Origin of the sequence: Vibrio sp. PBL-C16 (genome assembly GCF_034321865.1) — a bacterium.
In the GTDB taxonomy this organism is placed as follows: Bacteria; Pseudomonadota; Gammaproteobacteria; order Enterobacterales; family Vibrionaceae; genus Vibrio; species Vibrio alginolyticus.
This window is the reverse complement of the sequence record NZ_JAXLNY010000002.1, coordinates 2537198-2998570: the sequence shown is the minus strand read 5'-3', so window position 1 is coordinate 2998570 and position 461373 is coordinate 2537198. Positions and strand designations below refer to the sequence as shown.

Sequence of the window (461373 nt, the reverse complement as noted above, 5' to 3'; positions counted from 1 at the left end):
AGCCTGGTGGCAGAAGCGTTTAGTTGGATTTCTTGGATTCAAAAATACGACAGAACAATTACAGGAGGGGTGGGATGCGCTCGCTACAAAAGCTCAATCGAGCCATGCGGATCAAGCGGATGGAAGGTAAAGCGTCTCTAGAGCAATGCTGTTTGTCGATGGAAATGTTCACGTTTACCACCAAGAAGTTTGTGAGAGAAAACCCTTGGACGACATTAGGCATTAGTGCTGTCGTTGCCGTTACCGCAGCAAAAGCAGGTCGATTGTCTCGACTGACTTCTTCTATTTCGTCAATGGGGCTATTGGTTAGCAGCGTGTCTGATATTACCGATTCGCTCACAAAGCCGGTCGCGGCAGCTTCTCTGGATGAGTCAGATGCGGAGCAAAATGGAAATGCAGCAACACAAATAAGCAACGCTGCGACGACAGAGGGCGAACCACTCTAATAGCGGATTTCACCGCAAAATTTTCTTACCGATTCTGAGCTTATTATGACAGCGAAATTGAACATTCCTGCCAACACTGCGATTGGTGCAACGCTTCTCGTCCTGTTACTCGTCCCAGGGCTGTATTTTGCCAAGCCAATATTGTTACCTATTGTGCTTAGCACCTTTATTTCTCTGCTGTGCAGCCCTTTCATTAATTATCTTGAAGACAAAGGCTTACCACGTGCTATTACCGTCGTGTTGACGCTGTCATTCCTCGTTGGCGCTTCAATTATTGGTCTTGCCGCCATGTCGGAGCCCGCCAAGCAATGGTGGTCTGAGCTGCCCAGTATCGTGAAAAATGTGTCGCAAGAAGTAAGCGAAGTTACTAAAGTTTCGGCTGATCACCTTAATACTCCATTGAATATCGCCAACGATATGAGTATGGATGAGGTCGGGAACAACACCGTATTTTCTTTGGTAAAAACGCTCGCGACCACTACGCCGACGATTTTGACACAAGCGATGATCGTGCTGTTTATGGTTTACTTTATGCTCAATCATGGACGAAGCTTATTTCGAAAGTCAGTGTCTTACCTACATGGGTTCGCCAAACAGCGCCAAGCGATTGAGTTGGTCAAAGCGCTACAGAAAGACCTATCTCGATACATTGGCACCATCACTTTAGTGAATGCGGGGCTGGGGTTGAGTGTTGGGGCCGTGTTTTTTGTTCTAGGCCTTGAAGATCCATTTCTATGGGGCGCATTTGCAGGCGTGATGAATTTTGCGCCGTACCTCGGCCCTGTCATATCCATGGTGAGCTTTGGCTTTGTTGCTTATCTTCAGTTGGAGTCGGTCAGTTTTATGCTGACGGTGGTGTCTATCTATTTACTGCTCAATTTGATTGAAAGTCAGTTTGTTACACCAACACTATTGGGGAAAAGGTTTAACTTAAACCCGTTAGTGATTTTTGTTTGGCTTGTTTTTTGGGGCTGGCTTTGGGGCGGAATGGGACTATTGATCGGTGTGCCGTTGCTGGTTTGTATCAATATTTTGGTTGATCGTCTAGAGCTATGCCAATCAACCCAAAATCAAGCAAAACAAATCACCTCCGCGGACGTGGCACCGCGAGAGTGACTTGAGGGTCAAGCTAGTTCAACGAAACAGTTTTCCAGCGCTCACTGGCTGACTAAATAAATATCCCTGACCATAAATACAGCCTTTTTCGAATAAATAATCGGCTTGTTCCCGAGTTTCTATCCCTTCCGCGACGACTTTCAACGACAGCGTTTTTCCCATGGCAATAATGGCATTCACAATCGCGTTGCTGTCGCTATTACTTGGGACATCACTGACAAATGAGCGGTCAATTTTCAGTTTGTTGATTGGCAAACCTTTCAAGTAAGACAAAGACGAATAGCCAGTTCCAAAGTCATCCAGAGAAATCTCAATACCCAGCTCTCGTAATTGATTTAACGATGCAATGGCTTGTTGAGGGTCGATCAGTAAAAAGCTCTCTGTGATCTCCAAATCTAACCGTTGGGCAGGGTATCCGGTGTTATCGAGGATAGTACTTAATCGCTGAATGAAATTTGACTGCTGAAGCTGCAACGCAGAAACATTGACGGCGATTTTGCCAAACTCGATGCCTTGGTCCAGCCAAGCATTACCTTGCAAACAAGCTTGTTGTAACACCCACTCACCAATGCTTTGAATCAGCCCTGTTTTTTCTGCAATTGGAATAAAGTCTGCTGGTGGTACAAGGCCAAACTCTGGGTGCTGCCAGCGTAATAAAGCTTCCACGCCGACAATCGAATTTTGTTCCAAGTTGTATTGCGGTTGGAATTCTAACCGGAGTTGTTGTTTTTCTATTGCTTGATGCAAAGCGGATTGAATGCGTACATGGGATACGGATTTATCGGTCAAATCCGGTGAGTAAAACGCGTAGCCGTTGCGTCCATTTTTCTTCGCTAAGTACATCGCGGTGTCTGCGTTTTTCAGTAAGGTTTCACTGTCTTGACCGTCTCTTGGGTACAAGGCAATACCAATACTGGTCGAGACACGAAGTGAGTCGTGATTTGCTAAGTCAAATGGTTGCTGGAATACGCTTAGAATATCGCCGACGGTTTCCAGTAAGGCAACATCACTATGGATGTCTGGCAAAATAATCACAAATTCATCGCCGCCAATGCGAGCCACATGCGCATTGAGGTGAAGCACATCTTGCAGACGAATCGCTAACTTAGACAGCAATTGGTCACCACAGAAGTGGCCCATGCTATCGTTGATGTGTTTGAAATGGTCGATATCTAAGAATAGGGTGGCAAACGTCTGCTGGTTTTTGTGTCCGGTTTCGATGTGTTGTTCGAGTAAGCTGAGTAAATGGGTGCGATTAGGTAGATTGGTTAATGGATCGTAAAAAGCCATGCGCTGCAGCTTTTCTTCGTGTGCCTTACGCACAGAGATATCTTCAAACACACAAATGTAGTTAATAAGGTGGTTTTTATCGTCCATTACGGCGCTAATGGTCGCTAATTGCGGATAAATGCTGCCATCTTTCTTTCTGTTGATGAATTCGCCTTTCCATTGGCCTTTGTTTTCGAGTTGATGCCACAACTGTTGATAGAAACCTTGATCATGATGGCCTGAGCGCAGAATTCGTGGGTTTTTTCCTATCACCTCTTCAGAGCGGTAACCTGTAATTTGGGTAAAAGCCGTGTTTACATCAATGATGTTGGCATTGCGGTCTGTAATGACCATGCCTTCTTGCGAATTGTTGAAAATTTGGGACGCTAAGGAGAGCTGCGTTTCTACCATTTTTCGGCGGGTGATGTTACGTGTCATCCCCAGAATACCGATTAAGTTTCCCGCATGGTCACGGACAGGAGACTTAATGGTTTCTAGCCAAGTGGGGTTATTGTTTTCATCAATTTGACGGCATTCTTCAACAATATTTTGCGTGCCAGTGGCTACCACCAATTTATCGGCATTAATGAATTTTTCCGCACGTTCATGGCTAAACAGGGCAAAGTCGTCTTTGCCAATGATTTCACTGTTGGTTTTTTGCCACGCATTTTCTACGCTTCGGTTAGTCATCGAATAAAGACCATCCATGCCTTTTATCCATACGTGGTCTTCAAGGCAGTCGATAAACTCTTGTAGTGTTGGTGTTGGCTTTATTTCCGCGCTTTGATGTCGCGTTTGTTCTTGCTGACAGTGCAAGTTGATATCAAAGCTGATCCGCCCCGCTATTGCGCTTAGCCATGCCGAAACAACCGTTGATTGATCATTAGGGTGAGTCAGTGTCAGTACGGCAAGCAATTCGCCATTAGGTAGCCAAATCGGTCCAATGCTCAAGGTTTGCTCTTCAAAGGGGGTATGGCTAACTGTAAAATCTGTCGGCGTAAAGTGATCGACAACTTGCGTTATCACATCGACGATAGCACGATGATTTTGGGTTGAGGTGGACACCTCAGTCGATAGCCACTGCTGAGTATCGCTCAGAGTATAAAGCTGTCCCTGAGCTTGAGTTACATTACAGCATTGTCGCAGAACGTGTTGCCAGTCTGCCATCAAAGGCGAAGGAATAGCGAAGCGAAACATAATTAATAACGAGTCCTAAATCGCCCAAAGGTAATTATATTAGAATCTAGCGTAAGCTATTGGGCTTTGTGAGTATCGTATCCAACGCGTAGCTAAATCCTAGCAGCGTAAAGTGCTTTCTATCATTAAAATGTTATCTATATCTCTTTTTTATCCAACTTATTGCATCGTTTTTTAGGGCTTTTGATAGGTGATTAAGAAGCGTTTACCGCTTTGGTTTTCTTGCCCCATGAGACTTGCTGAATGACTAAGCCACTGATGATCAATACCAGGCCAATCAAGGTTGAAGGGTGAATTTCTTCGCCGATGATGGTAGCTAACAACATGAGTGAGATAAATGGAGAAGCAAAGATCAGATTACTGATACGCGCGGTGTTTTGCGTTGATTTGAGTGCGCTCAGCCACAAAACGAAAGTGATCCCCATTTCAAACAGTCCGACATACGTCACCGCTGCCCAGCCTTTAGCTGAGATTGCCTGCCAGTCAGCACCTTCATAAAGACTTAAACCAATGGCGAATGGAATAGCGACCAAAAAGCCGAGCAGAACGCCAACCACAGGGTCGGCCTTATTTTTGGTATTTAAAATCCAGTAACCGGCCCACAGCAGCGTTGATAGCAGCGCAAGACCAACACCCAACGGGCTCTCAAATTCCATGCCTAAAAGATTGCCTTGTGTGGCAATCACTATCACGCCGACATAACTAAAACCGCAAGCCAGCCAGTCCTTACCACGGATCTTTTGTCCTAAGAAAACAGCGGCCATTAGCGTTAAGGTGATGGCCCAGCTGTAGTTGATCGCTTGAGCCTGAGATGCGGGCAGCAAGTCATATGCTTTGAACAGAATAACGTAATACGCCAAAGGGTTAATCAACCCAAGCAGTAGGTAATACCAAGGGTTTGAGAAAAATGTAGCACTTAACTGGCCCAATTTACCTTGCACACCACAGATTACTGTTAGCGCAATCGCAGAGACGATGCTGGCAATGCATAGCATTTGAATAGGCGTAAATTCTGCCAACGTGAGTTTAAATGCGGTTGCAACGGTAGACCAAAGTAATACTGCTGAGAGCCCAAATCCTAGGGCGCGACGCTCGTTCATGATGCCTCTGCGTGATGATGTGCCGCTCGGTTTGGATAATTTGAGCGGAAGAAAGAATATTATAGGAAGGCCTAGTGTATGCGAGGATTTTTCATCCAACAAACTGGACATTTATCCAGTGTCTAAATACCATTGTTATAGATACAAAACACAGGCTAACTCGCTATTATGCAATGGATTCTTGAGTACCAATCTCTCATTCTCTCTTCTCTTTGTGCTGCCACGCTTAGTGGTGTCGCTGCCGGTTGGTGGGTGAAACAGCGTTTTATCACCCAAACTCAGCTTCTCGAGCAACAACTTGTTTCAGAAAAACAGCTTCATCAACAGCAACTTGAACAGGTCAAGCAAAGCCTTGCCGATGCTCAGCAAGAGTTGGATGAATTAGATGATGAGCGCGATAAAGCCGCGTTTGAAGTACGCCAAACACATGGAAAGCTGATGGCAGCAATGGAAAAACTGCGTTACTTCGAGGCTGTAAAGCAAGAGCGCCAGCAATACTTTGATGAGCTTGGCCAAATGCGTGAACACAAATCACGTCTAGAAACGCAGCTGCGTGAACAGCAAGCTCGCCATGAGCAAATTAACCAAGCTAATGCCGAAAAACTGCAAATTTTAGAACAAGCAGAAGCACGCTTGAAACAACAATTTGAGCACTTGGCAAATCAACTGTTTGAAGAAAAAACCGCGAAGGTCGATTTGCAAAACCGTCAGAGTTTAGAAGGCTTGTTGTCACCGCTTAGAGAACAGTTAGAAGGGTTCAAAAAGCACGTAAATGACAGCTTTAGTCAAGAAGCTAAAGAGCGCCATACCTTAGTGCATGAGCTGAAAAACCTGCAACGTTTGAACGAGCAAATGACGCGCGAAGCGGTTAATTTGACCCAAGCGTTGAAAGGGGACAACAAACAGCAAGGTAACTGGGGCGAAGTGGTGCTCGCTAGGGTACTTGCCGAATCTGGCTTGCGTGAAGGGCACGAATATCAGACTCAGGTGAACTTACAAAATGAAGCAGGCAAGCGTTACCAACCTGATGTTATTGTTCATCTCCCACAGAACAAACAAGTGGTTGTAGATTCCAAAATGGCGTTGGTTGCCTATGAGCGCTACTTCAACGCCGAAACTGATGCTGAGCGCGATCAGGCTTTGAATGCGCACTTAGCTGCTCTACGTGCACATATTAAAGGGTTAAGCATGAAGGACTACCACAAACTCAAAGGTATTCAGAGTTTGGACTATGTGCTGATGTTTATTCCGGTTGAGCCTGCGTTCCAAGTCGCGATTCAAGCCGATCCAAGTTTGATCAAAGACGCGATGGAGCAAAACATCATTTTGGTGAGCCCAACAACGTTGCTGGTGGCACTGCGCACCATTGATAATCTATGGCGCAATGAACGCCAAAATGAAAACGCTAAAATGATTGCGCAGCGTGCGACAAAACTCTACGACAAATTACGATTGTTTGTAGACGACATGGAGGGGCTTGGCGGTGCGCTGGATAAGGCGAATCAAAGCTATCAAGGTGCGATGAACAAGCTTGCCACAGGGCGCGGAAATGTGATTCGCCAAGCCGAAAGCTTTAAACACTTGGGAGTTGAAATTAAACGACCGATTTCTTCCGACCTCGCGCAGTTAGCGCAGAGTGATGCATTTTCAGAAAATGACCCGTTAGTAGAAAGACATCCGGCTGAGGATAAAGTAAACTAATCGCCCGCAGTGCAGTGGGCGATTTTATTTGTCAACAAACGCCCCGTAGAGGAAAGCGCTGCCTAAGAGGAATTAGAATGACGGACACAAGTTTGCAATCCAATACAGCGTTAGAGAATGAAACCACTCACTTTGGTTTCTCTACAGTGGCAAAAGACGAAAAAGTGACTAAGGTTGCCGAAGTATTCCACTCCGTGGCAACAAAATACGACATCATGAATGACCTGATGTCAGGTGGTATTCACCGCCTTTGGAAGCGCTTCACTATCGATTGTAGTGGCGCTCGCCCTGGCCAACGTATTCTTGACCTAGGTGGTGGTACGGGGGATTTGACGGCGAAATTCTCGCGCATTGTTGGCGATGAAGGCCATGTCATCCTTGCCGATATCAATAACTCAATGCTTAACGTTGGTCGCGATAAACTGCGTGATAACGGTATTGTGGGTAACGTGCATTACGTTCAAGCCAACGCAGAAGAACTGCCGTTCCCAGATGATTATTTTGATGTCATCACCATCAGTTTTTGTTTGCGTAATGTGACTGACAAAGACAAAGCGCTTCGTTCAATGTTCCGCGTACTGAAGCCAGGCGGCCGCCTATTGGTGTTGGAATTTTCAAAACCAGTGCTAGAGCCGTTATCTAAAGTATACGACGCATATTCATTCCACTTGTTGCCGAGAATCGGTGAGCTAGTTGCGAATGACTCAGAGAGTTACCGCTACCTAGCGGAGTCAATCCGTATGCATCCAGACCAAGAAACGCTGGAAGGCATGATGCAAGACGCAGGTTTTGAAAACACCAAATACTACAACTTAACTGGTGGTATTGTGGCTTTGCATCGCGGTTATAAATTCTAAGGGTTAACGGCATGCCATTTGAACCACTTATCACCGCTGTGATTGAAACGTCACTGAATACACTGATCAAAGACGACCCTGTATTGGGCCGTCGTTTAGCGCGTCTAAAAGGTCAAGTTATTCAAGTTCACCTGAAAGAGATCAATAAAACACTGACATTCGTTTTTAGTCAGCAAATTGATGTGCTTGGTCATTACGAAGGGCAGCCTAACTGCTATCTATCGCTCAACTTGAGTGTGTTACCAGAGCTGCGCGATCAGGCCAACATCACTCGTCTTATTAAACAAGATAAACTTGAACTTGAAGGCGATATTCAATTGGCGCAGAAATTCTCTCAGTTGATGGTGGATTGCAAACCAGATGTTGAAGAGTGGTTGTCTCGCGTGACTGGCGATGTCGCCGCACATACCTTTGTGCAAGGTTCAAAAAACATCGGCAACTTTCTTGCGTCTCAAGCAGAAAAACACCAGCGTCATCTTGCGCAAGTAGTGACTGAAGAATGGAAACTGGCTCCCGCTCCGTTAGAAGTGGCCTATTTCTGCGACCAAGTTGATGAGGTTCGCAGCCAGGCTTCTCGCATTGAAGCTCGTTTAACGGCTTTGCTGAATAAGCTGGATGCAGATAAGCCTGCATTGGAGAAACCATGACGCCAGCAGAACTAAAGCGCTTATACCACATCGCCAAAGTACAACTGGAATACGGCTTAGATGAGCTGCTTCCCGATCACCAACTGACCAAAGCGCCGCTTTTACTGCGCAAAAGCTTGTTTTGGATTAAGAACAAGCATCCAGAAAAACCACTCGGTGAACGTCTGCGTTTAGCACTGCAAGAGCTGGGGCCGGTTTGGATTAAGTTCGGTCAGATGATGTCGACGCGCCGTGACTTATTTCCTCCGCATATCGCTGATCCCCTAGCTTTACTTCAAGACCAAGTCGCGCCTTTTGATGGCGAGTTGGCAAAAAAGCAGATGGAGCAAGCATTAGGTGGTCCGTTAGAAAAATGGTTTACCGAGTTTGATATCAAACCACTGGCGTCTGCGTCGATTGCTCAGGTACATACTGCGCGCATAAAAGACACTAACCAAGAAGTGGTATTAAAGGTTATCCGCCCAGATATTCGCCCAGTCATTGATTCAGATCTAAAACTGATGCACCGAATGGCGCGTATAGTCGCCGGAGCGATGCCTGAAGCACGTCGTTTAAAACCAGTTGAAGTCGTGCGTGAATACGAGAAAACCCTGCTTGATGAACTCGACTTGCGACGTGAGGCGGCGAATGCCATTCAGTTGCGCCGCAACTTTGAAGGCAGCGAAGAATTATATGTTCCTGAAGTTTTTCCCGACTTCAGTAATGAAACTGTCATGGTTTCTGAGCGAATATATGGCATTCAAGTCTCTGATATTGAAGGCTTGAAAGCAAATGGCACCAATATGAAATTGCTCGCGGAACGCGGTGTGAGTGTGTTCTTCACTCAGGTGTTCCGAGACAGCTTTTTTCATGCCGATATGCATCCGGGTAATGTGTTCGTCAAACCCGAACATCCAGAGAACCCAATGTGGATAGGGCTAGATTGCGGAATCGTTGGTACACTTAATAGCGAAGACAAGCGTTATCTGGCGGAAAACTTCCTGGCGTTTTTCAATCGTGACTACCGCCGAGTGGCGGAGTTACATGTGGATTCAGGGTGGGTGCCTGCGGATACCAATGTCGATGAGTTTGAGTTCGCGATTCGCATTGTGTGTGAGCCTATTTTTGCTAAGCCATTGTGCGAAATCTCCTTTGGTCATGTGTTGTTGAATTTGTTCAACACGGCACGTCGATTCAATATGGAGGTTCAGCCACAACTTGTACTGTTGCAAAAAACGCTGTTGTACGTGGAAGGGCTTGGTAGGCAGCTATATCCTCAACTTGATTTGTGGGAGACCGCAAAACCATTCCTGGAAGAATGGATGATGAATCAAGTTGGGCCGCAAGCTCTAGTGAATGCGATTAAAGACCGCGCACCATTTTGGGCAGAGAAATTACCTGAACTGCCAGAGCTACTTTACGATAGCCTGAAACAAGGTAAAGCGATGAATCAACGTATGGATCAGCTTTATCAAGGGTATCGCCAGAGCAAGCGCCAGCAGGCGACAGGAAAGTTTTTGTTTGGCGTTGGCGCGACTTTAGTCGTATGCTCGGCAATATTGGTGAACGATGCTTTTGAGCAGCTTTCGTTGGCCTGCGGTATCGCAGGTGTCACATTTTGGCTGCTTAGTTGGCGAGCTTATCGTCAATAGACGTTAAACTCTTGAAATATTTTTGTTTGTTTAAAGACCCGAGGTAAAGAGAATGGGTGGTATCAGTGTTTGGCAACTTCTAATCATTGCTGTAATTGTTGTATTGCTATTCGGAACAAAGAAACTACGCGGTATCGGTGGCGATCTGGGTGGTGCCGTTAAGGGCTTCAAAAAAGCGATGAGCGAAGATGAACCTGCGAAAAATGACAAAGACGCAGACTTCGAACCAAAAAGTCTAGAAGAGCAGCAGAAAAAAGAAGCTGCTCCTGAAACGAAAAAAGACAAAGAGCAGGCGTAAAACGTGTTTGATATCGGTTTTTGGGAACTGGTATTAATATCTGTTGTTGGTCTGGTCGTTCTTGGGCCGGAGCGTTTGCCTCATGCTATTCGCAGCGTGTCTCGCTTTATCGGTGCCGCTAAGAGTATGGCAAATAGCGTCAAAGACGAATTGTCACACGAGCTGAAAGTCCAAGAGCTGCAAGAAAACTTGCGCAAAGCAGAACAAATGGGGATGGATGATTTGTCCCCTGAGTTGAAATCTTCAGTTGAAGAGTTGAAGAAGGCAGCGCAATCTGTAAATCGTCCTTACGCAAAGAACACCGATTCAGAGGCTGAGCCTGTAAAAACAGAGCCAGCAGCAGAAAAGGTAGAGAAAGCGCAAGAGAGCAAGGTTACAGCGGCAGATAAGAAAGCCGAATAGTCTCATTAGGAGGAGCTACTAGTGATTGGTAGCTCCTTTTTGATCTGGTTTTTAATAAGAGGTTTGCCATGTCTACCGTCGAGCAGACACAACCTTTAATTAGTCATTTGTTGGAGCTTCGCAACCGACTACTGCGCTCAATCCTCGCAGTGTTGGTCGTGTTTGTCGGACTAATTTATTTCTCTAACCACATTTACGAGTTTGTTTCCGCACCTTTAGTAGAACGTCTACCTGAAGGCGCGACCATGATTGCTACGGATGTAGCGTCACCTTTTTTTACGCCACTTAAGCTGACGTTAATTGCTTCGGTATTTATTGCGGTGCCGTTTATCTTGTATCAAGTGTGGGCATTTGTAGCGCCAGGTTTGTACAAGCATGAACGTCGATTGATCATGCCACTGCTGTTCTCTAGTTCGCTATTGTTCTACTGTGGAGTGGCATTTGCCTACTTCGTGGTATTTCCATTGGTGTTTGGCTTCTTTACCGCCATCTCTCTTGGTGGAGTAGAGTTTGCAACTGATATCTCGAGTTATCTCGACTTTGTGCTGGCGCTATTTATGGCGTTTGGTATCGCATTCGAGGTGCCTGTTGCGATTATTTTGTTGTGTTGGACTGGGGCCACTACACCAGAAGATTTAAGACAGAAACGTCCTTATATTATAGTGGCTGCGTTTGTCGTAGGTATGGTGTTAACGCCACCAGACATGATCTCGCAAACCTTACTCGCTATTCCGATGTGTTTACTGTTTGAAGTCGGTTTGTTCTTCGCGCGTTTTTATACTCGTCGAAGCGAAGAAGTAGAAGCGGAAACCGAAGAATAAGGCTAATCTAGATGTGAAAAGCGGCTCAATTGAGCCGCTTTTTTTTGCGGTTGGTTTTTTCTTGGGCTAATTACTTAACTTTCATGACGTAACCACATTTTGTGCATACGTATACTTCCTTGATGCCCAGCAGCTTTTGAAAAAAACTGCGCGGTACGCGTTGTAAGTAAGCACCATGTGTACACACTTCAACTTCCATATTCATGCTGTTTTACATTTGTGCTAATTAATGGGCGTAAATCAGTATAGAAAAATAATGTGTCGAGTTGTCGACAGTTTTGCAAAGCGGACGAAGTAAAGTGACGATATGAGAAGTAAGTAGAGTTGCTAGTTAATTATTATGTTTATCAATAATTTTGTATGGATTGTTCTACTATTTCAACGGGTTGAATCGTTCATTCAATAGTTTAGGTGATAAAAAAGCGACGTTGATTTCGTCGCTTTTTTCAATTCTCGTGAATTAAATATTAAACAGCGTTTTGGCATTCTCAGTCGTTATGGCATCGATGGTTGCGATGTCGACATCACGCAAGTCGGCAACACGTTGTGCAACGAGAGAAGTGTAGGCTGGTTCATTACGTTTACCACGGTGTGGCACCGGCGCTAAATATGGACAGTCGGTTTCTAAAATGACCCACTGCATATCCAAATGTGGAATGACTTTATCCATCCCGCCATTCTTAAAGGTTGATACGCCACCTAAGCCTAAGTGGAAGCCTAGCTCATTGATTGCTTGTGCTTCTTCTAAGCTGCCTCCAAAACAGTGGAATACACCACGCAGACGACCATCTTGCTCTTGTCGCAGCAAAGTGAGTGTTTCTTCAATCGAATCACGAGTGTGGATAACGACCGGTAAATCCATCTCTTTTGCCCAGTTAAGTTGAGCTACGAACGCCATTTCTTGCTCAGCACGATAGGTTTTATCCCAATATAGGTCGATACCGATTTCGCCCACCGCAATAAACTTGTGTTTCTCAAACCAACCGCGGATGATCTCCAACGTTTGTTCAACATTGCTGTCCACATAGCAAGGGTGCAGCCCCATCATTGAGTGGCATACGTCAGGATATGCCGCTTCGGTTTGTAGCATGGGCTCAATAGAGTCCAGATCGATGTTTGGCAACAGGATTTTATTAATGCCTTGCGTTAAGGCGCGTTGTACTACTTCATCGCGGTCGTTATCAAATTCGCTAGCATAGATGTGCGCGTGGGTATCGATCATCGTTACTCTCTGTGCTTCATGGTTGGTTTCGTATTCGAAGTATACTTGAGTGTGAGTGCTGGGTCATTTTCAGTTTTTTTCATTACCTTTTTCCAGATTGTCACTCGCAACATGCATCAAGAGTGATATGATTTTGTTCACCAGATGATTTGATCATCATAACCGTCCAGACAAGGAGAAAATGGTGTCTGTATCAATTCAAGGTCCATTCCCTGCACGCCGTATGCGTCGTTTACGTAAGCACGATTTTAGTCGTCGTTTGATGGCTGAGAACCAACTTTCTGTTAATGATCTGATTTACCCAATGTTCATTCTTATGGGTAAAGATCGTCGTGAGAGCGTGGAGTCCATGCCGGGTGTAGAGCGTTTGTCGATTGATTTAATGCTAGAAGAAGCACAATACCTTGCAAATCTAGGCGTTCCAGCAATCGCGCTTTTCCCTGTCGTAAACCAAGACGCTAAAAGCTTATGTGCTACTGAAGCCTACAACCCAGAAGGTTTGGTTCAGCGAGCAGTACGAGCGCTTAAAGAACACATTCCTCAAATTGGTGTAATCACAGACGTGGCACTCGACCCATTCACGACACATGGCCAAGACGGCATCATCGATGAAGATGGCTACGTAATGAATGATGAAACCACAGAAGTATTGGTTAAGCAGGCTTTGTCTCATGCAGAAGCGGGTGCTGACGTAGTCGCGCCTTCAGACATGATGGATGGCCGAATTGGTAAGATCCGCGAAGCATTAGAAAACGCGGGCTACATTCATACTCAAATCATGGCTTACTCGGCTAAGTACGCATCGAACTACTACGGACCATTCCGTGATGCGGTTGGCTCTTCTTCAAATCTAAAAGGCGGCAACAAGAAAAACTACCAAATGGACCCAGCAAACATTGATGAAGCGATCCATGAAGTGGCGCTAGACATCAATGAAGGTGCGGACATGGTGATGGTTAAACCTGGTATGCCATACTTAGATGTAGTTCGCCGAGTAAAAACTGAACTTCAAGTACCGACATTTGCTTATCAAGTCTCTGGCGAGTACGCGATGCATAAAGCGGCGATCATGAATGGCTGGCTCAAAGAGCGTGAAATTGTGATGGAATCACTATTGTGCTTCAAACGTGCAGGTGCAGATGGCATCTTAACGTACTTTGCGAAAGACGTTGCTGAGTGGTTGGCAGAAGAGAATGCACAAACTGCTCAACACCTAAATCGTACTCCGGAAGCGACAGAAGAGTAATTATCGCTCAGTGAGAAATACCAGACCAACAAGAGTTGTTCGTCTGTATATACCCAAGTAACCTCAGGCGGATTACAACAGTAACAATCCAAGGTGCTTGGGTATTTTTATTTTGGAGAAGAGAACAATGACAATGCTGATTCGTGAAGGCACATTGGAAGAAGCACTTCAAGTTGTGGCGCGTGTTACCGAGTTTTCGAAAGGAGAAACGGTAGACTCCATGACTCAACGTTTAGAAGAGAAAAACAGTTTAATCCTCGTTGCAGAAAAAAATGGCACGATTGTCGGCTTCAAAATAGGTTACGAATTAGAGGATGGTGTTTTCTATAGCTGGTTAGGTGGTGTTGTCCCTGAAGCTCGAAATGAAGGCGTGGCACAGCTGCTTTTGGAAGCTCAAGAGGATTGGGTGGCAGAACAAGGCTACAACACATTAAAAGTGAAATCTCGAAACCAGTTTCCGGCTATGCTTCGCTTGTTATTGAGAAATGGCTATATCATTGAAAAGTTTGAAGAAAAAGTAAATCTTCGAGAGTCTCGAGTGCATTTCATTAAAGCAATGTGAAAATAAATGAGATTTTTTCTCATTTAACTGTTGACTACGAAATGAGAATCATTATTATTAAACCTGTCTTAGGGAATGAGGAAAGTTCACAAGGACGTTGAGTGACTTATTAACAGAAGTTAATTAACTGAAAGTTGAGAAGTGATGAAACATTTTTCCGAGAACTTGCACGAATTCTTTTTGACACGACATTGCTCACATTGCTTCCAGTGTAATTTATAGCTTCTTGGTTAAGCTGCTCTATTTACAGAATTTGCTTTACCACTTCTGCTAGGCGACCCCATTCGGGTCGCTTTTTTCTTTTCTACGATTTCTATTTGACGTCACTATTAATATCTTTTCCACATGCAATGATCATTTTAGGATCGTTGATCTTCTCGCCGTTATGCGAATTTATTATTATAAATCAATAGTTTGAGTTGGTGTTTTCTTGTGTTTTTTGTTATTGGATAACCAGTGGATAATTTCTATAAACAGAGTTATCCACAGGAGGTGGTGTTTTCGTGAATAAAGTCGGAAAAATTTACGCGACCTAGATCGAGCGAACAAGATAGATTCGGATCAGCAGTCATGGCATCCTAGGCAGATCTCTCAAGTACTGAATTGGATACAGACAATTATGGCAAGTATTCCTGAAAATCCGTTGATCCTTATCGACGGCTCTTCTTACCTATATCGCGCTTTTCACGCCTACCCGGGCACCATGAGCAATGGTGAAATTCCAACTAATGCCGTTTACGGCGTCGTGAACATGTTACGCAGCATGATGCGTCAGTTTGCGTCTGAGCGCATCGCGGTGGTTTTCGATGCAAAGGGAAAAACCTTTCGTGATGATATGTATGCAGAATACAAAGCGAATCGTCCGCCAATGCCGGATGACCTGCGTTGTCAAATTGAACCATTACACAATGTTATTCGTGCAATGGGTTTGCCGCTGATCTGTGTTCCTGGCGTCGAGGCGGATGACGTCATCGGTACGTTAGCATACCAAGCATCACAAAAGGGCATGCCTGTATTGATCAGTACTGGTGATAAAGACATGGCGCAGCTAGTGGATGATAACATTACCTTGATCAACACCATGACGAACGTCGTAATGGATCGTGAAGGTGTGGTTGAAAAGTTTGGCATTCCACCTGAGTTGATCATCGACTACTTAGCACTGATGGGCGATAAAGTAGATAACATTCCTGGTGTACCGGGTGTCGGTGATAAAACAGCGACCGCACTACTGCAAGGTATTGGTGGTCTGACGAAGTTGTATGAAAACCTCGATGATATTGCAGGGCTTGGTTTCCGTGGTTCTAAAACCATGGCGAAAAAGCTCATCGACAACAAAGAAAATGCCATGCTTTCGTATGAGCTCGCGACCATCAAATTGGATGTTGAGCTTGAGGAAACGCCAGAATCATTGCTGAAAGCGGAACCAAATAAAGACGAATTAGTGAAGCTGTATGGCCAACTGACGTTTAAATCTTGGTTGAATGAACTACTTGAAGGCGGTTCTGGATCTGTGGAGGCCGTAGAGCTTGCAGGATCTTCACAAGCTTCTTCTTCTCAAGCCGAGATGGAAACTTCTGCGGTAACAATCGATCGCAGCCAATATGAAACAATTCTGGATAAAGAAACCTTCAATGCTTGGCTAGATAAACTTCAAACGGCTGAGCTGTTTGCATTTGATACGGAGACCGATAACCTAGATTACATGCTAGCGAATCTAGTTGGTTTGTCATTCGCTGTCGATGAAGGTATTGCGGCTTATGTGCCAGTTGCACATGACTATTTAGATGCGCCTGAACAGCTTGATCGTGATTGGGTACTAGAACAGCTGAAGCCAATTCTTGAAGATGCAGCGAAAGCAAAAGTCGGTCAAAACTTAAAGTATGATGCGTCTGTACTCGCTCGTTACGACATTGAGCTAAAAGGTATCAAGCACGACACGATGTTGGAATCGTATATCTACAACAGTGTCGGCGGTAAACACGATATGGACAGCTTGGCGCTTCGCTTCCTACAGCACAGCTGCATTTCTTTTGAGCAAATTGCAGGTAAAGGCAAAAATCAGCTTATGTTTAACCAAATCGAACTGGAACAAGCATCGCCATACGCGGCAGAAGATGCGGATGTGACCCTTCGTCTGCACAATCGCTTGTTTGCTAATATCGAGCAGGATGAAAGCCTGAAGACAGTTTACGAAGAGATTGAAATGCCGTTGGTGCCAGTTCTTTCGCGCATTGAACGCACTGGGGTCTTTATTGATGAAATGAAGCTGAGTGCGCAGTCGGTCGAGATTACCGCTCGCCTTGATGAGCTTGAAAAGAAAGCGTACGAAATTGCTGAGCAAGAGTTTAATATGAACTCGCCAAAGCAATTACAAGCCATCCTATTTGAAAAAATGGGTTTACCGGTTGTGAAGAAAACGCCATCAGGCACACCATCGACGAATGAAGAAGTTCTGCAAGAACTCGCGCTAGACTACCCGCTACCAAAACTGATTTTGGAATACCGTGGTTTGGCGAAGCTAAAATCAACTTACACCGACAAACTGCCGAAGATGATCAACCCATCGACGGGACGTGTGCATACTTCTTACCACCAAGCAGTGACTGCAACGGGTCGTCTATCTTCTACTGATCCGAACTTACAGAACATTCCAATTCGTAACGAAGCTGGCCGTCGTATTCGTCAAGCGTTTGTCGCGCCATCAGGGCATAAAATCTTAGCGGTTGACTACTCGCAAATCGAACTACGCATCATGGCGCACCTTTCTGGCGACCAAGCGTTGTTGGATGCATTCCGTGATGGCAAAGATATCCACGCGGCAACCGCAGCAGAAATCATGGGTGTTTCTATTGAAGACGTTTCAAGTGAGCAACGTCGTCGTGCGAAAGCGGTTAATTTCGGTCTTATTTACGGCATGAGTGCGTTTGGTTTGGCGAAGCAATTAGGCATTCCTCGTGGTGAGGCTCAAGCGTACATGGATACATACTTTGAACGTTACCCAGGCGTGATGCAGTACATGGAAGACACACGCAGCACGGCAGCAGATAAAGGGTATGTTGAAACGATTTTTGGTCGACGTTTGCATTTACCAGAAATCAAATCGCGCAACGGGATGCGTCGTAAAGCTGCTGAACGTGCGGCAATCAACGCACCAATGCAAGGTACGGCTGCGGACATCATTAAGAAAGCGATGCTGTTGGTTGATCAGTGGATTCAGGAAGAAGGCAATGGTCGTGTGAAGTTATTAATGCAAGTACACGATGAATTGGTCTTTGAAGTTGAAGAGTCATCATTGTCCGAAATTGAAAGTAAAGTACAGAAATTGATGGAATCTGCAGCAGAGCTAAAAGTACCGTTGGTTGCAGAAGCAGGTCATGGTGATAACTGGGATCAAGCTCATTAGTCATTTTTAGACCAAAATAACCAATTAATTATGAGCCAGCGCACAAACGCTGGCTTTTTTTTGAGATTAAAAAAGCTAGCGCAAAGTTAACTTTGATGTTGCTTAATAAAAGTTTCATGAAAAAAAACTACAAAAATTCTTTGCAATTCTGACCAATTGTTGTACATTAATACTCGTAGGGTACAGAGGTAAGATGTTCTATCTTTCAGACCTTTTGTTTCACGTTATTGGATTAGGCTGATTCAGCCGCCCCAGTCAGTTTTTGACTGGGGCGTTTTTTATTGGGCGAAAGAAAATTATTCTTTTGGATCAGTAGCTTAAAGTAAGCCTTCAAAAACCTTCTTTTTTGACCTTTCTAAGTCACTGCAAAATCTCGATTTTTCCTTCAAATTTATTGCGTTATTCATCCTGTAAATTTACGCCAGTCACACTATTATTTTTTCTTGAAAGAAACTAAGTTACATCTTTTTGAAGATTTGCTTGGCTTAACTGTCTGAATTGTAACGCTATTGGGTGTTTTTGGAGTGAATGTTTGGTGATACACAGGAAACAAGAGCGCTTTTTAACCTATTGAAATCGAATCTCAGTTCAGCAATGCTTCGTCACATAACAATAATTACCAATTTTTCTCTCCCGTTATCCCTGCCAGGAAGGCGGGGATTTTTATTGCCTGTTATTTAGTTCAGATAAACAAAAGCCCCACCAAATGGCAGGGCCGTGTCGAAGAAATTTAACAAATATTGTTAATTATTCTTCATCGCTCGCTGGTATCTCTTGTTCGTCTTCTTCTATCAGGTGTGCTAGTGCTGGTGCAAACCAGGTATCCAGTTTTGCACGTAGCTGATCGACACCTAATCCTTTCAGTGAAGAGAACACATCAACAGAAACGTCACCACCGAAAGTTTCTACTTGCTTACGAACTTTCAGTAGAGTTTGTTTGCGTGCACCACTTTTTAGTTTATCTGCTTTGGTTAGCAAAACCTGCACAGGAATGTGGCTATCGATGGCCCAGAAAATCATTTGTTGGTCGAGATCTTTCATTGGATGACGAATGTCCATTAGAACCACTAAGCCTTTTAGGCACTCGCGTTTCTGTAGGTATTCACCCAAAGATTTCTGCCATTTGTTTTTCATCTCTACCGGTACTTGAGCAAAACCGTATCCAGGTAGATCGACAATGTGACAACCTTCTTCTACTTTGAAAAGGTTGATTAATTGCGTACGACCAGGTGTCTTTGATGTCTTGGCTAAGCTTTTTTGATTAGTTAGACGGTTAAGTGCACTCGATTTACCAGCGTTTGAGCGTCCTGCAAACGCAATTTCGACACCTTCGTCTTCCGGCAGGTGACGAATATCGGGTGCGCTGGTGATGAAATGCGTATTTTGGTAATGAATTTTTACGCTCACTGTTAACTCCATCTCGACTTTGTGTAGTCGATTGATTACTTTTTTGTGAAAATGTGTAAAATAACCGTGCTCGGCATAAGGTCGCCTATTGTACCATGAGTGTACGCGGTATGTTCACATTCCGTGGTACTGGAAGCTTGATAATTATAATGGAATGTCATGAAGAAATTAGCGCTAATTTTGAGTCTTTTAGCCAGTTGCTCAGTATGGGCCCAAGGTAATATTGAGGCTGGTAAAGCAAAATCACAAACCTGTGTCGCCTGTCACGGAGCAGATGGCAACAGTGCAATAACAACGTACCCGAAACTCGCAGGCCAACACGCTAAGTATCTTGAGAAGCAGTTAAAAGAACTTAAGCTAGGCATGACAAGTGGTGGTAAACAAGGTCGTTACGATCCTGTAATGAGTGGTATGGCAATGCCACTGAGCGATGAAGATATCGCAGACCTATCTGCTTACTACGCTTCGCTACCAGTTTCAGAAAACTCAACACCTGAAGATGTAGTAGCAAAAGGCAAAACGCTTTATACCGCTGGTGATGCCGAGCGTGGCCTAACCGCATGTATTGCATGTCATGGTCCTCGTGGCAATGGTACTGAGCTTTCAGGTTTCCCGAAAATTTCTGGTCAGCATGCTGACTACATCAAAGCTCAGCTAGAAAAATTCCGTGATGGCGACCGTGGTAATGATATGAATGCCATGATGCGCGACATCGCGAAGAAAATGACAGACGAAGATATCGAAGTGCTGTCTAAATACGTTGGCGGTCTGCACTAATATACCTAAATCGCTCAAGAACCTGCATCTTGAGCTGGTTGGGTAGATGTCCCTACATCGTTCGAGCAACTTGTACAAAAATGCCCTAGTGAATCCACTAGGGCATTTTTGTTCGTGACAGATATCACAGTCGAGTTTGGATGCGAAAGCGATAGTTGGCTCGGCAGTTTGTGAGACATTTGCCATACTTGATGTTGGCTTTTTCTTGTTAGTGTTTTTAAGTTTTTGATTAAATGATAATTTTGATTTTTTAGAAAAATAGGCGGATTATTTTTTCAACCCATTACTTGTGAGCATAACGGGATGGCGTAAAGTAGAAGTCGTTCACAGGGAGTGAATGTAAGGATTTAAGACCACGGTTTAGGTCTCCAAGGATGTAGCTCGGATGCTTGGTGATTTAGAAAGGGATTTAGATAGGTAGGGAGCCTATCAGATAAGGATGGTCATCTCGTCTGACGGTTAAGACAGTGAAACGGATCAGGCACAGGAAGTTGCTCAGTAGACAGGAAGTAAACGGATAGCCAAAACTCATCAGGAAGATGAAAAACAACTCTTTTTGGCAGGGAAAGCTCTAAAAACAAAGGGATCATTGGTGCACCAAATGTGTGCAACACAGTTTCGCCAATTGATGGCACTTAGAAAGCGACAGTCTGACTGTCGCTTTTTTTATATCCGTTGACTTGCTCAGTCGTAACTTGAATTGAGATTACAGCACTTACTTTAGCTTTATAGGTTGTAAACAAAGTTTTTTAACAAAAATTGCTGAAAAAATACTCAACAACACTCCAATCCGAGTTCACTTTCTGGTATGTTTCGCATCCCTGTTTGAGGAAGTCAGCATGCATACCTGTCCTTTATGCCAAAATCAGCGCACTCACCATTATTTTGAAGATAAGCGTCGTGAATATCTTCAATGTGAGCAGTGCAGCTTGGTATTCGTAAATCCAGACCAACGTTTGGATGCGGAAAGCGAAAAAGCTCACTATGATTTGCATGAGAACAACCCCGATGATTTGGGTTACCGACGCTTTTTGTCGCGTATTGCTGACCCGATCACAGAGCGAATTTCTCCACAATCAAATGGTATCGACTTTGGTTGTGGTCCTGGCCCAACGCTCTCCTTGATGCTGGAAGAGGCGGGGCACAACATGGCGTTGTACGATCTCTACTACCACCCTGATACGTCGGTTTTAGAAAAAACGTACGACTTCATGACAGCAACAGAGGTGATAGAGCACCTCTACCACCCAGATTTGGTGTGGAAGCAATGGTTGAATTTAGTTAAGCCAGGGGGCTGGATAGGCCTGATGACGAAAATGGTCATCGACGTGGAGGCTTTCAAATCATGGCATTATAAGAACGATCTCACTCACGTAGTGTTCTTTAGTCGTGACACGTTCCAGTTCCTAGCAGAGCGGGATAAGCTCGAACTCGAATTTATTGGTAATGATGTAATTTTACTGAGGAAACCCCAGTAATGAGCCGTAGTAAAAAATCTAGAAAACCGGGTGCCGCTGGTGCACCTGAGTTTGTTGTAACTCGTAACCGTACAGAATCTGATGTGGAAGGCCGCTTACGCAAGCGTGCTAAAAAGCGTAAAGGTCTGAAAACGGGTAACCGTAACTCAGAAGTTAACGAGCAGAAAAAGCAAGCTGCTGCACAAAATCGCGACCCGCGCTTAGGCAGCAAAAAGAAAATACCTCTGATTGTTGAACCTGCGAAGAAAATGACGAAGCAAGAGCGTCGTTTGTCGGCAGAGCAAGAACTAGAGATGCTAGAAAATGACGCGCAATTGAACGTGTTGCTAGACCGTATTGAAGCGGGTGAAAACCTGGGCACAGGTCTACAGAAATTCGTCGATGAGAAACTCGATCGCATTGAGAAGCTAATGGACCAACTAGGTTTGTTGGAACCTGAAGAAGAGGAAGACTTCACTGCACCTGCTGAGAAAAGCACGCGCAACGATGATGACTTGCTGGCAGATTTCGACGACATTAATTTCGACGACTATAAAGGATAATTAAGCTATGAATGTAACCTTATTAGCTATTGCTGGTGTTGTGATTATCATCGCACTCGCTTCTTATGCAGGTTACCTTCTGCTTCAATTGAAAAAGCAAAAGGAATTGCAGCTGAAGCATCAAAAATTGGCGATAGACAAACGTAACGCCAACATTTTTGAGAATGTGCATACTTTGTGTCAGGCGGGCATTCAAGGCCAGTGCGATTTATCTGAAATCAGTATCCGGGTGTATAACATCATGGATTATGTACAAGGTGAAGACCGCGTTGATTTCGATAAAACGTACCCTGCGATTTCTGAGCTTTACCACATCGTGAAAGATATGGCGCGTGGCGAAGAACGCCAAAAAATTGCCAAGAAAGAGCGTATGCAACAGAACTTGACGCGTCATAAAGCGGAAAGCCGCCTCACTGATGCGATTATTGAGGAGCTCAAAGTGTTGCAGAAAAACGTCCAGCCACTGAATAATCAAATCAATATTCAGATGATTTAAGCGCGACCCTCAATAGTCTCCTTATGACTAATGGGGGTATCGTGATCACGCTAGCACTTCTTTAGTTTTATACTTAAAAAGCCAGTCGGCGTTGCCACGCTTGTCATCGTCGTATGGCAAAATAGCGGCTCTGAATATCGGGTGACGGCTTTCGTTGCCCTAGCATTTAACGGAAAGTACCACCATGTCGAATCAACACACTGAATCGAAACAGCAAATCGTCTGGGATCAAGCGGTATTGGATAAGTACAACTATTCCGGGCCTCGTTATACGTCGTACCCAACGGCGCTGGAGTTTCATGAAGCGTTCACCATTTCTGATTATGATATGGCATGCACTCAATACCCAGAACGCCCATTATCGCTGTACGTACACATTCCGTTCTGTCACAAGCTTTGTTACTACTGTGGATGTAATAAAGTCATTACGCGCCACTCGCACAAAGCGGATGAATACCTCGACGTGCTTGAACACGAAATTCGTCAACGTGCTGCATTACTTGTTGGTCGCACCGTGACGCAATTGCATTTTGGTGGTGGTACACCGACGTTTCTCTCTGAAAAGCAAATCACGCGTGTAATGAGCCTGCTACGCCAAGAGTTTACTTTTAGTAGCGATGCTGAAATCAGTATCGAGGTTGACCCGCGTGAAATCGAGCTGACCATGCTGGATCATCTGCGTAGTGAAGGCTTCAATCGCTTGAGCATCGGTGTTCAGGACTTCAACAAAGAAGTGCAAAAACTGGTGAATCGTGAGCAAGATGAAGAGTTCATCGTTGCGATGGTTGCGCGCGCAAAAGAGTTAGGCTTTCGTTCGACGAACCTAGATTTGATTTACGGTTTACCGAAGCAGACCAAAGAATCTTTTGCCAAGACTCTAGAACAAGTGCTAGAGATGCAGCCGGGCCGTCTATCCGTGTTTAACTACGCGCACATGCCACAGCTATTTGCAGCGCAGCGTAAGATTAAAGACGAAGATCTGCCAAAGGCAGAAGAGAAGATGGCGATTCTGCAAGACACCATCGCGACACTGACTGATGCTGGCTACCAATTTATCGGTATGGACCACTTTGCTTTGCCGGACGATGAACTTGCTGTTGCCCAGCGCGAAGGTATTTTGCATCGCAATTTCCAAGGCTACACCACACAAGGTGAATGTGACTTGGTTGGCTTTGGTGTTTCTGCAATCTCGATGATCGGCGATGCGTACGCGCAAAACCAGAAAGAGCTGAAGAAATACTACGCTCAAGTCAACGAACTTCGTCACGCTCTATGGAAAGGGGTCTCTCTGGACTCTGATGATTTGCTCCGTCGTGAAGTGATTAAGCAGCTGATTTGTAACTTCAAGTTAGACAAGAAAGCCATTGAGTCTGAGTTTAAAGTGAGGTTTGAACAGTACTTTAAAGAAGACTTACAGCTACTTCAGACCTTCATCAACGATGAGCTGGTGGAAGTGGATGACAATGAAATTCGTGTGACGCTGCGAGGTCGTTTGTTGATCCGTAATATTTGTATGAGCTTCGATAAGTACCTGCGAGCGAAGGCGCGTCAGCAACAATTCTCTCGTGTTATTTAATCAGAGATACAGATTCAAGATATAAAAAATGCCAGCAGATGCTGGCATTTTTTTATGTTTTCGCTGGATTTAAGCGCGATCTTTTACTTTTTCTCTCAGTTCCGCTTTTTCTGCTTCTGAAAGGAACGCAATCTCAAGGCCATTGATTTGCGCTTGGCGAATCTGGTCTTGGCTCAGACCAGCGGCTGGTGCCGCTACTTCGTATTCGTATGGCAGTTCGATGCCTTCAACCGCTGGATCGTCAGTGTTCAGACACGCAAGAACGCCATGCTCTAGGAACTGCTTGAGAGGGTGGTTTTCTAGCGTTTCTACCGTACTTGTTTGGTAGTTTGACGTCAGGCAAGATTCAATACCAATGCGGTTTTCTGCTAGGTAATCCATCAGTTTTGGATCGTGAATCGCTTTTACGCCGTGACCGATACGAGTTGCGCCCAGCTCATTGATTGCTTGCCACATGCTCTCTGCACCTGCTGCTTCACCAGCATGGACCGTTACCCCAAGGCCAGCATCGCGTACTTGCTTGAAGTGAGACACAAAGCGATCACCCGGTTGGCCTAGCTCGTCACCCGCAAGGTCGACGGCAACGATGTGATCTTTCTGGCTCAGAATGCCGTCCAGTTCTTGTTGACATGCGTCAGTGCCAAATGTGCGACTCATGATACCGATCAGGTTGGCTTTCACGCCAAAATCGCGCATACCCGCTTGCACACCGTCCACGACGGCTTCAACAACCCCCGCTACTGGTAGTTTGTGTTTCATCGCCATGTAGTAAGGAGAGAAACGCAGCTCTGCGTAATCGATTTGTGCGTTTAGCGCGTCTTCTACGTTTTCGTACGCGACACGACGACATGCATCTAGATCGCCCAGTACAGCAACACCCCAGTCGAGCTTAGAAAGGAAAGCAACAAGAGAGGGTTCCGCTTCGACAATTTGAACGTGAGGAGTGAGAGACTCAATATCGTACGCTGGTAGGGCAATGCCAAACTTTTGGCCTAGCTCAAGAATCGTTTTAGTACGAATGTTACCGTCGAGGTGACGGTGCAAATCAGTAAGAGGAAGGTTCTTCGTTATCATTTTGTCGATCCGGATAGTTATGAACTGGAACAGGGCCCAAACATCATCTGTGACAATACATGGGTAAGATTTGCAGTTAAGTATAAATAACAGTTGGGTAGATTGTCAGTAGAGGATGACTAGGAAATCAACGATTCTCGCTCTTTTCTACTTCATGTTCACCAAATGTGTTGGCCATTCTTCTAGTGGCATAGGGCGGCTGTAATAGAAGCCTTGCACCTGATTACAGCCTAAAGAGCGCAGTAATTGTGCTTGATTGCTATCCTCGACACCTTCCGCGACGACATTAGTTTTGAGACCTGCTGTGATATTGATGACGGCAGCGACGACTGAACTGTTTAAGTTTTCTTGTGTGAGTTGATTGATGAAGGTGCGATCAATCTTCAAGCAAGTAAACGGTAGAGAGTGGAGGTAACCCAGTGATGAGTAACCGGTGCCAAAGTCATCTATCGCGATACCAATACCCATTTCACGCAGTTTAGTCATATTTTCTAGTGTGGTCGGTGCGCTATCAATGATACGTGATTCTGTGATCTCTAGTGTGAGGTTACTTGCTGGTAATTTCGTGATATCCAATACGCTTGTCACCGTATCAACAAAACTTGGGCAAGATAGTTGATTAACGGAGATATTCACATGCAGTTGGAAGTCCGACGGCCACTGTTTGCTTTCGATCGCTTGGTAAGTGTCGCGACAAGCTTGTAACAGAATCTGTTGGCCGATGGCTTTGATCATGCCGCTTTCTTCCGCGATTGGGATAAAATCTAATGGTGACACCATACCTGAGTCGCTATGCCAACGCGCAAGTGCTTCGGCGCCACACACTGTGCCACTGACGAGATCCACAATCGGTTGGTAATGAGGAATAAACTCTCGGTTTTCAATGCCAGTTTGGATCTTGGTCAGCATTTGCGTACGAAACTTTGAAGCGCTCGCTAGTTCTGGGCTGTAGTGACAAACACCAGTCAGTGAGTCTTGTTTGGCGTAACTTAATGCGATGCTGGCGTTGCGTAACCATAAAGGCATGGTTTCGTTTGGCTGGGTTTGTACAATACCAAGTGAAATCTTCATCACTACATTCTCGCCTTCCACCATAAATGGGGTGGAAAAGAGTTGCTGTAATCGACGCTCGGTTTGTTTAATTTTGGTTTCAGTGTCGACATTTGAGAGAAACACCGCGAATTCGTCACCACCAATCCGAGCCAATAATGCGTTGTCACGAAACTGCTGTTTTAACCTTTTAGCGATGCTGACCAACAACTGGTCGCCGTTGTGATGACCCACACTGTCGTTGATATCTCTAAATTTGTTGATGCCAAGTAAAAATAAACTGCCGTGACAAAGATGAGACTGATTTTCACAGATTTCGACCAAACCCTGACGACTATATAAGCGTGTCAGAGAGTCATAAACCAACTGTTCACGCAATGCTTTGAATGAAGCTCTTAGATTGTTCGCCATTTCATTAAAAGCATGGACCAGTACGGTTGTCTCATACACATAACCAGGCTTTGGCATGCCGCTATCCCAATCCCCATTTGCCAGGTGCTGAGCGGCGGCGGCAGTCGCGTTAATTGGTCTGGTAACTCGGTTGAAAATGATCCAACTGATGGCGATCCCAAATAGGCTTACAATAATGCCAACGAGCCAACTCTCTTGCTGGCTTTTTGGTAACAGGCCGAGAAGCTCGGACTCCGAAATGGAGGTGCCAATAAACCATGTTAAGCCATCTTGGTCTCGATACGGGGTTAGCCGACTGAAAATACGTTGTCCATCATGTTCAAATGAAAAAGTATAAGGTTGCTTGGTGTTGTTGAGATCGAAAGACCGGACGCGGCTCGCACTGATTTTGATGATCGGGTCTGCGTTTTCAGCGGCAAGCAAACGCTGCCCTTTATCCGAAAATTTTGTGCCCCATGAGATGACGCTTCCCGGGCCTGAGTGAGCGATTAAACGATGATCTGGGTCCATGATGTAGACCGACGCTTTAGTGTTGTATTTTAACTCGCGCAGGAACTCGTTGAATGTATTGATACGAATGTCTGTCACCAAAACACCAGCAAATTGGTCGTGTTTGTACACCGGCGTCATGGCTGATAGCGTAATATCCTGGCGTTCATCAGCGTTGGTATAAATTTCAGACCAAGTGGCGTTTTGGCTCTCTGCAACGGGCTTATACCATGGGCGAGTGCGAGGATCGTATTGGGAGATAACCGTTCGAATGTTGTTACTCACATGGTTGGTTCCATAAATAACCAGATCACCATCGGTGTAGCGATCTTGCACCATTAAGGTGTAATCGTCGGAAAGCTCGCGGCGAAAGCCTGCAAAGTCGCCGTTTTCTGAACCAAATGCGATTACATCCAACTGCGGTATCGATTGGTAAAGATTTTTGAATGCACTTAGCAGGTAGTTTTGAATGTCTGAGGTATCGTGAGGGCGATAAAGGTTGTGATAGCTGACGTTGTGCGCGAGAGCCATAACCGCAGTAAAAGGCTTACGTAGATAGCTATTGAGGTGGTCGTGGACACTTTCGGTTAACACGGAAAGTTGCTTGTCACTGATATCCGTGACCACTTCTTCGTAACTTTGTTTTTGGACGTAGACAATGACACCGATCGCCAGTAAGAAGATCATGACAAATGGAATCAGAACAGCAGTACGCAGTGTAATTTGAGTCGTAGCAGTAGACATCGCCTAATCACATAGATGGTGGTGCGCCACAATTGTACTGATGTTTTTATTAATATCGAGTGACAAACGACGCTCGTTGTTAACGCACCACGTAAGTGATTGTCAGTACAATTCTTTTAATTTTCTGGTGAGTGTATTTCGCCCCCAGCCTAATACTTTAGCGGCATCTTGCTTATGACCTTTAGTGTGCTCTAAGGCTGCTTCTAATAAAATGCGTTCAAATTCTGGTAAAGCGTAAGAAAGTAGTTCTTTATCTCCTGCTGCGAGTGAATGTCGTGCCCAATCCGCCAATTGTTCTTGCCAACTACCATGTGCAGAGTCTGAAATGGATTTTTTCTCTTCGAGTAGTTCGCTTGGCAAGTCATTTGGTAACACTTCGCTACCACTGGCCATAACGGTTAACCAACGGCAAATATTCTCTAATTGACGCACGTTGCCAGGCCAATCAAGACGGTTAAGAATCTCTACGGTCGACGGGTGGAGAGTCTTTGTTTCCACACCAAGCTCATCAGCCGCACGGATAAGAAAATGCTGTGTAAGCTTTTCAATGTCTTGCTTACGCTCACGCAGTGCCGGGATCTGAACGCGAATCACGTTTAAGCGATGAAATAGGTCCTCACGAAAGTCACCTTCGTGCACCAGCTTTTCTAAGTTCTGGTGTGTTGCCGCGACAATTCGTACATCGACACTGATCGGAGAGTGACCGCCCACTCGATAAAACTGCCCGTCAGCTAGAACGCGTAGTAAACGAGTTTGAATGTCCAATGGCATGTCGCCGATTTCGTCTAAAAATAGAGTGCCGCCATTGGCTTGTTCGAATCGTCCTTGACGAACATTGTTTGCCCCCGTAAACGCGCCTTTTTCGTGGCCAAACAGTTCTGATTCAATCAAGTCTTTGGGAATCGCCGCCATATTGAGCGCAATGAAAGGTTTGTTAGCACGTGGACTGTGACGGTGCAGTGCATGAGCAACGAGTTCTTTACCCGTGCCCGATTCACCGTTAATCAAGACTGAAATAGAGGAGCGAGAAAGACGACCAATGGCGCGAAACACCTCTTGCATCGCTGGTGCTTCACCGATAATTTCAGGCGTTTCTGCTGGAATGTCTTCTGGAGAGAGCTGCTCGCGTTTGTTTTCGTGGCTGTGTGCAATGGCTCGTTCAACCAGAGTTAAAGTTTCATCAATATCAAAAGGTTTTGGTAAATATTCAAAAGCACCTTTTTGGTACGCATTCACTGCTGCATCTAAATCTGAGTGCGCGGTCATGATAATCACGGGAAGGTCTGGGTAATCGCGCTGTACTTGTTTTAGTAGCTCCAACCCATCAATACCTGGCATGCGAATGTCTGATACTAGAACATCCGGCACTTCGCGTTCGAGCGCCATTAACACGCTTTCCCCATCGGCATAGGTTTCACATTTGATGTTGGCAGAGGAGAGCGTTTTCTCCATTACCCAGCGAATTGAACTGTCGTCATCAACGACCCAAACATATCCTTTACTCATGTAGTAATCCTTGCAGCAAACCGAAAAACTGACGCGACTTGAAGTCCATTAGCGCACTCAGATCGGCAGATAAATAGTAAATGTTGTGTGACCAGGCCAGCTTTCTACGTCTATTTTTCCATTGTGCTGGTCGATCAAATTTTGCGAAATAGATAGCCCTAATCCGGTTCCTCCCTCGCGGCCACTGACCATGGGATAGAACAGCGTGTCTTGTAGTTCCGGTGGAATACCTGGGCCGTTGTCTGTGATTTCGACACGAGCAGCGAGTTTACAGCGTTTGCCGTGAATATTGGCTTGATGCACCGTTCTGGTGCGAATGGTTATTTTCCCGTGCTCTTGATGGCTAAGAATTTGTGCGGCGTTGCTGACGATATTAAGCATTGCCTGCTCGATTTGGTCTGTATCCATCAAAATCTCTGGCAAGCTTGGGTCATAATCTCGTTCAATGATGATTGAGCGTTGTGACTCTAATTCAACCAGTTGGCGAACCTTTTCAAGAATTTGGTGCAGATTCTCTTGTGTCTTCTTACCTGGCTTTTGCGGTCCTAGTAATCGATCCACGAGCGCCCTTAAACGGTCTGCTTGCTCAATGATGATGTGTGTATATTCGGTGAGAGAGGGCTCTGGCAGCATTTTTTCTAGCAATTGCGCCGCACCGCGTAAGCCGCCAAGCGGATTTTTAATCTCATGTGCAAGCCCTCGGACTAACAGCTTCGCTGCTTGTTGTTGGGCGTGTTGGTTCAGTTCTTGAGAGAGTCGGCGCTGCTGATCAATTTTGCGCATCTCGACCAGAAGCATCAACTGCTTTTGCCAAGTGATAGGGCTAACCGTCACCTCTAGCATTAAAGGGCGGCCATCAACAACGAAAGTGACGTCACTGTCGGTGATGCTTTGGCCACTTTGCAACGGTTGAGTGAGCAGCGCGAGATCCAGCGACGCATGCTGAATCAATTGAGAAAGTGATTGTTCAATAATTCGTTTGGCGCTTTGAGAAAACAGCAATTCGGCAGCCGGATTGGCATAACGGATGGCCAATCCATCATCAAGAATCAGCGTTGCTGTCACCATATTGTTGAGAATGGCACTAGGAAGACTGGTATCCACATTACGTCCTTGTTTTGCTTTAAGATTGTGCGATGCACAATAATGGTGCAATTGAACGTTAAGTATGGCGAATAAATCTTAGAAGAAAAAGTGAAAAGCATCGCTGTGATGTGATTTTTTTCACCAGATATTCTATTTTGCCCCTTTTACGGTCGGCTTAACACTTGCTCTATGTAAATGCACCGTTATAGGGCTAGTAGATGCAATAAGCTTGCCGCTTCTTTTCGCGTGCACAGCAAGTGTGTGAGTGCCTCGGTCAATATTGTTTAACTGCCACACTATATGGTTTTGTGGTGCACCATAAGGTTTTCCATCGAGTAACAATTGCAATTGCTCACCGATACCAAGCTTGCGATTGGTTTCTAATTGAATATTGATGATGCCTCGATTGCTGCGGATGGTCTCGTTGTGCTTGGGAGTCAGCATCGAGAGTTGTAATGGGAGAGGCTTCTCGGTTGTTTTATCTGGCTTGTTTTGTGATGCAGTAGATGGCGTAGTCTGAGGTGCGAGCGATTCAGTACTTTCTACCTCAGGAGCTGGTGCGCTGGCTTCAAGGTTTGGCAGTGCGATCGCTTTTGCTCCTTTGTTTGGCGTATCACTAAAGTGAACCACGCCATTTTCATCTACCCACGTATACGCGACCTGCGCGAAGGCGATAGAGGCGATTAACAATCCGCTGAGTGCACACAGTGATGGAATAAGCTGAACTTTCATTGCTCACCTTCTCTTGTTCGATGATTTCACGTTTCAATGGCTTAGCTCTTTGACCTGTAAGGAAAAATTCTAAGTGTATTTTTATTATCCTCTCATGTTAAACGTCGAAGCTTGACTGGCGAATACAAAAAAGGCCCGCCTGCGAGGCGAGCCTAATATTTTATTGCTGTGTTTACATTTTACACAGTGTCGACCTTACACAGAGTAGTAAAGTTCGAACTCAACAGGGTGAGTTGTCATGTTCACACGCTCTACGTCCTGAGACTTAAGGTCGATGTATGAATCGATGAAGTCGTCAGAGAATACGCCGCCCGCTGTTAAGAACTCACGATCAGCATCTAGCTCTGCTAGCGCGTCTTTTAGTGAGTATGCAACAGTTGGGATTTCTGCTGCTTCTTCAGCTGGAAGATCGTAAAGGTCTTTATCCATCGCTTCGCCTGGGTGGATCTTATTCTTGATACCGTCAAGACCAGCCATAAGCATTGCTGCGAAACATAGGTATGGGTTCGCCGCTGGGTCACCGAAACGAACTTCGATACGACGTGCTTTCGGGCTTGGTACCACTGGGATACGGATTGAAGCAGAGCGGTTACGCGCTGAGTAAGCTAGCATTACTGGTGCTTCGAAGCCTGGTACAAGACGTTTGTACGAGTTGGTTGATGGGTTAGCGAATGCGTTGATTGCACGAGCGTGTTTGATGATACCACCGATGTAGTAAAGCGCCATTTCAGATAGGCCGCCGTACTTGTCACCAGCAAATAGGTTTACGCCATCTTTTGCTAGAGACTGGTGAACGTGCATACCGCTGCCGTTGTCGCCAACAAGTGGTTTAGGCATAAACGTCGCTGTTTTACCAAACGCGTGAGCAACGTTGTGTACAACGTACTTGTAGATTTGGATTTCGTCAGCTTTGGTTGTTAGCGTGTTGAAACGAGTTGCGATTTCGTTTTGACCCGCCGTTGCCACTTCGTGGTGGTGCGCTTCAACAACAAGACCCATTTCTTCCATTACTAGACACATAGCAGAACGGATGTCTTGAGATGAATCTACTGGAGCTACTGGGAAGTAACCACCTTTAACGCCTGGACGGTGACCTTTGTTACCTTCTTCGTAGTCAGAACCTGTGTTCCATGCCGCTTCTACGTCGTCGATCTTGAAGAAAGAGCCTGACATGTCCGTCGAGAACTTCACGTCATCAAATAGGAAAAATTCTGGCTCAGGACCGATAAGTACAGTATCTGCAACACCTGTAGAACGCATGAAGTCTTCAGCGCGTTTTGCGATAGAGCGTGGGTCACGGTCATAGCCTTGCATTGTTGCAGGCTCTAAGATGTCACAACGGATATTTAGTGTTGCGTCTTCCGTGAATGGGTCAAGCACAGCAGAAGATGCGTCAGGCATCATTACCATGTCTGATTCGTTGATACCTTTCCAGCCAGCAACTGATGAACCATCGAACATTTTACCTTCTTCGAAGAAGTCTGCGTCGATTTGGTGAGCAGGGATCGAAATGTGCTGCTCTTTACCTTTTGTATCAGTGAAGCGTAGGTCAACAAACTTAACTTCGTTTTCTTGGATCAGCGATAGAACGTTTTCTACTGACATCTTGGATAACCTCCAGTGTTAATAAGCGGTAAAAGCTCGATTTATGAATTATTCATGAAACCTGGCATTGATTAATCAATTTGACTTTTCATTAATCGATGCTGTTTTAACTAAAGCCAAAACCGTGCCAAAAAAAATATTCCATTAATTTCAAGCAATTGTGTTTTTGAATGCTAGTTTGGTGCACTTGCTTGCACCAAAATGATCTTTGCTTGCACTATTATGGTGCCAAAAATCATTGTTGCACCATAATGTGACAGGTACATTGCGTATTCAGCCCAGTTTTTGAGCAAGAGTCAATTTGAATTATGCATCGATTAGAATAAAGTTGCGTTTAATCAATTCGTTCTGAGGAAGAAAATGGGCATTAAGCGTAAAAATCGCAGAAATGCTCGGGAGTAGATCACATATTTCTAGGCTTTTTGCTAAAATCTGGTACATTATGGCCGTTTTTTTAATCAGCAAATGTCGCCAGAGAGCACCCGTTCTCAGCGTGGGGGCATTTCATCTATCTAAGTGAATCAATATCCATGGCTACTCCACAGATTGATAAATTAAGAAATATCGCGATCATCGCGCACGTTGACCACGGTAAAACCACGTTGGTTGACAAGCTGCTACAACAATCAGGCACGCTTGAGTCTCGCGGTGAAGCTGAAGAGCGAGTCATGGACTCGAACGACATCGAGAAAGAGCGCGGTATTACCATTCTTGCTAAAAACACAGCAATCGACTGGAACGATTACCGTATCAACATCGTAGATACTCCGGGACACGCGGACTTCGGTGGTGAAGTTGAGCGTATCATGTCGATGGTAGACTCAGTACTACTTATCGTTGACGCAGTCGATGGTCCAATGCCTCAAACGCGTTTCGTAACACAAAAAGCGTTTGCTCACGGTCTAAAACCAATCGTTGTAATCAACAAGATTGACCGCCCTGGTGCACGTCCTGATTGGGTTATGGACCAAGTGTTCGATCTATTCGACAACCTAGGTGCAACTGATGACCAGCTAGACTTTAAAGTAGTTTACGCATCAGCACTTAACGGCTGGGCTTCTCTAGAAGAAGGCGAAACTGGCGAGAACATGGAACCACTATTCCAAACTATCGTTGATGTTGTTGACGCGCCAAATGTTGACCTTGATGGTCCACTACAGATGCAAGTTTCTCAGCTAGACTACAGCTCTTACGTTGGTGTTATCGGCGTGGCTCGCGTAACTCGTGGTAGCGTTAAGCCAAACCAGCAGGTAACCATTATTGGTGCTGACGGTAAAACTCGCAACGGTAAAGTGGGTACAGTAATGGGCTACCTTGGCCTAGAGCGTCACGAAGTGGAACAAGCTAACGCGGGTGATATCATCGCAATCACTGGTCTTGGCGAGCTGAAAATTTCTGACACTATCTGTGCACAAAACGCAGTAGAAGCATTACCACCATTGTCTGTTGATGAACCAACAGTAACAATGACGTTCCAAGTAAACACGTCTCCATTCGCGGGTAAAGAAGGTAAGTTCGTAACGTCACGTAACATCCTTGAGCGTCTTGAGAAGGAATTGGTACACAACGTTGCACTACGCGTTGAGCAAACAGACGATCCAGATAAATTCCGCGTATCAGGTCGTGGTGAACTTCACCTTTCTATCCTGATCGAAAACATGCGTCGTGAAGGCTTTGAGCTTGCGGTATCTCGTCCAGAAGTAATCATCAAAGAAGAAGATGGTCAGTTGATGGAACCGTTCGAAACGGTAACTATCGACGTAATGGAAGAGCACCAAGGCGGCATCATGGAGAACATCGGCCTACGTAAAGGTGAGCTGAAAGACATGTCTCCAGACGGTAAAGGTCGTGTGCGTATGGACTTCGTTATGCCATCACGTGGTCTGATCGGTTTCCAAACGGAATTCATGACACTGACTTCAGGTTCAGGTCTTCTTTACCATACGTTTGATCACTACGGCCCTCACAAAGGCGGTAACATCGGTCAACGTGTAAACGGTGTACTAATCGCGAACGCGATGGGTAAAGCGCTAACTAACGCACTGTTCAACCTTCAAGAGCGTGGTCGTCTATTTATCGGTCACGGTGTTGAAGTTTACGAAGGTATGGTTATCGGTATTCACAGCCGTGACAACGACCTAACGGTAAACGCACTGAAAGGTAAGCAGCTAACCAACGTTCGTGCATCAGGTACAGATGACGCACAGGTTCTTACTCCGCCAATCAAGATGACTCTTGAGCAAGCACTAGAATTCATCGATGACGACGAGCTAGTAGAAGTAACGCCTGAAAGCATCCGTATCCGTAAGAAGTTCCTAACGGAAAGCGACCGTAAGCGTGCTTCTCGTGGCGCGAAATAATTTTCGTTAAGCGATTCAATTAAGAAGAAGCCTCGAGTTATGCTCGGGGCTTTTTGTTTTCTGGAGTTGAATATGAACCCGATTATTATCACCGGTGGGCCTGGTGCGGGAAAAACAACACTGCTGAATGCGCTAGACGCGTATGGTTACGCCACGTTTCCTGAAGGGTCTCGCGACTTGATTGAGCAGCAAAGCCAGTTAGAAAATGGTATTTTGCCGTGGACGAATTTACCTGAGTTTGCCAAGTTATGCCTTGGGTTGATGGACAAACAAAAGAGTGATGCGCGTTGTCATGATGTTGCGTTTGTTGATCGCGCCATCCCCGACATCATTGCATACCTACAAGTGGGCGGCTGTAAGGTTGACCAAGCTTTCTTAACCGAAAGCGCTGGGTACCATAGTCAGGTGTTTACTTGTCGACCTGAAGCATCCATTTACGTACAAGATGAAGTGCGTCCGCACAGCTTTGAAGAAGCATTGGAGATTCATCAGTCGTTAGTGAGTGTCTATACTGAGTTGGGTTATGAAGTGATAGAAGTACCATGGGGAACTGTGCCAGAGAGAGTAGGCTTTGTTCGAAGAGTCATCGGTTTACTCGGTAAGGTCGCCGACTAAAACCTCCTCACTAGGAGGAGGTCTAAATCATTTACTTTTGATTGAGCTTTTGTAGGAATTTATCGGACTCTGCAATCGCTTCGTTCATTTGTTTGATCGCAAACTGAATGTCTTTCTCTAAGCTAGAGAACTCACCTTGCAAAGAACCAATCGCACTGGCGTTAAGGTTGTGTTTTAAGTACAACGTGTTGTCACGTAGCGTATCCAGTACCGGTGTCATCTTTTTCTCTGCACGCTTCATAGCGCTAAGCATGGTTTTGTACGAGGCTTTGGTTTCACGTAGTTTTTGCTCGCTTGAACGACGCAGTTTCGCACTCGAGTACAGCTCTAGCTCATCTTGCCACTCATCAAACAGTGCGCCGGATACGTCTTCAATCGCAGCAATACGGTCACGTACGTCTTGAGCCGCTTTTTCGCTATCTTCGTATTTGTCATTGATGTTGTTGTAGACATTTTCTAGCTCACCACCATCAAAGTTGGTGATCGCAGATAAGGCTTCAAGTGCACTGGTGAATTCTTCTTGTGCATCTTGTTGAGATTCTTTGGCATCTTCGACGCGGTCGACCATAATATCTCGTTTATGATACCCAACCTGCTCCATTGCTGAGTAATAAGCAGATTGACACCCTGTTAAAGTGAAAATTGATAGTACAATTGCTAATAAATAAGGCATTCTTATGTCCTCGGCGCTAATTATGGGATGAACTATGAACCAGTTATCAGAGAGTTACAAGGCGAGATTAATCAATCTACTGCCAAGTTGCGTCGCGTTTTTTAAGTATCTTCTTAAGCGATTAACGCATGACCGTGTGAATGTGAACGCGGGCTATCTTGCCTACATTACCTTGTTATCCATCGTGCCAATGCTGACGGTATTGTTATCAATATTGTCGAAATTTCCCGTTTTTGCGAACGTTGGTGAGGTGCTGCAAGGCTACATTATTGAGAATTTTGTGCCGGCTTCTGGAGAAGCTGTACATACGGCATTACAGGAATTTGTGGCGAATACGGGCAAAATGAGCGCGGTTGGCGGTGGGTTTTTATTCATCGCAGCGGTCATGCTGATTTCCAACATTGATAAGAACTTAAACTACATTTGGCGAGTTAAAGACAAGCGCCGTTTAGTCTTTTCATTCTCTATGTATTGGATGGTACTCACGTTAGGGCCTATCATGGTCGGTGCGAGTATTGCGGCGACGTCGTACGTGACTTCGCTGCAAATTTTAGAGAACGAGACATTATCTGGTGCGTTTAATTTATTTCTGCGTTGGCTACCGTTGTTGCTGTCCTTTTTTGCTTTTCTTGGTTTGTATATTCTAGTGCCGAATAAAAAAGTACACCTCGCTCATGGTGCCATGGGGGCAGCAGTCGCCGCGATACTGTTCGAGTTAAGTAAAAAAGGCTTTGCACTCTACATCACTCAGTTTCCGTCTTATCAGCTCATCTACGGCGCGTTAGCGGCGATTCCTATCTTATTTGTTTGGGTGTATTTATGCTGGATGATCGTATTATTGGGGGCGGAAGTTACGGCTGCGCTTGGTGAGCGAGAGCACTGGAGTGAAGATTTAGACATGATACACTCGACCGCTGAATCTCAGTTAACAGATGAAGGAAGCGAGAGTAGTGATAGCGCTAATTCAACGAGTCAGTGAAGCAGCCGTCCGTGTGGATGGTGAAGTCGTAGGAGAAATTGATCGTGGTCTGCTGGTCTTATTGGGCGTAGAGAAGGACGACGATGAAGCTAAAGCAAAGCGTTTAATGGAGCGTGTTACAACCTACCGTGTGTTCGAAGATGACGAAGGCAAGATGAACCTAAACGTTAAACAGGTGGAAGGTAAAGTGCTGGTGGTTTCTCAATTTACGCTGCCTGCGGATACAAAAAAAGGCACGCGAGCTGGCTTTTCTCGCGGTGCGCATCCTGTTGATGCAGAGCGCTTGTATGATTACTTTTCTGACTTGTGTGAAGAAGTCTTACCCACACAGCGTGGCCGCTTCGCTGCCGATATGAAAGTGTCTTTGGTGAATGACGGTCCAGTGACGTTTTGGTTGCAGGTCTAATCTGGTAACACAGGCGCCATAGTCTAAGCTTTAACTCCAAGCTCATGGAATTGGCTTGGAGTAATTTTTCCGACACTGATTAGTGTTGTGCTTTCAAAGGATTGATATGTTCAAACTCATTACTCCCAAAACCGATAATCAGATAAACAAGTATTATCAGTTTCGCTGGCAACTGCTTCGTGAGCCATGGCGTATGCCGATCGGCTCAGAGCGCGATGAATACGACGAAATGAGTCATCACCGCATGATTGTTGATGGTCGAGGTCGTCCTATGGCGATTGGCCGTTTATACATTACGCCGGACAATGATGGCCAGATCCGCTATATGGCGGTTAAAAATAATCGCCGTAGCAAAGGGATGGGTTCGCTGGTTTTGGTTGCACTAGAGTCGTTAGCACGCCAAGAAGGAGCGAAACGCTTGGTGTGTAATGCCCGTGAAGATGCCATCGCCTTTTATGAAAAAAATGGCTTTGAGCGTCGAGGTGAGCTGACCGATGAGCGTGGCCCTGTGCGCCATCAGCAAATGGTGAAGCAACTGGATCCGATGGCCAATGTGTTACGTCGCCCTGAATGGTGTACTGAGCTTCAACAGCGCTGGGAGCAACAAATCCCAATTAGCGACAAAATGGGGATCAAAATTAACCAGTACACGGGTTACCAGTTTGAATGCTGTGCGCAGCTTAATCCTAACCTTAATCCGCATAACACCATGTTCGCTGGGTCAGCTTTTACCTTAGCAACCCTGACAGGGTGGGGGATGACGTGGCTGCTGCTTAAAGAGCGTGGGCTGCACGGTGATATTGTGTTGGCCGACAGCTCGATTCGCTATCGTCAACCAGTCGAACAAAACCCCGTGGCGAGTACTTCGTTGGATGGGATCAGTGGTGACCTAGACCGATTGGAGTCGGGACGCAAAGCACGCATCGTTATTCACGTAGTGATTTATAGTGGTGACACGCCAGCTGTTGATTTTGTCGGTACCTATATGCTGATACCGAACTACTCGCAGTTACTCAGTTGCTGATGGGGTAAGCGCCGACTGATCTGCTGGGCGCTTATCTGTTTCACCTTCTTGCTCTGTCGGTGAGAGGGTTTGTTCTGCTGCGGAATTCGTGTCGGGTACTTCATCTTCTTCGATAACTTCTTCGTAAAGCTCTTCCTCTTGAGTCTCCAAATTGATGTTATCAATTACGATTGGCTGCTCGATGGAAGGTTCATTTTTCTGTGGAGTCTCAATATCAGTAGGCTCGGCCAGTTTTGATGCGTTCACGCACTCATTACGGTGGGTTTCACCACTTAGTAGATCGCCTTCAATGTTTCCGCACGACTCTTCCAATTGATAAGTAATGCCACTTAGCGGGTTGTTGGCCATATCAAATGTTCCCCAAACCTTACCACTTATGGCTTTTCCTGAAATTGTGACCGGCTTTATGGCAACTTCCCCTCGTTGCGCTCTTAAACGCAGTGGACTTAAGGTAATGGCTTTGAGCGAATGATCCGCTTGGGAATTCAAGCGGGTATCTCGGAGATTGGCTTCCACTTCACCCGATAAGCTGTAGGCCAGCATGTTGCGATCACCTGATAACCCTTGTAGATCGAGGCTAAGATCGGAAAAACCATCAATAGCCAGTGTGTCGGGTAAAAAATAATCGTGGAAGAGCGATAAGGGAATACCATCAGCATTGACGTTGAGCGCCCAAGGTTGGCTCGGGGTACTCAAATCTATTTGTCCGATGCCTTCTACGTAGCCTTGCTCGAGTGGCGCAAAAAGGCGAGTCAATTGCCAAAAGCCATCTTTGCTTTGCATGGCAAGTGCTGCGTGAGACGTGAGTATTTGGTCATAGCTGGCGTTGACAACGCTGACTTCCAATTCGCCTTGCCAAAGGCCCCAACGTTGAGCCGACTGTTTAATATCAAGCTGTTGCCCTTCGATATTTAAACCGGAAAGTTGCCAATAAGGTTCGTGAGATAGCTGGATAATTTGGCTGCGCTCAATGTCGAGTCGTTCGATTGCAACATGCTCTAACTCGCTGGTGGCGGCGTGCCACCAATTTAGGTTGTCTTCTGGCAGTGTTGCCCACTTGAGGCCTTGAATAGAGGCTTCTTTGAGCTTCCATTGTGTTGGCGTGAACAATCCAGAAACTTGCACTCGACCTTGCTGCCAATCTAAGCTGAGCTCGTTGAGCTGGATTACTCCTGGCTCGATAGCGGCACTCAAACGTGGCTCTATTGCGGTTTGCTGCTGGAATCGAACGCTATCCGCCTGCAATGACACTTGAGCTTTTGTCTTCCAGAGAGACAGTGGTAGTGTGGCGTTTTCCACAGAAAGATCCAAGTTCTGCCAGTGCCAGTCGCCCCATTCAATATCGGCGTTAAGCAAATCTAAGCTATTAATATGATTAATGCTAAATGGTAGATCGTGCCAAGGTTTTGCAAGCAGTGATTGGCGCTGCGTATTACTCAGTTTCAGCTTGTTGATGGTCACATTTACTAAAGACCAGCCTTGAGGATACTGCTCCCCTTGCCCAGATATTTGACTGTTACGCCAGTTAAAAGAGGTGCCATAAAGCGTACTGTCTTGCGGCTTGTAGTCTATATCGACTAAGACTTGATTAAAGGCTTCGCCATTCCAATAGAGTTGGTCAGCCGCAAGTTGAACTTCGCCATATGGTATTAATTGATCATTCCATTGTGGTGATTGAATTTGAAGGTCAATGCCATTGGCAGAGAACTGCTCGTCGGCGTAATCAATATTTTTGAGCGCGATTTGATGGAATAAAACGTTGTCTAAAGTTGGGAGCTTTGGTGCGCCATACTGCAAGCTCATACCATCAATCAATAAACTATCAACGATCCATTTACCATCGCGATAAACATCGGGATTCATCCATAAATCGACTTGCTCGATGTAAGACGCATCGTCTCCGCTGGTGTTCACGCGTTGTAAAGTTAGGTGATAGGGAAAGTCATAACGCACGCTTTCGGCCCGGAAGGGAAGAGAAAAGGTGTTTGACAGCAAGCGCCAGGTTGCGTCCGCGTAAGATGTTGTTAGCAGCGCAATCGTAGCGGTCGGAATGGCAACTAAGATAACCAGTAACAGAAGTAGAACTCGACGCGCTGTTTTCATCTTTGCTAGAACCTACGTGTGTTATTAAATAAAACTAGATAGGCTTTAGCTTGTATCAATATTCTGTGGTATTCAATAAAAAGCCCCTCAAAAGAGGGGCTTGAAGCAATTTTTGTAACTTGGCCTACGTAAAGGTGATAAGTTAATGCCAACTTTTCACTGAGTTTACGCGACGTCGCTGTTACTCGATTTAATCAATCTGAGGACCAGCCGCAACCAGAGATTTACCTTCAGCGTTGTCTGTGTACTTATCAAAGTTATTGATAAAGCGCGCTGCTAAATCTTTCGCTTTGCTTTCCCACTGAAGTGGGTCAACGTACGTGTCGCGAGGGTCTAGAATGCTAGGATCCACACCTGGTAGTGACGTTGGTACTTCAAGGTTGAAGATTGGAATGTGCTTAGTTGGTGCTTCTTCAATCGAACCATCAAGAATGGCATCAATAATTCCGCGTGTATCTTGAATAGAGATACGTTTGCCAGTGCCGTTCCAACCAGTATTCACTAGGTAAGCCTCAGCGCCCGCTGCTTCCATGCGTTTTACCAGTACTTCCGCGTATTTTGTTGGGTGGAGCGTTAGGAACGCCGCGCCGAAACAAGCAGAGAAAGTTGGTGTTGGCTCAGTAATACCGCGCTCTGTTCCCGCTAGTTTGGCGGTAAAGCCAGACAGGAAGTGGTACTTAGTTTGCTCAGGTGTCAATTTAGATACTGGAGGCAGTACGCCAAATGCATCGGCTGATAGGAAGATCACTTTATTCGCGTGACCGCCTTTTGATACTGGCTTAACGATATTATCGATATGGTAGATAGGGTAAGAAACACGTGTGTTTTCTGTTTTCGAACCATCATCAAAGTCGATAGAGCCATCGCCACGTACTGTTACGTTTTCTAGCAGTGCATCACGACGAATTGCGTTGTAGATGTCCGGCTCCGCTTCTTTCGAAAGTTTGATGGTTTTTGCGTAACAACCACCTTCGAAGTTGAAGACACCGTCATCATCCCAGCCGTGCTCATCATCACCAATTAGCGCACGTTTAGGATCAGTCGACAGGGTCGTTTTACCCGTACCAGATAGACCGAAGAATACCGCTACATCGCCATCTTTGCCCATGTTAGCGCTACAGTGCATTGATGCGATGTCTTTTAGTGGAAGGAAGTAGTTCATCATGGCGAACATACCTTTCTTCATTTCACCGCCGTACCAAGTACCACCGATAAGTTGCATGCGCTCAGTTAGGTTAAATACGGTGAAGTTTTCTGAGTTCAGGCCTTGCTCTTCCCATTTTGGATTAGTGCATTTTGCGCCATTCATTACTACGAAGTCTGGTTCAAATGTCGCTAACTCTTCTTCTGTCGGGCGAATAAACATGTTTTTAACGAAGTGCGCTTGCCATGCGACTTCTGTGATAACACGAATGCTCAAACGTGTATCTGGGTTTGCACCACAGTAACCGTCAACAACAAACAAGCGTTTGTTAGAAAGCTGGTTTGTGACCAGTTCTTTTAGCTCGTCCCACACTTCAGGAGTGATTGGCTTGTTATCATTTTTCACTTGATCAGACGTCCACCACATATGTTCTTCTGTCGTAGCGTCTTTGACGATGTATTTATCTTTTGGTGAGCGACCAGTAAAGATGCCAGTGTCAACGGCAACCGCACCTAGTTCAGTAACCACGCCGCGCTCATAACCGGTTAGGTCTTCACGCGTTTCTTCCTCAAACAACATTTCGTAGCTTGGGTTGCGAATAACCTCTTTTACGTTATGCAGTCCGTGCTTGGTTAGATCAAGTGTTGCAGCCTTAGTATGTTCCATAACGGTCATAGGTGCTCCTTATAAGGATTTTGTAGGGATTTTGTAAGAATGTTTTAATTTTAATCTGCTCACCATGCTAGCAACGGGGCGGGGAGAAAACAGGGAGATAGCTCAAAATTTACCCATGATTTCAATAAGGTTTTAGGTAACCCGTCACATATTGGTGGGAATAGTCTATCGTGCACGCAATCCTTTGCGCTAGGGCAAAATCATTATTAATTGTTTAAAATTAAGCAGTTGTTTTATTACGCTTGAGGCTAGTTATTACGAGGGGTTGATCACAAAAAGGCCAGCATTAAGCTGGCCTTTTGTAGGGTAAATTACGTGCTTGATAAGCTATGTAAATTAATGCAGGGTTTTCTTGTCCGTAGAAGCTTGTGCATACAGTTCAGTGACTTCAGATTCGTCGAACGTATAAGTTGTGCCACAGTAATCACAATGTAAAGAAACTGATCCAACTTCTGCCAAAATGTCATAAATTTCAGCTTTCTCAACGGTGATGATTGCGGCACCGCTACGCTCACGAGAACAGCCACAATGGAACTCGACAGGTTGCGGCTCGTACAGACGTACTTTGTCTTGGTTATATAGTCGATACAATAACTCGTTCGCTTCTAAACCAAACAATTCTTCATCTTTTACTGTATCAGTGAGCTGCTCTAGATGTTCGAAATCATCTGGAGAGCCAGTGCCGTCAGGGATCACTTGAATCAACATACCTGCTGCGTGTGCTTTGCCCTCATGCTCACCAGTGCGGATCCATAGGCGCGTTTTTAACTGCTCTGAGTTTGCAAAGTAGCCTTCTAGCACTTCTGCTAAAGTGTCACCTTCTAATCCAACGACACCTTGGTAACGCTCGCCGTTTTTCGGTTCGATAGTGATCACAAGGTAGCCCTTACCCATTAGATCGTGAATGTTTGCGTCATCGGCAATATCGCCTTCCCAGCGAGCTACGCCACGGACACGTTGGTTATGGTCACCGTTGATAACGGCAAGAGACACAGGACCATCGCCTTGTAGCTGGATGGTGATCGAACCTTCGAACTTAAGAGTGGCAGTTAAAAGAGTAGTTGAAACGAGTAGCTCACCCAGCAGTTTCTCTATTGCTGCCGGATATTCCTTGCTGGAGATAACACGTTGGTACGCTTCATCCAATTGTACCAACTCGCCACGTACTGAAAGATCTTCGAATAGGTAGCGGTTTAAAACATTATTTGCCATGGAGTGCTTTCCTCGTTGGTAATTCCGGCTTTTATTGGTGTTTGAACTTAATGATGTCTCGGCGCTGCTTTTTATCTGGGCGGCGTTCCGGACTTGGGTTGTGGGCATTAAGCTTACGTTGAGTCGCGTGTTCCTCACGTTTCGCTATACTTTCATTAGTTTCGCGATATAAGGTTTGTGCGATGGGAGCGCCTCGGCGTTGATCTGAGATTTGTTCGATGATCACGATTTTTTCTTCGTTGCCTTGACGAAGTCTTACTTCAGCGCCCACTTCAACGATTTTACTCGGCTTGCTTCGTTGGCCATTATAGTGGACTTTACCGCCATCGACCATGTTACGCGCGATGGAGCGGGTTTTGTAAAATCTTGCGGCCCATAGCCATTTATCTAGCCTAACGGCTTCATTTAGGGAACTCATAGAACACTACGCTATCTAATCACTGCCCGAATACGGCAATGAGTGATGGATTATTCACCTACAGATGGAGTCAAGGCGTATTTTTTTCAAGGGAGTTGGCAAAAACTGCATAAGAAAAAGGTATGAAAGACAACTTGTGATATAGTTCACTGCTCTTTGTTGAGTAATAATTTTATTGCAAATTTAGCAATTTAAAGTCGATAGCTATCGTTATAGCTTAAATGACGGACGTTAGAATAAAGGAATCCATTCAGTGAAACGTTTAGAGCTAAGTGCAGGATTATCAAGCAGACCGCTACTGGCTCAGATCAAGTCCAATCATTATACCATTCAAGCCAAACTTAGCTTGTTGCTTACCTGTCTGTTTATTGCGATAACCGGATGGATACTTGGCAAAATTGTGTGGTTAGCCATACCTCAATCGTCGGAAGTGCCGCAATGGCGTCCATCGGCGAGTAGCGTTACTGCGAGCAATAAAGGCGACGCGATAGATTTTAATGCCCTTCAGAATGCCAACCTATTCGGTAAATTCACTGAGCAAAAAGCGGCAGTTGTAGAACAGCCTATTGTTAAAGACGCCCCTAAGACGCGCCTTAACCTCACTCTAGTCGGTGCGGTTGCCAGCAGTGATGCCAATACCAGCCTTGCTGTTATTGCTAACCGAGGTAAGCAAGCTACGTACGGTTTGGGTGAAGAAATCGAAGGGACACGTGCGACGCTAAAAGCGGTATTGGTGGATCGCGTCATCATTGATAACCAAGGTCGAGACGAGACCTTAATGATGCAAGGTATAGAATATAAGAAGCTATCTGAATCGCCGCAGGTAGCTAGGGCGCAAGCTCAGCGAGCAGAAGCAGCGACGTCTGACGTTGGAGAGAAATTAGAGCAAATTCGCGAGGAAATTGCGAAAGATCCACAAAGCGTTTTTAAATACATCACCATTTCACCCGTCAAAAAAGACGGAGACATTGTTGGTTATCGAGTATCACCTGGTCGTGATGCCGCATTATTTAATGATGTAGGGCTACAACCTGGTGATATTGCGGTTCAACTGAACGGGATCGATTTAAGTGATCCGTCTTCTTCAGTACAACTGATGCAAGTGATGAGCGATCCGCAAGAATTAAATTTAACTGTTGAGCGCGACGGCCAACAGTACGATATCTATATCCAATTGTAAGACTTAGGCAACCGGCGTAAGTTCAGGGAGACATACGTGAAACATTGGTTCAGCAAAAGTGCTTGGCTACTAGCAGGAAGTTTACTCTGCGTACCAGGTGCAATGGCAAACGAATTTAGTGCGAGCTTTAAAGGCACTGATATTCAAGAATTCATCAACATAGTGGGTCGTAACCTCGAAAAGACCATCATTGTTGATCCTTCAGTACGCGGTAAGATCGATGTCCGCAGCTATGACGTACTTAACGAAGAGCAATATTACAGCTTTTTCCTTAATGTCCTTGAAGTATACGGTTACGCAGTCGTAGAGATGGACAATGGGGTACTTAAGGTTATCAAAGCAAAAGACTCAAAAACCTCAGCAATCCCTGTGTTAGGTGATGGCAGCGCGCAAGGCGATAGTGTTATCACTCGAGTTGTCGCGGTGCGTAATGTGTCGGTCCGTGAGTTGTCTCCTCTACTTCGTCAGCTGATTGATAACGCCGGTGCCGGTAACGTGGTTCATTATGATCCAGCGAATATTATCTTGATTACTGGTCGTGCGGCAGTAGTGAATCGCTTAGCAGAGATCATCAAGCGTGTTGACCAAGCCGGTGATAAAGAAATTGAATTGGTGGAGCTGCGTAATGCATCTGCTGCTGAAATGGTACGCATTGTCGAAGCACTGAATAAAAGTGCGAATCAGAAAAGCACGCCAGAGTTCCTTGAACCTAAAATTGTGGCCGATGAACGTACTAACGCGATTTTAATTTCTGGTGATCCAAAAGTAAGAGCCCGCTTGAAACGTTTGATTCGTCAACTTGATGTTGAAATGGCGACAAAAGGTAACAACCGAGTTGTGTACCTGAAAAATGCGAAAGCTGAAGACTTGGTGGATGTATTGAAAGGTGTTTCCGATAACCTGCAAGCTGAAAAACAAGCCGGTCAGAAAACATCAGGTGCATCGCGTGGTGAGGTCGTCATTGCTGCTCACGCTGCAACTAACTCGTTAGTTTTAACAGCGCCGCCAGATATTATGATGGCATTACAAGACGTCATTTCTCAACTCGATATTCGTCGTGCTCAGGTTCTTATTGAAGCGTTAATTGTCGAAATGTCTGAAGGTGATGGTATTAACCTAGGTGTTCAGTGGGGTTCGTTAGAAACGGGTGCTGTAATTCAGTACGGTAACTCAGGAGCCCCGATTGGTCAGGTGATGGTTGGTCTAGAAGAAGCAAAAGATCAAACCCGAACTGAATACTATACCAACTCTAATGGCGAACGAACGCCATATGATGTTACTGAATCAGGTGACTACTCTACGCTAGCTTCAGCACTTAGTGGAGTAAATGGTGCGGCAATGAGTATTGTCATGGGTGACTGGACAGCGCTAATTAGTGCTGTTGCTTCTGACTCCAACTCAAACATTCTATCTTCTCCGAGTATTACCGTAATGGATAATGGCGAAGCATCATTTATTGTGGGTGAAGAGGTTCCGGTTATTACGGGCTCTACGGCTGGCTCAAACAACGACAACCCATTCCAAACGGTTGACCGTAAAGAAGTCGGTATCAAACTCAAAGTAGTGCCACAAATTAACGAAGGTGACTCTGTACAGTTAAACATTGAACAAGAAGTTTCCAACGTATTAGGCGCGAACGGTGCGGTTGACGTTCGCTTTGCTAAACGACAGTTAAACACCTCTGTCATGATCCAAGATGGTCAGATGTTGGTTCTTGGTGGTTTGGTCGATGAACGCGCACTTGAAAGTGAGTCTAAAGTGCCGCTATTGGGTGACATTCCGGTACTGGGTCACCTGTTCAAGTCAACTAGCACGCAAACAGAAAAACGTAACTTGATGGTGTTCATCAAGCCGACGATTATTCGCGATGGTGTGACGGCTGACGGTATTACGCAGCGTAAATACAACTTTATTCGCGCAGAACAGCTATATAAAGCGGATCAAGGGTTGAAATTGATGGCAGACGAGAAGATCCCGGTTATGCCAGCCTTTGGCCAGGAGCGTCAGCACCCAACAGAGATCCAAGCGTTTATTGATCAAATGGAAAACAACTAATGGTTGATATGTTAGACACAGCGCCAAGTATGCGTCGTCTGCCATTCAGTTTTGCCAACCGCTTTAAACTGGTGCTGGAGACAGAGCATCCTGAGCGTCCACCTATTCTTTACTATGTCGAGCCGCTTAACCCTGCGGCTCTGGTTGAAGTCCGTCGTGTATTAAAGAAAAGCTTCGTACCGCAACCTATCGATAAAGAAGCCTTTGATAAAAAGCTGACCGAAGCATATCAACGCGACTCGTCTGAAGCGCGTCAGTTGATGGAAGATATTGGTGCTGATAGCGATGATTTCTTCTCTTTGGCTGAAGAACTGCCGCACGATGAAGACTTATTAGAATCGGAAGACGATGCGCCAATCATCAAATTGATCAACGCCATGTTGGGCGAAGCGATCAAAGAAGGTGCGTCGGATATTCATATTGAGACGTTCGAGAAAACCCTTTCGATTCGTTTCCGTGTCGATGGCGTATTGCGTGAAGTCCTGACTCCAAGCCGTAAGCTAGCGCCTTTGCTAGTTTCTCGTGTGAAGGTTATGGCTAAACTAGATATCGCAGAAAAGCGTGTGCCTCAAGATGGCCGTATTTCGTTGCGTATCGGTGGTCGTGCGGTGGACGTGCGTGTATCTACGATGCCGTCCTCACATGGTGAGCGCGTGGTAATGCGTTTGTTGGATAAAAACGCGACTCGTCTTGATTTACATAGTTTGGGCATGACACCTTCAGTGCATGACAACTTCCGTCACTTGATTGGCCGCCCTCACGGTATCATCTTGGTGACGGGCCCGACAGGTTCTGGTAAATCAACCACCTTGTATGCTGGCTTGCAAGAGATCAATAGCAACGAGCGCAACATTCTAACGGTTGAAGACCCGATCGAATTTGATATTGATGGCATCGGTCAAACTCAGGTGAACCCAAAGGTCGATATGACGTTTGCGCGCGGCTTGCGTGCCATTCTGCGTCAGGACCCGGATGTGGTGATGGTCGGTGAGATCCGTGACTTAGAAACCGCACAAATTGCAGTGCAAGCGTCCTTAACGGGTCACTTGGTAATGTCGACTCTCCACACCAACACCGCAGTGGGTGCGATTACGCGTCTACGTGATATGGGTATTGAGCCATTCCTTATTTCTTCTTCGTTATTAGGGGTGCTAGCGCAGCGCTTAGTTCGAACGCTTTGTCCAAGCTGTAAAGAGCCGTATGAAGCCGATGCGGAACAGAAAAAACTGTTTGGTATGGAAGCGCATGAACCGTTAGAACTGCACCGAGCAAAAGGCTGTGAAGCGTGTAACCAAAAAGGCTACCGAGGTCGAACAGGTATCCACGAGCTCATTATGGTTGATGAGCAAGTACAAGAGTTGATTCACCGAGAGTCTGGTGAGCAAGAAATTGAGAGAGCCGTTCGCGCCCATACGCCAAGTATTCGCAGTGATGGTTTAAGCAAAGTACGTCGTGGTATTACGTCACTTGAAGAAGTGATGCGAGTGACGAAGGAAACCTAATGGCGGCATTTGAGTACAAAGCGCTAGATGCAAAAGGCAAGCATAAAAAAGGCACGATAGAAGGGGACAACGCCCGACAAGTGCGCCAGCGACTCAAAGAGCAAGGGATGATCCCGATTGAAGTGGTCGAGACGAAAGCTAAATCGGCTAAGTCTTCAGGTTCAGTCAGCTTTAAGCGCGGCATCTCGACATCTGAGCTGGCACTCATCACACGGCAATTGTCTACGCTAGTCCAATCAGGAATGCCTTTGGAAGAGTGTTTGCGTGCGGTCTCTGAGCAGGCTGAAAAGCCGAGGATTCGTTCTATGTTGGCTGCGGTTCGCTCGAAAGTAACAGAGGGTTATCCGCTTGCCGACAGTTTTGCCGATTACCCACACGTGTTTGATGAACTGTACCGCTCCATGGTTGCGGCGGGTGAAAAATCAGGTCACCTCGATACCGTATTAGAGCGTTTGGCAGACTATGTCGAAAACCGCCAAAAGATGCGATCTAAATTGCTTCAAGCCATGATTTATCCTGTAGTTTTGGTGGTATTCGCGGTTGTCATCGTTTCGTTCTTATTGGCGACAGTGGTTCCTAAAATCATTGAACCCATCATTCAGATGGGCCAAGAGTTACCTCAATCGACGCAATTTTTACTGGCAGCCAGTGAGTTTGTGCAAGATTGGGGGCTGATTATTTTCGTTGTGCTGGTGGCGCTTTTCTATGGCCTCAAACTGGCGTTGCAAAAGCCAGACTTTCGCTTAGCTTGGGACAGAAAAATCTTGAGCTTACCGTTAATAGGTAAGATCTCTCGAGGTTTGAATACCGCACGATTCGCACGAACGCTTTCGATCTGTACTTCCAGTGCGATTCCAATTCTAGAGGGTATGCGCGTTGCGGTAGATGTTATGTCTAACCGTTATGTGAAGCAGCAAGTCTTGCTTGCAGCGGATAACGTTCGAGAGGGGGCTAGTCTGCGTAAGGCGTTGGATCAAACCCGCTTGTTTCCACCAATGATGCTACACATGATCGCCAGTGGTGAGCAAAGTGGTGAATTAGAGAGCATGTTGACGCGGGCAGCCGATAACCAAGATCAAAACTTTGAATCAACAGTCAATATTGCTCTGAGTGTGTTTACTCCTGCGCTGATTGCATTAATGGCTGGATTAGTGTTGTTCATTGTGATGGCGACCTTGATGCCAATGCTAGAAATGAATAACTTGATGAGTGGATAATTTCGAATTAAGACGTGTCTACTAACGGCATGGCTTTAATCTAACTTTCGGAGAAAAAAATGAAGTTTAAGCGTAGTAAACAACAGGGTTTTACACTTTTAGAAGTGATGGTTGTTGTCGTTATCCTTGGTATTTTGGCAAGTTTCGTTGTTCCAAACCTATTGGGTAACAAAGAGAAGGCTGACCAACAAAAAGCGATTACGGACATCGTAGCGCTGGAAAATGCCCTAGATATGTACAAGTTGGATAACAGCGTTTACCCAACAACGGACCAAGGTCTAGAAGCATTGGTTAGCAAGCCGTCTAACCCAGAGCCACGCAACTACCGTGATGGTGGTTACATCAAACGTCTTCCTAATGACCCTTGGGGCAACCAGTACCAATACTTAAGCCCAGGTGATAACGGTACAATCGATATCTTCACTCTAGGCGCAGATGGCCAAGAGGGTGGAGAAGGTCCAGCTGCAGATATTGGCAACTGGAACATGCAAGACTTCCAATAATTGAGCCTAAGCCAGCACTAATGAAACAAATGCGAAAACATAACGGTTTTACATTGATAGAAATTCTATTGGTGCTGGTTTTGCTATCTCTTACGGCTGTGGCCGTGATCTCGACGTTACCGACTAGCCAAAAAGATCTTTCCAAACAGTATGCTCAAAGCTTTTTTCAGCGTTTACAGCTGCTCAATGAAGAAGCGGTGCTGAGCGGTAAAGATTTTGGCGTTCGAGTGGATGATGCCAAATCGACCTACGCTCTACTGAGTTTAACCTCAGAAGGTTGGCAGCCTCTGAAATTAAAGCAGATTCCGAGCAAAACCAAGCTAGAAGAAGATATTACGCTACAGCTCGAACTCGGCGGTGGTGCTTGGGATAATGATGAGCGCTTATTCAAACCTGGTTCTCTTTTTGATGAAAACATGTTCGCAGAAGAAGAGGACGAAAAGAAAATTGAGCCACCGCAAGTGTTTATCTTTTCCAGCGCCGAAGTCACGCCATTTACCCTATCTTTTTTTCCGCAAAATGGTGATGCATTTAATGACGGTTGGCGAGTCATTGGAAAAGAAAGTGGACAAATTTTGTTATTAGCTCCGGGCGAAGAAGTGAAAGAGGATGAGAATGCGCAATTTTAAGCAAGCTCGCCCCAATTTGAGTCATCGCCGGACGAGAGGCATGACCTTACTGGAAGTATTGGTCGCACTGGCAATTTTCGCCACCGCTGCCATCAGTGTCATTCGCTCTGTGAGCCAGCATATTAATACAATCAGTTATCTAGAAGAAAAAATGTTTGCAGCCATGGTTGTGGATAATCAGATGGCAAATGTGATGTTGAATACCGGAGAACTCAAAGCGAAAAACGGCACAGAAGAGCTGGCAGGACGCACTTGGTTCTGGAAAGTCACGCCAGTCGCCACGACGCAGCCATTGCTGAAAGCATTTGATGTAAGCGTCTCGGTAGAGAAAAGCGCGAGCCCTGTAGTAACGGTACGAAGCTATGTGGCGCAATAATCATCTCCGCGCAAACACGCGCCAAAGGGTAAAAGGTTTTACACTTATTGAAGTGTTGGTATCGATTGCCATCTTTGCCAGTTTAAGTGTCGCAGCGTACCAAGTGGTATCGCAAGTACAGCGTAGCAATGCGCTATCACAAGAACGAACCCAACGCTTAAACGAAATTCAGCGTGCCATGGTTATGATGGATAACGATTTTCGTCAAATGGCGATGCGTCAAACACGTACTAATGGTGAAGAGCCTGCTAGCCGGCTAATTTTTTGGTCCGATTACCTGTTGGACTCCGATACTAAAGGGCTGATGTTTGCCCGTTTAGGTTGGCACAATCCTCAGCAGCAGTTCCCTCGTGGAGAAGTAACCAAGGTTGGCTATCGCTTAAAAGAAGAAACACTGCAGCGAGTATGGTGGCGCTATCCTGATACGCCGGTTGGGCAACAAGGTACTGTTACTCCATTGCTAACGCAGGTCGAGTCATTTGATATGCGTTTCTATGATGGTAAGCAATGGAAAAAAGAATGGGCTGAAGAAAAAGCGCTGCCGAAAGCGGTTTCTGTTGTTCTCACTCTCAAAGACTATGGAGAAATTGCCCGCACTTATCTCACTCCTGATGGCACATTGAGTCAGAAAGAGGAAAGTTCAGGAGACAGCAATAATGGTTAACCGTCAGCGCGGTGTTGCTTTGATTATAGTGTTGATGTTGCTGGCGATTATGGCAACGGTTGCTGCCAGTATGTCGGAACGTTTGTTCTTGCAGTTTCAGCGAGGCGCTAATCAAATCAATTACCAGCAAGCGTATTGGTACAGCCTTGGCGTCGAGGCGCTAGCAAAAGTGGGTATCGAGCAAAGTTATAAAGACACCGACACGATTAATATGAGTCAACCGTGGGCGATAAAAGAGCAAGTCTATCCGTTAGATTATGGTCAAGCGGCGGGACGAATTAGAGACAAGCAAGCGTGCTTTAATCTAAATGTATTGAGTCGTGTGCAACCAACGGGTCAGCAAATTACAAGACCATATTTAGTGAATGTATTGCAGCGCCTATTAGAAGAGTTGGATGTCGAGCCATATCAAGCAGAAATCATTGCAGACTCTACTTGGGAATACATTGATGCTGACGACTCTGTCCGTTCGACTACTGGGGTTGAAGACAGCACATATGAAGCGATGAAACCTTCCTATTTGGCATCAAATGGTTGGATGGCAGATGCTTCCGAGTTACGGGCTGTCTATCAGGTGAGTGGTGAAATTTTCCAAAAATTGGAGCCGCTGGTCTGTGCATTACCAAGTGATGACTGGCGTTTAAACGTGAATACGATTGATGTTGAGCAAGCTCCGATTTTGGTGGCAATGTTCTCACCAAACTTAAGCAGTAGTGATGCGATTCAGCTAATTGAAAAACGCCCATTTGATGGGTGGGATAGCATTGATGAATTTTTAGCAGAGTCAGAAATGGCTGGCTTAAGTGAAGATGTAAAGAAAAACGCCAAAGGCTATTTGGGTGTAGATAGCGCCTTTTTTGAATTGGATGCACAAGTGTTGGTGGATGAATCACGTGTACGTATCCGAAGCCTTTTGCAAAGTACAAATAGAGAAACGGTGACCGTAGTTCGCCGTCGTTTTGGAGGGATCAGTGAGCGAGTTTCTGACCGTTCGGCTGAGTAGCGAACAACAAAGTACCATTCCTTGGGTGGTGTGGTCGACAGATCAACAGGAAGTGATTGCTAGCGGTGAAATCGCCGGGTGGGAACACTTAGATGAATTGGTCTCATATGCTGGTCAGCGCCAAGTTGTGGCGCTGTTGGCGAGTAATGATGTAGTCCTGACGCAAGTGGATATACCACCTGGTGCAACACGCCAATTCGAGGCTATGTTACCGTACTTAGTGGAAGACGAAGTTGCTCAGGACGTTGATGGCCTGCACTTTAGCGTGTTGGGTAAACAAGCGGATAAAGCGCAGATTTGCGCAGTTGAACGTGCTTGGATTCAGACTGTACTGCAACGTTTCTCAAGCCAAGGTATCGCCATTAAACGCATTTTACCCGATGTGCTTGCGTTACCGGTTCGTGGAGATCACAGCAGTGCTGCAATGATTGGCGAGCAATGGCTAATTCGTCACTCTGCGACAGAGGGCGCGGTTGTCGACGCTTCTTGGTTAGACCTTTACCTCTCTTCTTATCTACAAAATCATGAAGGTTGGAAGCTCGATTGCTTTAGCTCGGTCCCGGAATCTGCGTTACCTGAAATATGGGATCCGCAACCAGAAGAAATGACGATGGCTTTACTGGCGAAGGGGGTGACAGAAAGCAAAGTCAATTTGCTGACTGGGATCTTCAAGCCGAAATCTTCTTGGGGTAAATACTGGAAGCTCTGGCAAAAAGCCACCATTGCTGCGGGGGTGCTTATCGTCGTCATGGTTGCGCAGCAGTTGCTCGTGGTCCACAAGTACGAAGCACAAGCTCAAGCGTATCGTGAGGAGAGTGAGCGTATTTTCCGCCAGGTGTTCCCAAATAAACGACGCATTCCTACCGTTAGTTACCTCAAACGACAAATGGATGATGAAGAGCGCCGCTTATCTGGTGGAAGTGGTCAGCAGGCAATGTTGTCATGGTTGGCGGCATTACCCGCGACGCTTGGTCAGGTCAGCGACTTGGAGATCACTAGCTTTAAATACGACGGACAACGTGGCGAAGTACGTATTCAGGCTCGTAGTTCAGACTTCCAACCTTTTGAGCAGGCTCGTGTGAAATTGGCAGAGAAGTTTAATGTTGAGCAAGGTCAGTTGAACCGTAGCGATAACGTTGTGGTTGGCAGCTTTGTTTTGAAGCGTTTGTGAGGTGATGATGAAAAACTTAATTTCTCAAGCTCAGGTTTGGTGGAGCAGCATCTCGCAGCGTGAGCAGCGTTTGGTCATGGGATGTGGCGCTATTGCCGTTATCGGTATTATTTATTGGGGTTTATTACAGCCAATGAGCCAACGTGCGGAGCTAGCTCAGTCACGTATTCAAAGCGAAAAACAGTTGCTAGCTTGGGTACAAGATAAAGCGGATGGCATCACTGCACTGCGAAAAAGCAGCGGTGTGAGCTACTCTAGTCAACCGTTGAATCAGTTGGTTTCTTCTTCAGCTCGTCGTTATAAAGTTGAGTTGATTCGCGTACAACCTCGTAATGAGAGCGTTCAAGTGTGGATCAAACCACTCGCGTTTAATCAACTAGTGGATTGGTTACGTTACTTGAAAGAGCAACAGGGTATTGAAGTCGAATTTTTAGATATCGACCGAACAGAGCAAGCGGGCATGATCGATGTAAACCGCCTTCAGTTTAAGCGAGGTTAAGGTGAAGCGAGCAGTACTTTACGTTGTTATCTTTATCGTCTTTTTTTCAGTCAGTCTTTTAATGGGATTACCAGTCTCTTGGGTGTTACAACAAGCACCAACAGTGAGAGGCCTGGACATTCAAGGAGCCAACGGTTCGGTATGGCAAGGTCAAGCTGCTAGTATTCGTTGGCAGCGCCAGAACCTTGGAGAAGTTAATTGGGATTTCCAATGGTCGAGTCTACTGACAGGTAAAGCTGAGTTTGCTGTGCGCTTTGGTCGTGGTAGTGAAATGGACGTTCGTGGGCGCGGTTTTGTCGGCTATAGCTTAAGTGATGGCCCTTATGCCAAAAACTTAGTTGCCTCGATTCCGGCGGTAAAAGTTGTTGAGCAAGCGCGCCTCCCTGTGCCTGTTGGTGTTGATGGGCAGCTTGAGCTGAATATTCGTCATGCGACTTATGCTGCGCCTTGGTGTAAGAACGGTGAAGGCACTTTAGTATGGAATGCCAGTGGTATTCAAAGCCCCGTTGGCAGCTTAGATCTCGGTCCTGTGATTGCCGATATAAACTGTCAGGATAGTGTATTGACGGCAACTGGTGAGCAGAGCAGCAAACAAGTCTCTGCGGCGTTTTCCGCTGAACTGATGCCTAATCAACGGTACTCAACCAAAGCGTGGTTCAAACCTGGTGCAGAGTTCCCATCCAGCATGGGGGAGCAACTGAAATGGCTGGGTAAGCCGAATGCTCAAGGTCAATATGAGTTTAATTACCAAGGGCGCTTCTAACCTATCGTGACAAAATCCAATATCTTAAAAGAGCTGCTATTGTGCAGCTCTTTTTGCTTTTGGATCATCATAAGCTAAAACCTCTATTCGCTGTACATTCGATCTTGATTGGGAGTGAGTGAAAGTTTAAAGCCATGATTTTTAATCGATTTGTTTTCTTTCGTTCAGCTTTACAGGCAATTGGAACATAGTAGGCCAAATGCTCCAAGTGCTGTACAGAAGGTCAAAAAGAAAAGGCCACGAAGATATTCGTGGCCTTTCTATTACTAGAATTTTGTGCTCTAAATTTTACCGATAGGGCGCTTAATCTTTGCGTTGTAAAATCTCATTCCAAGGTAAATCCGCATCACCAAGAACAATAAAGTTCGGGTTTTCTAGTGTTTCCCGCTCGTTATATGACAGCGGTTCTAATTGCGTGCTGAGAATACGTCCGCCAGCTTCTTCAACAATGCATTGTGTCGCAGCGGTGTCCCACTCACCTGTTGGACCTAGTCGGAGATAGCAATCTACCGCCCCTTCCGCGACGAGGCATGCTTTCAATGCCGCAGAACCGAGCGGTATTAAGTCGTAATTCCAGGCGCTGCTCATACGGTTAGTAATACGATTGATGTCTTGGCGACGACTAATAGCAATTGCGATGCTTTGCTCTGGCTGTTCGTGTTTGTGTGTATGGATTTTGACGCTGTCCGACATGTCGGGAATTTTCCAGGCGCCTTTGCCATTATAAGCGTAGTAAGTCACGCCAGATACAGGACCGTAAACGACGCCCATGGTTGGTCGATTGTTGTCGACCAACGCGATAATAGTGGCAAAGTCACCACTGCGAGCGATGAATTCTTGAGTACCATCAAGAGGGTCGACTAACCAATAACGTTCCCACTGAGCGCGTTGCTCTAAGCTTATGTCTGCGTCTTCTTCTGACAACACGGGAATGTCAGGCGTCAGATCACTCAAGCGTTCAGTGATGAACTTGTGAGCTGCAATATCTGCACTTGTTACGGGAGTTTCGTCACTTTTGGTGTAGGCCTCGTATTGCTTCTTTTCATATATTTCGAGGATCATTTGCCCAGCACTGCGGGCAATCTCGATGACTTGAGGAAGTAGGTGAGATAGATCTTTTGTCATTGGCATAAGTGATAGTCCTTACTCACAGTGTTATTCGGTTCTAATGACCGTTATTGGTTATGATTGTGAGTGGTGTTTGGTAAGTGTTTCAGTGCCAACATTAGCGCTGTGATGCTTCGTGCTTCACAGAAATCCATGTGAGTTAATAACTCTTCGGCTTGCGCAAGTGGCCAACGCACAATTTCCAGTGGTTCAGGCTCATCGCCTTCTTGCTTCTCTGGATAAAGCGCCTGTCCTAAAAATAGAGTCATTTTGCTCGAAAAGTAAGATGGCGCGAGGATAACTTGTTTCAACGGGGTTAACTGATTGCAGCCAAAGCCGATTTCTTCTTTTAACTCACGATCCGCAGCTTGGTGTGGTGTTTCTCCTGGGTCAATCAGCCCTTTTGGGAAACCTAGCTCGTAACGTTCAGTTCCAGCGGCGTATTCACGCACCAGTAATAAATCGCCTTGTTCTGTTACAGGAACCACCATTACAGCATCTCGTCCACTTGGCTTCATACGCTCATAAGTACGATGCTCACCATTGGAAAAACGAAGGTCGAGCGCTTCCACAGCAAACAGTTTGGATTTTGCAACCGTCTGGCATGAGAGTATCTCTGGTGGGGTTCGTTTCGGCATGACGCTGGCTCCTTGGTGTCGTTGGCGTTTACGAGATGCGTAAGATTCTTAATATATGAGAACTCCGCCTGAGTTTCTAGCGGATTTTACGAGTCGAGCTAAGCATCTCAGCATCACCTCAGTATCGATACAAAAATGGGAGACCGAAGCCTCCCATTTTCTGACAGTATTTACTCTTAGTAGTAAGAGTGATCACCACGGTCATGTTCTGTAGCATCACGAACTGCGGTTAGTTCACCAATGAACTGGTTTAGCAGCTCTTTCTCGATGCCTTCTTTTAGTGTTACGTCAACCATAGAACAGCCATTACAACCGCCACCAAATGCAACAATCGCAACACCGTCTTCAGTGATCTCAACCAAGTTTACGTGACCACCGTGGCCAGCAAGTTGTGGGTTCACTTGAGTTTGGATAACGTACTCAACGCGCTCAACCAGTGGTGCGTCGTCCGCAACTTTACGCATTTTAGCGTTAGGTGCTTTTAGCGTTAGCTGAGAGCCCATTTTATCGGTAACAAAATCGATTTCAGCGTCTTCAAGGAATGGCAGGCTTAGCTCATCCACGTAAGCTGAAAAACCGCTGTAAGAGAGTTCAGTGTCGGTCGATTCTACTGCTTCTGGTGGGCAGTAAGACACGCCACACTCAGCGTTTTGTGTACCTGGGTTCACAACGAAAATACGAATGTTAGTGCCTTCAGGTTGTTGACCTAAAAGGTTAGCGAAATGCGTTTGCGCAGTTTCTGTAATAGTAATATTTGACACGACGAATACCCGAGTAAATTTGTAGGTTACTGCTGCTATTCTACTCTTGTTGACGTATGGGTCTAGTCTTTTTGATGCTAAGGCATGGCGAAGCGATCTAGAGAGAACGAGGAGCAGGTGTTCTGCAGATGCAGTAAATATCGATGCTTTCTATGCCAACTTCAAGTAGTAAATGACATAATTGTCGGACGGTACTGCCTGTGGTGACTACATCATCGACGATGGCAACATGGGAAGAGTGAGGGCGCTTATTGAGAATAAACGCGCCTTTTAAGTTTTGTTCACGGCTTGTTTTGGTATTACCACGCTGTGATTGGGCGAGCTTTACTCGACGAAAGACCTTCGCATCAAAATTGGCCTGTAATTGCTTGGCGAGGTGTCGGGCTAAAACATCACTTTGATTAAAACCCCGGCGCAGGTAACGCTGCCAGTGCAATGGCACACTGGTAATGATTGGAGCTGGCGTGGTGATGCGCTGTGCCAGTTGCTCGGTTAATGCTTTTACATGCCAAGACTCTCCGTGATCTTTAAAGCGTTGTACTTCCCGTGAAAGGGGAAAGTCGTAATCGCCTAACGTGTATAGCCTTTGCCATGGCGGTGGCTTTGAAAGACATTCACCACAAATACTATCCGTACTCATTTCTTCTTTCTGTAATGATAAACCGCAGCGTTGACATCGTTTTACCGGAGTTAGGTATTTTAAACAGTGCTCGCACCAGCGCAGAGTATTTGTGTGGCTTGGTGTTTGAATAGGGAACCGACACAGGCCGCATTGACTGCTCAATACGCGATGCATGATGTTTTGCCAGTGATGAGATAACATAGCGTTTATTCATGGTGATATTTTACTCAGCCTAACGCTTGGCTGAAGCCGTAGGGAATAAAATAAGTGGGAGAGATTGAGAGCATGAGCACGAAATTACACTGGCAGTCATTTGGTCAGGGACCAGATTTGGTGTTACTGCATGGTTGGGGCATGAATGGTGCGGTATGGCAGCAGACAGTCGAGTCTCTTCAACCTTATTTCCGAGTTCATGTGGTTGACCTTCCGGGGTACGGACATAGCGCCGAATCTCATGCCGAAGATTTAGACCATATTGCTAACTTGGTGGTGCAAGGTGCGCCAGAGAAAGCGATTTGGCTTGGTTGGTCCCTCGGAGGTTTAGTGGCGACGCATGTGGCGTTAAATATGCCCGAGCGTGTGGCTAAGTTGATTACGGTTGCCAGCTCACCTAAATTTGCCGCAGAAAAACCGTGGCGTGGCATTCAACCGAATGTACTGAGTGCGTTCACCTCTCAGTTGCTAGAAGATTTCTCACTGACCATTGAGCGCTTTATGGCGTTGCAAGCGATGGGCAGCCCATCAGCGCGTAAAGATGTTAAACAGCTCAAGCAAGCGGTACTATCGCGCCCTCAGCCAAACCCTGAATCGCTGTTGGTTGGGCTAAACATCCTTGCTGATGTGGATCTGCGCGATGCGTTGACGTCTCTTTCTGTTCCAATGTTGCGTCTTTATGGCCGTTTAGATGGGTTGGTGCCAATTAAAGTAGCTAACGATTTAAGTGAACAGTTGCCTCATACCCAGCAGTTTGTTTTTAATCAGTCCTCTCATGCGCCTTTTATCACCGAACATGACGAATTTTGTGTTCAAATCCGAGAGTTTGCTCACGATTGAGCAAGTACGAGCGGAAATACCTCAAGTTGTTTAAAAAGTGGTCGATATAAAGACTGGTGAGGTTTTATTAGCCAATAAAGCTAAGCCATATTGACGAGTTGGGCGACTCTGAGGAGGGTTCGCAATGATTGTGTCACCGACCAACGTAAGTGTGCCACTGATCGCCCCATCCGTGAATGTGCAGACGGAACAAGCAGCTCGCGACAATAAAGTCCGAGAGCCTGTAACGCCAACGGTCGCATTGGCCAAAACCAATGCAGAGCGAAAAGTAAAAGGTGACGACAAGCGCCGACGACAGTCTTCTTGGGATCCTTCAGAGCATCCTGATTATGATATGGAAACGGAAGTCGACACGCGTTATCAAGAAGAGCCGGAAGATACACTAGAACGGCTTTTTAGTTTGCTTGCGCTCAAATCGTATAGTGAAGACCAGGGGAAAGGCTACGCGATCCGCTTTCGCTTACCAAAGCGCATTTTGGATGCTGCGATCAATGAAGGATTAATGGAAAAGCGCAGGAAGGTGATCAAGTTTCATTATGGTCATGCAGTCGCTCCCCATACCCCGTCAGAAGTGATAGCAGTATTATGACGACTCAATATCCTACTCAAACAAAAACGCTCCAAGCAGGTTGACTGATTGGAGCGTTTTCTTTTTAGTTATGAAAGCTCGTTAGCGGTGAAGCCTAGGTAAGATTACTTTTTCGCTTTAGCAAACGCTGCAGCAAATGCACCGCCCATCGCGCTGTTCGATGACGAATCATCACGGCGAGGCTGACGACGCTGCGGTTGGTCATTACGACGCGGCGCTGCTGATGAGCGTTGGCTACGGTTGTCTTGACCCGGTTCGTCGTTCATACGCATCGATAGACCAATACGTTTACGCTGCACGTCAACTTCCATCACTTTCACTTTGACGATGTCGCCCGCTTTCACCACTTCACGTGGGTCAGACACATAACGATCTGTCAGTGCAGAGATGTGTACGAGACCATCTTGGTGAACGCCGATATCAACGAAGGCACCGAAGTTGGCTACGTTCGATACCACACCTTCTAGAATCATGCCCGGTTCCAAGTCAGATACCGAGTTTACACCTTCTGCAAACGTCGCCGTTTTGAATTCTGGACGTGGGTCACGACCCGGCTTATCCAGCTCTTTGATGATGTCTGTAATGGTTGGAACGCCGAAGTTATCGTCGGTGTAATCGACCGCATGCAGACCTTTAAGGAAGCTTGAATCACCAATCAGTGCTTTGATATCTTTGTTGTTCTTCTCAGAAATCGCTTTGACCACTGGGTACGCTTCTGGGTGAACCGCAGACGCATCAAGTGGGTTCTTACCATCCATGATTCGTAGGAAGCCTGCACACTGCTCGAACGCCTTAGGACCTAAACGAGGTACTTTCTTTAAGGTTGTACGTGCTTCGAAGCGGCCGTTCTCATCGCGGAAGTCGACAATGTTCTGCGCGATGGTGCTTGATAAGCCTGCTACGCGCGTCAGTAGCGCCGCAGAAGCAGTGTTCACATCAACACCAACCGCGTTTACACAGTCTTCCACAATCGCATCTAGGCGTTTTGCCAACATAGATTGGCTTACATCGTGCTGGTATTGACCCACACCAATAGATTTCGGATCAATTTTCACGAGTTCAGCCAATGGATCTTGCAAACGACGTGCAATCGACACTGCACCACGCAGTGATACGTCCATATTCGGGAACTCTTTTGCTGCAAGCTCAGACGCTGAGTAAACCGAAGCCCCCGCTTCACTTACGATGATCTTCTGAACTTTCAGGTTGCAACGTTTGATGACGTCTGCGACAAAGCTGTCGGTTTCACGTGAAGCCGTACCGTTACCAATCGCAATCAAATCCACATTGTACTTACGCACCAACTGATCAACGATTTGTGCTGACTTGTCGTATTGTTTTTGTGGTGGGTGAGGGTAGATGGTTTCGGTTGCAAGCACTTTACCTGTTGAGTCGACAACCGCGATTTTTGAACCTGTACGCAGACCCGGATCTAGGCCAAGTGTTGCACGAGGGCCAGCCGGTGCTGCCATCAACAAGTCTTTTAGGTTAGTGGCGAATACTTCAATCGCTTCGATTTCAGCGCGCTCTTTCATTGCGCCCATTAGCTCGGTTTCCATGTGCATCGATACTTTGATGCGCCATGCCCAGCTGATCACTTGCTTACGCCAGGTATCCGCCGGTGCGCTGCTTAGCGTTACGCCATAATGGTCGGCGATAATCGTTTCGCAGTAAGACTGACGAGCGCCTTCTTCCTGTTCTGGATCAGCGTTCATCGCCAATGTCAGGAAGCCTTCGTTACGGCCGCGTAGCATCGCCAGTGCGCGGTGCGATGGCACTTTGCTTAGGGGCTCGTTGTGGTTGAAGTAATCTTTAAACTTCTCGCCTTCTTGCTCTTTGCCTTCAACGACTCGTGAAACCAGTTCCGCATTGCGATTTAAGTGGTTGCGAATTTTTTCCAGTAAGTTTGCGTCTTCTGCGATGCGCTCCATGATGATCGCGCGAGCGCCATCCAATGCAGCTTTGGTGTCTGCGATGCCTTTGTCTGCATCAAGGTATTTGCTTGCTTCGCTTTCTGGCTCGGTTTGTGGGTGATTCCAAAGCTGATCTGCGAGTGGTTCAAGACCAGCTTCAATCGCGATCTGACCTTTCGTACGACGCTTTGGTTTGTAAGGTAGGTATAAGTCTTCAAGACGAGTTTTGCTGTCTGCCTGCGCGATCTCTTGTTCTAGCTCTGGCGTCAGTTTGCCTTGCTCTTGGATTGATTTGAGGATGGTTTGACGGCGATCATCCATTTCACGAAGGTAAGACAGACGGCTGTCCAAAGTACGCAGCTGGGTATCATCAAGGCCCCCCGTCACCTCTTTGCGGTAACGTGCAATAAAAGGGACAGTGTTGCCATCATCAATTAGGGTGACAGCGGCGTTGACTTGCTCTGGGCGAACATTCAGTTCTTGAGCAATCATGCGACAGATAGCTTGGCTCATCCGTGTTTTCTCTTTTAATTCAGTTTTGGTTGTATAGAACATTGGGGTCGTTCGAAGAATTTGCAATGTTTTAAATTAACGAGGCAAAAATTTACCGGGCGCTGGTGGACATCAGTCAGATTTATGTCAAAACTGTAATTAAATTGAGAACTTATATCCGCAGTTATCGACTAACCTAATTCCACGGTTGTTGATATCACTAAATGTACCTCGGCTTATACGGATAATCATGATGAAAAAAATGTCTTTGGCGTTAGCGCTTACGAGTGCCTTACTTGCCGCCCCGCTTAGTTGGGCGCAGTCTATCTCAGGAACCACACAAGCTCCCGTTTATCAACTCGATAACAAATTGGTACTAGGGCGTGTGGAGAGCGTCTATTACAGTGATATTCCGGAACTAAAAGCGGTGCCATTTATTGGTAAGATTGATACTGGTGCAGATACGACATCGATGCATGCGGAGAATATCCATGTCAGTAGCTCACACCCAGATTACCAAGATTTGAAAGATAACGAGTTACTTTGGGCGATTGTCGATGACTTAGGTGGTACGAAGGCAAAGTGGGACGCCGACAGCTTTAAGCCATATCAAGTAAAGGTTAGCTTTACGGTTCCTCACCCTTATACAGGGAAGGAAATACAGATTACCGATGATCTGGAAAGAGTGAGCGCGATTCGCAGTCGAACAAGCAAAAAGCCCATCCTACGCCCGACAATAAAAATGCCGATGACAATTGCTGGTCACACCGTTGATACGGAAGTCAACCTGACCAAGCGTACGCAATTCTCTTCTCCTATCTTGATTGGTAAAACTTATCTCGATGATAACGCATGGGTCTTCGCTGGTTACGATTATCTTCAAGAACAGCCAAGCGCAAAAATGATTGGCAAAAAAGAGACGGTTGAAGTCGAAGGTGTGCCATATAAGATCAGCATCTCAACTTCTAGCCGTTATACCAACGTCCATGCACTGGACATCAAGGTAGACAAAAAGCATAACGAAGTCTCTTTTATGTTAGAGGGCGAGAATGGCAAGCGTCACCCAATGACATTACCCTTGGTACGAATGCTGAAAACGACCAAAAGCGAGCGTCCTTTAGTCTATTTACCCGTCAAAGTCGGTGAAAATGAAACTCAACGTTGGTTGGTGTATCTGCGTGATCGCAGTAAGTTCAGTTCGCAAATTCGCTTAGGTCGGGACGTTGCGAGTCAGCACTTTGTTATTGATACGGACAGAGAAAATCTATTGGGTGGCGTAGAAAAAACGTTCAAAAGCGCACTCAAATCAAAACCTCTTGTCGTTTCACCAGAAGAACAGGTCACCATTGATGGTTATACCGTCCCTGCTTACCCCACTTTTACTGTGAAAACGCCATTACTGCGTGTAAATGGGTTTGAAGTAACAGAAAAAGGTAAGGATGAGTCCGTCACGTTTTATTTAATGAACGATGAGGGGAAAGAAGAAAAAATCACCAAACCAGTGTTGAAAAAGCTCAAGGTTGGCAGCGCGGTGCGCCCTGTTGTCGAAGGAGACTTTCTTCTCGGTAGAAAAGACACATCAATGAAGTTTGCGCTCGATGTGCTTGATGAGGGTGACACTCAACCCTTTTTCGTCTTTGGTCATGACATAGCCAAGGGTGGCGTGTTGCTGAACACTCGCGCAGACCATCTACTAGATGCAAGGCCACTTTTCAAAGCTGGCCATATCGAAGTGGCGGAAGTTGAGGGGATGTCTTTCCCTGTGAAGTTAGACACGGGTGCAGATGTAAGCTCAATCAATGCTAAGAACATCAAGCAGTTTAAGAAAGACGGCAAAGATATGGTGAGCTTTACCTATGAGAACGATCTTGGCATGAAACAGGCGTTTACCAAGCCTGTTGTTGATGTCATGCGTATTAAAGCTAAGAAAGGTGAGAAAGCGAACGTACGCCCTGTGGTTGAAATGCATGTTAAGCTTGGCGAATTAGAGAAGAAGATCCGAGTCAACTTACAGGACCGAGGTCGCTTCCATTACAGCATGATTTTAGGTAAAAACTTCCTAAAACATGGCGCGGTTGTTTCGAGTGATACGAATTACATCGTGACGCAAAAACCGGATTACGAAAAGTAACACTCTGGCCGCCTTATCACCTTGATACCCAAAGCCTGAACAACATTGGATCTTTGAGTATATCATCTCCTTAATGCTGCCAAAGAGCAGCATTTTTTAGTTGAGATAGGAGTTAATTTGAAAACTAAGCTGATTACACGAGAAGGTTACAACAAACTCAAACAAGAGCATGATTACCTTTGGAATGAAAAGCGCCCGGAAATCACCAAGATCGTTACTTGGGCGGCGAGCCTGGGCGATCGCTCAGAAAATGCGGATTACACCTTCAATAAACGTTTACTCCGTCAGATCGACCGCCGTGTCCGCTTCCTTCGTAAATTCCTGCCAGAAGTCACGATCGTTGACTATTCTCCGCAACAAGAAGGCAAAGTCTTTTTTGGTGCATGGGTGGAAATAGAAAATGAGGCAGGAGAAGTGAAAAAGTTTCGTATTGTCGGGCCTGAAGAGATTTATGGCGATGCGAAAGACTACATCTCTATCGATTCACCTATGGCGCGAGCGATGTTGAAAAAACAAGTGGATGAAGAGTTCACGGTACGCACCCCAGAAGGTGAAAAAGAGTGGTTCATCAACTCAATTGAATACACTCAACCGGCCTCGGAAGACTGAGGCTTTATCACCGATTCAAGTCTCATGAAGTTCACTAGAAGTGACTTGGGTCTCAACGTCAGAATATTTGGTATAAAGGCATGGTGCCTTTCTCGGAGAAGTAAAATGAACAAAGCAGTCATGTGTAGTGCTGCACTAACAATAGGTTTCTCACTTTCAGTTTTTGCTCAAGATGAAGTGAAAGGCTGTGACGCTAAAGAGTTAGCGGTAGAGCAGCAGCTTGAGTATGCAAAAGCACAAGGTAATGAGCATCGCATTAAAGGCTTGGAGCAAGCACTTTCCGCTATCCAGAATGAATGCTCGGAAGGTGAGCTGCGCCAAGAGCTGCAAGCAGAAGTGGAAGAAAAGACTAAAGAAGTTGAGGAGCGAGAGGAAGAATTAGTCGAAGCTCAGCATTCAGGGAAAGCAGACAAAATTGAGAAAAAACGTCACAAGCTGGCTGAGGCACAGCAAGAGCTGCTTGAGGCCAAACGTGAACTGGAATGGAATTATGGTCAATAGTAGGTGCTGAAAATACCTGCTAGAGAGAGAATAAAGCGCTTAAGATAAAAAGAGTAACAATTTGCTTGAGCACGTTAGGAAAAACAGTGATACATTTTCGACAATAGACGCTTCTGAAAGGATGTTTCAATGCAAGAAAATCATAAAATTTTAGTGGTTGATGACGATGCTCGTTTACGTGCTCTATTGGAGCGTTACCTTTCTGAGCAAGGTTTTCAGGTACGAAGTGTCGCCAATGGCGAACAGATGGATCGCCTACTAACGCGCGAAAACTTTCACTTAATGGTGCTAGACCTAATGTTGCCAGGTGAAGACGGTTTGTCGATTTGTCGTCGTCTACGCCACGCGAACAATATGTTGCCAATCTTAATGCTCACCGCGAAAGGTGATGAAGTGGACCGCATCGTAGGTCTTGAGGTAGGGGCGGATGATTATCTGCCAAAACCGTTTAACCCACGCGAATTATTGGCTCGCATCAAGGCCGTATTACGCCGCCAAACCGTAGAGTTGCCGGGTGCACCAAGCACGGAAGAAAAAGTGGTGGAGTTCGGGGAGTTCCGACTCAATCTAGGCACTCGCGAGATGTTCCGCGGTGACGAGGCAATGCCACTCACCTCTGGAGAGTTTGCTGTTCTAAAGGCGCTCGTGATGAATGCACGTGAGCCAATGTCACGAGATAAATTGATGAACATGGCGCGTGGCCGTGAATATTCTGCAATGGAACGCTCTATTGACGTACAAATCTCACGCTTACGTCGCATGTTAGAAGACGATCCGAGCAAGCCGCGCTACATTCAAACCGTGTGGGGCCTAGGTTATGTTTTCGTCCCAGACGGCAAAGAGGTGTAACCTCTTCACTCCATAGCCAGCACTTGGCTATAGCAACTTCAGCCTTCATTACCTTCCCTTTGAAGGCTGAAATTTCGCGATTAGGGCCACTAGGAACGTTCCATGCGCATCCGAAGTTCATTGACACAATCTATTCTGCTGTTCATCTCTTTGCTTCTCGCGAGCCAAGTTTTCTCTTACTACGCCGTTTTTAACTACGCGTTGATGCCGAGTTTGCAGCAGTTCAATAAAATTCTCGCCCATGAGCTCAATTTGGTGCTTGATGATGAAGGACCTTTAAAGTCTGATGCACCGTTAAGGCGTCAATTGTTAGAAAGATTAGGGGTGACGGTTCATAGTCTCGATAGCGATAAGGCGATTGAATTTCATCACGCAATGTCGATTGATTTGATGTCTGAAGAAATGAGCCAAGAGCTGGGTTCGCCCACAGAAGTACGCTTATTGCTTGGCGATGAAAGTTACATTTTGTGGATGCACATCGAAAAGTTGCCGAACTCCATCATTCGTATTCCGTTATCTGAGCTGCAAGAAGAAGATTTTGCACCGCTGTTTCGTAACAGTTTGATTATGGCGCTGCTGATCATTGCTGGTGGTTGGTTGTTTATTCGTTTGCAAAACCGTCCACTTTTGGCTTTAGAGAGAGCCGCGAAAGACGTCGGTCGAGGTGAGATCCCGCCCCCCTTAGCAGAGAAAGGCGCATCGGAGATTCGCTCTGTAACTCGAGCCTTTAATCAAATGTCGAAAGGTATTCAAGAGCTAGAAGAAGACCGAGCCTTATTAATGGCGGGGATTAGCCATGACTTACGAACGCCTCTGACGCGTATTCGCCTAGCGACAGAAATGATGTCTCCTGAGGACAGCTATCTTGCGGAGGGGATCATTAGCGATACGGAAGAATGTAATGAGATCATCAGTCAGTTTATGGATTATCTCAAACCGGTGAACCAAGAATCGTTTGAAGCGGTTGATATCAGTACGATTGCCAGTGACGTCGCCAGTTCTGAAGGTGGTTATGAGGTTGAAATTGAAACAGATCTTAATCTTAACTTGCCGCCAGCCAAAGGAAGCGCGATTGCGATTAAGCGGGCGATCAGTAACTTAGTTGTGAATGCGCTACGTTATGGCAATGGCTGGGTCAAAATCAGCACTGGTGTGACAGCAGATAAGCAGCTAGTGTGGATTTCAGTAGAGGACAACGGACCGGGTATCGAGCATTCCCAAATCGCGAGGTTATTTGAACCCTTTACGCGTGGTGACACCGCTCGCGGTAGTGAAGGCACTGGGCTAGGGTTGGCGATTGTGAAGCGTATAATCAGCCAACATTCAGGCTCTGTGGTGATGCGTAATCGCAGTGAAGGCGGTTTAATCGCTCAAATCAGCTTTCCTACCAAGTAAGTCGATGGCCTGCACCCTTTAAACAAAAAGCCCAACCTAAATAGGTTGGGCTTTTCTTATTCTCAATAATCTTAAGACTCTTTCACTTCCTGAGGAAGTTCATCTTCGTCTTCCAGTTTCTCTGGCAGAAGTAAATTTAAAATGATCGCAGTGATGCCACCTGCTGCAACACCAGTTGAGAAAATACTCTTAATAAATTCTGGCATAAATTGCAGGATCTCTGGTTTTTGTGCGATACCAAGTCCCATTGAGAAGGATAAGGCCATGATCAGAATTGCGCGGCGATCGAGCTCAACACGAGAGATAATACGCACACCAGCGGCAGCAATCGTACCAAACATGACAATCGTTGCGCCGCCAAGTACTGGCTCAGGAATCAGCTGAACAAAGCTAGCGACGCCAGGAAACAAGCCAAGAATCACTAACATGCCAGAAATAAAGTAACCCACATAGCGGCTCGCGACTCCTGTTAGCATGATGATGCCGTTATTCTGGCTAAATGTTGAGTTCGGGAAGCTGTTGAAAACGGCTGCGATTGCAGAGTTTAAGCCGTCTGCTAACACACCGCCCTTAATGCGTTTCATGTACAGTGGGCCTTTTACTGGCTCACCAGACACTTCAGATGTTGCGGTAATATCACCGATGGCCTCTAGTGCGGTAATAAAGAAAATCAGTACCAGCGGAATGAACAGAGACCAGTCAAACGATAAGCCATATTGCATTGGTACGGGCAGTGCTACGATCTCGGTTGCGCCTAGCTGAGAAGTATCTACCATCCCCATAAAATACGCCATGATGTAACCCACTAGCATCGCAATCACGATTGAAGCCACACGGATGTATGGGTTTTTCGAGCGGTTTAAAATCACAATTAATCCAAGTACCGTCCCAGCCAGAGCAAGTTTGTCTAAGCTGCCGAAGGTTCCTTCATTTAATGCTGCGTAGCCACCGCCCATTGATACTAAGCCGACTTGAATCAGTGTGAGACCGATAAGAGTGACGACGATGCCTGAAACGAGCGGAGTGATGATTCGGCGGGCATGCTCCAATACGCGAGATAGGAAAATTTCTGCAAATGATGCGACTAAAATCGTACCAAAAATGGCAGCCATCATGGTGCTGATGTCTGCTCCACCGGCTTTCAGCGATAGGCCTGCACCAATAATAGGGCCTAAAAAGTTAAAGCTGGTACCTTGAACAGAGAGCAAACCTGAGCCGATTGGGCCAATGGTGCGAATTTGAATAAACGAAGACACGCCTGACGCAAACAAAGACATGCTGATGATGGTATTCGTTTGGTCTGCTGGTACACCCAAAGACTGACAGATGATCAGTGAAGGAGTGATAACCGCGACGAACATCGCCAATAAGTGCTGAAGTGCGGCAAAAATAGTTTGAGGCAAAGGTGGTCGATCGTTGAGTTGATAGACCAGTTCCGAAGATCGGTTTGAAGTTGTCATTGTTTGTCTCGCTAGTCGCAATATTTCCCTAGTTCTCGCTGAATGGGAGAGCAGGGTGGAGTTGACGTCGTTACCTGTGATTGCTGTTAATCAGAGTCAACTCAGGTTGGTGGAGTGTGATCTAACACACTTAAAAATTTGTGCGCGATTATAGAGAGATTTACGCCAAAAGCAAACGTTTGCTTTGCTTTTGGCGTATTAAAAAACGAGCCATTTGGCTCGCTTTCAATCATTACGCTTTGGAGTAAATATCCCGCTCACCCAACCAGCGATCGATAATCGCTGTTGCGTTAGACGGGTAATTGTCATGAATATGACGCGCAATGCGCTGAACTTCGGGAATCAGACGTTGATCTCGAACTAGGTCTGCGATTTTGAAATCAGCAAGACCTGTCTGCTTTGTACCCAATAGTTCTCCAGGGCCACGAATTTCTAGGTCTTTCTGCGCAATGACGAAGCCATCGTTACTTTCACGTAGTACTCCGAGACGTTTTTGCGCGGTTTTTGACAGAGGAGAGTGGTACAGCAGCACACAATGGCTAGCAACGGAACCTCGGCCCACGCGACCTCTTAACTGGTGTAATTGTGCCAAACCAAGACGTTCAGGGTTTTCTATGATCATCAAGCTAGAGTTTGGCACATCCACACCAACTTCAATCACTGTCGTTGCGACCAGCAAATGCAGTTTATTGTCTTTGAAATCTTGCATCACCGCTTGTTTCTCTGCCGGCTTCATTCGTCCGTGCACTAGACCAATTTTTACGTCCGGCAGTTTACGTTGAAGCTCTTCTGCGGTATCTGCCGCGGCTTGCGCTTCTAATACTTCCGACTCATCAATCAGGGTACACACCCAATATGCCTGCTTGCCTTCGTTTAAGCAGGCATTTCGGACACGCTCGACGATGTCGTCACGTTTTGTATCAGGAATGGCAACGGTTTGAATCGGCGTTCGACCTGGTGGTAGCTCGTCAATCACGGAAGTTTCCAGATCGGCGTAAGCGGTCATCGCTAAGGTTCGAGGAATAGGCGTCGCCGTCATGATCAACTGATGAGGATAAGCGCCTTGTTTTGCGCCTTTTTCACGCAATTCTAATCGCTGATGGACACCGAAGCGGTGTTGTTCATCAATGATGACCAAAGCAAGGTGATGAAATTCAACGTGCTCTTGGAATAGCGCGTGAGTACCCACTACCATTTTTGCTTCACCACTGGCAATACGAGCCAGCTCGGCTTCCTTTGCCTTACCTTTGAGTTTGCCCGCTAACCAACCGACTTGAATACCCATTGTTTCAAACCAGTTTGCGAAGTTGATAGCGTGTTGCTCGGCCAATAGTTCGGTTGGCGCCATGAGTGCCACCTGATGGCCATGCTCAATGGCTCTAACAGCGGCCAAAGCGGCAACCAACGTTTTCCCCGAACCAACATCGCCTTGCACTAATCGCATCATTGGGTGCGGTTTTTCTAGATCGGCTTCAATCTCTTGTACTACTCGGGTTTGAGCGTTTGTAGGAGAGAAAGGCAGTTGGGCTAAAAGCTGCGTTTTTAGTTTATTACAAGGACCGAGAGGTAGCGCTGAATCCTTCTGACCTTTGCTACGCACCGCTAGCATCGATAAGTTTTGTGCGAGCAATTCTTCCATGATCAAGCGGATTTGGGCAGGATGTTTGCCTTCGTCAAACTCATCTAAATTAATGGTTGGTGGTGGGCGATGAATGGTGTGCAGCGCTTGCGACATCGTGATTTGATGGTCATACAACCCCGCTGGAAGTAATTCCTGCACTGCGGTTTTATCAAGCAGGGCTAAAGCTTGTTCGGTAAGGTTGCGTAATGTGATTTGGCGTAAACCATCGGTGGTGGGATAAACAGGGGTTAAGCTCTGTTCTACATCGGGCTTTTGCTCGCTGACGTAAAACTTGTAGTCAGGGTGAACAATTTCCAAGCCCACGCCACCGCGCTTAATTTCACCGTAAGCATGTACTAACTTACCTTGCGTGAAATTGTTCTTCATGGCTGCGGTAAAGTTGAAAAAGCGCAGCGTGATAGTGCCATTACCGTCGCTGATTTTTACCGTTAGCATTTTGCGCTTACCGAAGATAGTGTCGACTGCCATGACCTTACCTTGCACGGCCGCCCAAAGGCCAGCATGCAGTTTGGCAATAGGGTAAATACGAGTACGATCTTCGTAGCGTAACGGAAGGTGAAACAGCAAATCTTGAACGCTATGTAAGCCAACTTTGGCGAGTTTTTCTGCGACTTTCGCGCCAACTCCAGAAAGGGAGGTTAATGGGACGGCAGATAACATTTGGGCGGACATAGAGGGCTCAAGAAAATGGTTAACATAGCAGTATGTTAACCATGGAGCTGTGTTTTTGTACAGGAAAAAATAGTCATGCTTTAGTTAGTGTCATGATTTGACTGATAACCTATCATTCCGAGGAGCTTTAGCGACATCAGGATTCTATTTCCAACAAGTATGTCGCTGAAGTTAACACTATTAGCATCTGTATATTTGAGAATTAGATCCTGAACCACGCTCCTTCGCCGCTGTTTAGAATGACGAAAGTCTTTTACTTGCTTTGCATCTCTTGCCACCACGCGTCATCGGCGATGATTTGACCTTCTTCATCGAGTGGTGGGTAAACGAGCCCTTTTCGTTTCGCGACCTTTGCCAGCACTGGGTGACCACGTTCAAAGAGAATACGGTTGATTGTCTCTTTAGGCAGAGCGCTTTCTTCTCGGTCGTACATGCCTGCGGCTTCACGTTGACGTTGCGCTTCATACAAAATTACGGCACTGGCAACCGATACGTTTAGTGACTGCACCATGCCCACCATTGGGATAATAATGTCTTGATCGGCAAGCTGTTTGGCTTGCTCCGAAGCGCCAACTTTTTCACTGCCTAAAATGATTGCCGTTGGTCTGGTGTAGTCGATCTCGCGAAAATCGACGGCGGTGTCCGAAAGATTGGTCACCAAAACCTGCATACCTTGCGCTTTGAGTTCGGTAATCGCAGTTTCAATCGAATCGTGAGTATCCACTTCAACCCAGTTACGCGCGCCAGCTGAGGTATGGCTCAGCGTACGCATTTTGTCTGGCCAAATTGCGTGAACTTTGTGTAAGCCTGTCGCGTCAGCGGTGCGGATCACAGCTGAGACGTTGTTTGGCTTATGTACTTCTTCGAGACAAAGTGTCAGATCAGTTTGGCGAGTTTTTAGGACTTGGTGAATACGGTTGTAACGTTCTAGGTTCATATTTATTGAGGTATAAAAAATCGCCACCTAACAGAGTAGGTGGCGATAGAGGTTAGTTCTTTCTGCGTCTGACTCGGGTTGCTTGAGGCATTGCCTTAATCTTACGCATGATACCAGCAAGGTGGACACGATCTTTCGTCGTCAACAGCACAGTCACAGTGTATAGACGACCATCACGTTCTTCCGTTGAAAGGCCATGAATGTTTGATCCTGTTTTCGAGATCACGTTGGTCAGTTCTGCAAGAGCACCTTGGTTGTTAAGCATGTCGACTTTAAGTTCAGCAATGAACTCTTTATCGTAGTCTTCAGACCAAGCGACAGCCATATAACGGTCTGGCTCTTTCTGATAACCACGAACATTCGGACATGTTTCTCGGTGAACAACCAAACCACGACCAGGCGATACGTGAGCAATAATGTGATCATCTGGGATAGGATGACAACAATTTGCAAACGTCAGCAATAAGCCTTCTGCGCCACGAATCGGAAGCTTCTTCTTCGAGTCCGTTGGGATTGAGCTTGTTGTCGTGAGCTCTTCGGTGTCACCAAGGAGCCGACGTGCGATCACAATGCTCATCAACTCACCCAATCCAATAGCAGCCAATAAATCATCAATGCTTTCTAGGCGAAGATCATTCAAGACTTCTTGGATATTTTCTGGATAAATTGAATCAATCGAGTGACGGCCAAGTGCGTGATTAAGTAGACGACGACCTAAAGTAATCGACTCTTCACGACGCATCGTTTTCAGTACTTGTCGAATCTTAGTGCGGGCACGAGAAGTCACGACATAGTTCAGCCATGCCGCATTCGGACGCGCACCAGGGGCACTGATAATTTCCACCGTCTGACCGTTTTTCAATGCCTTACTCAATGGGTAAGGGTTACGATCAACACGAGCACCAACACAAGAGTTGCCTACATCGGTATGTACGGCATAGGCAAAGTCGACAGCCGTTGCGCCTAAAGGCAATTCAACGATACGACCTTTTGGTGTGAAGACGTAAATCTCATCTGGGAAAAGATCGGATTTTACGTTTTCAATGAATTCGAATGAGTTACCCGCGCTTTGTTGTAGCTCTAACAGGCTTTGCATCCAACGCTGAGCTTTCACTTGCGCAGTGGTGCCAGACTTGTCGCCTTTGTCTTTGTAAGACCAGTGTGCCGCGACACCTTTGTCCGCCATTTGATCCATATCTTCAGTACGGATCTGAACTTCAACAGGTACGCCGTGTGGGCCAACCATGGAAGTGTGTAGCGATTGATAGCCGTTCGCCTTTGGTACCGCGATGTAATCTTTCATGCGACCAGGACGTGGCTTATACAAGCTGTGTACTTGGCCTAAAACGCGATAACAAGTATCAGCGGTATCAACAACGACTCGGAACGCATAGATATCCATGATGGTATGAAAGCGCTGTTCTTTGGTTTTCATCTTGTTATAGATAGAGAACAGGTTTTTCTCACGACCAACGACGCGAGCATTCAAGCCAAAATCTTGCAGACGGCCTTCTATTTCGCTGTGAATGCGTTGGATCATCTCTTTACGATTACCACGTGCGGCTTTAACCACTTCTTTCAGTACGCGGTAGCGGTTGGGATATAGCGCCTCAAAGCCCAACTCTTCGAGTTCGGTTTTGATATTGTGAATACCAAGACGATGAGCGAGGGGCGCGTAAATTTCTAACGTTTCACGAGCAATACGACGCTTTTTATCTGGTCGAAGCGCGCCAAGCGTACGCATGTTGTGCGTGCGGTCAGCCAGTTTGATCAGAATGACGCGGATATCTTGCACCATGGCCAGAACCATCTTACGAAAGTTTTCAGCCTGAGCCTCTTTCCTATCGCGGAATTTGAGTTTGTCCAGTTTAGATACACCATCAACCAATTCTGCGACAGTGTTGCCGAATTTCTCTTCGAGATCTTCTTTAGTTACATCACAGTCTTCAATGACGTCATGCAGCAAAGCAGCTTGGAGGGTTTCGATATCAAGGCGCATTTCGGCCAAGATACGAGCCACAGCGACAGGGTGGATGATGTATGGTTCACCGCTAGAGCGGGTTTGCCCTTCATGGGCATCTCTCGCTACCACATAAGATTGACGCAGAGCCTCAATCTGAGGCTCTGTTAGGTATTCTTGGGCAACGTCTTTGAGGCTATCGAATAGATACAAATTATAGGCCCGGGAGGTTGTTGAATTCTAAAGTCAGAATTAACGGTTGTGAGCGATGCTGCTTACTGCCGCTAGCTCTGCCGCTTCTTGCTCTTGCTGTTCTTGACGTTCACGAGCGTCTAGAACTTCTTTAGTAATTAAACCTTCTTCGATTTCGCGTAGAGCGATAACCGTTGGCTTATCGTTCTCTTCTGGCACTAGTGCATCTTTACCGCCAGTTTGCATTTGACGAGCGCGGCGAGCCGCAATCAGTACTAGGTCGAAACGGTTGCCAACTTTTTCAACAGCGTCTTGAACAGTTACGCGTGCCATGAGGACTCCAAATAGTTAACTAAAATTTTAGAATGACGAGAAAGTATACAACCTAACTACTTTATTTACTAGCAATTAGACAAGCCACCGTTTGTGGACTTTCTCAGGTAGTTTATTGTGTCTTTCGCACTGGGCAAAAAACGGGAAATTCTTTATGTTTTACAGCGTGACTTTTTTGAAGTTACTCTGCTAACAACGCGTCAAGCATACCTTTATATTTAGCAGCTTGCTTTTCTTCCTTCAATCTTTCAGCACGCAAGATAGCTTTAAAATCCATCAAAGCGGTATCAAAATCGTCGTTTACGATCACGTAGTCGTACTCGTTGTAATGAGAGATTTCCGACTTGGCTTCAGCCATACGCTTTGCGATCACTTCATCGCTATCTTGACCACGAGTGTTCAAGCGACGCTCTAACTCACCGTTTGATGGTGGCAGGATGAAGATGCTTTTGGCTTCTGGCATTTGTTCACGGATTTGGCGTGCGCCTTGCCAGTCGATATCTAGAAAAACGTCGATACCTTTATTTAGTGTTTCTTCAATCCATACACGAGATGTGCCGTAATAATTACCAAACACTTCTGCGTATTCTAGGAAGTCACCTTTAGCGATCAGGGCTTCAAACTCATCTTTCGCTACAAAATGGTAGTGGACACCATTTTCTTCACCAGGTCGCATGTTGCGCGTGGTGTGAGACACAGACACTTTCATTGCGTAGGTTGGGTTGCGTTCCAACATCGCTGAGATCAAGCTAGATTTACCTGCGCCGCTAGGTGCAGATACGATATAGAGAGTACCTTTGCCCATTGTACTGTTCCACTTTTGATTGGATTGATTGAGTGCCGAAGGAAAGTTCGACATTCTTATAACGATAGCACTGGCATTGAGAAATCAACCACCAAAGGGGTGGATATTGGTGATAATCCCGCCAGAAAAATGGAGGCGAAGAGTATCATGATCTCTATTTTGTTACCAGTTGATCTTTCTGTCTGTGATCGTCCCAGATGAAATAGTTACTTACGGCAGAGTGTTCCTAAACAGCGAAGAAGGAGCGTGGTACAGGACTTACCATCCGCGCACTCTGTTATTAAAACCATTTCTACAACCGTTTAGTGTGCTGATTTTAGGTTTAGAGTCCCGATTTGGCTTGCGTGAGTGACTTTGGTTAAAAATAGGGGGTAATTAAGATAAGACGGAAAAAAGGGGAAGCTTTCACTTCCCCAGGCGTGCGACTGACTCACACTTAATCTTCGAATTATCCTTGAGACTCTAGGAAATTTATCCAAGGGCTAACGGTTGACCTGAATTTTGGCGATTGAGCAGCGCCTTTCATCGCCTGCAAGGCCTTTTGTGGCTGCTTAAGCTCGAAATAGGCCATCCCGCGAATGTATTCAAGTTCTGCCTTTTGCTCTTTAGAGGCACTGGATGCTGCGCTTTCTACAAAAAGAGTTGCTTCAGAATACTGCTTGTCTTGTATCATTAAGCGAGCAATCTGAATTTGCGTTTTAGCAGAAGGAGCGAGGTTATATGACTTTTTATAAGCGAGAATTGATTTATCTAGCTCTTTAGCTTGCTGCCAGAAACTGGCTAGGCGGTCATAGTTTTCCTTCGTCTTTTCAATGTTTCCAGCTGCCATTTCCTTTTCAAGAGTTTTGGCTGCTTTATATGGAATACCTTGATAAGCCAAGAAGTTTACAAAGCGTAAATATTCCTTCTCTCCTTCTAGTTTCCCCATTTTGTAAACCATTTCTAGGGTGGCTAGAGAGTTGCGCTCTTGGCCTAGCTCCATGTAGACACCAGAAAGTTGCATCCAGTAACGCTTTTTCTGAGGGTACTTTGAAGTCAGAGTTTTGAGTACACTGGCAACGCTTTTCAGCTGGCCTAACTCGTAGTGAGATGCAACGAGAATTAAGTACCAAGACTCACTTGGGCTCTTGCTCATCGCGATGGCTTTTTTGGTTGGCGGGATTGCATTTTTGTAATCTTCCAACTGAACATAAGCGCTCGCTAACGTGATATAAGCATGAGCTTGAGGCTTCTCTTTGGTTGTTTCTGCAACCTTGAACCATTCCTTCATCGTTTTTACAGACAACGTATACTTTTCTTCAGCTAGGTAAAGCTGAGCCAAGCTGTAGCGAACTTGTTGAGCAACAGGAACGGGAAGTGCGTCGAGCTGTAATGCTTCGGCAAAGTATTTTGCTGCTTGCACATAATTGTCTTGTAGCGAATACAAAAAGCCAGTCTGCTGAAGTAAAACTGCTCGGTCGTATTTTTTCGAACTTGTGCTTTCTAAAGCGCTTGCTAGTTTTTCTTTCGCTGCTGAATATTTTTCAGTTGCGATCAACTCTTGCACTTTGTTAACGGTTCGAAATGTCCGATCTGATAACTGAGGAGCTTCTTTTGCCATCGTAGGAGCGGTCATTGCCACTCCTGCGAAGAGAATTAAAGAAGCCACTTTGCTTTTCCATAAACTTTTCATCGTGACTCCTTAATTGGTTGAGAACTCTATTTCTTGCGATAGGCGCGAGCTAACAGGTTTCCCGTCAACCAATTTTGGTTTAAATGTCCATTTAGAGACTGTTTTTCTTGCCGCTCGACCGAGGCCTAAGCGTCGTGGTTGCTCTTTAAGAACTTTGATGTCCTCTACGGCACCACGTGCGTTGACAGTAAACTCTAATAAGACGACCCCTTTTTCTATTCCTGCTTTCGCAGCTTTCCTAGGCATTTGAGGTTGGAATGTCGCTAGAGGTGTTGGACCTCCGCTACCCGCGAGTTGCGCACCTCCACCCTGGCTATAATGTCCAAGCACCGAACCACCTGTAACATTTACGGGTAGGTCAAGCTTTGGCATATCCATTGGGGTCTGCTCCATCACCGGTTTTACTGTCGCTGTCACTTTCATTTCTGGCGGCGGCGGCGGACGCTTAGGCGGTGGTGGCTTTGGAAGTTCGCGTTTTTTCTCCTGTATTTTTTCGTCTGGTTTAATGCGAATAAACTCGACCATACGCAGGTCATCATTCGACACTAACTCGTGGCGCTCTTTGTTTACTAGCTTGTCCATCCCCCAGAACAACCCGAGGGAGACAATGAGCGCCAGTGCAATTGAGGCCAGATACCGCATAAGCTTAATCCTTATTGGTTGCGGCAATGGAGATGCTTTCTACACCTGCCATTTTGATCTGGTCCATAACCTTCACGACTACGCCAGCATTTGCTTCTGTGTCGGCTTGGATAACAACTGCGCCATCAGGGCTTTCTGCACGAAGACGTTCAATATTCGCGCGAACCGCGTCCACTTCGATGCGGCGTTTATCAACCCAAACATCACCCGCCGCACCAACTGCGACCATGATGTTACCTTTTTTCACGGTTTGCGCAGAGCTTGCCGTCGGGCGGTTTACTTCTAGACCAGCTTCTTTTACGAACGATGTTGTTACGATAAAGAAGATCAACATGATGAATACGATGTCGAGCATCGGTGTCATATCGATAGCGGTTTCATCACTGCTATCACTGCTATAGCGTCTTTTCATGACCTATACCTCTAATTCCATTTACTCAGGCAATATGCTTTAGCTTATCTTCCAGCTTTTGCGTTGTGACTTTGGCTAAATGATCAAGACGTGAACTAAAGAACAGTCCTGATAGAGAAGCCACCATCCCGGCTAACGTTGGGATTGTTGCCTTTGAGATCCCCGAGGCCATTGCTCGAGGGCTTCCTGTTCCTGTTACCGCTAAGATGTCGAATACTTGGATCATGCCAACAACGGTGCCGAGCAAACCCAGTAAGGGACAAAGCGCAATCAATACTTTCACGATTGGCAGGCCCTTTTTATTCTCAATGTCCTGACGAGAAACAATTTCTTGTCGGATCATCTTAGCGTTCCAGCTCTGGTGCTCTGATCGCCCCTGCCATGAGCCAACGGCTTTTTTCATGGCTTTTGGAGCGACGGCAGCAAAATAGAACCAACGTTCTAACAATACTGCCCAAAGCATAAAGCTGAGGATGAAGATGGCGACGAGTACATCGCCACCCATTCCCAAGAAGCGCCTAATTGATTCAAGTTCTCCAACTAACCACCACATAACGCCTCCTTAGCTTTCGGCTTTATGTAGTTTTTCCTGATAGCGAGCGATGAAGCCTGCACTCTGTTCTTCAAGAGTTTGAACCAAACGACGACCTTTACTGTGTACGATGGTGTAAAGGAACAGCAATGGAATTGCGACAACCAGACCTAGCATGGTTGTAACAAGAGCTTCAGAAATACCGCCAGCCATCAGTTTAGGATCGCCAGTACCGAACAGAGTAATGGCTTGGAATGTGCCGATCATGCCCATTACCGTACCCAGTAGACCAAGTAGAGGTGCTACAGAAGCAAATAGCTTGATTGAACTGATGAAGCGTTCAATGCTTGGAGCGTTACGTAGAATGATTTCGTCAAGCTTCGCTTCCAGATCTTCAAGGTTGTCACCTTTGTGCTCTTGGTAAGCCTGGATAACTTCACCCAATGGGTTACCAGGAATCACGGTTTCTGATTTCGCTTGCTTACGCATTTTACCGCCAATCACTTGAAGGCGTAGGAAGCAAACTAGAGCAATGATAGCGCCAACTGCACCCATACCAAGGATGACGTAACCTACAATGCCACCTTGATCAATACGTTCTTGAACGGTAGGGCTTTGTACAAGTAGAGACAGAATTACACCACGGGATGGGTCAATAAACAGTGGCTCATAGCTGTTTGACGCTGACTCAAAGCCTGCAACATGACGTGTAATATTGGTGCGAGGCTGTCGAGAGAGTTCTTCGAACTTACCTGTTTGAGGTACATAAGTAACGTACTTACCATCGGCAATCGCGTTAAATTCACCGACAAGAGTAACATCGCGAACCGCTTCTTTACCTTCGCCATAAACAACCGTTGCTTGGGTTGTTGCTGTCTCGCCTGAGGCAACCACTTGTTGAAGAATGGTATGCCAGAATGCTTCTAGCTCTTGTGTTGATGGCAGTTCTTTGCTTTCAGCCAGTTTCGTTAGTAGAGCGTCACGCTCTGGGAACTGAACAGCGTTTTGAGAGGCAGCAAATAAGCCCTTAAACTCGCCCGCATATTGGCGGACCACACCAAACATTTCGCCCAAAGTACCAGAGCGAACACGTAAGGTTTCTGTTAGTTCAGTCAGCTGCTTATCGTTTTCATCAAATGTCGCTTTAAGTTGATCGCCCAGTGCTTGCTGTGAAGCTAGCTCTTCACGAGCCTGTTGCAATAATGCTGCTTGCTTATCTCGGTTGTTCTTGAACTCAGCTTCACGGGCTTTGTTCTCTTTTGACTCAACGATGCTTTCTGATTTTACGTTTTTGAGTAGTTCAGATAGGTTTTTAGGCGTTTCTGCTTGTACGCCTGAAGCCATAAATAAGCTCGCTAGTAGACCAGCGGCTAGAGTTTTGAATCCTTTCATCTCTTATTCCTCCCCAGCATATACAGGCAATTTGATTAGCGCTGGTGGCGCTTGCTTCTTCGCGATACGAAGGCCTTGCTGTACCGCTATGCGGTAGCTTTCCGGTAATGTTTCCCATTGACGTGTTTGTTGGTTCCACATACCTGTCTCACCACCGTCTGGAGATTGGAATAAAAGCGCCGTGCGACCAATACGTAGGAAATCGTAAGTCACGGTTTCCCCATTTCTATCTAGGCTAGCTTTGTAAGATTCAATTGAGCGAGAGAAGCCTTCTTCAATTTGGTAGGCTTCCATCACTTTACGGAATTTCTCAGAAGTCGTTACGTCGGCGCGATCCATGAGACGACGCAGTTCTTGGACACGTTTATTACGTTCTTTTTTCTGGAAAGGCAGATCGAGAGTCACGAACTCATCGAGTGCATCGATCATTTTAAGTGTTAGTGGCACTACTTCTGTTGCCGTTTGATCGATCTGAGCAATTTGGTTATTTAATGAGTCCAATTCACCTTGCTGTGATTGAACCATACGATTAATTTGCTCGTTGTAGACTTTCATGCTATCGATTTGACGTAGTAAGCCTTTGTATTCTGCCAACATGCCTTCAGTACTTTCGGCATAATTGTCGATTTTTTGTTGCGAAGCTTCTGAAGATTGATTTGCTTTTGCTTGTGTGGAAACGACAGCACCAGAGTTGGCCGCTATAGAGCTACTACTGATAGTAAGCAATGCTGCAGCTATGGCACTGAGACCAAATTCCTTGAATTTCATGGTTGCATCCTTGTCAGTGTTTTAGTCAGTCGAAAAGGGCGCGGAAAACCCGCGCCAAATATTTTTTAGAAGTCGTATGATGCCTCGACGTATAGCTGACGTCCGATTGGATCGTCATACCCAGTTGCATAGAATGGAGAGGTATCGCTTAGAGGATCTGCAGGCGGTACTTTGTCAAACATGTTGATAGCACCAAGAGTTACACGACCACTCTCGTTGAATTGGTAAGAAGCCGTTAGGTTCCACGTTGTCATACTAGCGATTTCTGCTTTGTAACCCGCTTTTTTAGCAGAATCACAGTCATCAAAGTAGTAACGGTTTGCGTAGCTTGAACACATACGGTCGCGGTATTTACCAAATAGGTTGATAGCGACATCTTCATATGCCCAGCCAAGATTTAACGTTGCGGTGTATTCAGGCATGAAATCTCTTTCATCCGTTACAGGTTCGCTGTCGTTTTCTTGATATTCAGCAATCAAGATCTTCGTTACAGCAACACGCGTGTTAAATGAACCGAACTCATTAGTGTCGTATGCGTATTTGATCGCTAGGTCAATACCAGAACGCTCTTCATACGACTGGTTCACTGGACCATAGGATACCGACTTGATGGTGCCATCTGGGTTACGAACGACTTCAGTACCTGGGTATTTACCTGGATCGTTAATTACATCTTGGTAAGTTGGTGCAGTTACGACGTCTTCCATTTTGATGTGGTACCAGTCAACGGTTACACCAAGATCATCCACAGGCTCCCACGCTAGGCCCAAGTTAATGTTTGTACTTGTTTCTTCTTTCAGCTCTGAGTTAGGGCCATTAAGCGTATCGAAGTACTGAGTATCACACTCTGGGTACTTATCTTTATCTTGTGGGCCGCTACCACCAGCATTGGTACAAAGCTCTGGGTCAAAGCCAGAACCAAAGCCTCGAGTTTGATCACCAAATAGTCGCTTCAAGTCTGGAGCTCGGAAGCCTAGACCGTAGCTACCACGTAGCAATAGGGTGTCAGTAGGACGGTATGCTAGGGCTACTTTAGGAGTGAATGCGCCGCCAGTTGCCGAGTCGTCGAAGTAGTGGTCGTAACGACCAGCGACAGTCATTTCTAAATCTTCAATGATAGGAATAAGAGCTTCAACACCAAGACCAATCTGATCGCGGTCACCGCCGCCTGATGTTCCACCTAGACCAGAGAAACCACCCGCTGCTGTTGTAGCATCAATCGTCTCATTGTAGTCAGTACGGTTCCATTCACCATAAACAGCAAAGCCAGACATACCTGCAGGAAGTTCAACCAAATCACCAGCCAGTGAGCCGTTAACAGAGTAAAGCTTTGAGTAAGCTTCTTTGCTTGAAGTGCCGCTGTATTTGTCTACAACGTCTTGAGAGATAGGCCCTAGAAGATCGACATCACCATTTTGTACAGCTTGGTCGAGAGTTAGGAAGATTGCTGGGTTGCTTGTTTCAACGCTTTGCTCAGAGTAACCAGCTGATAGGTCCCAATCATACGTATCAGCAAGCAGGCCGTTCAAGCCTAAGGTTAAGCCAAAAGAATCGGCTTCAGTGTTACTTTCGCGTGGTCCAAATTCGACCATACGGCGAGTGTATTCGCCTTCGCCGCGGAAGTGAGTGGCATCAACTTCTACGCTGTAAGGGTTAGGTTCGAATTCAGATTCTGTAGACTTGTAGCCAAAACGGGCTTCTGCCATGGCAGTGACATTGTCGTTAATGTCCATTTCACCACGTAAAAGTAGGTCTACTTGTTTGTTTTCTGGTTTTAATGTTCGGTACGCAGAGCGGTTAACACCACACTTTCCATCCGCTCGTTCAATCGCGGCATCACCAACGACTTCTTTACATGAAGAACCTGCATCAGCTGGTGTTAGAAGTGTTCCGTTGGCGCCTTCAAAGTTTGCACCGTAGCTAGAGTAGCCACTTAGCTGAGAACGGCTAGAACCGTCATCGCCAGCCCAATCATCTCGGTCAGATTGCTTTAGCATTTCGTTGCCCGCAAATTGGCCAACGAAGAGAATACGTTTGTCGTCAAAGTTTTTGCCAGCTACAACGTCTAAACGACCATTTTGGTAACCACCATCCGTCGCGTCACCCGCGCGTACTTTTACAGAAACGCCATCAAAGTCTTTCTTTAAAATGAAGTTTACGACACCACCGATTGCGTCGGAGCCGTAGATAGCAGAACCTGAGTCGGTCATTACTTCAACACGCTCAATGGCGGCGACAGGGATTTGGCCGATATCTTGGAAGTTAGATGTACCATTTTGTGCTAGCGGGTATTGAGGAAGACGACGGCCATCAATAAGAATCAATGTGCGTGACGCGCCAAGGCCACGTAAGTTGACTGACTGCGCTGCTGGTGTAAACGAGAAAGAGTCTGTTTGAGCCATTACACCACCTGTGTTTTGGGTCAAACTGTTCAATACGTCTTGCGCGCTGTTAAAGCCTTTAGACTCAATGTCTTTACTATTAATAACAGTAACTGGTGAAGGACCTTCCATATCCGTCGTGGAGATACGCGAACCAGTAACTTTCATCTTTTGAAGTTTTTCAACTTGCTGCTCTTCTGCCAGTGCTGTTGCTGGGGCTGCAACTGCTGCCGTCCCCAAAGCAAGGCTTATCGCAACAGATAAAGCGGTTGTGTTTTTATACATCCTTGTTGCTCCGATTATTATTATTTCCTATGTCTGGCCGCATAGCGGCCAAATGTGACGTTAATATTTCGTTAACGTTCGGCCAATGTATAACCGAGATGAAAAAAGGAAGTCAAACCAGTGGTAAACGGGGATGCTTAAATGTAAAAAAGATGTAAATAACCAGGCTTTATTTAAAAGGCGGAATAAAAAACCGAATAATGTTTATGAATCGATATTAAATTTCAATAAAACACCGTATTTTGTGTTTCTTATAAACTTTAATGACTTATCTTGCCTATGGTTTTTTAGTGGGTAATTGAATCTGGAAAAAGATATTTTTCCAGTGAATTGTTCTGAGATGAGTTTTATATCGAATCCATACTTTGTTAGCTCGAACTTATTAGGTGGTATCAAAATATGATACCCATTGCGGTTAAAGGGCTCACTCGTATTTTTAGGTCAAATATAACCTTGGATTATGTGTCTATTTATGTGTGTAGGGTGCATTTTTATGTAGGGTTTTGGCTCTAAACAGCCTAGATTGATATTCTGTATGAATTATTTTTGTGGTTTTTTATAATTTTTTACAAAAACATTTTTGTTTTTCGACATCGAAGGAAGTTTGTCATGTTTTGGTTTCAAACACTTGAAGCTGATGTGGATTCAAGATAAATATGACGCTGAAATTATTGCAGTAGTAGAAAAGTCTAGCTCTTGAGGCGCAGGGAGTGTGCTTCAACAGTTTTAGTTACTACGAGATAAATATGCACCATTTTGGGCGGAAAATATCCTCTTTCACTCCGTTTGAACTGGACAGTAGACAAGGAGCAAGTTGTATATGCTGTCGTACTTTTTACGCCGTTTGGCGTTGGTTATCCCAACGTTTCTCGGGATAACTATTCTCATCTTTGCTATCACTCGTTTCGTGCCTGGCGGACCTGTTGAACGCATGTTGTCACAAATGCAGTCCCAGGGGGACGGCGCCGCATCAATGACGTCTGCGGGTGGTAACACGGCCCTTTCTGACGATCAAATCGCGGAGCTGAATGCGTTTTATGGCCTGGATAAACCTGTAACGGAAGCGTACGTCGAGTGGTTAAGTCGTTTGGTAATGCTAGATCTTGGCGAGTCGACGCGTTACTACGAGCCTGTCTCGGACATGATCGCAGAGCGTTTGCCAGTGTCGTTGTTTTATGGCGGCATGACCTTCTTTATTAGTTATTTTATCTCGATTCCTCTTGGTTACTATAAGGCGCTCAAGCACGGTTCTGTGTTTGATTCCGCTTCTTCAGTACTCATTTTCGTAGGCTACGCGCTACCAGGTTATGTGGTGGGTGTATTGCTGATCACGTTATTTAGTTATCACTTGGAATGGTTTCCGATGGGAGGCTTTGTCGGCGATGACTTCGACGATTACGAAACCTTCTTTGAACGCACTAAAGACATTATGTGGCATGCGGTGTTGCCTTTGATCTGTTACCTCATCGGTGATTTTGCCACGCTGACGATGACAATGAAAAATAACCTGATGGAAAACCTTTCCTCAGATTACATCCGCACCGCAATTGCGAAAGGATTACCTTTCAAAAAAGCAGTTCGTAAGCACGCGTTGCGTAACAGCTTAATTCCAATCGCAAGTCACTTTGGTAACTCTTTGTTGTTCTTCATGACCGGTGCCTTCCTGATTGAAGTTATCTTCAATATTGATGGCATTGGCTTATTGGGTTACGAATCAATCATGGAGCGTGATTACCCTGTTGTTATGGGTATTGTCGCCATTAATGCGCTGTTGCTGCTCATTGGTAACATTATTTCAGATATTTGTGTTGCTTTAGTCGACCCACGTGTGAAGTTTGGAGCGTAACATGATTAAAGTTAGTCCATTAACTCAAAAGAAAATTCGTCACTTTAAAGAGATCAAACGAGGCTATTGGTCGTTTGTTGCTCTTTCTATCATGTTGATCCTTTCTCTATTCGCCGAACTTTTGATTAACAGTAAAGCGCTAGTCGTCAAGTACGATGGTAGCTACTATTTTCCTGTTGTCAGTGACGTACGTTTAGGTAGCGAATTCGGCCAAGAGTCATCCAGCGAAGCGGATTATCGCGTACTGCAAAAAGCGTTTGAGGCCGAAGGGGGCGACAACTTTGTTATTTTGCCGCTTGTGCCATGGAACCCATATGAACAAGATTTTAGTGGTGATTTCCCGCCAACAGCACCTAGCGCCGAAAATAAGCATTATTTAGGTACAGATGTGATAGGTCGCGATATTTTGGCGCGACTTGTCTACGGATTCAGAACGGCGATGGGATTTGCGTTGCTTACGATGGCCATTTCCTACGCGATCGGTACTGCAGTCGGTTGTGCTATGGGTTTTTGGGGCGGTAAATTTGACTTGTTTGTACAGCGACTTATCGAAATCTGGTCAATGGTCCCGTTTTTGTACGTCATTATGATTCTTGTCTCAATCGTTCAACCGACGTTTGCTCTCTTTGTCGCTATTAACGTGCTTTTCACTTGGATGGGGATGACATGGTACATGCGGACCATGACCTATAAAGAAGCGGCACGAGAATACGTAATGGCGGCACGTGCTTTAGGGGCATCGACTGGACGTATCTTGTTTAATCACATCTTGCCAAATACGATGGTGATGATTGTAACCCTAGCACCTTTCACTATTGCAGCTAACATCACAGCATTGACTGCTCTCGATTACCTAGGCTTAGGCTTGATGCCACCAACACCAAGTTGGGGGGAATTACTGCAACAAGGTAAGTCAAACTTAGATTCGCCATGGATTGTTGCGTCAGTAGTGACTTCTATTGTTCTGGTTCTGGTAATGGTGACCTTTATTGGTGAAGCCATTCGAGCGGCTTTCGACCCGAAAAAATTCACACGCTATGTTTGAGCGAGCATTGTGAGCAAAACATAAAAAAGGGAAGTTTTATGGAGAAATTATTTTTAGCGTCCACGCTGAGCGCCCTGAGTTTTGGTGCAATGTCAGCAACGCTTCCGACTGACTTAAACTGGCAAACAAACTGGGATGAGCCTCAATATGGTTCGCCAGAAGCGAAACGTGGAGGGACTTATCGCACCTTTATGTCAAGTTTCCCGCAGACGTTACGTAGTGTTGGCCCAGATGCTAATGCAGGGCTACGTTCTTTTATCTTAGATGAAACACCAGGCTTGGTGGTCCGCCATCCAGATACTTTAGAGTTCATACCTGAGCTTGCTAACGAGTGGGCGTTAGCAGGTGACAACAAAACGGTCTATTTTAAACTCAACCCTGAAGCCAAATGGTCGGACGGCAAACCTGTGACTGCCGACGATTTCGTGTTCATGCTGAAGTTTTATCGTTCCAAAGACATCTTGGAACCTTGGTACAACGATTACTACAACAAAACGATTGCGGATGTTATCAAGTACGACACTCACACGTTTGCTGTTAAGGCGGCGAAAGAGTTCAATCCGGAAGAATTGCTGTTACGAATGGGGGCTCTGCGCCCACGTCCCGCACATTTTTATGCTAACCCTTCAAAAGATGAAAATGGTGACGGTATACATGACAACTTTGTCCGCTACTACAATTTTAAAAGTGAACCAACGACCAGTGCATACTACCTAGATGACATTAAAAAAGGTAAAAGTGTTACCTTCAAGCATGTCGGTGAAGACTGGTGGGGTTACAGCAATAAGTATTATCAACATCGCTATAATGTCGACAAAATCCGCATCACAGTGATTCGCGACAGTGATATCGCGATGAAGCACTTTGAGAAAGGGAAGCTGGACGCATTTGGTCTTGTTTTACCAAGCTTATGGCATGATAAATCGAATACGGAACCTTACCAAAAGGGATACATTCAAAAGTTCTGGGGTTACAACCAATTCCCAGTTGGGGCTGGTGGTGTATGGATGAACACCGCGATGCCTTTGCTGGATGATTTAAACATTCGCAAGGGCATTACTTACGCGATTGACTTTGATGGCATGATAGAGAATGTCATGCGTGGCGACTACTCCCGTAAACCAAACCCGACCGGTTATGGTCATGGTAAATACACCCTACCAGATGCTAAGGCACCGAAGTTTGATCCCGCAAAAGCGGCCGAGGCATTCGAAGCCGCAGGCTTTAACAAAATTGGTTCTGATGGTATTCGTGTCAATGATAAAGGTGAGCGCTTAAGCTTCGAGCTGACCTACGGAACACCTGTTCATACTCCTCGTATTGCCTTTTTGCGTGAGCAAGCCAAGCTAGCAGGGCTGGATATTGAGCTCAAGTTAGTTGATGGCTCATCCATGTTCAAATACGTACGTGAGAAAAAGCACGATTTGGCTTTCTTAGATATGGGTACGTCTGAGATCCCAACGTATTGGGAGTATTTCCATTCAGTCAATGCGAACAAGCCGCAAACTAACTCTTTCACAAACTACAGCACGCCTGAACTGGATGAAAAGATCATCGAGTATCGTTTTGGCATGGATATGGATAAAAAGATCCAGCTAGGTCATGAGATTCAGCGTGACATCATTGATGCTCACGTTATCGTCCCAGGCTACATGGTTCCTTATGTCCGCTATGGTCACTGGCGCTGGTTAAAGTTTCCAGATAAGCCAATGAATCGCATGACAGAGGCGCTGTTCAGTGGTTCAATCATAGGCGATGGCACTTACTGGATTGATAGTGATATCAAAAAAGAAACGAAACAAGCGATGAAATCAGGCAAAGCTTTTGAACCTGTTGTTGTCGTAGATGACACTTATAAGCTGTAAGGATTGGTTATGGAAAACGATGTAATCCTAAGTGTTAAAGATCTCGAAGTTGAATTTACCACCGATGATGGGCCAGTGAAGGTTCTGCATGGTGTGAACTTTGATGTGAGAGCTGGGCGTACACTCGGTCTGGTGGGAGAGTCAGGTAGTGGTAAGAGCGTAACCTCAATGTCGATCATGGGGCTATTACCTAAGCCATATGGCAACATCATTAAAGGTGAAGTGAATTATCGCGGCACCAACCTAGTTGATTTGCCTGCGGAAGAGATGTACGCCATGCGTGGCGATCGCATTTCGATCATCTTCCAAGACCCAATGACGGCGCTTAACCCAGTGCATACCATTGGTCGTCAAATATGTGAAGTGCTTGAGCTCCATCGACCTGAGCTCGACAAAAAGGAGCGGGAGGCGTACTCGATTGAGATGCTGGCAAAAGTAAAAATTCCAATGCCAGAGAAGCGATTGAATGAGTATCCCCATAACCTATCTGGTGGTATGCGCCAGCGTGTCATGATCGCGATGGCATTGGCCTGTAAGCCGGATATTCTGATTTGTGATGAACCGACTACAGCGTTGGATGTTACGGTTCAGGCGTCTATCCTTGAACTGATGAACGAGCTTCAGGAAGAAACAGGCATGGCAATGATCTTCATCACTCACGATCTCGGGGTTGTGGCAGAAGTGTGTGATGATGTTGCCGTGATGTATGGTGGGCGTATTGTCGAAAAAGCAGAAATTTTTGAGTTGTTTGATAACCCGCAGCACCCATACACAGAGCGTTTGATGGGGTTGATGCCGAGCTTAGATAATGAGCCAAAGCAGATGATCGATATCAAGCCTATTGATGCCAGTATGTTTGCCAGTTAACTGAGCAAAGTGAACCAGTCATAAAAGAGGATGTTATGGCAAAAGAAGTATTAAGAATTGAAAATCTTAAGCAGCACTTTGTTTCTGGTAAAGGGCTGTTCAAGAAAGGCTACACCATCAAAGCGGTAGACGGGGTTTCACTGTCTGTTTCTGAAGGTGAAACACTGGGGCTAGTTGGTGAGTCAGGTTGTGGTAAAAGCACCCTTGGTCGCACGATCTTAAAGTTATACGAGCCAACGGAAGGTAAGATTTTCTTTGAAGGTAAAGACATCACTAAATTGTCTGTTAAAGAGATGCGCTCGCTGCGTAAAGACATGCAAATCGTCTTTCAAGACCCAATGGAGTCACTCAATCAGCGTCATACCATCGGTATGATTCTGGAAGAACCGTTTGTTATTCATAAAATTGGCACGCCAACAGAGCGTAAACAATGGGTAAAAGAGCTTTTAATCAAAGTGGGATTACCAGAAACGGCAGTAAACCGTTATCCACATGAATTTTCAGGCGGACAACGGCAGCGTATCGGTATTGCTCGCGCGATTGCATTGAAGCCTAAACTACTGATTTGTGATGAATCGGTATCTGCGTTAGATGTGTCGGTACAGGCGCAAATCTTGAACCTATTGCTACAACTGCAACAAGAAATGAATTTGGCGATCATATTTATCTCTCACGATCTCTCGGTGGTGAAACATGTCTCTGACAAAGTTGCCGTGATGTATTTTGGTAAAGTGGTAGAAGCAGGCAGCGCTAAAGAAATTTATGCAAACCCGCAAAACGAATACACCAAAAAACTCCTATCTGCGATTCCGATCACTCACCCTAAATATCGGAAGAAAAAGCGCGTAGCTGAAAAAAAGCAGCAAGTGGCGTAAGTGATGCCACAGGTCCTATAACACAAAAGCGCTCCGCCAAATAAGCGGAGCATTTTTATAAGCAAATGCCAGGACTTGGAGTCGATTCGCACTGATGTTTATTCTGATTGATTGAAGATCGTTGCATGCTAAACTCAAGGCCTATTTTCTTTGTTTGGATAATGGACCATGCCGTCGAATTTACCGAAATCCTTTAGTCGACCTTTCCTGAAAATCTTCCATATTTTGGAGGCGGTGTTATTAGTCTCTATTACCTTGGCGACGTTGTACGCCATGATGCAAGAGTTTGTGCACGTATTTGTAGAGAAGCGTGTCTTACTCACAGATATTCTTTTGATGTTTATCTATCTGGAAGTGCTCGCCATGGTGCAGCAGTTCGTGATGAACGGTAAAATTCCGGTACGCTATCCTATCTATATCGCGATGATGGCAATCGCCCGCTATATCACTCTCGGAATGAAAGAGCTGGATGCAGTTTTGGTTGTGTGGTTATCTCTGGCTGCGTTTATTTTGGCTGCGGCTACTTTGCTGATCAGAATTGGACATCATTATTGGCCCTACGTTGATAACAGTACCTTGGAAAAAGACGAATAAAAGAAAGCCCCGTATTAGCGGGGCTTTTTTGTTTCAATACTCGATGACTTTTAGATCATTCAATGTTTTGGATCTGCTCACGCATCTGTTCAATTAGAACTTTCAGTTCAACGCCCGATGCGGTGATGTCGGTGCTGATGGATTTCGACGCTAGCGTGTTCGATTCACGGTTGAACTCTTGCATCATGAAGTCCAGACGACGACCGACTGCGCCACCTTTTTTCAGAATGTTTGTGGTTTCTTTTACGTGAGAATCAAGACGGTCTAGCTCTTCTGCTACGTCTGATTTCTGTGCCAGAAGGATTAGCTCTTGCTCAACGCGAGATGGTTCTAACTCTACTTTCGCATCTTCAAATTTAGAGAACAGACGCTCACGTTGCCACTCTAGTATTTCTGGCATGCGTGCGCGCACTTTCACAACTTCTGATGTGATCGCTTCTAGGCGTTGCTCAATTAGCGCCTTCATGTTCTCGCCTTCACGAGCGCGCGCTTCAATAAATTCATCCATTGCGCCATCAAACGCTTCTAGTAGCACTTTATTTACCGCATCCATGTCTTGCTCTGGCGTTTCCATTACCCCCGGCCATTGCATGACTTGAAATGGATTGATTCGGCTCAGTTCACCAGTCATGTGCATGACTTGTTCAGCGGCTTTAATTACCTGGCTAGCAAGCGCTTCATTGATGCTAAGCTCACCTTTTGCGGCAGGGTTTGCTTCAAAGCGTAGATTACATTCTACTTTGCCTCGCGCTAAGCGCTTACGAAAACGCTCACGTAAAACGGGCTCTAACCCGCGAAATTGCTCTGGCATGCGGAAGTATGTTTCTAAATAACGCTGGTTCACGCTGCGGATTTCCCATACCGCAGAACCCCAATCGCCTTTTACTTCTTTGCGTGCATACGCTGTCATACTGTAAATCATCGAATTTTCCTGTCTTCATTTTTTGAAAATTACTTCAAGAGTGTATCACGCTGCGTCGATAGGTGCGCGGGATGTATGGATTGTTTATGTTGTGCCAGATGCGTAACCTATGAATCCGGAATCGATTCCGTTATAATCTTCGCCCAACCAAATCGTCTTCTCCTCATATTTAAGGTAGATGCCCATGCGTCCAAACGATCGCAAGGCGGATCAAGTTCGCCCTATCAAAATTACTCGTAACTACACAGCTTACGCTGAAGGGTCAGTGCTAGTTGAGTTCGGTAACACCAAAGTGTTGTGTAATGCGACCGTCGAAGAATCTGTGCCACGTTGGCTAAAAGGTCAAGGTAAAGGCTGGGTTACAGCTGAATACGGCATGCTACCTCGAGCAACACATTCGCGTACTCGTCGTGAAGCGGCAAGTGGCAAACAAGGCGGCCGTACGATGGAAATTCAGCGTCTTATCGCGCGAAGCCTACGTGCTGTTGTCGATCTAAAAGCCATGGGTGAGTTCATGATCACCGTTGACTGTGACGTTATCCAAGCAGACGGTGGTACGCGTACTGCATCCATCAGCGGCGCAAGTGTTGCAATGGCCGATGCGTTCCAACACCTAGTAGATAGCGGCAAGCTAAAAGCAAACCCAATGAAAGGCCACGTAGCGGCAGTTTCTGTCGGCTTACTAGGCGACGAAGTATTGTGTGATCTTGAATACGTTGAAGATTCAGCGGCAGACACAGACATGAACGTAGTAATGACCGAAGAAGGCAAGATGATTGAAATTCAGGGCACCGCAGAAGGTGAACCGTTCAGTCACGAGCAGCTGATGGCTCTGCTAGAGTCGGCGAAAGTCGGCATTACGGAAATTGTCGCAGCGCAGAAGGCGGCGTTAGCCAATTGATTTAAATAGCTCCCATTATGGGGGCTATTTTTTTATCTCGACAATAGAGAAATGAATGATTGTCGAGAAGAGACACAAGAAACCAAGGACATAGAGAGAAAATAATGAAAGCATACCAGCGTGAATTTATTGAGTTTGCACTTGAGAAAGAAGTTCTTAAGTTTGGTGAGTTTACTTTGAAATCTGGCCGTAAAAGCCCGTACTTCTTTAACGCTGGTCTTTTCAATACTGGTCGTGACCTAGCGCGTCTTGGTCGTTTTTACGCAGCAGCGCTCGCTGATTCAGGCATTGAGTTTGATGTGCTGTTTGGCCCGGCGTACAAAGGTATCCCAATCGCGACGACAACAGCAGTCGCGCTGGCGGATCATCATGACGTCGACACGCCTTACTGCTTCAACCGTAAAGAAGCGAAAGATCACGGCGAAGGCGGTAACCTTGTAGGCTCTGCGCTTGAAGGTCGCATCATGCTAGTGGATGACGTAATCACAGCAGGGACTGCGATTCGTGAATCGATGGAAATCATTCAAGCAAATGGCGCAGACCTTGCTGGTGTGTTGGTTGCGATTGACCGCCAAGAAAAAGGCAAAGGTGAACTGTCTGCGATCCAAGAAGTGGAGCGTGACTTTGGTTGTGCAATCATCTCGATCGTTAGCCTGACTGATCTTGTGACTTTCCTTGAAGAGAAAGGCACAGACAAAGAGCATCTAGAAGCAGTCAAAGCATACCGCACAGAATACGGCATTTAATTGGTTACTTTTTCTGAAAAAGTAAAAAGGGCAGATGGATATTCATCTGCCCTTTTTTGTTTTTGGATTCATCGCCTTGACCACTTACTTATAGCGAATGCCTTTCTCGACATGCTCATCTTGCATGGTTTTATAGCGTTTATGGAGCCACATCCATTGCTCTGGAGCGCGTAGAATGACTTCTTCCACATACTTGTTCATATAAGCGGCAGCGGCGACTTCGTCTTTTTGTGGATAATCGGCTTCAATGCACTTATCGGCGATGATGTCGTACTTTCCTTCGTCATTGCGAAACCCTGAGCCTGGGATGATCGCACATTTTGAGGTATACGCCAGAATGCTCGTGCCTGTTGTCGTACACGCATCGTCTACGGCAAAGAAGGGCACAAATACTGATTTTTTGCGACCGTAATCGTGATCCGGTAAATAGAACAGACGCTCACCGCTGCGTAAAACACGAATCATCTTTTTTACATCTTTACGATCAATCAGTTTATTGCCGTTATGTGTCCGTCCCCAATACTGGATAAAGTTATAAGCAGGATTATTATGCGGACGAAACGCGCCGTACCCGGCCACGCCTAACACGGCGAAAGCACGCGCAGTGATCTCTAGATTAAGAGCATGGACACAACAAAGTAGGACGCCTTTACCTTCTTTGGCTTTTTCACGCAGTGCGCCGAGATCTTTCTCGACGATCAGGTTTTTAAAGCGCCAAGTCGGCCAGAACCAAGTGATTCCGGTTTCTATCAGTGCCATACCGGTATTTTTGAAGTTCTCTTCAACAATATGTTGAATCTCTTCAGGTGTTTTGTCTGGAAAGGCCAATTCTAAGTTACGCTGAGCAACGTGGACACGCTTTTTACCGTAGCGCATGCCAAATTTACCGAGTGAACGACCTAATGAAAGCAGCAGCCGATAAGGAAGAATATTGACGAGGATGGCCAACAGACCAAAACCAAGCCATACGCCCCAGTTACGAGGGTGAAGAAGTGAAAGAGAAAACTCGGGCTGCGTGTATTTGTCTTTACTCATAGTCTTTTACTTTATTTGTGCACTCAAAAGCGCCCAGTACTCGTCAAAGTTTGCAGTCGGCTGGTATTTAAAGTCGCTACGCACAAAGCGGTTTAGGCTCCCCTCAACTTGTCCCAGAATTTGCGCGGCTAGGATGCGCTCTTCGACAGGGAAAGACTTCCCTTCACGAATCTTACGTTCACGCAGGATTTGGCGCAATTGTGTTTCTATACGCTCAAAGAGTTGATTGATGCGTTCACGTAGACGTTCATTTTCAAACATTAGAGCATGACCCGACAAAATGCGTGTCAGACCTGGGTTACGTTCAGAGAACGCCAAAATAAGGTGCATCACCATACGAATACGCTCTAGTGTATCTTTTTCGTCGTCTAGAATACGGTTGATGCGTGTCATCAAGGCTTCTTCAATGAACTCAATCAACCCTTCGAACATGCGCGCTTTACTTGGGAAATGACGATACAGCGCGGCTTCTGAAACGCCGACTTGCTTGGCCAGTTTTGCCGTAGTAATGCGTGAAGCGCCATCTGTTGATTCAAGCATTTCTGCCAATGCTTGTAAGATCTCTTCACGACGGTTGGATTTTTTACTGCCGGCCATTAGTTACTTCCTTTCAAAATACAAAGTTGAGCGGAGGGGATTATAAGACGCTATTTCGCCTCAAACTAGACCACTAAGGGTGGAATGGGAGATTTAACACCCTTAGTTGTCATTTTTGTACCAAATTTATGCCAGCTTTTGTAAAAAATTGGCAGGGTTTTCAAACGTTAGTTACATCAATTGATGCATTTTTTCGAGAATTTTAAAGCTCAATGCTTCTTTTGATTCTAAAGCGAGCGCAAGTTCACCTTCAGGCCAGTAAAGGGTAATCGCGTTGTCGTTGCTGTTAAATCCTTGCCCTGCAACCGAAACGTCGTTTGCACAGATCATATTGAGGTTTTTCTTTGTTAACTTGCCTCGAGCATAGGTCTCTACATCATTGGTTTCAGCCGCAAAACCGACGGTAAACGGACGCTTCTCCGTCATTGCTGCCACAGATGCAACAATATCAGGATTTTTAACCATATTAATGACCATTTCGTCGTTGTCTTCTGTCTTTTTCAACTTTTGAGACGCGATCGTTTGTGGGCGGTAGTCGGCAACGGCAGCGCAGCTAATAAACGCATCATGCCTGTTTGCATGTGTCATAACGGCTTCGTGCATCTCTTGTGCACTGGAAACATTTATGCGCTCAACACCTACGGGCGTATTTAAACTGACAGGACCGCTCACGAGGGTGACTTTTGCTCCCATCTGCGCTGCGGCGCTCGCCAATGCATAGCCCATTTTCCCAGAGCTATGGTTAGTAATGTAACGCACTGGATCAATCGCTTCGCGAGTTGGTCCGGCGGTAATGAGTATCGACTTACCTTCTAGCAATTTTGGTTGAAAGAACTGTTCACATAGATGTACTAGCTGCATTGGTTCCAGCATTCGACCTGGTCCTACATCACCACAGGCTTGCTCTCCTGCCGCAGGGCCCCAGATGTGCATACCACGACGCGCTAACGTAGCGATGTTCTCTTGGGTTGCGATATTGCGATACATCTGTTGATTCATCGCAGGAGAAACAGCAACAGGGGAATCCGTCGCGAGCACGAGCGTAGTAAGTAAATCGTTCCCCATGCCTGCGGACATGCGTGCGATTAAGTCCGCGGTCGCTGGCGCTAATAGCACTAAATCTGCCCATTTGGCCAATTCAATATGACCCATAGAGGCTTCCGCTGCTGGGTCTAGTAAACTGTCCGAGACAGGACGGCCCGAAACGGCTTGCATGGTTAAAGGGGTAATGAACTCTTTTGCGGCTTTCGTCATTACAACTTGAACTTGCGCTCCTCTCTCTATGAGGCGACGGGTTAGCTCCGCACATTTATACGCGGCAATACCGCCACTGATGCCGAGTAGAATTTTCTTTCCTGCTAGTGTTTGCATGTGAGATCTCCAATTTGATGACCGGATTTTAACACAATTCAAAGTCTGACCGCCCGAGCATATATAACGAGAAGATAATTCACATCAAACTCCAGAGTATTAATCTGACCGAGGAAGGGAAAATTCTCGCCTACCTCACAGACAAGTTGCGCGGAGTTTGCAAGTCTGAAAAGAAAAAGAGGTAGTGGAAACCATGGTGTTGAAAAGTCGAAACAAATTGCTGCTGATAACCCTAATTCCGCTGTTGTTGATCACCACGTTGATCTCAGTGGTGTATTACATCAACAGCAGTAAAAGTTTGGAAGCGGAGCTGGCAAGAGACAGGCAAGAGCTCATCGAAACGAAAAAGAAAGAGTTACAAGCCTATATGATGATGGGCGTGACGGCGATAAAACCGTTATACGACACGGATGTAAATGGAAGTAATAAAGAGGCAGCAAAAGAAATTCTGAAAGCCATGCGCTTTGAAAGCGATGGCTACTTTTTTGCCTACGACTCTCAAGGTGTGAATACGTTGCACGCCATCAAACCTGCATTAGAGGGTAAAAACCTTTACGACTTAAAAGATGAAAATGGGGTCGCAGTTATTGCGGGCTTGATTGACGCTTCTCAAAAAGGGGATGGGTTCCTCTATTTCTCGTGGCATAAACCGACCATTGACGCACAAGCGCCTAAGTTGGGCTATGCAGAATATCTATCGAAATGGGACTGGGTTTTAGGTACTGGCGTTTATATTGATGACATCGACCAGCAAGTTGCGATGCACAGAGAGTTAAAGACTCAAGAGCTAAAAGAGCATACGTTATCTGCCGTGTTGATTTCCGTTATTGGATTGATCATTACCAGTGTTCTCACCAGTATCGTGGTGTCTAAAGGCATTCAGCCATTACAACATGTCGCGGCTTCATTAAAAGATGTTGCCGCAGGCGGCGGTGACTTAACGGCTCGTTTAAAAGTCGAAAGTCAGGATGAAGTCGGTGAAGTGGCGGCCGCGTTTAATGAGTTTATGGATAAGCTGCACCCACTGATGCAGGACATTCATCGCTCTGCGACGACAGTACAGACCGTTTCTCAAAGCCTGAACACTCAGACCAGCCAAGCGAGCGGTCAAATGCAGGATCACTGTTTAGAGACGGACAAAGTCGTGACGGCAGTGACGCAAATGAGCATGACTGCCAAAGAAGTAGCCAGCAATACCAATGCGACCGCGCAGGCAATTGACGATGCCAACAGTCAAGTCACCGCCGCTCAGCATGAGGTCGAGCAAGCAATAGAAGGCATTACCGAACTCGTGACGGAGATAGACAGCACGTCAGATGCAATTTCTGAGTTGAGTTTACAGACCGAAAAAATAACCAAAGTGCTGGATGTGATTGGCGAGATAGCCGAGCAAACGAATTTGTTGGCCCTAAATGCGGCGATTGAAGCGGCTAGAGCCGGTGAGCAAGGTCGAGGGTTTGCCGTCGTTGCGGATGAAGTGCGCTCGTTAGCCAGTCGTACGCAAAATAGTACTCATGAAATTGGCGACATGCTCAAGCAGCTACAAAATGGTGTGTCAAGAGCGGTCAGTACGATGTCGGTGAGCCAAAAACGAGGTGTCAAAACGGTTGAAGAATCAGCGCTCATTCAGCAATCTCTTTCTGGTGTTCATCATTCTATCGGAACCATTCGAGATATGGGTATTCAAACCGCGTCTGCCGCAGAAGAACAAAGTGCGGTTGCAGAAGACATCAACCAAAACTTAGTAGCTATTCAACAGATCGTGAACAACATTAATGAGACGTTGCAGCATGCCGAGTCAATCAGCACGCAGCTATCACAGTCTGGAACGGAAATTCACGGCTTGGTTGGCAACTTTAAACTCTGATGAACTGTTAAGTTGCATGGAAAGCACTGATGGTACGAAGAAAGCGAAAGTCATACTCGACTTTCGCTTTTTGTTTTGTGGAATAGGGACACTTTCCATATAAAGAGACATCAGATGATACTGAAAGCTTTGCCAAATGAGTCCATGCCCAGAGAGAAGCTACTGCAACGAGGGCCGCAAGCTTTGACCGATGCTGAGCTACTGGCCATCTTCTTGCGCACAGGCACCCGCGGAATGAACGTGATTGAGCTTGCAGACTTCCTTATTCAAGACTTTGGTTCGCTCAGACAACTATTTTCAGCATCAGAAGAAGAGTTTTGTCGTCACAAAGGATTGGGGCAAGCCAAGTATGTTCAGTTGCAAGCGGTACTAGAAATGACACAACGTTACTTGGCGGAGACGCTAAAGCGTGGTGATGCCTTAACCAGCCCCGACCAAACTAAGTTATATCTGTCTTCTATTTTAAGGGATCGGCAAAGAGAGGCTTTTTATATTCTTTTTCTCGATAACCAGCACCGAGTGATAAAAGATGAAATTTTATTTGAAGGAACGTTGGATGCAGCGTCGGTGTATCCGAGAGAAGTCGTCAAGCGTGCTCTGCATCATAACGCGGCGGCTTTGATTCTAGCGCACAATCATCCTTCAGGCGTCGCTGAGCCGAGCCAAGCTGACAGAAGGATTACAAGGCGTCTCACCGACGCATTAGCATTGGTGGATATTCGTATTTTGGACCATTTCGTCATCGGAGATGGGGAAAGTGTCTCTTTTGCTGAAAGAGGCTGGATATAACTGTGCGTTTTTTAGGTTGTTAGTTGCTAAAAATCTGCTATCATCCACGCCACTAAATTTTTAACTGAATTCAGCTTGGACTGCTAAAAAAATCTGCTGTCTAAAAAAAGATCACGAAAACCTGTAAAAAGGATCTGTTCGGGTCTTGAGCAATGCATATCAAGTTAGTATAATGCGCGACCTTTGATAGCCTTGTATGGATTTTCCATAGCGGTTCTTAACCTCTAACTTCTTTTCGAGAGATAGAGAGGTTCGGCCACCAAGGTTGATATCGAGCTGAAACGATTTTGGAGAAGACATTCATGTCACGAGTATGCCAAGTAACTGGTAAGCGTCCAGTAACGGGTAACAACCGTTCACACGCACGAAATGCTACTAAGCGTCGTTTTCTGCCGAACCTACAAACTCATCGTTTCTGGGTAGAGAGCGAAAAACGTTTTGTTAAACTACGTCTATCTGCTAAAGGTATGCGCATCATCGACAAGAAAGGTATTGATACTGTTCTTGCAGACATGCGTGCACGTGGCGAAAACGTTTAAGAGGAAATAAGCAATGGCAAAGAAAGGCGTTCGTGAGAAAATCCGTCTAGTATCTTCTGCAGGTACAGGCCACTTCTACACAACTGATAAGAACAAGCGTAACATGCCAGGCAAATTTGAGATCAAAAAGTTTGATCCAGTAGTTCGCCAGCACGTTATGTACAAAGAAGCAAAAATCAAATAATTGGTTTCAGTCTCTTTGATGAATTGAAAAACCCAACTTTCGAGTTGGGTTTTTTATTACGTGAATAAAAGTGCTGAAGAAAAGGTTCAGTACGTCATCGGGTTATAAGGCACTGCTGAAGTTATTTTACTGGTCCGACTCTATACTCGAATTTTTGATTGATCGCTCTCTGCCGCTTAGTTACAACTTCCCTACACACTTGCACACCGTTGTTCTAGTCAAGCTCAATACTCTTTGGTAATTTACTCATAACGATAAGAGAGTAGAGATGGTTATGCGTGTGAGTCCGGCTCGTCGCCGCCGATGGAACAATATTCTTATTCTGGGCATTATCGCATTTATAGTGATCTTAAATGCGCCAATGTGGATCAAGACTTACCTATTAACAGATCAAGCAGACCCTTACCCAAATGTACTTCGCTCCGACTATACGGTGGAGTCTTTGTACTATAGTGGCTGGGAGTTCGAGCTGCATGATGGACGGTGGCAATCCAACATCAAAGTTGATGCACCGATCAGTGAACTTGTATCACGCTGGCAATCATTGGAAGGGACCGAGCTTACCTCAGAACAGTACGATCATTTAAAACCTAACTTGGCGGTACCTGAAACGGTAGAAGTTTGGTATCAGGATCTCGAAGAGCCGCAGCGGGTGACTTTCTTTCGTTTACCTGATTTTTGGCTATTTAAAACCTGGCAAGACAAATGGGTCGCTATCTCCGTCGATGAAAACTACCTTATGCCAGAGTAGAGCCTTTTTGCGCCTATACCCCTAATAAGCTTCCCTATTTATCGTTTTTCTTTTCGATTATGCTAGCAGCGAGAACTATTAGCCGGTGAATTGGAGAATCTAATGCCTGAGTTGCCAGAAGTTGAAGTCAGTCGTATGGGAATTAGCCCCCACATGGTTGGACAAACGATCCAGTCGTTTACTTTTCGAACGCCTAAATTGCGCTGGGATATTCCTACAGAGCTTAAAAAATTGGAAGGGCAGGTGATCCGTGCGATTAGCCGTCGTGCGAAATACTTACTGATTGAGACAAACACAGGTACAGCCATTGTTCACTTGGGCATGTCGGGGTCTTTACGTGTCCTAGATGCTGACTTTCCGCCAGCAAAGCACGATCATGTGGATCTCAAACTAAGCAGTGGAAAAATACTGCGTTATAACGATCCGCGTCGTTTTGGGGCATGGCTGTGGTGTGCTCCTGGCGAGTCACATGCTGTGCTAGCAAACATGGGGCCTGAGCCTTTAACTGAAGAGTTCAATGCGGAATATGTAGCGGAGAAAGCTAAAAATAAGCGTGTCGCCGTCAAGCAGTTCATCATGGACAACAAAGTCGTGGTTGGTGTCGGAAATATCTACGCGAATGAGTCGTTGTTTAAATCTCGAATTCACCCTTCAAGGCCCGCAGGTAAGTTGACTTCTCAAGAGTGGGGGTTACTTGTTGAAAATATCAAAATGACACTTGAGATTGCCATTACGCAAGGTGGGACTACGCTGAAAGATTTTGCGCAAGCCGATGGAAAGCCGGGTTACTTTGCACAAGAGTTATTGGTTTACGGAAAAGCAGGAGAGCCATGCCCAGAGTGCGGCGAACGACTTCAAGAGCTAAAGATTGGCCAACGTAATACCTTCTTTTGTAGTGAGTGTCAGAAGTAAGTCGAGCTATTATCGAGCTTAAGTTGTTGTAATCTTGCGTTCGAGCCTCAATAATTCAATCAGTTTCGAATAACTTAGTAAATTATATGAAAGTCATTTATCCGGGCACTTTTGATCCAGTGACTAATGGTCACCTCAATCTAATAGAACGTACTCACGAAATGTTTGATGAGGTTGTGATTGGCGTAGCCGCAAGCCCATCGAAGAACACTATGTTTTTATTGGAAGAGCGCGTTGCACTGATGCAGGACGTTGTAGCGCATTTACCTGGTGTGACGGTAAAGGGGTTCTCCGGGTTATTAGTGGATTTCGCGAGAAATGAGAAAGCTAAGGTTCTTATTCGTGGTTTACGAACAACGGTAGACTTTGAATACGAGTTTGGACTGACCAACATGTACCGAAAGCTATTACCAGGAATCGAGAGCGTATTTTTAACTCCTGAAGAAGAGTTTGCGTTTTTATCGTCGACTATCGTGAGAGAAGTAGCGATTCATGGCGGAAGTATCGAACAATTCGTTCCCAAGCCAGTAGCCATCGCGATTGGGGAAAAACTCAATGAAAGACAGTAAGTTCCCTTATTATTTCTCAAACGCTCTCTCGATACTTATCCCTCGCTTTGTATATCGAGCACAAGCCAAGCGTTTACTTTCGAATCTGACCGAAGCAGAGCAGCAACGCTGTATTGAGCGGGTGAACTATTACAATAAGTGTGAAACGCCGTTTTCAGTTGATAGCCGAGAACAAAGTTACTCGACCATCGATACATTCAAAAAAACGAAAGGCTGGACGTATTTTTTCGATCTTCGCCAAGTTGTACGCTATTTCCCTTCCAGTTTTGCGTTTAACTACATCAACGGCGATGTTACACACATCCCCAATGTACCGAGCTTTATAAAAAGCCGCCCTATTTTTGGTAACAACCAAAATTCAGTGGTGTTGAAACTTAATCAAGTTCGTCATTTTAAATTTATTGATGATCCTGTTCGCTATCAAGATAAAAAGGACATGGTAGCGTGGCGCGGCGTGGGTTTTCAGCCGCATCGTAAAAAGGTGATTCATGCGTTTTACAACCATCCGCAATGCAATATTGGCCAGACCCGCCCGGTAGAAGGGAAACCATGGGAAAAGGGCTTTATGAGTATTGAAGAGCAACTGCAGTATAAGTTTTTGCTCTGTATAGAAGGCAATGATGTGGCCACCAACCTTAAGTGGGCTATGTCGTCTAACTCCTTGGTTATTATGTCAAAGCCAAAATATGAGACTTGGTTTATGGAAGGTAAGTTAGAGGCAGGCGTCCACTATGTTGAAGTGAAGGATGACTATTCTGATTTACCCGAAAAGATGGATTATTACCTAGCGAATGAGCAAGAAGCATTAGCGATCATTGAAAATGCGCACCAGTGGGTTGAGCAGTTCAAAGATAAACGTAAAGAGCGTTTGATCTCATTGATGGTTGCCGATAAGTACTTCGCTTTATCTCAGCAACAATAAAAAAGGGGCGAAACGCCCCTTTTTTATAATCTTAAGCTTCTAGAAATTGATCAACACCATTCTCACAGCGTTTAAGCTTGTTTTTAATGGTGTTCTCTAAAATCTCATCATTTTGTCCGAGTGACGCACGAGAGTTTTCTACGTGGTACAAGTGGTAGCCTACACCTGCGAATTTTAGGTAAAGACGTGACTTACCCGCATTCAACATGCGATGAACAAACTCGCTGTCTTCGCGTCCCCATCCAACAAAATCTTGGTTGAAGCCATTCACCTCGATGACATCTTGTCGCCAAAATGCCATGTTGCAACCGCGAGTGGCTTTATCGTTATTCCGCTCGTAAGAGAACCATTTCGATAGCAAGGCGTTGGTGATGCAGTTTTTACGATTGCGAATGCCTTTGCTGAAAATGGAAGGCACTAAGCCGTTTTCCATGATGGCCTTGCTGCAGCTTTCATCCGTTAACACACGTCCACCCTGCACAAACCAATTTGGTTTTGCGACTTGCTTATGTGATTCAATAAACGTTTGGGACAGCACCATGTCGCCATCAATCATGATGAGGTAGTCACCTGATGCTTTGGCGATCGCACGGTTGCGGCTCATTGAAAGCTGAAAGCCATTATCCTCGTGCCAACTATGAATCAGTGGAACCGGAAAACCTTCACGCATTTGGTCAACCATTGCTTTGGTGTCTTCTCGAGAGCCATCATCTGCAACAATGACTTCGTCAGGCAAAACGGTTTGACGTTTCACGCTTTCTAACACCGCTTTTAATGCTTCTTTCCAGTTGTAAGTGGTGATAATTAAAGTCGTTTTCATGATTTTCTTGCCTGTTCACGTAAGTAGAGATCGATGTATTTTACAAAAGTAGAGTGCATGCTTAGCCAAGCTAGAATGAAGCCATGTTTGCCATCAAGGAAACCTCGTTTGAGCACATACATCTTCAAAAAGCTCGCAAGAGCGTGAACGATAGCGGTCGTTAACCCCGCTTTCTTTTTACCTTCCCGTTCATCTGTCCAGGCCTTGAGGTAGCCAGTGGTTTTATTGATGTAATGATGCAGGTGCTCGTAAGTGTAGTGATGCAGTCGACCATCCAGTTTTTCAGTTTGATAGTTTTTCTCATCAACTTTTTCATGAACGAGCGAATCATTATATTGTGTATATTCGGTGCGATATAAGCGCACAATCCAGTCTGGAGACCAACCAGAATGGTAGATGAACTTACCAAACGCTGAGCTTAGTCGATTAAGTTTGTATAAAACGTTCGGCTTATTGGCTGATACCGCGTGTAAGATACTTTCTTTTAGCTCTGGAGTGACTTGTTCGTCCGCATCAAGCCACAAAACGTAGTCTGCCGTAACGTATTGCTGCGCCAGTTGGCGCTGTTTACCGAATCCTGGCCAATCTAGATTGGTGTAAAACTTATCTGTGTATTGTCGGGCGATTTCTTCGGTGCGATCGGTGCTGCCCGAGTCTAGAAGGACAATCTCATCGACCCAATCTTTTACTGTGTCTAGACAAGCTTGTAAGTGCTTCTCTTCATTTTTTACAATTAAGGCAACGGCTAAGGTTGGTTTGGACAAGGTCATTTCCTTCTTAACAAATCAAGACAGTAAGTTTACTGGTATTGAGGATACAAATCTTCTAAGACTTGATCGAACATGCTCATTACTTGAGTGCTGGTAATGCGGTTCATTGCCGTTTCATCTTTAGCGCGAGTTCGCCAGCTTAACTCGTGACTGTTTTTACCTGTTTCCGCAAAGATCGTTTCTTCATACACTGAGACAACGTATTTTAGGTAGCGGTAAGGTCCCACTCGCAGCGGATTATGGTGTGCATAGAGCCCGATGATTGGCGTTTTCATGGCATTCGCCATGTGTGCTGGTCCGGTATCGGGGGCGATGACCATTTCAACCTTATCTATTAACGCAAGCATTTGCAGAATTGAACTTTGTCCAACTAAATTTAGACACGGTTCTTCCAAGCGAGATTGAATGGCTTCTGCCAGATCCAATTCTACCTGAGCAGGGCTGCCTGCCAGAATCACGTTCCAGCCTTTTGCTCTGGCGTGATGAATCACATCCACATAACCTTCCGCGTTCCAGTTTTTATAAGCTTTGCTCGCACCAGGCACAATCAGCAGGTTAGGTTTACTACGAGAAATATGAGACTCTGCCCAAGCTTGGTCGTGGTCTGAATAAGAAAGTACCCAGTCTAGTCCTGCCTTTGGTACCCCAATTTGATGGGCAAAGGCCATTAAGCCATCTGCGACATGCAGAGATTGCGGGGAAGGCACTTTGACATTGGTAAATAGTGTTTGAAAGTCCTGGCTTCTATCAGAAGAGAAACCAAGTTTGTATTTTGCTTTAATGCCCAACGTTGCGACACTCGCTCGAATCGCGTACTGCATATGCAATAGCGCATCAAACTCTCTGCCTTTCAGCTGTCGCCAAAGTGATTTGTAGCCATCAAGTCCCGCTTTTTTATCAAAAACAATCACTTCTACACCATCGATGGCGGCTAATAACTGGGCTTCAAGTTTACCCGTTATCCAGGTAATCTGGGTCGAAGGCCAGTGTTTCTGAATAGCTTGAATGGTGGCGATAGTATTGCAAACGTCTCCGATAGCGGACAAGCGCAAGACGCATAGTGACGATGGGGCAGAAGTGAACATAATTATTGTCTGATTCGATGAATAGAGGCAGGTAAATTATGCAGACATCCCCAATAAATGTAAAATACACGGCTCGAATATAGCTAAGTACTGATAAGTGTTCTGCAATGTCAAAGACAACACCACATCAATCGCAAGAATCTGGCAAGCCGGGTAACACCGGGCTAAAGCGTATCGTTAAAGCGACGGGTTATTCGATCCAAGGATTAAAAGCGGCTTTTAAGCATGAAGCTGCCATTCGACAAGAGTTGGCTCTGTTGAGTATCGCCGTGATTTTGGCTTGGCTAGTGGATGTCGGCATGGTTGAGCGTATCTTAATGATCGGGGTCGTGGTATTAGTCTTGATTGTAGAGCTTGTAAACTCAGCGATTGAGGCAGTGGTTGATCGTATCGGTATTGAACGGCATGAACTCAGTGGTCGAGCTAAAGATATAGGCTCTGCTGCCGTTATGGTTGCTTTGGCGTTTGCTGCATTTACTTGGTTGTATATATTAGCCAGCCGGTATTTAGGCTAGAGGGTGAGCGTATGATTCAACAGTATAAAAACAACAACCAAGTGATCTGGTTTGATGACGAGATCATTACAGACCCTAGCCAACCGATATTTTATGAGGAATACTGGCAGTCCTCCGACAAGGTGGTTGGCAGTGCGACGGGGCGAGGCACGACATGGTTTATCCAACTAGAGAACATGCAAGCGGCACTACGTCATTACCGTCGTGGCGGTTTGTTTGGGAAGTTAGTTAACGATCATTATTGGTTCTCTGGCTGGGATAACACCCGTTGTGCGCAAGAGTTTCAGCTTTTGTTGGCGCTAATTGAGGCTGGGGTGCACGTTCCTCGTCCTATTGCAGCAAGAGCCGTAAAGTCAGGACTCTTCTATCAAGCTGATTTATTAAGTGAGCGAATCCCAAACGCCAGAGATCTGGTTAGTATCTTGCAAGAACAGTCTTTATCGGTAGAAATGTATCAGAAAATAGGGCAAGAAATTGCCAAGATGCATCAGGTTGGCGTTAACCATACCGATTTGAATATCCACAATATCTTGATCGACGACAAAGATAAGGTATGGATTATCGATTTTGATAAGTGTCGTTTTGAAACTTCTGGTGACTGGAAGCATCAAAATCTAAATAGACTTCTGCGTTCATTTAATAAAGAGCGTTTAAAGCGACAGATTATTTGGCAAGAATCCGATTTTGAACATTTTCAGGACGGTTATGCTTCTCAATCTTAATTGAGTTTTTTATCATTTTATATTAATTGCTCTAAGTAAGCCTTCTTGAGTCTAACGATGCTCGAGTGAGTCTATAAACTACAATAATCATAAAGTATTCATGTGTATCTGATGGCACAAAAATTAACGTAGGTAACATTTGTAATGAAAATATTAGTAACCGGTGGAGCAGGCTTCATTGGCTCAGCTGTTGTCCGACATATCATTCGTGACACCCAAGATACCGTCATCAATTTAGATAAACTGACCTACGCAGGGAATCTAGAATCACTGGTTGATGTCTCAGAGAGTGAACGTTACTACTTCGAGCAAGTGGATATCTGTGACCGAGCTGAACTAGATCGCGTGTTTTCAGAGCATCAACCCGATAAGGTGATGCATTTGGCGGCTGAGTCTCATGTCGATCGCTCTATTGATGGTCCTGCTGCTTTTATTGAGACCAACGTGATGGGCACTTACCATTTGCTTGAAGCGGCTCGTCAATATTGGTCGGGCTTAGATGAAGCGCGCCAATCGGCATTCCGTTTTCATCATATTTCTACGGATGAAGTGTATGGTGATTTAGAGGGAACGGATGATTTGTTCACCGAAACCACTTCATACGCGCCGAGCAGCCCATATTCTGCATCTAAAGCTTCGAGCGATCACCTGGTTCGCGCTTGGCAACGTACTTATGGCTTACCAACACTTATCACTAATTGCTCCAACAACTATGGCCCGTACCACTTCCCAGAGAAGTTGATCCCTCTGATGATTTTAAATGCCCTCGATGGCAAGCCGTTGCCTGTGTATGGTGATGGTATGCAGATCCGAGATTGGCTGTTTGTGGAAGACCATGCTCGCGCGCTGTACAAAGTGGTCAACGAAGGTGAAGTCGGTGAAACCTACAACATTGGTGGCCATAACGAAAAAGCCAACATCGAAGTGGTGAAAACCATTTGTGCTTTGCTTGAAGAGCTGCGACCAAACAAACCTGCCGGGATAGAGTCTTATGAATCTTTGATCACGTATGTGAAAGATCGCCCTGGTCATGATGTGCGCTACGCAATTGATGCCACCAAGATTGCTCAAGAGCTTGGCTGGACGCCAGAAGAAACGTTTGAAAGCGGTATTCGCAAAACCGTCGAATGGTACCTAAACAACCCACAATGGTGGCAACGTGTGCTTGATGGTTCATACAGTTTAGAGCGATTAGGAGCGGGCGAATAATGAAAGGCATTATTTTAGCAGGTGGCTCGGGCACTCGCCTTTACCCTATTACACGCGGTGTCTCTAAGCAGTTACTGCCGGTTTATGACAAACCAATGATTTACTACCCGTTGTCAGTACTTATGCTTGCGGGCATTCGTGAAATCTTGATCATCACCACGCCAGAAGACCAGGAGGGTTTTCAGCGTCTATTAGGTGATGGCTCAGAGTTTGGCATTGAGTTGCAATACGCGATTCAACCAAGCCCAGATGGCTTAGCTCAAGCCTTCATCATTGGTGAAGAATTCATTGGCGATGACTCAGTATGTTTGGTGCTGGGTGACAACATCTTTTATGGGCAAGGGTTCACACCTATCCTTCAGCAAGCTGCGATGAAGACCCGTGGCGCGACGGTATTCGGTTATCAGGTTAAAGATCCTGAGCGATTTGGCGTTGTAGAATTTGATGCCAATATGCAGGCGATTTCGATTGAAGAAAAACCAGTAAAGCCTAAATCCAATTATGCTGTCACTGGGCTGTATTTTTATGATAACCGAGTCGTCGAATTGGCAAAAAAAGTCAAACCTTCAGCTCGTGGTGAATTAGAGATTTCGACGCTAAACCAAATGTACCTTGAGCAAGGTGACCTGAATGTTCAATTACTAGGGCGCGGCTTTGCTTGGTTAGATACTGGAACGCATGAAAGCCTACATGAAGCTTCTTCGTTTGTTCAAACCATTGAAAATGTTCAAGGTCTTAAAGTTGCCTGTTTAGAAGAGATTGCGTGGCGCAATGGGTGGTTAACAAGAGACCAGATACTATCCATTGCAAAACCGATGCAAAAAAATGATTACGGACGTTACCTTTCCGAGTTAGTCACCGAACAAAAATAGCACTACTCGTTAGTTGCAATGAGATATTAAATGATGAGCAATGAAATTGTTCCTGTAACAAAACCATATCTACCGTCAAAAGATAAGTATAAACAATATGTTGATCGTGTGTACGAGAGCGGTTGGTTGACCAATAGTGGTCCTCTCGTTAAGGATTTAGAATCTCGACTAGCTGAGTATCTTGGTGTTAAGCATGTTATATTGGTTGCAAATGGCTCATTGGCACTTCAAGTTGCTTACAAAGCACTTAATCTAGCTGGAGAGGTGGTCACAACACCTTTCTCTTTCGCTGCGACCACAAGCACGCTTAATTGGGAAAATTTAACCCCTGTTTTTTGTGATATTGAAAGTGATACCTTTAATATCAATCCTGATTTAATTGAAGATCTTATTACAGAAAAAACGTCTGCAATAGTACCGGTGCACGTGTTTGGTAACCCATGTAAAGTAAATGAGATTCAAGCTATAGCAAACAAGCACGGTCTAAAAGTTATCTATGATGCCGCTCATGCTTTTGGTGTGGACCTAAATAAAAAAAGTGTATTAACGTACGGTGATATAAGTACATTAAGTTTCCATGCCACAAAGTTATTCCACACGATAGAGGGTGGAGCTGTGATTACACAATGTGATGAGCTAGCAGCTAAAGTACGCTCTATGATTAACTTTGGAATAACAGGACCGGATTCAATAGAAGGTGTTGGAACCAATGCCAAGATGAATGAGTTTGAAGCCGCTATGGGTCACTGTGTTCTAGATGATATAGAAAGTATCATGACCAAGCGAAGAGGCTTATGGCAAAGTTATCAAACCCACCTTTCTGATGTTTTCCAAATGCAATATTGGTCGGATAGCTCAAAACCTAATGGTGCGTACGTACCAATCGTGTTTGACTCGGAGCAGTCATTACTTAGAGCTAAGGCTAACTTGGAAGCGAATAACATTTTTCCAAGAAGGTACTTTTATCCAAGTTTAGATCTTGTCGATAGTTATGGTCATGAAGGAACTCCATGTGAAGTTAGTCGCTCGACTAGTAAAAGGATCTTATGCTTGCCTATATATTTTGATTTGTGTGAATCAATGGTAAACAAGATAAAACAAATACTTAAAAAATCATGATTGGTTGCAAAAAGAGAGTATAAGATGAGAAACAGCATCCTGAAATATCTACAAGCATCGTCGATGAAACATCCAGAAAATATTTGTGTTTCGGATTCGATCCACTCTTTGACTTATGCAGAAAGTACAGCAAAGTCATATGCTATCTCATTGCAACTAAGACAGCAGGGAAGTTTAAACAAGCCGATTGTTGTGTTTGCGAAAAAATCTGTAAATGCACTCTCCATGATCTTTTCTGCGACAATGGCTGGAGGGATTTACTGCCCCGTAGACATTAACTCACCTAAAGAACGACTATTAAAGATCTTATCTAACCTTCAAGATTGTCTTGTTCTTTATGATGAAACGTCTCGAAATTTATTAAATTCATTAGAATTAGATAGTCCAATTTCAACTATTAATATCGATGAAATACCAACATCTAAGCTACCTATGCAAGATATTTGGGCTGATATCGAAAAGTTTAATCAAACCGTTATTGATAAAGATCCATGTTATATAATTTTTACTTCAGGCTCTACAGGCACACCAAAAGGTGTCACTATTTGCCATTCTAGTGTTATTGATTATATTGATTGGGCTAATTCAGCCTATGAAGTGAGCAAGGCTGATATTATTGGTAGTCAAGCACCACTATTCTTTGATAACTCGACTTTAGACATCTATTTGGCGTTGTCTAATGCGGCAGAATTGCATGTTATTCCTGAAAGCGTGTTTATTTTTCCTCAGAAAACACTTGAATACCTGAAAGAAAAAGCAATAACAACGATCTTCTGGGTTCCTTCATTGCTTGTAAATATTGCGAACCTTAAGTTACTTGATCAGTTTCAATTGCCATGCTTGAAGAATGTATTGTTTGCTGGGGAAGTAATGCCAGCGAAGACGATTAAGTACTGGTTAGATAAGCATCCTAATGCTCATTACTCTAACTTGTACGGACCAACAGAAATTACCGTTGATTGCACCTACTATGATGTGCCGTCAGACTGGGATGGGGATAGCTTACCTATAGGGATCCCTTGCCATAACTCAGGAATTCTAATCCTAGATGAAAACGACCAACGTAATGATGAAGGTGAATTGTGCGTTCGAGGCTCTAGCTTAGCGCTTGGGTATTGGGCTAACTCAGAAAAAACAGAAGAGGTATTTTGTCAAAACCCACTTCAAGATAAATACATTGATATGATCTATCGTACCGGAGACTTGGTTAGACTTGTTGATGGTTTAATTTATTATATTGGTAGAAAAGACTTCCAGATTAAGCACAATGGCTATCGTATAGAACTTGGTGAAATTGAGTCTCAGATCATGGAGCTAGATGCTGTCGAACAGTGTGTTGTTGGTTATTTATCAGAAGATAAAGTGCTTTATTCTTTTGTTCAATGCAGTAGTTCGATGAGTGAAGTTGAGCTTAAAGTTGCACTGACGAAACGTTTACCAAAGTACATGATTCCAAGCAAGATTGGCTTTGTACAAGAAATGCTTTTTACGCCAAATGGTAAGTTAAATAGAAAAGCTTTTTCAGAGAAAGCACTACAAGAATTTGTAAAGGTTAAATAGTAGTATGTGTGAAAAAATTATAGCAATCTTAACCACAATGAAACCAGAACATGAGTTTGCTAAAGATACTGAACTTTTTGAATCAGGTCTGTTGGACTCTTTTGATTTGTTAGTCCTAGTAAGTGAGATCGAAGCTCAGCTAGCTATTTCAATTCCTGGTGAAGGTTTGGTTCCTGAGAATTTTGTTTCGCCGCATGTTATTGGTGAGTATCTTAAAACGATTCAAGGTTAATTTATGAAAAGTGATATTGGCAATATCTCGCTGAAAGGGATAGTCGCAGCCGTTCCAAAGCATATTTCTTACTTTGATGATGAGATAAAAAACTACTCACACACAGAGCAGAGTTCTAAAAAGCTGAAGAAGCTAATGGGATACAATCAACATCATGTTGTTTCAAAAGAAACGGCGCTCACTGATATGATTTTTCCTTTGCTTGAGGACCTGTCAACCACTCTTGGGTGCGACTATCAGGATGTGGATGGAATTTTGGTGGTAACTCAAACTCCTGATTACCCAATTCCGTCAACGGCTTCGATAGTACATGGCGCTTTTGACTTTAAAACCGATTGTTATTGCATGGACATCAACGATGGTTGCAATGGCTATATTCGAGGTTTGTTTGAAGCTTCGAGCCTAGTTCGTAATAGTGATGCGCAAAAAGTGTTGCTAATTGCTGGTGATGTTTTAAGCCGTAAGGTTTCTTTAAAAGATCGTAACTCATACCCTCTTATTGGGGATGCAGTTACTATCACTTTAATAGAAAGAAGAGCGGAAAATGTGAAGGCCCCTCTTGAGATCAAACATGATGGTAAAGGAGCAAAAGCTTTAATGATCCCATCAGGTGGTATGGTAAACCCTTGTACCTCTGATACTGCCGCTCTTGCTGAGGACGAAGAAGGAAATTGGCGTTGTTCTGAGCATTTGGTCATGCAAGGTAGAGATGTTTTTACGTTTACTCAAACAACGGTAATCAATTTTATTAAAGAGTTTATTGAAACGAACACAAAACCAGAAGAGATTGACTACTTTTTCTTTCATCAAGCAAATAAGTTTATCTTGGATCGTTTCCGTTCAGCACTGAAGGTAACGGAAGAGCAGTTACCTTCAGAGGTAGTGACTATTTATGGTAACTCTTCGTCCGCAACTGTCCCAATGTCGATTTTATCATCTTGGATGAAGAATTCGGGCTTTGAGGGTAAAAAAGCACTATTATCAGGCTTTGGTGTAGGTCTGAGTTGGGGGGCGACCTTGATTGATGTCAATGAACTTACACTATGTAAACTAATTAAGTTGGATGTATAAATGACTGTTTTTTTGGAAGAACTAGCTGAAGATCCTAGAGTTGGAAGTAGAAGAGCTAACTCCTGATTTTGAATATCAAGAAACGGAAGAGTGGGACTCTTTAGCCCAATTATCTCTTATCACTTTATTCGCAGATGAATATCAAGTAGAAATTGGACACGGTGATTTAATCGAACGAAAAACTGTGGGTCAATTGCTCGAGCTACTTCCTCAGTAATTTCGATGAAAAGAAAAGTTCTTATCACAGGAGCGACTTCAGACATTGGCTTGAGTATTGCTCACAAACATGTTCAAAAGGGAAACTTTGTGATCCTTCTTGGACGTAATGAAGAGAGCCTTAAAACCGCTGAGGAATCTTTAGGAAAAGATTCCTCAGCCGCTTATGTTTGGGATTTGAAGTCTCCTTCATCATTAAAACCGCTGCTGAAAAAGATCGTTACTGAGCAAGGTAAAGTTACAGATCTTATCTGTGCTGCGGGCTACCATAAAATCTTGCCGTTGAAGTTAGTATCGGATGAAGAGCTTCTTTTGACTATGCAAACGAACGTAAATAGTCACTTGATCCTTTGCCAGCTTTTTTCGAACGCTTTATATTCAGATAAGTCTCAGGATAGAAGTATTACACTGATTTCTAGCATTGCCCATTTCGTTGGTGAGCCAGGATTAGTTGCTTATTCTGCAGCAAAAGGGGCTTTGATTTCTGCAAGTAAATCAATGGCTAGAGAATTAGCTCCGCGTAAAATCAGAGTAAATACCGTTTCGCCTGGATGGGTTGAGACCAAGCACACAAAAGATGTAGCGGTTGATTTGGGCGAAGCAGCACTTGAAAAGTTACATAACCTATATCCTTTAGGTTTAGGCAAACCTGAAGATGTTGCAGAGGCCTGTTATTTTTTGAGTAGCAGAGCGTCTCGCTGGGTGACTGGTTTAGATCTTGTGATTGATGGAGGGCGCAGTGTCTAAATTAAAGTTTGAAACCGTAATCGTGATCGGTTTTGGTAAGATAGCTCAAGACGTTGCTTCCAAGCTTCTTCAATATGATGTGACGCTGAAATTGTTACAGACAGAGATGCAACCTTTTTCTACTCTTGAGTCATTTGCTCAAAAACACGACGTCGCATATCAATTTAAGCATACGAAAGAAGATATCGAGTCTTCGTTACTCAGGTGGCTGTCTGGTAATACATTAATCATCAGTGCGAATAATAACTACCTTTTTAAAGGGAAGTTACTGACTTTAAAGAATGTAACTATTATCAATTTTCATAATGCACTTTTACCAAATTTACGAGGAAGAAACGCACCTAGTTGGGCTATTTTTCATCAATTAGAAAAAACCGGTGTCACTTGGCATTATGTTGATGAAGGTGTAGACACTGGTGAGGCTATTGCTTTTTCCGACGTATTAGTTGATAAGCATGACAAAGCATATCAGGTCGCTCATAAATGTATGCATGCCGGATTAGAAGCCTTTTCAAACGTAATTGATGAATTGTTGCAAACAGGCAGTACTCCTTGCTTGACTAAACAGCCATTGAGATACGACTATCTGTATCTGTCCAAAGATATCCCCGGAAATGGCTGGCTAGATATAAAACAATCAACGCTTGAGAACTATCGCATATTGAGAGCATTAGATTATGGACCATTTAAAGTTTTTCCTAAGGCTCTAATTGATAATGATGGTGATAGATACTCTGTACGTGCTTATCAGTTTATTGATGAACCAAGCGATAAATCTGTAAATAGTAGCGAAAATAGCATCGTGATAAATGATGAGTTTGGCTTGTTAAAAATACACGTTGAAAAAACCGAGATTGAGCAGGGGTAAATAATGTCTAATCCAATTATTATATTTGGAGCTAGTGGTCTAGCTGCGGAAGTGTACAGCTGGATACAAGATGTAAATGATATTCGTGAACGTTTCTTGTGTTTTTGTGTGACTGACGAATATTTTGTATCAGGAACAACATTTTATGGCCACGAAGTAAAATCAATCTCCATGCTAGATGATCTTGAACAGTTTGATTTTATTTTGGCATTTGGAGGGGAAGGTTATGCTCGCGCTAGTATTGCCGAAATGCTAAAAGATAAAGGCGGTAATGCTATCTCATTTATTCACCCTAGTGTTGTGTTGAGCCCATTCTCTTTAATAGGTGAAGGTGTAATTATTAACCCAAACTGCAGCATCTCTCCTGGTGCAGCTATTGGTGACTTTTCGCTCATCAACTGTAATTGTGCTATTGGACATGATGTCAAAATTGGTCGCTATACCTCTTTACTAGGAAGCAATACCATCAATGGTCATGTAGAAATTGGTGAGAGAGTATTGATTGGCTCCGGAGCAACTATCCACCCTAAAGTTAAAGTAGCAGATGATGCGACAGTTGGCATGGGAGCTGTCGTATTTACCAAAGTGAGGTCAAATACCACCGTTCTAGGTAATCCTGCTAAAAAGATATAACTCTTCTTAATTAAATAAAATAGAAGACAGAGGAATAAAATGTCCACCAAAGTCTCGGTTATTTGTACTTGCTATAATCACGAAAAATATATTGAGCAGACACTTTTATCTATACTTAATCAGACAGTAGACTTTGAATACGAGTTGCTTATACATGATGATTGTTCTCCTGACAATAGTCGAAAAATTATCGATAGAGTTTTTAATGAGTATTCTGGGAAATGCCAAATAAAGAGAATTTATCCAGAGGAGAATATATACTCTAAAGGGTCATCAGCTGTACTTTTTAACATGTTGCCTCATGTTGATGGGGAGTTCATCGCTTTTTGTGAAGGTGATGACTATTGGGTTGATGACAACAAGCTTCAAAAACAGCTTGAAGCTTTGGCAAACCATAAGGATATTAATGCTTGTTTTCATCCTTCTTTGACTTTGCTAAAAGACCAGTTGGTTGACAAGAAATACGGATACCAAGGCGATTTAGAAAAGAAAATACCTTATCAGTACGTCATTAAGAAGGGCGGAGACACTATGCCTATGGCATCGATGTTTATTAGAAAAGAGCCGTTTTTTGACCTAATTTATCAACATGAAGACTTTTTCAAGCTTTATGGCGAGCACTCTGTGTTGCAGATTATCAATAGTATCGAGCAAGGCGCCTGGTACCTCCCTGAAAAAATGTCGGTTTATCGTAGCATGCATGAGGGCTCTTGGAGTCTCCAGCAAGCAAAAGACCCAACGGCAGAAGACCGAGAGTTTGAGCAATATAAAATCCGTATTCTTGGTTTGAACAAGATCTATCGCTATAAGTATTGGATATGCTTTTTAAGTATATATCTGAAAAAATCGAAAAAACATTACCTAAAGAAAATAAAGCGTTGGTTTAAAACTAAAGCTTAAAATAAAGCCGAGTTAATACTCGGCTTTTTTAGATAGAAGAGGTGGCTGTGGTGGTACGTTGTAAGGAGCCTGAGTTTGCTAACATAAAATGAGCAAGCTCTGACGTGATGTGCTCATGAACTGCGACGTCTTTAATTAGAGCCACGATAGCTCTTGCCAGTTCATCCTCATTTTTCACAATTTTGATGAGGTTGTTCTGCTTCATTTCATGTACGATTTCTTTGAAGTTAAAGAAGCTTGGACCATTGATAATAGGGACACCCAAAGCAGCAGGCTCCAATACATTGTGCCCACCAACCTTATCTCCAATTAGGCTTCCCCCCATAAAGCAGATGTCCGCTGCGCCAATCAACGTTAGCATCTCACCCATTGTATCGCCGAGATATACTTGAGTATTCGTCTCTACTGCATGCGTTGAAGTACGACGCACAGTGTTAAAGCCTTGCTGTTGGCAAAGTGCAAACACATCATCAAATCGTTCCGGATGGCGAGGAACCAAAATAAGTAATGCATTTGGATGAGATTTTAAAACTTGTCTATGTGCATCTAATACCTGTTCGTCCTCGCCTTTGTGGGTGCTAGCTGCAATCCAAATCGGACGATCGTTTCCAAGTTGGGCTCGAAGCTGCTGTCCTTGCTGTTTCACTTGCTCTGATATTTGAATATCGAACTTAATCGAGCCAGTAACGGATAGTTTCTTTTTCTCAACGCCTAAGCGTTCGAAGCGCTCTGCATCTGAATCCGTTTGGCAGAGTACTTGAGTTAGGCATGGATGAAGCTGGTTAAAAAGCCGCTGTATTTTGGCGTAGTTCTGACACGATTTTTCAGATAGGCGAGCATTCACGACTGTTATAGGGATACCCGCTTTGTAAACATGGTGAAGCGTGTTTGGCCACAGCTCAGTCTCAATGATCAACATTTGTTTTGGTTGTACTGATTTAAGAAAACCTTTGATAGCAAAACCAAAGTCAATTGGCATATAGCGGTGTTCAATTAAATCACCCAACTTAGCAATCTGTTCAGCTCCGGTACTTGTTGTTGTAGTAACTAGAATAGATTGTTCGGGGTTTTGTTCCTTAAGGGCTTTAATTAAAGGTGTTGCTGCTATGCTTTCACCAACAGATACGGCATGTATCCAAATAGGTTTGTCGTTGCTTTTTAGCTTGGGAGTTATGCCAAAGTGCTCTTTCCAGCGAGAGCCAAACTGAGGCTTATTTGGTTTGCTCTTGTACAAACCAAATAAAAGCAGCGGTGACGCTAGGGCGAGTAGTAAGGTATAAACAATACGAACTAACATGAGCTTATCGTAATGGCGTCAAGTTTTTGGATACTATCTAGCACTTGCTTAGGCGAAAGTTCTGTCAAACACTTAAGGTGTTTGTATTGACATTCACGCTGGAAACAAGGGCGACAATCAATATCGGTATGAACAATCTCCACTTTTTCTGCGAGTGGGGGGGTGTACTTCGGTGAAGTTGAGCCATACACTGCAACAACATTACAACCAACCGCAGCTGCCACATGCATTAAGCCTGAGTCATTCGCGACAACAGTCTTACATGCAGCAAGTAGGTCGACCGCTTCAATTAAGCTGGTTTGGCCTGCCAGAACATGAATGTGCTCATGGAATTGCGTCGGAACAAGTGCGCGAATATTGTTACAAGTCTCTAAGTCCTTTTGAGAACCAAACAACCAGATTTGATGCCCAGAACGAGCCATTTGTGTCGCAACTTCAGCGTAGTGTGTTTCGGGCCATTTTTTGGCAGGACCAAACTCTGCTCCTGGGCACAGTCCGATAATTGGTAGGTCTTGGGCTAAGTTGAACTTTTTGATCGTGGCTTGTTGCTCTGCCGCGTTGATTTCAAGGCGTGGGCGAGGCAAGGTTTCAAGCCCGCCGAGAGAGTTAGAATCCACCATTTCTGCTTTTGGATAAGCTAACGCTACATAGCGCTCTACCATGTACTGAAAAGACTTCATGTTAGGGCGTAAATCATTCAATAAACCATAGCGCATTTCTCCTTTCCAGCCAGTACGAAGAGGAATGTTGGCAAACCATGGGATCAGTGCCGATTTCGCTGATTTAGGCAAGATATAGGCGTGGTCATATTGCTTTTCACGTAACGATTTGCCAATTTCCCTGCGGCCTAATAAGTTAAACTCACCATGACCGATAGGCATTTCAATCGCTTGATGGATTTCTGGCATACGCTCAAGAATCGGTTTACACCATCCTGGAGCGATAACGTCAATTTGGCTATCTGGATGGCGTTGCTTTAATACGATATATAACGATTGCGACATTACCATATCGCCGACCCATGCAGGGCCAATGACTAAAATCTTCATGCTTTGTTTTTCCAGTATAGGAATTTCAAAATTGACTCATAAGTTCTAAAAAGTTCAGCGTATATTTTATTCGCAAGAGTCATTTTGGATTTATCTTTTCTTTTACCACCAATCGTCGAAGCAATCTCTGCTCTAGTAAAGAGATCTGGAGACACGCTGTAAACTTGAACACCATGTCTCCATGGTTTTTCCATGTAGTCATCGACTGGTTCAATAAACTTTTGAGCATGCATAACAAACTTTGATGCTGCTTTAGGTGTGACGATATAAGCGGTGGTACCACAAGTGCCTGCTGAGTATCCCCCTAGCATATGATTATCATCAATAGGTACGATTGGGGTGAATACACGCTTCTGAGTGGCAGACAATTTGATGTAGTCATAATTAGAAGTCAATGGAAGGGTATGTTCGAGTACTTGCTTCAGCCCTTCTACGGGGTCGACGTTGTCTTCTAAGATGACGATCGGTTCATCAAGCTCAACACATCGAACCCACAACTCGTAATGGCTTGCAAAACAGGCGACTTCACTGGTTTTTAATTGATACCCTTTGCGGCGTAGAGTAATGGTTGGACGACTTTTTTCTGAATGAAGAAAACGGTCAACAGAGCCATCTACTGCATCAAAAAATTCAAACGTAATGCCTTGTTGTTTTAACTTTTCTTCAATACGTTCTCGGCGATCTAGTGATCGAGCCAAGCTTACGACAAATACTTTCACTGCACTTTCCAGTCGCTGTTATATCTTGGTTTAAACAAATTGTAATAGTTATTGCCGTCTTCTTGAGAGTGCAGCAACTGTAGTACCCACATATATTGTTCGGGTTTATCACCGACAAAATATTCAATGGCTTCATTACAGGTACGAGCGTCTTGCTCTTCGCCTTTATCCAGCTCAAACGCTGGTAAAATCTCAATATCAAACGTACCATCTTCAGTGTTCATCGACGCAAATAGAGGCAGTACTTTTGAGCGTGATAGTTTCGCAATTTTGCCTAAACCAGGTAGCGTTGCTTTACGTGTTGCAAAAAAATCCACAAACACACTATGCTCTGGGCCGTGATCTTGATCAGGTAGATAATACCCTACATAGCCATCTCGAATGGATTTCAGAAAAGGCTTAATGCCACCTGAGCGTTCATAAACACGGCCACCGTATTGGACTCTTTGCTTGTGCATCAGCCAGTCAGCAACATCATTCTTTTGTTTCTTCGCCATTGCAGAAACTGGCATTCCCATTGAAGCGAGCAAGATAGCAGGCACATCAATTGCCCAAGAGTGGGGAACCATTAAAATCACATTTTCGTTGTTATCAATGTGCTGTCGTAAAATGTCTAGGCCGCGAATTTGGCAACGGTTCTGAAGCCATTTTGGTGAGCGTAAACTTAGTAACCCGAAGCGAAAAAAGAACATGGCTGCTGTGTAGAGTGTTTTTTCTATCAAAGTTTCACGTTCTTGGAACGACTTTTCCGGAAAACACAGCTCAAAGTTAACCCTCGCTCGGTGAGCTGGACCTTTGTGGGATTTACACAGTTTTTTGGCTATGGTTTTCGCTAACCACTTTTGTAAACCCAGAGGCATTAATGATAACGGTAAAAATAAGATAACACCTAACCACGTGCCCCAGTACTTAGGCGACAGAAAGTGGCGCTTAAACTCAGGGTTATATGCTTTAGGGTCGAAGTCATCACGTTTTATGGTCATGGCGTGTCTAGTTACCTATTCGTGTGTGGGCGAAGTGGTTTAAATGAGAAAAAGATAGTTAGGAATGATACAGGCTATTGCACTTGAGTAAAGGTGGCAGGTTATGGTTCTACCACCTTGTGGTGCTTAACTGTTTTGGATAGTCAAGTATTCGGCAACGCCTTCTGCAACTGTCTTGAATTCAACATCACAACCTGCGGTGCGCAGTTTGGTCAGATCCGCTTGTGTGAATTCTTGGTAAGCGCCTTTTAGGTGTTCAGGGAATGGGATGGTTTCAATTTGGCCTTTGCCATGATGCTTGATAACTGCTTTTGCTACCTCTTCAAAAGATTCAGCACGGCCAGTACCACAGTTAAAAATACCTGATACGCCGTTTTCTAAGAACCACAGGTTTACTTTACATACATCACCAACGTAAACGAAGTCGCGTTTGAATGATTCGCTGCCCGCGAACAATTTAGGATTTTCACCTGCGTTAAGTTGGTTGTTTAGGTGGAACGCAACTGATGCCATGCTACCTTTGTGGTCTTCACGTGGGCCATAGACGTTGAAGTAGCGGAAGCCGGTGATTTGAGAAAGGGTCTCACCATGCTCTTCAGCGTCTTGCCATAGGCGACGAACGTAGTTATCAAACTGCTGTTTCGAGTAACCGTATACATTCAGTGCGCCTTCGTATTCGCGTTCTTCAACGAAAGTATCGGTATCGCCGTAAGTGGCTGCGGAAGAAGCGTATAGGAATGGAATCTCGCGATCTAAACAGTAATGCAGCAGCTCTTTAGAGTACTCGTAATTGTTTAGCATCATGTACTTACCATCCCACTCAGTCGTTGCAGAGCAAGCACCTTCGTGGAAAATTGCCTCAATCGGACCAAAATCATCGCCCGCCATAATTTGGGTCAGAAAGTCGTCACGATCCATGTAATCTGTGATGTCCAGATCAACTAAGTTCTTAAACTTTTTGCCATTTTTTAGGTTGTCGACAACCAGGATATCGTTAATACCAGCTTCGTTTAGTGCTTTAACAATGTTGCTGCCGATCATGCCAGCGCCACCAGTTACGATGATCATAGAACTTCCACCATAGATTAAAATTTTCTCAGGAATTCTAGCAAGAAACGAAAAGTAGCGCTATTGGAAGCAGGAAGATAGGTTTGAGTCTTCTATGACTCTGTATCTAGATATGAAAAAGGGAGCCGCAGCTCCCTTGATTACTTTATTATTCCACATCCGAACGGTTAGGCCTTTGATACCAAGGATTTCGCTCATCGGTCAACTCAATCAAGCTGTATTTACGTCCGAGTTTCTGTCCTCCGTCACGAGTAAGAGGCTGCCAACTAAAGTTCGCACGATTGTTGCTTGGCTTAACGGTCATGATGTCAAATGGAATCGACAAGTAGAAACCTTTGGTAAAGCTACCTTCACCAAATTCATCCGCAGACAAGTCTGTAAATGACGCAAAGGCACCAGCAATTACGCCACTCTTGAACTGCTTAGAAACGTTGATTTGTGTACCAACATCACCAGCTAGGAACTGACCAACATCGAATTGGATCATCAAATCTTGTAGGAATTCCCATTGAGGGTAGTAGTAACCAGATACAAAACCAGTGAAGCCTTTATCAATAACTTGGAACGGACGTCCATATTCTGGCACGTTTTGCCATTTCTCATCGTAAACACCGAAGTAACTTTGTGGATCACGTTGAGAAATTACGTTGACGTCAGCGCCAATCGCCCAGTTAGCTCCTTGTGGACGGTAAAGAAACTCGGTACCGACTCCAGCAAACATACTCTCCAGATAGCCCGCGTAGAATTGCTGATCCATCGTATCGGAATACTCTTGGAACCAAGTCAATTGTAAGTTTGACATGGTTACAGCATGTTCATTTTGGTAAGCGCGGAACATGGTGCGAACACGAGGAACAGTAGTGCCATCAGGTGGAGTGACATAAATAAACTTATCGTAGTTGTTATACCAATCCCAGTATAACGAACCGCCAATTTCAAGGTTGTCCGTCAGCCAATATGAGGCATTACCGCTTAGCCCTACACTAAAGAGATAGAAATCTTCAGCGTTTCCGAGAGTTTGAACTAGTTTAGGTGCAAAGCCCCAATCAAAACGTTCAAAACCATCGTAGACAGATTCTCCCATTGGCTGAGTAGTAGCCCTTGAGGTTGCATCTTCTATTTTCGGATTGATGTAATTAACTTGGGCAAAGTCGCGATATTTCTCTTTGGAGATAACCGTTTGATCGCCGATCAGACCACGACTGCGTTCATTGATAGTAAAGGTATCAATGTTGTCTGGCACTTCGTTGTAAAGGACTGCCGCTGCTTTTTCATGAGCTTCATTGCGATCACGATACTTTTTCTGCTCACCAACGACAGTTACTGTATTGTCATCAACATAAATACGCGTGTTTTGGTAACCAGCAATTTTGTCTAAATCTTCTGTTACACGTTCCCAATCAACATCAGACAGTTCTTCAGGCTGGCTATCTTCGATTTCTGGTGTTGGTGTATCTCGCCAGAATGATGGCATGTCATTGAAATTAGTGTTTAGCGTTAAGCCTGCTACTAAAGTATCGCCGCGTTCATAACTTAAACGAAAATCGGCCATGCCTAGACGGTAGAGGACACCAAAGTTCCATGGTGTGTGGGGCTTCATATCAACATCTGCCCCCACAACTGCATAGTCTGTAGAATAATCATTGCTGTCGTACTCAACTTTAAATCGTAAAGGAGCGTGCAACGTCTGGAACTCTATACCACCAAATAAAGCCGCAGGCCCTTTGAAAGCTCTGTCAAAATTAGTTGTTCCTCCAGAATCAAGAAACTCTTCAGAACGTTCACAGAATTTGTCTGATGCTTTGCAAAATGGATTGGTTATATTGTCTCTGGTTCCCAAGTAGCCCCAACCCATACCCAAAGTAAAATCAAAAGTACCTAATTTCGAATTAGAATATCGTTTTGTCGCTGCAATAAACTCAGCATCAAAAAGGCCGGTACCAGCAAAGTCTCGTACTCCCAGGGCGATTTCTGGTATGTATTCAGATTCTTCCCATAATCTAAATTTAAAATCTATCCCTTTGTCTGTGTATTCATTATCAACATCGGGGAAGGATGATGAGTAAGGCAGGTCCTTAACTTGAGTGTAACGGATGGTTGTTTCTAACCAAGGCATGAGTTGCAGAGTTACATTGTAAAAAAGGTACTCATCACTACCTGTTACCGAAAAGTTGAATTCCCCTTCAGGAGCCATACGTCCGGTTGGCATCTGCATTAAGCCAACACCACCAAAGTCAGATTGAGAAGGTTGTAAAGAGGGGGCCTCAAAGGGCATGTCTTGAGCCCAAACCAATGCTGGGCCCATTAAAGAAAGGGTTAAGCTTTTTCTAATTGGCATCATTGTGGTCTCTTTGTGGAATTTGGTATCAATTGAGTGAGTAGACGGACAATATCTTGGTCCATTTCGGAGTATTCAAGATTACCAAACGGAATATATACCAATGTCAGAGGTGGTAAGTAATATTGTGTCGTTAACCAAGCTCCGTGATGCGGCTTAACTACGTGACCATCTGGGTAGATCAACACTGGCTGTGTTGATAACGCACCAATGTTATTTTTCAAATTCTCTATTTGTCTTTGCAAAGGGATGCCTGCTTGCGCCTTAACGGAATACACGCTACTTAGGTTTCCTAAGTAATACACTTTTTCTTCGCGTAGAGGGCTAGCGAGCAGGTAATCGCCGCTCAACAGTGGGTTGTCGATTTTATCTAGTCGAATTTTATCAACATCGATCGCAGACAGTAAGCGTGGTGCAAAGCTTTGCTTCTGAATGAACTTGTAGAATGGATGTGCGACCAAATTGTGTTGAATCATTTGATTGAGCACCGAGTTCTTTAAAGCGGTAGAGGTTTTCTCGGCGTGTTCCGATTTATCAAACAAAGTGGTACCAAGAGAATATTGCAGAGAGACGCTTTGCTCCCTAGCAAGTGCTAACACACTTTCTAAACGAGCCGTCCCTTGAAATTGTAGCCGTTTGCCTGCTTCTAGCAATTCAACATTTAATGGTTGCATAGCAGAGGTTTCTGTTTGAGCGAAGCTAGGCATGCTCAAAAGCGGCATGACCAAACCGAATAATGTGAGTAGTTGCTTGCTCATGATTTGCTATATCCCTTCAAAATAGTTAACTCAACCGGAATCATATTTGGCCCTAGGTGTTGCAAGGTTTTAACGACCTGACCCTGTTCATTGACCCAATAGTAGTTTTCGACCGATTGAGAAAGACTTCTAAACTCAACAGCTTCTTTATATACGTTGGTCATAGTGCTAGAAATAGGTGTTGTTAACGTTTCTTGGCCTGAGTAAGAACGCGTTATGTTTGCAGGAAAGCCATAACGGTATTGTGTTGCCCAATCGTATGAGAGTGCGTAGTTGACAGAGGTTGAGTCTAAAGAAAAATCTGGAACGTCACCGTAAACACCCGCTAAGTCGCCACTCTGTAGTCCAATCGTTTTGACGATGTGCCCATTTTCTGTAACGATCATGGCTTTATCGGCGCTTACCCATTTCAATTGTGTTTTTCCATTTTGCGGATTTCGTTCCGCGAAAGCTAAAACGACAAACACCTGCTTCTGATTTCCAAGTTTCAAATAGGCACTGGCATATGGAATAGCATTGATTTCTTCTGGTGTCATCTCTACATCAATGTAGTTACCGTAGGCTTCTTGGACGGTTGCTGAAACATCATTGAATTTCTGTGTGCAGCCAAAGAGTACAAGGAGTAATGGAAGAATGAGGAGTTGGCGTATCCATTTAGGTATTCGGAAGATATTCATTGATCCCTCTTACAAATAAAATCGCCCTGACTTAATCAGGGCGATTGGCTTCTGTTCTACAAAACGAAATTAGTTAGAAGTAGAAGTAGAAGTAGATGTTGAAGTAGATGTTGAGTCGCTATCTGACGCTGCAACTGCTACTACAGTTACTGCTGCTGCTGCGCCTACACCTACAGCTGTAGTGCCAGTTGCTGACGCAGAAGCTGCGCCTGTTGAGCCTGCTTCTTCTGCTGCAAATGCAGATGTTGCGCTTAGAGCCATAAGAATAGCTAGAGCTGTATTCTTCATTATTAATCCTTGTGTATCCGGTATAAAAACATCGATGTTTGGTAGCATAAAAAATGCTCCAAATTATATTCTAGATAAAAAAGCCTTAGCATGTAAATAGTTTCTTATTTTGCCATGGCTTTCGATCTCATTTCTAACACCAGCGTGACATTGCACGGTTATCTTGCTCCCTTGCTTGCTGATAAACTATCAAGAGTGCATAATTTGTCTGCCTATTTCCTTCAGCACTAGAGGCTTGAAGTCAATAGGTCGTTTTTACTTAGACCATATAGAAAGCGATACAGTGGCTTACGCTCCATGCCTCAGGGCGGTAGCGTGCAAGCTTTTCAGTATTTAATGATCTGCATAGCAAAATTTAACTTTGCCTTGTCAGGCAATATTATTACCAGTACTAGGAACTTTTACGTGATAAGAAAGCAGCATTGTTTGGGAATACTTGGTGCACTGGGCTTGAGCCTGAGTTCTTTTTCAGCGTCAGCCGATTTTTACGCAGGCGCTCTAGTGAGCTACTCAAATGCAGAATTGAAAAGCTCACCTTCTGAGTCCGTGAAAGAGGGAAGCCCCTTTCTTCTTAGTGCTCAAGCAGGATACTTCTTTAATGACTACATTGGTTTAGAAGGGCGTTACGGGACATCAGTTCAACGTGACAGTGGTCTTGCTGTTGATAGCGCTTTGAGCGGCTTTGTTAAGCTGAATATGCCAGTTTCAGAGCGAGTTGCACTTTATGGTTTAGCTGGATATTCAAGCGTTCAGCTTGATCTACAAAATGTAGGTTCTCACAAAGAACAAGGATTTAGTTTTGGGTTAGGTATGCACTACGCTTTAAATAACCAAAGCGCGGTGATATTTGAGTTCGTTGATAACGTCTCTGAAGACCAAGTTCGCCTTAACTCGATTACACTGGGTTTTCAGCACCGATTCTAATTTAAATACCTAGAGCTCAAACTTGGGGCTAGGGTCTTTTATTCAATTATTATAGTGACATACCATGTTTAAAGGATATTTCTCTATTGCCGCTTTTATATTGGCAAGTACGTTTGCGTCTTATTCAATGGCACAAACACCCACTCCAGAACAAATGAAAATGTTTCAAAATCTACCCGCCGACCAACAAAAGGCCTTGGCGAGTAAGTATGGTTTCTCCATTCCTTCTAGTTCATCTTCAAACAAGTCTCCTTACGAAAATCCGCAAGTAATCCAACCTAGAACTGAAGCTAGTGGCGCTGTATCTTCCAATATCGAAGAACAATGGCTCAAAAAAGGTGAGCAGGAAGAGCTTAAACGCTTTGGTTTAGATCTTTTTGCTGGTTCTCCAAGCACCTTTGCTCCGATCAGTGATGTTCCTGTGCCAGCAAATTACACCGTGGGGGCAGGTGATGAAATCATTGTGCAGTTGTTTGGTAAGGAGAATGAAACGCATCGTTTACGCGTAAATCGTGCGGGCACAATCAACTTCCCCTCACTTGGGCCGGTAAATGTTGCTGGCATGCACTTTTCTGATGTTCGAGACTCTCTGACGCAACGTGTAAAAGAGCAAATGATTGGTGTGCGCAGTGATATCTCATTGGGTGAATTACGCACCATGCAAGTGTTTGTAATGGGGGATGCATATAAGCCTGGTGCCTACACGGTTAGCGCATTAACGACAATTTCACAAGCTATTTATTACAGCGGCGGTTTTGGTGAAAGTGGGGCGCTGAGAGATATCCAGCTAAAGCGTGATGGTAAAATCATTCGTAAGTTGGATATGTATGACCTTTTACTAAAAGGTGATGCAAGTAATGATGTGCGCTTGCTACCGGATGATGTTGTTTTAATCGGTTCTGTTAACGATACAGTGTCTATAGAAGGCGAAATCAACCGCCCTGCAATTTATGAAGTCAAGGCAGGTGAAACTTACCAGCAACTTATTCAGATGGCTGGTGGTTTTACTTCGAATGCCCATGTCGAGCAATTGGAGATAAAACGCTACGCTTCACATGGCGCTCGTGAGGCTCTGACGCTTGATTTCAATAAAACGCAAGATCGACAGAGTAAAGTTAAAAATGGCGATACCATCAAGATCTTGAAAAAAAGCGAAGAGCTTACTCGTTACGTACAGATAGAGGGGGATGTTCGTCATCCTGGCTATGTGGAATGGCGCAATGGCCTTCGTGTTGCCGATCTTTTCAAATCTGTTGACTCAGCTTTTAACTCAACAGCTGATGTTAACTATGCCGTTGTGGTAAGAGAGATTAATCCGCAACGTGATATTGAAGTGTTCCAACTAAGCTTAGCCAACGCGATTCTATCACCAGGTAGCCAAGACAACCTCCAGTTACAATCACGGGATCGTATATTGGTTTTCAACCGCTTTAATAACGAAGACTTGGATACATTGGCAACACAAGAGGCTGTTTCAAAAGCAAAAACATTGGAGCAAGCGCAAGAGCAAGCTGAGCTCGAACAACAGAAAGAGCAAGAAGTGATGAGCTCTTCTGTTGCTGTTTCGCATTCAGCAAACGGTACGCTGAACAACCAGAGCACCACAGAGCAGGCGAAACCAGCTAAAATCATTTTCCGTGGTAAAGAGATTACAGAGGAAGACTTTGAAAAGCTGAAGCAAAATACTCGTCGCACTTTACTTGCCCCTGTGTTGTTACAACTTCAGCAACAGTCTCGTTTGGGGCTAGCCCCTCAAATTGCTGAAGTCTTTGGTGAAGTGAAGCACCCAGGACGCTACCCGATTACTCCAAGAATGACGGTATCAACGCTTATTGAAGCAGCTGGTGGTTTGACTTACAACGCATTCACAATTAATGCAGAATTAGCACGAACCGCGATTAATAGTGCGGATGAGCGTGCGTATATTGATGTTGAGCGTATTGATTTGCGTAAAGCAATCCAAGGCAGTGCTTCGGACGATGCAATTATCGTAGGCCGAGATCGTTTGAACATCCTAGAAAAGCCAAATGTGAAGCTACAAAGCACAGTCACTTTACAGGGTGAAGTTCGTTTCCCTGGAACCTATACCGTGCGCCAAGGTGAAACCTTAAGTGAGCTATTGGATCGAGCGGGTGGTCTCACAGAGTTCGCTCACCCCCAAGGAGCGATATTTACGCGTGAAGCATTGCGTTTACAAGAGCAGAAGCTTTTAAACCAATACGCCGCAGATATGCGAAAAGAAACAGCGAAGAAGACGTTCCGAGCCGATAGTAATATAGGTTCTGTAATTTCAGACCCAGAAAAAACACTAGCATTTGTTGAGGAAGCAAGTCGCAGCAAAGCACTTGGCCGTATGGTGGTACAGTTAAATCGCATCTTAAAGGGTGAGCGTTCAGCTGATTTTATGCTAGAAGATGGAGACTTCCTCTTTGTCCCAACCTTCCGCAATACTGTATCGATTATGGGTGAAGTTCAGGTTCCAATTACCTACTTGTTAGACAACAAACTTGATGTTGATGATTACTTGAACAAAGCGGGTGGAGCTAAGAAACAAGCGGACGAAGACCGTATTTTTGTAGTGCGTGCAGATGGTTCTGTTTACAAGCCTTCATCAGGTTATTGGTTCGGAAACAATAAAGAAGGGTTAAAAGCTGGCGATACTATTGTTGTGCCAATTGACACCGATTACCGTGATGCATTAAGTACTTGGACTGCTGCAACGCAGATTCTTTATCAGACGGGTGTTGCGATTAATGCCCTAAAGTAGCGTATCAATCGTTTGATATACAAATTAATAGTAGAGTTGTAGTCCTTTTCCACAAAATCATAGCGGCAAAAATAGAACTACAACTTTTACCTTTATGAAGTACTCTTGTCAGCAAACTCGAGAATCGGCAAGGGGAGCTTAGCTTAAGAGCCAAGGACTCTATAAATCCAATGGAATCAACTAAAGAAGCGTACAAAGATAACACCTCTCAACCACTACAAACCTCTCAGGTTCATAATGACGAAATCGACCTACGAGATCTTATTAGAGTAATATGGAAAGGAAAGTGGCTAATTACTTCCATCACTCTTCTTTTTGCTATTGGCTCTGTGGTATACGCTTTAAGTCTCCCCAATATATACAAAGCCGATGCACTATTAGCTCCAACAGAAAGTGTTAGTGGGGGAGGGCTGTCAAAAATGGCAGGGCAGCTCGGTGGGTTAGCGGCATTAGCTGGTGTGAATTTAGGTGGAGCTGAATCGTCTCACGTAGACTTGGCTGTACAGGTAATGCAGTCACGTCAATTTATAGAACGATTCATTAATAAGCATGAATTGCTTATACCAATAATGGCGACGAAAAGTTGGGATTTAACTCAGAATGAGCTGGTTATTGATAAAGATGTTTATGATCCAGCATCGGGAGAATGGTTACGTGATCCGAAGGGGCTTCGTGGGGCAAAACCTACCGCACAAGAAGCATTTGAAGTATTTAACAAGGAAATCCTAACTATAAAGTCAGACAAAGAAAGTGGTTTATATAATCTCTCTATTACCTACTACTCTCCCTATCTCGCGCAGCAATGGGTTGAATGGCTTGTAGAGGATATTAACAAAGTGATGCGTGAGCGTACAATTAAAGAGAGCTCTCAAAATCTTGCTTACCTCAATACACAGCTTCAAAAAACTGCGGTTGCAGATATGCAGAGTACCTTTTATAAACTTATAGAAGAACAGACTAAAAGCTTAATGCTTGCAGAAGTTCAAGAGGAGTTTGTCTTTAAGACGGTTGACCCAGCAGTAGTACCTGAGATTAAGGCTAAACCCAATCGTGCTTTAATTTGTATACTAGGTACATTCTTGGGCGCATTATTATCAGTGATATTGGTTGTTTTTCACTATATAAAGAAGATTTTATTTGAGGTTTAAGATGGATGTAACATTTCTTATTTCAACAATGAATGAAAGATTAATGAATGTTACATTGGAAGATGGCGTTCGTTATGTAATAGTTCATCAAATAACAGATGGTCATGAGGCTCATTATCTAGAGTTTGCAAGAAGTAACTTCTCGGAAAATATAGTCTACGAGCAGATGTTCGATACTGGTTTGTCAAAAAGTAGAAATAAAGCCATAGAGCTATGCCAAAGTAAATTTGGTTTTATTCTTGATGATGATGTCAAAATTAATCGTAAAGAATTAGAATGTTTTTTAATGGAGTCAAATAGTATCGCAAGTGACTATGGTGAAAGTGTTTATTTTTCTTGCTCTCATGTTCTTGGTTTTAAAAAAAAATGGGTTGCTAAGAAAAGTAAATTTCTTAATATATTTACATGTGCAAAAATAGCTTCTATTGATATGTGCTTAAACGTAGAGCATATGAAAGAAAATAGAATTAAATTTGATGAAAACTTTGGTCTTGGAACTAATTTACCATCTGGAGAAGAATATATATTACTTACAGATGTGATACATAGTGGTGGCAAAATATACTATTGTAATAATTACGTATGCATACATCCATTAATTGTATCAGGTAACGACTTCTTTTCTACTGAGGATAAAGTAAGAGCTAAGAGAGAAATGTTCAATAGGCTGAAAAGTAGGTATAAATATGTATTTAAATTTTTATTTTTTATAAAAAAAGTTCCTATACTGATAAAGAGTAATAAACTCATAGATTTCACTAAGACGTATTGGAAAGCTAAGGTATGAAGTTTATTGAGCGAAGCTTGGTTGTAACTTGTGCGCTCTTTGCATTTAACTCTCTTTATCCAAGTTATCTCTGGGAAAATGCATATATATATAAGTTGAATTTTATAGCACTGTTTTTATTATCAGCGTTATATTTATTGTCAAATAAATCCGTTGGCAGGAATAATCTTATAGCATTTATGGTATTGTCTTTGTGGATTATCTACGGTTATTTCCCAAGGGGAGATGATATTGCTTTGATTTCTTCTGGTATTATAGGTATTTTGATATTTTCACTATTACCTAGCCATATAAGGACATCATCATTTAATATGTTTCTCGTGTTGGTGGTTTTTATATTATCACTATCAATTGTTCAATACCCACTTATTGTTTTTGGATTTGTTGATGCTATAGGGCATATTGACCCTACGAACTATATTAAGGCCAGTCGAGGTCAATTTTACATTAATTATGGTTTTAATGCTGTACTAAATGATCAGCACTTAAGTATTTTTGGCTATCAGTTTTTCAGGTTCTCTTCCATATTTGACGAACCTGGAATGGTTGGAACAATTACGGCAATATTGACTACATTTATTTTAAATAAAAAAAGTAAGAATAATAATTTTAAAATAACAATTTTGGTCTTGTCTAATATACTCTCATTTTCTCTAGGTGGTTATATTTTACTTCTGGTTGGAGTGTGCTCTAGATACTTTTTTTCACTGAAATCTATATCATTAAAATTAATTTTTAATGCATCATTAATTTTTATTTTACTGCTTACGGTCCTTACCACTGATGGTGGTAAGAGATATATATTAGATCGTGTTTGGGATGGTGATAAAATTACAATAAAAGATAATCGTGTAGATGATAGATTTGAAAAACAATATTTGTCGGCTTTAAATGATAGTAAAGCGCTTTTAATTGGCGAAGGAAAAGATGCTCATGTTAGGACTGGGCATGATGTATCCTCATATAAAGGTGTTATATTTAATTATGGTTTGTTAGGTTTTGTTTTTTCTATTATTTTGGTTTTTTATATGTCTTTGTTTATCAAATCTCACCGTTTTTATTTATCGGAAACTTCACTTGTTTTGGTAATTCTATTGAACATGTTTCAACGTCCTTATGACTATAACTTTTATTATTATTTTATTATGTTGGCGTATGGGTCATACACTACAAGCGAGCCGGTGACGTAATAGCATGCTATTAAATATTCTAGCCATTAGTTCTAAGCTGCTTGCTTCATTTGGAGTACTTAAGTTAATTTCTATTACATTCTCCCATTCTGATTTGAGTGATTACTATTTGATCCAAAATCAGCTCTCTGTGCTTCAGTTCATATTCTCATTTGGGCTAATAAATGGTTTTCTTAATGAATCAGTAAAGAATAATTGTGATAAAGATATTTATACTTTATTAAAAATATCATTTATTTTACTGTTATTAATTTTGCCTATTTCTTATCTATTTAGTGGTGGTTTTGGTTGCGTAATTGTATTTACCTCTTTTGTGATTGCTATTAAGTCTACACTGTATTCTATATTGAACGGTCAAAGAAGAAAAAAAGATTATACAATATTTGTCTTTTTTGAAATGCTACTTTTTCTTGCAGCAATAAAATTTGTTTATGATTCTTATGGTGTACAGGTGGTGATATTAACCCAAGGAGTTATAGGTATATTTGTTGTTTTATTGGTGTTGTATCGATTAAAAAAATTCGATTACAGTGGTTTTTCATTCTTTGAAAAAACAGGTATTATTAAACCTTTTTTATACAAATATCTCCCATATTTTAAAATGGCAGTTGTATCTGCATTTGCTGTTCCTCTGATATACCTTCTTTCCAGAAATATACTGTTTCATTTTTATGATATAGATTCTGTAAACCTGTCTATTCTCTTCGCAAGTTGGCGTCTTTCTGACTCTCTTTTGATCGGTGTTGGAGCTCTGTCATCTATCTATATAATACCTGAATTAAATAGAAGTCCGTCTATAGATAGTTTTTTATATCGTATATCTTTATTTATTGCTTTAGCTTTACTCTTCGCATTGATTCTTCTTGTTATTTTTCCTGATTTTATAGTTAGCTTACTCCTAGATAAGAAGTATACAGCGAACTTTGAGATAGTATTAATTGTTTTTCTATCATTCTTTCTTAGGGCACTATCTTATATCTTGGGTTTAAAGTTAGTTTATCTTAAAAAAACTAAAGCTTTTGTATCTATAGAGATGGGGCATGCACTAACCTTTCTTGTTAGCATCATTTTTTTCAGTCTTGTTAATACATCTGTATTTTTAGTGCATTATGCCTTCTTACTTCAGGGTATAGTTTGCCTAACTCTTACTTATAAAGAATTTTACTTAAGTGGTAATGATGAAATATAGTTATATAGTTCCAACTTATAATAGAAAAGATAAATTAGTAGATACGTTAAATAGCGTATTGAATCAAAGTCGAAATGACTATGAAATAATAGTTATAGATGATGGAAGCTCTGATGGAACAGAATATATCGATTTTCATAGAATGTCTGAAAAAATTAGATATTTTCAACGTTCAAATTCTGGAGTGTCATCTGCTCGCAACTATGGTGCAAGTTTGGCTAAAGGCTCCTATTTAATCTTTCTTGACTCTGACGATCTAATTTCGGGTGAGCAATTAAAAGTTTTCGATAGTCTTATTAGAGAAAATGAAAATCATGACATATTTTTTACAAGTTATTCTTTTTGGGAAAGCAGTTCAGGACACCTTATAAAAAGGAAAGAGTTAAAAGATGGAAAATATGATGACTTTTTATTAGATTGCACGCGGTCAATCCAACCATTTTTTCCTGGGTGCCTATGCTTATCAAAACTGTTATTTGAACAAAGTAATAAGTTTAAAGAAGGCTGTAATTTTGGTGAGGACCAAGCATTGTGGGTAGAGTTATTGTCTTCTCATGAGGCGGTATCGAGCAATACTTCAACTCTTTGGTATCGAGTTGACTCTCTTGGTTCATTATCAAAGGCGAAAATTAAGAAATTACCTCCAGATATATATGTAGCAATAGACAAGGGTAAGAGTCTTGAAGATAATAGAAAGATTAATAGGTATATTAAACATCGGCTTAAATCTTTCACAAAAATAGCAATAAAGGACGTTAATGTCCGATTGCTGAGTGAGATCTTTATCTCTTACTTAAAATCTTTTAAGGTTTAGTTATGAAAGTACTTTTCGTTTGTAATGAATATCCACCATATCCAGCTGGCGGTATCGGTGTATTTACAAAAGAACTTGCAGAGTCTTTATCTGCTCAATGTGATGTCTACGTGGTTGGCTTGTATAATGTTAAAGAAACAACCAATGAGTCAATTAACGGCGTTAATATAGTACGTATTCCGGGAAGAAAAGGTGGTATTTTCAATAAATTATTTGATCGTATAAAGTTATATAGAAATGTAGCTAAGATCGTAGGTAATAAAAAAATTGATATTGTTGAGTGCCAAGATTTTAATGGTTTTTTTGCATTTTTCCCTAAGTTAAAAGCAAAGTTTATAGTTCGACTTCATGGTTCAGTATCATACTTTTATAAGGAGTTAAAACAATTTGGCCTTAAAAGTTTTTTGTGGAGAATAATTGAAAAAAGTCATTTGCTTAAAGCTGATTATATAGTTTCTGTTAGCGATTATACTGCCCATGCAACTAATGAGTTATTCCGACTGAAAGCCAAAGAATTTTCCACAATACATAACGGTGTTAAAGTAGATGACTTATATCATGAAGTCGATTCACTTGAAGTTAAAAAGTATATATTTGCTGGTTCAATAATTAAAAAGAAAGGCATTTGTGAGCTTATTGAAGCGTGGATTACTTTTTCAAAAGGAAAAGGTAATGTAACTTTAGATGTCTATGGTAAAGATATTGAAGGTCTATCGGATATTTTAATTAAAAAGCTTGAATTAGCAGGAATTAATAATTGTACGTTCCACACTCCCTTAGCAAAAGAAGAACTAGTGCATCAGATTCGCAATAGTTCATTTTTTGTTTCTCCTACAAAAGCGGAGGCGTTTTCTTTAGCTCCTTTGGAAGCAATGGCTTGCTCAACTTTAGTATTATACTCAAATCAAACTAGCGCTAATGAGCTTATTAAACATTCTGTAAATGGTATTCTTATTTCAAGTGCTAATGTAGATGATATCATTGAATCACTTGAAATCTCTTATAGTTTAGATGTTGATACTTATAACAAAATGACTTTGAACGCCTACAATGACGTCGTCGGTAAGTTCAATGTAGAAGAAAAGTGCATAGAAAATAGAGCTTTCTATCAATCGGTCATTGGTGTTAAGTAATTTACGCTATATATCTATCAGGACTATTTTTATGCTCGATTTTTGCATTTTGATGAACTGGTTATTGAGATATGCTAAATAAAGTAGAGTTATATTTTATAGTTTGATATGTCTATTTGTAATTAAGAGGTTAGCTTTGATAAGTAAGTTGATATATTATCTCGGGGTTGCTATTCGAAATCCCTCGTTTAAAAAAGTGAAGAAAGAACTTGATGAATCATATTACCTTGAGGAAAAAAAACTTGAAGAAATTCAAAATGAAAGGTTAAATATAATATTAAGATTTGCTTATCAGAACTCACCTTATTATAGAAAGTTGCTAGATTCTCATTCCTATTCGCCTAGTAATACATACGATAAGAGCTTTTTAACGGAACTGCCAATTTTAAGTAAAGATACATTGATTGTTAATAATAATGATATCCACACTATAAATAATTATAAATTTGGAAAATTGTTTTTTTCTGAAACATCTGGCTCTACAGGTCAAGCGTTAACTTTTTATAAAGATGAACTATGGGATTCTTATAATCGAGCTTCGATTGCAAGGGGGATGGCACATTTTGGAGTTAATGTTTGGCATAGAAATGGATACTTCTGGGGCTTTAACCACAGAGGTCTTTCTCTTTTGAAGGTTAGGTTCCTTGATTTCCTTATGAATAGATTTCGTGTTTTTTCCTACTCAGACAAGCCCTTAGAGAATTTTCTAGATAAATGCAGAAAGGCCGAATATCTATCTGGTTATAGTTCTATGATTTATGAAGTGGCAAAACTTGCAAATAAAAGAAATATTCAGCTGTCCAATATTAAGTTCATTAAAGGTACCTCTGAGAAAATTTATGATTTCTATCAGGATGAGGTCGAGCAAGCTTTTGGAAGGAAAATAGTCAGTGAGTACGGTTCTGCTGAGTCGGGAATTATTGCGTTTGAATGTCCTTATGGGAATATGCACATAAATGAAGAGTGCTGTATTTTAGAGGTAGTCGAAGGTCGCGCTGTAGTTACCAATCTGATAGCTAAATCTTTTCCAACAATTAGATATGATTTGGGTGATTATGTCTCACTTAAAGATGTAGAATGTGCCTGTGGTAGAAAAAGCAAGGTTATTTCTGAGATAACAGGGCGAGTTGGTAAGAATATTGTCGGCACTAATCAGAGTTATCCTTCACTTACACTATATTATGTGTTTAAGAATATGGCTGTAAATCACAGGATAAATATTGCTTATCGTTGTGAACAACACGTAAAGGGACAACTTGTTGTTTATTATGAAAATGTACTGTCTCCTGAAGAAATGGCATTACTAAAATCAGAGTTCTTTAAGTATTTTAATGATGACTTACAAATTGAATATAATTACGTTAAGAATATACGTCCTCCAAACAGAAAGTTAAAAGATTTTGAAAGTTATTTATGAATTGGATTTTTGTATTTGATTAATATAACCTAACGAATTATATAAAAATGGATCAGTTTAGTAATTTAGTATCGATAATTATGCCCACTTATAATTCAGAGGGTACAGTGCCAGACAGCATAGACAGTGTGATTTGTCAAACATATAGTGAGTGGGAGCTGATTATCGTTGACGACCGTTCTACCGATAATACTTGGCAAGTCATTCAAACATATGCTGATAAATACGATAACATTCGTGTATATCAGAACAAAGAAAACCTAGGTGCAGGAGCGAGCCGGAATTTTGCTATAAAAAAAGCAAAAGGCCGCTTTATTGCTTTTTTGGATTCTGACGACCTTTGGACAGAAGACAAACTCGCAGAGCAAATTCCATTCATGCTGGAGAATAACTACCCACTCACATACACTCACTACAGCCGTTTTACTAGTGAAGAAGAGCTGAGTGTTGTAACTGCTCCCGAATATACAACGTATAAAAAACTTATGTATAGTAATGTTATCGGGTGCCTGACCGCCGTTTATGATGCACAGGCACTCGGTAAGCGCTATATGCCTCTTATTCGTAAACGTCAGGATATGGGATTGTGGTTAGATATACTGAAAGATACTCCTAAAGCGTACTGTCTACCTAAGCCATTAGCAAAGTATCGGATGGATAGTGGTATGACAGCTAACAAATTTAGCGTTTTGTCATATCAATGGAAGTTCTACAGAGACGTAGTAGGCTTGAGCTTGCCAAGAAGCCTATTTACATTTTCTGTCTACGCCGTTAAAGGTACGATGAAACACCGCACTAAGCGCAAATCTTAGTTTCCTTAATCCTCGATAGAGCTTACAGAATATACACACAAAAAGAGCAGCGACCGTAAGGCGCTGCTCTTTTTTATACCTGTGATCCGTTCGATTAAATTCGCCGTGTTTTAGCGACCCATCCCAAATAACACCGTTTTGACTGTAAGGAAAAGAATCTTCACTTCCATCATCCAGTTTTGGTGTTTGATATAGTAGACATCGTATTTATGCTTCCAAATAGCGTCTTCTACCGATGCGCCGTAAGGGTATTTTACTTGAGCTAGGCCAGTTACCCCAGGTTTAACGGCGTGACGGAAGCGATAGTAAGGAATGGCTTTTTCCAACTCAGAGATGAACACTTCACGTTCTGGGCGAGGGCCAACCATCGACATCTCTCCCTTTAGTACGTTGATTAACTGAGGGAGCTCATCAATGCGAGTTTTACGAATAAAACAGCCGACTTTCGTTACGCGCGCGTCATTTTTGGTTGCCCATTGGGCTCCGTTCTTTTCTGCATCGTTTCGCATCGAGCGAAACTTAATCACTTCAAACTCTTCATTATACTGGCCGGTACGACGCTGTTTAAAGAATACCGGACCTGGCGATTCAAGCTTAATGAGTAGTGCCGTAATAAGCCCTACTGGAATAGCAACCCATGACAGCATGAAAACAAACAACAGATCGATGAAGCGTTTTTGCCAGCTGTTCTTGCGATTAGAAAGGATAGAAAAAGCTTTTTGGTGTAAGAAGTAGCCGCTGTGCAAAAGCTCAGTTTCAGTATATCCGAGTGAACGGTCAAAATAGCTCACTAATGGCTCAACCCAAGCACCTAGCTCTGTCGCCGCGACAAGAAACGCTTGCTGTTCAGGATCTAGATGCGAGCTTTTGAAGTGGCAAAGCGTTTTGCTCTTGAAGTCTCTAAGAGCATAGTTATTAACCTGAGCGTTAATCTCAGGATGCCTCTTAAGCACTTGAGCAATTTTTGCTTCGTCTTCTTTTGGACAGTAGATATAAAGGCAAGCATTTGATTCACTTGCGGATAACTCGTCCAATGCTGATGTTATGCTGATAGAATTATGCTTAGTTAATTCAGAAGCTTCTCGTTCTTGAAGCGTGTCGCTCATACTGTCTGTCATAGGAATGGAATAAGTTGTTATCGACTAGCCAATTGCTTACAAGTCGGCGATTATAATTTATTTCGTATAGAAATTATATCCCTTAATCCAGAACATGCTCATAACTTTGTTAATTTTCTTGAACCTGAGTCCTTGTCTATGACTTGTTTTTGAATCTTAACGAAATTATATCAATGAATTCGAAAAACTATGTTTGCGATATATTATATTGCCTCGAAATTAAATGATTGTTCATTTCACTATATAACGCAGTTATATCCGAGGGTTATCAGTTGTTGATAAAGCGATCTTTTCGACGCTTGTTCACCATGAATAAGGTGAACTTCTTTCGGAGGAGTAGGAATACCAGAAACAAACTGTATTAAATCGTCCCTATCCGCATGTGCAGAGTAACCTGACATGGTATGTACTTGAGCCTCCACTCTAACGCGCCTTCCTTCAATCAGTATGTTCTCTTCTCCATCCTGAATTCGCCGACCTAACGTCCCTTCTGCTTGATAGCCTGCAAATAGCACATCATTTCTTTTATCTGGCAGCAATGCTTCTAAATAATTGACGACACGTCCACCTTCACACATACCAGAGGCCGCAACCACGATAGCAGCTTCTGTCGTGCTCGCGAGTCGATTGACGAGCTTTAAATGGTCAGTGTGGCTTTCGACGGTAATACATTGATCAAACGCAAGAGGGTGTCGGTGATGCTCGATCCGCTCTTTCGCTTCAGCTCCCCAAAGCTTTTTAAATTGCCGATAGGTAGTAGTTACCTTTTTAGCCAAAGGAGAATCGAGAATAATAGGCAGAGAATCTTGCAAGGCGTGCTCATGAATAAGCTGTTCTATATCAAACAGTAACTCTTGAGTTCTCCCGACGCTAAAAGCAGGTATAACAATTACGCCACCATCCTGAAGTGCATGCTCAATAATAGAAAGCAATCGCCTACTGCGAGACTCAACATCTTCGTGAACTTTATTGCCGTATGTTGACTCGATAAACAAATAGTCAGCTTTTTCAGGCGATACCGGATCAGGTAGGAGAGGCGTGTTACGAGGTCCCAAATCCCCTGAGAACACAACAACTTCATTGTTTAATAAATGAAACTCAACATATGCAGACCCTAAAATGTGTCCTGCTGGTTGAAAGCGAAGAGAGGTATGTTCTTCTATCTCTATCCATTGGGAGTAAGAGCAAGGGCGAATAAGCGTTCGAATAAAATCGAGCAAGCTGTCCCTTTGATGGCGCCTCATGCCTAACTGGAGCTTTAATCCATCTTCTAACATAAGCGGTACGAGCTCAGCGGTGGCTTCCGTACAGTAGATAGGCCCCTTATAACCTGCAGCCAATAGCCAAGGTAGCCGACCAACATGATCGATATGAGAATGGGTTAGAACAACCGCTTTGAGATCAGAGATAGAAAAGTCGATATGCAAACTCTCCTGCTGAGCATTATCTTGACCTTGTAGCAAACCACAGTCGATCAGCACACTTCCATTTTGTAATACGAGCTCGTGACAAGAGCCAGTAACCGTATTTTTCCCACCGTGGTGCAGTACTTTCATAACTAAACGACGTCTTTTCCTTTGTTAACCCACGCTTACGAGTATTTGCTTTTATATATAGCGACACCTCGCGACGTAAAGACGGCTCAGTCAATCGCGCAATGAACAAGGTAAGCAGAAAGTGGTGAATAAGTGAGCGTATTGTAGGCAAGGATAATGAGAGTAAGAAAACAGCAAAACCGAAAGTTTAGAGAGACTTAGATATTCGTCATAAATTTGACTGTGTAGCATTGCAACCTGTTGTGATGCAATTCATATTATTGCAACTATTTTCACTTAGACTTCTGAGATTAACGCGCTAGCTATACAAACATCAGCTATGCCGGAAGGAGTTTAATAATTAGTAAGCCAACAAAAAAAGCGTCACGTTTATGGCGAGTTAAGTGTCAGAAAAAAGACATTTTTTTGCAAGCTTTTTACACGTTCTACTTTTAGTTGCAACGTGTTTACTATACAATTCGTCTCCTGTTTGGAAACGCAACCATTAAACACTACGTATAAAACTTGCTTCTAGGAGCCAGACCTAGGGGCGGTAGCGTGCCCAAATCATCTGTTAGTCTCTTTCCTAACAGAAGAGAGACCAAGCAAGATAATTTTTAATAATAATAAGCACCTAAGTGCATTTCTGGCAAGATTGATTTATAAAAAACGAGAACTATTACAAATTTATGTAATTCCCTTTTGTCAGAGGGACGCTCAAAGCTAACAAAGTGGCGAGCAAATGTTGGTTAGGCATAGGTTACAATTTAAATCTCCATTTCTCATACCTATCAAAACCAAATACTAGGTTTATAGAAGTACATAACTACCGGCCCAAACCGTTAGTTAGTGTATTCAGCTTTGTATTTGGCCTGCCTATAAAGGCTGAGAACCGATGGCCGTCACGAGCTAGTGTCGGTGGAACTCAGTTACTTACATATTCAATATTAGAAATTAGCGTTTGCAATGCGTTACAACCCACGTTGGCTAATGTGGTTTTGTCACGTCAAAAAATCACCTGCTCATTCTTAGAGTTCGGCGTGTCTAGATACGAGCGAAGCAAGAATCAGCAGTATCGGACCTGTGATGCAATGGAATCCGTAAAGGGAATCAGTCGGATGCGTTATAGATTTACCTCAAACTTATTTAATAACACAGTTGGCTACCATGAATAATGCATATTTATTTGTATTTATTTTGTCGTTCGTTCTACTTTTTGTTATGCGCAAAGTTGCTAAGCGCGTAGGTCTAGTAGATAAACCCAATGCAAGAAAGCTCCACCAAGGAGTAGTACCCCTTGTAGGAGGCATCTCCATTTTCTCTACTATACTGGTCGGGTTCCTTCTGTTCCTACCAATGAATGACAACCTATCACTCTACTTATCTTGTTCGGCTGTGCTTATAGTGCTCGGCGCATTAGATGACTACTACGATGTAAGTTTCAAAATTCGTCTTATTATCCAAGCTGGAATATCCCTTGCGATGATTTACATCGGAGGCCACAGCTTACACGATTTAGGCTACTTAATGGGGAGCGAAACCATTGCCCTTAATGAAGTCGCTGGCGCAGTGATCACCGTTATTGCGGTAATAGGCGCAATTAACGCATTTAATATGGTTGATGGCATAGACGGCTTGCTGGGCGGGTTAGCCTCGGTCACCTTTACAGCATTAGGTATTGTGTTTGCCTACAACGGAAACGAATATTTAGCCACGATCTGTTTAATGATCGTGACTGCGATGCTTCCTTACATCTTTCTGAACTTAGGTTTCCCACTTGGTCGTCGCTTTAAAATCTTTATGGGTGATGCTGGCAGTATGTTTATCGGCTTTACAGTGGTCTGGATGCTGATTCGCGGCACGCAAGAACCAGGAGCGGTAGCCTTCAAGCCAGTCACAGCACTGTGGCTAATAGCTTTACCGTTGATGGACATGGCAACCATTATGATCCGTCGTATTCGTAAAGGTCAGTCACCATTCCAACCAGACAGAGAATATCTACACCATATTTGTCAGCGTATTGGGCTTTCTCCAGGTGCAACGTTAATTTTCATCTGTTCGATGGCATCAATTTGTGCCGCTATCGGTTTGTGGGCTGATTTTGTTGGAATGAAAGAGTCTGTGATGTTTTTTGCATTCATTGTTTTATTCTTAGTTTACTTTTGGCTTATTAGTCATATATGGAAAGTTACAGCAGTAATAAAAAGTATATTTAATAAAGAGAGCAAACAAGAAGTTCTTCAAAAATAACCAAATGAGTCAAATTTTTAAAATGAAAATTAAAGTATTACATCATAAAGAATATTTTGGGCAAAGAATACCAACTTTTAAATCGATTGATTTAGAGTTGTTTGTCAACCACATTAAGAGCTTTGGCTATGATGTGGATCTATTGGATTTTGAGTCTTTACAGTTTGAGATAAATAATAGTGATAGTTCTTTATATGTCTGTGGAAGTCATCAAAACCTTGATGTGAAAAAGTATTTAGATGACGTCCTTTCATTACCCGTATTTAATAACGCAGTTATACCTGATAGAGATTTAATTAAGTGCCATGAAAATAAAGGCTATCAGGGCCTTTACGCAAAGCAAAAAGATCTTCCTTTTATTGAGCAGAGTTACTACATTGAACCTAGAAATATAAGCGAAAGAAAAGTGCTTAAGCTTGTCAATGGAGCCGGAAGTGGAGGGGTAACACTAGTTAGTAAAACGGAAGAGCTAAATAGTTTTATTCGTAAGTCTATATTATCAAGAGTCGGAATAAAAAGAGTTGCCTATTACTTACGAGCATTTTTAAAATCAAAATTAAAAAGAACAAACATTAATGAATTAGCTCTGGAATACTATAAAGTAAAGGAACCATATGTTCTTCAAAACTTTGTTGATGAATTAACATGTGATTATAAAGTTCTTGTATTTAACAAAAAATGCTTTGTATTAAAAAGAAATACAAGGACGAACGACTTTAGAGCAAGTGGTAGTGGGAAATTTGAATTTGTAAAACCAGAAGAAGAACTTTTGAATTTTGCTTTGGAGTTTAGAACTAAACTCGCAACTCCTTATGTTTCAATTGATATAATTAAGACAAAAGAGGGATACAAGTGTATTGAGTTCCAATGCGCACACTTTGGTCCTTATACACAAATCAATGCTCAGTATTATTATGAAAAAATAGAAAATCAATGGTTAGAGAATAAGAACAATACTGTTTTAGAAGAATTGCTAGCTGAAAGCTTAGTATTATTTATTGAGAATGAAAAGTGTTAAAAAAGCTTGTTGGGATGTCTGGTGCTCTGGCCTTAGCTCAGATTGTAAACTTCATTGCGATTTCATATGGATTTAAGTTATTTGGAGCGGAAGAGTTCGGTAAGTATAGTTATGTAAATAGTTTGTCACTCGCGATCTCAGTTCTATTTTACCTTAAATCTGACAGTGTTATTTTATTAGAAGCTAAAGAAAATATATCAAAAACATTTTACCATATTAATAGGTACTCTACATTACTACTATTTTTACTCTTATTTTTTATTGCGTTCACAAGTCTCGTTTATCATGATAAAGAGTTGATACTCTTGACTTTGGCTGGTGTCATTTTAGCCTATTTTAATGCTAAGTTCATATTGTTTGGGTCAGCTCTAATAAAAGAAGATAAGACGTCAAAGTATGGTATAACTGCTGTCATCAGGCCTTTTCTCATGTTGACAGGGCAATGTATTATTAATTCCATCCCTAAAGCAATGTATCCAATGGTAATAATCAGAATATTATCTGAAATTATTGCATCAACTTTTAGAAGAAGAAAAGAAAAGACTGATAATTATGAAAAAACAAAAATTAAGAGTTTTGTCTTAAGTAAAAAAGAGTACTTTATATATGGTACAGTTGCAAGTTTATTAAACTCGATATCTCAACAAGTCCCTATGGTACTGCTTCCTTTAAAATATGGATATGAATCATTAGCTTATTTTTCGCTAGCTTTTTCTCTAACTCTAGCGCCAATGACTCTAATCTTTTCACCTCTACGTAATCTCCTACTAAAAAAAATATCTATAATAGAAGATAAGTTTTTATTTGTTAGTCGATATTCTTTAATTCTCTTAGTGCCAACAATTGCTTTGGTTATTATATTTAATCTCTGTTCGGAATTCGTTGTTAATTTAGTGTGGGGAGAAGAATGGAAGGATACGGCATACTATATGGGTATGATAATTTTCTGGGTAAGTTCTGGATTGTTTAGTTCCCCTGCATATTGCTATTTAATTTCCTCTGCTAAACAAAGAAAGTTAATCTCTATAGAAAACATATTCTTGATTATAAAGTTAGTTTTTTTGTTGTTGGTTTTTCTAATCAATATTGATTTAAGAGATGTGATATTAGTTTTTGTAATACTAGGTTTTTTATACAATGTTTCTGTTGTTTATTATTCATTTAGGTTGTTAAAAAAACAAAATGATTATTAATTTAAATTTTTAATTCAGTAGATAGGTTAAGGATTGTGAAGTTGTTAAGAGTCAATGATGAATAGAGTTAATGTAGTTGATAAAAAATTTAAACTGTTTTTTTTCTTTGCGTGTTTGTTTTTTACTTTGAGAAGTTATTACTTTTATAGTATATCATTAGCTCCTGGACCTGTAATAGCTGCGGCTATTTTATTATTTTTATTTTTTATTTGTAATCCAGTATTAACTAAAGCTGACCTTAGATTCATTTCAATATTAGTGCTTATTTTCGCTCTTTCTTCTTTGGGTGCATTAGTGTCTGATAAGCCTTATATTAACTCTGTTATTGGTCTAGTTATCAATGTGATAATATTTTTATCAATTATTTCTCTTAAAGATAAAATAAAATCCTCTTTAAATGTTCTTAATTACCTTTTTCTAATTCATGCTCTATTTTTTTTAATACAACTTTTAGCTTATTATTTATTTAACGAAAAAATAGATTTCTTACAGCCGATTACTGGTGAAGTTCAACGAGTTTCTGGGTTCGAAAGAATTGAAGATCACGGTGGTGTTGCTGTTTTTAGGCCTTCTGGTTTATTTAGTGAGCCTAGTTCTTATTGTGCATTTATGATTACATTACTGTGGATATCAAAAAAGTCCAGCTTTCTAAATAGCAAAATTGAAGCATTAGTACTATTCACGATTTTTATTTCATTTTCGATATCAGGGATTGTTTTTTCAATATGTTATATATTTTTGACCAACATTAGTAATCTTACATTTAAAAAGGTTTTATCTATAATCATCATGTCTTCAATTTTTCTTTTCCTGATGCAGGATCAAATAATATCTTATTATAATTATAGGATTTTAAATTTAGATTCAGATAACTCAACAGGAGAGAGAATGTTGATGTTTACTATTTTCTATGATTTAGATTTAATTTATCAATTATTTGGTTCAGGTGTGGGTAATGATATAATAGATATACCATTGACTACCATTCCATCTCTTCTGGTTTATTTAGGTATAATTGGAACACTGATTTTTATTATATATATATCTGTATTGTTCATACATTACAAAGTGTCTATAGATTCGACCATATTTTTAATAGTAATTTCATTTAACTTCTATAAGATTTCTAATCCTTATGTATGGTTTATTCTTGCAATGTTGTTAATAGTATCAAATAAGGATGATTACCTTGGCTCAGATGAAAAGAAATGTAACACTTGATTTTTTGAGAATATGTGCATGCTTTATGGTGATTTTTTATCACTATTTTTTTTATGGACCTAAATTAGGTGAGATTTATAGCGATTTTTCGTATGACTATATGTTTTCTTATGGATATTTAGGAATCGATGTTTTCTTTATAATAAGCGGATTTGTAATATATAACTCACTACGTACGAGGGATGTGTGGGGTTTTTTTAAAGCTAGAGTTATGAGGCTTTATCCGACGTATTGGATTTGTTTGTCCATATCAATAATAGTCATTTACTTCCTAAGTGACAGCACACTAACAAGTAAACAAATATTAATTAATTTTTCAATGCTTCAGAGCTTTGTCAATGTAAAAAGTATAGATGGTGTTTATTGGACTTTAGCTATAGAAATTACATTTTATGTTTTGATATCTTTATGTTTCTTTTTGTTTAAAGGCAAGATATTCACTGCGTTAGTTTATTTCTGGTTGTTCAGCTCATTTCTTTCATTAATGGGGTATTTTGACTTTGGTTTTTTTGAAAGTGTTTTTCTTTTAAATTGGATCCCTTATTTTTTATTTGGTCTTTGTATTAGCATCTTAAATAGTAATGATAAAAAATCAAAGATTTTCATCTTATTATCTTTTGCTAGCTTTACTCTTTTAATGTATCGAACTTATATTAGAAGTGAGACTTTAGCTAATTATAATGATTTCAATATTAACCCATTATATGCAATTCTTATCCTTACGTTAATTATTGTATTTTTTATTAAGTTTTTGAATTTTGAAACTTCAAAAGGGATGATTGAAAATATAATAATAACTTTAGCAGCTGGAACTTATCCTCTATACCTTCTGCATCAAGAAATCGGTTATGCGGTTTTTTCAAAATTTGCTTTTATGGATAATTTAATTGGAAAAGTGATTTTTATTATTTTTCTAATTGCAGTTTCTTGTATTTATATTCCTAAGTTGGAATTGTTCTTGAGAACGGAATTGGTTAAGTTGGTAAGAGGATATGAAAAATATAATATTTATAAACAATCTTAGTCATGGTGGCGCTGAGAGAGTTGTTTCAAGATTGTTCAAAAACGAAGCTATCAGAACTGTAACATCATTATGGGTTTTAAATAATAATGAGTTCTATGAAAATAAATCTTTAAATAAAGTTAGCTTTAATTCTAAATTTCCCATTATTTCTATTTTGAAATCTATTTGTAAGCTTGTTTTTTTGCCGGATGATTATGTGGTTCAATCTCATTTAAATAATCCAAATTTAACTTGCGGTTTGGCAAAGATTTTTGGTGCTAACTTTACTTTTCAATCTGTACATTGTTTTAGTTATAGCAGTTTTTATAATAGCAAGTCCAATATAACGAAGTTTGTTCATAGAACATTAATGAGTATGGCCTTGAAGCAGGCAAATGTGCATATATTTAAATCAAAGGAAATGTTATCTGACTTTAATGATGTTTTTGGATGGACACCTGAAAATCATAGGGTCATATATAATCCATACAATATCGACGAGATTAAAGAATTAGCCCAAGAAATAATTGACGAACCCGTGGACGATAACCGATATCACATAGCAATTGTTGGTCGTTTGAACCCATCTAAGCGACCATACGATGTAATTAAAATCGCTGAAAGTTTTCAAGATAATTGTCATTTTCATTTTTTCGGAAACGGTTCTTTAAAAAATGAACTACAGGAATATGTTAGACACAAGGAATTGAAGAACATTACTTTCCATGACATGGTTGAAAACCCATTTAAGTATATAAATAAATTTGGATTCTACCTATCTTGCTCTGAGGCTGAAGGATTCCCGAATGCTCTTATCGAATCGATGATATCTAAAGCTATCCCTATTCACAGTGATTGTAAAACTGGACCTAAAGAAATCCTTTGTGATGACTTTCTTAACTACTCTGCTTCGAAAGGTGAGTTTTCTCATGAGAAGCGCGGCATATTGTTTCCTGTGGGTGATATCGAAGCGGCTTGTAAAGCAATAAGTTATGCAATCGAAAACCAATATATCCTTAGCTCTGAGTTTGAAAATAATAGTAAAGGATTTATTGACAGCATTAGTCATCAAGAGATAACTAGTAAATATGCGGAAGTACTAGAATGTCATCACTAAAAAAACAATTAAAGAATATAATAAGAGATAGTTTAAGATTAATACTTACACCTAGTGTATATAATAAATTCAGATTTATTATCGTTCATCGTTATTATCCAAGCTTTGTAAACCCTAGTACATTTTCAGAAAAAGTATTTGCTCGAAAGTTAGATTCACAATCATTAAGCTTCTCTCGTTATGTTGATAAGTATACTGTGAGAAAATATGTCGAAGATACTATTGGTAAAGAACATTTAATTCCTTTAATTGCTAAAACAACTCATGTAACGCCTGATTTCTTTCATAAAGCACCTGATAAGTTTGTTATCAAAACGAGTAATGGAGGTGGTGGTGAGAATGTTAAAGTAGTACTTGATAAGTCAAAATTAACAGATTTAAATGCACTATCAGCACAATTCAATCGTTACCTAAAAGTAAAAATAGGACAAAAGATTGATGAAAATTTCTATGATCTTGAAACGCCTCAAGTACTCATGGAAGAGTTATTAATGCATAAAGATGGTTCTCTGCCATCCGATTATAAATTGCATATTTTTCAAGGGGACGATAGTAACCAGGAAAAAGTAATAATTCAGGTCGATAGTGACCGATTTAGTAATCATAAGAGATCACTGTATTCCGAGCATTTAGAAAAGTTAGATTTTGCTATACAGCCCAAGTATGAATCAGTTGATGATTCCTACGAGTTTCCAATTAATATGCCTGACGTGGTTTCACTAGCAAAAAAATTAGCGAAACCTTTTAAATACGTTCGAGTTGATATGTATAACGTCGATGGAAAGGTTTATTTTGGAGAACTAACGTTTTGTCATGGTAGTGGTTGGGAACCACTTTCAAGTAAAGATGCAGATGTCTTATTAGGTAGTTATTGGAAGGAATTTAATAAATGAAATATTTAGTAACTGGCGCAGCGGGTTTTATTGGCGCTAAAACCATTGAAGTGCTTTTGAGTAAAGGTGCGAGTGTTGTTGGTGTAGATAATATTAATGACTACTATGATGTTAATCTTAAAGAAGCTCGACTACTGACGATCAACAATAGTGAGCGATTCGAATTTGTAAAGATGGATCTCTCGGATAGACAAGCTGTAGCTGATTTCTTCGCTAACAACCAGTTTGATTGTGTTATCCACTTAGCAGCTCAAGCTGGTGTGAGATACTCTATAGAAAACCCGATGGCCTATGCGGATTCTAACTTAGTTGGTCACCTAAACATCCTAGAGGGTTGCCGACATTCAAAAGTTAAGCATCTAGTTTACGCATCGTCATCTTCTGTTTATGGCTTGAATCAAAAAACACCGTTTGAAACAAGTGATACGGTTGACCACCCGGTTTCTTTGTATGCAGCGACGAAAAAATCAAATGAGTTAATGGCACATTCATATTCTCACTTGTATGACTTACCGACGACTGGATTGCGGTTCTTCACCGTTTACGGTCCATGGGGTCGTCCTGACATGGCACCTTTTATTTTCACTAAGAAGATATTAGAGGGCGATACAATTGATATAAACAATAATGGCGATATGTGGCGAGACTTCACTTACATTGACGACATTGTTGAAGGTATTGTACGTATTTCTGAGGTTATCCCTCAAAGAAATGACGACTGGACCGTTGAATCCGGTACGCCTGCTTCTAGTTCAGCTCCATACTCTGTTTACAATATCGGTCACGGTAGTCCAGTTAACCTTATGGACTTCATCACGGAAATCGAATCTGCGCTTGGTATTGAAGCGAAAAAGAACTTCCGCGAGATGCAGCCTGGTGATGTGTATAAGACTTATGCTGATACCTCTGATTTATTCGAAGCGACTGGCTACAAACCTCAAGTTGGTCTTAAACAGGGCGTTCAAGCCTTAGTTGATTGGTATCGCGAGTTTTATAAGGTTTAGGTAGTAGATGAAAACGGTTGCGATTTCAGCAAATACAAGTTGGTATTTATATAATTTCAGAAGAAACACCATTACGGCGTTGTTGGACGCTGGTTATCAGGTTGTAGCTATAGCCCCTAAAGATGATTATTCACCGAAGCTTGAATCACTTGGAGCAAGCTTTTGTCATATCAACATTGACCAAGGGGGTACAAACCCTGTTAAAGATATTGGTACGTTTTTCTCATTTATCAAAATCTTTAAGAGCGTCAAACCCGATGTGGTACTGAACTTTACTCCAAAGAATAATATCTACGGTACGTTAGCTGGGCATTTTGTTGGCTCTAAGTCGGTCAATAATATTGCCGGCTTAGGTATGGTCTTTATTAATGAAGGCCTTACGTCTAAGATTGCCAGATTGCTGTATAAAATGAGCCAATCTAAAGCAAGTAAGATCTTCTTTCAAAATGAAGACGATAAAACGTTGTTTTTGGAGAACCAGTTAGCGCCATCGTATCTTGTTGATCGTCTACCCGGTTCGGGAGCTGATCTCAACCGTTTTCAAGTTAGCCCTGCAAATGATGACGGTGTAATTCGCTTTTTATTGATTGCCAGAATGTTGTACGACAAAGGCATTGGTCACTACGTTGAAGCGGCCCGTGCATTGAAGTCTAAACATGGTGATAAGGTTGAATTTCGATTACTAGGTTTTCTTGATGTTAATAACCCTTCAGCTGTCTCTAGTAGTGATATGCAAAAGTGGGTTGATGAAGGCATTGTAAGTTATCTTGGCACTTCTGATTGTGTAGAAGAGGAGATTGCGAAGGTAGATTGCATGGTGCTTCCTTCATTCTATCGAGAGGGAGTTCCTAAATCGTTACTTGAAGCGGCGGCAATGGGGAAACCCATAGTAACAACCGACAATGTTGGTTGTCGTGAAACGGTTGACGATGGAGTCAATGGTTATTTATGTACTCCTCGTTCGACAGAGAGTTTGATTGAAAAACTGGATTTGGTGATCAACCTCACTCATCAAGAAAGGTTAACAATGGGACAATTCAGTCGTCAAAAAGTTGAACGAGAGTTTGATGAGCAGTTAGTCATACAAAAATACTTGGACGCAGTGGAAGATTGCTTTCAAAAAGAAAAAACTCAAGCAGAAGGCCTCAGTGCCAGTTAGCAAAACTAAATAAAATAAAGAGTTATGATCAAAAAGATTTCAGTGGATGAAGTAACGATAATTACCCTATCGTTGGCTTTTAGTTGTGGCGTCGCGGCAAACGAATTGCAGACGCTAAATTCTAACCAAAGCTTTAGTGGACTGGTTTTTAACCCTAATGCTCAAGTGAAAGAGTATGGTGACTTTGGTGTATCTTTTGCCCAAGGGCGCCCTTGGCTTGACGAGGTGCAAGGTTTAGATTCTATCAAAGTATCTTTCGGCCTCATTGAAGGGTTAGAGGCTCACGGTAGTATCGTTACTTATGATTATAACTCGAACTGTTTTAAAACAGGCTGTGGCGGTATTCGAGATTTATCATTATCACTGAAGTATCAGGTTCCCAATTTTTGGGGGAATGAGAACTTAGATTTTGCTTTAGGTATGCAAGATGTCGGTGGTGCTGCAACTAAGCTCATGACTAATTTTGCCGTCGCTGATTATACGTTTAATGCACTTCCCTTAAGGATTTCTGCTGGTTTCGGTCAGTCAGAAGAGCGTTTGATGGGTGTTCTAGATGGCCCTTTTGGTGGCTTTGAATACCAACCTTTTGACTTTGTTCAACTAGTAGGAGAGTACGATTCAGTAGAATTCAACTCTTCTGTAAAAGTGTTTACTCCCGATAATTTACTGCCTAATGATATAACCGCCTCATTAAGCTACCAGATTTATTCTGGTCATGAATCGGATGGTTCAAGCGTTTGGAGTGCTGCACTCTCGATGCCATTGATAACGGAATACTCTCGCTCTCGCGACTACGCGAAGAATAATATGACGTTAATGGATCGTTTGGTCGTTGAGCAAAACAAAGCGCAACAAGCGTCAATTTCCTCTTTGGTTAGTGCGTTAAAAAATGAAGGCTTCGTTAACGTTCAAGTCGGCTTGTCAAATCACAAAGTTGTGGTGGCTTTAGAAAACCGTCGCTACAACCATAATCAAGTTGACGGACTAGGTGTGGCTCTGGGTATTGTGTCGAGTCATTTAGGTCAAAATGCGGCGCAAGATATTGGCGCTGCATCGGATCAATTTGAACTTGTGATGCTTGCCAACCAAAAACCAGTGGTCAGCGTTTTGTCTGACGCTAACTGTTACCAAAGTTTTGTCAATGGAAGCGCAGCTTGTGATGACATTCAGTTTATCACGCGCGATTTGCCGGAAAGACTAGACATGGTTGATTGGAAAACGGAGCGAGTTAATTCAGGCACTTTAGATTCGCAGATCGTACTTTCTCCTATGGTAAGGCATGGTTTTGCAACCGAGTACGGTGTGTATGATTACTCTTTTGCCATGTCTAGCAACTTATACACCTACCTATGGTCTGGCGCGGCAATTGATGTTCGTCATATTTTACCTTTAGCAGAAAGTGATGATTTTGAAGAGGGAGGGTATTTCGAAGATAGCGCGTACGAGAACGAGATTGAGCGTGCAATGGTGCATCAGTTCTTCCGTTTGCCATATGTCGATATAGCTAACCAGATCTCTTTAGGCTTGGTTAAGTCGGATTATATCGGTGCGCGCAGCGAATCAGCTTGGTTCTCTCAGTCAGGCAACCATGAGTTGGGACTAGAGATGAGCTACTTCCAACATCAAGACGAAAAAGACAAAAATGGTTATGCGAACCCAGACCGCCAAACCTTTTTAACTCGTTATACATTCTCTATGCCGGAGTGGGATTGGCAGTTTAATGCGACTGCTGGAGAGTTTTGGAAGGGGGATGTCGGCGCAAAATTCACGACCTCACATTGGTTTGAAGATATAGAAGTATCGGCAAGTTATCAGGTGACAAAGTTTAACGATACAGACGAAGAGCAGTTTGTCACTGTGTCAGTAAAGCTGCCATTAACGCCATGGCGTGATATGTCGCCGGGAGTGATACAAGTTCGTGGTAACGAGGCTTATGATTTCAACGTTACAACACGCGTGGGTAATGATTCTAACTACTTAGCGGCAGGACAGGGTGATGAACTCGTGATGGATAATAGTATGCTTCGCCGCTACTTTAACCGAGGCCGTTATGGTCAAGAGTACTTTGAGCAGAACAAGCTGCGCATCCGCAACGCTTATTTGCGTTACTTGAGTACTCAATTGAATTAAGTTGTGTTGCTAGTTAGGCTTTGAGTTAATCACTGTACTCTACCGAGAGTGTCGGTGTTTTGATATGCTAGCGTCAGTTAAATAATAGGAAATAAAAATGAAAATTGCTGTAGCAGGCACGGGCTACGTCGGTTTGTCCAATGCCATGTTATTGTCACAAAACCATGAGGTTGTGGCGGTTGATATTATCCAAGAAAAAGTGGACTTGTTGAATGACAAGAAATCTCCAATTGTTGATGCGGAAATCGAACATTTTCTTGCAAACAAAGAGCTCAACTTTGTCGCGACGCTAGATAAAGAGCTGGCTTACAAAGACGCAGAGTTTGTTGTTATTGCCACACCAACGGATTATGACCCTCAAACGAACTACTTTAATACTTCTTCAGTTGAAGCAGTGATTAAAGATGTGATGGCAATTAATCCAGATGCAGTTATGGTCATTAAGTCTACAGTGCCAGTAGGTTACACTGCGCGTATTAAAGAAGAACTCGGTTGTCAGAATGTCATGTTCTCTCCAGAGTTTCTTCGTGAAGGTAAAGCTCTTTACGATAACCTACACCCGTCTCGCATTATCGTTGGTGAGCGTAGCGAACGTGCAGAGAAGTTCGCTAATCTTTTAGTTGAAGGTGCGGTAAAAGAAGACATCTCGGTTTTGTTTACTGACTCTACAGAAGCCGAAGCGGTTAAGTTGTTCTCAAACACATACCTAGCGATGCGCGTAGCTTATTTCAATGAGTTAGATTCGTATGCTGAAGCACACAACCTTGATGCTCGCCAAATTATAGAAGGTGTTGGCTTAGACCCTCGTATTGGCAATCACTACAACAACCCGTCATTCGGTTATGGTGGTTACTGCTTACCAAAAGATACAAAGCAATTGTTAGCAAACTACCAAGAAGTTCCTAATAACATCATTGGTGCAATTGTTGATGCAAACCGCACTCGTAAAGATTTTATTGCAGACTCCATTATCAAACGTCAGCCAAAAGTAGTGGGCATTTACCGCTTAATTATGAAAGCTGGTTCAGATAACTTCCGCGCTTCGTCTATTCAAGGCATTATGAAGCGTATTAAAGCGAAAGGTATTGAAGTAGTGGTTTACGAGCCGGTACTGCAGGAAGATGAGTTCTTCCATTCTGCCGTTATCCGCGATATTGAAGAGTTCAAACAAATGTCTGATGTTATTGTTTCTAACCGCATGGTTGAGGAACTAGCTGATGTGGCTGATAAAGTTTACACCCGTGACCTGTTTGGTAGCGATTAATTAGTCTTTATATTCAAAATAATGTAATAGGCTCCCTCAGAGGAGCCTTTTTTTAGTTGGTAATGGTTATGATTAAAAAATGTTTATTCCCAGCAGCGGGTTACGGTACACGTTTCCTTCCTGCAACTAAGTCGATGCCGAAAGAAATGATGCCAGTGGTGAACAAGCCATTGATTGAATACGGTGTTGAAGAAGCGATTGAAGCCGGTATGGACGGTATGTGCATCGTCACGGGTCGTGGTAAGCACTCGTTAATGGATCACTTTGATAAAAACTACGAGCTAGAGCATCAAATTAGCGGTACAAGTAAAGAAGCGCTGCTTGATGATATTCGTTCTTTGATTGATTCTGCGAGTTACACTTACATCCGTCAGCGTGAAATGAAAGGCTTAGGTCACGCTATTCTTACGGGACGTGAATTGGTCGGTGATGAACCGTTTGCTGTTGTGCTCGCGGATGACCTTTGTGTGAATGAGGACAAAGGCGTTCTAGCGCAAATGGTTGAGCTGTACAAACAGTTCCGCTGTTCAATCGTTGCGGTACAAGAAGTGCCGGAATCAGAAACGCATAAATACGGTGTGATTGCTGGCGAGATGATCAAAGATGATATCTTCCGCATTGATAACATGGTTGAAAAGCCAGAGCCAGGTACTGCACCTAGCAATCTAGCGATTATTGGTCGCTATATTCTGACACCTGATATCTTTGAACTGATTGAAAATACAGAGCCAGGTAAAGGTGGTGAGATTCAAATCACCGATGCGCTGATGCAACAAGCTCAATCTGGTTGTGTTTTGGCATACAAATTTAAAGGTCAACGCTTTGATTGCGGTAGTGTAGAAGGCTACATTGAAGCTACAAATTACTGCTACGAGAACCTTTATAAGAAAGATTCCAGTGCGGAGCTAGCGAAAAAGCCAACCGTGAAAATTGCCGAGCCAGCGTAGGTCGGAACTTTCTATTAGGTACTCCGACGGTACAACACAAACAAAAAGGGATGCATGATGCATCCCTTTGTTATTTCTACTCTCAGTAAAAACGAGATTACGCTTTTGCTTTAGCCGCTGCTTTAGCGATTGCTGCGAAGCTTTTCGCGTCTAGAGAAGCACCGCCAACGAGAGCACCGTCGATGTCTGGTTGTGAGAAGTAAGCTTCAGCGTTTTCTGGCTTAACAGAACCACCGTATTGGATGATTACTTGTGCTGCAACTGCTTCGTCTTTCGCTGCGATTAGTGCGCGGATAGAAGCGTGGATGCGTTGTGCATCTTCAGCTGTTGCTGCTTTACCAGTACCGATAGCCCAGATTGGTTCGTAAGCGATGATTGCGCCGTTTAGAGCTTCAACACCGTAAGTGTCGATAACTGCGTTGATTTGACGTGCACATACTGCTTCAGTTTCGCCAGCTTCGTTTTGCGCTTCAGATTCACCGATACAGAAAACAGGTGTTAGACCGTTTTCTTTTAGGAAGTTGAATTTCTTAGCGATGAACTCGTCAGATTCGTTGTGGTATTCACGACGCTCTGAGTGACCGATGATGATGTGAGTAGCACCGAAATCTTTCAGCATTTCTGGAGACATATCGCCAGTGAACGCACCGCTGTTGTTTAGGTCAGTGTTTTGAGCACCTAGGATGATCTTGTTACCGCCTTCAGCGATTACGCGCTCTGCTAGGTCGATGTAAAGTGCTGGTGGAGCGACTGCTACGTCAACACCTTCAACGCCTTCAAGTTCAGCGTTAAGACCAGTTAGCAGCTCAGTTACCATTGCTTTGCTGCCGTTTAGTTTCCAGTTACCCATCACTACAGGACGACGCATAGGAATATCTCCCTTATCTTTAATGTAAATAGTCAATTAATGTAAAAAATCTACGTAGGAATATAACAGAATAATGTGAACAGATCATGATTGGCGTCATGTCTTGTCCGGCTTTCTTTGTTGATTCGACCAAGCATCGATCCTGTTATTTTTGTCAAAAGCAACCGATTGGTGATCGCGTAGACAGAATGATAGTTCATTCCTCGGAAATTGCTGCTGAGATTGGTATTACTACGCGCTGGAATTAATTGTTGTAGAAAGGAATCAAAATGCCAAATCTCGTTTTAGAGTATTCAAACTCGGTGGAAGAACGCGTCAATGTTCAGGGGTTGCTGGAGGATTTACATAAAACGGCGTTAGAAAGTGGCCTCTTTGAACTCGCGTCAGTGAAATCTAGAACGCTCCGGTGCCACAATTGGTTAATAGGAGAGGAGGGTGATAGCCTCGACTTTATCCATATCAACTTTGATTTGTTATCTGGTCGCTCCCAAGAACAAAAGCGAGAACTGTCACGAGCCTTGATGGCGACACTTCAAGAGCAAGCCAGTCACGTGCACAGTTTAACAGTCAATATCCGAGACATGGATATAGATAGCTTCCAAAAGGTCGTGAACTAGGTTGCGCTGAATTGCCCGAGAATAGCGAGGGGTTATTGCTACGAATTCTCAGCCTGGCTCTGCTTATTGTAAGGTCGTTGTGGGCACCCAAGCTATCGGTGTCCTTTCCAAACTATATCGACTCGGCTAATCTATAACCTTTCTACTTTGGGGTAAAATTTGATGTCGACTAAAGAGTTACTGTTTTCTTTTCAAGGACGTATAAACCGTAAAACCTACTGGATTTGGAACGTCATTTACTATGTGTCCATTCTAGGCTTTGGTGCTGGTATTAGCCAGCTGCTTCCTACTCTCTCTTATGTGCTTCTTCCTATTTTCTTGGTGGTTCTGTTGATCCCTGATTTGGCGATCACCACCAAGCGTTGGCACGACCGCAACAAATCGATATATTGGCTAGCACTGAATATTCCGTTGATTATAGGCCGAATTGCCACGCCAATGACCAGCCCTGCCGCGCAAGAGCCGTCGACCCCACAGATGTTCGTCGCTTCCATTTCTCTGATTTGTGGTTTATGGATTCTAATTGAATGTGGCTTCTTAAAAGGAACATCAGGACCAAACCAATATGGCCCTGAGCCGGAGTAATTGCCTCAAGTATCGTGCGTGCTGAAAGTAGATTCTTAGTCTCGCTAAGGCTCGCTAGAATGACGAACTCTTTTGATTTAGAGGCTCTTAAACTCACCGTCACTCTAAACAGCGAGGAACGAGGTGATTCAGAATCTATCATCCGGTTGAGCAGTGGCTAAGCTGAGCGGGAAAGAATAGGAGCTTGCTGATACCAGATTCTTAGTTTCGCTGCGGCTCGCTAAAATGACGAACTTCTCTGGTTTAAAGGCTGTTAAAGTCACTGCCATTCTGAACAGAGAGGTGCGAGTGTGGTTCAGAATCTATCGTCCGGTTGAGCAGTGGTTAAGCTGAGCGGGAAAGAATAGGAGCTTGCTGTTACTAGATTCTTAGTCTCGCTAAGGCTCGCTAGAATGACGAGCTCTTTTGATTTAGAGGCTCTTAAAGTCATCGTCATTCTGAACAACGAGGAACGAGTGTGATTCAGAATCTACGCACAGAGTGCTCCGAGTTTGAAATAAACTGACTGAGCTCGCGAATTACAATGGAAAAGTAACAGCGAATAATGAAGGAGAATGAATCATCGATAAGACACCTTGCGTTTATATCCTAACGTCAAATAACAACGCCGTTCTCTACATAGGTGTTACCAGTCAGCTGCCCCAAAGAATATGGCAACATAAAAATGGAGTAGTGGAAGGATTTACTAAGAAATACAACGTTCATAAGCTCGTTTACTTTGAGTTATTCGACGATATGGCTAATGCTATAAACCGAGAAAAGCAGCTCAAGCAGTGGAAGCGTGAGTGGAAGTTAGCCTTGGTAAGAGAAACGAACCCTAACTTTCTCGATCTATCTACTGAGTATCAGTAAAAATCATCCCTATCTTTAAACGCATTTAAGCTAACCACATCCGCTTTTTGTGTCGGTGCCGCTTCCCCTTCTAGCGCTGCTTTGAACTTTACGACCTGTTTTTGCAACTCGTTCATCAATACCACATTGGTGTGATGAGGGTTTTTACACGTGCTGATGACTCTATCAATGTGGCTTTGTTGAGCCCACAATCTTTCTTTCATATCTTCTGATGCGCTTTCGATCATCTCTTTCGCCATCTCATGACGAAATTGCTCAAAAGCTTCTGGGTCTCGCTCTGCCATTCGAACCATTTCATCGAATGGAGGAAGCGTTTGGGACGGGATATGACGTAGATTAGACATCGATGCTCTCCAAATCCTTATGGAAATTGCCTTTAGTTACTAAAAGCCTATACCACTAGAAAGAGGAGAGAGGATGAATTCTTTAGCCGTCTCACTTATAAGAGAAGCTTTCGAGCTTGAGATTGAACAAGTGCGGTATGTCGATGTTTGGTTGTGGTGGTTACTGTAGTTGTTGGATGCGGTAAACGCAGCGTCTTTGGCCACTAATGATGTGTTCGGTACGCTCTACTTTGGTGTCACGTCCAAGTAAAGACTGAAAGACACTTAATTCTGATTGGCACAAGCTTGGGCAGCGAGTTGCGGCTTTACAAATCGGACAGTGATTTTCGATCAAGATGAATCCGTTCTCATCTTTCTCGAGTTCAGCCATATAGCCTTCTTGCTCTCTTAATGTGACGAGTGTTTCTAGTTTGCTTTGCAGAGAGTCGCATTGCTCAAGGTGCTGACGATAACTTTGTAACGTGAGTTTTTCCCTCTCTGATGTGACTTTTTCCAGTCCATCTTTGCCAAAGATATGTTCGACAGCTTCTATAAACTGAATGGTCAACTCACCGTGACGGTCAGCAAATTGCTCATGACCTTTTTGAGTGAGAGACCAATGACGAGCAGGGCGACCAACTTTTACTTTTACGTCATGGATAGAAAGAATGCCATCATCTTCTAAACTTTGCAGGTGCTGACGAGCCCCCATGGTTGTCATACCTAGCTCAGAAGAGAGTTGTTTTGCAGTGACGGAGCCATCACGCTTAACGATTTGCAATATCCTATCTACGGTCTTCATATACCCACCATTTATACGTCAGTACATATTATGCGCGATAGGGTTAGTAAAGAAAAGTGTTGACTTAATTTGAGTGTGGATTTGTAGGGGCTATGTTCATATGAGCCAATATATGTCGTCATTCTGAACGGCGAGGGACGAGGTGATTCAGAATCTATCTTTTGGTTGAGCAGTGGTTAAGGTGGTCAGGAAAGAATAGGAGCTTGTTACTATTAGATTCTTAGTCTCGCTGGAGCTCGCTAGAATGACGAGTTCTTTTAATTTAGAGCTTATTAAAGTCACCGTCATTCTGAACAACGAGGAACGAGTGTGATTCAGAATCTATTGCCCGGTTGAGCAGTGGTTAAGGTGACCAGCAAAGAATAGGAGCCTGCTGTTACCAGATTCTTAGTCTCGCTGGAGCTGGCTAGAATGACGAGTTCTTTTGATTTAGAGCTTATTAAAGTCACCGTCATTCTGAACAACGAGGAACGAGTGTGATTCAGAATCTACTGTCCGGCTGTGTAGTGGCTAAGACGAGCAGGAAGAATAGGAGTTTGCTGTTACCAGATTCTTAGTCTCGCTGGAGCTCGCTAGAATGACGAGTTCTTTTGATTTAGAGCTAATTAAAGTCACCGTCATTCTGAACAACGAGGAACGAGAGTGATTCAGAATCTATTGCCCGGTTGTGCGGAAAGAAAGGCTCAAGCTCAGACTGAGCGAGAGCCTCGAGAAATGCTTAAAGAATAATATCGCGTACTTCTGGATCTTTACGATCTAAGTAGTGAGTCGATTTGATGCGGCGAATAGTTCGGCATCGACCGCGCACGAGCAGCGTTTCTGTGGTCGCTATATTGCCTTGACGAGAGATACCTTCCAGCAAGTCACCTTTAGTGATGCCCGTAGCTGAAAATACCACATTGTCGCTACGAGCCATGTCTTCCATTTTGAGGACAACATTCGCTTTTACGCCCATTTCATCGCAGCGTTTTAGTTCATCTGCACCGTAAATGCGGTTTTCTTCAGTATCGCCTTTTACCTCATGACGAGGAAGCAGGCGACCGTGCATGTCACCGTCTAGCGCTCGAATTACCGCTGCTGATACAACCCCTTCTGGCGCACCGCCAATACAGTACATCATGTCCACTTCACTGTCTGGCATACAAGTTAGAATAGAGGCAGCGACGTCACCATCAGGCACCGCAAAAACACGTACGCCCATTGCTTGCATTTCTGCAATAACGTCATCGTGGCGAGGCTTCGCAAGGGTAATAACGACTAGGGTATCAAGTGGCTTGTTCAGGGCTTTTGCTACGTTCTCTAGGTTTTCTTTTAACGGCTTTTCTAAGTCAATTACGCCTTTTGCACCAGGGCCAACAACCAGTTTTTCCATGTACATATCTGGCGCTTTAAGAAAGCTGCCTTTCTCACCTGCGGCAAGTACGGCTAGTGCGTTCGATTGTCCCATTGCCGTCATACGCGTCCCTTCAATCGGGTCAACAGCGATATCCACTTCATCACCACCAATACCCACTTGCTCACCAATGTACAGCATTGGCGCATCATCGATTTCACCTTCACCAATGACAATTTCACCACTGATATCTGTTTTGTTCAGTAGCGTGCGCATAACTTCAACAGCTGCGCCATCGGCTGCGTTTTTATCGCCACGGCCAAGCCATTTGTAACCAGCCAGAGCTGCACCTTCAGTCACACGGGAAAATGCCATTGCTAAATCGCGTTTCATGATGTCTCCAAGTAAGCAAGAGGGAAGAAGAATTTGCGCGGCGATTCTATCACAAGGTCGAGTAAACGTTTGCCTTTTTGCGAGGCTTTTACTTTATCTAACTTGAATTTGATCAATACTTAGGGCGATTTTCAGCGTAGCGGGACGCAAAATCCTTGCTCAAAAATGCTTCGGCGACAAGAAAAGTCAGCGTTTAGTGAGATTGCGCTGATTTTTTGACCGAATGATGCAAAATATCGAATATAGTGAGTGTTTCTCATCGCGACGCTGAGTAGAATGAACCTTATATAGGTTAGGTGTGCATCAATCTCGCACATCGTCCCAACGGAATAACATAGGTAGGCCAAGATGTCTTTTGAAGTACTAGAACAACTAGAATCTAAAATTCAAACTGCAGTTGACACAATCACTCTTCTTCAGATGGAAGTCGAAGAGCTGAAAGAAGATAAAGCTAAACTTTCGGAAGAAGCGAACGAGCTTCGCTCTCAACGTGAAGAGCTAGAGCAAAAAGCACAACAAGCACAGCAAGAGCACGCACAATGGCAAGAGCGCATTCGTGCACTACTTGGCAAAATGGACGAAGTGGAATAATTCGGCTTCTTCATTCCAAATTAAAAACACCCGCGTTAAGCGGGTGTTTGTGTTTTAGGGAAGTAGAAAATGTTAAGACAAGGCTAGTTGCTAAGAGCCAAGAGAAGGCCCTATAACTTAGGCGCCTAAGACTCGTTATGCTTCTTCATCCAACTCTAAATCAATATTCAATGGTTCTGGCGACAGGATAATTCCGGTGCTATCAGCATAAATGTAATCTTCTGGAAGGAAGCTAACGCCGCCAAAGTTGACTGGTACATCCAATTCGCCAATACCCTGACTGGTCGCTCCAACAGGAATAGAAGCGAGGGCTTGAATGCCTAAGTTCATATCTTCAAGTTCATCTACTTCACGAACACAGCCGTAAACGACAATGCCTTCCCACTCGTTTTCTTCCGCAATGGTTGCGATTTCTGCATCGATAAGGGCTTTACGTAGGGAACCGCCACCGTCAATTAACAAAACGCGACCAAGTCCATCTTGCTCTAATGTCTCGCGGATCAACGAATTATCTTCAAAACACTTGATGGTGGTGATTTGCCCGGCAAATGAAGCGCGACCGCCAAAGTTACTGAACATTGGTTCAACCACATCTACCTGATCGAGGTAGATATCACAGAGTGCTGAGGTATTGTATTCCATAGCGTACCTTTCTAAACAGAAATTGGTTGTCTTTGAGTATATCTAGGCATTAAGTCAATGCAATGACAATCCTTTTTTAACTTACTAGAGTTTGAGCTACCACAATTGTTGCAAACAAAACGTTGGTGACTAGAGAGCATTTCACGATGACTGGCATCATTGGTGCTATTTGAGCAGGCTTTTGTGTATGCCAAACCGCTTTACCATGATCGGCCACGAAATAAATACTAAGTAAGAATGGCAAGCTAATCCAAACGGGTTTGTCTTGAATTAACAAGTAAGCCGCAAAGGCAAGGATAGCTCCGCCAAGTAAAATAAAGTGGTACTGTTTGGCTTTACGTTGACCTAAGCGTACCGCCACCGTGCGTTTACCACACTCTCGGTCGTTCTCTATATCACGCATATTGTTGATATTGAGGACTGCAACGGCGAGTAAACCGCAGCCTAAAGCAGGTAAGAATAGCGTGGTGTCTACGTGACCAGTATGCAAGAAGTAGGTACCGGATACGCCGAGTAAACCAAAAAACAAGAATACTGATATATCGCCAAGCCCCACGTAACCGTATGGTTTGCTACCCATGGTATAAGCAATGGCGGCGAGAATGGCCAAAATTCCCAGCCCGATAAAAGTAACAATGCTTTCCAGTGAACTTAGTGAATAGAAAACTAACACCAAGCCTGAGATTGCGGTCAGAACGATGTTAAAGATAATCGCTTGTTTCATCTGTTTAGCACTTACCGCGCCTGACTGCATCGCTCGTAATGGGCCGAGGCGTTTGTCGTTATCTGTACCTTGAACGGTATCGCCATAGTCGTTTGCCAGGTTGGACAGAATTTGCAGCAATGTCGCGGTTACGAAAGCCATGATGGCAATCGTCAGTGAGAAATGACCCGCCGAGTAGGCGAGCACGCTACCTGTTAAGATAGAGACCAATGCCAGAGGTAATGTTTTTGGACGAGCGGCTTCAAGCCAGATCTGTAGAGATTGTTTCATGGAAATTTCGTGCTAGTAACCAATGTGCCCAGTATAAGCACAAAGAGGCAGATACGCTATTGACCTAAAACAACTCAGCTAGAAGTCAAAGGGTTATTCAGAATCTATCGTCCGATTGTGCGGTGGTGAAGGCGAGTGGGGAAAGAAAGGCGTTTGCTGTTAGCAGATTCTTAGTCTCGCTTGAGCTCGCTAGAATGACGAGATCTTTTTGATTTAGGTGTTGTCAAAGTTACCGTCATTCTGAACAACGAGTGTGATTCAGAATCGATCATCCGATTGTGCGGTGGTGAAGGTGAGCGAGGAAGAATAGGCGTCTGTTGTTACCAGATTCTTAGTCTCGCTTGAACTCGCTAGAATGACGAGATCTTTTGGATTTAGATGTTGTCAAAGTCACCGCCATTCTAAACAAAAAGCCCAGAAACAAGGTTCTGGGCTTTGGTAAAATAGATTGCGATTAAAGAATAAAGCGGCTTAGATCTTCATCTTCAATCGTGTCGCCTAAGCGTGCTTTCACATAAGCGGAATCAATAACGAATTTAGCGCCAGATTGCTCCGCTGCGTCGTAAGAGATTTCATCCATTAAGCGTTCCATAACGGTGTGTAAGCGACGAGCACCGATGTTTTCTGTGCTTTCGTTGACCGTCCATGCCGCTTCCGCGATTTGCGTGATGCCGTCTTCTGTGAATTCGATGTCCACATCTTCCGTTTTCATCAACGCAACGTACTGCTCTGTTAGAGAGGCTTTTGGTTCTGTCAGAATGCGTTTGAAGTCGTTGCTGCTTAGTGCTTCTAGCTCAACACGAATTGGTAGACGACCTTGCAATTCTGGGATCAAGTCAGATGGTTTTGCCACTTGGAATGCACCAGATGCAACAAACAGAATGTGGTCTGTTTTTACCATGCCGTGCTTGGTTGATACCGTGCTGCCTTCAATCAATGGAAGTAGGTCGCGCTGAACACCTTCGCGTGAAACGTCTGGGCCTGAGCTCTCGCCGCGTTTACAGATTTTGTCGATCTCATCGATAAATACGATGCCGTTGTTTTCAACGTTGAAAATCGCTGCTTCTTTTAGCTCTTCTTGGTTTACCAGTTTCGCCGCTTCTTCTTCCGCTAACGCTTTCATTGCATCTTTGATTTTCAGCTTACGTTTTTTCTTAGTGTCGCCTGCCAGGTTTTGGAACATGCCTTGCAGCTGGTTAGTCATCTCTTCCATACCAGGAGGCGCCATGATCTCTACGCCCATCTGAGGTGCGGCTACGTCGATTTCAATTTCTTTATCGTCTAGTTGGCCTTCACGCAGTTTCTTACGGAAGATCTGGCGAGTGTGAGAAGACTCTTCCGTTTGCTCTGCTTGACCCCAGCTATCACGTGCTGGTGGCAGTAGCGCATCAAGAATACGTTCTTCCGCTTGCTCTTCTGCGCGGAATTTCACTTTCTCCATCGCTTGTTGATGCGTCATTTTCACAGCGACATCTGTTAGGTCACGGATGATGGTTTCAACTTCTTTACCAACGTAACCCACTTCGGTGAATTTTGTCGCTTCAACTTTGATGAAAGGGGCATTTGCCAGTTTTGCGAGGCGTCGTGCGATTTCAGTCTTACCAACACCAGTAGGGCCAATCATCAAGATGTTTTTTGGCGTCACTTCGGCACGCAAGCTTTCTTCAAGCTGCATGCGGCGCCAGCGGTTACGAAGTGCAATCGCAACCGAACGCTTGGCTTTTTCTTGACCGATAATGTGGCGGTTCAATTCATGAACGATTTCGCGAGGCGTCATTTCAGACATATTCTTTCCTTACTTCGTTACGATTACGCGGTTGGTTTTTCAGGCTCTACTGTTGAGTCTAGCTCTTCTACCGTGTGGTGATGGTTAGTGAAGACACAAATATCACCCGCGATATTGAGAGCTTTTTCCGCGATCTCACGAGCATCTAGATCTGTGTTTTCTAGTAGGGCGGTTGCGGCAGCTTGTGCGTAAGCACCACCAGAGCCAATCGCAATCAGGTCGTGTTCTGGCTGTACGACATCACCATTACCGGTAATGATTAACGATGCGGTTTCGTCGGCAACGGCAAGTAAGGCTTCGAGCTTGCGCAGAGCACGATCGCTACGCCAGTCTTTGGCTAGCTCAACTGCCGCTTTGGTTAGGTGACCTTGGTGCATTTGCAGTTTGCTTTCGAAGCGCTCAAAAAGGGTGAAGGCATCCGCAGTACCGCCGGCAAAGCCCGCTAGTACTTGGTTGTTGTACAGGCGGCGAACTTTGCGCGCATTACCTTTCATTACGGTATTGCCTAGAGATACTTGGCCATCACCCGCGATGACGACTTTATTATTTCGACGTACAGATACAATGGTAGTCACAGTCGACCTCTTGATTATTTCTCTTTGGATTTAATTCAGTATATGGGGGAGGAGAAATGGGGATTCAAGGGGGCAAAAAGAAAGGCCCTAGGATCTTAGCTCCTAGGGCCTGAGTTTAAAGATTTTCTTTCCAAATCGCACACGGCTCGATTTTCGCGCGTTGCAGTTTATGGCGGTCACGTTCTGCATCACGTTTGAACTTATACGGACCTAGCACCACGCGATACCATGAACTGCCTTCTTTCTTACGAATCTTGCTCGACATCCCTTGGAACGCGATTGCAAGCTTGCGCTCTTCGGCTTGTGCCTGAGTTTTGTACGCGCCACACTGCATGATGTAAGGAATTTTAGAAACTTCAATTTCTTTGGCCACAACTTCAACTTCACGTTTCGGTAGTGACTCAACATATTCCCATTTTTCTTCTGGTGGTGGCGGCAAGTCTTTTTTCGGCTTTGGTTTGCTTACAGTGGTTGTTGGCTGCTTCACGACAGGTTGTTTAGGTTCTGGGTCGCTACTCAAAAGGTAAAGACCATAGCCAAAACCGCCCACGAGCAAGATAGCGAGCAGGCCACTGCGCCAAGGTTTTTTTCTTCTCGGCGGCTGTTTTTTTGTCGACTTTTTTGGGGCGCCTCGCCCCCGTCTTACATAATCTCTATTTGCCACGGTTATTTCTGGTCATCAAGGATTCTTGCAAATATGTTAATCCAGAACGAGTTGAGAAAACACCCTATTGATAGAATCTTGATAGCTAAAGCGCGACAACGCCCGAGTGTAGGAGTGTGTGTCTGTTCTCGCTTATATTTATTCGGGGATATACAAAAAGCAGGAGGGGTAAATAAAAAAGCGGCGCCTTAGCACCGCTTTGGGGATGAATACCTAATCTTTAGGTTAAGGGCGCTGTGGTGGCGCTGCACTTCCACGAATGACGAGATTAGTTTCAAGCAGACGCGAGCCTGAATGCACGTCGTGGCCTTTTAACATCTCGAGCATCATTAGCATCGCTTGTCGACCAATCTCATAGCGAGGTTGAGAGATGGTGGTCAACGGTGGATCGCAGTACTGAGCGAAGTTAATGTCATCAAAGCCCACAACAGAGAGATCTTGCGGTACTCGTAAGCCAAGCTTTTTCGCTTCTTGAATTGCGCCGATGGCCATTGTGTCACAGTGACAGAAAATAGCCGTTGGTGGTTCTGGCAATTCGAGCAGTTTACGAACGGCTTTTGCTCCGCCATTAAAAGAGAACTCAGTAATGACACTATATTGTGGATCTTTATTGATGCCGGCACGGCGCAGGGCTTGTTGGTAGCCTTGCTGGCGGAACTGACACAATATTGCTGTATCTGGTCCAGAGATTTGAGCAATGCGTTTATGACCTAATTGAGTCAGGTAATTCACCGCTTCAAATGCAGAGGTCAGGTTATCAATATGTACTGTCGGAAGCTCGAGTTCAGGCGCAAATTCACACGCCATTACCATCGGAGGTAAGTTCTTTTGCTCTGGCTTACTGACATCGAATGGTAGATCTGTACCAAGCAGTAGCATTCCATCTGCCTGCTTAGTAAATACGAGGTTAACGAAAGAGCTTTCGCGTTTCTTCTGTTGTCCGCTATCGCCCAGCAGGACTAGATAGCCATGTTCCATGGCTGCATCTTCAATACCGCGAATAATTTCAGAAAAATAAGGATCACAGATGTCGGGAACGATAGTAACAATGGTTTTTGATTCGTTTCTACGTAAGTTACGCGCTAATGAGTTTGGAGAATAACCCGCTTCAAGTACGGCATCTTCTACTCTCTTTCTTGTAGAAGAAGAGACTTTCTCTGGATTCATTAAGGCTCGAGATACCGTAGCCGTAGACACTCCCGCAAGCTGGGCAACATCCTTCATTGTCGCCATAGTTTTTAACCTCTCATTTATTTTTTGCCAAGATGACGTTATTCCGGTTTGAAATCAGAGTAATCAAACCGAGTTAGAGCTGTGTTTGCTCTTCGCTCAGTTCGTGTTAACGAGTGGGAAAATGGATTCTTCACCGCGATATCAATTTGTGGGAATAGTCATTGTTTTAATCTAAGCCTGTGCAAACAAGTCACTTTAGACTTTTCTAATTTGGATAGTCTATTCATTTCTAAAGTGAAAGTTACGGTCTGTTTAACAAAAATTGTAATCTTGGTGTGATTCTGGTCACATTAAATGGTAATTCATTACATAGTTAAACGTTTGCTAGCTGAGATCTTGTGGTTCTATGTCTAAATTCCAGCGTACTTTCTTAGCATTTGGCAACAACTCAATAGCAGGTTTGGCACTGGTTAATAACTTTTGCATCAATGAACGATGCTGAGTTTGCAGTAATAGTTGCCAACGGTATTTACCAGCCCGCTTGGCCAAAGGTGAAGGAGTAGGGCCTAACACCATGCAGGAATCATCGAACAGAGGGTGTGACTCTAACGTAAAGCGAACCTGACGCAGGAAGTCTTCAACTACCTCACTTTGGTTCGCCTCTGCTTTAAACAGAGTCAAGAAACTATAAGGCGGAAGCTGAGCCAGTTTGCGTTCTTCCAGAGCAGTCATAGCAAAGTGGCGATAGTCTTTTTGAAGCAGGGCCTGCAGCAAGCTGTGCTCAGGATGGTGGGTTTGTAGGATAACCTCGCCAGGTTTACTTGCGCGGCCGGCACGACCTGCGACCTGAATAAACAACTGCGCTAGTCGCTCGGAAGCGCGGAAGTCACTACTATAAAGAGAGCCATCAACATCCAAAAGAGCAACGAGCGTTACATTTGGAAAATGGTGCCCCTTAGCCAGCATTTGGGTGCCAATCAGAATTTGATGTTCACCTTTACGAATCGATTCAAGGGCATCTTCCAAACTACCTTTGCGACGTGTGCTGTCTCTGTCGATGCGAATGGCGTTGTATTCTGGAAATAACTGAGCCAATTGTTGTTCGAGTTGTTCCGTTCCTACGCCGACGGTAACCAATTGGGTTGAACCACACCCCTGACATTGATGAATCACCGGTTGTTGTGAGCCGCAGTGATGGCAGCGTATTTCGTTGCTGTAATGGTGGAACGTATAGTACGCATCACAGCGTTTACATTCTGCAATCCAACCGCATTCATGGCACATCAAAGCGGGCGAAAAGCCTCGACGGTTAAGAAACAACATTACTTGATTGCCCGCTTTTAAATGCTTGCGCATTTCGGCAATCAGTTGGGCAGATAAGCCACTTTCTAAATACTGACCTTTTACATCTAACACTTTATTGGTGGTTGGTACGGCAGAGCCAGCTCGTTGGGTTAGTGTTAAATGGTGATATTTACCAGACAGCGCATTATGCAAAGTTTCTAATGCTGGCGTCGCTGAGCCGAGGATAATCGGTACTTGCTCTTTATGGGCGCGCATTACAGCAACATCGCGTGCATGATAACGCAAGCTATCTTGTTGTTTGTAAGAGGTGTCATGCTCCTCGTCCACAATGATAATCCCGAGATCAGCAAAAGGCGCGAGTAGGGCAGAGCGTGTGCCGATAATGATTCCGGCCGCTTTGTCGCGTGCAGAAAGCCACGCATTCAGACGCTCCGTCTCGTTTAACCCGGAGTGGATGACGTCAACTGGCACATTAAAACGGTGTTTAAAGCGGTTGATGGTTTGGGGCGTTAAGCCAATCTCTGGTACTAAAACCAAGGCTTGTTTCCCTTGCTCTAAAACTGGCTTGATAAGGTTTAAGTAAACTTCGGTTTTACCAGAGCCAGTTACTCCCTCTAATAAATAGCAAGCAAAGCCTGTTTGGCTATTTACACTCGCAATAGCCAGCGCTTGTTCGTGGTTGAGCTTTGGCTTTTCGACGTCGCATTCAACGTGCTGTCCCCACTGGGTGATTACAGGCTTCTTCTCGATACGTTCAATCCAGCCTTTCTCTTCTAAAGACTTTAGTACTGTTGAGGCTATCTCTTGGTCGACAAATTCCTGGTGAGGCAAAGCGCCGTTAACCAACATTTGCAAGACCTTCTGTTGTTTGACCGCTCGACGATCAAGCCCTTGCATCAGCTTGTCTTTACCGGATTCGGTAATTTGCCACTCTTGTAGCGTCGCAAAATCTGCAGGCTTTCCTTTACGTAGAGCTGCTGGCATCGCATTGTGTAGCGTATCTCCAAGTGGGTATTGGTAGAACTGGCTGCACCAAGTCAGCAACGAATAAAGCTTTTCAGACCATACCGGCTGAGAATCAAGAACTGCTTTGATTGGCTTGAGTTGATCTTTGGGAAAGTCCGATTGATTAACCATCGCGGTGACGATGCCAACTAACGTTTGGCGTCCAAAAGGTACGGAAACGCGTCCACCAATGATCGGAAACAGGTGCCCCGGAATGGCGTAATCAAATTGTTTGTCGAGCGGAACGGGTAATGCCACTCTAGCAATGGTTGGACGCATAAATTCTTAGCTATTAAAAAAGAGGGAAAGGAAATGAGAGTCTATTAAAATCGGTATGGAAATTCGAGTAAAGCAATGCGCTTCAGCGTGAATCGTGCCTCTATGATTAGTCTGGCTAAAAAAGTGGCGAAAAAGTTGCCAAATGTGTTGATCCGAGCAATGTGATTCTTTACTATATCGCGCCTTGAGATATGGCTTCGGCAATTAGTTGATGCGGTATCCCATTTTATTATTAATTGCGTGTGGTGTGCGGCTTAGATTCGTATAGCGACACGGCCTACTATTGAGGTTATCCCATGAAAGCTGGTATCCACCCAGAATACAAAGCAGTAAAAGCGACTTGTTCTTGCGGCAACTCTTTTGAGTTCAACTCTACTCTAGGTAAAGAGTCTATCCATCTAGACGTATGTGACAAGTGTCACCCATTCTACACTGGTAAGCAACGTATCGTTGATACAGGCGGCCGTGTTGATCGCTTCAACAAGCGTTTCGGTGCACTATCAAGCGGTAAGAAATAATAGCAGCCGCTATTACGATTACAGTTTAGAAAAGGACGCTTCGGCGTCCTTTTTGTTTTAATGGCTACCAAGCGAAGAGGAATGTATGGGGTTTGGAATATTCCCGATTATTTTTCACTCAGCGCTTGCAACCTAAAGTGTGATCTGTATAATGCAGCGCACTGGTTAAGCCAGTTGTGAACCAATGAGCAGTGAGGAGCGAGCAAATCTAAGGATTTGCGAGGTAATGTATACTCAGCTTATGTTCGCGGTTAATACAATTAGCTATCTTTTCTTCGGAAAAACTATCCTCAAAGGTGACTTTGGCATATAGGGATAGTTAATCGAAAATTAACTGACAATGCGTCCTAATCTTGGATGCTACGGTTTCACATAAATCAATCGGCATTCTCTCGTCTTGACGAGTTTGAGTGGCGATATTGTTTGTGTAATTTATTAAATTTGGAGCTCTGTCTCATGCAGAACCAACGTATCCGTATCCGCCTAAAAGCTTTCGATTACAAACTAATCGATGCTTCTACAGCGGAAATCGTTGAAACAGCTAAGCGCACTGGCGCACAGGTTCGTGGTCCAATCCCACTGCCAACTCGTAAAGAGCGTTTCACAGTTCTTATCTCTCCACACGTTAACAAGAAAGCACGTGACCAGTACGAAATCCGTACTCACAAGCGTCTAATCGACATCGTTGAGCCAACAGACAAGACTGTTGATGCTCTAATGCGTCTAGACCTTGCTGCGGGCGTTGACGTTCAAATTAGCCTAGGTTAAGGGAGATTAGAAGTATGATTGGTCTAATCGGTCGTAAAGTGGGCATGACCCGCGTATTTACTGAAGAAGGCGTTTCTATCCCAGTAACAGTTGTTGAGGTTGAAGCTAACCGTGTTTCTCAAGTGAAAACTCTTGAAACTGACGGCTACGCAGCAATCCAGGTTACAGCTGGTTCTAAGAAAGCTAACCGTGTAAACAAAGCTGAAGCAGGTCACTTTGCTAAAGCTGGCGTTGAAGCTGGTCGCGGTCTTTGGGAATTCCGTTTAGAAAACGGCGAAGAGTTCGAAGTTGGTTCAGAACTAACTGTTGAACTATTCAACGAAACTAAGAAAGTAGACGTTACTGGTACATCTAAGGGTAAAGGTTTCCAAGGCGCTGTTAAGCGTTGGAACTTCCGTACTCAAGATATGACTCACGGTAACTCATTGTCTCACCGTGCTCCTGGTTCTATCGGTCAATGTCAGACTCCAGGTCGCGTATTTAAAGGCAAGAAAATGGCAGGTCACATGGGTGCTGAGCGTGTAACGACTCAAAACCTAGAGATCGTACGTGTTGACGCTGAGCGCAACCTGCTTCTTATTAAAGGTGCAGTCCCAGGCGCAACTGGCGGCAACGTGATCGTTAAACCAGCTGTTAAAGCATAACGTCTCAGGAGTAAGTAATGGAACTAATGGTTAAAGGTGCCGATGCACTAACTGTTTCCGAAACTACTTTCGGACGTGAGTTTAACGAAGCTCTTGTACACCAAGTAGTTGTTGCGTACGCAGCAGGTGCTCGTCAAGGTACTCGTGCTCAAAAAACACGTTCAGAAGTTTCTGGCGGTGGCGCTAAGCCATGGCGTCAAAAAGGTACTGGCCGTGCGCGTGCTGGTACAATCCGTAGCCCAATCTGGCGTACAGGTGGTGTTACTTTTGCTGCGAAACCACAAGATCACAGCCAAAAAGTAAACAAAAAAATGTACCGTGGTGCTATGAAGAGCATTCTTTCTGAGCTTGTTCGTCAAGAGCGTCTAATCGTTGTTGATAACTTCTCAGTTGAAGCACCAAAGACTAAAGAGCTAGTTGCTAAGCTTAAAGAGCTTGAGCTAACTGACGCTCTAATCGTGACTAGCGAAGTAGATGAGAATCTATTCCTAGCTGCTCGTAACCTATACAAAGTTGACGCACGTGATGTTGCTGGTATCGATCCAGTATCTCTAATCGCGTTTGACAAAGTTGTAATGACTGCAGAAGCAGTTAAGCAAGTAGAGGAAATGCTAGCATGATCACTGAAGAGCGTATCCTAAAAGTTCTACGTGCACCGCACATCTCTGAAAAAGCAACTATGGCAGCTGAGAAAGCGAACACTATCGTTTTCAAAGTAGCTAAAGATGCGACTAAAAAAGAGATCAAAGCAGCTGTAGAAAAGCTATTTGAAGTTGAAGTTAAGTCTGTAAATACTCTTATCACTAAGGGTAAAACCAAACGTCAAGGTCTACGCCAAGGTCGCCGCAGCGACGTTAAGAAAGCGTACGTTACTTTGAAAGAAGGTCAAGATCTTGACTTCGTTGGCGGCGCGGAATAACAGGAGTAGTTAAAAATGGCTATTGTTAAATGTAAGCCGACTTCCCCTGGTCGTCGTCACGTTGTTAAAGTTGTTAACGCTGACCTACACAAGGGCAAGCCATACGCACCTCTTCTAGAGAAAAACTCTAAGAACGGTGGTCGTAACAACAAGGGTCGTATCACAGTACGTCACATCGGCGGTGGTCACAAGCACCACTACCGTGTAGTTGACTTCAAACGTACTAAAGATGGTATTCCAGCGACAGTTGAGCGTCTTGAATACGATCCAAACCGTAGCGCAAACATTGCTCTAGTTCTTTACAAAGACGGTGAGCGTCGCTACATCCTAGCACCTAAAGGTGTTGTAGCTGGTGATGTTATTCAGTCTGGTGTTGATGCACCAATCAAAGCTGGTAACACTCTACCAATGCGTAATATCCCAGTAGGTTCAACAGTACATAACGTTGAACTTAAGCCTGGTAAAGGTGGTCAGCTAGCTCGTTCGGCTGGTGCTTACGCTCAAATCGTTGCTCGCGACGGTGCGTACGTAACTATCCGTCTACGTTCTGGCGAGATGCGCAAAGTTCTTTCTGAAGGCCGTGCAACAATCGGTGAAGTTGGTAACTCTGAGCACATGCTACGTGAACTTGGTAAAGCAGGTGCATCACGTCATCGCGGTATCCGTCCAACGGTTCGTGGTGTTGTAATGAACCCGATTGACCACCCACATGGTGGTGGTGAAGGCCGTACTTCTGGTGGTCGTCACCCAGTATCTCCTTGGGGTATGCCTACTAAAGGCTTCAAGACTCGTAAGAACAAACGCACTGACAAGTACATCGTACGTCGTCGTAACAAGTAATCTATATAAAGAGGAATCGCCATGCCACGTTCTCTCAAGAAAGGTCCTTTTATTGACCTACACTTGCTGAAGAAGGTAGAGAAAGCGGTGGAAAGCGGAGACAAAAAGCCTATTAAGACTTGGTCCCGTCGTTCAATGATCATCCCTACGATGATCGGTTTGACCATCGCTGTCCATAATGGTCGTCAGCACGTACCAGTATTTGTAACTGATGAAATGATCGGTCACAAACTGGGTGAATTCGCACCAACACGCACTTACCGCGGTCACGCTGCGGATAAGAAAGCTAAGAAGCGCTAAGGAGTAGATAATGGAAGCAATTGCTAAACATAACTTTGCTCGCATTTCGCCTCAGAAAGCTCGCTTAGTTGCGGATCTAATCCGTGGTAAATCTGTTGACCAAGCTCTAGAAATCCTAACGTTCAGCAACAAAAAAGCTGCTGCACTAGTTAAGAAAGTTCTAGAGTCTGCTATCGCTAACGCGGAGCACAACGAAGGTGCAGATATTGACGATCTGAATGTCGCAAAAATCTTTGTAGATGAAGGCCCAACCATGAAGCGTATTATGCCTCGTGCTAAAGGTCGTGCGGATCGTATCTTGAAGCGTTCAAGCCACATCACTGTTGTTGTAGCAGATCGCTAGAGACTAGGAGAGTAAGCAATGGGTCAAAAAGTACATCCAAATGGTATTCGTCTAGGCATCGTTAAGCCTTGGAATGCTACATGGTTTGCTAACACCAAAGATTTCGCTGACAACCTAGACGGCGACTTCAAGGTACGTCAGTTCCTTACAAGTGAACTGAAAAAAGCGTCTCTATCACGTATCGTTATCGAGCGTCCTGCTAAGAGCATCCGTGTGACTATTCACACTGCTCGTCCAGGCGTTGTTATCGGTAAGAAAGGTGAAGACGTTGAGAAGCTACGCGCAGCTGTAGCTAAAATTGCAGGTGTACCAGCGCAAATTAACATCGCTGAAGTACGTAAGCCTGAACTAGATGCGCAACTTGTTGGTGACAGCATCGCGTCTCAGCTAGAGCGTCGTGTTATGTTCCGTCGTGCTATGAAGCGCGCAGTACAAAACGCAATGCGCCTAGGCGCTAAAGGTATCAAAGTGGAAGTAAGCGGTCGTCTAGGCGGCGCTGAAATCGCACGTTCAGAGTGGTACCGTGAAGGCCGTGTGCCTCTACACACTCTACGTGCTGACATTGATTACGCAACTTCTTCGGCTCACACTCAATACGGTGTGATCGGCATTAAAACTTGGATCTTCAAAGGTGAAATCCTAGGTGGTATGCCAGCAGCTAACGCTGTAGAGCCTAAAGGCGACAAGCCTAAGAAGCAGCGTAAAGGCCGTAAGTAAGGAGTCGACAGATGCTACAACCTAAACGTACTAAGTTCCGTAAGGTTCAGACTGGTCGTAACCGTGGTCTAGCTAAAGGTACTGATGTAAGCTTCGGCGAATTCGGTCTTAAAGCTGTTGGCCGTGGTCGTCTAACTGCTCGTCAAATCGAAGCGGCACGTCGTGCAATGACACGTCACGTTAAGCGTCAAGGTAAAATCTGGATCCGTGTGTTCCCAGACAAACCAATCACAGAAAAACCACTTGAAGTTCGTCAAGGTAAGGGTAAAGGTAACGTTGAGTACTGGGTAGCCCAAATCCAACCTGGTAAGGTTATGTACGAAATGGGTGGTGTACCTGAAGAATTGGCACGTGAAGCGTTCCGTCTTGCGGCACGTAAACTGCCTTTCAAAACTACATTTGTAACTAAGCAGGTGATGTGATGAAAGCACAAGATCTACGCGAGAAAAGCGTTGAAGAGCTTAACGCTGAGCTAATGAATTTGCTACGCGAACAGTTCAACTTGCGCATGCAAGCTGCGACTGGTCAACTACAGCAAACTCATACTCTGAAAGCTGTACGCCGTGATATCGCACGTGTGAAAACTGTTTTGACTGAGAAGGCAGGCGCATAATGAGCGAAGTAAAACGTACTCAACAAGGTCGTGTTGTTAGCGACAAGATGGACAAGTCTATCACTGTTGCTATCGAACGTTTCGTAAAACACCCAATCTACGGTAAATACGTAAAACGTACGACTAAAGTACACGCACATGACGAGAACAACGAGTGTGGCCTAGGCGACACAGTTGAAATCGCAGAGTGTCGTCCACTGTCTAAGACTAAGTCTTGGACTTTGGTAAAAGTTCTAGAAAAGGCGAAGATTTAATCTCGTTAATTCTATGAAACTAAAGCGGCTCCAAAATATTTTTGGAGCCGTTTATTTTTTGACTACCCAATCACAAAAAAGGGTGGTACAATTCGCGTCCCTTTTAAAGAGGCAGCCCGACCCGTGATGGGTCTAGTTATTAATATTTAGCGGAGCACTAACATGATCCAAATGCAAAGTATGCTGGACGCAGCTGATAACTCAGGCGCACGCAGCGTAATGTGTATTAAGGTTCTGGGTGGCTCTCACCGCCGTTATGCACATATCGGTGACGTCATCAAAGTTACTGTGAAGGAAGCAATCCCTCGCGGTAAAGTTAAAAAAGGTGATGTTCTGAAGGCGGTGGTAGTGCGCACCCGTAAAGGCGTACGTCGTCCTGACGGTTCTGTCATTCGCTTCGACCGAAATGCTTGCGTATTGCTAAACGACAATACTGAGCAACCAATCGGTACACGTATCTTTGGTCCTGTGACACGCGAACTTCGTGGCGATAAGTTCATGAAGATCGTTTCACTGGCTCCAGAAGTTCTGTAAGGAGCACGTAGAAATGGCAGCTAAAATCCGTCGTAATGACGAAGTAATCGTTCTTGCTGGTAAAGACAAAGGCAAGAAAGGTAAAGTAACTAAGGTTCTAGCAACTGGTAAAGTTATCGTTGAAGGTATCAACCTAGTTAAGAAACATCAGAAACCTGTTCCAGCTATGGGTATCCAAGGCGGTATCGTAGAGCAAGAAGCAGCTATCGACGTTTCTAACGTGGCTATCTTTAACGCAGCTACTGGTAAAGCTGACCGTATCGGTTTCCGTTTTGAAGACGGCAAAAAAGTTCGTTTCTTCAAGTCTAACGGCGAAACCGTTTCTAACTAATAGAAGTAATTTGGAGTTCTACTATGGCGAAACTGCATGATTACTACAAGTCGTCTGTAGTCGCTGAACTGACCAAACAGTTCGGTTACACAAGCGTCATGCAAGTCCCTAGAATCGAGAAAATCACCCTAAACATGGGTGTTGGTGAAGCAATCAACGATAAGAAACTGCTAGAAAATGCAGCGTCTGATATGGCAACGATCTCTGGTCAAAAGCCACTTATCACAAAAGCGCGCAAATCTGTTGCAGGTTTCAAAATCCGTGAAGGCTACCCTATCGGTTGTAAAGTAACCTTGCGTGGCGAACGTATGTGGGATTTTCTTGAGCGTTTAATTAACATCGCTCTTCCACGTGTACGTGACTTCCGTGGTGTTAGCGCTAAGTCTTTTGACGGTCGCGGTAACTACAGCATGGGCGTTCGCGAGCAAATCATCTTCCCGGAAATCGACTTTGATAAAGTTGATCGAGTACGCGGTCTAGACATCACTATTACGACGTCTGCTGGTACTGATGAGGAAGGCCGTGCTCTGCTGGCTGCCTTTAACTTCCCATTCCGTAAGTAAGGTGAAGGGTTACTGTTATGGCTAAAAATTCAATGAAAGCACGTGAAGCAAAACGTGCGAAGCTAGTAGCTAAGTTCGCTGAAAAGCGTGCAGCGCTAAAAGCTATCATCAGCGATGTAAACGCATCTGAAGAAGATCGTTGGAACGCGGTTCTTACACTGCAATCTCTTCCACGTGATTCAAGTGCATCACGTCAGCGCAACCGTTGCAACCAAACTGGTCGTCCACACGGTTACCTACGTAAGTTCGGTCTAAGCCGTATTAAGGTTCGTGAAGCTTGCATGAAAGGCGAGATTCCGGGTCTTCGTAAGGCTAGCTGGTAATTGCCACTTAATCATTTGGAGTAAATCATATGAGCATGCAAGATCCGATTTCGGATATGCTGACCCGCGTTCGTAACGGTCAGGCAGCAAACAAAGTTGCTGTAAAAATGCCTTCTTCAAAGCTTAAAGTTGCAATTGCTGCACTACTAAAAGCTGAAGGTTACATCGTTGACTTCGCTGTTGAAGGCGAAGCAAAACCTGAGCTAGAAGTTACACTTAAGTACTTCCAAGCTAAACCAGTAATCGAGCAACTTAAACGTGTTTCTCGTCCAGGTCTACGTGTTTACAAGAAGAAAGATGAACTTCCTTCTGTAATGGGTGGTCTTGGTATTGCTATCGTTTCTACTTCCAAGGGTCTTATGTCAGACCGCGCTGCACGTAAAGCAGGTCTTGGTGGTGAAATCATCGCTTACGTAGCTTAATAAGGAGTAGACTATGTCTCGTGTTGCAAAAGCACCTGTCGCTATTCCAGCTGGCGTAGAGGTGAAACTAAACGGCCAAGAAATCACTGTAAAAGGTGCGAAAGGCGAACTAACTCGCGTTCTTAACAACGCAGTTGTAATCGCTCAGGAAGAAAATAACCTGACTTTCGGTCCTAAAGAAGGTGTTGCTAACGCATGGGCTCAAGCAGGTACTGCTCGCGCTCTAGTTAACAACATGGTTGTTGGTGTTACTGAAGGCTTTACTAAGAAGCTAACTCTTAAAGGTGTAGGTTACCGTGCTGCTATCAAAGGCAACGCTGTAGGTCTAACACTAGGCTTCTCACACCCAGTTGAGCACGAGTTGCCAGCGGGTATTAAAGCTGAATGTCCAAGCCAAACTGAAATCGTGATCACTGGTGCTGACAAGCAACTAGTTGGTCAAGTTGCGGCTGACATTCGTTCTTACCGTGAGCCTGAGCCATACAAAGGCAAAGGTGTTCGTTACGCAGATGAAAATGTGCGTACTAAAGAAGCTAAGAAGAAGTAAGGTAACACTATGGATAAGAAAGCATCTCGCATCCGTCGTGCTACACGTGCACGTCGTAAGATTGCAGAACTGGGTGCGACTCGCCTAGTTGTACACCGTACTCCTCGTCACGTGTACGCACAGGTTATCGCGGCTAACGGCTCTGAGGTTATCGCAGCAGCTTCTACTGTAGAAAAAGCGATCCGTGAGCAAGTGAAATACACTGGTAACGTTGATGCAGCTAAAGCAGTGGGTAAAGCTATTGCTGAGCGCGCTCTAGAGAAGGGCGTAACTGCAGTTGCATTTGATCGTTCTGGTTTCCAATACCACGGTCGAGTAGCGGCGCTAGCAGAATCTGCTCGCGAAGCTGGTCTGAAATTCTAAGGTAGGGTTGGAAGATGGCTAAAGAACAACAAGTTCAAGCGAATGATTTGCAAGAAAAGCTAATCGCAGTTAACCGTGTTTCTAAAACGGTTAAAGGTGGTCGAATCATGAGCTTCACTGCACTAACAGTAGTTGGTGACGGTAACGGTCGTGTAGGTTTCGGTTACGGCAAAGCTCGTGAAGTACCTGCAGCGATTCAAAAAGCAATGGAAAAAGCGCGTCGTAACATGACTACGATCGCTCTAAACGAAGGCACTCTTCACCACCCAGTGAAAGGTCGCCATTCGGGCTCTAAAGTTTACATGCAGCCTGCTGCAGAAGGTACTGGTGTTATCGCAGGTGGTGCGATGCGTGCAGTACTAGAAGTTGCTGGTGTACACAACGTACTATCTAAAGCGTACGGTTCTACGAACCCTATCAACATCGTTCGTGCAACGATCGATGCACTAGGTAGCATGAAGTCACCAGAAATGGTTGCTGCTAAACGTGGTCTAACTGTTGAATCTATTTCGGAGTAAGAACACCATGGCAACTATTAAAGTAACTCAAACTAAAAGCTCAATTGGTCGTCTGCCAAAGCACAAAGCTACTTTGCGCGGTCTAGGTCTTCGTAAAATCAACCACACAGTAGAACTTGAAGATACTCCGTGTATTCGCGGTATGATCAACAAGGTTTACTACATGGTTAAAGTTGAGGAGTAATCAGAATGCGTTTGAATACTCTAGCACCGGCTGCTGGCGCGAAAACTTCTGCGAAGCGAGTAGGTCGTGGTATCGGTTCAGGCCTAGGTAAAACTGGTGGCCGTGGTCACAAAGGTCAAAAATCACGTTCTGGCGGCAGTGTTCGTCCAGGTTTCGAAGGCGGTCAGATGCCTCTGAAACAACGTCTACCAAAATTCGGTTTCACTTCTCGTAAGAGCCTAGTGTCTGCTGAAGTTCGTCTAGCTGAGCTAGCGAAAGTTTCTGGTGACGTAGTTGATCTAAACAGTCTTAAAGCTGCTAACATCATCACTAAGAACATCGAATTTGTAAAAGTTGTTCTTTCTGGTGAAATCAACAAAGCAGTGACTGTTAAAGGTCTACGTGTGACTAAAGGCGCTAAAGCTGCAATCGAAGCTGCAGGCGGTAAAATCGAGGAATAATCTCGAGGAACGAGGTACAGATGGCTAAGAAACCAGGACAAGATTTTCGTAGTGCTCAGAGCGGCTTAAGTGAACTAAAGTCGCGCTTGTTATTCGTAATTGGTGCACTTTTAGTATTCCGAGCCGGCTCTTTTGTGCCGATTCCTGGTATTGACGCTGCTGTACTTGCCGATTTGTTCGAACAGCAAAAAGGTACCATCGTTGAAATGTTTAACATGTTCTCCGGTGGTGCTCTTGAGCGTGCATCTATATTAGCATTGGGCATCATGCCGTATATTTCGGCATCTATTGTTGTCCAATTGCTAACTGTAGTTCATCCAGCGTTAGCTGAACTCAAAAAAGAGGGTGAAGCAGGCCGTCGTAAGATAAGCCAATACACACGCTACGGCACGCTTGTACTTGCAACCTTCCAAGCTATAGGTATTGCAACTGGCCTACCAAACATGGTCGACAATCTGGTTGTTATCAACCAAACCATGTTTACGCTAATTGCTACCGTAAGTTTAGTAACCGGTACCATGTTCTTGATGTGGTTAGGTGAACAAATTACAGAGCGCGGAATTGGTAACGGTATTTCGATACTGATTTTTGCAGGTATTGTTGCTGGATTGCCTTCTGCAATCGGTCAAACAATCGAGCAAGCGCGTCAAGGTGAATTGCATGTACTTCTTCTGTTGCTAATCGCGGTATTAGCTTTTGCAGTAATTTACTTCGTTGTTTTCATGGAACGTGGTCAACGCCGAATCGTCGTTAACTATGCGAAACGTCAACAAGGTCGTAAAGTGTTTGCTGCGCAAAGCTCGCACTTGCCTCTTAAAATTAACATGGCAGGTGTAATTCCAGCGATTTTTGCATCAAGTATTATCTTGTTCCCAGGAACATTGGCTCAGTGGTTTGGTCAAAACGGTGAGAGCAGCGCGTTCGGTTGGTTAACTGACGTGTCTTTGGCTCTTAGCCCTGGTCAACCGTTGTATGTAATGCTTTATGCAGCAGCAATTATCTTCTTCTGTTTCTTCTACACGGCGTTGGTTTTCAACCCGCGTGAAACAGCAGATAACTTGAAGAAGTCTGGTGCATTCGTACCCGGTATCCGCCCAGGTGAGCAGACAGCGAAATACATTGATAAAGTAATGACACGTTTAACCCTTGCTGGTGCACTGTACATTACCTTTATCTGTCTGATTCCCGAGTTCATGATGGTCGCGTGGAACGTACGTTTCTACTTCGGCGGTACATCGCTACTAATCGTAGTTGTTGTAATTATGGACTTTATGGCACAGGTACAGACTCATCTGATGTCTCAACAGTATGATTCTGTGTTGAAGAAAGCGAATCTGAAAGGCTACGGCCGTTAATCCGGCGGTAGACTCAGTTTCATTTACGGAGTTTAGCAATGAAAGTTCGTGCTTCCGTTAAAAAAATCTGCCGTAACTGTAAAGTAATCAAGCGTAACGGTGTCGTTCGCGTGATTTGCAGTGAGCCAAAGCACAAACAGCGCCAAGGCTAATTAGCAGAAATTTTTACTTGAAAATGAAGGTTGGGTCGAGTATATTCCTCGGCCTACCTTTTGCGTGCAAAAGAAGTAGTATTCCGCAGCGTATCCATAACGGGCTTTGCTGCGGCTAATTCTTTTATAGAAACACTTAGGAGTGAATAATGGCCCGTATAGCAGGCATTAACATTCCTGATCAGAAACATGCAGTAATCGCTCTAACAGCGATCTACGGCATCGGTAAAACTCGCTCTCAAGCTATCCTAGCTGAAGTGGGTATTGCTGAAAATGTTAAGATCAGTGAACTAACTGAAGAGCAGATCGATCAACTGCGTGATGGTGTAGCTAAGTACACTGTAGAAGGTGATCTACGTCGTGAAGTATCTATGAACATCAAGCGTCTTATGGACCTTGGCTGTTACCGTGGTCTTCGTCATCGTCGCAGTCTACCACTACGTGGACAGCGTACTAAAACCAACGCTCGCACCCGTAAGGGTCCGCGTAAGCCGATCAAGAAATAATCGGGAAGGTAGAGTACAATGGCTAAACAACCAACTCGCGCTCGTAAGCGCGTACGCAAGCAAGTTGCAGATGGCGTTGCGCACATCCATGCTTCTTTCAATAACACAATCGTAACCATTACTGACCGTCAAGGTAACGCTCTTGCATGGGCTACTGCAGGTGGTTCTGGTTTCCGTGGTTCTCGTAAGTCTACTCCGTTCGCTGCACAGGTTGCTGCTGAGCGTTGTGCTGAAATGGCTAAAGAATATGGCCTAAAGAACTTGGAAGTTATGGTTAAGGGTCCTGGTCCAGGTCGCGAATCTACTGTTCGTGCACTAAACGCCGCTGGTTTCCGCATCACAAACATCGTTGATGCTACACCAATCCCTCATAACGGTTGTCGTCCACCTAAGAAACGTCGCGTATAACGTTTCTAGGACAATTGGAGAAGAATCATGGCAAGATATTTGGGTCCTAAGCTGAAGCTTAGCCGTCGTGAAGGCACTGACTTATTCCTTAAGTCTGGTGTTCGCGCGATCGATACCAAGTGTAAAATTGATAACGCACCAGGTGTACACGGCGCTCGTCGCGGTCGTCTATCTGAGTATGGCGTTCAGCTTCGTGAGAAGCAAAAAGTACGTCGTATGTACGGCGTTCTAGAAAAACAATTCCGTAACTACTACAAAGAAGCTGCTCGCCTAAAAGGCAACACTGGTGAAAACCTACTTCAGCTTCTTGAAGGTCGTCTTGATAACGTAGTTTACCGCATGGGCTTTGGCGCAACTCGCGCAGAAGCACGTCAGCTAGTTAGCCACAAAGCTATCCTAGTAAACGGTAAAGTTGTAAACGTTCCTTCTTTCAAAGTAGCGGCTAATGACGTTGTTTCTATTCGCGAGAAAGCTAAACAGCAAGCTCGTATCAAAGCAGCTCTAGAAGTTGCTGAACAACGTGAAAAACCAACTTGGATTGAAGTAGATGGTGGCAAGATGGAAGGTACATTCAAGCGTATGCCTGAGCGTTCTGATCTATCAGCTGACATCAACGAACAATTGATCGTCGAGCTTTACTCTAAGTAAGGTTTAAACTAAAGAGAGGACACAATGCAGGGTTCTGTAACAGAATTTCTTAAGCCACGTCTAGTTGACATCGAACAAATCAGCTCGACTCACGCAAAAGTAACTCTTGAGCCATTAGAGCGTGGCTTTGGTCATACTCTGGGTAATGCACTTCGCCGCATCCTTCTATCTTCTATGCCAGGTTGTGCTGTAACAGAAGTAGAAATTGAAGGCGTACTTCATGAGTACAGCACGAAAGAAGGCGTTCAAGAAGATATTCTTGAAATTCTTCTAAACCTTAAAGGTTTGGCTGTGCGCGTTGCCGAAGGCAAAGATGAAGTGTTCATTACTTTGAACAAATCAGGCTCGGGCCCTGTGGTTGCAGGTGACATCACCCATGATGGTGATGTAGAGATCGCTAACCCTGAACACGTAATTTGTCACCTAACGGATGACAACGCTGAGATCGCAATGCGTATCAAAGTTGAACGTGGTCGTGGTTATGTTCCAGCTTCTGCGCGTATCCATAACGAAGAAGACGAGCGTCCTATCGGTCGCCTACTAGTAGATGCTACTTACAGCCCAGTAGACAAAATTGCCTACGCTGTAGAAGCAGCTCGTGTAGAACAGCGTACTGATCTAGACAAGCTTGTTATCGATATGGAAACAAACGGTACTCTAGAACCTGAGGAAGCAATCCGTCGTGCAGCTACAATCCTAGCTGAACAATTGGATGCATTCGTAGATCTTCGTGATGTACGAGTTCCTGAGGAGAAGGAAGAGAAGCCAGAATTCGATCCGATCCTACTGCGTCCTGTAGACGATCTTGAACTAACAGTTCGCTCTGCTAACTGTCTGAAAGCAGAAGCGATTCACTACATCGGTGATCTAGTACAACGTACTGAGGTTGAGCTACTTAAAACGCCTAACCTTGGTAAAAAATCTCTTACTGAGATTAAAGACGTACTTGCGTCACGTGGTCTGTCTCTGGGCATGCGCTTAGAAAACTGGCCACCTGCATCAATCGCTGAAGATTAATCGATACTAGTTAGAAGGATTAGGTCATGCGCCATCGTAAGAGTGGTCGTCAACTCAACCGCAACAGCTCACATCGCAAAGCGATGTTCAGCAACATGGCTAGCTCTCTAGTACGTCATGAAGTTATCAAGACTACTTTGCCAAAAGCAAAAGAGCTACGTCGCGTAGTTGAGCCTTTGATTACACTAGCTAAGACTGACAGTGTTGCTAACCGTCGTCTAGCATTTGCACGTACTCGTGACAACGAAGTAGTTGCAAAACTATTTAACGAACTAGGTCCACGTTTTGCTGCTCGTCAGGGCGGTTACACTCGTATCCTAAAAGCTGGCTTCCGTGCTGGTGATAAAGCTCCAATGGCTTACATTGAGCTTGTAGATTGCCCAGCTGCTGAAGAAGCTGCTGAGTAATCAGTTCGTAAGAACGAGAAAGCCGAGCATTAGCTCGGCTTTTTTGTATCTGTAATTCAGTAAACCTTTATATCCAGCCTGCATTTATTTCAACCCATGCAGACTGGCAATTTAAAAAGTGATTATCACTTGCGCTTATTTACTAGTATTCCACAACCCGCCCAACGAACTTAGAAGCCCTTCGCTAGCGCCTTGCTTGTTCAAGTAATCCAAGATTACTGGAGCAAACTGACTGATCATAGATGGGTCTAAACCTAACGTATCGAATGCACTTTTTACTGCACTGATATTCTCAATATTTCCTAGTAAGCTTTGTGCCCCTTGCAAGTTTGAAAGTCCAGGAATCAAAGACTGTAATTCACTACTATTTTCTTGCGAAAGCTGGCTTTGAGCCAAAGCGAGTAGCGCACCACTGCCTCCGGCTGCTTGCTCAGTGGATACTGGTAATTGGCTAGTTAGCATGTCTGTTAATGGAGATGACTCGGTGTTCAAGCTGCTGCCGACCATGTCCATCAGGCCACTTTCTTTACTTTTTTGAGTGACTGAATCTAAGAATGCGTGCGCACTACCAATGTTGATTGATAGGAGTGCTAGAGTTAGGAGTGTTTTACGCATAGTACCTCCAAAGGTTGAGCGTTTTTTAAAAGTGATTTTATTTTTAAAGGCTATCAGAGTGAAAGGTTCAGAGGTGAGAAAGTCTATTCAGTTTAGACAAAAAAACGGCGCTAGTGCGCCGTTTTATTTAATCATAATTGAAAATGGTTTCAATTAGATAATATCTAATAGTTCTACTTCGAAAACTAAAGCTGCAAATGGAGGGATAGCCGCACCAGCGCCACGCTCACCGTACGCAAGATCTTGTGGTACGTATAGCTTCCACTTAGAGCCAACAGGCATTAGTTGTAGTGCCTCTACCCAACCTTTGATTACACCTGTAACAGGGAATTCAGCAGGTTGACCGCGAGATACAGAGCTATCGAATACAGTACCATCAGTTAGCTCACCGTGGTAGTGAACGCGAACTGAGCTTTCTGCTGTAGGAACTGCACCAGTACCTTCAGAAATGATTTCGTACTGAAGACCAGAGTCTAGAACGTTAACTTCAGGTCGTAGAGCGTTGTCTTTTAGGAACGCTTCGCCTTCTGCTGCCGCAATTTTTGCTGCTTCTTGGCGAGCTGTTTCTGCACGAGTGTGAAGTTCTTGTAGTGCTTTGTTGATTTCATCAATTTCGATTGATGGCATGTCACCAGTTAGTGCTGTTGCAATACCTGCTGCGATAGCATCAACGCTAAGACCTTCAAGACCAGAGCCTGCAAGTTGCTGACCCATTTGCAGACCAATGCCGTAGCTTGCTTTTTGTTCTGCAGTTTCAAATTTAATTTCAGACATGAATGTCGCTCTTATTAGGAGTGATAAAGGTAACAGGATATCAGTTTCGAGCTTAGGTTTAAATGATTGCGACTGAATGCTTAAATGAGGCGGCCAGGTTGTGACTTATCTCTTACTCCAAGTGAAATTTCTGCTAATTTAATCCCAATTCCATTTTAGTTTGGTGAAAAACATATACTCTCCGCGTCGGTATTTTTATACTGACCGTAGAAGTATTAAGGGACTCATTACAATGAATCGTCGCAGAAAGAAAAAGCAGCAAGTCGACTATGTCGAATTGGTTAAACAAAAATTCGCTGCTATCGACTGGAAGCAGCCGTTCAACAAAGAGCAATGGTTGGAGCGTATACAGCCTGTTAAGCAGTTTTGGTTGCGTCTGCCTAAATTTCATCAGCGTGCTTTGATGGTCTTAGTGCCATTGATTCTGGTACTCCTTGTCATTCCTTTGCCAAATAAAACAGATCAACCAGTTGAGCAGACTGAGGTCGATCATCAACGCGTAGCGATTGAGCTGAACGCGCAGAGTTTAAGCCAGCAGAGAACCTCTCAGAACTCTGGACCGAAATCTGAAGACTGGAAAGAGTACACGGTTAAAAATGGTGATACATTAGCGCAGGTTTTCAGAAGTAATCAGCTCTCTATGGCGGATCTTAGCGCTCTGGTCAAAATAGAAGGCAGTGATAAGCCGCTAAGCCAAATAAAGCAGGGACAATTGATTCGCTTTAAGCTTAGTGACGAAGGTGAGTTAGATATGCTACAGCTGGAAAAAAGCGGGCGGTCCGTTATGTTTTTCCGTTTATCGGATGGGACCTTTGGACGTAACAAGTAAACGCTTCAAATGAAAAGACGCGAAGATATCGCGTCTTTTTAGTCAGTTTTTCATAGCGATTAGTTTTCATAGTAACCAATCGAGTTGAAGCTTATAGCGCTACGGATTCTTTCCGCATATCCACATGAGGGATACCATCTTCAAGATAGCACTCTGAGATAACATTGAATCCATGACTAGCATAAAACTGGATGAGGTGTTCTTGAGCACCTATATCTATTGTCTGTCCTGGCCATAATGTTTCGCATTGTGCCAAGGCCTTGTCCAATAACTTATGACCTAAGCCACCGCCTCGCGCGGTCTGCTTTGTCACCACTCGACCAATACTCACATTGTCATACGTAGTGCCTGCGGGCAGTAATCTTGCGCAAGCAACCAGTTCATCACCGTGATAGCCTATTAGATGATAAACGCCTTCGAGTGTGTCCTTACCATCAAGTTCAGGATAAGGGCAGGTTTGTTCAACAACGAATACATCCACACGCAATTTCATCATTTCATACAGCTGTGTGGTTGTTAGCTGAGCAAAGGGCAAAGTAATCCAAGTGAGCATGTTGTTATCCGTAGTGAGAATAGAGTGACTGACTTTACTTTGTTTTGAGCTCATACTCATTAACAAAGGTTAATTAGCACTGGTTTTCCCACCAAATCTGGTGATAATGTGCCCTCTTTCCATCTCACCTGAGGATATCCCCGTGAGCAAACAAACATTCGATCAAGTTGGGCTGAACCCAGCGTTACTCGCCACACTTGATTCCCTGAACTATACCCACATGACGCCAATTCAAGCTTTGAGCTTGCCTGCAATCCTAAAACATCGTGATGTCATCGGGCAGGGTAAAACGGGCTCAGGTAAAACCGCTGCATTTGGTTTAGGGGTTTTATCGAACCTCAACGTCAAACGCTTTCGTGTCCAGTCATTAGTATTGTGTCCAACACGTGAGCTTGCAGACCAAGTAGCGAAGGAAATTCGTACTTTAGGTCGCGGCATTCATAATATTAAAGTGCTTACTCTCTGCGGTGGGATGCCAATGGGGCCACAAATTGGTTCGCTGGAGCATGGTGCGCATATTCTAGTTGGTACACCTGGTCGTATTTTGGATCACCTTGAGAAAGGCCGAATTGATCTTAGCGAACTGAATACCTTGGTGCTAGATGAAGCTGATCGCATGTTGGACATGGGTTTCCAAGACGCATTAGATGCAATCATCGATGCAGCGCCAAAGCAGCGTCAAACTCTACTTTTCAGTGCTACTTTTCCAGAAAAAATTGAGCAAATTGCGCAGCGTATAATGCAGACACCGGAAGTGATTAAGGTGGAATCGACGCATGATACCTCAAGCATTGCGCAGTACTTCTATAAAGTTGAAGGCTCGGAAGCACGTGATGAAGCGTTGGCGAATTTGCTGCTGACTCACCAACCAGAGTCCGCGGTGGTTTTTTGTAATACCAAAAAAGAAGTTCAAAGTGTCGCAGATGAGTTGCATCACAAAGGATTCAGCGTTATCGATATCCATGGGGACTTAGAGCAGCGTGAACGCGACCAAGCATTGGTGCAGTTTGCTAACAAGAGTGTGTCTATCCTTGTTGCAACAGACGTTGCGGCGCGTGGTTTGGACGTTGATAATCTTGACGCTGTCTTTAACTTTGAGCTATCGCGCGATCCTGAGGTTCATGTGCACCGTATTGGTCGTACAGGTCGTGCGGGTAGTAAAGGTTTAGCGTTCAGCTTTTTTGGTGAGAAAGACGGTTTACGTGTAGCTCGTATTGAAGAATACCTAGAGATGGACGTGGTACCAGCAACATTGCCTGCCAAATCAAATCAGCAGCCATACCAAGCGAAAATGGTGACGATTAACATTGATGGCGGTAAGAAACAGAAAGTACGACCGGGTGATATTTTAGGTTGTTTGACAGGAAAAAATGGTATTCCAGGCTCTCAAGTCGGAAAGATTCACCTGTTCCCTGTGCGCGCTTATGTTGCCGTCGAAAAATCTGTGGCTAAAAAGGCTCTACAAACCATTAGTAACGGCAAGATGAAAGGGCGCCAGTTCCGGGCGCGAATTCTTAAATAGCTCAAATAGCAGAGAAAAAGCTCTTCGTTTGAAGAGCTTTTTTCTTTTTTGAGTTTATTTGAGAGTGTGATCTTTGGTTAAGCGTGCTTTGATTCGACTCAAACTGATTGGCGTAATGCCCAGGTAGGCCGCAATTTGACTATCGGTAATACGTTGCTTTAAATCTGGGTAATGAGCGCAAAATAATTGATATCGTTCCTCTGGAGAGTAGAGCAACATAAAGCGTTCTTTATTCTCTTTATTAACCAGTTGGTTTTCGAGTAGCTTTAAGTAAATGGCGTGCTTTTCTGCTCGCCAGTGATGCAACGTTTCAATTGGCAAGCAAAATAGCTGACAAGCGCTCAGCGTTTCCAATAAGTAAGGCGAAGGTTGGTCCTTTATTATGCTCTCAAACCCGATAACCCAGTCCTTCTCCCAATAAAATTCTTTACTGAATTCTTTGCCGTGCTCCGTGAGATAGCTTGCGTGGCATAACCCCTCAATGATGAAGTAAAGGTGTGAGCTCAACTCTCCTTGGTGATTAAGAATGTGGCGTGTAGGCAGTTCGAGCAACTCACCATTTTCAATAAGTTGGTTTGCTTCTGTCTCTAAAAAGCCATGATTGACTAAGTCTGAAAAAAGATCGCTGTGCATGTGATAACTCGGAAACGGTTTTCTTTATTTTAACGGGTTTTATTGATAACAAAAAAGCGGCTCATGAGAGCCGCTTAGTGTTGCTGTCAAATCAACCTTATTTATTCAGATCGATTTGATAAATTGCGAAACCAATGTCGTCTGTTGACACGCGTTTCATTGGGTATTGTCCTTTCTCTTTGATGAACTGCGCCGCTTTATCGCTAGGGGAGGTTTCGAAACGAATATCTAGCTTGTTATCGGACTTAATCGGTGCGAAAGACCAGTTGTTGTCAGCGCTTGGTGTCACTTCTCCTTTTTCTTCACTCACGCGAGAAATATAAGTGGCGACGACAGAGCGGTTTTCATCTGGTGCGTCAAATGCAATGAAATCTGGGCCTGTACCAGGGAAAGTATTGCTATAAGCACGGTAGTTATTGGTTGCGATGATGAAATCTTGCTTCGGATTGACAGGCTTACCATTGAACGTCAGATTCACAATACGCTGAGAATCTGGATTAATCACTTTACAATCCGCATCGTACTTCGGCGGTTGGGTAACGTCGATTTGGTAGTTAACCCCATCAATAACATCGAAGTTGTAAGTACGGAAATTATCCCAATCAATCAAAGATTGCGGTTTAGGATTGTTGATGTCGATGTGGTTGAATTGACCCGCACTGCACTCTAGCCATTCGCGAACTTCTTTACCTTTCACTTTCATCGCAACCAAGGTGTTTGGGTATAAGTAAAGATCGGCCGCATTACGGAAGGTGAGCTGACCGGATTCGACTTCTGTAAAGTTATTCGGATCGTTCTTACGACCGCCGACTTTAAATGGTGCTGCCGCACTCAGTACTGGAATGTCAGAAAGGTCTGGGTCGCCTTGAATAAAGCGTTCTACGTAGTCTTTCTGAGCAAGGTTAACGATTTGAATGGTGGGGTCGTCCTGCACTAATGCCAAGAAGCTGTACATGACATCATTTGCTTTGCCGATTGGTTGGTTTACAAATTCACGAGTGCCTTTGTGATCTTCTTCTAACGCTTTCACAATATCTTCATCGGCTTTAGCTAATGACTTCTTATTTACTTTATCGAAGATAGGGCGTGCTTCTGCTTGGCCTTCGACGACTTGCCATCTGCCGTCTTTCTCTTTCAGCATCAAATCCATCACACCTACGTGACTTCCCCAGCGGCCCGGCATCACGGACGTTACACCATTGATGGTCCCTTTATCTATATCAACACCAGGTAGGTTTGCGAAGTCTTTCCCTGGGAAGACGGCGTGAGAGTGGCCAAAAGCAATCGCATCAATACCTTCAACTTCTGTGAGGTAGTAAACAGAGTTTTCAGCGCCTAGCTTGTATGGATCAGTAGAAATGCCCGAGTGTGGAATCGCCACAATCACGTCTGCGCCTTCTTTCTTCATTTGAGGAATCAGTTTCTCTGCTGTTTCCTTAATGTCTTTAGCAAAGACTTTGCCTTCTAAGTTTTTCTTATCCCACACCATAATTTGTGGTGGTACAAAGCCGATGTAACCCACTTTTATTTGATGCGCTTCGCCGTTTGTGTCTGTAAATGTGTGAGTTTTGATGAGGTAAGGCTTGAAGTAATGCTCACCGGTTTGTTTATCAAATACGTTTGCATTGATGTAAGGGAAGTTTGCCCCCTTCAACGTCGTTTGTAGGAAATCTAAGCCATAGTTGAACTCATGATTGCCAATGTTGCCCACATCGTAGTCTAGCTTGTTCATCGCTTTGTAGACTGGGTGCACGTCGCCGGGATTAATCCCCTTTGCCGCCATGTAATCGCCCATTGGGCTGCCCTGAATTAAATCGCCGTTATCTACTAGTACCGTGTTTTCTGCCTCAGACTTAGCCTGTTTCACTATTGTCGCAGCGCGACTTAAACCGATTTGCTGTGATGGTTGGTCTTTGTAGTAATCGTAATCCATCACGTTGGTGTGAATGTCGGTAGTTTCGATAATACGAAGCTTGATGGTATCGGCCATTGCTGGGCCAGCAAGCGTTAGCATGCCACTTAATACTGCGAGGGAAATAGGATGAACTGCCACTTTCATTTGGTGCTCCAATTCAATGATAAGGGGAAATCGTACTGCGTAATGTATCAAACACAGATGCAACTCGATGATAAAGATACAGAAAACTGTGAACATTAATCAGTTTACTGAACCTTATTTATATTAACCGCCGACTTTTTCACGCTTTTGAATGAGACCAAACAAAAACTTCTTAGCAGATTTTTGAATAAAAAATGAAATTTTAGAATTTCAGGTAATATAAACGCCCCGCCATAATGCTTGCATAACGATATCAATGGACGATGAGCAAGCACATGGCAACGAACGATTCAGTCACTTCTTTTCCTAAACCAAAGCCCTGGTTAGTTTCTGACAACCCAGTCGCTGGTGTTACTCGTTTTGCAAAGCAATCGCTACAGCCTGGTGAAGTTGCCTTAGTAGGTGCAGGACCAGGCGATCCTGAACTTCTGACGGTGAAAGCACTGAACTGCTTGCAGCAAGCTGACGTGGTTTTGTACGACTACTTGGTGTCTGAAGAAATCATGGCATTGATTCCAAGCGATACGATTTTGGTGTGCGTTGGGAAGCGAGCTGGGCATCACAGTGTGCCGCAGGAGAAGACGAATCAGCTTTTGGTGGATTTTGCCAAGCAGGGCTACAAAGTAGTGCGCATTAAAGGTGGGGATCCGTTTGTATTCGGTCGTGGTGGTGAAGAGTTAGAAGTGCTTGCTGATGCCGGCGTTCGTTTTCAAGTTGTCCCTGGCATTACCGCAGCAGCTGGCGCAACCGCTTATGCTGGTATTCCACTGACTCATCGTGATTATGCGCAATCGGCCATCTTTGTGACTGGCCACTTGAAAGAAGAAAGTGATGAGATGGATTGGTCCACTTTGGCGCGTGGGAATCAGACTTTAGTGATCTACATGGGGCTGATGAAATCACACTATATTCAGAATCAACTCATTAAGCATGGTCGTTCAGCGTCGACTCCGATTGCCATTATTGAGCGTGGCACGCAGATTCAACAAAAAGTATTTACGGGAGAACTCTCCCAACTCTCTGATTTATCGAAGGAAGCACAGTCGCCATCTTTGATTGTTGTCGGAGAGGTAGTGCGACTGTCTCAAAAGTTAGACTGGTTTTTGTCTAGTACTGAATTCAACAAAAGTGCTATTGCCAACTCCATATAATTTCAGACCAAAGATTAGAGACGTAATGCGCCTTCAAGCTTAAAAAGGAAATACAAAACATGGACCAACAACGTTTAACTCACCTTAAACAACTCGAAGCGGAGAGTATCCACATCATCCGTGAAGTTGCGGCTGAGTTTGATAACCCAGTCATGATGTATTCGATTGGTAAAGACTCATCAGTGATGCTGCACCTTGCGCGTAAAGCTTTTTACCCAGGTAAGATTCCATTTCCATTGCTGCATGTTGACACCGATTGGAAGTTCCGCGAGATGATTGAATTTCGTGATCGCACCGCGGCCAAATACGGTTTTGAGCTTTTGGTACATAAGAATCCAGAAGGTCTAGCCATGGGCTGTAGCCCGTTTGTTCATGGTTCTTCTAAGCACACTGACATCATGAAGACTCAAGGCTTAAAACAAGCGCTGAACAAGTACGGTTTTGATGCTGCCTTTGGTGGTGCGCGCCGCGACGAAGAGAAATCACGGGCGAAAGAGCGCGTGTATTCATTCCGCGATAAGAACCATACATGGGACCCTAAAAACCAACGTCCTGAGCTATGGAAGACGTACAACGGTCAGGTTAATAAGGGTGAGAGCATTCGTGTATTCCCACTGTCTAACTGGACTGAGCTTGATATCTGGCAATACATCTATTTAGAAAACATCGAGATCGTGCCGCTTTACCTCGCGGACAAACGCCCAGTTGTTGAACGCGATGGCATGCTGATCATGGTGGATGATGATCGTATGGAGCTTCAACCGGGTGAAGTGATTGAAGAGAAGAGCGTGCGCTTCCGTACCCTTGGTTGTTATCCATTGACCGGGGCCATCGAGTCTGAAGCAAACACTTTAACTGGCATTATCGAAGAGATGCTGGTGGCAACGTCGAGTGAGCGCCAAGGCCGAGCGATCGACCACGATCAGTCAGGATCGATGGAGCTTAAGAAACGTCAAGGTTACTTCTAAAGGATCTAAGGAAAGATAATGAACAGTGCAGTTGAAGCTCAATTAGCCGAGCTTGGTATCGAAGGCTATTTAACACAACACCAGTACAAGTCGTTACTTAGATTCTTGACTTGTGGCTCGGTGGATGACGGTAAAAGTACATTAATCGGTCGCTTACTCCATGACTCAAAACAAATTTATGAAGATCAGCTAGCGGCAGTGCACTCAGACAGCCAACGTGTGGGCACCACGGGTGAAAAGCCTGACCTTGCGTTGTTGGTCGATGGCTTACAAGCTGAGCGCGAGCAGGGGATCACGATTGATGTGGCTTACCGCTATTTCTCGACGCAGAAACGTAAATTCATCATTGCAGATACTCCTGGACACGAGCAGTACACACGTAACATGGCTACAGGTGCATCGACATGTGACTTAGCTGTGATTCTGGTTGATGCACGTAAGGGCATTCTCGATCAAACTCGTCGTCACTCTTTCATTTCCAACCTGTTGGGTTTGAAGCACTTTGTTGTGGCGATCAACAAGATGGACTTAGTGGATTACTCCCAAGAGCGCTTTGAAGAGATCCGCGACGAGTATTTGAAGTTCTCTGAGAATCTGACAGGGGATATTGATATTCAAATCATCCCGATCTCAGCGCTTGAAGGGGACAATGTGGTGGATAAAGGCCAAAACCTGACTTGGTTTAAAGGCCCATCATTGCTTGAGCTTCTTGAAACGGTCGATGTGGATCAAGAAAAAGGCGCGGGTGAGTTCCGCTTCCCTGTGCAATACGTTAATCGTCCTAACCTCGATTTCCGTGGCTTTGCGGGGACCATTTCTTCTGGTTCGATCAAAGTCGGTGATGCGATTAAAGCATTGCCATCGGGTAAAACGTCAACTGTGGCACGTATTGTGACATTTGATGGTGATATTGAAGAAGCTCGTGCCGGATTAGCTGTCACTCTGACGCTAAGCGATGAGATCGATATTAGCCGTGGAGATTTGATTGTTCTAGATAATGCTCAAGTGGAAACCACAAACCATTTGCTTGCCGATGTGGTGTGGATGACAGAGCAACCCCTGCAACCGGGTCGTGACTATGACATCAAAATCGCAGGTAAGAAAACCGTAGGTCATGTTGAAGCGATTCGTCATCAATATGACATTAATAATCTCTCGACTCATAGCTCGGCAGAGCTGCCATTGAATGGTATTGGTTTGTGTGAATGGTCTCTTAATGAGTCAGTCGCGCTGGACAATTATCAAGACTGTGCAGATACCGGTGGCTTTATCATTATCGATCGTCTGACAAACGTGACGGTTGGTGCTGGCATGGTTAAAGAGAGCCTCGCCGTGGTTGAGCGCGATTTGACGGACATCTCTGCGTTTGAAGTTGAGCTTAATGCGCTTGTCCGTAAACACTTCCCACACTGGGAAGCAAAAGACGTCAGCCAGTTTCTGAAAAAGTAACTGGCTTACCCAAGTACGATAATTTCAGGCTCTGTCTGCTGTTGTACTTGGGGCGTCGCTACCTAACTGAATTGCGAAATGTCGTTAGGTATTCTCCTAATACCAGAATGCTTCGGTGGAGCCCAAGAAAACCGAGCATTCTGATGTTCTTTTCGCTTGCGCTGATTTTTGTCTGTTTACTCGTTTGTCGGTGTTTCATGGATAAATGAGTCGTTGTTGTGCCCTTTGGGGCTATTTGGTAAGGAAAGGCTATGTGGGAACAAGGGTTTGTGTTAGCGATTTTGCTTGGCATTATCACTTGCTTGCTTGTCACGAAAATTAAGCCTAGTTACGTCTTTGCGGGTGCCGCTTTTATTGCATTCATGGCTGGGATGATGGATTCAGCCACTATCGCATCCAATTTTACCAACTCTTCATTGTTAACCCTGGTTCTATTGATTCTTGCATCCTGTGCTCTAGAAAAAACACTGCTGATCAGTTGGGTGAGCCGAAGTATCTCTGAGGGCCAGTTAGGCAGCGTGATTGCTAAGCTCGGTGTATCGACCGCCTTGCTTTCTTCATTTACGAATAATACCGCTGTGGTTGTCTCATTGATTGGGGCGATTAAGCGTAATCAGCAGCATGCACCTTCGAAATTACTTATTCCCTTGTCTTACGCCGCCATTTTTGGTGGCACGTTAACTTTGATTGGTACGTCGACTAACTTAATCATCAACAGCTTTGTCGAAGACGCAGGCTTACCGAGCCTGAGTTTTTTTACACCTACGATGATAGGTTTGGCTGTGCTGGTGGGAGGGATGCTGATTCTTATCCCACTGAGCTACTTGCTACCGAATTATGATGATCAAAACCAAGAAGATTTACCTTACTTTCTTGAGTCTCGCGTTGAGCCAGGCTCACCGCTAGTTGGGCGTACGATCAGCGAGAATAATTTACGTGCGCTGCGCAAACTGTTTCTTGCAGAAGTGGTGCGCGATGGTGTTACTGTTTCTTCTGTGGGACCGGATTTTGTGCTCAATGCAAAAGACCGCCTGTTATTTTGTGGCGATGTTGAGAGCGTCGCGACCCTGCAAGAAATTCCGGGCCTCAAGTTGTTTGGTCAGCAGCACTTAAATGGGCAAAACTTTATCGAAGTTGTGGTGAGCTCGTCGGCGACGTTTTGCTACAAAACCCTCAAAGAGAGCCGATTCCGCGACCGATTCGATGCCGTTGTTGTGGCGATTCGCCGAGGCCACGAACGCCTAGAAGGTGGCTTGGGTAGCATTACCTTAGCGCCTGGGGACACGTTAGTTCTGGTTCCAGGCAAGCGTTTTGAGTCTGAACGCCGAGCTCATCGTAAAGAGTTTGTTTTAGTGCATGACTTGGACTCTAGCGCTCGGCTTGATACGAATAAGTCTTCCATTGTATTACTGGGCTTTGCAGCCGTAATTGGATGCGCTCTATTAGAGTTAGTACCGATTATTAAAGGTCTAGCTGCGTACCTTATCGCGCTTATTGCGTTTGGTATTGTGCAGATTTCAGAACTGCGCCGCCGTTTTCCGATCGATATCGTCGTGATTGTAGGTTCCGCTTTGTCTATTGCTCAACTGATGATCTCTTCTGGATTGTCAGAAAGAATGGGAGTGATGTTTATTGAAGCGTTTAATGGCTGGGGAGTATTTGGTGCCTTGGTGGCGACTTATATCATGACATTGGTACTCACTGAATTGGTGACAAACAATGCCGCGGCTGCGCTTTCTTTTCCTATCGGCTATAGTATGGCGGTGGGTTATGGCGTGGATCCGATGCCATTCATCATGGCGGTTTTGTTCGGCGCGAGTGCGAGCTTTATCTCTCCCTACGGTTACCAAACTAACCTGCTGGTGTACAGCGTAGGAAATTACAAATTGACCGACTACGTGAGAATTGGAGTGCCAATTTCGATTGTGTACTCTGTATTAGTACTTACTTTGATCCCGGTCTTTTTCCCGTTTTAATTCCGATATTTACAAGGATACGTTATGACTGCCGAAACGACGGTAAAAGATGAAAACATTGTTTGGCACCAGCATTCGGTTGATAAACAGTTTCGTGCTGAATTAAAGAAGCAAAAACCTGCCGTATTGTGGTTTACCGGCTTATCTGGAGCGGGTAAATCAACCGTAGCAGGTGCGTTGGAAAATCGCCTTGCAGCATTGGGTTACCACACCTATTTATTGGATGGTGACAATGTACGGCATGGTTTGTGTAGCGATTTAGGTTTTTCTGAACAGGACCGTCGCGAGAACATTCGTCGCATTGGTGAACTGGCGAAGTTGATGGCAGATGCGGGTTTAATTGTTCTGTCGGCGTTTATTTCACCGCATCGTGCAGAGCGGAAGTTAGTGCGCGATTTATTGCCAGAAGGCGAGTTTATCGAAGTGTATGTCAATGCATCTCTAGAGGTTTGCGAAGGTCGAGATCCTAAGGGTTTATACCGTAAAGCCCGTGCGGGAGAGATTCCTAATTTCACTGGTATTGATTCGGAATATCAAGCGCCAGAGAACCCTGAAATCGATTTGCCCGCGGGAGAAAAGAGTGTCGATGAGCTGGTGGATTTGTGCTTAATCGATCTTAAACAACGCGGTGTGATCCGATAAAAAAGCATTTAGATCATAGGTGACCTAAAGCTCTTTGAGCTGCTTGAGAAGTATTTGGATCATAGGTGATCAAATGCTTCTCAAGCTGGCTAGACGGTATGATGAACCGTACTTTTAGCTTCACTATGGACACTAAATCTATGATTTAACAGTGCAAGCATTTGATCGTAGTATTCGGCATGTGGTTTGTTTCCGAGCAAGGTACAGAGCTCATTACCTGTGGGTGTGAAGCGGTAATATAAAAGGCGGACACCTTTACTGTTTACGTTCAGTGACAAGTTTTTACCTTGGTAGGTGAGGACCAACGGTGTCTCGATACTAATTTCGCCAGATTCAAGTTCGGCACTGTGCAGCAGCCCTAATTCAATTAAGAGCAACAAGCTTGAATACGGCAGTTGAAAACTTCCCATATTTAGGCTGTTGGCGACGTCTCGCTTGCCGAAGCTAAATATGCCTCCTTGCGCTTTGTAACCAATCAACAGTTTTCTGCTGTGATCCCCTCCAAAACTGCACGCTAAAGAGGCGGCTCTTTGCAGAGTTTGTGCTTCCTTTGGTGACATATCTTTGAGGGTTTTCAACGCTTTCATGGATGTTGAGCCCGGATTGGTCACTTCACGCTTCATCACTTGAGCCCATAGCTTTTGCATCGCGCTGTTATGGATGTCTTGAGCCATCTCAAAAAATCGATGCAACCAATCTTGGTCTGGCTCTCCCGCTGTCTCATCTCGGCATGAACTGTGCGCTAATTTTAAAATCTGTTCTAAGTTTTTTTGTCGCTGTTCTTGGCGTCGTTGCTCTCGCAATTGGGCTCTTTCAAACGCAGATTTGGCTGGCGGTTCGGTTTGCAGTAAGGCGTCAAGACCGTGTATTTGGGCTATGGTTTTTACCTTACTAGCACTGTCTTTTATGTAGCCTTGTTTCTTTTCTTGTTGCGTATTTTTTTTTGTGTCTGACTGATGTTCGATGACAACAGGTTGCTTTGTCGGGTCTGCCATTCGTTTTCCTACCAAGAACTGCGTGGTTCGCACGTTTAAATTTACACCTTATCTGACCAAGCGACCAGACAGGAGTTCTCAGTTTTTGAACGAATAGGGCTATTCAAAATGATAATGAGTTGTTAAAATTGTTATCGTTATTTTGGAGGGGCTATGAAGTTCTCAGAAGCAGGTAAACTCAAAAAGCACCTGTCGATAGCGTTTCTTTTGGTTATTTATGTGGGCGTATTAGCGTATTTATCTCGTTATATCGTGTAGCACAAAGCTAAAAAAGGCGCCAGTGTGACGCCTTAGGTGTAGCGAGGCTTATCGACGACTTAAATTACATATCGTCGTAGGCTTCTATTTCTGATCCCTCAATAACGTAAGCCGTTTCTGCCAGTTCGTGGTTTATCGTCTCGGTTTTCAACGTTCCAACCACATATATAACATCCCACAACTCTTGAACAGGCGCGCCTTTCGGAAACTTCACGTAAATGATCTGGTTTGGAGGCGGTGGTGGCACGTGAATACAAGCTCCAAAATATGGCACCAATAAAAATTCGGTGACGGTATCGGCATCACCTTCAAGTGGGATAACAAACCCCGGAATTTTAACTTGGCTTCCGTTCAGTTCTGGTCGAACGTTACCAATCTTGGACTGCTGGGCTGCGCCACCACTGTGATCAGATGCGGGCATGCCTATACTGTCGAACAATTTACGCTCTTTTTCTGGAACAAGGTCAATCCAGTCAAGCTTTAATGGTTCTTCGCTGGCCATAACAGGCGCTGTGAATGCGACGACCAGCAAGCAACTTGCGAGTATTTTTTTCCACATTTTATTAAATCCTTATTGTCATTCCGTCACTCAGTGACTGTCGGTAGGCGCGGAGTGCGGGAATGAAACCAATCACAATACCAGCGCATTGTACGAAACCTAATAGCATCCACTCATAAGTAGATAAGATGCTTAAGGTGAGATGTATTCCATAGTGCTGTTGGATGATCGGCTGCGCGATAGCAAGAATGGCATACAGCCCAGTAACGCCAGTAATAATACCAGCAGCAGTAAGCAAGCTGGCTTCACTAATTAAGAGTGAGAAAACATGACGAGGCCTTGCTCCCATGGCACGCAAAATCGCCATTTCACGGCGGCGTTCCTGTAGGCTAGTTAATAGACTGCTTAACATACCTAGCAACCCTGCGATCACGACAAAACCAGATACTGCCATTAGGGCTTGCTCTGCAACCGACATCATTCCCCATAACTCATGCAACGCAACGCCGGGCATAATGGCGCTGAGCGGCTCTTTGGGGTAGGTGTTAATTTGTCTTTGCAGGGCGAAAGTTTGAATACGAGATTTCAAACCAACGAGCATAGCGGTAATTTGTTTGGGCTGAAAGTCTCTGTTTTTGAGATCTTGTGCCTTGGGTGTCGGGCCCAAACGCGCACCACTTTCCCATCCGACGTGAATGGCTTCGATGGCTTCCAATGATACATGGACAGTTTTGTCGACTGGTGTTCCTGTAGGAGCAAGGATACCGACAACTTTAAATGGCAGATTGTCATGACGGCTAAAGCCAACGTCGCTAATGCCGTGGGCAATGATGATTTCGCTACCGATATCATAACCAAGTTGTTTAGCGACATCAGAACCTAGCACGGTTTCAAATAAACCATTGAATTCTCTACCCTTGCCAAATGTTAGTGGTTGCTTACTTCCAAACTTGTAATGCTCAAAGTAACTGTGATTGGTTCCCATAACTCGGAAGCCTTTATGCGAGTCGCCAAGCGAGATTGGAATAGCCCAATCGACTGAACGATGATTGGCAAACTCTTGGTAGCTTTTCCAATCGATGTTGTTGGTCGCATTACCAATACGAAACACAGAATAGAGCAATAGGTTCACTTGCCCAGAGCGTCCACCAATAATGAGGTCTGTGCCTGAAATTGTATTGGCGAAGCTATCCTTGGCTTGAGTTCGGATACGCTCGACGCCCAAGAGGAGTACCACTGAAATCGCAACGGTCATGATGGTTAGAATTGCCGTCGCTTTGCGGTTCATCAAGCTTTTCCAGGCGAGCTTTACAACAGCACTCATGATATGGCTCCTAGGCTAGATACTTGATTAATGTCGGGTAGATTGAGCGTGCGATCGAATAAGGGTTCGAGTGTTGGGTCGTGGCTAACGAATACCAGTGTGGCATTGGCTTGATTCGCTTGCTCCATAAGGAGCTCAATAAATGCTTTACGATTGTCATAGTCTAAAGCTGAGGTTGGTTCGTCAGCGATCACTAACTCTGGATGTCCTATCAGAGCTCGAGCCGCAGCCACACGTTGTTGTTGACCAATACTCAATTCAGAGACAGGGCGTGTATGAAGCTCGTTTGGCAAGTGCAGTCGTTCTAGTAGGGCCTGAGCCTGTTCATTTAACGTTTGAGATGAGGCACCTAAATGGGCACGGTCACGTCGTATTTTACTGAACTGACATGGCAATAATACGTTTTCAAGTACGTTAAGGTACGGCAATAAATTGAACTGTTGAAAGATGTAGCCAATATGATTGGCGCGAAAGCGGTCTCTCTGACTGGCACTTAAACTAGCAAGGTCAGTATCGAGTACAGATAGAGAGCCTGAAGTTAATGTGTTAATCCCCGTCAACAAAGCGAGCAAGGTCGATTTACCGCAGCCACTTGGACCTTTGATAAACACATGTTCGCCTTGTGTAATGTGTAATTTGGGGATGTGGATGGTCGCGTTGGTTGAACCGGGCCAGAAAAATTGGGCATCCTCTAGCTCGACAACATTTGGTGTGGTTTCAGTCATATTAAATCACCAAAGCTGTGGCGTGTAAGTGGGTACTTACACGCCACTCGTGTTATTTGATTACGATTTGGGTGTTATCTTTGCTTAATTTAATTGCTGATTGCATGGTATCAGTGAATATATTGACGCTGATGGACTCTGTAGTTGGGAATTGGTTAAACCAATCGGTTTGGATTTGGCTAAGCTGATTAACTTGTTCGCAATTGAAGCGATATTGCACCGAAAATTCACCGTGACCGCCATGATCGTGCGCCTCATCATGATCGTCATGGTGGTCATGTTTATCATGATGTTCATTATGATCATGGTGTTCGTGTCCTTCATGATCGTGATGTGCATGGTCATCATGGTCGTGCTCACTATGATCATGTTCCTCATGAGTTTCGCTTAGGTTGTGGCTCACGTAAGCTTCTTCAACATTACAATCAGCTTGTGAGTTAATAGCGAACAATGCGTTGCTGTCTTCGAGTGTAGCGACGGCTTGTTTAAGCGCTTGCTCTTGTTGTGCGTTTTCTGGAGCATGTTCGAAACCCACAACATCAGCTCCAGGAGCTGTGATCTCTACTAACAGATCTTTGCCATCTTGGGCGATATTAAACTCGACGTGACCATGCACATGAGCACCATGCTGGCGGTATTCGTTTGCATTCGCTGCTGTTGATAAAGTGAGGCCAATAGCAAGGGCTAAAACGTGTTTTGATGACATTGTATTTTTCCTAATTTTACTGGCATTAACCAAAGGCGGTATTGCTCAGATTCGAGTTTCACTAAGTTATTATTCCTGACACACTAGGTGCGGAAATGAACTCAATAATTTTGAGTGTGGAATAGTTTGGAAATTAAGCAAAATAAGGAGGGGCACGAGCAGCGCCAAGAACTTCTTCGCCGTACACGAGATGCAAAAAAACATGATGATGCTGGGCGCGCGTAAAAGTCGGTGTAGAAAGGGTAGGTTGTACCTTTGCTATACCGTGCTGAACACCAGAAAATAATTGGCAATGATGATGGGTATGATGGTCGGGCGTCAGATCGACTTGATGAAGTACAACCGCAAAGTTCCAAGCGATCAGCAACGCAACACTGAAAAATAAAGCAGTGCGATACCAATATCTTAGTATTTTTTGCTGGTGGTGGTACATCTGAGCTCCTCTTACCGACTGTTATAATATAACACCCATAATGAATAAAAGTTCACTCTTTTGTTGGCTAGCAGAAAAATTTAACTCAACACATACGTGCCGAAAAATATTGGTAATACTCTCTGATGGAAGTGTCGCACTTATAAAGAGCAGAGTTATCACTGCCCATGCTTCTAATCAAATTCATATAGCTCCTTACAACAGGAACAAGGAGCCATTCAATGAAGCTAGATGTTCTGTTTAATAAGCTCAATGACTTTTGTTATCTCATCTTGCTCAAGTGCGCCCTCTTTGACAAACAGAACTTTGCCCGTTTTGTCTTGAACAATAATGGCCGAGCTTTCTTCTTTCAGGTCCCAAGTATTAGCAACTACGCCATTTTCATCAAGAACCATGGATGACCAAGGAAACTCTTTTTTGCTGTCTTGAGCTGAAGACTTCACGAAAGAGCCTGTCCCCCAAATTGCATCATCTTGGTTGATGATAGTCGTCGTCTGGTAGCTTTCTTGTGGAAAATTTGCCGCTGTTATTGCCGACATTAAAGGGGCATTCATCTCTTTTGAACTGCTACGGCCTGCGATGGCTTGAATAACACGAACTTTGCCTTGCATATGTTGAGTTGCCCAGGGTTGGTATGCAACGCCTTCGCCTTGTAAAACAATCTCGCCGTAAGCGGCAACATTGACAGGAGGAACGCTTTTTCCTACTGACAAGTTGTGTGCAAAGGTCAAGCTTGGCGTTAAGGCCAGTAGTAGAGGTAGGAGAGTCTTAGTTTTCATATTGTTATATTCCGTACGAGGTTTGGAAGCTTCCAGTATATATCCAGATCTTAGAAATTTGTAGGACCGTTTATAACATTTATTTAACGTATGGAGTGGTGTAATCTTGCGTTGTATTTAGAATTTGCTAAAATGAGTTCCGTCGCAAATTGCGCATTAAGATTGCAGAGGAAAAATAAGCAATCCGTGTTTTCTCAAAGGAATTGAGGTGAGTTATGCTACGTGAGTTTGCTGTATATCGACCATTACAAGTGGCCCGTTTTGTTAAAACGTTGTTCAAAGGTCAATTTTTTATTGTTGGGGTTGGCTGTTTTCAGTTCGACAATGGCAAAGTGTTACTACCTGACGTCAACGATCATAAAAGGCTCACCATCTTTAAAGAAGTCAACCAAGTGATAGCATCATTATCGGCTTAGTTAGCTTGGTACCCACTTAGATTTAGAAAAGAGCGACCATATCGGTCGCTCTTTTTGTTGCTGGTTAGGTTTATCCTTGGAGGCTTGGTGGGAAGCAAACTCCCGTTCCTCCGATGCCACAGTAACCATCAGGGTTTTTCGCCAAATATTGCTGGTGGTAGGTTTCCGCAAAGTAATACGGGCCTGCTGGTTGTATTTCGGTGGTGATGTTCGCGCGTTGCTCTTCTTGCAGTGCTTGCTGATACAAGAGTTTCGATTTCTCTGCGCTCTCGAGTTGCTCCGTCGAATAAGTGTAAATTGCAGAACGATATTGAGTACCTAAGTCGTTACCTTGACGCATTCCCTGAGTTGGGTCGTGTTTTTCCCAAAAAACAGCCAGTAGCTTTTCTAATGAGATGACGCGTTCATCGAAAACGACTCGTACGACTTCTGTATGACCCGTTTTACCCGTACAGACTTCTTCATAGGTGGGATTGGGTGTGTACCCCCCAGCGTAACCGACCGAAGTAGATACAACGCCGTCGAGTTGCCAAAATACGCGCTCAGCGCCCCAAAAACAGCCCATTCCGAGCAAGATCTGCTGTTGGTGTGACGTCAGAGGCGCCTTTAGGTTAGATTTATTTACAAAATGATGATCGTCAATCTGCATTGGTTGATCTCTACCTGGCAAGGCATCTTCTATACTGATCAATGTTTGTTTGTTGAGCATGGTATTTGTCCTTCAATACGTGTCTTAAATTTGCGAACTTTTTCATTTCGTCTGTATCTGATGCTGTGATGACATAGACCGCGTTAAACCTATTAATATTACAGACTTAGAATCTAATTGGCGTTATCATTATTTACGTTTACTTAACCTCATTCAGCCATAAAAGCATGATAAAAAAAGCTCTCCCCACCATTGTTGGCCTGTTTGCCTTTTCTCATGGTGCCTATGCCGATGTTTCTTTGACTTTGAAAGGCATTGATGGCGCTTTAGAAGAGAATGTCAGTGCGTATCTATCATCTATTCCAGAGAAGGATTACTCCACTTCTTTGCGTTTTCAAGCGAGATTAGATCAAAGTATCACTGAAGCGCTTAACGCGCTTGGGTATTATCATGCAAAAATTTCATACTCTATTCCTGAAGCGAATGATGAGTTAATTGTGCTCATCAAGCCGGGCTTGCCAGTGAAAGTGAAAGTCATGGATGTGGTCATCACTGGAGAGGCCAAGGACGATGAAGAGTTTGCAAAACTTATTGAGCGCTCTCCGCTCAAAGTTGGTCAAGTTTTGAATCAAGGCCAATACGACACCCTTAAGTCAGGCATTCGTAACTTGGCGCTTCAGCGTGGTTACTTCAATGGTGAGTTTACGCTAAGTCGATTAGAGGTTATCCCTGATCTGAACGAAGCTAATGTCCGTTTGCACTACAGCAGTGGAATACGTTTCAATTTTGGTGACGTTTCTTTTATTGGCAACCACATCTGGGAAGACCGTGTCGCATCACTACAACCTTTTAAAGAAGGGGACCCATACAACGTTTCGAAGCTGGGCGAGTTTAACCAGAAGCTATCAAATACGGAGTGGTTTTCCTCAGTTTTTGTTGAGCCTGAATTGGATAGGCTTGATGATGGCCGAGACTTGCCAATTAAAGTGTCTTTATCTCCTGCTTCGAAGAATCAGATCGAGACGGGTATTGGTTACTCAACGGATGTTGGCGTTCGAGGAACGTTGAAGTGGAAGAAACCTTGGGTGAGCTCCCGAGGACACAGTTTCAACACCGCTTTATCCCTATCTAAGCCAGAGCAAACCGTGACTGCTTCTTACAAAATTCCTTTAGAAGATGTCGCTAACGATTATTATCAAGTTCAATATGGGCTTAAAAACCTAGACAACCGTGACACGCAGAGTATCGAGTCTAACCTTGCAGTGGAACGTCATTGGTTAGCAGACGGTGGTTGGCATAATACCGTTTATGTTCGTCATTTGTACGAGAGCTTTACGCAAGGTTTACAAGATGATGAATTCAACTTCGTACTTCCAGGTGCGACATTTTCTCGGACTAGGGTTCGAGGGGGCAATATGCCAATGTGGGGAGACAAGCAAAGCATCACTATTGAGTATGGTGATACCGCTATGCTTTCTGAAACTAGAGTGCTCCGCTTAATTGGCTCGACTTCTTGGATTCGTGGTATTGGAGAGAATCATCGTGGTTTGTTCCGCCTAGAAGGTGGTGCGAATATTACCGATGAACTTGAAAAGCTATCACCGTCGCTGCGTTTCTTCGCTGGTGGTGACAATAATATTCGTGGTTACGGCTATGAATCTATTTCACCTGTGGATGAGAGTGGTGCTTTGACGGGGGGTAAATACATTGTTAGCAGTACATTAGAATACCAATATCGTGTTTATGGAAACTGGTGGGCTGCAACGTTTTACGATATTGGTGATGCGTTTAATGAAACACCAGATTGGAAATCAGGTGCTGGTGTTGGTATCCGCTGGGCGTCTCCGGTGGGCCCTGTTAGTTTTGATTTTGCATGGGGGTTGGATGCAAAACCAGAACGAGAGTTTCGTATCCACTTCTCATTGGGGCCTGAGCTATGATCAAAATGATGTTTAAGTGGACCAAATGGCTGTCGCTCAGTTTGATTGGTCTATTGCTGTTGCTCATCATTATTGTCGCGACAGTTTTGTTTACCCACCCAGGCCTCAAATTTGCCTTGTGGGGAGCTGAAAAAGCATTACCACAATTGCAGATTGAAAAAGTGCAGGGTTCATTGTTTCCTCGCTTCGAACTGCATAACGTCAGTTTTGTCGATGAGTCTTTGAATATCGACGCCAAAGTCGAGCGTTTAGCTTTGGCAGTGAACTTCCGCTGCTTCTTTGACCCTAAGGTCTGTGTCGATGAGTTAAGACTGCAGGGGCTTGACTTTAAGATGCCTGAGCTACCGCCAGCAAGCGAGGAGCAAGAGGAAACACCACCACTGCGTTCTATCAGTACGCCAGTGCCAATTTTTGTTAATAAAGTCAGCTTTAATGACATCAATGTCAATGTGCTGGGCAATCAAATTAATTGGCAAACATTCTCGACCGCTTTGTCGATGCAGGGTGATCGTTTGGTGATTGCACCTACCGCGTTGAAAGACATTAATGTGGCTTTAGCACCAAGTGAGGCTGAACCTGAAGCGGCTGCCGATGAGCCGAAAGAAACTGACGTTACGCCGCAAGATATTGTGTTACCCGAAGTATGGATTCCACTGACGGTGGAAGCGCGTCGTCTTGATATTCACAATTTCAAACTGGCAGGTGAAACGCCAGTGATCGTCAATCATCTTGGTTTGGTTGCAAGAGCAGGCGGTGAACGTGTTGATGTCAAAACGTTAGAGCTCGACATGCCAGAAGTGGAAGGCAAGTTGAGCACACAAGTAACGCTTTCTTCTGATTACCCTATCAAAGCGCAACTGGACGCGTTAGTGAAGCAAGCGGATGCGAAGGGACAAAAACTGTCGCTTTCGGTCTCGGGTTCGGTTGGTGATTTGTCACTAAATGCTACGCTTTCTGAGCTTGTACAAGCGGAGATCAAAGGTGATATTCAACCGCTTAAAACGCAGTTACCGTTTGATGTCGTGATTAAAAATGTACAGGCGCAATGGCCGCTATTTGGACAAAGCGATTACCAGGTTTCTGTACCAAGCTTGGTGGCAAAAGGCTCACTTGATGGCTATGAAGTCGCATTAGAAACCAAAGCGTCAGGCAAAGATATTCCCGCCGTTGATGTCGCACTAAACGGCAAAGGTACGTTAGAGCAAATTGACCTCGAAAGCCTTGTAGTGAAAACCTTAGGGGGCGAACTCTCTGGGAAAGTCATGGCCAATTGGGCCGCGCCAATCAACTGGCAAGCTGACTTAAACCTGAAAAACATTCAACCAGGTTTACAATGGAAAGAAGCCGAAGGGGATATTAGCGGTAATCTTTCGACTTCGGGGTCGTTAACAGAACAAGGCGGTTGGCAAGTCAGTTTGCCTAAGTTAGACATTGACGGCATTTTGCGAGGTTATCCGCTGAATGTTGAAGGGCAACTTGAAGCGTCTGATAAGAACGGCAAAGGCGAAGACATCCAACTTACCACTCAGGGTTTAGCGCTTTCTCATGGCCCGAACCAACTGAGTGCAAAGGGTAAGATCGATAAGCAAATTCTGATGGATGTTGAGGTTAACTTCCCTGATTTTGCGAAAAGTGTTCCGGATCTTGCAGGTAAAATGCAAGGTAAAGTCGCACTACGTGGTAGCTTGAAAGAACCAGACATCAATCTTGATCTCGCTTTAAATCAGATAAACTGGCAGCAACAGGCGAACGTAGAAACGATCACCTTAAAGGGTGATGTGAAGCCTCTGCCAGCACCAAAAGCGAACATAAGCCTAATTGCGAACAACATTACCTATGACGACATAAAAGTTGATAGTGCTGACCTTGAAGTCTCTGGGGATGAAAAACTGCATCAACTTACGCTCGATGTAGTGTCTGACCTGGTGTCGACCAGTTTAGAAATTGAAGGGACATTCCAGCAGAAACCAGAAATGATTTGGGATGGGGCGCTGCGCCGCTTGACGCTGAGCTCGCAACAAGGCCCGTGGGCGTTGCAAAAATCGACCGCGGTGAAGGTCAATATCGACAAACAGATCGCGAACGTTCAAGCGCATTGTTGGTTGCAAGCGGAGTCGAGCGTATGTCTAACCGAAGACATTAGTGTCGGTAAGAGTGGCCAGGCGAAGTTAGCCATCAATGATTTTGATTTTGACCAAATCAAACAATTCCTGCCGCCAGAAACCAAGCTGCAAGGCTCGGTTAATGCACAGGCTTTTGCTAAATGGGCACCAGAGAAAAAGCCTGAAGTAACCTTAAGTGTCAATATGCCAAAAGGCCAAGTTGAACAAGCGCTTGAACAGCCAATTAAAGTCGGTTGGGAAAGCTTCAACTTTAAAGCAGCATTAGCGAAAGACAAGCTTGATGCCGAGTGGCTATTTGATGTGAAAGATAACGGTGACTTGTCTGGTAAGGTTTCTTTACTGAATGTCTCGACTGAAAAGCCCACTATTGATGGTAAGGTTTCACTCTCTACGTTCCACTTGGATTTCTTGGCACCGTTGATTGGTGAGTACAGCTTGTTTAAAGCAAACATGAATACTGACCTAGCGATATCAGGTGACGTCATGCATCCGAAGGTTAATGGTCAGTTCTTGATTGACCAAATGAAGCTACAGGGTGAAGTCACACCGATAGATATAAACTCAGGGCAGGTCGTCATCAACTTTAAAGGCCATCAAGCGGACTTGGATGCCGGAATTTTAACCCCGGATGGTGAGTTGAACGTTACCGGTGATGCCGACTGGCAGGACTTACAGAACTGGCGCACTAAAGCGCGTGTATTTGCTAAAGAGCTCAATGTTGATGTGCCTCCAATGGTAAAAATCAAAGTGGAGCCTGACATGACAATAGATGTGACTCCTCAGCTTGCGAAAATTGAGGGTGATATTAATTTGCCATGGGGCAGAATTGTCGTCGAAGAGCTTCCACCAAGTGCGGTAGGCGTATCGAGTGATACCGTTATTCTTGATAAAAACTTGCAGCCAGTGGAGGATGTGGCTGCGATGCCGTTTGATGTGGAAACGAACATCAACATTAAAATTGGTGATGACTTCCAACTTGCCGCTTTTGGTTTAAAAGGTGGGTTGAAAGGGAACCTAAACGTGACACAAAAAGACAAAGGTCCTTTCATCGTTGGTGAAGTGAATGTTGTCGATGGTTCTTATCGTTCGTTTGGTCAGGACTTATTGATTAAAGAAGGTAAGATTCTGATGAATGGTCCACCAGATCAACCTTACTTGTCTATCAAAGCGATTCGTAATCCAGACAATACCCAAGATGATGTCATTGCGGGGGTACAAGTGTCGGGCCCAGCATCTGATCCGAGTATAGAAATTTTCTCAGAGCCCGCGATGAACCAAGCCAATGCACTTTCTTATCTACTTCGTGGTCAAGATATTGATGGTGAAGCCGGTGGTAATGCAATGACGACTACCTTAATTGGTTTAAGCTTGGCGAAGAGTGGTCGTGTGGTTGGTGAAATCGGTGAAGCCTTTGGCGTACAAGATTTACAGCTGGACACTGCTGGGTCGGGCGATGATTCGCAAGTGACGGTGAGTGGTTATATTCTGCCAGGTTTGCAGGTGAAATATGGTGTCGGCATCTTTAACTCCCTAGGTGAGTTCACTGTGCGTTACCGATTGATGCAAGACTTGTATTTAGAAGCAGTATCTGGTGTAGATAGCGCCGTTGACCTACTCTATCAGTTTGAGTTCGATTAAAGTGCTTTAACCTAAGCATATACAGTCATGACTAAGGAGTGGTTATGCAGCATTTGATTTTTGTCTACGGCACGTTACGCAAGGGAGAGTACAACCATCAGTATTTGCGCTCGGCGCAGTTTCTTGGTTTACATGAAACGGATGCTCAATTTGCAATGTATGACTTAGGCCCTTATCCAGCGTTGTCTGTTGGGCAACGCTCGATTCAAGGTGAAGTGTATCTGATTGATGATGAAACCTTATCTGAGCTAGATAGGTTAGAAGATGTGCCAGTGGAATATCGCCGAGAGAGCATCGTTACGCCTTTTGGCCAAGCTTGGATCTACTTATATCAAGATACTGAGCAGTTAACCGAAGAAATCGCTTCCGGAGATTGGTGTCAAAAGGTGTGAGCTATACTGACATTATCAATAGCAACGAGCTAAACACTAAGGAGTCACGATGAAAGCATTCGTAATTGGAGTAATGGCGTTGCTTCTTGCTGCATGCGCACAAACAACACTACCGACTTCGAATAATGTGACCGATTGGCAAGTGTTTGGTAAGCAGTCAGCTTTAGATGGATTACGGGAGTTATCTGAGGAGCGAATTGCGAAGCTGGATGATGTTAACCATGCGACGCCAGAACTGATAATGGCTTATCAAGCGGGTTACCAGCAAGGCAAGCAAGAGTATTGTGAGCAAAGTGCTTATATGCTCGGTGTTATCGGGCGTCCGTATTTTGGCATTTGTGATGATGTTGACCCCTTCTTTCAACATGACTACGACGCTGGACGAATGTCTTCAGCAGGCGCACCTATCTAGTTGACACAGGTAAGATGAAAGCAAAAGAGCTGCCCTAGAGCAGCTCTTTTTAATTTTGTATCAGCAGTGATGCTTATTTTTTCTGAGCTCGCTCGTAAGATTCTAGGATTTCAGCTTTAGCGGCAGCAACATCTGCCCACCCATCCACTTTCACCCATTTGCCTGCTTCAAGCTCTTTGTAACGCTCAAAGAATTGCGTGATCTGCGCTTTCAGTAGTTCTGGGATATCGTCCACATCTTGGATGTGCTCGTACTCTTTCGAGATTTTTGAGTGGGGAACCGCAAACACTTTTGCATCTTCACCCGATTCATCTGTCATCTTCAAAACGCCAACAGGACGGCAGCGAATGACTGAACCTGGCATGAGTGGGTATGGTGTTGGTACCAATACGTCGACTGGGTCGCCATCAAGAGACAGGGTATTGTTCACGTAGCCATAGTTGCATGGGTAGAACATTGGCGCAGACATGAAACGGTCGACAAATACAGCACCAGAGTCTTTATCTACTTCGTACTTGATTGGATCTGCATTTGCAGGAATTTCGATAACGACATAGATATCTTCAGGCAGCGACTTGCCTGCTGGTACATGGTTTAAGCTCATTAGAATATTCCTTTTCATTAACGATGAGCCACACAAAAGCGGCTTCATCTGATGATAAATTCGCGTTTCACTTTAGCGACAAAAACGCGGCAGGTAAACACCTGCCGCGTTGGACAAAGGTCTGAAATTATTCTTCGTCGCGGTGCAGTTCAAGGAACTCTTCCACTTTGCGAACCATGTTCTTCGAACCCACAAAGAAAGGTACACGCTGGTGCAACTCAGTAGGCTTGATGTCCATAATGCGATTCACGCCGTCCGATGCAATGCCGCCAGCTTGCTCAATGAGGAATGCCATAGGGTTACATTCGTAAAGCAGGCGTAGCTTGCCTTGTGGGTGGCTTTGTGTGCTTGGGTAAAGGTAGATACCGCCTTTCAGTAGGTTGCGGTGGAAATCTGCAACCAGCGAGCCAATGTAGCGAGAAGTGTATGGGCGACCGTCTTCTGGCACGTTTTCTTGGCAGTACTTGATGTACTTCTTCACCCCTTGAGGGAAACGAATGTAATTACCTTCGTTGATGGAGTAGATCTTACCATCATCAGGAATCATCATGTTTTCATGAGAAAGACAGAAGCTGCCGATAGATGGGTCGTAAGTAAAGCCGTTTACGCCGTTACCAGTTGTGTATACCAACATGGTGGAGGAGCCGTAAATTACGTAGCCCGCAGCCACTTGTTTGTGACCAGGTTGTAGGAAGTCTTCTTCAGTTGGTGGAGTACCGATTGGAGAAACACGACGGTAAATCGAGAAGATAGTACCAACAGAGACGTTCACATCGATGTTAGAAGAACCATCAAGTGGGTCCATCAGTACTACATATTTGGCGTTTTGGTTGAGTTCTTTATTGAACGCAACTGCTTCGTCTTCTTCTTCACTGGCAACGCCACACACTTGATCACGAGCTTCAAGCGCGGCTTTGAACTTATCGTTCGCGTAAACATCGAGCTTTTGCTGATCTTCACCTTGGACATTTTCCGTGCCTACAGCACCAGTGATATCACCGAGACCCGCTGCGTTGATTTCGCGGTTAACGATTTTTGCAGCTAAACGAATGGAGGCTAAAAGGGATGATAGATCACCGCTAGCGTGGGGGAAATCCGCTTGTTTTTCGACAATGAACTCGCCTAGGGTGCGCAGTCCTGACATGGTTAATCCTTACATTTTCATTTCATTGGGGGTAGTGCGCAAGTGAGCATCTCTTTATGGATGTTAAACGATTGCGCTGGATGTAAGTTTAAGTCGCAGATCTTTTTAATGGTAATGAAGTAACTGTTTGAGATCTCAATTTATTTGTAGACTTGTTTGAGGGATTCATCAGTAAGCAAGAGGTTGTACAGTCTGTGTTCAACCTTGTCATATTTGTGAAAGGGACTGCAAGAAGAAGGCTAAAGTCACTCGCTTTTCAGGCGGTAATCGCGATAATGAAAGCATTAAAAAACGCATTACAAGGTTTAGTTTATGCACATTCATATCTTGGGTATCTGTGGCACATTTATGGGCGGCGCAGCGATTCTAGCGCGCCAATTAGGACATAAAGTCACTGGTTCTGATGCCAACGTTTATCCGCCAATGAGCACACTGCTTGAGTCTCAAGGTATTGAAATTATTGAAGGCTTTGACCCGTCTCAACTCGACCCCCAACCAGATCTTGTGGTGATTGGTAATGCGATGAGCCGTGGCAACCCTTGTGTCGAGCATGTGCTCAACACTAACATGCGTTACACCTCTGGCCCGCAGTGGCTCAACGAGTTTTTGCTGCATGATCGTTGGGTATTGGCGGTATCGGGTACACATGGGAAAACGACCACGTCGAGCATGCTTGCTTGGATACTTGAAGATTGTGGTTATCAACCGGGTTTCTTAGTCGGTGGGGTACTCGGTAACTTCGGAGTGTCTGCTCGTTTGGGTGAAAGCATGTTTTTTGTCGTTGAAGCGGACGAATATGACAGTGCTTTTTTCGATAAGCGTTCTAAGTTTGTGCATTACCATCCTCGCACTTTAATCATGAATAACCTTGAGTTCGATCATGCTGATATCTTCGATGATCTAGAAGCGATCAAGCGCCAATTCCATCATTTAGTGCGAACTGTACCGGGCAATGGATTGATCTTAGCGCCGAGAAAAGATCAGGCGTTAGCGGATGTATTAGAGCGTGGCTGCTGGACTGAAAAACAGTTCTCTGGTGAGAATGGTGACTGGCAAGCGCACAAATTAGTGCTTGATGGCTCAAAATTTGACGTTGCGTTGCAAGGCGAGAAGGTTGGTACCGTCGAATGGAATTTGGTGGGTGACCACAATGTGGATAATGCGCTGATGGCAATCGCTGCTGCACGACATGTTGGAGTCACTCCGGATCTTGCTTGCCAGGCATTAGGGCGTTTCATCAATACCAAGCGCCGTTTAGAGCTGAAAGGTGAAGAACAAGGTGTGACGGTTTACGATGATTTTGCGCATCACCCAACGGCAATTGAACTTACTGTCGGTGGTTTGCGTAACAAGGTAGGTGAAAAACGCATCCTTGCTGTGTTAGAGCCGCGTTCTGCCACCATGAAGCGTGGTGTACACAAAAACACACTTGCAGAGTCACTACACAGTGCAGATGAAGTCTTCTTGTTCCAGCCAGATAATATCGAGTGGTCTGTGCAAGACATTGCCGATCAATGCAAACAGCCAGCGTTTGTCGATGCGGATATAGATAACTTTGTAGCCAAGATCGTCGAACGTGCGCGAGCAGGTGACCAAATTCTAGTCATGAGTAATGGTGGCTTCGGTGGTATTCACGGAAAACTTCTTGAGCAGTTAAAACAAAAAGCCTGATTGATATGCAAAACAAAACACAACCCTCTCATAAAAAAGCCATCACGTTGGCATTAACGGGGGCTTCTGGTGCTCCCTACGGCCTTCGTCTTTTAGAATGCTTGGTTGCGGCGGATTATCATGTCTACGTTCTGATTTCTTCGGCGGCTCGTGTTGTGATGGCAACCGAGCATAACCTTAAGCTGCCAAGTGGCCCAGAAGCGGCGCAGCAAGCATTGGTAGAGCACCTGAACTGCAATCCCGATAATATCACCGTTTGCGGTAAAGATGACTGGTTCTCACCGGTTGCGTCTGGTTCTGCTGCACCAAAGCAAATGGTGGTTTGCCCATGTTCTGCGGGAAGTGTTGCGGCCATAGCACACGGTATGTCGGACAACTTGATCGAACGGGCCGCTGATGTAGTAATGAAAGAGCGCGGGCAGCTGTTGCTCGTGGTTCGCGAAACGCCATTTTCAACGCTACATCTGGAGAACATGCACAAGCTATCGCAAATGGGCGTCACCATCATGCCAGCAGCTCCGGGCTTCTACCATCAGCCAAAGAGTATTGAAGACTTAGTGGATTTTATGGTGGCAAGAATTCTTGACCACTTAGGTATTGAGCAAGGTTTGGTGCCTCGTTGGGGTTATGACCAGCGTTCGTGAGCTGATTGTGTAACCACTCAAATACCTTTACAATCCATCCAACTCATCGGGGAGCAAACCCATTTAGCATTGAGTCAATCAATGCATTGGGGCGCTGAGACCTAAGTGTTTAACTAGGGACCCGTATTACCTGAACCAGATAATGCTGGCGTAGGAATTGAGTCTGGATATTGGAAGTCCTTAATAGCCGCCTCAAACCCTGTGCCGCTCAACTTATTTCTCTGAAATACTCATGGAGAGCGAGCAGTGAAACCCACTCTAAATCTGATTGCCCTAGCTGCAATAACCTCTACTTCAGCGTTTGCCGCTGAAAACACATTAACCATCTATACCTACGACTCTTTTGCCGCAGATTGGGGCCCGGGTCCTAAAATCGAGCAAGCTTTTGAAGCAAAATGTGGCTGTGACGTTAACTTCGTAGCGTTGGACGATGGTGTGTCGATTCTGAATCGTCTTCGTCTTGAAGGCGGTAATAGCAAAGCGGACATCGTATTAGGTTTGGATAACAATCTGATGGCAGAAGCGAAGAAAACCGGTCTGCTTGCCGAGCACAATGTGGATACGGCTAACACAGTGTTACCAAACGGTTGGAGTGACACGACGTTTGTACCGTACGATTACGGCTACTTCGCGTTTGTGTACAACAAAGAGAAACTGGCTAATCCGCCGAAAAGCATGAAAGAGCTGGTGGAAACGCGCGACGATCTGAAAGTGATTTACCAAGATCCGCGGACTTCAACGCCGGGCCAAGGCTTAATGCTATGGATGAAATCTATTTATGGCGACGAGGTGACGCAAGCGTGGCAGAAGCTAGCGAGCAAAACCGTAACGGTCACGAAAGGTTGGTCTGAGGCGTATTCTATGTTCCTCAATGGTGAGTCCGATTTAGTGCTTTCTTACACCACCTCACCTGCGTACCACTTAATTGCGGAAAACGACTCGAAGTTTGCGACGGCGAATTTTGCTGAAGGCCACTACATGCAAGTTGAAGTAGCCGCCAAAGTGAAAGGGGCAAAAAATTCAGAACTTGCTGATCAATTTATGAGTTTCATTTTAAGTGATGAGTTCCAATCGGCGATGCCAACGGGTAACTGGATGTACCCAGTCACTGACGTTGAGTTACCTAAAGGTTTTGAAACTTTGAGTGTTCCAAGCAAGTCGTTGAGCTTTAGTGCTGATGAAGTGGCAAAAATGCGTAAGTCTTGGATTCGCGAATGGCAAAGCGCATTGACGTTTTAGCTGACGTTTCCATCCTCATCTGAATGAGATAGGTTTTACCTTTGAATTCTGTTCCAAAAATAGGTTTAGGGGTCGCGATGATCATCGCGACCTTTGTTATTTCTGCCCTAGGTGCTTTGATTGTTCAAGCCCCTTCACTTGATGTGTCTTTGGTATGGGGCGACCCGTACTATCAACATGTCACCAAGTTCAGTTTCTACCAAGCGTTTCTTTCCACATTGCTCAGTGTTGGCTTTGCCATTCCAGTAGCGCACGCACTTTCGCGTCGCCAATTTATTGGTAAATCATTACTGCTTAAGCTGTTTGCATCGACACTGGTTTTGCCGGTTTTGGTTGGTGTTTTTGGGCTGTTAGCGATTTATGGCAACAGTGGTTTGTTGGCGCAGTGGTTGCAAAGTTTCGACACTAAACTGCCATTCTCTATTTACGGTTTGAACGGCATTTTACTCGCCCATGTGTTCTTTAATTTACCTTACGCGGCACGATTGCTTCTGCAAGCCTTGGAGTCTATTCCTGCCGAGCAGCATAAGCTTTGCGCGCATCTTGGGATGAGCCATTGGGATAAGTTTCGCTGGGTAGAATGGCCGCGTTTAAGGCAGCAGCTTCCCCACGTTTGTGGGTTGGTGTTTATGTTGTGCTTTACCAGTTTTGCCACTGTAATGGCGTTGGGGGGCGGGCCAAAATCCACCACCATTGAATTGGCCATTTACCAAGCGATTAAGTTTGATTTTGATTTACAAGCTGGGGCGTTATTGGCGCTGTGGCAGATGCTGTTATGTGGACTGCTTGCTATTGGAGTGCAGAAGTTAACAAGGCCTGTTTCTATCAGTGCTGGAAGCACATCGGTACAGCAATATTTAACGAAGGATCATGGGTGGTCAAAAGCTTGGGATAGCTTTTGGATCATAGGTGCCTTTTTACTGGTAATACCGCCGTTATTGATGGTGTTACTGAGTGGCATCAACCAACAAGTTTGGACAGTATTAACCGATGAGCGTTTTTGGTCTGCGCTATTGAACTCCCTCAAAGTCGCCTGTGTCGCTAGCGCGCTTGCGGTCGCTGCAGGGGTGTCCATACTATTGACCAGTCGCCGTTGGCGGTTGCAGTACAAAAACACGCGAGCCGATCAGATTGAGTTAATCGGCACCGTTATTTTGGTGACTCCAGGTCTGGTGATTAGCACCGGTTTATTCTTACTACTGCGCGCATTTACCGATGTTTTTAGCTTGGCATTTTTTGTCGTGATTTTGGTGAACGGTTTGATGGCTTTGCCTTACGTGATCAAAACGCTAGCGCAGCCAATGCTGCACATTGAACAACAGTATCAGTATGTATGTGCCAGCTTAGGCATGCGTGGCTGGCAACGGTTTAAAGTGGTGGAGTGGCAGGCGCTACGCAAGCCGTTTGCACATGCGTTTGCGATCAGCTTTATGTTTGCAATAGGGGATTTAAGTGCCATAGCACTGTTTGGTGGACAAGAGTTTCGTACCTTACCTCTGTATTTGTTCCAGTTGCTTGGCAGTTATCAGATGGACGCAGCTGCGGTGGTATCGGTGACCCTATTGTTGTTGAGTGTGGGCTGTTTTGCCTTGATTGAGAAAGTATTGAAAACGAAGGAGAGAGCGTAATGTTAGTGTTGGATGATGTGCAGTACACCTACCAACGTGAACTGTTTCGTTTTGACTTAACGATTGAGCAAGGACAGATTGTGTCGCTGATGGGACCAAGTGGGGCAGGGAAGTCAACCTTGTTGGCGTTGGTGGCAGGATTCATCCATCCTGACCGTGGTGATATTTGTGTTGATGGTGAGTCCATTGTGCGTAAAGAGCCTTATCTGCGTCCGTTCTCTATGTTGTTCCAAGAGCACAATTTGTTTGCTCACTTATCGGTGCGTGACAACATCGGTTTGGGCTTACACCCAGGGCTAAAGCTTACGGTGGACCAAAATCGTCAGATTGAACAAGCCGCGCAGCAAGTTGGTGTTGCAGAGTACCTCGACCGTTTGCCAGAGCATCTTTCTGGTGGCCAGCGTCAACGTGTTGCCTTAGCGCGTTGTTTTGTTCAGCCTCATCCCATGTGGCTGTTGGATGAGCCGTTCTCGGCGCTTGATCCGGTGTTGCGTGAAGAGATGCTGAGCTTGGTAAAAAAACTGGCAGCAGAGCGGGGAATAACCGTATTGATGGTCACGCACCATTTAAGCGATGCCAAAGCGATTGCCAGCCACTTTGTGTTTGTGGCGGATGGTAAAGTGGAAGCCGCGGGTGATATGTCTGCATTGAGTGAACAGCATGCTAGTGAGAAGCTTGCGGCATTTATCCGAGCCGCATGCTAGTGCCTGATAGTTGCTAGGTCATGCTTCTCCGCAACACAAACCATGCCTAGGGCCAAATTCAAATTGAGATCTTAAGCTCATGATATGGTCAATCATTGCTTGTACGCGCCGTGGGCGGTTTGCTCCAGGACGATAGACTAGATAAATAGGCATTGGTACCGTGTGCCATTGCGGCAACACTCTGACTAAGGTGCCACTTTCTAGCTCTTGCGTCATGTTTTGCACAGGTAAGTTAGCGATGCCTAGTCCTTTAAGTGCGCCTTTTAATATTGCTTCTACAGTTGTACTTGAGAAGTTACTGGTTATTGAAACATTGACGGTATTATCGTGTGAGATCAGCGTCCAAGGCCCTATTTCTGAAACATATTGATACCTCAAACAGTTGTGTTTTGTCAGGTCTTCTGGCGTTTCAGGTACGCCGAACTCAGCTAAATACTCAGGGCTAGCAGCCAGGACTCGAGTCGTATAGCCTAATTTTTTTGCGATCAATCGATCATCAACTATCTGACCGACTCGAATTGCCATATCAAAGCCGTGTGAAAACAGATCAACAAAATCGTTCGATGCTTCTAACGCAATTTGTACTTTTGGCCATTGTTTTAAAAATGGCAAAAAGATGTGTTCCGCCATATACGCATCCAACGCTGGTGGCGCGGAAATACGCAGCCGGCCTTGGATCTGTTGTTCCATCTCCAGTACGTCATGGCCAATTGAGTGGAATTCCTCAACTAAGCTTGCAGCACGCTCTAAAACCATTTGGCCAGCTTCGGTGATCACTAACTTTCGGGTTGTGCGCTCTAGGAGTTTGGCTTCAAAGTGTTGTTCGAGTTTGGTTATGGCTTTACTAACAGTAGATTTCGGTAGGTTTAACTCCAGCGCGCACTTGGTTAAGCTCAGTAGTCGACAGCTTGTGACAAAGATAGAAAGCGTTCTAAAGTCAATTGTTTCTAAATTGCGAACAATCACTTTCAATTATCCATATTGTTTCAATATTAATCTGATTATAGTCTGGCACCTCATCCTTAGCCATCAAGTTATTGTCATTTGAGGTAAACAACATGTCCAACTCTGTAGACTTATTTTCTCCTATCGAACTCGGTCAATTAGCATTAGATAACCGTGCTATTATGGCGCCTTTAACGAGAGCTCGTGCTGGCGCAGACCATATTCCTAATGACCTTATGGTTGAATACTACGCTCAACGTGCGAGTGCCGGACTTATCATTGCTGAATGCACCATGGTGATGGAAGGTACGTCTGCTTTTATGGCAGAACCGGGCATTTACAACGAAGAGCAAATCGCAGCTTGGAAAAAGGTAACGGATGCGGTTCATGAGAGAGGCGGTAAGATTGTACTGCAAATTTGGCATGCGGGACGAGCTTGTCATCCTGATCTGAATGAAGGAAAAACACCTGTAGCGGCGAGCGCATTGGCCATTCGTGATGAATTAGTCCATACCCCTTCGGGTAAGCAAGCATATACGGTACCACGAGCACTCGAAGTGGATGAGATAGCTTCCATTGTTGCGGCGTTTAAACAAGGTGCAGAAAACGCCAAGAAAGCCGGCTTTGATGGGGTCGAGATACATGGCGCCAATGGTTATCTTATTGATAACTTCCTTCGTGACGGCTCAAATTTACGTACCGATGAATACGGTGGCTCGGTTGAAAATCGTGCTCGATTTTTACTTGAGATAGTGAAAGAAGTCGTTGAGGTGTGGGGACCCGGAAGAGTCGGTCTGCGTACATCTCCGCTAAATGGATTTAATGACATGAAAGACAGTGATCCAGTTGGTTTGGTGCGTTACTTAGCAGAGCAACTTAATTCTTTCGATCTTGCTTATTGGCACGTGATGCGTGCGGATCTGAAAGGCGTACAAAAAGCAGATGTTCTCAAGCCAGCACGCGAAAACTATCAAGGTCACTTAATGGCGAACGTGGGCTACAGTGCACAAGAAGCGGCAACAGCAATTGCAGAAAACAAAGTTGATGTGGTCGCATTTGGCGTTCCCTTTATCGCAAACCCAGATTTAGTTGAGCGATTTAAGAAAAATGCACCTCTCAATGAGGCGAAACCAGAACACTTTTATTTGGGGGGAGCAGAAGGTTATACCGATTACCCAGTGATGGCATAACCCTTACTTGTTTCATATAAAAAGGACGCTAATGTTAGCGTCCTTTTTCGTTTCTGTATTTACTTAGCCTTGCGGTTTTACGACCATCACATTGATTGGAGAATATTCCACAACCTTACTCGCGACAGAGCCAAGCATTACTTTATTGATTTTAGAGCGCTTGTGGCTTGGCATAATGATGAGATCAGCGCCTAAACGTTCTGCATAATCAAGAATGGTCGCGTAGGCCTTGCCTTCAGCAACATGCACTTGGTAAACCACATCTTCAGCAATATGCTCATTAGCGAAAGTTTTTAGTTGCTGCTTCACGTCTTGCTTCATTTTGGCCGCAGCATCTTTCGGAAAGTATGTGGCAACCATCGACATGTGAATACCAGGTAGTACAGTCAGAAGATGGATTTGAGCATTTGCTTGCTTTGCCTGCCAAACCGCTAGTTCAACCGCTCGGTCTGAAAAGCCTTGGTCATTTAGATCAACCGGAACAAGAATTTGTTTGTACATTCAATGTCTCTCATTAAGGCCCCTTTATCCTCGGGGCCAAATCGGTTATGCGCTCAATTGTTCCTTACGAGCACGACGTTTTTGGTTCATTGCAAGCACCAGCAAAATCATTAAGCATGGTACAAACACCCACTCTTTCATCGGACGGTCTGCATCCTGGATAACCCACTTGATTTCCCAATCAAAGTCGATACCTGCGGACTCTGCTGGACTACCAAATTCAACCATATCGACAATCATTTTGTTGTCACTTTCGGTCAGCATCAGACCCATAGATGAAATACGTGCGTCTGCTGTTGTCGCACTGTCTTCGAATGGAAGACGAACCGTTTTCTCAATGTAGTCGCCCTCAAGGTTTTCACCGGCAACACGTAACTCCAATGATTCTCCTACATTTAGTGTTTCCGTGATTTGAGCTACCTCAACGCCAGGAGAAAGAACTTTCGCTGGGTACAGCATGTCCCACCAAAAACCTGGACGGAAAAACGAAAATGTCAGTACTAATAATAGGACTGTTTCCCACCACTTGTTACGCGTGAACCACCACCCTTGAGTTGCCGCAGAGAATATCAGCATTGCAATGATCGATGAGATGACTGTGAGTGCCAAATGCCACCAAGAGTCGATCCCCATTAACAATAGCTGGGTATTGAACACAAACATGAACGGCAAAATAGCGGTTCGAATATCGTAAGTAAAACCTTGGATACCAGTACGAATTGGATCTGATTTCGCAATTGCTGCTGCTGCAAAAGCCGCAAGGCCTACAGGTGGGGTATCGTCGGCCAAAATACCAAAGTAGAAAACGAACAAGTGCACCGCTATCAACGGAATAATTAAGCCATGCGCTGCGCCGAGCGTAACAATAACCGGCGCCATTAGCGTAGAGACCACGATGTAGTTCGCCGTTGTTGGCAGACCCATCCCCAGAACCAAGCTAATGATGGCGGTAAACAGCAGCATAAGAATGATGCTGCCACCAGAGATAAACTCGACGAAGTCGGTCATCACTAGGCCGATACCCGTTAGTGTAACAACACCAACAACGGTGCCCGCTGCCGCGGTTGCAACGCCGATACCAATCATATTGCGCGCACCAGAAACTAAGCTCTCGGCAAGATCGACAAAGCCATCTTTGGTTTGCTGAAGCATGTCTCCTTGCTTTGACAGCAGTGCAATCAACGGACGTTGAGTCAGCAAAATGAAAATCATGAATACCGTTGCCCAGAATGCCGAAAGGCCAGGTGAGAAACGTTCGACAGTCAAACACCAAACCAATACGACGATAGGGAGTAGGTAGTGCAAGCCTGACTTAACGGTTGGGCCAGGATCAGGTACTTCTGTTAATTCTGCATCAATCTCAATTGCGCCATCTTGCACGTGATTTGCTGAGACTTTCACCAACCCAACGTACGCGATTAATAGTGCGACGGTAACAATTGGTGTCGCGGCATCACCAAAGACGTCCTTTGTCCAACCCACTCCGTAGTAAACCAATGCGCTGATCACACACAATCCTAAGATTGTGCCAGTAAAGGACAGCAGACTTTGTACTAGTGTTGGATTGTGGCGACGAGGAAGGCCTGTCATGCCTGCTTTACATGCTTCAAGGTGAACAATGTAAATTAAAGCAATATAAGAGATTAGCGCTGGAAGTAGGGCAGCTTTAATCACCTCAACGTAGGAGATACCGACGTATTCCACCATCAAAAATGCTGCTGCACCCATGATTGGCGGTGTTAACTGACCATTGGTTGAAGCCGCTACCTCTACCGCACCCGCTTTTGTGCCGGGAAAGCCAACACGCTTCATCAGTGGAATGGTAAAGGTGCCAGTTGTTACTACGTTTGCGATTGAAGAACCAGAAACCAGACCAGATAAACCTGATGCAACAACGGCCGCTTTAGCAGGGCCACCTTTCATATGGCCAAGCAACGAGAAGGCAACTTTAATGAAGTAAGCACCAGCACCAGCGCGTTCCAGCATTGCTCCAAACAATACAAACAAGAAGACAAAAGAGGTAGAAACACCTAGCGCAACTCCAAATACGCCTTCAGTTGTTAGCCACAAGTGAGACATGGCCTTGTTCAAGCTTGCCCCTTTGTGCGCGATAACGTCAGGCATGTAAGGGCCTGCAAAGGTGTAAGTAAGGAAAACAGCAGCCACGACCATTAATGGTGGACCAAGTGCTCGGCGTGTTGCTTCTAAAAGGAGGAGCATACCGATAACAGCAACAACGATATCAACTGTTGTCGGTGCGCCTGAGCGTCCTGCTAGCTCAGTATAAAAAAGGTATATATAGGCTGCTGAAAAGCTGCCTGCCAACGCGAGTATCCAATCAACAAGAGGGATATGATCGCGAGGAGAATTCTTCATCGCTGGATAAGCAGTGAAAGCCAAAAAGATCGCGAAAGTAAGGTGGATAGATCGCGCTTCCGTGTCGTTCAGTACGCCAAAATTGAAAATAAATGGTAACGGGGATGCGTACCATAATTGAAATAGTGACCAACACAGAGGAACAAACCAAAGGATTCGTCCTTGCATTCCCGAAGGGCTACGTGCACCTGTGTCTGCCTGAGCCACCATTTCTTGCACATCTTGTGACGGAGCTTGATTCGTCGCCATGTACTTTTTCCTTATTATTGATGGTCCTGTCTGATTTTTATCGAGAACCACACTTCGCCTCTATCAGTGTAGTGAATGGAGCGAAGTTTGCTTTCGAGTATTTTGCTGCCTGAACTCAAAGTGTTGATTGTTGGATACTCTGTTAGGCGGCGTTTAAGTTTTCTTGGGTATGAGCTCGCAGTTTTCAGAAGAAAACTGGCGAATGAAGCATGCAGTTAGAACGTGCTACAACCTGTATGCTCAAACAGGCAGAAAATATTCTTTCCTGCCTGTATGTAGAGTCTGAGGTAATTACTTAATTAGACCCATTTCTTTGTAGTATTTTTCTGCACCTGGGTGAAGAGGAATAGAAAGACCAGCTTTCACCATGTCTTCTTTCTTCAAGTTTGCGAATGCAGGGTGTAGACGTTTGAAGGTATCAAAGTTTTCAAACACAGCTTTTGCCACGTTGTAAGCGACATCGTCTGAAACATCAGAGGTCGTTACCATTGTTGCTGCAACACCAAAGCTGTTTACGTCTTTGTCTGTACCGCGGTACATACCAGCCGGTACTGAGCTAAAGGCGTAGTATGGGTTGTCGGCAACAATTTTATCGATTTTAGGGCCTGTTGCTGAAACTAGCTTCGCATCACATGATGTGGTTGCTTCTTTGATTGAACCGTTCGGGTGGCCGACCATGTAAATGAAGGCGTCAATTTTGTTATCACAAAGTGCCTGAGAGCGTTCAGAGCCTTTTAGCTCAGACGCCAATTTGAAGCTGTCGTTTGTCCAACCCATCGCTTCCATGACAACGCCCATCGTTGCACGGTCACCAGAGCCTGGGTTACCGATGTTTACTCGCTTACCTTTCAGGTCTTCAACGTTTTCAATACCTGAATCTGCACGCGCAATGATGTTGAAAGGTTCTGTATGAAGAGAGAACATTGCGCGTAGCTTCTTGTACGGGCCTTGTTCTTCAAACTTGCTCGTACCGTTGTAGCCGTGGTACTGCCAATCCGATTGCACGATACCAAAATCTAATTCGCCTGCACGGATAGTGTTAACGTTGTAAATTGAGCCACCAGTCGATTCTACTGAACAACGGATGTTGTGGTCTTTACGACCTTTATTTACCAACTTACAGATAGCACCACCAGTTGGGTAGTAAACACCTGTCACAGAGCCAGTACCGATGGTAATAAACTCTTGAGCGTTAACTGCGCCTGCGCCCATTACGGCTGCAGCGATAGCGCCTACTTTGAGAAGTTTGTTAAATGCCATGAATTTCCCTTCCTTATATTCATTATTTACCCGGAAATAACCATAAATCACTTCTGGAGTTTCCTATTTGGAAACGGCACCTTTTTCAATCCAATCGTTTGAAAAAGCGAGCGAATCATAACAAAAAATTGGCAGAAAATTATCCAATTGTTAAATGTTATAGTTGATAAGTCTGAATTTTGTATCAGGGGATAGGATTCAATTTGTGATTTAATTCTTTTTATAACAATTACTTAATTAACGTTTAGTGACTGAAATGAAAAAGATCAATTGCGTGATGTTAATCACAAAATGGGTGGTTAAAGAACGAGCGGAGTAAGCAAAAAATTTACATAAATTATGGGCTACAAAATGAGACTTCTTTTATAACCCACAATGAGTTAGCTGATTGAAGCTTTATAGAACTTAACCAGTATATTCGAACAGCTCGCACACTGATTTGAAGAGTTGCTCAGTCGTAATTGCCATGGTTGGCGTAATGAAAATGGTATCGTCACCCGCGACAACGCCAAGAATACCTTCGGATTTACCGAGTGAATCAAGCAAGCGAGCAATCAACTGTGCTGCACCTGGGCCGGTGTGAATTACCACTAACGCTGCATTACGATCGATGTCTAGTACCAGTTCACGCAGAGAGCTGCTGACTGTTGGGACACCTAGCTCAGCAGGAAGACAGTAAACCATTTCCATTTTTGCATTGCGCGTACGGACGGCGCCAAATTTAGTCAGCATACGTGAGACTTTAGATTGGTTGATACTCTCAAACCCTTGCTGTTTGAGTGCGTCAACAATCTCGCCCTGTGAGCCAAAGCTTTCTTCTTTTAACAGGGCTTTAAAGGCGCGAACTAAGTTGTCTTGTTTTTCTGAATTGCGCATAGTCATTACAAATCTCTTATTACGGGTCAGCAATTTTGCATATTCTCGCATATATATTCAGGCGGTGCCAAAGAGTCCCAGGATTATGTTAGATGCGTCACTGTAAACTATATACCACATAGAATTCTTTAGCGCGCTGAAGTAGGGCTGTATCTGTTTTCTTGAATTCCTTGTCATTTCAACAGAATAAAAGAATAATCCAAGCCCCATTTGTAGCACGGTAACAGCGAGTTGCGCGAGGTCGCAAAGCTAGCGTTAATTGATTGTAATCAAGTTGTGATTCCGATAGCTTTATTTAAGTTGGTTACAAACTACCCTACGAATACGTTTATAAGAGAAATACTCTCAAGGAGAACTACATGAAAGTAGCCGTTATTGGTGCCGCTGGTGGCATCGGTCAAGCCCTGGCCCTTCTACTTAAGAACCGTCTTCCTGCTGGTTCTGATCTAGCCCTATATGATATTGCTCCAGTAACTCCTGGTGTGGCCGCTGATCTTAGCCACATCCCTACGCCAGTTTCTATCAAAGGTTACGCTGGTGAAGATCCTACTCCAGCACTAGAAGGCGCGGATGTTGTGCTAATTTCTGCTGGTGTTGCGCGTAAGCCAGGTATGGATCGTGCGGATCTATTTAATGTAAACGCTGGTATCGTTAAATCGCTAGCGGAGAAGATTGCGGTTGTTTGTCCGAAAGCTTGTGTTGGTATCATCACAAACCCTGTAAATACAACAGTGCCAATTGCTGCTGAAGTTCTTAAAAAAGCGGGTGTTTATGATAAGCGTCGTCTATTTGGTGTAACAACGTTGGATGTTATCCGTTCAGAAACGTTTGTTGCTGAGCTAAAAGACAAAGATCCAGGTGACGTTCGCGTGCCAGTAATTGGTGGTCACTCTGGCGTAACGATCTTACCTCTACTGTCTCAAGTGGAAGGTGTTGAGTTTACAGCTGAAGAAGTAGAAGCATTAACGAAACGTATTCAAAATGCAGGTACTGAAGTTGTAGAAGCGAAAGCGGGTGGTGGTAGTGCAACACTATCAATGGGCCAAGCTGCATGTCGCTTTGGTCTGTCTCTGGTTCGTGCTCTTCAAGGTGAAGAAGGCGTAGTTGAGTGCGCTTACGTTGAAGGCGACGGCGAACACGCGACTTACTTTGCGCAACCTGTGAAACTGGGTAAAGAAGGCGTTGAAGAAGTACTAAGCTACGGCAAACTCAGCGATTACGAAAAGTCTGCATTAGGCGGTATGCTAGAAACACTAAATGGCGACATCAACATTGGTGTTGAATTCGCAAAGTAATCTAGAAAGCCTATATAAGAAGAAAGCCGATCATTTTGATCGGCTTTTTTGATCCTTGATTTCTCAACTTCGTAAAAATGGTCGAATAAAACCACGTAGTGAAGGAGAAGATGATGGAAGCGAGTCGAATCCGTAAAGGCATGGTTGTTGAGTGCCAACAAGGCGTCGGTACGATATTAGTGGTCGACCATGAAGCAGAGACGGTATTGTTGTCCAAACAAGGGACTGAACAGCAACTCGCCGTTAGCTTTGATGAAATAGAAGATGATCCACAACTGCATGGCGGTAGTGACAGATATTACTAGCGCCTCGGGCGTCGTCATTAGGTATCAAACGTAAAAAAGGAAGAGTATGCTCTTCCTTTTTGCTATAAGTCTTGCGTTATGGGTAGCTATTGATTACTTCGTGCGTTGTACTGCGACATGAGCCAGAGTAACAAGCGCTTGTTTGTATTCAGACTCTGGCAACACTGATAGTTCTGCGATTGCTTTGTCTGCTTCTTCTAGAGCTTTTTGCGTTGTGTATTCCAGAGAGCCTGCTTCTTTCATGACCGCAAGAATTTCTTCTAAGCGATCCATGCCATTCGCTTTCTCAATCGCTTCACGAATCATGATGGCGTTTTCTGGTGTGGTATTACGCATAGCATGGAGTAGAGGTAAAGTTGGCTTGCCTTCGGCCAAGTCATCACCCACATTTTTACCCATGTCTTCGCCATCAGAAGTGTAATCCATGACGTCATCAATGAGCTGAAACGCAGTGCCTAGATACTTACCGTAATTTTGCATTGCGATTTCCACATGCTCAGGAGCATCATTTAAGATTGCACCGATTTGAGTTGCGGATTCAAATAAGCGCGCAGTCTTAGAGTAGATGACTTGCATGTAGCTTTCTTCTGTCGTGTCAGGGTCGTTACAGTTCATCAACTGCTGTACTTCACCTTCGGCGATCACGTTTACGGCATTGCTCATTAGTTTAAGGATCTTCATGGATCCTAGTTCCGTCATCATCTGAAATGAGCGTGTATAGATAAAGTCCCCAACTAATACGCTAGCCGCATTGCCAAATGCTGCATTCGCAGTGGCTTTACCACGGCGCATGTCTGATTCATCTACCACGTCATCATGCAGCAAAGTCGCTGTATGGATGAACTCAATAAACGCAGCTGCCATTGTATGACCATTGCCTTGGTAACCAAGTGCACGGGCTGACAGTATCGCTAAAAGCGGTCTTAGACGTTTGCCTCCACCACTCACGATATAAAAACCGAGCTGGTTGATTAAAGAGACATCAGAATTAAGTTGGGCTTGAATTGTTTCATTCACTTTTGCCATGTCATCGGCAGTAAGCGCTTGGATAGTTTTAAAATCCATCGTATATCCGGCTGAAGTTAGACCCTGCAAGGCTTATTCGATTTATATAATTGTCGAATAATACACTAAAAAACGTTGATTAATACATTACTAAAGGGCATGATTGCCGCACTTTTCTTTGGCGATTAGCTTTTCGCCAATTTTTTCAAAATATGGCTTGTCATAGGAGCATCTATTCTGTAGAATCTGCGCCCTATTGATGATTAGTTTAGCGCACACCCTCAAGAAAGGCTGTGCGGAAAAAGCGGAGTAAAATATGTACGCTGTTTTCCAATCTGGTGGTAAACAACACCGTGTAAGCGAAGGTCAAACTCTTCGTTTAGAGAAATTAGACGTTGAAACTGGTGCAACTGTAGAATTTGATAAAGTTCTTCTTGTTGCTAACGGCGAAGACATCAAAGTTGGTGCTCCTCTTGTAGAGGGCGGCAAAATTGTTGCTGAAGTTGTACAACACGGTCGTGGCGATAAAGTTAAAATCGTTAAGTTCCGTCGTCGTAAGCACTCTCGTAAGCAACAGGGTCACCGTCAGTGGTTCACTGAAGTGAAGATCACTGGTATCAACGCTTAATCTATTAGGAGAGTTTAACAATGGCACACAAAAAAGCTGGTGGTTCTACTCGTAACGGCCGCGATTCAGAAAGCAAACGTCTAGGTGTTAAGCGTTTCGGTGGTGAATCTGTACTTGCAGGTAACATCATCGTTCGTCAACGTGGTACTAAGTTCCACGCTGGTAACAACGTAGGTATCGGTAAAGACCACACTCTATTCGCTCTTACTGAAGGTAAAGTGAAGTTCGAAGTAAAAGGTCCTAAGAACCGTAAGTTTGTAAGCATCGAAGCTGAGTAATTAGGTTTTTAACCAAATTACTTAATAGCTTTAAGCTGAATTCAAAAGCCCTGCCGAATCGGCGGGGTTTTTTATTTGTGGCAGTCGACATATCGAAGTTTCTCGCTAAGATCCTAAGCGATTTGAATCTGGGAGCTTAGATCTGTCATCTGCTAAAATTGTCGGATGACATAGTAAGATTTAATCCACGCACGAAGTAGTCGGAGTAAAAGATGAAGTTCGTAGATGAAGCGGTAGTAAAAGTTCAGGCTGGTGATGGCGGTAGTGGCGTTGTCAGTTTCTGGCGTGAAAAATTCATCACTAAAGGTGGCCCTGATGGCGGTGATGGCGGTGACGGTGGTGATGTTTATATCCAAGCCGATGAAAACCTAAATACCCTGATTGATTACCGTTTCCAGCGCTTCTACGAAGCTGAGCGTGGTGAAAACGGTCGCGGTGGTAACTGTACAGGTAAGCGTGGTAAAGACATCGTTCTTCGTGTACCTGTGGGTACGCGCGCTGTGGATATCCACACAAATGAAATCGTGGCGGAAGTTGCTGAACACGGTAAGAAAGTGATGATCGCAAAAGGCGGTTGGCACGGTCTAGGTAACACGCGTTTCAAATCTTCAGTAAACCGCGCGCCTCGTCAGAGAACATTGGGTACAAAAGGTGAAGTACGCGAAATTCGCCTTGAGCTATTGCTTCTTGCTGATGTGGGTATGCTTGGTCTACCTAATGCCGGTAAATCAACCTTTATCCGCGCAGTATCAGCAGCAAAACCGAAAGTCGCTGATTACCCATTCACGACTTTGATCCCAAGCTTGGGTGTCGTAAGTGTCGTACCAGAGAAAAGTTTTGTTGTTGCAGACATCCCTGGTTTGATCGAGGGTGCAGCAGATGGCGCTGGCCTTGGTATTCGATTCTTGAAGCACTTAGAGCGTTGTCGAGTGTTGCTGCACATGATCGATATTATGCCAATTGATCAGTCCGATCCGGTGCAAAATGCATTGACGATCATTGATGAATTAGAACAATACAGCGAAAAACTGGCAAGTAAGCCGCGCTGGTTAGTGTTCAACAAAGTTGATCTAATGCCTGAAGAAGAAGCGAATGAGAAGATCCAAGAAATCTTAGACGCACTAGGTTGGGAAGACGAGTACTTTAAGATCTCGGCGATCAATCGTAACGGTACTAAAGAGCTTTGTTACAAACTGGCTGACTTTATGGATAACCTACCTCGCGAAGAGGAAGAAGTGGCTGAAGAAGATAAAGTTAACTTCATGTGGGATGATTACCATAAAGATGCGATGGCGGGTAAAGACGTTATCACTGAAGATGACGACGACGATTGGGATGACTGGGACGATGAAGAAGATGACGGTCACGTTGTCTACGTTCGTGACTAATCAGAACGGTCAAACAATGCCTGTTTGCCTATAATTCATTAAGCCGCAATTATTTATTGCGGCTTTTTTTGTATCTAAATCATATTTAGGTGATGTGATTTACGGCACAATAACTGATACGTCGTGTTTTTTGAGGGTTAGTTTGGCCCTCGCGCGTATGAATGAGTAACACCCTAAAAGGAATTAGACTTATTTATGACTCTAGAAACCATACCGCCTAGAGAGTTGGCGGTATCTACTCAACGATCGATTTCTCGTCTTGTCGCCCAAGCCGGACAAATGCTACTTGCTCATGGTGCTGAAAGTACTCTTGTGAGCGATATTATGCGTCGTATTGGCCTTGCTTGTGGGGTGAATGAAGTTGCGGTAGCACTATCAGCTAATGCATTGGTTGTGACGACGGTAATGGATGGGCATTGCATCACCACCACCCGAAGCTGCGCTGATCGTGGCATCAATATGCGCGTTATTACGCAAATTCAACGAATCTGTATCATGATGGAACGTGGTTTGCTCGATTCAACCATGGCGCAGAAAAAGCTGAACGCTATCAGTCCAGAGCGTTATAACCGCTGGTTGGTGGTGTTTATGATTGGCTTGTCTTGTGCGGCATTCAGTCATCTAGCTGGTGGTGATTGGGGAGTATTCATCATGACCTTTTTAGCTTCAGCTGGTGGCATGATCGTTCGCCAAGAAATTGGTCATCGTCATTTCAACCCTCTATTGAACTTTGCTGCGACCGCTTTTGTGACTACCTTAATTTCAGCACAGGCGGAAATTTACCAAATCGGTAATCTACCTACCGTAGCAATGGCATCGTCGGTATTAATGCTTGTACCTGGTTTCCCACTCATTAACTCTGTCGCAGATATGTTGAAAGGCCACATTAATATGGGCATTGCTCGATTTGTGATGGCTAGTTTACTAACGTTGGCGACATGTTTGGGGATCGTTGCTGCGATGAGTGTAACTGGAATTTGGGGGTGGGCTATCTAATGAGTTTATTTGATTTGATGTTTGGCCTGTTGAATGACATGTTTTTTGCGGCGATTCCCGCCGTAGGATTTGCATTGGTTTTTAACGTGCCACAAAGAGCTTTAGTGTATTGCGCTGTTGGTGGTGCGATTGGTCATGGTAGCCGCTACTTGATGATGCAGTTTGGCATTCCTATTGAGTGGGCAACCTTTTTTGCTGCGACGTTAGTTGGGATGATCGGTGTGTACTGGTCTCACCGTTTTCTCGCGCATCCAAAAGTGTTTACTGTGGCTGCTTTGATCCCGATGGTGCCGGGTGTGTTTGCTTACAAAGCAATGATCGCTATGGTAGAGATCAATCATGTTGGCTACTCACCCGAGCTTGTTGCAACCTGTATGGAAAACTTTCTTAAGGCCATGTTTATTATTGCAGGTTTAGCCGTTGGTCTTGCGGTTCCAGGGCTGTTATTCTATCGCCGCAGACCTATTGTATAAGGACCTAACATGATCATTAGTATGATTGCCGCGATGGCCGACAATCGCATCATTGGCAAAGACAATCAAATGCCTTGGCACCTTCCCGCCGATTTCGCTTGGTTTAAGCGTTGTACCATGGGAAAACCGGTTGTGATGGGACGCAAAACCTATGAGTCTATTGGTCGCCCTTTACCTGGTCGCTTGAATATTGTTATTAGCCGTGATGAGACACTAAAGATCGAAGGTGTCACTACCGTAACATCGATTGAGCAGGCTCTGGAAGTCGCAGGTGATGTGGAAGAAGTGATGATCATTGGTGGTGGTGCGATTTACACCACTTGTCTGCCTATGGCCAATAAACTGTATGTAACACACATTGAAGCGGCCATTGATGGTGATACTCAGTTCCCAGATTGGGGAGACGAGTTTAAGGAAACTTACTCAGAAATGTATCAAGCCGATGAGAAGAACGCCTACAACATGCGCTTTACTGTGTTAGAAAAGTAATTCGAGATTAACACCGCGTAGTTAATACGGTAATGCCGTTCGTATAACAGCGAGCGGCCATCCCAACCTACCGTCATCCTGAAAAGCGACGAAAGAGCGAGATTCAGGAGCCTCTATACGAGTACTTTGTTGTCAAAGGTATTTCTATCTATTCGCAGCGCGAGGATATTAGATTTCTAGTCTCGTTAAGGCTCGTTGGAATGACCCTACAGGAGGTGTTAAGTGACAGGTATTCCTCCTACTATGGATTATCGACTGTTATTCAGTGTTTAACTTAACGCATCCTGAGTAAAAATTTTCTTATCTTCCCAACGGATCATGGTTAGGCTTCCGCCCCAAACACAGCCAGTATCTAGCCCGATGACTTCGCTGTTCATATAACCTTGCAGTGCAGCCCAGTGCCCAAAGAGCACCGCTTTGTTTAAGTGGATACGTTTAGGCACCTCAAACCATGGAATAAGTTCGTTACCGGAAACTTGTTGCGGTGGCAATTTACAATCCATATCCAAACGACCATCAGGGAAACAAAAGCGCATCCGCGTAAAAGCATTGATAATATAACGGTATCGGTCCAAACCCTGTAGATAGTCATCCCAGGAATCAGGTTGATTGCTGTACATGTTTTTTAATAGCCAAGGCAGCTCTTCACTTTGGATGATGCGCTCAACTTCACGGGCACACTTTCTCGCTGTTTTTAGATTCCACTGCGGTGATATGCCAGCGTGACACATCACGAACTCGTCATGCTCGGCCATTAGAGGTTGCTGAGCTAGCCATGTCAGTAGTTCCTCTTTGTCAGGGGCCGTGAAAATAGGTGCGGTTCTATCTTTGTCTTTGACCTTTTTTATCCCGTGAGCCACTGCAAGAAGGTGAAGGTCGTGATTACCAAGCACGACGATTGCGCTTGCGCCAAGTGACTTCACAAAGCGTAACGTTTCTAATGATTTAGGCCCTCTGGCGACCAAATCACCAGCAAGCCAAAGTTGGTCTTTTTTCGCAGAGAAAGATACTTTTTCTAGTAGTCGCTGCAATTCATCAAAACAGCCTTGGATGTCACCAACAATATAGGTAGCCACTGAATCTCCAATTTACTAATTTAAAACATTTGGAACAGCCAAGCGAAATGGTTCAATTTCGGTGATGAACTCTTGCCCTTTCTCATCCAGCATTTTGTAGTGTCCTTGCATAACGCCGACAGGGGTTTCTAACGCGGTTCCGCTACTGTACGTGTATTCATCATTGCTTGGAATAAAGGGCTGCTGGCCTACAACTCCGTCACCTTCAACCGTCATTTGCTTGCCATTCGAGTCTGTGATTAGCCAGCGGCGGCTCACTAACTGTACGGTTTGTTGGCTAAGGTTTTTGATGGTGATGATATAAGCGAAAACGTAGCGTTGTAGCTCTGGGTTGGACTGTTCTTCGATGTATTTGGTGTGAACTTGAATTTTGATGCAAGGTTGAATGACGTCCATGTGCACTCCTCAGAAACGTAATATCCCAATAATAATAAGCCAAACCTACAAGGGTTTGGCTCATTGTTTGAGTTCTTAGTGCTGCGGGTTATCCGCAAGCCAGTTCGCCATTGCGACGAATTGTTCTAGCGTCAGGTTCTCTGGACGCATGCTTGGATTAACACCTAGCTCTTCTAGTACTTCTGTGCTTAACAACGATTTGTAGCAGTTACGAACTGTTTTACGACGTTGGTTAAAGCCTTCACGACAAACGCGATCGAGCAAACGCAGATCTTTCGCCGGGCATGGCAGCTCTTCGTAAGGCACTAAACGAACAACGGCAGAATCCACTTTCGGTGGTGGAACGAATGCCGTTGGCGGTACTTCCAGTACTGGTACCACTTTACAGTAGTACTGAGCCATTACCGTCAAACGGCCGTAAGCTTTGCTGCCAGGGCCGGCGGCTAAGCGGTTTACCACTTCTTTTTGCAGCATAAAGTGCATGTCTTGAATGTCTTTATGGAACTCAAAAAGGTGGAACATCAATGGTGTAGAGATGTTGTATGGCAAGTTACCAAAAATGCGCAGCTTGTTGTTTGGCTTCACTAGTTGAGTGAAGTCAAAACGCATAGCGTCACCCTCATGGATGGTCAACTTATCTGCCAGTTCAGGGTGAGTACGTAGGCGTTCCGCCAGATCGCGGTCTAATTCGATAACTGTGAACTTATCTACTTCACGACCTACTGGCTCAGTGATTGCACCAAGACCAGGACCGATTTCAACCAGGTTTTGACCTGGTTTTGGGTTAATCGCTGATACGATTCCATCAATAATGTATGGATCGTTCAGGAAGTTTTGACCAAAACGTTTACGCGCTTTGTGTCCTAAATGGACATCATTTCTCATTGTTTCTTCTCTACCAAATCTATCGCATGCGTGAGCGCTGTTCGGAAACTCCCTGTATCCGCTTGACCTGTCCCTGCCAGATCTAATGCAGTACCGTGGTCCACCGATGTTCTAATAAAAGGTAGACCAAGAGTAATGTTTACTGAACGACCAAAGCCTTTGTATTTTAATACTGGCAACACTTGATCATGGTACATGCCTAAAACAGCATCAGCATCATTTAAATATTTTTCATTGAAAATGGTATCAGCCGGCAGAGGGCCGATCAGGTTGATACCTTTTTCTTGTCGAATTTTTTCCAGTGTCGGAGTGATGGTTTCGATCTCTTCACGACCTAAGCAGCCATCTTCGCCAGCATGAGGGTTAAGCCCGCAAACGTAGATGTTTGGTTGTGCGATAGCAAACTTTTCTACAAGGTCTTTATGAAGAATATCGATGATTTTTTCTAATCGCTCTTCGGTGACAGCTTTGGACACATAAGCTAAAGGAATATGTGTTGTAACCAGCGCCACGCGTAGTCCTTCCGTTGCTAGCATCATTACGACTAGCGGCGTTTGTGACTTCTCGGCGAAAAATTCAGTATGACCACTGAATGCAACACCTGCGCGATTAATCACCCCCTTATGAACAGGGCCGGTGACAATAGCATCAAATTCATCATTCATACAGCCTAAAGCCGCTCTTTCTAGCGTTTTTAGTACATAGTGGCCATTCGCTTCATTGAGCTCGCCTGCGACCGCAGGTTCCGATATTTGGATATGGTCAACGATAAGCGTGCCCGCTTTTTGTGCTTTAGGTGCTTCTTCTGGATTGTAATCAGACAGTTGGACTTCGATGCCAAGCTGCTTGGCTCGCTCCGTCAGCATATTCTTATCGGCACAGACGACAATTTGGTGCGCCCAATCTTCTTTCGATAGGGCAAGCACTAAGTCTGGGCCGATACCCGCAGGTTCCCCTGCGGTTACGACAATTCTACGAATTGTATTAGTTGTCATTGTTGTCATCCACGATTTCAACAAACGCACTTGCGCGTAGCTCTTGCATCCATGCGCCCGCTTCTTCATTAAATTTACGGTTAAATAGAATACGGTAAGCTTTGTTCTTCATCGCTGAGTCAGTACGGTCAACTTGGCGACGATCCAACACTTCAACGATATGCCAGCCGTGAACGGTTTTGAACGGTTCGCTGATTGAGCCAACTGGCAGAGTTTCTACTTGGTGCTTAAATTCTGGCACGTAAAGATCTGGTGTTTGATAACCTAGTTCACCGTCTTGTGCTGCCGAGCCAGGATCTTGACTGTATTGTGTTGCCAATTGAGCGAACGTTGCTTCACCGGCTTTGATGCGGCGTACAAATTCATTCAGTTGCTTCTTCGCCCCTTCGTCGCTCAGAATCACGGTTGGTTTAATCAAAATATGACGCGCATTTACTTCCGTTACCGCAACCGTTTCTAGGCCTTTTACATCCTCTATTTTTAGGATGTGGAAACCAACGCCACTACGGAAAGGACCAATAATGCTGCCTTTGTTTTGCATCTTGATCTGATCAGCAAAGATGGTTGGCATCTCTTCTTTACGCATCCAGCCCCAGTCACCACCTTGTAAAGCTTTAGGACCTTTTGAGTAGGTGTAGGCCATCTCCGTAAAGTCTGCACCTTCGTTTAGCTTTTTCGCGAGCGCTTTAGCTTCTGCTTCTACAGCTGACTTTTCTTTATCGTCAGAGAAGCGCAGTTGAATGTGTCCAATTTTGTATTGAACAGTCGCATTGGTTTCTTGTGATAGTTGCTCAGCAAGGCTATCGACCTCTGCTGGAAGGATATTAATACGGCGACGAACCAGTGCATTGCGAGCTTCTGATGCGGCGATTTCCTTACGAATTTGTTCGCGGAATTCTGGGTAACTTAAACCTTCACTTTCTACAGAAGCAGCGAGTTGTTCTACCGATTGCTCATTATTACGTGCGATCTCTGCAATCGCTTGGTTTAAACGGTTGTCGTCAATACGCACACCAATACGGTCTGCTTCTTGGCCTTGCAACGTATCAATGATAAGTTTTTCAACGACTTGTTCTTTTAACACGCTGGTAGAAGGTAAGCTCTTTCCACTTTGACGAGCGTTGGCTTGCAGCGTTTTCATCGCTGTTTCGATGTCGCTTTGTAGAACTACACCGTCGTTCACGATGACCGCAACCTTATCGATCTCTACTGGTGCTGCAACCGCTCCGCAAGAGAGTAGGGTCGTGAATAAGATTGATTTCCAAATTTTCATTTAAAATTCCGTCAGTATTTTTGAATAGGCGTCTTATTCATTTAAGACGCCTATTTTGATTAATTGTTCAGATAGAATGGGCGGCCGTACTTAATCGCGTTGTCAGAACCATCCAGTTCTTTGACAGCAGTGTCTTCACGCTGGTTGGTCGCAAAGCCTTGAATACCGAAGTTAACGCTGAAGTTATTTTCGTATTCAGGTGATGCCCCGGTGCTGCCGATAGCTTGGTCTTCCCAACCAAGCAATTGGTTTGAGTAAGTGACGCCAATGTACCAACAGTCAGATTGGTAACGCAGGCTCGCTAGCCATTCTAGGTCCGCATTTTCATTGAGGTCGTAGTAGTATTGACCACTTGCAGACCAGTTCGGGTTGAACTCGTAGGCCGCTACAATACCTGCTTGTGAAATGCCTTTACGAGTAATTGTGTCTAGGTTTTCGAGAATGATCGTATCTTCGATGTATTCACGCGTAACGTAGCGATAGTTACCCTGAATAAAGCCGCCGTTGAATTGGTATTCCAAGGTACTGTTTGCCAACTGCATGGAGCTCAAATCAATATCGTATTGAATTCCACCGTGATAGAACAAGTAATCGTTGTAGTTGAAATCAGCTTCAATCGCCCATGATGAGTAATTGGTGGTCTCATCCGGAAGATTTGGACTATTGCTCAGTTTGGTCTTTTTATCGAAGTAGTAAATCTGACCAAATGAAACGTTAAGACGCTCTTTATAGTCATCATCAAAGAAGCGAGTACTCGCACCGTAGCTTAACTGGTTCGCCGAGGCGATTTTATCAATGCCACTGTACTTACGACTGCGGAATAGCCCGTAGTAGTCGGTTTGTAGCAAGGTGGTATCGTAGTTGTAGATGTTGGTTTGATCTTCTTCAGGTACGTACAAGTACTGCAGCTGAGGCTCCAGTGTTTGGGTGTAGCCCTTGATCCAGCTTGTATCTCGCTCTAAGTAAAGTTGCGCATGCGTACGGAACTCAGGAATAACACGAGAAACTTCATCATCCAACTGGTTTTGCAAGTTTACATCTGTCAAACCCGTTAAGTCTTGAGAGTAATACGTAGAGAGCACACGCGCTTCTGTTGTCCACGTTGCCCATGAGTTTGAGAGTGGTAATGTAAGCCCTGGTTCAATGTGAACACGGGTCGCATTTGGTCGCGCAGCATCGCTGGTATCGAAGCGGCTCACTTGGCTCTTCACGTCAAAGTTAAGGTAGTCTCCCCACAACGGCGTGTAGTAGTTCAAGTCTAACTGAGGAAGCAGGCGATAAGGGCGGTTCTCTTCTTTCAATAAGATTTGGAAGTCACGAACGGTTAACGAGGCATCCCAGAAGTCAGAACGATATTGTACTTGACCTTCTTGAACCAGTTGACCATCTTCACGGTTACCAATGTCGGAGTCGAGATCGAGGAAGTAATCAATATCACTCACTTTTGAGTAATCGACTTTGACTATCCACTGTTTATTGATGATACCGTCGTGTTTAACTTGGTAGCCCCAACGAGACTCGTCCTGATATTTGCGATCACTATTGAGGTATTCGCCTTTGATTTCCCCATTTCCCCAACCATCTGTTAGGTAGCGGAAATCAGTATCGAGTTTTGTACCACGTTGCTGCATATAGAGCGTGGTGAGTGTCATGTCATATTGAGGCGCGATGTTCCAATAGAATGGCACCTCGACTTCCATACCATCACTAGAACCATACGATAAAGAAGGGAAGAGGAAGCCCGTTTTACGCGTATCTCCAATTGGCATGGTTAGATACGGCACATAGAAAACAGGCACATCTAACACTTCAAATCGAGGATGGTGCAGCGTCGCTGTCTCTTCATCTTGGTCAACATCGATGCCTGACGCAACCAATCGCCATGAATTATCGCCTTGAGGGCACGATGTGATAGAGCCGTCTTCGAGTTCATAAACCGACTGACCTGTGCGAGCGATATAGGCTGCAGTGCCTCGGCCTTGTTGGCAAAGGAACTGATAATCGGTGTTCTCAAGTGAAAACGTATCTTGATTAATGTCGTTAGTAACACGATCAGATCGAGCTTTGACTTGGCCGTCATTGAAAGTCACGTTGCCTTCGGCAACCACGACGTTGTCTTGTTGGTGCAGCGTTACGCTATCTGCGGTAATTTTCTTCTGGCCTTGGGTGACTTGTACATTACCTGAGTACTGAGCTTTGTCACCATTGATGGCTTGCAGGGTGTCAGCTTCTACCACTACTGGGGTATTAAGAGCGTCCTCCTCGCCACTTGTATCGACCAAACATTGATCTGTGGCGGGCATTTCCTGCACACTATCATGGATATTCGCTTCAGCTTGAGTGGTGGGTACAAACAAGGCGGTGCTGATAGAGGCCGCTAAAAATGTGCGGGAGAAATGTTGCATTGAATTGAACTTTCCTGTGTCACTACTACTCGATGGCTATAGGGCTTGTTGTACCCTAGCGTAATAGCCAAATGAATCAACTATAGTCGCATTTATCCCAGCGTATTGATTCACTGTGGCATAATGACGACAAAATAGCTGCAAAGATAAGCAGGCGAAATGGCCTAGCCGAAATAAAACTAATTCCATTATCATAAAGGAAATCGTTGCATCCGGCACTATAAGACCGCCGTCGTCGATAAAAATTCATTGATAGAGAACACATAATGCATATTTTTGGCAAAATTCTGGGTGCCTTTTTTGGCTTGTTACTTGGCGGGCCGCTAGGTTTACTCTTTGGCTTATTTATTGGCCATCAATTCGATAAAGCACGTCGCTTGAGTCAAGCCGGGTTCTCTACTGGCGGCTTTGGAAAAGGGCCAAGTCAAGCTCAGCGCCAAGAAGAGTTTTTTAAAGCGGCGTTTGCGGTAATGGGACATGTGGCAAAAGCGAAAGGCCAAGTCACCAAAGAGGAAATCCAACTGGCTTCAGCCATGATGGACCGCATGAATTTGCATGGCGAACAGCGTCGCGCAGCGCAAGACGCGTTTCGTGAAGGTAAAGACAGCGACTTTCCGTTAGAAGATGTTCTTGTTCGTGTGAAAATTTCGACAGCTGGTCGCTTTGACTTGTTGCAATTTTTCTTAGAGCTGCAAATCTCGGCGGCCTTTGCAGATGGCTCGATCCACCCGAGTGAACGAAATGTACTACACAAGATTGCACGTGGTTTGGGTTTCTCTTCTGAGCAATTAGAGCGTCGTTTGCAAATGCAAGAAGCCGCATTTCGTTTCCAAAGCCAGGGCGGTTTTCATGGTCAGCATCAAGGCCAATCTTCAGGTGGTAGCTGGCAACAAGCTTCACAAGCGGATCAGTTGGCCGACGCGTACAAAATTCTGGATGTGTCTTCAGATGCAGACAGTAAAACCGTTAAGCGTGCTTATCGTAAACTGATGAACGAGCATCACCCGGACAAATTGATGGCTAAAGGTTTACCACCAGAGATGATGAACGTCGCGAAAGAGAAATCTCAAGAGATTCAAAACGCTTACGATCTTATTAAGAAGGTTAAAGGCTTTAAGTAGTCGGACGTTTTCTATCAAACATTTGGATGTAAAAAAGGGCACTCAGTGCCCTTTTTCATGTCTTAGTCTTTGAGTTGCCTGTGTCTTTAGCTTTTGGCCTATCATGTCCCTAATGCTAATTGACCTCACATCCCCCCAGTTTAGTTGGCTTGATTCAAGTCCCAATCGTATTCGTATTTCACTTTGCCAGAGAAGTTTTTGTATTGCGGAGCATACTTTGCGATGTGGCTGAAGACTTGTTTCTCTCCACCAAAGTCCGCTGCAAACCAATCATAAATAGAAGACAGCTGCGCCGTGTTTCCTTGGATAGATACGCCTTTGCTGCTGTTGATAAATGTTTTGGCGGCACTATCCAGTAGAGCTTGCGTGTTGTCAGCAGTGAATGCTTGAGCTTGTAGGTTAGGGCATCCCAAACTTGCACAATTTACGGCGTAATGCGTTCTTGGGTCATTCCAAATTGGACGCAAAATTCGATGTTCAATATCGTTTAAAGTTAGCTCCTTCCCGTTGACCACGACCACATCGTCTCCCCAAGGACCAAAGCTAAATAAACCACCTAGCTTGGTGATTGATTCGACTGGATAGTTATCCAAAATAAGATCTACCGTGATGGCGTTGTAAAGGTTTACCCAATAGGCATATTGCTCTGCTTGGCTGTATTGTAGAGGGTCTAGTTTTGCCAAACGCTGGATGTATTGTTTCAGCTTAGTTTTATCGGCAGAGGAGACTCGGCTATAACGAAACAAGGTATTCTCGCCTTGTTCAACTAAATAAGTATCGAGCAGTTGTTGCCATTCTTGATGAGAAATTTGGGTTTGGTTGGCTTGATTCGATTGTTTCCAATATGGCCATAAGTCGGATTTAGGCGCGGACAATGTCGAGAAAGAAACCAGAGCACACAACAGCAATAACAGACGCTTCATAGAGATACCTTTGAATGAGATATTGTTGATAGTGTAGACCAGTTTAGTGCTTGTTTTCTTTCAGTAATCAGTGGCCTTTATTCGCTGTCATTCCGAGGAGCATAAGCGATATCAGGAATCTAATACCCACAAACTCTTGAGTAAAGACAGTATGAATCTGTACAGTGCGCTCTGGTAGTCGATCCTGAATCACGCTCCTTCGTCGCTGTTCAGGATGACGAATTTCAACAGAGGCGTTCGGTATTCTGTAAGCAAAGCGATATGAGATCAGTCACCCAAAACAAATCAAGGGCCGACAATTGCCAGCCCTTGATTTGTGTATTTACTAACGCGTCTTAACGCAAGAAGCTTGGAATATTCGCTTCGTACTCAGCAATCTTATCTTCGTGTTGAAGGGTTAGGCCAATGTTGTCCAAACCGTTTAGCAAGCAATGACGACGGAACGAATCGATTTCAAAACCATATTCTTTGCCGTTGGCACGAACGACATTCGCTTCTAGGTCGACCTCGACTTCTGCACCTTCATTTGCCTCAACAAACTGGAAGATTTCATCCACTTCTTGTTCAGTCAAACGAACTGGCACCATTTGGTTGTTGATCGAGTTGCCGTAAAAAATATCGGCAAAGCTTGGTGCGATCATCGCTTTGATGCCGTAATCCGCTAGTGCCCACGGTGCGTGCTCACGAGATGAGCCACAGCCGAAGTTTTCACGAGCCAGCAAGATAGACGCGCCTTGGTAGCGAGGTGCGTTCATCACGAACTCTGGATTTGGCTGTTCGCCAGCATCGTCTAGGAAGCGCCAGTCATGGAATAGGTGCTTACCAAACCCTAGGCGGGAGACCTTTTGTAGGAACTGCTTTGGAATGATGGCATCAGTATCAACGTTCGCTGCATCTAGAGGAACAACTAAGCCTGTGTGTTGTTTAAAGCCTGACATTGGTTTGCTCCTTAGTCTAGTTCACGAATATCTACAAAGTGACCAGCAATTGCTGCTGCCGCTGCCATCGCAGGGCTCACTAGGTGGGTACGGCCATCACGACCTTGGCGGCCTTCAAAGTTACGGTTTGAAGTAGACGCACAACGTTCATGTGGGCCCAAACGGTCATTGTTCATTGCTAGACACATCGAGCAACCTGGTAGGCGCCACTCAAAGCCCGCTTCTTTAAAGATAACGTCCAAGCCTTCCGCTTCTGCTTGCGCTTTTACTTGCTCAGAGCCAGGAACGATTAGCGCTTGAACGTGAGGCGCGACTTTGCGACCTTTCGCTACTTCAGCGGCTGCGCGCATGTCTTCGATACGTGAGTTAGTACAAGAACCAACGAAGACTTTATCAACGTTGTAATCAGACAATGACTTGCCTGCCTCTAGGCCCATGTAAGCCAAAGCTTTTTCTGCCGATGCTTTTTCTACTGGGTCGGCAAAGCTTTCTGGTGCTGGGATAGGTTGATCTACTGCGATCACTTGGCCTGGGTTAGTACCCCAAGTGACTTGTGGTCTGATATCCGCTGCGTTTAGTGTCACGACTGCATCAAACTGAGCATCATCGTCAGTTTTTAATGTCTTCCAGTATTCTACTGCTGCATCAAAGTCGGCACCTTGAGGTGAGAATTTACGGCCTTTGATGTATTCGAACGTGGTTTCATCTGGCGCAATCAAACCGGCTTTCGCACCTAGCTCTATCGCCATGTTACATACGGTCATGCGGCCTTCCATTGAAAGGTCAGTGATCGCTTCACCACAGAATTCAACTACGTAGCCTGTACCGCCTGCTGCTGTCGTTTCACCGATGATTGCTAGCACGATATCTTTCGCCGTGATACCCGGAGCCACTTTGCCTTTTACTTCGATCTTCATCGTTTTGGCGCGCGCTTGTTTTAGCGTTTGAGTTGCTAATACGTGCTCAACTTCTGATGTACCAATACCAAAAGCGAGAGAGCCGAATGCACCGTGTGTAGCCGTGTGCGAGTCACCACAAACAATGGTCATGCCCGGTAGGGTAATACCAAGCTCTGGGCCCATAACATGCACAATACCTTGGTATTTATGGTTGATGTCGTAAAGCGTAACGCCAAACTCTTCACAGTTTTTCGATAGCGTTTCCATCTGGATACGAGCCATCTCACCGGATGCGTTGATGTCTTTGGTGGTTGTTGAAACGTTGTGGTCCATGGTGGCAAAAGTTTTGCTGACCTGACGCACCTTACGACCTTTTTCACGCAAGCCGTCAAATGCTTGCGGAGACGTCACTTCATGTACCAAGTGACGGTCGATGTACAAGATTGGGTTTTCCCCTTCTGCTGCGACGGCAACGTGTGCGTCGTAGACTTTTTCGTATAGTGTTTTGCCCATTGTTTGCTTCCTTTCCTCGTTATCCTTGTTGCTTTGTTTTAGCACCAATGACTTAGAGGTAAGTCATTGGTGGATAGAGGATTTAGTATTTATTATGAATCTGTTTTGTATTAAGAGTTTAAGACGTACTCAGCGATCTTATCGCCCATCTCAGATGTTGTAAGCGCAGGGTTGTCACCAGCAAGATCGCCCGTTAGCTCCCCAGCTGAAAGTGCTTTTGATACTGCGGCTTCAATGTCTTGCGCCGCAGTTTCTTCACCTAGGCTGTAACGCAGCATCAGTGCTGCTGATAGGATTTGCGCCACAGGGTTAGCAATGTTCTTACCTGCGATATCGGGTGCACTGCCACCTGCTGGCTCGTACAGACCAAATTTACTTTCGTTTAGGCTTGCTGAAGGTAGCATACCCATTGAGCCAGTGATCATTGCACACTCATCAGAAATGATGTCGCCGAAGATGTTTGAACAAAGCATCACGTCAAACTGAGCTGGGTCTTTAATCAACTGCATTGTTGCGTTATCAATGTACATGTGTGACAGCTCGACATCTGGGTAATCTTTTGCGATTTCTTCTACCACTTCACGCCATAGGATTGAGCTTTGCAGAACGTTCGCTTTGTCGATAGAGCACACTTTCTTGCGACGTAGACGAGCAGATTCAAAAGCGATTTTTGCAATACGTTCGATCTCAAAGCGGTGGTACACCTCAGTATCAAATGCTTTTTCTGTTGCGCCTTCACCTTCACGACCTTTCGGTTGGCCGAAGTAGATACCACCCGTCAGTTCACGGACTACCACGATGTCAAAGCCGCGACCCGAGATGTCTGCACGTAGCGGTGAGAAAGCTTCAAGACCTGAGTGAATTTGCGCTGGACGTAAGTTACAGAACAGTTGGAAGTGTTTGCGTAGTGGCAGTAGGGCACCGCGCTCAGGTTGGTCATTTGGTGGTAAGTGCTCCCACTTAGGGCCGCCAACCGAGCCGAATAGGACTGCATCAGACTCTTCACATGCTTTTATTGTGCTCTCTGGAAGTGGGCAACCGTGATTGTCGATCGCGATACCACCGACATCATGCTTGTCACGCTCAAACGCAATGCCATGTTTCTTTTCGATTGCATCCAATACTTTATGTGCCTGCGCCATTACTTCCGGGCCAATGCCGTCACCGGGTAAGACGGCAATTTTGTACGATTTGTCTGTCATGTTAATCCTTTAAGTTTTCTAATTTTGAGCTTAATTATTTCAACGAGCGTGTTCTTTCCTGAGCCGTGTAGCCCGGTTGTTATTACACAGTCGCAATCTTTTTCTGCTTCATTTCTTCGATTTTATCTGCACGATGAATGCTGTTAATAACGTGCAATAATGCTTGGCCGGAAGCCTCAACGATGTCGGTGGAAACACCCGTACCGTGGTATTTGCGACCTTTGTAGTTGGCAATGATGTCTGCTTGACCCAAACCATCTTCACCTTCACCTTTCGCGGTTAGGTCGAATTTATCCAGAACGATGTCGTAGCCTGTCACGCGGTAGATACATTGGTATAGCGCATCAACTGGGCCATTACCGACCGCTGCTTCACACATTTCTTCATCACCGCATTGCATTTTGATGCTGGTGGTAGCCATTACGCTGCCAGACTGCACGCTTAGGTAGCTCAATTTGTAGAAGTCATCTTCTTCACGCAAGTTCGAGAAGTGCATTAGGGCTTCTAGGTCGTAATCGAACACTTGGCCTTTGCGATCAGCAAGTTTCAAGAAATCCGCATACAGCGCGTCTAGGTTGTACTCGTCTTCGTTGTAACCCATGGTATCCATATGGCTCTTCACGGCAGCGCGACCGCTGCGGCTGGTTAGGTTCAGAGCTTGGTTTTTTAGGCCAATAGACTCAGGGGTCATGATTTCGTAGGTATTCTTATTCTTCAACATGCCATCTTGGTGGATGCCTGAAGAGTGGCTAAACGCATTTGCACCCACAATTGCTTTGTTGCTTTGAATAGGCATATTGCATAGCTGGCTAACCAACTTACTGGTGCGGTGAATTTCATCATGCTTAATGCCAGTGTGAACGCCCAAAAACTCTTGACGAGTCTTGATGATCATTGCGATCTCTTCAAGTGAACAGTTACCCGCTCGCTCTCCAATGCCATTGATCGTGCCTTCTATCTGACGTGCGCCAGCTTGAACGGCGGCAATAGAGTTGGCAACTGACATCCCCAAATCGTCGTGACAGTGAACGGAGATGATCGCTTTATCAATGTTCGGAACGCGGTTAAATAGAGTTTCAATAATCCCACCAAACTCACTTGGTACGGTGTAGCCAACGGTATCTGGAATGTTGATTGTACTCGCACCTGCATTGATGGCGGCTTCTACCATGCGACATAGGTTGTCGATTGGAGTACGACCAGCATCTTCACAAGAAAACTCGACATCATCAGTGTAGTTACGTGCATGTTTAACGGCGTTGACTGCCATTTCTAGTACATCGTCGTAGCTGCGGCGTAGTTTGTCTTCTACGTGAATGGTGGAAGTGGCTAAAAACGTGTGGATACGGAATTGGTCAGCCACTTTTAATGCTTCAGCGGCAGCATCAATGTCTTTCGCAACGGCACGCGAAAGGGCACAAACTCGACTGTTTTTTATGTTTTTTGCGATGGTTTGTACAGACTCGAAATCACCTGGTGAAGAGATTGGGAAGCCAGCTTCGATAACATCAACGCCGAGTCTTTCCAGCGCATAGGCAATCTGCAGTTTTTCTTTAACCGTCAAGCTTGCTGACAACGCTTGCTCGCCATCACGCAATGTGGTGTCGAATATAATGACCTGATCGTTCATGTTTGCTTCCTTCCTGATTTCTGCACTTTCGCGCAAGTGAATCGTTTACTTCCAGTATTTAGATATAAAAAAACCCGCATTCTCATGCGGGTTCTTAGAAATTGGTGTGGTTATTTTTCTTCCACAGCCTACCCGCGCGAACTGGTCACGATCAGGAGGAGGCTAAGCAGGATAGAAAAATGAGCTGACATAGTTGTTAAGCTTTCCACATAATTAAGTTAACAAATTAGTACCGCACTCCATGAAGCGCGTCAACCCTAAAGTCGATTTTTTATTCATATCGGATGAGTCTTTTCGTTTGCTTGAAAAAAATGATGCACTAAGTGAAACAACATGATGCGATAGAAACGTGCTAGAAGAAGTAAGTTCTCATCAAGTTTGCGACGTTTCATTACCGAAACAAGCATCGGGATTGCGACTTGTCACACAAAGGTCCGAATTGTTTGGCAAAAGTTTTGAATGACCATTTATAGTAGTGCAGTTGCACTAGGTAAAAGAAATATAAGGGTTAGGGAAAGAATGAGGTTAACAAAACAATTTGGACGTTCAGCCATAGTACTTACTCTGGTCAGCTTGTCGGGTTGTCAGCTGTTTCAATCGCAGACCTATGTGGAAGTGGCTTCCCCCGTTGTTATGAATGATCACTCACAGAGCGTCATGGTCATCAATGATCAAATGGATCGATTTTTGAGTTATGAAGGACGCGAATCGTTCTTGAATCAGATGCTTGTTGCCCTTGAGTCTGACAGCCGAAATAAGTTTAAAGGTAAAGATCCGGAAACGTATTCTTGGTGGAAGATCCGTGTCCAGCCTAGTGAGAAACAGCAAGCGGAAGTTTTCCGACCAACCACTGAAGGTGTCGATACTTCAAACCCAGTAGAGTTTATGGATGTTTCTTACCGCTCTAAGACCACATTAAACCTACGCTCCAAACCGAGTCTTGAAGGGGAAAAGCTTGGCGTATTATCGAAAGGGGAAGTCTTTAATGTGCTAGCAAAAGTGGTTGATCAACCTTGGTTTCTCGTTGAACAGAAAGGAGTGATAAAAGGTTATGTCCATAAGGATTATGCGCGCAGCAATGTGATAAATCGTGACATTTTATCTACTCAGCCTAACCCTCTACTAGAGCCTAACTCGAGTAAAACGGAGAAAACGAGTATAGAGCATGAACTGTCGGGAAACTATACTTGCCGCTCACTGAGCTATGAGCTTACAAAAGATGGCGACATGACGACAGGCTCTTTGCGCGCCTGCCGCAAGAAGAGAAAAGTCTGGTATATAGACACCCCTCAACCGCAACCATCAAACCCTTCTTAATGTTCTATTTTTATGGTTATGTCCAATAGATAAATCGTTGGGCGCACCTTAATTTGGCCTTTGTCATTAATTGTCCAAACTCCCGTCATGCTGTTGTCACCTAAACCTCCTACTTTTCACAAAAAGGCGTTGTCAAAGTAAGGAAAGGTCACATGCGAACCATAGAGACAATTACACAGCCAATTGCAACCATTGCTAAGTTTGATTTAGCGCTCTCTAGTGTTTGTCTTAAGCACCGTTTTAATCAACAAGTCGCCAATATCAGTAAAGGAGTTTCCCACAGTGGTGACGGGCATCTTTACTTGGTGTTGGGGTTATTAGCTTGGTATTTAGATAAGGAGCAAGGAGTCTGGTTTTTACTGGCGGGTTTACTTGCTTTTGCTATCGAGCTACCAATTTATTGGACGCTGAAAAATAGTTTTAAGCGTCGTCGTCCTGAAGAGCTTAGTGCACTCCTTCCTGCTTTTATTACCCCCTCTGATCGCTATAGTCTTCCTTCAGGACACACTGCCGCTGCGTTTGTCATGGCGACGCTGATTGACCATTTCTATCCGAGCCTAGGCGTTGCTGCATTCTTTTGGGCAAGTTTAATCGGAACCGCGCGAATCTTATTGGGTGTACACTTTTTTACCGATGTCATCATTGGTGCACTGCTTGGCAGTCTTTGTGGTGGATTAGCGATTGCGATGTTGGGAGGCTAATTGATGAAAATCTTGTACGGTGTTCAAGGGACAGGAAACGGACATATTGCACGCGCAAGGGCGATGAGTCATGCGTTTAAAGAGCACGATGTTGAGGTCGACTTTTTGTTTTCTGGGCGAGCGCCGGAAAAATACTTTTCAATGGAAGCATTTGGCGATTACCAGACTCGCCGAGGCTTCACCTTTATTACTGAAAAAGGCTCTGTAAACTACGCGAAAACAGCATTGAATAACAATTTGGTGCAGTTTTTCAAAGAAGTTAAGCAACTCGATCTGTCGTCCTACGATCTTATCATTAATGACTTCGAACCTGTGACTGCGTGGGCAGCGAGACAACAAAATAAGCCTTCTATTGGTATCAGCCACCAAAATGCTTTCCGTTATCCGGTGCCACTAAAGGGAGCAAGTTGGTTAGATAAATCCGTCATTGAATACTTTGCGCCTTCTCAACACCACCTTGGTTTGCATTGGCATCATTTTGATCAACCTTTGTTACCACCGATAGTGCATACCGTCGATAGCCAAGCAGAAAACGACGACTTCGTGTTGGTGTATCTACCGTTCGAATCGATTGAAGATATCTCGGACTTATTGTTCCACTTTAATCAACAAGCGTTTATCTGTTATCACCCGGATGTGATCGAATGTGAGCAGGTGGAAAACATAGAACTGCGCCCTTTATGCCACAGCAACTTCCAGCATCATTTGCATCGCTGTAGTGGTGTCATTGCTAATGGTGGGTTTGAGCTTCCTTCAGAAGCCTTGTCTTTGGGGAAAAAATTGTTACTAAAGCCACTCGCGGGTCAATTCGAGCAGCAGAGCAATGTTGCGACCTTAGAAGATTTAGGGCTTGCGATGTCGATGGAGAGCTTAGACATTTCCGCAGTACGCCAGTGGCTAAAGGAGCAACAAGCCGAAAGTGTGAAATACCCAGATGTTGCTCAGGCTATTGTTCATTGGGTACTGCAAGGTGCATGGGATTCAAAAGCAGAGTTATCCAGACAACTGTGGGAGCAGGTTGATTTTCCAAGTTACGTGTCGAACATTTAAGTACGTTGTTCTAAGTACATTGTTCCTTCCATTTTTGACACGATTTTGTTGCAGCCTTTCTGTTTGGAAGGCTGCATTTTTATTCTTCCTCTCTCATTTCTATTCAGTGTGTATTTGCTGATAATTTGACTGATAAGTGCAAAATTCAATCAGAGATATAGCTGCTATATGTTGTTCTTATCTCAACCAATAACTGAGCTAAATGCATGCTTGTGTTAACCGCCTGTCCTATCAATTTGCTAAATACGTCCTCAAAGAATGCATTTTTACGTGTTTTATAGTTTTTTATATTTTTATCAAGTATTTGTTACTTAACAAATAAATACCTAATTGGCTAAAATTTACTGATTAAATATCAATCTAGTTGCGAAACCGCAATCGATTAGTTGATAGTACAGTTCGAGCCGGAAGTATCCGGACGATAAATATAATAAAAAGTTAGGTTATCTATTCGTAAAATGATTCGAATCCAGCCGCCGTCTTTTGTGCGAGATGGGATTCTATTCATTATGAATTTAATGAACAAAGTTGACGATTACAAAAGAGGCGCACTCAATGTTAGAGAAGAAAGACGCGATGAGCGCAATTGCTAGCTACCGTATGGAAAGCACTTTGCGTGGTGTAGATTTAAACCTACTGACTGTATTTGATGCTGTAATGCAAGAGCAAAATATTACTCGTGCAGCACATAACCTAGGCATGTCTCAACCGGCAGTAAGTAACGCCGTGGCACGCTTAAAAGTGATGTTTAACGACGAGCTATTCATGCGCCAAGGCCGTGGTATTCAGCCTACGCAACGAGCTCGTCAACTGTTTGGCCCTATTCGCCAAGCACTACAGCTGATTCGCAATGAACTTCCTAGCTCTGTATTCCAACCAGAATCTTCGACTCGCTTATTCAAGCTTGCGATTTGCAGCCCTTGTGACATGCGTTTTGCTCCGAAGATCATGGCAAAAGTGAATCAACAAGCACCAAACGTTCAGCTTCACCTAGATGCAGAATTTGACCGTTTGTTGTCTGAGCGTATGCGCTACCAAGAAATTGATTTCGTGATCGACTACGCTCGTTTTGATGAGCAAGGTTTCTCAAGTACTGAAATCTTCAAAGATGAATTAGTGGTTATCGCATCAAAAACCCACCCACGCATTCAAGGTGGTGTGACGGCTGAGCAACTGCTTAACGAAAAGCATGCGAAGTTATCGAAAGTGCATGGCCAACGTAGTTTCTCAGAGCAAGCGTACCGTGAACTGGATTGCCAAGCGGCGTATGAAGGTTCTAGTTTAAGCAACCTACTATACGTGGTGGGTCAATCTGAGCTTGTGACTATTGCACCACGTTGGATGGCGGAAAATGCGGTAAACAGCGATCAACTGCAAATTCTTGATTTCCCATTTGCGAACAAAGAAATCAGCGGATTCTTAAGCTGGCATGAATCAAGTGAAAAAGATAAAGGCCACATTTGGCTACGCGATCAACTGATGATCACTTGTGGTGAAGTCGTTGCCGCAAAATAAGATGACGTTTGGTCTTCTCGATTAGACCATATTGGTAATCATCAATTTTTACAATTCATTGGTCCCCGAGCGATTTTTGTCTCTCGGGGCTTTTTGTTTTCGTAATAAACAATCTAAACAGTAAGTTAAATAGAGTAATCATTCAGCAATTTGAGGTACGTTCGCGACGTATAAGTGATAGTTGTCTCTTATTAGTGATAAGTTTGATACTGGTCAGTTGCGTTTTAGCAAGCCGTGAGTACACTTGTTCGCTCAATTAGCTTACGCCTGTAAGCCAAAAGGTAAGTAAAAGAATGGCCAAGTTAGATTTTCATATCGTTAAACGTATTCGTGAACAAATTGCGAACGGTGGTACACGCGTTGCACTCAAGCATAAAGTGGGTGAGGAGTGGCAAGGTATTACGTGGACGCAATTTGGTCAGCAAGTTGATGCTTTATCACTTGCACTTTTGGCTCAGGGATTAGGAGTCCAAGATAAGATCGGCATTTTCTCGAACAACATGCCGCAATGGACGATTGCTGATATCGCAGCACTGCAATTACGCAGCGTGACAGTACCTATTTACCCAACCAATACTGCCGCCCAGTCGGCGTACATCATTAACAATGCAGACGTCAAAGTTCTGTTTGTTGGTGAACAGCCTCAACTTGATGCAGCAGTGAGCATTTTCGACCAGTGCGAACAGTTAGAGCTCATTGTTGCGATGTCTGATGATGTGGAACTTGGCGATCATGATTTCGTTATCTCTTGGCAAGCATTTGTTGCCAAAGGCGACACTACATATCAAGTTGAATTGGACGCGCGTTTAGATCAGGCAAAAGAAGATGATCTACTCACGCTGATCTACACCTCGGGTACAACAGGCCAGCCAAAAGGCGTTATGTTGGACTACGCAAACATTGCGGCGCAATTGGAAGGGCACGATCAGCGCTTGAGCCTTTCTCAAAGTGACGTGTCATTATGCTTCCTTCCGTTGTCACACGTATTTGAGCGCGCTTGGACCTTTTATGTATTGTACAAAGGGGCGACCAACTGCTATTTGCAAGACACCATGCAAGTACGTGATGCACTGAGCCAGGTGCGACCTACCGTGATGTGTGCCGTACCGCGTTTCTATGAAAAGATCTTCTCTGCGATTCACGAGAAAGTGTCTCGCGCGCCGATTCATCGTAAGATCATGTTTACTTGGGCAGTCAACATGGGCGCAAAAATGGCCGCTTGTCATCAAGAAAAACGTCAGCCATCGCTCTTGCTGCGTAAGTCATACGCTTTGGCGGATAAGTTGGTTCTGAGCAAACTGCGTGCGCTACTTGGCGGGCAAATCAACTTTATGCCTTGTGGCGGTGCAAAGTTGGATGAAACCATCGGTCGATTCTTCCATGCGATTGGTATCAACGTTAAGTTGGGCTACGGCATGACTGAAACCACGGCGACAGTATCGTGTTGGGATGATAAATGTTTTAACCCCGACTCTATTGGTATGTCGATGCCTGGCGCACAGGTTAAGATTGGCGAAAACAACGAGATTCTGGTTCGTGGTCCAATGGTGATGCGTGGCTATTACAAAATGCCAGAAGAGACGGAAAAGACCTTTGATGAGCACGGTTTTCTAAAAACGGGCGACGCTGGTTACATTGATGAAAATGGCAACTTGTTCATCACCGACCGTATCAAAGAGTTGATGAAAACTTCAGGTGGTAAATACATCGCTCCACAAATGATTGAAGGTGCGATTGGTAAAGACCACTTCATCGAGCAAATCGCAGTCATTGCGGATACTCGTAAGTTTGTTTCTGCGCTTATCGTGCCTTGTTATGACTCGCTAGAAGAGTACGCGAAAGAGCTGAATATCAAATATCACGATCGCGTTGAGTTGATTAAGCACCACCAGGTGGTCGAAATGCTTGAGAAGCGTGTGAACGATCTTCAAAAAGAGTTGGCAAAGTTTGAACAAGTAAAGAAGTTTAAACTGTTACCAAGAGCTTTCTCTATGGATGATGGTGAGTTAACGCCAACTCAAAAACTTCGTCGTAAAGTCATCAATGACAAATACCAAGATGAAATTGAAGAAATGTATAAGGAAAAGTCGGATAAAAAGTAACTTAAGCTGACTTAGATTTTATATTGATGAAAAAATCCCCAGTGATGTGATCGCGCATTGCTGGGGATTTTTGTTTGTATTGATTTTTTCTGTTCTGCTCGTCAAATAACGCTATTTCGCCCTCTGTAGCTAAAAGCTTATGAAATAATGTTCTTTTTTTGAGCGTTAAGTTTCTAGGTTGTACTGTGAAATAGGAGATGTGTGGCTGCTATTCCTACTAACATTCTAATTACTAGTATCTTGTTTAAAAAGTAGACCAATCTCTCATTAGACCCTTTGATAATAAAACGTTACATTTGTTGGGTAACCTTGCGGGATGTTATGACGAACGCAAGACATAGCCGAAAACGTGGAAGTATTTCGATTAGGCTACGAATAAGACCTAGACTATGTAAAACCAGACCAATCCGTTGACCTTACGGTGAGGAAACTGGCTAAGGAGAGCAATTATGACAGCAATGTTGTCAGGCGCAGAGATGGTGGTTCAATCTCTGATAGAAGAGCACGTAGAGCAGATCTTTGGCTACCCAGGTGGCTCTGTTTTGGATATCTACGATGCACTGCATGCCAAAACCGATCAAATCAAACACGTACTTGTAAGGCATGAGCAAGCCGCCACTCATATGGCAGATGGTTACGCTCGAGCTACCGGTAAACCGGGTGTCGTACTTGTGTGCTCGGGGCCGGGCGCGACCAATACCATTACGGGTATTGCAACAGCGTATATGGACTCTATCCCAATGATCGTTATCTCGGGTAACGTACCGAATAGCCTAATTGGTAATGATGCTTTCCAAGAGTGTGACATCGTCGGTGTCTCCCGCCCAGTGGTCAAACACAGCTTTTTAGTAAAAAAAGCGGAAGATATTCCTGAAACAATCAAAAAAGCGTTTTATATCGCGACTACAGGTCGACCTGGTCCAGTAGTTATTGACTTGCCAAAAGATGTAATGAATCCGCAAATCAAACTGCCTTACCAATACCCAGAAACGCTTTCAATGCGTTCTTACAAGCCGACAACTTCGGGCCATAAAGGCCAGATTAAAAAAGCGCTTAAATCGCTATTAGAAGCGAAAAAACCAGTGCTTTATATCGGTGGTGGTGCGGTGATTTCTGGCGCTCATGAACATATTTTAGAGCTTTCCGACAAACTGAACCTACCCGTTGTGAGTACTTTGATGGGCTTGGGGGCATTCCCGGGTACACATAAAAACTCACTGGGCATGTTGGGTATGCACGGCACTTACGAAGCTAATATGGCAATGCATGAAGCGGATCTTATTTTTGGTATCGGTGTGCGTTTTGATGACCGTACAACCAACAATCTTGAAAAGTACTGCCCAAACGCAAAAGTGATGCATATTGATATCGATCCGTCATCGATCTCGAAAAACGTGAAAGTGGATTTGCCGATCGTAGGTTCTGCGGAAAAAGTGCTGACAACCATGCTCGGGCTGCTTGCAGAGCAAGGTAGTGGAAATGATCAAGATGCTATCACTGCATGGTGGGATGACATTCAAGTATGGCGTGACCGCAACTGCTTGTCTTATGAAACGTCTCCAGAACGAATCAAGCCACAGCAAGTAATTGAAACGCTGCACAAGCTAACTAATGGTGACGCATATGTGGCGTCTGATGTGGGCCAGCATCAGATGTTTGCGGCGCTGTACTACCCATTCAATAAGCCGCGCCGTTGGATAAACTCTGGTGGTCTTGGCACCATGGGATTTGGTCTTCCGGCTGGCATGGGCGTGAAGTTTGCCATGCCACAAGAAGAGGTCGTGGTTGTGACTGGTGACGGCAGCATTCAGATGAACATTCAAGAATTGTCGACAGCCATGCAATACGACATTCCAGTGAAGATCATCAACCTGAACAACCGATTCTTAGGCATGGTAAAACAGTGGCAAGACATTATTTATCAAGGTCGTCACTCTAATTCTTACATGAGTTCTGTTCCTGACTTTGCAGCGATTGCAGAAGCTTATGGTCACGTCGGTATTCGTATCGAAACGCCTGATCAGCTCGAAGAAGGGCTACAAAAAGCGTTGGATATGAAAGATCGTCTGGTGTTTGTGGACATCAACGTAGACGAAACCGAACACGTATACCCGATGCAAATCAAAGGTGAGGGTATGGATAAAATGTGGCTAAGCAAAACGGAGAGAACTTAATATGAGACACATTATTTCATTGCTATTGGAAAACCAACCGGGTGCGTTGTCTCGTGTTGTTGGTTTGTTCTCTCAACGTGGTTACAACATTGAATCTTTGACGGTATCACCGACTGATGATGAAACCCTGTCGCGAATGAACATTACCACGACATCTGATGAGATGCAGTTGGAACAAATTCAGAAGCAGTTACACAAATTGATCGATGTGCTGAAAGTGCAAGAAGTCACCGAGTATGAGCACATTGAGCGTGAACTGATGATGGTGAAAGTGAAAGCCAGTGGTTTTGCGCGAGCAGAAGTGAAGCGTACGGCAGACATCTTTCGTGGCCAGATCGTGGATGTCACGGCTTCCCAATACACCGTACAACTTGCGGGTACGAGTGAAAAGCTAGATGCCTTCATTCAAGCGATATCCGAAGTGACCGAAGTTGTCGAAGTTGCTCGTAGTGGTGTCGTTGGCATTGCGCGAGGAGAGCGAGCCCTCAAACCTTAACTCTATGATTGCATATAGAAAAGCCACTTAATCTAAGTGGCTTTTTTGTTTAGAAAATAACAATTAATGATATAATTGTCGTTTTAGTAAGCATGATAGGCATTAGACGTGTGAAAGTACCTAAGCGAGTCGGCACCTTATTGGCGACAGCACTATTTTTTAGTGCACTCACTGCCGCTTACTACTATCAGAAATATCTGACATTGTTAGAAAACAATGTTGAGAACACCGCTCAAGAAGCGTTACATCAATTGGCCTATACTGGCCGTGAATACAGCAATATTCAGGATCAAATCGAAACGATCAGTGACCTACTTGGTCACAGCCAAAGTCTGTATGAATATCTGCGCCAACCTAACCGGGTGAACCGTTCCATCTTAGAAGACATGTGGATCTCGGTCGCAATCAATCAAAAGTTGTATAAGCAAATTCGCTTTCTTGATGTTTCTGGTCGAGAAAAAGTGAGGATTAATTATGATATTGAAACAGGCGCTGCGTTGCCCGCGATCAAATTGCAAAATAAGTCAGAGCGAGATTACTTTCAATTCGCTAAGAACTTAGACGATGGCGAAATCGCTTCGTGGGGGATAGGTTTAGAACGAGAGTATGGCGAGTTAGTCTATCCCTATAGCCCGTCACTGCGTATTTTGATGCCTATTTCGCTTAACGGAAAGCGCGAAGGGTATCTTGTGCTTAATGTTGATATTGACTATTTATCCTCTCGACTCAACTATTCGTCAGTGCTTGATTTCCATATTGAGCTGATTAAGAGTGACGGATTTTACATTGATAGCCCTAAATCAGCTCGTTTGTATGGCCATATAATTCCCGCTCGCTCTCAATTTAATTTTGGCCGGATGTACCCAAACATTTGGCGTAGTTTAAATTCAAAAGATTCGGGCTATGCTTACAATGGTTCGAATTTGGTCGCGTATCGCACCATCCAGTTTGTTTCTAGCGAACCTCTTCATCTGGTTATTGATCTTACCAATGAGCAGTTATTATCCCGAGCTCAGAGGGATATTGATGACTTAATCCAAGAAGCGTTTTTTGTTCTAAGTTTGGTGCTCGGCTTCACTTTGCCGACGGCAGCCCTTGCTCTGCATTATCGGCGTCATAGTATGGAATCGAAGTTGGCTCGAGCTGCTCTTGATGGTATGACTGCGGTGATGATCTCGGATGCTTCACATAGAATCATCATGGTTAATCAAGAGTTTGAAAACATGATGGGTTACTCAACCAAGCATGCCCAAGGTTGGAGTGCACATCATTTAATTTTTCTACCTGAAGATCTCGAAGCAAACCTGAGTATCTGGAAAACACTGAAGAGTGAACACGTATGGGAAGGGGAGATTCGTTGTCGAACTAAGTTTAATCAAGTCTTTACTGCAATAATGCGTATTCAGGCGAATTTAACCAAATCAGGTAAAGTGAGTTATTACATTACGTCGCTAGTGGATATCTCTGGGCAAAAAGAGTTAGAAGAAAAATTACGAAACCTAAGCGAAAAAGATGGCTTGACGGGGTTGTGGAACCGCCGAAAATTTGAAGAGCAATTGGCGCAATATGCGGGGATTATTGAACGCTATCCTGATAGCCCTCCTGCTTGTTTGGCGTTGTTTGATATTGACCACTTTAAACGTATTAATGACGAGCTTGGCCACGACGAAGGAGACAAGGTGATTTGTAGTGTCGCAGAAACCCTCCTAGAAGAAGTCCGCAGCACAGACTTTGTATCTCGTGTCGGTGGTGAGGAATTTGCAGTGATTATGCCGCATACAACACTAGAAGAGGCTGAAATTGTATTGAACAGGCTACGTGTCGCGGTTCAAATGCGTAGTGATAGAGGCATTACTGTAAGTGCTGGGTATAGTGATTTAACCTCTGATCGTACAAGAACGTATAAATGTGCTGATATTGCTTTGTATGAGTCAAAAAGTGCAGGGCGTAACTGCGTATCGCTATGTCATAGTTATGATGATATTGCTTAGTGCTTTTACAAAAACGAAAAAACGGGGATAGACCCCCGCTTTTTAGTCTCAGCGTTATTCGCTAGCCAGTATGCGACATTGGTTGTCGATGGCGGCTTCGATACACTGTATTGACTGTCTCAAATAACGCTCTAGATAACCTAAAGCATCCTGACTCTTTTTGTCTAGCGATGCCTTCATCAGTATTTCTTGCTCATCGAGATTACAGTGCCCAGGGTTCCCTGTGCCTAAAATCTGCATCGCGAAGTATTGGTAGCGTTTAATTTGCGTGAGTAGATCGCGGAAAAAACCAAACATATTGACAGAGCCAGCACCTTCAAACAGCGCAGTAAGAAACTGATTTTGGCGCTCTTCCCATTCCCTCCAACAAAAGCTTTCGCCAGGTTTTACTCGGGATAACTTGTGATAAGCAGTTAGTACATCCAGTTCCCATTTTTCATCGCCAATCATAATTGCCTTACTGAGTAAGCATGCGGAGACCATTTGCAGGCTTTCGTACAAGTCATGTAACTCATCTTTACATACAGGTGCAACCCAGCAGCCTTTTTGCGGCTCGAGTTTGACGTATTTGCTCCAAGATAATTGCACCAATGCTTCTCGAATGGGTGACGCTCCTACGTTGTACTTCTCTTTGAGTTCGGCAACCACGAGTTTTTGACCTGGTTTAAGCTCGCCATCGAGAATATCCTGACGGATCATTCTTAATACTTTGTCGGTAAGAGTGGGACTAGACACATACACCTCATAGAAACTTTAATCGTGACGATAAAATTAAACAGTACGAAATTCTGATAGAGGTAAATAATACAATTAGCCTATTATGAGAGCAAGAAAGCCATATAAAAAAGGAGGGCATAAGCCCTCCTTCTCAAGAAACTGAAGTGTTAAAAGTTCAGTCTTATAGCACGTGTACAGAAGCTGTGTTCGTAGTACCTGAAGCAACTAGAGCGCCAGAAACCATAACAACGATATCGCCTTTGTTACCTAGACCTGATTCTAGAGCAAGTTCTTTACCCGCTACGTAGAATGCGTCAGTGCTTTCGATTGAATCAACAACTACAGGAGTAACACCTTTAGTTAGAACTAGCTGTGCAGCAGTTTTCTTGTTAGTTGTTAGCGCTAGAATGTTTGCAGTTGGGAAGTACTTACGTACTGAACGTGCAGACTTACCGCCTTCAGTTGCAACAACGATAAGTGGAGCAGCTAGTTTCTCAGCTGTGTCTACAGCGCCTTTACATACTGCTTCAGTGATGCGAAGACGTGGGCTGTCTAGACGAGAACCTAGTTCAGCTTTTAGCGCTGAGTCAGTACGGTTCGCGATTTGAGCCATGATAGTTACCGCTTCAACAGGGTATTTACCTTTCGCCGTTTCACCAGAAAGCATTACTGCGTCAGTACCGTCCATTACTGCGTTAGCAACGTCGCCTGCTTCCGCACGAGTAGGACGTGGGTTGTTGATCATAGAATCAAGCATTTGAGTTGCAGTGATAACCATCTTACGTGCACGGTTACACTTCTCGATCATCATTTTCTGAGCGAAGATTACTTCTTCCGCTGGGATTTCAACACCTAGGTCACCACGAGCAACCATGATGCCGTCAGAAAGCTCTAGGATCTCGTCGAAGTTATCAACACCTTCTTGGTTTTCGATCTTAGAGATGATGTGGATGTTCTCGCCGCCGTTTGCAGCAAGTACTTCACGGATTTCTTGAACGTCAGACGCTTTACGGATGAAAGAAGCTGCTACGAAGTCAACGCCTTGCTCACAACCAAATTTAAGGTCGTTCTTATCTTTTTCAGATAGTGCAGGTAGGTTTACAGAAACGCCAGGAAGGTTAACACCTTTGTTTTCGCCTAGTGCACCGTTGTTAAGAACTTTACATTTAACTTCAGTTTCAGTCTTAGAGATAACTTCCATCTCGATTAGACCGTCGTCTACTAGGATAGTGTTACCTACGTTTAGGTCTGCTGCGAAACCAGCGTAAGTTACTGCAACTTTATCTTTGTTACCTACAACTGAAGTGTCAGTTGTGAAAGTGAATTCTTGACCTGCTACTAGATCAACATCGTTACCGCCTTCTAGCTTGATAGTGCGGATTTCTGGACCTTTAGTATCTAGAAGAATTGCTAGTGGTTTGCCAGTAGCTTCCATTACTTTACGGAAGTTCGCGATACGAGTGCCGTGTTCTTCGTAGTCACCGTGAGAGAAGTTAAGGCGCATTACGTTCATGCCTGCGTTAACTAGTTCAGTTAGCTTCTCTACAGATTCTGTTTTAGGGCCAATCGTACATACGATTTTGGTCTTTTTCATGGAAGATACTCTCCGGTAAGTATAGTTACAATTTGAAAGTCGGTTATTTACTCTGAAGTCAGGACGTTTTTGATGACATTTAGTACCTGTCACCCACCGATTTTTCGTCTCATTATTAGAACTTCAGATTCTGAAAGTCTTTCACCAAGTTTAGTCATTTTATGACTAAAAGATCGGCGATTTTGGTTACCTTTTTGTGACTAATCCCACTTTATATGCAGAAAGTTGCAAAAAAATAGCCTTCAATTCTGTAATTTTTTTTCTTTTCGGTGGCGAATTCTACCACTGAATGAATCCAATATCACTGTTTAAGAATTGTCTTAGGACAAGGTTTTATCGAGAAATATTAATTTTTTGGATCGAAATAAATGGACTTAAAAGTTTCGGTTTGACTATAATAAGTTTCACATCGAAACTTAAAATCAAAACTTAAATGTCGAAACGAAATACTCAATTAAGAAGACACGCCATTTCTAACTTGGTTTCTGAACTAGGAGAAGTCAGCGTTGATGAACTTGCTCAGAAATTCGAAACCTCAGAGGTCACGATTAGAAAGGATTTAGCTTCTTTAGAGAAAAACGGCCAACTTCTACGCCGCTATGGCGGTGCGATTGCTATCCCAAAGGAAGTCATTCACGAAGAATTGGGCGCTAATGTTTCGACTCGAAAGTTAAGCTTAGCAAAAGCAGCAGCATCATTGATTCGCGATCATAATCGCATCGTGATCGACAGTGGCAGCACGACTGCCGCGCTGATTCAACAGTTGAATGATAAACGTGGCTTAGTGGTCATGACCAACTCGTTGCATGTTGCTAACGCCCTAAATGAATTAGAGAGCGAACCGACACTGCTGATGACTGGCGGTACTTGGGATACGCACTCAGAGTCCTTTCAAGGCAAAGTAGCCGAATCTGTATTACGAGCTTACGACTTTGACCAACTATTCATCGGTGCGGATGGCATCGATCTCGAGCGTGGAACCACGACATTTAATGAATTGGTTGGCTTAAGTAAGGTAATGGCAGAAGCGTCACGTGAAGTGATCGTAATGATCGAGTCCGAAAAAATCGGCCGTAAGATCCCAAACTTAGAGCTCGCTTGGCATCAAGTTGATGTGTTGGTGACCGATGCAGATATCCAAGCAGAGCATAAAGTACAGATTGAACAACATGGCGTGAAAGTCATTTGCGCCTAATAATGTAATCAGTTTCATATTTCACTTCCCTCTGGATAAAGGCCTTTGCTTGCTGCCTCTATTTGAAATCATGGCTAGGGAAGAACAAAACTACAAACGGAGATAAACACATGTGTGGAATCGTAGGTGCAGTAGCACAACGAGATGTTGCAGAAATTTTGGTTGAAGGTCTACGCCGCTTAGAGTACCGCGGTTACGACTCTGCTGGCGTTGCGGTTGTTGATGGCGAATCAAACCTAACGCGCGTTCGTCGCTTGGGTAAAGTACAAGAATTGGCTGATGCAGTAGAAGAAGCAAAAGTGATCGGCGGAACTGGTATTGCGCACACTCGTTGGGCGACGCACGGTGAACCTTCTGAAATCAATGCTCACCCACACATGTCTGGTGATATCGCAGTGGTCCATAACGGCATCATCGAAAACCATGAAGAGCTGCGTGAGCTGCTTCAATCTCGTGGCTACGTGTTTGAATCGCAAACGGATACAGAAGTTATCGCACACATGGTTGAGTGGGAACTTCGTACTTCAGAAACGCTATTAGAAGCGGTACAAAAAACAGCAAAACAACTTGAAGGCGCATACGGCACGGTAGCGTTGGATCGCAAAGATCCTTCACGCATCGTAGTAGCGCGTTCAGGCAGCCCGATCGTGATCGGTTTTGGTGTGGGTGAAAACTTCCTAGCGTCTGACCAACTTGCATTACTTAACGTTACGCGCCGTTTCATGTACCTAGAAGAAGGGGACGTAGCAGAAATTACTCGCCGTGAAGTCACTGTGTTTGATGCAACGGGTGAGCCAGTTGAGCGTGAAATTGTTGAATCTAACGCAGAGCATGATGCAGGTGATAAAGGTCAATACCGTCACTTCATGCAAAAAGAAATCTATGAGCAACCTAAAGCGTTGATCAACACAATGGAAGGTCGTATCACGTCAGATTCTGTTGTGACAGACGCGATCGGTGTGCACGCGGCAGACATTCTAAGCAAAGTAGAACACGTACAAATCGTGGCGTGTGGTACGTCTTACAACGCAGGTATGACGGCACGTTACTGGTTTGAAGACATTGCAGGCGTTAGCTGTGATGTAGAAATTGCGTCTGAATTCCGTTACCGCAAGTTTGTGACTCGTCCAAACAGCCTATTGATCACGTTGTCTCAGTCTGGTGAAACCGCTGATACGCTAGCAGCACTTCGCCTAGCAAAAGAGAAAGGTTACATGGCGGCGATGACCATTTGTAACGTAGCAGGCTCTTCTCTGGTTCGTGAATCAGATTTTGCGTTCATGACTCGCGCTGGTGTTGAAATCGGTGTGGCTTCAACCAAAGCGTTCACGACTCAACTTTCTGCACTACTTATGTTGGTAACGGCACTGGGTAAAGAGCAAGGCCGCATCAGCAAAGAGAAAGAAAAAGAGATTGTTGAAGCGCTACACGCACTTCCTAAGCAAATCAACGCGGCACTTTCTTTCGAGAAAGAAATTGAAGCACTAGCAACGGATTTTGCAGACAAGCACCACACATTGTTCCTAGGCCGTGGCGAGTTCTACCCAATCGCGATGGAAGCGTCTCTAAAACTGAAAGAGATCTCGTACATCCACGCAGAAGCGTACGCGGCGGGTGAACTGAAACACGGTCCTCTGGCCCTAATTGATGCTGACATGCCAGTTGTTGTGGTTGCACCAAGCAACGACCTACTTGAAAAGCTAAAATCAAACGTTGAAGAAGTGCGTGCGCGTGGCGGCCTTCTATACGTATTCGCAGATGCAGACGCAGGCTTCGAAGGCGATGAGACAATGAAGATCATCACAATGCCTCACGTTAGTGAAATCACGGCGGCGATCTACTACACCATCCCTATGCAGTTGCTGTCTTACTACGTAGCACTGATCAAAGGTACGGACGTAGACCAACCACGTAACCTAGCGAAAGCGGTGACGGTTGAGTAATTACGCTTAACAGCAAAAATCCTGAGCGGCACATGCGAGAGTATGTGCCGCTTTTTTATTTAAGCCCACTTTAAGGGGGGGGGGGTGAGTTATTGACCCAACTGGTGAGCGGTTAGAATTGCAGAGTAGACATTTTCTGCCGTCACTGGGAATGGCATATTGTGGATGGTTTCTCCCTCGGCCGTTGAGGCTTCGGCGACCTCGCGCAACTTAGCGTGGTTAAGATCTTTAACGCCCATATCAAATAAGTTGGTTGGTAGACCTACAGAGCGGCAGAATGCAAGAACCGTATTAATCTCTTCCATCGCTGCGTTTTCTAGTACCAGCTGAACAAGTGTGCCGAACGCGACTTTCTCACCATGATAGAGATGATGACACTCTTCAAGCTTAGTTAGGCCGTTATGAATAGCGTGAGCACCCGCTAGACCACTGCTTTCAAAACCGATACCGCTTAGGTATGTATTGGCTTCAATAATGTTTTCTACCGCTTTGGTGCTCACACCATTTTCTACCGCAGCTTTTGCTTTTACACCATCTTCAAGCAAGGTTTCATAGCAAAGTTTCGCAAGCGCTTGTGCTGAACGCGTCGCTAACCCACCAGCCATTGTTGCCTTACCAGAAGTCATATTGGCACGAGCTTCAAAGTAGGTGGAAAGCGCGTCGCCCATCCCCGATACAAGTAAGCGAACTGGGGCTTTGGCGATGACTGACGTATCCATGATGACCATGTCTGGGTTTTTAGGGATCATCAAATATTCTGCAAATTCACCTTCAGGTGTGTATATCACCGCAAGCGCTGAGGTTGGCGCATCAGTCGAGGCAATCGTAGGAACCACCACGACAGGAATTTTGGTGTAAAACGCAACAGCCTTTGCTGTATCTAACGTTTTACCGCCACCAATACCGACAATGACATCATGTTTTTGAGTCGCACAAATGTCCGTGATGCGTTCAATCTCAACGCGCGAACATTCGCCACCAAAAATGTTCATAGTGAGTGGAAGCTTCTCGTCAGCAAAGCTTTGTTTGACGTCATCACCAACCAGGTTAGTCACGAACTCATCAGCAATTACTAACGGACGTTCACCTAATGTTTTCACATAGTGAGCGATAGATGTAAGTACTTGTTCACCTTGGACGTATTTGCTTGGGCTGATAATAATTTTATCCATAATTCAAACCTTTAACCTTTTTTATGTGTGTTTTTGACTGCAATGAAAATCCATTGTAGCGATAAGGTTTATATTAGGTTTGGTGTGGTAAGTGGTTAAGGATATCTCTGATTTTGTTCCATGCTTTTATGACCTCTGTGTCAAACCGACTGTCAGAAGTAATAAGCATCAGCATGCTTTATGGCGACGATCACTATTCAGGAAAATTTGTCGTTTTTTGTTTCATATTGAAACGAGAATGTCGAAGATTTTGTTTCAATATGAAACAGATTGATTTTTGTTGAGTACGCTTTTTCTCTGTTTAAGATGAATTCATACCCTACATAAAAATATAAATGGAATGAGATAGAACGATGAAAAAGTTAATTAACCAAGTCGATGATGTTGTATTGCAGCAAATGGAAGGCCTGGCATTGTCCCGCCCTGAGCTAAAAGCTAACTACGAACCTCGTTACATGTGGCATGAGGAAACGCCGGGGCAAGTGGCATTGGTTTCTGGTGGTGGCTGTGGTCATGAACCTTTACACGCAGGTTTTATTGGTAAAGGCATGCTGACAGGTGCTTGCCCTGGAGAGGTATTTACTTCACCTACGCCAGATCAAATGTACGAATGTGGTAACCAAGTGAATACTGGTGAAGGCGTGCTGTTTATCATTAAAAACTACACCGGTGATGTGTTGAACTTTGAAACGGCCGTGGAGCTGCTTCATACCGATGGCATCAAAGTTGGGTCGGTGTTGGTGGATGACGATGTTGCAGTCAAAGACAGCCTGTACACCGCTGGTCGTCGTGGTGTTGCTGGAACGGTATTAGTTGAGAAGTTAGTTGGTGCTGCCGCGAACAAAGGTTATTCGCTGGAGCAATGTGAAGCACTGGCTCGTCGCGTTAATAATCACTGTCGTTCATTTGGCGTGGCGCTTAATGCTTGTGTTGTGCCAGCTGCGGGTAAACCATCTTTTGTTCTGGAAGATGATGAAGTGGAGTTTGGTGTTGGTATCCATGGTGAACCAGGTATCAAGCGAGTGAAATACACCGACGCCGATACGTTAGTGGATGAGATGTTTGCTGAAGTTGCTGAAAACACGCCTTATCAGCGCACATTGCGTATTTGGAATCGTGACGAAGGTGAATGGGATGAAGTGGAATCCAGCATTGAGCCTTTCGCCGCTGAACACGACTATATTGTGATGGTGAATGGTATGGGCGGAACGCCAATTTCTGAGCTTTACGGAGTGTACCGCCGTCTTGCCCATAACTGCGAGCAAGCGGGGTTCCGTATCGTGCGTAATATGGTCGGTAACTTTTGTACGTCACTTGATATGGAAGGCGTTTCAATTACGTTGCTGAAAGCAGATAAAGAGATGTTGGAGCTGTTTGATGCTCCTGTCGATACGGCTGCGATCAAGTGGTAACAGGGGGGAGCAAACATGCAAATTGAAAAACAACATATCGTTCACTGGTTAGAGTTATGTGCAAAAACGTATCAAGAGAATCAAGATTTTCTGACCGACCTTGATCGTGATATTGGTGACGCAGACCATGGTCTCAATATGAACCGTGGCTTTAAAAAAGTTGCTGAAAAACTACCGCAATTTGCGGACCAAAATATCGGCAGCATTCTCAAGAATACGGGCATGACCTTGCTTTCTAGTGTCGGTGGGGCAAGTGGCCCGCTTTATGGCACGCTGTTTATTCGCACGGCTGCCGCTGTCGGAACCCGAGAGCAACTAACGTTTGAAGAGTTGGTCGATGCACTAAAAAGCGGTGTGGATGGCGTGGTGTCTCGTGGTAAAGCAGAGCTGGGTGATAAAACCATGTGTGATGTTTGGTTACCCGTCTTAGTTAGCGTGAAGGCGTCGTTAGAAAATGGCATGAGCGCCGATCACTTACTGAATGAAATGGTTGAGCTAGCAGAAACGAACGCGGTTGCCACGATTGAAATGTTGGCGAAAAAAGGGCGAGCAAGCTATCTGGGGGAACGTAGTATTGGTCACCAAGATCCCGGTGCAACCTCTTCTTTGTTAATGATTAAAGCACTCCAGCAGGCAATAGCAGGTAATTAAGATGGTGGGAATTGTAGTTGTATCTCATAGTCGTCGACTTGCAGAAGGGGTGGCAGAACTTGCCACCCAAATGACGCAAGGCAAAGCCAAGCTTGCGATTGCGGCTGGGATTGATGATCCAGAGAACCCGATCGGAACCGATGCCATTGCCGTGATGGAAGCGATTGAGCAGGTACAAGATCAACAAGGGGTTGTTGTGTTGATGGATCTTGGCAGCGCGTTGCTTAGCACGGAAATGGCTCTGGACCTGATTGATGATCATGTGAGGGAAAATGTCACCCTTATCTCGGCACCTATTGTTGAAGGAACCATGGCGGCGTCGGTGGCTGCTGCTGCCGGACTACCTTTATCGACGGTAGTCGAAGAGGCACAGAATGCGTTAAGCGTAAAACAAGAGCATCTTGGTGATCAGCCACTAACATCCGCTGAGATAGCGCCAGTATCAGAAAACTTTGAGCAAGAACGGACATTTGATTGGGTAGTGCAAAATCCGCATGGATTACATGCTCGTCCCGCTGCGGCCATTGTTGGTGCACTCGCGCCTTTCGACTGCCAATTATGGTTGAAAAAAGGCGAGCGCCGTGTGAACGCGAAAAGCTTGAACAGCATTGCGAAACTTGGCGTTCGTAGTCAAGAGACGATCACCTTATGCGCACTTGGACCTCAATCCAGTGAAGCAATCAAGGCATTTGAAGCCTTAGCTAGTGAGCACTTCGGAGAAAAAGAGGCGGTTGAGCAAGGCATTATCGAACCTGAAGAAAGCTCGGATACTCTGCTCGATGGCATGGCCTCAAATCAGATTGAAGGTGCTGTTGTTGGTATTAGAGTCAATGACGGTATCGCTACTGCTCCTGCTGTCCTTTTTACTCATGAAATGCCAGCAGTGCCTGAACGTGATTTCCAAAGTGAACAAGATGAAATTGAACGGGTTAAGCGTGCGATAGGCGTGGTTGTTCAACATTTGCAGGAGCAAGCGAAGCAGCCGAAAGGGGAAATATTTTCCGCTCATAGCATGATGCTCAGTGACCCAGAATTATGGGCATCGGTCGAGTCGCGAATTCAAACGGGCATGATAGCCGAGCAAGCTTGGGTAGAATCACTGCAAACGTTGGCCAAAGAGTTTCGCCAGGCAGAAAGTCAGTACATGCGGGAACGCGAAGCAGATGTGCATGATATAGCACGCCAAGTTATGGTCGAAATGACAGGCGTAACGCCTAATGCCATCGACATTCAGGAACCGAGTATTTTGTTGGCCCGTGACCTTATGCCTTCTGATGTGGCCGGGCTTGATAAATCTAAAGTGCTTGGTATCTGTTTGAGTGAAGGAGGAAAAACCTCTCACAGTGCGATTCTTGCTCGTGCGATGGGGATTCCTGCCATCGTTAAAGCTCAGGGTTGCCTTGATGCTGTGCGTGCTGGGCAAGTGGTGACTATTGATGGCTTTCGAGGGCATTTATGGTTCTCTCCTTCAGATGCAATACAACAGGAATTAGAAGCGCAACAAATTGAGTGGCAAAGCACCCGACAAAGTGCACTAGCGAGTGCTCAGCAAGCCGCAGTCACCTGTGATGGTGTCCATATTCCAGTATTCGCCAATATTGGTGGACCGAAAGATATTGATGATGCACTAACATCAGGAGCTGAGGGCGTTGGTCTATTCCGGACTGAGTTTCTATTTCAAAACAGTGATGAGTTGCCGACTGAGGAAGTGCAATACCAAGTGTATCGTGATATTGCTGCCGCACTTGGTGATAAGCCACTTACGATTCGTAGTCTAGATGTTGGCGGTGACAAGCCTTTAGCCGCTTATCCTATGCCAGCAGAAGATAATCCATTTTTAGGTTTGAGAGGGGTGCGGTTGTGCCTTCAACATGAGTCATTGTTTACCGCTCAACTTCGAGCCATTCTGAGAGCCTTTCACGAGCAACCGAATATTCAATTGATGATACCGATGGTGGCTCAGGTTGAAGAAGTGAGAAAAGTAAAAGCGCTGTTGGCGCATCAAGCAAACCAACTCGGCTTGGATGCGACTCATTTGCCCGTTGGTATTATGATTGAGGTGCCAGCCGCGGTATTAAATGCTGATGCGTTAGCCCAAGAAGTCGACTTTTTCTCTATCGGCACCAATGATTTGACTCAATATGTTATGGCCGCCGATCGAGGTAACGCCGCCGTTGCTGAATTGGTGAACTACTTTGAACCATCGGTACTAAAAGCCATTGAGCTCACGTGTGCAGCAGGCGATCGCGCGGGCATACCGGTTAGTATGTGTGGTGAGATGGCTGGCGATCCAAATGCCACAGAAACATTGCTCCGCGTGGGGTTGCGAAAATTCAGCGCCAGTTCGAGCATGCTACCGGGACTAAAAGCGCAGATTCGTCAGTTGTCTGTCGATGTTTAATCGATACCTTATCGTTAGTACACCTGTACCGGCGTGCTTACGCCGGTTTTACTTTTGTTATAGGAACGCCAATTCACGACTTAATACAGCTTCATTTGCTCCTGCAGCCCAAACTTATTAATTTTTCTCCATAAGGTCGTGCGGCCAATTTGCAATGCTTTCGCCATATCATGCATTTTGCCATCACACTGATTCCAAGCCTGAACAATCGCTCTTCTCTCGGCTTCTTCTAACGTGATTACTGGCGTATTTTCTGCGGTATGGCGAGAATTCAGTTTAATGTCTTCAGGAATATCGTTCAGCTTGATTAAGTTGGAACTGCGGTTAAGCAAAATTCGCTCAGTTCGATTTCTTAATTCAGAGTTGTTGCCTGACCAACGAAAATTCATCAACGCTTCCAGTGCGACTGGTTCTATCGAGATAGTCACATTGTGGCGGCGTTCGTAATGGCTGATAAGCTGCTGGACGAGAAATTCAATGTCTTCTTTACGCTTTCGTAGTGGTGGAATATGCAGCTCGTTCGAGGAGATTTCATAATAAAGTTGCCGACCAAATGAGCGCTGAGTGACATACTCGCTGATCTCTGAAGAGGTGCTGGTGATAAGTTGAAAGTCTACGGGGATCAATCGCAAACTGTCGCTGCGGCTGACGAGCCCAGTTTTTAACAACTTAAGTAGCACGGCTTGTAAATCGGGCGACAGATATTCCACCTTTTCTAAAAAGAGCGTACCGCCATGGGCGAGCTCAAACTTTGAAGGCATGCCTTGCCCCTCGTCGTATCCCAGGGTTTCTTTGACCAGTTGCTCTGTATTGATGGAGCGACAGTTGAGCGTAATGAATGGCCCTTCTTTGTAGGTGCTTTCGTTATGAATCGCCATGGCGAGAGTGGCTTTTCCTACGCCTTCTTCACCTGTAATTAGAATTGGTGATTTGGACTTTATGGCCCGTTTTGCCACGGTAATGACATGCTTCATTTTTCGTGAAATGACAGGCAAAGTGCTGAACGTATAGCGCGCACTGCCACCTATTTGTTGTTGAGCAAGTTCGCGAATTTTATCGATAGGGTGCAAGAACAATAAGTGTGTGCCGTCGTTGAGTGGACGCAAGGTGATGATCGCTTCAACAAACTCGCCACGAACCTCTACCGTTGTGAGTTTACGGTTTATGCTCGCACCTGACTCAATACTAGTAAGGACATTCGGTGGGAAGCGCAAAACAGAAAAGACTTCTTTATCCAAGACCTGACTGGCTTCAATGTTTAACAAACGCTCGGACTGGTGATTTACCATGGTTATACGGCTTTCTTCATCCCAGGCCAGAAGGCCGTCATCCATGCACTCTAACGTTGCGTTATGCGCACAAGTGAGGCGGTTCATGTTTTCTTGTTCCGACTGAATGTGGATTTGCAAGCTGACTTCTTTCGCGCTCGACGCGATGATGACTAAGTCTTCTTTCTTATAGCTCTCTGCTTTTTTGAGAAGGCATGTTGTGCCGCGTAACTTGCCAAACTGGTCGAAAACAGGCGCCGCTACAGAGACATAAGGATGTAAGTGGCGATTGAAATGTTCTGCTGCGAAAACTTCACACGGGATATGAGTACTAATACAGAGATTGACTGCATTTGTGCCTATCTTTCCTTCGGAGAGAAAACAGCCTTGTTTTATGCCGAGCGCTTGCATCTCTTGTCGCATTGAGTCATGTCCCACAACAGATAGAATGCAGCCGTTGCCATCGGTTACCATCAATAGCAGGTCTTCGTCCCCTAGCATGTCGTAAGTGTCTTCAAGTACGGTCGTGGCGCATTCGATGAGGTGCTCGTTGCGTTTCATCAGAGATGAGAAGGTAAATCCAGAGGCAATATGTGGCTTTGACCAGGTGTAAGGGCTGCATTGCTTTATGCAACGCTCCCACGACTCGAGGACGGGAGTGCGGGAAAATTCTGGAGATACCCAGTGGTGTTTCTGGAAAAACTCCCACTTAGTTTTAGTGTCTTCGATTGAAAGCATGCGATCCCGTTTCAATACTAGCGATAGATTGGTCTGATGTTACAGAGACATCGGAATATGGACTGTGATGGCTTTCACGCACGTTGTATAGAAGAATGTGCAAAAAGAGGGGCGAGTTGAGGAGGCTTCCTTGCCAGTTTTTCGATTAAAAAGGGCTGTCTTTGCCGAGCTCATTGCAAATCTCGACAATGGCAAGTGAGAGCCCTGACTTAATGATTTGTTGTTGACGTTGCAGCTGTAGCTGATAAAACTCAAGGTCGATGTCGTCATCTGGTTCGCTGACTTCCAGTTGCACCATGCCCATTTTCTTCACCAAGTGCAGTTTCTTAATTGGTTCTAGAATATTCGGGTCAGTGAATTCGTAATCTGAAGCGTCACTATTGAGTTGGTTTTTGAGTTTGATGATGTCTTCGATGTCGTGGTAAATGTCATCGGGGAGCACTCCCAAGCCAAACAATAACTTCAAACGAACAGATAGATCGCCCAGCGGTCCAGAGTCTTGTAGCAGCGGACCGACAACCGATTGAACAGCGAAGTTATCTTTACGAAAGATTCTTTGCACCAACCCGTCGATCGAATCGTTAAAAACGTCGACTGCTGCAATGAAAAAGCCTCGTACCGATGGTGCGCTGTTTAATCGCTCAATGATCTCGGTTTCGTTGATGTTATCTGCCATATACTGAATACATTTCTAATTATTAGCTATCCCAACTCTTCAAGCAGAGAAGGACATAGAAGGGGAGCCAAGCTCCCCTAGGTAAATCAAAGTTGGTTGTAAAGTGTCTCGATTTGAGCCACTTCATCACTGTCTTCTGCAAGACCTGTGTATGTCGCTAGCGTCTTCTTCACACCCACTTCTTTTAATGAGGTTTGCAGTTCTACTGCTTGTGGGTCGGTGTCGTTAGTGTACTTCAACGCAGCGGCAATGCCTTTCAAAAGTGTTTTATTTTCAGTGCCATACTCAATTGTACCGAGTAAAGGCTTCACTAATCTATCGTTTGCACCCAATTTTCTAATTGGTTGACGACCTACGCGATCCACCTCATCCACTAAGTATGGGTTGGCAAAGCGTCCTAAAATCTTCTCGATGTAGGCGTTGTGCATGTCACGGTCGAAGCCGTAGCGTTTGATCAGCACTTCACCACTCTCTTGCATCGCCTGTTTTACTTCAGCGTGAATGCTTGGGTCTTCAATTGCTTCACGAATGGTGCGATGGCCTTTCAAGCAACCTAGGTAAGCGGTAATGCAGTGGCCTGTATTGAGAGTGAATAGCTTGCGTTCTACGAATGCCATTAGGTTGTTGGTTCTTTCCATGCCAGCTATGTCAGGGATTTCGCCCTTGAATTGCTGCTCATCCACAATCCATTCGCTAAAACTCTCTACAGTGACTTCTAGTGGGTCATCGTTCGCCGCTTCTGCTGGTGGTACGATGCGGTCCACTGCGGAGTCGACGAAGCCAACTAGCTCGTCTGCTTTCGCGTGTAATGATTCATCCAAATGTTTGTACACTCCACCTTTTAGGTGAGTCGTGCCACGAACCATGTTTTCGCACGCGATGATGTTCAATGGTTTATCGTTACCTGCTGCAAAGCGTTTAGCAATGCCGGTAGCGATGGTTTTTGCAATGATGTCCAGTACGTTAGGGCCAACCGCTGTTGTTACCAAGTCGGTTTTTACAATGCGGTCGATGACATCTTCACTGGCTGAGTTTACCGCGGTGACGTGAGTTACTGTGTCGATTTGGCACTCAGTACCGACCACTTTTACTTTGTATTCTTGCTTGTGACTCAGTTGGTCGACGAGTGGAGCGTCAACGTCTGCAAATGTGACCTCGACTTCTGCATCTGCTAAGAGTTTTCCGATGAAGCCACGACCAATGTTACCTGCGCCAAAATGAACTGCGTTTTTCATAATTCTTACCTACCAATGTCTAAAATGTTGACTTACGAAACTAGGGGGAGGCCAACCGCATAGGGGGTGACAGCTGACCTCATTTGCCTCAGGAGCAAATTAAAGGGGTAATTAAGCCGCTTGTTGACCGCCAAGGATGTTCAGAATCTCTTCCACATCGTTGGTGCTGGTTAGCTTCTCAATTGCCTCCGGCTCATCGAGCGCGTTCGTAATGGTGGTAATCACCTGGATGTGCTCATCGTTCTTAGCGGCAATGCCGATAACCAGTTTCGCTACATCATCGTCGTCTTCAGTAAATTGGATACCCGATGGGTATTGGCAGATTACAATGCCGGTTTTCTTCACGCGGTCTTTCGCTTCTACCGTGCCGTGAGGCACTGCGATAGATTCGCCTAGGTAAGTTGGAACCAATGCTTCACGCTCAAACATCGCGTCTACGTATTCTGGTTCTGCGTAGCCAAGTTCGACCAACTTGTTGCCCGCGAAGCGAATCGCTTCTTCTTTGTTGGCAGCTTTCAAACCTAGGTGAATGTTCTCACGCTGGATTTGGAACACCGACGTTTGCTGTGGCTCGAAGTTGTCGTCGTTTGCTGCCACGAGCGACACTTTTACCATTTGGTCGTCATTGGCTGCGGATTGGTTTTGTGCGGCTAGTAGTTTGGTGACTAGCTGGTTGTACATTTCGCTGTCTAGGAAGTTAGTCAATGAAATGTGGTGTGCGTTTGGAGCATGCTTACGTGCACGATCCGTTAAGTCTTTATGAGTAATCACGATATCTGCACTCTCTGGTAAGCTGTTAATGGCAAGGTTGGTTACGTGGATGTTCAGACCTGCGTCTTGAACCTTTTTGCGTAGCATGCTCGCGCCCATTGCACTCGAGCCCATGCCCGCATCACAAGCGACAATGATGCTTTGTACTGTCGCTAGGTCTACGTCACCTTTGCTTTGGCTGTTTACCACCGCATCGTTTTTAGATGCAGATTTCATGTCTTTCATTTGTGATGTTGCTTTCTCTAGTGCTGCTTCATCACCGTCTTCTTCTGTTGACGTTTGAGTCTTCATTAGCAGTGCTGCTACGGCGAATGACACGCCTGTTGCTGCTGCGATAGACGCTAGAACACCAACGATTGAGCCTTTCTGAGTCATCAACAAGATTGCAAAGATTGAACCTGGTGATGCTGGAGAAACGATACCTGCGTTAAAGATAGTTAGAACGAATACGCCAGTCATACCACCTGCGATAGCCGCAAGGATTAGGCGAGGGTTCATTAGGATGTATGGGAAGTAAATCTCGTGGATACCGCCGAAGAAGTGGATGATTGATGCACCACCTGCAGTTTGACGAGCCGTACCTTTACCAAACACCATGTAAGCTAGCAGGATACCTAGACCAGGACCTGGGTTTGCTTCGATTAGGAAGAAGATCGACTGACCTGTTTCAGACGCTTGCTGGATACCCAGTGGAGAGAAAATACCGTGGTTGATCGCATTGTTTAGGAAAAGGATCTTCGCAGGTTCAACGAAGATTGAAGTCAGTGGTAGTAGGTGAGCAGAAACTAGGAAGTTAACGCCAGCCGCCAAGCCACCAGAAAGAATTTTTACGAATGGACCGATAAAGATGAAAGCAAGGATCGCACACAGCATGCCGATGATGCCCGCAGAGAAGTTGTTAACCAACATCTCGAAGCCACTTTTTACTTTACCATCGATGTAGTTATCGAATTTCTTGATAGCCCAGCCGCCCATTGGGCCGACCATCATTGCACCCATAAACATTGGGATGTCTGTGCCGACAATCACACCCATTGTTGTGATTGCACCGACTACCGCACCACGATCGCCACCAACTAATTTACCACCGGTGTAACCGATAAGTAGTGGCAGCAAGTAGGTAATCATTGGGCCAACCATAGAGGCTAACGTTTCGTTTGGTAGCCATCCAGTTGGGATAAATAGAGCAGTGATAAAGCCCCACGCGATAAACGCGCCGATGTTTGGCATTACCATGTTTGACAGAAAACGACCAAAATTTTGTATCTTGATCTTGGCATCTGGTGATATCATAACAATTCCCCGTTCGATGTTCTGATGTATCTTGTTGTAGTAAACGGTTCGCCAAAACCGTTTGTTTGATTGCTTAGTACCCAATCAATTTACCACACATTTTCCAATTGGAACTGACAACGGGTTTTTTGTGATCTACGCCCGCATTTCTTAGGCTGAGAAACGGTTTTTAAGTGACCAAGTTCAACTTATTAACTTGTAACTTAATAACAAAAAGCAACTTTCAAACCTGTCAATAAAAATCTTAGTGATCAATCCGATCTTCTGACAAATTTAAAATAAAAATACTTTGTGACTTTGATCACTTTTGATTTTTTTTGAAATTCGAATTAAATGCTTGTGATGATCAATATCACGTTTTGTGTTGAGTTGTGGTGGATTTAAAGTGTGACTTGGATCTGTTTTTGTTTTTTGTGAAAGTTTGTGACGGAATTGGTGAGATAAATGCTATCTAGATCTTTCGATAGATTGTATCTATAAGAGTCTTTTCGGCGCACTTCACGGAGCACGCCTAATTAGTTGATGAAAGGGTAAATAAAGAGAGTCGCCACACGGTTCTTCTTGTGATTCCCAACTCTCTACTTAATCACTGTTCTTAATCATCGTTGCTATTAGTATGATAGACGAGGTAGTCATGAGCTTGCTCGCGTCCCATATACCTTGCCAACGTCTTTTCTTGAACATCGCGCAAATCCACCATAATCAATCCATCTAGAGCGTTATTGAATGCAGGGTCGACGTTGAAGCATACCAGCTTGCCATTGAGGCTTAAGTACTGACGCAGCAAAACGGGCACTCCTTTCCCTTCATCGATTCTGGCAATGACACGTGACAATAGCTGTAAATCACCCAGAGCAGTGAGCATGCTGGTGTTCCAGTCACGGTGGTGCTCAGGAAGTGGGTTAGAAGGTGTGACGTACTCTGCGCAATTGTTGTCGTAGTGGTGCAGTGTCATTGATTGAGCCAGTAATTGACGTGCAGTATCGCTATAATCGTTGCTAATGCTTACCGGACCAAATAGGTGAGTGTAATCTGGGTTTTGATGAACGAACGTTGCGATGCCTTTCCACAGTAGCAGTAGCGCGCTCATGCTCTTTTGATATTGCTGTGCAATCACAGAGCGCCCCATCTCAATGGATTTACCCATTTGGTCGATAAAGCGTTGGTCATAGTTAAACAACGTTCGTGAATACAGACCTGCTACGCCGCGCTTTTCAATCAGTTGATCAACCAGACCTAAACGATACGCGCCCACCAAGCATTGGTTCTCTCTGTCCCACACAAACAGATGCAGGTAATCATGATCGAAATGGTCAATGTCTATTGCTAGTCCAGTCCCTTCGCCAACTTGTCGGAAATTGAGCTCACGTAGGCGACCAATTTCATGCAGTAGGGAAGGGATACTCTGCGACTCCGTGCAGTAAACATCGAACTCACCACTTGTTAGCAGCTTGGACTCTTTTGGTAAGTTGTTCAGCTCTTCAAGCAATTCGCCTACGGGTAACCCTGCCGCTATTGGAGAGAGCAGTTCTGATGAAGAAGAAGGCTTAACTGATTGGGTTTCACGATTGAGCAAGTAAGTGTTGAGCCGCAAATAGTTCACCACTTGATCATCGTTAAGTGTGTTGATCTCTTTGAATTTAATCGCTTGGCCAAAAGACAAGTTGATGGTTTGTGCATGTTTGTTCAGTAGCTCCCGCCCGAGCATTAGGGTACGCAAAAGTGGATGGATTTTCCCTGCCATATAGAAGCGTTTCGAGTTCTGACCACTGATGAATACTGGAACTGTCGTTGCTTTGTTTTTGCGGATCAGGCTACTTACGCTTCGACTCCACGCTTTGTCTTCCAAGCGTTGCTGTTTGGCATCGACTAACTGGGAAACCTCACCGGCAGGAAAGACAAGCAATAAGCCGCCACTTGCGAGGTGTTTATTAGCCGCTCTGAGGGCCTTCATATTCGATTTGACGGCGTCTCTGCCTTCAAACACATCGACACCAATGAAGAGCTGATCTAACTCTGGTACGGTTTTCAGGTATTGATTGGCTAGAATTTGGATATCGTCTCGTACCATCAACAAGAGTTCGGCCAAGATGACGCCTTCCACACAACCAAGCGGGTGGTTCGCCACAATGACGGTAGCACCTTGTTTAGGTACTGAGTCGAGTGAACCATGAGTAATGCGATAATCGATACCTAAGATATCCAGCGTGAAGCGGAGAAAAGTTTTGGTATCGGCATTAACGGGGCGTTGGGCGTAGAACTTATCAAGTTGGTTTAAACCGGTTGCCCATTCAGCAACGTTTTCACCAATGCCAAACGGCGTTTTACGAGGGAGACGAAAAGGGGTTGAACTATCCATATTTACCTCAGCGTACAAGTTGCTGATTGGATAGTAGAAATTACAGATGACAGTTAAGAGGCAAAAGCATGAGCCTTTGGTGACAAACCAATGAAGCTTTATTGACTAAAGAAAACGGTATATCACTGTGCTATGAATCAAAACTCGCGTTATGTCTCCCTCTTAAAATAATAGATAGGCTATCTTATCTAGAACAAAGATTAAGCTAAGTTGATATTTATCAGGGGGAAATAATGGAACGAGTTTCCAATAAAGCAGCACTTTGGATTGGGCTAAGTTTGATACTTGGTCTTGGCATCCTTGGCTATTTTATGCAGCAGACGGCGGTGAAATACCGAGCCTATGAAAGAGTCGTGACAGTAAAAGGTTTGTCGGAGCGTGAGTATCCTGCTGATACGGTGATTTGGCCGATTCAATTTACTCTAGCGAGTAATGATATGGGGGCCATGTTTGATGAAATTGACCAGCAAACCCGTTTGATTTTGGACTTTCTAAGTGCCAAAGGGCTTCCTGAAACCAGCGTTTCCCTTTCTTCCCCAGCGGTCATTGACAGAAAAGCACAGCAATATGGGAGCGAGCAAGACATTGAGTATCGTTATTTGGCCTCGCGAACCGTTACGGTTTACAGCCAGAGTGTTGATGTTGTTCGAGCGGCAATCAATGAAATAGGTGAGCTAGGAAAACAAGGCGTTTTGCTTAACCAAGATCCTTATGCAAATCGTGTTGAGTACAGCTTTACTAAGCTGAATGATGTGAAGCCAGACATGATCGAAGAAGCGACTAAGAATGCGCGTGAAGTGGCTGAGAAATTTGCGAAAGACTCACAAAGTTCACTGGGTAAGATCAAACGTGCAACTCAAGGGCAGTTCTCGATTTATGACCGAGACAGCAACACGCCTTACATTAAGAAAGTACGAGTGGTATCGACGGTGCAATATTACCTTTCTGACTAAGTAAAAAGCCGCTCAGTACGAGCGGCTTTTTTAATGTGGTGACTTAAAGAATTGGATTAATGTCCTGAGTTGTCAGCTCTGCCTCGACAACATCAACTGGCGTGTAATGCTGGTAAATCAAGAAACCGTCTTCTGAAGTTTCATGAGCGTCTGGCGTATCAATATACGCAGTACATGTGTAGCCAATGCTGTAAGTACCCGGGCCGATGTAACCAAACTCGTAGCTGTAGGTTGTATTACCTTCTTCGTCTTGCGATTCATTCACGTTAGCTACCGCAACTGGCGCGTTGAGTGGATCTGTCGCACCCATATCGCCCATGGTTGAGCGATCCATTGAACCTGCATATAGGTAAACAGAGTGAACGGCAGGAACGTCATTTATTGCATTTGATGCTGCACTGTCTGCTTCACACGCTTGATACTGAATTTCACTGACTTCACCACTAATATGACCTGATTCTGATGCGTTTACTAAGCTTACCGCATTAGAGTTCATGTTCATGTAATCTTTGCCTGTTGGATCCGCCAGACCTTTGCGTAAGTCAAACTCGACAACATAGCTATTATGACCAGTATGAACTTTTACATACTGACCTTTTTGCGAAAACTTTAAGCGACCTTGATCGCTCGTATCTGGTTTAAAACCAAAACAGCTGCCTCGGCTAGGTACAACTAAGCCTTTGATATTGCCGTCTGTCTTCTCTACGTATGACAGTGTTGTATCGTTTAATTGTTTGCCGTCTTTAGCGTACACACACATAGCATAATCACCAGGAGCAATGTCCTGTTCGTGAATGATCGTTTTAGCGTTGCTTCCCTGATATTCCATTAGATCAACTTGGTGTAGTGCTCCATTGTCACTAGCATCTAACAGAATGTGTTCTCCAGTTTGCTCGCCAGTTTCAGGGTCAAATGGTACAAGGACAACATCTTGAAACGCTAAAACGACTTTGTTGGCATCGTCGACAGGAGCATCGGAAATGCTGAGAGAAAAAGTGGCTGCTTCTGTATCGGATGAAGAGTCGTCGCTACCGCAGCCCGTCAATAAAAGACCACCTGAGATAGCAAGTAAAGGATAGGTATATTTTTTCATTATGACCTCTTGTTTACACTGCTGATAAATGTAAAAGGCTAGTCTCAAAGTCGAGAAATGATGTCATTGTATTGTGATAGAGAGGTCAATCTTCAATGGTGCTATATACAAGTCCTTTTTTATAAAACTAAGTTCTTAACTGTGATGAGGGGAGTTTGATGATAGTCAAGCTGGCTTCTTTCTTATGAGCGTAAGTTAGTATGACTTATTGCTAGAAGGAATTAGTATCATGGCATACAAGCACTTTATTAGAGAACTACTGGGTTTAGCGATTGTTGTCTCTGTCGTCTTTGGCGTATTAGGCGTGATGTTAGAGCTCTTCGCACTGACGGCACTTTGGGAGCATCAGCAAACGATAGCCGATGTTTTCTTCCATGAATCTCTCTACTTCATCGTATTTTTAATCCCACCATACTTCCTCTGGAAGTTGATTAACCGTCCTGAGTTGGTTTCTGCTGACCAAGCTTATTTGGCAATGAAGTTAGAGGCTGAAAGTCGACAATGAGTCGATTTAGTGAGTAATGACCCGTCCTGATATGGGTTGACACTTTTTAACTAAAACGCTCGATGTACTTCATCGGGCGTTTTGTATTTTAAAGCCGTATGAGGCCTCATTTGATTATAGATATCTACGGACTCTGCTACCATCGTCCTTGCTTCTTTCAGATCTTTCGGTTTCTTCAGCAAGAGCTCCATTTTGAGTATCCCATTTACACGCTCAGCTAAAGCATTCTGATAACAGTCATACCCGTCAGTCATTGAGCAAGTCACTCTATGTTTCTTATGGATATCTTGATATTCCTTCGAACAGTATTGTGAGCCTCTATCTGAGTGGTGTATTAGCTTTTCTTCACTCTGCCGTTGCCTGAGAGCTGAGATAAATGCCCGCTTAACTGATTGAGTTTTCATGTTGTCATCCACATAAAAACCAACAATCTTCCTTGAATAAGCGTCTGTAACCAAGCTGAGATAACTCTCTCCATTTTGAGTTGGCAAGTAAGTAATATCAGCAACCCACAGTTGTTCTGGCTTCGTTGGTGTCAGCCCATCTTTCACTTTGTTTGGGTGACAGAAAAATCGATGACGGCTGTCAGTCGTTCGGTGATAGGCTCGTCTTGCTCTCACTAACAGCCGATGCTTTCTGAGAAGTTCAAAGAGCTTATCGCGACCTATTTGAATGCCCTTTGTTGCTGCTAAGAACTTCAGTTTACGCGTGCCAATGCGTGGCTGCTTCAGCCTGACTTCACGGACAAAGCCAATGACAGCATGCTCATGATGTTCACAACGAGATTGAGTTTGACATTGCTTATAATAAGCTTGGCGAGAGATTTGTACTAACTGACAAAACTTCGTAACGCTCAAACCTACTATGGTTTTCTCTTGGACAACGCTTCTTTGTGCTTTTTTGTCACTCTAACACCATAGTCACGTTCCATAACGTTCACGACAGCTTCAAAGAAGTCGGCTTTGAGTTGAGCATCTTCGAGCTGCTTCTCAAGCTCTTTAATACGTTGCTCTGGTGTAGGAGGTGAATTGAACTCGGCCATAGAGTCTCCTTTGGACATAAAGTTAGGTGTCCCTTTAGACCAATCTAGTCGACCATGCTTACGAAGCCAAACCAAAACCGTAGAGCAACCTTGGATGCCATACTTCTCTTGGGCTTGTTTGTAAGTGAGGCTTCCTTTTTCAACCTCATCAACTACAGTGAGTTTAAAAGCGAGGGAGTAATCGCGCTGAGTTCTTTTAGTTGTTGATTTCATAACACTCTCCAATTTTGGGGGTGGAAAGTGTCAACCTTATTTAGGACGGCACATAATGAAAAGAAGAGGCTATGAGAAAACATTAGCCTCTTTTCTATCTGATTCGTGGGCAAAGTATTCGCTGCTTTATTGATTAAAAAGCTGCTTCGATTGTGCCTTTGAAAGTGCGATCGAGATAATCACGAATCGCTTGAGATTGATAAATAGAAACGAACTTTTTATACGCTTCATTATTTTTGTCTGCGTCACGAGTGGCGATGACCATGACTGCTAATGGGGCGTCTTTTGCTTCAAGATAGATACTTTGTTTCTTCGGATCTAAACCAGAAGACATTACGTAGTTCATTGTAATCGCAGCCGCGTCCACATCATCTAATGTTCTTGGTAGCTGAGCGGCATCTACCTCGACAAATTCAAATGATTTTGCGTTTTTTGTGATATCAGTTAGGGCGGCTTTATGGCCAACACCCTGTTTCAGCTCAATTAAACCTGCATCGGCGAGTAGCAACAGACCACGACCACCGTTGGTAGGGTCATTTGGAAGCGCTATACGTGCATTGTTTGGAAGCTCTTGCAGTGAGCGATACTTATTGGAATAAAGCCCCATACGCATAAGAATGGACTGACCAATTGATACTAATTGGGCGTTATGGCTACTGTTGAAGTTGTCTAAAAATGGCTGGTGCTGATAGCTATTAATATCGATGCTACCATCGCTAAGAGCGGCATTAGGTGTCACGTAGTCAGAAAACTCAATGACTTCGACATTCAAACCTTGCTTTGCTGCCTCCTTCGCTACCGCCTCGACTACTTGTGCATGTGGTCCAACTGTCGCGCCCACTTTAATGACAGAGTCATCTTTTTCTCCACAAGCGCTTAAGCCGACTACTGCCGTGAGAATCAAAGCTAGTTTCTTTAAGTGACCAATACTTTTCATTGTAGCTCCATTTTTTGTTTTAGACGTCCATACGTTTGTATGTCCATCCTATCAGAAGTTGTCTGAGGGTCAATGGTTTAAATCACGAGCAGACATTTTGTTTCTATTGCTCGTATAGAGAGCCAGATAATAGTTAAAGAAGAGGGGAAGAGGAAAAGCTATTACGAGGTTAGTGACGAGTTACCGCAACTGTACCCAAAGATATAAGATACAAAAAAAGCGTAGTAGGTATTAACCTGCTACGCCTTTCGGAATATGGTGGCCCCTCGCAGACTTGAACTGCGGACCAATCGATTATGAGTCGACTGCTCTAACCACTGAGCTAAGGGGCCTTAATAGGACAACGATTATAGGGGAAGCGTTGCAAGGTGTCTAGATACCAACTAGGGCAATTGCGCTTAGTTTTTATCCACTTAGAACAGTAGATAATAAAAAAGGTGACCTAAAGTCACCTTTTTTGATTTCTAAAAGCTTGTATGCGCTGCGATTATTCGTCTAGGAAGCTGCGCAGAGTCTCTGAGCGGCTTGGGTGACGAAGTTTACGTAGTGCTTTTGCTTCGATCTGACGGATACGCTCACGAGTAACGTCGAACTGCTTACCAACTTCTTCTAGAGTATGGTCAGTGTTCATGTCGATACCAAAGCGCATACGAAGTACTTTCGCTTCACGTGGCGTTAGACCTGCAAGCACGTCTTTTGTTGCCACCTTAAGGCTAGTTGCAGTTGCAGAATCTAGCGGAAGTTCTAGCGTTGTATCTTCGATAAAATCACCTAGATGCGAATCTTCGTCGTCACCGATTGGTGTCTCCATTGAGATAGGCTCTTTAGCGATTTTTAGAACTTTACGAATCTTGTCTTCTGGCATTTGCATGCGCTCTGCCAGTTCTTCCGGTAGTGGCTCGCGACCCATCTCTTGCAACATTTGACGAGAAATACGGTTTAGCTTGTTGATCGTTTCGATCATGTGTACCGGGATACGGATCGTACGTGCTTGGTCCGCGATTGAACGAGTGATTGCCTGACGGATCCACCACGTTGCGTAAGTCGAGAACTTGTAACCACGACGATATTCGAACTTATCTACCGCTTTCATCAGACCGATGTTACCTTCCTGGATCAGATCCAAGAACTGTAGGCCACGGTTGGTGTATTTCTTCGCGATAGAAATTACAAGACGCAAGTTCGCTTCAACCATCTCTTTCTTCGCACGGCGAGCTTTTGCTTCACCGATAGACATACGACGGCTGATGTCTTTAATGTTCTGTACGTTTAGAGAAGTCTCTTCTTCAATCATTTTTAGCTTAGCGATTGAACGACGGATTTCTTCTTCGTTACGTTTGATCTTTTCAGCGTATGGCTTGTCTGAAGCAAGAACTTCATCCAGCCAAGCTTCACTTGATTCATTACCAGTGAACAGCGCGATGAATGATTTCTTCGGCATTTTGCCGTATTCAACCACTGACTTCATGATCAGACGCTCTTGAGTACGAACGCGATCCATAGCAGTACGCAGTTCATTCACTAGGTGATCAAACTGTTTAGGCGTTAGACGAAACTCGCGGAATACGTCTAGCATCATTTCATTAGCAACGGTTGCTTTCGGGCTGTTATAGCCGTACTCGTTGATTGCTAATTGAAGATTTTGATAGGTGCTGCGTAGTTGGTTGAATTTCTCTAGCGCTAATTCTGGATCGATACCTACATCTTCTTCAGAATCATCTGAATCGTCATCGCTATCTTCGTCGTCATCAACGTCTTCATCGTCTTCTTCTTCTAACTGAGATTCAGTCAGTTCAGAACCGATGTGTGTTGCCGTTGGTGCAGCGGTGTCGTCAGCATCTGGATCTACAAAACCTGAAATTAGGTCTGTAAGACGTAGTTCTTCAGCTTGAACTTTGTCAAATTGCTCAAGAATGTACGGAATTGTGCCTGGGTATTCAGCAACAGACGATTGAACTTGGTTAATACCTTCTTCAATACGTTTTGCGATGTCGATTTCGCCTTCGCGAGTTAGAAGTTCGACAGTACCCATCTCACGCATGTACATACGTACTGGGTCTGTTGTACGACCAATCTCACTCTCTACGCTAGAAAGTGCAGCGGCTGCAGCTTCGGCTGCATCTTCATCGGTAATATTTGTGTCATCGTTCAGTGCTAAATCATCAGCATCAGGAGCAGTTTCTACTACCTTAATGCCCATGTCGTTGATCATCTGAATGATGTCTTCTACCTGTTCTGAATCTACGATTTCAGCAGGTAGGTGGTCATTTACTTCGGCGTAGGTCAGATAGCCTTGTTCCTTGCCTTTAATAACAAGTGACTTTAGCTGTGACTGCGGATTGTGATCCATAGACGGTATCCAACTTCGTAATCTGGTGAAGGAATCAGTATGCGAAATGCAAACCACTTACTATAACAAATTAAATCGTTGCTGACTAATTAAACAGGGTTACGCTTTTAAATCTAGCATAAGTGCTAGCAGCTCCCTTTTCTCTTCGGCTGATAAACCGACACTTCTTGCTTTGGCCTGCAGGTTTTCAATTTGTTTTTCTACGCACTGGGCAATAATTTTATCCAGTGAGTCTAAAAAGATTTCTTCTTGGTTGTCCTCATCGAGTGGAATGTCCCAACTCGCGAGACGAGACAGAAGGGTCTCATTTTGGCTGTTTCGCCAATGCTCTAATAATTGGCCTGTGTTGATATGGGGATGCGCTTGGCATTTATCAAGTACATCAACAAATAAACTTAGACCAGGAATGGGCAAATCTCTAACGCTAGTTAGATCTGGCACCATACTTACGTATTGTGGGTTTTGAATCAGTAACGCGATCACTTCTCGCATCGGCGTTCGCTTGATTTCTTTATGAGGTTGAGGCCTTTTATCCTCTTTACCTTGTTTTGAAATTAGCTGCTGTAGTTGGCGTTCATCAACCAAACCCAAACGGCGGCCAAGCAATTCTCTCAAGTATAGTCTTAAAGTGCCGCCAGGGACTTTATCAATGAGAGGAACCGCAAGAGTACTCAGTTTTGCCATGCCTTCTTTCGTGCTCATATCGACCTGCTGAGTCAATGAGCTGAACATGAATTCAGACAAGGGCATCGCATTAGACACTTGCTGCTCAAATGCTTGTTTTCCGTTTTGTCGGATATAAGAGTCGGGATCTTCTCCATCCGGCAAAAACATGAATTTTAACTGGCGACCATCCGTTAGGTAAGGCAATGCATTTTCCATGGCACGCCACGCGGCTTCACGGCCTGCGCGGTCACCGTCATAACAACACACGACGGTGCTTGTTTGCCTGAATAACACCTGCAAGTGATCGCCCGTTGTCGAGGTTCCTAATGAGGCAACGGAATAATCTACGCCATATTGAGCAAGCGCGACAACATCCATATAGCCTTCAACCACTAAAATTTGTGGTGGCTCACGATACGCTTGTAGTACTTCATAAAGGCCATACAACTCTTTACCTTTATGAAATATCGGGGTTTCGGGTGAGTTGAGATATTTTGGTGTCCCATCACCTAATACTCGACCACCAAAGCCTATTACTCGGCCGCGTCTATCTCGAATAGGAAACATCACTCGACCACGGAATCGGTCGTAGCGGTTGCCTTTATCGTTTTCAATCAACATGCCGCCTGTGACGAGCATGTCTTGGTTTTCTTTATTCTGGCCAAAGTTCTTACGAACTAAATCCCATTCATCAGCCACATAGCCGATGCCAAACTTCTGGACGATTTCACCAGACAGGCCACGATCTTTTAGATACTCAATCGCCACCTTACTTGCTGGCTGTTTGAGTTGGTTACGATAAAATTGAGCAATGCTGCCCATTAAGTCGTATAGGTTACGTTTTTCACTGCTGCTTGCTTGTGGGCCTGACTGAAACGAACCATTACCGCCGCTACGTTGTTCGCGAGGAACATCTAAACCCAAGTATGAAGCGAGTTCTTCAATGGCTTCGACGAATTCTAGTCGGTCGAATTCCATCAAAAAATCGATGGCATTTCCATGCGCGCCACAACCAAAACAATGGTAGAACTGCTTTTCTTGACTGACACTGAATGAGGGTGTCTTTTCGTTGTGGAAAGGGCAGCATGCGCCGTAGTTTTTGCCTTTTTTCTTAAGTTTCACACGTGCGTCGATGATATCGACAATATCAAGTCGAGCTAGAAGGTCATCGATAAAACTGCGAGGGATGTGTCCAGCCATAAAACCTAACAAAAAAAGAAGATGATGAGTGGAGTGAATGCCTTAAAAGAATGAGCGTATTGCCCATTGATTTCATTCCATCCATCCAGATACAAACAAGCCGTGCGCTCCAAAGGATAGCACGGCTTGCTGCAATTGGGTGGGGTACCTTAAGCCAATTTAGCGCGAACTAAACCGCTTACTTTACCCATATCTGCACGCCCTTGAATTTGCGGTTTCAGAACGCCCATTACTTTGCCCATGTCTTGCATGCCAGCTGCGCCAGATTCAGCAATCGCGTTCTCGATGAGAGCCGCTACTTCTTCGTCTGTCAGTGGTTGAGGCATAAAGTCCTCAAGAACGGTAATTTCTGCTTGTTCCGCATCAGCAAGATCTTGACGACCCGCTGCTTCAAACTGCGCTACAGAGTCGCGACGTTGTTTAACCATCTTGGTCAATACTACAAGAATGTCGTCATCGTTCAGAGTAATCTGTTCGTCAACTTCACGTTGCTTGATTGCTGATAGGGCTAAACGAATAGTACCAAGGCGCAATTTGTCCTTGGCTTTCATCGCTAATTTTTGCTCTTCTTTGAGTTGATCAATCAGAGCCATAACTAAATTCCTTTTGGAGCTCAGTTATTAGTACAGGCGAACGCGACGAGCGTTTTCGCGAGCTAGCTTCTTAGCGTGACGCTTTTGAGCTGCTGCTTTAGCGCGTTTGCGAACTGTAGTTGGTTTTTCGTAGTGCTCACGACGACGCACTTCAGAAAGGATACCTGCTTTTTCGCAAGAGCGCTTAAAACGACGTAGAGCAACGTCGAACGGTTCGTTTTCACGTACTTTAACTACTGGCATATGCCTTTCACCTCAGGGGTTATTCGTTAACGCTGGTATTCAACAGACCAAATCACAATTGTTAGGTCTCTTACCAGCTTGATCAAAAATGGTGCGGAATTTTAATCCGATCACAACTACTTTGTAAAGCCTTTTGTCGATTATTGTCTGTACAAAATTTGTTTGCAGCACCAAGGCGAGGTAATATGACGCCCAAATTTCCTCTATACAGAAAGCATACTGAGAAAACCATGCGCATTATTGGTATTGAAACCTCTTGTGACGAGACTGGCATCGCAATTTATGACGATGAAAACGGTCTCTTGTCACACAAGCTATATAGCCAAGTAAAACTGCACGCAGATTACGGCGGTGTGGTGCCTGAGTTGGCTTCACGTGACCACGTAAAGAAAACCATTCCTCTTATTAAAGAGGCACTAAAAGAAGCGAACTTAACTTCAAAAGACATCGATGGTGTCGCGTATACCGCGGGGCCTGGTCTTGTTGGGGCGCTATTAGTGGGTGCGACTATCGGTCGCAGTATTGCTTATGCTTGGGGAGTGCCAGCGGTACCTGTTCATCATATGGAAGGTCACCTATTGGCCCCAATGTTGGAAGATAACCCTCCACCGTTCCCGTTTGTGGCGGTATTAGTATCGGGCGGCCACTCTATGATGGTGGAAGTGAGAGGCATCGGTGAGTACAAAATTCTAGGTGAGTCGATTGATGATGCGGCGGGCGAAGCGTTTGATAAAACAGCGAAGCTAATGGGTTTGGATTACCCAGGAGGTCCACTATTATCTAAACTGGCGGAAAAAGGTACACCGGGCCGCTTTAAGTTCCCACGCCCAATGACGAATGTGCCAGGTTTGGACATGAGTTTCTCTGGTCTAAAAACCTTTACGGCTAACACGATTGCTGCAAACGGTGATGACGAGCAAACCCGCGCGGACATCGCATTGGCATTTGAAGAGGCTGTGTGTGCTACGTTGGCTATTAAATGTAAGCGCGCGCTTGAGCAAACAGGCATGAAACGCATTGTTATTGCTGGTGGTGTGAGTGCTAACCGTCGTTTACGAGCTGAGTTAGAGAAGTTAGCGAAGAAAGTTGGCGGCGAAGTTTACTACCCACGTACTGAGTTCTGTACAGATAACGGTGCGATGATCGCTTACGCAGGCATGCAGCGCTTGAAGAATGGCGAAGTGGCTGATATGTCAGTAGAGGCTCGTCCACGTTGGCCAATTGATCAACTAACACCTGTCGCTTAGTCAAATTTATGCGGTAGGTTTGAAACCGGTTCTGTGTAATAAAGGTCTCTGCTCCTCAGAGGCCTTTATTTTTAATTATTCAATGAACCGCCTCGTTTTACATTCTGACTGATGCGAGCAGTTCGCTATTGTTTCAGTGCTAGGATGACGTGGAAGAATAAGAAATGGATATAACAATGAATAAGTTTGAAATTGAAGGTCAGCAACTTGCTTATCTAGATAAAGGTGAGGGCCCTGTGCTTCTATTTGGTCATAGTTACCTTTGGGATAGCCAAATGTGGGCGCCGCAAGTAGAGGTTTTAAGCCAGTCATTCCGTTGTATTGTGCCAGATCTTTGGGCACATGGTGAATCGGACGCTGCACCTGCATCGACACAGTCATTGGCCGACTATGCACAACATATGTTGGCATTGATGGATCATTTAGATATCGAAGAGTTCTCGATAGTGGGCTTATCTGTTGGCGGCATGTGGGGAGCGGAGCTAACGGCTCAAGCGCTGCAACGTGTTAAGTCACTGGTATTGATGGATACCTTCATTGGCTGGGAGCCAGAAGTTACGTATAAGAAGTATTTTGCAATGCTTGATACCATCAGCCAAGTCCAAGCAGTGCCTGCGCCAATTATTGAAGCCGTTGTGCCGCTGTTCTTTGCCAACAACGTCAATCAGGATAACCCTAAACTTGTCGCTTCATTCAAACGCAGTTTAGAAGACCTGAATGGTGAGCGTGCGGTGGAAGTAGCTCGCATAGGGCGCATGGTGTTTGGTCGCCGGGATGTGATTGAGGATTCGGAAAAATTTGCTCTGCCGACGTTAATTGCAGTGGGCTGTGAAGATAAACCCCGTCCAGTTTTTGAATCTTATTTAATGAAAGACTGTATCACAGGCAGTGAGTTGGTGGAGATTCCTCAAGCGGGACACATCAGTTGTTTAGAGCAACCTGAGTTCGTCAACCAGATGTTGTTGAGCTTCCTGAATCGAGTTCATGCGTAACCAATACATCCTTCTTTAAACGAAAAACTCGGCATTAAGCCGAGTTTTTTTGTGTCAGTTTTTTCTCGCCGATTTTTGGCTCGTCGCCAGACAAAAGCCGACGAATATTTTGATGATGCTTAAATACGATTAAGCAGCACAGCATAGCAACAGGTAACGTGTATTGCGGTTTAAACATCCAAGTATAAAACGGAGTGACCAAAACCGTGACGAGAGCCGCTAAGGATGAATAGCGGAATAGCGCGGCTACTGACAGCCAAGTTAACATTACCAATCCTGTTAAGTCCAAACCAATCGGAGCGATAGCGCCAAGCGCGGTTGCGACACCTTTTCCGCCTTTAAAGTGGAAAAAGATGGGGTACATGTGGCCAAGACAGGCAGCAATGGCGATGACGCCAAGAATGATAGGGTCGATACCAAGAAAGTATCCGCCCCACACGGGGATAGTGCCTTTGAGCATATCGCACAACAAGACTGAAACAGCGGCTCCTCGTCCGCCAATACGCAATACGTTCGTTGCTCCAGGATTGTTAGATCCCACACTGCGTGGGTCTGGCAGTTTTAAGAGTCGACAGATCAAAACCGCACTGGAAACCGAACCTAATAAATAGGCGGCCATTGTCATTATCAGTGCCAGTGCGTCCATAAAAGTCCTTGATGGATTGGAATTTAATGCTCGGTTCCCGCGTAGTTGCTATCATACCCCGAATTTACATAATGCAGAAATCCTCACTGTGATAGAGCTTGCATTATGTGATTTCTTGTATATAAAGATGCTTTCGCAGTTTATACCTAAGTAACATTGTGATGACCAAAGTAAATGTTACTTAGGTATAGAATAATACGATCAAATTACCCCTCACGGGTATCCGACCTCTGTAATAGAAGGACATAAGATGGCTCTGGATAAAGTTTTTATTGAACAGTTAGAAGTAATCACCACCATTGGCGTGTACGACTGGGAACAACAAATCAAACAAAAGTTGGTTCTAGATATTGAAATGGCACACGATAATAAACCTGCGGGCAAAAGTGATGATGTGCAAGATGCACTGGATTACTCGCAGGTGAGTGAGGCGGTACTTAACCACATTGAAAATGGTCGTTTCTTACTGGTCGAGCGCGTGGCTGAAGAAGTAGCAGAGCTTATCATGCAGCGTTTCTCTGTGCCTTGGGTGAAAATCCGCCTAGCGAAGCCTGGCGCCGTGCCGCAAGCACGTGCTGTTGGTGTGGTGATTGAGCGAGGCCGAGCATGATCACCACCTATATCGGTGTTGGGACGAACGTAGAAAGAGAGCAACATGTGCTTGCTGCGTATCAGGAGCTGCAACGGCTTGGAGAAAATCTCCTCGTATCACCGATATATGAATGCGAACCTATTGGTTTTAGCAGCAAGAATTTCTACAACTTTGTCGTTGCAATGCGTACCGAGTTGTCATTAGAAGAGTTGAGCCATCAACTACGCGAGATTGAATTTAAGTGGGGACGCGAAGAAAACGCGCAAAAGTATCAGGATCGAACACTGGATCTCGATATAGTGTTGTTCGGTGAGCGCGTCTCCAAGAAAAAACCTGAGCTACCTCGCAGTGATATCTACAAATATCCTTTTGTCACAAAGCCGCTGTATGATCTCGAACCGCAATTAGTGATCCCAGGCGATGGACGCACAGTCGCAGACATTTGGCATGCTATGCAGCCAGTCGATTCGCTCAAACCCGTTTCCTTTCATTTTTAATTTGAGTTGTTTACATGAGTTATTTTGAAGCCTTTATTTTGGCTCTGATTCAGGGGCTGACAGAGTTTTTGCCTATCTCAAGCTCTGCCCATTTGATCCTGCCTTCCGCTATTTTAGGGTGGGAAGACCAAGGTCTAGCCTTTGATGTTGCTGTTCACGTCGGTACATTAATGGCTGTCGTGATCTATTTTCGTCATGAAGTAATCACTTTGTTTCAAGCGTTATTTGCTTCGATCTTTAAAGGAGATCGCAGTAAAGAAGCTAAATTGGCTTGGATGATCGTGATTGCGACGATTCCAGCTTGTGTGTTTGGCTTATTGATGAAAGACATCATTGAAGTGTATCTACGTAGCGCTTACGTCATCGCGACTACTACGATCGTATTTGGCCTGTTGCTATGGTGGGTAGACAAAAACGCTAAACTCGTTGCCGATGAATACCAAACGGGTTGGAAGAAAGCTGTATTTATCGGTATTGCTCAAGCCTTAGCGATGATTCCTGGAACTTCACGTTCAGGGGCGACCATCACAGCAGCGCTTTACCTTGGCTTTACTCGAGAAGCGGCTGCCCGATTTTCGTTTTTAATGTCGATCCCAATCATTACATTAGCTGGTAGCTACTTAGGCATGAAGTTAGTGACCAGTGGTGAACCTGTCCATGTTGGTTTCTTAATGACTGGCATTATCACATCGTTTATCAGTGCGTACATCTGTATTCACTTCTTCTTGAAGATGATTTCACGCATGGGCATGACACCGTTTGTGATTTACCGTCTCATTTTGGGCGTCGGTTTGTTCGCTTTTCTATTAAGTGCATAATTGATGTTAACGAAAAACGCCCGCGAAATCCGCGGGCGTTTTTGTTTGTTCGTTACTTCTTAAGTGCTGCTTTCACTGCTTCAATACGTCGTTTTTCTTGCTCGTCACGAATCGCAGGGCCTTTAAAGCCCTCTTTGATTATGATTTGAACGTCAACTGCCGCTGCTGCTTGGTAGGCTTGCCTAAAAATATCCGCCTGTGGATATGGTTGCGTTTCCAGTCCTTTACGACCAGCGTGATCCGCTTGGCAGCAAAGCAAGATATCTTGCAGACGTTCGGACTTACGCCACACATCGAGCTTATTGAGTATTTTAATTATGGTTTGTGGTTTAAGTTCAGCCGCGCGATGAATATTGGAGTGCTGTTCGCACACCATCAAGGCTAAATCACGAAACTCATTTGGTACCCGGACACGTTCGCACAGCTTTTTGATCAGTTTTAATCCTGTATGGCAATGCATTTTGTGGCTTGGCCATTCGCTCTCTGGCGTCACGCCTTTACCCAAGTCATGCACTTGGGCGGCAAACCTGACGGGGAGTGAGTTACTCAATTTTGCGGCTTGCTCTGCCACCATCAAAGTATGGATGCCAGTATCGATTTCTGGATGCCACTTCTCAGGTTGAGGTACGCCAAATAGTGCATCAATTTCAGGTAACACCACGGTTAATGCACCACAGTCTCGTAGAACCGATAAGAAAATATCAGGGCGAGGAGTAGAGAGAGATTTATGCCATTCTTGCCAAACACGCTCGGGAGTCAGTGTACTTAGCTCTCCAGATTCTGCCATGTGACGCATTAACCGCATAGTTTCGTCGGCAACCGTAAAGTTTAGATCAGCAAGCTTTGCAGCGAAGCGAGCGACACGTAAAACGCGTAGAGGATCTTCAATAAAGGCGTCTGATACATGGCGTAGCAGTTTATCGTTGAGATCTTGCTGACCACCATATGGGTCATGGATCGTGCCATCACTCTCCATTGCCATCGCGTTAATGGTTAAATCACGACGTATCAAATCTTCTTCTAAGGTGACGTTTTGATCGAAGAAACATTCAAAGCCAGTGTAACCAGAACCTGACTTTCTCTCTGTTCGTGCAAGGGCATGTTCTTCTTTACTTTTGGGATGCAGAAATACAGGAAAGTCTTTACCAACGGCGGTGTACCCTTGGGACAACATCATCTCAGGCGTCGCGCCTACGACCACCCAATCGTTGTCATAACTATCAATTCCGAGCAATTTATCTCGAACTGCGCCACCTACTAAATAAACTTGCACGAATTACCTCTTAATTTATGGATATGCCGTTGGACATTGTAGCAAGCAATGGTACTTTTCTTTACTCCCGAGAGTAGATGCGGCTATGTTTATATTATATCTGACTATTCTCAGGTGGTTTTTTAGCTGGAGAGCCTAATGTATAAGGACTTTTTTGGGTTTGTCGAACAACCATTTTCGATTGTTCCAAACTCACGTTATTTGTATTTAAGCCAACGTCACAAAGAGGCAATCACACATCTCCAAGCCGGGCTAGGCGATGGCGGTGGTTTTGCTATGCTTACTGGCGAAGTAGGTACAGGCAAAACGACTGTCGCAAAAGCGATGCTGGCGAATTTGGGTGATAACACCAAAGCGGGTCTTATCCTCAATCCCACGTTTTCGAGTAGAGACTTGCTTGAAGCCATTTGTGATGAGTTCAAAATCACCTATCCGCCAGACGCAAACCTCAAACAGCTAAACCAGGTTATCCATCAATATTTGCTGCGTAATTATCGTTCAGGTTGGCAGACATTGCTGGTCATTGATGAGGCTCAACACCTTGCTGCCGACGTTCTAGAGCAGTTGCGCTTGTTGACCAACTTGGAAACCGATACCAGAAAACTGCTCAAAGTGTTGTTGGTCGGGCAGCCTGAATTGCAGCGGTTATTACAAACAACACAACTACGCCAACTTGCCCAGCGTATTACTGGGCGTTATCACCTGTTGCCGTTGGATGAAAAAGAGACAGAAGATTACATCGCATTTCGACTACATACAGCAGGTGGCAACCAGCAACTGTTTAATCGTGCTTCTTGTAAACTTATAGCCAAATACAGTCACGGTATACCGCGGCTCATCAACCTTATCTGTGACAAATCCCTCAACATTAGTTATCACCAGGGTAATGTGGTTGTGGATAAGCAAACCGTTCAGCAGGCCTGTGAAGAGGTGATGCAGTTTCAGGCAGATATTTATCAGCAAGATAAAAAAGAGCGCCGGACTTTCCGTTGGCCTGCTTGGGGCTCTGTCACGGTAGGCCTTATTGCTGCATTAAGTACGGGGTGGGCGGTCGTGAATTATATGCCAGCTCAAGCGACGTCAGTGTTGACACAAGTGACGGAGCCAAGAGTAGAGCCAACACCAACCGTCGTCAGCCAACAGTTAACGGATGAGCAGCGTGCTTTATTGTTAACACAAAAACAGTCGAACCTCGCTGTAAATGATTTGTATCGTTTGTGGGGATATCAAGCATCGGTTCGCGATAACCTTTGTTTGTCAGAACCGCAGTCGACTATGCGTTGTGAGCGTAAAATGGCGACTTGGCCGCTGTTGATGCAACAAAATCGCCCTGTGATCTTGGAGTTGAATTATCAAGGTGATGTTGGGTATGTCATTCTATATGCCGTCGGTAATGACCAAGCTGAAGTGCTCAATGGTAAGCAGCGTCTCCGTCTGCCAATTTCATGGCTAAAGCCGTTGTGGCAGGGCAATATTATCGAACTGTGGCATGCTCCGCTGAATGAAACATTACGTTTAGACATGGAAGGCCCTGCGATTGAAGTATTAGACCGATTATTAGCAGAAGCGGTGAGTGAGCCACTGCTTGAAACGTCTATTTTTGATGGTGCGATGAAAGAGCGAGTCGAGTTATTTCAACGCTGGCAAGGAATTGGTGTCGATGGTATTGCTGGTAAGCGAACGCTAGACCGACTTCAGCAAAATGTTCAGCCAGATGCGCCTCAACTGGCGAGAATAGAGAAGGAGGACGCATAATGTCAGCTGTGAAACATATAGGTCTGTTCTTGCTGCCAATCACTGCTTCTGCTATTGGAGTCGCTTGGTACTTAGATCTCTTTGCACCGAGTGTTGAAGTAGATACAACGTCCCCGATAGAAAAGGTCGAAGTGGTATCACCTTTCAAAGTATTAGACTATCCAGAGAACACCCAGTTGGCCCAATTGCCAAGAGAGTGGCCAAGTGCAGAGCTATCGCGTGATTTTGGTACATTTACCACCCCCGATGAATACACAAGCCATACACCAAGCAGAGATGAAACACGCAACTCAGCATCAACCCAAACGACTTCTGCTGCTGAAGAGGACCTCGGGTTGTCTTTGGATGATCTGGATTTATCCTCATTATCTCCTGATTTAGCTAGGAAGGTCGAAAATGCCTTATCCCGAGATGATGACAATTCGTCATCACAAACGGCACGCGTGAACGATTTAGAGCGCAACGCTCACCAGTGGCAAGGGCGTCTACCTGCGCTTAATTTGCAAACCCATATGTACGCTAGTGATGAAAATCGCCGTTGGGTGAAAATTAACAATGTTGAGTATCATCAAGGGGATGTCGTTGATGATCAGGTCACTCTAAGAGAAATACAACCGCAAGCTGTGATTGTTGAGTTCCAAGGTGAGCAAATTCGTATACCAGCGTTGTATGAGTGGAAAGGGTAACTCTTGTAGAAACACATCAAGCCAGCGAAATCATATCGCTGGCTTTTTATTTTTCAGAGCATCTTTTGCATCTATTCTGGTGATGATTTTTAGATACTCAAACAAGCAAAATATAGCTTTTCTCAGTCGTTTAAATAGCACCAATATCATTCATCTATTGATAGCGCGATTCCAGTCAGCGTTGTGTAAAAAGACACCATCTTCACGAACTTCGGAGTAATGACTTGGTCCACGTTAGACCCCATCACATAATAGGAGTCTAAACAGAGACACATGCGTATTCTGATTTTTTCTTTAAGTATTGTTGCATCGACAAGCTATGCAGCAAAGCCAGATCCATTCCCAGTTACACCAGATAGTCGCGGGCAAGATTTCATGGTCAGTGCGACGAATCCTTACGTGAGCAGTACCGGTTACTCAATATTGAAAGAAGGCGGTAACGCTGTTGATGCTATGGTCGCGATGCAGATGGTGATGTCTGTCGTTGAGCCAGATATGACCGGAATTGGCGGCGGGACTTTCGCGCTGTTTTATCAACATGACGAGAAAAAATTTCTGGCCCTTGATGGTCGAGATGAAGCGCCCTCTAGCGCGAACCCTGAAATGTTTGTTGAGAATGGGGAAGTACTCAGTCGCAACGAAATATTAGGCCCTCGTTCTGTTGCGGTTCCGGGCACGTTGCGGTTGCTTTACACCACTCATGAACAATACGGCAAGTTGCCATGGGCAGAGCTGATTAAGCCGGCGATTACATTGGCGAGCAATGGGTACGCGATGAACAGCTACACCTACGACATCGTAGTAAGAGAGCAAAGCCGACTTGAGCAAGATCCGGAAGTGAAAGCCTTGTATTGGCAAGGGGACGATATTAAGCCGACGGGAACCTTGATGAAGAACCCTAAGATGGCTGAGACGCTGAGGAAGATCGCGCAACAAGGCGATAGTTACCTTTATGGTGGTGAGCTTGGTCAGCACATCGTAGAGACGGTTAATAGTCGTATTGACGACCAACACGAGAAGTTGTCTTTAGAAGATTTTAAACATTACCAAGTGAAGCAGCGTGACATCATTGAGAGCGACTACCGTGGGAATAAAATCGTCTCTTTTGGTTACCCAGCTTCGGGCGGTGTGATGGTCGCTCAGAGTCTTGAACTGCTTGCACCCTATGACATTGCCCATATGGCGAAAACGGATGTGGAACCTTGGCGTCTCATGACTGAAGCGATGCGAATTGCAAAAGCCGATCGTATTGCGTATGCCGGAGATCCGGATTATGTGGAAGCGCCAGTTGAACAGTTGTTGTCTAAAGCCTATCTAGATCAGAGACGTGATTTAATCCCCGATAATGGCACTTCAAAAGAGGATCCAAAAGCAGGACAGATAACGCAAACTCAGTATGCGCAATATCAAGGCTTCGAGAGCAAAGATACAGGGCATATTTCTATCGTCGATAGAGATGGAAATGCAATAGCAATGACTAGTACGGTAGGAACAGGTATGGGCTCGGGTGTGATGGTCGATGGCGTTATCTTGAACGCGCAGATGGCTAACTTCTCACCTCTGCCAACGGTTAACGGCAAACCTACGCAAAACTCAATTGAAGCGGGCAAGCGTCCACGTTCGGCTATTACGCCATTAATGGTGATGGACAGTGATGATAATTTGCGTTTGGTGGTTGGGTCACCAGGTAGTTCACAAATCCCGGGGTATGTACTCAAAACCGTGGTTGGGGTGCTGGATTGGAACTTATCAGCGCAAGAGGCTATTGACTTACCAAACATCCAGTATGGCACTAAGATAGACCGCACCAAGTCTTATGACCCGACTGGTTTGCTGGTGGAAAAGAAAACGTTCGCAGAAATGTTGGTGCCTGAGTTTATGGAGCTTGGCTACCCAGTGCACGTTATTCCAGTGGTAAGCGGTTTGAATGCAATTGAGCTAAAAGATGGCAAGCTTTATGGCGCAACGGATCGTCGTCGAGCCTCTAGTTCAATGGGGGAGTAGTACTCACTTCTATCAAACGAAGCAAACTAAAAAGCCAGTCAATATCGACTGGCTTTTGCGTTCTTTTTAAAGATAAAAGCGTAAGGGTTTATGCCCAACCCGCAGGAGAGCGCTTTCTACGAGGCATGACATGCGGAAGAATCAAACCAAATAGTAAACCTAAACCTGCGACACCGCCGCCATAAGTGAAGTACTTAAGCAGCATGTCATCTTTTTGTGTATCCAGTTTTGCGCGTAGCTCGCGGTTTTCTGTTTCAACAGAAGTAAGCTGATCACTGATCTCAGAGTATTTATTTTCTAGATCTGAAATTTGTTGGTTACGTGTTTCGAGAGAGGTAACAAGACCGGCTTTCTCTGCATCAGAAGTTTGACGAGCATTAGCAAGCTGCTCTTTTACTTCGGCTAGCTCTTTCTCAATGCGAGGAAGGCGAATTGCCATGCTCTCTTGGTTTGTCACAAACTTGCTTTGTACCCAACCAGTGCGACCACGGTCATCACGAACTTGCGTGTAGCCAGTATCTCGGTTGGTTTTAATCAGTTGTACTTTAGAACCGGCGTTAACACTACCAATAATACGGTAGGTGTTATTTGGACCTGAGTGCATAAAAGTGAAGAGGTCATCAGAAATATAACGGTCTGCTGCTAGGGCCGCTGGCGCTGCTAGCAAAGTAAACAAAACCGTGATGATTAGTTTTTTCACAGTAAATCCCTTAACGATTTTTCTTGGAGACAGCGTTGGCACCGAATGATTGGAGCCGGAAATAGACGAATAGTATGCAGTTTCAAACCTCGGTGCAACAAAGAAGGGAGGCAAAGCCTCCCTTTCTGTGCGTTTGAGTCAATAATGACAAAGCGCTTACATTCTATTGACGAGTGTCTTAAGCGAACATCGCTTGAAGTCCGTAGAAGAATACTACGGCTAATAACGCACCCGCTGGTAGTGTAACGATCCATGATGCCACGATGTTACGAACTACGCCTAGGTTCAGTGCTGCGATACCACGAGCAAAGCCAACACCGAGAACCGCACCAACCAATGTTTGAGTGGTTGAAATTGGCAGGCCTGTACCAGACGCTAGAACTACCGTACATGCTGTTGCTAGCTGTGCTGCAAAACCGCGGCTAGGCGTTAGCTCAGTGATGCCTGTACCAACGGTTGCCATTACTTTGTGACCCAGTGTTGCAAGACCGACCACGATACCAATACCACCAAGAGGTAGAATCCACCAAGCGATGGTGCTTTTCGTGCTGATTTCGCCCATGTGTTCAACAGTCGATACGACAGCAGACAGTGGACCAATGGCGTTTGCAACGTCGTTTGAACCGTGTGCAAATGCCATCGCACAAGCGGTGATAACCATCAGAACGCTGAAGATACCTTCCACGCCAGAAAAGCTGCGGTCTTCTTCGCGATTAGCGAATTTTTTCTGGATGTATACGTAGCCGCCAATCATCACAAGTGCTGAAACTGCTGCTGCCCACATCCAGGCTTCACCATTGGTCAGGTGAAGACCAACGTGTTTTAGACCTTTTTTGATGGTTACAAGTGCAATCACCATTGTTGTGATGAACATGTAAACAGGTACAAAACGTTTCGCATTAAACAGAGGGTTCTCTGTATCAAAAATCAGGCGTTGTGCGCTGACAAAGATAACGTAAGCAAAGAAACCTGAAATCACTGGCGTAATAATCCAGCTACCAACAATGCCTTGAACGCTGCCCCAGTCAACCGCTTCAGTACCTACTGATACGCATGCAAAACCAATGATTGCACCGATGATTGAGTGAGTCGTTGATACTGGCCAGCCCATGTAAGAAGCAAGAAGCAGCCATGTACCTGCTGCTAAAAGCGCAGACATCATGCCGTAGACAAGAACATCTGGTTGACTAGCAAATAAAGAAGTTTCGATTACACCTTTACGGATAGTGTCGGTTACTTCACCGCCTGCAAGGTAAGCACCTGCAAATTCGAAGATCATCGCAATGATGATAGCTTGTTTTACAGTTAGCGCTTTTGAACCTACAGATGTACCCATCGCATTAGCAACGTCGTTCGCGCCAATACCAATCGCCATCATGAAACCAAAAATCGCTGCAACAATAATCAGGACAGTGCCGTAGTTCGCAAGGATATCCATCGTAATACCTAGTTGTTTTATAACAAGCGGAACAAAATTTTACGCGCGCCAAACCATAAGACGATGAAAATAGTCATCGTCCCTATGACACGTGTTAATTATGCTCTTCGTTATGTCGTTAACTTTATGTTTTAAGATCGAGATAGCATGACTTCCAAACGAGCACCTACGCGCTGCGCTTGGTCGGCAATACCACCTACCCATTCAAGAATCTTGTACAGGAACATGACATCGATAGGGTTCATGTCAGCTTCAATCACCATCAACTGTTGGCGAAGTTCAATCTGCATGGCATCGGTATCATCTTCGATAACGTCTAATTGATGAATCATTTCAGCGACGAGCGTCACTTCACGGCCTTTGAAGCCGGTTTCTAGCAATTCATCAAGTTCATTGATTACCTTTTGCGCCTGATCGGCAGCATCAAGACAACGTTGAACGTAAGCGAGGAAGTTTGGTTGGAGAGCCTCAGGGATGACAAGTTGACGACCATATACACGGCCAGCAATGTCTTTTGCCAGGTTTGCAAGTTTGTCCTGTTGAGTCAAAAGCTCAAGCATGTCAGTACGGTCGACTGGCATGAACAAACCGCGAGGCAGTTTTAGACGGATTTCACGTTTCAGCACATCCGCTTCTTTCTCTAGGTGAGAAATTTGTGCACGGATTTCTGCTGCTTTTTCCCAATCACCCTTTGAAGATACTTCAAAGAATTTCACCAAGTGTGAACAACATTCGTTGACACACACAACGTGGCGTTGCAAAGGCTTAATTGGGGACTTTGCAAATAACCCCATAATTGTATTTACTGGCATGGTCATTCAACCTAATAACTATAACCTTAAAAAAACATACACCATTTCTGAGTGCTTGGCGAAATGTTGAACGATGGCTATAAAGGCGCGCATGGTAACGCATTAAATCGCTCATTAAAACTGTTTTAGATCATCATTCCGGCGATATTTCTCTCTTGCCGTGTGAGAAATTACGCAATATCCTGTTTCTATCTGCTTTGAAAGGTATAGCTATGGAAACCGAAATAGAACTGAAGTTTTTTGTTTCTCCTGAATTTTCAGAAACTTTAAAAGAAAAAATTTCTGAGACAAAAGTACTTCAGCATAGTTGTCGTGACTTGGGTAACACCTATTTTGATACTGCCGATAAATGGCTTCGAAAGCACGACATTGGTTTAAGAATTCGCCGTTTTGATGATGTATTCGTCCAAACCGTAAAGACAGCAGGACGCGTCGTCGCAGGCTTACATCAAAGACCAGAATACAATGCTGAGCACACTAGCGACGAGCCTAATCTGTCGCTTCATCCTCTAGATATTTGGCCTCCAGGTAAAGATGCAGAAACGCTGCAATCCGAGCTTATGCCATTATTCTCGACCAACTTCACACGTGAACAATGGCTGATTGGCATGCCCGATGGCAGTCAGATTGAAGTTGCTTTTGACCAAGGCTTAGTTGTAGCCAAAGGTGAAGACGAAGAAGAGAAGCAAGAGCCAATTTGCGAAGTTGAACTGGAACTTAAGTCTGGCCAAACCGAAGCTTTATTCACACTGGCACGCAGCTTTTGCGAGCAAGGTGGTATGCGCTTGGGTAACTTGAGCAAAGCGGCGAAAGGTTATCGACTTGCAAGCGGTTATGCGGGTGATGAAGTAAAATCATTGGCACTTGTGGACAGTAGTCCGACGGATACCGTTGAATTTTGCTTGATCAACTCTTTAGAGCACGCTTTGTCTCATTGGCATTATCACGAGCAAATTTATGCTGAGCGTGACAGCGTGGAAGCACTGCGTGAAATCAGTAATGCCATTCGTTTCATTCGTCAAACATTGACCATTTTTGGCGGGATTGTCCCTCGTCGCGCGAGCGCGATTCTGCGCCAAGAGCTTAAATGGTTGGAAGAAGAACTGAGTTGGTTGGATGAGCATGCACACCTTGAAGAGCTTTTAGATGACAAAGGCAATGTGCTGCGCAAGTTGGATGCACGTAAGTTCTTAGTATCTGAGTTGACTCAGCAGTTACAAGAGTTGCCAAGCCGTGAAGAAGTGCTAGGGTTGCTCAATTCCGCGCGTTACACAGGGTTACTGCTGGATCTAAGCCGCTGGATCTTAGCGCGCGGTTGGCAGCCATTTCTTGATGAAAAAGCACGTGAAAAAATGGCAAGTAATATCATGCCGTTTTCAGTTACTCAGCTCGATCGCACTTGGGCTGAGCTAATGGAAGCTTTCCCAGCAGAGCGCGATTTGACGGCGCAAGAGTACGTTGATCAGCGTTATCGCTTATTGCGTAACCTCTATACTGGTATTGGTTTCGCGAGTTTGTATAACTCGGATGAGCGTAACAGCTTCCGTTTACCATGGGCGGATCTGGTGCATGGTATCGATGATCTGCTAATGCTGAACCACTTGCTCCCGTTGGTTGATATGCTGGAAGACGCAGAAAAAGAGCAGTTAGAACGCTGGTTGCACCGTCAAGAGCGCTCAATTTTGCATGCAATGGATCAAACCCGAGCGATCAGTGTGGAAGTACAGCCTTATTGGCGTGAATGATCGTTCTGGTGGTAACGACAAAAAAATAGGACCGCATGGTCCTATTTTTTTGTCTCTGTTTTACGTTGTTGTAGCTCTTTTTCCATGAAATCGAGTCGTTCTAGTATTTGCGCTTGTTGGGTTAGGAGCTGCTCGAGCATACGTTCTTTATTGATTGAACTGTGCGTCTGTTGTTTCGTTGGGGCAGTAAGGATAGAGGTGATAAGACCCGAGATCATACCAAAGATACCCACCCCGCAAACAATGATGATGACAGCCAAAAACTTTCCTATGGAGGTCACAGGATAATGATCGCCGTAACCAACCGTTGAGATCGTTACAAATACCCACCACAAAGCATCGGCGCCAGTGCGAATATTCGCTTCTGGGTTTTTCGCTTCGATAAACAGCATTGCACTAGAACCGAGCGTTATGAGGATAACCATCAATAGCAGTATAGAGGCGACCGTAGTTTCGCGGCGGTTTTCTTTGAGCTGATGCAAAATGAACTTTGACGAACGCAGTACTAATACCACTCGCATAATATGAAAAATACGAGCAAAGCGCAGGGGCTCTATCAATGGGATGCTCGCCACGAAATCTATCCAATGACGTTTAAGGAATAACCAGCGATCTGTGGACCGGATCAAATCAATGGTGAGCTGTAGTAGAAAAATACTACAGATTATGAAATCCAGACCGATAAGAACTTGACGGGTTTCGTGATCGATCGGGAAAAACAACAAGCCAGAGATCACAAATAGTGCCATAAAAGACAATATTAGTGACAACAGGCCCATCGGTCGTGTGCTGTCTTTGATATCATTGTTTTTCATACGAAGCTCAAAATAAATCGCGTAACCACGCAAAGCGCGAACATAACTATAAGTAATATAAAGATTATAGATAAAGACTATATAAGACTCGGTGGAGAACTGACAATGGAAAAGCTGGCATTTAAGCCATGGGAAAGGGTCATATCCGACATTCGACTGGTGCCTAAAATGGTCATGTTGATGGTCTTCAGCACTGTCCTGATCGTGGCAAAACAACTGTGGGACGCAAACACTTTTTACGACTCACTTTTAGCGGCGACACAAAACGCGCAAGTTGCCCAACAGCATTATGAAGCATACTTAACGCAAGTTGCTTGGCAAACCGCCTTATTGATAGTGGTTTTTGTCGTGCTCTTATTAGCGGCGGCTAGAGTAATGTTGCGTCAAACACAGTATCTGAGCGACGCGATCAAACTGATGGCGAGCAAGAACCTCTCTGTTCCATTTGGTATGGATTGTAAAGATGAATACGGAGACGTGGCACGTGAATTAGAAAAGACACGTCGACAATTGCACGATGTGATTCAAATGCAAATTAATGCGTCTGATGAATTATCAACGCTCACCGAAGTCATGACACTGAGCATGTCGGAAACGAAGGAATCGGCGCAAGAAGAGTTTAACGAAATTGATCAACTTGCTACGGCGATGAGTGAAATGTCGTCGACGGTCCAAACGGTTGCGGAACATGCCCAGACGGCATCTTCTCTAACAGAGCAAGCTTCCGCGCAAGCAATTTCTGGTCAGCAGTTCTTGCAAAGTACAATGGCGAAAATGAGTGAACTTTCGTCGGATATCGCTTCATCGGCACAAGCGGTTAACCAAGTTGAAGAACGTGTTGAAGCCATTGGTAGCGTTGTAGGGACGATTCAAGGCATTTCTGAACAAACCAACCTGCTTGCACTGAATGCGGCGATTGAAGCGGCGCGAGCTGGCGAGGCTGGGCGGGGTTTTGCTGTGGTTGCAGATGAAGTTCGTAACCTTGCCCAACGTACACAACAAGCGACGGTAGAAATTCAAGAGATGATCGCACAGCTGCAAACCAGTGCTGAATCTGCGGTAGAACTCATGGAAAAAAGCGTTGTAGAAGCGGCAGATGGAAACGAGTTGGTTTCTAATGCTGGATCTGAGCTCGATGGTATTGTTGGGCAAGTGACGCAAATCAATGACATGAACTTCCAGATCGCGACGGCGTCTGGTCAGCAAAGCAGTGTTGCAGAAGAGATGAGCCAAAACCTCACCAATGTACGTGAGTTGGTGGAAGCCTCAGTTGTTGTTGTTACCGAGCTGCTAGAAACCTCTGAAATGATGCAAAATAATGCAGGTGAGCTAGACAAGAAGATCAAATCTTTCCAAGTTTAATATTCGATCCCGAACTTTTGATAAAACGCCCACAAACCTTTTGTGGGCGTTTTTATTTGCTTTCAGTCTGGTATAAAGAATGAGTTACCGTGCTTTTCAAACAAGGAAGAAAAATGCAGCTGCCTTCGCCACTGATTTCTATCGCTGAATCTGCCGTACAAAACGCCCAAGACGCAGGTTATTTTCCCCTTTGGCCCGATGAGGTTGCGCAGCAATTTCGTTATGTGGCGGGCTTAAGCCAATTTATAACCGAAGCTATTCATCGCGATGAAGTCCTAGCCCGTGAGTTGCCAAGTATGTTAGCGCAGCCAAGTCGTCAGGAGTCTTACCGCTCACGTCTTGCTGAACTGTTGGAACAATGTCCTGATGAGATGTCTGGTCATCGCGTGTTGCGTCAGTTTCGCAACCGAGAAATGGTGTACATTGCGTGGAAGGATTTCACGCATGCATGGTCTCTAGAGACGTCTTTAAGCCACTTATCTGAGTTGGCAGAAGCGATGATTTTTGAAACCTATCAATGGCAATATCAAGTGTGTTGTCAGGAGTGGGGCACGCCAACAAGTGAGGACGGTGAAGTGCAGCCGATGTTAATTATCGGCATGGGGAAACTAGGTGGTGGCGAGTTAAACTTTTCTTCCGATATTGATCTAATTTTCACGTATCCAGAGAATGGCGAAACCCAAGGCGCACGCCGCAGCATTGCCAATGCCCAGTTCTTTACTCGTCTTGGTCAACGCATCATCAAAGCGCTCGACCAACAAACCTTCGATGGTTTTTGCTACCGCGTCGACATGCGACTTCGCCCATTTGGAGAAAGTGGCCCTTTGGTAATGAGCTATGCCGCACTTGAAGATTATTACCAAGAACAGGGGCGAGATTGGGAACGTTACGCGATGATCAAAGCTCGGGTGATGGGATGTGAGATGTACCCGCAGTATCAAGAGCTACGCCAAATGCTGCGCCCTTTTGTTTTTCGTCGTTATATTGATTTCAGTGCGATTCAATCTTTGCGTCGAATGAAGTCGATGATCAGTAGCGAGGTTCGCCGCCGAGGTTTGAATAACAACATTAAGCTAGGTGCGGGTGGCATCCGAGAAATTGAATTTATCGCTCAAGTTTTTCAATTGATTCGAGGTGGTCGAGAACCTTCTTTGCGTAATCGAGGGCTGTTGGAAACGCTACAAGGCATTGAAGAGCTGGCATTGCTTACTCCACAAGAAGTCAGCGATCTAGAAGCCGCATACAAGTACTTGCGTCAATTAGAAAACTTGTTGCAAGCAATGGCGGATAAGCAAACCCAGACGCTGCCTGATTGCGAAACCGAACGCTTAAAGCTCGCCACCGCGATGAAAATAAGCTGTTGGGAGCAATTGATTGAGCAAACCCAGCAGCATATGGCAAATGTTCACCAAGTTTTTGAATCACTAATTGGTGATGATGAAGAAGACGAGGGGACTACTGTTGCTCGTCATTTTCATGAGCTATGGGATATGGCCGACAAGCAAGACGTTCTTGAGCATATCTTGCAGCAGGATATTCAGATTGAAGACTTTGCTTCATGCGCGAAAACCATCATCAACTTTAAAACCGATCTGGCCAAAAAAACGTTAGGCCCACGTGGACGCGAAGTGCTCAACCGTTTGATGCCGAAAGTGTTTGATGCGGTCTTTGCCCATCCTGATGCACAGTTTGGTCTATCTCGTGTACTTCACTTGCTACACAACATCTGCACTCGCACAACTTACTTGGAATTATTGGATGAGCATCCAGCGGCTCTGGTGCAGCTCGTACGTTTGTGTACCGCAAGCCCAATGATTTCAGAGCAGCTGTCTCGTTATCCTATCTTGCTTGATGAGTTGATCGACCCTGCGCAGCTGTACAATCCCATTCCATTAGACAGTTACCGTACAGAGCTACGTGATTATTTGGCGCGTATTCCTGAAGATGATATGGAACAGCAAATGGAAGCGTTGCGTCAGTTTAAGCAAATTTGTATTTTGCGTATTGCAGCGGCAGATATTGCTGGCGCATTGCCAGTGATGAAAGTGAGTGACCATTTAACTTATTTAGCGGAAGCTATCGTGGATGCGGTGATCAGTCAGGCTTGGTTGCAAGTGTCTGAAAAGTACGGCGAGCCAACGCATGTGAAAGATCGTGAAGGCAAAGGCTTTGCTGTAATTGGCTATGGTAAAGTCGGAGGGTGGGAGCTCGGCTATAACTCCGACTTGGATATTGTCTTCATGCATGACTGCCCAGTCAATGTCTACACTGACGGCAAAAAAGAGATTGATGGTCGTCAGTTCTACCTTCGTTTAGCACAGCGTATCATTCATATTTTCTCCACTCGCACCGCTTCCGGTATTTTATACGAGGTCGATACCCGATTGCGTCCGTCCGGTGCATCGGGTTTGTTGGTTAGCCCAACGGACGCGTTCGACGACTATCAACATCAAGACGCGTGGACATGGGAGCATCAAGCACTTGTCCGCGCGCGCATGATTTATGGTGATGAACCACTGGCAATTGCATTTCACAATACGCGGCATGATGTGCTGTGCAAAGCACGCGATCAAGCTGAACTGAAAAAAGACGTTGTCGAAATGAGAGAAAAAATGCGCGGTCATCTTGGGGGGAAAAAGCCAGGCCGCTTTATGCTCAAGCAAGATGTAGGTGGGATTACCGATATCGAATTTCTCGCTCAGTACCTAGTGCTCAACTATAGTCACGATAAGCCGAAATTGACGCGTTGGTGTGATAATGTGCGCATCTTTGAAACGCTCATTGCGCAAGATGTTATGGACGAAGACCAAGCAATGCAGTTGATACGTGCTTACACGACAATGCGCAACGAAATACACCGCCGAAATCTACTCAATTTAGACGCTGATGTGGTGGAAGATAAGTTTGTTGCCGAAAGGGAGTGGGTAAAACAGGCTTGGAATCAGTGGTTCAGTTAAGACCATATATTTAGCCTCGATAAGGGCTGTGATAAACTCACTTCGATTTAATTTTTGGAGACCAACAATGAAACCAATTCTACCTGATTACAACAGCGCTGGTGTGCTCATCATCGGTGATGTCATGCTAGATCGTTACTGGTATGGCCCAACCGGGCGCATTTCTCCTGAAGCGCCGGTTCCTGTTGTAAAAGTAGAAAACAATGAAGAGCGTCCTGGTGGTGCTGCGAACGTTGCGATGAACATCGCATCATTAGGTGGCCATGCTCACATTGTTGGTCTAACTGGGGAAGATGAGCCTGCAAAAGTGCTGACGGAGACGCTGAGCTCGCTCAATGTGAAGTGCGATTTCGTTGCGCTGCCTGATTACCCAACGATTACGAAGCTTCGTGTAATGAGCCGTGGACAACAGCTTATTCGTCTCGACTTCGAAGACAAGTTTGAAAACACAGATTCTGCGCCAGTGTTATCTCGAATGGATGCCGCACTGCCAAACGTTAAAGCCGTGATTATGTCTGACTACGCAAAAGGTTCGTTAGAGCATGTTCAGGCATACATTCAAAAAGCGCGCGCAGCAAATATTCCGGTTTTCATTGACCCGAAAGGTGCTGATTTTGAACGCTACCGTGGCGCAACACTTCTTACGCCAAACATGAAAGAGTTCGAAGACGTTGTAGGTAAAGTGAAATCTGACCAAGAGCTAGTAGAGAAAGCACTGGCTTTGGTTGAAGAGTTTGAATTTGAAGCGCTTTTAGTGACACGCAGCGAAAACGGAATGACCTTGATTCGTCGTGGCCAGGAACCGTTCCACCTTCCAACTCAAGCGAAAGAAGTGTACGACGTGACAGGTGCGGGCGACACGGTTATCTCTGTATTGGCAGCGTCTGTTGCCGCAGGCAAATCATTTGAAGAAGCGTGTGCACTAGCAAACGCAGCGGCAGGTGTTGTAGTTGGTAAACTAGGCACGTCAACGCTTTCTGAGATTGAATTAGCAGAAGCGGTACATGGCAGCCAAGACACGGATTACGGTGTGATTTCAGAAAAAGCACTGATCGAAGCGGTGAAAAAAGCACGAGCTCGTGGCGAGAAAGTCGTTATGACAAATGGCTGCTTTGATATTCTGCACGCTGGGCATGTGTCTTACTTAAACCATGCTGCTGAACTGGGCGATCGCCTAATCGTTGCGGTAAATACCGATGAGTCAGTAAAACGCCTTAAAGGCCCTGGTCGTCCGGTAAACCCAACCGATCGCCGCATGGCGGTGTTGGCAGGTTTGGGCGCTGTGGATTGGGTTGTACCATTTAGTGAAGATACGCCGCAGCGTTTGATCTCAGAAGTTCTACCAAGCTTGCTAGTAAAAGGCGGTGACTACAAACCAGAAGAGATTGCTGGTGGTAAAGAAGTCATTGCGGCGGGTGGTGAAGTTCGTGTATTGAACTTTGAAGATGGCTGCTCGACCAGTGAAATCATTAATGCAATCAAAGGCGGTAAGGGCTAAGCCTGCTGTTTGTTAGCATTGAAATGCTATTTGCTCATAAAGGTCGCTAAGTGCGGCCTTTTTGATACTTGATGCTCAGAGACACTTATAGGCTCTGAACTATAAGTAATAAAAAACGCCAGCTGATAACTCAACTGGCGTTTTTTATTTATTAAGGCCTGAAGTATTCAGTTCGCGGTTATTTTGCCGCTTTCAAACCTGCATCAACATCCAAGATGTCTTGTTCGCTTAGCGTACCAACGGCTTGGCGTAGCTGAAGAACACTTAAAATGTAGTCGTAACGAGCGTTCGATAGGTTTTTGTTCGCATCGTATAGACGACGAGTCGCGTCCAGTACATCAACGATAGTACGAGTACCTACATCAAAGCCAGCTTCTGTTGCTTCTAGTGCAGAGCGTGCAGAAATAACCGCTTGCTCATACGCACGTAATGCGCCGATAGAGGCGTTAATGTTGTTGTTTTGTGCGCGAACATCTTTTACTACGCTACGGTACTGTGCTTCAAGATCTTCGCTTGCTGCCACGTACGCGTATTCAGCCTGTTTGGTTTGAGAGGTTACGTTACCACCTGTGTATAGCGGTACTGCAAGGTTCACACCAATATTGAAGTTGTCTGTCGTGTTGTCACGAGAGCTATGAGAAGTATCACCGTAGTTGTAACCACCATCTAGAGAGAGCGTTGGTAGGTGGCCAGAGCTTGCTAGTGAAATATTGTCACGCGCAATGTCTTGAAGAATACGTGAAGATAGCAAGGTCAGGTTTTTGGTTTTTGCTTCATCAATGAGCGATTCAGCTGGTACGGTCGATGGGCTAGCAGTGAAGCGGCCAGTGTCCAAAATGTTGAGATCTTTGTGCTCTTGGCCTGTAATTTCACGCAGTGACTCGTAGCTATTAGTGAGCGCGTTTTCTGCCAACACTTCGTCCGCTAGCACTTGGTCGTACTGAGCTTGTGCGTCATGCACGTCAGTGATTGCAGACAAACCTACTTCAAAACGCTGTTTAGTTTGCTCAAGTTGACGGCCAACCGCGGCTTTTTCTGCACGTACGAAAACAAGATTATCTTGTGCGCGTAGAACTTCAAAATACGCTTGTGACACGCGAAGAATCAGTGCCTGTTGCGTCGCTGCGTAAGTTGCGTCTGCTTGGCGAGCACTTTTCTCAGCAGTATCTAGAGAGATCCAAGATGCGCGGTTGTAAAGTGCTTGTGAAAAGCTAACGCCAGCGGTTAGTGCGTTGCCATCGTTTGATACGTCGCTAATTAGATTTGAATCGTATTCAGTATCACCACGAGTTAAATTGTAACCCGCAGTAAGGTTAATTTGTGGTAATAGAGCACTACGGCTTGAGGTGATTGCTTCGAAAGCTTGGTCACGTTGTGCTGCTACACTGAGCAATTGTGGATCATTTTGTTTTGCCAAGTCGTAGATTTCAGCCAAAGAGTCTGCGAACGCAGACGTACTCATGCTACCTAGCGCTGCACTGATAAATAGTGGAAGCAATTTTTTCATTTTCTATTCCCGCGGTCCATAGATTGGTTAATTCTCAGTAGTTTAACTCAATTTGCACGATATTTACTCTAAAGTTTGCACTTTTTTACACGTAATTATCCACTTGTGCAATAAATTTTTAGCAAAGACTTAAATTAATTTGTAACTATTATACAAAAAGTTGAGCCAAGTCCTTTGAGCAAGCGAATAACAATGAGTAAACTACAGGATTCACTCAGAGAGGTGTTGAATGCAACAGCGTGACAAACAACAACAAGATTTTACTTCGCGAGATGTAAAAGTCATCTCGAAAGAAACCTTATTTGAAGGTTTTTTCAAAATGGTGAAATACCGCTTTCAGCATAGGCTATTTGCTGGTGGTTGGAGTGGAGTTGTCGAACGAGAAATGTTCGAGCGTGGTCACGCAGCAGCGATGCTTCCTTATGATCCAAAGACGGACCAGGTCGTAATCATTGAACAGATTCGTATTGGCGCGTTGGAACATGAACACCCTTGGCAGCTAGAAATTGTCGCCGGTATGATTGACCGCGATGAATCTGCTGAAGCCGTAATTCGTCGAGAGGCTGTCGAAGAAGCGGGGATTCAGGTGGGGCGCGTTGTACCTGTTACGTCCTATTATCCTTCGGCTGGTGGTTGCTCGGAAAAGCTAGACGTCTTTGTTGGTGAAGTGGATGCGTCTAAAGCGCACGGCATTCATGGTTTAGACTATGAGAATGAAGATATCCGAGTTCATGTCATGAGTCGTGAAACGGCGTATCAATGGGTGAAGGACGGAAAATTTGAAAATGGTGCGTCGATTATTGCGTTGCAATGGCTGCAATTACACCATCAAGAGTTAAAGTCAGAATGGGGACTATCCCAAACGGTGGAGAGTGAGTAATGGCACAATTGGCTGAAAAACAGAGATATCATGTTGATTTAGCTGGTCTTATGAGAACGTATGAGACCAACTACGCTAAATTGAATGCCTTATTGCCTGCTTCTGCTGAAGTTGGGGATGTACGTTGCTACCAAGCGGCGAACATGGTTTACCAATTGACCGTGAATGAAATCACAAAATACACCACAGTTGTTGAGATATGTCAGAGTGATGAAACGCCAGTGTTTCCTTTACCGACGATGTCTGTCAGGCTTTATCATGATGCGAGAGTAGCCGAAGTATGCTCAAGCGGAGAGTTCTCTCGCATAAAAGCTAAGTATGATTATCCCAATGACCAACTGATGCAGAAAGATGAAAAGCATCAATTAAACACATTCCTCGGTGAATGGCTGACGTTTTGTTTACGAAGTGGTATCAGTAGAACACCACTTGCCTTCAATTGATCGTCACTTCACTAAAGGAAAATAACAAATAACGATATAGTGGACGAATCAGGTTTTCATTTTGCAATCATCTAGTGACAGCATCAAACTTTTACAAATTACGGATACTCATCTGTTTGCTGCCGATGAGGGAAGTTTGCTAAGCGTAAAAACAGTCGATAGCTTTAATGCTGTTGTTGCTGATGTTTTACGCCGCAACGTGGCGTTTGATTACATTTTGGCGACGGGCGATATTTCCCAAGACCATAGTGCAGAATCTTATCAGCGCTTTGCCAACGGCATTGAACCGCTAGAGAAAGACTGCTTTTGGCTACCTGGTAATCATGATTACAAGCCTAATATGGGCAGTGTTTTGCCTTCGCCACAAATCAAAGCCGCAGAGCATGTGTTGCTTGGCGAGCATTGGCAGTTAATTCTTTTAGACTCGCAAGTTGTTGGCGTTCCTCATGGGCGCTTGAGTGATCAGCAATTAACGCTACTCGAAGAAAAGCTAGCCGAACACCCAGAAAGACACACACTTGTTTTGTTGCATCATCACCCGTTACTGGTGGGAAGCGCGTGGCTTGATCAACATACTTTAAAAGATGCCGAAGCGTTTTGGCAGGTTGTCGAGCGTTTTGATAACGTGAAAGGCATTCTCTGTGGCCATGTTCATCAAGATATGAATGTGCTTCACAAGGGTATTCGAGTGATGGCAACACCCTCAACTTGTGTTCAGTTTAAGCCTAACTCGGATGATTTTGCCCTTGATACCACTTCGCCTGGTTGGCGGGAGCTGCAACTACACGCTTGTGGCGATATTACGACCCAAGTAGGTCGGCTTCCTGATGGCCAGTTCCAACCAGACTTCTCTTCTAACGGCTACTAACGCGCCCGAGCTCTCTGTTCGGGCTCGCTTTTTTGTGCGAGATATCTATGAGTAAACCTTCACTTCTTCTCTATATCCATGGCTTTAATAGCTCTCCACTCTCCATGAAAGCGAATGTGATGAGAGCCTACTGCGAGCAACATAGGCCTGATATTAAGGTGATTGTTCCCCAGTTACCTTGTTATCCTCAGCAAGCGGCGAAAATGTTGTTGGATATTATCGAGCAATATAAAGACGACTATAAAATTGGTCTAGTGGGCAGCTCATTAGGCGGTTTTATGTCAACGTGGCTAAATGACAAGTTTGGGTTTAAAGCGGTAGTGGTCAACCCCGCAGTCAAGCCTTATGAGTTGCTAGTAGATTATTTGGGTAAGCAAACTAACCCATATACGCATGAAACCTATACACTTGAAGCTTGTCATATTGACGAGTTAAAAGCTCTTGATGTACAAAGCATCGCGTCGCCACATTCTTTTTGGTTATTGCAACAAACAGAAGATGAGGTTTTAGACTATCGACAAGCGGTTGATAAGTTTGCAGACGCTAAGCAAACAGTAGAACAAGGCGGTGATCACAGTTTTGTAGGCTTTGAGCGTTATCCTGCACAGATTATCGAATTTCTAGAACTGTAATTCGAAAGCGATTGGAAAAGGCTCATAGTTTTTATTGATATATCCAACCGTTTCTTGACATGGGCGGTATGCTTTCCGACTATGTTTTGCCAAAAGATCTTAAGGGTCGAGGACCCTGGCTACTTTGTTATGCATCATGTTTACAAACTCTTAGTGATGTGAACAGGGTGGCTTTTTCGTTTCCTGAGTATGGGTACGCCCATTGGTGATACTCAGGCAACAAGTAAACTTTGAGAATAATTCCGTATTATGACTGAACAATATAATGCTGGTGCCATTGAAGTACTGAATGGCTTAGAGCCAGTACGTCGCCGACCAGGGATGTATACGGATACAGCGCGCCCAAACCATTTGGGCCAAGAAGTTATCGACAACAGTGTCGATGAAGCGCTAGCCGGACATGCCTCAAAAGTACAAGTCATCCTACATGCTGACCAATCACTCGAAGTGATCGATGATGGTCGAGGCATGCCTGTTGATATCCACCCAGAAGAGAAAGTATCAGGCGTAGAGCTAATTCTATGTAAGCTACATGCGGGTGGTAAGTTCTCTAACAAAAACTACCAATTCTCTGGTGGTTTGCACGGGGTAGGTATATCTGTAGTAAACGCGTTGTCAAAACGCGTTGAAGTAACAGTTCGTCGTGATGGTCAAGTGTATGAAATTGCATTTGAACACGGCGAGAAAGTGTCTGATCTGACCGTAACTGGCACATGTGGTCGTCGCAATCGCGGTACCAGCGTACATTTCTGGCCTGATGCGAAGTACTTCGATTCGGCTAACTTCTCTGTGACGCGCTTAGTCAACAACCTGCGCGCAAAAGCGGTTTTGTGTCCGGGCTTAGAAATCACATTAACCGACAAAGTTAATGGCAAAGACTATAAGTGGTACTACGAAGATGGTTTGAAAGACTATCTTGCGGAAGGTGTAAAAGGCTATCCAGTTATTCCTGAAGAACCATTTACTGGTGAGTTCTTGGCGGATACTGAAGCGGCAAACTGGGCGGTAATTTGGCAGCCAGAAGGCGGTGAGATGATCACCGAAAGCTACGTTAACCTGATCCCAACCGCTCAAGGTGGTACACACGTTAATGGTTTACGCCAAGGCTTGTTGGAAGCGATGCGCGAATTCTGTGAGTTCCGTAATCTATTACCTCGTGGTGTGAAGCTAACGGGTGATGACGTTTTCGACCGCTGTTCTTACGTGCTGTCGGTTAAAATTCAAGATCCACAATTTGCAGGCCAGACCAAGGAACGTCTCTCTTCTCGTCAAACCGCGGCATTTGTCTCTGGCGTTGTAAAAGATGCGTTCAGTCTTTGGTTGAACGAAAAGCCTCAGCTCGCAGAGCAATTGGCAGAAGTCTGTATCGCTAACGCGCATCGTCGTATGCGAGCGGCGAAAAAAGTCGTACGTAAGAAAGTGGCTTCTGGCCCGGCACTGCCAGGTAAGTTGACCGACTGTTCTGCACAGGACTTAAGTCGCACGGAAATCTTCTTTGTGGAGGGTGACTCTGCGGGTGGCTCGGCAAAACAGGCACGTGACCGTGAATTCCAAGCCGTGATGCCACTGCGTGGTAAGATCTTGAACACTTGGGAAGTCTCTGCCGATCAAGTTCTTGCGTCTCAAGAAGTACACGATATCTCCGTTGCTTTGGGTATTGACCCAGATAGCGACAACCTCGAGAGTCTTCGTTACGGTAAGATCTGTATCCTTGCCGATGCGGACTCGGATGGTCTTCACATCGCAACGCTGCTTTGTGCTCTATTTACTCGTCACTTCCGCGCACTAGTGGAAGCGGGTCATATCTATGTGGCGATGCCGCCTCTGTATCGAATCGACTGCGGGAAAGAAGTGTTCTACGCCCTCGATGATGATGAAAAAGATGGCATTTTAGAGCGCTTGTCGAAGAAGAAAGCCAAAATCAACGTGCAACGATTCAAAGGTCTGGGTGAGATGAACCCACTTCAGTTGCGTGAAACCACCATGGATCCGAACACGCGTCGCTTAGTGCAGTTAACCATTGACGACTCTACGGCGACCATGGAAATGATGGACATGCTGCTAGGTAAAAAGCGTGCAGATGACCGTCGTTCTTGGCTACAAAACAACGGCGACTTGGCAGAGGTGTAACGGATGTCTACAGAAATTACCTACGATGGCGTCGAACAATTGCCAATGCGCAAGTTCACTGAAGACGCTTATCTGAACTACTCGATGTACGTAATCATGGACCGCGCCTTGCCATACATTGGTGATGGCTTAAAGCCGGTTCAACGACGCATCATTTATGCGATGTCAGAGCTTGGTCTCTCTGCATCAGCAAAATACAAAAAATCTGCACGTACCGTTGGTGACGTGCTAGGTAAATACCATCCGCACGGTGATTCAGCGTGTTACGAAGCGATGGTATTGATGGCTCAGCCATTCTCTTACCGCTATCCATTAGTGGATGGTCAAGGTAACTGGGGTGCGCCAGATGATCCGAAATCATTTGCGGCAATGCGTTATACCGAAGCAAAACTGTCTAAGTTTGCTGAAGTATTGCTTGGCGAACTTGGCCAGGGCACGGTTGAATGGCAACCTAACTTTGATGGCACAATGAAAGAGCCACAAATGTTGCCAGCACGTCTGCCTCACATCCTGCTCAACGGTGTAACCGGCATTGCCGTTGGTATGGCAACAGACATCCCACCGCACAACGTTCGTGAAATCGCAGATGCGACTATTCATTTGATCGACAACCCGAAAGCAGAACTGCCGGACGTGATGCAGTATGTCAAAGGTCCGGATTACCCAACAGAAGCAGAAATTATCTCGCCGCAAGCGGATATCGAGAAGATTTACCGCAACGGTCGTGGCAGCATCAAAATGCGCGCGGTTTGGCATAAAGAAGGTTCTGATATTGTTATCACTTCTTTGCCTCACCAAGTATCGGGTGCCAAACTGCTTGAGCAAATCGCTAACCAGATGCGTGCGAAGAAGCTGCCAATGGTTGACGATCTTCGCGATGAATCGGATCACGAGAACCCAACGCGTATCGTTGTGGTGCCTAAGTCAAACCGCGTCGATTGTGATTTGTTGATGAACCACTTGTTCGCATCAACGGATCTTGAGCGCAGTTACCGCGTTAACTTGAACATGATTGGTTTGGATAACCGTCCTCAAGTTAAAGGTCTGGTGCAAATTCTGTCTGAGTGGATCGAGTTCCGTCGTACGACTGTGCGTCGTCGTCTACAACACCGCCTAGACAAAGTAATGGCTCGTCTACACATCTTGGAAGGTTTGTTGGTTGCTTACCTCAACCTAGATGAAGTGATTGAGATCATCCGTACTGAAGACGATCCAAAAGCGGTGCTGATGGAACGCTTTGGTATTACCGATATCCAAGCGGATGCAATTTTAGATACCAAACTTCGTCATCTAGCAAAACTAGAAGAGATGAAGATCCGTGGTGAGCAAGATGAGCTAGAGAAAGAGCGTGAGAAGCTAGAACAGCTACTCGGTTCTGAGCGTCGTCTGAACACACTACTGAAAAAAGAAATCAAAGCAGACGCAGAGAAATACGGTGATGACCGTCGCTCTCCAATGGTTGAGCGTGCAGAAGCAAAAGCGCTGACTGAACGTGACCTCGTACCAAGTGAGCCAATCACGGTTGTGCTTTCTGAGAAAGGTTGGATTCGTCACGCGAAAGGCCATGACGTGGATGCCGAAGGCTTAAACTATAAGTCGGGTGATAAGTATTTAGCGCATGCTCGAGGTAAGAGTAATCAGCCTGCGGTATTCCTAGGTAGTGACGGTCGAAGTTACTCTCTGGAATCGCACTCACTGCCTTCTGCTCGTAGTCAAGGTGAGCCGATTACCGGTCGCTTGAATATTACGGCTGGTAGCAGTATTCGCCAAGTCATCATGAGTGAAGAAGATCAGCTGTGGCTGGTGGGTTCAGATGCAGGTTACGGCTTTGTATGTAAAGGCGCGGACTTGCTGTCTAAAAACCGCAGTGGTAAAGCGCTCGTCACTTTACCTGCCAACTCTGAGATCATGACGCCAAAAGAGATTGAAGATTTAGACTCTGATGAAATCTTAGCAATCACTAACCAAGGTCGCATGCTGCTGTTCCCAATCAAAGACTTGCCACAACTGGCGAAAGGTAAAGGGAATAAGATCATCAACATTCCTGCAGCTAAAGCAAAAGAGCGAGAAGAAGTACTATCTCACTTAATGTCTTTACCAAAAGGTGCATCGTTAACGCTGTACGCGGGTAAGCGAAAGTTGGGTCTTAAACCGTCTGACCTTGATAACTTCCGTGGCGAACGTGGTCGCCGAGGTGGGTTATTACCGAGAGGTTTGCAGCGAGTCACTCGCATTGAAGTTGAGCTAGATGATTCCGATACGACGGAAACACCGAGCGATAGCGAGTAACGCACAAATAAAAATCCCAGCCAATGGCTGGGATTTTTTATGCTTCTTGCTTGTCTTCGGCAATGGTGACTTTCAAGGTCATCTCTTTTCCTTTGCGAATAATGCCGACATCCACGGTGGTGCCAGGCCGTAAATCGGTGACGATATCCATAACGCTCTGACGCCCCTGAACCTTATTGCCATCAATACTGATAATGATATCTTGTTTTTGAAAGCCAGCCGCATTTGCTGGGCCATTTGGATCAATACCAAGTACGACAATACCACCTATGTGTTCATTTCCAAGTAAGCGAGCAGTGACCGCATTAATGTCTTGGCCGTCGATTCCAATATAACCACGAATCACGCGGCCATCAGCGATGATTTTCTGCATGATCTTACTGGCTAGCGGCGCAGGGATCGCAAAAGAAATACCGTAAGTTTCTAAGTCTGTCGCTTGCTGAAAAGAGGCGGTGTTAATGCCGACGAGCTCGCCTTGTGTGTTCACTAGGGCTCCACCAGAATTACCTTCATTGATGGCGGCATCGGTTTGAATGAATGCTTGACGACCATCGCTAATAGATGAACGACCTGTGGCAGAAATAATGCCGAACGTTGTGGTTTGTCCAAGGTTGTATGGGTTACCGATGGCTAGTACTACATCGCCCACTTGTGGTTTGTAATTAGAGTTTAGAGGGATTACGGGCAAATTCGAACCTTCGACACGCAGCACGGCTATATCAGTACGTTTATCTGTCCCTACGAGCTGAGCCGCTGCGGCTCTGCCGTCTTGTAATGCCACAACAATTTGATCAGCTTGAGCAACCACATGATAGTTAGTAATGATGTAGCCTTTCTCACTAACAATGACACCTGACCCCAGACCTTGAGTCGAGAGTTTACTGCGATCATTCTCAACATACTTACGGCTGTAGATGTTTACCACTGCAGGCGCTGCTCTTCGGACCGCTTGATTAAACGTCAACTCGACTGATGCGATATTAACAGGTTGAGGATCAAGCGCGGCAGGAATTACGTTGTTGCGCAAAGATGGAACCGCCAGTAATACCACTGCGGCAGTAGCCAAGCCTAAAAAGACAGAACGTAATAAAAAGCTGAGCATATCCTCTCCATGCGTGAGCGCCAAAATGGCATCGAAGATGAAGAATAGCATTACATTGAAAAATAACAAAAGGGCAGCACGTCATCGCGCTGCCCTTTTCATTAGTTATTGAGCGATAAGGAAAAGTGATCGAGCCTTATCACTCAGTACTATGCATCGAAAACCTTATTTTCTATCACTTTGAAAGTGGTTAACGAATGACAAGGTAAATAGTACGTTCACCACGTTGAATATTAAGAGCCAGTACACCTTTGTGTTTCTCTACGATTGTACGAAGCTCGGCAAGGTTTTTCACTCGTTGACGGTTCACACCGATAATAATGTCACCTTGTTGTAATTGATATTGAGCAGCCGGAGAGTTATCTGCAACGCTCGATACTTTAACACCTTGGATTACATCACTTGGTGTTGTATTGCTTAATTCCGCACCTTTGAGTCCCTCATGTAATGTCTCCGCTTTAGCTTTCATATTCGTAGATTCGCCAAGCGTTACATCAAAGGTTTTATTCTTACCATCTCGAACCACACCTAATGTGATTTCTTTACCTGCGCCCAGTGTTGCCACTTTTGCGCGGAGCTCTGAGAAAGTATTAATCGCTTTGCCGTTCACCGATACAATTACGTCACCGGCTTTTAACCCTGCTTTATCGGCTGCGCTGTCCGGTACGACTTGACCAATAAAGGCCCCTTTACTCGACTCGTAACCCAATGCATCAGCTAGCTCAGAGGTTACTTCGCCACCTTGCACACCCAACATGCCGCGTTTGACTTCACCAAACTCTAGAATTTGATCGGTGAGGTTTTTCATCATGTTTGATGGAATCGCAAAGCCAATACCCACATTACCGCCGTTAGGGCCTAAAATCGCAGTATTAATACCGATCAGCTCACCATTAAGGTTGACCAATGCACCACCAGAGTTACCGCTGTTAATTGCGGCATCGGTTTGGATGAAGTTTTCGAAGTTTTCAACGTTTAAGCCACTACGACCAAGGGCTGAAACAATACCCGAAGTCACAGTTTGACCGAGTCCAAATGGGTTACCAATCGCAACCGTAAAGTCACCGACACGCAGTTTGTCGGAATCCGCGACTTTAATCTGCGTTAAGTTTTTCGCTTTCTCTAATTTAAGTAACGCAACATCGGCCATTTCATCACCGCCAACGAGCGTAGCGTCATACTCGCGCCCGTCAAAGAGGCGAACTCGAATCTCATCTGCCCCCTTGATCACGTGGTAGTTAGTGACAATATGGCCTTTCTTCGCATCAATAATGACACCAGAACCTAAACCTCTGAACGGGCGCTCTCGCCTTTGTTCCATAGGAAAGTCTGGGCCAAAGAAAAATTGAAATTGCTCGGGAATGCGGCTGGTTTGTACTTGTTTACCTTCTACAGCAATACTCACAACAGCTGGGGTCACCTTCTCAAGCATTGGTGCCAAGCTAGGTAACTGTTGGCCATCCACATTCAAAGGTAATGCGGCAGTGGCTTGAACTGGGGCAATAATCGAACCCAAACTCAGAGATAGAACGGTGAGCGCAAGCAGTGGTTTTTTCATCCAATAACTCCTCTTGAAACATGTCTGCCAAAAAGAAATATCCGAACGGTTAGTTCACTTTGTTAATAACTAATATAGGGTCTAGTTCGGACAATCAAAAGGGGAGGCAGTGCACATCCAAGTTAGAGCGAAGGTGAGGTGAAAAAGTTCAAAAAAGGGCCGATGCAAATGTATCGGCCCTAGATAGAAGTAAGAGAGGATTATGATGCTTTTGCGGTTACCGCTTCGGGAGCATTAATGATTTCTTTCTCTTGATCCTTCAAAAGACCGGTGGCGCCATTAGCGTAGTCTTTTGGTTGTTCGTTAAACTCTGGTTGATCTTCTGCAATAGTTTCAGACGACATTGCCGTTTTCTTATCAAACGGGTTGTCTTGTTCTGGTAAGTTTGGCAAAAGCTCAGAAGAGGTCTTGGCCATATGTTGGTATAGCTTGGTGTAATCTTTACCTAGGGTGTCCAACATTTCTGCGGTTTGTGCAAAATGATCGACGAGCTCTTGACGTTGTTGCTCTAATTCAAACTTGGCCGCTTCAAGTTCTTTCTGCACAGACTTTTGTTTCTTGTATTCAGGGGTGGTTAGTCTACTAATGACTACGCCTACGATTGTACCGACCAGCAAACCCACAATGGCATAAATCCAAGGCATAACTGCTCCTTATAGTTGTTTTAACAAGTCTTTTACTACTTAGTTACACGCGGTGCTCGTCCATGTTACTATGGCTTGAACAGCCGATAAAGAAAAATAGCAGTATGTCTTCGGGGACTGATAACTACTTCTCTCTATTCTCAAAGTTGACCCCGAGGTAACCCTTTTCTCTATACCTCTATACCTCTATACGACTTAATACGATGACACCACTACAACAATATCAAAAAGACATAGCAGAACACGGGTTTCAGCGTGATGAAGCTCAGTATCAAGCGGTCGTTGCATTAGACAAGCTTTACCATGCTATCGTTGAATTTCAGTCAGCGCCTGTGCCTCAGCTTTCCAAATGGCAAAAGCTAATGGGGAAAAAAATCGACAAGCCTGAACCACCAAAAGGCCTTTACTTTTGGGGTGGGGTAGGTCGCGGTAAAACCTACCTTATGGACGCATTTTTTGATGCTTTACCGACCCAAAGAAAAATGCGCGTCCACTTCCATCGATTTATGTATCGAGTACATGATGAGTTGAAGCTGTTAGGTGATGTCGAAAATCCTCTATCAAAAGTGGCGGATAAATTTAAAGAAGAAGCAGATGTGGTTTGCTTTGATGAATTTTTTGTTTCCGACATTACTGATGCGATGATCCTTGCAACGCTACTTCAAGAAATGTTCAAGCGGCAGATGATCCTAGTCGCGACTTCAAACATCGAGCCGCAGAACTTATATCGTAACGGTTTGCAAAGAGCGCGCTTTTTGCCCGCGATCGATATGATTTTGGCACGTTGTGAAGTGTTGAATGTCGATAGTGGCGTTGATTATCGCTTAAGAACGTTAGAACAGGCTGAAATATACCATTACCCGCTTGATGAGCAGGCTAGCATAAACCTTAACAAATATTATCAGCAGCTGACTGGAGAGCGTCAGTTTGTTGCTCATCAAATCGAAGTTAACCACCGTCAACTAGCGGTGATTGAAGCAAGCGACGGGGTGCTGCATGCGTCGTTTGCTCAGTTGTGTCAAACTGCTCGCAGTCAAAATGACTACATTGAATTGTCTCGTATTTACCACACTGTATTACTGGCAGATGTTCAACAAATGAACCGAAAAATAGATGATGCGGCGAGACGCTTTATCGCGCTAGTCGATGAGTTTTACGAGCGCAATGTTAAGTTGATTATTTCTGCTGAAGTGCCAATGGCCGACTTATATACTGACGGGCAGTTAGAGTTCGAATTTAAGCGCTGTTTGTCTCGGCTTACTGAGATGCAAAGTCATGAGTATCTCGCGCGTGAACATTTGGCCTAGATCCAATGGGTTCTTAAAAAAGTGAAGAAAAAATTAGTGATTTGGCGCAAAAAAAGGTGATTTTTTCTTCGCTCTTCTCTATAATCCTGCGACCCACCGTTACTGCAGACCTGATTATCGAAGTTATTTCGAAATTGAAGGTCGAGAGTACCAACGACTCGAAGGGGTGATGACTGGGCTCTTAGACAGTGTGGGAGCACTATTGGGTGTTCCTTTAAAGTTTAAAATTTAATTAACGGGTTATTGTTAGCATGAAAACTTTCGTTGCTAAACCAGAAACTGTAAAACGCGACTGGTACGTTGTAGACGCTGAAGGTAAAACTCTTGGCCGTCTAGCAAGTGAAATTGCATCTCGCCTACGTGGCAAACATAAAGCTGAATACACTCCTCACGTTGACACTGGTGATTACATCATCGTTATCAACGCTGAGAAAGTTGCTGTAACTGGTAACAAAGCTAAGAACAAAGTGTACTACCGTCACTCTGAATTCCCAGGTGGTCTAAAATCTATCACTTTTGAAAAGTTGATCGATCGTAAACCTGAGATGGCTCTTGAGCTTGCAGTTAAAGGCATGCTTCCACGTGGTCCTCTAGGCCGTGCTATGTACCGTAAGCTAAAAGTTTACGCGGGCGCTGAGCACAACCATGTTGCTCAACAACCACAAGTACTAGACATCTAATTGGGGATTTCGAAAATGGCAGAGAATCAATACTACGGCACTGGCCGTCGCAAAAGCTCAGCTGCACGTGTTTTCATTAAACCAGGCAGCGGTAACATTGTAGTAAACAAGCGTAACCTTGACGAATACTTCGGTCGTCCAACAGCACGTATGGTTGTACAACAACCTCTAGAGCTAGTTGAACTAACTGAAAAGCTAGACCTTTACGTAACAGTTAAAGGCGGCGGTATTTCTGGTCAAGCTGGTGCTATCCGTCACGGTATCACTCGCGCGCTTATGGAATACGATGAGTCTCTACGTCCTGCTCTACGCGCAGCTGGCTACGTTACTCGTGACGCTCGTTGCGTTGAACGTAAGAAAGTTGGTCTACGTAAAGCACGTCGTCGTCCACAGTTCTCTAAGCGTTAATTTCCTCTTATCGGGAATTATGCTTTCAGAGTTACTCTGGAAACTGTGTACCAAAAGCTCGGCTCTATGCCGGGCTTTTTTGTATTTAAAGACATCATACTTGTCTTCAAGCAACGAACAGCCTTCACTTATCATCACACTCCGAGCAGGCCTTCTTATTCGTCCTCTTCGTCGAAAGGTTGTCAGTGCCGTTTTATATGTGTGCCTTATTTAATCGCGACTCACCACGCTTTCTCTTGCGATGCAGCATAGATGTATTCATCAGCAGGAATGTCTTTGTATCTTATTCTTCCTGTAACATGTTTTAAAATGACTTACGTTCCTTTTTGAGCATTCTGCGTGCTACAAAATTGAAAATATAAACACAGTAAGCTGAACGCGTAATACGAAATATTTCTCTGTGTAATTAACTGAAAACTACCAAGATAAAAGGTTTTATCCGCTTTCAGCGGGGCTTCTATGTGGTGCTTTCTTGTTACAAATCACATCAATTTTTTATAATTCTGCCGCTTTTGTGACGACGCGAGCGATTTGCCTCACAAATGTTACAAAAAGGTAGCTTTATCTTGTCAAAAAGTAGGGTTTTCTTTATCATTTCCCTCCAATAAATAGAACTAAATTCATTATTTGTTAGCCATGCTCTTATAAGCGGAATAATAACGATCCAAAGGGAGCAAATGGGAGAATGTTTGGATGAGCAACGCGCCTTTAAATAACGGTCGCAGGCGTTTTCTAACCGCTACAACGGCAGTTGTTGGTGGGTTAGGGGCAGTCGCCGTCGCCGTGCCTTTTATCAAATCATGGAATCCGAGTGCTAAAGCCAAAGCGGCGGGCGCACCGGTTGAAGTGGATATAAGTAAAATTGAACCAGGTCAGCTGGTTCGTGTTGAGTGGCAGGGAAAACCTGTATGGATTGTTCGCCGCACTCAAAGCGTTCTGGATAACTTAAAATCGATCGGTGATAAGCTTCGCGATCCACAATCTGAAATGGAGCAGCAGCCTGAGTACGCTCAGAATGAGTTTCGTTCGATTAAGGAAGAGTTTTTCGTCGCAGTTGGTTTCTGTACCCACTTAGGTTGTTCACCAACCTATCTACCTGACTCTTTCTCAGAGCAGGTGCAGGGCGTAAGATCTGGCTTCTTCTGTCCTTGTCATGGTTCTAAGTTCGACATGGCTGGTCGAGTGTTCCAAGGAGTACCTGCTCCGTTGAACCTTGTCGTTCCTAAGCACATGTATTTGAGCGATACCAAGCTCATTGTGGGTGTTGATGAGGGAGATGCATAATGCAAGCAATGTTAGATTGGGTTGAAAAGCGTATTCCTGCAATGAATGCTTATAAAAAGCATTTGTCTGAATACCCAATGCCTAAGAACTTCAACTTTTGGTACCTTTTCGGTTCTCTGGCGATGCTGGTTCTTGTTAACCAAATCCTAACGGGTATTTGGCTAACGATGAACTATGTTCCTTCAGGTGACGGTGCATTTGCGTCTATCGAATACATTATGCGTGATGTAGAGTACGGTTGGCTTCTGCGTTACATGCATTCCACTGGCGCGTCAGCGTTTTTCGTTGTTGTGTATCTTCACATGTTCCGTGGTTTGATCTACGGTTCATACCAAAAACCTCGTGAACTATTGTGGATCTTCGGTATGTTGATCTTCCTTGTTCTCATGGCTGAAGCGTTCATGGGTTACCTACTTCCATGGGGTCAGATGTCATACTGGGGTGCGCAGGTAATCATTTCCCTGTTTGGTGCTATTCCTGTTATCGGTGATGACCTAACGCTTTGGATTCGTGGTGACTACATCATCTCTGGTGCAACGCTAAACCGTTTCTTCGCACTACACGTTATTGCCCTGCCTATTGTTTTGCTTCTTCTTGTTGTTCTGCACGTATTGGCGCTGCACGAAGTAGGCTCAAACAACCCGGATGGTATCGAAACTAAGCTGCCAAAAGGCTCAATGGGCGACGATTACAAAACGCAATTCAAGTTCCACGATTACTACACGAAGAAATATGACATCATTGATTCGATTCCTTTCCATCCGTACGGCACGGTTAAGGACTTGGTCGGTGTTGCTGGTTTCTTGTTCTTCTTCTGTTACGTGCTGTTCTTTAACCCAGAAATGGGTGGGTACTTCCTTGAGCCGCCTAACTTTGAAGCTGCAAACCCATTGAAGACACCAGAGCATATTGCTCCGGTATGGTACTTCACGCCGTTCTACGCAATCCTACGTGCGGTTCCAGACAAACTATTAGGTGTTATCCTAATGGGCGCGTCAATTGCAGTGCTGTTTGTTCTACCTTGGTTGGATCGTTGTAAAGTTCGTTCATACCGTTACCGTAGCAAACTTCATCTGTTGAATATTGTACAGTTCACTATCGCCTTTATCGCTCTGGGTATTTTAGGTGCGTTACCTGCGACACCAACGTACACACTACTATCTCAGATCTTTAGCTTGTGTTACTTCATGTTCTTTGTGTTGCTGTTCTTCTACAGCAAAAATGAAGCAACCAAACCATTACCAGAGAGGGTGACATTCAAATGAAGAAGTGGATTGTAATTCTATTTGCTATGTTGCCATCACTAGCGATGGCAGCGGGGGCTAACGTTCCGCTTGATAAAGCGAATGTTGACCTTACGGATAAAGCTTCGCTACAAAACGGCGCGAAGTTGTTCATGAACTACTGTTTTGCTTGTCACTCTACGCAATACCAGCGTTACGAGCGTGTAGCAACAGACTTGGAAATTCCAACAGACTTAATGAAAGAAAACCTGATTTTCAATCCTGAAGCGAAAATCGGTGATCTAATGGTCAATGCTATGCCACCGAAGCAAGCGGCAAACTGGTTTGGTGCTCCACCACCAGATCTTACGTTGGTTGCACGAGTTCGTGGTGCTGATTGGTTATACACTTACTTACGCTCTTTCTATGTTGATCCATCTCGTCCATTCGGCGTGAACAACATCGTCTTCCCGAGTGTTGGTATGCCGCATGTACTTGAAGAGCTACAGGGCATCCCGACGCCGATTTACGATACGAAAATCGTAGATGGCGAAGAAGTACAAGTTGTTGTTGGTACTGAAACCGATGGCACGGGTGAGCTGAGTGAAGGCGAATATGACAAAGCGGTTGGCGATCTCGTTAACTTCTTAGTTTATTCAGGTGACCCAGTGCAGCTTGAGCGTCATGCTTTAGGCTGGTGGGTAATGGGCTTCTTAGTGCTTCTAACCATCGTTGTTGTGATGCTCAAGAAAGAGTATTGGCGCGATGTGCATTAATTGTGCTAAAATACCGTGCTAATTCCCAATTTTAATTGATGTACAATGGAGGCTTAGCCTCCATTGTTTTTATTTGTAAGTGTACTGGAGGGCTCCATGGCTGTAGCTGCCAATAAACGTTCTGTGATGACTCTTTTCTCAAGTGCATCAGATTTGTATAGCCATCAGGTTCGCATTGTACTAGCTGAAAAAGGCGTAAGTGTTGAAGTTGAGCTTGTTGACGAAGCAAACCTTCCTGCTGAGCTTGTTGAGCTAAACCCATATAAATCAGTGCCAACTCTTGTTGACCGTGAGCTAGCTCTTTACGATTCAAAAATCATCATGGAGTACTTGGACGAGCGCTTCCCTCATCCACCTCTAATGCCGGTTTACCCTGTTGCTCGTGGCAACAGCCGCTTGATGATGTACCGTATCGAACGCAACTGGTATTCACTCGCTGAAAAAGTGATGAAAGGTAATGCGGAAGAATCAGAAAAAGCACGCACAAAGCTGCGTAATGATCTTCTGACGTTAGCGCCAATTTTTGCTGAATATGAGTACTTCATGAGCGAAGAATTCAGCTTGATCGATTGTTACCTAGCTCCACTATTGTGGCGTTTGCCTCAACTTGGTATCGATCTTGTTGGCCCTGGTTCAAAAGAAATCAAGGTATACATGAACCGCGTATTTGAACGTGATTCGTTCCTTGCTTCTTTGACTGAAGCTGAACGTGAAATGCGCCTAGTTCGCTAAGCGATTTAAAACACGTTATGGATATTGCAAAAATGACTGCTCGCCGCCCGTATATGCTTCGCGCATTTTACGACTGGTTAGTAGACAATGACTTGACTCCTCACTTGGTTGTGGATGCAACAATGCCAGGGGTGCGTGTCCCGGTTGAATTTATTCAAGATGGTCAAATTATTTTGAATATTGCGCCACGTGCAGTGGGTAATCTTGAGTTAGGTAATGATGCGATTACCTTCCATGCTCGCTTTAGCGGTCGTCCGCACTCAGTGATCGTGCCTGTGTATGCTGTTCAAGCTATTTATGCACGTGAGAATGGTGCTGGTACTATGTTTGAACCAGAAGAAGCGTACACTCACATCGAAGAAGAAGCGATGACCGAGGAAGAATCATCCCCATCGTTCACAACGGTTAGCGATGAGCCTTCTGAGTTAGTTTCTGATTCAGATGCCGAAGAGGACGATGCTCCTCGACCAAAAGGCAAACCAAGCTTAAGAGTGATTAAATAATAAAAAAGCAGCGTTACGCTGCTTTTTTCTTTTTAACTTGTTGAAGATGATTTCAAGCCAGACTTTGGAAATTACTCACTAATCGTAAAGACTTCGACGTTCTCTTCATTTTCTGTGCTTACCTCACTTTCTATTGTCTGTACACCGTCATTCGGTAAGTCCACTTCAACAGGCTCCATTTCGCCGTATTGGAACCCTTTAATGACTTGTTTTACGCCTGAGATATTACGCGCGATTTCTGTCGCTCGATCGCCTTGTTCTGGTGTGACATAACCAAACAGAAAAACATCGCCATCTTCGGTGATCACTTTAACCTTAACACCATTAAGTTCAGAATCAGTAAGCAAAGCTGACTTTACTTTGGTTGTGATCCAGCTGTCATTGCTAATCTGGGTAACAGTGAGTGGCTCTTTTTGTTTGATTTGATTGTGTATGACTTTTACACCACTAACTTCTCTAGCTCTTCGCTCTAAAGCAAGGATAAGGTCTTGTGTCGGAGCTTGTCCCATAAGGACTACAGTCCCATTATATGAACTGGCAACGACACGCACTTCACCTTTAAACGGTGCTTTATTGCCGATCGCCGCAACTTCGAATTCAATGTTATTGTCCTGCCAGATTTGTTTTGTCGTGCGTGTGTCCGTGACAATATTCGCTGTGGTTGCTGCACCTGCGATAAACAAACCTGCGCAACCACTTAAACTCAATGCTGTTAATAAGATAACGAGGCTACGTATCATAATTCTGATTCTCAGTCTTGGTTACTCTTCGTGAGCAGGGAAAAGCACCTGGTCAATAAGATCACAAAGACAATGGAGTGTTACCATATGTACTTCGTGAATACGTGCAGTGCGGTGTGATGGAATACGAATTTCGACGTCGTTCTCACCGAGCAGTCCTGCCATCTCTCCGCCATCTTTTCCTGTTAGCGCGATAATCGTCATGTCTCGAGTTACGGCTGCTTCCATCGCTTTGATAATATTTTTACTGTTACCGCTAGTTGACATGGCAAGCAAAATGTCGCCTGGTTGACCAAACGCTCGTACCTGTTTTGAGAAGATTTCCTGGTAGTGGTAATCGTTGGCCACTGCGGTTAGGGTGGTATTATCGGCGGTTAAGGCCATTGCTGGTAGGCTAGGACGCTCAGTTTCAAAACGGTTTAAAAGACAAGAAACAAATTGTTGAGCGTTTGAAGCACTGCCGCCATTACCACAACATAAAATTTTATTGCCATTAAGCAGGCTCGACACCATCGCTTGAGCTGCATGAGTAATGGCATCAGGCAGCGCCTCTGCTGCTGCGATTTGAATTTGAATACTTTCTGTAAAGCTGTCTTTAATGCTATCTAGCATCGCTTATCCTTCAGAGATTGCGTTTTCTATCCAGTTGATATCTCGCCCATTATCATGAATGGCGATGACATCAAATCGATAATCGATATTGTGTTTTAAGCGCTTTTGTTGGCTAAGCCAAACTTGTGCGGTTTTGACTAGCTTGCGCATTTTAGCGTGCGTCACCATTTCTGCTGCCGAGCCAAAGTGATTGTTCTTACGGTATTTGACTTCAACAAACACAATAGTTTCACCTTGTTGGAAGATTAAATCAATCTCACCGACCTTAGTCAGAAAATTTTGTTCAATAAAGTTTAAGCCCTGGCGTTGTAAATACTGCTTCGCCAGAGCTTCATATTGATTTCCGATTTGGCGCTTACTAAAGAGCCCCACGCTCAGCCCAGCTTAGCTCACGCTGTACAACACAATTATTGTCGATACTTAAAATACCGGTTTGGCCGCCAACTGAGTAGCCCGGAACGACCTTCATTTGTGGCAGCTCCCCAATCAATTTATACGCATCCATACCCAGTGCTTTCAAACGTTTTTCCATGTTAGATTGCTCTGACCACAGCTCGTTCATTTCAGCGGTCACGCTAGGGTCTGGGTCAATCAGTAATGGGATATCGCTGTAGATGATGCCTGTTAGATCTTCGTAAGTCGCGCCGCCACTGTTGCTACGCGAGCTAGAGAAAATTTGTGGTGCTTTGGCGTCTGGGTTAATCGCTACCTCAATAAACGGCTTGATCAAAGTCAGTTCCGTGCTTCTAGCAACAATATAAACCGCATCGACATCACGACGGCTACGTGGCTGTGTTTCAAGCTTGATACGCATTAGTGATTGCATCTGAGCAATACGTTGTTTGCTTTCTTGCAGACCAAATACTTCATTGATGTCTTTTTGAAGTTGGCGCTTGTCGCCAAAATAACTTGCTGCGACTTTATTAGAGCTGTACTTGCGCCATTCTTTGTTGAACGCTTCAGTTACACGCTCACCAAAGCTGCCCTTTGGTGCCAGAATCAGAGGGAAGTTATAGCCTTCGCTGAACAAGTGTTTCGCTGCCTGTGCGGCTTCTTGTTCTGGTGATAATGCCAAGTAGCAAATATTGCTATCTGGTTGCACATCTTCGGGAATATTTAGCGCAAGGGCTGGAATCGTAGGACCATTTTCTGAGCCATCCATGGTTGTGTGCAATAGCTCAACGTTCTCTTTTTCTAGAGGACCAACAACAAAATCGATGTTTTCATTGATCAAACGTTGTTTAATTTGGTCGGCGTTATACGCATTAGTGTCTATTACCGTGAGGGTAGCGCTTGGATCACGGTTACGATCATTCATCATCGCAAACACAAAACCATCACGAATTAATTGCGCTTGTGGCGAGAATTTACCAGTAAGCGGCAGTAACAAAGCGGTGTTGTTTGGTTTAACGATGTCTAGAGAGAGAATGTTTTGAATCTCTTCTGGTGTGTAGATAGCGGCTGGGTGAGATGGGTTCTCGTTTAACCAGCGTTCTAGGGTATTTTTTAGTTGGGATAAGTTGCCCGACAGCGTTTTCGCATAAATAGCGAGTTGTAGCCAACCATCCAAAACATCTTCATTTGGCTCTGTTTCTAATGAGGTCAGTTCGTACTCGGAGTAGCTGCCAAAGTTCATCCAAATACGGCTAGAAGTCTCTCTCTGCTCCGCGGACGATGCATATTGGCCAAATGCAACCAGTTGGCGGTTTGCCTCAAACGCTTGGTTAAGACCTTGATAAGCGTCGGCACGCATCAAGTAATAGTCTTTCCATTGCTCATTTGGCAACTTCCACCAAGGTTTAAAATTCAACAATTGCAGCAACTGAGAGTAATTACCCTGTTTTTGCTGTATGGTCGCACGCGCTAGTTGCCACTCTGCTTGCTGAACTTCGGTTAACTGTTGACGAGCCAGGCGCTTGATCAACATTTCTGCTTGATCAAACTGGTTTGCTTGAATCGCGGCTTTGGTTGCCATGATCAACCAGTCATTTTGTAAACTGCCTTCCGTGCTATCAGCTTGGATCATATAGTTCTGAACAGACTGAGTAGGCTCAAGTGTTACATCAACGCCATCAGGCTGTCTTGGACCTGAAGAACAGGCGGCGAGCGTAATTGCTAGTGCAACAGGAGTAAGTATGCGTGGTACACTGAGTCTCTTATGGTTAATCATTGCCGTGAGTTCTCTATAATTTTGTACAAAATTGTCTCTATATTAATCGTTGAAGTGATGGTAAACAAATGACAGATAAAAATAAGTTGCCGAATGAGGGGCCAACTCTCTATATCGTACCGACTCCAATCGGAAATTTAGCGGATATCACCCAACGTGCTATCGAAATTCTGTCGACTGTGGACATCATTGCCGCTGAGGATACTCGACATACGGGCAAATTACTGTCTCACTTCAATATTCAAACCAAAACTTTTGCTCTACACGACCACAATGAGCAGCAAAAAGCACAAGTTTTGGTAGAAAAGCTGCTTTCCGGTCAGTCGATCGCATTAGTTTCTGACGCTGGTACGCCACTTATCAGCGACCCAGGATACCATTTGGTGACAAAATGTCGTCAAGCGGGCGTTAGAGTTGTGCCTCTTCCAGGTGCTTGTGCGGTCATTACGGCGTTAAGTGCCTCTGGCTTGCCATCGGATCGCTTTAGCTTCGAAGGTTTTTTACCACCGAAAAGCAAAGGTCGTAAGGATAAATTCCTAGAGATTGCTTCGGTAGAGCGTACGTGTATTTTTTACGAGTCACCGCACCGTATTTTAGACTCTCTACAAGACATGTTAGACGTTCTTGGCCCAGATAGAGAAGTTGTGTTGGCAAGAGAGCTAACAAAAACCTTTGAAACCATTCAAGGCATGCCGTTAGGTGAGCTGATTGAATGGGTGAAAAGTGACGATAATCAACAGCGTGGTGAAATGGTATTGTTGGTACATGGCCATCGTGAAACAACAGACGACTCACTACCTGAAGATGCTTTACGCACGTTAGGGATTTTGACCAAAGAGCTGCCTTTGAAAAAAGCAGCTGCTTTGGTGGCAGAAATACATAACTTGAAGAAGAATGCGCTATATAAATGGGGCTTAGAAAACTTAGACTAAGTGCCGCTAGCGAGATAAATGGTCAATGAGGGCTGATGTTTAGGCATCGGCCTTTTTATTATCTATTTTTGGCACCTTGACTAAAAAGTCATCACTTAGTGCATTCATTTCATCATATCTGTGATCTAACTAGACTCTGAAGTGAGAACTCTATACAATCCGCCCTCGGAGCTGACTGGGTAGTCGCTGCTTTGTTGATGTCCTTCGGGAGACTGACGTCGAAGTCCCTTTGGGAGACTGGCGTTGACGTCCTTCGGGAGACTGACAAAGGGGAGGAAAGTCCGGGCTTCATAGAGCAAGGTGCCAGGTAACGCCTGGGGGGCGCAAGCCTACGACAAGTGCAGCAGAGAGAAGACCGCCGATGGCCTGTAAGGGTACAGGTAAGGGTGAAAGGGTGCGGTAAGAGCGCACCGGACGACTAGCAATAGTTCGTAGCAGGGTAAACTCCACCTGAAGCAAGACCAAATAGGCCTCCACATTGCGTTGCTCGCGTAAGGAGGCGGGTAGGTTGCTCGAGCCAGTGAGTGATTGCTGGCCTAGACGAATGGCTACCGCCGCGCAAGCGGAACAGAACCCGGCTTATGTGTCGGCTCCACCTATTCGAGACCCATCTCTACTTCGGTAGTGATGGGTTTTTTGCATTTAATTGACGCAAACTATGTCATTACCAATAAACTTGGCGTAAATCACGTCTAACTTTAGACTTGTGGTGGCGATGATGTAGGAAATCAGTACACTAAAGAATCGCTTCAAGATCATTCAACGAGAAAGCTATGACCGAAACCTTCCAACATATTTCCGTGTTATTAAATGAATCCATTGATGGCTTAGCTATCAAACCAGACGGCGTCTATATTGATGGAACATTTGGCCGTGGCGGTCACAGCCGGACAATTCTATCTAAACTCGGTGAAAATGGCCGACTGTACAGTATCGACCGTGACCCTCAAGCGATCGCTGAGGCAGGCAAAATCAATGACCCTCGCTTCACCATTATTCATGGTCCATTTTCTGGTATTGCTGAGTATGCTGAAGAGTATGGGCTAGTTGGAAAAGTGGATGGTGTTCTGCTGGATTTAGGCGTTTCTTCTCCTCAGTTAGACGACGCAGAGCGTGGCTTTAGCTTTATGAAAGACGGTCCGCTAGATATGCGTATGGACCCGACATCAGGTGTTCCAGTATCTCAATGGTTGATGGAAGCAGACCTCGATGATATCACTTGGGTCATTCGCGAGTTTGGGGAAGATAAACATGCGCGCCGTATTGCAAAAGCGATTGTTGCCTACCGTGAAGACGAAGAAAATGAGCCAATGGTTCGCACTGGTCAGCTGGCAAAATTGATTTCAGATGCCGCACCGAAAAGTTTTAAAGAGAAAAAACACCCTGCGACTCGTGCTTTCCAGGCTTTTCGTATTTACATCAACAGTGAGTTAGAAGAAATTGATACGGCACTTAAAGGCGCGGCGAGCATTCTGGCTCCTGAAGGCCGTTTATCTGTGATTAGCTTCCACTCTCTGGAAGATCGTATGGTCAAACGTTTTATCCGTAAAGAGAGCAAAGGGCCTGAAGTGCCACACGGTATTCCAATGACGGAAGAGCAAATTCGTGCTCTTGGTAGTGCGAATATGAAAGCGGTGAGCAAAGCGATCAAGCCAAGCAAACAAGAAATTGAAATGAACCCTCGCTCGCGCAGCTCTGTGTTAAGAATTGCGGAAAAGCTTTAATTATTATGACGAAACCCACTCCTAATCTTGCTAAGTTGATTGCAACAGATCTCCTCACTGTTGGTCGCTGGCCATTACTGTTGTTGCTATTGATCGTGGCATCGGCAATGGGAGTGGTATTTGCTACCCATCATGCGCGTCAAGCGATTACCGAGAAAGACCATACGTTGGTTGAACGAGAACGGTTAGATAGCGAATGGCGTAACTTAATGTTGGAAGAAACTGCCCTCGCGGAACACAGTCGTGTTCAAGACCTTGCCAAAAAAGAACTTGAAATGAAACGACCTGATGGCGATAAAGAAGTGGTTGTCACGCTCAAATGATTAGAAAAAAATCCAACACGAAACAAGCCAATAAGCGTAAACCTGTAGCAAAAGAGAAAGCGGCTACGGGGGATAAGAAAACCGATAACAAAGCAGTGAAAGTGGCGGTCGAAGAATCTTTCTTGATTCGTTGGCGCTTCCATCTATTACTGTTTTTTGTTTTTTGTGCATTTGCCCTTTTGGTGGCACGCGTAGCCTACATCCAAATCATTGAGCCAGATAACCTGATTAAACAAGGTGACCTACGTTCGGTTCGTGTTAAATCCATTCCTTCTGCTCGCGGTATTATTTCGGATCGAAATGGTGAGCCGCTTGCTGTCAGTGTACCGGTTGAGGCGGTTTGGGCAGATCCTGCCACGATATTTAAAGAAAACGCGTTAAGCCAGACCAAAAGTTGGCATGCATTAGCGGATGTTCTTGGTATTGACCGACAAGGGTTAATAGACAAAATCAAGCGCAATGAAAAACGCCGCTTTATCTACTTGCAGCGCCAGGTCAGTCCGGCCATGGCGAACTATATTCGTGAGCTAAAGCTGCCAGGTGTTGGCCTTAAGTCGGAATCTCGTCGTTATTATCCTGCAGGTGAGGTTAGTGCTCACTTAGTCGGTGTAACAGGCATTGACGGACATGGCCTAGAAGGTGTGGAGCGTAGCTACGATGAGTGGCTCACTGGCGCAGCGGGTAAGAAAACTATTCGTAAAGACCGTTATGGTCGTGTTGTGGAAAACATTGCTTGGCAAGACAAGCAAGAAGGTAAATCACTTCAGTTAACCATCGATCAGCGCCTACAGGCGATTGCGTATCGTGCGATTAAGCAAGCCGTTGCGGACCACCGCGCCACTTCAGGTTCCGTTGTCATGTTGGATGTAAAAACGGGCGCCGTATTGGCCATGGTTAATGCTCCTTCTTACAACCCTAACAATCGTAGCGATTGGCAAAGCTATCAAATGCGTAACCGAGTGATCACGGACTCAATGGAGCCTGGTTCGACCATTAAGCCTTTCGTTATTTTAGCCGCCTTAGAAAATGGGATAGCCGATAAAGATACCATCGTAGATACCGGTAATGGTGTCCTACGTTTAGGTGGTAGTCGAGTCAGAGATGTCTCTCGCGTAGGCAAGGCGAGCTTGACCACGATCCTTAAAAAGTCGAGTAATATCGGTGTGACGAAGCTAGCAATGCAAATGCCGGTAGAGGCGCTTCTTGGGCTGTACAGTTCAGTGGGTTTTGGTGAGCTTTCTGGCCTAAACCTAGTTGGGGAAGTGACGGGTATTTTTCCTACACGAACTCGTTGGTCGCCAATCGAGCGCGCCACGATTGCGTTTGGTTATGGTCTATCAATTACACCAATCCAGCTAGCCCATGCTTATGCGACGCTTGGAAACCTTGGCAAATACGAGCCTATTCATATTATCGAAAGCAATGATCATGACATGTCACGTCAAGTGGTGAGTGCGAAGTATGCGCGTCAAGTATTAGACATGTTGGAAACCGTAACTCAAAAAGGGGGCTCGGCTCGCAGAGCGGCAGTTCCTGGTTATCGAGTGGGAGCGAAAACGGGTACATCACGTAAAGCTTCTGCCGGTGGGTACAGCGACGAGTACATCACCTACACGGCTGGGCTTGCTCCGGTTAGCGATCCGCGAATTGCTTTAGTAGTGATCGTAAACGAGCCTCAAGGTGATGACTACTATGGTGGTTCGGTAGCGTCTCCTGTTTTCTCTGAAATCATGAAAGGCGCGCTACAAATACTCAATGTTGCACCTGACGAAAACAAATTCCAACAGTAAGCCCTGTGGTTTACTGAGCAAACAAAATTAAGAAAACCTGAGCCAAAGCTCGGAGAACAAATATGACTAAAGCCATCAGTATGGACGTGCTGCTTTCCCCTTGGGTGGATTGCCCTAGCTTATCGTCCGTTCTTGTTTCTGAATTGGAGCTCGACAGCCGAAGAGTTCAACCTGGAACCACGTTTGTAGCAGTGATTGGCCATGTTGTGGATGCGCGTAAATTCATTGCCTCTGCAATTGAGCAAGGTGCAAATGCAGCCCTGGCGCAAGCCTGCGATGTCAAAACACATGGTACGGTGGAAATCATTGATGATGTTCCCGTCATTTACATTGATAGGTTGGACCAACGTTTATCCGCAATTGCTGGAAAGCTCTATGCTTACCCTGATATGGATTTGATTGGTGTCACCGGCACCAACGGCAAAACCACCATTACCCAGTTAATAGCGCAATGGCTAGAACTGCTTGACGATAAAGCGGCGGTAATGGGAACAACAGGAAATGGCTTCCTCAATAACTTGCAACAAGCTGCGAATACAACGGGGAATGCCGTTGAAATTCAGAAAACGCTCTCCTCTCTCGCAAATCAACAAGCCACATACACCGCGCTAGAAGTATCTTCCCATGGCCTGACGCAAGGTCGTGTCAAAGCACTATCATTTGCGGCGGGCGTGTTTACTAACTTAAGTCGTGACCATCTTGATTATCATGGCACGATGGAAGAGTATGCCAATGCAAAGCTTGGGTTGTTCACGCAACACCAATGTAAACGTGCCATTATCAATGTTGATGATGAAGTAGGTCATCAATGGGCGTCGCAGTTAAGTAATGCGATCGCTATTTCGCTCAAGCCGAACACTGAATTTGAAAGCGCAATTTGGGCGACGGAAGTTAGTTACGCGGAGTCAGGGATTACTATTAAGTTCGATGGTAAATTTGGCTCAGGTGAATTGCACGCGCCTTTGATTGGTGAGTTTAATGCAACCAACTTAATGCTCGCTTTTGCGACCTTATTAAGCTTAGGTATAGAGAAACAAGCGTTACTCGAAACCGCAGGTCAACTGCAACCTGTACTCGGCCGAATGGAGTTATTCCAAACTGAGGATCGTGCCAAAGTCGTGGTCGATTATGCCCACACTCCTGATGCTTTAGAAAAAGCGCTGCAAGCTTTACGAGTTCATTGTGAAGGCCAGCTGTGGGCTATTTTTGGCTGCGGTGGCGATCGCGATGCAGGTAAGCGCCCAATGATGGCGGAAATTGCAGAGCGTCTAGGCGACAGAGTGGTGTTGACTGACGATAACCCACGCAGCGAAGATCCGGTTCAGATTGTGAAAGACATGTTAGCTGGGCTGTCAAAACCTGCTGAAGCGATTGTTCAGCATGACCGCTTCAAAGCACTGTCTTATGCCATTGAAAATGCTTCGCCAAACGACATTATCTTGTTAGCAGGGAAGGGCCACGAAGATTATCAGATTCGTAATGGCGAAACGATTCATTACTCCGACCGCGAGTCCGCAATGCAACTTTTAGGATTGAACTCATGATCAAAGTAACGTTATCTCAAATTGCAGACATCACTCGTGGCGAGCGATTCGGCGACGATCTACTTATCGACGCGGTTTCTACTGATACACGAACGATTGATCGTGGGGCTCTATTTGTCGCGTTAGTAGGTGAGCGCTTTGATGCGCACAACTTTTGCCAACAAGCGGTAGATGCAGGTGCCGGTGCTTTACTCGTAGAAAAACGCTTAGATGTGAATGTGCCGCAAATTGTGGTGTCGGATACCAAACTTGCATTGGGTGAGTTTGCTTCTTGGGTGCATCAAGCATGCCAAACACCTACCGTTGCTATCACCGGAAGTTGCGGTAAAACGACCGTAAAAGAAATGGTTGCGAGTATCCTGCAATTGAAAGGCAAAGTGTTATTCACGGCGGGTAACTTCAATAATGATATTGGTGTTCCGTTGACATTATTGCGCTCACAGCAGGATGATGATTATGCCGTGATTGAGCTTGGTGCTAATCATATAGGTGAAATTGCTTACACTACTCAGTTAGTAAAACCAGATATCGCGTTAGTGAACAATGTAGCCGCCGCTCACCTTGAAGGCTTTGGTTCTATCGATGGCGTGAAACAAGCCAAAGGTGAAATTTACCAAGGCCTTTCAGCTGGTGGTATTGCGATTGTTAACCTAGACAGCAATGGTGAAGCCAAGTGGGATGAAGTGTTAGCAGATAAGAAAGTCATTACTTTTTCACAAAGTAATACTGATGCAGACTTCTTCGCTTCTAATATCGTATTGAACGCCGCAGGTGAAGCAAGCTTTGACTTACATATCGCAGCAAGCTCACAAGAAATTGAACTGTCTCTGGGTATTATAGGTCAACACAACGTTGCGAATGCGATCGCTGCTTCTATTATTGCGTTACAAATGGGCGCCACATTAGAAGAGGTTCGTGCTGGCCTTAAACATTTGAACAAAGTGAAAGGTCGCGTCGAGGTTGAAGCGCTGAGCGAAAAGATAAAACTGATTGACGACAGCTACAACGCGAGCGTGCCAGCCATTAAAGCGGCAGTTGATTTATTGGCCGCTTTCCCAGGTCAACGCTGGCTGATTTTAGGTAATATGGCGGAATTGGGCGAGGAAAGTCTTGCACTTCATCGTCAAGTCGGGGAACATGCTGCCCCACAAAAATTTGAACATGTTCTCACATATGGTGCAGACGCCAAGGTGATCAGTGATCTTTGCCAAGGCATTCATTTTGAGACGCACCAAGAGATGATTGAATACATCAAGCAGCATCTAGACCAAGCCGTTCCTGAAAACCATACGATATTGGTGAAAGGAGCGAACGGTGCACGTATGTTTGAAGTCGCTGCTGCTTTGAAGGAGTATTATTAATGATTATTTGGCTTGCCGAGCTGCTACAGCCATACCTGTCTTTTTTCCGATTGTTTGAATACTTGTCTTTTCGAGCAATCCTAAGCGTATTAACCGCTCTAGGTCTGTCATTATGGATGGGACCAATCATGATCAAGCGTTTGCAAATGCTGCAAATTGGTCAGGTAGTGCGTAACGAAGGTCCTGAATCTCACTTTAGTAAGCGTGGTACCCCAACAATGGGCGGTATCATGATCTTAGCGGCCATCTCAATCACGATTTTGCTATGGACAGACTTATCCAACCCTTACGTATGGGCGGTACTGACAGTCTTACTTGGCTACGGTGCGGTCGGATTTGTTGATGATTATCGTAAAGTGGTGCGAAAAAATACCGATGGCTTGATCGCGCGTTGGAAGTACTTCTGGCAGTCGTTGATCGCGTTTGTCGTCGCTTTCGCATTGTATGCTTACGGTAAAGACACAGCAGCAACTCAGCTAGTGGTGCCATTCTTTAAAGACATCATGCCGCAGCTTGGTTTGATGTATATCATTCTGACTTACTTTGTCATTGTAGGTACAAGTAACGCGGTCAACCTGACTGATGGTCTAGACGGTTTGGCAATCATGCCAACGGTTCTTGTTGCAGCAGGCTTCGCGGTTATTGCATGGGCGACCGGTAACGTTAACTTCTCTGAATACCTTCATATACCATACTTACCACATGCTTCTGAGTTAGTTGTCGTATGTACAGCAATCGTAGGTGCAGGCCTTGGTTTCTTGTGGTTTAACACGTACCCAGCACAAGTGTTCATGGGCGATGTGGGCTCACTAGCGCTTGGCGGTGCATTGGGCACCATTGCTGTTCTAGTTCGTCAAGAGTTGGTGTTGGTGATCATGGGTGGCGTATTTGTAATGGAAACGCTATCAGTCATCCTGCAGGTAGGTTCTTACAAATTACGTGGTCAGCGCATTTTCCGTATGGCACCAATTCACCACCACTACGAATTGAAAGGTTGGCCAGAACCTCGCGTAATCGTGCGCTTCTGGATTATTTCTATGGTTCTTGTTCTGATTGGTCTTGCGACATTGAAAGTGCGTTAATCGCGCTTTCCAAGAACAAGATTTACAGTGTGATCAAATATGGAACGTTGGCAAAACATACATAGTGTTGTCGTCGTAGGGCTCGGTATTACCGGGCTCTCTGTCGTTAAACACCTAAGAAAAAATCAGCCACAACTTGTGGTCAAAGTCATTGATACTCGTGTAAACCCTCCAGGTGCAGAGCGCTTGCCGGAAAGTGTTCAACTGCATAGTGGTGGTTGGAATACAGACTGGCTTTCTGACGCGGATCTTATCGTGACCAACCCTGGTATTGCGCTAGCGACACCAGAGATCCAAGCCGTATTAGCAAAAGGTACGGCAGTAGTAGGTGATATCGAGTTATTCGCTTGGGCGGTGCAGAAACCGGTGATTGCGATTACGGGCTCAAACGGTAAGAGCACAGTAACCGACCTCACAGGTGTGATGGCTGAGGCTGCAGGTTTGGATGTTGGCGTTGGTGGTAACATCGGTGTGCCTGCACTGGATTTGTTAGAACAAGACGCAGACCTATATGTACTCGAACTTTCGAGCTTCCAGTTAGAAACGACGTCAAGCTTAAAGCTCAAAGCCGCTGCGTTTCTGAATCTTTCTGAAGATCATATGGATCGTTATCAAGGCATGTCTGACTATCGACAAGCTAAGTTGCGTATTTTTAACCATGCTGCTCTTGCAGTCGTGAACCGTGATGATCAAGAAACCTTCCCAGACGCAGAGATGCCATTGGTGACATTTGGCAGCGACAATCAGGACTTTGGTCTCGAGGTGGATGGCAACCGTACTTGGCTGCTCGATCACGGTCAACGAGTTGTCGCAAGTGATGAGCTTAAGTTGGTTGGTAAGCACAACTTATCTAACGCTCTGGTTGCTTTAGCGCTATTAAAAGCTGCGGACGTAAACTATCACAACGCATTGAATGCACTTAAAAATTACACGGGACTGACACACCGATGCCAGGTGGTTGCGGATAATCAAGGCGTCAAATGGGTGAATGACTCTAAAGCAACTAATATTGCCAGCACTATGGCTGCGCTATCTGGTTTGGAATCGACAGGCAAGCTCTACTTACTCGTTGGTGGTGTTGGCAAAGGTGCTGACTTCTCGCCATTAAAACCGATCTTCGCGACGCTTAACTTGCAACTGTGTTGCTTTGGCGCTGATGGCGATGAATTTATGCCACTGCATGAATCTGCAATACGTTTCGACACTATGGAAGATGTGATTCAACAAGTATCTTCGCAGTTAAAACCAGGTGATATGGTGATGCTGTCTCCTGCATGTGCTAGCTTTGATCAATTCGACAACTTTATGGCAAGAGGTGATGCTTTCGCTGCTCTTGCTCAGAAATATGCATAATTAAAGGTTACACACTTCGTGGGTTTAGGTAACGTTAAACGCAGTATTGGCAATTGGCTCAAGCATCCAGCCCCAGAGGCGATGTTTGATCGTCAGTTAGTGTGGATTGCACTGGGTTTGATGTTGACTGGTTTGGTCATGGTAACCTCTGCATCATTTCCAATCAGCTCTCGATTAACGGAACAGCCGTTCCACTTTATGTTTCGTCATGCGACGTTTCTCGTGCTGGCGTTAGGGACCTCCGCTGTTATTTTGCAAGTGCCTTTGCAAGAGTGGTTTAAGAAGAGCCATTACTTACTTTGGGCTTCTTTCGCACTGTTGATCATCGTGCTCTTGGCGGGTAAGTCGGTTAATGGTGCGTCTCGTTGGATTCCCCTTGGGCTGTTTAACCTTCAGCCAGCGGAAGTCGCGAAGCTATCGCTGTTTATCTTCATGTCTGGTTACTTAGTTCGAAAGCAAGACGAAGTACGACAAACGTTCTTTGGTGGCTTTATGAAGCCAATCATGGTGTTTGCCTTCTTCGCAGTATTACTACTTGGTCAGCCAGACTTGGGGACGGTCGTCGTGATGCTGGTCACGCTGTTTGGCATGCTTTTTATCGCAGGTGCAAAACTAACCCAGTTTCTCGCCTTGATGGTGGCAGGTATCGGCGCTGTGGTAGGTTTGATTCTCGTCGAGCCATACCGTATGCGACGAGTAACCTCCTTCCTTGACCCGTGGGAAGACCCATTTGGCAGTGGCTATCAGTTGACTCAGTCTTTGATGGCGTTTGGTCGTGGTGAATGGTTCGGTCAAGGTCTCGGTAACTCAATTCAAAAACTGGAATATCTACCGGAAGCGCATACCGACTTTGTGTTTGCCGTACTTGCTGAAGAGCTTGGTTTCGTAGGCGTAGTGCTGGTCTTAATGCTGATTTTTAGCTTGGTGCTAAAAGCGGTTTACATCGGCAAGCGTGCATTTGAAGAAGGCGAAATGTTCGGAGGTTATCTGGCTTTCGGAATTGGTATTTGGTTTGCGTTTCAAACCTTGGTTAATGTTGGAGCTGCCGCCGGTATTGTTCCAACTAAAGGTTTAACACTTCCACTCATCAGTTATGGTGGTTCTAGTCTAATAATTATGTCCGTCGCAGTGTCCATACTACTGCGTATCGATTACGAATGCCGCTTGAAACGCGAGCAACAACAATCAGAACAACAAGCTAATGAAACAAAATAAACGTTTGATGGTGATGGCTGGTGGTACTGGCGGTCACGTATTCCCAGGTTTGGCGGTAGCAAAACAGCTTCAAGAACAAGGTTGGGAGATCCGTTGGTTAGGTACGGCGGATCGAATGGAAGCGGATTTGGTGCCAAAACATGGCATTGAAATCGACTTTATCAAAGTGAAAGGGTTACGAGGTCAAGGCGTTAAACGTCTTCTTGCAGCACCATTTCAAATTATCAATGCCATTATGCAGGCTCGTGCTCACATGAAACGCTGGCAGCCAGACGCAGTGCTTGGTATGGGCGGTTATGTTAGCGGCCCGGGTGGTATTGCCGCTTGGATGAGTGGTATTCCTGTTGTTCTGCATGAACAAAATGCAGTAGCAGGTTTAACGAACCAATGGTTATCGAAAATCGCTAAGAAGGTTTTTCAGGCTTTCCCAGGCGCTTTTCCAAATGCCGAAGTGGTTGGGAACCCAGTTCGTGAAGACGTGACTCAATTAGCAGCGCCAACTGAGCGCATGCAAGAGCGCCAAGGTCCAATTCGCATTTTGGTGATGGGTGGCAGCCAAGGCGCACGTATTCTTAACCAAACTCTGCCAGAAGTGATGTCGAAATTGGGCGAAGATTACTGTATTCGTCATCAAGCGGGTAAAGGTGCCGCCGAAGAAGTGAATGCAGCATACCAAGCTAATGGTGTGGTAAATGCAGAAGTAATGGAATTCATTGATGACGTTGCAGAAGCTTACACATGGGCTGACCTTTTAGTTTGTCGCTCTGGAGCGTTAACCGTATCTGAAGTCTCGGCGGCAGGTGTAGGCGCTATTTTTGTTCCATTCATGCACAAAGACCGCCAGCAAGCACTTAATGCAGACCACTTGGTGGATTGCGGCGCGGCGAAAATGATTGAACAACCAGATTTAACCGTTGAGTCTCTGACTCTGCAGATCCAACAATTGGATCGCCAAGCTTTACTTACAATGGCTGAGCAAGCGCGTGGCGCTGCAAAATTGAATGCTGACCGAGTTGTCGCACAAGCCATTGTCGCTTTGACCGAAAAGCGTTAACCGAATTATTGAGAATAGAATTGATGACAATCCAACATACACAAGACTTAGCTCAGATTCGCGCAATGGTGCCAGAGATGCGCCGCGTGAAATCCATCCACTTCATCGGTATTGGTGGTGCGGGCATGAGCGGCATTGCAGAAGTGCTGTTGAACGAAGGCTACCAAATCACAGGTTCTGATCTATCAGAGAACGCTGTGACAGAGCGTTTGGTATCAAAAGGTGCGACGGTATTTATTGGTCATCAAGCCAGTAATGTAGAAAAAGCCAGTGTGGTTGTTGTGTCAACGGCGATCAACGAAGAAAACCCAGAAGTGATAGCGGCACGTGAATTACGCATCCCTATTGTACGCCGCGCAGAGATGTTGGCTGAATTGATGCGATTCCGTCACGGTATTGCCGTTGCGGGTACACACGGTAAAACCACGACGACCGCTCTTGTTACTCAAATCTATTCTGAAGCCGGTCTTGATCCAACGTTTGTGAATGGCGGTTTGGTGAAAAGCGCAGGTACAAATGCGCGTCTAGGCTCGAGTCGTATTTTAATTGCAGAGGCAGATGAAAGTGACGCGTCATTCCTGCACTTGCAACCAATGGTGAGCATTGTTACCAATATCGAAGCCGATCATATGGATACCTATGGTGGTGACTTTGAAACCTTAAAGCAAACCTTCATCGATTTCCTTCATAATCTACCGTTTTACGGCCAAGCAATTGTTTGCATTGACGATCCTGTGGTTCGAGAGTTAATCCCACGTATTAGTCGTCAAGTGATAACTTACGGTTTTTCTGAAGATGCCGACGTACGTATTGAAGATTATCGTCAAGAGGGGCAGCAAGGCAAATTTACGGTAGTACGTAAAGGGCGAGCTAACTTAGATATCACGCTGAATATTCCAGGTCGTCACAATGCATTGAATGCGTCTGCTGCGATTGCGGTTGCTACTGAAGATGACATTGAAGACGATGCGATCCTAAAGGCAATGGCTGGTACGCAAGGTACGGGAAGACGTTTCGATCACCTTGGCGAGTTTGATACTGGCAACGGTCATGCAATGCTTGTTGATGATTACGGCCATCATCCAACAGAAGTGGATGTAACCATTAATGCAGCACGCAGTGGTTGGCAAGACAAGCGTTTGGTGATGATTTTCCAACCGCACCGTTATAGCCGTACTCGTGATTTATACGATGATTTCGCGAATGTGCTAGAGCAAGTTGATGTATTGATCATGCTGGATGTTTACGCTGCGGGTGAAAAGCCGATTGCAGGGGCTGATGGGCGCGCTTTATGTCGCACAATTCGCAGCCGAGGCAAGGTAGATCCGATTTTTGTTCCAGAAGTCGAGCAATTACCTTCAGTTTTAGCTAACGTTATACAAGACGGCGACCTAATCTTAACGCAAGGTGCGGGTGATATTGGTAAAGTGGCGAAACAGCTGGCAAGTCTTAAATTGAATATAAACAAGATGCTTGGCTGACACATATTGTTGACGCGAAGGACAGATAAAGACTCAGATCTCGATTTTGCGTCAATATCATTGTGATTTATTGCTATCAGTGTTTGATAGTTTACAAGAGCTCAGTATAATCCCAAGGTTAAAGTCAAGACTTTTACCTCTGCGTAATTATATGGGTAAAAAGTACACGACAAAAGTCAGGAAACGAAGACGTTGTTGAATATTGCACTGAATGACGAGCGACCAAATACGGGTAACAACCCTGGTCGTCAAGAAAAAATCTTGGGTGCGTTATTTTTCGTTGTGGTTGTGACTTTAATTAGTTCTGTTTTGTACGCGGCGATCAGTTGGATGTGGGATGACCAAAGGTTACCTCTCTCCAAAATAGTACTTCAGGGGAAACTGGAGTATGTCCAAGCTGACGATGTGCAGGCTGCATTTAGTCGAATTGATCACATCGGTACATTTATGTCCCAGGATATTGATGTATTACAGCAAAGTGTCGAAGCTCTGCCATGGGTAGCGCATGCCGCAATCCGAAAGCAGTGGCCGGATACAGTAAAAGTTTTTTTGACGGAGCATCAACCAGAAGCCATTTGGAATGGCAACGAACTGTTAGATAAAAACGGGTTCGTTTTTGATGGAGATGTTGCTCTGTTGCAAGAAGAAAAAGTGAAGCTGTACGGACCCAAAGATAGCGGACCGGAAGTCTTACAGACTTACCGTGATTTGAGTCCTAAGTTTCAGCAATTGGGTTTAGCGATATCGTCTCTGGTATTAAACGAGCGACGAGCTTGGCAAATCATCCTTGATAACGGTATTCGATTAGAGCTCGGTAAAGAGTCTCTTCTTGAGCGTATAGAGCGCTTTTTTAAGCTCTATAACAAGCTTGGCAGTGACACGCAAAGAATCAGTTATATCGATCTTAGGTACGATACAGGAGCCGCAGTTGGTTGGTTTCCTGAACAAGAGTTAGAAGAGAGTACAGATGACTAAGGCCGCTGATGACAACATTATTGTTGGTCTTGATATAGGCACTGCAACCGTATCGGCTCTAGTGGGTGAGGTTTTACCAGACGGTCAAATTAATATTATTGGCGCAGGTAGTAGCCCCTCACGCGGCATGGATAAAGGTGGCGTGAATGATTTGGAGTCGGTTGTAAAATCAGTACAACGTGCAATTGATCAAGCTGAATTAATGGCAGAGTGCCAGATCAGCCGAGTCTTCATTTCGTTGTCTGGTAAGCATATCGCAAGCCGAATTGAAAAAGGTATGGGCACGATTTCTGATGAAGAGGTGTCTCAAGAAGACATGGATCGCGCTATCCATACCGCAAAATCGATTAAAATCGGTGATGAACAGCGAATTCTTCATGTGATCCCGCAAGAGTTCACCATTGATTACCAAGAAGGAATCAAAAATCCGCTTGGTTTATCTGGGGTAAGAATGGAAGTGAGTGTCCACCTTATCTCATGCCATAATGACATGGCACGCAACATTATTAAGGCGGTAGAACGCTGCGGACTTAAAGTAGAACAACTCGTATTTTCTGGGCTTGCTGCTAGTAATGCAGTAATCACCGAGGATGAAAGAGAGCTTGGAGTTTGTGTGGTTGATATTGGCGCCGGCACGATGGATGTGGCCATCTGGACTGGCGGTGCGTTACGTCACACAGAAGTATTTTCGTACGCAGGAAATGCTGTAACCAGTGATATTGCTTTTGCTTTTGGCACGCCAGTGAGCGATGCTGAAGAAATAAAAGTCAAATATGGCTGTGCTTTGAGTGAACTGGTCAGTAAGGATGACACGGTTAATGTACCAAGCGTAGGTGGACGACCATCACGTAGCCTGCAACGTCAAACGTTGTCAGAAGTGATTGAGCCACGCTACTCTGAGCTTATGGGACTGGTTAACCAAACTATCGACTCTGTACAAGCAAAATTGCGCGAAGAGGGTATCAAGCACCATCTGGCTGCGGGAGTTGTACTCACCGGCGGTGCTGCGCAAATGGACGGAGTGGTAGAATGTGCGGAACGCGTATTCCGCAATCAAGTAAGGGTCGGCAAACCGCTCGAAGTCAGCGGATTAACTGACTATGTAAAAGAGCCGTACCATTCTACGGCAGTTGGATTACTTCATTACGCAAGAGACATGCAGTCTAGCGACGATAGCGATTATAATGAACCTAAACGCTCATCTGTAACTGGCTTTTTCGATAAATTGCGTAACTGGATACAAAAAGAGTTTTAACCTGAGTTGCAGGATAAACGGAGACAACACATGTTTGAACCGATGATGGAAATGTCTGACGATGCAGTAATCAAGGTCGTTGGGGTTGGTGGCGGCGGTGGTAACGCCGTTGAACACATGGTGCGTGAATCCATCGAAGGTGTGGAATTCATCAGCGTCAACACTGATGCGCAAGCACTTCGTAAGACAAGCGTTGGCAATGTAATTCAGATCGGTGGTGATATCACTAAAGGTCTGGGTGCAGGTGCTAATCCACAGGTTGGCCGTGACGCAGCTCTCGAAGACAGAGATCGAATTAAAGATTCCCTGACTGGCGCCGATATGGTGTTTATCGCAGCTGGTATGGGTGGCGGTACCGGTACTGGTGCAGCGCCTGTTATTGCGGAAGTGGCTAAAGAGCTTGGCATTCTAACAGTAGCGGTAGTAACTAAACCGTTTAGTTTTGAAGGTAAAAAGCGTTTGGCATTTGCTGAGCAAGGTATCGATGAGCTCTCTAAGCATGTTGACTCTTTGATCACGATTCCAAACGAAAAGCTACTTAAAGTACTTGGTCGTGGTGTAACACTACTAGAAGCTTTTGCAAGCGCTAACGATGTTCTTAAGAATGCCGTTCAAGGTATTGCTGAGCTAATTACTCGCCCTGGCATGATCAACGTCGACTTTGCGGACGTAAGAACTGTAATGTCTGAAATGGGTCACGCAATGATGGGTAGCGGCATCGCCAAAGGTGAAGACCGTGCTGAAGAAGCGGCTGAAATGGCAATTTCTAGCCCACTTCTGGAAGACATCGATCTAGCGGGCGCTCGTGGTGTTCTTGTCAATATTACTGCTGGTCTGGATATGCGTCTTGACGAGTTTGAGACGGTTGGTAATACAGTGAAGGCATTCGCTTCTGACAATGCGACTGTTGTTATCGGTACTTCTCTAGACCCTGATATGACTGACGAAATCCGCGTAACAGTTGTAGCGACAGGTATTGGTAATGAGAAAAAGCCAGATATCACGCTAGTTGCGGGTGGTAAAGCGAAAGTGGCACCGACGCCGCAAGCTCAACCACAGCAACAAGCAGCGGCAACGCAAGCTGAAGAAAAACCGGCACAGACCTTGCAAAATAATCAAGTGCAAGAGAAGCCACAGGTAACTCCTCGGCCGACAAACACTGCTCCTTCTTCTCCAGCTTCGTCGAGCCAAAGTTCTGCGGCTCCAAAGCAAGAAAAGGAAAGTGGTTATTTAGATATACCGGCATTTTTGCGTCGTCAGGCTGATTAATCTTTAACCCATAAATTTGACATGGCTCAAAATTATGGTAGCATTCACGGTCGACGTTACAGACGGCCGTGTTTTGTAGCAAATTTTTGAGAGGCAAGCAGATGATCAGACAACGTACTCTGAAAGAAATAGTGAAAACAACTGGTGTGGGTCTCCACTCTGGTCGTAAAGTCACACTTACTCTGCGCCCGGCTGCTGCAAATACAGGTATCATTTACCGTCGTACAGATGTAAATCCACCTGTAGATTTTCCAGCTGATCCAGCTTCGGTTCGTGACACCATGCTTTGTACTGCATTGGTAAACGATGAAGGTGTGCGTATTTCAACTGTTGAGCACTTGAATGCGGCACTTGCTGGTATGGGCATCGATAACATTGTTGTCGAAGTAGACGCACCTGAAATTCCGATCATGGATGGTAGTGCAAGCCCATTTGTATACTTGCTACAACAAGCAGGTATCGAAACGCAAAATGCGCCAAAACGCTTCATCCGTATCAAAAAGCCAGTTCGTTTTGACGATGGTGATAAATGGGCAGAATTTGTACCATTTAACGGCTTTCGTATGGACTTCGAAATTGAGTTTAATCACCCAGCGATTGAATCAGACGAGCAACGTTTGCTGTTTGATTTCTCGTCAAAAGGCTTTGTTCGTGAGATTTCTCGAGCACGTACGTTTGGCTTTATGCGTGATATCGAATATCTACAATCTCAAAACCTAGTTTTGGGTGGTAGTTTTGACAATGCTATCGTTTTGGATGATTACCGTATTCTTAATGAAGAAGGTCTACGCTTTGAAAATGAGTTTGTGACTCACAAAGTGTTGGATGCGATTGGTGACCTTTACATGTGTGGCCACCCAATCATTGGTGAATTCCGTGCCTTTAAATCTGGCCACGGTTTAAATAACCAACTGTTACGTGCTGTTCTTGCAGATCAGGAAGCGTGGGAGTGGACTACATTCGAAGAAGAAGTCGGCTCACCAGTAGCATTCGCAGAACCAAATATGGTGCTTGCGTAAATACTTGGCATTAGAATTAATAAAAAACCAGGCTTATGCCTGGTTTTTTGCTATTTGGCTTTAATTTTCGACTTATCAACAACATTCAAGCTTTCAGCATATTGAAATAACGTTCACTTACGATCTTCCTTTTCTGCCATATCGGCTAATCGTTTTAAACGCTCTTGAATTTTAGGTGGCGCCATGTCGGCAATCGTCATTAATGACTTTGCTGCAGATTCTGTTAGTGGTGGACGCTTAGGTCTGTCGTCTTGTTGAAAGCGGTTTCTATATAGTGAAGGATTGATCCTCACTTCAACGCTCATCAGCTTGGCAAAGCCTTGAGTACGAAGTTTATTTAGGATCATGAGGCGATCGTAATCGATCTTCATTTTGATTGCGGCACTAGAGACATCGATCAATAGATGGCCGTTACGAACATTCGCTACTCGGCAATGATCGGCCGTCCCCATGGGTAAGACCTCTTGCAAAGCTTGGTTAAGCTGTAAGATTTCTCCAGCATGTTCTTGAATCTGCTTGAACTGTGACTCAGCAATAACATCTTCAGTCGAGGTTGGACGGTGATCACGCATAGGTAAAATCTAATTTTGTTGAGATATAGCTATTCTAGAGCAGCTTTCTATCAAGGTATAGTTTACATTAACGTCTTTAGCTTCAGTTTTACAATGTAGCAAGGTAAAAAGCAAAGTTTGTTCTGGATGGATTACACATATTGCGGTATGCAATATCGGCTAATCAGTCACCACTTTAAGTAAAAACTTCAGAGTGCTTCAAACAAATACGTCTATTTATGGTTGTATCGATTAAAAATCCTTACACTAAGCCACATTGTTTCAAAACTTAGCCTTGAAATATGGATGTTTGAACTCAATATCTTTGATAAATGATTTATCTCAGTATTCTTAGTTCCAAACTGGCAGAGACTGAAGGCATTATGAGTAGATCGGGAACGGTCTGAATAAAGAGAGATTCACGAAAAATGATAACTAAGCTACTGACAAAAGTGATTGGCAGTCGCAACGACCGAACACTGCGCCGCCTTAGAAAAATTGTAAAAGAAATTAATAACTATGAGCCAACATTCGAGGCTCTAAGTGACGAAGAGTTAAAAGCAAAGACGGTTGAATTCCGTGAGCGCCTAGATAAGGGTGAAACTCTTGATAAACTACTTCCAGAAGCTTTTGCTACGGTTCGTGAAGCATCTAAGCGTGTCTATGGTATGCGCCACTTCGACGTCCAGCTTATCGGTGGTATGGTTCTAAATGCGGGTCAAATCGCTGAAATGCGTACGGGTGAAGGTAAAACGCTGACGGCAACGCTTCCTGCTTACCTAAATGCCCTAGCTGGTAAAGGCGTTCATATTGTAACAGTGAACGATTATCTAGCTAAACGTGATGCAGAGACAAACCGCCCTCTATTTGAATTTTTAGGTATGACTGTTGGCGTAAACGTGCCAAACATGCCTCCTCAAGAGAAAAAAGAAGCGTACCAAGCTGACATCTTGTACGGAACGAACAATGAATTTGGTTTTGACTACCTTCGTGACAATATGGCTTTCCGTAGCGAAGATCGCGTACAACGTGAACGCTTCTTTGCAGTTGTCGATGAGGTGGACTCAATCCTAATTGATGAAGCTCGTACCCCTTTAATCATTTCTGGTCCTGCTGAAGATAGCTCTGAGCTATACACCCGAATCAACCTTTTGATCCCGCATCTTAAAAAGCAAGACAAAGAAGACTCTGAAGAATATCGTGGTGATGGTCACTACACTGTTGATGAGAAATCAAAGCAAGTATACCTCACAGAAACGGGCCAAGAGTACGTTGAAGAACTGTTGGTGAAAAATGGTCTTATGGAAGAGGGTGACACACTTTACTCTCCGACTAACATCAGCATGTTACATCACGTGAATGCCGCTTTGCGTGCTCATGTGTTGTTTGAGCGCAACGTTGATTACATCGTTACTGACGAAGGTGAAGTAGTAATTGTTGATGAACATACTGGTCGTACAATGCCAGGTCGTCGTTGGTCTGAAGGTCTTCACCAAGCAGTAGAAGCGAAAGAAGGCGTTAAGATTCAAAACGAAAACCAAACTTTGGCTTCGATTACCTTCCAGAACTACTTCCGCTTATACGAAAAACTGTCTGGTATGACAGGTACTGCGGATACTGAAGCGTTTGAGTTCCAATCTATTTATGGCTTGGAAACGGTGGTTATCCCAACCAACAAACCAATGATTCGTAACGATATGCCGGATGTGGTGTACCGTACCGAAGCTGAGAAGTTTGCTGCAATCATTGAAGATATCAAAGAGCGCGTTGCGAAAGGTCAGCCAACATTGGTTGGTACAGTATCGATTGAAAAATCAGAACTTCTTTCTAACGCATTGAAGAAAGCGAAGATCAAACACAACGTATTGAATGCGAAATTCCATGAAAAGGAAGCGGAAATTGTTGCTGAAGCGGGTATGCCTGGTGCGGTAACTATCGCGACCAACATGGCCGGTCGTGGTACGGACATTGTGCTTGGCGGTAGTTGGCAATCAAAAGTGGAAGCTTTGGAGAACCCAACTCAAGAACAAATCGATGCGATTAAAGCAGAGTGGAAAGTGGTACATGATCAAGTACTAGATGCTGGTGGTCTACACATCATTGGTACTGAGCGCCACGAATCTCGCCGTATTGATAACCAGCTACGTGGTCGTTCTGGTCGTCAAGGAGATGTGGGTTCATCTCGCTTCTACCTATCTATGGAAGACTCTTTGTTACGTATTTTCACTTCTGATCGTATGGCGAGCCTTATCCAAAGTGGTATGGAAGAAGGTGAAGCAATTGAATCGAAAATGCTTTCTCGCTCAATTGAAAAAGCACAGCGTAAAGTGGAAGGTCGTAACTTTGATATCCGTAAGCAGCTACTAGAATACGATGATGTGGCGAACGATCAGCGTAAGGTTGTCTACGAGCTGCGCGACGAATTGATGAACGTTGAAGACATCAGCGGTATGATCGAGCAAAACCGTGAAGATGTGCTAACAGCGGTTATTGATGAGTACATCCCGCCACAATCACTAGAAGATATGTGGGACGTTGAAGGTCTGCAAGAGCGCTTGAAAGCAGACTTCGATCTTGATGCGCCAGTGAAGCAATGGCTTGAAGAAGACGATAAGCTTTACGAAGAGGCGCTACGCGAGAAGATCATCAATCTAGCCGTTGAAGTGTATAAAGAGAAAGAGGAAGTGGTGGGTGCGCAAGTGCTTCGTAACTTCGAGAAATCGGTTATGCTTCAAACTCTGGATACGCTTTGGAAAGAGCACTTGGCAGCAATGGATCACTTGCGTCAGGGTATTCACTTACGCGGCTATGCGCAGAAGAACCCGAAACAGGAATACAAGCGTGAATCGTTTGAACTGTTTGAAGGTCTACTAGAAGCGCTGAAAACTGATGTGATTACTGTTCTATCTCGCGTTCGAGTCCAGCAACAAGAAGAAGTTGAACGTATGGAAGAGCAACGTCGTGCGCAAGCTGAAGAGGCCGCTCGTCGTGCTCAAGCGCAACACGCAGCAGCACAAAACCCTCTTTCTGAAGGTGAAGAATCTGAAGAAGGTTCAAGTCAGCCAATGGTACGTGATGAACGTAAAGTAGGTCGCAATGAGCCTTGCCCTTGTGGTAGTGGTAAGAAGTATAAACAGTGCCACGGCAAGATCGACTAACGTATTAGTCAGATAATTTTTTAAAGAGTCGCCTAGGCGGCTCTTTTTTTAAGCAAATTCTGTGGCTGTCGAATTTCATAAGTTTTGATAGCATCGGATAGTTTTAGAGATGCAAAGACCGTTGAAGTGTAACGGCTTGAGAGTTAGGAACCCCTATGAAAAGAATTCACATAGTCGCGGCTATTATTTTTAACCAAGACAAATCAAAAATTTTTATTACAAAGCGTCCAGACGACAAGCATAAAGGCGGGTTTTGGGAGTTTCCCGGCGGGAAAGTCGAGTCAGGAGAAAGTATTGAACATGCTCTAGCAAGAGAACTTGAAGAAGAAGTAGGAATTGAAGTTACTGAGCAAGCCCTTTTCGAGCATTTGGAATATGACTATCCAGACAAATCACTTAAGTTTGATTTTATTACGGTATCTAAGTTCAGTAATGAGCCTTACGGCCGAGAAGGTCAAGAAGGTCGCTGGGTTGAGATAAGAGAATTGGGTAACTATGCCTTTCCTGAAGCGAACGTGCCTATCTTGGAGCGTGTCGTAAAAGAGTTCGCTTAAGCCTGATGAACTTGCTTGTGGTAACCACGGTATGTTGTTAGTTTAAACAGATTAAGCGAAACGAGAGAACGAGAGCAAACCTCGTTATCCAGAGAAGGAGAGAAAGCGCAATGGTTCGTATTGCAATCGCAGGAGCAGCAGGCCGAATGGGCCGTAATTTGGTTAAAGCTTCACACCTTAACCCAGAGGCGACAGTGAGCGCGGGATCAGAACGACCTGAGTCCTCACTTGTCGGTGTCGATATCGGTGAGCTTTGTGGTGAAGGTAAATTCGATGTGTTCTTAACGGATGATCTTGCTAAAGACGTCGATAATTTTGATGTAATCATCGATTTTACTGCCCCAGTAAGTACGTTGGCGAATCTTGAACTGTGTAAGAAGCATGGAAAGAGTATTGTGATTGGGACGACTGGTTTCAGTGATGCAGAGCGTGAACTGATTGACGAAGCCGCTAAGCAAGTGCCTGTTGTCATGGCTCCTAACTACTCTGTTGGTGTGAACCTAGTATTTAAGCTTCTTGAGAAAGCAGCCAAAGTGATGGGCGACTACTGTGATGTTGAGATTGTCGAAGCACATCATCGTCATAAAGTTGATGCTCCTTCTGGTACCGCTATCGGGATGGGCGAAGCCATTGCTGGTGCGATGGGCAACAAGCTGAATGATGTAGCTGTCTATGCGCGAGAAGGTATCACAGGTGAACGTACTAAAGATGAGATCGGCTTTGCTACAATTCGCGCTGGCGATATTGTCGGTGAGCACACAGCCATGTTTGCTGATATCGGGGAACGAGTGGAGATAACGCACAAAGCGACCGATCGTATGACGTTTGCTAATGGCGCCGTCAAGGCCGCTGTTTGGTTGAGTGCCAAACCAGCGGGCTTTTATACCATGACAGATGTTTTGGGATTGAATGAACTCTAAATACATAATTATTCGCCGGCGGTAGCCGGCTTTTTTATATCTATAGAATTAGTTGTAAATGAAATGATTCTAACAGAAAGTATTTTGGTGCTTACTTTTGTTGTTGTTTTGGTTGTTTTGTAGGTGTTTTGGGTTTTGATGCCTAAAAACTAATGTCTTTTTTGTTGGGTGAACGTTTGCGTGAAAAACTCATACTTTTTTGTGATCTCTAAAAAGTTCAAATTTGTAAAATTCATTAAACCTCTATGCCTCTCTATGTAATAGCATGTAAAAGTTATCTTTTTGGGCCTTACTGATTCAAAATGACCTTACTCGCTAGAAATTAATCATTTATTTTTGATTGTAGGTTGACAGGTTTCGAGTCCAACTTTAGAATACCGCCAATTTGTCTGAAATACCTATTTATGTAGATTTTATAGGTAAAGGAAGGCATGTTTGCAGTTTGATTTATTTTTTTTGCATTTTTATTCTGGAGGTTGTCTTGGGTAAATTAGCACTGTTGGTCCTAGAAGATGGGACAGTGTTCCGCGGAGTGTCCATAGGGGCAGATGGTCTTTCCGTTGGTGAAGTCGTTTTTAATACCTCGATGACGGGGTATCAAGAAATCCTCACTGATCCTTCCTATTCTCAGCAAATCGTCACTCTCACTTATCCTCACATTGGCAATACCGGAACCACTTCCGAAGATGAAGAATCCTCTTCCATTCATGCACAAGGCCTTGTGATTCGCGATCTTCCTCTAATCGCTTCTAACTTCCGTAACGAACAATCCCTCTCTGATTATCTTAAGTCTCAAAATATCGTTGGCATCGCTGATATCGATACTCGTAAGCTCACTCGTATCCTGCGTGAAAAAGGTGCTCAAAACGGCTGTATTGTTGCGGGCAATAACCTAGACGAAGCTTTGGCACTAGCGAAAGCAAAAGAATTCCCAGGCTTAAAAGGAATGGACCTTGCGAAAGAAGTTACAACAAAAGAAGCGTATCAGTGGAAACAAGGTTCGTGGACGCTTGAAGGTGGACTTCCAGAGGCGAAAGATGACAGCGAGCTGCCATACCACGTTGTCGCTTACGACTTCGGCGCAAAACGCAACATCTTACGAATGTTGGTTGACCGCGGCTGCCGCTTAACGGTTGTACCTGCAGAAACGTCAGCGGAAGAAGTTCTGGCACTAAATCCAGATGGCGTATTCTTATCGAACGGCCCTGGTGACCCAGAACCATGTACTTACGCGATTGAAGCAACCAAAGTGTTCCTAGAAAAAGGCCTGCCAATTTTTGGTATTTGTCTAGGTCACCAAATTCTGGCGCTAGCATCAGGTGCGCAAACGGTGAAAATGAAGTTTGGTCACCACGGTGCAAACCACCCAGTAAAAGATTTAGAGCGTAACGTTGTGATGATCACTTCGCAAAACCACGGCTTTGCGGCAGATGAAGCAACATTACCGGAAAACTTACGTGCTACTCACGTATCGCTATTTGATGGCTCTTTGCAAGGTATCCACCGCACAGACAAGCCAGCATTTAGCTTCCAAGGTCACCCAGAAGCGAGCCCTGGTCCACATGACGCGGCACCGCTATTTGACCACTTTATCGAACTAATCAAAAAACACAGCGCTTAATTCGGAGTAGTAGATAATGCCAAAACGTACTGACATTCAAAGTATTCTAATTCTTGGTGCTGGTCCGATTGTTATCGGTCAGGCATGTGAGTTTGACTACTCTGGCGCACAAGCGTGTAAAGCTCTTCGTGAAGAAGGCTACCGAGTTATCCTGGTTAACTCTAACCCAGCAACGATTATGACTGACCCAGAGATGGCAGATGCGACTTACATCGAGCCGATTCAGTGGGAAGTTGTACGCAAGATCATCGAGAAAGAACGTCCTGATGCAGTTCTGCCAACTATGGGTGGTCAGACAGCACTTAACTGTGCGTTAGATTTAGAGAAGCACGGCGTTCTCGCAGAGTTTGGCGTAGAGATGATTGGTGCAACGGCTGATGCAATCGACAAAGCGGAAGACCGTTCTCGTTTTGATAAAGCGATGAAGTCTATCGGCCTTGAGTGTCCTCGCGCAGATACAGCGAAGAGCATGGAAGAAGCTTACAAAGTTTTAGATATGGTTGGCTTCCCTTGTATCATTCGTCCATCGTTCACCATGGGTGGCACTGGTGGTGGTATCGCGTACAACAAAGAAGAGTTCGAAGAAATCTGTCGTCGCGGTCTGGACTTATCTCCGACCAACGAACTTCTTATCGATGAGTCACTAATCGGTTGGAAAGAGTACGAAATGGAAGTCGTTCGTGACAAAGCGGACAACTGTATCATCGTATGTTCAATCGAGAACTTTGACCCAATGGGCATCCATACGGGCGACTCAATCACGGTTGCTCCAGCACAAACACTGACTGACAAAGAATACCAGCTTATGCGTAATGCATCGCTAGCTGTTCTGCGTGAAATCGGTGTTGAAACAGGTGGTTCAAACGTACAGTTTGGTATCAACCCGAAAGATGGTCGTATGGTCATCATCGAGATGAACCCGCGTGTATCTCGCTCTTCTGCGCTAGCATCAAAAGCAACAGGCTTCCCAATTGCGAAAATTGCCGCGAAACTGGCTGTTGGCTTTACGCTAGACGAACTACAAAACGACATCACAGGTGGTGCAACACCCGCGTCATTTGAACCAACTATCGACTACGTCGTAACTAAGATCCCTCGCTTTAACTTCGAGAAATTTGCTGGTGCAAACGATCGTCTGACAACTCAGATGAAATCGGTTGGTGAGGTAATGGCGATTGGTCGTAACCAACAAGAATCTCTTCATAAAGCACTGCGTGGCCTAGAAGTTGGCGCAACTGGTTTTGATGAGATGGTCGATCTGGAAGCGCCAGATGCACTGACTAAGATTCGTCACGAACTTAAAGAAGCAGGTGCAGAGCGTATCTGGTACATCGCCGATGCATTCCGAGCGGGTATGTCAGTCGACGGTGTGTTCAACTTGACTCAAATCGACCGCTGGTTCCTGGTTCAAATCGAAGAAATTGTAAAACTCGAAGAACAAGTCAAGGCGGGCGGCTACGCAGGTTTGACCAAAGAAGTGCTTCGTCAGATGAAACGCAAAGGCTTCTCTGATGCTCGCTTGTCTAAATTGCTTGGTGTCGCTGAAAGTGAAATTCGCCGTGCTCGTGAGCAGTTTGATATTCATCCGGTTTACAAACGTGTGGATACATGTGCAGCAGAGTTTTCTTCTGACACGGCTTACATGTACTCATCTTACGATGAAGAATGTGAAGCAAACCCAACAGACAAAGATAAGATCATGGTTCTTGGTGGCGGTCCAAACCGTATCGGCCAAGGTATTGAATTCGATTACTGTTGTGTCCATGCATCACTTGCGCTGCGTGAAGACGGTTACGAAACCATTATGGTTAACTGTAACCCAGAAACGGTATCTACTGACTACGATACGTCTGATCGTCTGTACTTCGAGCCAGTAACTCTGGAAGATGTACTGTCTATCGCTCGCGTTGAAAAACCAAAAGGTGTGATTGTTCAGTACGGTGGTCAAACGCCACTTAAACTGGCTCGTGCTCTAGAAGCGGCTGGTGTGCCAATCATTGGTACTAGCCCAGATGCTATCGACCGTGCGGAAGACCGTGAACGCTTCCAAGCCGCTGTTGACCGTTTAGGTCTACTTCAGCCAGAAAACGCGACAGTAACAACGATGGAGCAAGCGGTTGAGAAATCGAAAGAAATTGGCTTCCCATTAGTTGTTCGTCCATCTTATGTACTCGGTGGTCGTGCGATGGAAATCGTGTACGACGAGCAAGACCTGCGTCGCTACTTCAACGAAGCAGTAAGCGTATCGAACGAGTCTCCAGTTCTGCTAGACCGTTTCTTGGATGATGCAACCGAAGTTGATATTGATGCTATCTGTGACGGTGAACGCGTCGTTATCGGCGGTATCATGGAGCACATCGAACAAGCGGGTGTTCACTCTGGTGACTCTGCATGTTCACTGCCTGCATACACGCTAAGTCAGGAAATTCAAGACAAGATGCGTGAGCAAGTTGAGAAGTTAGCATTCGAACTCGGTGTGCGCGGTTTGATGAACACGCAGTTTGCTGTGAAAGATAACGACGTTTATCTAATTGAAGTGAACCCTCGTGCTGCTCGTACGGTACCATTCGTATCGAAAGCGACAGGCGCTCCTCTAGCGAAAATCGCTGCACGTGTAATGGCGGGTCAATCTCTAGAGTCACAAGGCTTTACTAAAGAGATTATCCCTCCTTACTACTCAGTGAAAGAAGTGGTTCTGCCGTTCAACAAATTCCCTGGTGTTGACCCTCTATTGGGCCCTGAAATGCGCTCAACAGGTGAAGTAATGGGTGTGGGTGCAACGTTCGCAGAAGCTTACGCGAAAGCAGAGCTAGGTTGTGGTGCGGTTTATCCTGAAGGTGGTCGTGCGCTACTGTCTGTACGTGAAGGTGATAAAGAGCGTGTTGTTGACCTAGCTTCTAAGTTAGTGAAACTGGGTTACCAGTTGGATGCGACACACGGTACTGCTGTAATTCTGGGCGAAGCGGGTATTAACCCACGTTTGGTAAACAAAGTACACGAAGGTCGTCCACACATTCTTGACCGCATCAAGAACAACGAATACACCTACATCGTAAACACGGCTGCTGGTCGTCAAGCGATTGAAGATTCGAAAGTTCTACGCCGTGGTGCACTGGCAGAAAAAGTGAACTACACAACGACACTGAATGCAGCGTTCGCTACATGTATGTCTCATACTGCAGACGCAAAAGCGTCAGTAACTTCGGTTCAAGAGTTACACGCTAAAGTGAAAGCGAGTCTAGACGCGTAACAGATAAAAATCAGTAAGCTCGTTAATCAGGGCTTACATGACAACCTCATTGCCCGCTCATTTGAGCGGGCTTTTTTATATCGAGGTTTTTCTAAAATGAAGAGCATTAAAGTGTGCTAGGAACGATTGGTATGCTTCGCTTTTGAAGATCATTAAGCTAATGATGGCAAGCAATGTGCCCAAAGATGAAGCAATAGAACTACCACTTGCTGCAACAAAATTAATGCTGCAAGTGAGAATGATAAAAGAGATAGTAAGTAAGTTTATTTTTGCAGCAATACTTAATCCTTTGCTTATTGTCAGAATGTTTGGAATGCATACAACAACAACCGTAATAGCTCCCAATGTAAGAAGGTAAGTATCTAGAGCAATGTGTTGAGTGAAAGAAAACCAGTCATTCCAAATGCTCAAGCTAATAGCCAGACCAATAGTCAATGCCAAGTATAAACATATACTTAGTGAGATGTTTGCTATGCTAATTGATTTAGTATTCAACTTTCAATTCCTCATAGATTCCAATTGCAAGATTTCTTAACTCTCCCGAATAACCGCTTCCTACTATGCTAATTGAGCCTCCAATTGCATCTAGAAGCTGATGAGAAATGGATGCGGATATTGTTGCTTGTGAATACCTCTTAGGAATTTCTCCTGACAACATTAGCTGTTTACGAGCTTTATTCGAAATGCTCGGAAGGTTTTTACGGATGATTTCTTTAGTTAATCTTGTTCTTTCTTGTCTGTTTAAGCCTTTTAGAATCTCGGGAACGCCTTTCTTAGTGGTTTGCTTAAGAGATTGAACCATTTTTATCGTTTGATATCCACTAGCGCCCGCTCCAGCTAAGGAGATGTAATCTAAAGCTTTAGTTGTATTTTGATACCACTCATTACTGTCTATATCCGATAATTTGTCTGGTGATTTAGATACCATACGGGTTCTTGCTACTCCAATAGCACATTGAGCTGTGGCTGCAACAGTAGCGGCGTGTGAGATATAGGACATAGTTACGCCCACAGGACCACTTACTGGTATTGTTAGCCCCGAACCAACTACCCCAATCCAGCCAATCGCTGCACCAATACAGCTAATGCTCGCTGATAGAAGCTCTTGATTGAATCTTGATTTTGACTCTTCCTGTTTTATTTTTTTTGCAAATTCTTGAGATGATTGTAATTTTATCGGTTCTCGTAGAATGATAAAGGTAGGATTGATATGGCATGTGGATTTAAAGTCTCTTAAGCGTACAACGGTGAATTTGTTATCAATATAAATTACACCCGCACCGCTAGTCTCTGGTTTAGCGTCAATAACGCTGAATAGCTGATTAATATTCACTATCTGTTCGATTTTTAAGCGTAATTGCTGCTCTTTTATTGATGGTCGAGTTAGTAAGGCTTCCATTATTTTCGTTTTTTATCAGATTAAATATTTCCTATTAAGACAGCATTTTCTTTTTCTATCAAAATATTAAGAGGCTCTTGAGGTGAGGCTCTATATTTGGATGTAATTGATATTTTTAATGTATCATTCTCTAGATTTATTGACTGATGAAAATTAGGAATAGATTGGTGTCTTGACTTTCCATTGGTAGTTTTGTGAATAAGTGCTACCGTTTCTTCCTCTTTGATACCTCTTCAAAAAGGAAGTGTAGTGGAAATCACGGTTGAGATTTTGTTGGCCTTATTTTTGGTTGCGACTGCCGCAGGCTTTATTGATGCGATGGCTGGTGGGGGAGGGCTCATTACGCTCCCTGCGCTTTTGGCAGCGGGGTTGAGTCCGACTCAAGCTCTAGCAACCAATAAGTTACAAAGTTCGTTTGGCAGTTTCTCTGCTAGCTGGTATTTCGTGCGTAACGGTATTGTCAGCTTAAAGGAAATGCGTTTTGCGATACTCTGCACTTTTATTGGTGCAGCGATCGGTGCCGAGGCTGTGCAGTTTATTGATGCTAGCGTACTCACCAGTTTGATCCCTGTTCTTTTGATAGCCATTTCCCTCTATTTTTTACTCGCGCCAAGTACGAGAAAAATCGATGGAGAACCAAAGTTATCTGAAGCGATGTTTGCGCTATGCATTGGTGGCGGGATCGGTTTCTATGATGGCTTTTTTGGCCCTGGGACTGGATCTATTTTTACTGTTTGTTTTGTTGCACTAGGTCACTTTTCTTTGGTCGAAGCCACAGCTAGAACCAAAATCCTCAATTTCACGTCAAACATTGCGGCACTACTCTTTTTTATCTTAGCTGGGTTGCCAGTGTGGAAGCTTGGCTTAATTATGGCTGTTGGCGGTTTTCTTGGTGCTCAGTTAGGGGCGAAGGTCGTGGTAAGTAAAGGGCAAAAATGGATTCGTCCTCTAGTTATAGTGATGTCGATGCTTATGGCAACGAAACTTCTTTGGCAACAACATCAGCAATGGATTCTGTCAGTGCTTTAACTCGCTCGCTACGATATGTGCTGTGACGTAAGCAGATATGTATTGGTCGAACTAACTGATCTAGCTCTTCAAAGTCATAGCAGAACTTAGGTGTGATATTAAGTGTCGTTAGGATAGATTTAGGGATTAAAGCGGGAGCCATACCTCCCAAAGCCAGTTGTGCTGCCGCAGTATACGAATCCATTTCCATCAAAGGTTCGATTCCGTGTTTGGATAAAATAGCTTGTTGATATGTGTTGGCAGGGTTAGTTAGGTCATTGGTCAAAATAGCTTTAGGTAGTTGTGAAAGTGAATGTCGACTGACAATTGAGAAAGGTTCATCGGCGAGGTGAAGGCTCATTAATCCATGATGAGGTGGTAGATAGCCAGCGCAAAATCCCAATGTTGCTTTGCCTGATTTCACATTCTCAATAATGCGTGGCGTATGATTGGTCGATATTCGTATGTATTGATCATGGGCAAAGTGTTCTGCCATGATCATGCTGAGGTATCCAGCGACTAAGGTTTCAGAGCAGTCTATCTTGATCAAAGAAGTATCTTCTATTTGTTGTTGATCATAGATCTGACCTCTTAACTCATTGAACGTTGGCTCGATCGTGTTGATGAGCGCAAGGCCATCGGAGGTCAGCTTTATGTGCCGACCATTTGGCTCTATCAATTTTTTTCCTAACTTCTTCTCTAGATTTGAAATACGTTTACTCACGGCAGATTGACTAATATAGAGTTGACTGCCCGTGCGGCTCATGGTTTTTTCTTTACTGAGGACAAGTAACGTTTCAATACCTTCAAGCAACATAATGATTAATGAAAGTTAGGAATGGTTGAGATAATTTAGCGAATTGCCCAAGAATTGGCGAATCAAATGAGCATAAATGAGAGGAGCCGACACTTGGTCGACTCCATGGTGAGTGATGTTGTTTGTGTTTAACGGTTAATGGCGAAAGTTGGCAGGGATAGATGCCAACGAATCGCACCGAGACGTATAATGAGCGTTGAGATTACACCAGCGAGTAAAGCCGTTGAGTGGTCATAACCAATGTTTACCGCCATCGTATGGAAGATGCCGCCAATAATACATGCCGTAGCATAGACTTCACTTCTTAATACCATAGGAACTTCGCGAGCCAGCACGTCTCGTATAATGCCACCGCCACAGCCAGTAATAACCCCCATTATCACCGCGACCATCCCAGATGCATTGTAGGCGAGTGCCTTTTCTACTCCTATTCCCACAAATACAGCGAGACCGATGGCATCACAAACGGGTAATACCCACCATGAGAGTCGCTTGGGTCTTCGAATAACAAGCATTGTTAGTAGACACGTAACAAATATCACCCATAAGTAAGTCGTATCTGTTATCCAAAATACGGGAGTGGCACCAAGCGCCATGTCTCGGATTGTTCCGCCACCTATAGCAGTCACACTGCCGAGCACGATAACGCCGAATGGATCCATTTTTAAACGGCCAGCCAGTAATACGCCAGAGATAGCGAAAACAGCGGTACCGAACAAATCGATCATATAAAGCAGCATGGAGTCCATGTTACTTAGTACCTTTAAATAGTGTGAGAAAAAATGGGCGGAAATTGTACGGTATTTGCCACGAAATCGTTAGCGTTTTTGACGAACGCTTTTAAAGTGCTCACACACTTCCTTGATCGCGTTCAATGTGCGTGGTGTGGGACGGTTAATCCAATCAGAGTTTAGGGACCAGATGTGTTTGTTTTTAAGAGCAAGAAGCTCATTACTCCACTCAGCCCACATACCATCGTTACTCATTGTGTGACGAGAAGTAAAAATAACCTCTGGCTGGCGAGTAATGACTTGCTCGATGCTAACTTGAGGATAAAGCGCGCTAGATGCGGCGAAAATGTTCTCACCACCGCAAAAAGTAAAGACTTCACTTGGCCAGTTCTTTCCGGCGACAGTGATGATAGGCTTTTCACTCAACTGATAAAAGTAACTAACTTTCTCGTTCGCGTTGTACTGTTCTTTTAGTGTACTCAGCTGCGTTCTAAAATCTTCAGCGGCTTTTTTTCCTACTTGTGGAGTTTCGCTGTATTGGCTGAGTTGCTCGATATTATTGGCGATATCTTCTAATGAACCTGTAGTGGAGTAATAGATAGGAATACCGAACTGTTTAATTTTCTCCAACTCTTTAGCGGGGTTTCCGGCTGGCCAAGCAATCACTAAGTCCGGCTGAAGAGCAATAATGCGCTCTAATTTAATTCCTTGATAATTTGAGACTCTTTCTAGCTGCTTTGCCTGTTCTGGATAATCGCTCATTTCGCTGACAGCAACAAGCTGCTCTCCTAGCCCTGCTGCAAAGGCAATTTCGGTGGCATGTGGAGCTAAACTTATAATGCGTTGAGCGGGTTGAGCGAAGGTCGCTGTCGAAACAAACAGCGTTAATGCGAAGCATAATTTATTCATCATAATCCTTGATAAATTATTCCTAAAAGCAAACTTTGGATTGCGATCCAAGCCAGGACGCGCCAAACGAGCAGCGTATGTATTTGTGAAAGGTGAATAGCCGATGGCGCAATGCGCCCACCGATTTTTGCGCGCTCTGCACGCACACCTTGATAGATAGCAGGGCCGCATAAAGACAGTTGTAGTTTGTGTCCGATAGTACATAACACCCAGCTAGGTCCTGGTAAGGGCCAAGACTTCGCTTGCTGTTGTATTCCAGAGAGCACATTACTTGTATTCTTTCCGGCAGCTAAAAGTATGGCAAAGAGACGAAGTGGAATAATATCCAGAGTAGCAACCAGTTGAATCACAGGTTTACCAAAGGGCAAATATTGGCGTCGGCTAGGAGACCACACTCGCGCTAATTCTGTTGTGAGTCGATACATTAACGCACCAATACCACCTGTTAGTGCGTACCAAAATAGCACGCCGATCACGTTGCGGCTGTATCCCATAATCAGGGTTTCTGAGCCAGCTTTACCTATGCCAACGATCGAGAGGCTACCAGTATCGCGATTAAGATATGGTCTCAGTAATGCTCGACACTGAGCTTTGTCTTCCGAAGAGATACTTGTGACGAGCTGTTTCGTTAACGTTTCGCTGTTGCGCCAGTCTAGCGCAATGATCAATAGAACCAGTTCATATAAAGGGATTTGCCAAACAAATGGCTTTACTGCAATCAGTAATATCAAGCAAGGAAACAGCATCAAGCCTAGTGCAAGACTGCCTGAGATTACACTCTGTGAGTAATTGTGATTATTGTTCACTTTGTTAGCTAGCTGCTCTGCTAGCTTTCGCCATAAAGTGATGGGGTGCGCTGAATGGGGGATTGGCACTAAAAGGTGCAAGATCAGTGCACCCCACATAATGAGGAGCGCACCGTTGGTATAAAATGACTGAAAAACTTCTTCCATGAATGAGTCGTTTACTTAATGAGTTCCAGCATTTTGAATACCATTTCGGAAGAGCTTTTTGCTGCTAGAGGCAGGAACTCATCAAAGCTCATTGGTGATTCTTTATCAGCGACATCAGAGATTGCACGCACAACAACAAACGGTGTGTTGAATTGGTGACAAGTTTGAGCGATAGCAGATGCTTCCATTTCTACAGCGATAGCTGACGGGAAGTGTTTACGAATAAACTCTTGACGCTCAGCAGTACAAACAAACGCATCGCCAGTACAAATTAGGCCGCGAACCGCATGAGTGTTTTCCATTTGTGCTAGGGCTTTTTCGGCTAAGTCCATTAGCTTGTCATCCGCTTTGAATGCAGCTGGTTGACCGGCCATTTGGCCAATTTCATAACCAAAAGCGGTTACGTCTGCATCGTGATGACGAACTTCTGTAGAGATAACTACATCGCCAAGGTTTAAGCTTGAATCGAAACCGCCAGCAGAGCCTGTGTTAATCACAACGTCTGGTTGGTATTCATCAAGAAGGATTGTCGTGCCCACTGCCGCTGCAACTTTACCGATGCCCGATTGTAGTACGACGACTTCGACATCGTTAATTTGACCAGAGAAAAACGTACAACCTGCTTTATTTACAGTTTTGCAGTTTGTAATTGCTTGCTTCAGGATGGTCACTTCTTGTTCCATCGCACCGATGATACCAACTTTCATAACACTCTCTTTAAGTAAATATTTTAGTTGGCCGAGAGTATAGCACTCCCCGTTGGCAGTTTTCTATTTGATGAGCTTTGCTTGAGTGAGCTTTTCTCGTAATTGATCGGCGCGCTTTCTGTTTACGCCAAAGTCAGAGTAGCCCACACGAGATTCTGAGCGCACAATCAGTTGGTCTCCTGCTATTTTTAGCTCGAGGTCATCCACGAAGCGCATGATTTTAGATGTGCACTCGATACGAAGGTAGTTGCTTTCTTTCACCGCGGTTTTCGCGCCTGGCAGTTCAAGCGCAACTTGCTCAATAGCGTCGATGTTCGCTGAATCAACTAAGATAAATGGCGTTAGGTTGTATTTTTCTCGCGTGTCTTGGGTGGAGACGCAGTTTGGTTTGTCACCACAAGGTGATTGAGAACGATCCGTCATGGTTTTGACTCCTTGGCTACAAGCGGTTAAGCCGAGCAAAGTAATGGAAAGGAGAGCGGCTTTTTTCATTATATTTACTCTTATGATTTTGCTTCTAATTATATGGATACAAAAGAAAAAGGATCCAATAATAGGACCCTTTTTGTGAGGTTAACTGAGATTAAACTTCGAGGTAATCGAGAATGCCTTCTGCCGCTTTTCGTCCTTCATCAATTGCGGTTACGACAAGATCAGAACCTCGTACCGCATCGCCACCCGCGAAGATCTTTTCGTTGCTGGTCTGGAACTGGAACTCTTGCTTCGCTGGGGCTTTGATACGACCCCATTGATCCAAATCGACATCAAACGGTGCTAACCAGTCCATTTTGTGCGGCTGGAAACCAAACGCCATGATAACAACGTCTGCTGGTAGAACGTGCTCGCTGCCTTCAACGTGCTCTGGACGTCGGCGACCCGCTTCATCAGGTTCACCAAGTGCGGTTTTCACCACTTTGACCCCCGAGACTTTGCCTGACGCATCCACTTCCACTCCCAAAGGCTGAAGGTTGAACATGAACTTCACGCCTTCTTCCTTTGCGTTTTTTACCTCGCGACGAGAGCCTGGCATGTTGGCCTCATCACGACGATAAGCACAAACTACGTTGGAGGCACCTTGGCGAATTGAGGTACGAACGCAGTCCATTGCTGTATCACCACCACCCAGTACGACGACTTTCTTTCCTGCCATATCGATAAAGGGTTGGTTACTCTCAAGATCCATGACTTTGTAGGTGTTCGAAATTAAAAATGGCAGCGCGTCATACACACCCGGCGCATCTTCATTATCTAGACCTGCACGCATGTATTTATAGGTGCCAACGCCCAAGAAAACAGCATCGTATTCATCAAGTAGCTCTTGCATTTGGACATCTTTGCCTACTTCCATGTTCATGCGGAACTCGACGCCCATTTCAGTGAACACACGGCGGCGGTTTTCCATCACGCCTTTTTCAAGCTTGAAGGAAGGAATACCGAAGGTCAGAAGGCCTCCAATTTCAGGGTAGCGGTCAAACACGACTGGCTTAACGCCATTGCGCACTAGGATATCAGCGGCAGCCAAGCCAGCTGGGCCTGCTCCAATGATTGCGACCTTTTTATCAGTCCACTCCACCTTGGACATATCTGGCTTCCAGCCCATTTCAAACGCTTTGTCGGTAATGTACTTTTCTATGTTACCGATGGTGACGGCACCAAAGTCATCATTAAGCGTGCATGAACCTTCACATAGGCGGTCTTGAGGACAAACGCGCCCACATACTTCCGGTAGGCTATTGGTTTGATGCGATAGTTCAACCGCTTCAAGAATACGACCTTCATTGGCAAGTTTTAACCATTGAGGGATGTAGTTGTGGACTGGGCATTTCCATTCACAATATGGGTTGCCACAATCTAAGCAGCGATCCGCTTGTGCAGTCGCCTGTTGTTTAGTGAACGGTTCATAGATTTCAACGAACTCGATCTTACGAACTTTGATAGGCTTTTTCGCAGGATCTACACGCTGCACATCGATAAATTGATAAACGTTCTGGCTCATGATTCAAACATCCTCCATGATTACTGTGCTTGAACACGCAGCTCTGCGGCACTGCGGCTCTGGTGACCAAGTAGCGTGCGAAGATCTGCCGCTTGTGGTTTCACCAAATAAAACTTTGGAATCCATTCATCAAAGTTCGCCAAAATATTTTCAGCATGACTCGACCCTGTTTCTTCAAGGTGTTCCGCAATTAGGCCACGCAAATGTTCTTGGTGGATGTAAAGATCGGACAATGAGATGGCTTCGACAGACTCAGTATTAACTCGACCTTCAAAGCTTTGGTTCTCATCCAGAACATAGGCAAAGCCTCCAGTCATACCCGCGCCAAAGTTCACACCTGTCGCACCAAGAATGGCAACAATACCGCCAGTCATGTACTCACAAGCGTTATCGCCAGCACCTTCAATGACGGCTATCGTACCTGAGTTTCGTACGCCGAAACGCTCACCTGCTTTACCGGCTGCAAATAGTTTACCGCCGGTCGCGCCGTACAGGCAGGTGTTACCAATGATAGTTGCTTCATTGCATTTAAATGCGGTGCCAAGGTGAGGTTTGATAACCACTTTACCACCCGCCATGCCTTTGCCCACGTAGTCGTTCGCATCGCCCGTGAGGTAAAGCTCTACACCACCTGCGTTCCAAACACCAAAGGACTGGCCTGCGGTGCCGTCAAGATAGATTTTGATAGGGGAAGCCGCCAACCCTTGGTTGCCATAGCGTTTTGCTATTTCGCCAGATAAGCGTGCACCAACAGAACGATCAGTGTTGATGACATTGTAGAAGAAACTTGCCGATTGACTGTTTTCGACCGCATGCATGGCATCATCAACGATCTTTTGGTTGAGCTCAGCTTTGTCAAACGGTTTGTTTGGCTCTGTCCAAAATAGCGGATGGCCCTCAGGTGATACTGGAGCTTCTAGAATATTGGATAGATCCAGCTTGGTCTGTTTCGCTGTAAATCCCTCTACTGCCTCAAGTAAATCGGTACGACCAATCAAGTCCGTCAGCTTTTCAACGCCAAGTTCGGCGAGTAATCCGCGCACTTCGTCTGCCAGGCCGATGAAGTAATTCATCACCATTTCTGGTAGACCTTTGAAGTATTCTTTACGCAGTGTCTCGTCTTGAGTCGCAACCCCAGTTGCACAGTTGTTGAGGTGACAAATTCGTAGGAACTTACAACCCATAGCGACCATTGGCGCAGTACCAAAACCGAAGCTTTCTGCACCTAAAATTGCGGCTTTAACTACGTCTAAACCAGTCTTTAGACCACCGTCTACCTGTAGGCGAATCTTATGACGCAGACCATTAGCAACCAGAGCTTGTTGTGTCTCTGCCAACCCCAACTCCCAAGGGCTACCAGCGTATTTTACCGAAGTTAATGGGCTTGCTGCGGTACCACCGTCGTAACCCGAAATGGTAATAAGATCAGCGTAAGCCTTGGCTACACCCGTTGCGATGGTGCCGACACCTGGCTCGGAGACGAGTTTTACCGAAACCAGCGCATTTGGGTTGACTTGTTTAAGGTCGAAGATCAGCTGGGCCAAATCTTCAATCGAATAGATATCGTGGTGCGGAGGAGGGGAGATCAGAGTCACGCCTTGTACCGAATAACGCAGTTTTGCGATTTCTGCGGTGACTTTGTGTCCTGGTAGCTGTCCACCTTCACCCGGTTTCGCACCTTGTGCCACCTTGATTTGCAGTACATCCGCATTAGTCAGGTAATGCGGCGTTACACCAAATCGGCCAGAAGCAATCTGTTTGATACGTGAGTTACGCTCAGTACCGAAGCGGCGAGGATCTTCACCGCCTTCACCCGAGTTAGAGTAACCACCAAGACGGTTCATCGCCGTTGCAAGTGCTTCATGCGCTTCTGGGCTAAGTGCGCCAATGGACATTGCCGCTGAGTCAAAGCGTTTGAACAGTTCAGTGCGTGGTTCTATTTGCTCAAGTGGCAGCGGTGAGTCTGATTTTTTCAGCGACATTAAGTCACGCAGCATGGCAACAGGGCGTTGGTTTACCTGCTTAGCAAAGCTCTGATAGTCGTTACTTTCGCCAGATTTAACTGCCTGTTGCAGCGTGCCGACAACATCCGGGTTGTAAGCATGATACTCACCTCCATGGACGTACTTTAACAAGCCGCCATGATCAATCGATTTGCGTTTCGCCCATGCTTTACGAGATAAGTTTGTAAGATCTTGCTGGAAGTCGTCAAAATTCGCGCCTTCAATTCGAGTTGTGACGCCTTTAAAACACAGATCGACCACATCTTGGCTCAAGCCAACTGCTTCAAATAGTTGTGAGCAGCGGTAAGAGGCGATGGTTGAGATCCCCATTTTCGACATGATCTTGTACAGGCCTTTGTTGATGCCGTATTGGTAGTTTTGCATCACATCGCGGTAGTCTTTCTCTAGTGCTTTATCATCAATCAGTTTACCTAACGCTTCATAAGCAAGGTATGGGTAAACCGCAGTAGCACCAAAGCCAAGCAAGACAGCAAATTGGTGTGGGTCACGAGCTGTTGCGGTCTCAACAACAATGTTGGCATCACAACGTAAGTTGGCATCGATCAAGCGAGTTTGAACCGCACCGACCGCCATTGCTGCAGGAATTGGCAGCTTGCCTTTGACTAAAGCGCGATCTGAAAGCACGACTAGAACCGTGCCTTCACGCACCACTTGTTCTGCTTGCTCACACAGATCATCAATGGCTTGTTTGAGATCTTTCTGTTGTGGGTCGTAGTTGATATCGAGAATGGTATTACGGTAATGATCGTCACTCAGCTCTAGTAGTTGCTGCATGTCTGAATAGAGCAGTACTGGAGAATCAAAGGTTACACGATGCGCGTGGCCATCGGTTTCACAGAAGACATTCATTTCCTGACCGATGCTGGTCGCCAGCGACATGACGTGTTTCTCACGCAGTGGATCGATTGGTGGGTTGGTGACCTGCGCGAACTTCTGACGGAAGTAATCAGTCACCAAGCGCTCTTTCGAAGAAAGAACCGCCATCGGGGTGTCATCACCCATCGAACCGACGGCTTCTTGCCCCATATCACCGAGGACACGCAATACTTGATCGACTTCTTCATTGCTCATAGCAAACTGCTTTTGATAAGTCTTAAGCAAGTCTTCATCAAAGCTGCGCTCACCTACTTGATCTTCAGGCAGCTGAGAGAACGGTGTTAGTTTGCGAACGTTGTTCTCCATCCATTCGCGATAAGGGTGACGAGATTTCAGGTCATTATCGATCTCGCTAGATTGCCAAAGCTTACCTTTACGAGTGTCGATGACGAGCAATTCCCCCGGACCTACACGACCTTTTTTGGCAACTTCATCTGGGGCGTAATTCCAAATCCCTACCTCAGACGCCAGAGTGATCAACTTGTCTTTGGTAATTACATAACGCGCAGGACGTAGACCGTTTCGGTCTAGGTTACAAGCAGCATAACGACCATCGGACAGTACGATACCTGCTGGGCCATCCCATGGTTCCATGTGTTTGGAGTTGAAATCGTAAAACGCACGCAAATCCGGATCCATGTCAGGGTGGTTTTGCCATGCTGGCGGCACAAGCATACGCATGGCACGGAAGATATCCATGCCGCCAGCTAAAAAGAGATCTAGCATATTATCTAGGCTAGACGAGTCTGAGCCTGTCTCGTTCACAAACGGTGCTGCAGTTTGTAGGTCAGGCAGCAGTGGTGACGAGAACTTGTAAGCACGAGCGCGTGCCCATTGTCGGTTACCTTCAATGGTATTGATCTCACCATTATGAGCAAGGTAGCGGAACGGTTGAGCTAATGGCCAACGCGGTTGAGTGTTGGTAGAAAAACGCTGGTGGAACAGACAGATAGCAGATTCCATACGTAGATCGGCAAGATCAAGATAAAAGCGCGGTAAGTCCGCAGGCATGCATAGGCCTTTGTACACCAAAACTTGAGTCGATAAGCTACAGATGTAGAAATCCGGATCTTCGGTGATTTGTTTCTCGATGCGACGGCGTGCGATGTAGAGACGACGTTCAATGTCGCGTTCGCGCCAACCTGCCGGTGCAGAGACAAAGACTTGCTGAATATTTGGAAGCGAGTTGGCCGCAATTGGACCGAGTACTTCTGAATTAGTTGGTACTTCACGCCAACCAGCCACAGTTAGCGTCTCTTGCGCCAGTTCTTTGTTGACGATGTCTTTAGCGAGTTGAGCTTTGACTGGATCTTGGTTGAAGAAAATCATCCCTACGGCGTATTGCTTGCCAAGGTTGAAACCATTTTCTTCGGCAATAAGACGTAAATAGGAATCGGGCTTTTGTAATAGAAGACCACAACCATCACCAGTTTTACCATCGGCGGCGATACCACCACGGTGAGTCATGCGGTCAAGTGCAGAAATTGCTGTACGTACCAGCTTGTGGCTTTGTTCGCCTTCCATATGCGCGATCAAGCCAAATCCACAGTTGTCTTTCTCAAGACTTGGATCATAAAGAGCCATTGCAATTCTCCCTTTGCTTATCCGTCATCCCGACAGATATATCAACACTGCTTACGTTGATATCGATGACTAACTATGCGTCATCTTTATAGCTTTATGTATAATTATTCAGTAAAAGTTGTGAAATATTTAACATTTTTTGAGTGTTTTATTTTCATCAACTTCACAAGCTATAGCTTATTGTAAAAAAGGTCAAGTTATTAGTGGATCATCACGTGAATATACGATTTACCATTTAATAAGCTAAAATAGTTTAATAATTTCAAATAGATAGAAAATTGATTGTTACAAAAAAGTAACATTTGATTCTGTGGGAGATAAAAAAGACCAGCATAAAATGCTGGTCAAAATAGAAAGATTGGAAGGAATTGTTTTCTTTCTTCACCGATAGCCATCGATATTGCTGATGGCTATTAGGCAATTGAAAGAGAGAAGCATGACTGCTTCGTTAAGCAGAAAGCATCAGTGAATCTGCTTTTGCTTCTAGGTTTGTGCCACCCATTAGGTAATCATCGATAGCACGGGCACATTCGCGGCCTTCATTGATACAACGAACCACCAAAGATTGGCCTGTTCGCATATCACCAGCAGCAAATACGCCTTCTTGGTTAGTAGCAAAATCTTGAGTTGCTACGTTACCGCGATCGTCTAGTGCGATATCCAGTTGAGCAAGTACGCCTGTTGGTTCAGGGTGTAGGAATCCCATCGCTAGAAATGCCATATCACATGGAATCACACGCTCGCTGCCTTCTACTTCTTTGAAGCTTGGACGCTCGCCTGGTTTCGCATCTTGCCAAACGATATCAGCTAAACGAAGACCGGTAACTTCACCTTTGTCATTGCCGATGAACTCTTTGGTTAGGATATTCCAGTGACGATCAACGCCTTCTTCATGAGACGTCGAAGTACGTAGGATCATCGGGTACTGTGGCCATGGCATATTGGCAGGACGTTTCTCTGGTGGAATCGGCATGATTTCAACCTGAGTGATGCTTGCTGCACCGTGGCGGTTTGATGTACCTACACAGTCAGAACCCGTATCACCACCACCGATAACGACAACGTGTTTACCCGCGGCGTGAAGTTCTTCACCCTTAAGATCCATGTCGTTGGCACGGCGGTTATTTTGACCTAGGAATTCCATCGCGAAGTGAACGCCTTTTAGTTCACGACCCGGAACGGGCAAATCACGTGGAACCGTTGAGCCACCGGTTAGTAGAACCACATCGAACTCTTGACGCAATTGTTGAGCATTTACATCAACACCGACGTGTTGGTTTACTTTAAACTCAATGCCAGCTTCTGCCATTAGATTGATCTTGCGATCAATGACTTCCATGCTCAGTTTAAAGTCTGGGATACCAAAACGTAGCAGACCGCCCACTTTCTCGTCTCGCTCGAATACCGTCACAGTATGACCAGCGCTGTTTAGCTGCTCTGCTGCCGCAAGGCCAGCAGGACCTGAACCAATGATCGCAACGGTTTTGCCAGTGCGAGAGCGTGGTGTTTTTGGTTTGGCGTACCCTTCACGATACGCCGTTTCTACGATGGTTTTCTCGATATTACAGATAGTGATTGGATCTTGGTTGATGCCAAGTACACAAGCACTTTCACACGGAGCAGGGCAAACACGACCAGTGAACTCTGGGAAGTTATTGGTTGAGCTTAGAATGTTCCAAGCTTCTTCCCAGCTATCACGATAAACCGCATCGTTAAACTCTGGGATGATGTTACCGATAGGGCAGCCGTTATGACAAAACGGCACACCACAATCCATACAACGAGAAGCCTGAGTATTGATCTTGTCACCAAACTCCTCGTTCAGAACGAACTCTTTGTTGTTCTTGATGCGTTCAGCTGGGTCGATCTTCTGTGGTAGTTCACGACCATGCTCTAAAAATCCAGTAGGCTTACCCATTATACGGCCTCCACTTGAGTTTCGTTTCCTTGAGACTGTGCTTCAGCTTTACGCTTTTGAAGAACCGCTTTGTAGTCACGCGGCATTACCTTAACCATAGAGGCTAGGCTTGCTTCAAAGTTGTCTAGGAAAGACTGAGCGACTTCACTTCCTGTGAATTGAACATGCTTAGTTAGCATGTCGAGTAATAGATCTCTGTCTTCTTGCTCGATTGGATCTAGGTCTACTAACTCTGGGTTCAGTTTTGACTCAAAGTCACCTGATTTATCCCATACGTAAGCCACGCCACCACTCATACCTGCGGCAAAGTTACGACCTGTTGACCCAAGGATGATGGCTGCACCGCCAGTCATGTATTCACAACCGTGGTCACCGACGCCTTCTACTACTACTTTCGCGCCTGAGTTACGAACACAGAAACGTTCACCAGCCATACCACGAATGAAAGACTCACCCGAAGTTGCACCGTAGAAGCACACGTTACCAACCACGATGTTGTCTTCCGCGACAATGCTTGATTTCGCATCTGGATAAAGTACTAAAGTACCGCCGGATAAGCCTTTACCCCAGTAGTCGTTCGCGTCGCCTTCCACTTCGAACTTCACGCCCTTAGCTAGGAATGCGCCGAATGACTGACCTGCAGAACCTTTGAACTTCACGTTCATTGGCTGAGGTAGACCTGCATCTTTGTACACTTTCGAGATTTCGTTCGACAACATGGTACCTGCAGAGCGGTCCGTGTTGACGATAGGGAACTCGGCATTCACCGCTTCGCCTTTCTCTAGTGCAGGAATCGCTGCTTGAATCAGCTTACGGTCTAGCACTTCTTCTAGGTTGTGGTTCTGTTGAGCTTGGTTGAATACACCATCAGCTTCACGTGGTTGCTCAACGTGGAGAACAGGAGACAGATTTAGGTTCTTGTATTTCCAGTGAGAAATGTCTTGGCGGATCTTCAGTTTCTGACCTTGACCGACCATTTCATCGATAGTGCGGAAGCCAAGCTCAGCCATGATTTCACGTAGACCTTGTGCCATGTATTGGAAGAAGGTAACGACGTCTTCTACGCGGCCATCAAAGCGCTCGCGAAGCGTCTTGTTCTGAGTCGCGATACCAACAGGACAAGTGTTCTTATGACACTTACGCATCATGATACAACCTTCAACCACTAATGCTGCGGTTGCTACGCCCCATTCTTCTGCACCAAGTAGTGTTGCCACTGCAAGGTCGCGAGGTGTCTTCATCTGACCATCTGCTTGAACCACGATACGGTTACGTAGACCGTTCTTCAGTAGCGTTTGGTGCGTTTCTGCCAAGCCAAGTTCCCAAGGAAGACCGGTATGGCGGATTGAAGACATTGGTGATGCACCTGTACCGCCGTCGAAACCTGCGATTAGTACAACGTCCGCTTTCGCTTTCGCTACACCAGAAGCGATCGTACCTACGCCTGCTTCTGATACCAGCTTCACGTTTACACGGCCTGCGCGGTTCGCGTTCTTCAAGTCGTAGATAAGCTGAGCCAAATCTTCGATTGAGTAGATATCGTGGTGTGGTGGTGGAGAGATAAGGCCAACGCCCGGAGTCGAGTGACGCGTTGCACCGATCCAGTCATCTACTTTATCGCCTGGTAGCTGACCACCTTCACCTGGCTTCGCACCTTGAGCCATTTTGATTTGCAGCTCTTCAGCGTTAGTTAGGTAGTAAGAGGTTACGCCGAAACGACCTGAAGCCACCTGCTTGATTGCAGAGCGTTCCCAATCGCCGTTCTCTTTGCGCTCGAAACGCATTGGGTCTTCACCACCTTCACCAGAGTTCGATTTCGCGCCAAGACGGTTCATCGCAACAGCCAGTGTGGAGTGTGCTTCGTAAGAAATAGAACCGAATGACATAGCACCCGTCGCGAAGCGTTTCACGATGCTGTCAATTGGCTCGACTTCGTCGATAGAGATAGAACCGGCTGGATTCTTAATGAATTCTAGCTGGCTACGCAGAGTTACCGCGTTGTCACCTTGTTTATCTACGGCTGTCGCGTATTGCTTGAACTGATCGTAGTTCTTGTTGCGCGTAGACTCTTGCAGTAGAGAAATAGTCTCTGGGTTGAATAGGTGCTTTTCACCACGCTGTTTCCATTGGTAAACACCACCAACATCCAACATTTGAATTGGGATTTCGCGTTGTGGGTAACCGATGCGGTGACGGATCAGCACTTCTTTGGCGATATCATCAAGGGTGAGACCTTGGATACGAGAAACCGTACCAGTGAAGTATTTGTCTACCACGGATTTGTGGATGCCCAAGGCTTCGAAGATTTGTGCGCCATGGTACGACTGTAGCGTCGAGATACCCATCTTCGAGAAGATCTTCAGAAGACCGCCATTAATCGCTTTACGGTAGTTGTTGAACAGATCGCGCGGGTTCGCTTCTGGATCCAACTTCTTCGTACGTTGAAGTTCAATGATGGTTTCAATCACTAGGTAAGGGTTAACCGCATTCGCACCGTAACCAAGTAGCGTTGCAAAGTGGTGCGTTTCACGCGCGTCACCAGTTTCAACCACGATGTCACACTTCGCACGTAGACCTTTACGGATCAAGTGGTGGTGCACTGCGCCAACAGCCAGCATTGCTGGGATCGCCGCGTGGTTTGAATTCACTGCGCGGTCAGTGAGTAGGATGATTGAATAACCATCGATAACCGCGTCTTCTGCGTATTGGCAGATACGTTTTAATGCACGCTCAAGTTTGCCTTGATCTTCACTAGCTTGGAATACGATATCCAACGTTTTCGCTTGTAGGTGCTCGTTATCGATCGCACGCAGTTTTTCAAGCTCAGAGTTGGCTAGAACAGGCGATTCCAATTCTACTTTCTGACAGTGAAGTGGTGTTTCAGTCAGAAGGTTTTGGTCTTTACCCAAGTAAGTGTTCAGCGACATAACCATACGCTCACGGATCGGGTCGATCGGTGGGTTAGTTACCTGTGCGAACAGCTGCTTGAAGTAGTTTGAAAGATGTTGAGACTGATGAGATAGAACCGCAAGAGGCCAGTCGGCACCCATTGCTGATAATGGCTCTTTCGCATCATTCGCCATTGGAACGATGATTTCGTTCACTTCTTCAGTGCTTACGCCAAACGCTTGTTGGCGGTGTAGAAGGTGTTCTGGCTTAGGTTGGCTGAACTGGTTGCTCGCATCTGGCAGCTTCTTCAAGCTCAGTAGGTTTTCTTCTACCCACTTCTCGTAAGGCTGTGCCGTTGCGATGGTGTCTTTCACTTCTTCATCAGAGATGATTCGACCTTGTTCTAGGTCTGCAACGAAGATACGACCCGGTTGTAGACGACCACGGAACTCTACGTTCTCTGGTTCAATATCCACAACACCAGATTCAGATGCCATCACTAGGAAGTTATCTTTGGTCACTGTGTAGCGAGAAGGGCGCAAACCGTTACGGTCTAGTGTCGCACCAACTTGAACACCATCAGTAAAACATACTGAAGCAGGACCATCCCATGGTTCCATGATGTTCGCGTGGTACTGATAGAACGCGCGACGTTTAGGATCCATGTTTTTGTTTTCTTGCCATGCTTCCGGGATCATCATCATCAATGCGTGTGGCAGGCTGCGACCAGAAAGAACTAGGAGCTCAAGTGCCATATCGAAGTTAGATGAATCCGAGCTGCCTTCCTGACAGATTGGAAGAAGCATGTCGATTTCAGCCTGAGTAAACAGGTCTGATTCTAGGATTGCTTCACGGGCTTTCATCCAGTTCAAGTTACCGCGAACTGTATTGATTTCACCGTTGTGGGCAATGTAACGGAAAGGCTGTGCAAGACGCCATTTCGGGAAGGTATTGGTAGAGAAACGAGAGTGTACCAGCGCCAGTGCAGTCACCATGGTCGGGTTTTGTAGATCAAGGAAGTACTGAGGTACTTGCTCGGTCGTTAACTGACCTTTGTATACCAATGTCTTGTAAGACATGGAGTTAATGTAGAAGTCGTCACCAATGTTCGAAACGCTTTCTAGGCAAACACGTACAGTATAGTTACGAAGTACGTACAGTTTGCGTTCTAGCTCTTCAGGCGTGATGCCAGGGCCGCCGGAGATAAACACGTGCTCAAATTGAGGCTCTGTGCTTAGAGGGTCGGCACCAATCATGGAGTTGTCGGTTGGTAATACGCGGTAGCCGATAACTTCAAGGTCTAGACGCTGTGCGTTGCGTTCTAGAATGTCACGGCATTGTTCGCGTTTGTATTCGTCTTTCGGGAAAAGAACGACACCAACACCATACTTTTCAAACGAAGGCAGTTTAATGCCTAGCTTAACGGCTTCTTCTAATAGGAATTCATGAGGTTTTTGTAGCAAGATACCCGCACCGTCACCGCTGCATGGGTCACAACCTTGACCACCACGGTGTTCCATGCGAGCCAGCATATCCAATGCTTGAGTCACTACTTCATGAGATTTACGGTTTTTAAGGTGAGCAACAAAACCGATACCACAAGCGTCATGCTCCAGTTCCGGAGTGTACAGACCCTGTGGATTTTGCTCTCTATCTACCATAGATACATCCTTCCAGTTCAATGTCGACGCAAAAGTACCGGGCAGCAAATACTACCTAGACTATTGATTACGTCTTGTCCTTTATATTTATTATCGCCACCGATCTAGGTTGACCGGTCTTGATTCCTTTCCGTATCTCGCAGGAAAAGTTTTGCGAGAAAAACAATCCTTGGTGGTATCCCTTTATTTATTATCACTATCTAGTGATTTATATAGGTAGGAGTGGGATAACACCGACAAATCCCGCAGTGTGCTTTGTAATAAAAGTCACAAAAATAACGGGGTTGTGTAAGTATCCTACAATTTTGTCACTTCAGAATGCAATGAAAAAGTCGGCGTTGTGACCCAATTTTTTCGTTTAATTATGCATTTTTAGTTTAACATTTACGCAACATGAACGATTTTTGTCTTTAATTATGCAAGTTTATTGATTTTGACCTGCATGATGGGTGTTTGAATTGATTAATATTGTGTGTTTTTTCTTGCAGGGATGTAATTTATTTACACAGATCGTAGTGAGATTGATTACGATTTATTGTTGGTGAGAATTTATGCAGTTACATGAGTTGGTCAATACAATCGGCCAAGATCTTCAGCGTCGATACGGTGAAAAGGTTCATAAGTTAACATTGCACGGTGGATTTAGTTGCCCTAACCGCGATGGCACGATTGGGCGGGGAGGATGTACATTTTGCAATGTGGCTTCGTTTGCAGATGAAGAAGTCCAGATAAAAAGCATTCACGAACAGTTAAAAGATCGCGCAGGTGAAATTCACAGAGCGAAGAAGTATCTCGCTTATTTTCAGGCCTACACCAGTACCTATGCAGAAGTACAAGTTCTCAAAAACATGTATGAGGAAGCACTAAAGGCTGCAGACATGGTTGGTCTTTGTGTGGGGACGCGTCCTGATTGCGTCCCTGATGCGGTATTGGATTTACTGTCGGGCTATGTACAGCAAGGTTATGAAATTTGGCTAGAACTAGGTCTTCAAACCGCCAACAACGACACCCTCAAACGTATCAATCGTGGTCATGACTTTGAGTGTTATGCCGAAATCACTCAGCGTGCTCGAACACTCGGAATCAAGGTTTGTACTCACTTAATTGTGGGTTTACCCAAAGAAACCCGCGCCGAAAATATTGAAACGCTGCAAAAAGTGTTGGCCGTGGGAACGGATGGCATCAAGTTACATGGCTTGCATATTGTCGAAGGTAGCACCATGGCGAAAGCTTGGCGTGCTGGAAAGCTAGAAGCCCCTGAATTAGAAGAATATGTTGCGATCGCCAGTGAAATGATTCGTATGACACCACCAGATGTGATTTATCATCGCGTTTCATCAGCAGCCAGGAGGCCCACGTTATTATCGCCTCTGTGGTGTGAAAACCGTTGGCTAGCGATGACGGAAATTGGTCGAGATCTCAGTGCTCATGGTGCTCAAGGGAGCCTTACGGGGAATACCTTTATCTATACTAAACCGGAATTAATAGCAGATCGCTCAATAAATAACTGATATATTTTAACCAGTGTTCTTTGAAGGTTTAAACGATGGATCAGTTACTCAATTGGCTTTGGGGTGGTCAAGGCGGTTATGGCTATGTCGTCTTGTTGTTAATCGCAGGCGTGTGCGCGTTAGCACTGATCTATTTGCACTTTCAGACATCACTTAAGCAACTAGTAACGGATTCTCCCTATCCAGTCATAGTGGTGGACACTAGCCATGCTCAGCTCTTGCTATCTAACCAGGCTGCGATGCAGTTGTTAGGCATTCGCTCTTTGGGAACGGGGTATTTGTATCCTGCTTTATTCGATATTCATGAGCTTGAGCAGTTTCTCGATCGCTTCTCTAGTCGTCATTTTCGTCAGCAGGCTTTTGACTGGCGACTATCTGATAGTGAATCTATTAAAGTGGAGCTGTCAGGCAGAAAGAGTTTATTGCGCAATCATCGAGTTTGGATTCTTTATGCTCAGCCATATCAAGCCACTCACCAAGAGCAGCAACAAGAACTTGCCCAATTAATCATCGCACGTTCGGCATTAGACTCACTTTCAGAGCTGATTTGTACCCAAGACCGCCAAGGCAATCTATTAACGACCAATCGAGCATTTGATCAATTCTGGCAAGGGCGAAGGGAAGAAGCTTGCGCATCCAAGGCCTTGGGTGAGATGACCAGAAAAAGCGAACGTAAATGGACAACGGATCCACAAGGTCGAAGTTGCTTATTGGAAGTCAATCAAAACTCTCTTGTTTCGCCGAGTGGTGAGCTTATCGGTACGCTGTCTATTAGTCATGACGTGACTGAATGGCACAAGATGCAACAGAATCTGCGAGATGAAATGGAGCGTCGCAAAGATACAGAGGTGGCGCTAGCGCAAAGAGATACTATCTTACAAACGATTCTGGATGCCAGTCCGGACTCTATTGGTATTTTCAATGAGAACATGGTCTATCAAGCGTGTAATCAGCCTTTTGTTAAGGCGTTAGGCATTTCAAAAATTTCTGATTTGATAGGTAAGCGCCTCCAAGACGTGATTCCTAAAGAGATGTACGCGCGCTTAGCAGACAGTGACTTAGAAGCATTACGCCAGTTAGAGCCAGTTCGATACATAGATAAAGTCGTGAGTAGTGATGGTAAAAGTACGTGGTTTGATGTGGTGAAATCGCCTTTTAAAGATAAAGCATCAGGAACGAATGGTGTGCTGATCATGGCGCGTGATATTTCTGAGCGTTATCTTGCAGAACAAAAGTTGGAAAAAGCCAACCTAGAGTTAGAAAAATTGAGCTTTATGGATAGCTTAACTCAAGTATCGAACCGACGCCGTTTCGACGAACAACTGCAGGTATTGTGGTACCACCACGCTCGAGAAAAGCTGCCGCTCACCATCATGTTATGTGACATCGACTTTTTCAAAGATTACAACGACTGTTACGGTCACCAACAAGGTGATGAAGCGTTAGTCAGTGTTGCTACCGTGTTTACACAAGTCATCAATCGTTCTTCGGATTGTGTTGCGCGTTATGGTGGCGAGGAGTTTGGTTTTATCTTGCCGAATACCACCACGGAAGGTGCGCGCAACGTAGCACAGCGTATTCATGAGAAAATTCTACAGCTTGATATGGAACACGACAGTTCAGAAGCATCTGAACGCCTTACCGTCAGTATCGGTCTGGTCTCTTACATTCCTCAGCATGGTGATGAACCCGAAATGGGCATCGCTATGGCTGACAGTGCGTTATATCAAGCTAAAGCTGATGGACGTAATCGCACTTGTATTCACCCCAGTTCTTGCTAACGCTTTGTGACCGCTTGCTCTAAGTTGATAGCTGATTGTTTAAATCACCGTATTAAACACGTTAAACTTACACAAGCCTGTGCGCTCGTTGGTTTATCTTTTTATCTCGTATCACAAGAGCAGATCGCACCGTGTGTTTTTCACTAATCAAACAGACCTAAATTGCGTTAGGTCGAGTGCATTTACCTGTTTTTCATCATCGAATGGCGCTATCTAGCCACCACCATGGAGTAGTTAATGAAACCCATGAAAAATCTCGCCCAGTATTATGTCGACTTGCTAGTCAAACTGGGGATTGTTCGCTTCTCTATTTTGCTAGCCCTTGCGCTGGTGGCATTAGCTGTTGTGGTGCAGGTAGGGATTACTTTAGCTCTCAAAGGGCGAGTAGATGATATCGACATTGTCCGTTCGGTGTTTTTTGGTCTATTGATCACCCCTTGGGCGGTTTACTTCCTCTCTGTGGTTGTCGATCAACTAGAAGAGTCTCGCCAGCGTTTAACTAAGCTGGTGTCCAAACTGAAGGACATGCGTTCGCGAGATCAAGAGCTGAATTACCAACTTCAACAAAACATTGAAAAGCTTAACCAAGAAATTGAAGAGCGTATTAAAGCGGAAGAAGCACGTGAAGAGGCGATGCAAGACCTCGAAAATGAGGTGTTCCAACGCGAACGTACTCAATTAGAGTTGGCAGAACGTACCGCATTACTGCGTTCATTTATTGATGCCTCACCAGACTTAATTTACTACCGCAATGCGGATGGTGTTTTCTCTGGCTGTAACCGCGCGATGGAAGAGCTAACGGGCAAGAAAGAGCACCAGTTAGTCGGATTAAGCCCTTGGGATGTGTATAGCAAAGAAATCGCCGAGCATATCGTTGATACTGACCAAAAGGTTTTTGCCGATAATCAAGCGATTACTTACGAGCAATGGCTCGAATACCCAGATGGTCGCAAGCATTACTTTGAGCTGCGTAAAGTGCCATTTTACAGCAAAGATGGCCGCCACCTTGGTCTCGTTGGGTTCGGTCGTGATATCACTGAACGTAAGCGCCATGAAGAGTCGTTAGAGAAAGCAAGCCGCGACAAAACTACCTTCATCTCAACCATCAGTCATGAGCTGCGAACGCCGCTGAATGGCATTGTAGGCTTAAGTCGTATGCTTCTAGATAGTCCGTTGACAGAAGAGCAGCGTAAACACATGCAGACCATCAATGTGAGTGCGATTACTCTAGGTAACATCTTCAACGATATTATCGATATGGATAAATTTGATCGCCGTAAGTTAGAACTATTACCTGCGCCACTTAACTTCGAAGACTTCGTCGCAGAGATTGAGAGTATCTCAGCTCTGATGGCGGAACAAAAAGGGTTACGCTTTGACTTAGAACGTTTAAGCGACTTGCCAAAAGCAATTGAAGTGGATGCAACCCGTCTACGTCAGGTGATTTGGAACTTGGTCAGCAACGCAATGAAGTTCACCAAGGAAGGTGGCGTTGTGATGACAGTGAGCGCGGATGTCGAAGACGATTTTGCGACCATTATTATGGAAGTGGAAGACACAGGTATTGGTATCCCAGACGAAGAGCTAGATAAGATCTTTGCGATGTACTACCAAGTGAAATCAGGCAAGGACAACCTGCATGCGGTCGGTACAGGTATTGGTTTGGCGGTATCTAAGCAACTGATCAATATGATGGATGGTGACATTACGGTTACCAGTGAGGAAGGCTTTGGTAGCACTTTTACTGTATCGATCCACGTTCCGATTGTTGAACTAGCTGAGCCAGTCATTGATGCGAAACGCGACAATGTGCGCCTCAACATATTTATGGTCGAAGACATCGAGCTTAACGTAACTGTGGCTAAATCGTTACTAGAGAGCCTAGGGCACTCTGTCACCGTGGCAATGACGGGCCAAGAAGCGTTAGTGAACTTTGTGCCAGAAAAATACGACTTAGCGTTGTTGGATATCCAACTGCCTGATATGACAGGCTTTGATGTCGCCAATTATTACCGCAAGCATTATAACAATCTTCCTCCATTGGTCGCCTTAACTGCTAATGTAATGAAAGATCGTCGTGAATACTTAGATAACGGCATGGATGATGCGATCAGTAAGCCGCTGGCAGTGAATGCTATTCAGTCAGTGATTGATAAATTCTTCGCTCACCAGTTAGAACAACCTAAGGAAGTGGTGAGCGGTCCCGAAACAGTGGAAGAGCCAGTGCCTTCTCCTGTGATTGAGACACATTTGCTCGATATGGATATGTTAGAGTCTTACGTCGACATTGTTGGTGCAAAACCTGTCTACGACAGCATAAAAATGTTTGAAGATATGATGCCAGACTATATCGATGTCTTAGATTCGAACATGACAGCGAAAGATCAAGATGGGATTGTTTCTGAAGCGCATAAAATCAAAGGTGCTGCAGGTTCAATTGGCCTGAAACGTATCCAAAGTGTGGCGCAAAAAGCGCAATCGCCCGATATGCCAGCATGGTGGGAAAACATTTCAGACTGGGTTGAAGAGATCAAAAATGAATACCAAAACGATATTCAAGTCCTCAAAAGTTGGTTGGAACAAAGGAAATAACATGAAAAGAATCGCACCATTGGCATTAGCCATGGCATTGATGGCAGGCTGTAGTTCCGTTCCAAATGTGAATTGGCAACAAAACAGTCAGATTACGATTAATGAGGTTAATGTTGAGCTCAAAAGTAATTTATGGGTGAACCTCATGCCGAATATTGGGGACGTGGAAGAGCAAAGTATTCAAGGTGCACTTTACCTCGAAGGAGATCAGTTACTTCCTGCAAATCTAACGGCAGAAGCTCTTATTATTAAACAGGGGCAAAAAGAGTGGTTGGTGGACAGTGCGTCTTTAGATACTCGAACGCACAGTGAAAGCCGATGGGAGGTGGCGTTCTCGTCTCACATTGATGTGAACACAGAAAAATCGGTTGATATCGCAGTGCTTCTAGACGATGCGGGTAAACAGCGTTGGTTAGTCGAAAAGTACGTGAAGATTAACAAGGTTTATTAACCGCAATGATGTTGCATTAGTCGTTAGACCTAAAACAAAAAGGGCTTGCTCAATGAGCAAGCCCTTTGCATATTAGCGGTTAAATCTAGTCTTCTAGATCGCCACAGAAGCGGTAACCTTCGCCGTGGATAGTGGCGATGATTTCTGGCGTACCTGAAACAGACTCAAAGTGCTTACGGATACGACGAATCGTTACGTCTACAGTACGGTCGTGTGGCTTAAGTTCACGACCAGTCATCTTCTTAAGAAGATCTGCACGAGTTTGAATCTTACCCGGGTTCTCACAGAAGTGCAGTAATGCGCGGAACTCAGAGCGAGGTAGCTTGTAGCTATCACCAGCAGGGCTTACTAGAGAGCGGCTGTTGATGTCTAGTACCCAACCGTTGAATTCATACTTTTCTACCGAGCGCTTCTCTTCTTGCACCGCGTTAGAGCTCATTGAGCGACTAAGTAGGTTACGTGCACGAATAGTTAGTTCACGTGGGTTGAATGGTTTAGTGATGTAGTCATCTGCACCAATCTCAAGACCTAGGATCTTGTCTACTTCATTGTCACGGCCTGTCAGGAACATTAAAGCAATGTTCGCTTGCTCGCGTAATTCACGCGCTAGTAGAAGGCCATTCTTGCCTGGAAGATTAATGTCCATAATAACCAAGTTGACTGAGTTATCAGACAACACTTGGTGCATCTCTTCACCGTCACTGGCTTCAAAAACAGCGTATCCCTCTGCTTCAAAAATACTCTTAAGAGTGTTACGAGTTACTTGCTCATCTTCAACGATAAGAATCTGCGGGGTTTGCATTGGCGGTACCTAAATTTGTGACAAAATTGTGCTAATAGAATAAATTCTAGGCAAAAATATAACATACAGGTAATGTGATTTTGATAATAAATCAAGTTGATCAAAAAAACACTTCTTTCAGTTATCCGCCCTCCATGGAATTTTGCCAACTCACCAGTATCCAATGGCGACGTTTATTCTAAAGGGCTTGTTTACCTTTCATTTCCTGCTTTCAGTGGGGCCTGAAACGTAAACACCCTAAGATATTGAGCGGATTTTATATTGTTAACAGCATGCTAACAATGCTCAAATGTTAATTCCATTCAGTTTGTTGATTTATATCAATTGATGAAATGTAACTGTTATTAATCGTTTAAGACTTATGATAGAAAAAAGTAATAAGAACATAGACGCATCGTTATGGAATGCTTATTCAGAATCTTTTTTCAGATTCGAAGCCGAGTGGCGTGTTTCAAACTATGCTGTGATAACCGCTTGGAACCCATACAGTAACTTGAGGTCCAAAGAAGAGAACAGCATAAACAATCACGCGTTAGAAAAACAGCTACAGCACGTTAATTACGCGCCTGTCACGGTAGGTGATAGCGCTTTTACATGGTATGAGGAAAGCTTTGCCGTCGAGTTGTCGCCAGAGGTAGCCGTTGAATTGGCGAGTGACTTTCAACAAAACGCGATTTATTACGTCATTAATGACCAACTTTATCTTATTGCGTGCTCGCAGCCGAAAGTTTTTCATACGTTAGGCTCCATTAAACCTCGGCTCGTATAGAAGGTATAGAAAAGGATACTGCTCACTGAAGCACCGCTTGGGTGAGAAAATTCACGGAGGAAATATGAGAGACATTACACCCGATATTTGTGACCAATTTGAAGACCAAGTGAGCTTGCTTACTTTACCATTGCAGAACTTTGGTCAACGTAGCGCTTTTTACGGTGAAATCGTTACGGTGCGCTGCTATCACGATAACTCGAAAGTGCGTGAAGTACTGGGCGAAGATGGAACGGGTAAAGTATTGATTGTTGACGGACATGGATCGTGTCAGAGAGCATTACTCGGCGATCAATTAGCGATACTCGGAATAGAAAATGGGTGGGAAGGTATCATTGTCTATGGTGCAATACGCGACGTAGCACAAATATCTCAAATGGACATTGGCGTTCAAGCTCTTGGAACTAACCCGTTTAAAACAGAGAAACGCGGGATAGGAGAGGTAAACGTAACCTTAACGATGCAAAACCAAATCGTTCAACCTAAGCACTACGTTTACGCGGACTGGAACGGTGTGTTGATTTCTAAGCAAAAGCTGGACTTCTAAAAACGAAAGCCTAAACCAACCTCAAAGCCTTGTTGCCAATCTTGGTAATCAAGAGTCGCGTGAAGATCCAGTTTATCGGTAATTTTTACGCGACTTGATACTTCAGCCGCGAGGCTACTGTCGTCTTGGCGAATACCTTCCGCTGTTTCATTCTTGTAAGAGCGAACTGTACTTTTCAGCGTGACACGATCATTAAAGTGATAGCTGATCCCGCTCAAAAAACCACTTTGATTTTGGGTAGGAGAGTTATTGACTCGCGCACCGACATAAACGTCTACCGAATCAAAAAGCTCGTAAGCGTAACCCGTATCGATATTCCAAACATCAAAACTGTCAGACTGATAACTGTCGCTGGAAATGAATAGCTTATGAGGAGAAGGGGATGTTTTACCTGGAAGCGGCGGAAGTTCGTTTGCTAGACAAACACCAGGCACAAAAAACAGCAACAGAAAAAGCCCTCTTTTCATGTTCACCACTCCTTGTGTCAACTTTTTTATTAGTATGCGCCCAAAGCTTCTCACTATTAAAGCATAGAATATGAAAGCTAGCTCACCTATTTTCTAAATAATTCGATCCTATGAACATAAGTCACAGTTAAGTTGTTGTTATGTGTCACAACCCTCTCGAATTATTTGATCGTACGTTTTATGGCAAAGATTAGACTAGTTATTAGATAAAAAACCGAACTGGTGATGATAGTTAAGTCCTTTACAAAAACTAACTGTAGATTTCCAAATGATCAATAATGTGTAATTAACTATAAATATCAATGACATTGCTTAGCAGAAATCTCTGAAAGATGGAAAAACAAACAATTTTTTGTTGACTATGTATCAGAAACTCGGTAAACGTAGAGTTAAGCAAACACAATTAACGTTGAATATTTATTTATGCCATCTAACAGCCTAGTAGTAATGACCACGACCATTATTATTACCGACACGACACATGTTGGGGCAGGCTGCTGAGCGAAAGAAATTCACAAAAAAGGCCTGTATCCAACAAGATACAGGCCTTTTTTTATGCTTTTTTATCCAGAATTTAGACAAATTTAAGAAGATATACCGGAGGAAGGGATGCGAGTATTGAAGTTTGGCGGATCATCACTAGCTGATGCAGATCGCTTTTTGAGAGCGGCAGACATTATTGCCAATAACGCTCAACAAGAAGAAGTAGCGGTTGTTCTTTCCGCTCCTGGTAAAACAACAAACAAATTGGTTGCGGTCATTGAAGGCGCATTGCGCAATGGTGAAGCAGAACTACAAATCAAAGAGTTGGAGGAGTCGTTTAAAACGCTCTTCACTCAAATCCAAGCAGTACTACCCAATATCGATGGTTCAGCTTTCGATAACCAAGTGAAAACTTCTCTCTCTCAATTACGCCAATTCGTTCATGGCATCAATCTTCTTGGCATGTGCCCAAACAATGTTAATGCACGTATTATTAGCAAAGGCGAACGCGTTTCGATTCAATTGATGAAAGCGCTGTTAGAAGCCAAAGGCCAGCCAGCACATCTTATCGACCCAGTTGAATACCTATACGCAAAAGGTGATCACCTTGAAGCCATGGTTGATGTAGATGTTTCAACGCAAAACTTCCGCCAAAACCCTCTTCCTCAGGGCCATGTGAACATCATGCCAGGCTTTACCGCAGGTAACGAGAAAGGTGAATTGGTAACACTTGGTCGCAATGGCTCTGATTATTCGGCGGCGGTTCTTGCGGCGTGTCTGCGCGCAGATTGTTGTGAGATCTGGACTGATGTAGACGGTGTATACAACTGCGACCCTCGTTTAGTGGAAGATGCTCGCTTACTTAAATCTCTTAGCTACCAAGAAGCAATGGAGCTTTCTTACTTCGGTGCTTCCGTTTTGCATCCGAAGACCATTGCTCCTATCGCGCAGTTCCACATCCCATGTCTGATCAAAAACAGCTTTAACCCACAAGGTGCAGGAACTCTGATTGGGCAAGACACTGGTGAAGACAATCTGGCGATCAAAGGTATCACGACGCTAAACGACCTAACCATGGTTAACGTCTCCGGCCCAGGTATGAAGGGTATGGTTGGCATGGCAAGCCGCGTATTTGGCGCAATGTCTTCCGCTGGTGTGTCTATTGTTCTTATTACTCAGTCTTCTTCTGAGTACAGCATTAGCTTCTGTATTGAGGCAGAAGATAAAGCAAAAGCGCAACAAGTACTGGCCGATGCGTTTGAGTTGGAACTGAAAGATAGCTTATTAGAGCCGGTCGAGTTTATTGATAATGTTTCAATCATAACGTTGGTTGGTGACGGCATGCGTACATCGCGCGGTGTTGCATCTCGCTTCTTCTCATCTCTTGCTGAAGTGAACGTAAACATTGTAGCCATCGCACAGGGCTCATCTGAGCGTGCAATCTCAGCCGTGATTCCTGAAGATAAAATCTCTGAAGCGATCAAAGCGTGTCACGAGAACCTATTCAACTCTAAGCACTTCTTAGACGTATTCGTGGTTGGTATTGGCGGCGTTGGTGGTGAGCTGGTGGATCAGATCGAGCGTCAACAGGCGAAGCTTGCGGAAAAAGGCATCGTTATTCGCGTGTGTGGCTTGGCAAACAGCAAAGGTCTTCTGCTTGATAGTGAAGGTCTGCCACTCGATCATTGGCGTGATCGTATGTCGGCAGCGACAGAAGAGTTCAGCCTAGCGCGTTTGATTTCTTTGGTTCAACGTAACCACATCATCAACCCAGTATTGGTTGACTGTACATCAAGTGAAGATATCGCGAATCAATATGCTGATTTCTTAGCCGCTGGTTTCCATGTCGTTACACCAAATAAAAAAGCAAACACAGCAAGCATGGCTTACTACCATCAGCTTCGCGATGTTGCGCGCAGCTCTCGTCGCAAGCTGATGTACGAAACAACTGTGGGGGCGGGTCTACCGGTAATCGAAAACCTGCAAAACCTAATCTCAGCGGGCGATGAGCTAGAGCGCTTCAGCGGTATTCTTTCTGGCTCTCTGTCATACATCTTCGGTAAGTTAGATGAAGGTATGAGCCTAAGTGAAGCAACTAATATCGCAAAAGAAAATGGTTTTACTGAACCGGATCCTCGTGATGATCTTTCTGGTATGGATGTTGCGCGTAAGCTTCTGATCCTGGCTCGTGAAGCAGGCATGTCTCTAGAACTAGAAGACGTTGTGGTTGATCAAGCACTGCCACCAGGTTTTGATGATTCTGGTAGCGTTGATGAATTTATGGCGCGTTTACCTGAAGCAGACGCCTACTTTAAAGAATTATCTGCAAAGGCAGCGGAAGAGGGCAAAGTACTGCGCTACGTTGGTGAAATTAATGAGGGCAAGTGCACAGTAAGCATCGCAGCGGTGGATGAAAACGATCCAATGTATAAAATCAAGGACGGTGAAAACGCACTGGCATTTTACAGCCGTTACTATCAGCCAATCCCACTAGTGTTACGTGGCTATGGTGCAGGCACCGAAGTAACGGCTGCGGGTGTATTTTCTGACGTGATGCGTACTTTAGGTTGGAAACTAGGGGTATAACAATAATGAGTTCAAGTGATATGGATGTAGTGGTTTATGCCCCAGCATCAATTGGTAATGTAAGCGTTGGCTTTGATGTGCTGGGGGCTGCCGTGTCTCCAGTGGATGGCACACTATTGGGTGACCGTGTATTGGTGAAATCTGGGGCTGATCCGTTCAGCCTTAAAACGGCGGGTGATTTTGTTGAGAAATTGCCAACTGAACCAAAAGAGAACATCGTCTACGACTGTTGGCTCGTGTTTGCTCGTGAGTTAGACAAAAAAGGCGTTGAGCTAAAACCACTTGAGATGACGCTAGAAAAGAACATGCCAATTGGCTCTGGTTTAGGCTCAAGTGCATGTTCTATCGTCGCTGCATTAGATGCATTGAACCGATTCCATGGACAGCCACTTAACGAGACAGAATTATTGGCGCTGATGGGAGAGATGGAAGGCAAGATCTCTGGTGGTATTCACTACGACAACGTTGCGCCATGTTACCTTGGTGGTGTGCAACTGATGCTTGAAGAGTTGGGTATCATCAGTCAAGAAGTGCCTTGCTTTGATGATTGGTACTGGGTGATGGCGTATCCGGGTATCAAGGTATCAACGGCGGAAGCGCGTGAGATCCTACCATCTCAATACCGCCGACAAGATATCATTGCTCATGGTCGCCACCTTGCAGGCTTTATCCATGCGTGTCATTCTGGTCAGCCAGAACTTGCTGCAAAAATGATCAAAGACGTGATCGCAGAACCGTATCGTGAGAAACTGCTTCCGGGTTTTGCGAATGCACGTCAATACGCAGCGTCTGCGGGTGCATTGGCTACCGGTATTTCTGGCAGTGGGCCGACACTGTTCAGTATTTGCAAAGAGAAAGATGTCGCTGAGCGAGTTGCTCGCTGGTTAGAACAGAACTACGTACAAAACGAAGAAGGATTCGTCCACGTTTGTCGTCTAGATAAGCAGGGTTCGAAAGTAACAGGAAGTGAGCTATGAAGCTTTACAATATAAAAGAAAATGATGAACAAGTTTCCTTTGGCCAAGCCGTTCGCCAAGGGTTAGGTCGTAACCAAGGTCTATTTTTCCCATCGGAACTACCAAAATTTGAAGACGTTGATGCGCTACTGGCAGAAGACTTCGTCTCTCGTAGCACGAAAATCCTATCTGCACTGATTGGTGATGAGCTGGCGGAAGAGCAAGTTAACGCATTGGTTGACGCTGCATTCCAATTCCCTGCGCCAATTAATCAAGTGAAAGAAGGTGTTTACGCTCTGGAACTGTTCCATGGTCCAACGCTTGCATTTAAAGACTTTGGTGGTCGCTTTATGGCGCAATCTCTTGCAGCCGTTTCGGACGGCGGCAAGATCACCATTCTGACTGCAACTTCTGGCGATACTGGCGCAGCCGTTGCGCATGCTTTCTACGGTATGGAAGACATCAACGTTGTGATTCTTTACCCGAAAGGCAAGATCAGCCCACTGCAAGAAAAGCTATTCTGTACGCTTGGTAAAAACATTCACACTGTCGCGATCGATGGTGACTTCGACGCGTGTCAGGCTCTGGTTAAGCAAGCTTTTGATGATTCGGCATTGCGTGAAGAGATCGGTCTGAACTCTGCAAACTCAATCAACATCAGCCGCTTGATGGCACAAATCTGTTACTACTTTGAAGCTGCCGCGCAAATGAGTAAGCAAGAGCGTGAAAACCTAGTCGTGTCTGTACCAAGTGGTAATTTTGGTAACCTAACTGCTGGTCTACTGGCAAAAGCACTGGGTCTGCCTATCAAACGTTTTATCGCTGCAACTAATGCTAATGACACGGTACCGCGTTACCTACAAACGGGTAAGTGGGAGCCAAAACCAACGGTCGCAACGACATCGAACGCGATGGACGTGAGTCAACCAAACAACTGGCCTCGTATCGAAGAGTTGTGTCGCGTGAAAGAGTGGGGCTTGGAGACGCTAGGAAAAGGTGCTGTATCTGATGAGCAAAGCGCTCAGTCAGTGAAAGACTTACATGCTTTAGGTTACCTGTGTGAACCGCACGGTGCGATTGCTTACCGTGTTCTTGAAGAGCAACTGCAAGATGGTGAGACCGGTCTGTTCCTATGTACTGCACACCCTGCGAAGTTCAAAGAAGTGGTGGATGACATTCTAGAATCAGATATCGACCTTCCTGCGCCACTAGCGAAGCACGCTGCGATGGAGTTGCTATCGGAAGATCTCGACGCAGACTTTGACGCACTGAAGCAAGTACTGCGCCGCGTGCAGTAAGCTTCAAAAGCACAGTAAGTATCAAAAACACAAATAACGAGAGGTGAATGAGCAATCATTCACCTTTTTTATTGCCGGTAAGTTTTAACTCTCTTTATGATTGAGAAACGAACTTAACTAAATGAGATGGAAAGAGAAGCATGCATTTTTTGATTTTTCTTGGCTCAGTGAGAGACAGCACGCCACCACGACCAGCCCGTTTAGGAATGCGAGTCAGTAGAGCGTGTGAAAAACTTATCGCGAGTCAGCATTCGCAACATACTGTCGAAATCATTGACCCATTGAACTATGACTTTGGCGATGTGTTTAAGCCCGAGTTTGCTTATCACCGCTCTAAAGTTCCGCAGCACCTAAGTGAGCTAGCAGACAAAATCAAACATGCGGATGGGTATGTGATGGTTAGCCCGGAATATAACCATTCGATGAGTCCTGCTTTGGCGAACATGCTTAACCATTTCGGCAGTTCGCTGTTTTCTTACAAGCCGAGTGCTATCGTGACCTATTCTGCCGGACAATGGGGTGGTGTTAGAGCTGCCGTTTCTATGCGTACCTTCTTATCTGAACTTGGATGTCTACCTGTCTCTGCGATGATCCACATTCCGAAAGCGCAAGAAGTCTTTGATGAACAGGGCGTTGCTGCGGATGAGTCGGAGCAGACGCAGTGGAACAACTATATGAATCGCACTATGCATCAATTGATTTGGTGGGCAGAAGGGGCGTCACTGCAAAGAGATAGGCTTGATCCAACCTCTGTAGCGCAAGCGTTTCAGAAAGATCCTTCGCAAAGAAATGCACCTTAGAGGCGAGTTGCTTTCCATTATAGAAAGGGGTTAGAAGGATTCTGAAACAAAAAAAGCTTGGTCATTGCTGACCAAGCTTTTTAAATTCTAGCGAGCTAGTTTACTGAGAGATTATAGAGTCTCAGTAAAAGTACGAGCGATTACATCACGTTGTTGCTCTGGAGTTAGCGAGTTAAAACGTACTGCGTAACCAGAAACACGAATAGTTAGTTGTGGGTATTTCTCTGGGTGTGCAACTGCATCTTCTAGTGTTTCGCGTTTAAGCACGTTCACGTTTAGGTGTTGGCCGCCTTCGATACGAGGAGCAGTTTCGATTGCAACTTCACGGCTTTCGTATTCACCTAGGTCGCTGATTGCGATAACTTGGTCTGCTTCGTAGCCAGCAGTTGCAGCAACACAACGAGCTTCATTTTTTTCGCTATCTAATAGCCAGATAGAGTTTAGTAGGTCGTCGTTTGCCGCTTTTGTAATTTGGATACCTTGGATCATCACTATCTCCTAGACCACTTACGTGGTGATTATTGGTGTTAATTTTCGAATTTTCGTTGAGCTGAGTATTATATAGCTAATATCCACTATTTTAATATTGATTTAAGTCAAAAAACAACCAAAAACATTATTTTTATTAAGGTAATTTTATTGAGTTAAATCAATAAAACCTTTGAAAACAAACTAATTACAATTTATTTGATAATATAAAAAATATTTAATAACTAGTTTTGTTGTAAATTTACTACAAATTGAGATTAAAGTTTAAACTGGTTAACGCAACTATCTGTATTTAGGTAGCAATACTGAAAGTCTAAAGTGATTAAATGACAAACATGAAAAACAAGCTTGGGAATAAACTCATTGGTGCACATGTCTCTGCTGCTGGTGGGGTCGATCAAGCTCCGTTGAGAGCTCGTGAAATTGGCGCGAATGCATTCGCACTATTTACAAAAAACCAACGCCAGTGGGTGGCGAAGCCTTTAGAAGCAAAAACCATCAGTGCGTTTAAAGCGAACTGTAAAATGCTGGGTTTCGGAGCAGAACATATTCTTCCTCATGATTCTTATCTGATTAACTTGGGTGCGCCGGAAGAAGAAAAGCTGAATAAATCCCGCGCGGCATTTATTGATGAAATGGAGCGTTGTAATCAGTTAGGGCTGACTTTGCTTAACTTCCACCCGGGGAGTCACCTAAAGAAAGTCTCTGAACAGGAGTGCCTCGCAACGATCGCCGAGTCGATCAATCTTGCGCATAAAGCGGTGCCGAATGTGATCGCTGTTATCGAGAATACGGCAGGTCAAGGTACTAACTTAGGCTGGAAGTTTGAGCACCTTGCTGAAATCATCGAGCAAGTGGAAGATAAAGATCGTGTCGGCGTTTGTATTGATACCTGCCATACCTTTACGGCTGGTTATGACTTACGTACAAAAGAAGATTGCGAGCGCACCTTTGCAGAGCTCGACCGTATCGTAGGTATGCACTATTTAAGAGCAATGCATCTAAATGATTCAAAAGTAGAGTTTGCCAGCAAAGTAGATCGCCACCATTCGCTAGGTAAAGGAGAGATCGGGTGGGATTGCTTTGAGTACATCGCGAAAGACCCTCGTTTTGATGGTATCCCTCTGATTTTGGAAACAATTGATCCAGATATTTGGCAGCAAGAGATCAACACGTTGCGTCAATTCCATTTAGCGGCCATTGCCAGTTAATGGCGTAACCACAAAGTTGGCACCTTTCTTTCTTAGTCATTGAACATCAATCTCTGAATTAGCAAAGAAGGATGCCAACATGTCTCGACCACTCTCTTTTACTCCTTATGCTTTCACTCGTCGCGTGCTTCGCTTACCGATTCCTAATCGTCACATTACCGGACAGGGGCATTTTCGAACGCCACAGAAGCATTAGTCTTTTATTGCTTGTCTCAAGTTCGTGGTAAGTTTTTGTTTGTTTGAGTTTCGCTCGTTAGAATAGAAGCAAAATTTAGGACAGGAACTTTCCATGAATCAGTCACCCACTTGGCACGATGTGATCGGCGAAGAGAAAAAGCAGAGCTACTTTGTAGACACCTTGAATTTTGTTGAAGCCGAACGCGCCGCAGGCAAAGCTATTTTTCCTCCCGCAAAAGATGTCTTTAACGCGTTTCGTTTTACCGAGTTCAAAGACGTTAAGGTCGTGATTCTAGGACAAGACCCATACCACGGCCCAAATCAGGCGCATGGCCTGTGTTTCTCTGTACTTCCTGGCATTAAAACGCCACCGTCACTGGTTAATATGTATAAAGAGCTGGCGCAAGATATTGAAGGTTTCCAAATCCCTCAGCATGGTTTTTTGCAAAGCTGGGCTGAACAAGGCGTATTGTTACTCAATACGGTATTAACGGTGGAGCAAGGTAAAGCGCATTCACATTCAAAGACAGGTTGGGAAACGTTTACTGATCGAGTGATTGAAGCCATTAATCAGCATCAAGAAGGTGTAGTGTTCTTGCTGTGGGGTTCACATGCACAGAAGAAAGGTCGTTTTATCGATCGCAATAAGCACCATGTGTTAGCTGCCCCACACCCATCGCCACTTTCTGCACATCGAGGCTTTTTCGGTTGTAAGCATTTCTCTCAAGCAAACCAGTTGCTTACATCACAAGAAAAAGCACCAATTAACTGGCATTTGCCATTAACGGTATAAATGAAGAGACAGCGATCATGGATGGTATGATCGCTGTTTTTTTGAGCACGCTCGAGGCTGATAGTAAATTTCTCATGTACACTTACTAAAAGTAGGTGTTAAGGAGAGACGCTATGATGATCGAAAGAATTCGACGCGAACATGGTTATATGGTTCGTCTGTTGGCGATACTGCGCCATAAGCTCAATGAGATAAAAAAAGAACGTGTAATCAACTATGCGTTAGTAAGCGAGATTGTTGATTACCTCTCTAATCATTCGGAGAAAGTACACCACCCGAAAGAAGATATCCTCTATCACCACTTTCTTGAACACTATGGTAAGCAACAAACCATGGAAAATTTAGAGAAAGAGCATCTAGAGTTAGCGAGTAAAACCAGAGAGTTTTCATCCGTGATAGAGATGATCCTTCAGGATGCTGTTGTGCCACAAGACATGTTCGTCGCTCACCTAGAAGATTTCATTGAATCGCAAAGGCGCCACTTGGAGCTAGAAGAGCGAAAAATTTTGCCTCTCATTGAAGAGTTATTTACCACAGAAGATTGGCAGCATGTCGAGAGCTTATGGAGCGTCAGTGAGGATGATCCTGTGTTTGGTGACACGATTGCTGATCGTTATAAGCAGTTGGCCGAACGTGTTCGTCAAAGTGATACTGAGTATGTTTAAGCCTGAGTGATGAAACCTGAGCGAGCGAAAGCCGTCTCTCGGGTTTGTGAGATACATTTCTTATTTATTGGGAATCAACCGAAAATTTAGTGTGCATATTTCTCGGCAAAAAGTACGGAAGATTCTCATTGAGTAATAATGGTATTCATACTTAAACCTTGGTACATAAACTCACGGTGTTTACGGTCACTGTAAACAAAAAACAAAAGGCACCTGTAAGGTGCCTTTTGTTTGAATTAGAGTTTAATGTCTTCCAAGTTATAATCGGTACAGACATCAAGTTCGCGCAGCTCTTTAAGCAAATTGCGTCTGTCGTTCATCTCTTCTATTTCACGCCACTTTCGCTTTACTGGTTTGGCACGAGATTTGGTTGTTGAGGTAGTATCCAGATTAAAAATGTCATCTAGTTGAAAGCCTTCCATAAGCCACCTTTACCTTTCTTAAGCTAAACTGTTGTAACCAGTCCTTGTGGAGTTTTTTAAGTACCACAATAGCCGTGAGAATAACCATGATATATTTCGCATTTGTGTCGGTAGCATGACATTTTCGTGCAAAAATATTCTCAAAATCACACTTTTTATTGCAACGATGTGGATAAAAAATGCACAAACGATCTCAAGAAAACGATTAAATAGAGAGATTTTCTATGTTAATTCGATTTGATGAATGGGTGCACTGCGCAAAGGTTAAAGTTGCATAAAATCAGTTTGATGAAATAGTGTTCAATTAGATGGTAAGTCACTAGCGTAAATTTATGTAACACCTTGTGAATACTAGCTTGTTCTTGTTTATACGGTTTGTCATTCCATTTAATGAAGAATAATTATTTATGTTGGTGTTTGGTAATTGAAATGTTGCGCAGTTTGAGTGTTAAGTCTTCTATTTATGTTATTTTTTGGTGACTTTATAGTGAAAAATAACAATGTTATTCTTATTGTTGCATATTGATTTTTGCGCTCCTAGGTTGCATTATCCGCCCGTCAAAAAATACGCTGGTACGTAAAATGGATGCATGAAGCGACGTTTACGATTCTAGATTGCCCATAAACATTACTTAAAAAGCTAAGCACACTTTGACACTTAGCAGGCAATTTGGTGGATGGCTAGGACGCATAGACTGGCGCAACTCACTTTGAGGTACACATGACAGACTTAATCAATTTGATGAACGATCTCCTCTGGGGCTCGATTCTGGTTTATCTTCTTGTTGGTGTTGGTATTTACTTCACCGTTCGATTAGGGTTCATTCAGTTCCGCCATTTCGGCCACATGTTCTCTGTTCTTAAGAACAGCCGTAAAGCAGACAAAGCTGGTATTTCCTCTTTCCAAGCGCTTTGTACTAGTCTTGCTGCACGTGTTGGTACAGGTAACATGGCGGGCGTTGCAGTGGCATTGACTGCGGGTGGTCCTGGTGCGATCTTCTGGATGTGGCTGATTGCAATGCTTGGTATGGCAACATCGTTTGCTGAGAGCACACTGGCGCAGCTATACAAAACCAAAGATGATGATGGCAACTACCGTGGTGGCCCTGCCTACTACATGGAAAAAGGCCTGGGCATGCGTTGGATGGGCGTGTTGTTCTCAGTTTTCCTAATCATCGCTTTTGGTTTGGTATTCAACGCCGTACAAGCTAACTCAATTGCCAATGCAATGAGCAACGCATTTGGTTGGAATAACCTGTATGTCGGTATTGCCGTTGTTTTACTGTCTGCAATTGTTATTTTCGGTGGCATCAAGCGTATCGCAAGAGTTGCTGAGATGATCGTTCCGATCATGGCACTACTTTATCTAGCCCTAGCGCTGTTCATCATGTTCTCGAACCTAGAGAAATTACCTGATGTATTGATGCTTATCTTTAAGAGTGCATTTGGTCTGCAAGAAGCAGCAGCAGGTGGTCTTGGCTACGCAATTGCACAGGCAATGATTAACGGTATCAAGCGCGGTCTATTCTCGAATGAAGCAGGTATGGGTTCTGCACCTAACGCGGCAGCTTCAGCAACACCTTACCCACCACACCCAGCGTCTCAAGGTTACGTACAGATGCTAGGCGTGTTCATGGATACGATCGTTATCTGTTCTGCAACAGTGGCTATCATCCTGATGTCTGGTGAGTATGTCGGTCAAGCAACAGAAGTGACGGGTATCGAGCTAACTCAGCGTGCATTGAGCTCACAAGTTGGCGATTGGGGCGGCATCTTTGTTGCTGTGGCAATCTTCTTCTTTGCGTTTACTTCAATCATTGCAAACTACTCGTATGCTGAAACGAACTTAATCTTCCTAGAGCACAATCATAAAGCGGGCTTAAGCATTTTCCGCGTTATTGTTCTTGGTATGGTGATGTTTGGTGCACTAGCTTCGTTACCAGTCGTATGGTCGCTTGCTGACGTCTCTATGGGTCTGATGGCGATAGTCAACTTAGTGGCGATCATCTTGCTATCTGGCATCGTGATTAAACTGGCAAAAGATTACAACCGCCAGCTTGGTGAAGGCAAAATGCCAACATTTGATGCGAATGACTTCCCGGAGCTGAAATCTCAGCTTGAAGAAGGCATTTGGTACAACGATAAAAAAGACTAAGTGAGCTATCACTCATAGTTGAAAGCTATTAGTACGATGTAAAAAGCCATGCAGACAATGCATGGCTTTTTTTGTACCCTATTAAAAACAAAATTAGAGAAGGGAAAGTCATGCTTATCGTAGTTTCTCCAGCGAAGACTCTTGATTACGAGTCTCCGTTAGCGACAGAAAAATTTACTCAACCTGAGTTGGTCGAATACTCAAAAGAGCTTATCGATGTTTGCCGCAAACTGACTCCTGCTGATGTTGCCTCTTTAATGAAAGTGAGCGACAAGATTGCCGATTTAAATGTGGGCCGATTCCAAGAGTGGAGTGAAACGTTTACCACGGAAAACTCACGACAAGCCATTCTTGCATTTAAAGGTGACGTTTACACGGGGCTAGACGCCGAAAGTTTATCTGAAGCGGACTTCGAATATGCTCAAGATCATCTGCGTATGCTATCGGGTCTTTATGGTTTACTAAAACCACTTGATTTGATGCAGCCATACCGTCTTGAAATGGGTACCAAGCTTGCAAACGACAAAGGTACGAACTTGTACCAGTTTTGGGGCAATGTTATTACGGACAAGCTTAACGAAGCGATTTCTGCTCAAGGTGATAATGTCCTTATCAACCTTGCATCAAATGAATACTTTAAAGCGGTTAAGCCAAAGAATTTAGATGCGCAAGTGATCACGCCAGTATTCAAAGATTGTAAGAATGGTCAATACAAGGTCATCAGTTTTTACGCGAAGAAAGCGCGCGGTATGATGGCGCGTTACATCATTGAAAACCGTGTTGAGAGCGTGGCAGACCTGACTAAGTTTGATACGGCGGGTTACTACTTTGTGGAAGATGAATCGACGCCAACAGAGTTAGTATTTAAACGCGAAGAGCAAAAATAAAGCTGATTGAGACGTAATCGACGTTAATCTCTTTCAGCACAAACGAAAAAAGGGTTGGCATTGCCAACCCTTTGTTATTTTCTAGCTTGAGCTACTTGGCCCCAACAAGATTACTTCTTCTTAGCGGTTTTCTTTTTCGCTACTTTTTTCTTGTCGTCTTTTTTCTTTTTCTTCTTAAACACGGGCTTTTTGTGTTTAGGACGCATCTCTTTCACGAAACGCTCTTTGATGTCTTCTTTCACGTAACGTGCAACGCGATCCATCATTGGTTGGTCGTGTGCTTCTACGATTGAGATAGCGTTACCTTTCTTACCTGCGCGAGCAGTTCGGCCGATACGATGAAGGTAAACATCAGCCGTGCGTGGCATGTCGTAGTTGATAACGTGTGATACATCCGGAAGATCGATACCGCGCGCAGCAACGTCCGTCGCGAGCAGCACGTTCACAGTACCATCGCGGAAGCGAGAAATCGCATTATTACGACGATCTTGAGGCATTTCACCTTGAATCCAAGAACATGGAATCTGTGCGCTTTCAAGCTGCGCTCGTAGCTCAGCCAAACGCTCACGAGTCTTTAAAAAGACGATAGTGCGCTCAGCTTGCTGAGTAATAATGTGTTTTAGTAATTCTAGTTTGTGCTCAGCATCATCAGCTCGGTGATACCACTGAGCAATTTTCTTACGCTCACGCAGAGGTGATTTTGCATCGATCTCTGCTGGATCATTCAACAGATCAGCGGTAAAGCCTTCTACGCCTTTCCCTTCTAACGTTGCTGAGAACAGAAGGGTTTGCTTACGCCAGCGACATTCGTTAGATAGGCGATCGACAGTAGGAGCAAAACCCATATCTAGCATACGGTCTGCTTCATCAAGGATTAACCATTCGATTGCACGACAATCAAAACGTTCTGCATCAATGTATTCTTTTAAACGGCCAGGTGTCGCAACCACAATGTCTTGTGTTGTTGCAAGGATGTCGGCGTGCTCTTGGTACTGAACACCACCAGTGATGGTGAAAATGTTGAGTTTGGTATTTTTTGCCAAAGCACGTGCTTGATCGGCAATTTGCATCGCCAGTTCGCGAGTAGGCGTTAGGATCAAAATACGCGCAGGCCCAGGCTTACGACGAGGGAAGTCTTGCAAGTATTGCAATGCTGGCAGGACGAAGGCGGCCGTTTTACCAGTTCCTGTTGGCGCTGACGCTAGAATGTCACGACCGTCTAACGCTTGTGGAATCGCTTCTGCCTGAATTTTTGTTGGGCGTTCGTAACCCATCTCTTCAATGGCTTCAAGTAGGTTTTGGTCTAGATCAAGTTCAGCAAAGGTTCTGATCACAATGAGTTCTCCACAAGCAAAGCTTGGTTAATGGTTCGCCACAACAGCATAGAATACAAAAAGGTCGCACATTATAAAGTGATTGGTGATAAGGATCACATGTTATTTCACATCTTAAGATAAAACTCGCGGGTTAACTGGATGAAATCATCACTATAGCCGTCATTTGAACGGATAATTAAATGTGACGTCTGCAAATCGCAAGGTCGTTTTGACAGTTCAAATAACAGTCGGTGTACTGGTTTCTTTTCTGATGGTTGCACACGACAGATCCTCGATAGATACCAACCTTGGTTTAATGCTAGCTCAATGAACTGCTCGCCTTCGGTGATTGGTAACACAAAACTAGCTCTCCCTTCGTCATCAAGCAAATGATAGCAACGCTGTAGCAATGCGTTATGGCCTAGCATATCAGTGTGCCTCGCGGTTGCACGTTGACTGTGTTTCGATTGTTCGCCGCTGTTGAAGTAGGGCGGATTACAAATGATGCGTTGAAATGGATGTGTCGGCGTAAAGTGCAGTATGTCGGTGTGATGCACACTTACACGATCTGACCAAGGAGACTGGGCCATATTTTTTTGCGCGGCAGCAACGGCTGTTAATTCGATATCGACCGCGGTTATTTGAGCTTCTGTAAAGCGTTGAGCACACATCAGGGCAAGCAGGCCAGTGCCAGTGCCAATATCGAGAATTTTAGCGTCGTTAGGGCTTTGAATCCAAGCACCAAGCATTACCCCATCTGTGCTGACTGGCATACCACTCTCGCCGCCCTCAATACAAAATTGCTTAAAATTGAAGCCTTTAGTTTTCAGTTTTTTGTTCTTCATGATTGTTTTATATTTGCTCAATAATTAAGTGGATTGCTCTATTGTTTATTAATTGTATAGATTGTTGTTTTGTTGGTTATTAAATTGTATTGTTAATTGATCGAGATAAAGAACTGGTCTGTTATTTGGATCTGGTTATATCCACTGCTTTTAAGTTTGAAAACTAAATTAATATGGTGTTTTTTTCTTAAAGGTTGCCAAATGATGAGTCTTTCGTCATTATGCGGCGAAAATTTTATAGATTGAACCACGTGTACTTATTGACTTTAGGTATACAAAAAGTGGTCTACGCATACACAACATTCATTAATTAAAAGACAAGGGTTATCTGTGAAGCAGACGTTAAAACTAACAGATATTATCGCAGTAGGCTTTATGCTATTTGCGTTCTTTTTAGGTGCGGGCAATATTATCTTTCCTCCTCTAGCGGGTCAGCTAGCGGGTGAAAACTTAATGCCAGCTATGTTTGGTTTCTTGCTAACAGCGGTAGGTCTACCTCTTATTACTATCGTTGCTATTGCTGTTGCTGGTGGCTCTTGGGATCACTTGACGCAAGATCTTCCGAAAAAAGCGGCAGTTCTTATGGCTGCACTGATTTTCATCATCATTGGTCCAGCGTTTGCAGCGCCTCGTACAGGCCTAGTTGCTTACGAGATGGCGGTGAAACCTTTCTTCCTTGAGGCATCACAAACGCATCTGACAGCGTTCTCAGTGATCTTCTTTATCGCAGCAATGATGTTCTCATGGTTCCAAGGCCGTTTGATCGATCTTATCGGTAAAGTACTGACACCAGCATTGTTCGTTGGTTTGATCATTCTTGCTGTCGCTGTCTTCCTTGATCCTCAGGGCGATATGATTGGCGCGCACGGTGAATACCTAACGCAGCCTCTGACCAAAGGCTTCTTAGAAGGCTACAACACAATGGATACGTTCGCGTCATTGATGTTTGGTATGCTGATGGTTGATGCACTGCGCGGTAAAGGCATTACTGAGCGCTCTGCAACTACTAAATATCTGATCTATGCAGGTTGTATTGCTGCTGCTGGTCTTGCGTTTGTTTACATCTCACTATTTTACTTAGGTGCGACGAGTGCAACGGTTGCTGCTGGTGCTGATAATGGTGGCCTAGTGCTTAGCCAATACGTTCAAGCGTTGTTTGGTCCATACGGTCAAATCGTTCTGTCTGTCATCGTATTGCTAGCGTGTCTGACAACCGCGATTGGCTTGATTTCTGCGTGTTCAGATTTCTTCAGCTCGAAAACACCACTGTCATACAAGCAATGGGTACTGATTAATGGTTCTGTTTGTGCATTGGTTGCAAACGTTGGTCTTGCGCAGCTGATTTCTCTGTCAGTGCCAGTATTGTTTGCGCTGTACCCTGTGGCGATTGCGTTGGTTGCACTAACATTTGTGCGCAGCAAACTGCCGAATCCACGCTTTGCTTACCGTGCAGTACTGCTTGTATCTCTGCTGTTTGCGTTGGTTGATGCGGCAAAAGTATCGGGTATTGATGTTTCTGCGTTTAACATGTTGCCACTATTCGAAGTCGGCATGGGTTGGGTGCTTCCAACATTTGCGGCTATCGTGTGCATGTTCTTCATCGCGAAACCTCGCCCAGAGCTAGCACAAGAAACCGCGTAATCACTTCGCGTTATCAAGATAATAAAAAGCCCGATGAATTACTTCATCGGGCTTTTTACTTTTTAATGATGACGTGTTTGCGCTATTAAAGCGTGTCGTGGAATTCCACAAGAACTTGTTCACACCATTTTTCGATGCGTTCATCACTCAGTTCGTACTGTGAGTCTTCATCTAACGCAAGTCCAACAAACTTGCTGCCATCTTCGATCAATGCTTTCGATGCTTCAAATTCGTAGCCTTCATTTGGCCAGTAACCGATAAAGGTTGCGCCTGTGGCTTGTAATTCATCGTGAAGTAAGCCCATCGCATCTAAATACCACTCTCCGTAACCTTCTTGGTCACCCAGACCAAACAGCGCTACAACTTTGCCTTTCAGTGGTGTGGTCGCGATGTCTTGCCAAATCGCGTTCCAATCTTCTTGAATTTCACCAAAATCCCAAGTTGAGATGCCAAGGAGTAATAAGTCGTAGTCCGCCATTAGTGATAACGGTGTCTCTTTCACATTGTGAATGTCGACAAGGTCTTCACCAATAAGGGTACGAATTTTCTCTGCTGCCATTTCTGTGTAGCAGGTCGTTGAGCCGTAAAAGAGTCCGATTTTCATTATATTCGTCGTTATTTGTGTTGCTGTTGTGGAAGATTCTAACCATAAATTGAGGAAGATTGCAGCGAATATCCTTTGTGGGATGATTTTTTATGGTATTGGATTGGCAGGTGCTTTAATCTAAATACTGTAAATATAAACAGATAAGGAAGCATTCATGACGGCACAACAGCCTGTCAATCAACAAGATTTTTCGCTTGTTGAGCAATTCTTAGATGCGATGTGGATGGAGCGTGGTCTATCAGAGAACACGTTGGCTTCCTACCGAAACGATTTAATGAAGCTGCTCGTGTGGATGGAAAAACATCGATACCGTCTTGATTTTATCAGTTTGTCTGGCTTGCAAGAATATCAAAGCCACCTTGTAGATTTAGATTACAAACAGACGTCTCGTGCGCGTATGTTGTCGGCTATTCGTCGTTTATTTCAATACCTGCATCGTGAGAAGGTGCGTGCTGATGACCCGAGTGCGCTCTTGGTTAGCCCTAAACTGCCACAACGTTTACCCAAAGATATTAGTGAAGAGCAAGTGGACGCGTTGCTCGAAGCGCCAGACCCGAATGACCCTATAGAATTGCGCGATAAAGCGATGCTAGAGCTACTCTACGCGACAGGGTTGCGTGTGACAGAGCTCGTCAGTTTGACCATGGAAAATGTTAGCTTGCGCCAAGGGGTGGTGCGCGTGACTGGTAAAGGTGGTAAAGAACGTCTGGTTCCTATGGGGGAAAACGCGGTCGATTGGATCGAGACGTTCATTCAACAAGGGCGCCCTGCGTTACTTGGTGATACATCATCTGATATTGTTTTTCCTAGTAAACGCGCAAGACAAATGACTCGTCAGACGTTTTGGCACCGTATTAAGTACTATGCTTTGATAGCAGGGATTGATACTGATCAGCTGTCGCCGCACGTACTGCGTCATGCCTTTGCCACGCATTTATTGAACTATGGCGCAGATCTCAGGGTCGTACAGATGCTTTTAGGACATAGTGACTTATCGACCACGCAAATTTATACTCACGTGGCGACTGAACGATTGAAGCAGATCCACAGTCAACACCACCCAAGAGCATAACAATGGTTAGATTCATCCATGTCTTCTTGGAAAAACGATTTTACATTAAGGTGAATTTCATGAGCGTATTACGCCGACTAACTCTGCTGACTTTACCATTTTTTGTTACCGCTTGTGGTGCAGAAGAAAGTCAGGCTCAAACGGAGACTCCTGCGCAACAAGTGGCGCCAGCTGCACAAAGCGGCTTTGATGAAGCAGCATTAAAAACTAAGTTCTCAAAGCTTGGTTTATCTATCGTTGATATTCAACCATCAGACCTCGCTGGCTTATTGGAAATTCAAACCAATGGCGGGATCCTGTTTGCTTCAAATGATGGTAGCCACTTTATCGCCGGTACGCTTTATGCCATTAATGATGATGGCAGTTACAAAGACGTCATAGCAGAGCGTCAAGCGCCGCTTAACGCCGAGAAAATTGCTCAGTTCTCCGATAGCATGATCGAATACAAAGCCGACGATGAAAAGTACGTTGTGACCGTATTCACTGATATCACCTGTGGTTACTGTGTGCGTCTGCATAGCCAAATGCAAGGCTATAATGACCTAGGTATTACAGTGCGTTACATGGCTTACCCTCGCCAAGGTGCAACTGGCCCTGTGGCAGAGCAAATGGCAACGATTTGGTGTGCTGAAGATCCGGCGTCGGCAATGCACAATGCGAAAGTGAATCGTACATTTGATAACCCTGCGAAAGACTTAAAACAATGTAAAGAAACCATCCAGGCGCATTACAATCTAGGTCGCCAATTGGGCATTTCTGGTACGCCAGCAATCTTCTTACCGAATGGCGAAATGGTTGGTGGCTACCTACCACCTGTAGAGCTATTGAAACGTTTAAAGCAACTATAATCCATTAGGAGCAGAGCCGGCAAAGTTGTCGGCTCTTTCAAGCATGATAGAAATTCAACGACGTCCTGAACCAGATCTTTCCCTTCTTCCTGATTCCATTCCTCCGATTCTTAAACGTATCTACATCAACCGTGGGATAACGGATCTTTCACAATTAGAAACGTCGGCCCGTGGGTTGCATTCATATCAAAAACTCGGGGGGATTGAGCAAGCTGTCGATCTTTTGTTTCAGGCGATAAAAGAACAAAAACGCATCATCGTTGTCGGTGATTTTGACGCTGATGGTGCGACAAGCTCAGCATTATCAGTACTCGCGCTGCGTATGCTTGGTAGTCACAATGTGGATTACTTAGTGCCAAATCGTTTTGAAGACGGTTATGGGTTAAGCCCAGAAGTCGTTGACCAAGCCTTAGAGCTTGGCGCTGAGATGATCATGACGGTGGATAACGGCGTCTCATCAATCGAAGGCGTGCGTTACGCAAAAGAAAATGGCATTACTGTGCTCGTTACCGATCACCACTTACCAGGACAAGTGTTGCCTGATGTGGATGCAATGGTGAACCCAAACCTTAAGAGCTGTAGCTTTCCATCTAAAGCGCTTGCGGGTGTAGGGGTCGCGTTTTATCTCATGATGGCACTATGCGTTCATATGCGAAAACACAATTGGTTTGCAGAACAGGGGATGCAAGAGCCCAAGTTGATGGAATTGATTGACCTTGTTGCACTGGGTACCGTCGCCGACGTCGTTCCATTGGATGAAAACAACCGCATTCTTGTACACCAAGGCTTGCAACGTATTCGTGCGGGCAAAGCGCGTCCCGGCATCCAAGCATTAATTGAGGTCGCGAAGCGCGATGCGCGTCGTTTAGTTGCGTCCGATTTTGGCTTTGCTTTAGGTCCACGTATTAACGCTGCAGGTCGTCTTGATGACATGTCTTTCGGTGTTGAACTGCTGATGTGTAACAACATCCACGCAGCTCGTCGCATGGCAAGTGAATTGGATGGCTTGAACCAGACTCGTAAAGAGATTGAAGAAGGCATGAAGCAAGAAGCGATGGCTTTCTGTGAGCGCCTTCAGTTTGGTGAAGGCAATGAGCTTCCTTATGGCTTAGCCTTATTCCAACGTGATTGGCACCAAGGTGTGATTGGTATTTTGGCTTCGCGCATTAAAGAGAAGTTTCATCGTCCAGTCATTGCATTTGCTGATGGTGGAGAAGGGACGATTAAAGGCTCGTGTCGTTCTATTCCGGGGCTACACATGCGCGATGCGTTGGATTTCATCGACACGCAAAACCCGGGTTTGATCATCAAGTTTGGTGGACACGCCATGGCAGCAGGCTTAACGATTAAAGAGCAGGATTTTGAGCGTTTCAGTCGTTTGTTTGATGAAGTGGTAAAAAAGGAACTCGATGAAGCGGCGCTAAAAGGCGTGATCATGTCAGATGGTGAACTTAAGCCGGAAGAGTTTTCTATTCATGTTGCTGAACAGCTGCGATCGGGTGGCCCTTTTGGACAAGCTTTCCCTGAACCAATCTTTGATGGTGAGTTTAAAGTACTGCATCAAAAGCTGGTGGGTGAGAAGCATCTTAAATTGATGTTAGAGCCGCTTTATAAAGGTCACCCTACCAATGTGATGATCGACGGCATTGCATTCAATGTTGATCTACGCCGATGGCCAGATGCATCGGTTAAAACAGTACGTCTCGCGTATAAGTTGGATGTGAATGAATTTCGTGGTAATCAATCATTGCAATTGATGATCGACCATATCGAAGCTAAGTAATACCTAGATTAACCTTTCTTATAGAGTACGGTTGCCCCTAAGTGGGTGTAAAATTTTATGACCGTGCTCTCTCTCACCGCAATCTGATTTCTCATCCGAAATTTTCCTGTATCTCGGTCACATTTTTCAGTAGAATTTCTCGGTTAAATTCTATTCTAAAATGTTGAGTAAACATGTTTGAAATCAATCCAATTAAAAACCGTCTGCAGGACGTGTCTCAGCGCACAAATGTCCTGAGGGGGTATCTTTGACTATGACGCGAAGAAAGAGCGTCTAGAAGAAGTCAACGCAGAACTTGAACAACCAGATGTATGGAACGAACCTGAGCGTGCGCAAGCACTGGGTAAAGAGCGTGCATCACTAGAAGCGGTTGTTGAAACCATTGATCTACTAGAGCAAGGTGTGGAAGATGTAGAAGGTCTTCTTGAGCTGGCTGTAGAAGAAGAAGATCAAGAAACATTTGACGAAATTGAACCAGAACTTGCTGAGTTGGAAGAGAAGCTAGAAAAGCTTGAATTCCGTCGTATGTTCTCTGGCGACCACGATAGCTCTGATTGTTACATCGATTTGCAAGCTGGCTCTGGTGGTACAGAAGCACAAGACTGGACTAACATGCTGCTGCGTATGTACCTACGTTGGGCAGAAGCGAAGGGCTTCAAAGCTGAAGTGATTGAAGTCTCTGAAGGTGAAGTCGCGGGTCTTAAGTCGGCAACAGTTCGCATCTCTGGTGAGTATGCGTACGGTTGGTTACGCACTGAAACGGGCGTCCATCGTCTTGTTCGTAAATCTCCGTTCGATTCAGGCGGTCGTCGCCATACGTCATTTGCTTCTGCGTTCATCTATCCAGAGATTGATGAAAACATCGACATCGACATTAATCCTTCCGACCTACGTATTGACGTTTACCGTGCGTCAGGCGCAGGTGGTCAGCACGTAAACACCACAGAATCTGCGGTACGTATTACGCACGTACCTACGAACACAGTGGTTCAGTGTCAGAATGACCGTTCTCAACATAAGAACAAAGATCAGGCAATGAAACAGCTTCGAGCGAAGCTATTTGAGCTTGAATTGCAAAAGCAAAATGCGGAAAAACAAGCTAATGAAGACGCTAAGTCTGACATTGGCTGGGGTAGCCAGATCCGTTCTTACGTATTGGATGACTCACGTATTAAGGACCTCCGTACGGGCATTGAAAACCGTAATACTCAAGCGGTTCTTGATGGCGATCTGGACAAATTTATTGAAGCTAGCCTGAAATCAGGTCTATAAAGCTTTTCACCGACAAAAACAGGATACATCGAAAATGACTGATGCTGTTCAAAACGAAACTGTACTAGAAGAAAATAAGCTGATTGCTGAACGCCGCGCTAAACTGGATGCAATCCGAAAGAGCTGCAAAGCGAACGGCCATCCAAACGACTTCCGTCGTGACGCACTAGCGGGCGACCTTCAGAAAGAGTTCGGTGAAAAGACGAAGGAAGAGCTAGAAGAGCTTAACCACGTAGTAGCAATCGCTGGCCGTATCATGGCTAAACGTGGTCCATTCTTGGTAATTCAAGAAACTTCTGGCCGTATCCAAGCTTACGCTGACAAAGCGGTTCAAAAAGTACTTAAAGAAAAATACCAAGGTCTAGATATCGGTGACATCATCGGTGTTAAAGGTGCACTTCATAAGTCTGGTAAGGGTGACCTATACGTGAACATGGAAGAGTACGAGTTGCTAACCAAAGCACTACGTCCACTTCCAGAAAAGTTCCACGGTCTAACTGACCAAGAGATGCGTTACCGCCAACGTTACGTTGACCTGATCGTTAACGAAGACTCTCGTCAAGCGTTTGTAGTACGCTCTAAAGTAATGTCTGCAATCCGCAACTTCATGATCTCTAAGCAGTTCATGGAAGTTGAAACGCCAATGATGCACGTTATCCCTGGCGGTGCGAGTGCGCGTCCATTCATCACGCACCACAACGCACTAGACATGCCAATGTACCTACGTATCGCGCCAGAGCTATACCTGAAGCGTCTAGTTGTTGGTGGTTTTGATCGCGTATTCGAAATCAACCGTAACTTCCGTAACGAAGGCCTTTCTCCACGCCACAACCCAGAATTCACAATGATGGAATTCTACATGGCGTACGCAGACTACAAAGATCTGATGGACCTAACTGAAGAACTACTAAGCTCAGTGGCGCAAGAAGTTCTAGGTTCAACGTCAATGCCTTACGGTGATGAAACGGTTGAGTTTGGTGGTACTTACACTCGTATGAGCATGTTCGAAGCAATCAAGCACTACAACCCAGACCACGCGCAAATCCAAGCGCTAACAGAAGAAGACCTACAAAACCGTGATCTAATGGTTTCTATCGCGAAATCTGTTCACGTTGAAGTAGAACCTTTCTGGACATGCGGTCAGCTTCTTGAAGAGATCTTTGGTGAAACAGCAGAGCCTAAGCTAATGCAGCCTACGTTCATCACTGGTTACCCAGCAGATATTTCTCCGTTGGCTCGTCGTAGCGATGATAACCCGTTCTTTACAGACCGCTTTGAGTTCTTTATCGGTGGCCGTGAAGTAGCGAACGGTTTCTCAGAGCTTAACGATGCTGAAGACCAAGATGCACGCTTTAAAGCACAGGTTGAAGCGAAAGAGTCTGGTGACGACGAAGCAATGTTCTACGATGCAGACTACATCACTGCTCTAGAGCACGGCCTACCGCCAACAGCAGGCCAAGGTATCGGTATCGACCGTTTGGTTATGCTACTGACTAACACGCACACTATCCGTGACGTGATCTTATTCCCTGCAATGCGCCCGCAAGCGTAATTCGATAGGATGAGTAAAAAAACCACCTTCGGGTGGTTTTTTTTTGCCTTTTAGTTAAGGTAATTCAAGTTGTTGCACTTGCCTTTTAATGGGATATGCAAATAAACATTCGCCAAATCTCAATCTATTGCATAGTCTTAATACTGAGACAGACGTGAGGGGGCGGAGTCTCGATAATGTTACCCGCTCGCAAAGATAAGTTTGTGGCACAAAATTTCTATTAACAATGAAAAAGGGTTAGAGAATGGCTGGGCAGTTTAAGATGGATTCCATCCCGGGATCGCTTGTGGTAGTTGGCGGTACTTATGAGCCTTGGTTATCGGTACTGGAGCAAGTGGGCTGGAAGTGTCACCAAGTAGGTGACTTACGCAAAGCTAATACGCTGTTAGAAGATATTGGTCCATGTATCGGTATTGTTGATCTCAGCCATGACGAGTTCAGCTTGAATGGTTTGGCGAACTTAGTCAGCTCTCACAAACACGTACGTTGGTTAGCGTTTATTCGTGAATCTCAGCTTGGCACTGACACCATATGCCAGTTCATTGTTAACTTTTGTATCGATTTTTTCACAGCGCCGATCCCAGATGCACAGTTATTAAGCACAATAGGTCACCAGCTTGGCATGCTTAAGTTGGAGAAAAAAGTTTGGCCTAGTTTTGGTAGCAGTTTAGATATGGGTTTGATCGGTGAATCTATCCCGATGAAACGTTTACGCGATCAAGTGAAGCGCATTGGTCCAACGGACGTCAGCATTCTGATTTCTGGGGAAAGTGGGACTGGTAAAGAGGCGGTTGCTAGGGCCATCCATAAAGTCTCTTCACGCTCTCATAAACCGTTTATGGCAATTAACTGTCGCGCACTCAATGAACAACGTTTCCAAGCTGAAGTATTTGGTATTAACGCCGATGAAGATATGGAAGCATGCCTGCTTGAACAAGCAGATGGTGGCACCGTGTTGTTTAATGACATTCTTACCATTTCAAAAGAGCAGCAAATGAATCTGCTGAGATTCTTGCAAGAAGGCACCATTGATACCAAAGATGGCGTAAAAGCGGTTAACGTGCGTATTCTTGCTGCTAACTCGTCGGATGTTGAAAAAGCTTTGATTGACGGTGACTTCAATGAAGAGCTTTACCATTACATCAACGTTCTGCGCATCAATGTCCCTAGCTTGAAAGAACGTGCGAGTGACATCGCATTGCTGGCTCGTTTCTACTTACAAGAGTTCTCAAAAGAGTACAACTCGCAAGCAAAAAGCTTTTCTGAGGATGCATTCAAGGCACTGACACGTTATTTCTGGCCTGGAAATGTGCGTGAGCTGATGAACCAAGTGAAGCGAGCGGTATTAATGTCCGACAGCGTAATGATTGAAGAGCATCACTTAGATTTACCTCAACGTAATGACTCAAAGCGCAGCTTGAAAGCAATCCGAGAGAAGAGTGAACGTGATGCGTTGCTGGTTGTTTTGGAATCTCATTCTGGTCAAGTTTCAAATGCGGCGAAAGAGCTCGGAGTTTCGCGTGCAACCATGTATCGACTACTTAATAAACATAACTTGATTTCCGAACAAGCCATGTAGTTGGCCTTTCCCTGTGTCAAATGGGCGAATATGACCCGTCCTGATATGGGTTGACACTTTTTAACTAAAACGCTCGATGTACTTCATCGGGCGTTTTGTATTTTAAAGCCGTATGAGGCCTCATTTGATTATAGATATCTACGGACTCTGCTACCATCGTCCTTGCTTCTTTCAGATCTTTCGGTTTCTTCAGCAAGAGCTCCATTTTGAGTATCCCATTTACACGCTCAGCTAAAGCATTCTGATAACAGTCATACCCGTCAGTCATTGAGCAAGTCACTCTATGTTTCTTATGGATATCTTGATATTCCTTCGAACAGTATTGTGAGCCTCTATCTGAGTGGTGTATTAGCTTTTCTTCACTCTGCCGTTGCCTGAGAGCTGAGATAAATGCCCGCTTAACTGATTGAGTTTTCATGTTGTCATCCACATAAAAACCAACAATCTTCCTTGAATAAGCGTCTGTAACCAAGCTGAGATAACTCTCTCCATTTTGAGTTGGCAAGTAAGTAATATCAGCAACCCACAGTTGTTCTGGCTTCGTTGGTGTCAGCCCATCTTTCACTTTGTTTGGGTGACAGAAAAATCGATGACGGCTGTCAGTCGTTCGGTGATAGGCTCGTCTTGCTCTCACTAACAGCCGATGCTTTCTGAGAAGTTCAAAGAGCTTATCGCGACCTATTTGAATGCCCTTTGTTGCTGCTAAGAACTTCAGTTTACGCGTGCCAATGCGTGGCTGCTTCAGCCTGACTTCACGGACAAAGCCAATGACAGCATGCTCATGATGTTCACAACGAGATTGAGTTTGACATTGCTTATAATAAGCTTGGCGAGAGATTTGTACTAACTGACAAAACTTCGTAACGCTCAAACCTACTATGGTTTTCTCTTGGACAACGCTTCTTTGTGCTTTTTTGTCACTCTAACACCATAGTCACGTTCCATAACGTTCACGACAGCTTCAAAGAAGTCGGCTTTGAGTTGAGCATCTTCGAGCTGCTTCTCAAGCTCTTTAATACGTTGCTCTGGTGTAGGAGGTGAATTGAACTCGGCCATAGAGTCTCCTTTGGACATAAAGTTAGGTGTCCCTTTAGACCAATCTAGTCGACCATGCTTACGAAGCCAAACCAAAACCGTAGAGCAACCTTGGATGCCATACTTCTCTTGGGCTTGTTTGTAAGTGAGGCTTCCTTTTTCAACCTCATCAACTACAGTGAGTTTAAAAGCGAGGGAGTAATCGCGCTGAGTTCTTTTAGTTGTTGATTTCATAACACTCTCCAATTTTGGGGGTGGAAAGTGTCAACCTTATTTAGGACGGCACAATAAATACAATAAAAGAGAGTGGCCACAGAGCCGCTCTTTTTATTTTTTGTTTGGTTTGATTTATAAAATCCGCAAATTTATATATTCCTCAGGTGAATATGTTATACGTAAAAGTATATGAAACTAAATTGCGGTGTATTGATTTGTTTTTAATCAAAAAGGCAAAAAATGTTTGATATATATTCATCAAAGCTTACAATTTAACCGTAACTCAATGAGTTATACCTTTCATAAACGGATTAATTTTTAGCTAGGAGGCGCAAGATGAAACATTACGTTGTTAACACCACTGCTTGCGCTGATCGTATGCCTATCGCTCCGATAACCCTTAAATCGGATGATACCAATACCACTGGCTCACAAGATAAAAATTAATCCGTAACCTATCATATTTATTACTAGGCTGCGGGAAAGTAGCGGCTTAGTATCAACAGAATATTTCTGTTCATTTTACGCACTATTTTTTCCCAGTCGAATACATCGATAATCGGAGAAAATATTATGCGTCACTCTATTTACCTACAATTGGCCACTTTGCTATTGAAAGCAGACCTTAAACGCGAAGAAAAGCAATGGCAGCGTACCATACGCCGAACTGCTCATGATATTCCATGGACGAATGTTCATCTATTGAGAGATATTGGTTTAGATCGCGATGGTCGTTCTACACGTGCCAATGTTCCGGATGCAGTAAAAGTTGAACGTCGAGTTCGTCACCTTCGTCGAGTCTTAACGTCGCGAATAATGACGTAATCGTTAGCGTGTTGGGCTGACTGAGTTGCTAACGAGTCATTCAACACGCTTAACTTTTTATATGAAGTATGACTTCATTGGATAAACAGCTGATCTTGAAGATCAGCTGTTTTCGTTTGAAGGTGGTACTGTTAAGGGCAAGGATTCGAGTAAGTTGTACCTATTGCTTGAATTTCAGTAAGTAGTTCGTCGCTAAGTTGCAAATCAATACTGTCGATATTGGCTTTTAATTGGTCTAGGTTTGTTGCTCCGATAATGTTAGAAGCAACAAATGGACGCTGATTGACAAACGCGAGCGCCATTTGTGCAGGGTTTAGACCATGCTCTTGAGCTAAATTGACGTAAGCTTCGGTCGCTTTAACACCTTGCGGAGTGAAGTAGCGCGCAAAACGCTCCCACTTAGTGCATCGAGCGCCTTCAGGTTTTGCCCCGTTTAGGTATTTACCACTCAGGCAGCCAAATGCCAAAGGAGAGTAGGCAAGTAACTGAACGCCTTCGTAATGGCTGATTTCAGACAAGCCAACTTCGAAGCTGCGGTTCAATAAGTTATATGGGTTTTGAATGGAGACAATTCTTGGCAAATCGTGTTTTTCTGCCAAACGCAATAGCGACATCACACCCCACGGCGTCTCGTTGGATACGCCGATATAGCGCACTTTACCTGCATTCACTAATTCAGTAAGCGCTTCCAACGTTTCAATTAACGTGACTTCTTCTTGTTTGTCAGGGTATGGGTAGTTGAGTTGACCAAAGCAGTTGGTTTGACGCTGCGGCCAATGTAGTTGGTACAAATCGACATAATCGGTTTGTAGACGATTAAGGCTGTCATCAATTGCTGTATGGATGTGGCGACGATTAAGGCTCATGTTGTCTCTAATGTGAGGAACATTGCGAGGGCCAGCCACTTTTGTTGCCAGTACTACTTTCTCTCTTTTGCCGCTTTTTGCTAACCAATTACCGATGTATTGCTCGGTGAGCCCTTGTGTTTCCGAGTTTGGCGGTACAGGGTACATCTCTGCGGTATCGATGAAGTTCACCCCATGATCGAGGGCAAAGTCGAGCTGTTCAAAGGCGTCCTTTTCTGTGTTTTGCTCGCCAAACGTCATAGTGCCGAGGCAGATTTTACTGATCTCAAGTGATGAGTGCGGTAGTTTTGTGTATTGCATATCACGTCCTTGAAGAGTTACCGACTAAATAAGTGACTCCAATATAGGGGATTTTTAGCCGCAATCGCAAATGATTTACGTATAAAGGAAGAGCAAACTCGAAAGCTACAGTTAGCCTAACTACACTTAAATGATCGTGTGAAGGAGGTATGTTATGCAGAAGCATCAATTGGACATGTGGCTACATGGTCCACATAAAGATACTTATAAAACTCCCAAAGTATTTGTGATTGGGTGTTCTGATGTCTCTGACTATCTTTTAGCTGTGGAGTACAAGCATCAACTTGAGCCGATTAAAGACGGTGAAGACCCGATACATTTTGGCTCTCTAGACTTAGTAAAAGAAGAACTATTGAGGCTAGGGGTCGATAAAGCGTATTTAAGGCTGCGCAATGCGTATGACGAATGTGGCACTGAAGAGGCAGCCTCGTACTGCGATATTGAGTTATCGCTCGTGACGCACTAAATAGCTGATATGGTTTTATTCTGGTTGAGTGTTAATGTAGTGCTTGAGTAAGATCTGTTCAGTAAACTGTGTTCTAAGGTAAAAGCCTCGGGGCAGAGTTTTCATCGGCTTACCATTTGAGTTGTATGCTTCGGTGAGCGCTTTTGCATTTGCGGCTTTAGGGCGAAGATGCAGCGCTTCTCCGTGTCTGGCGGAAATTTGATCAAATCTTCCCAAGACGATCATCTCCATTAACTCTTCCCAGTCATTTCGCAAAATCCGTTCTTCTTCTTCATCTGGTGACCAAATGAGTGGACTGCCCACACGTCTTTCAGCGAGTGGGATTTCTCGTTCTCCTTCTACGGGTACCCAAAGCACACGAGATAGCTTGTTTCGAACATGACTTGTTTCCCATGTAAGACCATGAACACCAGTGAGGGGGGCCACAGAAACAAAGGTTGTTTCTAAAGGTTTGCCAGAGTAACTAATCGGAATACTTTTTAACTCGATCCCTAGTTTTGCGAAATCTTGTTGAGGTTTACTGCCAGCTGGAGCGCCCAAGTGCCATTCGAGTAATTGACCCACCCAACCTTTATCACGTTTTAAGTTTTCAGGAACAATCATATTCGCCTCGGCGGCCAACTCAGCAAAACTGAGTCCTGCCATATCATGCGCTCGTTCCAATAGCTCTGCTTCTGTTTGTGGTTCTGGTTTCATAGTTACAAGGTGGTATTACAAAAAATATAGTTTATCAAACTCCGACCAAATCTACTGTTTAAGATTTCACCGAGGCGGTGTAAGAACGATCAATTCATAACTTATCCACAGGTGAAGGAGGTATTGATAAGATCCTGGCGGGGTCTGTATGAATAAACAGGGGTTAAAATGCATTTTTGGGGTTGATTTTGTTGTAATCATCTAAACGAATAGCAGGTGAGTGTGGATAAATAGCCTGTTGGTGGATCTTTGACCGATCTGAGTTTGGTGAAAAGATCATCAAGAAACTGAAGATCGAATTATCGTTATTTTTAAAAATAAATACTTTTTTATCAATGTTTTATGTTTATTTTTTTGTTTGTTCATTTGTTTTGCTTTTGATGGGATTGAACTGAATTACTCATTTGAATTGAATTCTTCACAAAGTTATTCACAGAAAAGGTGAATAAATGTGGGCAATGTCTCACTCTTGTGTTGATAAGGTATGGTTTGATTAAAAGATATCCAAAAATGGTGAAAAGGTAATAAATCTTGCTCATATCACATCAGTAAGTTTGCTAGTAATGGGGATATGTGGAAAAATCACGGTAATAAAAAATTTATTCATAGAGGTTAGCCAGTGATAGATGGCGATGGTTACCGACTTAATGTTGGTATTGTGATATGTAATAACCATGGTCAGGTCTTCTGGGCTAAACGATACGGGCAACACTCATGGCAATTTCCACAAGGTGGGATTGACGAAGGTGAAACCCCTGAACAAGCCATGTTCAGGGAGTTATACGAAGAAGTCGGTTTAACGAAAAAAGACGTTAAGATCATTGCAACAAGTCGTCATTGGTTAAGATATAAGCTACCAAAGCGATTGGTGCGTTGGGACTCCAAGCCTGTTTGTATCGGCCAAAAACAGAAATGGTTTCTGCTGAGATTAGAATGCGATGAATCTCGCATTAATATGCAACGCGGAAAATCCCCTGAATTTGATGGTTGGCGCTGGGTAAGTTACTGGTATCCAGTTAGGCAAGTTGTTTCTTTCAAGCGAGATGTTTATCGACGAGCGATGAAAGAATTTGCATCCTTAGCCATGCCTTTTCGAGAGAGAAAAGCGAAAGGGAAAAGAAAAAAGCAACGTAGAGGATAATCATGCTCAGTCAGCTAAGGGAAATAGTTGAGAAAGTCTCCAGGGTCGATGATGTGCATCTGGCACTCGATATATTGGTGAAAGAGACTTGTGCTGCCCTTAGTACTGAGTGCTGTACTATCTATCTTGCTAATGAAGAAATGCAGCGCCTTGAGTTAATGGCAACTCAAGGCCTTATTTTTGAAGGTGATAGTATTCATATCAACTTCAATGAAGGCTTGGTTGGGTTGGTAAAACGAAGCGCTGAACCCCTTAACCTTGCCGAAGCCTCAAAACACCCCGAGTTCAAATTCTTTCCTCAACTCGGCGAACAGATTTACCACTCTTTTTTAGCTACTCCAATCATTCATCGTAAACAAGTTTTAGGTGTGTTGGTGATCCAACAAAAAACGCCGCGCTTGTTTAGTGAAATGGAAGAATCGTTTCTTGTTACCTTATCCGCTCAGTTAGCGGTGCTCATTGCACATGCGCAGAATCTTGGGCATTGGCAGTTAGCATCTAAACCCACGGTATTAAAAGGTTTGCCTGCGTCTACTGGTGTCGCGATTGGAGAGTTTTGGTTCGACAATACCCAGCCGAGTTTATCGGATGTTTTCCCTTCGTCCACGTTAGATAAGGAACGCGAGCACGAGACACTACTGGTGGCCATAGAGCGAGCGTTAAATGACTTTCGCCGCATGCGGAAAAAACTGGACAGTGAAATCAACAAAGATGCGCTGGCGATCTTCGATCTGTTTACTCACTTACTGAATGATCCGATGCTTCGCGGTGATTTGAAGAAGCAGATTGAAAAAGGAGATAGGGCAGACTGGGCGTTACGCCAAGTTGTAGAGTCATACTCGAATCGATTTGCCAGAATGTCGGATGTATACATGCGTGAAAGAGCGCAAGATATCCGAGAGTTAGGGCAAAGGCTGCTCTATTTTCTGCACAACAGCGAGCAAGAAAATTCTGCAATTGATCGTCCCATTATTTTGGTGGCGAACGAACTCACTGCCACCTTGCTCGCTTCTGTACCTAAAGAGTTTTTGTTAGCCGTCGTATCATTAGAGGGAGGCGCAAACTCTCACGCTGCCATTTTATCTCGAGCTCTTGGGGTCCCTGCAGTTATGGGCGCCAACATTAATCCGGATGTGGTGAATGGCAAACTCGGGATAGTCGACGGCTATACGGGTGAGATCTTCTTAGAGCCAAACCGCCAGTTGTTGCGAGAGTATCGCAGCTTAGTAAGCGAAGAGTCTGAATTGTTTGCCATGGTAAACAAGGACCTCGCACTCCCTGCGGTTACGCAAGATAATCACCATATCGAAATTATGCTGAATGCGGGACTCAGTGCAGACAGTAATATTGCCATCAACACAGGTGTTGATGGTGTTGGGTTGTACCGAACAGAGATTGCATTTTTACTTCAGCATCACTTTCCTTCGGAAGATGAGCAGTATCATCAATACCAAGCAATACTTAACAGCTATCCGAATCAACGAGTAGTGATGCGTACTTTGGATATTGGTGGTGACAAACCTTTGCCGTATTTGCCCATCGAAGAAGATAATCCGTTTCTAGGCTGGCGTGGCATTCGTTTTACATTGGATCATCCAGACATTTTCTTGATCCAACTGCGTGCAATGTTAAGAGCGAGTGCAGAAAGCGGAAACTTAAGTATCTTATTGCCAATGGTGTCAGGGGTAAAAGAGCTAGACGATGCCATTAGCTTGATTAATCAAGCTCACAGCGAAGCCGTTTTGCTTGATGATAGAATTCAATTCCCACAAATTGGGGTCATGATTGAAGTACCATCGATGGTGTATCTGTTGCCAACGATTGCTCACCGTGTTGATTTTGTTTCTGTCGGGACAAACGATTTAACTCAGTATTTATTAGCGGTAGATAGGAACAATTCGCGCGTAGCGGATGTCTATGAATCTATGCATCCTGCGGTACTGTTAGCGCTTAAGCAAATCCATGAGGTGTGTGATAAATATCAGGTGCCCGTGTGTATTTGTGGTGAGCTAGCGGGTGATCCATTTGGCGCTCTTCTCTTACTTGGGTTAGGGTATACCAGTTTGAGTATGAACACCTCCAACGTGGCTAAGGTGAAATATTTGATTCGTCATAGTCAACAAGAAGAATTAGAAAAATTAGCGGAGCAAGCAATGACAAAATCCTATGGGGAGGACATTCATCAAATGATGCATGACTTCTTCATTCAACAGGGCTTTGCGGGCTTTATCCGTGCAGGTAAAAAGTAGGAAATCGTGACCGTCTCTTTATTTTTGTTATTGTTGGCGCTAGGCGCTTTTGTGGGTGTGATGGCGGGGTTACTCGGTATCGGTGGTGGTTTGATTGTTGTTCCTGCCTTGTTGTATTTGCTTCCTCTTGCTGGGATCTCTCCAGAAATGAGTATGCACATGGCCTTAGCCACTTCGTTAGCGAGTATTATTGTCACGTCTGGCTCATCGGCGATGAATCACCTTAAGCTCGGCAATGTCGATATGTTTGTCGTAAAATGGTTGATGCCTGGTGTGGTCATTGGTGGCTTTGTTGGTGCCAATATTGCTGAGTGGATCCCTACACACTATTTGCCGAAAGTGTTTGGTGTCATTGTTCTTTGCCTGTCAGTACAAATGTTTCGTTCCATTAAAGTTACGAGCAGTAAACCTATGCCGAGCAGCCCTGTGACTGTAGTTTACGGCACGGGAATTGGTGTCGTATCAAGCCTTGCTGGTATTGGTGGTGGCTCACTGTCGGTACCATTTCTAAATAAACACGGGATAGAGATGCGTAAAGCGGTGGGTTCATCCTCCGTTTGTGGTTGCGTGATTGCTATTTCTGGTATGATCGGCTTCATCTTACATGGCTATAAAGTCGAAGGCTTACCTTCATACAGTATTGGTTATGTTTATCTTCCCGCTTTATTAGCGATTGCTATGGCCTCGATGCTCACAACAAAAGTGGGTGCGAAGCTGGCAACTAATCTTCCAACTGCGGTATTAAAAAAGATATTCGCGGTGTTCTTAATGTTTGTTGCAGCGACCATGCTGCTCTAAGTTTGTACCCAAGTCATTCTCGCTGAACCAAGCATCTAGAGGTTACTTGGGTATATTTATTTTGTTGTGATAAGAAGAGAATGATTTATGTCTCAGGGATATATTGAATTTCCCAATATTGATCCGGTTTTAATCTCTATTGGTCCTGTTTCGGTTCGTTGGTACGGTTTGATGTACCTTGTGGGCTTTATGTTTGCTCTATGGTTAGCGAACCGACGTGCAGATAAGCCTGGAAGTGGTTGGACACGAGAGCAGGTTTCTGATTTGTTGTTCGCAGGCTTCCTTGGCGTGGTGATTGGTGGCCGTGTAGGCTACGTGCTTTTCTACAATTTTGAGCTCTTCCTGGCTGACCCTTTGTATCTATTTAAAGTGTGGACCGGTGGTATGTCTTTCCACGGGGGCTTACTGGGTGTGATTACTGCGATGTTCTGGTATGCACACAAAAACGGGCGAACTTTCTTCGGTGTTGCTGACTTTATCGCGCCGCTTGTGCCATTTGGTTTGGGTATGGGGCGTTTAGGTAACTTCATGAACAGCGAGTTGTGGGGCCGAGTAACGGATGTGCCTTGGGCGATCGTTTTCCCAAATGGCGGTCCACTGCCACGTCATCCATCGCAGCTTTATGAAATGGCGCTTGAAGGTATCGTACTTTTCTTCATCTTGAATTGGTTCATCAAGAAACCTCGTCCTCTAGGTTCTGTTTCAGGGCTATTTTTAGCTGGATATGGTACATTCCGCTTCTTAGTTGAGTACGTGCGCGAACCAGACGCTCATTTGGGTTTATTCGGTGGCTTTATTTCCATGGGACAGATTTTATCCCTGCCAATGGTGGTTATCGGTGTCCTCATGATGGTTTGGGCATACAAACGTGGTCATTACAAAGACGAATTACCACAAAAGACGAAGTAAGGTATTGGTGTGAAACAGTATTTAGATTTGTGTCAACGCATCGTTGACCAAGGTGTTTGGGTTGAAAATGAGCGTACAGGCAAGCGCTGCCTGACCGTAATCAACGCGGATTTAACCTACGATGTTGCGAACAATCAATTTCCGTTGGTCACCACACGTAAAAGTTTTTGGAAAGCGGCCGTTGCAGAGCTATTAGGGTATATTCGTGGTTACGATAATGCGGAAGATTTTCGTAAGCTGGGCACGAAAACCTGGGATGCCAATGCCAACCTAAATGATGCCTGGTTGAATAACCCATACCGTAAAGGTGAAGACGACATGGGCCGTGTCTATGGGGTTCAAGGGCGCGCCTGGGCGAAACCTGATGGTGGTCATGTTGACCAGCTACGTAAGATAGTGGATGACTTAACGCGTGGTGTTGATGATCGCGGTGAAATCTTGAACTTCTACAACCCGGGTGAGTTCCACATGGGGTGCTTGCGTCCTTGTATGTACAGTCACCATTTTTCATTGCTGGATGATACGCTTTACCTGAATAGTACTCAGCGTTCGTGTGATGTACCGCTTGGCTTAAACTTCAATATGGTTCAAGTTTACGTGTTCTTGGCGATTATGGCGCAAATTACGGGCAAGAAACCTGGTCAGGCATTTCATAAGATTGTGAATGCTCACATTTATGAAGACCAGCTTGAACTGATGCGCGATGTTCAGTTGAAGCGTGAGCCATTAAAAGCGCCGACGTTCCATATCAACCCAGAGATTAAATCTCTAGAAGATTTGGAAACATGGGTCACACTGGATGACTTTTGGGTTGAAGGGTACGAGCATCACGATCCTATTCGTTACCCATTCTCAGTGTAACGAGTATCGTTCTTCAAGATATAGAAAAAGCTCCGAATGGAGCTTTTTTCTTTTTTGTACTTAGAAGGTATTATTTTAGTGCACTGACAATATAACGGTGAATTGGGTTGGTCTGCATCGGTGTGGACAGTGCCGGGCTAATAAACTTAGGTTGAGTGAATATTTCTTTACTCACTAATGAACGGATAAGCTCAAAGTACTTCAGCTCTGTTTTCCCGCACAACAATAGTGAAAAGTCATCGCCCAATCTATCATAGGCATTGAGCACCTCTCGGAATCCTCTAAGATACAAGTAATCCTTCGTTAAACCTCCACCTCGATACACTCGGGCAGTCGTTGTAAATGCTTGAAGATCAGAAGCTTTATACTGTTCTTTTAATAGCATGAACGTATGGCGGAAATCGCGATCCTTGATCATCGACTCTACTGCCAGAACTCGTAAGGCTAAGGTTCTTAGGCGCTTGATACTGAAATGTCCTGACAGATACTCACATAATATAGCCAGCCCTTCTTGAGTGTTGGTATTGGCAGGACAACCTAAGCTCAGGACTTTTAGCGGTTGTTGACGACCGTTAAGCGTAGTCAGGAGATGTACTCCCATTTCATGATGTGCAAGAGCCTCCAGCTCATCAGTGGTGATGTACGCCGCGTGGTTAATTTTGACTCGAGACCCTGAAACTAGTGCGTTTGCTAACATCCCGTCCAACACCTGTATTTCACATTCATACCCATTGCGTTGAGCAAAATTTTGCATGAAACGTGCTATTGCACGGCTATCGTGCTGAGGTTCTTTTTCTTCTTCTGTAGGAAGGTGCAATATGAAATGGGCGTTGGCAATATCTTTGGCGCTCGGTTCCCCATAATAGCGTAAGGAGTTATAAAGAAACTCTTGCGTGCCGATGGTATTCACTTGATCCAGTTTATCTGCATAAGACTGAATTACATCCGCGTACAGCCTCTGCAGTTGGGTGTCTTGAATGTTTTCTAGAGGTAGCTCATATAGACGTCGCTTTGCGCTGTGGGTATCTACATTAGTAATTGAATATTGAAAATTAGGCTCTTGAGAATATTTGTTTTTAATGAAACGTTCTCTTTCTTGAGCATAATTAAGAGGATTCACGCTACTGAGGATATCAATATCAGCAACCAGTTGGGTTAGGTTTTCGTCTATTGCGAGTAGCTGATCAGAAATAGCGTCATTAAGCTGCGTCATGTTGTCGACTCCAAATGAGATAGCTCAGCATAAGCATGCTGATGTGGCTCAAATTATCACCGGACAATCGATTTGAACAGTTTAATTCTCATAAAAAAGGCTCCACGATGTGGAGCCTAAACAATAAGCGATGGTATGTCGTTGTTGTTACGTTGTTAGGGCTAGAATCGCACCTGGTAGAATAACGAATACTGACATTAGGTAGCCACCAACAACGGCTTTATTCTTAATAGCCATTTCAGAAATCATTTCAGCGCCTTTAACCGGAATCTCACGTAGGAATGGAATTCCAAAGATAAACAGCGTCGCCATGATGTTAAATACTAAGTGGACTAGAGCGATTTGAAGTGCGAATACTGCGAACTCTCCAGATACCGCTGTCGCTGCTAGTAGTGCCGTAATACAAGTACCAATGTTAGCACCCAGAGTGAAAGGGTAGATATCTCGTACTTTCAACACGCCAGTACCAACCAACGGAACCATTAAACTTGTCGTGGTTGAGGAAGATTGTACTAGAACGGTCACGATTGAGCCTGATACGATGCCGTGAATAGGACCACGACCGATGGCGTTTTTCAAAATTTCACGTGCACGACCAACCATTAGGCTCTTCATTAATTTACCCATCACTGTGATTGCAACGAAGATAGTCGCAATACCCAAAGTAATAAGCATGACGCCGCCAACAGTATCACCGAAGGTAGAAAGTGGCTCTTTAATTGCGCCTACGACTGGCTTTGTAATTGGTTTAATAAAGTTGAAGCCTTTAATGCTCATATCACCAGTAGCAAGCAGTGGAGAAACAAGCCAGTGAGAAACTTTCTCTAAAATGCCGAACATCATTTCCAACGGAAGGAAAATAGCGACAGCAAGCAAGTTGAAGAAGTCGTGAATGGTTGCACTTGCAAATGCACGTTTGAACTCTTCTTTACAGCGCACGTGGCCAAGAGACACAAGCGTATTGGTCACTGTGGTACCAATGTTAGCACCCATCACCATAGGGATAGCGGTTTCTACAGGTAAGCCACCTGCAACCAAGCCTACAATAATAGACGTTACAGTACTTGAAGACTGAATTAAGGCTGTTGCCACCAAGCCGATCATTAGACCTGCAACTGGGTGTGCGGCAAATTCAAATAGCACCTTAGCTTGATCGCCAGTTGCCCATTTAAAGCCACTACCAACCATAGATACTGCTAGAAGAAGCAGATATAACATGAATGCCAAGTTAGCCCAGCGTAACCAACGAGCTGTGCTCGAAATTGGTGCCACTGTTGAAGTAGCTTGGTTCATCATAATTTTCTCCGTTGACCTTTCAGTTCATTTTTCGGTCTGTAGTTGAATCTGCGGGCGATGTTAGAGAACAAATATTTCAGTAATATTACAGATTTCTTGCTGTGAGAGATTTTTATTGTTCTTTTTGATAATGGCGTAAAAGAGGAAGAAAATTAATTTTTAACTTGTTGATTCTAATGGTTAAATTTTGATTTAGTTTTGTTTGGTTTTTGCTTTTTTTTTGTAGAGAAAATGCGCCTCAGTTCAACTTTTATGACAGTATTGACTTTATACTTTCGGTAAAACTTATGCTTTTGTAAGGTATTGTATGGTTTTGTCGAGTTTATTGTTTGTCTCTGTCACATTTGGTATAAAAAGTATCACTTTCTTTTCGGGACTCGATCATGTCACATCTAAACTACAACCATCTCTATTATTTCTGGATGGTGTGCAAACAGGGCTCTGTAACTAAGGCGGCTGACGCGCTCTTCCTGACACCGCAAACCGTGACAGGACAGATTAAAGCGCTTGAAGAGCGCATGAAAGGAAAGTTAACCAAGCGCAATGGTCGTACAGTTGAGCCCACTGAGTTAGGTCAGCTTGTGTTTAAGTACGCCGACCGGATGTTCGGTTTGAGCTATGAGATGTTAGATATCGTCAATTACAGCCAGCACTCGAACATTCTATTTGAAGTTGGTGTAGCCGATGCATTATCTAAACGCTTGGTCAGTAAAGTACTGATGACGACCGTCCCGGAAGATAACAGTATTCATTTACGCTGTTATGAATCAACCCACGAACTGCTACTTGAACGCCTTTCTCAGCACAAGCTAGATATGATCCTTTCGGATTGTCCCGTTGATTCTACTCAAAGTCCTGGCCTTTATAGCAAAAAGTTAGGTGAAAGTAGCATGAGCTTTTTTGCTTCTTCTGAAATTGAAAATGTGCGATTTCCTGAGATCTTGGAACAAAAAAAACTTCTGATTCCCGCGAGCCGAACGGCTATGGGGCGTAAAGTTATTCAATGGTTTGATCGTCAAGGCCTTCAAGCCAATGTGCTGGGGGAGTTTGATGATGTTGCGTTGATGAAAGCTTTTGCTCGGTACCACGACGATGTGATTTTCTTGGCACCGACCGTATACATGTCGGAGATTGAAGACGACCGAAATTTACAGCTAATTGGCCATGTCGATGGGTTAAAAGAAGAGTACTACGTGATTTTTGCGGAACGAATGATCCAACACCCCGCGGTAAAAAATGTTTGTGATGCTGATTTCAGTCAAATGTTTGAGTAAACCCGTATCGTTGCGTAAATAAATAGATTACTATCAATAAAAATATAATTCTAAATAATATCTAAGTAAGCAAGATACTTGTTTTAGTGAGCAAAACTATTAATTATTGATGGCGCACCAATTAAAATCCTTGGTGGATAATATTGGTGTATCACTAACAACTAAATTAGAGGTTCTAATAATGAAGACTCTGGAAGTGTATCTTGATTTTCTTAGATATATAAATCAGTGCAACACAACAAGCTGGCCAGGGTTGGAATAAGTAAGTTGTAGCTAGAGGTCCAACACATGAATCTACAAGAAATGGAGCAGAACTCCGCAAAAGCCGTCGTGTTGCTCAAAGCGATGGCAAACGAGAGACGCTTACAAATCCTTTGTATGCTGCATAACCAAGAGCTGTCCGTGGGAGAGCTGTGTGCAAAGTTAGAGCTAAGCCAGTCGGCATTATCTCAGCATCTTGCTTGGCTTCGCCGTGATGAGTTAGTCACGACAAGGAAAGAAGCACAAACGGTGTACTACACATTAAAGAGTGATGAAGTGAAAGCGTTAATAAAAACACTGCATAGTCTTTATTGTGCTGAGAGTGCTCAACATTAATTAAATAGTCCTAATATACTGCTCATCTTAGAGTGTGAATCTAACTTGTTGGAATATTTGAGAGTGGCGTTAAACTTTTGATGATAGGGTACTACTCATCGACCAATTTGCTTTGTTCTCAAGTGTTTTATTAGTGCTTTCTAGTTTGAGCGTTATATGGGTAATGAATAAGCTGATGTCTTTAAATGGGACATTCAGAAAAAGAAAAGCTGGCATTGCCAGCTTTTTTTATTAAGAAAATTTTGTAGATATAAAAAAACCGACACAAGGTCGGTTTTTTCTTCACTGTAAAATCAGGACTCTATTAAAGAGCTTTGATTTGTGCAGCGAAACGAGACTTATGGCGAGCTGCTTTATTCTTGTGAATAAGGCCTTTAGTTGCCATGCGGTCTAGGATAGGTGTAACTACAGCGAATGCAGCAGTTGCAGCTTCTTTGTCGCCTGCTTCGATAGCAGCAACAGTTTTCTTCATGTAAGTACGCATCATTGAGCGACGGCTAGCATTGTGCTGACGACGTTTCTCAGCTTGGATAGCGCGCTTCTTAGCAGATTTACTATTTGCCAAGGGTCTAACTCCCAAAAACTTAGTTCTGTGACAATTTAAGGGCGAGGAATATCCCTCATTTGCGCTTAAATGTCAAATGATTTGTGCAAAAACCGATCTAAGCCAAAACAAATTTTGGTAAGAGAGGTTATCGCGGTTAAGATGGCGGGGATTCTAACAGCATTTTTATACCAATGCTAATAATTATCCGCGAAAGGCACACTTATTCCTTACAACCCGCGGATAGATTTTTGACGTCTATTTTTGCAGCACCTGTCAGAGAAACAGTATAGGGTTAGCTGTCTTATGGTGATATTCCGAGGTTACAGTGAGTAAACGACTACTCAAGTCTGGCATGATCGTCAGTGCTATGACATTTATTTCCCGCGTTCTTGGCCTAGTTCGTGATGTTGTAGTGGCAAATTTAATGGGGGCAGGAGCAAGCGCAGACGTCTTTTTCTTCGCCAATAAAATTCCTAATTTTTTACGACGTTTGTTTGCTGAAGGTGCTTTTTCCCAAGCGTTTGTACCTGTTTTAACGGAAAGCCATGCTCAAGGCGACATGGATAAAACTCGGGAGCTCATTGCTCGTGCAGCGGGCACGTTGGGGGTGATAGTATCAATTGTTACCATCTTAGGTGTTCTAGGTTCCGGAGTGGTGACTGCACTGTTTGGTTTTGGTTGGTTCCTAGACTGGATGCATGGTGGTCCCGCGGCTGAGAAGTTCGAACTTGCTAGCGTGATGCTCAAGATTACCTTTCCTTATTTATGGTTCATCACTTTTGTTGCCCTATCGGGAGCCATTCTTAATACACTAGGTAAGTTTGCGGTTTCTTCGTTTACTCCCGTCTTCCTCAACGTAATGATCATTTTGGCAGCATGGTTTATCTCGCCGCAGATGTCACAGCCAGAGATTGGTCTTGCCATCGGTGTTTTCCTTGGTGGTTTGGTTCAGTTCTTATTTCAAATCCCTTTCCTTATTAAAGCGGGGGTTATGGTTAAGCCAAAATGGGGCTGGCGCGATCCGGGCGTGGTGAAGATCCGAACCTTAATGATTCCTGCTTTGTTCGGTGTGTCGGTAAGCCAAATCAACTTGTTGTTTGATACTTTTATTGCCAGCTTTCTGCAAACCGGTTCGATCAGTTGGTTGTACTATTCAGATCGCTTGTTGGAATTCCCGTTAGGTCTGTTTGGTATTGCTATTGCAACGGTGATTTTACCAGCATTATCACGCAAACATGTTGACGCACAAAATGAAGGATTCGCACAAACCATGGACTGGGGGGTGCGCATGGTGATCTTACTTGGCCTTCCTGCAATGCTTGGTTTGATGGTACTGGCAAAACCTATGTTGATGGTGTTATTCATGCGAGGTGAGTTTTCGCCACAAGACGTACATCAAGCATCATTGTCACTCTTTGCTTACGCTTCAGGCTTGTTGAACTTTATGCTGATTAAAGTGCTTGCTCCGGGTTATTACTCGCGTCAAGACACCAAAACGCCAGTGAAATACGGCATCATTGCGATGGTGACCAACATGGTATTTAATGCAATTTTTGCGTACTTCTATGGCTACGTTGGCTTGGCTATCGCGACAGCACTATCGGCATTTGTGAATATGGCACTGCTGTATCGTGGCCTGCACATCGCAGAGGTATACCAAATCACTAAGCGAACCGTCTTCTTTATTATACGTTTAGCTATTGCTGGCGCGGCGATGGTTGCGGCAATCTTATGGCAACTGGAAGATATGTCAGTATGGCTGGGCTGGAGCTTTGCTCACCGAAGCGCGGTGCTAGGGATGTTGATCGGTTTAGGAGCAGTGGTTTACCTAGTGGTTCTATTTTTAACTGGTGCGCGTTTAAAAGACCTAAAAGCTGGGACAGACTGAGGGTGATTAGTATATAATCCGTCAGTTTCACACAGTGTAAAGTAAAACAGAGGCAGAAAGCAGTATCCAATGGAACTGATTAGAGGCATTCACAATATCAACCCGCGACATCATGGTTGTGTGCTGACTATTGGCAATTTCGATGGTGTCCATAAAGGCCATCAACAAGTATTGCAGCAAGTGTCTGAGCAAGCGGACAGGCTATCCTTGCCTTCTGTTGTGATGACCTTTGAACCTCAGCCGATGGAGCTGTTTGCCAAAGACAAGGCACCTGCAAGGTTGACGCGATTACGCGATAAGTTCGTGCAATTGAGTAAGCTCGATATTGACCGCTTACTGTGTGTCAATTTCAATCGCCATTTTGCAAGTTTAACCGCGGAAGAGTTTATCCGTGACTTGTTGGTCGAGCGTTTGGGTGTTAAGTTTCTTGTCGTTGGTGATGATTTCTGCTTTGGCAAAGGCCGTACAGGTAACTTTGCAATGCTGCAGGAAGCAGGGGAAAAATACGGCTTTGATGTCGTAAGTACCCAGAGCTTTTGTTTACAACAATTACGTGTCAGCAGTACGGCTATCCGTCAAGCGCTGGCGCGTGACGATTTGCATTCCGCGCAACAGATGCTGGGAAGAAACTACAGCATCAGCGGTCGTGTTTCTCACGGAAGAAAGCTAGGTCGAACCATTGGGTTCCCTACTGCAAATATTCCTTTGAAACGCTGTGTTTCTCCGGTTTCCGGAGTCTATGTTGTTCAAGCGCTTGGCTTAGGAAATAAGCCAGTTGGTGGTGTTGCTAATATTGGTCAAAGACCAACCGTCAATGGTGTTCGCCAACAGTTAGAAGTGCACTTATTCGACTTTCATGCCAATTTATATGGCAAGCAACTAGAAGTGGAACTTTTGCATAAACTTCGAGATGAGCAAAAGTTTGAGTCGTTTGAAGCACTTAAACAACAAATCGAATTGGATGCTGAAGCAGCAAGGGTGTGGCTGCGTCAGCTTAAGCGTTGAGCGGTTTATTCCACCGTTCAACATAATGTCTAATTTTCGCCCAATATAACGGAATTAAGAATCGATGAGTGAGTATAAAGATACCCTGAACTTACCTGAAACAGGGTTTCCAATGCGCGGCAACCTGGCCAATCGTGAGCCAGAAATGCTTAAGCGTTGGTACAAAGAAGATCTTTACGGTGAAATCCGTAAAGCTAAGAAAGGCAAAAAGTCATTCGTATTGCACGATGGCCCTCCTTACGCAAATGGTGACATTCATATTGGTCACGCACTAAACAAGATTCTTAAAGACATTATTATTAAATCCAAAACACTTTCAGGTTTTGACGCACCTTACATCCCAGGCTGGGACTGCCACGGTCTACCAATCGAATTAATGGTAGAGAAGAAAGTAGGTAAGCCAGGCCAAAAAGTGACAGCAGCGGAATTCCGCGAGAAATGTCGTGAATACGCAGCAGGTCAGGTTGAAGGTCAGAAAGAGAGCTTCAAACGCCTTGGTATCATGGGTGAGTGGGACAAGCCATACCGCACTATGGATTTCGCAACTGAAGCGAACATTATTCGTGCTCTTGGTAAGATCGCAAGCAATGGTCACCTGCTAAAAGGTTTCAAACCTGTTCACTGGTGTACAGACTGTGGTTCTGCTCTTGCTGAAGCGGAAGTAGAATACAAAGATAAAGTATCGCCATCTATCGACGTTCGTTTTAAAGCGGCTGACGAAGCGGCACTGTTGTCTAAATTTGAGCTGACTGAAGGTCATGAAGGTCACGGTGACGTATCTATCGTTATCTGGACAACAACACCTTGGACACTGCCTGCAAACCGCGCAGTATGTCTACGTGATGATCTAGAGTACGTGCTTATCCAAACAGAAGGCGACAACGCTGAGCGTATCATCGTTGCTGCTGAGCTAGCGAAAGACGTAATGGACCGTGCGGGTATCGAGCACTTCCACAACCTTGGCTTTGCTAAAGGTGCGGACCTAGAGCTTTCTCAATTCCAACACCCATTCTACGATTTCACTGTACCGGCGATCCTTGGCGATCACGTTACGACTGATTCAGGTACTGGTGTTGTTCACACTGCTCCTGGTCACGGTCAAGAAGACTTCGCGGTTGGTAACAAGTACAACCTAGAAGTAGCAAACCCAGTTGGCTCAAACGGTGTTTACCTACCAGATACAGAGCTATTTGCTGGTCAGCACGTATTTAAAGCGAACGATGCAGTAGTAGAAGTACTAAAAGAAAAAGGTGCACTACTACACCACCACGCTTACGAGCACAGCTACCCACACTGTTGGCGTCATAAGACTCCAATCATCTTCCGTGCTACACCTCAATGGTTCGTTTCTATGGACCAAGCTGGCCTACGTGCTAAAGCACTAGAGTCAATCAAGAATGTTGAGTGGATGCCTGAGTGGGGTCAAAGCCGCATCGAAGGTATGATCGAAGGTCGTCCAGAGTGGTGTATCTCTCGTCAACGTACTTGGGGTGTGCCAATTGCTCTGTTCGTTCACAAAGAAACAGCAGAACTTCATCCAAACACACTAGAGCTTATCGAGAAGGTTGCTCTGTTGGTTGAAGAGAAAGGCATTCAAGCGTGGTGGGATGTTGATTCAGCAGAACTACTAGGTGCTGACGCGGACCAATACGAAAAAGTACTAGATACGCTAGACGTATGGTTCGATTCTGGTGTCACTCACTTCTCAGTTGTTGATGCTCGTGAAGAGTACAACGGCAATAGTGCAGACCTATACCTAGAAGGTTCTGACCAGCACCGTGGTTGGTTCCAGTCTTCTCTAATTTCATCTATCGCGATGAAAGACGAAGCGCCTTACAAACAAGTACTGACACATGGTTTCGTGGTTGATGGTCAGGGGCGTAAGATGTCTAAATCTATCGGTAACGTGGTTGCGCCAAAAGACGTAACTAACAAGCTAGGTGCTGACATTCTTCGTCTATGGGTTGCTTCTACAGACTACACTGGTGAAGTTGCGGTTTCTGATGAAATTCTAAAACGTAGTGCAGATGCGTACCGTCGTATCCGTAACACAGCGCGTTTCTTCCTTGCTAACCTAAGCGGCTTCAACCCTGAAACAGACATCGTTCCTGTTGAAGAGATGGTTGCGCTAGATCGCTGGGCGGTTGGTCGTGCACTAGCAGCACAAGAAGAGATCGTTAAAGCATACGAAGAGTACAACACACACGGTGTAACTCAGCGTCTAATGCAATTCTGCTCAATCGAAATGGGCTCTTTCTACCTAGACGTAATTAAAGACCGTCAGTACACAGCAAAACGTGGCGGCAACGCTCAACGTAGCTGTCAGACTGCACTTTACTACATCGTAGAAGCGCTAGTTCGTTGGATGGCGCCAATCATGTCGTTCACTGCAGATGAAATCTGGAACGAAATGCCAGGTCAACGCGACAAGTTCGTATTCACTGGTGAGTGGTTCGACGGCCTATTCGGTCTTGCTGAAGGTGAAGAGCTGAACAACGAATTCTGGACTGAGATCCAAGCGGTTCGTGGTGCGGTTAACAAACTTCTAGAAGATGCGCGTAAAGAGAAAACCATTGGTGGTGCACTACAAGCTGAAGTGACTCTATTTGCTGATGACGCACTAGCGGCGAAGATCAACAAACTTGAAGATGAACTGCGCTTTGTTCTACTAACCTCTGCTGCGAAAGTTAAGCCTCTAGGTGAGAAGACGGATGCAGCACAAGCGACGGATATCGAAGGCTTGTTTGTTGAAGTAGCAGCAGCTGAAGGCGAGAAGTGTGACCGTTGTTGGCACCACACGCCAGACGTAGGCACAATCGAAGGTCACGAGAAGATCTGTGGTCGTTGTGTGTCTAACGTAGACGGCGAAGGTGAAGTACGTAAATTCGCGTAATTGCCTAGAACGACTGAACTTTTTTTAAAATTAACAGCCCCAGTATTTACTGGGGCTGTTTGTAGGTAAAGTAATGAGTGAAAAAGCACTGACGTTAAAGCAATCTGGAGTTCGCTGGCTGTGGTTAGCAATTCTGGTATTTATTGCAGATATTGGCATCAAATTGGTGGTGATGGACAACATGGGCTACGGATGGGCAAACCGAATTGAGGTGTTGCCATTCTTCAACCTACTTTACGTTCATAACTACGGTGCCGCTTTCAGCTTCTTGAGCGATCAAGCTGGTTGGCAGCGCTGGTTATTTACAGGTATCGCGTTTGTTGTTACGGGTCTTTTGACCTACTGGATGAGTAAGCTTCCAGCAAAAGAAAAATGGAACAACATTGCTTATGCACTGATTATTGGTGGTGCAGTGGGCAACGTGTTTGACCGCGTCGTTCATGGCTTTGTTGTTGATTACCTAGACTTCTTCTGGGGTAACTACCACTGGCCAGCATTCAACCTTGCTGACATGGCGATCTGTATTGGTGCGGCAATGATTATTCTGGATGGCTTCCGTAAAAAAGACGCTGACAAGTAATCTTTTGCGGTATATCGAATAACCCTAAGCGTCGTCCGTTGATTCGAGCGACGCTTTTTATTATGTTGGAGCGCCAATCAGCATATCAATGTATAAAAAGACCAAGCTGACAGCGTAATAACCCAAGAACAAGGAAGCATTAACGTGACAACAATAACCAATGAATCGGTAGTAACCCTTCACTTTACGATTAAAATGAAAGACGGATCGGTTGCAGATAGTACTCATAACATGGGTAAACCAGCGAAATTTGTTATGGGTGATGGCAGCTTGAGTGAAAACTTTGAGCAGTGCTTGATAGGCCTTGAAACAGGCGCACAAAAAGCGATTGAGCTAAAGGCAGAAGACGCGTTTGGTATGCCAAACCCTGATCATATTCACTATATGGATCGCACTAAATTTGTAGGTGATGCAGAAGTGGAAGTTGGTACAATCATGGCCTTCAGTGGCCCTGATGGCATGGAAATCCCGGGCATTATTACAGAGATTGCAGGCGATTCAGTCACTGTGGACTTCAACCATCCTCTAGCGGGACAAGACGTGACTTTCGAAGTTGAAATTTTGTCAGTAGAATAGCGAACCAAATAAAAGATAACTTCCATGAGCAATGAAATGAAAATCCTGTTAGCTAACCCACGTGGTTTCTGTGCTGGTGTTGACCGCGCGATTAGCATCGTAGAGCGTGCGCTAGAGATGTATCAGCCACCGATTTATGTGCGTCATGAAGTGGTGCATAACCGTTTTGTGGTTGAAGGTCTCAAACAGCGTGGTGCTATCTTCGTTGAAGAACTGCACGAAGTGCCAGACAACAACATTGTGATTTTCTCCGCTCATGGTGTATCGCAGGCAGTTCGTCAGGAAGCCAAGCAGCGTGATTTGACCGTATTTGACGCAACGTGTCCTTTGGTAACCAAAGTGCATATGGAAGTGGCACGTGCGAGCCGTCGTAATATGGAAGTGGTTCTGATTGGTCACGCAGGTCACCCTGAAGTCGAAGGTACGATGGGGCAATACGCCAGTGAAACCGGTGGTATGTACTTGGTTGAAACTCCAGCCGATGTTGAGAAACTGAAGGCGATTGTGAAAGATCCATCCGATCTTCATTACGTAAGCCAAACGACGCTTTCTGTCGATGAAACTGCCGATGTTATCGAAGAGCTACGCCGCGTGTTCCCAGATATCCAAGGTCCACGTAAAGACGATATCTGTTATGCGACACAAAACCGCCAAGATGCCGTACGTGAATTAGCTGGTGACGTAGATGTGATGGTTGTGGTGGGTTCTAAAAACTCATCAAACTCTACACGTCTTAAAGAGCTAGCTGAAAAGTTAGGGACACCTGGCTACTTAACCGACTGTCCGGAAGATATCAAACCTGAGTGGTTCGAAGGCAAAACAAAGGTCGGCGTGACTGCGGGAGCATCTGCTCCGGAAGAGCTCGTTAATCAGATTCTAGAGCGAATCAAAGAACTCGTTGGTGCCGAAGCGGTTGATGAAGTACTTGGCCGTGAAGAGAATATGTTCTTTGAAGTACCTAAAGAACTGCAAATCAAGCAAGTGGATTAGTCTCTATTTATCGAATATTCAAAAGGCGACCTGTGGGTCGCCTTTTTTACATCTCTCTTAACTCATTTAGGTAATCACGAATTTGGTCTTTTCCTAAACCATCGATAATCATATCAGACATCTTCGTGATTCTTCGCTCAAGCGATTGAGCAACCTTTTCGCAATGTGCGTACATGTCTTCATCAGAACCATAGGTCGGAAAAGCATCAACTTGCCAGTTTACTCGAACGCCCCCCGCAAGCGACTGAGGAGCGGTTTCTTGATGTAAAGAATCACAGAGAATAATAACGATGTCGGGAAGAAATTGAGTTCGCTCCTCCCATGAATGCGTGTGGATATGCGGAATGGGGAGTTGGTGGTCATCTAAATATTTTTGCACCACTGGGTGCACCTTGCCTGTGGGATGTGAGCCTCCACTGGTGACACTAAAATCTGCTGGCAGGATATTGGTTGCGATTGACTCCGCGAGGACGCTTCGTCCAGCGTTGTGCTTACATATGAATAAAACTTTATACATCATCGCCTCGTCTTTTCAGAGCGTCCTATTTATACGCTAGCGGAAACTCAGCGATGATGTGTGAAGTTTTTGTGTTAGTGGCTAATGCCGAGCATCTCTTTGAGCACCTTTAAGTAGCGGCGGCTTACTGGTATCTCAAAGCCTGTTTTGGTGATGATTTCCGCTAACCCATTTTCCAGTAACTTGATTTCGCTAATCGCTTTAATACTGACTAAGTATTGACGATGGCAGCGGACTAGAGGGGTTTTCTCTTCCAACGTTTTTAATGTCAGTTGGGTGCTCGCGGTTTGGCTGGTGGAGCGTACATGTACGCCGCTGATATCACTGTAAGCACATTCCACCGTGTCGGTGGCCATGATAACGATGCGGTTGTGTCCGATGCACGGTATCTGATCCAACGTGTCAGGTGTAATAGCAGACAGTTGTTGCGTTAGGGCGGATTGGCTAATGACTTTGTTTAGTCGTTTGACCGTTTTAGTTAACCGGCATGGGTCGACAGGTTTGAGCAAGTAATCAAAGGCATTGTCTTCAAATGCTTGAATCGCATACTGATCATAAGCCGTGACAAAAACCACATAAGGCATGGTTTCTGGATCAAGCATCCCAAGTAATTCAATCCCCGTGACTTGAGGCATTTGGATATCGAGAAACACCACATCAGGCTTGAGTTCATTGATTTTTTTTAGGCCAAGGATTGCGTTTGAGGCATCGCCCACGACCTCAACTTGGCCTGTTTCATCCAGTAACTCTGCTAGCTCTTCACGAGCAAACTGTTCATCATCAATGACGAGTGCGGTTAACATCCAACATTACCTTTATTGCTTCAGCGTGCTTTTATGATTTTGGGGGAATGATAAAGCTCATTTTAGTAAATTGATGTGGCTCGCACGTAATTTTTAGCGCTGCATCACGTCCAAATTGATTAGTGAGACGTTTGTCGACAATTTCTAAACCTAGCCCTGAGTGGTTTTCTTTTGGCGGTTCAAAACTGCCTGCGTTGTCTTCGACGGTAATCAAGTGACCTTGTGGGTGTGCTTCGCTGTAGATATGAACTTTACCACCTTCAAGCATGTTTGAAATGCCATGCTTAATGGCATTCTCAACCAAAGGCTGGAGTGTAAAGCTTGGTAATTTGATGTCCAGCAATTCAGGTTGAATATCGATTTCAACCTCTAAGCGGTCCGTAAAACGCGCTTTTTCGATGCTCAAGTACGAGTTCACATGTGCAAGCTCTTCCTTTAGCGTCACGGTATTAATGTTCTGCTTTAAATTGCTGCGGAAGAAGTGCGATAGATTTTGGATTAGCTCGCGCGCTTTGTCAGGGTCACGACGAGTAATCGCACTAATAGTATTGAGAGCATTAAACAAAAAGTGTGGATTCACCTGAGCGTGAAGCAATTTGATTTCTGCTTGGGCGAGTAAGGCTTGTTGTTGTTGGTAATCGCCATAAAGGATTTGGCTAGATAGAAGTTGGGCTATTCCTTCCGCCATCGACATGTTGGCCGTCGAGAACAATTTACGCTTCGGTTCATACAGCTTTATGGTACCAATGACCTCTTTCCCTGCACGCAGTGGGATGATCAGCGCAGATCCGAGCTTGCAATCTTTTGCAATGGAGCATTGGTATGGACGCTCCGCACCATCAAGATAAATGATGTCGTTTTTCTCCATGGAGTCTAATGTGCTTTGCGATGAAATCGGCGTGTTTGGTTTATGGTGATCATCGCCAATGCCCACAAACGCCAAGATCTTTTCTTGGTCAGTAATCGCGACAGCGCCCACTTTGGTTTCTTCGTAAATAATACGTGCGATTTTCTCTGCGTTTTCGGTGTTGAAGCCGTTGCTTAGAATTCCCACTGAGCGATCAGCAATGGTGAGCGCTCGACGCGAAAACGTCGCAGAAAACTTTTCAAAGATTGCTTTTCTGTCTTGCAGGATACTCATGAACAACGCCGCACCAAATGAGTTCGCGATGATCATAGGCGCTGCAATAGCGGACACCAGTTCATAGGCTTGATCAAAAGGTTTCGCGACGGCGAGCAGCAAAATCATTTGCACCACTTCTGCAACAAACGTGACGCTGAATACGACGCTTGGATTAAACAGCAATGCGCCTTTATTTCGCTTGATAAGGTAAACGTGGAGCAAGCCACCAATTACGCCCTCGGCGGTGGTTGAAATTGCGCAGGCTAGGTCAGTAAAGCCACCAAGAGAGTATCGATGGATGCCACCAGTAAATCCGACGGCGAAACCTACAACAGGTCCACCAAACAGCCCGCCCATAACTGCGCCGATCGCACGAGTATTGGCAATAGCATCGTTGATGTGCAGACCGAAATAGGTGCCGAGAATACAAAAGCCAGAGAAGAGTACGTAACAAATTAGGCGGTGGCTTAAGCGCGAAGAAATACTCAGCAAAGGTAAGATGATTGGCGTTTTACTTAGCATGTAAGCCAAAACTAAGTACACACACATCTGTTGTAAAAGGGAGATGACCAGTTCCATAGTGAACCTAACCTAGAATCAATGTTGTTATTGTATACCTAAGTAACCTCAAGATGCTTGGCTCAGATAGATAAGAACAGCTAAGTAAATGATGCTGCGCTGTGCTTTCTGAACCTTAAAGTGACTTGGGTATAAAACAAAAAGAGCCTGCAATTGGCAGGCTCCTATCTTAGTCACTCAGATGTGACGAGTATTACGCTGTTTCTGATACGGCTTGTGGTTTCTCTTCGTCAGCCAGTTCAGTTTCACCTTTACCCTTAGAGGTTTTGATAACGTAACCTGTCACAGCTAGGGCAAACACAATACCTACGATAGTTGATAGTTGCATTGGCAGACCAAAACCTAGCGAGCTGTTGTTTAAGATGAACGTGACACATACCGTGGTCATGAAGATAGCTGGGATAGTGGTAATCCAGTGCAGCTTGTTGTGACGCAGTAGGTAAGCGGACGCAGTCCAAAGCATCATTACCGCTGTTGTTTGGTTTGCAAAACCGAAGTAGCGCCAGATAATGCCGAAGTCTACTTGAGTTAAGATACCGCCGATAACGAACAGTGGAAGTGCCATCAGTAGACGGTTACGTAGCGTTTTTTGTTCCATGTTGAAGTATTCAGCAAGGATCAAGCGGCTTGAACGGAACGCTGTATCGCCAGACGTAATTGGTAGGATAACCACACCCAGGAACGCAAGGATACCACCGAACACACCTAGCAGACCAAATGATGCGCTGTATACCACGTTACCAGGGCCACCGTTTTTCACAGCTTCTGATAGAGCGTCTAGAGAGCCGAAGAAAGACAGAGCGATAGCACACCAAATTAGCGCGATAACACCTTCACCAATCATTGCACCGTAGAATACGAAGCGACCGTTTTTCTCATTTTCCATACAACGCGCCATCAGTGGAGACTGAGTTGCGTGGAAGCCAGAGATAGCGCCACATGCGATAGTGATGAACAATGCAGGCCATAACGGCATGTCATTTGGGTTGAGGTTAGAGAACATGTCCGAAACTTGGAAGTCACCCATTACTGTGTGTTCGCTAGAGAAAGCAACGGCTGTCATTAGACCAACAGACATAAAGATAAGTAGGGCGCCAAACAGTGGGTAGAAACGACCAATGATTTTATCGACAGGAACAATCGTCGCAATGATGTAGTAAGCAAAAATAGCAATAACCATTGTAGTCATGCTTACGCTCAAGCTTGTTTGATCATTGATGAGGTTAGTAATCATGCCAGCAGGGGCTGAAACGAACACTACGCCAACTAGAAGCAATAGGACAATGGCAAAAATATTCATAAAGTGTTTTGCGCCATTACCTAGGTAGCGACCTGTAATGGTAGGTACAGATGCACCGCCGTTACGCACTGAAAGCATGCCTGAGAAGTAATCGTGTACTGCACCAGCAAAAATACAACCGACTACAATCCAAAGCATCGCCGCAGGACCGTATAGTGCCCCCATGATCGGGCCAAAAATTGGACCAACACCTGCGATGTTAAGTAGTTGTACTAGGTAAACTTTCTTTGTTGACATTGGAACGAAGTCAACACCGTCCGATTTGGTGTGAGCTGGCGTTTGGCGTTTTTCATTGATGCCGAAAATCTTCTCGACGAAAGCGCCGTAGATGAAGTATCCGCCGATTAGGGCTGCGACACAGGTTAGAAACCACATCATAGCAATTGTCCTTGGTCTTAGTTGGGTAGGGTAATTTTTTAATCTCAGGATGCATGTTATGCGTCACTTGTGTTAAATGCATTCGGTTAGTAGATGAGTGGTCGAATAGAGCACTGAGTGGTCGATATGCTGCTTGAGCGGTTTTTAAAAATGGCGAAAGGTTGATGACAGTCTTGAGCGGCTGATTTGAGTCATCAGTGGTTAAATCTGCAAGCTCAGCGGCAAGCGCCAATAATTAGTGGTAAGCTTATTTTTGAAAACAATTACTTAAGGAAGAACCATGAAAAAGGTAACGGTAGGTCTGGCACTGGCTTTACTTGCAGGATGCACAGCAACGACAGCAGATCTTGCCAAGTCGGGAGATTGGCATCAGATCGGATATCAAGATGGCATAACCGGACACACATCGCGCACGATGAGCGAGCTTCGTGAATTGGGTAGTGTTAAGCAAAGTGACTACGACCAAGGTTATTTAGAAGGTTTACGTGAGTACTGTAATCCTGCTTTTGCGTATCAAATGGGGTTATCTGGTCAGTATTACGAAGGGGTTTGTGAAGGTACTGAGCAAGCGCAAAAATTCCGCATGGAATGGCAACGTGGTTGGAATGAATACTCAAATTAATAGTCAATAAAGCCGTTGTTACACTGTCTGCATCACATAAATGTGGCAAAGTCTTCCTTATTAAACTATGTTCATATTGCTTGATAGTGAGCACAGAAAAAAGGAATCACATTATGTCAACGCAAATGGCTGGAGGCTGGAGTCCATTTCATGAACTCACAGCAGAGAATAAAGAAGTATTTGCTAAAGGTATCGAGGGGTTTGTCGGTGTCAAATACTCCCCTTTGGTTGTGGCTACTCAAGTCGTAGCCGGACAAAACTATGCGTTTTTCTGTAATGCAGAAGTTGTCTACCCTGGAGCACAACCATACCCAGCAATGGTTCATATGTTCAGTGACCTTGAAGGTAAAGTCGGTATTACTCACATTGAACGATTGAACTACTAAATTAAGCCATAAAAGGCGCCTGACTTTTAAATAAGTGAGGCGCTTTATTGATTAAGATTGATTAGTTTGCTCGATCACGACTTTTCTTAAATATCCTTGCTTGGCGTTCAGTTGCTCAGTTGCGCTTTCTTTATCCAGCCCGGTTAAAATCATCAAAATCGCTAACTTGGCGTCGTAGTCAGTTTCTTTGAGCGCCGTTTTAGCCTCTTGGTTAGTACAATCTGTTGCTTGCATAACAATACGAGCCGCTCTTGCAACTAGCTTTGCATTCGTCGCTTTCACATCTACCATTAAGTTCTGATAACTTTTGCCCAGGCGAATCATGCTTGCGGTAGTGAGCATGTTCAGTACGAGTTTTTGTGCTGTCCCTGATTTTAAGCGAGTGGATCCCGTTAACGCTTCAGGTCCAACAACGGGGCTAATCGCAATATCAGCAATATCTGCAATCGGAGAGTCAGGGTTACAAGATAGTGCTACAGTGGTGGCACCAAGCTCGTTCGCATACTCTAAGCCACCAATCACGTAAGGTGTTCGTCCACTTGCCGCAATACCAACGACGACATCGCGTTGTGTTAGCGTATTCTCTTTAAGATCTTGCTCGCCCAATGCTGGGTCGTCCTCCGCCCCTTCTTTTGCACGGAACATTGCCTCTTTTCCACCGGCAATAATACCAACGACCATCTCTGGATCTGTGCCAAAAGTTGGTGGGCATTCTGAAGCGTCCAAAACGCCAAGTCGACCACTGGTACCCGCACCGATGTAAAACAACCGACCTCCGACCTTAAATGCTTCCGTGATCTTATCAACGGCTTCAGCGATCTCAGGCAACACTTTTTCAACGGCAAGAGGAACGAGTTTGTCCTGTTGGTTGATGCGTTGAACAATATCGAGAGAAGGCAGCAAGTCGATGTCCATGGTGTCTGGGTTTCGCCCTTCAGATACCAGATGGGATAAAGCTGCGATAAGTGCATCGTTCGTCATAATGAATTAAGCCTTTTTGTTTAGGATCTATTGCCCTTAATTTTTTGAATAGAGTACACCCAGTGAAGCGAGACGACTTGCCCCCGTAACTTCCGGTAAGTTGCTAGGGAGGCCGTGAATATGGCGCTGCGCAAGCCAAGCAAACGCCATTGCTTCCATGTAGTCGCCATCAACACCTTTTTCTGCCGTTGTCGCAACGCTCCATTGTGGCAATAACTTAGCTAGTCGCTGCATTAAAAGTGGGTTTCTTGCTCCACCGCCACAGACCAATAGTTGAGGCGTGCTGCCATGAGAAAACTTGTCGACTTCGTTGGCAATGGTAATTGCAGAATACTCGCAAAGTGTACGTTGTACGTCTTCGATTGGTAAATTGTGATGGGCCAGTTGTTGATGCAGCCAGTCAATATTGAACAGTTCTCGCCCGGTACTTTTAGGGGCAGGCATGGCGAGGTAAGCTTCTTTGAGTAATTGAATCAACAAAGTAGCGTTTACCGTTCCTTTAAGTGCAAATTGTGCATCTTCGTCGAAGCTTTGCCCAGTATGCAGCGCACACCATGCGTCCATCAACATATTGCCCGGGCCTGTGTCATAGCCAATGACTGGTTGTTCTGGATGCAGTACCGAGATATTGGCAATGCCTCCAATGTTAAGTACCACAGTTGTGGAATCCTGCATCGCAAAAATGCTTTTATGGAAAGCAGGGACGAGTGGGGCACCTTGTCCACCTAGCGCCATGTCTTTACGACGAAAATCCGCTACCGTATCAATGCCTGTTTTGACCGCGATAATGTTTGCATCGCCCAATTGAGTGGTAAACGGCAAGTTTCCGGTAGGCTGATGGAACACTGTTTGACCGTGATTACCAATCGCACGAATTTGCTCTGCGACGTAACCAGACTTATTGAGCAGCTGTAACACAGCATCTGCAAATAGGTGGCCGAGCTGGTGGTCAAGTTCACCTATGGCTTTTAAATTTGTTGCTTGACCGGTACAAACAGATAACAGCATGTCTTTTAGCGCTTCGGGCATTGGGTAGTCGTCGTGCGCAATCAGGCGAACATGCTCATCGCTTATTTCAACTAGAGCGGTATCAACGCCATCCATACTCGTTCCAGACATCACACCAATGTACAGTTCGTTAAATTTCATAGCCGATCTCGTCAATTCTTCATTCACTTATTGTAAAGCAAATCTGAAGCGAATAACCTCATCGAATACGAGATATTCAGCCGATTTTGAGGAGAAAACATGGGACCGTTATGGGTTGACGTTGCGGGGTATGAACTGACCGCTGAAGACAAAGAAATCTTGGAGCATCCTACGGTTGGTGGCTTAATTCTATTTGCTCGCAACTATCATGATAGCGAACAGCTTCAAGCACTTACTCAATCCATCCGAAAGGCGGCTAAGCGCCCGTTTTTGATCGGTGTGGATCAAGAAGGCGGCCGAGTGCAGCGCTTTCGTGAAGGTTTCTCATTAATTCCTGCTGCTGATGAGTACGCTAAACATCAAAATGGTGAAGAGCTTGCTCGTATGGGCGGTTGGTTAATGGCAGCAGAGCTGATTGCCCATGATATTGATTTAAGCTTTGCCCCGGTACTTGACCAAGGCCATCAATGTAAAGCGATCGGTAACCGTGCATTCGGTGAAGATGCCGATACCATTCTTCGCTATAGCACTGCTTATATGCAAGGAATGAAGAGTGTTGGCATGGCAACGACAGGCAAGCACTTCCCTGGACATGGTGGCGTGATTGCAGACTCACATCTAGAAACACCATACGACGAGCGCAGTGATATTTTTGAACAAGATATGGCGATCTTCAAAGCGCAAATTGATGCCGGTATTTTAGATGCCATGATGCCTGCTCACGTGATTTTCCCACATTATGATGCTCAACCAGCCAGCGGTTCTGAATACTGGTTAAAACAGGTCCTGCGTCAGCAATTGGGTTTTAAAGGTTTGGTTTTTTCGGATGACTTGACCATGGAAGGCGCTGCGATTATGGGCAGCCCAGCCGAGCGAGGTGCTCAAGCATTGAGAGCTGGTTGCGATATGTTGTTAATGTGTAATAAACGAGAAGCGCACGTTGAGGTATTAGACAACTTACCGGTTTCAACCGTGCCACTCGCGGATGGATTACTAAAAAAACAGTCATTTTCTCCAAGCGAACTTAAGCTATCTCAAGAGTGGAAAGCGGCGAGTGAAGCGATGAAACGCTTGACTAGCTAAACCTCTTGTAAAAGATTCAAAACAGCGATTAGAAGCCAAAGTTAATTATGCTTTGGCTTTTTATTTAACTGTAAACTTTAATTTACACTAAATGTTTTTTATTCTGTACGCTTGTTTTTCTTTTTTAGCCTGTTATCTTGTCGTTAAAGCTTAGTTGTCTCACCAAGGGTTTGGTTGGGTGTAAAAATAAATATACAGGTTAGAGTTATGCAGAAAAGTGAGTTGAGCAATATTAATATTATCGAAGAACAGGTTCTTATTACTCCGGAGGAACTAAAAACCAAGCTTCCTTTGAGTGAAAAAGCACGTCGCTTTATTCAAGAGTCTCGTCAAACTATCGCTAATATTATTCACAAGAAGGATCACCGCCTGCTTGTTGTATGCGGTCCATGTTCTATCCACGACGTGGAAGCGGCGAAGGATTACGCAAAGCGACTTAAAGCACTCTCTGAACAACTAAGTGACCAACTGTATATTGTTATGCGTGTTTACTTTGAGAAGCCGCGCACCACGGTCGGCTGGAAAGGCCTGATCAATGATCCACACCTAGACGGCAGTTTCGATATTGAACACGGTCTGCATGTTGGACGCGAACTTCTGGTGGAGCTGGCAGAGATGGAAATCCCGCTCGCGACTGAGGCTCTAGACCCAATTAGCCCACAATACTTGGCGGATACTTTTAGCTGGGCAGCCATCGGTGCTCGTACGACGGAGTCACAAACTCACCGTGAAATGGCAAGCGGCCTGTCTATGCCAATCGGTTTTAAGAATGGCACCGATGGCAGTTTGGCAACCGCAATTAACGCGATGCAAGCTGCGTCCTCTAGCCACCGTTTTATGGGAATTAACCGTGAGGGACAAGTCGCACTGTTAACCACCCAGGGCAATGCTAATGGACATGTGATCTTACGTGGCGGCAAGCAAACTAACTACGATTCGGTATCAGTCACTGAGTGTGAGCAAGAGATGGCGAAATCTGGTCTTGATGCTTCATTAATGGTGGATTGCAGTCACGCCAACTCACGTAAAGATTACCGTCGCCAGCCATTAGTCGCGGAGGATGTGATTCATCAAATCCGTGAAGGCAATAAATCTATTATCGGTCTTATGATTGAAAGCCATATCAATGAAGGAAATCAATCTTCTGACTTAGCTCTTGAAGAGATGAAATACGGTGTATCTATCACTGACGCATGTATCAATTGGGATTCAACTGAGGCACTATTACGTCATGCACATGAAGAGCTAGTGCCTTTCTTAGAAAATCGTCTAAAGGCTAATTAATACAGGATTTAAGGAACATCAATGGCAGTTGAACTTAACGCATTACGCGATCAGATTGATGCAGTCGACAAGCAAATGTTGGAGCTATTGGCTCAGCGTTTAGCGCTCGTAGAGAAAGTTGGGGAAGTAAAAAGCGAACATGGTTTGCCAATTTATGCTCCAGACCGCGAAGCGGCGATGTTAGCTTCTCGTCGCGCTGAAGCTGAAAAAATGGGAATTCCTCCACAGCTTATTGAAGATATTCTGCGTCGAACAATGCGTGAGTCTTATGCCAGCGAGAAAGATTCCGGTTTTAAGTGTTTGAACCCTGATTTACGCTCAGTTGTTATTATTGGTGGTAATGGTCAATTGGGTGGCCTGTTTGGGCGTATGTTCAAATTGTCGGGCTACCAGGTCAAAGTTCTCGGCAGTAAAGACTGGGATCATGCGGATGAGATTCTAGACAACGCGGGTTTAGTCGTGGTCACGGTGCCGATTCATCTAACGGAAGGGGTGATCGAAAAACTGGGGAACTTGCCGCAAGACTGCATTCTGTGTGACCTGACTTCTATCAAGTCGAAGCCTCTGCAAGCAATGTTGAATGTGCACCAAGGTCCTGTGGTTGGTTTGCACCCAATGTTTGGCCCAGATGTTCCGAGCCTTGCCAAGCAGGTTATTGTGTACTGTGATGGCCGTGGTCACGAGCATTACCAATGGCTATTGCAACAGTTTGGGATTTGGGGCGCAAGCTTGTGCCAAATCGATGCACAAGAGCACGATCATGGCATGACGTTGATTCAGGCGCTGCGCCACTTCACGTCGTTTGCTTACGGTATGCACCTTAGCAAAGAGAATCCGAACATCGATCAGTTGTTGAAGTTAAGCTCGCCAATCTACCGCCTTGAATTGGCGATGGTGGGACGACTGTTTGGTCAGGATCCGAACTTGTACGGTGATATCATTTTCTCTTCTCAAGAGAATATCGATATGATCAAGCGATTCCATCAGCGTTTAGGTGATGCGGTAGCGATTCTGGATAGCAGAGACAAAGCGCGATTCATCGAAAGCTTTAAGCTGGTGAGTGATTGGTTTGGTACTTATTCTCAACAATTTATGAATGAGAGCCAAAACTTACTCAAACAGGCGAATGATAATATTCATCGCGGCTAATCACGGGTCATTTAGCCGTGCAGAGTCCGAAACAAAAAGAGCAGCGTAAGCTGCTCTTTTTCGTGTTGATGGACAAATCAGTTCGTCGCAGTATTACTCGTATCTTCACTTGATACTGTGTTGATACTGGTATCGCGATAGGGTGAATTGGTTAAATTGACTTGTAGACGTACAACGTTATCAATCAATTGAACCAAAGGTCCCCATTTCACTTTTTTCTCTTTTTCAAAGACGTCATTGAAGTTTTCTGGCGTCCACTCCATTAAGTATTGAGGGTTGAGTGCTCGTCCGAGGAAGCGTACTTCATAGTGCAAGTGTGGCCCTGTGGAGTTGCCAGAGTTACCGCATTGAGCAATGATGTCGCCTTTACTAACAAACTGACCGCTTTTCACTTTGAAGCGTTGTAGATGAGCAAAGGAGCTCATAAAGCCAAATGAGTGACGAATGGTGACATAGTTACCATAACCACGATTGCTCGGGCGAACGGTTTCCACCACACCGTCAGCCGGTGCCAGGATCTCTTCTCCTCTTTTACAAGTCAGATCGATACCAGTATGAACATGCCTCTTACCTGAAATCGGATTAATACGACTGCCGTAAGAAGAAGAAATACGTTGGTATGTGACTGGACTGTCATTTGGTATCAAACGGAACATCGTCGCTCGAACAGCAGAATCGATAGCGGCTGCGTCAATTCGCTCCTCTAACCCCATGCTGTTCTCATCGATCATCAACTCTTCGTCTGCGAGACCTAAAACCGATTCAACGTCGAATACCCGTTTGCCCAATAGCTGAATTTGATTGTTTTTGTCCGTCAAAGACTGGGAAAGCGAATGATTGGTATCAAGCTGTTCTTCGTAAAGAGCCGTCACTTCGGCCTTTTCACTTTCCAGTTTGGCGATGATTTGTGTTAGTTCGTCTTTATTGTGCATCTGCTGCTGATTAAGGTACCACGCGCCACCAACGACGGCGGGTAATGCCAATACTGAAGCAAATACTGCTAGGACCGAACTGCGGCCCAAATAGAACTGCTGATCGCCGTCTTTCGTCGGGATCTGCATGATGATTTTTTTAGACATAGTTATTGTTACTTAAATAGGCGTTCATTTATTTTTCTCCTAAAAACCAGAGAGGTGCTCTAACTCTCGATTCAGAAGGTCGTTATTGCCTACATTCAATTCTATAAATCGTTTTAGTTGGCTAATGCTTTCGATGTCTACCTTAGCGATCTTCAACCTAATCTCACACTTAGAGACATTCACAATTTGCGCTTTTAACGTAATCACTTGTTCGGATTGATCAAATGAAAAAGTCACATGGACTGGAAGGGTTGGATCCAAAGCCTCAGTCTCTTCCACTTTCATGAGTAAACCATGCAAGGAAAGATCTTGAATCCTAGCTTCAATTGCCAAGTCACGTTGTTCTATCTTAGCTGGAGCTTGATGGAGAATACGTGAAAAGCGTCGTCTCTCTGTCATATGAATATTCTCGTCAGGTCGTCAAACAGAATTGAATAGTATATCAATACGAACAAAAAGTGTTCGATTGTTGTTTGAAAAGTGTCGAGGTCGCTACAGAGTGACGTAAGTGCAATGTCATGTTCTTAACGAACGAGACGGGCTAATGAGCTCTTTTTATAACAAAGAAAACAAAGGCCGCTATGATAGCGGCCTTTGTACAAATTACAATCAAACTTTGTGGGTTGCGATTACTTCGCAATACGCTTGTATTTGATACGGTGTGGTTCTGCGGCTTCAGGACCCAATGTTTTCTTCAACCAATCCATGTACTCTGTGTAGTTACCTTCGTAGAAGTTAACTTGGCCTTCGTCACGGTAGTCAATGATGTGGGTCGCGATACGGTCAAGGAACCAACGGTCGTGCGAGATAACCATTGCACAACCAGGGAACTCTAGTAATGCTTCTTCTAGAGCACGCAGTGTTTCAACGTCAAGGTCGTTGGTTGGTTCGTCGAGTAGCAACACGTTGCCGCCCGCTTTAAGAAGCTTCGCAAGGTGGACACGGTTACGCTCACCACCCGATAGTTCACCAATAATCTTTTGTTGGTCACTGCCTTTAAAGTTAAAGCGTGAACAGTATGCACGAGCTGGGATTTCGAAGTTGTTGATCTTAATGATATCAGCACCTTCAGAGATCTCTTGGAATACGGTTTTAGAATCGTCCATGCTGTCACGGAACTGATCGACAGATGCTAGTTTTACTGTATCGCCCATCTCAATTGTGCCCGAGTCTGGTTGTTCAGTACCACTTAACATCTTGAATAGCGTCGATTTACCTGCGCCGTTAGCACCGATGATACCAACAATTGCACCTTTAGGGATGCTGAATGACAGGTCATCAATTAGAACTCGACCGTCAAATGACTTGGTCAGGTTCTTCACTTCAATAACCTTATCACCTAGACGCTCACCTGGTGGGATAAATAGTTCATTGGTTTCATTACGTTTTTGATGATCAGAGCTTTGCAGTTCTTCAAAGCGAGCCATACGTGCTTTTGACTTCGCTTGACGACCTTTAGGGTTTTTACGTACCCACTCAAGCTCTTTCTCGATAGTCTTTTGGCGAGCACTCTCTTGGGAGGCTTCTTGTTGTAGACGAGCGTCTTTTTGCTCCAGCCATGAGGTGTAGTTGCCTTCCCATGGGATACCTTCACCACGGTCCAGTTCTAAGATCCAGCCCGCAGCGTTATCTAGGAAGTAACGGTCGTGGGTGATGGCTACTACGGTACCTGTGTAATCCACTAAGAAGCGCTCTAGCCAAGCCACTGATTCTGCATCTAGGTGGTTGGTAGGTTCATCAAGCAGTAGCATGTCTGGCTTAGAAAGTAGCAAGCGACAAATAGCCACACGGCGGCGTTCACCACCTGATAGGTGCGCAATTTTTTGGTCCCATTCAGGTAAACGAAGTGCGTTTGCCGCACGCTCAAGCGCATTTTCTAGGTTGTGGCCATCTTTCGCTTGGATAAGGGCTTCTAGCTCGCCTTGCTCTTTTGCAAGTGCGTCGAAGTCTGCATCTGGTTCAGCGTATGCTGCGTAGACTGCGTCCAAACGTTTCAGAGCGTCAGCAACGTCAGCAACCGCTTCTTCAACAACTTCACGAACGGTTTTTGATTCGTCTAATACTGGTTCCTGAGGTAGGTAACCTACGTTTAGACCAGGTTGTGGACGCGCTTCACCGTCGATATCCGTGTCGATACCTGCCATGATACGTAGCAGTGTGGATTTACCTGCACCGTTCAGACCTAAAACACCGATTTTCGCACCAGGGAAGAAGCTCAGAGAGATGTCTTTAAGAATTTGACGCTTAGGTGGCACAATTTTGCTCACCCGCGACATGGTATATACGTATTCAGCCATTGCCGATCGTTCCTAAATTAACTGTCATTCAAACCCATCATTTTATACCAAGTGCTTTGTTTTTGTTACCGCATTGCAAGAATTTCCCTAACGAATGGATTTCTTATTTTGAGCTGACCGGAAACTTACACGGTTAGGGTATACACTTTTGTTATTCGTTAAGAATGACGAAGTGTTTTCTATGCGAGTTAGAAACGCTTTGTCTCCATCGTCTTAAAAGTTTGACGAGTACAATTTTTAATACACTAAGTTGCTTTACATGGACATCTGCATTCTGTGTAAATAGATGCATGTGTGAAAATTGCCTTAACATCACATGAACTCTAACAAAACTAGGCTTTAGGGCAGTATATGTCTGGGGAAAATGACACAAATGAGATTCAACGTATCTGAATTGGCTAAAAACGTATGCTGCGCCGCCGCGTTGTGTGCTATGAGTTTGAGTGCTAATGCCGCGCTGAGTTTGGAAAAGCAGCGCGAAGTATATGAGCAAGCTCAAGATTTATTAGATAAAAATGACATCGACGGATACCTTTCGATTCGTCCTAAAATTTCTGACTATCCACTAACGCCTTATGTGGATTACCGCACTTTTATTAGACAGTTACCGGAAAAGTCACCACAACAGGTGAACGAGTTTATTTCTGAGCACGAGTCTTTTCCATTTTCTCGTCGAGTTCGCGCTCCATACCTCAATCATCTTTATAAGCAAAAAGATTGGAAAACCATTACTGAGTTTCAAAAAGTCATTCCTAGTGGTGAGCGTTACCAATGTATTTTCTACGTCGCTCAATTAAAGCAAGGCAAGAAAGTCGCGGCGTTTAAAGGGGCTGAACATATGTGGTTACGTGGCATCAGCATTGCTGATGAGTGTGACCCATTATTTGAAGCATGGGACAAGGCGGGTGAGCGTACCGATGAACTGATTCTACAGCGTATGTTACTGGCGTTTGATGCTCGTAATGGCGGTTTGATGAGTTACTTGCTCAAACTGCCTAAATCAGCGCAGGCAAAGCAACAAGCCAAAGAAATGAAAGCGTTGTTTGATAATCCTTCAAGTGTTGCGGAATTCGCGAAGAAAAAACCTGCGAATGATTTTAATCGAGCGCAAAGTGAATATGCGTTAGAAAAGTTGGCTCGCATGAACACTAGCCAAGCACAAGGTGCGTACGATGCCGTCATTAAAGGACAGAAGTTTTCTCCAGAAAAAGCGCAAGAACTTGCCGACTATATTGCATTTCGATTGACTCGTACGGAGTCTGAGTCATTAGCTAAATGGCGCGATGATAAAACGAAAACCAGTCAGTACTTACCGTTGATTGAAACGCGCATCCGCTTAGCGATTCAAAATGCAGATTGGAAAGGCGTACAAGAGTGGATTGCTGTTCTAAATAAAGAAGAACAAGCCACGCTACGCTGGCAATATTGGCTTGGAAGAAGTGAAATAGCGTTAGGTGATGACATCGCGGGGAAACAGCGTTTAGCAACTCTGCTTGGGCAACGAAACTTCTACAGTGTGGCTGCCGCCAATGCAATCGGGCAATCAATCAAATACCCAACGCATACGGTTAAGTTGGACAAGAAAGTTGTTCAACCCTATCAAGACTCGCTAGCTCGTATCGAAGAGTTGATCGCGACGGATAAAATCGCAGCAGCGAAGAGTGAATGGGCACACTTACTGCGCCGCGTAGGGAAAGATGAAAAGGTGATGTTGGCGGCTTATGCATCATTTAAACGTTGGCATAACCTAACGGTGACCGCGAGTATCCAAGCGCAGATGTGGGATAATATCGAACTTAGGTTCCCAATAGCACACCGCTGGTGGTTTAATTTTTATGCGAAAAAGCACAACATTGATCCCGTCACGATGATGTCTCTCGCTCGACAGGAAAGTGCGTTAGATGTTGAAGCCCGCTCTCCAGTTGGCGCTCGTGGTCTTATGCAGATCATGCCTGCAACGGCGAAGTACACGGCACGTAAATATAAGTTGAGTTATCAAGGTACGCAGGATCTCTACAATGTAGGAAAAAATATCGAGATTGGTAGCCATTATTTGCAAGGTTTATTAGAGGATTACGATAATAATCGTATTTTTGCTCTTGCTGCTTATAATGCAGGTCCTAACAGAGTAAAAACGTGGCGAGAGCGTACCCAAGGAAAAGTGGATGCTTATGCCTTTATTGAGGCAATTCCATTTAAAGAGACGCGCGGTTATGTACAAAACATCTTGATGTTTGAAACATACTATCGTGATCTTTTGGGTATCGATGGCGCGTTCTTGAATCAACATGAGATCAATACCAAGTATTGAGTGAGGTAACTTGATGTCGCACGAACCCGAGTATAAAGACTGGCAACAGATTATTGAGCTAATTCGAACAAGTATGGGCACCCAGCAAGATGACATGCTGTTAACTATGCTGATGTCACGTGATGAGAGAGAGTCATTAATATCACGCGTTAATATAATTAACGAACTTCTTAAAGGAGAATTATCTCAACGTCAGATCAGTCAGATGCTTGGTGTGGGCATTGCCACCATTACTCGTGGCTCTAACGAACTAAAGTCGAAATCTGATGAAGAAAAAGACAAGTTGAAAGTCTTGTTAGAACAAGTTGCGGTATCTAAGTAGACAGTATATCCAATTTGCTTTTAGGCCTTGGTGTTACAAGTGACTAAGATAACGTATTACAAAGGGCGGAAATATCCGCCCTTTTTGCGTATCTAGAGACTAGGCTGAGTGTTATAAATTTGAAGGAAAATGCTCAGGGTTTGTGAATGGAATTAAAGCCAGAATCAAGGCTTGGTGATAGACCGAGCTTCGAGTTAGCTGGTTTTGGGTTAGCAGGCTAATAGCGCCACCTTTCTGTTTGATATTATCAGTACCAAACACTTCGTCCATTACATCTCCTAACTCATTCGCATCCTTGAGTTTTTCCAAGACTTTTGGCGGCAACATTAAGCTTGCAGAACGAGATTCACCGCGGTGAGTCTCTGACTCAACCACCATCCAAGCAAACGTCACGTTTGCTTCAATTCCCGCTTCGAGACCGACATAGTAATCCGCGTTTGGCATCTCTACTTTTGCGTTTTTAACGCGGTTTAGCGCACCACGATGAGTTTCTTCATTCGTCATGGGCTGATCTGCGACCTCACTCGGTACACTGATGCCAACGAAGTTGAACTCTTGATACGGAAATGCATTACGAAATGCACTTTGAACTGCATTAATTTTGGCTGGGTTTAGCGATGCGATTACGACTTTTTGGGTTGCCATGATCTTTTTACTCACTGGTGTCTATTAACTCAATTTTACTTGCGTAGGCTTTACGTTCTCACTCGGGTAACAGCCTAATACTTTCAAGTGTTTAGTGATTTTTGTTAGCTCTTCAAGTGCCTGTTGCATTTCTGTCGAAGCAAGATGTGATGTCAAGTCTACGTAGAACATCTCTTCCCACGGGTTCCCCATAATTGGGCGTGATTCTAGCTTGGTCATATTGATGCCGTAACGTTGCAGCACTAATAGTGTTTCAACCAATGAACCTGCCTCTTGGGAGGTCGACATGATCAATGTGGTTTTTGCTGGAATCTGAGTAGAAACTTCAACCGGTTTACGAGCAACCACGATAAAGCGAGTATGGTTTTCGGTTTGGTTTGCGATGTTGCCTTGAATTGCTTGCAAGCCATATAGCTTACCGCTTGATGCATTACCAATTGCAGCCACATCATCACGATCCATCTCTTGGACTTTCTGCATTGCATCTGCTGTGCTCGCGCAGGACTCCAGCTTTACCCCTTTCATACGGCTTAAAAACTCACTGCACTGTTGGTGTGGCTGAGGGTGAGAATACAGCGTTTTAATATCTTCCAGACGAATGTCTTTTTTCGCAACCAAGCAGTGTTCGATTGGTTGAGTCAGCTCTCCAACGATGTAAAGCGTCGTGTGTTGTAGTAAGTCATACACTTCATTAATAGAGCCTGAGCTGGTGTTTTCGATTGGCAGAACGCCATAATCAGCATGGCCAGATTCAACCGTTTGAGTCACTTCTTTAAAGTGCTCGCAGTTGAGCTCGATAAGCTCTGTATTTTTACGACTGAAGTATTCGCGACTTGCCAAGTGCGAATAAGAGCCTTTGGCTCCTAAAAAAGCGACGCGAGCAAGTGGCTTACGGCTTTGCTGTGGGTTAACGAGATTTTGCAGATAACTTTGTTGAAGCAGAACTGAGTCTTCAATGATGGTATGGAAAAGTTTAGTGATGTACTGCGCGTCAAGTTCGTATTTATCTTGGCCATTAGAAATCAGCTTGACCAATAATTGCTGTTCACGGACGGCGTCGCGAACAGGCTTTGAGGTTTGTACTTTGCTTTTGGCTACTTCAATGCTGAGTTTACGGCGCTCAGACAATAAGCTGAGAAGTTGGTCATCCAACTCATTCAAGCGTAAACGAATTTCTTCGAGGGAAATAGGTTGGTCAGTCATCAATTCTTTCCTTATAAAAAAGCCTCCCGATTTGGGAGGCTTTCTGTTTGTTTTTGACTTTTCTTTCACAAACGAGTTCGCCCCTCCAACTATGGGAGGAAAAAGAAGTCAAAAATAAACAGTGAGGTTAAATGCATAAATAGTGCTTAATTTATGAGTGTTTAAACACAATAAGCAAGGCTGGGGAGAGCGTCAAGCAAAAAAATAGCGCCTTTCGGCGCTATTTCCTCAATCTGTTCAGTTTACTCTTCTTCTTCCACTAGCTCAGGCTTACTTGCACGTCGAGCTTCAGGTTTGTGGGTCAGCTTGTTCAATTGTCGTTCTAGTTTTTGCTCCACTTCGTTGATAGCTGCGTAAAGATCTTCGTGAGTTGCTGAGGCAATGAGCTGGCCTTTAGGAACTTTGATAACCGCTTCGAATTTCTTCTGTTTGTTTGGTTCCTCACTGAAAGTTGCTTGGCAACCAATTAGGTCTACTTGCCATTTCTCCAGTTTTTTAAATTTGCTCTCAATATGAGCTCGGATTGCAGAGGTGATTTCGATGTTTTTGCCAGTGATATTCATTGTCATAAGTGTTTTTCCTCTGTTGCATCCCTCATGGGTTGAGTTCAGATTACCGCTTTAAGCATAAAAAAATGTGATTCAGATCATTATTTTGCTCGGGTTTTTTATGATGAAAAATGAATGTGATCTCACTCAAGAACTTCTGAGATTTATCGTGAAATTGCTTGTTATCGGTTAGTAAATCCGTAGATTGGATAGAATACTCAGCTGAAAACGGCCTCGTTTTTAGGGAAGTTTTACGGCCTAATATTTGAGGTGGTTAAAATTTAACCACACGTAACGTGTGATGACGATCACTGAGTTTTTCCAATGAATCCATTTAAAAAGCCGCTTACTGTACAAGCGGCTTTTTACTGTCTGGCATTTGGCTGACTTTTCGTAGCGGTATCATGAAAATGGGGTCTTTTGGGGCTAGTGAAACCCTTTCTAGACTTTTGACTTGGTCCAAACTTTCTAGTTGTTTGTATATTATGTAGTAGCGATTAATGCTTGTGACGTACCCAACCGTTGAGCTTAAACTTTTCCGCATAACGACTTCCACGTTATTAAACCAAACATTAGGATCGTAACCTTGTTGGGCTGCACGCTTACGAATACGCTCTACATTGCCGGGGCCCGCATTGTAAGCCGCCAATGTAAAGTAGAGTTTATTTTGTGCAGTAATATCAGGATCACTGAAGTACTGCTTACGCAAAAAAGCTAAGTATTTCACTCCAGCATGAATGTTGTTTTCTAATTGTCGAACATTTTTGATATTGATATTCGGATCTTGAGCGGTGCTGGGTAGGACTTGCATTATGCCAACGGCACCTCGGCTTCCAACTAGGTCGTTATTAAATCCTGATTCCTTGTAAGCGATTGCAGCGATCAGTAAATAGTCGATATCGTATTTCTCACCATAGCGTGAAAATAGCGCTGCGAGTTTTTCTAGTTGAGCAATTTTCTTAGGGTTAAGAGCTCTGTTCAACCATCCCGTGTTATCGATGTATTTACCGTAAATAACGTTACCGAGTAGTGTCCCAGAGCGAGACTTCTGGATGAACTTATTCACGACGGCTTTTAATTTGGGACTATTTTCTCGCATTGCCCAAGCAATTTTGCCATTTTTGCGGATAGGGATTTTTTTGTGCACCCGAATATCATCCATCACTTTCAGCCAAAGCTTGGCTTTATGGCTATCGAGAACAATGGCTTTGACGTAACCATTGTTGAGCATTCCGACCAGCTCATAATCTTGAAGTGTTTCTTCAATAAAGTGCACGATAACAGGCGGTAAGCCTTTTTTGTTTAGTTTCTTATTTAGTGTCTGAATGCTTTCAAAGTAGCTAGAGCTGGCGCGCACCCAAATCTCTTTGCCGCTCAGTTGTTCGATTTTCGTCATCGTTGGTGTGCTTTTGTTTGTCACTACCCACTCTTGAATGTCAGTGAGAATGGGTGAACTGAACTCCACTTTCTGTTTGCGCGTGTCGGTAATAGTCAGGTTGGCGACAACTAAGTCACCTGAACCGTTTTCTAAGGCTGGCAGTAGCTGGTCGCGGGCAACAGGAATAATTTGTACGTTAAGCTTTGGTTTGAGTTTACGAAGGTCTTTTTCGAAATGCGCCAGCAATTCCGCGCCTATGCCTTTTGGTGTGCCGCCCTCAATGTAGTAAAAGCCTAAATCAGCAGAAACTAAGACGCGCAGTACATTCTTCTCCTTGATGACATCGAGGTCCCCAGTATAAGGAGGCTGTTTGAGCGGCGAGATTTGCAGTGCGCAAACGGAAGCAGACAATAGGAGCAGCATAACTGCGCAAAGCTTAGATATCGTCACGTTCACATCCTTTTTATAAAGGGGGGAGGAGAACTTTAAGCATATGTGGAGCTAGGAAGATCATCAAGAAAGGGCTGAATACACTATTGAGAGTAATAAAAAACCGCCACGGTAAAAACGGTGGCGGTTCAGTTTAAAGCAAGTTCAATTACTTCACAGGGTTGAGCTCTATAAGCTTTTCAGTTCTTGCTACGGCGTCTTCCAAACCAAGTTGCTTGTAGGCCTCTAGCTGGATAGTCAGTGACTTACGTGCAGCTTCTGTGTCTGGATACGCTTTTTGTAGCTCTTGGCTGCGATTAATAGCAGCGACCCAAGCTTCACGGCGAAGGTAGAAGTCAGCAGTCGCTAAATCATAGTTCGCTAGACGGTTTTTCAGCGCGACCATACGTTTTTGTGAATCTTCTGCATATGGGCTATTCGGGTAACGTTGAAGTAGTTTTTTGAAGTCATCAAACGCTTTTTTTACCGGTTCAGGATCGCGATCGCTTCGATCTACGCTGAATAAATCATGCATAAAGTTACGATCTTGCGCCATGTGGCTTAGACCTCGCATGTACAGCACCCAATCCATCTTTTCATGGGTTGGGTTTAAACGCATAAAGCGAGAAATGGTTGCCAAGCCCAAAGCAAGGTCGTCGTTTTTGTAGTACGCATAGATTAGGTCAAGCTGCACCTGTTCAGAGTAGGCACCGAATGGGTAACGTGAGTCTAATGCTTCCAGTTTCTCAATTGCAGAAAGCCAATTACCACTTTGAAGAGAAATCTGTGCGTCTGCATACAGTTCCGAAGGCGGCACATCAGGAACGATTTCTTCTTTGCTTGCACATCCAAAC

423 protein-coding genes, 1 tRNA gene, 1 other RNA gene, 1 riboswitch and 2 other annotated features (2 of these 428 only partly in view) are annotated in these 461373 nt (G+C 44.6%); of the genes, 261 read left to right on the top strand and 164 right to left on the bottom strand.

Annotation, left to right across the window (positions count from 1 at the left end; translation table 11 throughout):
• The 3 genes in view from UQW94_RS22020 to UQW94_RS22010 are tightly spaced (at most 45 nt apart) and all read left to right on the top strand, a layout consistent with a single transcriptional unit that may run on beyond the window.
• Positions 1–130: the end of a hypothetical protein gene (locus UQW94_RS22020; protein WP_033905884.1), read on the top strand. Its footprint begins 383 nt before the window's first position; the window shows 130 of its 513 coding nt (coding positions 384–513); its start codon lies off the left edge, out of view; the stop codon is at positions 128–130.
• Positions 120–446, top strand: coding sequence for a hypothetical protein (locus tag UQW94_RS22015; RefSeq protein WP_136976611.1), 327 nt, complete (start codon positions 120–122; stop codon positions 444–446). The genes UQW94_RS22020 and UQW94_RS22015 overlap by 11 nt, the downstream gene beginning before the upstream one ends.
• 45 nt (positions 447–491) lie before the next feature.
• Entirely contained in the window at positions 492–1562 is a 1071-nt protein-coding gene (locus tag UQW94_RS22010) for an AI-2E family transporter (protein WP_158173551.1), read from the top strand.
• 18 nt (positions 1563–1580) lie between these two features.
• On the opposite strand, the gene UQW94_RS22005 is transcribed toward UQW94_RS22010, so the two are convergent.
• Together UQW94_RS22005 and UQW94_RS22000 are read right to left on the bottom strand one after the other, a co-directional pair.
• Entirely contained in the window at positions 1581–4028 is a 2448-nt protein-coding gene (locus UQW94_RS22005) for an EAL domain-containing protein (protein WP_322142557.1), read from the bottom strand.
• Between the two features lie 194 nt (positions 4029–4222).
• Positions 4223–5128, bottom strand: a complete 906-nt coding sequence (locus UQW94_RS22000) for a DMT family transporter (protein WP_064368891.1) — start codon at positions 5126–5128, stop codon at positions 4223–4225.
• 168 nt (positions 5129–5296) lie between these two features.
• On the opposite strand from UQW94_RS22000, the gene rmuC reads away from it, so the two are divergent.
• The 7 genes from rmuC (at position 5297) to tatC (ending at position 11485) form a co-directional block, all read left to right on the top strand.
• Complete coding sequence (gene rmuC / locus UQW94_RS21995) at positions 5297–6829, top strand: DNA recombination protein RmuC (RefSeq protein WP_005379209.1); 1533 nt, start codon at positions 5297–5299, stop codon at positions 6827–6829.
• Between the two features lie 77 nt (positions 6830–6906).
• Positions 6907–7686, top strand: a complete 780-nt coding sequence (gene ubiE / locus UQW94_RS21990) for a bifunctional demethylmenaquinone methyltransferase/2-methoxy-6-polyprenyl-1,4-benzoquinol methylase UbiE (protein ID WP_005379210.1) — start codon at positions 6907–6909, stop codon at positions 7684–7686.
• Positions 7687–7697: 11 nt separating this feature from the next.
• Complete coding sequence (locus UQW94_RS21985) at positions 7698–8333, top strand: SCP2 domain-containing protein (RefSeq protein ID WP_322142556.1); 636 nt, start codon at positions 7698–7700, stop codon at positions 8331–8333.
• Positions 8330–9964, top strand: coding sequence for a ubiquinone biosynthesis regulatory protein kinase UbiB (gene ubiB, locus UQW94_RS21980; protein ID WP_005379226.1), 1635 nt, complete (start codon positions 8330–8332; stop codon positions 9962–9964). The genes UQW94_RS21985 and ubiB overlap by 4 nt, the downstream gene beginning before the upstream one ends.
• Positions 9965–10016: 52 nt before the next feature.
• Positions 10017–10262 carry a Sec-independent protein translocase subunit TatA gene (gene tatA, locus UQW94_RS21975; protein ID WP_005382958.1) on the top strand — a complete coding sequence of 82 codons (246 nt, stop codon included), beginning with the start codon at positions 10017–10019 and terminating at the stop codon, positions 10260–10262.
• Positions 10263–10265: 3 nt separating this feature from the next.
• Positions 10266–10664, top strand: coding sequence for a Sec-independent protein translocase protein TatB (tatB, locus tag UQW94_RS21970; RefSeq protein WP_033905892.1), 399 nt, complete (start codon positions 10266–10268; stop codon positions 10662–10664).
• A gap of 68 nt (positions 10665–10732) precedes the next feature.
• Positions 10733–11485, top strand: a complete 753-nt coding sequence (gene tatC / locus UQW94_RS21965) for a twin-arginine translocase subunit TatC (RefSeq protein ID WP_005379234.1) — start codon at positions 10733–10735, stop codon at positions 11483–11485.
• Positions 11486–11945: 460 nt separating this feature from the next.
• Here tatC and UQW94_RS21960 read toward each other — a convergent pair whose 3' ends face one another.
• Positions 11946–12707: a TatD family hydrolase gene (locus UQW94_RS21960; RefSeq protein WP_137281629.1), complete on the bottom strand. Its 762-nt coding sequence runs from the start codon at positions 12705–12707 to the stop codon at positions 11946–11948.
• A gap of 184 nt (positions 12708–12891) precedes the next feature.
• Between UQW94_RS21960 and hemB the strand changes: the two genes are divergently transcribed.
• The 3 genes from hemB to polA all read left to right on the top strand — a co-directional run bounded on the left by hemB (position 12892) and on the right by polA (position 17921).
• Positions 12892–13953 carry a porphobilinogen synthase gene (gene hemB / locus UQW94_RS21955; protein WP_031777176.1) on the top strand — a complete coding sequence of 354 codons (1062 nt, stop codon included), beginning with the start codon at positions 12892–12894 and terminating at the stop codon, positions 13951–13953.
• A gap of 127 nt (positions 13954–14080) precedes the next feature.
• Complete coding sequence (locus UQW94_RS21950; RefSeq protein WP_005379245.1) at positions 14081–14515, top strand: GNAT family N-acetyltransferase; 435 nt, start codon at positions 14081–14083, stop codon at positions 14513–14515.
• Positions 14516–15134: 619 nt separating this feature from the next.
• Positions 15135–17921 (top strand): DNA polymerase I, encoded by a 2787-nt coding sequence (polA, locus tag UQW94_RS21945; protein WP_213964346.1) that lies wholly within the window; start codon positions 15135–15137, stop codon positions 17919–17921.
• A 747-nt stretch (positions 17922–18668) separates the two neighbouring features.
• Here the strand turns inward: polA and yihA are convergent.
• Positions 18669–19328, bottom strand: coding sequence for a ribosome biogenesis GTP-binding protein YihA/YsxC (gene yihA / locus UQW94_RS21940; RefSeq protein WP_017635019.1), 660 nt, complete (start codon positions 19326–19328; stop codon positions 18669–18671).
• A gap of 159 nt (positions 19329–19487) precedes the next feature.
• Here yihA and UQW94_RS21935 point away from each other — a divergent pair, with 159 nt between their 5' ends.
• From UQW94_RS21935 to hemN, 5 genes are all read left to right on the top strand, one after another.
• Complete coding sequence (locus tag UQW94_RS21935) at positions 19488–20105, top strand: c-type cytochrome (protein ID WP_005379248.1); 618 nt, start codon at positions 19488–19490, stop codon at positions 20103–20105.
• An 839-nt stretch (positions 20106–20944) separates the two neighbouring features.
• Positions 20945–21583, top strand: a complete 639-nt coding sequence (locus UQW94_RS21930; RefSeq protein WP_005379250.1) for a class I SAM-dependent methyltransferase — start codon at positions 20945–20947, stop codon at positions 21581–21583.
• The gene (gene yihI / locus UQW94_RS21925) at positions 21583–22125 is read left to right on the top strand and encodes a Der GTPase-activating protein YihI (RefSeq protein WP_005379252.1); all 543 of its coding nucleotides are present in this window, start codon (positions 21583–21585) and stop codon (positions 22123–22125) included. The genes UQW94_RS21930 and yihI overlap by 1 nt, the downstream gene beginning before the upstream one ends.
• Positions 22126–22132: 7 nt before the next feature.
• A complete protein-coding gene (locus UQW94_RS21920) occupies positions 22133–22621 on the top strand; it encodes a DUF2489 domain-containing protein (protein ID WP_154204921.1) in 489 nt (162 codons plus the stop codon).
• Between the two features lie 184 nt (positions 22622–22805).
• The gene (gene hemN, locus UQW94_RS21915) at positions 22806–24197 is read left to right on the top strand and encodes an oxygen-independent coproporphyrinogen III oxidase (RefSeq protein ID WP_017821952.1); all 1392 of its coding nucleotides are present in this window, start codon (positions 22806–22808) and stop codon (positions 24195–24197) included.
• Between the two features lie 69 nt (positions 24198–24266).
• Here hemN and add read toward each other — a convergent pair whose 3' ends face one another.
• The 6 genes from add to glnA form a co-directional block, all read right to left on the bottom strand.
• Positions 24267–25271: an adenosine deaminase gene (gene add, locus UQW94_RS21910; protein WP_005379257.1), complete on the bottom strand. Its 1005-nt coding sequence runs from the start codon at positions 25269–25271 to the stop codon at positions 24267–24269.
• A 147-nt stretch (positions 25272–25418) separates the two neighbouring features.
• Positions 25419–27965 (bottom strand): EAL domain-containing protein, encoded by a 2547-nt coding sequence (locus UQW94_RS21905; RefSeq protein WP_171345952.1) that lies wholly within the window; start codon positions 27963–27965, stop codon positions 25419–25421.
• A 102-nt stretch (positions 27966–28067) separates the two neighbouring features.
• Positions 28068–29471: a nitrogen regulation protein NR(I) gene (glnG, locus tag UQW94_RS21900; protein ID WP_005379267.1), complete on the bottom strand. Its 1404-nt coding sequence runs from the start codon at positions 29469–29471 to the stop codon at positions 28068–28070.
• A gap of 57 nt (positions 29472–29528) precedes the next feature.
• Complete coding sequence (gene glnL / locus UQW94_RS21895; RefSeq protein ID WP_017821940.1) at positions 29529–30575, bottom strand: nitrogen regulation protein NR(II); 1047 nt, start codon at positions 30573–30575, stop codon at positions 29529–29531.
• A gap of 132 nt (positions 30576–30707) precedes the next feature.
• Positions 30708–31289: a DUF4124 domain-containing protein gene (locus tag UQW94_RS21890; protein WP_130544867.1), complete on the bottom strand. Its 582-nt coding sequence runs from the start codon at positions 31287–31289 to the stop codon at positions 30708–30710.
• A gap of 195 nt (positions 31290–31484) precedes the next feature.
• On the bottom strand, positions 31485–32894 hold the full coding sequence (gene glnA, locus UQW94_RS21885; RefSeq protein WP_005379275.1) for a glutamate--ammonia ligase: 1410 nt from the start codon (positions 32892–32894) through the stop codon (positions 31485–31487).
• Positions 32895–33424: 530 nt separating this feature from the next.
• On the opposite strand from glnA, the gene typA reads away from it, so the two are divergent.
• Positions 33425–35254: a translational GTPase TypA gene (typA, locus tag UQW94_RS21880; RefSeq protein ID WP_005379276.1), complete on the top strand. Its 1830-nt coding sequence runs from the start codon at positions 33425–33427 to the stop codon at positions 35252–35254.
• A gap of 72 nt (positions 35255–35326) precedes the next feature.
• Positions 35327–35869: an AAA family ATPase gene (locus UQW94_RS21875; RefSeq protein WP_322142555.1), complete on the top strand. Its 543-nt coding sequence runs from the start codon at positions 35327–35329 to the stop codon at positions 35867–35869.
• Positions 35870–35900: 31 nt separating this feature from the next.
• Here UQW94_RS21875 and UQW94_RS21870 read toward each other — a convergent pair whose 3' ends face one another.
• The gene (locus UQW94_RS21870) at positions 35901–36542 is read right to left on the bottom strand and encodes a DUF2959 domain-containing protein (RefSeq protein ID WP_005382972.1); all 642 of its coding nucleotides are present in this window, start codon (positions 36540–36542) and stop codon (positions 35901–35903) included.
• A gap of 34 nt (positions 36543–36576) precedes the next feature.
• Between UQW94_RS21870 and UQW94_RS21865 the strand changes: the two genes are divergently transcribed.
• The 3 genes from UQW94_RS21865 (at position 36577) to UQW94_RS21855 (ending at position 38951) form a co-directional block, all read left to right on the top strand.
• Positions 36577–37521 (top strand): virulence factor BrkB family protein, encoded by a 945-nt coding sequence (locus UQW94_RS21865; protein ID WP_005379281.1) that lies wholly within the window; start codon positions 36577–36579, stop codon positions 37519–37521.
• Positions 37493–37927 carry a D-aminoacyl-tRNA deacylase gene (gene dtd / locus UQW94_RS21860; protein WP_005379282.1) on the top strand — a complete coding sequence of 145 codons (435 nt, stop codon included), beginning with the start codon at positions 37493–37495 and terminating at the stop codon, positions 37925–37927. The genes UQW94_RS21865 and dtd overlap by 29 nt, the downstream gene beginning before the upstream one ends.
• A 106-nt stretch (positions 37928–38033) precedes the next feature.
• Positions 38034–38951 (top strand): bifunctional GNAT family N-acetyltransferase/hotdog fold thioesterase, encoded by a 918-nt coding sequence (locus UQW94_RS21855; protein WP_005379283.1) that lies wholly within the window; start codon positions 38034–38036, stop codon positions 38949–38951.
• On the opposite strand, the gene UQW94_RS21850 is transcribed toward UQW94_RS21855, so the two are convergent.
• The 4 genes from UQW94_RS21850 to hslR form a co-directional block, all read right to left on the bottom strand.
• On the bottom strand, positions 38937–41054 hold the full coding sequence (locus tag UQW94_RS21850; RefSeq protein ID WP_322142554.1) for an AsmA family protein: 2118 nt from the start codon (positions 41052–41054) through the stop codon (positions 38937–38939). The two genes, UQW94_RS21855 and UQW94_RS21850, sit on opposite strands and share 15 nt — an antisense overlap.
• A gap of 190 nt (positions 41055–41244) precedes the next feature.
• Positions 41245–42873: a phosphoenolpyruvate carboxykinase (ATP) gene (gene pckA / locus UQW94_RS21845; RefSeq protein WP_005379288.1), complete on the bottom strand. Its 1629-nt coding sequence runs from the start codon at positions 42871–42873 to the stop codon at positions 41245–41247.
• 336 nt (positions 42874–43209) lie between these two features.
• Positions 43210–44085, bottom strand: coding sequence for an Hsp33 family molecular chaperone HslO (gene hslO, locus UQW94_RS21840; RefSeq protein ID WP_031780788.1), 876 nt, complete (start codon positions 44083–44085; stop codon positions 43210–43212).
• A 31-nt stretch (positions 44086–44116) separates the two neighbouring features.
• Positions 44117–44503 carry a ribosome-associated heat shock protein Hsp15 gene (gene hslR, locus UQW94_RS21835; RefSeq protein WP_005379292.1) on the bottom strand — a complete coding sequence of 129 codons (387 nt, stop codon included), beginning with the start codon at positions 44501–44503 and terminating at the stop codon, positions 44117–44119.
• 253 nt (positions 44504–44756) lie between these two features.
• Between hslR and gspC the strand changes: the two genes are divergently transcribed.
• From gspC to UQW94_RS21775, 12 genes are read left to right on the top strand one after another with little or no spacing between them, the layout of a single operon-like run.
• Positions 44757–45683 (top strand): type II secretion system protein GspC, encoded by a 927-nt coding sequence (gene gspC, locus UQW94_RS21830; protein WP_115385654.1) that lies wholly within the window; start codon positions 44757–44759, stop codon positions 45681–45683.
• A gap of 36 nt (positions 45684–45719) precedes the next feature.
• Positions 45720–47738 (top strand): type II secretion system secretin GspD, encoded by a 2019-nt coding sequence (gene gspD / locus UQW94_RS21825; RefSeq protein WP_005379295.1) that lies wholly within the window; start codon positions 45720–45722, stop codon positions 47736–47738.
• On the top strand, positions 47738–49240 hold the full coding sequence (gene gspE, locus UQW94_RS21820) for a type II secretion system ATPase GspE (protein WP_005379296.1): 1503 nt from the start codon (positions 47738–47740) through the stop codon (positions 49238–49240). The genes gspD and gspE overlap by 1 nt, the downstream gene beginning before the upstream one ends.
• The gene (gspF, locus tag UQW94_RS21815; protein WP_322142553.1) at positions 49240–50457 is read left to right on the top strand and encodes a type II secretion system inner membrane protein GspF; all 1218 of its coding nucleotides are present in this window, start codon (positions 49240–49242) and stop codon (positions 50455–50457) included. Before gspE ends, gspF begins: the two co-directional genes overlap by 1 nt.
• A 59-nt stretch (positions 50458–50516) precedes the next feature.
• Positions 50517–50960 carry a type II secretion system major pseudopilin GspG gene (gene gspG / locus UQW94_RS21810; RefSeq protein WP_005379298.1) on the top strand — a complete coding sequence of 148 codons (444 nt, stop codon included), beginning with the start codon at positions 50517–50519 and terminating at the stop codon, positions 50958–50960.
• Positions 50961–50989: 29 nt separating this feature from the next.
• On the top strand, positions 50990–51589 hold the full coding sequence (locus UQW94_RS21805) for a prepilin-type N-terminal cleavage/methylation domain-containing protein (RefSeq protein WP_322142552.1): 600 nt from the start codon (positions 50990–50992) through the stop codon (positions 51587–51589).
• Positions 51576–51965: a type II secretion system minor pseudopilin GspI gene (gene gspI / locus UQW94_RS21800; RefSeq protein ID WP_017635009.1), complete on the top strand. Its 390-nt coding sequence runs from the start codon at positions 51576–51578 to the stop codon at positions 51963–51965. The genes UQW94_RS21805 and gspI overlap by 14 nt, the downstream gene beginning before the upstream one ends.
• Positions 51952–52629, top strand: coding sequence for a type II secretion system minor pseudopilin GspJ (gene gspJ, locus UQW94_RS21795; RefSeq protein WP_132936677.1), 678 nt, complete (start codon positions 51952–51954; stop codon positions 52627–52629). The genes gspI and gspJ overlap by 14 nt, the downstream gene beginning before the upstream one ends.
• Entirely contained in the window at positions 52622–53632 is a 1011-nt protein-coding gene (gspK, locus tag UQW94_RS21790; protein WP_005379302.1) for a type II secretion system minor pseudopilin GspK, read from the top strand. Before gspJ ends, gspK begins: the two co-directional genes overlap by 8 nt.
• Positions 53601–54803 (top strand): type II secretion system protein GspL, encoded by a 1203-nt coding sequence (gene gspL / locus UQW94_RS21785; protein WP_165401605.1) that lies wholly within the window; start codon positions 53601–53603, stop codon positions 54801–54803. The genes gspK and gspL overlap by 32 nt, the downstream gene beginning before the upstream one ends.
• Positions 54804–54810: 7 nt before the next feature.
• Positions 54811–55302, top strand: a complete 492-nt coding sequence (locus tag UQW94_RS21780; protein ID WP_005383002.1) for a type II secretion system protein M — start codon at positions 54811–54813, stop codon at positions 55300–55302.
• A gap of 1 nt (position 55303) precedes the next feature.
• The gene (locus UQW94_RS21775; RefSeq protein WP_017635007.1) at positions 55304–56065 is read left to right on the top strand and encodes a type II secretion system protein N; all 762 of its coding nucleotides are present in this window, start codon (positions 55304–55306) and stop codon (positions 56063–56065) included.
• A 303-nt stretch (positions 56066–56368) separates the two neighbouring features.
• Here UQW94_RS21775 and cysQ read toward each other — a convergent pair whose 3' ends face one another.
• From cysQ to UQW94_RS21755, 4 genes are all read right to left on the bottom strand, one after another.
• The gene (gene cysQ, locus UQW94_RS21770; RefSeq protein ID WP_005379308.1) at positions 56369–57196 is read right to left on the bottom strand and encodes a 3'(2'),5'-bisphosphate nucleotidase CysQ; all 828 of its coding nucleotides are present in this window, start codon (positions 57194–57196) and stop codon (positions 56369–56371) included.
• A gap of 44 nt (positions 57197–57240) precedes the next feature.
• Complete coding sequence (nudE, locus tag UQW94_RS21765; RefSeq protein ID WP_065275013.1) at positions 57241–57810, bottom strand: ADP compounds hydrolase NudE; 570 nt, start codon at positions 57808–57810, stop codon at positions 57241–57243.
• Positions 57811–57986: 176 nt separating this feature from the next.
• Positions 57987–58571 carry a Fe-S biogenesis protein NfuA gene (gene nfuA, locus UQW94_RS21760; protein WP_005379313.1) on the bottom strand — a complete coding sequence of 195 codons (585 nt, stop codon included), beginning with the start codon at positions 58569–58571 and terminating at the stop codon, positions 57987–57989.
• A gap of 97 nt (positions 58572–58668) precedes the next feature.
• Positions 58669–59394, bottom strand: a complete 726-nt coding sequence (locus UQW94_RS21755) for a ComF family protein (protein WP_322142551.1) — start codon at positions 59392–59394, stop codon at positions 58669–58671.
• A gap of 84 nt (positions 59395–59478) precedes the next feature.
• Between UQW94_RS21755 and bioH the strand changes: the two genes are divergently transcribed.
• Together bioH and UQW94_RS21745 are read left to right on the top strand one after the other, a co-directional pair.
• Positions 59479–60246 carry a pimeloyl-ACP methyl ester esterase BioH gene (bioH, locus tag UQW94_RS21750; RefSeq protein WP_005384724.1) on the top strand — a complete coding sequence of 256 codons (768 nt, stop codon included), beginning with the start codon at positions 59479–59481 and terminating at the stop codon, positions 60244–60246.
• A gap of 124 nt (positions 60247–60370) precedes the next feature.
• Positions 60371–60835, top strand: coding sequence for a hypothetical protein (locus UQW94_RS21745; RefSeq protein WP_005379316.1), 465 nt, complete (start codon positions 60371–60373; stop codon positions 60833–60835).
• A 104-nt stretch (positions 60836–60939) separates the two neighbouring features.
• On the opposite strand, the gene UQW94_RS21740 is transcribed toward UQW94_RS21745, so the two are convergent.
• Positions 60940–63261, bottom strand: coding sequence for a Tex family protein (locus UQW94_RS21740; RefSeq protein WP_322142550.1), 2322 nt, complete (start codon positions 63259–63261; stop codon positions 60940–60942).
• A 229-nt stretch (positions 63262–63490) separates the two neighbouring features.
• Between UQW94_RS21740 and UQW94_RS21735 the strand changes: the two genes are divergently transcribed.
• The 5 genes from UQW94_RS21735 to envZ all read left to right on the top strand — a co-directional run bounded on the left by UQW94_RS21735 (position 63491) and on the right by envZ (position 68725).
• Positions 63491–65371 (top strand): ATP-dependent zinc protease, encoded by a 1881-nt coding sequence (locus UQW94_RS21735; protein ID WP_005384728.1) that lies wholly within the window; start codon positions 63491–63493, stop codon positions 65369–65371.
• Between the two features lie 117 nt (positions 65372–65488).
• On the top strand, positions 65489–65980 hold the full coding sequence (greB, locus tag UQW94_RS21730; protein WP_005379321.1) for a transcription elongation factor GreB: 492 nt from the start codon (positions 65489–65491) through the stop codon (positions 65978–65980).
• A gap of 105 nt (positions 65981–66085) precedes the next feature.
• Positions 66086–66481 carry a DUF1090 domain-containing protein gene (locus UQW94_RS21725; protein WP_017635004.1) on the top strand — a complete coding sequence of 132 codons (396 nt, stop codon included), beginning with the start codon at positions 66086–66088 and terminating at the stop codon, positions 66479–66481.
• A gap of 129 nt (positions 66482–66610) precedes the next feature.
• Positions 66611–67330: a two-component system response regulator OmpR gene (gene ompR, locus UQW94_RS21720; protein WP_005379333.1), complete on the top strand. Its 720-nt coding sequence runs from the start codon at positions 66611–66613 to the stop codon at positions 67328–67330.
• 102 nt (positions 67331–67432) lie between these two features.
• Positions 67433–68725 (top strand): two-component system sensor histidine kinase EnvZ, encoded by a 1293-nt coding sequence (gene envZ, locus UQW94_RS21715; protein ID WP_017820700.1) that lies wholly within the window; start codon positions 67433–67435, stop codon positions 68723–68725.
• Between the two features lie 71 nt (positions 68726–68796).
• On the opposite strand, the gene UQW94_RS21710 is transcribed toward envZ, so the two are convergent.
• The 13 genes from UQW94_RS21710 to UQW94_RS21650 form a co-directional block, all read right to left on the bottom strand.
• On the bottom strand, positions 68797–70185 hold the full coding sequence (locus tag UQW94_RS21710) for a uracil-xanthine permease family protein (protein ID WP_322142549.1): 1389 nt from the start codon (positions 70183–70185) through the stop codon (positions 68797–68799).
• Positions 70186–70417: 232 nt separating this feature from the next.
• Entirely contained in the window at positions 70418–72499 is a 2082-nt protein-coding gene (gene recG, locus UQW94_RS21705) for an ATP-dependent DNA helicase RecG (RefSeq protein ID WP_170897477.1), read from the bottom strand.
• Between the two features lie 253 nt (positions 72500–72752).
• Positions 72753–73436 carry a tRNA (guanosine(18)-2'-O)-methyltransferase TrmH gene (trmH, locus tag UQW94_RS21700; RefSeq protein ID WP_017635001.1) on the bottom strand — a complete coding sequence of 228 codons (684 nt, stop codon included), beginning with the start codon at positions 73434–73436 and terminating at the stop codon, positions 72753–72755.
• Between the two features lie 52 nt (positions 73437–73488).
• A complete protein-coding gene (spoT, locus tag UQW94_RS21695; protein ID WP_005379340.1) occupies positions 73489–75609 on the bottom strand; it encodes a bifunctional GTP diphosphokinase/guanosine-3',5'-bis pyrophosphate 3'-pyrophosphohydrolase in 2121 nt (706 codons plus the stop codon).
• A 39-nt stretch (positions 75610–75648) separates the two neighbouring features.
• Entirely contained in the window at positions 75649–75921 is a 273-nt protein-coding gene (gene rpoZ / locus UQW94_RS21690; RefSeq protein WP_005379346.1) for a DNA-directed RNA polymerase subunit omega, read from the bottom strand.
• Positions 75922–76102: 181 nt separating this feature from the next.
• Positions 76103–76726 (bottom strand): guanylate kinase, encoded by a 624-nt coding sequence (gene gmk / locus UQW94_RS21685; protein ID WP_005379347.1) that lies wholly within the window; start codon positions 76724–76726, stop codon positions 76103–76105.
• Positions 76727–77174: 448 nt separating this feature from the next.
• A complete protein-coding gene (locus UQW94_RS21680) occupies positions 77175–78398 on the bottom strand; it encodes a hypothetical protein (protein ID WP_322142548.1) in 1224 nt (407 codons plus the stop codon).
• Positions 78399–78407: 9 nt separating this feature from the next.
• Entirely contained in the window at positions 78408–79040 is a 633-nt protein-coding gene (locus tag UQW94_RS21675; RefSeq protein WP_005379353.1) for an energy transducer TonB, read from the bottom strand.
• Positions 79041–79044: 4 nt separating this feature from the next.
• On the bottom strand, positions 79045–79452 hold the full coding sequence (locus tag UQW94_RS21670) for an ExbD/TolR family protein (RefSeq protein ID WP_005379359.1): 408 nt from the start codon (positions 79450–79452) through the stop codon (positions 79045–79047).
• 25 nt (positions 79453–79477) lie between these two features.
• Positions 79478–80005 carry a MotA/TolQ/ExbB proton channel family protein gene (locus UQW94_RS21665; RefSeq protein WP_005379363.1) on the bottom strand — a complete coding sequence of 176 codons (528 nt, stop codon included), beginning with the start codon at positions 80003–80005 and terminating at the stop codon, positions 79478–79480.
• A gap of 9 nt (positions 80006–80014) precedes the next feature.
• Positions 80015–81376, bottom strand: a complete 1362-nt coding sequence (locus tag UQW94_RS21660; RefSeq protein ID WP_017634999.1) for a MotA/TolQ/ExbB proton channel family protein — start codon at positions 81374–81376, stop codon at positions 80015–80017.
• A gap of 3 nt (positions 81377–81379) precedes the next feature.
• On the bottom strand, positions 81380–82144 hold the full coding sequence (locus UQW94_RS21655) for a DUF3450 domain-containing protein (protein WP_005379365.1): 765 nt from the start codon (positions 82142–82144) through the stop codon (positions 81380–81382).
• Positions 82145–82209: 65 nt separating this feature from the next.
• A complete protein-coding gene (locus tag UQW94_RS21650; protein WP_213893906.1) occupies positions 82210–84810 on the bottom strand; it encodes a TonB-dependent receptor plug domain-containing protein in 2601 nt (866 codons plus the stop codon).
• Positions 84811–85630: 820 nt separating this feature from the next.
• Here UQW94_RS21650 and UQW94_RS21645 point away from each other — a divergent pair.
• The 6 genes from UQW94_RS21645 to UQW94_RS21620 all read left to right on the top strand — a co-directional run bounded on the left by UQW94_RS21645 (position 85631) and on the right by UQW94_RS21620 (position 91902).
• The gene (locus UQW94_RS21645; protein WP_005379368.1) at positions 85631–86656 is read left to right on the top strand and encodes an ABC transporter permease subunit; all 1026 of its coding nucleotides are present in this window, start codon (positions 85631–85633) and stop codon (positions 86654–86656) included.
• 1 nt (position 86657) lies between these two features.
• Positions 86658–87701, top strand: a complete 1044-nt coding sequence (locus UQW94_RS21640) for an ABC transporter permease (RefSeq protein WP_005379369.1) — start codon at positions 86658–86660, stop codon at positions 87699–87701.
• A 38-nt stretch (positions 87702–87739) separates the two neighbouring features.
• Entirely contained in the window at positions 87740–89566 is a 1827-nt protein-coding gene (locus UQW94_RS21635; RefSeq protein WP_167415607.1) for an extracellular solute-binding protein, read from the top strand.
• Between the two features lie 9 nt (positions 89567–89575).
• Positions 89576–90433, top strand: coding sequence for an ABC transporter ATP-binding protein (locus tag UQW94_RS21630; protein ID WP_005379371.1), 858 nt, complete (start codon positions 89576–89578; stop codon positions 90431–90433).
• A gap of 35 nt (positions 90434–90468) precedes the next feature.
• Complete coding sequence (locus tag UQW94_RS21625) at positions 90469–91308, top strand: ABC transporter ATP-binding protein (protein ID WP_005379372.1); 840 nt, start codon at positions 90469–90471, stop codon at positions 91306–91308.
• Positions 91309–91476: 168 nt separating this feature from the next.
• Positions 91477–91902, top strand: coding sequence for a phosphate-starvation-inducible protein PsiE (locus UQW94_RS21620; protein WP_025768316.1), 426 nt, complete (start codon positions 91477–91479; stop codon positions 91900–91902).
• Between the two features lie 55 nt (positions 91903–91957).
• On the opposite strand, the gene UQW94_RS21615 is transcribed toward UQW94_RS21620, so the two are convergent.
• On the bottom strand, positions 91958–92824 hold the full coding sequence (locus tag UQW94_RS21615) for a YicC/YloC family endoribonuclease (RefSeq protein WP_151514496.1): 867 nt from the start codon (positions 92822–92824) through the stop codon (positions 91958–91960).
• 184 nt (positions 92825–93008) lie between these two features.
• Here UQW94_RS21615 and rph point away from each other — a divergent pair, with 184 nt between their 5' ends.
• Together rph and pyrE are read left to right on the top strand one after the other, a co-directional pair.
• Entirely contained in the window at positions 93009–93725 is a 717-nt protein-coding gene (gene rph, locus UQW94_RS21610; protein WP_031780917.1) for a ribonuclease PH, read from the top strand.
• Between the two features lie 104 nt (positions 93726–93829).
• Positions 93830–94471, top strand: coding sequence for an orotate phosphoribosyltransferase (gene pyrE, locus UQW94_RS21605; RefSeq protein ID WP_167415623.1), 642 nt, complete (start codon positions 93830–93832; stop codon positions 94469–94471).
• Between the two features lie 84 nt (positions 94472–94555).
• On the opposite strand, the gene UQW94_RS21600 is transcribed toward pyrE, so the two are convergent.
• The 3 genes from UQW94_RS21600 to coaBC all read right to left on the bottom strand — a co-directional run bounded on the left by UQW94_RS21600 (position 94556) and on the right by coaBC (position 97474).
• Entirely contained in the window at positions 94556–95506 is a 951-nt protein-coding gene (locus UQW94_RS21600) for a Kdo(2)-lipid IV(A) acyltransferase (RefSeq protein WP_005384779.1), read from the bottom strand.
• A gap of 6 nt (positions 95507–95512) precedes the next feature.
• Positions 95513–96103, bottom strand: coding sequence for a nucleoid occlusion factor SlmA (gene slmA / locus UQW94_RS21595; RefSeq protein ID WP_005379386.1), 591 nt, complete (start codon positions 96101–96103; stop codon positions 95513–95515).
• A 171-nt stretch (positions 96104–96274) separates the two neighbouring features.
• Positions 96275–97474, bottom strand: a complete 1200-nt coding sequence (coaBC, locus tag UQW94_RS21590) for a bifunctional phosphopantothenoylcysteine decarboxylase/phosphopantothenate--cysteine ligase CoaBC (RefSeq protein WP_154204912.1) — start codon at positions 97472–97474, stop codon at positions 96275–96277.
• 193 nt (positions 97475–97667) lie between these two features.
• On the opposite strand from coaBC, the gene UQW94_RS21585 reads away from it, so the two are divergent.
• The 8 genes from UQW94_RS21585 (at position 97668) to UQW94_RS21550 (ending at position 104007) form a co-directional block, all read left to right on the top strand.
• A complete protein-coding gene (locus tag UQW94_RS21585) occupies positions 97668–99341 on the top strand; it encodes a methyl-accepting chemotaxis protein (RefSeq protein ID WP_137281650.1) in 1674 nt (557 codons plus the stop codon).
• Between the two features lie 114 nt (positions 99342–99455).
• The gene (gene radC, locus UQW94_RS21580; RefSeq protein ID WP_025768320.1) at positions 99456–100130 is read left to right on the top strand and encodes a RadC family protein; all 675 of its coding nucleotides are present in this window, start codon (positions 99456–99458) and stop codon (positions 100128–100130) included.
• A gap of 302 nt (positions 100131–100432) precedes the next feature.
• A complete protein-coding gene (rpmB, locus tag UQW94_RS21575) occupies positions 100433–100669 on the top strand; it encodes a 50S ribosomal protein L28 (protein ID WP_005384783.1) in 237 nt (78 codons plus the stop codon).
• 13 nt (positions 100670–100682) lie between these two features.
• Positions 100683–100853 (top strand): 50S ribosomal protein L33, encoded by a 171-nt coding sequence (rpmG, locus tag UQW94_RS21570; RefSeq protein ID WP_004410866.1) that lies wholly within the window; start codon positions 100683–100685, stop codon positions 100851–100853.
• A 274-nt stretch (positions 100854–101127) separates the two neighbouring features.
• Entirely contained in the window at positions 101128–101604 is a 477-nt protein-coding gene (locus UQW94_RS21565) for a hypothetical protein (RefSeq protein WP_025998646.1), read from the top strand.
• A 102-nt stretch (positions 101605–101706) separates the two neighbouring features.
• Positions 101707–102516, top strand: a complete 810-nt coding sequence (gene mutM, locus UQW94_RS21560; protein WP_053349744.1) for a bifunctional DNA-formamidopyrimidine glycosylase/DNA-(apurinic or apyrimidinic site) lyase — start codon at positions 101707–101709, stop codon at positions 102514–102516.
• Between the two features lie 86 nt (positions 102517–102602).
• On the top strand, positions 102603–103085 hold the full coding sequence (gene coaD / locus UQW94_RS21555; protein WP_167415624.1) for a pantetheine-phosphate adenylyltransferase: 483 nt from the start codon (positions 102603–102605) through the stop codon (positions 103083–103085).
• A complete protein-coding gene (locus tag UQW94_RS21550; RefSeq protein WP_053303391.1) occupies positions 103072–104007 on the top strand; it encodes a glycosyl transferase family 90 in 936 nt (311 codons plus the stop codon). Before coaD ends, UQW94_RS21550 begins: the two co-directional genes overlap by 14 nt.
• Before the next feature lie 31 nt (positions 104008–104038).
• On the opposite strand, the gene UQW94_RS21545 is transcribed toward UQW94_RS21550, so the two are convergent.
• The 3 genes from UQW94_RS21545 to UQW94_RS21535 are packed head-to-tail and all read right to left on the bottom strand — an operon-like array spanning position 104039 to position 106682.
• Positions 104039–104827 carry a glycosyltransferase family 2 protein gene (locus tag UQW94_RS21545; RefSeq protein WP_005379421.1) on the bottom strand — a complete coding sequence of 263 codons (789 nt, stop codon included), beginning with the start codon at positions 104825–104827 and terminating at the stop codon, positions 104039–104041.
• Positions 104824–105591, bottom strand: coding sequence for a glycosyltransferase family 2 protein (locus UQW94_RS21540; RefSeq protein WP_047103887.1), 768 nt, complete (start codon positions 105589–105591; stop codon positions 104824–104826). The genes UQW94_RS21545 and UQW94_RS21540 overlap by 4 nt, the downstream gene beginning before the upstream one ends.
• A 35-nt stretch (positions 105592–105626) precedes the next feature.
• Positions 105627–106682 carry a glycosyltransferase family 9 protein gene (locus UQW94_RS21535; RefSeq protein ID WP_005384789.1) on the bottom strand — a complete coding sequence of 352 codons (1056 nt, stop codon included), beginning with the start codon at positions 106680–106682 and terminating at the stop codon, positions 105627–105629.
• A 107-nt stretch (positions 106683–106789) separates the two neighbouring features.
• Between UQW94_RS21535 and UQW94_RS21530 the strand changes: the two genes are divergently transcribed.
• The 13 genes from UQW94_RS21530 (at position 106790) to UQW94_RS21470 (ending at position 117346) form a co-directional block, all read left to right on the top strand.
• Positions 106790–107197 (top strand): diacylglycerol kinase, encoded by a 408-nt coding sequence (locus tag UQW94_RS21530; RefSeq protein ID WP_005395798.1) that lies wholly within the window; start codon positions 106790–106792, stop codon positions 107195–107197.
• A gap of 11 nt (positions 107198–107208) precedes the next feature.
• Positions 107209–107919: a 3-deoxy-D-manno-octulosonic acid kinase gene (locus UQW94_RS21525; RefSeq protein WP_167415625.1), complete on the top strand. Its 711-nt coding sequence runs from the start codon at positions 107209–107211 to the stop codon at positions 107917–107919.
• A 144-nt stretch (positions 107920–108063) separates the two neighbouring features.
• Positions 108064–109128 carry a dTDP-glucose 4,6-dehydratase gene (rfbB, locus tag UQW94_RS21520; RefSeq protein WP_322142547.1) on the top strand — a complete coding sequence of 355 codons (1065 nt, stop codon included), beginning with the start codon at positions 108064–108066 and terminating at the stop codon, positions 109126–109128.
• Positions 109128–110000, top strand: a complete 873-nt coding sequence (rfbA, locus tag UQW94_RS21515) for a glucose-1-phosphate thymidylyltransferase RfbA (RefSeq protein WP_136976546.1) — start codon at positions 109128–109130, stop codon at positions 109998–110000. The genes rfbB and rfbA overlap by 1 nt, the downstream gene beginning before the upstream one ends.
• 30 nt (positions 110001–110030) lie before the next feature.
• A complete protein-coding gene (locus UQW94_RS21510) occupies positions 110031–111119 on the top strand; it encodes a DegT/DnrJ/EryC1/StrS family aminotransferase (protein ID WP_206170716.1) in 1089 nt (362 codons plus the stop codon).
• 24 nt (positions 111120–111143) lie between these two features.
• Complete coding sequence (locus tag UQW94_RS21505) at positions 111144–112679, top strand: amino acid adenylation domain-containing protein (protein ID WP_136976547.1); 1536 nt, start codon at positions 111144–111146, stop codon at positions 112677–112679.
• 4 nt (positions 112680–112683) lie between these two features.
• Positions 112684–112911, top strand: coding sequence for a phosphopantetheine-binding protein (locus UQW94_RS21500; protein WP_031827230.1), 228 nt, complete (start codon positions 112684–112686; stop codon positions 112909–112911).
• 3 nt (positions 112912–112914) lie between these two features.
• On the top strand, positions 112915–113982 hold the full coding sequence (locus tag UQW94_RS21495) for a ketoacyl-ACP synthase III (RefSeq protein ID WP_136976548.1): 1068 nt from the start codon (positions 112915–112917) through the stop codon (positions 113980–113982).
• Positions 113983–114022: 40 nt separating this feature from the next.
• A complete protein-coding gene (locus UQW94_RS21490; RefSeq protein ID WP_322142546.1) occupies positions 114023–114199 on the top strand; it encodes a hypothetical protein in 177 nt (58 codons plus the stop codon).
• A gap of 5 nt (positions 114200–114204) precedes the next feature.
• A complete protein-coding gene (locus UQW94_RS21485) occupies positions 114205–114945 on the top strand; it encodes an SDR family NAD(P)-dependent oxidoreductase (RefSeq protein WP_033905964.1) in 741 nt (246 codons plus the stop codon).
• On the top strand, positions 114938–115813 hold the full coding sequence (locus tag UQW94_RS21480; protein WP_198556783.1) for a formyltransferase family protein: 876 nt from the start codon (positions 114938–114940) through the stop codon (positions 115811–115813). The genes UQW94_RS21485 and UQW94_RS21480 overlap by 8 nt, the downstream gene beginning before the upstream one ends.
• Before the next feature lie 3 nt (positions 115814–115816).
• Positions 115817–116446 carry a NeuD/PglB/VioB family sugar acetyltransferase gene (locus UQW94_RS21475; RefSeq protein ID WP_033905966.1) on the top strand — a complete coding sequence of 210 codons (630 nt, stop codon included), beginning with the start codon at positions 115817–115819 and terminating at the stop codon, positions 116444–116446.
• A gap of 39 nt (positions 116447–116485) precedes the next feature.
• Positions 116486–117346, top strand: a complete 861-nt coding sequence (locus UQW94_RS21470) for a glycosyltransferase family 2 protein (protein ID WP_225473525.1) — start codon at positions 116486–116488, stop codon at positions 117344–117346.
• A gap of 28 nt (positions 117347–117374) precedes the next feature.
• Here UQW94_RS21470 and waaA read toward each other — a convergent pair whose 3' ends face one another.
• The 9 genes from waaA to UQW94_RS21425 all read right to left on the bottom strand — a co-directional run bounded on the left by waaA (position 117375) and on the right by UQW94_RS21425 (position 126523).
• The gene (waaA, locus tag UQW94_RS21465) at positions 117375–118643 is read right to left on the bottom strand and encodes a lipid IV(A) 3-deoxy-D-manno-octulosonic acid transferase (protein ID WP_225473526.1); all 1269 of its coding nucleotides are present in this window, start codon (positions 118641–118643) and stop codon (positions 117375–117377) included.
• Entirely contained in the window at positions 118637–119692 is a 1056-nt protein-coding gene (waaF, locus tag UQW94_RS21460) for a lipopolysaccharide heptosyltransferase II (protein ID WP_225473527.1), read from the bottom strand. The genes waaA and waaF overlap by 7 nt, the downstream gene beginning before the upstream one ends.
• Positions 119689–120411 carry a glycosyltransferase family 25 protein gene (locus UQW94_RS21455; RefSeq protein ID WP_186584527.1) on the bottom strand — a complete coding sequence of 241 codons (723 nt, stop codon included), beginning with the start codon at positions 120409–120411 and terminating at the stop codon, positions 119689–119691. The genes waaF and UQW94_RS21455 overlap by 4 nt, the downstream gene beginning before the upstream one ends.
• On the bottom strand, positions 120408–121394 hold the full coding sequence (gene lpxM / locus UQW94_RS21450; protein WP_132936695.1) for a lauroyl-Kdo(2)-lipid IV(A) myristoyltransferase: 987 nt from the start codon (positions 121392–121394) through the stop codon (positions 120408–120410). The genes UQW94_RS21455 and lpxM overlap by 4 nt, the downstream gene beginning before the upstream one ends.
• A 126-nt stretch (positions 121395–121520) precedes the next feature.
• Positions 121521–122462 (bottom strand): ADP-glyceromanno-heptose 6-epimerase, encoded by a 942-nt coding sequence (gene rfaD, locus UQW94_RS21445; RefSeq protein ID WP_017634969.1) that lies wholly within the window; start codon positions 122460–122462, stop codon positions 121521–121523.
• A 148-nt stretch (positions 122463–122610) separates the two neighbouring features.
• Entirely contained in the window at positions 122611–124803 is a 2193-nt protein-coding gene (locus tag UQW94_RS21440) for a YjbH domain-containing protein (protein ID WP_225473528.1), read from the bottom strand.
• Entirely contained in the window at positions 124800–125558 is a 759-nt protein-coding gene (locus UQW94_RS21435) for a capsule biosynthesis GfcC family protein (RefSeq protein WP_225473531.1), read from the bottom strand. Before UQW94_RS21435 ends, UQW94_RS21440 begins: the two co-directional genes overlap by 4 nt.
• On the bottom strand, positions 125555–126235 hold the full coding sequence (locus UQW94_RS21430) for a YjbF family lipoprotein (protein ID WP_064368922.1): 681 nt from the start codon (positions 126233–126235) through the stop codon (positions 125555–125557). The genes UQW94_RS21435 and UQW94_RS21430 overlap by 4 nt, the downstream gene beginning before the upstream one ends.
• Before the next feature lie 69 nt (positions 126236–126304).
• Entirely contained in the window at positions 126305–126523 is a 219-nt protein-coding gene (locus tag UQW94_RS21425; RefSeq protein ID WP_225473533.1) for a hypothetical protein, read from the bottom strand.
• 405 nt (positions 126524–126928) lie between these two features.
• Between UQW94_RS21425 and UQW94_RS21420 the strand changes: the two genes are divergently transcribed.
• The 10 genes from UQW94_RS21420 to UQW94_RS21375 all read left to right on the top strand — a co-directional run bounded on the left by UQW94_RS21420 (position 126929) and on the right by UQW94_RS21375 (position 138704).
• Positions 126929–127447 (top strand): porin family protein, encoded by a 519-nt coding sequence (locus UQW94_RS21420; RefSeq protein WP_225473534.1) that lies wholly within the window; start codon positions 126929–126931, stop codon positions 127445–127447.
• Positions 127448–127511: 64 nt separating this feature from the next.
• Positions 127512–130214, top strand: coding sequence for an SLBB domain-containing protein (locus tag UQW94_RS21415; protein ID WP_322142545.1), 2703 nt, complete (start codon positions 127512–127514; stop codon positions 130212–130214).
• A gap of 170 nt (positions 130215–130384) precedes the next feature.
• Positions 130385–131362, top strand: a complete 978-nt coding sequence (locus tag UQW94_RS21410; RefSeq protein WP_239932948.1) for a Wzz/FepE/Etk N-terminal domain-containing protein — start codon at positions 130385–130387, stop codon at positions 131360–131362.
• Position 131363: 1 nt separating this feature from the next.
• Positions 131364–132149, top strand: coding sequence for a hypothetical protein (locus UQW94_RS21405; RefSeq protein ID WP_025768330.1), 786 nt, complete (start codon positions 131364–131366; stop codon positions 132147–132149).
• Positions 132146–133339: a hypothetical protein gene (locus UQW94_RS21400; RefSeq protein WP_025768331.1), complete on the top strand. Its 1194-nt coding sequence runs from the start codon at positions 132146–132148 to the stop codon at positions 133337–133339. The genes UQW94_RS21405 and UQW94_RS21400 overlap by 4 nt, the downstream gene beginning before the upstream one ends.
• A gap of 4 nt (positions 133340–133343) precedes the next feature.
• On the top strand, positions 133344–134528 hold the full coding sequence (locus tag UQW94_RS21395; RefSeq protein WP_025768332.1) for a hypothetical protein: 1185 nt from the start codon (positions 133344–133346) through the stop codon (positions 134526–134528).
• Positions 134518–135342 (top strand): glycosyltransferase family 2 protein, encoded by an 825-nt coding sequence (locus tag UQW94_RS21390; RefSeq protein WP_322142544.1) that lies wholly within the window; start codon positions 134518–134520, stop codon positions 135340–135342. The genes UQW94_RS21395 and UQW94_RS21390 overlap by 11 nt, the downstream gene beginning before the upstream one ends.
• Before the next feature lie 2 nt (positions 135343–135344).
• A complete protein-coding gene (locus UQW94_RS21385) occupies positions 135345–136475 on the top strand; it encodes a glycosyltransferase family 4 protein (protein ID WP_025768334.1) in 1131 nt (376 codons plus the stop codon).
• A gap of 136 nt (positions 136476–136611) precedes the next feature.
• On the top strand, positions 136612–137892 hold the full coding sequence (locus UQW94_RS21380; RefSeq protein WP_025768335.1) for a phenylacetate--CoA ligase family protein: 1281 nt from the start codon (positions 136612–136614) through the stop codon (positions 137890–137892).
• Between the two features lie 47 nt (positions 137893–137939).
• Positions 137940–138704 carry a glycosyltransferase family 2 protein gene (locus tag UQW94_RS21375; RefSeq protein ID WP_238762706.1) on the top strand — a complete coding sequence of 255 codons (765 nt, stop codon included), beginning with the start codon at positions 137940–137942 and terminating at the stop codon, positions 138702–138704.
• 110 nt (positions 138705–138814) lie between these two features.
• On the opposite strand, the gene UQW94_RS21370 is transcribed toward UQW94_RS21375, so the two are convergent.
• Together UQW94_RS21370 and UQW94_RS21365 are read right to left on the bottom strand one after the other, a co-directional pair.
• Positions 138815–139822: a sugar transferase gene (locus tag UQW94_RS21370; RefSeq protein ID WP_005384832.1), complete on the bottom strand. Its 1008-nt coding sequence runs from the start codon at positions 139820–139822 to the stop codon at positions 138815–138817.
• A gap of 239 nt (positions 139823–140061) precedes the next feature.
• The gene (locus UQW94_RS21365) at positions 140062–141378 is read right to left on the bottom strand and encodes an MBL fold metallo-hydrolase (protein WP_213972945.1); all 1317 of its coding nucleotides are present in this window, start codon (positions 141376–141378) and stop codon (positions 140062–140064) included.
• A 1146-nt stretch (positions 141379–142524) separates the two neighbouring features.
• Here UQW94_RS21365 and wecA point away from each other — a divergent pair.
• The 12 genes from wecA to galU all read left to right on the top strand — a co-directional run bounded on the left by wecA (position 142525) and on the right by galU (position 156556).
• Positions 142525–143607, top strand: a complete 1083-nt coding sequence (wecA, locus tag UQW94_RS21360; protein ID WP_322142543.1) for a UDP-N-acetylglucosamine--undecaprenyl-phosphate N-acetylglucosaminephosphotransferase — start codon at positions 142525–142527, stop codon at positions 143605–143607.
• A 4-nt stretch (positions 143608–143611) separates the two neighbouring features.
• Positions 143612–144625, top strand: coding sequence for a hypothetical protein (locus UQW94_RS21355; RefSeq protein ID WP_318133194.1), 1014 nt, complete (start codon positions 143612–143614; stop codon positions 144623–144625).
• Entirely contained in the window at positions 144619–145818 is a 1200-nt protein-coding gene (locus tag UQW94_RS21350; protein ID WP_322142542.1) for a hypothetical protein, read from the top strand. The genes UQW94_RS21355 and UQW94_RS21350 overlap by 7 nt, the downstream gene beginning before the upstream one ends.
• Before the next feature lie 57 nt (positions 145819–145875).
• On the top strand, positions 145876–147039 hold the full coding sequence (locus tag UQW94_RS21345) for a hypothetical protein (protein WP_213986780.1): 1164 nt from the start codon (positions 145876–145878) through the stop codon (positions 147037–147039).
• Positions 147017–148063, top strand: coding sequence for an acyltransferase family protein (locus UQW94_RS21340; protein WP_250157641.1), 1047 nt, complete (start codon positions 147017–147019; stop codon positions 148061–148063). The genes UQW94_RS21345 and UQW94_RS21340 overlap by 23 nt, the downstream gene beginning before the upstream one ends.
• Positions 148032–149159: a glycosyltransferase gene (locus UQW94_RS21335; protein WP_182015979.1), complete on the top strand. Its 1128-nt coding sequence runs from the start codon at positions 148032–148034 to the stop codon at positions 149157–149159. The genes UQW94_RS21340 and UQW94_RS21335 overlap by 32 nt, the downstream gene beginning before the upstream one ends.
• Positions 149147–150052, top strand: a complete 906-nt coding sequence (locus UQW94_RS21330) for an ATP-grasp fold amidoligase family protein (RefSeq protein WP_182015978.1) — start codon at positions 149147–149149, stop codon at positions 150050–150052. Before UQW94_RS21335 ends, UQW94_RS21330 begins: the two co-directional genes overlap by 13 nt.
• Positions 150049–151056 (top strand): NAD-dependent epimerase, encoded by a 1008-nt coding sequence (locus UQW94_RS21325; protein WP_005384851.1) that lies wholly within the window; start codon positions 150049–150051, stop codon positions 151054–151056. Before UQW94_RS21330 ends, UQW94_RS21325 begins: the two co-directional genes overlap by 4 nt.
• A 7-nt stretch (positions 151057–151063) precedes the next feature.
• Positions 151064–152215: a glycosyltransferase family 4 protein gene (locus UQW94_RS21320; RefSeq protein WP_322142541.1), complete on the top strand. Its 1152-nt coding sequence runs from the start codon at positions 151064–151066 to the stop codon at positions 152213–152215.
• Between the two features lie 24 nt (positions 152216–152239).
• A complete protein-coding gene (locus UQW94_RS21315; RefSeq protein ID WP_262668080.1) occupies positions 152240–154345 on the top strand; it encodes a YjbH domain-containing protein in 2106 nt (701 codons plus the stop codon).
• Positions 154346–154442: 97 nt separating this feature from the next.
• Positions 154443–155609, top strand: a complete 1167-nt coding sequence (locus UQW94_RS21310) for a nucleotide sugar dehydrogenase (RefSeq protein ID WP_023583774.1) — start codon at positions 154443–154445, stop codon at positions 155607–155609.
• Between the two features lie 68 nt (positions 155610–155677).
• Positions 155678–156556 carry a UTP--glucose-1-phosphate uridylyltransferase GalU gene (gene galU / locus UQW94_RS21305; protein WP_005397961.1) on the top strand — a complete coding sequence of 293 codons (879 nt, stop codon included), beginning with the start codon at positions 155678–155680 and terminating at the stop codon, positions 156554–156556.
• 97 nt (positions 156557–156653) lie between these two features.
• Here the strand turns inward: galU and tpiA are convergent, their stop codons facing one another.
• Positions 156654–157424 carry a triose-phosphate isomerase gene (gene tpiA, locus UQW94_RS21300; RefSeq protein WP_005384863.1) on the bottom strand — a complete coding sequence of 257 codons (771 nt, stop codon included), beginning with the start codon at positions 157422–157424 and terminating at the stop codon, positions 156654–156656.
• Positions 157425–157693: 269 nt separating this feature from the next.
• Here tpiA and UQW94_RS21295 point away from each other — a divergent pair, with 269 nt between their 5' ends.
• The 3 genes from UQW94_RS21295 (at position 157694) to UQW94_RS21285 (ending at position 159478) form a co-directional block, all read left to right on the top strand.
• Positions 157694–158041 (top strand): 5-carboxymethyl-2-hydroxymuconate Delta-isomerase, encoded by a 348-nt coding sequence (locus tag UQW94_RS21295; protein ID WP_017820736.1) that lies wholly within the window; start codon positions 157694–157696, stop codon positions 158039–158041.
• A gap of 162 nt (positions 158042–158203) precedes the next feature.
• A complete protein-coding gene (locus tag UQW94_RS21290) occupies positions 158204–158626 on the top strand; it encodes a DUF805 domain-containing protein (RefSeq protein WP_005384868.1) in 423 nt (140 codons plus the stop codon).
• A 558-nt stretch (positions 158627–159184) separates the two neighbouring features.
• A complete protein-coding gene (locus tag UQW94_RS21285; RefSeq protein ID WP_025768346.1) occupies positions 159185–159478 on the top strand; it encodes a GIY-YIG nuclease family protein in 294 nt (97 codons plus the stop codon).
• On the opposite strand, the gene UQW94_RS21280 is transcribed toward UQW94_RS21285, so the two are convergent.
• The 3 genes from UQW94_RS21280 to glpX all read right to left on the bottom strand — a co-directional run bounded on the left by UQW94_RS21280 (position 159472) and on the right by glpX (position 162329).
• Positions 159472–159822: a DUF3135 domain-containing protein gene (locus UQW94_RS21280; RefSeq protein ID WP_053303351.1), complete on the bottom strand. Its 351-nt coding sequence runs from the start codon at positions 159820–159822 to the stop codon at positions 159472–159474. The genes UQW94_RS21285 and UQW94_RS21280 overlap by 7 nt on opposite strands.
• A gap of 160 nt (positions 159823–159982) precedes the next feature.
• Positions 159983–160603 (bottom strand): helix-turn-helix transcriptional regulator, encoded by a 621-nt coding sequence (locus UQW94_RS21275; protein WP_005379532.1) that lies wholly within the window; start codon positions 160601–160603, stop codon positions 159983–159985.
• A gap of 718 nt (positions 160604–161321) precedes the next feature.
• Entirely contained in the window at positions 161322–162329 is a 1008-nt protein-coding gene (glpX, locus tag UQW94_RS21270) for a class II fructose-bisphosphatase (protein WP_005383180.1), read from the bottom strand.
• Positions 162330–162677: 348 nt separating this feature from the next.
• Between glpX and zapB the strand changes: the two genes are divergently transcribed.
• Positions 162678–162920, top strand: a complete 243-nt coding sequence (gene zapB, locus UQW94_RS21265) for a cell division protein ZapB (RefSeq protein WP_322142540.1) — start codon at positions 162678–162680, stop codon at positions 162918–162920.
• Positions 162921–163055: 135 nt separating this feature from the next.
• Here zapB and rraA read toward each other — a convergent pair whose 3' ends face one another.
• From rraA to priA, 7 genes are all read right to left on the bottom strand, one after another.
• The gene (gene rraA, locus UQW94_RS21260) at positions 163056–163562 is read right to left on the bottom strand and encodes a ribonuclease E activity regulator RraA (protein WP_005379537.1); all 507 of its coding nucleotides are present in this window, start codon (positions 163560–163562) and stop codon (positions 163056–163058) included.
• A gap of 76 nt (positions 163563–163638) precedes the next feature.
• Entirely contained in the window at positions 163639–164556 is a 918-nt protein-coding gene (locus UQW94_RS21255; RefSeq protein WP_213869763.1) for a 1,4-dihydroxy-2-naphthoate polyprenyltransferase, read from the bottom strand.
• Between the two features lie 454 nt (positions 164557–165010).
• Entirely contained in the window at positions 165011–166342 is a 1332-nt protein-coding gene (gene hslU / locus UQW94_RS21250) for an HslU--HslV peptidase ATPase subunit (protein WP_025768349.1), read from the bottom strand.
• A gap of 23 nt (positions 166343–166365) precedes the next feature.
• On the bottom strand, positions 166366–166917 hold the full coding sequence (gene hslV / locus UQW94_RS21245) for an ATP-dependent protease subunit HslV (RefSeq protein ID WP_005383176.1): 552 nt from the start codon (positions 166915–166917) through the stop codon (positions 166366–166368).
• 115 nt (positions 166918–167032) lie between these two features.
• Positions 167033–167581: a cell division protein FtsN gene (gene ftsN, locus UQW94_RS21240; protein WP_017820300.1), complete on the bottom strand. Its 549-nt coding sequence runs from the start codon at positions 167579–167581 to the stop codon at positions 167033–167035.
• Positions 167582–167806: 225 nt separating this feature from the next.
• A complete protein-coding gene (gene cytR / locus UQW94_RS21235) occupies positions 167807–168835 on the bottom strand; it encodes a DNA-binding transcriptional regulator CytR (protein ID WP_322142595.1) in 1029 nt (342 codons plus the stop codon).
• A 303-nt stretch (positions 168836–169138) separates the two neighbouring features.
• Positions 169139–171343: a primosomal protein N' gene (priA, locus tag UQW94_RS21230; protein ID WP_262606784.1), complete on the bottom strand. Its 2205-nt coding sequence runs from the start codon at positions 171341–171343 to the stop codon at positions 169139–169141.
• A gap of 296 nt (positions 171344–171639) precedes the next feature.
• Between priA and rpmE the strand changes: the two genes are divergently transcribed.
• From rpmE to rplQ, 29 genes are all read left to right on the top strand, one after another.
• The gene (gene rpmE / locus UQW94_RS21225) at positions 171640–171861 is read left to right on the top strand and encodes a 50S ribosomal protein L31 (RefSeq protein ID WP_005379546.1); all 222 of its coding nucleotides are present in this window, start codon (positions 171640–171642) and stop codon (positions 171859–171861) included.
• Between the two features lie 456 nt (positions 171862–172317).
• Complete coding sequence (rpsJ, locus tag UQW94_RS21220; RefSeq protein WP_004410492.1) at positions 172318–172629, top strand: 30S ribosomal protein S10; 312 nt, start codon at positions 172318–172320, stop codon at positions 172627–172629.
• 14 nt (positions 172630–172643) lie between these two features.
• Positions 172644–173273 (top strand): 50S ribosomal protein L3, encoded by a 630-nt coding sequence (gene rplC, locus UQW94_RS21215; RefSeq protein ID WP_005379555.1) that lies wholly within the window; start codon positions 172644–172646, stop codon positions 173271–173273.
• Between the two features lie 17 nt (positions 173274–173290).
• Entirely contained in the window at positions 173291–173893 is a 603-nt protein-coding gene (gene rplD, locus UQW94_RS21210; protein WP_005379556.1) for a 50S ribosomal protein L4, read from the top strand.
• On the top strand, positions 173890–174192 hold the full coding sequence (gene rplW, locus UQW94_RS21205; RefSeq protein ID WP_004398471.1) for a 50S ribosomal protein L23: 303 nt from the start codon (positions 173890–173892) through the stop codon (positions 174190–174192). The genes rplD and rplW overlap by 4 nt, the downstream gene beginning before the upstream one ends.
• 15 nt (positions 174193–174207) lie before the next feature.
• Entirely contained in the window at positions 174208–175032 is an 825-nt protein-coding gene (gene rplB / locus UQW94_RS21200; protein WP_005383168.1) for a 50S ribosomal protein L2, read from the top strand.
• A gap of 21 nt (positions 175033–175053) precedes the next feature.
• Positions 175054–175332, top strand: a complete 279-nt coding sequence (gene rpsS / locus UQW94_RS21195) for a 30S ribosomal protein S19 (RefSeq protein ID WP_004394525.1) — start codon at positions 175054–175056, stop codon at positions 175330–175332.
• 10 nt (positions 175333–175342) lie between these two features.
• Positions 175343–175675, top strand: coding sequence for a 50S ribosomal protein L22 (gene rplV / locus UQW94_RS21190; protein ID WP_005383164.1), 333 nt, complete (start codon positions 175343–175345; stop codon positions 175673–175675).
• 18 nt (positions 175676–175693) lie between these two features.
• Positions 175694–176392 (top strand): 30S ribosomal protein S3, encoded by a 699-nt coding sequence (rpsC, locus tag UQW94_RS21185; protein ID WP_005383161.1) that lies wholly within the window; start codon positions 175694–175696, stop codon positions 176390–176392.
• Between the two features lie 11 nt (positions 176393–176403).
• Entirely contained in the window at positions 176404–176814 is a 411-nt protein-coding gene (rplP, locus tag UQW94_RS21180) for a 50S ribosomal protein L16 (protein WP_005379577.1), read from the top strand.
• Positions 176814–177005, top strand: a complete 192-nt coding sequence (rpmC, locus tag UQW94_RS21175) for a 50S ribosomal protein L29 (RefSeq protein WP_005379576.1) — start codon at positions 176814–176816, stop codon at positions 177003–177005. The genes rplP and rpmC overlap by 1 nt, the downstream gene beginning before the upstream one ends.
• Complete coding sequence (gene rpsQ, locus UQW94_RS21170; RefSeq protein ID WP_005379575.1) at positions 177005–177259, top strand: 30S ribosomal protein S17; 255 nt, start codon at positions 177005–177007, stop codon at positions 177257–177259. Before rpmC ends, rpsQ begins: the two co-directional genes overlap by 1 nt.
• A gap of 162 nt (positions 177260–177421) precedes the next feature.
• The gene (gene rplN / locus UQW94_RS21165) at positions 177422–177793 is read left to right on the top strand and encodes a 50S ribosomal protein L14 (RefSeq protein ID WP_004410450.1); all 372 of its coding nucleotides are present in this window, start codon (positions 177422–177424) and stop codon (positions 177791–177793) included.
• A 13-nt stretch (positions 177794–177806) separates the two neighbouring features.
• Positions 177807–178124: a 50S ribosomal protein L24 gene (rplX, locus tag UQW94_RS21160; RefSeq protein ID WP_005379574.1), complete on the top strand. Its 318-nt coding sequence runs from the start codon at positions 177807–177809 to the stop codon at positions 178122–178124.
• 23 nt (positions 178125–178147) lie between these two features.
• Complete coding sequence (rplE, locus tag UQW94_RS21155) at positions 178148–178687, top strand: 50S ribosomal protein L5 (RefSeq protein ID WP_005379573.1); 540 nt, start codon at positions 178148–178150, stop codon at positions 178685–178687.
• 17 nt (positions 178688–178704) lie between these two features.
• On the top strand, positions 178705–179010 hold the full coding sequence (gene rpsN / locus UQW94_RS21150) for a 30S ribosomal protein S14 (RefSeq protein ID WP_004410442.1): 306 nt from the start codon (positions 178705–178707) through the stop codon (positions 179008–179010).
• 29 nt (positions 179011–179039) lie between these two features.
• On the top strand, positions 179040–179432 hold the full coding sequence (gene rpsH / locus UQW94_RS21145; protein WP_005379572.1) for a 30S ribosomal protein S8: 393 nt from the start codon (positions 179040–179042) through the stop codon (positions 179430–179432).
• 13 nt (positions 179433–179445) lie between these two features.
• Positions 179446–179979: a 50S ribosomal protein L6 gene (gene rplF, locus UQW94_RS21140; RefSeq protein WP_005379570.1), complete on the top strand. Its 534-nt coding sequence runs from the start codon at positions 179446–179448 to the stop codon at positions 179977–179979.
• A 9-nt stretch (positions 179980–179988) separates the two neighbouring features.
• A complete protein-coding gene (gene rplR / locus UQW94_RS21135; protein ID WP_005379568.1) occupies positions 179989–180342 on the top strand; it encodes a 50S ribosomal protein L18 in 354 nt (117 codons plus the stop codon).
• 14 nt (positions 180343–180356) lie between these two features.
• A complete protein-coding gene (gene rpsE / locus UQW94_RS21130) occupies positions 180357–180860 on the top strand; it encodes a 30S ribosomal protein S5 (RefSeq protein ID WP_004745894.1) in 504 nt (167 codons plus the stop codon).
• 7 nt (positions 180861–180867) lie between these two features.
• Positions 180868–181044: a 50S ribosomal protein L30 gene (gene rpmD / locus UQW94_RS21125; protein ID WP_005379565.1), complete on the top strand. Its 177-nt coding sequence runs from the start codon at positions 180868–180870 to the stop codon at positions 181042–181044.
• 5 nt (positions 181045–181049) lie between these two features.
• Positions 181050–181484: a 50S ribosomal protein L15 gene (gene rplO / locus UQW94_RS21120; protein WP_005383155.1), complete on the top strand. Its 435-nt coding sequence runs from the start codon at positions 181050–181052 to the stop codon at positions 181482–181484.
• Between the two features lie 20 nt (positions 181485–181504).
• Positions 181505–182839 (top strand): preprotein translocase subunit SecY, encoded by a 1335-nt coding sequence (secY, locus tag UQW94_RS21115; protein ID WP_005379562.1) that lies wholly within the window; start codon positions 181505–181507, stop codon positions 182837–182839.
• Positions 182840–182877: 38 nt separating this feature from the next.
• The gene (gene rpmJ, locus UQW94_RS21110) at positions 182878–182991 is read left to right on the top strand and encodes a 50S ribosomal protein L36 (RefSeq protein WP_000868186.1); all 114 of its coding nucleotides are present in this window, start codon (positions 182878–182880) and stop codon (positions 182989–182991) included.
• A gap of 149 nt (positions 182992–183140) precedes the next feature.
• A complete protein-coding gene (rpsM, locus tag UQW94_RS21105; protein WP_005383154.1) occupies positions 183141–183497 on the top strand; it encodes a 30S ribosomal protein S13 in 357 nt (118 codons plus the stop codon).
• Positions 183498–183515: 18 nt separating this feature from the next.
• On the top strand, positions 183516–183905 hold the full coding sequence (rpsK, locus tag UQW94_RS21100) for a 30S ribosomal protein S11 (protein WP_001118870.1): 390 nt from the start codon (positions 183516–183518) through the stop codon (positions 183903–183905).
• Positions 183906–183932: 27 nt separating this feature from the next.
• Positions 183933–184553: a 30S ribosomal protein S4 gene (gene rpsD / locus UQW94_RS21095; protein ID WP_005383146.1), complete on the top strand. Its 621-nt coding sequence runs from the start codon at positions 183933–183935 to the stop codon at positions 184551–184553.
• 24 nt (positions 184554–184577) lie between these two features.
• Positions 184578–185570: a DNA-directed RNA polymerase subunit alpha gene (locus tag UQW94_RS21090; RefSeq protein ID WP_005383143.1), complete on the top strand. Its 993-nt coding sequence runs from the start codon at positions 184578–184580 to the stop codon at positions 185568–185570.
• 26 nt (positions 185571–185596) lie between these two features.
• Positions 185597–185977, top strand: coding sequence for a 50S ribosomal protein L17 (gene rplQ / locus UQW94_RS21085; protein WP_322142539.1), 381 nt, complete (start codon positions 185597–185599; stop codon positions 185975–185977).
• 135 nt (positions 185978–186112) lie between these two features.
• Here rplQ and UQW94_RS21080 read toward each other — a convergent pair whose 3' ends face one another.
• Together UQW94_RS21080 and UQW94_RS21075 are read right to left on the bottom strand one after the other, a co-directional pair.
• On the bottom strand, positions 186113–186592 hold the full coding sequence (locus UQW94_RS21080) for a DUF2780 domain-containing protein (RefSeq protein ID WP_017820297.1): 480 nt from the start codon (positions 186590–186592) through the stop codon (positions 186113–186115).
• 153 nt (positions 186593–186745) lie between these two features.
• Positions 186746–187366 (bottom strand): FKBP-type peptidyl-prolyl cis-trans isomerase, encoded by a 621-nt coding sequence (locus UQW94_RS21075; RefSeq protein ID WP_005383137.1) that lies wholly within the window; start codon positions 187364–187366, stop codon positions 186746–186748.
• A gap of 232 nt (positions 187367–187598) precedes the next feature.
• On the opposite strand from UQW94_RS21075, the gene UQW94_RS21070 reads away from it, so the two are divergent.
• Positions 187599–188195, top strand: a complete 597-nt coding sequence (locus UQW94_RS21070; protein ID WP_017820296.1) for a LysM-like peptidoglycan-binding domain-containing protein — start codon at positions 187599–187601, stop codon at positions 188193–188195.
• Positions 188196–188286: 91 nt separating this feature from the next.
• Here UQW94_RS21070 and UQW94_RS21065 read toward each other — a convergent pair whose 3' ends face one another.
• On the bottom strand, positions 188287–188748 hold the full coding sequence (locus UQW94_RS21065) for a GNAT family N-acetyltransferase (RefSeq protein ID WP_167415719.1): 462 nt from the start codon (positions 188746–188748) through the stop codon (positions 188287–188289).
• A gap of 142 nt (positions 188749–188890) precedes the next feature.
• Here UQW94_RS21065 and dbpA point away from each other — a divergent pair, with 142 nt between their 5' ends.
• Positions 188891–190270, top strand: coding sequence for an ATP-dependent RNA helicase DbpA (gene dbpA, locus UQW94_RS21060; RefSeq protein WP_005379583.1), 1380 nt, complete (start codon positions 188891–188893; stop codon positions 190268–190270).
• 54 nt (positions 190271–190324) lie between these two features.
• Here the strand turns inward: dbpA and UQW94_RS21055 are convergent, their stop codons facing one another.
• Positions 190325–190903: a Crp/Fnr family transcriptional regulator gene (locus UQW94_RS21055; RefSeq protein WP_033906009.1), complete on the bottom strand. Its 579-nt coding sequence runs from the start codon at positions 190901–190903 to the stop codon at positions 190325–190327.
• Between the two features lie 97 nt (positions 190904–191000).
• On the bottom strand, positions 191001–192962 hold the full coding sequence (gene cpdB, locus UQW94_RS21050) for a 2',3'-cyclic-nucleotide 2'-phosphodiesterase (RefSeq protein ID WP_167415650.1): 1962 nt from the start codon (positions 192960–192962) through the stop codon (positions 191001–191003).
• A gap of 275 nt (positions 192963–193237) precedes the next feature.
• Here cpdB and cobA point away from each other — a divergent pair, with 275 nt between their 5' ends.
• The 5 genes from cobA to cysC all read left to right on the top strand — a co-directional run bounded on the left by cobA (position 193238) and on the right by cysC (position 199148).
• Entirely contained in the window at positions 193238–194113 is an 876-nt protein-coding gene (cobA, locus tag UQW94_RS21045) for a uroporphyrinogen-III C-methyltransferase (RefSeq protein ID WP_167415651.1), read from the top strand.
• 59 nt (positions 194114–194172) lie between these two features.
• The gene (gene cysD, locus UQW94_RS21040) at positions 194173–195081 is read left to right on the top strand and encodes a sulfate adenylyltransferase subunit CysD (RefSeq protein WP_005379592.1); all 909 of its coding nucleotides are present in this window, start codon (positions 194173–194175) and stop codon (positions 195079–195081) included.
• Between the two features lie 18 nt (positions 195082–195099).
• Entirely contained in the window at positions 195100–196530 is a 1431-nt protein-coding gene (gene cysN / locus UQW94_RS21035; RefSeq protein ID WP_017633444.1) for a sulfate adenylyltransferase subunit CysN, read from the top strand.
• Between the two features lie 251 nt (positions 196531–196781).
• Positions 196782–198506: an SLC13 family permease gene (locus UQW94_RS21030; protein ID WP_005379596.1), complete on the top strand. Its 1725-nt coding sequence runs from the start codon at positions 196782–196784 to the stop codon at positions 198504–198506.
• Positions 198507–198530: 24 nt separating this feature from the next.
• Positions 198531–199148, top strand: a complete 618-nt coding sequence (gene cysC / locus UQW94_RS21025) for an adenylyl-sulfate kinase (protein ID WP_005379598.1) — start codon at positions 198531–198533, stop codon at positions 199146–199148.
• Between the two features lie 89 nt (positions 199149–199237).
• Here cysC and UQW94_RS21020 read toward each other — a convergent pair whose 3' ends face one another.
• The 7 genes from UQW94_RS21020 to UQW94_RS20990 all read right to left on the bottom strand — a co-directional run bounded on the left by UQW94_RS21020 (position 199238) and on the right by UQW94_RS20990 (position 204867).
• Entirely contained in the window at positions 199238–200143 is a 906-nt protein-coding gene (locus tag UQW94_RS21020; RefSeq protein ID WP_005379599.1) for a TIGR03899 family protein, read from the bottom strand.
• 322 nt (positions 200144–200465) lie between these two features.
• The gene (locus UQW94_RS21015) at positions 200466–200960 is read right to left on the bottom strand and encodes a DUF3299 domain-containing protein (RefSeq protein WP_005379600.1); all 495 of its coding nucleotides are present in this window, start codon (positions 200958–200960) and stop codon (positions 200466–200468) included.
• Positions 200961–200964: 4 nt separating this feature from the next.
• Positions 200965–202224 (bottom strand): ABC transporter permease, encoded by a 1260-nt coding sequence (locus UQW94_RS21010; protein ID WP_053306844.1) that lies wholly within the window; start codon positions 202222–202224, stop codon positions 200965–200967.
• Entirely contained in the window at positions 202221–202949 is a 729-nt protein-coding gene (locus UQW94_RS21005; RefSeq protein ID WP_042522447.1) for an ABC transporter ATP-binding protein, read from the bottom strand. The genes UQW94_RS21010 and UQW94_RS21005 overlap by 4 nt, the downstream gene beginning before the upstream one ends.
• Before the next feature lie 52 nt (positions 202950–203001).
• On the bottom strand, positions 203002–203655 hold the full coding sequence (gene zrgA, locus UQW94_RS21000; protein ID WP_025768357.1) for a zinc uptake protein ZrgA: 654 nt from the start codon (positions 203653–203655) through the stop codon (positions 203002–203004).
• Positions 203656–203788: 133 nt separating this feature from the next.
• A complete protein-coding gene (locus UQW94_RS20995; RefSeq protein WP_080996158.1) occupies positions 203789–204088 on the bottom strand; it encodes a DUF2607 family protein in 300 nt (99 codons plus the stop codon).
• Between the two features lie 227 nt (positions 204089–204315).
• Positions 204316–204867: a YtfJ family protein gene (locus tag UQW94_RS20990; protein WP_005383122.1), complete on the bottom strand. Its 552-nt coding sequence runs from the start codon at positions 204865–204867 to the stop codon at positions 204316–204318.
• Positions 204868–205082: 215 nt separating this feature from the next.
• Here UQW94_RS20990 and UQW94_RS20985 point away from each other — a divergent pair, with 215 nt between their 5' ends.
• On the top strand, positions 205083–205283 hold the full coding sequence (locus tag UQW94_RS20985; protein WP_005379612.1) for a DUF1107 domain-containing protein: 201 nt from the start codon (positions 205083–205085) through the stop codon (positions 205281–205283).
• Between the two features lie 70 nt (positions 205284–205353).
• On the opposite strand, the gene msrA is transcribed toward UQW94_RS20985, so the two are convergent.
• On the bottom strand, positions 205354–205992 hold the full coding sequence (gene msrA, locus UQW94_RS20980; protein WP_017633451.1) for a peptide-methionine (S)-S-oxide reductase MsrA: 639 nt from the start codon (positions 205990–205992) through the stop codon (positions 205354–205356).
• 167 nt (positions 205993–206159) lie between these two features.
• Between msrA and UQW94_RS20975 the strand changes: the two genes are divergently transcribed.
• Genes UQW94_RS20975 through UQW94_RS20960 form a run of 4 tightly spaced genes read left to right on the top strand, consistent with a single transcriptional unit; the run spans position 206160 to position 212437 of the window.
• On the top strand, positions 206160–207872 hold the full coding sequence (locus UQW94_RS20975) for an autotransporter assembly complex protein TamA (RefSeq protein WP_005379622.1): 1713 nt from the start codon (positions 206160–206162) through the stop codon (positions 207870–207872).
• Positions 207869–211633, top strand: coding sequence for a translocation/assembly module TamB domain-containing protein (locus UQW94_RS20970; RefSeq protein WP_322142538.1), 3765 nt, complete (start codon positions 207869–207871; stop codon positions 211631–211633). Before UQW94_RS20975 ends, UQW94_RS20970 begins: the two co-directional genes overlap by 4 nt.
• A gap of 44 nt (positions 211634–211677) precedes the next feature.
• On the top strand, positions 211678–212025 hold the full coding sequence (locus UQW94_RS20965) for a gamma-glutamylcyclotransferase family protein (RefSeq protein ID WP_025768359.1): 348 nt from the start codon (positions 211678–211680) through the stop codon (positions 212023–212025).
• A gap of 49 nt (positions 212026–212074) precedes the next feature.
• On the top strand, positions 212075–212437 hold the full coding sequence (locus UQW94_RS20960; RefSeq protein WP_017633454.1) for a DUF2799 domain-containing protein: 363 nt from the start codon (positions 212075–212077) through the stop codon (positions 212435–212437).
• Positions 212438–212510: 73 nt separating this feature from the next.
• Here UQW94_RS20960 and ppa read toward each other — a convergent pair whose 3' ends face one another.
• Positions 212511–213041: an inorganic diphosphatase gene (ppa, locus tag UQW94_RS20955; RefSeq protein WP_005379635.1), complete on the bottom strand. Its 531-nt coding sequence runs from the start codon at positions 213039–213041 to the stop codon at positions 212511–212513.
• A gap of 127 nt (positions 213042–213168) precedes the next feature.
• Positions 213169–214185 carry a class 1 fructose-bisphosphatase gene (gene fbp / locus UQW94_RS20950; protein ID WP_005383114.1) on the bottom strand — a complete coding sequence of 339 codons (1017 nt, stop codon included), beginning with the start codon at positions 214183–214185 and terminating at the stop codon, positions 213169–213171.
• A 312-nt stretch (positions 214186–214497) separates the two neighbouring features.
• Here fbp and mpl point away from each other — a divergent pair, with 312 nt between their 5' ends.
• The 5 genes from mpl to thiQ all read left to right on the top strand — a co-directional run bounded on the left by mpl (position 214498) and on the right by thiQ (position 220071).
• A complete protein-coding gene (gene mpl, locus UQW94_RS20945; protein WP_161440778.1) occupies positions 214498–215856 on the top strand; it encodes a UDP-N-acetylmuramate:L-alanyl-gamma-D-glutamyl-meso-diaminopimelate ligase in 1359 nt (452 codons plus the stop codon).
• Between the two features lie 5 nt (positions 215857–215861).
• On the top strand, positions 215862–216500 hold the full coding sequence (locus tag UQW94_RS20940) for a flavin prenyltransferase UbiX (protein ID WP_033906022.1): 639 nt from the start codon (positions 215862–215864) through the stop codon (positions 216498–216500).
• A gap of 37 nt (positions 216501–216537) precedes the next feature.
• Positions 216538–216674, top strand: a riboswitch (TPP riboswitch).
• 72 nt (positions 216675–216746) lie between these two features.
• Positions 216747–217739: a thiamine ABC transporter substrate binding subunit gene (gene thiB, locus UQW94_RS20935; RefSeq protein ID WP_322142537.1), complete on the top strand. Its 993-nt coding sequence runs from the start codon at positions 216747–216749 to the stop codon at positions 217737–217739.
• A 41-nt stretch (positions 217740–217780) separates the two neighbouring features.
• Positions 217781–219367, top strand: coding sequence for a thiamine/thiamine pyrophosphate ABC transporter permease ThiP (thiP, locus tag UQW94_RS20930; RefSeq protein ID WP_322142536.1), 1587 nt, complete (start codon positions 217781–217783; stop codon positions 219365–219367).
• Positions 219367–220071, top strand: a complete 705-nt coding sequence (gene thiQ / locus UQW94_RS20925) for a thiamine ABC transporter ATP-binding protein (RefSeq protein WP_005379648.1) — start codon at positions 219367–219369, stop codon at positions 220069–220071. Before thiP ends, thiQ begins: the two co-directional genes overlap by 1 nt.
• Positions 220072–220089: 18 nt before the next feature.
• Here the strand turns inward: thiQ and UQW94_RS20920 are convergent, their stop codons facing one another.
• The gene (locus UQW94_RS20920) at positions 220090–221037 is read right to left on the bottom strand and encodes a LysR family transcriptional regulator (RefSeq protein WP_042522435.1); all 948 of its coding nucleotides are present in this window, start codon (positions 221035–221037) and stop codon (positions 220090–220092) included.
• Positions 221038–221129: 92 nt separating this feature from the next.
• Here UQW94_RS20920 and UQW94_RS20915 point away from each other — a divergent pair, with 92 nt between their 5' ends.
• Positions 221130–222206, top strand: coding sequence for an alkene reductase (locus tag UQW94_RS20915; protein WP_025768366.1), 1077 nt, complete (start codon positions 221130–221132; stop codon positions 222204–222206).
• 63 nt (positions 222207–222269) lie between these two features.
• Here UQW94_RS20915 and UQW94_RS20910 read toward each other — a convergent pair whose 3' ends face one another.
• The 4 genes from UQW94_RS20910 to argR form a co-directional block, all read right to left on the bottom strand.
• On the bottom strand, positions 222270–222707 hold the full coding sequence (locus UQW94_RS20910; RefSeq protein ID WP_005379654.1) for a universal stress protein: 438 nt from the start codon (positions 222705–222707) through the stop codon (positions 222270–222272).
• Positions 222708–222752: 45 nt separating this feature from the next.
• Positions 222753–225332, bottom strand: coding sequence for a TRAP transporter permease (locus tag UQW94_RS20905; protein ID WP_017820274.1), 2580 nt, complete (start codon positions 225330–225332; stop codon positions 222753–222755).
• Positions 225333–225623: 291 nt separating this feature from the next.
• Positions 225624–226592 carry a TAXI family TRAP transporter solute-binding subunit gene (locus UQW94_RS20900; protein WP_005379657.1) on the bottom strand — a complete coding sequence of 323 codons (969 nt, stop codon included), beginning with the start codon at positions 226590–226592 and terminating at the stop codon, positions 225624–225626.
• 405 nt (positions 226593–226997) lie between these two features.
• A complete protein-coding gene (argR, locus tag UQW94_RS20895) occupies positions 226998–227468 on the bottom strand; it encodes a transcriptional regulator ArgR (protein WP_005379659.1) in 471 nt (156 codons plus the stop codon).
• Between the two features lie 359 nt (positions 227469–227827).
• On the opposite strand from argR, the gene mdh reads away from it, so the two are divergent.
• Both mdh and UQW94_RS20885 read left to right on the top strand, forming a co-directional pair.
• Complete coding sequence (gene mdh / locus UQW94_RS20890; RefSeq protein WP_005383098.1) at positions 227828–228763, top strand: malate dehydrogenase; 936 nt, start codon at positions 227828–227830, stop codon at positions 228761–228763.
• A 113-nt stretch (positions 228764–228876) separates the two neighbouring features.
• A complete protein-coding gene (locus UQW94_RS20885; RefSeq protein WP_005379661.1) occupies positions 228877–229068 on the top strand; it encodes a hypothetical protein in 192 nt (63 codons plus the stop codon).
• Between the two features lie 93 nt (positions 229069–229161).
• Here the strand turns inward: UQW94_RS20885 and ispB are convergent, their stop codons facing one another.
• Complete coding sequence (ispB, locus tag UQW94_RS20880) at positions 229162–230133, bottom strand: octaprenyl diphosphate synthase (RefSeq protein WP_005383097.1); 972 nt, start codon at positions 230131–230133, stop codon at positions 229162–229164.
• A 256-nt stretch (positions 230134–230389) separates the two neighbouring features.
• On the opposite strand from ispB, the gene rplU reads away from it, so the two are divergent.
• The 6 genes from rplU (at position 230390) to folA (ending at position 234325) form a co-directional block, all read left to right on the top strand.
• Entirely contained in the window at positions 230390–230701 is a 312-nt protein-coding gene (gene rplU / locus UQW94_RS20875; RefSeq protein WP_005383096.1) for a 50S ribosomal protein L21, read from the top strand.
• A 20-nt stretch (positions 230702–230721) separates the two neighbouring features.
• The gene (rpmA, locus tag UQW94_RS20870) at positions 230722–230979 is read left to right on the top strand and encodes a 50S ribosomal protein L27 (protein WP_005383095.1); all 258 of its coding nucleotides are present in this window, start codon (positions 230722–230724) and stop codon (positions 230977–230979) included.
• Between the two features lie 212 nt (positions 230980–231191).
• On the top strand, positions 231192–232367 hold the full coding sequence (gene cgtA / locus UQW94_RS20865) for an Obg family GTPase CgtA (protein ID WP_005383091.1): 1176 nt from the start codon (positions 231192–231194) through the stop codon (positions 232365–232367).
• Between the two features lie 195 nt (positions 232368–232562).
• Positions 232563–233363, top strand: coding sequence for a threonine/serine exporter family protein (locus UQW94_RS20860; RefSeq protein WP_005379664.1), 801 nt, complete (start codon positions 232563–232565; stop codon positions 233361–233363).
• Positions 233363–233836 (top strand): threonine/serine exporter family protein, encoded by a 474-nt coding sequence (locus UQW94_RS20855; protein WP_005379665.1) that lies wholly within the window; start codon positions 233363–233365, stop codon positions 233834–233836. Before UQW94_RS20860 ends, UQW94_RS20855 begins: the two co-directional genes overlap by 1 nt.
• 9 nt (positions 233837–233845) lie before the next feature.
• Positions 233846–234325, top strand: a complete 480-nt coding sequence (gene folA, locus UQW94_RS20850; protein WP_005379666.1) for a type 3 dihydrofolate reductase — start codon at positions 233846–233848, stop codon at positions 234323–234325.
• Positions 234326–234594: 269 nt separating this feature from the next.
• Here folA and apaH read toward each other — a convergent pair whose 3' ends face one another.
• The 6 genes from apaH to lptD form a co-directional block, all read right to left on the bottom strand.
• Positions 234595–235401, bottom strand: coding sequence for a bis(5'-nucleosyl)-tetraphosphatase (symmetrical) ApaH (gene apaH / locus UQW94_RS20845; RefSeq protein WP_005383087.1), 807 nt, complete (start codon positions 235399–235401; stop codon positions 234595–234597).
• Between the two features lie 15 nt (positions 235402–235416).
• Positions 235417–235797, bottom strand: coding sequence for a Co2+/Mg2+ efflux protein ApaG (gene apaG / locus UQW94_RS20840; protein ID WP_005379668.1), 381 nt, complete (start codon positions 235795–235797; stop codon positions 235417–235419).
• A 75-nt stretch (positions 235798–235872) separates the two neighbouring features.
• Positions 235873–236682: a 16S rRNA (adenine(1518)-N(6)/adenine(1519)-N(6))-dimethyltransferase RsmA gene (gene rsmA, locus UQW94_RS20835; RefSeq protein WP_005379669.1), complete on the bottom strand. Its 810-nt coding sequence runs from the start codon at positions 236680–236682 to the stop codon at positions 235873–235875.
• Complete coding sequence (gene pdxA / locus UQW94_RS20830; protein ID WP_005383085.1) at positions 236679–237677, bottom strand: 4-hydroxythreonine-4-phosphate dehydrogenase PdxA; 999 nt, start codon at positions 237675–237677, stop codon at positions 236679–236681. The genes rsmA and pdxA overlap by 4 nt, the downstream gene beginning before the upstream one ends.
• Complete coding sequence (gene surA, locus UQW94_RS20825) at positions 237667–238950, bottom strand: peptidylprolyl isomerase SurA (protein WP_005379672.1); 1284 nt, start codon at positions 238948–238950, stop codon at positions 237667–237669. Before surA ends, pdxA begins: the two co-directional genes overlap by 11 nt.
• A gap of 59 nt (positions 238951–239009) precedes the next feature.
• Positions 239010–241355, bottom strand: coding sequence for an LPS assembly protein LptD (lptD, locus tag UQW94_RS20820; RefSeq protein ID WP_005379673.1), 2346 nt, complete (start codon positions 241353–241355; stop codon positions 239010–239012).
• A 266-nt stretch (positions 241356–241621) separates the two neighbouring features.
• Between lptD and djlA the strand changes: the two genes are divergently transcribed.
• Positions 241622–242476 (top strand): co-chaperone DjlA, encoded by an 855-nt coding sequence (gene djlA / locus UQW94_RS20815; protein ID WP_005383076.1) that lies wholly within the window; start codon positions 241622–241624, stop codon positions 242474–242476.
• 140 nt (positions 242477–242616) lie between these two features.
• Here djlA and UQW94_RS20810 read toward each other — a convergent pair whose 3' ends face one another.
• From UQW94_RS20810 to leuA, 5 genes are all read right to left on the bottom strand, one after another.
• The gene (locus tag UQW94_RS20810; RefSeq protein ID WP_322142535.1) at positions 242617–243399 is read right to left on the bottom strand and encodes a DUF547 domain-containing protein; all 783 of its coding nucleotides are present in this window, start codon (positions 243397–243399) and stop codon (positions 242617–242619) included.
• A gap of 335 nt (positions 243400–243734) precedes the next feature.
• Positions 243735–244337, bottom strand: a complete 603-nt coding sequence (gene leuD, locus UQW94_RS20805) for a 3-isopropylmalate dehydratase small subunit (RefSeq protein WP_005383071.1) — start codon at positions 244335–244337, stop codon at positions 243735–243737.
• 11 nt (positions 244338–244348) lie between these two features.
• A complete protein-coding gene (gene leuC, locus UQW94_RS20800) occupies positions 244349–245749 on the bottom strand; it encodes a 3-isopropylmalate dehydratase large subunit (RefSeq protein ID WP_005383069.1) in 1401 nt (466 codons plus the stop codon).
• Positions 245750–245859: 110 nt separating this feature from the next.
• The gene (gene leuB / locus UQW94_RS20795) at positions 245860–246951 is read right to left on the bottom strand and encodes a 3-isopropylmalate dehydrogenase (protein ID WP_322142534.1); all 1092 of its coding nucleotides are present in this window, start codon (positions 246949–246951) and stop codon (positions 245860–245862) included.
• An 82-nt stretch (positions 246952–247033) separates the two neighbouring features.
• Entirely contained in the window at positions 247034–248581 is a 1548-nt protein-coding gene (leuA, locus tag UQW94_RS20790) for a 2-isopropylmalate synthase (protein ID WP_005379685.1), read from the bottom strand.
• A 519-nt stretch (positions 248582–249100) separates the two neighbouring features.
• Between leuA and UQW94_RS20785 the strand changes: the two genes are divergently transcribed.
• The 8 genes from UQW94_RS20785 to UQW94_RS20750 all read left to right on the top strand — a co-directional run bounded on the left by UQW94_RS20785 (position 249101) and on the right by UQW94_RS20750 (position 259927).
• Positions 249101–249898 (top strand): SH3 domain-containing protein, encoded by a 798-nt coding sequence (locus UQW94_RS20785; RefSeq protein ID WP_005379689.1) that lies wholly within the window; start codon positions 249101–249103, stop codon positions 249896–249898.
• Between the two features lie 152 nt (positions 249899–250050).
• Positions 250051–250599, top strand: coding sequence for a phosphatase PAP2 family protein (locus UQW94_RS20780; RefSeq protein ID WP_005379690.1), 549 nt, complete (start codon positions 250051–250053; stop codon positions 250597–250599).
• A 3-nt stretch (positions 250600–250602) separates the two neighbouring features.
• Complete coding sequence (locus UQW94_RS20775; protein ID WP_005379691.1) at positions 250603–251649, top strand: MJ1255/VC2487 family glycosyltransferase; 1047 nt, start codon at positions 250603–250605, stop codon at positions 251647–251649.
• A 555-nt stretch (positions 251650–252204) separates the two neighbouring features.
• Positions 252205–253164, top strand: coding sequence for a LysR family transcriptional regulator CalR (gene calR / locus UQW94_RS20770; protein ID WP_005379693.1), 960 nt, complete (start codon positions 252205–252207; stop codon positions 253162–253164).
• Positions 253165–253457: 293 nt separating this feature from the next.
• Positions 253458–255266, top strand: a complete 1809-nt coding sequence (locus UQW94_RS20765) for an AMP-dependent synthetase/ligase (protein WP_053306858.1) — start codon at positions 253458–253460, stop codon at positions 255264–255266.
• 449 nt (positions 255267–255715) lie between these two features.
• Positions 255716–257440 carry an acetolactate synthase 3 large subunit gene (locus tag UQW94_RS20760; protein ID WP_005379695.1) on the top strand — a complete coding sequence of 575 codons (1725 nt, stop codon included), beginning with the start codon at positions 255716–255718 and terminating at the stop codon, positions 257438–257440.
• Between the two features lies 1 nt (position 257441).
• Entirely contained in the window at positions 257442–257936 is a 495-nt protein-coding gene (gene ilvN, locus UQW94_RS20755) for an acetolactate synthase small subunit (RefSeq protein ID WP_005379697.1), read from the top strand.
• A 110-nt stretch (positions 257937–258046) separates the two neighbouring features.
• Complete coding sequence (locus UQW94_RS20750; protein WP_230238303.1) at positions 258047–259927, top strand: GGDEF domain-containing protein; 1881 nt, start codon at positions 258047–258049, stop codon at positions 259925–259927.
• Positions 259928–259981: 54 nt separating this feature from the next.
• On the opposite strand, the gene UQW94_RS20745 is transcribed toward UQW94_RS20750, so the two are convergent.
• Complete coding sequence (locus UQW94_RS20745; RefSeq protein WP_080659233.1) at positions 259982–260668, bottom strand: GntR family transcriptional regulator; 687 nt, start codon at positions 260666–260668, stop codon at positions 259982–259984.
• A 157-nt stretch (positions 260669–260825) separates the two neighbouring features.
• The gene (pykF, locus tag UQW94_RS20740; protein ID WP_005392243.1) at positions 260826–262238 is read right to left on the bottom strand and encodes a pyruvate kinase PykF; all 1413 of its coding nucleotides are present in this window, start codon (positions 262236–262238) and stop codon (positions 260826–260828) included.
• A gap of 433 nt (positions 262239–262671) precedes the next feature.
• Here pykF and UQW94_RS20735 point away from each other — a divergent pair, with 433 nt between their 5' ends.
• Complete coding sequence (locus UQW94_RS20735; RefSeq protein ID WP_005379701.1) at positions 262672–263433, top strand: DeoR/GlpR family DNA-binding transcription regulator; 762 nt, start codon at positions 262672–262674, stop codon at positions 263431–263433.
• A gap of 110 nt (positions 263434–263543) precedes the next feature.
• Complete coding sequence (glmS, locus tag UQW94_RS20730) at positions 263544–265376, top strand: glutamine--fructose-6-phosphate transaminase (isomerizing) (protein WP_005379702.1); 1833 nt, start codon at positions 263544–263546, stop codon at positions 265374–265376.
• A gap of 89 nt (positions 265377–265465) precedes the next feature.
• On the opposite strand, the gene UQW94_RS20725 is transcribed toward glmS, so the two are convergent.
• A complete protein-coding gene (locus UQW94_RS20725; RefSeq protein ID WP_206953639.1) occupies positions 265466–266548 on the bottom strand; it encodes a glycerol dehydrogenase in 1083 nt (360 codons plus the stop codon).
• Between the two features lie 353 nt (positions 266549–266901).
• Here UQW94_RS20725 and dhaK point away from each other — a divergent pair, with 353 nt between their 5' ends.
• Genes dhaK through ptsP (UQW94_RS20710) form a run of 3 tightly spaced genes read left to right on the top strand, consistent with a single transcriptional unit; the run spans position 266902 to position 271012 of the window.
• Positions 266902–267960, top strand: a complete 1059-nt coding sequence (dhaK, locus tag UQW94_RS20720) for a dihydroxyacetone kinase subunit DhaK (protein WP_025534290.1) — start codon at positions 266902–266904, stop codon at positions 267958–267960.
• 15 nt (positions 267961–267975) lie between these two features.
• Positions 267976–268611 carry a dihydroxyacetone kinase subunit DhaL gene (gene dhaL, locus UQW94_RS20715; protein ID WP_005379705.1) on the top strand — a complete coding sequence of 212 codons (636 nt, stop codon included), beginning with the start codon at positions 267976–267978 and terminating at the stop codon, positions 268609–268611.
• A gap of 1 nt (position 268612) precedes the next feature.
• Complete coding sequence (gene ptsP, locus UQW94_RS20710) at positions 268613–271012, top strand: phosphoenolpyruvate--protein phosphotransferase (RefSeq protein WP_170893670.1); 2400 nt, start codon at positions 268613–268615, stop codon at positions 271010–271012.
• A gap of 80 nt (positions 271013–271092) precedes the next feature.
• On the opposite strand, the gene dhaR is transcribed toward ptsP (UQW94_RS20710), so the two are convergent.
• The 5 genes from dhaR to UQW94_RS20685 form a co-directional block, all read right to left on the bottom strand.
• Positions 271093–273018, bottom strand: a complete 1926-nt coding sequence (gene dhaR, locus UQW94_RS20705) for a dihydroxyacetone kinase operon transcriptional regulator DhaR (protein ID WP_322142533.1) — start codon at positions 273016–273018, stop codon at positions 271093–271095.
• 145 nt (positions 273019–273163) lie between these two features.
• On the bottom strand, positions 273164–273694 hold the full coding sequence (locus tag UQW94_RS20700; protein WP_005379708.1) for an MltR family transcriptional regulator: 531 nt from the start codon (positions 273692–273694) through the stop codon (positions 273164–273166).
• Between the two features lie 86 nt (positions 273695–273780).
• Positions 273781–274929, bottom strand: coding sequence for a mannitol-1-phosphate 5-dehydrogenase (locus tag UQW94_RS20695; RefSeq protein ID WP_322142532.1), 1149 nt, complete (start codon positions 274927–274929; stop codon positions 273781–273783).
• A 111-nt stretch (positions 274930–275040) separates the two neighbouring features.
• The gene (locus UQW94_RS20690; RefSeq protein ID WP_005379710.1) at positions 275041–276993 is read right to left on the bottom strand and encodes a PTS mannitol transporter subunit IICBA; all 1953 of its coding nucleotides are present in this window, start codon (positions 276991–276993) and stop codon (positions 275041–275043) included.
• 595 nt (positions 276994–277588) lie between these two features.
• On the bottom strand, positions 277589–279352 hold the full coding sequence (locus tag UQW94_RS20685; RefSeq protein ID WP_322142531.1) for a lysophospholipid acyltransferase family protein: 1764 nt from the start codon (positions 279350–279352) through the stop codon (positions 277589–277591).
• Between the two features lie 233 nt (positions 279353–279585).
• On the opposite strand from UQW94_RS20685, the gene UQW94_RS20680 reads away from it, so the two are divergent.
• Complete coding sequence (locus UQW94_RS20680) at positions 279586–280305, top strand: SIMPL domain-containing protein (protein WP_005379714.1); 720 nt, start codon at positions 279586–279588, stop codon at positions 280303–280305.
• 43 nt (positions 280306–280348) lie between these two features.
• Here UQW94_RS20680 and UQW94_RS20675 read toward each other — a convergent pair whose 3' ends face one another.
• Positions 280349–281398: a DUF4382 domain-containing protein gene (locus UQW94_RS20675; protein WP_322142530.1), complete on the bottom strand. Its 1050-nt coding sequence runs from the start codon at positions 281396–281398 to the stop codon at positions 280349–280351.
• Positions 281399–281627: 229 nt separating this feature from the next.
• On the opposite strand from UQW94_RS20675, the gene UQW94_RS20670 reads away from it, so the two are divergent.
• On the top strand, positions 281628–281903 hold the full coding sequence (locus UQW94_RS20670) for a hypothetical protein (protein WP_005383040.1): 276 nt from the start codon (positions 281628–281630) through the stop codon (positions 281901–281903).
• Between the two features lie 50 nt (positions 281904–281953).
• Here the strand turns inward: UQW94_RS20670 and UQW94_RS20665 are convergent.
• The 7 genes from UQW94_RS20665 to rpsU form a co-directional block, all read right to left on the bottom strand.
• Positions 281954–283158, bottom strand: a protein-coding gene (locus tag UQW94_RS20665; RefSeq protein ID WP_151514398.1) for an IS3 family transposase whose coding sequence is annotated in 2 segments (ribosomal slippage) — positions 281954–282807 and positions 282807–283158 — 1206 coding nt in all. Because the reading frame shifts where the segments join, the coding sequence is not laid out codon by codon here.
• Positions 283159–283291: 133 nt separating this feature from the next.
• Positions 283292–284095, bottom strand: a complete 804-nt coding sequence (locus UQW94_RS20660; RefSeq protein WP_017633488.1) for a MetQ/NlpA family ABC transporter substrate-binding protein — start codon at positions 284093–284095, stop codon at positions 283292–283294.
• A 256-nt stretch (positions 284096–284351) separates the two neighbouring features.
• A tRNA-Ile gene (locus UQW94_RS20655) sits at positions 284352–284427 on the bottom strand.
• A 155-nt stretch (positions 284428–284582) separates the two neighbouring features.
• On the bottom strand, positions 284583–286445 hold the full coding sequence (gene rpoD / locus UQW94_RS20650) for an RNA polymerase sigma factor RpoD (protein ID WP_005395986.1): 1863 nt from the start codon (positions 286443–286445) through the stop codon (positions 284583–284585).
• Positions 286446–286544: 99 nt separating this feature from the next.
• Entirely contained in the window at positions 286545–288311 is a 1767-nt protein-coding gene (dnaG, locus tag UQW94_RS20645; protein ID WP_005379719.1) for a DNA primase, read from the bottom strand.
• A gap of 149 nt (positions 288312–288460) precedes the next feature.
• Positions 288461–288904 carry a GatB/YqeY domain-containing protein gene (locus UQW94_RS20640; protein ID WP_213906561.1) on the bottom strand — a complete coding sequence of 148 codons (444 nt, stop codon included), beginning with the start codon at positions 288902–288904 and terminating at the stop codon, positions 288461–288463.
• A gap of 27 nt (positions 288905–288931) precedes the next feature.
• On the bottom strand, positions 288932–289147 hold the full coding sequence (gene rpsU, locus UQW94_RS20635) for a 30S ribosomal protein S21 (protein WP_001145625.1): 216 nt from the start codon (positions 289145–289147) through the stop codon (positions 288932–288934).
• 230 nt (positions 289148–289377) lie between these two features.
• Here rpsU and tsaD point away from each other — a divergent pair, with 230 nt between their 5' ends.
• Positions 289378–290394, top strand: coding sequence for a tRNA (adenosine(37)-N6)-threonylcarbamoyltransferase complex transferase subunit TsaD (gene tsaD / locus UQW94_RS20630; RefSeq protein WP_005379854.1), 1017 nt, complete (start codon positions 289378–289380; stop codon positions 290392–290394).
• A 176-nt stretch (positions 290395–290570) separates the two neighbouring features.
• The gene (locus tag UQW94_RS20625) at positions 290571–291386 is read left to right on the top strand and encodes an alpha/beta fold hydrolase (RefSeq protein WP_322142529.1); all 816 of its coding nucleotides are present in this window, start codon (positions 290571–290573) and stop codon (positions 291384–291386) included.
• Between the two features lie 34 nt (positions 291387–291420).
• Here UQW94_RS20625 and plsY read toward each other — a convergent pair whose 3' ends face one another.
• Positions 291421–292032, bottom strand: coding sequence for a glycerol-3-phosphate 1-O-acyltransferase PlsY (gene plsY, locus UQW94_RS20620; RefSeq protein ID WP_005379857.1), 612 nt, complete (start codon positions 292030–292032; stop codon positions 291421–291423).
• Between the two features lie 250 nt (positions 292033–292282).
• Between plsY and folB the strand changes: the two genes are divergently transcribed.
• From folB to UQW94_RS20605, 3 genes are read left to right on the top strand one after another with little or no spacing between them, the layout of a single operon-like run.
• The gene (gene folB / locus UQW94_RS20615; RefSeq protein WP_005387458.1) at positions 292283–292642 is read left to right on the top strand and encodes a bifunctional dihydroneopterin aldolase/7,8-dihydroneopterin epimerase; all 360 of its coding nucleotides are present in this window, start codon (positions 292283–292285) and stop codon (positions 292640–292642) included.
• On the top strand, positions 292639–293121 hold the full coding sequence (gene folK, locus UQW94_RS20610; protein WP_005387457.1) for a 2-amino-4-hydroxy-6-hydroxymethyldihydropteridine diphosphokinase: 483 nt from the start codon (positions 292639–292641) through the stop codon (positions 293119–293121). The genes folB and folK overlap by 4 nt, the downstream gene beginning before the upstream one ends.
• Before the next feature lie 14 nt (positions 293122–293135).
• Entirely contained in the window at positions 293136–293939 is an 804-nt protein-coding gene (locus UQW94_RS20605) for an undecaprenyl-diphosphate phosphatase (RefSeq protein WP_017820255.1), read from the top strand.
• Positions 293940–293991: 52 nt separating this feature from the next.
• On the opposite strand, the gene UQW94_RS20600 is transcribed toward UQW94_RS20605, so the two are convergent.
• Positions 293992–295212: a multifunctional CCA addition/repair protein gene (locus UQW94_RS20600; RefSeq protein ID WP_213898502.1), complete on the bottom strand. Its 1221-nt coding sequence runs from the start codon at positions 295210–295212 to the stop codon at positions 293992–293994.
• Positions 295213–295350: 138 nt separating this feature from the next.
• On the opposite strand from UQW94_RS20600, the gene UQW94_RS20595 reads away from it, so the two are divergent.
• From UQW94_RS20595 to ggt, 3 genes are all read left to right on the top strand, one after another.
• Positions 295351–296967, top strand: coding sequence for an ExeA family protein (locus UQW94_RS20595; protein WP_005387440.1), 1617 nt, complete (start codon positions 295351–295353; stop codon positions 296965–296967).
• On the top strand, positions 296967–297653 hold the full coding sequence (locus tag UQW94_RS20590) for a general secretion pathway protein GspB (protein ID WP_005387437.1): 687 nt from the start codon (positions 296967–296969) through the stop codon (positions 297651–297653). The genes UQW94_RS20595 and UQW94_RS20590 overlap by 1 nt, the downstream gene beginning before the upstream one ends.
• Before the next feature lie 273 nt (positions 297654–297926).
• Positions 297927–299657, top strand: coding sequence for a gamma-glutamyltransferase (gene ggt / locus UQW94_RS20585; protein ID WP_203345692.1), 1731 nt, complete (start codon positions 297927–297929; stop codon positions 299655–299657).
• An 88-nt stretch (positions 299658–299745) separates the two neighbouring features.
• Here ggt and UQW94_RS20580 read toward each other — a convergent pair whose 3' ends face one another.
• The 3 genes from UQW94_RS20580 to UQW94_RS20570 all read right to left on the bottom strand — a co-directional run bounded on the left by UQW94_RS20580 (position 299746) and on the right by UQW94_RS20570 (position 302607).
• On the bottom strand, positions 299746–300357 hold the full coding sequence (locus tag UQW94_RS20580) for a TIGR04211 family SH3 domain-containing protein (RefSeq protein ID WP_005379900.1): 612 nt from the start codon (positions 300355–300357) through the stop codon (positions 299746–299748).
• Between the two features lie 178 nt (positions 300358–300535).
• The gene (locus tag UQW94_RS20575; protein ID WP_005379898.1) at positions 300536–301795 is read right to left on the bottom strand and encodes an inorganic phosphate transporter; all 1260 of its coding nucleotides are present in this window, start codon (positions 301793–301795) and stop codon (positions 300536–300538) included.
• A 131-nt stretch (positions 301796–301926) separates the two neighbouring features.
• A complete protein-coding gene (locus UQW94_RS20570) occupies positions 301927–302607 on the bottom strand; it encodes a TIGR00153 family protein (RefSeq protein ID WP_005379896.1) in 681 nt (226 codons plus the stop codon).
• Between the two features lie 212 nt (positions 302608–302819).
• Here UQW94_RS20570 and UQW94_RS20565 point away from each other — a divergent pair, with 212 nt between their 5' ends.
• Complete coding sequence (locus UQW94_RS20565; RefSeq protein WP_005379894.1) at positions 302820–304352, top strand: inorganic triphosphatase; 1533 nt, start codon at positions 302820–302822, stop codon at positions 304350–304352.
• 41 nt (positions 304353–304393) lie between these two features.
• Here UQW94_RS20565 and UQW94_RS20560 read toward each other — a convergent pair whose 3' ends face one another.
• Positions 304394–305167 carry a potassium channel family protein gene (locus tag UQW94_RS20560; RefSeq protein WP_025768395.1) on the bottom strand — a complete coding sequence of 258 codons (774 nt, stop codon included), beginning with the start codon at positions 305165–305167 and terminating at the stop codon, positions 304394–304396.
• 105 nt (positions 305168–305272) lie between these two features.
• Here UQW94_RS20560 and UQW94_RS20555 point away from each other — a divergent pair, with 105 nt between their 5' ends.
• The 3 genes from UQW94_RS20555 to hldE all read left to right on the top strand — a co-directional run bounded on the left by UQW94_RS20555 (position 305273) and on the right by hldE (position 310984).
• Complete coding sequence (locus UQW94_RS20555; protein ID WP_005379890.1) at positions 305273–306529, top strand: methyl-accepting chemotaxis protein; 1257 nt, start codon at positions 305273–305275, stop codon at positions 306527–306529.
• Between the two features lie 113 nt (positions 306530–306642).
• Entirely contained in the window at positions 306643–309486 is a 2844-nt protein-coding gene (glnE, locus tag UQW94_RS20550; protein ID WP_025768396.1) for a bifunctional [glutamate--ammonia ligase]-adenylyl-L-tyrosine phosphorylase/[glutamate--ammonia-ligase] adenylyltransferase, read from the top strand.
• Between the two features lie 67 nt (positions 309487–309553).
• On the top strand, positions 309554–310984 hold the full coding sequence (hldE, locus tag UQW94_RS20545) for a bifunctional D-glycero-beta-D-manno-heptose-7-phosphate kinase/D-glycero-beta-D-manno-heptose 1-phosphate adenylyltransferase HldE (protein ID WP_017633601.1): 1431 nt from the start codon (positions 309554–309556) through the stop codon (positions 310982–310984).
• A 178-nt stretch (positions 310985–311162) separates the two neighbouring features.
• Here hldE and tolC read toward each other — a convergent pair whose 3' ends face one another.
• Positions 311163–312491 carry an outer membrane channel protein TolC gene (gene tolC, locus UQW94_RS20540; RefSeq protein ID WP_005379884.1) on the bottom strand — a complete coding sequence of 443 codons (1329 nt, stop codon included), beginning with the start codon at positions 312489–312491 and terminating at the stop codon, positions 311163–311165.
• Positions 312492–312720: 229 nt separating this feature from the next.
• On the opposite strand from tolC, the gene nudF reads away from it, so the two are divergent.
• The 6 genes from nudF to parC all read left to right on the top strand — a co-directional run bounded on the left by nudF (position 312721) and on the right by parC (position 319733).
• The gene (gene nudF / locus UQW94_RS20535; protein ID WP_017633602.1) at positions 312721–313371 is read left to right on the top strand and encodes an ADP-ribose diphosphatase; all 651 of its coding nucleotides are present in this window, start codon (positions 312721–312723) and stop codon (positions 313369–313371) included.
• Positions 313371–313814, top strand: a complete 444-nt coding sequence (locus tag UQW94_RS20530; protein ID WP_005379879.1) for a DUF1249 family protein — start codon at positions 313371–313373, stop codon at positions 313812–313814. The genes nudF and UQW94_RS20530 overlap by 1 nt, the downstream gene beginning before the upstream one ends.
• 61 nt (positions 313815–313875) lie before the next feature.
• Complete coding sequence (gene cpdA / locus UQW94_RS20525) at positions 313876–314682, top strand: 3',5'-cyclic-AMP phosphodiesterase (RefSeq protein ID WP_005387419.1); 807 nt, start codon at positions 313876–313878, stop codon at positions 314680–314682.
• A gap of 47 nt (positions 314683–314729) precedes the next feature.
• On the top strand, positions 314730–315314 hold the full coding sequence (gene yqiA / locus UQW94_RS20520; RefSeq protein ID WP_017820245.1) for an esterase YqiA: 585 nt from the start codon (positions 314730–314732) through the stop codon (positions 315312–315314).
• 249 nt (positions 315315–315563) lie between these two features.
• Positions 315564–317444 (top strand): DNA topoisomerase IV subunit B, encoded by a 1881-nt coding sequence (gene parE, locus UQW94_RS20515; RefSeq protein ID WP_005387417.1) that lies wholly within the window; start codon positions 315564–315566, stop codon positions 317442–317444.
• Positions 317445–317447: 3 nt separating this feature from the next.
• Positions 317448–319733 carry a DNA topoisomerase IV subunit A gene (gene parC / locus UQW94_RS20510; RefSeq protein ID WP_017633605.1) on the top strand — a complete coding sequence of 762 codons (2286 nt, stop codon included), beginning with the start codon at positions 317448–317450 and terminating at the stop codon, positions 319731–319733.
• A 37-nt stretch (positions 319734–319770) separates the two neighbouring features.
• Here the strand turns inward: parC and degS are convergent, their stop codons facing one another.
• From degS to zapG, 3 genes are all read right to left on the bottom strand, one after another.
• Entirely contained in the window at positions 319771–320835 is a 1065-nt protein-coding gene (gene degS, locus UQW94_RS20505) for an outer membrane-stress sensor serine endopeptidase DegS (protein WP_017633606.1), read from the bottom strand.
• Positions 320836–321025: 190 nt separating this feature from the next.
• Positions 321026–322393 carry a Do family serine endopeptidase gene (locus UQW94_RS20500; protein WP_025768400.1) on the bottom strand — a complete coding sequence of 456 codons (1368 nt, stop codon included), beginning with the start codon at positions 322391–322393 and terminating at the stop codon, positions 321026–321028.
• Between the two features lie 200 nt (positions 322394–322593).
• Positions 322594–323037, bottom strand: a complete 444-nt coding sequence (gene zapG, locus UQW94_RS20495; RefSeq protein WP_005379861.1) for a Z-ring associated protein ZapG — start codon at positions 323035–323037, stop codon at positions 322594–322596.
• A gap of 203 nt (positions 323038–323240) precedes the next feature.
• Between zapG and zapE the strand changes: the two genes are divergently transcribed.
• The 8 genes from zapE (at position 323241) to sspB (ending at position 329950) form a co-directional block, all read left to right on the top strand.
• Positions 323241–324344, top strand: a complete 1104-nt coding sequence (zapE, locus tag UQW94_RS20490; protein ID WP_005387411.1) for a cell division protein ZapE — start codon at positions 323241–323243, stop codon at positions 324342–324344.
• A 251-nt stretch (positions 324345–324595) separates the two neighbouring features.
• Positions 324596–325024 (top strand): 50S ribosomal protein L13, encoded by a 429-nt coding sequence (rplM, locus tag UQW94_RS20485; RefSeq protein ID WP_005372872.1) that lies wholly within the window; start codon positions 324596–324598, stop codon positions 325022–325024.
• A gap of 15 nt (positions 325025–325039) precedes the next feature.
• Positions 325040–325432 (top strand): 30S ribosomal protein S9, encoded by a 393-nt coding sequence (gene rpsI / locus UQW94_RS20480; protein WP_005372876.1) that lies wholly within the window; start codon positions 325040–325042, stop codon positions 325430–325432.
• A gap of 693 nt (positions 325433–326125) precedes the next feature.
• Positions 326126–326716, top strand: a complete 591-nt coding sequence (petA, locus tag UQW94_RS20475; protein WP_005372877.1) for a ubiquinol-cytochrome c reductase iron-sulfur subunit — start codon at positions 326126–326128, stop codon at positions 326714–326716.
• Positions 326716–327981, top strand: a complete 1266-nt coding sequence (locus UQW94_RS20470) for a cytochrome b (RefSeq protein WP_005372880.1) — start codon at positions 326716–326718, stop codon at positions 327979–327981. Before petA ends, UQW94_RS20470 begins: the two co-directional genes overlap by 1 nt.
• Complete coding sequence (locus UQW94_RS20465; RefSeq protein WP_005372881.1) at positions 327978–328715, top strand: cytochrome c1; 738 nt, start codon at positions 327978–327980, stop codon at positions 328713–328715. The genes UQW94_RS20470 and UQW94_RS20465 overlap by 4 nt, the downstream gene beginning before the upstream one ends.
• A 96-nt stretch (positions 328716–328811) precedes the next feature.
• Positions 328812–329447, top strand: a complete 636-nt coding sequence (gene sspA / locus UQW94_RS20460) for a stringent starvation protein SspA (protein WP_005372897.1) — start codon at positions 328812–328814, stop codon at positions 329445–329447.
• 17 nt (positions 329448–329464) lie between these two features.
• A complete protein-coding gene (gene sspB, locus UQW94_RS20455; protein WP_005387408.1) occupies positions 329465–329950 on the top strand; it encodes a ClpXP protease specificity-enhancing factor in 486 nt (161 codons plus the stop codon).
• 71 nt (positions 329951–330021) lie between these two features.
• On the opposite strand, the gene UQW94_RS20450 is transcribed toward sspB, so the two are convergent.
• From UQW94_RS20450 to UQW94_RS20435, 4 genes are read right to left on the bottom strand one after another with little or no spacing between them, the layout of a single operon-like run.
• Positions 330022–330690, bottom strand: a complete 669-nt coding sequence (locus UQW94_RS20450) for a BON domain-containing protein (RefSeq protein WP_213867132.1) — start codon at positions 330688–330690, stop codon at positions 330022–330024.
• A gap of 21 nt (positions 330691–330711) precedes the next feature.
• Entirely contained in the window at positions 330712–331302 is a 591-nt protein-coding gene (locus tag UQW94_RS20445) for a phosphoheptose isomerase (protein ID WP_005372901.1), read from the bottom strand.
• Between the two features lie 3 nt (positions 331303–331305).
• Entirely contained in the window at positions 331306–331674 is a 369-nt protein-coding gene (locus UQW94_RS20440) for a YraN family protein (RefSeq protein ID WP_005372903.1), read from the bottom strand.
• A complete protein-coding gene (locus tag UQW94_RS20435; protein ID WP_213868525.1) occupies positions 331661–333472 on the bottom strand; it encodes a penicillin-binding protein activator in 1812 nt (603 codons plus the stop codon). The genes UQW94_RS20440 and UQW94_RS20435 overlap by 14 nt, the downstream gene beginning before the upstream one ends.
• A gap of 68 nt (positions 333473–333540) precedes the next feature.
• On the opposite strand from UQW94_RS20435, the gene rsmI reads away from it, so the two are divergent.
• The 16 genes from rsmI (at position 333541) to lpxC (ending at position 351849) form a co-directional block, all read left to right on the top strand.
• Positions 333541–334404 (top strand): 16S rRNA (cytidine(1402)-2'-O)-methyltransferase, encoded by an 864-nt coding sequence (rsmI, locus tag UQW94_RS20430; protein WP_005372907.1) that lies wholly within the window; start codon positions 333541–333543, stop codon positions 334402–334404.
• Between the two features lie 167 nt (positions 334405–334571).
• Positions 334572–335002: RNase P RNA component class A (gene rnpB, locus UQW94_RS20425), an RNA gene on the top strand.
• A 175-nt stretch (positions 335003–335177) separates the two neighbouring features.
• Entirely contained in the window at positions 335178–336128 is a 951-nt protein-coding gene (rsmH, locus tag UQW94_RS20420) for a 16S rRNA (cytosine(1402)-N(4))-methyltransferase RsmH (RefSeq protein WP_005372918.1), read from the top strand.
• A gap of 5 nt (positions 336129–336133) precedes the next feature.
• Positions 336134–336451 (top strand): cell division protein FtsL, encoded by a 318-nt coding sequence (gene ftsL, locus UQW94_RS20415; protein ID WP_005387405.1) that lies wholly within the window; start codon positions 336134–336136, stop codon positions 336449–336451.
• Entirely contained in the window at positions 336448–338241 is a 1794-nt protein-coding gene (locus tag UQW94_RS20410; protein WP_086046525.1) for a penicillin-binding transpeptidase domain-containing protein, read from the top strand. Before ftsL ends, UQW94_RS20410 begins: the two co-directional genes overlap by 4 nt.
• 62 nt (positions 338242–338303) lie before the next feature.
• Positions 338304–339785, top strand: coding sequence for a UDP-N-acetylmuramoyl-L-alanyl-D-glutamate--2,6-diaminopimelate ligase (gene murE / locus UQW94_RS20405; RefSeq protein WP_322142528.1), 1482 nt, complete (start codon positions 338304–338306; stop codon positions 339783–339785).
• The gene (locus tag UQW94_RS20400; RefSeq protein WP_322142527.1) at positions 339782–341146 is read left to right on the top strand and encodes a UDP-N-acetylmuramoyl-tripeptide--D-alanyl-D-alanine ligase; all 1365 of its coding nucleotides are present in this window, start codon (positions 339782–339784) and stop codon (positions 341144–341146) included. The genes murE and UQW94_RS20400 overlap by 4 nt, the downstream gene beginning before the upstream one ends.
• Complete coding sequence (mraY, locus tag UQW94_RS20395; protein ID WP_005372931.1) at positions 341146–342228, top strand: phospho-N-acetylmuramoyl-pentapeptide-transferase; 1083 nt, start codon at positions 341146–341148, stop codon at positions 342226–342228. The genes UQW94_RS20400 and mraY overlap by 1 nt, the downstream gene beginning before the upstream one ends.
• A gap of 39 nt (positions 342229–342267) precedes the next feature.
• A complete protein-coding gene (gene murD / locus UQW94_RS20390) occupies positions 342268–343581 on the top strand; it encodes a UDP-N-acetylmuramoyl-L-alanine--D-glutamate ligase (protein ID WP_053350207.1) in 1314 nt (437 codons plus the stop codon).
• Positions 343582–343599: 18 nt separating this feature from the next.
• Positions 343600–344796, top strand: a complete 1197-nt coding sequence (gene ftsW / locus UQW94_RS20385) for a cell division protein FtsW (RefSeq protein WP_005372933.1) — start codon at positions 343600–343602, stop codon at positions 344794–344796.
• Entirely contained in the window at positions 344783–345850 is a 1068-nt protein-coding gene (gene murG, locus UQW94_RS20380) for an undecaprenyldiphospho-muramoylpentapeptide beta-N-acetylglucosaminyltransferase (protein WP_322142526.1), read from the top strand. The genes ftsW and murG overlap by 14 nt, the downstream gene beginning before the upstream one ends.
• A gap of 23 nt (positions 345851–345873) precedes the next feature.
• Positions 345874–347331, top strand: coding sequence for a UDP-N-acetylmuramate--L-alanine ligase (gene murC / locus UQW94_RS20375; protein WP_322142525.1), 1458 nt, complete (start codon positions 345874–345876; stop codon positions 347329–347331).
• 192 nt (positions 347332–347523) lie between these two features.
• Positions 347524–348306, top strand: a complete 783-nt coding sequence (locus UQW94_RS20370) for a cell division protein FtsQ/DivIB (protein WP_025768409.1) — start codon at positions 347524–347526, stop codon at positions 348304–348306.
• Positions 348299–349561 (top strand): cell division protein FtsA, encoded by a 1263-nt coding sequence (ftsA, locus tag UQW94_RS20365; protein ID WP_005372946.1) that lies wholly within the window; start codon positions 348299–348301, stop codon positions 349559–349561. Before UQW94_RS20370 ends, ftsA begins: the two co-directional genes overlap by 8 nt.
• A 30-nt stretch (positions 349562–349591) precedes the next feature.
• Positions 349592–350830, top strand: a complete 1239-nt coding sequence (ftsZ, locus tag UQW94_RS20360) for a cell division protein FtsZ (RefSeq protein WP_225473422.1) — start codon at positions 349592–349594, stop codon at positions 350828–350830.
• A 101-nt stretch (positions 350831–350931) separates the two neighbouring features.
• Positions 350932–351849: a UDP-3-O-acyl-N-acetylglucosamine deacetylase gene (gene lpxC, locus UQW94_RS20355; protein ID WP_047102006.1), complete on the top strand. Its 918-nt coding sequence runs from the start codon at positions 350932–350934 to the stop codon at positions 351847–351849.
• Positions 351850–351962: 113 nt separating this feature from the next.
• Here lpxC and UQW94_RS20350 read toward each other — a convergent pair whose 3' ends face one another.
• Complete coding sequence (locus UQW94_RS20350; protein WP_005381869.1) at positions 351963–352421, bottom strand: DUF721 domain-containing protein; 459 nt, start codon at positions 352419–352421, stop codon at positions 351963–351965.
• A 407-nt stretch (positions 352422–352828) separates the two neighbouring features.
• On the opposite strand from UQW94_RS20350, the gene secA reads away from it, so the two are divergent.
• The 5 genes from secA (at position 352829) to carB (ending at position 361903) form a co-directional block, all read left to right on the top strand.
• Complete coding sequence (gene secA / locus UQW94_RS20345; protein WP_322142524.1) at positions 352829–355558, top strand: preprotein translocase subunit SecA; 2730 nt, start codon at positions 352829–352831, stop codon at positions 355556–355558.
• 155 nt (positions 355559–355713) lie between these two features.
• The gene (gene mutT / locus UQW94_RS20340) at positions 355714–356112 is read left to right on the top strand and encodes an 8-oxo-dGTP diphosphatase MutT (protein WP_005387387.1); all 399 of its coding nucleotides are present in this window, start codon (positions 355714–355716) and stop codon (positions 356110–356112) included.
• 110 nt (positions 356113–356222) lie between these two features.
• Positions 356223–357032, top strand: coding sequence for a 4-hydroxy-tetrahydrodipicolinate reductase (dapB, locus tag UQW94_RS20335; protein WP_005381860.1), 810 nt, complete (start codon positions 356223–356225; stop codon positions 357030–357032).
• A 481-nt stretch (positions 357033–357513) separates the two neighbouring features.
• The gene (gene carA, locus UQW94_RS20330; RefSeq protein WP_017821483.1) at positions 357514–358653 is read left to right on the top strand and encodes a glutamine-hydrolyzing carbamoyl-phosphate synthase small subunit; all 1140 of its coding nucleotides are present in this window, start codon (positions 357514–357516) and stop codon (positions 358651–358653) included.
• Positions 358654–358669: 16 nt separating this feature from the next.
• Positions 358670–361903, top strand: coding sequence for a carbamoyl-phosphate synthase large subunit (gene carB / locus UQW94_RS20325; RefSeq protein ID WP_005381854.1), 3234 nt, complete (start codon positions 358670–358672; stop codon positions 361901–361903).
• A 75-nt stretch (positions 361904–361978) separates the two neighbouring features.
• On the opposite strand, the gene UQW94_RS20320 is transcribed toward carB, so the two are convergent.
• Complete coding sequence (locus UQW94_RS20320) at positions 361979–362398, bottom strand: hypothetical protein (protein ID WP_238853048.1); 420 nt, start codon at positions 362396–362398, stop codon at positions 361979–361981.
• A complete protein-coding gene (locus UQW94_RS20315) occupies positions 362388–363302 on the bottom strand; it encodes a hypothetical protein (RefSeq protein WP_025768414.1) in 915 nt (304 codons plus the stop codon). The genes UQW94_RS20320 and UQW94_RS20315 overlap by 11 nt, the downstream gene beginning before the upstream one ends.
• Before the next feature lie 249 nt (positions 363303–363551).
• Between UQW94_RS20315 and UQW94_RS20310 the strand changes: the two genes are divergently transcribed.
• Complete coding sequence (locus tag UQW94_RS20310) at positions 363552–364331, top strand: TSUP family transporter (RefSeq protein ID WP_267922872.1); 780 nt, start codon at positions 363552–363554, stop codon at positions 364329–364331.
• Here the strand turns inward: UQW94_RS20310 and UQW94_RS20305 are convergent.
• The 10 genes from UQW94_RS20305 to gltB (UQW94_RS20260) all read right to left on the bottom strand — a co-directional run bounded on the left by UQW94_RS20305 (position 364273) and on the right by gltB (UQW94_RS20260) (position 381375).
• Positions 364273–365127, bottom strand: a complete 855-nt coding sequence (locus UQW94_RS20305; RefSeq protein WP_005387379.1) for a LysR family transcriptional regulator — start codon at positions 365125–365127, stop codon at positions 364273–364275. The two genes, UQW94_RS20310 and UQW94_RS20305, sit on opposite strands and share 59 nt — an antisense overlap.
• A gap of 128 nt (positions 365128–365255) precedes the next feature.
• Complete coding sequence (locus UQW94_RS20300; protein ID WP_322142523.1) at positions 365256–365876, bottom strand: TRIC cation channel family protein; 621 nt, start codon at positions 365874–365876, stop codon at positions 365256–365258.
• A gap of 69 nt (positions 365877–365945) precedes the next feature.
• On the bottom strand, positions 365946–366767 hold the full coding sequence (gene btuF, locus UQW94_RS20295; protein WP_213874621.1) for a vitamin B12 ABC transporter substrate-binding protein BtuF: 822 nt from the start codon (positions 366765–366767) through the stop codon (positions 365946–365948).
• Positions 366767–367720, bottom strand: coding sequence for a cobalamin biosynthesis family protein (locus UQW94_RS20290; RefSeq protein ID WP_206958048.1), 954 nt, complete (start codon positions 367718–367720; stop codon positions 366767–366769). The genes btuF and UQW94_RS20290 overlap by 1 nt, the downstream gene beginning before the upstream one ends.
• A gap of 11 nt (positions 367721–367731) precedes the next feature.
• Positions 367732–368427 carry a 5'-methylthioadenosine/S-adenosylhomocysteine nucleosidase gene (gene mtnN, locus UQW94_RS20285; RefSeq protein WP_213874539.1) on the bottom strand — a complete coding sequence of 232 codons (696 nt, stop codon included), beginning with the start codon at positions 368425–368427 and terminating at the stop codon, positions 367732–367734.
• A gap of 63 nt (positions 368428–368490) precedes the next feature.
• Positions 368491–368919 (bottom strand): DUF1499 domain-containing protein, encoded by a 429-nt coding sequence (locus UQW94_RS20280; RefSeq protein WP_017633627.1) that lies wholly within the window; start codon positions 368917–368919, stop codon positions 368491–368493.
• A gap of 91 nt (positions 368920–369010) precedes the next feature.
• Positions 369011–370423, bottom strand: a complete 1413-nt coding sequence (locus UQW94_RS20275; protein ID WP_322142522.1) for an FAD-dependent oxidoreductase — start codon at positions 370421–370423, stop codon at positions 369011–369013.
• A 20-nt stretch (positions 370424–370443) separates the two neighbouring features.
• The gene (gene gltB / locus UQW94_RS20270; RefSeq protein WP_322142521.1) at positions 370444–374907 is read right to left on the bottom strand and encodes a glutamate synthase large subunit; all 4464 of its coding nucleotides are present in this window, start codon (positions 374905–374907) and stop codon (positions 370444–370446) included.
• Positions 374908–375355: 448 nt separating this feature from the next.
• Positions 375356–376825, bottom strand: a complete 1470-nt coding sequence (locus UQW94_RS20265; protein WP_104975856.1) for a glutamate synthase subunit beta — start codon at positions 376823–376825, stop codon at positions 375356–375358.
• The gene (gltB, locus tag UQW94_RS20260; RefSeq protein WP_322142520.1) at positions 376825–381375 is read right to left on the bottom strand and encodes a glutamate synthase large subunit; all 4551 of its coding nucleotides are present in this window, start codon (positions 381373–381375) and stop codon (positions 376825–376827) included. The genes UQW94_RS20265 and gltB (UQW94_RS20260) overlap by 1 nt, the downstream gene beginning before the upstream one ends.
• Before the next feature lie 551 nt (positions 381376–381926).
• Here gltB (UQW94_RS20260) and UQW94_RS20255 point away from each other — a divergent pair.
• The 4 genes from UQW94_RS20255 to UQW94_RS20240 all read left to right on the top strand — a co-directional run bounded on the left by UQW94_RS20255 (position 381927) and on the right by UQW94_RS20240 (position 387710).
• Positions 381927–382886, top strand: coding sequence for a TIGR01212 family radical SAM protein (locus UQW94_RS20255; RefSeq protein ID WP_322142519.1), 960 nt, complete (start codon positions 381927–381929; stop codon positions 382884–382886).
• A gap of 35 nt (positions 382887–382921) precedes the next feature.
• Positions 382922–384667, top strand: a complete 1746-nt coding sequence (locus tag UQW94_RS20250; protein WP_005381828.1) for a GGDEF domain-containing protein — start codon at positions 382922–382924, stop codon at positions 384665–384667.
• A gap of 237 nt (positions 384668–384904) precedes the next feature.
• Entirely contained in the window at positions 384905–387259 is a 2355-nt protein-coding gene (gene arcB, locus UQW94_RS20245) for an aerobic respiration two-component sensor histidine kinase ArcB (protein ID WP_005381826.1), read from the top strand.
• Position 387260: 1 nt separating this feature from the next.
• Entirely contained in the window at positions 387261–387710 is a 450-nt protein-coding gene (locus UQW94_RS20240) for a hypothetical protein (RefSeq protein WP_005381825.1), read from the top strand.
• Between the two features lie 85 nt (positions 387711–387795).
• Here the strand turns inward: UQW94_RS20240 and arcA are convergent, their stop codons facing one another.
• Positions 387796–388512 carry a two-component system response regulator ArcA gene (gene arcA / locus UQW94_RS20235; RefSeq protein ID WP_005381824.1) on the bottom strand — a complete coding sequence of 239 codons (717 nt, stop codon included), beginning with the start codon at positions 388510–388512 and terminating at the stop codon, positions 387796–387798.
• Positions 388513–388873: 361 nt separating this feature from the next.
• Here arcA and UQW94_RS20230 point away from each other — a divergent pair, with 361 nt between their 5' ends.
• Both UQW94_RS20230 and UQW94_RS20225 read left to right on the top strand, forming a co-directional pair.
• Complete coding sequence (locus UQW94_RS20230) at positions 388874–389281, top strand: DUF3293 domain-containing protein (protein ID WP_005381823.1); 408 nt, start codon at positions 388874–388876, stop codon at positions 389279–389281.
• Positions 389282–389345: 64 nt separating this feature from the next.
• Positions 389346–389828 carry a putative 4-hydroxy-4-methyl-2-oxoglutarate aldolase gene (locus tag UQW94_RS20225; RefSeq protein WP_005381822.1) on the top strand — a complete coding sequence of 161 codons (483 nt, stop codon included), beginning with the start codon at positions 389346–389348 and terminating at the stop codon, positions 389826–389828.
• Here the strand turns inward: UQW94_RS20225 and UQW94_RS20220 are convergent.
• Positions 389825–390295: a ribonuclease regulator gene (locus UQW94_RS20220; RefSeq protein ID WP_167415017.1), complete on the bottom strand. Its 471-nt coding sequence runs from the start codon at positions 390293–390295 to the stop codon at positions 389825–389827. The genes UQW94_RS20225 and UQW94_RS20220 overlap by 4 nt on opposite strands.
• Before the next feature lie 423 nt (positions 390296–390718).
• Between UQW94_RS20220 and thrL the strand changes: the two genes are divergently transcribed.
• The 5 genes from thrL (at position 390719) to UQW94_RS20195 (ending at position 396418) form a co-directional block, all read left to right on the top strand.
• Positions 390719–390796 (top strand): thr operon leader peptide, encoded by a 78-nt coding sequence (gene thrL / locus UQW94_RS20215; protein ID WP_074192076.1) that lies wholly within the window; start codon positions 390719–390721, stop codon positions 390794–390796.
• Positions 390732–390851 (top strand) — a sequence feature (Thr leader region). Its footprint overlaps the gene before it by 65 nt.
• Before the next feature lie 53 nt (positions 390852–390904).
• On the top strand, positions 390905–393364 hold the full coding sequence (gene thrA / locus UQW94_RS20210; RefSeq protein WP_213970533.1) for a bifunctional aspartate kinase/homoserine dehydrogenase I: 2460 nt from the start codon (positions 390905–390907) through the stop codon (positions 393362–393364).
• 20 nt (positions 393365–393384) lie between these two features.
• Positions 393385–394341 (top strand): homoserine kinase, encoded by a 957-nt coding sequence (gene thrB / locus UQW94_RS20205; protein ID WP_017635074.1) that lies wholly within the window; start codon positions 393385–393387, stop codon positions 394339–394341.
• The gene (gene thrC / locus UQW94_RS20200) at positions 394338–395618 is read left to right on the top strand and encodes a threonine synthase (protein WP_239923994.1); all 1281 of its coding nucleotides are present in this window, start codon (positions 394338–394340) and stop codon (positions 395616–395618) included. Before thrB ends, thrC begins: the two co-directional genes overlap by 4 nt.
• 140 nt (positions 395619–395758) lie before the next feature.
• A complete protein-coding gene (locus UQW94_RS20195) occupies positions 395759–396418 on the top strand; it encodes an NAD(P)H-dependent oxidoreductase (protein ID WP_322142518.1) in 660 nt (219 codons plus the stop codon).
• A gap of 111 nt (positions 396419–396529) precedes the next feature.
• On the opposite strand, the gene grcA is transcribed toward UQW94_RS20195, so the two are convergent.
• Positions 396530–396907 carry an autonomous glycyl radical cofactor GrcA gene (gene grcA / locus UQW94_RS20190; RefSeq protein ID WP_005381814.1) on the bottom strand — a complete coding sequence of 126 codons (378 nt, stop codon included), beginning with the start codon at positions 396905–396907 and terminating at the stop codon, positions 396530–396532.
• 326 nt (positions 396908–397233) lie between these two features.
• On the opposite strand from grcA, the gene nfo reads away from it, so the two are divergent.
• The 3 genes from nfo to UQW94_RS20175 all read left to right on the top strand — a co-directional run bounded on the left by nfo (position 397234) and on the right by UQW94_RS20175 (position 399753).
• Entirely contained in the window at positions 397234–398118 is an 885-nt protein-coding gene (gene nfo, locus UQW94_RS20185; protein ID WP_322142517.1) for a deoxyribonuclease IV, read from the top strand.
• Between the two features lie 289 nt (positions 398119–398407).
• Positions 398408–399088 carry a uracil-DNA glycosylase gene (gene ung, locus UQW94_RS20180; protein ID WP_005382846.1) on the top strand — a complete coding sequence of 227 codons (681 nt, stop codon included), beginning with the start codon at positions 398408–398410 and terminating at the stop codon, positions 399086–399088.
• A 113-nt stretch (positions 399089–399201) separates the two neighbouring features.
• Positions 399202–399753 carry a hemerythrin domain-containing protein gene (locus tag UQW94_RS20175; protein WP_017821507.1) on the top strand — a complete coding sequence of 184 codons (552 nt, stop codon included), beginning with the start codon at positions 399202–399204 and terminating at the stop codon, positions 399751–399753.
• 236 nt (positions 399754–399989) lie between these two features.
• Here UQW94_RS20175 and UQW94_RS20170 read toward each other — a convergent pair whose 3' ends face one another.
• Complete coding sequence (locus tag UQW94_RS20170) at positions 399990–400175, bottom strand: DUF3545 family protein (RefSeq protein WP_005381805.1); 186 nt, start codon at positions 400173–400175, stop codon at positions 399990–399992.
• Positions 400176–400896: 721 nt separating this feature from the next.
• Here UQW94_RS20170 and UQW94_RS20165 point away from each other — a divergent pair.
• Entirely contained in the window at positions 400897–402330 is a 1434-nt protein-coding gene (locus UQW94_RS20165) for a sodium:alanine symporter family protein (protein WP_322142516.1), read from the top strand.
• Between the two features lie 110 nt (positions 402331–402440).
• A complete protein-coding gene (gene yaaA, locus UQW94_RS20160) occupies positions 402441–403217 on the top strand; it encodes a peroxide stress protein YaaA (RefSeq protein WP_005382848.1) in 777 nt (258 codons plus the stop codon).
• A gap of 110 nt (positions 403218–403327) precedes the next feature.
• Here yaaA and srmB read toward each other — a convergent pair whose 3' ends face one another.
• Positions 403328–404551: an ATP-dependent RNA helicase SrmB gene (gene srmB / locus UQW94_RS20155; protein WP_005381797.1), complete on the bottom strand. Its 1224-nt coding sequence runs from the start codon at positions 404549–404551 to the stop codon at positions 403328–403330.
• 107 nt (positions 404552–404658) lie between these two features.
• A complete protein-coding gene (locus UQW94_RS20150) occupies positions 404659–405378 on the bottom strand; it encodes a tRNA1(Val) (adenine(37)-N6)-methyltransferase (protein WP_262656545.1) in 720 nt (239 codons plus the stop codon).
• Positions 405379–405708: 330 nt separating this feature from the next.
• Between UQW94_RS20150 and brnQ the strand changes: the two genes are divergently transcribed.
• Positions 405709–407019 carry a branched-chain amino acid transport system II carrier protein gene (gene brnQ, locus UQW94_RS20145; protein WP_005381792.1) on the top strand — a complete coding sequence of 437 codons (1311 nt, stop codon included), beginning with the start codon at positions 405709–405711 and terminating at the stop codon, positions 407017–407019.
• Between the two features lie 85 nt (positions 407020–407104).
• On the opposite strand, the gene fldB is transcribed toward brnQ, so the two are convergent.
• Complete coding sequence (fldB, locus tag UQW94_RS20140) at positions 407105–407623, bottom strand: flavodoxin FldB (RefSeq protein WP_005381790.1); 519 nt, start codon at positions 407621–407623, stop codon at positions 407105–407107.
• A gap of 157 nt (positions 407624–407780) precedes the next feature.
• Here fldB and xerD point away from each other — a divergent pair, with 157 nt between their 5' ends.
• From xerD to vpsR, 6 genes are all read left to right on the top strand, one after another.
• Positions 407781–408698, top strand: coding sequence for a site-specific tyrosine recombinase XerD (xerD, locus tag UQW94_RS20135; protein ID WP_005381788.1), 918 nt, complete (start codon positions 407781–407783; stop codon positions 408696–408698).
• A 59-nt stretch (positions 408699–408757) separates the two neighbouring features.
• Positions 408758–409546: a bifunctional protein-disulfide isomerase/oxidoreductase DsbC gene (gene dsbC / locus UQW94_RS20130; protein ID WP_322142515.1), complete on the top strand. Its 789-nt coding sequence runs from the start codon at positions 408758–408760 to the stop codon at positions 409544–409546.
• A gap of 43 nt (positions 409547–409589) precedes the next feature.
• Entirely contained in the window at positions 409590–411329 is a 1740-nt protein-coding gene (gene recJ, locus UQW94_RS20125) for a single-stranded-DNA-specific exonuclease RecJ (RefSeq protein ID WP_322142514.1), read from the top strand.
• A 173-nt stretch (positions 411330–411502) separates the two neighbouring features.
• A protein-coding gene (gene prfB / locus UQW94_RS20120; RefSeq protein ID WP_102949721.1) for a peptide chain release factor 2 occupies positions 411503–412601 on the top strand; the annotation gives its coding sequence in 2 pieces (ribosomal slippage) (positions 411503–411577 and positions 411579–412601; 1098 coding nt in all).
• 34 nt (positions 412602–412635) lie between these two features.
• On the top strand, positions 412636–414153 hold the full coding sequence (gene lysS, locus UQW94_RS20115; RefSeq protein ID WP_005382861.1) for a lysine--tRNA ligase: 1518 nt from the start codon (positions 412636–412638) through the stop codon (positions 414151–414153).
• 244 nt (positions 414154–414397) lie between these two features.
• Positions 414398–415732 (top strand): cyclic-di-GMP-binding transcriptional regulator VpsR, encoded by a 1335-nt coding sequence (gene vpsR, locus UQW94_RS20110; RefSeq protein WP_225473436.1) that lies wholly within the window; start codon positions 414398–414400, stop codon positions 415730–415732.
• Between the two features lie 64 nt (positions 415733–415796).
• Here the strand turns inward: vpsR and UQW94_RS20105 are convergent.
• Positions 415797–417001 (bottom strand): IS3 family transposase gene (locus UQW94_RS20105; protein ID WP_151514398.1). Its coding sequence is split into 2 segments (ribosomal slippage): positions 415797–416650 and positions 416650–417001, totalling 1206 coding nucleotides; the frame shifts between segments, so codons are not numbered across the junction.
• A gap of 555 nt (positions 417002–417556) precedes the next feature.
• Here UQW94_RS20105 and UQW94_RS20100 point away from each other — a divergent pair.
• A complete protein-coding gene (locus tag UQW94_RS20100; protein WP_005381776.1) occupies positions 417557–417808 on the top strand; it encodes a hypothetical protein in 252 nt (83 codons plus the stop codon).
• Between the two features lie 131 nt (positions 417809–417939).
• On the opposite strand, the gene UQW94_RS20095 is transcribed toward UQW94_RS20100, so the two are convergent.
• Positions 417940–418974: an NADP(H)-dependent aldo-keto reductase gene (locus UQW94_RS20095; RefSeq protein WP_005381774.1), complete on the bottom strand. Its 1035-nt coding sequence runs from the start codon at positions 418972–418974 to the stop codon at positions 417940–417942.
• 154 nt (positions 418975–419128) lie between these two features.
• Between UQW94_RS20095 and UQW94_RS20090 the strand changes: the two genes are divergently transcribed.
• Positions 419129–419440, top strand: coding sequence for a DUF6482 family protein (locus UQW94_RS20090; protein WP_005381772.1), 312 nt, complete (start codon positions 419129–419131; stop codon positions 419438–419440).
• A 15-nt stretch (positions 419441–419455) separates the two neighbouring features.
• Here UQW94_RS20090 and mutH read toward each other — a convergent pair whose 3' ends face one another.
• Positions 419456–420136, bottom strand: a complete 681-nt coding sequence (gene mutH / locus UQW94_RS20085) for a DNA mismatch repair endonuclease MutH (protein WP_017821501.1) — start codon at positions 420134–420136, stop codon at positions 419456–419458.
• A 619-nt stretch (positions 420137–420755) separates the two neighbouring features.
• On the opposite strand from mutH, the gene rppH reads away from it, so the two are divergent.
• From rppH to UQW94_RS20060, 5 genes are all read left to right on the top strand, one after another.
• The gene (gene rppH / locus UQW94_RS20080) at positions 420756–421277 is read left to right on the top strand and encodes an RNA pyrophosphohydrolase (protein WP_005381953.1); all 522 of its coding nucleotides are present in this window, start codon (positions 420756–420758) and stop codon (positions 421275–421277) included.
• 2 nt (positions 421278–421279) lie between these two features.
• Positions 421280–423526, top strand: a complete 2247-nt coding sequence (gene ptsP / locus UQW94_RS20075; protein ID WP_005385966.1) for a phosphoenolpyruvate--protein phosphotransferase — start codon at positions 421280–421282, stop codon at positions 423524–423526.
• 6 nt (positions 423527–423532) lie between these two features.
• A complete protein-coding gene (locus UQW94_RS20070) occupies positions 423533–424324 on the top strand; it encodes a sulfite exporter TauE/SafE family protein (protein WP_005385965.1) in 792 nt (263 codons plus the stop codon).
• Between the two features lie 87 nt (positions 424325–424411).
• On the top strand, positions 424412–425233 hold the full coding sequence (lgt, locus tag UQW94_RS20065) for a prolipoprotein diacylglyceryl transferase (RefSeq protein WP_005381948.1): 822 nt from the start codon (positions 424412–424414) through the stop codon (positions 425231–425233).
• Positions 425234–425242: 9 nt separating this feature from the next.
• Positions 425243–426094, top strand: coding sequence for a thymidylate synthase (locus UQW94_RS20060; RefSeq protein WP_005381947.1), 852 nt, complete (start codon positions 425243–425245; stop codon positions 426092–426094).
• Positions 426095–426164: 70 nt separating this feature from the next.
• Here UQW94_RS20060 and UQW94_RS20055 read toward each other — a convergent pair whose 3' ends face one another.
• Complete coding sequence (locus UQW94_RS20055) at positions 426165–427307, bottom strand: flavohemoglobin expression-modulating QEGLA motif protein (RefSeq protein WP_025768430.1); 1143 nt, start codon at positions 427305–427307, stop codon at positions 426165–426167.
• A 147-nt stretch (positions 427308–427454) separates the two neighbouring features.
• A complete protein-coding gene (locus UQW94_RS20050) occupies positions 427455–428600 on the bottom strand; it encodes a Na/Pi symporter (protein ID WP_322142594.1) in 1146 nt (381 codons plus the stop codon).
• A gap of 386 nt (positions 428601–428986) precedes the next feature.
• On the opposite strand from UQW94_RS20050, the gene nhaR reads away from it, so the two are divergent.
• Together nhaR and UQW94_RS20040 are read left to right on the top strand one after the other, a co-directional pair.
• Entirely contained in the window at positions 428987–429877 is an 891-nt protein-coding gene (gene nhaR, locus UQW94_RS20045) for a transcriptional activator NhaR (protein ID WP_005385959.1), read from the top strand.
• A 288-nt stretch (positions 429878–430165) separates the two neighbouring features.
• Positions 430166–430474, top strand: coding sequence for an ArsR/SmtB family transcription factor (locus tag UQW94_RS20040; protein WP_005381940.1), 309 nt, complete (start codon positions 430166–430168; stop codon positions 430472–430474).
• Between the two features lie 304 nt (positions 430475–430778).
• Here the strand turns inward: UQW94_RS20040 and rpsT are convergent, their stop codons facing one another.
• Entirely contained in the window at positions 430779–431039 is a 261-nt protein-coding gene (gene rpsT, locus UQW94_RS20035) for a 30S ribosomal protein S20 (RefSeq protein WP_005381938.1), read from the bottom strand.
• 307 nt (positions 431040–431346) lie between these two features.
• Between rpsT and murJ the strand changes: the two genes are divergently transcribed.
• The 6 genes from murJ (at position 431347) to ispH (ending at position 438953) form a co-directional block, all read left to right on the top strand.
• Complete coding sequence (gene murJ / locus UQW94_RS20030; protein ID WP_005381936.1) at positions 431347–432909, top strand: murein biosynthesis integral membrane protein MurJ; 1563 nt, start codon at positions 431347–431349, stop codon at positions 432907–432909.
• Positions 432910–432978: 69 nt separating this feature from the next.
• Positions 432979–433914: a bifunctional riboflavin kinase/FAD synthetase gene (gene ribF / locus UQW94_RS20025; RefSeq protein WP_005381933.1), complete on the top strand. Its 936-nt coding sequence runs from the start codon at positions 432979–432981 to the stop codon at positions 433912–433914.
• A 64-nt stretch (positions 433915–433978) separates the two neighbouring features.
• Positions 433979–436807, top strand: a complete 2829-nt coding sequence (gene ileS / locus UQW94_RS20020) for an isoleucine--tRNA ligase (protein WP_322142513.1) — start codon at positions 433979–433981, stop codon at positions 436805–436807.
• 73 nt (positions 436808–436880) lie between these two features.
• Complete coding sequence (gene lspA / locus UQW94_RS20015; protein ID WP_005385948.1) at positions 436881–437387, top strand: signal peptidase II; 507 nt, start codon at positions 436881–436883, stop codon at positions 437385–437387.
• 144 nt (positions 437388–437531) lie between these two features.
• On the top strand, positions 437532–437963 hold the full coding sequence (gene fkpB / locus UQW94_RS20010) for an FKBP-type peptidyl-prolyl cis-trans isomerase (protein WP_005381922.1): 432 nt from the start codon (positions 437532–437534) through the stop codon (positions 437961–437963).
• Between the two features lie 24 nt (positions 437964–437987).
• Positions 437988–438953, top strand: coding sequence for a 4-hydroxy-3-methylbut-2-enyl diphosphate reductase (ispH, locus tag UQW94_RS20005; RefSeq protein WP_005381920.1), 966 nt, complete (start codon positions 437988–437990; stop codon positions 438951–438953).
• Positions 438954–438999: 46 nt separating this feature from the next.
• Here ispH and UQW94_RS20000 read toward each other — a convergent pair whose 3' ends face one another.
• The 4 genes from UQW94_RS20000 to UQW94_RS19985 form a co-directional block, all read right to left on the bottom strand.
• Positions 439000–439473, bottom strand: coding sequence for a low molecular weight phosphatase family protein (locus UQW94_RS20000; RefSeq protein WP_318146762.1), 474 nt, complete (start codon positions 439471–439473; stop codon positions 439000–439002).
• A 71-nt stretch (positions 439474–439544) separates the two neighbouring features.
• Positions 439545–440273 (bottom strand): two-component system response regulator BtsR, encoded by a 729-nt coding sequence (gene btsR, locus UQW94_RS19995; RefSeq protein WP_005381917.1) that lies wholly within the window; start codon positions 440271–440273, stop codon positions 439545–439547.
• Positions 440274–440304: 31 nt separating this feature from the next.
• Positions 440305–441975 (bottom strand): sensor histidine kinase, encoded by a 1671-nt coding sequence (locus tag UQW94_RS19990; RefSeq protein WP_005381915.1) that lies wholly within the window; start codon positions 441973–441975, stop codon positions 440305–440307.
• Between the two features lie 193 nt (positions 441976–442168).
• Positions 442169–443653, bottom strand: coding sequence for a carbon starvation protein A (locus tag UQW94_RS19985; RefSeq protein WP_005381914.1), 1485 nt, complete (start codon positions 443651–443653; stop codon positions 442169–442171).
• Between the two features lie 280 nt (positions 443654–443933).
• Here UQW94_RS19985 and UQW94_RS19980 point away from each other — a divergent pair, with 280 nt between their 5' ends.
• Together UQW94_RS19980 and UQW94_RS19975 are read left to right on the top strand one after the other, a co-directional pair.
• Complete coding sequence (locus UQW94_RS19980; RefSeq protein WP_005381912.1) at positions 443934–444275, top strand: DUF2799 domain-containing protein; 342 nt, start codon at positions 443934–443936, stop codon at positions 444273–444275.
• Between the two features lie 113 nt (positions 444276–444388).
• Positions 444389–444661, top strand: a complete 273-nt coding sequence (locus UQW94_RS19975; protein ID WP_005381911.1) for a hypothetical protein — start codon at positions 444389–444391, stop codon at positions 444659–444661.
• 51 nt (positions 444662–444712) lie between these two features.
• On the opposite strand, the gene murQ is transcribed toward UQW94_RS19975, so the two are convergent.
• Both murQ and UQW94_RS19965 read right to left on the bottom strand, forming a co-directional pair.
• Entirely contained in the window at positions 444713–445642 is a 930-nt protein-coding gene (gene murQ / locus UQW94_RS19970; RefSeq protein ID WP_318072809.1) for an N-acetylmuramic acid 6-phosphate etherase, read from the bottom strand.
• A gap of 36 nt (positions 445643–445678) precedes the next feature.
• Positions 445679–446791 carry an anhydro-N-acetylmuramic acid kinase gene (locus UQW94_RS19965; protein WP_064353641.1) on the bottom strand — a complete coding sequence of 371 codons (1113 nt, stop codon included), beginning with the start codon at positions 446789–446791 and terminating at the stop codon, positions 445679–445681.
• A 99-nt stretch (positions 446792–446890) separates the two neighbouring features.
• Here UQW94_RS19965 and nagZ point away from each other — a divergent pair, with 99 nt between their 5' ends.
• The 3 genes from nagZ to tyrA all read left to right on the top strand — a co-directional run bounded on the left by nagZ (position 446891) and on the right by tyrA (position 450307).
• Positions 446891–447874 (top strand): beta-N-acetylhexosaminidase, encoded by a 984-nt coding sequence (gene nagZ / locus UQW94_RS19960; RefSeq protein ID WP_005381905.1) that lies wholly within the window; start codon positions 446891–446893, stop codon positions 447872–447874.
• A gap of 207 nt (positions 447875–448081) precedes the next feature.
• Positions 448082–449158, top strand: a complete 1077-nt coding sequence (locus UQW94_RS19955; RefSeq protein ID WP_005381904.1) for a 3-deoxy-7-phosphoheptulonate synthase — start codon at positions 448082–448084, stop codon at positions 449156–449158.
• Between the two features lie 21 nt (positions 449159–449179).
• The gene (gene tyrA / locus UQW94_RS19950; protein WP_322142512.1) at positions 449180–450307 is read left to right on the top strand and encodes a bifunctional chorismate mutase/prephenate dehydrogenase; all 1128 of its coding nucleotides are present in this window, start codon (positions 449180–449182) and stop codon (positions 450305–450307) included.
• A 77-nt stretch (positions 450308–450384) separates the two neighbouring features.
• Here the strand turns inward: tyrA and UQW94_RS19945 are convergent, their stop codons facing one another.
• The 3 genes from UQW94_RS19945 to ettA form a co-directional block, all read right to left on the bottom strand.
• Positions 450385–451386 carry a M23 family metallopeptidase gene (locus tag UQW94_RS19945; RefSeq protein WP_005381900.1) on the bottom strand — a complete coding sequence of 334 codons (1002 nt, stop codon included), beginning with the start codon at positions 451384–451386 and terminating at the stop codon, positions 450385–450387.
• Positions 451387–451425: 39 nt separating this feature from the next.
• Positions 451426–451785, bottom strand: a complete 360-nt coding sequence (locus UQW94_RS19940) for a PilZ domain-containing protein (protein ID WP_031781006.1) — start codon at positions 451783–451785, stop codon at positions 451426–451428.
• Positions 451786–452015: 230 nt separating this feature from the next.
• Complete coding sequence (gene ettA, locus UQW94_RS19935) at positions 452016–453683, bottom strand: energy-dependent translational throttle protein EttA (RefSeq protein WP_005381894.1); 1668 nt, start codon at positions 453681–453683, stop codon at positions 452016–452018.
• 364 nt (positions 453684–454047) lie between these two features.
• Between ettA and sltY the strand changes: the two genes are divergently transcribed.
• Positions 454048–455994, top strand: a complete 1947-nt coding sequence (gene sltY / locus UQW94_RS19930) for a murein transglycosylase (protein ID WP_005385932.1) — start codon at positions 454048–454050, stop codon at positions 455992–455994.
• Positions 455995–456007: 13 nt separating this feature from the next.
• Positions 456008–456316: a trp operon repressor gene (gene trpR / locus UQW94_RS19925; protein WP_005381892.1), complete on the top strand. Its 309-nt coding sequence runs from the start codon at positions 456008–456010 to the stop codon at positions 456314–456316.
• A gap of 111 nt (positions 456317–456427) precedes the next feature.
• Here trpR and yjjX read toward each other — a convergent pair whose 3' ends face one another.
• The 5 genes from yjjX to bamD form a co-directional block, all read right to left on the bottom strand.
• On the bottom strand, positions 456428–456961 hold the full coding sequence (gene yjjX, locus UQW94_RS19920; RefSeq protein WP_005385931.1) for an inosine/xanthosine triphosphatase: 534 nt from the start codon (positions 456959–456961) through the stop codon (positions 456428–456430).
• Between the two features lie 24 nt (positions 456962–456985).
• Complete coding sequence (gene pheA, locus UQW94_RS19915; protein WP_017636154.1) at positions 456986–458164, bottom strand: prephenate dehydratase; 1179 nt, start codon at positions 458162–458164, stop codon at positions 456986–456988.
• 12 nt (positions 458165–458176) lie between these two features.
• Positions 458177–458298 (bottom strand) — a sequence feature (Phe leader region).
• Between the two features lie 108 nt (positions 458299–458406).
• Entirely contained in the window at positions 458407–458733 is a 327-nt protein-coding gene (gene hpf, locus UQW94_RS19910; RefSeq protein WP_005381889.1) for a ribosome hibernation-promoting factor, HPF/YfiA family, read from the bottom strand.
• A gap of 325 nt (positions 458734–459058) precedes the next feature.
• Entirely contained in the window at positions 459059–460540 is a 1482-nt protein-coding gene (locus tag UQW94_RS19905; RefSeq protein WP_309473959.1) for a lytic transglycosylase F, read from the bottom strand.
• Positions 460541–460688: 148 nt separating this feature from the next.
• Positions 460689–461373, bottom strand: partial view of an outer membrane protein assembly factor BamD gene (gene bamD / locus UQW94_RS19900; protein WP_005381876.1) — the 3' portion only. The gene runs 44 nt beyond the window's last position; 685 of the gene's 729 nt are visible here — the last part of the coding sequence; its start codon lies off the right edge, out of view; the stop codon is at positions 460689–460691.

Bases quoted from the DNA above. Each gene is read 5' to 3' on its own strand.
- thrA (WP_213970533.1), top strand. From the start codon at position 390,905: ATGCGAGTATTGAAGTTTGGCGGATCATCACTAGCTGATGCAGATCGC.
- UQW94_RS20660 (WP_017633488.1), bottom strand. From the start codon at position 284,095: ATGAAAAGTATTGGTCACTTAAAGAAACTAGCTTTGATTCTCACGGCA.
- plsY (WP_005379857.1), bottom strand. From the start codon at position 292,032: ATGGACGCACTGGCACTGATAATGACAATGGCCGCCTATTTATTAGGT.
- UQW94_RS21375 (WP_238762706.1), top strand. From the start codon at position 137,940: ATGGATCAGTTTAGTAATTTAGTATCGATAATTATGCCCACTTATAAT.
- tsaD (WP_005379854.1), top strand. From the start codon at position 289,378: ATGCGCATTATTGGTATTGAAACCTCTTGTGACGAGACTGGCATCGCA.
- typA (WP_005379276.1), top strand. From the start codon at position 33,425: ATGGCTACTCCACAGATTGATAAATTAAGAAATATCGCGATCATCGCG.
- coaBC (WP_154204912.1), bottom strand. From the start codon at position 97,474: ATGCAAACACTAGCAGGAAAGAAAATTCTACTCGGCATCAGTGGCGGT.
- UQW94_RS20595 (WP_005387440.1), top strand. From the start codon at position 295,351: ATGTATAAGGACTTTTTTGGGTTTGTCGAACAACCATTTTCGATTGTT.
- UQW94_RS20960 (WP_017633454.1), top strand. From the start codon at position 212,075: ATGAAAGCATTCGTAATTGGAGTAATGGCGTTGCTTCTTGCTGCATGC.
- UQW94_RS21440 (WP_225473528.1), bottom strand. From the start codon at position 124,803: ATGATGCCAATTAGAAAAAGCTTAACCCTTTCTTTAATGGGCCCAGCA.
- UQW94_RS21435 (WP_225473531.1), bottom strand. From the start codon at position 125,558: ATGAGCAAGCAACTACTCACATTATTCGGTTTGGTCATGCCGCTTTTG.
- dsbC (WP_322142515.1), top strand. From the start codon at position 408,758: ATGAGCGTATTACGCCGACTAACTCTGCTGACTTTACCATTTTTTGTT.
- UQW94_RS20220 (WP_167415017.1), bottom strand. From the start codon at position 390,295: ATGAAAAGAGGGCTTTTTCTGTTGCTGTTTTTTGTGCCTGGTGTTTGT.
- UQW94_RS21290 (WP_005384868.1), top strand. From the start codon at position 158,204: ATGTCGACTAAAGAGTTACTGTTTTCTTTTCAAGGACGTATAAACCGT.
- zrgA (WP_025768357.1), bottom strand. From the start codon at position 203,655: ATGTCATCAAAACACGTTTTAGCCCTTGCTATTGGCCTCACTTTATCA.
- UQW94_RS20530 (WP_005379879.1), top strand. From the start codon at position 313,371: ATGGCACAATTGGCTGAAAAACAGAGATATCATGTTGATTTAGCTGGT.
- rpsS (WP_004394525.1), top strand. From the start codon at position 175,054: ATGCCACGTTCTCTCAAGAAAGGTCCTTTTATTGACCTACACTTGCTG.
- UQW94_RS21320 (WP_322142541.1), top strand. From the start codon at position 151,064: ATGAAAACGGTTGCGATTTCAGCAAATACAAGTTGGTATTTATATAAT.
- UQW94_RS20995 (WP_080996158.1), bottom strand. From the start codon at position 204,088: ATGTACCACCACCAGCAAAAAATACTAAGATATTGGTATCGCACTGCT.
- pheA (WP_017636154.1), bottom strand. From the start codon at position 458,164: ATGACTGACCAACCTATTTCCCTCGAAGAAATTCGTTTACGCTTGAAT.
- UQW94_RS20305 (WP_005387379.1), bottom strand. From the start codon at position 365,127: ATGTTGCTTGAAGGTATTGAAACGTTACTTGTCCTCAGTAAAGAAAAA.
- UQW94_RS21710 (WP_322142549.1), bottom strand. From the start codon at position 70,185: ATGACAACTTCAAACCGATCTTCGGAACTGGTCTATCAACTCAACGAT.
- btuF (WP_213874621.1), bottom strand. From the start codon at position 366,767: ATGAATAAATTATGCTTCGCATTAACGCTGTTTGTTTCGACAGCGACC.
- UQW94_RS20265 (WP_104975856.1), bottom strand. From the start codon at position 376,825: ATGGGTAAGCCTACTGGATTTTTAGAGCATGGTCGTGAACTACCACAG.
- leuB (WP_322142534.1), bottom strand. From the start codon at position 246,951: ATGACAGACAAATCGTACAAAATTGCCGTCTTACCCGGTGACGGCATT.
- lysS (WP_005382861.1), top strand. From the start codon at position 412,636: ATGACTGATGCTGTTCAAAACGAAACTGTACTAGAAGAAAATAAGCTG.
- UQW94_RS20315 (WP_025768414.1), bottom strand. From the start codon at position 363,302: ATGGAAGCCTTACTAACTCGACCATCAATAAAAGAGCAGCAATTACGC.
- UQW94_RS20570 (WP_005379896.1), bottom strand. From the start codon at position 302,607: ATGCCAGTAAATACAATTATGGGGTTATTTGCAAAGTCCCCAATTAAG.
- murQ (WP_318072809.1), bottom strand. From the start codon at position 445,642: ATGACGAACGATGCACTTATCGCAGCTTTATCCCATCTGGTATCTGAA.
- rplQ (WP_322142539.1), top strand. From the start codon at position 185,597: ATGCGCCATCGTAAGAGTGGTCGTCAACTCAACCGCAACAGCTCACAT.
- glnA (WP_005379275.1), bottom strand. From the start codon at position 32,894: ATGTCAGTAGAAAACGTTCTATCGCTGATCCAAGAAAACGAAGTTAAG.
- UQW94_RS20640 (WP_213906561.1), bottom strand. From the start codon at position 288,904: ATGGCTCTGATTGATCAACTCAAAGAAGAGCAAAAATTAGCGATGAAA.
- gltB (WP_322142521.1), bottom strand. From the start codon at position 374,907: ATGGCTCTTTATGATCCAAGTCTTGAGAAAGACAACTGTGGATTTGGC.
- UQW94_RS21960 (WP_137281629.1), bottom strand. From the start codon at position 12,707: ATGATCGATACCCACGCGCACATCTATGCTAGCGAATTTGATAACGAC.
- UQW94_RS21780 (WP_005383002.1), top strand. From the start codon at position 54,811: ATGAAAAACTTAATTTCTCAAGCTCAGGTTTGGTGGAGCAGCATCTCG.
- UQW94_RS21280 (WP_053303351.1), bottom strand. From the start codon at position 159,822: ATGTCTAATCTACGTCATATCCCGTCCCAAACGCTTCCTCCATTCGAT.
- radC (WP_025768320.1), top strand. From the start codon at position 99,456: ATGATACTGAAAGCTTTGCCAAATGAGTCCATGCCCAGAGAGAAGCTA.
- gltB (WP_322142520.1), bottom strand. From the start codon at position 381,375: ATGGTAGATAGAGAGCAAAATCCACAGGGTCTGTACACTCCGGAACTG.
- leuA (WP_005379685.1), bottom strand. From the start codon at position 248,581: ATGAACGATCAGGTCATTATATTCGACACCACATTGCGTGATGGCGAG.
- surA (WP_005379672.1), bottom strand. From the start codon at position 238,950: ATGAAAATTTGGAAATCAATCTTATTCACGACCCTACTCTCTTGCGGA.
- cpdB (WP_167415650.1), bottom strand. From the start codon at position 192,962: ATGAAAGTGGCAGTTCATCCTATTTCCCTCGCAGTATTAAGTGGCATG.
- UQW94_RS20695 (WP_322142532.1), bottom strand. From the start codon at position 274,929: ATGAAAAACGCAGTTCATTTTGGCGCAGGTAACATTGGTCGTGGCTTC.
- murG (WP_322142526.1), top strand. From the start codon at position 344,783: ATGAAACAAAATAAACGTTTGATGGTGATGGCTGGTGGTACTGGCGGT.
- gspK (WP_005379302.1), top strand. From the start codon at position 52,622: ATGGTTAACCGTCAGCGCGGTGTTGCTTTGATTATAGTGTTGATGTTG.
- UQW94_RS21410 (WP_239932948.1), top strand. From the start codon at position 130,385: ATGGAATCAACTAAAGAAGCGTACAAAGATAACACCTCTCAACCACTA.
- rpoZ (WP_005379346.1), bottom strand. From the start codon at position 75,921: ATGGCACGCGTAACTGTTCAAGACGCTGTTGAAAAAGTTGGCAACCGT.
- UQW94_RS21725 (WP_017635004.1), top strand. From the start codon at position 66,086: ATGAACAAAGCAGTCATGTGTAGTGCTGCACTAACAATAGGTTTCTCA.
- ispH (WP_005381920.1), top strand. From the start codon at position 437,988: ATGAGCAATGAAATGAAAATCCTGTTAGCTAACCCACGTGGTTTCTGT.
- mutM (WP_053349744.1), top strand. From the start codon at position 101,707: ATGCCTGAGTTGCCAGAAGTTGAAGTCAGTCGTATGGGAATTAGCCCC.
- rpsD (WP_005383146.1), top strand. From the start codon at position 183,933: ATGGCAAGATATTTGGGTCCTAAGCTGAAGCTTAGCCGTCGTGAAGGC.
- UQW94_RS21745 (WP_005379316.1), top strand. From the start codon at position 60,371: ATGATTGTGTCACCGACCAACGTAAGTGTGCCACTGATCGCCCCATCC.
- rpsU (WP_001145625.1), bottom strand. From the start codon at position 289,147: ATGCCAGTAGTTAAAGTACGTGAAAACGAACCGTTCGACGTTGCTCTA.
- yihI (WP_005379252.1), top strand. From the start codon at position 21,583: ATGAGCCGTAGTAAAAAATCTAGAAAACCGGGTGCCGCTGGTGCACCT.
- UQW94_RS21675 (WP_005379353.1), bottom strand. From the start codon at position 79,040: ATGCGGTATCTGGCCTCAATTGCACTGGCGCTCATTGTCTCCCTCGGG.
- UQW94_RS21030 (WP_005379596.1), top strand. From the start codon at position 196,782: ATGTGGGAACAAGGGTTTGTGTTAGCGATTTTGCTTGGCATTATCACT.
- UQW94_RS20230 (WP_005381823.1), top strand. From the start codon at position 388,874: ATGATAGAAAAAAGTAATAAGAACATAGACGCATCGTTATGGAATGCT.
- UQW94_RS20700 (WP_005379708.1), bottom strand. From the start codon at position 273,694: ATGGCAGATAACATCAACGAAACCGAGATCATTGAGCGATTAAACAGC.
- UQW94_RS21365 (WP_213972945.1), bottom strand. From the start codon at position 141,378: ATGAAAGTACTGCACCACGGTGGGAAAAATACGGTTACTGGCTCTTGT.
- UQW94_RS19975 (WP_005381911.1), top strand. From the start codon at position 444,389: ATGTCAACGCAAATGGCTGGAGGCTGGAGTCCATTTCATGAACTCACA.
- glnE (WP_025768396.1), top strand. From the start codon at position 306,643: ATGCAGCTGCCTTCGCCACTGATTTCTATCGCTGAATCTGCCGTACAA.
- UQW94_RS20905 (WP_017820274.1), bottom strand. From the start codon at position 225,332: ATGGCGACGAATCAAGCTCCGTCACAAGATGTGCAAGAAATGGTGGCT.
- ompR (WP_005379333.1), top strand. From the start codon at position 66,611: ATGCAAGAAAATCATAAAATTTTAGTGGTTGATGACGATGCTCGTTTA.
- UQW94_RS20250 (WP_005381828.1), top strand. From the start codon at position 382,922: ATGGATCAGTTACTCAATTGGCTTTGGGGTGGTCAAGGCGGTTATGGC.
- dnaG (WP_005379719.1), bottom strand. From the start codon at position 288,311: ATGGCTGGACACATCCCTCGCAGTTTTATCGATGACCTTCTAGCTCGA.
- UQW94_RS20775 (WP_005379691.1), top strand. From the start codon at position 250,603: ATGAAAATCTTGTACGGTGTTCAAGGGACAGGAAACGGACATATTGCA.
- ubiE (WP_005379210.1), top strand. From the start codon at position 6,907: ATGACGGACACAAGTTTGCAATCCAATACAGCGTTAGAGAATGAAACC.
- UQW94_RS21640 (WP_005379369.1), top strand. From the start codon at position 86,658: ATGATTAAAGTTAGTCCATTAACTCAAAAGAAAATTCGTCACTTTAAA.
- UQW94_RS20470 (WP_005372880.1), top strand. From the start codon at position 326,716: ATGCAAGCAATGTTAGATTGGGTTGAAAAGCGTATTCCTGCAATGAAT.
- UQW94_RS21655 (WP_005379365.1), bottom strand. From the start codon at position 82,144: ATGAAATTCAAGGAATTTGGTCTCAGTGCCATAGCTGCAGCATTGCTT.
- mraY (WP_005372931.1), top strand. From the start codon at position 341,146: ATGATTATTTGGCTTGCCGAGCTGCTACAGCCATACCTGTCTTTTTTC.
- UQW94_RS21920 (WP_154204921.1), top strand. From the start codon at position 22,133: ATGAATGTAACCTTATTAGCTATTGCTGGTGTTGTGATTATCATCGCA.
- lptD (WP_005379673.1), bottom strand. From the start codon at position 241,355: ATGCAACATTTCTCCCGCACATTTTTAGCGGCCTCTATCAGCACCGCC.
- UQW94_RS21650 (WP_213893906.1), bottom strand. From the start codon at position 84,810: ATGTATAAAAACACAACCGCTTTATCTGTTGCGATAAGCCTTGCTTTG.
- UQW94_RS21740 (WP_322142550.1), bottom strand. From the start codon at position 63,261: ATGAGCCAAGCTATCTGTCGCATGATTGCTCAAGAACTGAATGTTCGC.
- cysD (WP_005379592.1), top strand. From the start codon at position 194,173: ATGGACCAACAACGTTTAACTCACCTTAAACAACTCGAAGCGGAGAGT.
- arcA (WP_005381824.1), bottom strand. From the start codon at position 388,512: ATGCAAACCCCGCAGATTCTTATCGTTGAAGATGAGCAAGTAACTCGT.
- galU (WP_005397961.1), top strand. From the start codon at position 155,678: ATGATTAAAAAATGTTTATTCCCAGCAGCGGGTTACGGTACACGTTTC.
- petA (WP_005372877.1), top strand. From the start codon at position 326,126: ATGAGCAACGCGCCTTTAAATAACGGTCGCAGGCGTTTTCTAACCGCT.
- glnG (WP_005379267.1), bottom strand. From the start codon at position 29,471: ATGAGTAAAGGATATGTTTGGGTCGTTGATGACGACAGTTCAATTCGC.
- UQW94_RS20410 (WP_086046525.1), top strand. From the start codon at position 336,448: ATGATTAGAAAAAAATCCAACACGAAACAAGCCAATAAGCGTAAACCT.
- UQW94_RS20690 (WP_005379710.1), bottom strand. From the start codon at position 276,993: ATGATATCACCAGATGCCAAGATCAAGATACAAAATTTTGGTCGTTTT.
- UQW94_RS20300 (WP_322142523.1), bottom strand. From the start codon at position 365,876: ATGGACTCCATGCTGCTTTATATGATCGATTTGTTCGGTACCGCTGTT.
- UQW94_RS20555 (WP_005379890.1), top strand. From the start codon at position 305,273: ATGGAAAAGCTGGCATTTAAGCCATGGGAAAGGGTCATATCCGACATT.
- sspB (WP_005387408.1), top strand. From the start codon at position 329,465: ATGGATATTGCAAAAATGACTGCTCGCCGCCCGTATATGCTTCGCGCA.
- rsmA (WP_005379669.1), bottom strand. From the start codon at position 236,682: ATGAGAAATGATGTCCATTTAGGACACAAAGCGCGTAAACGTTTTGGT.
- rpsH (WP_005379572.1), top strand. From the start codon at position 179,040: ATGAGCATGCAAGATCCGATTTCGGATATGCTGACCCGCGTTCGTAAC.
- gspE (WP_005379296.1), top strand. From the start codon at position 47,738: ATGGTTGATATGTTAGACACAGCGCCAAGTATGCGTCGTCTGCCATTC.
- glpX (WP_005383180.1), bottom strand. From the start codon at position 162,329: ATGAAACGCGATTTAGCAATGGCATTTTCCCGTGTGACTGAAGGTGCA.
- ribF (WP_005381933.1), top strand. From the start codon at position 432,979: ATGGAACTGATTAGAGGCATTCACAATATCAACCCGCGACATCATGGT.
- UQW94_RS20725 (WP_206953639.1), bottom strand. From the start codon at position 266,548: ATGGATAAAATTATTATCAGCCCAAGCAAATACGTCCAAGGTGAACAA.
- UQW94_RS21950 (WP_005379245.1), top strand. From the start codon at position 14,081: ATGACAATGCTGATTCGTGAAGGCACATTGGAAGAAGCACTTCAAGTT.
- fldB (WP_005381790.1), bottom strand. From the start codon at position 407,623: ATGAAAATCGGACTCTTTTACGGCTCAACGACCTGCTACACAGAAATG.
- UQW94_RS21495 (WP_136976548.1), top strand. From the start codon at position 112,915: ATGAAAAGTGATATTGGCAATATCTCGCTGAAAGGGATAGTCGCAGCC.
- UQW94_RS21680 (WP_322142548.1), bottom strand. From the start codon at position 78,398: ATGAAAAGTTTATGGAAAAGCAAAGTGGCTTCTTTAATTCTCTTCGCA.
- leuC (WP_005383069.1), bottom strand. From the start codon at position 245,749: ATGGGCAAAACACTATACGAAAAAGTCTACGACGCACACGTTGCCGTC.
- UQW94_RS20500 (WP_025768400.1), bottom strand. From the start codon at position 322,393: ATGAAAAAACCACTGCTTGCGCTCACCGTTCTATCTCTGAGTTTGGGT.
- gspJ (WP_132936677.1), top strand. From the start codon at position 51,952: ATGTGGCGCAATAATCATCTCCGCGCAAACACGCGCCAAAGGGTAAAA.
- rsmI (WP_005372907.1), top strand. From the start codon at position 333,541: ATGACAGATAAAAATAAGTTGCCGAATGAGGGGCCAACTCTCTATATC.
- rpsJ (WP_004410492.1), top strand. From the start codon at position 172,318: ATGCAGAACCAACGTATCCGTATCCGCCTAAAAGCTTTCGATTACAAA.
- cysQ (WP_005379308.1), bottom strand. From the start codon at position 57,196: ATGCCAATGACAAAAGATCTATCTCACCTACTTCCTCAAGTCATCGAG.
- nudF (WP_017633602.1), top strand. From the start codon at position 312,721: ATGCAACAGCGTGACAAACAACAACAAGATTTTACTTCGCGAGATGTA.
- UQW94_RS21545 (WP_005379421.1), bottom strand. From the start codon at position 104,827: ATGAAAACGACTTTAATTATCACCACTTACAACTGGAAAGAAGCATTA.
- UQW94_RS21390 (WP_322142544.1), top strand. From the start codon at position 134,518: ATGAAATATAGTTATATAGTTCCAACTTATAATAGAAAAGATAAATTA.
- trpR (WP_005381892.1), top strand. From the start codon at position 456,008: ATGTCGCACGAACCCGAGTATAAAGACTGGCAACAGATTATTGAGCTA.
- UQW94_RS21255 (WP_213869763.1), bottom strand. From the start codon at position 164,556: ATGAAACAATCTCTACAGATCTGGCTTGAAGCCGCTCGTCCAAAAACA.
- parE (WP_005387417.1), top strand. From the start codon at position 315,564: ATGACTGAACAATATAATGCTGGTGCCATTGAAGTACTGAATGGCTTA.
- apaG (WP_005379668.1), bottom strand. From the start codon at position 235,797: ATGGACGTCATTCAACCTTGCATCAAAATTCAAGTTCACACCAAATAC.
- UQW94_RS20760 (WP_005379695.1), top strand. From the start codon at position 255,716: ATGACAGCAATGTTGTCAGGCGCAGAGATGGTGGTTCAATCTCTGATA.
- ettA (WP_005381894.1), bottom strand. From the start codon at position 453,683: ATGGCTGAATACGTATATACCATGTCGCGGGTGAGCAAAATTGTGCCA.
- UQW94_RS22010 (WP_158173551.1), top strand. From the start codon at position 492: ATGACAGCGAAATTGAACATTCCTGCCAACACTGCGATTGGTGCAACG.
- UQW94_RS21805 (WP_322142552.1), top strand. From the start codon at position 50,990: ATGCGAAAACATAACGGTTTTACATTGATAGAAATTCTATTGGTGCTG.
- rpsQ (WP_005379575.1), top strand. From the start codon at position 177,005: ATGAGCGAAGTAAAACGTACTCAACAAGGTCGTGTTGTTAGCGACAAG.
- ispB (WP_005383097.1), bottom strand. From the start codon at position 230,133: ATGGATTTTAAAACTATCCAAGCGCTTACTGCCGATGACATGGCAAAA.
- UQW94_RS20170 (WP_005381805.1), bottom strand. From the start codon at position 400,175: ATGGAAGGCTTTCAACTAGATGACATTTTTAATCTGGATACTACCTCA.
- ung (WP_005382846.1), top strand. From the start codon at position 398,408: ATGAATCAGTCACCCACTTGGCACGATGTGATCGGCGAAGAGAAAAAG.
- UQW94_RS21010 (WP_053306844.1), bottom strand. From the start codon at position 202,224: ATGAGTGCTGTTGTAAAGCTCGCCTGGAAAAGCTTGATGAACCGCAAA.
- rplF (WP_005379570.1), top strand. From the start codon at position 179,446: ATGTCTCGTGTTGCAAAAGCACCTGTCGCTATTCCAGCTGGCGTAGAG.
- mtnN (WP_213874539.1), bottom strand. From the start codon at position 368,427: ATGAAAGTTGGTATCATCGGTGCGATGGAACAAGAAGTGACCATCCTG.
- UQW94_RS21630 (WP_005379371.1), top strand. From the start codon at position 89,576: ATGGAAAACGATGTAATCCTAAGTGTTAAAGATCTCGAAGTTGAATTT.
- UQW94_RS21335 (WP_182015979.1), top strand. From the start codon at position 148,032: ATGAAAAATATAATATTTATAAACAATCTTAGTCATGGTGGCGCTGAG.
- UQW94_RS20990 (WP_005383122.1), bottom strand. From the start codon at position 204,867: ATGAAAACTAAGACTCTCCTACCTCTACTACTGGCCTTAACGCCAAGC.
- dhaR (WP_322142533.1), bottom strand. From the start codon at position 273,018: ATGCTTTCAATCGAAGACACTAAAACTAAGTGGGAGTTTTTCCAGAAA.
- pykF (WP_005392243.1), bottom strand. From the start codon at position 262,238: ATGAAAAAGACCAAAATCGTATGTACGATTGGCCCTAAAACAGAATCT.
- glmS (WP_005379702.1), top strand. From the start codon at position 263,544: ATGTGTGGAATCGTAGGTGCAGTAGCACAACGAGATGTTGCAGAAATT.
- UQW94_RS20565 (WP_005379894.1), top strand. From the start codon at position 302,820: ATGGAAACCGAAATAGAACTGAAGTTTTTTGTTTCTCCTGAATTTTCA.
- lpxC (WP_047102006.1), top strand. From the start codon at position 350,932: ATGATCAGACAACGTACTCTGAAAGAAATAGTGAAAACAACTGGTGTG.
- rplV (WP_005383164.1), top strand. From the start codon at position 175,343: ATGGAAGCAATTGCTAAACATAACTTTGCTCGCATTTCGCCTCAGAAA.
- leuD (WP_005383071.1), bottom strand. From the start codon at position 244,337: ATGTCAGGCTTTAAACAACACACAGGCTTAGTTGTTCCTCTAGATGCA.
- rplC (WP_005379555.1), top strand. From the start codon at position 172,644: ATGATTGGTCTAATCGGTCGTAAAGTGGGCATGACCCGCGTATTTACT.
- UQW94_RS21475 (WP_033905966.1), top strand. From the start codon at position 115,817: ATGTCTAATCCAATTATTATATTTGGAGCTAGTGGTCTAGCTGCGGAA.
- rpmJ (WP_000868186.1), top strand. From the start codon at position 182,878: ATGAAAGTTCGTGCTTCCGTTAAAAAAATCTGCCGTAACTGTAAAGTA.
- grcA (WP_005381814.1), bottom strand. From the start codon at position 396,907: ATGATCCAAGGTATCCAAATTACAAAAGCGGCAAACGACGACCTACTA.
- UQW94_RS21890 (WP_130544867.1), bottom strand. From the start codon at position 31,289: ATGAAAGTTCAGCTTATTCCATCACTGTGTGCACTCAGCGGATTGTTA.
- recJ (WP_322142514.1), top strand. From the start codon at position 409,590: ATGATAGAAATTCAACGACGTCCTGAACCAGATCTTTCCCTTCTTCCT.
- lpxM (WP_132936695.1), bottom strand. From the start codon at position 121,394: ATGACCATAAAACGTGATGACTTCGACCCTAAAGCATATAACCCTGAG.
- nudE (WP_065275013.1), bottom strand. From the start codon at position 57,810: ATGCCGAAACGAACCCCACCAGAGATACTCTCATGCCAGACGGTTGCA.
- waaA (WP_225473526.1), bottom strand. From the start codon at position 118,643: ATGTTAGTTCGTATTGTTTATACCTTACTACTCGCCCTAGCGTCACCG.
- ptsP (WP_005385966.1), top strand. From the start codon at position 421,280: ATGCTCAGTCAGCTAAGGGAAATAGTTGAGAAAGTCTCCAGGGTCGAT.
- UQW94_RS20465 (WP_005372881.1), top strand. From the start codon at position 327,978: ATGAAGAAGTGGATTGTAATTCTATTTGCTATGTTGCCATCACTAGCG.
- UQW94_RS21340 (WP_250157641.1), top strand. From the start codon at position 147,017: ATGAAAAGAAATGTAACACTTGATTTTTTGAGAATATGTGCATGCTTT.
- UQW94_RS21315 (WP_262668080.1), top strand. From the start codon at position 152,240: ATGATCAAAAAGATTTCAGTGGATGAAGTAACGATAATTACCCTATCG.
- UQW94_RS20560 (WP_025768395.1), bottom strand. From the start codon at position 305,167: ATGAAAAACAATGATATCAAAGACAGCACACGACCGATGGGCCTGTTG.
- UQW94_RS21355 (WP_318133194.1), top strand. From the start codon at position 143,612: ATGAGTCAAATTTTTAAAATGAAAATTAAAGTATTACATCATAAAGAA.
- hemN (WP_017821952.1), top strand. From the start codon at position 22,806: ATGTCGAATCAACACACTGAATCGAAACAGCAAATCGTCTGGGATCAA.
- UQW94_RS21865 (WP_005379281.1), top strand. From the start codon at position 36,577: ATGAACCAGTTATCAGAGAGTTACAAGGCGAGATTAATCAATCTACTG.
- nagZ (WP_005381905.1), top strand. From the start codon at position 446,891: ATGGGACCGTTATGGGTTGACGTTGCGGGGTATGAACTGACCGCTGAA.
- UQW94_RS20735 (WP_005379701.1), top strand. From the start codon at position 262,672: ATGTCGAAACGAAATACTCAATTAAGAAGACACGCCATTTCTAACTTG.
- msrA (WP_017633451.1), bottom strand. From the start codon at position 205,992: ATGCTCAACAAACAAACATTGATCAGTATAGAAGATGCCTTGCCAGGT.
- UQW94_RS21985 (WP_322142556.1), top strand. From the start codon at position 7,698: ATGCCATTTGAACCACTTATCACCGCTGTGATTGAAACGTCACTGAAT.
- UQW94_RS21015 (WP_005379600.1), bottom strand. From the start codon at position 200,960: ATGTGGAAAAAAATACTCGCAAGTTGCTTGCTGGTCGTCGCATTCACA.
- UQW94_RS21005 (WP_042522447.1), bottom strand. From the start codon at position 202,949: ATGACTGAAACCACACCAAATGTTGTCGAGCTAGAGGATGCCCAATTT.
- UQW94_RS19945 (WP_005381900.1), bottom strand. From the start codon at position 451,386: ATGTCTAAAAAAATCATCATGCAGATCCCGACGAAAGACGGCGATCAG.
- rpmC (WP_005379576.1), top strand. From the start codon at position 176,814: ATGAAAGCACAAGATCTACGCGAGAAAAGCGTTGAAGAGCTTAACGCT.
- mpl (WP_161440778.1), top strand. From the start codon at position 214,498: ATGCACATTCATATCTTGGGTATCTGTGGCACATTTATGGGCGGCGCA.
- zapB (WP_322142540.1), top strand. From the start codon at position 162,678: ATGTCTTTTGAAGTACTAGAACAACTAGAATCTAAAATTCAAACTGCA.
- UQW94_RS21550 (WP_053303391.1), top strand. From the start codon at position 103,072: ATGAAAGACAGTAAGTTCCCTTATTATTTCTCAAACGCTCTCTCGATA.
- UQW94_RS21090 (WP_005383143.1), top strand. From the start codon at position 184,578: ATGCAGGGTTCTGTAACAGAATTTCTTAAGCCACGTCTAGTTGACATC.
- ptsP (WP_170893670.1), top strand. From the start codon at position 268,613: ATGGTGGGAATTGTAGTTGTATCTCATAGTCGTCGACTTGCAGAAGGG.
- bioH (WP_005384724.1), top strand. From the start codon at position 59,479: ATGAGCACGAAATTACACTGGCAGTCATTTGGTCAGGGACCAGATTTG.
- thrB (WP_017635074.1), top strand. From the start codon at position 393,385: ATGGATGTAGTGGTTTATGCCCCAGCATCAATTGGTAATGTAAGCGTT.
- lspA (WP_005385948.1), top strand. From the start codon at position 436,881: ATGAGTGAAAAAGCACTGACGTTAAAGCAATCTGGAGTTCGCTGGCTG.
- ppa (WP_005379635.1), bottom strand. From the start codon at position 213,041: ATGAGCTTAAACCATGTACCAGCAGGCAAGTCGCTGCCTGAAGATATC.
- UQW94_RS21425 (WP_225473533.1), bottom strand. From the start codon at position 126,523: ATGAAGAATACAGCTCTAGCTATTCTTATGGCTCTAAGCGCAACATCT.
- rfbA (WP_136976546.1), top strand. From the start codon at position 109,128: ATGAAAGGCATTATTTTAGCAGGTGGCTCGGGCACTCGCCTTTACCCT.
- tatA (WP_005382958.1), top strand. From the start codon at position 10,017: ATGGGTGGTATCAGTGTTTGGCAACTTCTAATCATTGCTGTAATTGTT.
- rpsI (WP_005372876.1), top strand. From the start codon at position 325,040: ATGGCAGAGAATCAATACTACGGCACTGGCCGTCGCAAAAGCTCAGCT.
- UQW94_RS20975 (WP_005379622.1), top strand. From the start codon at position 206,160: ATGATAAAAAAAGCTCTCCCCACCATTGTTGGCCTGTTTGCCTTTTCT.
- rpsE (WP_004745894.1), top strand. From the start codon at position 180,357: ATGGCTAAAGAACAACAAGTTCAAGCGAATGATTTGCAAGAAAAGCTA.
- coaD (WP_167415624.1), top strand. From the start codon at position 102,603: ATGAAAGTCATTTATCCGGGCACTTTTGATCCAGTGACTAATGGTCAC.
- yjjX (WP_005385931.1), bottom strand. From the start codon at position 456,961: ATGGCAACCCAAAAAGTCGTAATCGCATCGCTAAACCCAGCCAAAATT.
- UQW94_RS21325 (WP_005384851.1), top strand. From the start codon at position 150,049: ATGAAATATTTAGTAACTGGCGCAGCGGGTTTTATTGGCGCTAAAACC.
- hldE (WP_017633601.1), top strand. From the start codon at position 309,554: ATGAAACCAATTCTACCTGATTACAACAGCGCTGGTGTGCTCATCATC.
- UQW94_RS21530 (WP_005395798.1), top strand. From the start codon at position 106,790: ATGTCAAAGACAACACCACATCAATCGCAAGAATCTGGCAAGCCGGGT.
- rfaD (WP_017634969.1), bottom strand. From the start codon at position 122,462: ATGATCATCGTAACTGGTGGCGCTGGCATGATCGGCAGCAACATTGTT.
- UQW94_RS20225 (WP_005381822.1), top strand. From the start codon at position 389,346: ATGAGAGACATTACACCCGATATTTGTGACCAATTTGAAGACCAAGTG.
- gspF (WP_322142553.1), top strand. From the start codon at position 49,240: ATGGCGGCATTTGAGTACAAAGCGCTAGATGCAAAAGGCAAGCATAAA.
- UQW94_RS20350 (WP_005381869.1), bottom strand. From the start codon at position 352,421: ATGCGTGATCACCGTCCAACCTCGACTGAAGATGTTATTGCTGAGTCA.
- folB (WP_005387458.1), top strand. From the start codon at position 292,283: ATGGCTCTGGATAAAGTTTTTATTGAACAGTTAGAAGTAATCACCACC.
- UQW94_RS19940 (WP_031781006.1), bottom strand. From the start codon at position 451,785: ATGACAGAGAGACGACGCTTTTCACGTATTCTCCATCAAGCTCCAGCT.
- UQW94_RS20625 (WP_322142529.1), top strand. From the start codon at position 290,571: ATGAATAAGTTTGAAATTGAAGGTCAGCAACTTGCTTATCTAGATAAA.
- UQW94_RS20765 (WP_053306858.1), top strand. From the start codon at position 253,458: ATGGCCAAGTTAGATTTTCATATCGTTAAACGTATTCGTGAACAAATT.
- rpmA (WP_005383095.1), top strand. From the start codon at position 230,722: ATGGCACACAAAAAAGCTGGTGGTTCTACTCGTAACGGCCGCGATTCA.
- rplN (WP_004410450.1), top strand. From the start codon at position 177,422: ATGATCCAAATGCAAAGTATGCTGGACGCAGCTGATAACTCAGGCGCA.
- mutH (WP_017821501.1), bottom strand. From the start codon at position 420,136: ATGAAACCAGAACCACAAACAGAAGCAGAGCTATTGGAACGAGCGCAT.
- UQW94_RS20445 (WP_005372901.1), bottom strand. From the start codon at position 331,302: ATGCTAGATAGCATTAAAGACAGCTTTACAGAAAGTATTCAAATTCAA.
- UQW94_RS20050 (WP_322142594.1), bottom strand. From the start codon at position 428,600: ATGAACCAAGCTACTTCAACAGTGGCACCAATTTCGAGCACAGCTCGT.
- rpoD (WP_005395986.1), bottom strand. From the start codon at position 286,445: ATGGATCACAATCCGCAGTCACAGCTAAAGTCACTTGTTATTAAAGGC.
- cysC (WP_005379598.1), top strand. From the start codon at position 198,531: ATGACTGCCGAAACGACGGTAAAAGATGAAAACATTGTTTGGCACCAG.
- UQW94_RS21395 (WP_025768332.1), top strand. From the start codon at position 133,344: ATGCTATTAAATATTCTAGCCATTAGTTCTAAGCTGCTTGCTTCATTT.
- recG (WP_170897477.1), bottom strand. From the start codon at position 72,499: ATGTCCGCCCAAATGTTATCTGCCGTCCCATTAACCTCCCTTTCTGGA.
- UQW94_RS21485 (WP_033905964.1), top strand. From the start codon at position 114,205: ATGAAAAGAAAAGTTCTTATCACAGGAGCGACTTCAGACATTGGCTTG.
- sspA (WP_005372897.1), top strand. From the start codon at position 328,812: ATGGCTGTAGCTGCCAATAAACGTTCTGTGATGACTCTTTTCTCAAGT.
- btsR (WP_005381917.1), bottom strand. From the start codon at position 440,273: ATGTTAACCGCACTCGTCATTGATGATGAACAGTTTGCTCGTGAAGAG.
- nhaR (WP_005385959.1), top strand. From the start codon at position 428,987: ATGTCACATCTAAACTACAACCATCTCTATTATTTCTGGATGGTGTGC.
- envZ (WP_017820700.1), top strand. From the start codon at position 67,433: ATGCGCATCCGAAGTTCATTGACACAATCTATTCTGCTGTTCATCTCT.
- vpsR (WP_225473436.1), top strand. From the start codon at position 414,398: ATGGCTGGGCAGTTTAAGATGGATTCCATCCCGGGATCGCTTGTGGTA.
- UQW94_RS21405 (WP_025768330.1), top strand. From the start codon at position 131,364: ATGGATGTAACATTTCTTATTTCAACAATGAATGAAAGATTAATGAAT.
- carB (WP_005381854.1), top strand. From the start codon at position 358,670: ATGCCAAAACGTACTGACATTCAAAGTATTCTAATTCTTGGTGCTGGT.
- UQW94_RS20400 (WP_322142527.1), top strand. From the start codon at position 339,782: ATGATCAAAGTAACGTTATCTCAAATTGCAGACATCACTCGTGGCGAG.
- zapG (WP_005379861.1), bottom strand. From the start codon at position 323,037: ATGCCTTGGATTTATGCCATTGTGGGTTTGCTGGTCGGTACAATCGTA.
- thiQ (WP_005379648.1), top strand. From the start codon at position 219,367: ATGTTAGTGTTGGATGATGTGCAGTACACCTACCAACGTGAACTGTTT.
- UQW94_RS20100 (WP_005381776.1), top strand. From the start codon at position 417,557: ATGCGTCACTCTATTTACCTACAATTGGCCACTTTGCTATTGAAAGCA.
- trmH (WP_017635001.1), bottom strand. From the start codon at position 73,436: ATGAACCTAGAACGTTACAACCGTATTCACCAAGTCCTAAAAACTCGC.
- ileS (WP_322142513.1), top strand. From the start codon at position 433,979: ATGAGTGAGTATAAAGATACCCTGAACTTACCTGAAACAGGGTTTCCA.
- pyrE (WP_167415623.1), top strand. From the start codon at position 93,830: ATGAAAGCATACCAGCGTGAATTTATTGAGTTTGCACTTGAGAAAGAA.
- UQW94_RS21620 (WP_025768316.1), top strand. From the start codon at position 91,477: ATGCCGTCGAATTTACCGAAATCCTTTAGTCGACCTTTCCTGAAAATC.
- UQW94_RS21370 (WP_005384832.1), bottom strand. From the start codon at position 139,822: ATGACAGACAGTATGAGCGACACGCTTCAAGAACGAGAAGCTTCTGAA.
- UQW94_RS20450 (WP_213867132.1), bottom strand. From the start codon at position 330,690: ATGATACGTAGCCTCGTTATCTTATTAACAGCATTGAGTTTAAGTGGT.
- UQW94_RS21310 (WP_023583774.1), top strand. From the start codon at position 154,443: ATGAAAATTGCTGTAGCAGGCACGGGCTACGTCGGTTTGTCCAATGCC.
- UQW94_RS20575 (WP_005379898.1), bottom strand. From the start codon at position 301,795: ATGGATATCCTTGCGAACTACGGCACTGTCCTGATTATTGTTGCAGCG.
- UQW94_RS21665 (WP_005379363.1), bottom strand. From the start codon at position 80,005: ATGTGGTGGTTAGTTGGAGAACTTGAATCAATTAGGCGCTTCTTGGGA.
- dhaK (WP_025534290.1), top strand. From the start codon at position 266,902: ATGAAAAAGTTAATTAACCAAGTCGATGATGTTGTATTGCAGCAAATG.
- rraA (WP_005379537.1), bottom strand. From the start codon at position 163,562: ATGGAATACAATACCTCAGCACTCTGTGATATCTACCTCGATCAGGTA.
- mutT (WP_005387387.1), top strand. From the start codon at position 355,714: ATGAAAAGAATTCACATAGTCGCGGCTATTATTTTTAACCAAGACAAA.
- murE (WP_322142528.1), top strand. From the start codon at position 338,304: ATGACTAAAGCCATCAGTATGGACGTGCTGCTTTCCCCTTGGGTGGAT.
- UQW94_RS19955 (WP_005381904.1), top strand. From the start codon at position 448,082: ATGCAGAAAAGTGAGTTGAGCAATATTAATATTATCGAAGAACAGGTT.
- UQW94_RS21275 (WP_005379532.1), bottom strand. From the start codon at position 160,603: ATGAAGACCGTAGATAGGATATTGCAAATCGTTAAGCGTGATGGCTCC.
- rplO (WP_005383155.1), top strand. From the start codon at position 181,050: ATGCGTTTGAATACTCTAGCACCGGCTGCTGGCGCGAAAACTTCTGCG.
- UQW94_RS20785 (WP_005379689.1), top strand. From the start codon at position 249,101: ATGAGGTTAACAAAACAATTTGGACGTTCAGCCATAGTACTTACTCTG.
- UQW94_RS21345 (WP_213986780.1), top strand. From the start codon at position 145,876: ATGAATAGAGTTAATGTAGTTGATAAAAAATTTAAACTGTTTTTTTTC.
- UQW94_RS21295 (WP_017820736.1), top strand. From the start codon at position 157,694: ATGCCAAATCTCGTTTTAGAGTATTCAAACTCGGTGGAAGAACGCGTC.
- lgt (WP_005381948.1), top strand. From the start codon at position 424,412: ATGTCTCAGGGATATATTGAATTTCCCAATATTGATCCGGTTTTAATC.
- UQW94_RS21510 (WP_206170716.1), top strand. From the start codon at position 110,031: ATGATGAGCAATGAAATTGTTCCTGTAACAAAACCATATCTACCGTCA.
- fbp (WP_005383114.1), bottom strand. From the start codon at position 214,185: ATGTCAGGACTGCGCACCCTAGGCGAGTTCATTGTCGAAAAACAAGCG.
- zapE (WP_005387411.1), top strand. From the start codon at position 323,241: ATGACACCACTACAACAATATCAAAAAGACATAGCAGAACACGGGTTT.
- UQW94_RS21505 (WP_136976547.1), top strand. From the start codon at position 111,144: ATGAGAAACAGCATCCTGAAATATCTACAAGCATCGTCGATGAAACAT.
- rpmB (WP_005384783.1), top strand. From the start codon at position 100,433: ATGTCACGAGTATGCCAAGTAACTGGTAAGCGTCCAGTAACGGGTAAC.
- UQW94_RS21535 (WP_005384789.1), bottom strand. From the start codon at position 106,682: ATGTTCACTTCTGCCCCATCGTCACTATGCGTCTTGCGCTTGTCCGCT.
- rpsC (WP_005383161.1), top strand. From the start codon at position 175,694: ATGGGTCAAAAAGTACATCCAAATGGTATTCGTCTAGGCATCGTTAAG.
- UQW94_RS21020 (WP_005379599.1), bottom strand. From the start codon at position 200,143: ATGGCAGACCCGACAAAGCAACCTGTTGTCATCGAACATCAGTCAGAC.
- rplU (WP_005383096.1), top strand. From the start codon at position 230,390: ATGTACGCTGTTTTCCAATCTGGTGGTAAACAACACCGTGTAAGCGAA.
- ftsZ (WP_225473422.1), top strand. From the start codon at position 349,592: ATGTTTGAACCGATGATGGAAATGTCTGACGATGCAGTAATCAAGGTC.
- UQW94_RS21565 (WP_025998646.1), top strand. From the start codon at position 101,128: ATGCGTGTGAGTCCGGCTCGTCGCCGCCGATGGAACAATATTCTTATT.
- UQW94_RS20915 (WP_025768366.1), top strand. From the start codon at position 221,130: ATGTCCAACTCTGTAGACTTATTTTCTCCTATCGAACTCGGTCAATTA.
- cysN (WP_017633444.1), top strand. From the start codon at position 195,100: ATGAACAGTGCAGTTGAAGCTCAATTAGCCGAGCTTGGTATCGAAGGC.
- cobA (WP_167415651.1), top strand. From the start codon at position 193,238: ATGGCAACGAACGATTCAGTCACTTCTTTTCCTAAACCAAAGCCCTGG.
- UQW94_RS20150 (WP_262656545.1), bottom strand. From the start codon at position 405,378: ATGAAGAACAAAAAACTGAAAACTAAAGGCTTCAATTTTAAGCAATTT.
- UQW94_RS20255 (WP_322142519.1), top strand. From the start codon at position 381,927: ATGCAGTTACATGAGTTGGTCAATACAATCGGCCAAGATCTTCAGCGT.
- UQW94_RS21645 (WP_005379368.1), top strand. From the start codon at position 85,631: ATGCTGTCGTACTTTTTACGCCGTTTGGCGTTGGTTATCCCAACGTTT.
- UQW94_RS20670 (WP_005383040.1), top strand. From the start codon at position 281,628: ATGGCATACAAGCACTTTATTAGAGAACTACTGGGTTTAGCGATTGTT.
- dhaL (WP_005379705.1), top strand. From the start codon at position 267,976: ATGCAAATTGAAAAACAACATATCGTTCACTGGTTAGAGTTATGTGCA.
- UQW94_RS20240 (WP_005381825.1), top strand. From the start codon at position 387,261: ATGAAAAGAATCGCACCATTGGCATTAGCCATGGCATTGATGGCAGGC.
- UQW94_RS20810 (WP_322142535.1), bottom strand. From the start codon at position 243,399: ATGAAGCGTCTGTTATTGCTGTTGTGTGCTCTGGTTTCTTTCTCGACA.
- UQW94_RS21470 (WP_225473525.1), top strand. From the start codon at position 116,486: ATGTCCACCAAAGTCTCGGTTATTTGTACTTGCTATAATCACGAAAAA.
- tpiA (WP_005384863.1), bottom strand. From the start codon at position 157,424: ATGCGTCGTCCTGTAGTGATGGGTAACTGGAAACTAAACGGCAGCAAA.
- folA (WP_005379666.1), top strand. From the start codon at position 233,846: ATGATCATTAGTATGATTGCCGCGATGGCCGACAATCGCATCATTGGC.
- rplR (WP_005379568.1), top strand. From the start codon at position 179,989: ATGGATAAGAAAGCATCTCGCATCCGTCGTGCTACACGTGCACGTCGT.
- UQW94_RS20435 (WP_213868525.1), bottom strand. From the start codon at position 333,472: ATGATTAACCATAAGAGACTCAGTGTACCACGCATACTTACTCCTGTT.
- UQW94_RS20675 (WP_322142530.1), bottom strand. From the start codon at position 281,398: ATGAAAAAATATACCTATCCTTTACTTGCTATCTCAGGTGGTCTTTTA.
- UQW94_RS21930 (WP_005379250.1), top strand. From the start codon at position 20,945: ATGCATACCTGTCCTTTATGCCAAAATCAGCGCACTCACCATTATTTT.
- arcB (WP_005381826.1), top strand. From the start codon at position 384,905: ATGAAACCCATGAAAAATCTCGCCCAGTATTATGTCGACTTGCTAGTC.
- priA (WP_262606784.1), bottom strand. From the start codon at position 171,343: ATGCGTCCAACCATTGCTAGAGTGGCATTACCCGTTCCGCTCGACAAA.
- rplX (WP_005379574.1), top strand. From the start codon at position 177,807: ATGGCAGCTAAAATCCGTCGTAATGACGAAGTAATCGTTCTTGCTGGT.
- gmk (WP_005379347.1), bottom strand. From the start codon at position 76,726: ATGGGCAAAGGTACTCTCTATATCGTATCTGCACCTAGCGGCGCAGGT.
- UQW94_RS19965 (WP_064353641.1), bottom strand. From the start codon at position 446,791: ATGAAATTTAACGAACTGTACATTGGTGTGATGTCTGGAACGAGTATG.
- UQW94_RS19985 (WP_005381914.1), bottom strand. From the start codon at position 443,653: ATGATGTGGTTTCTAACCTGTGTCGCAGCCCTAATCGGCGGATACTTC.
- rplM (WP_005372872.1), top strand. From the start codon at position 324,596: ATGAAAACTTTCGTTGCTAAACCAGAAACTGTAAAACGCGACTGGTAC.
- rph (WP_031780917.1), top strand. From the start codon at position 93,009: ATGCGTCCAAACGATCGCAAGGCGGATCAAGTTCGCCCTATCAAAATT.
- djlA (WP_005383076.1), top strand. From the start codon at position 241,622: ATGCATATTTTTGGCAAAATTCTGGGTGCCTTTTTTGGCTTGTTACTT.
- UQW94_RS21525 (WP_167415625.1), top strand. From the start codon at position 107,209: ATGATTCAACAGTATAAAAACAACAACCAAGTGATCTGGTTTGATGAC.
- polA (WP_213964346.1), top strand. From the start codon at position 15,135: ATGGCAAGTATTCCTGAAAATCCGTTGATCCTTATCGACGGCTCTTCT.
- secA (WP_322142524.1), top strand. From the start codon at position 352,829: ATGATAACTAAGCTACTGACAAAAGTGATTGGCAGTCGCAACGACCGA.
- rpsK (WP_001118870.1), top strand. From the start codon at position 183,516: ATGGCTAAACAACCAACTCGCGCTCGTAAGCGCGTACGCAAGCAAGTT.
- rmuC (WP_005379209.1), top strand. From the start codon at position 5,297: ATGCAATGGATTCTTGAGTACCAATCTCTCATTCTCTCTTCTCTTTGT.
- nfo (WP_322142517.1), top strand. From the start codon at position 397,234: ATGACAAACATGAAAAACAAGCTTGGGAATAAACTCATTGGTGCACAT.
- UQW94_RS20855 (WP_005379665.1), top strand. From the start codon at position 233,363: ATGAGTTTATTTGATTTGATGTTTGGCCTGTTGAATGACATGTTTTTT.
- thrC (WP_239923994.1), top strand. From the start codon at position 394,338: ATGAAGCTTTACAATATAAAAGAAAATGATGAACAAGTTTCCTTTGGC.
- UQW94_RS21055 (WP_033906009.1), bottom strand. From the start codon at position 190,903: ATGCACAGCGATCTTTTTTCAGACTTAGTCAATCATGGCTTTTTAGAG.
- UQW94_RS20885 (WP_005379661.1), top strand. From the start codon at position 228,877: ATGGAAGCGAGTCGAATCCGTAAAGGCATGGTTGTTGAGTGCCAACAA.
- murD (WP_053350207.1), top strand. From the start codon at position 342,268: ATGGAACGTTGGCAAAACATACATAGTGTTGTCGTCGTAGGGCTCGGT.
- dapB (WP_005381860.1), top strand. From the start codon at position 356,223: ATGGTTCGTATTGCAATCGCAGGAGCAGCAGGCCGAATGGGCCGTAAT.
- slmA (WP_005379386.1), bottom strand. From the start codon at position 96,103: ATGGCCGGCAGTAAAAAATCCAACCGTCGTGAAGAGATCTTACAAGCA.
- UQW94_RS21875 (WP_322142555.1), top strand. From the start codon at position 35,327: ATGAACCCGATTATTATCACCGGTGGGCCTGGTGCGGGAAAAACAACA.
- UQW94_RS20590 (WP_005387437.1), top strand. From the start codon at position 296,967: ATGTCAGCTGTGAAACATATAGGTCTGTTCTTGCTGCCAATCACTGCT.
- rfbB (WP_322142547.1), top strand. From the start codon at position 108,064: ATGAAAATATTAGTAACCGGTGGAGCAGGCTTCATTGGCTCAGCTGTT.
- UQW94_RS21755 (WP_322142551.1), bottom strand. From the start codon at position 59,394: ATGTTATCTCATCACTGGCAAAACATCATGCATCGCGTATTGAGCAGT.
- hslU (WP_025768349.1), bottom strand. From the start codon at position 166,342: ATGTCTGAAATGACGCCTCGCGAAATCGTTCATGAATTGAACCGCCAC.
- UQW94_RS21635 (WP_167415607.1), top strand. From the start codon at position 87,740: ATGGAGAAATTATTTTTAGCGTCCACGCTGAGCGCCCTGAGTTTTGGT.
- UQW94_RS21430 (WP_064368922.1), bottom strand. From the start codon at position 126,235: ATGAATATCTTCCGAATACCTAAATGGATACGCCAACTCCTCATTCTT.
- UQW94_RS20195 (WP_322142518.1), top strand. From the start codon at position 395,759: ATGCATTTTTTGATTTTTCTTGGCTCAGTGAGAGACAGCACGCCACCA.
- UQW94_RS20910 (WP_005379654.1), bottom strand. From the start codon at position 222,707: ATGTACAAACAAATTCTTGTTCCGGTTGATCTAAATGACCAAGGCTTT.
- UQW94_RS20685 (WP_322142531.1), bottom strand. From the start codon at position 279,352: ATGGATAGTTCAACCCCTTTTCGTCTCCCTCGTAAAACGCCGTTTGGC.
- UQW94_RS20900 (WP_005379657.1), bottom strand. From the start codon at position 226,592: ATGGCATTTAACAAACTTCTCAAAGTAGGCGCTATCGCTGCAGCCGTA.
- UQW94_RS20090 (WP_005381772.1), top strand. From the start codon at position 419,129: ATGCAGAAGCATCAATTGGACATGTGGCTACATGGTCCACATAAAGAT.
- UQW94_RS21070 (WP_017820296.1), top strand. From the start codon at position 187,599: ATGAATCGTCGCAGAAAGAAAAAGCAGCAAGTCGACTATGTCGAATTG.
- UQW94_RS19980 (WP_005381912.1), top strand. From the start codon at position 443,934: ATGAAAAAGGTAACGGTAGGTCTGGCACTGGCTTTACTTGCAGGATGC.
- UQW94_RS21500 (WP_031827230.1), top strand. From the start codon at position 112,684: ATGTGTGAAAAAATTATAGCAATCTTAACCACAATGAAACCAGAACAT.
- argR (WP_005379659.1), bottom strand. From the start codon at position 227,468: ATGCGCAATTCAGAAAAACAAGACAACTTAGTTCGCGCCTTTAAAGCC.
- degS (WP_017633606.1), bottom strand. From the start codon at position 320,835: ATGCTCAGCTTTTTATTACGTTCTGTCTTTTTAGGCTTGGCTACTGCC.
- murC (WP_322142525.1), top strand. From the start codon at position 345,874: ATGACAATCCAACATACACAAGACTTAGCTCAGATTCGCGCAATGGTG.
- UQW94_RS20970 (WP_322142538.1), top strand. From the start codon at position 207,869: ATGATCAAAATGATGTTTAAGTGGACCAAATGGCTGTCGCTCAGTTTG.
- UQW94_RS20605 (WP_017820255.1), top strand. From the start codon at position 293,136: ATGAGTTATTTTGAAGCCTTTATTTTGGCTCTGATTCAGGGGCTGACA.
- UQW94_RS21660 (WP_017634999.1), bottom strand. From the start codon at position 81,376: ATGAAAGGATTCAAAACTCTAGCCGCTGGTCTACTAGCGAGCTTATTT.
- folK (WP_005387457.1), top strand. From the start codon at position 292,639: ATGATCACCACCTATATCGGTGTTGGGACGAACGTAGAAAGAGAGCAA.
- UQW94_RS21400 (WP_025768331.1), top strand. From the start codon at position 132,146: ATGAAGTTTATTGAGCGAAGCTTGGTTGTAACTTGTGCGCTCTTTGCA.
- UQW94_RS21735 (WP_005384728.1), top strand. From the start codon at position 63,491: ATGATGAAAAAAATGTCTTTGGCGTTAGCGCTTACGAGTGCCTTACTT.
- gspI (WP_017635009.1), top strand. From the start codon at position 51,576: ATGCGCAATTTTAAGCAAGCTCGCCCCAATTTGAGTCATCGCCGGACG.
- UQW94_RS20175 (WP_017821507.1), top strand. From the start codon at position 399,202: ATGATGATCGAAAGAATTCGACGCGAACATGGTTATATGGTTCGTCTG.
- UQW94_RS20985 (WP_005379612.1), top strand. From the start codon at position 205,083: ATGCTACGTGAGTTTGCTGTATATCGACCATTACAAGTGGCCCGTTTT.
- UQW94_RS21670 (WP_005379359.1), bottom strand. From the start codon at position 79,452: ATGAAAAGACGCTATAGCAGTGATAGCAGTGATGAAACCGCTATCGAT.
- UQW94_RS22005 (WP_322142557.1), bottom strand. From the start codon at position 4,028: ATGTTTCGCTTCGCTATTCCTTCGCCTTTGATGGCAGACTGGCAACAC.
- UQW94_RS20095 (WP_005381774.1), bottom strand. From the start codon at position 418,974: ATGCAATACACAAAACTACCGCACTCATCACTTGAGATCAGTAAAATC.
- rplD (WP_005379556.1), top strand. From the start codon at position 173,291: ATGGAACTAATGGTTAAAGGTGCCGATGCACTAACTGTTTCCGAAACT.
- UQW94_RS21935 (WP_005379248.1), top strand. From the start codon at position 19,488: ATGAAGAAATTAGCGCTAATTTTGAGTCTTTTAGCCAGTTGCTCAGTA.
- UQW94_RS21870 (WP_005382972.1), bottom strand. From the start codon at position 36,542: ATGCCTTATTTATTAGCAATTGTACTATCAATTTTCACTTTAACAGGG.
- UQW94_RS21625 (WP_005379372.1), top strand. From the start codon at position 90,469: ATGGCAAAAGAAGTATTAAGAATTGAAAATCTTAAGCAGCACTTTGTT.
- rpmG (WP_004410866.1), top strand. From the start codon at position 100,683: ATGGCAAAGAAAGGCGTTCGTGAGAAAATCCGTCTAGTATCTTCTGCA.
- thrL (WP_074192076.1), top strand. From the start codon at position 390,719: ATGCCATCTAACAGCCTAGTAGTAATGACCACGACCATTATTATTACC.
- UQW94_RS21615 (WP_151514496.1), bottom strand. From the start codon at position 92,824: ATGATTTACAGTATGACAGCGTATGCACGCAAAGAAGTAAAAGGCGAT.
- rpmE (WP_005379546.1), top strand. From the start codon at position 171,640: ATGAAAGCTGGTATCCACCCAGAATACAAAGCAGTAAAAGCGACTTGT.
- UQW94_RS20680 (WP_005379714.1), top strand. From the start codon at position 279,586: ATGGAACGAGTTTCCAATAAAGCAGCACTTTGGATTGGGCTAAGTTTG.
- ftsL (WP_005387405.1), top strand. From the start codon at position 336,134: ATGACGAAACCCACTCCTAATCTTGCTAAGTTGATTGCAACAGATCTC.
- rplB (WP_005383168.1), top strand. From the start codon at position 174,208: ATGGCTATTGTTAAATGTAAGCCGACTTCCCCTGGTCGTCGTCACGTT.
- UQW94_RS20275 (WP_322142522.1), bottom strand. From the start codon at position 370,423: ATGAGCCAGAACGTTTATCAATTTATCGATGTGCAGCGTGTAGATCCT.
- UQW94_RS21080 (WP_017820297.1), bottom strand. From the start codon at position 186,592: ATGCGTAAAACACTCCTAACTCTAGCACTCCTATCAATCAACATTGGT.
- rpsM (WP_005383154.1), top strand. From the start codon at position 183,141: ATGGCCCGTATAGCAGGCATTAACATTCCTGATCAGAAACATGCAGTA.
- sltY (WP_005385932.1), top strand. From the start codon at position 454,048: ATGACACAAATGAGATTCAACGTATCTGAATTGGCTAAAAACGTATGC.
- UQW94_RS21075 (WP_005383137.1), bottom strand. From the start codon at position 187,366: ATGTCTGAAATTAAATTTGAAACTGCAGAACAAAAAGCAAGCTACGGC.
- ubiB (WP_005379226.1), top strand. From the start codon at position 8,330: ATGACGCCAGCAGAACTAAAGCGCTTATACCACATCGCCAAAGTACAA.
- calR (WP_005379693.1), top strand. From the start codon at position 252,205: ATGTTAGAGAAGAAAGACGCGATGAGCGCAATTGCTAGCTACCGTATG.
- UQW94_RS20940 (WP_033906022.1), top strand. From the start codon at position 215,862: ATGCAAAACAAAACACAACCCTCTCATAAAAAAGCCATCACGTTGGCA.
- UQW94_RS20000 (WP_318146762.1), bottom strand. From the start codon at position 439,473: ATGATGTATAAAGTTTTATTCATATGTAAGCACAACGCTGGACGAAGC.
- xerD (WP_005381788.1), top strand. From the start codon at position 407,781: ATGACGGCACAACAGCCTGTCAATCAACAAGATTTTTCGCTTGTTGAG.
- gspG (WP_005379298.1), top strand. From the start codon at position 50,517: ATGAAGTTTAAGCGTAGTAAACAACAGGGTTTTACACTTTTAGAAGTG.
- UQW94_RS21385 (WP_025768334.1), top strand. From the start codon at position 135,345: ATGAAAGTACTTTTCGTTTGTAATGAATATCCACCATATCCAGCTGGC.
- tatC (WP_005379234.1), top strand. From the start codon at position 10,733: ATGTCTACCGTCGAGCAGACACAACCTTTAATTAGTCATTTGTTGGAG.
- yqiA (WP_017820245.1), top strand. From the start codon at position 314,730: ATGAGTAAACCTTCACTTCTTCTCTATATCCATGGCTTTAATAGCTCT.
- hslR (WP_005379292.1), bottom strand. From the start codon at position 44,503: ATGAGTTCCCTAAATGAAGCCGTTAGGCTAGATAAATGGCTATGGGCC.
- rplP (WP_005379577.1), top strand. From the start codon at position 176,404: ATGCTACAACCTAAACGTACTAAGTTCCGTAAGGTTCAGACTGGTCGT.
- wecA (WP_322142543.1), top strand. From the start codon at position 142,525: ATGAATAATGCATATTTATTTGTATTTATTTTGTCGTTCGTTCTACTT.
- rpmD (WP_005379565.1), top strand. From the start codon at position 180,868: ATGGCAACTATTAAAGTAACTCAAACTAAAAGCTCAATTGGTCGTCTG.
- tyrA (WP_322142512.1), top strand. From the start codon at position 449,180: ATGGCAGTTGAACTTAACGCATTACGCGATCAGATTGATGCAGTCGAC.
- UQW94_RS20165 (WP_322142516.1), top strand. From the start codon at position 400,897: ATGACAGACTTAATCAATTTGATGAACGATCTCCTCTGGGGCTCGATT.
- rplE (WP_005379573.1), top strand. From the start codon at position 178,148: ATGGCGAAACTGCATGATTACTACAAGTCGTCTGTAGTCGCTGAACTG.
- pdxA (WP_005383085.1), bottom strand. From the start codon at position 237,677: ATGACAACTAATACAATTCGTAGAATTGTCGTAACCGCAGGGGAACCT.
- UQW94_RS20860 (WP_005379664.1), top strand. From the start codon at position 232,563: ATGACTCTAGAAACCATACCGCCTAGAGAGTTGGCGGTATCTACTCAA.
- UQW94_RS19990 (WP_005381915.1), bottom strand. From the start codon at position 441,975: ATGGAACTGGTCATCTCCCTTTTACAACAGATGTGTGTGTACTTAGTT.
- hslO (WP_031780788.1), bottom strand. From the start codon at position 44,085: ATGGCAAATAATGTTTTAAACCGCTACCTATTCGAAGATCTTTCAGTA.
- hpf (WP_005381889.1), bottom strand. From the start codon at position 458,733: ATGACAATGAATATCACTGGCAAAAACATCGAAATCACCTCTGCAATC.
- ggt (WP_203345692.1), top strand. From the start codon at position 297,927: ATGCGTATTCTGATTTTTTCTTTAAGTATTGTTGCATCGACAAGCTAT.
- UQW94_RS21855 (WP_005379283.1), top strand. From the start codon at position 38,034: ATGTTCAAACTCATTACTCCCAAAACCGATAATCAGATAAACAAGTAT.
- UQW94_RS22015 (WP_136976611.1), top strand. From the start codon at position 120: ATGGAAGGTAAAGCGTCTCTAGAGCAATGCTGTTTGTCGATGGAAATG.
- yaaA (WP_005382848.1), top strand. From the start codon at position 402,441: ATGCTTATCGTAGTTTCTCCAGCGAAGACTCTTGATTACGAGTCTCCG.
- pckA (WP_005379288.1), bottom strand. From the start codon at position 42,873: ATGACCGTTATGGAACATACTAAGGCTGCAACACTTGATCTAACCAAG.
- UQW94_RS20280 (WP_017633627.1), bottom strand. From the start codon at position 368,919: ATGAAAAAAGCCGCTCTCCTTTCCATTACTTTGCTCGGCTTAACCGCT.
- UQW94_RS21905 (WP_171345952.1), bottom strand. From the start codon at position 27,965: ATGTCTACTGCTACGACTCAAATTACACTGCGTACTGCTGTTCTGATT.
- UQW94_RS21850 (WP_322142554.1), bottom strand. From the start codon at position 41,054: ATGAAAACAGCGCGTCGAGTTCTACTTCTGTTACTGGTTATCTTAGTT.
- UQW94_RS20055 (WP_025768430.1), bottom strand. From the start codon at position 427,307: ATGACGCAGCTTAATGACGCTATTTCTGATCAGCTACTCGCAATAGAC.
- ftsA (WP_005372946.1), top strand. From the start codon at position 348,299: ATGACTAAGGCCGCTGATGACAACATTATTGTTGGTCTTGATATAGGC.
- UQW94_RS20965 (WP_025768359.1), top strand. From the start codon at position 211,678: ATGCAGCATTTGATTTTTGTCTACGGCACGTTACGCAAGGGAGAGTAC.
- ilvN (WP_005379697.1), top strand. From the start codon at position 257,442: ATGAGACACATTATTTCATTGCTATTGGAAAACCAACCGGGTGCGTTG.
- mdh (WP_005383098.1), top strand. From the start codon at position 227,828: ATGAAAGTAGCCGTTATTGGTGCCGCTGGTGGCATCGGTCAAGCCCTG.
- secY (WP_005379562.1), top strand. From the start codon at position 181,505: ATGGCTAAGAAACCAGGACAAGATTTTCGTAGTGCTCAGAGCGGCTTA.
- UQW94_RS21415 (WP_322142545.1), top strand. From the start codon at position 127,512: ATGTTTAAAGGATATTTCTCTATTGCCGCTTTTATATTGGCAAGTACG.
- add (WP_005379257.1), bottom strand. From the start codon at position 25,271: ATGATAACGAAGAACCTTCCTCTTACTGATTTGCACCGTCACCTCGAC.
- rsmH (WP_005372918.1), top strand. From the start codon at position 335,178: ATGACCGAAACCTTCCAACATATTTCCGTGTTATTAAATGAATCCATT.
- UQW94_RS21065 (WP_167415719.1), bottom strand. From the start codon at position 188,748: ATGCTCACTTGGATTACTTTGCCCTTTGCTCAGCTAACAACCACACAG.
- UQW94_RS20290 (WP_206958048.1), bottom strand. From the start codon at position 367,720: ATGGAAGAAGTTTTTCAGTCATTTTATACCAACGGTGCGCTCCTCATT.
- UQW94_RS21330 (WP_182015978.1), top strand. From the start codon at position 149,147: ATGTCATCACTAAAAAAACAATTAAAGAATATAATAAGAGATAGTTTA.
- UQW94_RS20040 (WP_005381940.1), top strand. From the start codon at position 430,166: ATGAATCTACAAGAAATGGAGCAGAACTCCGCAAAAGCCGTCGTGTTG.
- waaF (WP_225473527.1), bottom strand. From the start codon at position 119,692: ATGAAGATTTTAGTCATTGGCCCTGCATGGGTCGGCGATATGGTAATG.
- rpsN (WP_004410442.1), top strand. From the start codon at position 178,705: ATGGCTAAAAATTCAATGAAAGCACGTGAAGCAAAACGTGCGAAGCTA.
- UQW94_RS20780 (WP_005379690.1), top strand. From the start codon at position 250,051: ATGCGAACCATAGAGACAATTACACAGCCAATTGCAACCATTGCTAAG.
- rplW (WP_004398471.1), top strand. From the start codon at position 173,890: ATGATCACTGAAGAGCGTATCCTAAAAGTTCTACGTGCACCGCACATC.
- tolC (WP_005379884.1), bottom strand. From the start codon at position 312,491: ATGAAAAAATTGCTTCCACTATTTATCAGTGCAGCGCTAGGTAGCATG.
- UQW94_RS21585 (WP_137281650.1), top strand. From the start codon at position 97,668: ATGGTGTTGAAAAGTCGAAACAAATTGCTGCTGATAACCCTAATTCCG.
- cgtA (WP_005383091.1), top strand. From the start codon at position 231,192: ATGAAGTTCGTAGATGAAGCGGTAGTAAAAGTTCAGGCTGGTGATGGC.
- UQW94_RS22000 (WP_064368891.1), bottom strand. From the start codon at position 5,128: ATGAACGAGCGTCGCGCCCTAGGATTTGGGCTCTCAGCAGTATTACTT.
- UQW94_RS21600 (WP_005384779.1), bottom strand. From the start codon at position 95,506: ATGAGTAAAGACAAATACACGCAGCCCGAGTTTTCTCTTTCACTTCTT.
- parC (WP_017633605.1), top strand. From the start codon at position 317,448: ATGTCTACAGAAATTACCTACGATGGCGTCGAACAATTGCCAATGCGC.